The organism is Amycolatopsis sp. TNS106 (genome assembly GCF_019330265.1).
Taxonomy (GTDB): Bacteria; Actinomycetota; Actinomycetes; order Mycobacteriales; family Pseudonocardiaceae; genus Amycolatopsis; species Amycolatopsis lurida.
The window spans coordinates 2,220,531-2,681,903 of sequence record NZ_CP024972.1 but is presented as its reverse complement, the minus strand read 5'-3'; the positions used below and the strand labels follow the sequence as shown (position 1 = coordinate 2,681,903).

At 67.2% G+C, this 461,373-nt stretch carries 382 protein-coding genes, 25 tRNA genes and 3 pseudogenes (1 of these 410 cut by a window edge); 233 read left to right on the top strand and 177 right to left on the bottom strand.

Going from position 1 to position 461,373, the window contains the following annotated elements:
* Positions 1-4 precede the first annotated feature (4 nt).
* Positions 5-829 carry an SGNH/GDSL hydrolase family protein gene (locus CVV72_RS12065; protein ID WP_219152522.1) on the top strand — a complete coding sequence of 275 codons (825 nt, stop codon included), beginning with the start codon at positions 5-7 and terminating at the stop codon, positions 827-829.
* A 105-nt stretch (positions 830-934) separates the two neighbouring features.
* Here CVV72_RS12065 and CVV72_RS12060 read toward each other — a convergent pair whose 3' ends face one another.
* Complete coding sequence (locus tag CVV72_RS12060) at positions 935-1,861, bottom strand: helix-turn-helix domain-containing protein (RefSeq protein WP_219152521.1); 927 nt, start codon at positions 1,859-1,861, stop codon at positions 935-937.
* 99 nt (positions 1,862-1,960) lie between these two features.
* Between CVV72_RS12060 and CVV72_RS12055 the strand changes: the two genes are divergently transcribed.
* The 5 genes and pseudogenes from CVV72_RS12055 to CVV72_RS12035 all read left to right on the top strand — a co-directional run bounded on the left by CVV72_RS12055 (position 1,961) and on the right by CVV72_RS12035 (position 8,774).
* A complete protein-coding gene (locus CVV72_RS12055) occupies positions 1,961-2,968 on the top strand; it encodes a trans-acting enoyl reductase family protein (RefSeq protein WP_219152520.1) in 1,008 nt (335 codons plus the stop codon).
* 566 nt (positions 2,969-3,534) lie between these two features.
* Positions 3,535-4,415, top strand: a pseudogene (locus CVV72_RS12050) (IS5 family transposase).
* Positions 4,416-4,915: 500 nt separating this feature from the next.
* Positions 4,916-7,225, top strand: a complete 2,310-nt coding sequence (locus CVV72_RS12045; protein ID WP_219152519.1) for an ATP-binding protein — start codon at positions 4,916-4,918, stop codon at positions 7,223-7,225.
* Positions 7,226-7,243: 18 nt separating this feature from the next.
* Positions 7,244-7,831, top strand: a complete 588-nt coding sequence (locus tag CVV72_RS12040) for a GTP cyclohydrolase (protein ID WP_219152518.1) — start codon at positions 7,244-7,246, stop codon at positions 7,829-7,831.
* Positions 7,832-7,871: 40 nt separating this feature from the next.
* Positions 7,872-8,774, top strand: a complete 903-nt coding sequence (locus tag CVV72_RS12035; protein WP_219152517.1) for a hypothetical protein — start codon at positions 7,872-7,874, stop codon at positions 8,772-8,774.
* Between the two features lie 723 nt (positions 8,775-9,497).
* Here CVV72_RS12035 and CVV72_RS12030 read toward each other — a convergent pair.
* Positions 9,498-10,055 carry a D-alanyl-D-alanine carboxypeptidase gene (locus tag CVV72_RS12030; RefSeq protein ID WP_219153915.1) on the bottom strand — a complete coding sequence of 186 codons (558 nt, stop codon included), beginning with the start codon at positions 10,053-10,055 and terminating at the stop codon, positions 9,498-9,500.
* A gap of 154 nt (positions 10,056-10,209) precedes the next feature.
* Here CVV72_RS12030 and CVV72_RS12025 point away from each other — a divergent pair, with 154 nt between their 5' ends.
* From CVV72_RS12025 to CVV72_RS11950, 16 genes are all read left to right on the top strand, one after another.
* Positions 10,210-10,944 (top strand): response regulator transcription factor, encoded by a 735-nt coding sequence (locus CVV72_RS12025; protein ID WP_304511414.1) that lies wholly within the window; start codon positions 10,210-10,212, stop codon positions 10,942-10,944.
* Entirely contained in the window at positions 10,941-12,347 is a 1,407-nt protein-coding gene (locus CVV72_RS12020; protein WP_219152516.1) for an ATP-binding protein, read from the top strand. Before CVV72_RS12025 ends, CVV72_RS12020 begins: the two co-directional genes overlap by 4 nt.
* The gene (locus CVV72_RS12015; protein WP_219152515.1) at positions 12,344-12,805 is read left to right on the top strand and encodes a GerMN domain-containing protein; all 462 of its coding nucleotides are present in this window, start codon (positions 12,344-12,346) and stop codon (positions 12,803-12,805) included. The genes CVV72_RS12020 and CVV72_RS12015 overlap by 4 nt, the downstream gene beginning before the upstream one ends.
* A gap of 269 nt (positions 12,806-13,074) precedes the next feature.
* Complete coding sequence (locus CVV72_RS12010; RefSeq protein ID WP_219152514.1) at positions 13,075-13,824, top strand: 2,3-dihydro-2,3-dihydroxybenzoate dehydrogenase; 750 nt, start codon at positions 13,075-13,077, stop codon at positions 13,822-13,824.
* A 153-nt stretch (positions 13,825-13,977) separates the two neighbouring features.
* Positions 13,978-15,171, top strand: coding sequence for an isochorismate synthase (locus tag CVV72_RS12005; protein ID WP_219152513.1), 1,194 nt, complete (start codon positions 13,978-13,980; stop codon positions 15,169-15,171).
* Positions 15,168-16,790, top strand: coding sequence for a (2,3-dihydroxybenzoyl)adenylate synthase (locus CVV72_RS12000; RefSeq protein WP_219152512.1), 1,623 nt, complete (start codon positions 15,168-15,170; stop codon positions 16,788-16,790). The genes CVV72_RS12005 and CVV72_RS12000 overlap by 4 nt, the downstream gene beginning before the upstream one ends.
* Entirely contained in the window at positions 16,787-17,458 is a 672-nt protein-coding gene (locus tag CVV72_RS11995) for an isochorismatase family protein (protein WP_255632644.1), read from the top strand. Before CVV72_RS12000 ends, CVV72_RS11995 begins: the two co-directional genes overlap by 4 nt.
* Positions 17,455-17,688, top strand: coding sequence for a phosphopantetheine-binding protein (locus tag CVV72_RS11990; protein ID WP_219152510.1), 234 nt, complete (start codon positions 17,455-17,457; stop codon positions 17,686-17,688). Before CVV72_RS11995 ends, CVV72_RS11990 begins: the two co-directional genes overlap by 4 nt.
* Complete coding sequence (locus CVV72_RS11985; protein WP_219152509.1) at positions 17,685-18,539, top strand: siderophore-interacting protein; 855 nt, start codon at positions 17,685-17,687, stop codon at positions 18,537-18,539. The genes CVV72_RS11990 and CVV72_RS11985 overlap by 4 nt, the downstream gene beginning before the upstream one ends.
* A 29-nt stretch (positions 18,540-18,568) precedes the next feature.
* Complete coding sequence (locus CVV72_RS11980) at positions 18,569-19,570, top strand: ABC transporter substrate-binding protein (protein ID WP_219152508.1); 1,002 nt, start codon at positions 18,569-18,571, stop codon at positions 19,568-19,570.
* Complete coding sequence (locus CVV72_RS11975) at positions 19,567-20,550, top strand: iron ABC transporter permease (RefSeq protein WP_219152507.1); 984 nt, start codon at positions 19,567-19,569, stop codon at positions 20,548-20,550. The genes CVV72_RS11980 and CVV72_RS11975 overlap by 4 nt, the downstream gene beginning before the upstream one ends.
* A complete protein-coding gene (locus CVV72_RS11970; RefSeq protein ID WP_219152506.1) occupies positions 20,547-21,578 on the top strand; it encodes an iron chelate uptake ABC transporter family permease subunit in 1,032 nt (343 codons plus the stop codon). The genes CVV72_RS11975 and CVV72_RS11970 overlap by 4 nt, the downstream gene beginning before the upstream one ends.
* Positions 21,575-22,351: an ABC transporter ATP-binding protein gene (locus CVV72_RS11965; RefSeq protein WP_219152505.1), complete on the top strand. Its 777-nt coding sequence runs from the start codon at positions 21,575-21,577 to the stop codon at positions 22,349-22,351. Before CVV72_RS11970 ends, CVV72_RS11965 begins: the two co-directional genes overlap by 4 nt.
* On the top strand, positions 22,345-32,301 hold the full coding sequence (locus CVV72_RS11960; protein WP_219152504.1) for a non-ribosomal peptide synthetase: 9,957 nt from the start codon (positions 22,345-22,347) through the stop codon (positions 32,299-32,301). Before CVV72_RS11965 ends, CVV72_RS11960 begins: the two co-directional genes overlap by 7 nt.
* A complete protein-coding gene (locus CVV72_RS11955; protein ID WP_219152503.1) occupies positions 32,298-33,704 on the top strand; it encodes a DHA2 family efflux MFS transporter permease subunit in 1,407 nt (468 codons plus the stop codon). Before CVV72_RS11960 ends, CVV72_RS11955 begins: the two co-directional genes overlap by 4 nt.
* Positions 33,691-34,713, top strand: a complete 1,023-nt coding sequence (locus CVV72_RS11950; RefSeq protein ID WP_219152502.1) for a 3-deoxy-7-phosphoheptulonate synthase — start codon at positions 33,691-33,693, stop codon at positions 34,711-34,713. The genes CVV72_RS11955 and CVV72_RS11950 overlap by 14 nt, the downstream gene beginning before the upstream one ends.
* 127 nt (positions 34,714-34,840) lie before the next feature.
* On the opposite strand, the gene CVV72_RS11945 is transcribed toward CVV72_RS11950, so the two are convergent.
* From CVV72_RS11945 to CVV72_RS11900, 10 genes are all read right to left on the bottom strand, one after another.
* On the bottom strand, positions 34,841-35,272 hold the full coding sequence (locus CVV72_RS11945) for an SRPBCC family protein (RefSeq protein ID WP_219152501.1): 432 nt from the start codon (positions 35,270-35,272) through the stop codon (positions 34,841-34,843).
* 230 nt (positions 35,273-35,502) lie between these two features.
* The gene (locus CVV72_RS11940; RefSeq protein ID WP_219152500.1) at positions 35,503-36,126 is read right to left on the bottom strand and encodes a hypothetical protein; all 624 of its coding nucleotides are present in this window, start codon (positions 36,124-36,126) and stop codon (positions 35,503-35,505) included.
* A 142-nt stretch (positions 36,127-36,268) separates the two neighbouring features.
* Positions 36,269-36,814, bottom strand: a complete 546-nt coding sequence (locus tag CVV72_RS11935; RefSeq protein WP_219152499.1) for a hypothetical protein — start codon at positions 36,812-36,814, stop codon at positions 36,269-36,271.
* Positions 36,815-36,914: 100 nt separating this feature from the next.
* Positions 36,915-37,571: a response regulator transcription factor gene (locus CVV72_RS11930; RefSeq protein ID WP_219152498.1), complete on the bottom strand. Its 657-nt coding sequence runs from the start codon at positions 37,569-37,571 to the stop codon at positions 36,915-36,917.
* The gene (locus tag CVV72_RS11925; protein WP_219152497.1) at positions 37,550-38,620 is read right to left on the bottom strand and encodes a histidine kinase; all 1,071 of its coding nucleotides are present in this window, start codon (positions 38,618-38,620) and stop codon (positions 37,550-37,552) included. Before CVV72_RS11925 ends, CVV72_RS11930 begins: the two co-directional genes overlap by 22 nt.
* Entirely contained in the window at positions 38,613-39,716 is a 1,104-nt protein-coding gene (locus tag CVV72_RS11920; RefSeq protein ID WP_219152496.1) for a sensor histidine kinase, read from the bottom strand. The genes CVV72_RS11925 and CVV72_RS11920 overlap by 8 nt, the downstream gene beginning before the upstream one ends.
* A gap of 8 nt (positions 39,717-39,724) precedes the next feature.
* Positions 39,725-40,753, bottom strand: a complete 1,029-nt coding sequence (locus CVV72_RS11915; protein WP_219152495.1) for a hypothetical protein — start codon at positions 40,751-40,753, stop codon at positions 39,725-39,727.
* The gene (locus tag CVV72_RS11910; protein WP_219152494.1) at positions 40,750-41,649 is read right to left on the bottom strand and encodes a hypothetical protein; all 900 of its coding nucleotides are present in this window, start codon (positions 41,647-41,649) and stop codon (positions 40,750-40,752) included. Before CVV72_RS11910 ends, CVV72_RS11915 begins: the two co-directional genes overlap by 4 nt.
* Entirely contained in the window at positions 41,646-42,860 is a 1,215-nt protein-coding gene (locus tag CVV72_RS11905) for an MFS transporter (protein ID WP_219152493.1), read from the bottom strand. Before CVV72_RS11905 ends, CVV72_RS11910 begins: the two co-directional genes overlap by 4 nt.
* Positions 42,861-42,875: 15 nt before the next feature.
* Positions 42,876-44,999, bottom strand: a complete 2,124-nt coding sequence (locus tag CVV72_RS11900; RefSeq protein ID WP_219152492.1) for a metallophosphoesterase — start codon at positions 44,997-44,999, stop codon at positions 42,876-42,878.
* A gap of 193 nt (positions 45,000-45,192) precedes the next feature.
* Between CVV72_RS11900 and CVV72_RS11895 the strand changes: the two genes are divergently transcribed.
* Positions 45,193-46,101, top strand: coding sequence for a helix-turn-helix domain-containing protein (locus CVV72_RS11895; protein WP_219152491.1), 909 nt, complete (start codon positions 45,193-45,195; stop codon positions 46,099-46,101).
* Here the strand turns inward: CVV72_RS11895 and CVV72_RS11890 are convergent, their stop codons facing one another.
* Both CVV72_RS11890 and CVV72_RS11885 read right to left on the bottom strand, forming a co-directional pair.
* Entirely contained in the window at positions 46,102-46,749 is a 648-nt protein-coding gene (locus CVV72_RS11890; RefSeq protein ID WP_219152490.1) for a TIGR03943 family protein, read from the bottom strand. It lies immediately after the preceding gene.
* Complete coding sequence (locus tag CVV72_RS11885; RefSeq protein ID WP_219152489.1) at positions 46,746-47,708, bottom strand: permease; 963 nt, start codon at positions 47,706-47,708, stop codon at positions 46,746-46,748. Before CVV72_RS11885 ends, CVV72_RS11890 begins: the two co-directional genes overlap by 4 nt.
* Before the next feature lie 177 nt (positions 47,709-47,885).
* Here CVV72_RS11885 and CVV72_RS11880 point away from each other — a divergent pair, with 177 nt between their 5' ends.
* On the top strand, positions 47,886-49,460 hold the full coding sequence (locus CVV72_RS11880) for a choice-of-anchor A family protein (protein WP_255632642.1): 1,575 nt from the start codon (positions 47,886-47,888) through the stop codon (positions 49,458-49,460).
* A gap of 115 nt (positions 49,461-49,575) precedes the next feature.
* Here the strand turns inward: CVV72_RS11880 and CVV72_RS11875 are convergent, their stop codons facing one another.
* The 3 genes from CVV72_RS11875 to CVV72_RS11865 all read right to left on the bottom strand — a co-directional run bounded on the left by CVV72_RS11875 (position 49,576) and on the right by CVV72_RS11865 (position 53,046).
* The gene (locus tag CVV72_RS11875) at positions 49,576-50,454 is read right to left on the bottom strand and encodes a DUF2268 domain-containing protein (RefSeq protein ID WP_219152488.1); all 879 of its coding nucleotides are present in this window, start codon (positions 50,452-50,454) and stop codon (positions 49,576-49,578) included.
* A gap of 490 nt (positions 50,455-50,944) precedes the next feature.
* Positions 50,945-51,616, bottom strand: a complete 672-nt coding sequence (locus tag CVV72_RS11870; protein ID WP_219152487.1) for a GntR family transcriptional regulator — start codon at positions 51,614-51,616, stop codon at positions 50,945-50,947.
* Entirely contained in the window at positions 51,613-53,046 is a 1,434-nt protein-coding gene (locus CVV72_RS11865) for an aldehyde dehydrogenase (RefSeq protein ID WP_219152486.1), read from the bottom strand. The genes CVV72_RS11870 and CVV72_RS11865 overlap by 4 nt, the downstream gene beginning before the upstream one ends.
* Before the next feature lie 137 nt (positions 53,047-53,183).
* Between CVV72_RS11865 and CVV72_RS11860 the strand changes: the two genes are divergently transcribed.
* Entirely contained in the window at positions 53,184-54,629 is a 1,446-nt protein-coding gene (locus tag CVV72_RS11860; RefSeq protein ID WP_219152485.1) for a GMC family oxidoreductase, read from the top strand.
* Here CVV72_RS11860 and CVV72_RS11855 read toward each other — a convergent pair.
* Genes CVV72_RS11855 through CVV72_RS11845 form a run of 3 tightly spaced genes read right to left on the bottom strand, consistent with a single transcriptional unit; the run spans position 54,613 to position 57,608 of the window.
* Positions 54,613-55,536, bottom strand: coding sequence for an alpha/beta hydrolase (locus tag CVV72_RS11855; RefSeq protein ID WP_219152484.1), 924 nt, complete (start codon positions 55,534-55,536; stop codon positions 54,613-54,615). The two genes, CVV72_RS11860 and CVV72_RS11855, sit on opposite strands and share 17 nt — an antisense overlap.
* A complete protein-coding gene (locus CVV72_RS11850) occupies positions 55,533-56,492 on the bottom strand; it encodes an aldo/keto reductase (protein WP_219152483.1) in 960 nt (319 codons plus the stop codon). Before CVV72_RS11850 ends, CVV72_RS11855 begins: the two co-directional genes overlap by 4 nt.
* Positions 56,493-56,501: 9 nt before the next feature.
* A complete protein-coding gene (locus CVV72_RS11845) occupies positions 56,502-57,608 on the bottom strand; it encodes a zinc-binding dehydrogenase (RefSeq protein ID WP_219152482.1) in 1,107 nt (368 codons plus the stop codon).
* Positions 57,609-57,658: 50 nt separating this feature from the next.
* Here CVV72_RS11845 and CVV72_RS11840 point away from each other — a divergent pair, with 50 nt between their 5' ends.
* Positions 57,659-59,038 carry an amidohydrolase gene (locus CVV72_RS11840; protein WP_219152481.1) on the top strand — a complete coding sequence of 460 codons (1,380 nt, stop codon included), beginning with the start codon at positions 57,659-57,661 and terminating at the stop codon, positions 59,036-59,038.
* Here the strand turns inward: CVV72_RS11840 and CVV72_RS11835 are convergent.
* Positions 58,955-59,671, bottom strand: a complete 717-nt coding sequence (locus CVV72_RS11835) for an SDR family NAD(P)-dependent oxidoreductase (RefSeq protein WP_219153912.1) — start codon at positions 59,669-59,671, stop codon at positions 58,955-58,957. The two genes, CVV72_RS11840 and CVV72_RS11835, sit on opposite strands and share 84 nt — an antisense overlap.
* Before the next feature lie 69 nt (positions 59,672-59,740).
* Between CVV72_RS11835 and CVV72_RS11830 the strand changes: the two genes are divergently transcribed.
* The gene (locus CVV72_RS11830; protein ID WP_219152480.1) at positions 59,741-60,682 is read left to right on the top strand and encodes an aldo/keto reductase; all 942 of its coding nucleotides are present in this window, start codon (positions 59,741-59,743) and stop codon (positions 60,680-60,682) included.
* Positions 60,683-60,950: 268 nt separating this feature from the next.
* Here the strand turns inward: CVV72_RS11830 and CVV72_RS11825 are convergent, their stop codons facing one another.
* From CVV72_RS11825 to CVV72_RS11805, 5 genes are all read right to left on the bottom strand, one after another.
* Positions 60,951-61,604 carry an alpha/beta fold hydrolase gene (locus CVV72_RS11825; protein ID WP_219153911.1) on the bottom strand — a complete coding sequence of 218 codons (654 nt, stop codon included), beginning with the start codon at positions 61,602-61,604 and terminating at the stop codon, positions 60,951-60,953.
* A 75-nt stretch (positions 61,605-61,679) separates the two neighbouring features.
* Entirely contained in the window at positions 61,680-62,600 is a 921-nt protein-coding gene (locus tag CVV72_RS11820; protein ID WP_219152479.1) for an ABC transporter permease, read from the bottom strand.
* Positions 62,597-63,541 (bottom strand): ABC transporter permease, encoded by a 945-nt coding sequence (locus CVV72_RS11815; RefSeq protein WP_219152478.1) that lies wholly within the window; start codon positions 63,539-63,541, stop codon positions 62,597-62,599. The genes CVV72_RS11820 and CVV72_RS11815 overlap by 4 nt, the downstream gene beginning before the upstream one ends.
* Positions 63,538-65,118, bottom strand: coding sequence for an ABC transporter substrate-binding protein (locus CVV72_RS11810; RefSeq protein ID WP_219152477.1), 1,581 nt, complete (start codon positions 65,116-65,118; stop codon positions 63,538-63,540). Before CVV72_RS11810 ends, CVV72_RS11815 begins: the two co-directional genes overlap by 4 nt.
* On the bottom strand, positions 65,115-66,875 hold the full coding sequence (locus CVV72_RS11805; protein ID WP_219152476.1) for an ABC transporter ATP-binding protein: 1,761 nt from the start codon (positions 66,873-66,875) through the stop codon (positions 65,115-65,117). Before CVV72_RS11805 ends, CVV72_RS11810 begins: the two co-directional genes overlap by 4 nt.
* 234 nt (positions 66,876-67,109) lie before the next feature.
* Between CVV72_RS11805 and CVV72_RS11800 the strand changes: the two genes are divergently transcribed.
* On the top strand, positions 67,110-68,096 hold the full coding sequence (locus CVV72_RS11800; protein ID WP_219152475.1) for a methyltransferase dimerization domain-containing protein: 987 nt from the start codon (positions 67,110-67,112) through the stop codon (positions 68,094-68,096).
* Entirely contained in the window at positions 68,093-69,028 is a 936-nt protein-coding gene (locus tag CVV72_RS11795; protein WP_219152474.1) for an alpha/beta hydrolase, read from the top strand. Before CVV72_RS11800 ends, CVV72_RS11795 begins: the two co-directional genes overlap by 4 nt.
* Positions 69,029-69,556: 528 nt before the next feature.
* Here the strand turns inward: CVV72_RS11795 and CVV72_RS11790 are convergent.
* The 4 genes from CVV72_RS11790 to CVV72_RS11775 are packed head-to-tail and all read right to left on the bottom strand — an operon-like array spanning position 69,557 to position 74,490.
* The gene (locus CVV72_RS11790) at positions 69,557-70,144 is read right to left on the bottom strand and encodes a TetR/AcrR family transcriptional regulator (protein ID WP_034306161.1); all 588 of its coding nucleotides are present in this window, start codon (positions 70,142-70,144) and stop codon (positions 69,557-69,559) included.
* A gap of 41 nt (positions 70,145-70,185) precedes the next feature.
* Positions 70,186-71,820, bottom strand: a complete 1,635-nt coding sequence (locus tag CVV72_RS11785; protein WP_219152473.1) for an amidohydrolase — start codon at positions 71,818-71,820, stop codon at positions 70,186-70,188.
* Positions 71,821-71,823: 3 nt separating this feature from the next.
* A complete protein-coding gene (locus CVV72_RS11780) occupies positions 71,824-72,615 on the bottom strand; it encodes a molybdenum cofactor biosynthesis F family protein (RefSeq protein ID WP_219152472.1) in 792 nt (263 codons plus the stop codon).
* A 9-nt stretch (positions 72,616-72,624) separates the two neighbouring features.
* Positions 72,625-74,490, bottom strand: a complete 1,866-nt coding sequence (locus CVV72_RS11775) for a primary-amine oxidase (RefSeq protein WP_219152471.1) — start codon at positions 74,488-74,490, stop codon at positions 72,625-72,627.
* A gap of 114 nt (positions 74,491-74,604) precedes the next feature.
* On the opposite strand from CVV72_RS11775, the gene CVV72_RS11770 reads away from it, so the two are divergent.
* On the top strand, positions 74,605-75,324 hold the full coding sequence (locus CVV72_RS11770; protein ID WP_219152470.1) for an SDR family NAD(P)-dependent oxidoreductase: 720 nt from the start codon (positions 74,605-74,607) through the stop codon (positions 75,322-75,324).
* Positions 75,325-75,338: 14 nt separating this feature from the next.
* Positions 75,339-76,136, top strand: a complete 798-nt coding sequence (locus CVV72_RS11765) for an SDR family NAD(P)-dependent oxidoreductase (RefSeq protein ID WP_219152469.1) — start codon at positions 75,339-75,341, stop codon at positions 76,134-76,136.
* A gap of 161 nt (positions 76,137-76,297) precedes the next feature.
* On the opposite strand, the gene CVV72_RS11760 is transcribed toward CVV72_RS11765, so the two are convergent.
* The 9 genes from CVV72_RS11760 to CVV72_RS11720 all read right to left on the bottom strand — a co-directional run bounded on the left by CVV72_RS11760 (position 76,298) and on the right by CVV72_RS11720 (position 84,682).
* On the bottom strand, positions 76,298-76,993 hold the full coding sequence (locus CVV72_RS11760) for an ABC transporter ATP-binding protein (RefSeq protein WP_219152468.1): 696 nt from the start codon (positions 76,991-76,993) through the stop codon (positions 76,298-76,300).
* Positions 76,990-78,690 (bottom strand): ATP-binding cassette domain-containing protein, encoded by a 1,701-nt coding sequence (locus tag CVV72_RS11755; protein WP_219152467.1) that lies wholly within the window; start codon positions 78,688-78,690, stop codon positions 76,990-76,992. Before CVV72_RS11755 ends, CVV72_RS11760 begins: the two co-directional genes overlap by 4 nt.
* Entirely contained in the window at positions 78,677-79,537 is an 861-nt protein-coding gene (locus CVV72_RS11750) for a branched-chain amino acid ABC transporter permease (protein WP_073842643.1), read from the bottom strand. The genes CVV72_RS11755 and CVV72_RS11750 overlap by 14 nt, the downstream gene beginning before the upstream one ends.
* A gap of 12 nt (positions 79,538-79,549) precedes the next feature.
* Entirely contained in the window at positions 79,550-80,728 is a 1,179-nt protein-coding gene (locus tag CVV72_RS11745; protein ID WP_219152466.1) for an ABC transporter substrate-binding protein, read from the bottom strand.
* Entirely contained in the window at positions 80,725-81,126 is a 402-nt protein-coding gene (locus tag CVV72_RS11740) for a nuclear transport factor 2 family protein (RefSeq protein WP_219152465.1), read from the bottom strand. Before CVV72_RS11740 ends, CVV72_RS11745 begins: the two co-directional genes overlap by 4 nt.
* Positions 81,127-81,135: 9 nt before the next feature.
* Positions 81,136-81,903, bottom strand: a complete 768-nt coding sequence (locus tag CVV72_RS11735; protein WP_219152464.1) for a MoaF C-terminal domain-containing protein — start codon at positions 81,901-81,903, stop codon at positions 81,136-81,138.
* Positions 81,904-81,943: 40 nt separating this feature from the next.
* Positions 81,944-82,924 carry a helix-turn-helix domain-containing protein gene (locus CVV72_RS11730; protein ID WP_034306187.1) on the bottom strand — a complete coding sequence of 327 codons (981 nt, stop codon included), beginning with the start codon at positions 82,922-82,924 and terminating at the stop codon, positions 81,944-81,946.
* An 81-nt stretch (positions 82,925-83,005) separates the two neighbouring features.
* Positions 83,006-83,410, bottom strand: a complete 405-nt coding sequence (locus CVV72_RS11725; protein WP_255632639.1) for a hypothetical protein — start codon at positions 83,408-83,410, stop codon at positions 83,006-83,008.
* Between the two features lie 279 nt (positions 83,411-83,689).
* Positions 83,690-84,682 (bottom strand): helix-turn-helix domain-containing protein, encoded by a 993-nt coding sequence (locus tag CVV72_RS11720; protein WP_219152462.1) that lies wholly within the window; start codon positions 84,680-84,682, stop codon positions 83,690-83,692.
* A gap of 251 nt (positions 84,683-84,933) precedes the next feature.
* Here CVV72_RS11720 and CVV72_RS11715 point away from each other — a divergent pair, with 251 nt between their 5' ends.
* Positions 84,934-85,323: a lactococcin 972 family bacteriocin gene (locus tag CVV72_RS11715; RefSeq protein WP_219152461.1), complete on the top strand. Its 390-nt coding sequence runs from the start codon at positions 84,934-84,936 to the stop codon at positions 85,321-85,323.
* A gap of 61 nt (positions 85,324-85,384) precedes the next feature.
* On the opposite strand, the gene CVV72_RS11710 is transcribed toward CVV72_RS11715, so the two are convergent.
* Positions 85,385-86,719: a cytochrome P450 gene (locus CVV72_RS11710; protein WP_219152460.1), complete on the bottom strand. Its 1,335-nt coding sequence runs from the start codon at positions 86,717-86,719 to the stop codon at positions 85,385-85,387.
* 131 nt (positions 86,720-86,850) lie between these two features.
* Between CVV72_RS11710 and CVV72_RS11705 the strand changes: the two genes are divergently transcribed.
* The 3 genes from CVV72_RS11705 to CVV72_RS11695 all read left to right on the top strand — a co-directional run bounded on the left by CVV72_RS11705 (position 86,851) and on the right by CVV72_RS11695 (position 91,603).
* Positions 86,851-88,131 (top strand): hemolysin family protein, encoded by a 1,281-nt coding sequence (locus CVV72_RS11705; protein ID WP_219152459.1) that lies wholly within the window; start codon positions 86,851-86,853, stop codon positions 88,129-88,131.
* A gap of 63 nt (positions 88,132-88,194) precedes the next feature.
* Complete coding sequence (ilvD, locus tag CVV72_RS11700; RefSeq protein ID WP_192744576.1) at positions 88,195-89,874, top strand: dihydroxy-acid dehydratase; 1,680 nt, start codon at positions 88,195-88,197, stop codon at positions 89,872-89,874.
* A gap of 610 nt (positions 89,875-90,484) precedes the next feature.
* Positions 90,485-91,603 (top strand): helix-turn-helix domain-containing protein, encoded by a 1,119-nt coding sequence (locus CVV72_RS11695; RefSeq protein ID WP_255632638.1) that lies wholly within the window; start codon positions 90,485-90,487, stop codon positions 91,601-91,603.
* Positions 91,604-91,606: 3 nt separating this feature from the next.
* Here the strand turns inward: CVV72_RS11695 and CVV72_RS11690 are convergent, their stop codons facing one another.
* Positions 91,607-93,919, bottom strand: coding sequence for a LuxR C-terminal-related transcriptional regulator (locus CVV72_RS11690; protein ID WP_219152458.1), 2,313 nt, complete (start codon positions 93,917-93,919; stop codon positions 91,607-91,609).
* Between the two features lie 90 nt (positions 93,920-94,009).
* Positions 94,010-94,243, bottom strand: coding sequence for a hypothetical protein (locus CVV72_RS11685; protein ID WP_219152457.1), 234 nt, complete (start codon positions 94,241-94,243; stop codon positions 94,010-94,012).
* Positions 94,244-94,401: 158 nt separating this feature from the next.
* Between CVV72_RS11685 and CVV72_RS11680 the strand changes: the two genes are divergently transcribed.
* The 3 genes from CVV72_RS11680 (at position 94,402) to CVV72_RS11670 (ending at position 96,913) form a co-directional block, all read left to right on the top strand.
* A complete protein-coding gene (locus tag CVV72_RS11680; RefSeq protein ID WP_219152456.1) occupies positions 94,402-95,586 on the top strand; it encodes a sensor histidine kinase in 1,185 nt (394 codons plus the stop codon).
* On the top strand, positions 95,587-96,252 hold the full coding sequence (locus tag CVV72_RS11675) for a response regulator transcription factor (RefSeq protein ID WP_219152455.1): 666 nt from the start codon (positions 95,587-95,589) through the stop codon (positions 96,250-96,252).
* Between the two features lie 85 nt (positions 96,253-96,337).
* Positions 96,338-96,913, top strand: a complete 576-nt coding sequence (locus tag CVV72_RS11670; RefSeq protein WP_219152454.1) for a dihydrofolate reductase family protein — start codon at positions 96,338-96,340, stop codon at positions 96,911-96,913.
* Positions 96,914-97,001: 88 nt separating this feature from the next.
* Here the strand turns inward: CVV72_RS11670 and CVV72_RS11665 are convergent, their stop codons facing one another.
* Entirely contained in the window at positions 97,002-97,415 is a 414-nt protein-coding gene (locus tag CVV72_RS11665) for an ATP-binding protein (RefSeq protein ID WP_219152453.1), read from the bottom strand.
* A 154-nt stretch (positions 97,416-97,569) separates the two neighbouring features.
* Between CVV72_RS11665 and CVV72_RS11660 the strand changes: the two genes are divergently transcribed.
* Positions 97,570-97,920, top strand: a complete 351-nt coding sequence (locus tag CVV72_RS11660) for an STAS domain-containing protein (RefSeq protein WP_219152452.1) — start codon at positions 97,570-97,572, stop codon at positions 97,918-97,920.
* Between the two features lie 12 nt (positions 97,921-97,932).
* On the opposite strand, the gene CVV72_RS11655 is transcribed toward CVV72_RS11660, so the two are convergent.
* The gene (locus tag CVV72_RS11655) at positions 97,933-98,373 is read right to left on the bottom strand and encodes an STAS domain-containing protein (RefSeq protein ID WP_219152451.1); all 441 of its coding nucleotides are present in this window, start codon (positions 98,371-98,373) and stop codon (positions 97,933-97,935) included.
* A 231-nt stretch (positions 98,374-98,604) separates the two neighbouring features.
* Positions 98,605-98,943 carry a helix-turn-helix domain-containing protein gene (locus tag CVV72_RS11650; protein WP_219152450.1) on the bottom strand — a complete coding sequence of 113 codons (339 nt, stop codon included), beginning with the start codon at positions 98,941-98,943 and terminating at the stop codon, positions 98,605-98,607.
* A 71-nt stretch (positions 98,944-99,014) separates the two neighbouring features.
* Here CVV72_RS11650 and CVV72_RS11645 point away from each other — a divergent pair, with 71 nt between their 5' ends.
* Positions 99,015-99,572 (top strand): carboxymuconolactone decarboxylase family protein, encoded by a 558-nt coding sequence (locus tag CVV72_RS11645; RefSeq protein ID WP_219152449.1) that lies wholly within the window; start codon positions 99,015-99,017, stop codon positions 99,570-99,572.
* Here the strand turns inward: CVV72_RS11645 and CVV72_RS11640 are convergent.
* Complete coding sequence (locus CVV72_RS11640; protein ID WP_219152448.1) at positions 99,569-99,775, bottom strand: hypothetical protein; 207 nt, start codon at positions 99,773-99,775, stop codon at positions 99,569-99,571. The genes CVV72_RS11645 and CVV72_RS11640 overlap by 4 nt on opposite strands.
* Before the next feature lie 67 nt (positions 99,776-99,842).
* Positions 99,843-100,829 (bottom strand): LysR family transcriptional regulator, encoded by a 987-nt coding sequence (locus tag CVV72_RS11635; protein ID WP_219152447.1) that lies wholly within the window; start codon positions 100,827-100,829, stop codon positions 99,843-99,845.
* 90 nt (positions 100,830-100,919) lie between these two features.
* On the opposite strand from CVV72_RS11635, the gene CVV72_RS11630 reads away from it, so the two are divergent.
* The 8 genes from CVV72_RS11630 to CVV72_RS11595 all read left to right on the top strand — a co-directional run bounded on the left by CVV72_RS11630 (position 100,920) and on the right by CVV72_RS11595 (position 109,536).
* A complete protein-coding gene (locus CVV72_RS11630; protein ID WP_219152446.1) occupies positions 100,920-102,335 on the top strand; it encodes an aminopeptidase P family protein in 1,416 nt (471 codons plus the stop codon).
* A gap of 311 nt (positions 102,336-102,646) precedes the next feature.
* Entirely contained in the window at positions 102,647-103,246 is a 600-nt protein-coding gene (locus tag CVV72_RS11625) for a helix-turn-helix domain-containing protein (protein ID WP_219152445.1), read from the top strand.
* A 78-nt stretch (positions 103,247-103,324) separates the two neighbouring features.
* Positions 103,325-104,497, top strand: a complete 1,173-nt coding sequence (locus CVV72_RS11620) for an FAD-binding oxidoreductase (protein ID WP_219152444.1) — start codon at positions 103,325-103,327, stop codon at positions 104,495-104,497.
* Positions 104,494-104,802, top strand: coding sequence for a (2Fe-2S)-binding protein (locus CVV72_RS11615; protein WP_219152443.1), 309 nt, complete (start codon positions 104,494-104,496; stop codon positions 104,800-104,802). Before CVV72_RS11620 ends, CVV72_RS11615 begins: the two co-directional genes overlap by 4 nt.
* A complete protein-coding gene (locus CVV72_RS11610; protein WP_255632636.1) occupies positions 104,799-106,160 on the top strand; it encodes an NAD(P)/FAD-dependent oxidoreductase in 1,362 nt (453 codons plus the stop codon). The genes CVV72_RS11615 and CVV72_RS11610 overlap by 4 nt, the downstream gene beginning before the upstream one ends.
* On the top strand, positions 106,157-107,068 hold the full coding sequence (locus tag CVV72_RS11605; RefSeq protein WP_219152441.1) for a dihydrodipicolinate synthase family protein: 912 nt from the start codon (positions 106,157-106,159) through the stop codon (positions 107,066-107,068). The genes CVV72_RS11610 and CVV72_RS11605 overlap by 4 nt, the downstream gene beginning before the upstream one ends.
* Complete coding sequence (locus tag CVV72_RS11600; protein ID WP_219152440.1) at positions 107,069-108,070, top strand: proline racemase family protein; 1,002 nt, start codon at positions 107,069-107,071, stop codon at positions 108,068-108,070. It abuts the gene before it with no gap.
* Between the two features lie 95 nt (positions 108,071-108,165).
* Positions 108,166-109,536: an aldehyde dehydrogenase (NADP(+)) gene (locus CVV72_RS11595; protein ID WP_255632635.1), complete on the top strand. Its 1,371-nt coding sequence runs from the start codon at positions 108,166-108,168 to the stop codon at positions 109,534-109,536.
* A gap of 61 nt (positions 109,537-109,597) precedes the next feature.
* On the opposite strand, the gene CVV72_RS11590 is transcribed toward CVV72_RS11595, so the two are convergent.
* The 3 genes from CVV72_RS11590 to CVV72_RS11580 are packed head-to-tail and all read right to left on the bottom strand — an operon-like array spanning position 109,598 to position 112,637.
* Positions 109,598-110,812: an amidohydrolase family protein gene (locus CVV72_RS11590; RefSeq protein WP_219152439.1), complete on the bottom strand. Its 1,215-nt coding sequence runs from the start codon at positions 110,810-110,812 to the stop codon at positions 109,598-109,600.
* Positions 110,809-111,249: a GAF domain-containing protein gene (locus CVV72_RS11585; RefSeq protein WP_219152438.1), complete on the bottom strand. Its 441-nt coding sequence runs from the start codon at positions 111,247-111,249 to the stop codon at positions 110,809-110,811. The genes CVV72_RS11590 and CVV72_RS11585 overlap by 4 nt, the downstream gene beginning before the upstream one ends.
* Positions 111,246-112,637, bottom strand: coding sequence for an MFS transporter (locus tag CVV72_RS11580; RefSeq protein ID WP_219152437.1), 1,392 nt, complete (start codon positions 112,635-112,637; stop codon positions 111,246-111,248). Before CVV72_RS11580 ends, CVV72_RS11585 begins: the two co-directional genes overlap by 4 nt.
* A 144-nt stretch (positions 112,638-112,781) precedes the next feature.
* On the opposite strand from CVV72_RS11580, the gene CVV72_RS11575 reads away from it, so the two are divergent.
* The 5 genes from CVV72_RS11575 (at position 112,782) to CVV72_RS11555 (ending at position 116,271) form a co-directional block, all read left to right on the top strand.
* Complete coding sequence (locus CVV72_RS11575) at positions 112,782-113,708, top strand: MurR/RpiR family transcriptional regulator (RefSeq protein ID WP_219152436.1); 927 nt, start codon at positions 112,782-112,784, stop codon at positions 113,706-113,708.
* A gap of 79 nt (positions 113,709-113,787) precedes the next feature.
* Positions 113,788-113,952, top strand: a complete 165-nt coding sequence (locus tag CVV72_RS11570; protein WP_219152435.1) for a hypothetical protein — start codon at positions 113,788-113,790, stop codon at positions 113,950-113,952.
* Positions 113,953-114,047: 95 nt separating this feature from the next.
* Entirely contained in the window at positions 114,048-114,341 is a 294-nt protein-coding gene (locus CVV72_RS11565) for a hypothetical protein (RefSeq protein ID WP_219152434.1), read from the top strand.
* On the top strand, positions 114,334-115,440 hold the full coding sequence (locus CVV72_RS11560; RefSeq protein WP_219152433.1) for a VanZ family protein: 1,107 nt from the start codon (positions 114,334-114,336) through the stop codon (positions 115,438-115,440). Before CVV72_RS11565 ends, CVV72_RS11560 begins: the two co-directional genes overlap by 8 nt.
* A 402-nt stretch (positions 115,441-115,842) precedes the next feature.
* The gene (locus CVV72_RS11555) at positions 115,843-116,271 is read left to right on the top strand and encodes a hypothetical protein (protein ID WP_219152432.1); all 429 of its coding nucleotides are present in this window, start codon (positions 115,843-115,845) and stop codon (positions 116,269-116,271) included.
* Here the strand turns inward: CVV72_RS11555 and CVV72_RS11550 are convergent.
* From CVV72_RS11550 to CVV72_RS11535, 4 genes are all read right to left on the bottom strand, one after another.
* Positions 116,244-117,338 carry a S1 family peptidase gene (locus tag CVV72_RS11550; protein WP_219152431.1) on the bottom strand — a complete coding sequence of 365 codons (1,095 nt, stop codon included), beginning with the start codon at positions 117,336-117,338 and terminating at the stop codon, positions 116,244-116,246. The genes CVV72_RS11555 and CVV72_RS11550 overlap by 28 nt on opposite strands.
* A 318-nt stretch (positions 117,339-117,656) precedes the next feature.
* On the bottom strand, positions 117,657-118,565 hold the full coding sequence (locus tag CVV72_RS11545; RefSeq protein WP_219152430.1) for a M56 family metallopeptidase: 909 nt from the start codon (positions 118,563-118,565) through the stop codon (positions 117,657-117,659).
* The gene (locus CVV72_RS11540; RefSeq protein WP_034306262.1) at positions 118,562-118,924 is read right to left on the bottom strand and encodes a BlaI/MecI/CopY family transcriptional regulator; all 363 of its coding nucleotides are present in this window, start codon (positions 118,922-118,924) and stop codon (positions 118,562-118,564) included. The genes CVV72_RS11545 and CVV72_RS11540 overlap by 4 nt, the downstream gene beginning before the upstream one ends.
* A gap of 37 nt (positions 118,925-118,961) precedes the next feature.
* Positions 118,962-120,008, bottom strand: coding sequence for a C40 family peptidase (locus CVV72_RS11535; protein ID WP_219152429.1), 1,047 nt, complete (start codon positions 120,006-120,008; stop codon positions 118,962-118,964).
* A gap of 542 nt (positions 120,009-120,550) precedes the next feature.
* Here CVV72_RS11535 and CVV72_RS11530 point away from each other — a divergent pair.
* Together CVV72_RS11530 and CVV72_RS11525 are read left to right on the top strand one after the other, a co-directional pair.
* Positions 120,551-121,600 carry a PLP-dependent cysteine synthase family protein gene (locus CVV72_RS11530; protein WP_219152428.1) on the top strand — a complete coding sequence of 350 codons (1,050 nt, stop codon included), beginning with the start codon at positions 120,551-120,553 and terminating at the stop codon, positions 121,598-121,600.
* Positions 121,597-122,829, top strand: a complete 1,233-nt coding sequence (locus CVV72_RS11525) for an MFS transporter (protein ID WP_219153908.1) — start codon at positions 121,597-121,599, stop codon at positions 122,827-122,829. The genes CVV72_RS11530 and CVV72_RS11525 overlap by 4 nt, the downstream gene beginning before the upstream one ends.
* On the opposite strand, the gene CVV72_RS11520 is transcribed toward CVV72_RS11525, so the two are convergent.
* The 3 genes from CVV72_RS11520 to CVV72_RS11510 are packed head-to-tail and all read right to left on the bottom strand — an operon-like array spanning position 122,808 to position 124,466.
* On the bottom strand, positions 122,808-123,374 hold the full coding sequence (locus tag CVV72_RS11520) for a vitamin K epoxide reductase family protein (protein WP_219152427.1): 567 nt from the start codon (positions 123,372-123,374) through the stop codon (positions 122,808-122,810). The genes CVV72_RS11525 and CVV72_RS11520 overlap by 22 nt on opposite strands.
* Positions 123,371-124,042, bottom strand: coding sequence for a thioredoxin domain-containing protein (locus CVV72_RS11515; RefSeq protein ID WP_219152426.1), 672 nt, complete (start codon positions 124,040-124,042; stop codon positions 123,371-123,373). Before CVV72_RS11515 ends, CVV72_RS11520 begins: the two co-directional genes overlap by 4 nt.
* Before the next feature lie 55 nt (positions 124,043-124,097).
* The gene (locus CVV72_RS11510) at positions 124,098-124,466 is read right to left on the bottom strand and encodes a hypothetical protein (RefSeq protein ID WP_219152425.1); all 369 of its coding nucleotides are present in this window, start codon (positions 124,464-124,466) and stop codon (positions 124,098-124,100) included.
* Positions 124,467-124,582: 116 nt separating this feature from the next.
* Between CVV72_RS11510 and CVV72_RS11505 the strand changes: the two genes are divergently transcribed.
* From CVV72_RS11505 to CVV72_RS41595, 4 genes are all read left to right on the top strand, one after another.
* On the top strand, positions 124,583-124,936 hold the full coding sequence (locus CVV72_RS11505) for a VOC family protein (RefSeq protein ID WP_219152424.1): 354 nt from the start codon (positions 124,583-124,585) through the stop codon (positions 124,934-124,936).
* A gap of 94 nt (positions 124,937-125,030) precedes the next feature.
* Positions 125,031-125,834, top strand: coding sequence for an endonuclease/exonuclease/phosphatase family protein (locus tag CVV72_RS11500; RefSeq protein WP_219152423.1), 804 nt, complete (start codon positions 125,031-125,033; stop codon positions 125,832-125,834).
* Complete coding sequence (locus CVV72_RS11495) at positions 125,831-126,979, top strand: family 43 glycosylhydrolase (RefSeq protein WP_219152422.1); 1,149 nt, start codon at positions 125,831-125,833, stop codon at positions 126,977-126,979. Before CVV72_RS11500 ends, CVV72_RS11495 begins: the two co-directional genes overlap by 4 nt.
* Positions 126,980-127,068: 89 nt before the next feature.
* Complete coding sequence (locus CVV72_RS41595; protein WP_255632634.1) at positions 127,069-127,200, top strand: hypothetical protein; 132 nt, start codon at positions 127,069-127,071, stop codon at positions 127,198-127,200.
* 14 nt (positions 127,201-127,214) lie between these two features.
* On the opposite strand, the gene CVV72_RS11490 is transcribed toward CVV72_RS41595, so the two are convergent.
* A complete protein-coding gene (locus tag CVV72_RS11490) occupies positions 127,215-127,619 on the bottom strand; it encodes a ChaB family protein (protein ID WP_219152421.1) in 405 nt (134 codons plus the stop codon).
* A 236-nt stretch (positions 127,620-127,855) separates the two neighbouring features.
* On the opposite strand from CVV72_RS11490, the gene CVV72_RS11485 reads away from it, so the two are divergent.
* Positions 127,856-128,659, top strand: a complete 804-nt coding sequence (locus tag CVV72_RS11485) for a trypsin-like serine protease (protein ID WP_255632633.1) — start codon at positions 127,856-127,858, stop codon at positions 128,657-128,659.
* 53 nt (positions 128,660-128,712) lie between these two features.
* On the opposite strand, the gene CVV72_RS11480 is transcribed toward CVV72_RS11485, so the two are convergent.
* The 3 genes from CVV72_RS11480 to CVV72_RS11470 all read right to left on the bottom strand — a co-directional run bounded on the left by CVV72_RS11480 (position 128,713) and on the right by CVV72_RS11470 (position 129,570).
* The gene (locus CVV72_RS11480; protein ID WP_219152419.1) at positions 128,713-129,027 is read right to left on the bottom strand and encodes a hypothetical protein; all 315 of its coding nucleotides are present in this window, start codon (positions 129,025-129,027) and stop codon (positions 128,713-128,715) included.
* Between the two features lie 148 nt (positions 129,028-129,175).
* Positions 129,176-129,364 (bottom strand): hypothetical protein, encoded by a 189-nt coding sequence (locus tag CVV72_RS11475; RefSeq protein WP_219152418.1) that lies wholly within the window; start codon positions 129,362-129,364, stop codon positions 129,176-129,178.
* Positions 129,365-129,369: 5 nt separating this feature from the next.
* On the bottom strand, positions 129,370-129,570 hold the full coding sequence (locus CVV72_RS11470; RefSeq protein ID WP_219152417.1) for a hypothetical protein: 201 nt from the start codon (positions 129,568-129,570) through the stop codon (positions 129,370-129,372).
* A 279-nt stretch (positions 129,571-129,849) separates the two neighbouring features.
* On the opposite strand from CVV72_RS11470, the gene CVV72_RS11465 reads away from it, so the two are divergent.
* From CVV72_RS11465 to CVV72_RS11455, 3 genes are all read left to right on the top strand, one after another.
* A complete protein-coding gene (locus CVV72_RS11465; protein ID WP_219152416.1) occupies positions 129,850-130,275 on the top strand; it encodes a VOC family protein in 426 nt (141 codons plus the stop codon).
* Between the two features lie 544 nt (positions 130,276-130,819).
* Positions 130,820-134,599, top strand: a complete 3,780-nt coding sequence (locus tag CVV72_RS11460; RefSeq protein ID WP_219152415.1) for a LamG-like jellyroll fold domain-containing protein — start codon at positions 130,820-130,822, stop codon at positions 134,597-134,599.
* 24 nt (positions 134,600-134,623) lie between these two features.
* Complete coding sequence (locus CVV72_RS11455) at positions 134,624-140,608, top strand: RHS repeat-associated core domain-containing protein (RefSeq protein WP_219152414.1); 5,985 nt, start codon at positions 134,624-134,626, stop codon at positions 140,606-140,608.
* A gap of 84 nt (positions 140,609-140,692) precedes the next feature.
* Here the strand turns inward: CVV72_RS11455 and CVV72_RS11450 are convergent, their stop codons facing one another.
* Entirely contained in the window at positions 140,693-143,521 is a 2,829-nt protein-coding gene (locus CVV72_RS11450) for an AfsR/SARP family transcriptional regulator (protein WP_219152413.1), read from the bottom strand.
* Positions 143,522-144,027: 506 nt separating this feature from the next.
* Here CVV72_RS11450 and CVV72_RS41955 point away from each other — a divergent pair.
* From CVV72_RS41955 to CVV72_RS11435, 3 genes are all read left to right on the top strand, one after another.
* The gene (locus CVV72_RS41955) at positions 144,028-144,297 is read left to right on the top strand and encodes an SPASM domain-containing protein (RefSeq protein WP_370641900.1); all 270 of its coding nucleotides are present in this window, start codon (positions 144,028-144,030) and stop codon (positions 144,295-144,297) included.
* A 639-nt stretch (positions 144,298-144,936) separates the two neighbouring features.
* Positions 144,937-145,473, top strand: coding sequence for a hypothetical protein (locus tag CVV72_RS11440; RefSeq protein WP_219152411.1), 537 nt, complete (start codon positions 144,937-144,939; stop codon positions 145,471-145,473).
* Between the two features lie 205 nt (positions 145,474-145,678).
* A complete protein-coding gene (locus CVV72_RS11435; RefSeq protein ID WP_219152410.1) occupies positions 145,679-146,215 on the top strand; it encodes a hypothetical protein in 537 nt (178 codons plus the stop codon).
* 244 nt (positions 146,216-146,459) lie between these two features.
* On the opposite strand, the gene CVV72_RS11430 is transcribed toward CVV72_RS11435, so the two are convergent.
* The 15 genes from CVV72_RS11430 to CVV72_RS11360 all read right to left on the bottom strand — a co-directional run bounded on the left by CVV72_RS11430 (position 146,460) and on the right by CVV72_RS11360 (position 165,102).
* Complete coding sequence (locus tag CVV72_RS11430; protein ID WP_219152409.1) at positions 146,460-149,528, bottom strand: rhomboid family intramembrane serine protease; 3,069 nt, start codon at positions 149,526-149,528, stop codon at positions 146,460-146,462.
* Positions 149,529-149,611: 83 nt separating this feature from the next.
* A complete protein-coding gene (locus tag CVV72_RS11425) occupies positions 149,612-151,675 on the bottom strand; it encodes a hypothetical protein (RefSeq protein ID WP_219152408.1) in 2,064 nt (687 codons plus the stop codon).
* A 240-nt stretch (positions 151,676-151,915) separates the two neighbouring features.
* Positions 151,916-152,812 (bottom strand): hypothetical protein, encoded by an 897-nt coding sequence (locus CVV72_RS11420; RefSeq protein ID WP_219152407.1) that lies wholly within the window; start codon positions 152,810-152,812, stop codon positions 151,916-151,918.
* A gap of 84 nt (positions 152,813-152,896) precedes the next feature.
* Positions 152,897-155,281 carry a type IA DNA topoisomerase gene (locus CVV72_RS11415; RefSeq protein ID WP_219152406.1) on the bottom strand — a complete coding sequence of 795 codons (2,385 nt, stop codon included), beginning with the start codon at positions 155,279-155,281 and terminating at the stop codon, positions 152,897-152,899.
* A gap of 419 nt (positions 155,282-155,700) precedes the next feature.
* Positions 155,701-156,795, bottom strand: a complete 1,095-nt coding sequence (locus tag CVV72_RS11410; protein WP_219152405.1) for a histidinol-phosphate transaminase — start codon at positions 156,793-156,795, stop codon at positions 155,701-155,703.
* Entirely contained in the window at positions 156,779-157,297 is a 519-nt protein-coding gene (locus CVV72_RS11405; protein ID WP_219152404.1) for a hypothetical protein, read from the bottom strand. Before CVV72_RS11405 ends, CVV72_RS11410 begins: the two co-directional genes overlap by 17 nt.
* Positions 157,298-157,314: 17 nt before the next feature.
* The gene (locus tag CVV72_RS11400) at positions 157,315-157,569 is read right to left on the bottom strand and encodes a hypothetical protein (protein ID WP_219152403.1); all 255 of its coding nucleotides are present in this window, start codon (positions 157,567-157,569) and stop codon (positions 157,315-157,317) included.
* Between the two features lie 31 nt (positions 157,570-157,600).
* Positions 157,601-158,293, bottom strand: coding sequence for a hypothetical protein (locus tag CVV72_RS11395; protein WP_219152402.1), 693 nt, complete (start codon positions 158,291-158,293; stop codon positions 157,601-157,603).
* Between the two features lie 344 nt (positions 158,294-158,637).
* Complete coding sequence (locus CVV72_RS11390; protein ID WP_219152401.1) at positions 158,638-159,252, bottom strand: hypothetical protein; 615 nt, start codon at positions 159,250-159,252, stop codon at positions 158,638-158,640.
* 192 nt (positions 159,253-159,444) lie between these two features.
* Entirely contained in the window at positions 159,445-160,140 is a 696-nt protein-coding gene (locus CVV72_RS11385; RefSeq protein ID WP_219152400.1) for a hypothetical protein, read from the bottom strand.
* 38 nt (positions 160,141-160,178) lie between these two features.
* Positions 160,179-161,156 (bottom strand): L,D-transpeptidase, encoded by a 978-nt coding sequence (locus CVV72_RS11380; protein WP_219152399.1) that lies wholly within the window; start codon positions 161,154-161,156, stop codon positions 160,179-160,181.
* A 90-nt stretch (positions 161,157-161,246) separates the two neighbouring features.
* Positions 161,247-163,172, bottom strand: coding sequence for a protease pro-enzyme activation domain-containing protein (locus CVV72_RS11375; RefSeq protein WP_219152398.1), 1,926 nt, complete (start codon positions 163,170-163,172; stop codon positions 161,247-161,249).
* A 360-nt stretch (positions 163,173-163,532) separates the two neighbouring features.
* A complete protein-coding gene (locus CVV72_RS11370; protein ID WP_219152397.1) occupies positions 163,533-163,904 on the bottom strand; it encodes a hypothetical protein in 372 nt (123 codons plus the stop codon).
* 32 nt (positions 163,905-163,936) lie between these two features.
* On the bottom strand, positions 163,937-164,707 hold the full coding sequence (locus CVV72_RS11365) for a hypothetical protein (RefSeq protein ID WP_219152396.1): 771 nt from the start codon (positions 164,705-164,707) through the stop codon (positions 163,937-163,939).
* A gap of 95 nt (positions 164,708-164,802) precedes the next feature.
* Positions 164,803-165,102, bottom strand: coding sequence for a hypothetical protein (locus CVV72_RS11360; protein WP_219152395.1), 300 nt, complete (start codon positions 165,100-165,102; stop codon positions 164,803-164,805).
* 1,179 nt (positions 165,103-166,281) lie between these two features.
* Here CVV72_RS11360 and CVV72_RS11355 point away from each other — a divergent pair.
* Positions 166,282-167,007, top strand: coding sequence for a hypothetical protein (locus CVV72_RS11355; RefSeq protein WP_219152394.1), 726 nt, complete (start codon positions 166,282-166,284; stop codon positions 167,005-167,007).
* Positions 167,008-167,065: 58 nt separating this feature from the next.
* On the opposite strand, the gene CVV72_RS11350 is transcribed toward CVV72_RS11355, so the two are convergent.
* From CVV72_RS11350 to CVV72_RS11340, 3 genes are read right to left on the bottom strand one after another with little or no spacing between them, the layout of a single operon-like run.
* On the bottom strand, positions 167,066-168,256 hold the full coding sequence (locus tag CVV72_RS11350; RefSeq protein ID WP_219152393.1) for an MAB_1171c family putative transporter: 1,191 nt from the start codon (positions 168,254-168,256) through the stop codon (positions 167,066-167,068).
* Positions 168,257-168,265: 9 nt separating this feature from the next.
* The gene (locus tag CVV72_RS11345) at positions 168,266-168,817 is read right to left on the bottom strand and encodes a hypothetical protein (protein ID WP_219152392.1); all 552 of its coding nucleotides are present in this window, start codon (positions 168,815-168,817) and stop codon (positions 168,266-168,268) included.
* Between the two features lie 23 nt (positions 168,818-168,840).
* Entirely contained in the window at positions 168,841-169,317 is a 477-nt protein-coding gene (locus CVV72_RS11340) for a helix-turn-helix domain-containing protein (protein ID WP_219152391.1), read from the bottom strand.
* Positions 169,318-169,546: 229 nt separating this feature from the next.
* On the opposite strand from CVV72_RS11340, the gene CVV72_RS11335 reads away from it, so the two are divergent.
* From CVV72_RS11335 to CVV72_RS11310, 6 genes are all read left to right on the top strand, one after another.
* A complete protein-coding gene (locus tag CVV72_RS11335; protein ID WP_219152390.1) occupies positions 169,547-170,101 on the top strand; it encodes a hypothetical protein in 555 nt (184 codons plus the stop codon).
* A gap of 138 nt (positions 170,102-170,239) precedes the next feature.
* Positions 170,240-171,250, top strand: a complete 1,011-nt coding sequence (locus tag CVV72_RS11330) for a BMP family ABC transporter substrate-binding protein (RefSeq protein ID WP_219152389.1) — start codon at positions 170,240-170,242, stop codon at positions 171,248-171,250.
* Positions 171,251-171,273: 23 nt separating this feature from the next.
* Positions 171,274-172,713, top strand: coding sequence for an ATP-binding cassette domain-containing protein (locus tag CVV72_RS11325; protein WP_219152388.1), 1,440 nt, complete (start codon positions 171,274-171,276; stop codon positions 172,711-172,713).
* Entirely contained in the window at positions 172,710-173,777 is a 1,068-nt protein-coding gene (locus CVV72_RS11320; protein ID WP_219152387.1) for an ABC transporter permease, read from the top strand. Before CVV72_RS11325 ends, CVV72_RS11320 begins: the two co-directional genes overlap by 4 nt.
* The gene (locus CVV72_RS11315) at positions 173,770-174,786 is read left to right on the top strand and encodes an ABC transporter permease (RefSeq protein ID WP_219152386.1); all 1,017 of its coding nucleotides are present in this window, start codon (positions 173,770-173,772) and stop codon (positions 174,784-174,786) included. Before CVV72_RS11320 ends, CVV72_RS11315 begins: the two co-directional genes overlap by 8 nt.
* Positions 174,767-175,402, top strand: coding sequence for a bifunctional 2-polyprenyl-6-hydroxyphenol methylase/3-demethylubiquinol 3-O-methyltransferase UbiG (locus tag CVV72_RS11310; protein WP_219152385.1), 636 nt, complete (start codon positions 174,767-174,769; stop codon positions 175,400-175,402). The genes CVV72_RS11315 and CVV72_RS11310 overlap by 20 nt, the downstream gene beginning before the upstream one ends.
* A 3-nt stretch (positions 175,403-175,405) precedes the next feature.
* Here CVV72_RS11310 and CVV72_RS11305 read toward each other — a convergent pair whose 3' ends face one another.
* Complete coding sequence (locus CVV72_RS11305) at positions 175,406-177,709, bottom strand: AAA family ATPase (protein WP_219152384.1); 2,304 nt, start codon at positions 177,707-177,709, stop codon at positions 175,406-175,408.
* Positions 177,710-178,022: 313 nt separating this feature from the next.
* On the opposite strand from CVV72_RS11305, the gene CVV72_RS11300 reads away from it, so the two are divergent.
* Complete coding sequence (locus CVV72_RS11300) at positions 178,023-179,228, top strand: MAB_1171c family putative transporter (RefSeq protein WP_219152383.1); 1,206 nt, start codon at positions 178,023-178,025, stop codon at positions 179,226-179,228.
* Between the two features lie 161 nt (positions 179,229-179,389).
* Here the strand turns inward: CVV72_RS11300 and CVV72_RS11295 are convergent, their stop codons facing one another.
* Entirely contained in the window at positions 179,390-180,580 is a 1,191-nt protein-coding gene (locus tag CVV72_RS11295; protein ID WP_219152382.1) for a cytochrome P450, read from the bottom strand.
* Positions 180,581-180,987: 407 nt separating this feature from the next.
* On the opposite strand from CVV72_RS11295, the gene CVV72_RS11290 reads away from it, so the two are divergent.
* Positions 180,988-182,118, top strand: coding sequence for a hypothetical protein (locus CVV72_RS11290; RefSeq protein WP_219152381.1), 1,131 nt, complete (start codon positions 180,988-180,990; stop codon positions 182,116-182,118).
* Between the two features lie 230 nt (positions 182,119-182,348).
* Here CVV72_RS11290 and CVV72_RS11285 read toward each other — a convergent pair whose 3' ends face one another.
* Positions 182,349-183,632 carry a hypothetical protein gene (locus tag CVV72_RS11285; protein WP_219152380.1) on the bottom strand — a complete coding sequence of 428 codons (1,284 nt, stop codon included), beginning with the start codon at positions 183,630-183,632 and terminating at the stop codon, positions 182,349-182,351.
* A 366-nt stretch (positions 183,633-183,998) separates the two neighbouring features.
* On the opposite strand from CVV72_RS11285, the gene CVV72_RS11280 reads away from it, so the two are divergent.
* Positions 183,999-184,448 (top strand): hypothetical protein, encoded by a 450-nt coding sequence (locus CVV72_RS11280; protein WP_219152379.1) that lies wholly within the window; start codon positions 183,999-184,001, stop codon positions 184,446-184,448.
* Positions 184,449-184,636: 188 nt separating this feature from the next.
* Positions 184,637-187,954: an error-prone DNA polymerase gene (locus tag CVV72_RS11275; protein WP_219152378.1), complete on the top strand. Its 3,318-nt coding sequence runs from the start codon at positions 184,637-184,639 to the stop codon at positions 187,952-187,954.
* 335 nt (positions 187,955-188,289) lie between these two features.
* Here the strand turns inward: CVV72_RS11275 and CVV72_RS11270 are convergent, their stop codons facing one another.
* Complete coding sequence (locus CVV72_RS11270) at positions 188,290-188,502, bottom strand: hypothetical protein (protein WP_219152377.1); 213 nt, start codon at positions 188,500-188,502, stop codon at positions 188,290-188,292.
* A gap of 225 nt (positions 188,503-188,727) precedes the next feature.
* On the opposite strand from CVV72_RS11270, the gene CVV72_RS11265 reads away from it, so the two are divergent.
* Together CVV72_RS11265 and CVV72_RS11260 are read left to right on the top strand one after the other, a co-directional pair.
* The gene (locus tag CVV72_RS11265; RefSeq protein WP_219152376.1) at positions 188,728-189,657 is read left to right on the top strand and encodes an RNA polymerase sigma factor; all 930 of its coding nucleotides are present in this window, start codon (positions 188,728-188,730) and stop codon (positions 189,655-189,657) included.
* Positions 189,654-190,547, top strand: a complete 894-nt coding sequence (locus CVV72_RS11260; RefSeq protein WP_219152375.1) for a hypothetical protein — start codon at positions 189,654-189,656, stop codon at positions 190,545-190,547. The genes CVV72_RS11265 and CVV72_RS11260 overlap by 4 nt, the downstream gene beginning before the upstream one ends.
* A 213-nt stretch (positions 190,548-190,760) precedes the next feature.
* On the opposite strand, the gene CVV72_RS11255 is transcribed toward CVV72_RS11260, so the two are convergent.
* The gene (locus CVV72_RS11255) at positions 190,761-191,237 is read right to left on the bottom strand and encodes a hypothetical protein (protein ID WP_219152374.1); all 477 of its coding nucleotides are present in this window, start codon (positions 191,235-191,237) and stop codon (positions 190,761-190,763) included.
* Between the two features lie 214 nt (positions 191,238-191,451).
* Here CVV72_RS11255 and CVV72_RS11250 point away from each other — a divergent pair, with 214 nt between their 5' ends.
* Positions 191,452-193,026 carry a hypothetical protein gene (locus tag CVV72_RS11250; protein WP_219152373.1) on the top strand — a complete coding sequence of 525 codons (1,575 nt, stop codon included), beginning with the start codon at positions 191,452-191,454 and terminating at the stop codon, positions 193,024-193,026.
* A 135-nt stretch (positions 193,027-193,161) separates the two neighbouring features.
* Here CVV72_RS11250 and CVV72_RS11245 read toward each other — a convergent pair whose 3' ends face one another.
* A complete protein-coding gene (locus CVV72_RS11245; protein ID WP_219152372.1) occupies positions 193,162-193,356 on the bottom strand; it encodes a hypothetical protein in 195 nt (64 codons plus the stop codon).
* A 131-nt stretch (positions 193,357-193,487) separates the two neighbouring features.
* Between CVV72_RS11245 and CVV72_RS11240 the strand changes: the two genes are divergently transcribed.
* Positions 193,488-196,223 (top strand): AAA family ATPase, encoded by a 2,736-nt coding sequence (locus tag CVV72_RS11240; protein WP_370641899.1) that lies wholly within the window; start codon positions 193,488-193,490, stop codon positions 196,221-196,223.
* A 91-nt stretch (positions 196,224-196,314) separates the two neighbouring features.
* Positions 196,315-198,258, top strand: a complete 1,944-nt coding sequence (locus CVV72_RS11235) for an FGLLP motif-containing membrane protein (RefSeq protein WP_219152370.1) — start codon at positions 196,315-196,317, stop codon at positions 198,256-198,258.
* 151 nt (positions 198,259-198,409) lie between these two features.
* Here CVV72_RS11235 and CVV72_RS11230 read toward each other — a convergent pair whose 3' ends face one another.
* From CVV72_RS11230 to CVV72_RS11220, 3 genes are all read right to left on the bottom strand, one after another.
* Positions 198,410-198,781 carry a hypothetical protein gene (locus CVV72_RS11230; RefSeq protein ID WP_037336425.1) on the bottom strand — a complete coding sequence of 124 codons (372 nt, stop codon included), beginning with the start codon at positions 198,779-198,781 and terminating at the stop codon, positions 198,410-198,412.
* 54 nt (positions 198,782-198,835) lie between these two features.
* A complete protein-coding gene (locus CVV72_RS11225; protein WP_219152369.1) occupies positions 198,836-199,390 on the bottom strand; it encodes a hypothetical protein in 555 nt (184 codons plus the stop codon).
* A gap of 119 nt (positions 199,391-199,509) precedes the next feature.
* Positions 199,510-200,280 carry a GntR family transcriptional regulator gene (locus tag CVV72_RS11220; protein WP_219152368.1) on the bottom strand — a complete coding sequence of 257 codons (771 nt, stop codon included), beginning with the start codon at positions 200,278-200,280 and terminating at the stop codon, positions 199,510-199,512.
* A gap of 155 nt (positions 200,281-200,435) precedes the next feature.
* On the opposite strand from CVV72_RS11220, the gene CVV72_RS11215 reads away from it, so the two are divergent.
* Positions 200,436-201,317 carry an RNA polymerase sigma factor gene (locus CVV72_RS11215; RefSeq protein ID WP_219152367.1) on the top strand — a complete coding sequence of 294 codons (882 nt, stop codon included), beginning with the start codon at positions 200,436-200,438 and terminating at the stop codon, positions 201,315-201,317.
* Positions 201,318-201,519: 202 nt separating this feature from the next.
* Here the strand turns inward: CVV72_RS11215 and CVV72_RS11210 are convergent, their stop codons facing one another.
* Positions 201,520-202,653, bottom strand: coding sequence for a hypothetical protein (locus tag CVV72_RS11210; protein WP_219152366.1), 1,134 nt, complete (start codon positions 202,651-202,653; stop codon positions 201,520-201,522).
* Between the two features lie 691 nt (positions 202,654-203,344).
* Here CVV72_RS11210 and CVV72_RS11205 point away from each other — a divergent pair.
* Together CVV72_RS11205 and CVV72_RS11200 are read left to right on the top strand one after the other, a co-directional pair.
* Entirely contained in the window at positions 203,345-203,938 is a 594-nt protein-coding gene (locus tag CVV72_RS11205) for a hypothetical protein (RefSeq protein ID WP_219152365.1), read from the top strand.
* Between the two features lie 179 nt (positions 203,939-204,117).
* Positions 204,118-204,735 carry a histone deacetylase gene (locus CVV72_RS11200; RefSeq protein WP_255632632.1) on the top strand — a complete coding sequence of 206 codons (618 nt, stop codon included), beginning with the start codon at positions 204,118-204,120 and terminating at the stop codon, positions 204,733-204,735.
* 1,285 nt (positions 204,736-206,020) lie between these two features.
* Here the strand turns inward: CVV72_RS11200 and CVV72_RS11195 are convergent.
* Positions 206,021-206,329 (bottom strand): hypothetical protein, encoded by a 309-nt coding sequence (locus tag CVV72_RS11195; RefSeq protein ID WP_219152364.1) that lies wholly within the window; start codon positions 206,327-206,329, stop codon positions 206,021-206,023.
* 229 nt (positions 206,330-206,558) lie between these two features.
* Between CVV72_RS11195 and CVV72_RS11190 the strand changes: the two genes are divergently transcribed.
* Positions 206,559-207,512, top strand: a complete 954-nt coding sequence (locus tag CVV72_RS11190) for a hypothetical protein (RefSeq protein ID WP_219152363.1) — start codon at positions 206,559-206,561, stop codon at positions 207,510-207,512.
* A gap of 1,051 nt (positions 207,513-208,563) precedes the next feature.
* Here CVV72_RS11190 and CVV72_RS11185 read toward each other — a convergent pair.
* The 18 genes from CVV72_RS11185 to CVV72_RS11100 form a co-directional block, all read right to left on the bottom strand.
* Entirely contained in the window at positions 208,564-209,097 is a 534-nt protein-coding gene (locus tag CVV72_RS11185; protein ID WP_219152362.1) for an HIT family protein, read from the bottom strand.
* Entirely contained in the window at positions 209,094-209,837 is a 744-nt protein-coding gene (gene cmk / locus CVV72_RS11180; protein WP_219152361.1) for a (d)CMP kinase, read from the bottom strand. The genes CVV72_RS11185 and cmk overlap by 4 nt, the downstream gene beginning before the upstream one ends.
* 45 nt (positions 209,838-209,882) lie before the next feature.
* Positions 209,883-210,284 (bottom strand): hypothetical protein, encoded by a 402-nt coding sequence (locus CVV72_RS11175; RefSeq protein WP_219152360.1) that lies wholly within the window; start codon positions 210,282-210,284, stop codon positions 209,883-209,885.
* Positions 210,285-210,341: 57 nt separating this feature from the next.
* Positions 210,342-210,623: a hypothetical protein gene (locus tag CVV72_RS11170; protein ID WP_219152359.1), complete on the bottom strand. Its 282-nt coding sequence runs from the start codon at positions 210,621-210,623 to the stop codon at positions 210,342-210,344.
* Between the two features lie 192 nt (positions 210,624-210,815).
* On the bottom strand, positions 210,816-211,028 hold the full coding sequence (locus tag CVV72_RS11165) for a hypothetical protein (protein WP_219152358.1): 213 nt from the start codon (positions 211,026-211,028) through the stop codon (positions 210,816-210,818).
* A gap of 91 nt (positions 211,029-211,119) precedes the next feature.
* Positions 211,120-211,689: a hypothetical protein gene (locus CVV72_RS11160; RefSeq protein ID WP_219152357.1), complete on the bottom strand. Its 570-nt coding sequence runs from the start codon at positions 211,687-211,689 to the stop codon at positions 211,120-211,122.
* A 266-nt stretch (positions 211,690-211,955) separates the two neighbouring features.
* On the bottom strand, positions 211,956-212,870 hold the full coding sequence (locus tag CVV72_RS11155) for a trypsin-like serine protease (protein ID WP_219152356.1): 915 nt from the start codon (positions 212,868-212,870) through the stop codon (positions 211,956-211,958).
* A gap of 222 nt (positions 212,871-213,092) precedes the next feature.
* On the bottom strand, positions 213,093-213,845 hold the full coding sequence (locus CVV72_RS11150) for a hypothetical protein (protein ID WP_219152355.1): 753 nt from the start codon (positions 213,843-213,845) through the stop codon (positions 213,093-213,095).
* A gap of 68 nt (positions 213,846-213,913) precedes the next feature.
* Positions 213,914-214,183 carry a hypothetical protein gene (locus tag CVV72_RS11145; RefSeq protein ID WP_219152354.1) on the bottom strand — a complete coding sequence of 90 codons (270 nt, stop codon included), beginning with the start codon at positions 214,181-214,183 and terminating at the stop codon, positions 213,914-213,916.
* A 414-nt stretch (positions 214,184-214,597) separates the two neighbouring features.
* Positions 214,598-215,638: an SAM-dependent methyltransferase gene (locus CVV72_RS11140; protein WP_219152353.1), complete on the bottom strand. Its 1,041-nt coding sequence runs from the start codon at positions 215,636-215,638 to the stop codon at positions 214,598-214,600.
* Positions 215,632-216,519 carry a helix-turn-helix transcriptional regulator gene (locus CVV72_RS11135; RefSeq protein ID WP_219152352.1) on the bottom strand — a complete coding sequence of 296 codons (888 nt, stop codon included), beginning with the start codon at positions 216,517-216,519 and terminating at the stop codon, positions 215,632-215,634. Before CVV72_RS11135 ends, CVV72_RS11140 begins: the two co-directional genes overlap by 7 nt.
* Positions 216,520-216,713: 194 nt before the next feature.
* A complete protein-coding gene (locus CVV72_RS11130; protein WP_219152351.1) occupies positions 216,714-217,781 on the bottom strand; it encodes a trypsin-like serine protease in 1,068 nt (355 codons plus the stop codon).
* A 120-nt stretch (positions 217,782-217,901) separates the two neighbouring features.
* Positions 217,902-218,378 (bottom strand): hypothetical protein, encoded by a 477-nt coding sequence (locus CVV72_RS11125; protein WP_219152350.1) that lies wholly within the window; start codon positions 218,376-218,378, stop codon positions 217,902-217,904.
* Positions 218,375-219,250 carry an SAM-dependent methyltransferase gene (locus CVV72_RS11120; protein ID WP_219152349.1) on the bottom strand — a complete coding sequence of 292 codons (876 nt, stop codon included), beginning with the start codon at positions 219,248-219,250 and terminating at the stop codon, positions 218,375-218,377. Before CVV72_RS11120 ends, CVV72_RS11125 begins: the two co-directional genes overlap by 4 nt.
* 28 nt (positions 219,251-219,278) lie before the next feature.
* Positions 219,279-220,199: an SAM-dependent methyltransferase gene (locus CVV72_RS11115; RefSeq protein WP_219152348.1), complete on the bottom strand. Its 921-nt coding sequence runs from the start codon at positions 220,197-220,199 to the stop codon at positions 219,279-219,281.
* A gap of 65 nt (positions 220,200-220,264) precedes the next feature.
* Complete coding sequence (locus CVV72_RS11110; protein ID WP_219152347.1) at positions 220,265-221,257, bottom strand: ABC transporter substrate-binding protein; 993 nt, start codon at positions 221,255-221,257, stop codon at positions 220,265-220,267.
* A gap of 102 nt (positions 221,258-221,359) precedes the next feature.
* The gene (locus CVV72_RS11105; RefSeq protein ID WP_219152346.1) at positions 221,360-221,836 is read right to left on the bottom strand and encodes a hypothetical protein; all 477 of its coding nucleotides are present in this window, start codon (positions 221,834-221,836) and stop codon (positions 221,360-221,362) included.
* Between the two features lie 211 nt (positions 221,837-222,047).
* Positions 222,048-223,544 carry an SAM-dependent methyltransferase gene (locus tag CVV72_RS11100; protein ID WP_219152345.1) on the bottom strand — a complete coding sequence of 499 codons (1,497 nt, stop codon included), beginning with the start codon at positions 223,542-223,544 and terminating at the stop codon, positions 222,048-222,050.
* Positions 223,545-223,710: 166 nt separating this feature from the next.
* Between CVV72_RS11100 and CVV72_RS11095 the strand changes: the two genes are divergently transcribed.
* Together CVV72_RS11095 and CVV72_RS11090 are read left to right on the top strand one after the other, a co-directional pair.
* Complete coding sequence (locus tag CVV72_RS11095) at positions 223,711-224,199, top strand: NUDIX hydrolase (protein WP_219152344.1); 489 nt, start codon at positions 223,711-223,713, stop codon at positions 224,197-224,199.
* A gap of 27 nt (positions 224,200-224,226) precedes the next feature.
* The gene (locus CVV72_RS11090; protein ID WP_219152343.1) at positions 224,227-225,453 is read left to right on the top strand and encodes a helix-turn-helix domain-containing protein; all 1,227 of its coding nucleotides are present in this window, start codon (positions 224,227-224,229) and stop codon (positions 225,451-225,453) included.
* 225 nt (positions 225,454-225,678) lie between these two features.
* Here CVV72_RS11090 and cutA read toward each other — a convergent pair whose 3' ends face one another.
* The gene (gene cutA, locus CVV72_RS11085; RefSeq protein ID WP_219152342.1) at positions 225,679-226,002 is read right to left on the bottom strand and encodes a divalent-cation tolerance protein CutA; all 324 of its coding nucleotides are present in this window, start codon (positions 226,000-226,002) and stop codon (positions 225,679-225,681) included.
* A 240-nt stretch (positions 226,003-226,242) separates the two neighbouring features.
* Between cutA and CVV72_RS11080 the strand changes: the two genes are divergently transcribed.
* Positions 226,243-226,884 (top strand): HAD family hydrolase, encoded by a 642-nt coding sequence (locus CVV72_RS11080; protein WP_219153907.1) that lies wholly within the window; start codon positions 226,243-226,245, stop codon positions 226,882-226,884.
* Here the strand turns inward: CVV72_RS11080 and CVV72_RS11075 are convergent, their stop codons facing one another.
* Complete coding sequence (locus CVV72_RS11075) at positions 226,885-228,288, bottom strand: helix-turn-helix transcriptional regulator (protein ID WP_219152341.1); 1,404 nt, start codon at positions 228,286-228,288, stop codon at positions 226,885-226,887.
* A 1,600-nt stretch (positions 228,289-229,888) separates the two neighbouring features.
* Here CVV72_RS11075 and CVV72_RS11070 point away from each other — a divergent pair.
* The 5 genes from CVV72_RS11070 (at position 229,889) to CVV72_RS11050 (ending at position 233,214) form a co-directional block, all read left to right on the top strand.
* Positions 229,889-230,935, top strand: coding sequence for a hypothetical protein (locus tag CVV72_RS11070; protein ID WP_219152340.1), 1,047 nt, complete (start codon positions 229,889-229,891; stop codon positions 230,933-230,935).
* Positions 230,936-230,974: 39 nt separating this feature from the next.
* Entirely contained in the window at positions 230,975-231,292 is a 318-nt protein-coding gene (locus CVV72_RS11065) for a hypothetical protein (protein ID WP_219152339.1), read from the top strand.
* Between the two features lie 61 nt (positions 231,293-231,353).
* Entirely contained in the window at positions 231,354-231,506 is a 153-nt protein-coding gene (locus CVV72_RS11060; RefSeq protein WP_219152338.1) for a hypothetical protein, read from the top strand.
* Positions 231,507-231,522: 16 nt separating this feature from the next.
* Entirely contained in the window at positions 231,523-232,416 is an 894-nt protein-coding gene (locus CVV72_RS11055; protein WP_219152337.1) for a hypothetical protein, read from the top strand.
* Between the two features lie 297 nt (positions 232,417-232,713).
* Positions 232,714-233,214 carry a helix-turn-helix domain-containing protein gene (locus CVV72_RS11050; RefSeq protein ID WP_219152336.1) on the top strand — a complete coding sequence of 167 codons (501 nt, stop codon included), beginning with the start codon at positions 232,714-232,716 and terminating at the stop codon, positions 233,212-233,214.
* Positions 233,215-234,064: 850 nt separating this feature from the next.
* Here the strand turns inward: CVV72_RS11050 and CVV72_RS11045 are convergent.
* The 3 genes from CVV72_RS11045 to CVV72_RS11035 form a co-directional block, all read right to left on the bottom strand.
* Positions 234,065-234,373 carry a hypothetical protein gene (locus tag CVV72_RS11045; protein WP_219152335.1) on the bottom strand — a complete coding sequence of 103 codons (309 nt, stop codon included), beginning with the start codon at positions 234,371-234,373 and terminating at the stop codon, positions 234,065-234,067.
* Positions 234,374-235,033: 660 nt separating this feature from the next.
* Complete coding sequence (locus CVV72_RS11040) at positions 235,034-235,234, bottom strand: hypothetical protein (protein WP_219152334.1); 201 nt, start codon at positions 235,232-235,234, stop codon at positions 235,034-235,036.
* A 214-nt stretch (positions 235,235-235,448) separates the two neighbouring features.
* The gene (locus tag CVV72_RS11035) at positions 235,449-235,808 is read right to left on the bottom strand and encodes a hypothetical protein (protein ID WP_219152333.1); all 360 of its coding nucleotides are present in this window, start codon (positions 235,806-235,808) and stop codon (positions 235,449-235,451) included.
* 384 nt (positions 235,809-236,192) lie between these two features.
* Between CVV72_RS11035 and CVV72_RS11030 the strand changes: the two genes are divergently transcribed.
* The 6 genes from CVV72_RS11030 to CVV72_RS11005 all read left to right on the top strand — a co-directional run bounded on the left by CVV72_RS11030 (position 236,193) and on the right by CVV72_RS11005 (position 239,847).
* Positions 236,193-237,455: a hypothetical protein gene (locus CVV72_RS11030; RefSeq protein ID WP_219152332.1), complete on the top strand. Its 1,263-nt coding sequence runs from the start codon at positions 236,193-236,195 to the stop codon at positions 237,453-237,455.
* Positions 237,448-238,329 (top strand): phosphotransferase enzyme family protein, encoded by an 882-nt coding sequence (locus tag CVV72_RS11025; RefSeq protein ID WP_219152331.1) that lies wholly within the window; start codon positions 237,448-237,450, stop codon positions 238,327-238,329. The genes CVV72_RS11030 and CVV72_RS11025 overlap by 8 nt, the downstream gene beginning before the upstream one ends.
* Positions 238,330-238,468: 139 nt before the next feature.
* Entirely contained in the window at positions 238,469-238,831 is a 363-nt protein-coding gene (locus tag CVV72_RS11020; protein WP_219152330.1) for a hypothetical protein, read from the top strand.
* Complete coding sequence (locus tag CVV72_RS11015) at positions 238,828-239,160, top strand: hypothetical protein (RefSeq protein WP_219152329.1); 333 nt, start codon at positions 238,828-238,830, stop codon at positions 239,158-239,160. Before CVV72_RS11020 ends, CVV72_RS11015 begins: the two co-directional genes overlap by 4 nt.
* Entirely contained in the window at positions 239,160-239,477 is a 318-nt protein-coding gene (locus CVV72_RS11010) for a hypothetical protein (protein ID WP_219152328.1), read from the top strand. The genes CVV72_RS11015 and CVV72_RS11010 overlap by 1 nt, the downstream gene beginning before the upstream one ends.
* Before the next feature lies 1 nt (position 239,478).
* A complete protein-coding gene (locus CVV72_RS11005) occupies positions 239,479-239,847 on the top strand; it encodes a hypothetical protein (protein WP_219152327.1) in 369 nt (122 codons plus the stop codon).
* On the opposite strand, the gene CVV72_RS11000 is transcribed toward CVV72_RS11005, so the two are convergent.
* Together CVV72_RS11000 and CVV72_RS10995 are read right to left on the bottom strand one after the other, a co-directional pair.
* Positions 239,822-240,454: a hypothetical protein gene (locus tag CVV72_RS11000; RefSeq protein WP_219152326.1), complete on the bottom strand. Its 633-nt coding sequence runs from the start codon at positions 240,452-240,454 to the stop codon at positions 239,822-239,824. The genes CVV72_RS11005 and CVV72_RS11000 overlap by 26 nt on opposite strands.
* A 672-nt stretch (positions 240,455-241,126) precedes the next feature.
* Positions 241,127-242,650, bottom strand: coding sequence for a peptide deformylase (locus tag CVV72_RS10995; protein ID WP_255632631.1), 1,524 nt, complete (start codon positions 242,648-242,650; stop codon positions 241,127-241,129).
* Between the two features lie 109 nt (positions 242,651-242,759).
* On the opposite strand from CVV72_RS10995, the gene CVV72_RS10990 reads away from it, so the two are divergent.
* From CVV72_RS10990 to CVV72_RS10970, 5 genes are all read left to right on the top strand, one after another.
* Positions 242,760-243,125, top strand: coding sequence for a hypothetical protein (locus tag CVV72_RS10990; protein WP_219152325.1), 366 nt, complete (start codon positions 242,760-242,762; stop codon positions 243,123-243,125).
* Between the two features lie 36 nt (positions 243,126-243,161).
* Positions 243,162-243,737 carry a dTDP-4-dehydrorhamnose 3,5-epimerase family protein gene (locus CVV72_RS10985; RefSeq protein ID WP_219152324.1) on the top strand — a complete coding sequence of 192 codons (576 nt, stop codon included), beginning with the start codon at positions 243,162-243,164 and terminating at the stop codon, positions 243,735-243,737.
* Positions 243,738-243,804: 67 nt separating this feature from the next.
* A complete protein-coding gene (locus CVV72_RS10980) occupies positions 243,805-244,806 on the top strand; it encodes a dTDP-glucose 4,6-dehydratase (RefSeq protein WP_219152323.1) in 1,002 nt (333 codons plus the stop codon).
* Entirely contained in the window at positions 244,803-246,002 is a 1,200-nt protein-coding gene (locus tag CVV72_RS10975; protein WP_219152322.1) for a DegT/DnrJ/EryC1/StrS aminotransferase family protein, read from the top strand. The genes CVV72_RS10980 and CVV72_RS10975 overlap by 4 nt, the downstream gene beginning before the upstream one ends.
* Positions 245,999-246,649: a formyltransferase family protein gene (locus tag CVV72_RS10970; protein WP_219152321.1), complete on the top strand. Its 651-nt coding sequence runs from the start codon at positions 245,999-246,001 to the stop codon at positions 246,647-246,649. The genes CVV72_RS10975 and CVV72_RS10970 overlap by 4 nt, the downstream gene beginning before the upstream one ends.
* Before the next feature lie 22 nt (positions 246,650-246,671).
* Here CVV72_RS10970 and CVV72_RS10965 read toward each other — a convergent pair whose 3' ends face one another.
* The gene (locus CVV72_RS10965; protein ID WP_219152320.1) at positions 246,672-247,889 is read right to left on the bottom strand and encodes a glycosyltransferase; all 1,218 of its coding nucleotides are present in this window, start codon (positions 247,887-247,889) and stop codon (positions 246,672-246,674) included.
* A gap of 277 nt (positions 247,890-248,166) precedes the next feature.
* Between CVV72_RS10965 and CVV72_RS10960 the strand changes: the two genes are divergently transcribed.
* Both CVV72_RS10960 and CVV72_RS10955 read left to right on the top strand, forming a co-directional pair.
* Positions 248,167-248,649, top strand: a complete 483-nt coding sequence (locus tag CVV72_RS10960; protein ID WP_219152319.1) for an NUDIX domain-containing protein — start codon at positions 248,167-248,169, stop codon at positions 248,647-248,649.
* Positions 248,650-248,855: 206 nt separating this feature from the next.
* On the top strand, positions 248,856-249,218 hold the full coding sequence (locus tag CVV72_RS10955; protein WP_219152318.1) for an Lsr2 family protein: 363 nt from the start codon (positions 248,856-248,858) through the stop codon (positions 249,216-249,218).
* A gap of 321 nt (positions 249,219-249,539) precedes the next feature.
* Here CVV72_RS10955 and CVV72_RS10950 read toward each other — a convergent pair whose 3' ends face one another.
* The 3 genes from CVV72_RS10950 to CVV72_RS10940 form a co-directional block, all read right to left on the bottom strand.
* Entirely contained in the window at positions 249,540-249,767 is a 228-nt protein-coding gene (locus tag CVV72_RS10950) for a DUF2188 domain-containing protein (RefSeq protein ID WP_219152317.1), read from the bottom strand.
* Between the two features lie 106 nt (positions 249,768-249,873).
* Positions 249,874-251,943, bottom strand: coding sequence for a DNA ligase D (gene ligD / locus CVV72_RS10945; RefSeq protein ID WP_219152316.1), 2,070 nt, complete (start codon positions 251,941-251,943; stop codon positions 249,874-249,876).
* A 697-nt stretch (positions 251,944-252,640) separates the two neighbouring features.
* Entirely contained in the window at positions 252,641-253,795 is a 1,155-nt protein-coding gene (locus CVV72_RS10940) for a DUF6042 family protein (protein WP_219152315.1), read from the bottom strand.
* A gap of 1,432 nt (positions 253,796-255,227) precedes the next feature.
* Between CVV72_RS10940 and CVV72_RS10935 the strand changes: the two genes are divergently transcribed.
* Entirely contained in the window at positions 255,228-256,568 is a 1,341-nt protein-coding gene (locus tag CVV72_RS10935; protein ID WP_219152314.1) for a hypothetical protein, read from the top strand.
* A 106-nt stretch (positions 256,569-256,674) separates the two neighbouring features.
* On the opposite strand, the gene CVV72_RS10930 is transcribed toward CVV72_RS10935, so the two are convergent.
* Positions 256,675-258,384 (bottom strand): hypothetical protein, encoded by a 1,710-nt coding sequence (locus CVV72_RS10930; RefSeq protein ID WP_219152313.1) that lies wholly within the window; start codon positions 258,382-258,384, stop codon positions 256,675-256,677.
* 202 nt (positions 258,385-258,586) lie between these two features.
* On the opposite strand from CVV72_RS10930, the gene CVV72_RS10925 reads away from it, so the two are divergent.
* Entirely contained in the window at positions 258,587-262,009 is a 3,423-nt protein-coding gene (locus CVV72_RS10925) for an AAA domain-containing protein (RefSeq protein ID WP_219152312.1), read from the top strand.
* Complete coding sequence (locus tag CVV72_RS10920; protein WP_219152311.1) at positions 262,006-263,454, top strand: hypothetical protein; 1,449 nt, start codon at positions 262,006-262,008, stop codon at positions 263,452-263,454. The genes CVV72_RS10925 and CVV72_RS10920 overlap by 4 nt, the downstream gene beginning before the upstream one ends.
* Before the next feature lie 130 nt (positions 263,455-263,584).
* Here the strand turns inward: CVV72_RS10920 and CVV72_RS10915 are convergent, their stop codons facing one another.
* Together CVV72_RS10915 and CVV72_RS10910 are read right to left on the bottom strand one after the other, a co-directional pair.
* A complete protein-coding gene (locus CVV72_RS10915) occupies positions 263,585-264,637 on the bottom strand; it encodes a hypothetical protein (protein WP_219152310.1) in 1,053 nt (350 codons plus the stop codon).
* On the bottom strand, positions 264,634-265,041 hold the full coding sequence (locus tag CVV72_RS10910; protein ID WP_219152309.1) for a hypothetical protein: 408 nt from the start codon (positions 265,039-265,041) through the stop codon (positions 264,634-264,636). The genes CVV72_RS10915 and CVV72_RS10910 overlap by 4 nt, the downstream gene beginning before the upstream one ends.
* Before the next feature lie 551 nt (positions 265,042-265,592).
* Here CVV72_RS10910 and CVV72_RS10905 point away from each other — a divergent pair.
* The 22 genes from CVV72_RS10905 to CVV72_RS10800 all read left to right on the top strand — a co-directional run bounded on the left by CVV72_RS10905 (position 265,593) and on the right by CVV72_RS10800 (position 281,514).
* A complete protein-coding gene (locus CVV72_RS10905) occupies positions 265,593-265,859 on the top strand; it encodes a hypothetical protein (RefSeq protein WP_219152308.1) in 267 nt (88 codons plus the stop codon).
* 305 nt (positions 265,860-266,164) lie between these two features.
* Positions 266,165-266,455, top strand: a complete 291-nt coding sequence (locus tag CVV72_RS10900; protein WP_219152307.1) for a hypothetical protein — start codon at positions 266,165-266,167, stop codon at positions 266,453-266,455.
* A 111-nt stretch (positions 266,456-266,566) separates the two neighbouring features.
* Complete coding sequence (locus tag CVV72_RS10895) at positions 266,567-267,013, top strand: hypothetical protein (protein WP_219152306.1); 447 nt, start codon at positions 266,567-266,569, stop codon at positions 267,011-267,013.
* A gap of 399 nt (positions 267,014-267,412) precedes the next feature.
* Positions 267,413-267,910, top strand: a complete 498-nt coding sequence (locus CVV72_RS10890) for a single-stranded DNA-binding protein (protein ID WP_219152305.1) — start codon at positions 267,413-267,415, stop codon at positions 267,908-267,910.
* Positions 267,911-268,926: 1,016 nt separating this feature from the next.
* Entirely contained in the window at positions 268,927-269,406 is a 480-nt protein-coding gene (locus CVV72_RS10885; protein ID WP_219152304.1) for a hypothetical protein, read from the top strand.
* A gap of 307 nt (positions 269,407-269,713) precedes the next feature.
* Positions 269,714-270,406, top strand: coding sequence for a hypothetical protein (locus CVV72_RS10880; RefSeq protein WP_219152303.1), 693 nt, complete (start codon positions 269,714-269,716; stop codon positions 270,404-270,406).
* Between the two features lie 23 nt (positions 270,407-270,429).
* Entirely contained in the window at positions 270,430-271,245 is an 816-nt protein-coding gene (locus tag CVV72_RS10875) for a hypothetical protein (RefSeq protein WP_219152302.1), read from the top strand.
* Between the two features lie 129 nt (positions 271,246-271,374).
* On the top strand, positions 271,375-271,644 hold the full coding sequence (locus CVV72_RS10870; protein ID WP_219152301.1) for a hypothetical protein: 270 nt from the start codon (positions 271,375-271,377) through the stop codon (positions 271,642-271,644).
* A 26-nt stretch (positions 271,645-271,670) separates the two neighbouring features.
* The gene (locus CVV72_RS10865) at positions 271,671-272,018 is read left to right on the top strand and encodes a hypothetical protein (protein WP_219152300.1); all 348 of its coding nucleotides are present in this window, start codon (positions 271,671-271,673) and stop codon (positions 272,016-272,018) included.
* 105 nt (positions 272,019-272,123) lie between these two features.
* Positions 272,124-272,612 carry a hypothetical protein gene (locus CVV72_RS10860; protein ID WP_219152299.1) on the top strand — a complete coding sequence of 163 codons (489 nt, stop codon included), beginning with the start codon at positions 272,124-272,126 and terminating at the stop codon, positions 272,610-272,612.
* Positions 272,613-273,330: 718 nt separating this feature from the next.
* Positions 273,331-274,068: a hypothetical protein gene (locus CVV72_RS10855; RefSeq protein WP_219152298.1), complete on the top strand. Its 738-nt coding sequence runs from the start codon at positions 273,331-273,333 to the stop codon at positions 274,066-274,068.
* Positions 274,068-274,262, top strand: coding sequence for a hypothetical protein (locus CVV72_RS10850; RefSeq protein WP_219152297.1), 195 nt, complete (start codon positions 274,068-274,070; stop codon positions 274,260-274,262). Before CVV72_RS10855 ends, CVV72_RS10850 begins: the two co-directional genes overlap by 1 nt.
* Entirely contained in the window at positions 274,259-275,353 is a 1,095-nt protein-coding gene (locus CVV72_RS10845; RefSeq protein WP_219152296.1) for a hypothetical protein, read from the top strand. Before CVV72_RS10850 ends, CVV72_RS10845 begins: the two co-directional genes overlap by 4 nt.
* Positions 275,354-275,379: 26 nt before the next feature.
* Positions 275,380-275,769, top strand: coding sequence for a hypothetical protein (locus CVV72_RS10840; RefSeq protein ID WP_219152295.1), 390 nt, complete (start codon positions 275,380-275,382; stop codon positions 275,767-275,769).
* Positions 275,770-275,826: 57 nt separating this feature from the next.
* Entirely contained in the window at positions 275,827-276,204 is a 378-nt protein-coding gene (locus CVV72_RS10835; protein ID WP_219152294.1) for a hypothetical protein, read from the top strand.
* 59 nt (positions 276,205-276,263) lie between these two features.
* Positions 276,264-276,443, top strand: coding sequence for a hypothetical protein (locus tag CVV72_RS10830; protein ID WP_219152293.1), 180 nt, complete (start codon positions 276,264-276,266; stop codon positions 276,441-276,443).
* A gap of 172 nt (positions 276,444-276,615) precedes the next feature.
* A complete protein-coding gene (locus CVV72_RS10825; protein WP_219152292.1) occupies positions 276,616-277,053 on the top strand; it encodes a hypothetical protein in 438 nt (145 codons plus the stop codon).
* A gap of 32 nt (positions 277,054-277,085) precedes the next feature.
* Positions 277,086-277,382, top strand: a complete 297-nt coding sequence (locus CVV72_RS10820; RefSeq protein WP_219152291.1) for a hypothetical protein — start codon at positions 277,086-277,088, stop codon at positions 277,380-277,382.
* 142 nt (positions 277,383-277,524) lie between these two features.
* Positions 277,525-278,247, top strand: coding sequence for a hypothetical protein (locus CVV72_RS10815; RefSeq protein ID WP_219152290.1), 723 nt, complete (start codon positions 277,525-277,527; stop codon positions 278,245-278,247).
* 75 nt (positions 278,248-278,322) lie between these two features.
* Positions 278,323-278,664, top strand: coding sequence for a hypothetical protein (locus CVV72_RS10810; protein WP_219152289.1), 342 nt, complete (start codon positions 278,323-278,325; stop codon positions 278,662-278,664).
* A gap of 563 nt (positions 278,665-279,227) precedes the next feature.
* Entirely contained in the window at positions 279,228-279,755 is a 528-nt protein-coding gene (locus CVV72_RS10805) for a hypothetical protein (protein WP_219152288.1), read from the top strand.
* Positions 279,756-279,999: 244 nt separating this feature from the next.
* The gene (locus CVV72_RS10800; RefSeq protein WP_219152287.1) at positions 280,000-281,514 is read left to right on the top strand and encodes a hypothetical protein; all 1,515 of its coding nucleotides are present in this window, start codon (positions 280,000-280,002) and stop codon (positions 281,512-281,514) included.
* A gap of 174 nt (positions 281,515-281,688) precedes the next feature.
* Here the strand turns inward: CVV72_RS10800 and CVV72_RS10795 are convergent, their stop codons facing one another.
* Positions 281,689-282,969, bottom strand: coding sequence for a hypothetical protein (locus CVV72_RS10795; protein WP_219152286.1), 1,281 nt, complete (start codon positions 282,967-282,969; stop codon positions 281,689-281,691).
* Positions 282,970-284,439: 1,470 nt separating this feature from the next.
* On the opposite strand from CVV72_RS10795, the gene CVV72_RS10790 reads away from it, so the two are divergent.
* From CVV72_RS10790 to CVV72_RS41585, 4 genes and pseudogenes are all read left to right on the top strand, one after another.
* Positions 284,440-284,688 carry a hypothetical protein gene (locus CVV72_RS10790; RefSeq protein WP_219152285.1) on the top strand — a complete coding sequence of 83 codons (249 nt, stop codon included), beginning with the start codon at positions 284,440-284,442 and terminating at the stop codon, positions 284,686-284,688.
* Complete coding sequence (locus CVV72_RS10785) at positions 284,685-285,005, top strand: hypothetical protein (RefSeq protein WP_219152284.1); 321 nt, start codon at positions 284,685-284,687, stop codon at positions 285,003-285,005. Before CVV72_RS10790 ends, CVV72_RS10785 begins: the two co-directional genes overlap by 4 nt.
* Positions 285,006-285,197: 192 nt before the next feature.
* Positions 285,198-285,386: pseudogene (locus CVV72_RS41590) on the top strand (DUF4326 domain-containing protein); the annotation flags it as partial.
* Positions 285,387-285,479: 93 nt separating this feature from the next.
* Complete coding sequence (locus CVV72_RS41585; RefSeq protein ID WP_255632767.1) at positions 285,480-285,959, top strand: SLOG family protein; 480 nt, start codon at positions 285,480-285,482, stop codon at positions 285,957-285,959.
* A gap of 107 nt (positions 285,960-286,066) precedes the next feature.
* Here CVV72_RS41585 and CVV72_RS10775 read toward each other — a convergent pair whose 3' ends face one another.
* Positions 286,067-287,008, bottom strand: coding sequence for a histone-like nucleoid-structuring protein Lsr2 (locus CVV72_RS10775; RefSeq protein ID WP_219152282.1), 942 nt, complete (start codon positions 287,006-287,008; stop codon positions 286,067-286,069).
* A gap of 209 nt (positions 287,009-287,217) precedes the next feature.
* Here CVV72_RS10775 and CVV72_RS10770 point away from each other — a divergent pair, with 209 nt between their 5' ends.
* From CVV72_RS10770 to CVV72_RS10480, 59 genes are all read left to right on the top strand, one after another.
* Complete coding sequence (locus tag CVV72_RS10770) at positions 287,218-289,062, top strand: DHH family phosphoesterase (RefSeq protein WP_219152281.1); 1,845 nt, start codon at positions 287,218-287,220, stop codon at positions 289,060-289,062.
* Between the two features lie 72 nt (positions 289,063-289,134).
* The gene (locus CVV72_RS10765; protein ID WP_219152280.1) at positions 289,135-289,860 is read left to right on the top strand and encodes a CPBP family intramembrane glutamic endopeptidase; all 726 of its coding nucleotides are present in this window, start codon (positions 289,135-289,137) and stop codon (positions 289,858-289,860) included.
* A gap of 121 nt (positions 289,861-289,981) precedes the next feature.
* The gene (locus tag CVV72_RS10760; protein ID WP_219152279.1) at positions 289,982-290,380 is read left to right on the top strand and encodes a hypothetical protein; all 399 of its coding nucleotides are present in this window, start codon (positions 289,982-289,984) and stop codon (positions 290,378-290,380) included.
* 1,210 nt (positions 290,381-291,590) lie between these two features.
* Positions 291,591-293,432 carry a phage/plasmid primase, P4 family gene (locus tag CVV72_RS10755; RefSeq protein ID WP_219152278.1) on the top strand — a complete coding sequence of 614 codons (1,842 nt, stop codon included), beginning with the start codon at positions 291,591-291,593 and terminating at the stop codon, positions 293,430-293,432.
* A gap of 215 nt (positions 293,433-293,647) precedes the next feature.
* Positions 293,648-296,815 carry a hypothetical protein gene (locus CVV72_RS10750; protein ID WP_219152277.1) on the top strand — a complete coding sequence of 1,056 codons (3,168 nt, stop codon included), beginning with the start codon at positions 293,648-293,650 and terminating at the stop codon, positions 296,813-296,815.
* 136 nt (positions 296,816-296,951) lie between these two features.
* Complete coding sequence (locus CVV72_RS10745) at positions 296,952-297,452, top strand: hypothetical protein (RefSeq protein ID WP_219152276.1); 501 nt, start codon at positions 296,952-296,954, stop codon at positions 297,450-297,452.
* Between the two features lie 77 nt (positions 297,453-297,529).
* On the top strand, positions 297,530-297,856 hold the full coding sequence (locus CVV72_RS10740; RefSeq protein WP_219152275.1) for a VRR-NUC domain-containing protein: 327 nt from the start codon (positions 297,530-297,532) through the stop codon (positions 297,854-297,856).
* Between the two features lie 107 nt (positions 297,857-297,963).
* Positions 297,964-298,707 carry a hypothetical protein gene (locus CVV72_RS10735; RefSeq protein WP_219152274.1) on the top strand — a complete coding sequence of 248 codons (744 nt, stop codon included), beginning with the start codon at positions 297,964-297,966 and terminating at the stop codon, positions 298,705-298,707.
* Positions 298,708-298,749: 42 nt separating this feature from the next.
* Complete coding sequence (locus CVV72_RS10730) at positions 298,750-300,633, top strand: DEAD/DEAH box helicase (protein WP_219152273.1); 1,884 nt, start codon at positions 298,750-298,752, stop codon at positions 300,631-300,633.
* A 112-nt stretch (positions 300,634-300,745) separates the two neighbouring features.
* A complete protein-coding gene (locus CVV72_RS10725; RefSeq protein ID WP_219152272.1) occupies positions 300,746-301,405 on the top strand; it encodes a hypothetical protein in 660 nt (219 codons plus the stop codon).
* A 286-nt stretch (positions 301,406-301,691) separates the two neighbouring features.
* Positions 301,692-302,186 carry a WhiB family transcriptional regulator gene (locus CVV72_RS41870; RefSeq protein ID WP_219152271.1) on the top strand — a complete coding sequence of 165 codons (495 nt, stop codon included), beginning with the start codon at positions 301,692-301,694 and terminating at the stop codon, positions 302,184-302,186.
* Positions 302,187-302,298: 112 nt separating this feature from the next.
* On the top strand, positions 302,299-302,601 hold the full coding sequence (locus tag CVV72_RS10715; RefSeq protein ID WP_219152270.1) for a hypothetical protein: 303 nt from the start codon (positions 302,299-302,301) through the stop codon (positions 302,599-302,601).
* A 318-nt stretch (positions 302,602-302,919) separates the two neighbouring features.
* Positions 302,920-303,564 (top strand): hypothetical protein, encoded by a 645-nt coding sequence (locus CVV72_RS10710; protein WP_219152269.1) that lies wholly within the window; start codon positions 302,920-302,922, stop codon positions 303,562-303,564.
* A 660-nt stretch (positions 303,565-304,224) separates the two neighbouring features.
* Entirely contained in the window at positions 304,225-305,130 is a 906-nt protein-coding gene (locus CVV72_RS10705) for a hypothetical protein (protein ID WP_219152268.1), read from the top strand.
* Between the two features lie 140 nt (positions 305,131-305,270).
* Positions 305,271-306,269: a hypothetical protein gene (locus CVV72_RS10700; RefSeq protein ID WP_219152267.1), complete on the top strand. Its 999-nt coding sequence runs from the start codon at positions 305,271-305,273 to the stop codon at positions 306,267-306,269.
* A 67-nt stretch (positions 306,270-306,336) separates the two neighbouring features.
* Positions 306,337-307,722, top strand: a complete 1,386-nt coding sequence (locus CVV72_RS10695) for an AAA family ATPase (protein WP_219152266.1) — start codon at positions 306,337-306,339, stop codon at positions 307,720-307,722.
* Between the two features lie 228 nt (positions 307,723-307,950).
* The gene (locus tag CVV72_RS10690) at positions 307,951-309,510 is read left to right on the top strand and encodes a hypothetical protein (RefSeq protein ID WP_219152265.1); all 1,560 of its coding nucleotides are present in this window, start codon (positions 307,951-307,953) and stop codon (positions 309,508-309,510) included.
* A gap of 151 nt (positions 309,511-309,661) precedes the next feature.
* Positions 309,662-311,590, top strand: a complete 1,929-nt coding sequence (locus CVV72_RS10685) for an AAA family ATPase (protein WP_219152264.1) — start codon at positions 309,662-309,664, stop codon at positions 311,588-311,590.
* 95 nt (positions 311,591-311,685) lie between these two features.
* Complete coding sequence (locus CVV72_RS10680) at positions 311,686-311,913, top strand: hypothetical protein (protein WP_219152263.1); 228 nt, start codon at positions 311,686-311,688, stop codon at positions 311,911-311,913.
* A 275-nt stretch (positions 311,914-312,188) separates the two neighbouring features.
* Positions 312,189-314,987, top strand: coding sequence for a UvrD-helicase domain-containing protein (locus CVV72_RS10675; RefSeq protein WP_219152262.1), 2,799 nt, complete (start codon positions 312,189-312,191; stop codon positions 314,985-314,987).
* A gap of 312 nt (positions 314,988-315,299) precedes the next feature.
* Positions 315,300-315,713, top strand: a complete 414-nt coding sequence (locus tag CVV72_RS10670; RefSeq protein ID WP_219152261.1) for a hypothetical protein — start codon at positions 315,300-315,302, stop codon at positions 315,711-315,713.
* A 58-nt stretch (positions 315,714-315,771) separates the two neighbouring features.
* Positions 315,772-316,128, top strand: a complete 357-nt coding sequence (locus CVV72_RS10665; RefSeq protein WP_219152260.1) for a hypothetical protein — start codon at positions 315,772-315,774, stop codon at positions 316,126-316,128.
* 215 nt (positions 316,129-316,343) lie between these two features.
* A complete protein-coding gene (locus tag CVV72_RS10660; protein ID WP_219152259.1) occupies positions 316,344-316,871 on the top strand; it encodes a hypothetical protein in 528 nt (175 codons plus the stop codon).
* A 136-nt stretch (positions 316,872-317,007) separates the two neighbouring features.
* The gene (locus CVV72_RS10655; protein WP_219152258.1) at positions 317,008-317,421 is read left to right on the top strand and encodes a hypothetical protein; all 414 of its coding nucleotides are present in this window, start codon (positions 317,008-317,010) and stop codon (positions 317,419-317,421) included.
* Positions 317,396-318,028: a hypothetical protein gene (locus CVV72_RS10650; RefSeq protein ID WP_219152257.1), complete on the top strand. Its 633-nt coding sequence runs from the start codon at positions 317,396-317,398 to the stop codon at positions 318,026-318,028. Before CVV72_RS10655 ends, CVV72_RS10650 begins: the two co-directional genes overlap by 26 nt.
* Positions 318,029-318,133: 105 nt before the next feature.
* Entirely contained in the window at positions 318,134-318,526 is a 393-nt protein-coding gene (locus tag CVV72_RS10645; protein WP_219152256.1) for a hypothetical protein, read from the top strand.
* A 567-nt stretch (positions 318,527-319,093) separates the two neighbouring features.
* Positions 319,094-319,873 carry a hypothetical protein gene (locus CVV72_RS10640; protein WP_219152255.1) on the top strand — a complete coding sequence of 260 codons (780 nt, stop codon included), beginning with the start codon at positions 319,094-319,096 and terminating at the stop codon, positions 319,871-319,873.
* A 459-nt stretch (positions 319,874-320,332) separates the two neighbouring features.
* Positions 320,333-320,476, top strand: a complete 144-nt coding sequence (locus CVV72_RS10635) for a hypothetical protein (protein ID WP_219152254.1) — start codon at positions 320,333-320,335, stop codon at positions 320,474-320,476.
* Positions 320,477-320,568: 92 nt separating this feature from the next.
* A tRNA-Trp gene (locus CVV72_RS10630) sits at positions 320,569-320,638 on the top strand.
* Positions 320,639-320,785: 147 nt separating this feature from the next.
* Positions 320,786-320,869 (top strand) — tRNA-Tyr (locus tag CVV72_RS10625).
* A 5-nt stretch (positions 320,870-320,874) separates the two neighbouring features.
* Positions 320,875-320,950 (top strand) — tRNA-Arg (locus tag CVV72_RS10620).
* Between the two features lie 34 nt (positions 320,951-320,984).
* Positions 320,985-321,057: transfer RNA gene (locus CVV72_RS10615), tRNA-Gly, on the top strand.
* A gap of 5 nt (positions 321,058-321,062) precedes the next feature.
* Positions 321,063-321,134: transfer RNA gene (locus tag CVV72_RS10610), tRNA-Glu, on the top strand.
* 45 nt (positions 321,135-321,179) lie between these two features.
* Positions 321,180-321,253 (top strand) — tRNA-Arg (locus CVV72_RS10605).
* A 32-nt stretch (positions 321,254-321,285) separates the two neighbouring features.
* A tRNA-Asp gene (locus CVV72_RS10600) sits at positions 321,286-321,358 on the top strand.
* 187 nt (positions 321,359-321,545) lie between these two features.
* Positions 321,546-321,618 (top strand) — tRNA-Glu (locus tag CVV72_RS10595).
* A gap of 106 nt (positions 321,619-321,724) precedes the next feature.
* Positions 321,725-321,800: transfer RNA gene (locus tag CVV72_RS10590), tRNA-Phe, on the top strand.
* Positions 321,801-321,852: 52 nt separating this feature from the next.
* Positions 321,853-321,926 (top strand) — tRNA-Leu (locus tag CVV72_RS10585).
* 13 nt (positions 321,927-321,939) lie between these two features.
* Positions 321,940-322,015 (top strand) — tRNA-Thr (locus CVV72_RS10580).
* Between the two features lie 32 nt (positions 322,016-322,047).
* Positions 322,048-322,121: transfer RNA gene (locus CVV72_RS10575), tRNA-Leu, on the top strand.
* A gap of 7 nt (positions 322,122-322,128) precedes the next feature.
* Positions 322,129-322,200, top strand: a tRNA-Gln gene (locus CVV72_RS10570).
* Positions 322,201-322,213: 13 nt separating this feature from the next.
* A tRNA-Gln gene (locus CVV72_RS10565) sits at positions 322,214-322,286 on the top strand.
* 4 nt (positions 322,287-322,290) lie between these two features.
* Positions 322,291-322,377: transfer RNA gene (locus CVV72_RS10560), tRNA-Leu, on the top strand.
* A gap of 8 nt (positions 322,378-322,385) precedes the next feature.
* A tRNA-Ser gene (locus tag CVV72_RS10555) sits at positions 322,386-322,476 on the top strand.
* Positions 322,477-322,487: 11 nt separating this feature from the next.
* A tRNA-Ile gene (locus tag CVV72_RS10550) sits at positions 322,488-322,562 on the top strand.
* 30 nt (positions 322,563-322,592) lie between these two features.
* Positions 322,593-322,685: transfer RNA gene (locus CVV72_RS10545), tRNA-Ser, on the top strand.
* Between the two features lie 27 nt (positions 322,686-322,712).
* Positions 322,713-322,785 (top strand) — tRNA-Lys (locus tag CVV72_RS10540).
* 31 nt (positions 322,786-322,816) lie between these two features.
* Positions 322,817-322,890, top strand: a tRNA-Lys gene (locus tag CVV72_RS10535).
* A 4-nt stretch (positions 322,891-322,894) separates the two neighbouring features.
* Positions 322,895-322,970 (top strand) — tRNA-Arg (locus tag CVV72_RS10530).
* Positions 322,971-322,977: 7 nt separating this feature from the next.
* Positions 322,978-323,050 (top strand) — tRNA-Asn (locus CVV72_RS10525).
* A 155-nt stretch (positions 323,051-323,205) separates the two neighbouring features.
* Positions 323,206-323,277, top strand: a tRNA-Val gene (locus CVV72_RS10520).
* Positions 323,278-323,279: 2 nt separating this feature from the next.
* A tRNA-His gene (locus CVV72_RS10515) sits at positions 323,280-323,356 on the top strand.
* A 439-nt stretch (positions 323,357-323,795) separates the two neighbouring features.
* Complete coding sequence (locus CVV72_RS10510) at positions 323,796-325,979, top strand: hypothetical protein (protein WP_219152253.1); 2,184 nt, start codon at positions 323,796-323,798, stop codon at positions 325,977-325,979.
* Between the two features lie 213 nt (positions 325,980-326,192).
* Complete coding sequence (locus tag CVV72_RS10505) at positions 326,193-326,657, top strand: macro domain-containing protein (protein WP_219152252.1); 465 nt, start codon at positions 326,193-326,195, stop codon at positions 326,655-326,657.
* A 176-nt stretch (positions 326,658-326,833) separates the two neighbouring features.
* A complete protein-coding gene (locus tag CVV72_RS41950) occupies positions 326,834-327,196 on the top strand; it encodes an HNH endonuclease (RefSeq protein ID WP_370641892.1) in 363 nt (120 codons plus the stop codon).
* Positions 327,197-327,601: 405 nt separating this feature from the next.
* Positions 327,602-328,330, top strand: a complete 729-nt coding sequence (locus CVV72_RS10495; RefSeq protein WP_219152250.1) for a hypothetical protein — start codon at positions 327,602-327,604, stop codon at positions 328,328-328,330.
* A 17-nt stretch (positions 328,331-328,347) separates the two neighbouring features.
* Entirely contained in the window at positions 328,348-329,001 is a 654-nt protein-coding gene (locus CVV72_RS10490; protein WP_219152249.1) for an N-6 DNA methylase, read from the top strand.
* A gap of 1,081 nt (positions 329,002-330,082) precedes the next feature.
* A complete protein-coding gene (locus CVV72_RS10485) occupies positions 330,083-330,472 on the top strand; it encodes a hypothetical protein (RefSeq protein WP_219152248.1) in 390 nt (129 codons plus the stop codon).
* Positions 330,465-330,980 (top strand): hypothetical protein, encoded by a 516-nt coding sequence (locus CVV72_RS10480; RefSeq protein WP_219152247.1) that lies wholly within the window; start codon positions 330,465-330,467, stop codon positions 330,978-330,980. The genes CVV72_RS10485 and CVV72_RS10480 overlap by 8 nt, the downstream gene beginning before the upstream one ends.
* Positions 330,981-331,262: 282 nt before the next feature.
* On the opposite strand, the gene CVV72_RS10475 is transcribed toward CVV72_RS10480, so the two are convergent.
* The 15 genes from CVV72_RS10475 to CVV72_RS10405 form a co-directional block, all read right to left on the bottom strand.
* Entirely contained in the window at positions 331,263-331,631 is a 369-nt protein-coding gene (locus tag CVV72_RS10475; protein ID WP_219152246.1) for a hypothetical protein, read from the bottom strand.
* A 33-nt stretch (positions 331,632-331,664) separates the two neighbouring features.
* A complete protein-coding gene (locus tag CVV72_RS10470) occupies positions 331,665-333,461 on the bottom strand; it encodes a hypothetical protein (protein WP_219152245.1) in 1,797 nt (598 codons plus the stop codon).
* Between the two features lies 1 nt (position 333,462).
* Positions 333,463-339,000 carry a hypothetical protein gene (locus tag CVV72_RS10465; protein WP_219152244.1) on the bottom strand — a complete coding sequence of 1,846 codons (5,538 nt, stop codon included), beginning with the start codon at positions 338,998-339,000 and terminating at the stop codon, positions 333,463-333,465.
* Between the two features lie 173 nt (positions 339,001-339,173).
* Entirely contained in the window at positions 339,174-343,202 is a 4,029-nt protein-coding gene (locus tag CVV72_RS10460; RefSeq protein WP_219152243.1) for a type IV secretory system conjugative DNA transfer family protein, read from the bottom strand.
* 117 nt (positions 343,203-343,319) lie between these two features.
* The gene (locus CVV72_RS10455) at positions 343,320-345,326 is read right to left on the bottom strand and encodes a hypothetical protein (RefSeq protein WP_219152242.1); all 2,007 of its coding nucleotides are present in this window, start codon (positions 345,324-345,326) and stop codon (positions 343,320-343,322) included.
* Positions 345,327-345,453: 127 nt separating this feature from the next.
* The gene (locus CVV72_RS10450; RefSeq protein WP_219152241.1) at positions 345,454-348,216 is read right to left on the bottom strand and encodes an AAA family ATPase; all 2,763 of its coding nucleotides are present in this window, start codon (positions 348,214-348,216) and stop codon (positions 345,454-345,456) included.
* Between the two features lie 51 nt (positions 348,217-348,267).
* Positions 348,268-349,047: a YitT family protein gene (locus CVV72_RS10445; RefSeq protein WP_219152240.1), complete on the bottom strand. Its 780-nt coding sequence runs from the start codon at positions 349,045-349,047 to the stop codon at positions 348,268-348,270.
* A 211-nt stretch (positions 349,048-349,258) separates the two neighbouring features.
* The gene (locus tag CVV72_RS10440) at positions 349,259-349,822 is read right to left on the bottom strand and encodes a hypothetical protein (protein ID WP_219152239.1); all 564 of its coding nucleotides are present in this window, start codon (positions 349,820-349,822) and stop codon (positions 349,259-349,261) included.
* Positions 349,823-349,943: 121 nt separating this feature from the next.
* Positions 349,944-352,202: a relaxase MobL gene (gene mobL / locus CVV72_RS10435; protein ID WP_219152238.1), complete on the bottom strand. Its 2,259-nt coding sequence runs from the start codon at positions 352,200-352,202 to the stop codon at positions 349,944-349,946.
* A 48-nt stretch (positions 352,203-352,250) separates the two neighbouring features.
* Positions 352,251-353,237, bottom strand: coding sequence for a hypothetical protein (locus CVV72_RS10430; protein WP_219152237.1), 987 nt, complete (start codon positions 353,235-353,237; stop codon positions 352,251-352,253).
* 845 nt (positions 353,238-354,082) lie between these two features.
* On the bottom strand, positions 354,083-354,718 hold the full coding sequence (locus CVV72_RS10425; RefSeq protein WP_219152236.1) for a hypothetical protein: 636 nt from the start codon (positions 354,716-354,718) through the stop codon (positions 354,083-354,085).
* Between the two features lie 92 nt (positions 354,719-354,810).
* Complete coding sequence (locus CVV72_RS10420) at positions 354,811-355,821, bottom strand: hypothetical protein (RefSeq protein WP_219152235.1); 1,011 nt, start codon at positions 355,819-355,821, stop codon at positions 354,811-354,813.
* Positions 355,822-355,846: 25 nt separating this feature from the next.
* Positions 355,847-357,868, bottom strand: a complete 2,022-nt coding sequence (locus CVV72_RS10415; protein ID WP_219152234.1) for a phage tail tip lysozyme — start codon at positions 357,866-357,868, stop codon at positions 355,847-355,849.
* Positions 357,869-357,919: 51 nt separating this feature from the next.
* On the bottom strand, positions 357,920-359,227 hold the full coding sequence (locus CVV72_RS10410; protein ID WP_219152233.1) for a hypothetical protein: 1,308 nt from the start codon (positions 359,225-359,227) through the stop codon (positions 357,920-357,922).
* Between the two features lie 129 nt (positions 359,228-359,356).
* Positions 359,357-359,743, bottom strand: coding sequence for a hypothetical protein (locus CVV72_RS10405; RefSeq protein ID WP_219152232.1), 387 nt, complete (start codon positions 359,741-359,743; stop codon positions 359,357-359,359).
* A 325-nt stretch (positions 359,744-360,068) separates the two neighbouring features.
* On the opposite strand from CVV72_RS10405, the gene CVV72_RS10400 reads away from it, so the two are divergent.
* Complete coding sequence (locus CVV72_RS10400) at positions 360,069-360,539, top strand: helix-turn-helix domain-containing protein (RefSeq protein WP_219152231.1); 471 nt, start codon at positions 360,069-360,071, stop codon at positions 360,537-360,539.
* On the opposite strand, the gene CVV72_RS10395 is transcribed toward CVV72_RS10400, so the two are convergent.
* Complete coding sequence (locus CVV72_RS10395; RefSeq protein ID WP_219152230.1) at positions 360,520-361,755, bottom strand: hypothetical protein; 1,236 nt, start codon at positions 361,753-361,755, stop codon at positions 360,520-360,522. The genes CVV72_RS10400 and CVV72_RS10395 overlap by 20 nt on opposite strands.
* Before the next feature lie 996 nt (positions 361,756-362,751).
* On the opposite strand from CVV72_RS10395, the gene CVV72_RS10390 reads away from it, so the two are divergent.
* The gene (locus CVV72_RS10390) at positions 362,752-363,216 is read left to right on the top strand and encodes a hypothetical protein (RefSeq protein ID WP_219152229.1); all 465 of its coding nucleotides are present in this window, start codon (positions 362,752-362,754) and stop codon (positions 363,214-363,216) included.
* Positions 363,217-363,235: 19 nt separating this feature from the next.
* Entirely contained in the window at positions 363,236-363,538 is a 303-nt protein-coding gene (locus CVV72_RS10385) for a hypothetical protein (RefSeq protein ID WP_219152228.1), read from the top strand.
* A 266-nt stretch (positions 363,539-363,804) separates the two neighbouring features.
* Here CVV72_RS10385 and CVV72_RS10380 read toward each other — a convergent pair whose 3' ends face one another.
* The 6 genes and pseudogenes from CVV72_RS10380 to CVV72_RS10355 all read right to left on the bottom strand — a co-directional run bounded on the left by CVV72_RS10380 (position 363,805) and on the right by CVV72_RS10355 (position 367,636).
* Positions 363,805-364,731 (bottom strand): NUDIX hydrolase, encoded by a 927-nt coding sequence (locus tag CVV72_RS10380; RefSeq protein WP_255632628.1) that lies wholly within the window; start codon positions 364,729-364,731, stop codon positions 363,805-363,807.
* Between the two features lie 78 nt (positions 364,732-364,809).
* A complete protein-coding gene (locus CVV72_RS10375) occupies positions 364,810-365,160 on the bottom strand; it encodes a hypothetical protein (RefSeq protein ID WP_219152227.1) in 351 nt (116 codons plus the stop codon).
* 233 nt (positions 365,161-365,393) lie between these two features.
* The gene (locus CVV72_RS10370; protein WP_219152226.1) at positions 365,394-365,765 is read right to left on the bottom strand and encodes a hypothetical protein; all 372 of its coding nucleotides are present in this window, start codon (positions 365,763-365,765) and stop codon (positions 365,394-365,396) included.
* Positions 365,762-366,151, bottom strand: a complete 390-nt coding sequence (locus CVV72_RS10365; RefSeq protein WP_219152225.1) for a recombinase family protein — start codon at positions 366,149-366,151, stop codon at positions 365,762-365,764. The genes CVV72_RS10370 and CVV72_RS10365 overlap by 4 nt, the downstream gene beginning before the upstream one ends.
* A gap of 347 nt (positions 366,152-366,498) precedes the next feature.
* A pseudogene (locus CVV72_RS41945) lies at positions 366,499-366,651 on the bottom strand (hypothetical protein); the annotation flags it as partial.
* Between the two features lie 439 nt (positions 366,652-367,090).
* Positions 367,091-367,636: a hypothetical protein gene (locus CVV72_RS10355; RefSeq protein ID WP_219152224.1), complete on the bottom strand. Its 546-nt coding sequence runs from the start codon at positions 367,634-367,636 to the stop codon at positions 367,091-367,093.
* A gap of 244 nt (positions 367,637-367,880) precedes the next feature.
* On the opposite strand from CVV72_RS10355, the gene CVV72_RS10350 reads away from it, so the two are divergent.
* The gene (locus CVV72_RS10350; RefSeq protein ID WP_219152223.1) at positions 367,881-369,110 is read left to right on the top strand and encodes a pentapeptide repeat-containing protein; all 1,230 of its coding nucleotides are present in this window, start codon (positions 367,881-367,883) and stop codon (positions 369,108-369,110) included.
* A gap of 118 nt (positions 369,111-369,228) precedes the next feature.
* On the opposite strand, the gene CVV72_RS10345 is transcribed toward CVV72_RS10350, so the two are convergent.
* Positions 369,229-370,470, bottom strand: a complete 1,242-nt coding sequence (locus CVV72_RS10345) for a helix-turn-helix domain-containing protein (protein WP_219152222.1) — start codon at positions 370,468-370,470, stop codon at positions 369,229-369,231.
* 356 nt (positions 370,471-370,826) lie between these two features.
* On the opposite strand from CVV72_RS10345, the gene CVV72_RS10340 reads away from it, so the two are divergent.
* The 3 genes from CVV72_RS10340 to CVV72_RS10330 are packed head-to-tail and all read left to right on the top strand — an operon-like array spanning position 370,827 to position 371,809.
* Positions 370,827-371,261: a hypothetical protein gene (locus CVV72_RS10340; RefSeq protein WP_219152221.1), complete on the top strand. Its 435-nt coding sequence runs from the start codon at positions 370,827-370,829 to the stop codon at positions 371,259-371,261.
* Complete coding sequence (locus CVV72_RS10335) at positions 371,258-371,485, top strand: hypothetical protein (protein WP_219152220.1); 228 nt, start codon at positions 371,258-371,260, stop codon at positions 371,483-371,485. The genes CVV72_RS10340 and CVV72_RS10335 overlap by 4 nt, the downstream gene beginning before the upstream one ends.
* 12 nt (positions 371,486-371,497) lie before the next feature.
* On the top strand, positions 371,498-371,809 hold the full coding sequence (locus CVV72_RS10330; protein ID WP_219152219.1) for a hypothetical protein: 312 nt from the start codon (positions 371,498-371,500) through the stop codon (positions 371,807-371,809).
* Positions 371,810-372,068: 259 nt separating this feature from the next.
* Here the strand turns inward: CVV72_RS10330 and CVV72_RS10325 are convergent, their stop codons facing one another.
* Positions 372,069-372,971 carry a restriction endonuclease gene (locus tag CVV72_RS10325; protein ID WP_219152218.1) on the bottom strand — a complete coding sequence of 301 codons (903 nt, stop codon included), beginning with the start codon at positions 372,969-372,971 and terminating at the stop codon, positions 372,069-372,071.
* A 613-nt stretch (positions 372,972-373,584) separates the two neighbouring features.
* On the opposite strand from CVV72_RS10325, the gene CVV72_RS10320 reads away from it, so the two are divergent.
* The gene (locus tag CVV72_RS10320; RefSeq protein ID WP_219152217.1) at positions 373,585-374,760 is read left to right on the top strand and encodes a hypothetical protein; all 1,176 of its coding nucleotides are present in this window, start codon (positions 373,585-373,587) and stop codon (positions 374,758-374,760) included.
* Between the two features lie 126 nt (positions 374,761-374,886).
* On the opposite strand, the gene CVV72_RS10315 is transcribed toward CVV72_RS10320, so the two are convergent.
* Positions 374,887-375,195 carry a hypothetical protein gene (locus CVV72_RS10315; RefSeq protein ID WP_219154439.1) on the bottom strand — a complete coding sequence of 103 codons (309 nt, stop codon included), beginning with the start codon at positions 375,193-375,195 and terminating at the stop codon, positions 374,887-374,889.
* Between CVV72_RS10315 and CVV72_RS10310 the strand changes: the two genes are divergently transcribed.
* Positions 375,194-377,221: a tetratricopeptide repeat protein gene (locus tag CVV72_RS10310; protein ID WP_255632627.1), complete on the top strand. Its 2,028-nt coding sequence runs from the start codon at positions 375,194-375,196 to the stop codon at positions 377,219-377,221. The genes CVV72_RS10315 and CVV72_RS10310 overlap by 2 nt on opposite strands.
* Here the strand turns inward: CVV72_RS10310 and CVV72_RS10305 are convergent.
* Both CVV72_RS10305 and CVV72_RS10300 read right to left on the bottom strand, forming a co-directional pair.
* Positions 377,189-378,262 (bottom strand): ThiF family adenylyltransferase, encoded by a 1,074-nt coding sequence (locus tag CVV72_RS10305; protein WP_219152215.1) that lies wholly within the window; start codon positions 378,260-378,262, stop codon positions 377,189-377,191. The two genes, CVV72_RS10310 and CVV72_RS10305, sit on opposite strands and share 33 nt — an antisense overlap.
* Positions 378,263-378,280: 18 nt before the next feature.
* On the bottom strand, positions 378,281-378,571 hold the full coding sequence (locus CVV72_RS10300) for a hypothetical protein (protein ID WP_219152214.1): 291 nt from the start codon (positions 378,569-378,571) through the stop codon (positions 378,281-378,283).
* 208 nt (positions 378,572-378,779) lie between these two features.
* Between CVV72_RS10300 and CVV72_RS10295 the strand changes: the two genes are divergently transcribed.
* Positions 378,780-381,926: a tetratricopeptide repeat protein gene (locus CVV72_RS10295; RefSeq protein ID WP_219152213.1), complete on the top strand. Its 3,147-nt coding sequence runs from the start codon at positions 378,780-378,782 to the stop codon at positions 381,924-381,926.
* An 85-nt stretch (positions 381,927-382,011) separates the two neighbouring features.
* Here CVV72_RS10295 and ligD (CVV72_RS10290) read toward each other — a convergent pair whose 3' ends face one another.
* The 4 genes from ligD (CVV72_RS10290) to CVV72_RS41575 form a co-directional block, all read right to left on the bottom strand.
* Positions 382,012-383,349 (bottom strand): non-homologous end-joining DNA ligase, encoded by a 1,338-nt coding sequence (gene ligD / locus CVV72_RS10290; protein ID WP_219152212.1) that lies wholly within the window; start codon positions 383,347-383,349, stop codon positions 382,012-382,014.
* Positions 383,350-383,548: 199 nt separating this feature from the next.
* Positions 383,549-386,887 carry a CHAT domain-containing protein gene (locus CVV72_RS10285; protein WP_219152211.1) on the bottom strand — a complete coding sequence of 1,113 codons (3,339 nt, stop codon included), beginning with the start codon at positions 386,885-386,887 and terminating at the stop codon, positions 383,549-383,551.
* Entirely contained in the window at positions 386,865-387,203 is a 339-nt protein-coding gene (locus CVV72_RS10280; RefSeq protein WP_219152210.1) for a hypothetical protein, read from the bottom strand. Before CVV72_RS10280 ends, CVV72_RS10285 begins: the two co-directional genes overlap by 23 nt.
* 262 nt (positions 387,204-387,465) lie before the next feature.
* A complete protein-coding gene (locus tag CVV72_RS41575) occupies positions 387,466-387,759 on the bottom strand; it encodes a hypothetical protein (protein ID WP_255632626.1) in 294 nt (97 codons plus the stop codon).
* Between the two features lie 2,926 nt (positions 387,760-390,685).
* Here CVV72_RS41575 and CVV72_RS10270 point away from each other — a divergent pair.
* Positions 390,686-391,135, top strand: coding sequence for a hypothetical protein (locus tag CVV72_RS10270; RefSeq protein WP_219152209.1), 450 nt, complete (start codon positions 390,686-390,688; stop codon positions 391,133-391,135).
* 15 nt (positions 391,136-391,150) lie between these two features.
* Here the strand turns inward: CVV72_RS10270 and CVV72_RS10265 are convergent, their stop codons facing one another.
* On the bottom strand, positions 391,151-391,531 hold the full coding sequence (locus CVV72_RS10265; RefSeq protein ID WP_219152208.1) for a hypothetical protein: 381 nt from the start codon (positions 391,529-391,531) through the stop codon (positions 391,151-391,153).
* A 372-nt stretch (positions 391,532-391,903) separates the two neighbouring features.
* On the opposite strand from CVV72_RS10265, the gene CVV72_RS10260 reads away from it, so the two are divergent.
* Both CVV72_RS10260 and CVV72_RS10255 read left to right on the top strand, forming a co-directional pair.
* Entirely contained in the window at positions 391,904-392,743 is an 840-nt protein-coding gene (locus tag CVV72_RS10260) for a hypothetical protein (RefSeq protein WP_219152207.1), read from the top strand.
* 10 nt (positions 392,744-392,753) lie between these two features.
* A complete protein-coding gene (locus tag CVV72_RS10255; RefSeq protein ID WP_219152206.1) occupies positions 392,754-392,924 on the top strand; it encodes a hypothetical protein in 171 nt (56 codons plus the stop codon).
* A 369-nt stretch (positions 392,925-393,293) separates the two neighbouring features.
* On the opposite strand, the gene CVV72_RS10250 is transcribed toward CVV72_RS10255, so the two are convergent.
* The gene (locus tag CVV72_RS10250) at positions 393,294-393,572 is read right to left on the bottom strand and encodes a hypothetical protein (protein WP_219152205.1); all 279 of its coding nucleotides are present in this window, start codon (positions 393,570-393,572) and stop codon (positions 393,294-393,296) included.
* Between the two features lie 938 nt (positions 393,573-394,510).
* Here CVV72_RS10250 and CVV72_RS10245 point away from each other — a divergent pair.
* The 4 genes from CVV72_RS10245 to CVV72_RS10230 are packed head-to-tail and all read left to right on the top strand — an operon-like array spanning position 394,511 to position 396,487.
* A complete protein-coding gene (locus CVV72_RS10245) occupies positions 394,511-395,269 on the top strand; it encodes a DddA-like double-stranded DNA deaminase toxin (RefSeq protein ID WP_219152204.1) in 759 nt (252 codons plus the stop codon).
* The gene (locus tag CVV72_RS10240; RefSeq protein ID WP_219152203.1) at positions 395,263-395,682 is read left to right on the top strand and encodes an Imm1 family immunity protein; all 420 of its coding nucleotides are present in this window, start codon (positions 395,263-395,265) and stop codon (positions 395,680-395,682) included. Before CVV72_RS10245 ends, CVV72_RS10240 begins: the two co-directional genes overlap by 7 nt.
* A complete protein-coding gene (locus CVV72_RS10235) occupies positions 395,679-396,017 on the top strand; it encodes a hypothetical protein (protein ID WP_219152202.1) in 339 nt (112 codons plus the stop codon). Before CVV72_RS10240 ends, CVV72_RS10235 begins: the two co-directional genes overlap by 4 nt.
* Positions 396,014-396,487, top strand: a complete 474-nt coding sequence (locus CVV72_RS10230) for a hypothetical protein (RefSeq protein ID WP_219152201.1) — start codon at positions 396,014-396,016, stop codon at positions 396,485-396,487. Before CVV72_RS10235 ends, CVV72_RS10230 begins: the two co-directional genes overlap by 4 nt.
* A gap of 392 nt (positions 396,488-396,879) precedes the next feature.
* On the opposite strand, the gene CVV72_RS10225 is transcribed toward CVV72_RS10230, so the two are convergent.
* Positions 396,880-397,086 (bottom strand): hypothetical protein, encoded by a 207-nt coding sequence (locus tag CVV72_RS10225; protein ID WP_255632625.1) that lies wholly within the window; start codon positions 397,084-397,086, stop codon positions 396,880-396,882.
* A 121-nt stretch (positions 397,087-397,207) separates the two neighbouring features.
* On the opposite strand from CVV72_RS10225, the gene CVV72_RS10220 reads away from it, so the two are divergent.
* Together CVV72_RS10220 and CVV72_RS10215 are read left to right on the top strand one after the other, a co-directional pair.
* On the top strand, positions 397,208-397,669 hold the full coding sequence (locus CVV72_RS10220) for a hypothetical protein (protein ID WP_219152199.1): 462 nt from the start codon (positions 397,208-397,210) through the stop codon (positions 397,667-397,669).
* 145 nt (positions 397,670-397,814) lie between these two features.
* Positions 397,815-398,495 (top strand): hypothetical protein, encoded by a 681-nt coding sequence (locus CVV72_RS10215; RefSeq protein ID WP_219152198.1) that lies wholly within the window; start codon positions 397,815-397,817, stop codon positions 398,493-398,495.
* An 86-nt stretch (positions 398,496-398,581) separates the two neighbouring features.
* On the opposite strand, the gene CVV72_RS10210 is transcribed toward CVV72_RS10215, so the two are convergent.
* Positions 398,582-399,901, bottom strand: a complete 1,320-nt coding sequence (locus CVV72_RS10210; RefSeq protein ID WP_219152197.1) for a hypothetical protein — start codon at positions 399,899-399,901, stop codon at positions 398,582-398,584.
* Between the two features lie 791 nt (positions 399,902-400,692).
* On the opposite strand from CVV72_RS10210, the gene CVV72_RS10205 reads away from it, so the two are divergent.
* Both CVV72_RS10205 and CVV72_RS10200 read left to right on the top strand, forming a co-directional pair.
* Complete coding sequence (locus CVV72_RS10205; protein WP_255632624.1) at positions 400,693-400,914, top strand: AlpA family transcriptional regulator; 222 nt, start codon at positions 400,693-400,695, stop codon at positions 400,912-400,914.
* Positions 400,914-402,116 (top strand): site-specific integrase, encoded by a 1,203-nt coding sequence (locus CVV72_RS10200; protein ID WP_219152196.1) that lies wholly within the window; start codon positions 400,914-400,916, stop codon positions 402,114-402,116. Before CVV72_RS10205 ends, CVV72_RS10200 begins: the two co-directional genes overlap by 1 nt.
* A gap of 534 nt (positions 402,117-402,650) precedes the next feature.
* Here the strand turns inward: CVV72_RS10200 and CVV72_RS10195 are convergent.
* The 4 genes from CVV72_RS10195 to CVV72_RS10180 all read right to left on the bottom strand — a co-directional run bounded on the left by CVV72_RS10195 (position 402,651) and on the right by CVV72_RS10180 (position 407,430).
* Positions 402,651-402,724 (bottom strand) — tRNA-Pro (locus CVV72_RS10195).
* Positions 402,725-402,863: 139 nt separating this feature from the next.
* On the bottom strand, positions 402,864-404,033 hold the full coding sequence (locus CVV72_RS10190; RefSeq protein WP_219152195.1) for an alginate lyase family protein: 1,170 nt from the start codon (positions 404,031-404,033) through the stop codon (positions 402,864-402,866).
* Between the two features lie 134 nt (positions 404,034-404,167).
* Positions 404,168-405,133: a lactonase family protein gene (locus tag CVV72_RS10185; RefSeq protein ID WP_370641953.1), complete on the bottom strand. Its 966-nt coding sequence runs from the start codon at positions 405,131-405,133 to the stop codon at positions 404,168-404,170.
* Between the two features lie 80 nt (positions 405,134-405,213).
* Entirely contained in the window at positions 405,214-407,430 is a 2,217-nt protein-coding gene (locus tag CVV72_RS10180) for a glycosyl hydrolase family 18 protein (RefSeq protein ID WP_219153903.1), read from the bottom strand.
* 222 nt (positions 407,431-407,652) lie between these two features.
* On the opposite strand from CVV72_RS10180, the gene CVV72_RS10175 reads away from it, so the two are divergent.
* Positions 407,653-408,255, top strand: a complete 603-nt coding sequence (locus CVV72_RS10175) for an RNA polymerase sigma factor (protein WP_219152194.1) — start codon at positions 407,653-407,655, stop codon at positions 408,253-408,255.
* Complete coding sequence (locus CVV72_RS10170) at positions 408,248-409,153, top strand: CU044_5270 family protein (RefSeq protein ID WP_219152193.1); 906 nt, start codon at positions 408,248-408,250, stop codon at positions 409,151-409,153. Before CVV72_RS10175 ends, CVV72_RS10170 begins: the two co-directional genes overlap by 8 nt.
* Before the next feature lie 4 nt (positions 409,154-409,157).
* On the opposite strand, the gene CVV72_RS10165 is transcribed toward CVV72_RS10170, so the two are convergent.
* Both CVV72_RS10165 and CVV72_RS10160 read right to left on the bottom strand, forming a co-directional pair.
* On the bottom strand, positions 409,158-409,937 hold the full coding sequence (locus CVV72_RS10165; RefSeq protein ID WP_219152192.1) for an enoyl-CoA hydratase/isomerase family protein: 780 nt from the start codon (positions 409,935-409,937) through the stop codon (positions 409,158-409,160).
* Between the two features lie 35 nt (positions 409,938-409,972).
* Positions 409,973-410,749 carry a PaaX family transcriptional regulator C-terminal domain-containing protein gene (locus tag CVV72_RS10160; protein WP_034306864.1) on the bottom strand — a complete coding sequence of 259 codons (777 nt, stop codon included), beginning with the start codon at positions 410,747-410,749 and terminating at the stop codon, positions 409,973-409,975.
* A gap of 260 nt (positions 410,750-411,009) precedes the next feature.
* Between CVV72_RS10160 and CVV72_RS10155 the strand changes: the two genes are divergently transcribed.
* Positions 411,010-412,647, top strand: coding sequence for an ABC-F family ATP-binding cassette domain-containing protein (locus tag CVV72_RS10155; RefSeq protein WP_219152191.1), 1,638 nt, complete (start codon positions 411,010-411,012; stop codon positions 412,645-412,647).
* Positions 412,648-412,796: 149 nt separating this feature from the next.
* On the opposite strand, the gene CVV72_RS10150 is transcribed toward CVV72_RS10155, so the two are convergent.
* The 5 genes from CVV72_RS10150 to CVV72_RS10130 form a co-directional block, all read right to left on the bottom strand.
* Positions 412,797-413,609, bottom strand: coding sequence for a carbohydrate ABC transporter permease (locus tag CVV72_RS10150; protein ID WP_219153902.1), 813 nt, complete (start codon positions 413,607-413,609; stop codon positions 412,797-412,799).
* Between the two features lie 2 nt (positions 413,610-413,611).
* Entirely contained in the window at positions 413,612-414,499 is an 888-nt protein-coding gene (locus CVV72_RS10145; RefSeq protein ID WP_219152190.1) for a carbohydrate ABC transporter permease, read from the bottom strand.
* 7 nt (positions 414,500-414,506) lie between these two features.
* Positions 414,507-415,778: an extracellular solute-binding protein gene (locus CVV72_RS10140; RefSeq protein ID WP_219152189.1), complete on the bottom strand. Its 1,272-nt coding sequence runs from the start codon at positions 415,776-415,778 to the stop codon at positions 414,507-414,509.
* Positions 415,779-415,904: 126 nt separating this feature from the next.
* Positions 415,905-418,010 (bottom strand): alpha-galactosidase, encoded by a 2,106-nt coding sequence (locus CVV72_RS10135; RefSeq protein ID WP_219152188.1) that lies wholly within the window; start codon positions 418,008-418,010, stop codon positions 415,905-415,907.
* Positions 418,011-418,183: 173 nt separating this feature from the next.
* Positions 418,184-419,131 carry a methionyl-tRNA formyltransferase gene (locus tag CVV72_RS10130; RefSeq protein WP_219152187.1) on the bottom strand — a complete coding sequence of 316 codons (948 nt, stop codon included), beginning with the start codon at positions 419,129-419,131 and terminating at the stop codon, positions 418,184-418,186.
* Positions 419,132-419,268: 137 nt separating this feature from the next.
* On the opposite strand from CVV72_RS10130, the gene CVV72_RS10125 reads away from it, so the two are divergent.
* From CVV72_RS10125 to CVV72_RS10110, 4 genes are all read left to right on the top strand, one after another.
* Positions 419,269-420,612 carry a lysine N(6)-hydroxylase/L-ornithine N(5)-oxygenase family protein gene (locus tag CVV72_RS10125; RefSeq protein ID WP_219152186.1) on the top strand — a complete coding sequence of 448 codons (1,344 nt, stop codon included), beginning with the start codon at positions 419,269-419,271 and terminating at the stop codon, positions 420,610-420,612.
* A gap of 43 nt (positions 420,613-420,655) precedes the next feature.
* Positions 420,656-442,906 (top strand): non-ribosomal peptide synthase/polyketide synthase, encoded by a 22,251-nt coding sequence (locus CVV72_RS10120; protein WP_219152185.1) that lies wholly within the window; start codon positions 420,656-420,658, stop codon positions 442,904-442,906.
* Positions 442,903-443,112 carry an MbtH family protein gene (locus CVV72_RS10115; RefSeq protein ID WP_219152184.1) on the top strand — a complete coding sequence of 70 codons (210 nt, stop codon included), beginning with the start codon at positions 442,903-442,905 and terminating at the stop codon, positions 443,110-443,112. The genes CVV72_RS10120 and CVV72_RS10115 overlap by 4 nt, the downstream gene beginning before the upstream one ends.
* A gap of 122 nt (positions 443,113-443,234) precedes the next feature.
* Entirely contained in the window at positions 443,235-444,272 is a 1,038-nt protein-coding gene (locus tag CVV72_RS10110; RefSeq protein ID WP_255632623.1) for a metallophosphoesterase, read from the top strand.
* Positions 444,273-444,676: 404 nt separating this feature from the next.
* On the opposite strand, the gene CVV72_RS10105 is transcribed toward CVV72_RS10110, so the two are convergent.
* The 3 genes from CVV72_RS10105 to CVV72_RS10095 all read right to left on the bottom strand — a co-directional run bounded on the left by CVV72_RS10105 (position 444,677) and on the right by CVV72_RS10095 (position 449,315).
* Positions 444,677-445,762 carry an iron-siderophore ABC transporter substrate-binding protein gene (locus CVV72_RS10105; RefSeq protein ID WP_219152183.1) on the bottom strand — a complete coding sequence of 362 codons (1,086 nt, stop codon included), beginning with the start codon at positions 445,760-445,762 and terminating at the stop codon, positions 444,677-444,679.
* 113 nt (positions 445,763-445,875) lie between these two features.
* On the bottom strand, positions 445,876-447,633 hold the full coding sequence (locus CVV72_RS10100; RefSeq protein ID WP_219152182.1) for an ABC transporter ATP-binding protein: 1,758 nt from the start codon (positions 447,631-447,633) through the stop codon (positions 445,876-445,878).
* Positions 447,630-449,315, bottom strand: a complete 1,686-nt coding sequence (locus tag CVV72_RS10095) for an ABC transporter ATP-binding protein (protein WP_219152181.1) — start codon at positions 449,313-449,315, stop codon at positions 447,630-447,632. Before CVV72_RS10095 ends, CVV72_RS10100 begins: the two co-directional genes overlap by 4 nt.
* Positions 449,316-449,420: 105 nt before the next feature.
* On the opposite strand from CVV72_RS10095, the gene CVV72_RS10090 reads away from it, so the two are divergent.
* Positions 449,421-450,464, top strand: a complete 1,044-nt coding sequence (locus tag CVV72_RS10090; protein WP_219152180.1) for an iron ABC transporter permease — start codon at positions 449,421-449,423, stop codon at positions 450,462-450,464.
* A gap of 23 nt (positions 450,465-450,487) precedes the next feature.
* A complete protein-coding gene (locus tag CVV72_RS10085) occupies positions 450,488-451,525 on the top strand; it encodes an iron chelate uptake ABC transporter family permease subunit (protein WP_219152179.1) in 1,038 nt (345 codons plus the stop codon).
* Here CVV72_RS10085 and CVV72_RS10080 read toward each other — a convergent pair.
* Positions 451,506-452,357, bottom strand: coding sequence for a DMT family transporter (locus CVV72_RS10080; RefSeq protein ID WP_219152178.1), 852 nt, complete (start codon positions 452,355-452,357; stop codon positions 451,506-451,508). The genes CVV72_RS10085 and CVV72_RS10080 overlap by 20 nt on opposite strands.
* A 155-nt stretch (positions 452,358-452,512) precedes the next feature.
* Here CVV72_RS10080 and CVV72_RS10075 point away from each other — a divergent pair, with 155 nt between their 5' ends.
* From CVV72_RS10075 to CVV72_RS10065, 3 genes are all read left to right on the top strand, one after another.
* Positions 452,513-453,037: a DinB family protein gene (locus tag CVV72_RS10075; RefSeq protein ID WP_219152177.1), complete on the top strand. Its 525-nt coding sequence runs from the start codon at positions 452,513-452,515 to the stop codon at positions 453,035-453,037.
* Positions 453,038-453,054: 17 nt separating this feature from the next.
* A complete protein-coding gene (locus CVV72_RS10070) occupies positions 453,055-453,765 on the top strand; it encodes an MBL fold metallo-hydrolase (RefSeq protein ID WP_219152176.1) in 711 nt (236 codons plus the stop codon).
* Positions 453,766-454,005: 240 nt separating this feature from the next.
* Positions 454,006-455,109, top strand: coding sequence for an LLM class flavin-dependent oxidoreductase (locus CVV72_RS10065; protein WP_219152175.1), 1,104 nt, complete (start codon positions 454,006-454,008; stop codon positions 455,107-455,109).
* Positions 455,110-455,112: 3 nt separating this feature from the next.
* Here the strand turns inward: CVV72_RS10065 and CVV72_RS10060 are convergent, their stop codons facing one another.
* Entirely contained in the window at positions 455,113-455,880 is a 768-nt protein-coding gene (locus CVV72_RS10060) for an IclR family transcriptional regulator (RefSeq protein WP_219152174.1), read from the bottom strand.
* Between the two features lie 41 nt (positions 455,881-455,921).
* Here CVV72_RS10060 and CVV72_RS10055 point away from each other — a divergent pair, with 41 nt between their 5' ends.
* Together CVV72_RS10055 and dmpG are read left to right on the top strand one after the other, a co-directional pair.
* Entirely contained in the window at positions 455,922-456,824 is a 903-nt protein-coding gene (locus tag CVV72_RS10055; protein ID WP_219152173.1) for an acetaldehyde dehydrogenase (acetylating), read from the top strand.
* Positions 456,821-457,855, top strand: a complete 1,035-nt coding sequence (dmpG, locus tag CVV72_RS10050; protein WP_219152172.1) for a 4-hydroxy-2-oxovalerate aldolase — start codon at positions 456,821-456,823, stop codon at positions 457,853-457,855. The genes CVV72_RS10055 and dmpG overlap by 4 nt, the downstream gene beginning before the upstream one ends.
* A 90-nt stretch (positions 457,856-457,945) precedes the next feature.
* Here dmpG and CVV72_RS10045 read toward each other — a convergent pair whose 3' ends face one another.
* Positions 457,946-458,581, bottom strand: a complete 636-nt coding sequence (locus CVV72_RS10045; RefSeq protein ID WP_219152171.1) for a TetR/AcrR family transcriptional regulator — start codon at positions 458,579-458,581, stop codon at positions 457,946-457,948.
* Between the two features lie 90 nt (positions 458,582-458,671).
* Between CVV72_RS10045 and CVV72_RS10040 the strand changes: the two genes are divergently transcribed.
* The 3 genes from CVV72_RS10040 to CVV72_RS10030 all read left to right on the top strand — a co-directional run.
* Positions 458,672-459,592, top strand: coding sequence for an oxygenase MpaB family protein (locus CVV72_RS10040; protein ID WP_219152170.1), 921 nt, complete (start codon positions 458,672-458,674; stop codon positions 459,590-459,592).
* 12 nt (positions 459,593-459,604) lie between these two features.
* Positions 459,605-460,630 (top strand): LLM class F420-dependent oxidoreductase, encoded by a 1,026-nt coding sequence (locus CVV72_RS10035; RefSeq protein WP_219152169.1) that lies wholly within the window; start codon positions 459,605-459,607, stop codon positions 460,628-460,630.
* A gap of 497 nt (positions 460,631-461,127) precedes the next feature.
* Positions 461,128-461,373 carry the 5' end (the start) of a neutral/alkaline ceramidase gene (locus CVV72_RS10030; RefSeq protein WP_219152168.1) on the top strand. 1,770 nt of this gene lie beyond the right edge of the window, so 246 of the gene's 2,016 nt are visible here — the first part of the coding sequence; it begins with the start codon at positions 461,128-461,130; its stop codon lies beyond the right edge, outside the window.

Below are 461,373 nucleotides of genomic sequence, written 5' to 3'. Positions count from 1 at the left end.
CGACATGGTCAAACGGATGTCCGTCGCGGTGCTCGCCGCGATCACGCTCGGCCTCCTGGTCACGCCGCCCGGCCAAGCCGCCGGTGCCGCCCGCTACGTCGCCATGGGCAGTTCCTTCGCCGCGGGGCCAGGAATCGCGCCGCAGCAGCCCGGAACCCCGGCGGCGTGCGGACGTTCGACGAAGAACTACGCGAGTCTCGTGGCCGGGGAACGCGGATTCGCCCTCACGGACGTCACGTGCAGCGGAGCGACCACGGCGAACATCCTCACCGCCGGACAGGCCGGGCAGCCGCCGCAGATCGAAGCCGTCACAAGAGACACCCGCCTCGTGACCGTCACCATCGGCGGCAACGACGTCGGCTACGTCGGGAGCCTGTTCACCTACGGCTGCCAGAACACCGCTGGCGCGAACTGCGGACAGGTCGACCGCGACGCCGTCCGCGCGGCGCTGACCACGGTGCACGAGAAGATCGGCGCCGTCATCGCGGCGGTCCATCAGCGCGCGCCGCGGGCGCGAGTGCTGGTCGTCGACTATCTGACGATCGTGCCGCGCACCGCGCCCGCCTGCGACGGCGTTCCGCTCACCTCGGAGCAGTTGGCCTTCGAACGCGAGGTCGCGGACCGGCTCGCGGCGGCGACCCGCCGGGCGGCCCGTGCCGAACGGGCCGCCCTGATCCCGGCGGCCGCGGTCAGCGCGGACCACGACGCCTGTGCCGCCGTTCCGTGGATGGAGCGGTACGCGGCCGCGCCCGGACGCGTGCCGTACCACCCCAACGAGGCCGGGATGGCGGCCGTCGCGGACCTGATCACGGCACGGCTGCGCGCTTGAGGGGTGTCGGGTCGCGGTGGGTAGCCGACCGTGTCGCGAAAGCCACTTTCGGGACATCACACGTCGCGAAAGTGGCTTTCGCGACACGCGGCCCGCCGCCTGGCCTCACCTCTCGGCGGCCGCGCGGAAGGTGCGGCGGTAGCTGTCCGGCGGCACGCCGACCGTGCGGTTGAAGTGCCGCCGCAATGTGGCGGCGGTGCCCATCCCGGTGGCCTCGGCGATCAGGTCGACGCTGTCGTCGGTCCGCTCCAGGAGTTCCTGCGCGCGGCGGATGCGCTGGTTCAGCAGCCAGCGCAACGGCGTCGTCCCGGTGGCCGACCGGAAGTGCCGGGCCAGGTTGCGTGAACTCATGTTCGCGTGGCGGGCGAGGTCCTCGACGGTCAGCGGCCGGTCGAGCCGTTCGGTGATCCAGGGAAGCAGCCCGCCGAGCGGATGGTCGTCCTGGTCGGGAACCGGGGCGGTGACGAATTGGGCCTGCCCGCCCGCGCGGTGCGGCGGGACGACCAGGCGGCGGGCGATGGTGTTCGCGACCGCCGAACCGTGGTCGGACCGGACCAGATGCAGGCACAGGTCCATCGCGGCGGCCTTGCCCGCCGAGGTGAGCACGCGGCCGTTGTCCACGTAGAGGACGTCCGGATCGACCTCCACCGAGGGAAACCGGGCGGCGAGGACGTCGGTGTGCGCCCAGTGCGTCGTCGCCCGGCGGCCGTCCAGCAGTCCGGCGGCCGCCAGCACGAACGCGCCCGTGCACAGGGAAGCCACCCTCGCGCCCGCTTCGTGGGCGGCGCGCACGGCGGCGACCAGCTCCGGCGGCGGATCGACGTCGATGTCGGCCCAGCCGGGGACGATGACGGTGCCGGCGCGCTTCAGCTCGTCGAGCCCGTGCTCCGGTTCGAGCAGGAACCGGCCGACCCGCACCGGCTCCGTGCCGTAGACGCCGAATTCGTACAGGCCGGTGTCGAAGACCTCGTGGGCGATGGACAGCTCGAACTGCAACATCCCGTCCGTGGCGGCGAGGGCGACCGTGTTCATGTCCGAAAGTGTACGCATGATGGCGTTCCGGACACTGTCGAGTGCCGCGATCCGCCGACAGGATGGTCCACAGTGGATCGGCCGAGGACAGGAGAGACCATGGGGACCAACGACGTCGCGGTGTTCGGGGCTTACGGGCACACCGGGAGGTTCGTGGTGGCGGAGTTGCGCGAACGCGGATTCGGTGTGCTGGCCGTAGGGCGCGACGAGGCGAGACTGCGCGGCCTGCCTTGGCCCGATCTCGACGTGCGGCAGGCGTCGGTCGACGACCCGGCTTCGCTCGACCGCGCGTTCGCCGGCGCGGACGCGGTGATCAACGCCGCCGGGCCCTTCGCCGACACCGCCGCTCCGGTGATCGAAGCGGCGCTGCGGGCGGGCATCCCGTACCTGGACGTGGCCGCGGAGCTCGAAGCGAACATCGACACCTTCGCGCGGTTCGGCGATCGCGCCTCGGGAGCGACGGTGATCCCGGCGATGGCGTTCTTCGGTGGCCTCGGGGATCTGATGGTCACCGCCGCGATGGGGGACTGGACGTCCGCCGACGAAGCGCACGTCGCGTACGGGCTGAGCAGCTGGCATCCGACGGAGGGGACTCGCGCGGCGGGCAGGGTCTCGCGGGAGCGGCGGGACGGGAAGCGGATCCGGTTCTCCGGCGGCCGGATCGAGCACCGTGACGACGCGCTGCCGGAGCTGGACTGGGACTTCCCTGCCCCGCTCGGGACCCGAGCCGTGCTCGGTGAGTTCACGATGGCCGACGTCGTCACCGTCCCGAGCCATCTCGCCATTCCCGAAGTGACCACGTACATGACCGTGAACGCGGCCCGTGAGGTCGTGACGCCCGAGACGCCCGCGCCTCCCGCCGACGGCCCTTCTTCGCAGGAGTTCGTGGTCGACGTCGTCGTGCGGGCCGGCGGCGAAGAACGGCGGATCGTCGCGCGGGGGCAGGACATCTACGCGATCACGGCCCCGCTGGTGGTGGAGGCCGTCCAGCGCGTGCTCGACGGCCGGACCAAGGCGACCGGCGTCGTCTCCGCGGGCGAGGCCTTCGACGCGGCCGACTTCCTGGCGGCGCTGGCGCCGCGGGTGACGGTAGAGCAACTTGCATAATAACCACACGCATCCAGCAGCTTGGGCGACGTGAGGCTCGCTATCGACGACCGGCGCCTTTGCCTGACAGACGGTTTCGGGCTTGATCAGACAGCGCTCGGGCTGATCTGCCTCGCGGTGAGGCAACGCGTGGCGCTCGCGAACGTGTTGACGCCCGACGTGCCGCTCCTGCTCCGCATCTGCAGCGGCCCTGTTCAAGGTCAGGCGTCACCGACGCTCGTGGCCGGAGCGGTGAGGCAGCAGCGGCCAGTCAGAAGAAAGCACTGAACAACGCCCGCCTCGGAGATTAACTTGTACCAGCTGTGACGTGTAATCCCGCAAGGATTCTCTGAACGGTCGCTCCACGGTTATTGAATGCTGTTCCCCAGGGCACGCCGGCGCGTTCGGAAAGCGGATGAACTCCGAGCGCTGCGCGCGTTCAACACCGAGCCTGACGGGGTCTAGTCCTAGGGTCTGGTCACTCTTCTTGACATTTGAGAACAGAGTTTTGAACGAATGACAACACGGCGCTCGGCTTTCTAGGGCGTGTCCTGCGGATCTTTTCCATGATCATGTGCAGATGATGGATGGTGGTGGGTCGTGGTGAGCTGACGGATAGGGCTTGGGCAGCGATTGCGCCGTTGCTGCCTGTGGAGACAGGTCGCAGGGGTGGGCGGTGGCGTAGTCACCGGCAGGTGATCAACGCGATCTTGTGGCATGAGCGGACGGGTGCGCCGTGGCGTGATCTGCCGGAACGCTATGGGCCGTGGAAGACCGCGCATGAGCGGTTGCGGAAGTGGACCGCGGACGGGACGTGGGACCGGATCCTGGAACACGTGATCGTCAAAGACGACTCCCTCGGGTCACTGGAGGAGAACGTCGAGTTTGTGATCAGTGTCGATTCCACGAGTGTCCGGGCGCATCAGCACGCGGCCGGCGCCCGGAAAAAAGGGGCTGCGCGGACTGGGTCGAAGACCTCGCCGTCGACGGCGAATGCCTCGGACGCTCCCGAGGCGGACTGACGACCAAGCTTCACCTGGCCGTCGACGCCGCGGGGCTGCCGTTGGCGGTGATCCTCACGCCGGGGCAGGCCGGGGACAACCCGCAGCTGCTGCCGCTGCTGGATGACATCCGGGACATCGAGGTGGACGGACAGAAAATACGGGTCGGGCGGGTGCTGGCCGACAAGGCTTACACCCACCCGAGCACCCGGAAAGCGCTGCGGGAGCGCGGGATCAAGGCCACCATTCCCGAACGCGCCGACCAGATCGCCCGCCGCAAAGCCAAGGGCAGCGCGGGTGGCAGGCCACCGGCTTTCGACCCCGACCTCTACAAGCTCCGCAACGTGGTCGAGCGATGCTTCAACCGGCTCAAACAGTTCCGTGGCCTGGCAACACGGTTCGCCAAACGAGCCGCCTACCACCGCGCCGAAATCATCCTCGCCTGCATCGTCCTCCACCTCCGATGAAGATCCCCAGGACACGCCCTAGATCCTCGAGTACGAGCATACCGGCGGTCGGACGCTGACTCGCGACCATCAGGTCGCTACTCAGCTGAGTGTGGCGGGATCGGGTCGACGAGCTCAACGTCCGTGTCAGTCCGTAGGGGGCCAGGACTCCCCTGCCGCAATCAGTGCAGGCCGCTGGCAGAGGAGGGCAACCAGCCGGAACCTCCGGACGCATGACTCCCAACGTCAGCACCGAGGCAGGAGCAGACGCTGTCTCCTTGCGGACGACCGCTGGTGCCGGGTTGCCCGGTCAGCTGGGTTGCCACCTCCAAGGGTGTCGGGACGAAGTAGAAAACGGCAGGTGAATCGATTTAGGTACGGGTGCCTGCGGCATAGCGTGGAAGCCAATGTCCTGCGACCTGGGCTGCGTAGGCTTCGGTGACCCACGGGCAACCATGCAGTCGAGCCGCGTGGTGAAGCTTCGTGGTAAAGTAGTAGCCTTCTAGACGATAGGTCGGCCGTTGTCGAAGAAGCTTACTCTCTATGGTCGTGACACAGAGTTACGGGTCGCGGCTGACTTGCTTGGACGGGACGCCGCAAAGGTGATCATCGTCGGTCCTTCTGGTATCGGAAAATCCGAGTTTCTGCGGTCTCTTCCTCTTGCGCTTTCTTCGCCGACCAAGGCGATCATGGTTAAGTACACGGTAGAGTCATCGGCGCACTCTGTTGGTCATTTTCTTCAGCTTCTAACCTCGCAGATTTTGGAGTCTACTCGCTTGCGTGGCCCCAGGATTCGAGACGTCTCAAGTGCTCTCGTGCGCGGCACGCGAGACCATGCATGGTCGCTAGCTACTGCGGCGCTGTTCGATGCTGTCGGCGCCTTATTTCCTAAAACCAAGAAAATTGCCGAGACGCTAGCAAAATCGATTTCCGATGAAATTGCGAAGAACACTCATTTCATTGGAGTAGACCGACTAAGAGAAGCTGGCTCGAATGATATGCTCGCCGGTTTTTCCACGCTCTTAGGGGCACTTGATGATAGCGGGGTCGGCGGCGTGATTATTGTCGACAAGTTTGAGTCGGCATCGTCGGGAGTCGAAGATGCGGTGATGGCAATTTCTGATCAATTGCCGCCTAGGTGGCGATTGTGCATGGCGGTCAACGATGAGATACCCGAAGGCATCGGTCTGCTTGAGCGGATCTGGCCGCGTCTGTCATACATGGGCGCGCACCAAGTTCATTTGAGTCCGCTGGATGCTTTTGCCTTGCAAGAATGGTGTCGATCTTGGAATATTAGTGTTCGGTCGTTCTCGGCGCTGCAGACTGTGGTAAGAAACTGCCAAGGTCGGCCATTGCTTTTGCGAGAATGGGTTGAAGGAAATTCAAGTGATGCTGCTGACTATACTATATGGGATCGCTTGGGTCCATACTATGAAAAACGCATTAGGGAACTAAGTACCTCGGCTCGAAGATTAATTCGAATCGTCTCGATGCTCCCCGTCAATGAGGGCTTTGACATAAATTTTGCTCGGCGACTAATGGGAGTTTCGTCATCTGGCGAAGCTTACGATACTCTCGAAGAATTGATGCGAGCGAACTTTCTTGAATCTACGGTCGAAGACCTTGATAAATTTCATTTTGTGCACGATGTGACGAAGTTTCAAGTGGTTCGCTCGTTGCCGCCTGCAATTAGACGCGAATCAGCGAGTCTTCTGCTTGAAGCAATGGGATCGATCGGTGCTGCCAAAACAATCCTGCATCGATATGAGATGACTGTTCTCGCGGACGAAGCTTCGCAATACGAGATATTCACCAGTAATGCCCTCTCGGTTGCCAATGAGCTTATAGCGCAGTCGGCCTATGTTCCGGCAATCGATTTGTATGAGCGCTGCTTGCGCGGAGGTTCGATCAGTGACGATTTGCGGTTTCGTGCCATAGCTCGGCTCGGTTTAGCTGAAGTGATGCACAGCACGGGATATTATCGTGAAGGGCTTAGTTTGCTGTCACCGGCTAGTGACAATGAGTATGCAGAAGATGACATGGGCCGCCTTTATCTCGTGCGCGCACGGCTGCTGCTTCGACTTAACTCCTATTTCGAGTGTAGAGTTCAGCTCAGGCTAGCTGCAGATAACTTCATGCGGACAGATGATCTGGGGGGACAAATTGCTGTCGCAAAAGAGGAAAACACTATCCTTCGCGATCTTGGCAGTTATGTTGAAGCGGTGACACACGCGGCCGAACTTGTCGATCGTGCGCGAAGTCAGCGTGTGTCGAAGCTGCTCCTGGCATCTTGTCTGCGAGCTCTTGCCCGGTCTGGCGCAAAAGCAGTACGTACTGCTCCGGCTGTGGATGCGGCTCGTGAAGCTCTGGATCTGGCGACGGACTGCGGGGCCATTGGCGCAATAGGTAGCGCCCATTTAGCTTTAGGTGAAGTATTTAGGCACGGATCAAATGTGGAAGAGTCCTTGTCCGAGTATAGTTCCGCCGCCGAAATTGCCACCAAGATCGGCGACGTAGACTTACTGATATGGGCAACATTGGGTAAGTCTGATGCGTATCTTCTTCAGGGTAATCTTGCGCAATCTGAAGTTGCGCTCGGCGCCATTCGGCGAATTCTTCATGAAAAAGAATCGATGCACCCACTTGAGTATCTTCACTGGCGACTTTCTGATGCTGTGATATCATATCTTTCGTCTCCAACGAGGTTCAACTTTGTGGAAATACGGAGAGCTGCCGCCGAGTATGGAAAGTTGGGCATAGAATGGCCGTCGAGGTATGTCGAGGAGTTTCAAAAAGACGCCTTTATTCCTGCTTCTGCGATGCAGTTTTGAATTACGCGCGGAGTTGGAATGCCTAATTTTTCGGTCGGCAAAGAAATTGTTGTGGAGTCCGATGGGCGGACGCTAAATGTCCGACACGTCGAGGCTGGTCTTCTTGAAGGTGTTGTCGTCCGAGTTAGTGGGGCTCCTGAAGTGGTTCCAGTAATTGTTCGCGTTCAAAGTTCTTGCATATTAAGTGAATCTTTCGGTGCGGTGGACTGTGATTGTAAAGGTCAATTAGACGCAGCGATTGAACTTGTCGCTATGGAAGGTGGTTTTGTCGTTTATCTGCTGGAAGAGGGGCGGGGCGCGGGCCTGCGTGCCAAGCTGGAGGCGATTTCAATCCAGCAGTCGCAGGGGGTTGACACTGCTGCGGCTTTCAGTCGATTGGGCATCGAGAGTGATCCGCGTGACTATGCGGAAGCTTCGCAGGTTTTGCGGTATCTGATTGATGATCGGCCCGTAGTCTTGTTGACTAATAATCCGACAAAGGCCTCTTTGATTCGCGAGAACGGTGTCAATGTAATCGGTACGCGAAGGCTTGTTGTGGTAAAGAATGAATTAATGCGTGAGTATCTTGATGAGAAGGCGCGGGTACTGGGTCATGTCATCAGCTGACCGTGGAACATGGCGGATAGATCGACTTCGGTGCTATGCCGTGGCTGGTGAATTGAAGAGCGCAAAGCCTCCGATGGTGCGGCATCCGTTGCGAGAATTTGATGTAGCTCTCGCTGTCTGGGCGGAGATAGTTTTTGTTGCCGTCTGTCATCAGACGAACTGGGATCGTCTTCACGGTCATGTAATGAAGATTGCGCGTTCTGAGCCGGGCAAGCTCGATCCGAGTTACTTGGCTGATTTGGATCGCGACCTGACCTGGGGATTACTTGGAGCCGGCTTAGAATCGCGAGTGCATCTCGGGGAAAGGAGTCGGATCTTGAATCTCTTGGGTGTTTCAGCTCGAGAGCGAGCCGTGCGCGATTATCTGCATGGCGTCATGGCGACCCCGGTATTTCTTGGCGGGCCGGGCGGCTTCTATGAATTTCTTGACTCGTTGGGGCCGTACGCCGAGGATCCGCTTAGGAAGAAGGCGCGTATTCTAGTTCAACAGTTGGCTCGCAGCGAGCTGATCACACCAAAAGATCCGGAACTGCTGGCACCTGCCGTTGACTACCACATAATTAGGCTCTACATGCGCACTGGCCGGGTCTATCCGGCGCGGGCTACCGGATATCGAACGTATGCAGAAAGTAAGCTGGCGCGACCGGCGACGTTGCTGTCGCTGCGTAAAGCTGTCGAAGGCGCGATGCAGTTGACTGCTGAATTCGCCAGCCTTCGAATCGACGACCTCAACCATCTTGAGTGGCAGGTGGCTCGATCGTTCTGCACTCGCGAGGAGGCGCGGTGTAATAAGGGGCCGCTTCCTGCCAAGTTAGTCGACCTGCCGCTAGTGGAACTTTCCCAGGAGCGAAGTGGTTGTCCTGTAGGGTCGGCTTGTTTCGGTCGTATCGATGCTCATTGCCGTTCCCTGGTCGAGCCACGTTCGGCCAGTAGCTTCTATTAAGTCCACGCTGGCGGCCGAATTCAGCGATTCGTTGTCGATACCTTCTCATCAATCGGCGAGGTTGGATATTTCGTGGTGCTCACGAGGTGTGAGATTGTAACTACTTTATAAGTACCCTCAGCTCAATGTTTGCACTGCCTGTTTTTGCGCGGCTTCGTTTTCTTCGTCGATGGCGATTTTGAGCAAGTCTGACTTTGGTTACCTAAATTTCACATCACACTTTCGATCACTTGGAAGACCGCGTTCTTAAGAGTTCGACTCGGGTGTCGGAACGGGGCTTGTCTTGGCAACCGGAATCGCCGGCGTGAGTGCAGGTTGCGATGGATGGCCAGGCGGCTAACGAAGGGCGTGATCAGGAGGCTGTGCAGTGTACGGGCTACGTGGTTGTACCTGACGGGCATGATAAAGCGCGTAGGGCATTCGTTGGCCGGTGCTCGCGATCGACTAGAGTTGTCAAGCAAGCAGTTGTATGGAGGCGTAAGCCAAGTTGACGCGCTTCAGGCACCCATCTCTGGTGGCGTGAATTGCCGGCGAATAGCGTGGTCGCCGACGAGAGACCTGTCGTGTCACCCGACGCACATACATCGGTGGTGGCGTAGTTTTTAAACTCGATGTGGGACGAGCAGGTCCAGGTTACGTCTAGGAGAAGGATGGCAGTGGCTCCGGCAGCATGCATGCCAGGGCGACTAACTTGCGAGGTCAACCGAAGTGGAGGTCGTGGGTTTAGGCGGGCATGGGCGAGATAGGCGGCTCCCTTCGAGAAGGTCTGGGCTGATCGCCGGTACGCGAGTGGGTCCTCCGCCAGCCAGGATGCGGCAGCCGGGTGGGCGGAACCTCGCCGGGCCGGTACTCGAAATGCCACCACTCGTTGTCGTAGATCCGGTAGAGCGCGAAGCGGGCGCCGTGGTCCTCCAGCCACTGCGCGCCTTCGCGCGGCCGGACGTCCAGGGCGGTACCGCTGACGTGCGCGGAGTCCTGCGGCGGCAGGACACGCTTCCGCCCGGCCTCCGCGAGGTACAGCCGATGCTGCTCGGCGGCGTCCCGGTGCCCCGAGGTGACGCCGAGGAGCGTGTGGTGCCGCCAGAACGCCTCGGTCCTGGCGGCGGTGAACGCGGCGAGCGTTCCGGCGGTCAGCCCGGCGAGGTCTTCGGTGGGGAACCGCAGTGACAGCGCCCAACCGCAGGCGAGCCGCCGTGCGTGGCCGGGGGACCGCAGCCACGCCGGGATCAGCAGCAGTACCGCGAGGACGCGGGTGATCGCCGCGAGCAGGAGTTCTTTCATGCCGTCGACCCTCGCCGACGCCTGTGCGAACCCGATCGCGGTGACGTGCGCGGACGCCGACGAAAAGGTCACCGTTCCGCACGGAGGACGCCGTGACGCAACTATGACATTCCGTGGACGTTCCGCGGAAACGGGACGGGCACCATGGCGTGTCATGGACGAGCGGATTCCGTCCGGCGCTGCGATAGTCGTCGGCATGCCCAGGGTGCTGCTCATCGAGGACGACCAAGCCGTGCGTGACGGGCTCAGCATGGCGCTGGGCGGCCGTGGCCACGCGGTCGACGCGGTGGCCACCGGCGAGGAAGGCCTCGCCCGGCTCGCGTCCCGGCCGCCGGACATCGTCGTTCTGGACCTGATGTTGCCCGGACTGGACGGTTTCGAGGTCTGCCGCCGGATCCGGGCGGCGGGGGATCTGCCGATCATCATGCTCACCGCGCGCAACGAGGACATCGACGTGGTGGCCGGGCTCGCCGCCGGCGCGGACGACTACGTGGTCAAACCCGCCAGGGCACAGGTACTGGAGGCACGGATCCGCGCGGTGCTGCGCCGCAGCGGGCAGCCCGCGGCGGCGGTGCCCGCGCAGACCGGGATCGAGCGGCACGGTGACCTCGGCATCGACCGTGCCGCGCTGACCGTGACCAAGAGGGACAGGCCCGTCGCCCTCGCCCCGACCGAACTGCGGCTCCTGCTCGAACTCTCCCAGGTGCCCGGCCGGGTGCTCAGCAGGCAGTACCTGTTGGAAAGCGTGTGGGAGCACGGGTACTTCGGCGACTCCCGAGTCGTCGACGCCTGTGTGCAGCGACTGCGCGCGAAGATCGAGGACGACTCGTCCGCGCCGGTCTACGTGCAGACGGTTCGCGGATTCGGCTACCGCTTCGGGCCACTGTGAAGCTCGGTGGCCTGCGCACCCGGCTGCTCCTGGCGTTCAGTCTGCTGGTCGTGATCACCGCGGCGACGGTCGCCGGCGGCGCCTACGTCCAGTCTCGTACCGTGATCCTTCAGCAGGCGCAAGACGCCACCGCCCGTGTCCTGGTCGACAAGGCCACCGCGCTGTTCCCGCTCGGCCCGCTGCCGCCGGGCGACGGGACGCTGAGCCGGATCAGCGGCGAACTGTCCGACCGTGACCTGAGTTCCCTCGTCCTGTACGAGGACAAGGCGAGCGGGAGCGAGCAGATGCGGGCGCTGATCTCGCCCGAGCTTCGCGAGCGGGTCCGGTCGGGAAACGTCGCCTGGCAGCGAGTCGACGCCCGGGGCGCACCGATGCTGGTGGTGGGCACCAGGTTCACCGTTCTGCTTCCCGGTGGGAAGCAACGGGATTCGGGTATCGAGGCCTACGTCGCGCGCAGCATGGCGCCGGAGGCGAAGAGCATCGACGAACTCGCCACCCGGGCCTGGCTGATCGGCGGGGTGGCGCTCGTCTTCGCGATCGGGCTGGCGTTGCTGGCCGCCCGCGGTGTGCTGCGGCCGGTGCGGGAGCTGGGCGACGCGGCGCGGCGGCTGGGAAAGGGAGACCTGCGGGCGCGGATCAGCGTCCGCGGCTCGGACGAGCTGGCCGGAGTGGCGCGCACCTTCAACGAAACGGCCGAAGCGTTGGAGCGGCACGTCGGCGAGCTGGAACGGATGGAGGCCGACGCGCGGCGGTTCGTCGCCGATGTCTCCCACGAGCTGCGCACTCCGCTCGCCGCGATGACCGCGGTCGCGGACGTGCTGGAGCAGGAGGCGTCGAAGCTGCCCGGGGACGCCGGCCGCGCGGCGAAGATGAGCATCGAGGAGACGCACAACCTGACGCGGCTGGTGAACGACCTCATCGAGGTCTCCCGCTTCGACGCCGGGGCCGCCGCGCTGGCGCGGGAGGAAGTCGACGTCGCCGAGGTGGTCACGGCGAGCTTGCGCATCCGGGGGTGGACGGGCGAGGTGGCGGGTCACCTGCCGTCCGGGATCTTCGCCGAGTGGGATCCGAGGCGGGTGGACGTCATCGTGGCGAATCTGGTCGGGAACGCGTTGCGGCACGGGGAAAAGCCGGTCTCACTCCGGCTTTCCGAAGCGGGGGAGTGGATCACGCTGGAGGTCTCGGACCGCGGTCCCGGGCTGGCGCCCGAGGTGCTCCCGCACGTGTTCGACCGGTTCTACAAGGCGGATTCGGCCAGGGCGAGGTCCGGCGGCAGCGGGCTCGGACTGGCTATCGCCTGGGAGAACGCCCGGCTGCACGGTGGCACGTTGAGCGCGGCCAACGGCGTCGACGGCGGCGCGGTGTTCACGCTGCGCCTGCCCCGGCTGGGAGGGACGGCATGAGGAAGATCTGGCTTGCGGCGCTCCTGATCGTTTCGGTGGTCGCGGGCTGCGGCGTCCGCCCCAGCGCCGTGATCGCCGGAGCGCCCGCGCCGGCGGGCCCCGCGAACGGCGCGGTGCTCTACTTCCTGTCCGGCGGGCAGCCCGTCCGCGTGCTGCGCCCCTTGGCGCAGGAACTGCCTCCGGCGAGTCCCGTCGATCTGCTCGCAGCCGGTCCGGACGAGAGCGAGCGGGAACGGGAGTACACCACCGAAGTCCCGCCCGGCACCGTGGTCCTGGACCAGACGCCCGCGCCGAACGGGGTCACGGTGACCCTGTCGGTCGGCGTCGCCGGGTTGTCGGCGAGGGCGGTCGACCAGATCGTGTGCACCGCCAGGGACTCTCTCGGCGGGAGCGCGCAGATCACCTTGCGGGGCGAAGGATCCGTCCGCGGTCCGTTGTCGTGTCCCTTGCCCGGCTAGGCGATCACGCGTGTTCGGACACGTAACTCGCGTGATTGGAGGCGTAACTCGCGTGATCGGGCTCCGCACACTCGAGTTACGCCTCCAATCACGCGAGTTACGTCTTCGCCTGGGGCCAGTCACACGCGGACGGGACGCACCACGGCATTTTTACCCAGGACCGCCCAGGCGGAAGTGTCCCGAATCACCGGTGTCAGTCCCTCGCTTTGCCCGGATTCGCCCGCTAGCTTAGGCAAGGCTAAGCAAATGGAACGTGGGGTGGTTGTGGCGTGGAAGGGATCGAGGGCAGGGTCGCGCTCGTCACCGGAGGCGCGCGCGGGATCGGGGCGGCCGTCGTGGACGGGCTCGCCAGGGCGGGTGCGATCGTGGCGTCGGTGGACCTGTCGGAAGGCACTCCCCGGGACGGGGTGACCCCGTTCGTCGCGGACGTCGGCGACCCAGCCGCCGTCGCGCGGGTCGTCGCCGAGGTCGAACGCGAACTCGGGCCGATCGGGATCGGGGCGTCCGTCGCAGGTGTACTGAAGCCGGGATCCGTCTGCGACACGAGCGACGAAGACTGGGCGGCGACCTTCGCGGTCAACTCCACCGGTGTCTTCACCGTGCTCCGCGAGATCTCCCGCCGGATGGTGCCCCGCCAGAGCGGGGTTCTGGTGACCGTCGGGTCGAACGCGGCCGGAGTCCCGCGCAGCGGGATGGCCGCGTACGCCGCGTCCAAGGCCGCCGCGACGATGCTGACCCGCTGCCTCGGGCTCGAACTCGCCGGTTCCGGCATCCGCTGCAACATCGTCTCTCCCGGCTCGACCGACACCGAGATGCAACGTCTACTGTGGACGGACGAGAACGGCGCGGACCTTGTCATCGCGGGAAATCCGGAGCAATACCGTGTCGGCATACCACTGGGCCGGATAGCCGAACCCGCCGATATCGCCGACGCCGTCCTGTTTTTGGCTTCCGATCGCGCGCGGCATATCACGATGCAGAACCTGTACGTCGACGGCGGGGCCACGCTCCGCGCGTGATCTCGATGACCCGATGAAGACTTTTCGGGTCCGTATGATTAGGTTAGGCTAACCGAAAAGGCGCGTCGGGGATGGCTTTCCGCGCCGCATAGGGCACCACAGCACCCCAAGGTGCCGACCTGGTCAGTAGTATTCGCGAAAGGGAATCCAGTCGTGTCCTCACCTGCACCGGCCCGACCAAGGCCGGTCCACCAGGCGGCCGATCTGCTGGCGGCGTACCTGCCCGGATCGTTCTACTACTCGTCCGCTCGAGGATCGCTTCTCGCCGACGGGGTGTATGCCCCGGTCCACGCGATGCCGGGCAAACGTGCCCGTGCCGCCGCCGAAGTCCTCGACGCCGCGCTCGTGGCGGGAGTGGCCGAACCCGTGGTGGCCGGGGCCATCGGATTCCGGCCCGACGCGCCGAGCAGCCTGGTGGTACCCGCCGTGGTGCGCCGGGCCGGACCACCGAAGGCGAGTGGTCCGGTCGCCCCGCTCGGCGGGGACTGGTCGGTGTCGCCACGGCCCGCGCCGGAGGTCTACACCACTGCGGTCGCCAAGGCGCTGGACGAGATCCGCGACGGTGACCTGCGCAAGATCGTGCTGGCCCGCTGCCTCGACGTCACCGGTGGCGACCCCATCGCCGTACCGCGGCTGCTGGCCCGTCTCGTCCACGCGGACCCGGCGGCCCACGCGTTCGCCGTCGACGTCAGCGCGCCGGGAGACCCCGCGCCGCGCACCCTGGTCGGCGCGAGCCCGGAACTGCTGGTATCCCGCCGTGGCCGGGTGGTGACGGCCAACCCGCTGGCCGGGTCGCGGCCGCGAGTGGCCGACGACGCCGAAAACGCCCGCCGGATCGACGATCTGCTGGCGTCCGAAAAGGACCGTGCCGAACACGCCCACGTCGCCGCGCAGGTGGCCGAGGTGCTGGGCCGGTTCTGTGACGACCTCGACGTCCCCGCCGAACCCGAGATGATCGGCACGCCCACGATGTGGCACCTGTCGACCAGGATCAGCGGACGCCTCGCGGACCCGGGCGACGCCGGTTCGTCCGCGCTCGGGCTGGCGGAAGCACTGCATCCGACGCCCGCCGTCTGCGGCGTCCCGACCGCGCTAGCCCGCGACACGATCGCCGCGCTCGAACCCGAGGATCGCGGCTATTACGCGGGTCTCGTCGGCTGGACCGACCAGGACGGGGACGGCGAATGGGTGGTCACCATCCGCTGCGCCGAGATCCGCGACCGCACCGTGCGGCTGTTCGCCGGCGCGGGCGTGGTGGCGGGTTCCGACCCGGCGGCCGAACTCGCCGAGACCGGCGCGAAGTTCGGCACCATGCTCAGGGCGCTCGGGTTGGAGGGAGCGGTATGAACCCCGACCACGTGCCTTGGCCGCCCGAGACCGCCGCACGGTACCGGGCTTCCGGATACTGGCGCGGTCAGACCTTCGGCAAACTGCTGACCAGCCTCGCCGAGGCGTACGCCGAGCGTCCCGCCGTGATCGGCGAGAACGCCCGCTGGACCTTCGCCGAACTCGACGAGCGGGCGCACCGGCTCGCGGCCGGGTTCGCCGGTGCCGGGATCCGGCCGGGCGACCGGGTGGTCGTGCAACTGCCGAACATGCCGGAATTCGCGTCCGTCGTGTTCGGACTGTGGCGGGCGGGCGCGCTGCCGGTGTTCGCGCTGCCCGCGCACCGGGCAAGCGAGCTGCGGCACTTCGCCGAGCAGAGCGAGGCCGCGGCGATCCTGACCGTCGGCGAGCACGAGCGGTTCGGTCACGCGGCCATGGCGCACGCGGTCGCCGCCGAAATCCCTTCGGTGCGCAACGTCTTCGTGGTCGGCACGGAGGAATTCGCCGTGCTCGAAGCGGCGACTCCGCGTGCCCTGCCCGATCCGGATCCCGCCGGGGTCGCGTTCCTCCAGCTGTCCGGCGGCAGCACCGGACTGCCGAAGCTGATCCCGCGCACCCACGACGACTACCTCTACAGCGTCCGGGAAAGCGCGCGGATCTGCGGCCTGCGCCCGGAAAGCGTGTACCTGGCCGCGTTGCCCGTCGCGCACAACTTCCCGCTCAGTTCGCCCGGTCTGCTCGGCGCGCTGCACGCGGGCGCGGCCACGGTGTTCGCGCCGCGTCCCGACGCCGACACCGCGTTCCGGCTGATCGAAGCCGAGGGCGTGACGATCACCGGGCTCGTGCCGCCGCTGGCCGCCGCGTGGGCGCAGGCGGCCGCGCGGACCACCCGCGATCTGTCCTCTTTGGACGTCCTGCTGGTCGGCGGTGCCAAATGCGCGCGCGAGCTGGCCGAGAAGATCGGGCCCGCGCTGGGATGCCGTCTGCAGCAAGTGTTCGGCATGGCCGAGGGGCTGGTCTGCTACACCCGGCTCGACGATCCGGACGAGTACGTCCTGGCCACGCAGGGACGGCCGATCTCACCGGACGACGAGGTCCGCGTCGTGAACCCGGACGACCCACTGTCCACTTCGGACGATGTGGTCGCGCCGGGCGAGGTCGGCGCGCTGCTGACCCGTGGCCCGTACACGATCCGCGGTTACTACCGCGCGACCGAGCACAACACGACCGCGTTCACCGAGGACGGTTTCTACCGCACCGGGGATCTCGTGCGGCAGCATCCGTCGGGGCACCTCGAAGTCGTCGGCCGGGCCAAGGAGCAGATCAACCGCGGTGGCGAGAAGGTGGCCGCGGAAGAGGTCGAGAACCACCTGATGGCCCATCCCGGCGTGCTCGATGCCGCCGTCGTCGCGGTGCCGGATCCGTACCTGGGCGAGCGCACCTGCGCCTACGTCGTGCCCGCGGCCGGTGCCGAGCCCGCCGCGGCGGAGCTGCGCCGGTTCGTCCGTGAGCGCGGGGTCGCGGCGTTCAAGGTGCCCGATCTGGTCCAGATCGTGCCGGAGTTCCCGGTGACGGGGGTCGGCAAGACCAGCAAACGCGAGCTGCGGGCGGCGCTGGCCGCCCTGGCGAAGGAGAAGTGAGAGTGTCACTGCCCAAGATCGAGCCGTACGCCCTGCCGACGGAAGCCGAGCTGCCCACCGGCCGGGTCGGCTGGAAACCTGACGCCGCGCGTGCCGCCCTGCTGGTACACGACGCGCAGCGGTACTTCCTCGCGCCGTACGAGGGAGCCCCGATCCCGGAGATGGTCGCGAACATCGCCGCGCTGGCCGACGCCGCCCGCGCCGCAGGGGTCCCGGTGTTCTACACCGCGCAGCCCGGTCACCAGGCCGCCGAGGACCGCGGACTGCTCACCGAGTTCTGGGGTGACGGGATCGGCGCCGTCATCGACGACGACCCGGCGGCCGCCGACGTGGTCGCCGAGCTCGCGCCGAAGCCGGGTGACACGGTGCTGACGAAGTGGCGCTACAGCGCATTCCAGCGCAGCACGTTCACCGAGCAGCTCGCCGAGGCGGGTCGCGATCAACTGCTGATCACCGGTGTCTACGCGCATATCGGCTGCCAGGCCACCGCGGTCGAGGCCTTCATGCGCGACATCCAGCCGTTCCTCGTCGGTGACGCGGTCGCGGACTTCTCCCGCGAGCGCCACGACCAGGCCTGCGAGTACGTCGCCCAGCGCTGCGGCGCACTGACCACCACGGCCGCCGCGCTCACCGCGCTGGCCCCGATCCACGCCGGAGCACAGGGATGAGCCTCAGTGTCGAGAAGATCCACGCCGACGTCGCCGAACTGCTCGGCTGCGACCCGGCCGAGCTGAAGCCGGAGACCGATCTCACCGATCTCGGTCTCGACTCGATGCGGATCATGGGCCTCGTCGAGCAGTGGCGCACCGAAGGCGCCGACAACCTGGAGTTCGCCGACCTTGCCGAACAGCCGACCCTCGGTCACTGGACCCAGGTCCTCACCGGGAGTACCGCGTGAGCCGCGCCGACCATCGCCACCGGCACCTCGAACGCATCGCCGAGGTGCGCGGAGGAGCGCACGCGGAGAAGGTCCCGTACCCGATCCGTGTCCGGCAGGCCGAGGTCGTGCGCACCACGATGATCGGCTCCGGACTGCTGCGCGTCACCCTCGGCGGGCCGGGAACAGCGGGTTTCGAGGCGCATTCGCCCGACGAGCACGTGAAAGTCCTGTTCCCCGAACTTGATCCGGAGCCGAAGCTGCCGGTCCAGGACGGTGACATGCTGCGCTGGCCGAAACCGTCACCGACGTCGCGCGAGTACACGGTCCGCCGGTACGACCCGGCTTCCGGGGAACTCGACCTCGACGTCGCGCTGCACGAGGGCGGGCTCGGCTCCGGCTGGGCCGAGAAGGTCACCCCCGGCACCCCGGTGCACGTCGCCGGTCCGCCCGGCGGGCTGATCGTGCCGCACACCTACGACCGCTACCTGCTCGCCGGTGATCTCACCGCGCTGCCCGCGATCGCGCGCTGGCTCGAAGAGCTGCCGCGCACCGCCGCGGGCTGGGCGTTCATCGAGGTCGCCGACGCGAGCGAGGAGATCGAGCTGTCCGCGCCCGAAGACGTCGAAGTGCATTGGCTGCACCGAGGCGACGCCGCGCCGGGCGACTCGGACATGCTCGCCCGCGCGGTCCAGACGATCGAAGTCCCCGCCGGGGAACGGCTTTACGCCTGGGTCGCCGGTGAAGCCGGGCAGATCAAGCCGTTGCGCCGCTGGCTCAAGAACGACCTCGGGCTCGGCAAGGACGACCACGACGTGACCGGCTACTGGAAACGCGGCGTCGCGGACTTCGACGACGAGCACGACCACTGATCCCCACTCATCGAAGAACGAGGAAATCCATGCGCACCACCAGAACCCGCCGTCTCGCCGGAGCGCTCGCGCTCGCTTTGACGGTCGTGACCGCGGCCACCGCCTGTGGCTCCGGCGACGCCGGGCAGGCGGACGGCGGTCCGACCCGGGTGTTCGCCGCCGACAACGGCCAGATCACCATCCCGGTCTCGCCGAAGCGGGTCATCGCCACCGGCTACGCGGTCCCCGCCCTGCTCGAAGCGGGCGCGCCGCTGGTCGGGGTGTCCAGCTGGAAGCGTGGCATCCCGCTGTTCAACGAGCAGGAGCGCAAGAAGTACGACGAGCTGGCGAAGGTCGCGGGCGAATCGGCGGCGGAGACGAACTACGAGGCGATCGCGCAGGCGGATCCGGACCTCATCGTCATCGGCGTGCCGAAGCCGGTGCTCGCCGACATCGACATCAAGCGGCTCGAAGCGATCGCGCCGGTCGTGGCCATCGGCCCGTCGGTGCCGTCGATGTGGCGTGAGCTGTCCCGCAAGCAGGCCGACGCCGCCGGCGCCACCGCCGGGTTCGACGCGCTCAAGACCGCGTACGACACCAAGGCCAAGGGGCTGGCCGAGAAGTACAAGGCCGTGCTGCCGCAGCTGAAGCTGGGTCACGTCGGTGCCTACGGCGAGGTCGCCAAGGGCAACTTCCAGCGCGAGTTCAACGGCTCCTGGGGCACCAACATCGCGCAGGACGTCGGCGCCACCTACTACGGCCAGGTGAAGGTCAAGGGCGGCGGCTCCAAGGACGTCAGCGAGTACCCGTCGATCGAAGAGCTGTCGACCGCGTTCGCGCAGGCCGACGCCATCACCTACTCGGTCAGTGCCGACGGTTCCGTGCCCGCGCCGGTCAAGTACGTCCTCGACTCGCCGCTGTGGAAGGAACTCCCCGCGGTGAAGGCGGGCAAGGTCTACCCGTTCCGCTACACCGAGGCCGCCACCTACCGGGCCGCGACGTCCACTTTGGACGCCGTCGACCAGGCGTTCGCGCCGCTGCTCAAGCAGTGACCACCACCGGGCGGTCCGCGCTGCTCGGCGCCGCACTGCTCGGGCTCGTCGTGGTCGCCGTGCTGAGCGTCGGCATCGGCGCGCACGCCATCGCCCCCGGCGAGGTCGTGCGCGCCCTGCTGGGCGAAGGGAATCCGAGTGACCGGGCCGTGGTCCTGGACATCCGGATGCCGAGGGCGGTGCTGGCGATCGGGGTCGGCGCGGCCCTCGCCGTCGGCGGTGTGCTCGTGCAGGCCCTGTCCCGCAACGCCTTGGCCGAACCCGGCGTGCTCGGCGTGACCGCCGGAGCCGGGTTCGCCATCGCGGTCGGCTCGTCGTTCGGCCTCGCCGCGTCGGCGCCGACCGAACTGGGCCTGGCGGTGCTGGGCGCGCTCGGCGCTTCGGCGCTGGTATACGCGGTCGGCAGCAAGTCGCCGCTGCGGCTGGTGCTCGCCGGGACCGCGTTGAGCGCCGTGCTGCTGGGGCTCACCCTCGGGCTCCGGCTGCTGTTCCCGGACACCTTCGACGTCTACCGGTTCTGGTCGGTGGGTTCGCTGGCAGGCCGTGAGCAGGCGCCGACGACGGTGCCGCTGATCATCATCGGCCTGTCCCTGCTGGGCGCGTTCGCGGTGAGCCGTCAGCTGAACGCCATCGCGCTCGGCGAGACGGTCGCGCACACCCTCGGCGCGAACGTCGCTCGCGTCCGGACGATCACCCTGCTGCTGATCACGCTGATGGCGGGTGCGGCCACCGCGCTGGCCGGGCCGATCCTGTTCGTCGGGCTGATCGTGCCGCATCTCGCCAGGCGGGTGGCGGGCGCTTCGATCCCGTGGCTGATCGCGTTCGCCGCGCTGCTCGGCCCGGTCCTGATGCTGGCCGCGGACGTCGGATCACGGGTTCTGTTGCCGACCGGTGAGGTCCCGGTCGCGATCGTGACCGCGTTCCTCGGCGGTCCGGTGCTGATCTGGGCCGTCCGCAAATACGGGGCGGCGCCGCTGTGACCACTGTGAACGCACTCGTCCTGCGGCGCGGGCGGTTCTCCGCCCGGATCGAACGCCGCACCCTTTACTTCCTCGTCGCGATGCTGGTGGTCATCGCCGGGCTGACGCTGCTCGGGCTCTGCTACGGCGCGGCGTGGGCGAGTCCCGCCCGCGTGTTCGCCGCGCTCACCGGTTCCGGTGGCGGCCCCGGCGTGGTCATCCGGGAATGGCGTCTGCCGCGGGTACTGGCCGGGCTGGTGTTCGGTGCCGCGCTCGGGCTGGCGGGCGCGATCTTCCAGAGCATCACCCGCAATCCGCTCGGCAGCCCGGACGTGATCGGCCTCGACGCCGGCGCCTACACCGGCGCGCTGTTCGCGATCACCGTGCTGTCGGGGACCTCGACGCAGCTGACGATCGGCTCGGTGCTCGGCGGCGTGATCACGGCGGCCATCGTCTACGCGCTGTCGCTCGGCGGCGGGCTGTCCGGGCTGCGGCTGATCGTCATCGGCATCGCGATCAACGCGATGCTGACCGCGCTCAACTCGTGGATCGTGCTGCGTGCCGAACTCGAGATCGCGATCGCGGCCGTCGGCTGGAACGCCGGTTCGCTCAACGGGGTCGGCTGGGACGACGTCGCCATCCCGTTCGGGGTGCTCGCGGTGCTGTTCGTCGTGTTGTTCACCAGGGCACCGGCGATGCACCAGGCCGCGCTCGGCGGCGCGCTGGCGGTCACCACCGGTGTCCGCTGGGACCGGCTGCGGCTGGTGCTGGTGCTGATCGGGGTCGGCTGCACGGCCACGGTCACCGCCGTCGCCGGGCCGATCGCGTTCATCGCGCTCGCGGCGCCGCAGATCGGGCGGCGGCTGGCCCGTACGCCCGGTATCGGCCTGCTGCCCGCCGCCCTCACCGGTGCGGTGCTGCTGACCAGCGCCGATCTGGCCGCCCAGATGCTGCTCGCGCCGGAAGCGCTGCCGGTCGGTGTGGTCAGCACCGTGATCGGCGGCGGCTATCTGATCTGGCTGCTCACCAAGGAGGTTCGGCGCACATGAGTGCCCGTTTGACCGCGCGGGAGCTGACCCTGCGCTACGGCGACCGGGTCGTGTCGACCCGCCTGAGCCTCGACGTGCCCGACCGCGCGTTCACCGCCGTCGTCGGACCGAACGCGTGTGGCAAGTCGACGCTGCTGCGCGCGTTCGTCCGGCTGCTGCGTCCGGCGGACGGCGAGGTCCTGCTCGACGGCAAGGACGTCGGTTCCTTCCCCGGCAAGGGTTTGGCGCGGGAACTCGGTTTCCTGCCGCAGGACCCGGTCGCGCCGGAGGACGTCCGTGTCCGGCAGCTGGTCGCGCGCGGCCGGTTCCCGCATCAGTCGCTGTTCGCGTCGTGGTCCGAAGAGGACGAACGCGCGGTGATCGAGGCGATGACCGCGGCCGGGGTGGCGGGGCTGGCCGACCGTCCGGTGCAGGAGCTCTCGGGCGGACAGCGGCAGCGCGTGTGGGTGGCGCTGGTGCTGGCGCAGAAGACGCCGTACCTGCTGCTCGACGAGCCGACGTCGTTCCTCGACATCGCGCACCAGTACCAGCTGCTGGGGTTGCTGGCGCGCCTGCGCGACGAAGGCCGCACGGTGATCGCCGTCCTGCACGACATCAACCAGGCCTGCCGCTACGCCGACCATCTCGTCGCCTTGCGCGACGGCCGGATCGTGGCCGAAGGCGCGCCCGCCGACATCGTCGACGCCGAGCTGATGAAGGAGGTCTTCGATCTGCCCAGCGTCGTCGTGCCCGACCCGGTGACCGGAACCCCGATGGTGGTGCCCTCATGCTGAACCTCACCGGAGCCCAGCTCGGCATCTGGACCGCGCAGCGCCTCGAACCCGACTCGCCTTACTACGTCGTCGGGGATGTCATCGAAATCGTCGGCGAAGAGCCGGTCGACGTCGGCGCGCTGACCGAGGCGATCCGCGCGACCGCCGAAGAGGCCGACAGCCTGCGGTTGCGCGTCTTCGAGACGCCGGACGGCCCACGTCAGGTGGTGTCGGACGACGGGATGCCGCTGCCGGAGATCGTGGATCTGCGCGGCGAGGCCGATCCGGTGGCCGCCGCGCACGCGCGGGTGGACGCCGAACGCCGCCGCGTCGCCGAGGCTTGCCGCGGCATGGTGGACCGACCCTTGTTCGCCCATCTCGTACTGCGGCTTTCCGGCTCGCACGTGTGGTTCACCCAGCTCGGGCACCACCTCGTGTTCGACGGCTACACCGCGGCGATGCTCGCCCGCCGGACCGCCGCTCGCTACACCGCTTCGGCCCAGGGCAAGGAAGTTCCGCCCTCGACCTTCGCGCGCTTCGCTGATCTCGTCGAGGCCGACCGGGCCTACCGGGAGAGCGAACGGTTCGCCCAAGACCGTGAGTATTGGCGGGAGCGGTTCACGCCGTTGCCGGATCTCGACGACGGCGGCAGCGCCTCGGGACCGCCCGAGCACACTGTGACCGCGCGGGCCGTCCTGCCCGCTTCGGACGTGGCCCGGCTGCGTGAACTGGGCAAACGTGCAGGGACGACGTGGGGCGACGCGCTGATCGCCTGCTACGCCGCCTTCCTGCACCGCGTGCTGGGCTGGACCGATGTCGTGTTCGCGATGCCGTTGATGTGTCGCGAAGGAGCCGCGCTGCGGACCCCGGCGATGGCCGTCAACGTGCTGCCGCTGCGAGTCGGCGTGCTGCCACAGGACACGGGAGCGGAGCTGACCGCGCGGGTCGCGGGCGCGCTGAAGGAGATGCGCACGCACCAGCGGTATCGCGGCGAGGACCTGCCGCAGGATCTCGCGGTGCCCGGCGCCGGGGCGCTGCTGCACGGCCGTGGCATCAACCTCAAGGCGTTCGACCTGAAGCTCGACTTCGCGGGCTCGCACGGCACCATGCGCAACGTCGCCGGTGGACCGCCGGAGGACATGGGCCTGTCCGTGCTCCCGACCTCGGACGGCGGGCTGCTGCTCGGTTTCGAGGTCGACGCGCGGACCCACGACCAGGCTGCCGTCGACGCCAAACTGACCGCGTTGCGCTGCCTGTTCACCGCGCTGACCGAACCGGACGGCCCGGCGGTCGCCGGTGCCGACCTGGTGCCGCAGGGAGAGCGGGACACGCTCCTCGAGGCGTGGTCGACGCCCGCGCCTGACGCCGAACTCCTTGGCGTACCTGAACTTCTCGATCGTCTCGAGCCCGAACAGACCGCACTGGTCTTCGGTGAAGAACGGCTGAGTGCGGGCGAACTCGTCACGCGGGTACACCGTCTCGCCCGGGCCCTGCGTTCCCGCGGTGTCGGGAGCGACGACGTCGTCGCGCTGGCGCTGCCGCGGTCCGCGGATCTCGTCGTCGCCCTGCTGGCGGTGCTCGACGCCGGTGCCGCGTTCCTGCCGCTGGATCTCGCCCATCCCGTCGAGCGGTTGCGGGAGCTCGCCGCCGAAGCCGGCGCGGTGCTCACCGTGACCCACGATCCGGAGATCGTGCCGGGGCCTCGGCTCGTGCTCGGCGAGACCGATCTGTCCACACTGGACTCATCGCCGCTGGACATTCCCCGCCATCCGGAAGACCTCGCGTACGTCATCTTCACCTCCGGCTCCACCGGCCGCCCCAAGGGCGTCCTCGGCCGGGTCGGGGGACTGGCGACGTTGCTGCGCCACCACCGCGCGACCACGGTCGCCGAGACCGAACGTGCCGCGGGCAGGCGGCTGCGGGTGGCGCACACCTACTCGTTCGCCTTCGACTCCGCGCTCGACCAGCTGATGTGGCTGCTGTTCGGACACGAACTGCACGTCTACGGCACCGACGTCGCGCGGGACGCCGACGAGCTGCTCGCCGCGTTCGCCCGCGACCGGATCGACGTCGTCGACACCACGCCGTCGATGGCCGCGCCGCTCGTCGACGCCGGACTGCTCGACGGCCCGCACCCGCCCGCGCTGCTCGTCCTCGGCGGCGAGGCGACTCCGCCCGCGCTGTGGCGCAAGGTCGCGGAGTCGGGTGTCCGCGCCCGCAACATGTACGGCCCGACCGAGGCCACTGTGGACGGTGCCGGATCCTGGCTGGACGACGGGGAACCGACGATCGGCGCCGCGGTGCCCGGTACGGCGGTCCGGGTGCTCGACGCCGCGTTGCGTCCCGCGCCCGCCGGAACACCGGGTGAGCTGTACCTCGCGGGCTCGCATCTGGCGCGCGGTTATCTCGGCCGCCCCGGCGCGACCGCCGAGCGGTTCGTCGCCGACCCGTTCGGCTCGCCCGGCGACCGGATGTACCGCACGGGCGACCTGGCCCGCTGGGTGCCCGGTCGCGGCCTGGAGTACCTGGGCCGCCGCGACGGCCAGGTGAAGGTACGCGGCCACCGTGTCGAACTCGGCGAGGTCGAGGCCGCGCTGGCCGCCGTTCCCGGAGTGCGGGCAGCCGCCGCCGCGGTGCGCGGGCCCCGGCTCGTCGGCTACGTCGTCGGCGAGGTCGTCCCGGACGACGTACGGGCGGAACTCGCCGGACGGGTGCCCGAGCATCTCGTGCCGGCCGCGGTCGTCGTCCTCGACACGCTTCCCTTGACCTCCAACGGAAAGATCGACCGGGCCGCGCTGCCCGCCCCGAGCGCGGCGGTAGGCAGGACCGCCGCCACCGAACGCGAACGGCTGTTGTGCGCCACCATCGCCGAGGTGATCGGCGTCGACCAGGTCGCGGTCGACGGCGACTTCTTCGCACTGGGCGGCGACAGCATCACCGCGATCAGCGTCAGCAGCAGGCTGCGCGCGCACGGTCTCGACCTGCGGCCGCGCGATCTGCTCGCCCGCCGCAGCTTCGAGGCGCTGGCCGCGGCGAGCGCGGAGATCGGTGGCCCGGCCGCACCACCGGACGAGCCCATCGGAGAGGTGCCCGCCCCGCCGATCGTCCGCGCCCTGCTCGACCCGCATCCGGACGTCGCGACGATCGCCGGGTACACGCAATGGACCGCGCTCCGGCTCGACGAGGACCTTCCACCCGCCCTGCTGACCGAAGGCGTCCAAACGCTCCTGGACCACCACGACGTCCTCCGCCTGCAAGTAGATGACGAATTGCGGGTCCGGGAACGCGGCACGGTGAAGGCGTCCGACGTCGTCATCGAGACGACAGGGGACCCGGCCGAGGTCGCGGCGGAACTGGCGGGGTCCCTTGACCTCCGGGCCGGGGTGCTCAAGGTCGTGTTGCTGCCCGGTCACCTCGTCATCGTGATCCATCATCTGGCGATCGACGGTGTCTCCTGGCGGGTTCTCCTGCCGGATCTGCGCGCCGCGTGCGCCGGTGAGCCGCTCGAACCGGTCGGGACCTCCTGGCGACGGCACGCGCTCAGCCTTGCCGAGCAAGGCGCTTCAGGCGCCCGGCGCGGCGAACTCGACCAGTGGCGCGACGCGCTCGACGGTCCGCGTCTCGGTCACCGGCCGCTCGACCGGACCGCCGACACGGTCGCGACCGCGCGGCGTTCGGTCACCCTCGCCACCCCTGAGCAGACCGACGCGGTGCTCAACGGCTTGCCTGCCGCCTACCGCGCCGGACCCGACGACGTCCTGCTCGCCGCGCTCGTACTCGCGCTCCGATCGTGGCGCGGTGCTCCGGTCGAGGCCGAAACCGTGTCCGTCGAAGGACACGGCCGGGATCGAGAGGGCCTGGACCTCTCGCGCACCGTCGGCTGGTTCACCGCCGAACATCCGTTGCGGGTGCCCGCCACCGCGGTGGCGGCGACCACGGACTACGACAGCGCGCTCGCCGGCGGAGATGCGGCGGGAAAGCTGCTGCGGGCCGCGAAGGAGACCAAACGCGCGGTTCCGGACAACGGCGTCGGCTTCGGTGTCCTGCGGTATCTCGACCCGCTGACCCGGGACGAACTCGCCGCCGTCCCGCCGCCGGACGTCGTCCTGAACTACCTCGGCCGGTTCGCCGCTCTGCCCGGTACCGGCTGGCGGCTGCCCGAAGAGGATCCGTTCGCGGTCACCGAACCGGCGGGCAAGTCGCTCGAACAGGTGCTGGCGCTGAACTGCTTCGTCCGTGAGGACGGCCGTCCCCGGCTCGCCGTCGAATGGACCGCGGCAGGCCAGGTCCTGCCGGAGGAAAGCGTTGCGGCGCTTCAGGAAGCGTGGTCGCGATCGCTGGACGCCATGGCGGCGCACGCGGCACGGATCGGGCCGGACGGCGGCGGGCTCACGCCATCGGACCTGCCGTTGGTCGGCCTCGACCAGGCCGACATCGACGCGCTCGAACGCCGGGGCCGGGTCGAGGACGTGCTGCCCGCGACCCCGTTGCAGACCGGGCTTTCGTTCCACACCCTGGCGCGCGGCACCGAGGACACCGACGTCTACGTGGTGCAGGCCGTCACCCTGCTCAGCGGCGCGCTGAACGCCGACCGCATGCGGCAGGCCGCGGCGGAGGTGCTGCGGCGGCATCCCGCGTTGCGGGTCCATTTGCACACCACCGACGCGGGCGAGGTCGTCCAGGTGGTGCCCGCCGAGGTCACCCTGGACTGGCGGTTCGCGCAGGTCTCGCCGGACCAGGTCGAGGTCGAGTGCCGCACCGAACTCGCCCGTCCCTTCGATCCGGCGGCCCCGCCGCTGATCCGGTTCCTGCTGCTGACCCTCGGCCCGGACGAGCACCGCCTGGTGCTCACCAACCACCACGCGCTGCTCGACGGCTGGTCGATGCCGCTGGTCGGCCGCACGCTGCTGGCCACCTACGCCGAACTCGGCGGCGGCCCGGCGGCCCCGGTCGCGCCCCCACTTTCGGAGTACCACCGCGTGCTCGGCGAACGTGACCCGGACGCGGCGCTGGAAGCGTGGCGCGAGGCCCTCGCCGGACTCGACGAAGGAACGCGACTCGCCCCGGCGAGCGTCGAGTCCACTGTGGAGCGTCCGGAACGCGTCACCGTGGAGCTGGGCGGGGAGTTCAGCGAAGAGCTGCGCGCCTTCGCCCGCGAACGCGGGATCACGCCGACGACGGTGTTCCAGACCGCCTGGGGAGTACTGCTCGCCAGGCTGACCGGCCGCCGCGACGTGGTCTTCGGCTGCCCGGTCTCCGGCCGCCCGGCCGACGTCCCCGGCGTCGAGCGCATGATCGGTCAGCTCGGCAGCACGATCCCGGTGCGGGTGCGCTTCGACGCCGCCGACACCGCGGTCACCGTGCTCGAACGCGTGCACACCGAAAGCGTCCGGCTCACGGAGCACCACCACGCCGGGCTGCCGGACATCCAGCGCGCGGCCGGCGTGGGCGACCTGTTCGACACGATGCTGGTGATGGAGAACTTCCCGCTCTCCAGCCGCGCCCGCACCACGCTGGCGCCCGGCCTCGACCTCGTCGGCGTCGACATCACCGACGCCACGCACTACCCGCTCACGGTGATCGTGCTGCCCGGCGACGAGTTCACCGTCGGCCTCGGCTACCAGCCCCAGGCGTTCACCCGCGAGGAGGCCGAGTCCTACGGCCGCTGGCTGCGCGCCGTGCTGCACGAGATCGTGACCGATCCCGCCCGCCCGGTCTCCCGGCTGCGCGCGCTCGATGCCGAGGAAGAACGCGCGATGCTGCGCCTCGGCGAAGGACCGGAACCGAAGCGCGAACGCGGCGGCATGCTGGAGGAGTTCGGCCGCTGGGTCCGGGAGACCCCGGACGCGGAAGCCGTCGTGTGCCGGGACCGGAGCCTGACCTACGCCGAACTGGACCGCCGCGCCAACCGGCTCGCGAACACCCTGATCGACGCCGGAGTGAAGCCCCAGGACCCGGTCGCGGTCCTGCTGCGCCGCGACGTCGACCTCGTCGTCGCACTGTTCGGCGTGATCAAGGCGGGCGCGGTGCACGTGCCGATGGATCCCGATTACCCGGCCGACCGGCTGGCGTACATGCTCGGTGACATCGAGCCCGCCGCCGTGGTGTCCACTTCGGACGTCGACGGCCTTCCGGTGATCGGCCCGGCCGATCTGTCCACAAAGGACACGGATCCCGCCGTGCCGTGGTGTGAGGACGCGATCGCGTATGTCATCTACACCTCCGGCACCACCGGGAAACCGAAGGGTGTCGCGGTGCCGCATCGCGGCGTTCCGAGCCTGATCGCGCTGCAGGAGGACATCGTCGGGATCGGGACCGCCGAGCGGTACCTGCATTTCGCCTCGACGAGTTTCGACGTCGCCTTCTGGCAGTTCATGCTGCCGCTGCTGTCCGGCGGCACCTCGGTGATCGCGCCGGAGGAGGTGCGGACCTCCGGCGACGACCTGCTGGCCTACGCCGCCGAACACCGCGTCACCGGGCTCAACCTGCTGCCCTCGTTCCTCTCCGCGATGCCCGACGACGCGACCGTCGACCCGGACGTGTTCTTCGTCGTCGGCGCCGAACGGCTCGACCCGGAACTGGCGCGGCGCTGGGGGAACCGGCGCGCGCTGTTCAACGCGTACGGCCCGACCGAGGTCACCATCAACTCGGTCACCTGGCACTACGACCCGGCCGACCCCGGCCCGCTCCCGATCGGCCGTCCGGACCCGGAGGTCCGCGCGTACGTGCTCGACGGCGGGCTGCTCCCGGTCGGGACGAACGTCACCGGCGAGCTGTACCTGGCCGGGCCGAAGCTCGCGCAGGGCTACGTCGGCCGGGCGGCGCTGACCGCCGAACGGTTCGTCGCCGACCCGTTCGGTCCGCCGGGGGAGCGGATGTACCGCACCGGCGACCTCGTCCGGTGGCGGCCGGACGGGCAGATCGTGTTCCTCGGCCGCGCCGACCACCAGGTCAAACTGCGCGGGTTCCGGATCGAACTCGGCGAGATCGAGACCGCGCTGACCGCGCACGACGACGTGCGCGCCGCCGCCGTGATCGTCCGCGAGGACCGGCTTGTCGCCTACGTCGTCCCCGTCGACGGCGCCGAAGCGGACCCGGCCGTGCTGCGCGAGTACCTCGCCGCGGAGCTGCCCGCGTACATGGTGCCGACCGCGTTCGTCGCGCTGGAACGGCTTCCGCTCGGACCGAGCGGCAAACTGGATCGGGCCGCGCTGCCCGCGCCGGAAGCCCGCTCGGACGGCGGACGGGAACCCGCCACCCCGGCGGAAGCGGTGCTGCTGCGGGTGGTCCGCGAGCTGCTCGGCCCCGACGTCGCACTGGACGACGGGTTCCTGGACGCGGGCGGCGACAGCATCGCGTCGCTACGGGTCGTCTCCCGCGCCCGGCGCGAAGGGCTGCACCTGACCGCGCGCGACGTCCTCGAAGGCGGCACGGTCGCGGGGATCGCCGCGCGCTGCGGCGAACCCGAACAGGCCGAGGAGGCCCACGCCGTCGGCGACGCCCCGCTCACGCCGATCATGCGTGATCTGGTGCAGCGCGCGGGAAAGGCTGCCGACGGGTTCTGCCAGTGGGTCGAGATCTGTGTGCCTTCGGCGGACGACGTTCCTCGCTGGCGCTCGGTGCTCGACGCCGTTCTCGCCCGTCACGACGTCCTGCGCGCACATCTGGTCGAGGACGCGTTGCGCGTCCCGGACGCCGGCGCCGTGACCGGTGCCGACGTGCTCACCGCCGTCCGCGCGCCCGGCGATCCGCGCGCGGTGCTGGACGCGCAGGTCGAGCAGATCGTGGCACGGATGGACCCCCGCACCGGCCCGCTGGTGCGGGCGGTCCTGGCGGACGCGGGCGATCAGCGGCCGGGACGGTTGCTGCTGGTGGCGCACCATCTGGTCGCCGACGCGGTGACCTGGCGTGTCCTGCTCGACGACGTCGAACAGGCTTTCCACGGCAAGGCCCTGCACCGGCGCGGGCAGTCGTTCCTGGGCTGGGCGCGGTCGCTGCGCGCGGCCGCCCCGCATCGAGAGGACGAATTGCCGTACTGGCGGGGGATCGCCGCTGCACCGGAGACCACGCTCGGCCGCACCCGGCTCGACCCGGGGCGGGACACCGTGGCGACCGCGCGGCACCACCGGCTCGACGTGGGTGAAGACACGACCCGCGCCGTGCTGACCGCGCTGCCCACCGCCTATCGCACCGGCCCGGACACCGTGCTGCTGACCGCGCTCGCCCGCGCCGTCGCCGCCTGGCGCGGCACCGCCGCGGATCTGGTCGTCGCCGTCGAAAGCCACGGAAGGCCGGGACACACCCCGGACTTCACGGGCACGGTCGATCTGGCGCAGACCGCCGGCTGGTTCACCGCCGTGCATCCGGCACGGATCGCGCCACCCGCGGGACCACTGCCGGACGCGCTGCGCGCGGTGCGCGACCATCTGCGCGCGGCCGGCGATGGCCTCGGGCACGGGATCCTCGGCGTCGACGGCCCGCGGCCGGAGATCGCCTGGAACTATCTCGGCCGATTCCCCGAGGCGCCGGTGGAGGAGACCCTGTGGCAGCTCCCGCCGGACGCCGATCCGCTCGGTTCCGGCGGCGGCGCGGAGATGCCGCTGCCGTACGCGCTGACGGTGAACGCGATGGTCCCCGACGGCGGCACGCTCGGTGTCCGCTTCACGTGGCCGTCCGCGTTGTTCACCGAAGACGAGATCGTCGTGCTGGGCGGGCATTTCCGCCGCGAGCTGGACGCGCTCGCCGCCGACGTACCGGGGCCCGGCGAGATCATGCCGCTGACCCCGTTGCAGGAGGTGATCCTGCGCGAGTCCCGGGCGGCGGACGAAGATCCGTATCCGGTGCAGGCCGCCTTCACGCTGTCCGGTGACCTCGACGTCGAGGCCCTGCGGGCTGCGGCGACGGCGCTGGTGCGACGGCAGCCGAACCTGGGCGCGGTGTTCCCGGCGTCGCACGAGGTCCAGGTGATCCCCGCGGAGCCGCAGGCTGGTTTCCGGGTCCGCGAAGTGTCCGATGTGGACATCGCGTTGGACGAGGAGCTGGCGGAACCGTTCGACCTGGCCCACGGTCCGTTGTGGCGGGTCACGGTGCTGCGCCACGGGCCCGGCCGTCAGACTCTCGCGCTGACGAGTCACCATCTGCTGTCCGACGGGTGGTCCGCGCCGCGTATCCTCGGCGAACTGTTCGCCCTGTACGCGGGAAAGCCGCTGCCGGAACCGGTGCCGCCGACGCGGTACACCCGCCTGCTCGCCGCCGCCGATCATTCGGCCGGCGTCCGGGCCTGGCGGGCGGAACTCGCCGGTCTGCCCGAAGGCGACCACCTGCCGTGTACCGGCGGCTCCGCCGAACCCGCTCTGTTCACTGTGGACAGTGCACTGGTCGCCGAACTGACCAAGCTGGGCGCGGCACGCGGGCTGACCGTCAACACCCTGCTGCAGGGTGCGTGGGCGGCCGTTCTCGCGAGCCACGCCGGACGCCACGACGTCAGCTTCGGGGTGATGACCTCGAACCGGACGTCCGATGTGGACGGTGTCGAGGACATCATCGGCTTGCTGGCGAACAGCGTCCCGGTCCGCGCCCGGTTCACCGGGACGGTCGCCGAGACGCTCGCCGACCTGCAGGCACGACAGCAGGCGATGACCGGGCACCACCGGATCGGCCTGCCGGAGCTCGCGTCGCTGGCCGGCCGCGAGCGGCTGTTCGACAGCCTGCTCGTGTTCGAGAACTACCCGGTGGACCCGGCGAAGCTGCGTGAACCCGCGCCCGGCCTGACCGTCACCGGGACGAGATTCCGTGAACGCACGCACCATCCGGTGAGCGTCACCGTCGTCCCCGGCGAGCGCGGCTGGGAAGGCGTTCTGTACGCGAGGGAGACCGACGCCCGGTCTCTCGCCGGCGACCTGGTCGGCTTCCTGCGAAAACTGCCGTCCTGGCTCGACGGTGCCGCCGCGGGCTTCGTGGGGGAGCGGTGACCGCGCGCCCGATCGACGCGGCGCTGTGGCGCACGGCCGCCGTGCTGGTGCTCGGCACGTTCATGGCGACGTTGGACAGCACGATCGTCTCGGTCGGCGTCGACACCCTCGCCGGCGAGTTCGGCGCGCCGGTCACCGGCGTCCAATGGGTGACGACGGCGTACCTGCTGGCCGTGGTCACGGCGGTACCGGCGTCGGGCTGGCTCGCCGACCGGTTCGGCGGCCGGCGCGTCTGGCTCACCGCGGTCGTCGTGTTCCTGCTGGCATCGCTGCTGTGCGCGCTGGCACCGACCCTGCCCGCGCTCATCGCCTTCCGTGTTCTGCAAGGGCTCGCGGGCGGGCTGCTGCCGCCGACCGGCCAGGCGCTCCTGGCGCGGGCCGCGGGACCGGACCGGATCGGGCGCGTGATCAGCGTCGTCGGTCTCGTACCGCTGTTGTCGCCGGTGCTCGGCCCGATGGCGAGCGGCACGATCCTCGCGGTCGCGGACTGGCCGTGGCTGTTCTACGTCAACCTCCCGGTCGGTGTGGTGGCGGTGATCCTGGCGCGGCGCTGGGTCCCGGCGAGCGAACCCGGTGGCAAGGGCGATCGCTTCGATTTCCGGGGCGCGCTCCTGCTTTCCCCGGGGCTCGCCGTCCTGGTCTTCGGGCTCACCTGGTTCGAGCAGGGGACGCCGGTGGTCGCCGGGACCGCCGTCGCGCTCGGCGTCGTGATGCTCGCGGCGTTCGTGCGGCACGGTCTGCGCGCCGAAGCGCCCCTGCTGGATCCACGCCTGTTCACGCGGCCGCCGTTCGGGGTCGCCGCGTTGGCGCTGGTCCTGCTCGGCGCGTCGGTGTTCGGCACGATGTTCCTGCTCCCGCTCTACCTCCAGCGCGGCCCTGGACTGTCCACTTGGGAAACCGGACTGCTGCTGGTGCCCCAGGGCATCGGCGCGGCGGCCGGTTCCGTACTGGTGAACCGCCTCGTCGACCGGATCTCGCCGCGCACACTGGTGCTGAGCGGGATCGGGCTGGTCGCTCTCGGCACCGCGCCCTTCACCCAGCTGGGCTCGGGCCTTCCGGACTGGGTCATCGTGCTTTCCCTGCTGCTGCGCGGTTTCGGTGCGGCGATGATCGGTGCGCCGGTGATGACGATCGTCTACCGCCGGGTCGAACCCGCCCGGCTGCCCCGCGCCGCCGGGGCGCTGAACCTGCTCAACACGCTCGGCGGCTCGATCGGCACCGCGGTGCTGGCCGTGGTGCTGCAGGCCCGGCTGGCCGCCCGCGGCCCGGACGTCGCCGCGGCCTTCGCCGACGCCTTCTGGTGTGTTCTCGGCCTCGCCGTCGTGGCGGTGGCCGGTGCGACGCGGCTGCCCCGGGCCGGGGCGGCCGCCCCCGACAAGAAGAGAGGTCATGCGGATGCTTGACCAGGACACGTTGCCCAGCCCGGCCGAAGTGGCCACGAGCGGAGTCGTGCCGGACGAGATCGTCCGGCATCGCGAAACCGTCGCGAACGTCCTCGCCCGCCGCGACTCGCGATTGCTCGTCGTCGTGGGACCGTGTTCCGTGCACGACACCGACGGCGCGCTCGAGTACGCGCACCGGCTCGCCGAGGCGTCCCGCCGGTTCGCCGACGACCTCGTCGTGGTCCTGCGCGCCTACCTGGAGAAACCGCGGACGATCGCGGGCTGGACCGGGCTGGTGCCCGACCCCACCTTGGACGGCAAGGGCGATCTCGCGTCCGGTGTCCGGATCGGTCGGCGGTTCCTCGACGACGCCGCCGCGACCGGGCTCCCGCTGGCGTACGAGTTCGTCGACCCGTTCCTCGCGCCTTATTTCGCGGACACCATCAGCTGGGGCGCGATCGGCGCGCGGACCGTGGCCAGCCAGCCGCACCGGCACCTGGCCTCCTGGCTGCCGATGCCGATCGGCATGAAGAACTGCGTGTCGGGACGGCTGGACACGGCCGTCGCCGCGGTCCGGGCGGCCGCGCTGCCCCACGTGTTCCCCGGCGCCGCCGCCGACGGGCGCCCGCGGATCCAGCGCAGCGCCGGGAATCCGGACGCGCACCTCGTCCTGCGCGGTGGCCCGAAACCCAACCATCACGCGCACGCGGTCGCGGACGCCCTCGACGCGCTGACCGCCGCGGGGCTGCCGCACCGGCTCGTCGTCGACGCCTCGCACGGCAACAGCGGCAAGGACCACAACCGGCAGCCCGTGGTCGTCGCCGATCTGGCCGACCAGATCTCGGCGGGCAACGACGCGCTGGCCGGGGTGATGATCGAGTCGTACCTCTCCGACGGCAGGCAGGATGTCGGTTCCGCGCCGCCCCGGCCCGACCTGAGCATCACGGACGCCTGCCTCGGCTGGGAGCGGACCGTTCCGCTGCTGGAGTCCCTCGCCTGCGCGAACGCGGTGCGGCGCATCGCCTCGTGAACGGACAGGGCATGGTGGCAGCCGGGCCGGTGGCTCGTACCGGCGCCCGTGCCCGCCTGAAGGTAGTGAAGGAGGCCTTCACGGACCGTCGTGGTCCTGACGCGAATCGCAGGTCGCGAGCGAGCCGTCAAAGCGCTTCGAGAGTCGCCTTCATCGCCGGCACGAGTTCGTCGCCCATCTTCTCGAACTGCCGCTTCAGGAACGGATCAGCGAGTTTCGCCAGCCCGTGGAACTCGATGGTGGCGTGGTAGCTGACGGTCGTCGTGCCGTCTTCTTCGGAGATCGTCAGATCGTCGGTGGACGTGGCCGTCTTGTTGCTGCCGACGAAAACGATCCGGCCCGGCTCCAGCCGCTCGAGGCGATAGGTCAGCTCGGTCTTCTTGCCGCGGAACTCGGACACGTTGTGCCACTGTGATCCGACGGCGATCGGGCCGCTGTCGGCGCGGGTGCAGGACACGGTGCCGGGGTCCCACGCCTCGGCGTGCGCGAAGTCCTGCAGATAGCCGACGACGGTCTGGGCGGGGTTTCGGACGGTGATCGTCCGGTGCACATGGACCATCACATCGACGGTACGCAGGAGAACCTGGACTCGCAGCGTGGTTCTCTTGAGGGGTAGTCAAAGGTGGCGTACGAGTCGCCGCCGCGGTCCGGTGTTCCCAATGTCGCATCAGGGACACTGAGCGTCTCCAACGCGACATTGGGAACACCGGACCGAAACCGGCCCCGGGACATGGGCCGAAGCGCGTGAAGGCCCCGTCCCGAGGGAGGGGCCTTCACGCGCTCACGGGCTTACTTCTTCCAGACGATCGGGTCGTCCTTGTACCCGTCACCGTCGTTGAACTCCGCGCCGCCGACCTCGCCGCCGTCACGGATGGCCTGGAGTTCACAGGTCTCGTAGGTCGCGCCGGCGGTCTTGAAGTCCTTCTTCGCCGACTCGGACTGGCAGTTCGGGGTCTCACCGGTGATGATCACGCCGGTGCTCTTGTTGTCCGGGCCGACCGCGCGCATCCGGACCGTGCTGTAGGTGAGGTCGGTGCCGCCGACGTTCTCCACCGTCATCCGGATGTACACCGGCGTCATGCCCTTGGCCTTCTCGCCGTAGGAGGCGAGGTCTTCCTTCGGGCCGAGTTCGATCGCCTTGACCGTGATCGCGATGGTGCCGGACTTGTCGTTGCCGTACTTGAACGGGACGACGGCGCGCTCGCCGACCTTCAGTGCGGTGCCGGGCGCGGTGGCGTCCGCGTTCGAGACCGGCACCGTGCCGCTGGTCGCGGGCGAGGACGCCGCGGCCGACGTCGGCGCGGGCGACGGCGCGGGAGCGGGGCTGCCCTTCTCTTCCTTGCCGCCGCAGGCGGAAAGCAGCAGCACGGCGGCGCAGCCGGTGGCGGACAGGGCGATGCGGTCGAACTTCATGGATCTCCTCGGACTCCCCGCCGAATCCTGCTCCGGCGTTCTCGCCACGCACCGTAGTCGATGAGGGAGTAAGACAGTGTGGGCCATTCGCACCATGAATGATCACGAAACGGTTACGCTGTTCGGCCCAATGGGGCCGTGTTCACTTCTTCCAGGTGACGGGGTCGTCTTGGTAACCGTCGCCGTCGACGAACGACACACCGCCGACCTCGCCGCCGTCCTTGACGCCTTCGGTGTCGCAGGTTTCGTAGGTCGCGCCCGCCGTGGTGAACGTCGCCGGCGCCGGCTCTCCCTTACAGGCCGGCGTGCCGCCGGCCATGATCACCTTGGTGCCCTTGCCGTTCGGGTCCACCGCTCGCACGGACACCGAGGTGTCGGCGAGGTCCGTGCCACCGACGTTCTCGATCACCATCCGGACGTAGACCGGAAGCGACCCCTCGCCCTTGTCCTTGAACTTGGCGAGATCCTCCTTGGGGCCGATCTCGACCGACTTGACGGTGATCGCGATCGTGCCCGCCTTGCCCGCGTCGCTGAACGAGACGACGCCGCGTTCGCCGACCTTGAGCTCGCTGCCGGGAGCCATGGTGCCGTCGGCTCTGACGGTCTTCCCGCCCTCCTCGCCACAGGCGGAAAGCAGCAGCGCGGCGGCGCAGCAGGTGGCGATCATGGCGGTACGGGCGGACTTCATGGATCTCCTCGGACTCCCGCCGAATCTGTACCGGCGTGCTCGTCACGCACCGTAGCCGCAACCGGGCGCGGCGACTGTGGGCCGTTCGCACCACGCCCGATCACAAATCGCTTACGCCGATCAGCCCGTCCTGGATCGCCCGCGCGACGAGCGCGGCCTTGGTCGGGGCCTCCCTGCCGATCTGGGCGTACTTGACCCTGATCCGCTCGAGATGCGAGTTGACCGTGTTCGGCGAGATCCCCAGCCGATGGGCGACGAAGTCCTTCGACTCGGACTGGAACCACTCGATGAGCACTTCCGTCTCGCGCGCGGACAGGGCAGGACGCCGTTCGGAGCGGTCCCCGGCCATCGCGCCCGCCAAGGACGGCGGCGTGTACGACCGGTCGGCCGCCGCCGCGCGCACGGCTTCCAGGATATGTTCCGCGCCTTCGGACTTGGTGAGGTAGCTGAGCGCGCCGAGTTCGAGACACCGCAGGACCGTCTCGTCGTCGGCCCGCATCGAGTAGACGACGACGCGGCGGCCCGCCTCGGTGAGCCGCCGCAGATCGCCCATCGCCGGGGTGGTGCTGTTCAAGTGCAGGTCGAGGATGACGACGTCGGCCTGTGCGCCCTCGCCGATCCACGCGGCCCGCACGTCCTCGCCCTCGGCCACGACGGTGACCGGCGGTGTGCCCGACGACAGCCAGTGCACGACCCCGGCCCGTACGGCCGGATGATCGTCGACGACCACCGCGGTCAGTTCGGTCGCGAACGCCATTTCGCCTCCATCCACGATCGTTCTCCCAGTGCGTGCCATTCGACGTCGACGACGCCCGATCCGTTCGCCGTCCGCCCGGGTTCACCGTCCGTGATCGCCGCGACGCGGATCTCATCACCGGCGCGCAGGACGCTGACTCTGGCCCGCGTCCGGGCGGCGGCCAGCGCGGTCATCAGGGGACCGGTCAGTTCGCGGCGCACGGAGGTGGGGACGGACGCCGCTTCACCGCTGACCGCCAGTGTCACGGTCAAGCCCCGCCGCTCGGCGAGATCGACGCAGGCCGAGACCTCGTGCAGCAGCGGATCGGGGACGTCGTCGTTCTCCGCGAACAGCCGTCGCAGTTGCGTGGCGGCGAGCGCGCACCGCTGCCGGACCGCGTCGTCACGCGGGTCCAGCGTCCGGTCGGCAAGTCCGGCCAGCAGCGGCAGGGTGGCGCCGAGCTGCCCGGCGAACCGGCTCCGCTGGTCGGCCTCCCGTTCCTCCGCGAGCGCTTTGCGGTGGGCCTGCCGGTCGCGTTCGGCCGAAGCCTCCGCGGCTTCGCCCGCCCGCCGGTTGACGACCCTGATCAGTGCCAGCGTCGCGGCCTGGAAGGCGAGCACGCTGAGCCCGGCGATCACCACACTGCCGATCTCCCCGCGATCGGTGGGCGCGGCACCGATCTGCCGGACGAAGGTGAGCGTCATCTGGAGGACGAGCGCGGCCATCACGACCGCGGGGCGGTCCAGGAGCAGCACCAGCAGATGCCAGCCCGCGAGGCCGGACGCCCAGTCCTCGTCGCCGAGGAGCCGGTCCGGGGGCAGGGTCCAGATGGCGACCGCGGAGGCGGCGAGGACCACGGTCGCACCCGCGCCCGCGACCGGCCAGGGGACCGGCTTCCAGCGCAGCACCCACCACGCCGCGACGACGAGCACGACGGCGAGCGCGGCGAACGCGATCCGGCCGGGGGTGTCGTCCAGCCGGGTCAGGCTGAGCCCGAGCTGGATCGCCGCCGTCGCGAGCAGCACCGCGATCCGGCAGCCGCCGAGCACCCGGTCCGCGGTCTCATTCATGTGGCCACACCAGTTCCACCGTGGTCCCCGCACCCGGCGCGGAGGTCACCTCGGCCCGGCCGCCCGCCGCGGCCATGCGTTCGACGAGCGAGCCACGGACACCTCGCCGCTGGGCGGGGGTCTTCGCCGGGTCGAAACCGCGGCCTTCGTCCCGGATGGTCACGCGCACCCCGTCTTCCACCGTCAGCCGGGCCTCGCCGACCCCCGAGTGGCGGTCGACGTTCACCAGCGCCTCGCGCACGGCGCGGACCATCGCGAGCGCCGCCGACGCCGGGATCGGCGCGACCGGAGACCAGCGCGTTTCGACCTTCACCGGGCTTTGCGCGAGCACGCCGCGCAACGAGGTCTCGAGGTCGACGACGCTGCCGGGCCCGGATTCGCCGGTGAGGATCGCGAGATCGCGGCGGGCGTATCCGGCGACCTCGGACGGCTCCGTCGTTTCGCCGCGCTGGGCCACCGTGAGAAAGGTGGCCGCGGCCGTGTCGTGCAGGACGGCCAGATACTCGCGTTCCTGCAGCCGTCGTTGCACGGCAAGGGATTCCTCCCGGGTCAGCCGGGCACGGCGCTCGCGCAGATCGTCGATCCGGCGCGTCGTCCGCGACAGCAGGAGGAAGGCGACCCTGGCGAGGGTGGCCTCGATCAGCACCCGCGTCACCACTGGCGAACCGTCCTCGAAGCCGAGAGGCACGACCTCGATCGCCAGCAGGCAGGCGATGGCGGGCACGGTGACCTTCGGCGGCCATTCCCATTGGAGGGTGATCGCGGTGATGGTGAGGACGTTGAGCGCCCACTGGTTCAGCTCGGCCGCTTCGGGCGCGGTCAGGAACTGGGTGCCGCAGATGGCCGCCGCGCGCACCAGCGTCAGCGCGAACGCCACCGGCCTGCCCCGGCCCGTCTTCCCCACGAGATGCTCGGCCACGGCGGTGACCACGGCCAGCACGAGCAGGCCGAAGGCGAGCGGGAGCGCCCCGGACGGCGTCGCGAGCACCCCGAAAACACTGATCACCAGCAACCCGGCGCCCCTGGCCGGCCCGGCGAACCGGCCGACCACCCGTGAGAACTCCGCTTCGACGGAGGTCTCACGATCGGACGGCACGGCAGCAGTCAAACAGATGCCTTGAGCGTGCGCAGGTCCAGTACCTGCCAGGTCAGGGATTCGTTCCCGCCCTCCGACCACCAGACGAACGGCCCTCGCGCCAGGACCGTGCCGAACTCCGCCGCCAGGTCGGCCATCCGGCCGGTGGCGGTGTCGTAGAGGGCGAGCACGCCGCGGTCGTCGTCGACCACCACCGCGTACCGGTCGAGCACGACGACGTCGCCGAACGCGGGCCGGATCCCCTTCCCGCCGACCCGTCTTCGCTCGGACCCGTCGGGTCTCATGAGGTCGAGCCGCGCGGTCCCGCTCTGGCGCAGCACCTGGACGCGGCACCAGGACGGGGTGCAGTCGACCAGTTCGACGCTCTGCCCGTCGACCTTCGTGACGCGGCCGTCGCGGAGGTCCACGAGTTCCGACGGTCCCGCCTCCTCGACCGCTGCCGCCGTCGCGAAGGGCCACGTGGTGAGCGAGTACCGGCCGGGCAGCGGAACCCGGGTGACCGGACCGCCGGACAACGCCACCGTCCGCACCTCGGTGGCGTCGCCCCGCACGGCCGCCCAGCCGGCCAGGCCGTCGCGCACGACGAGGTCGTACTGGGAGTCCAGGAGCACGACCCGCCCGGTGTCGGCGGTGACGGGTACCGGGTCCTCGCCGTGCGGCCCGGCCCGCCACAGCGTCCCCGTGCCGGTGATGTCGGACAGTTCCAGCCACACCAGGGCGTCCGGGGACACGGCGAGGACGAACCGGGGCGAGCCCGACGGCGGGACCTCTCGGAGCACGCGATCTCCCACCATGAGCCGGACGACGTCGTCGGCCCGCGTCACCCCGGCGGAGAGGCCGGAATCGAGGAACGCCAGCGGGGTGTAGGGAGCACCGGTGACGGCGATCGCGGTGAGCCGGGCCTCCGGCCAGACGTCGGTGAGCGCGGGGGCGGCGGGCACCTCGGCCTCCGGGGCGGGCCCGGGCAGGGCCACCACGACGACGGCCGCCAGCACGGCGAGGGCCAGACCCGTGAGGGTGCAGTCGCGGGGGATCACCGCACCACCGCGGGGGAGGACGCACCCGCGCGGAGGAGCGCGGGCGCACCGGTGCCGTCGGCGGGTACCGCGTAGATCGCCTTGTCCCGGCCGTAGGCGACGGTCCGGTCGTCGAGCCACTGCGGCTGGTCGTCCAGATGCGCGGGGTCGGCGAGCGGGACGTCGCGGCCGTCGGCGAGGCCGAGCACATGCAGCCGCCACCGGTCGCCGTCACGGAACTTGTAGGCGACGCGGGTGCCGTCGGGGGAGAGCGACGGGCATTCGACGTTGCGCCGCAGGGAAGTCAGTGTCCTGGTCCGCAGGTCGCCGCGAACCAGCCAGGTGCCGCCCGCGGACCTGGCGGTGGCGTAGAAAGTCAGATCGTCCCGGGCGAAGGTCACCCCCCAGTAGTTCAGGTCCGCGGCCGGGTACGGCCTTCCGTCCACGGTGAGCGCGAAGTCCTCCAGCGAGCCGTAGTGGTTCCCCGTCTCCAGGTCGAAGATCCCGGCGGTGGTGGAGAACGTGCCCACTCCGCCCAGGTAGGAGTCACCGGAGCGGAACACCGTCCAGCCCACCAGCCGGCCGGAGGGGGAGACCCGGACCCGGGACGGCAGTCCCCATTCCGAGATCAGCCGGGGTCCGGCTCCGGGTTTCGTGACGACCAGCTCGGCCTGGTCGGGCACCGCCGTCGCGCGCAAGCACGCCAGGGTGCCCGCGGCGACGTCCACCCGCTGACAGGAGGGGCCGACGCGGTCGTCTTGGCGGACCCGGCCCGACTCGTCCACGTACAGCAGGCCACCGCGCGCGAGGTCCAGCTGCTGCTCCGGCGCCGCGTCGCCGGTGCGAAGCCCGACGAAGACCGCACCGGCCACCACGGTCAGCACGACCGCCACGACACCCACCCAGGTCCGCTTCATTTGATCCTCGTTCCGGCCAGTACCGACACCAGCAGCGCCACGGCGAACACCGCGAACGCGGGCCGCAACGCCGTTCCGGCCGCGAGCGCGCCGAACACCACCGCACCCGCCGCCCTGGCCAGCGCTTGTCCTGTTTGGACGATCGCGAGACCGGTGGCGCGCACCGGTTCCGGCACCAGCGGCGCCGCGTGCGCCATCAGGACGCCGTCCGTGCACGCGTAGAACACGCCGTGTGCCGCCAGGACGACCGCGGCGACGAACCAGCCACTCGCCGAAGCGGCCAGCACGACGTACGCGGCGAGCAGGAGAACGTGGCCGGCGAGGAACATCTTCCAGCGGCCCAGCCGGTCCGCGAGCCGCCCGACCGGGGACGCCAAGGCCATGAAGGCCAACGCCGTCGCCAAGGGCAGCAAGGGAAGCGCACCGGGCGGTAACCCGGCGGATCGTTGCACGCCGACGAACAGGAACATGTCGCCGACCGTGCACACCCCGAGGAGCGCCGCGGCCAGGCAGGTGCCGCGGAACCCGGGCTGCCGCAGCAGGGCGAAACCCGCTCGCAGCCGTACGCGCGACCGTTCGACCGTCCCCGCCGGGGCACGGACGAACGCGGCCAGCACGATCACCGCGAGCATGGCGAGGCAAAAGCTCACCCCGAACACCGCCGGATAGTCGCCGACGAGCACGGTCAGCAGGCCGAACGCGACGATCGGCCCGAGCAGCGCGCCCGCCGTGTCCATCGCCCGATGGACGCCGAACGCGCGGCCGAGGCCGTCGGCGGGTGAGGCCAGGGTGATCATCGCGTCCCGCGGCGCGGTGCGGATGCCCTTGCCCGCGCGATCGGCCCCGATCACGAGGCCGATCGCGCCGAGCGAGGACCCGGCCGCCGGGAAGGCGAGTTTGGCCGCCGCCGAGAGGCCGTAGCCCACCAGGGCCACGGCCTTCGGGCGGCCGAGGCGGTCGGCGAAGTAGCCGCCCGTCAGCCGCAACAGCGCCGTCGCGCCCGTGTAGAGCCCGTCGATCGCACCGAGCTGCAGGTAACCGACGCCGAGCCCGTACACGAGATAGAGCGGCAGCACGGCGGTGACCATCTCGGCGGACACGTCCGTGATCAGGCTGACCACGCCCAGGCCGATGACGGTGCTCGACACCGCGTGCTTGGCACGGCCTCCCGGGCGGGCCGGGTCGGCGGAGCGGATCGTGGAGAGGTACATGTCCGCCTTCCCGCGTTACGCGGTGACGCGCACGTCGTCGACCGCGGACTCCCACAGCGACGCGGTGCTCGCGTCGGCCGCCTCGACCAGCAGGCGCACACTGCGCCCGGCGAAGGACGACAAGTCGGCGGTCGCGGTCTGCCAGACGCCCGCGACTTCGGTCGCGGAGCCGAGTTTCTCGAACACCGTCGCCGACGTCGTGCCGTCGAGCACGCGGATCCGCAGGTAATCGGCGGAGGTGGCGTTGTCGCCGTGCGCGAAGGTGTAGGAGAACGTCAGCTTCCCGCCCGCCGGCACGGTGAACGACGGCGAGGCCATCGACGAACCGCCGCCGTCGAGATCGTTGACGCCGTACTCCGAACCGGCCAGCCGTCCGGTGACCAGGCAGTTCGCGCCGCTGGTCGTGTCGCCGCGCTGTTTGACCTGGTTGCTGTAGGTCGACGTGGTCTGCTCCGGATCGCCCCGTTCCCACTTGCCCGAGGTGGCGGTGTCGGCGCCGGCCGCGTTGAGCCGCCAGCCCTTGTCGGTCTCGAAATCGTCCGCGAACGCCTCACCGCCTGCCGAACCGACGCTCACCGAGACCTTCGCGGTCTGGGTCGCGGAACCCGACGACCCGGTGACCGTGGCGGTCGCCGAGCCGGTCGCGGTGTCCGACGCGGTCAAGGTCAGCGTCGCCGTCGTGGTCCCGTTGGCGGGCGGGGTGACCGACGACGGCGAGATCGTGCCGGTCACTCCCGAGGGCAGGCCCGAAACCGACAGCGCGGTCGCGGAGCTGAAGCCGCCGGTGCTGCCGACGTTCACCGTCACCGACGCCGTCCCGCCCGGTTTCACCGACACCGACGACGGGCTGGTGCCGACGGAGAAGGCGGGGGAGGAGACGCCCTTCTTGCATTTGCCGGTCGCGGTGTCGGTGAAGGTGCGGCCGGAAACCGGCACGAAGTCGCTGCGATAGTCGGTCGCGCTCAGTGTCAGCTTCCCGACGCCGAAGGTGTTGGTGTTGCCCGCTTCCTGCACGGCGGCCGACGACTGATCGAAGTTGTAGTAACCCCGGCCGCCGGTACCGATCAGCAACTCGCGGACGCCGTTCACGTCGTCACGGGTGCCGTCCGGGCGCGAGGGCGCGTACCGCTGGTAGTTGTGGTCGTGGCCGACGACGATCAAGTCCGCCTTCGCGTCGTAGAGCGCCTGGAAGAACGGCCTCACCGACGTGTCGTCCCCGTGGGAGCCGCGGCTGAACCGCGGGTGGTGGAAGAACGCGGCCGTGCACGGTTTGGTGCTCGCCGCCAGGTCGTTCTTCAGCCAGGTCTCCTGCGCGGAGCCGGTGCTCCGGGTGATGTTGGAGTTGAGCGCGACGAAATGCCAATCGCCGACGTCGAAGCTGTAGTAGCCCTTGCCTCTTTCCCCGGCGCGCGCGCCGAAGTAGTCGAAGTAGCCCGAGGCGCCGGAGGTGTTGTACTCGTGGTTGCCCGGTGTCGGGTAGGTGATGGCTTTGAACTTTCCGTAATGGGGGTCGTAGGTATTCCTGTATTCGGACAGCGTGCCCGAGTTGTAAGCGTTGTCCCCGGCCAGGATGAGCGCCTGCGGATTCATGTTCTCGATCAGCGGCGCGGTCTGGTTGCACGAAGACCCGCAGACGTCGCCGACCGCCGCGACGGTCGTGGTCGCCGAGGCGAGCGGCCGGTCCCCGGCCTGGTAGGCGTCGATGGCGAACCGGCTCGCGGGGTCGGACAGTGCCGCCGAAACCCGCACGCAGTCACCTTCGAACGCGCGGGTGTGGAACGCCTTGCCCGGCCAGTTCCGCGCGGTGAGCGTGAACGCGCCCGCGTGGCTGCCGGTGAGCGTCACCGAGTCCTCTCCGCGCAGCGAAAGCTCCGTGAACCGGACTCGCAGCCACTGCGCGCCGGGCGCGCAGACGGAGCGGGTGGCCAAGTTGGACGCGCCGGCGCCGGAGACCGAGGCGGCGCCGGCGGTGACCCCGGCCTCCGTCAGTTGTGGAACCTGATCGGCCACTTCGGGCGCGGCGAATGGCGCGGCTCCGCCCGCTTGGGGTTGCGCGGCGACCAGGAAGGCCCCGGCGGCCAGCGTGGCGGTCGCGACGGCCAGCGTCCGGCGGCGCCATCGTCTTGTGTTCGAGCGCATGGGAAATCATCCTCTTCGGTCATCGGCGGGAGGACGTGCGAGTCGTCGGCGATTCGGGATTCTTCCGACGATTCCGACCCTAATCACGGCCGGAGGAGCGTCAACGAAAAGTCACCGGGGCGCTGGATAACTCTGAACGGGACCCCGTTCACCCGACGAAAGTCGGGCGTTCCGGACGGTACGCTGCGCTTTCATGACGAGTCTCGCTCCGGCGGAATTCGGTGCCGCACTGCGCACCGCGATCGAACGCAGCGGGCTGAGTCTCAGCGAGATCAGCCGCCGATTGCGCGCGCAGGACACGCCGGTCAGCATCAGTGCGCTGAGCTATTGGCAGAATGGCGAAAACCGCCCGGAGCGGGCCAGTTCACTCGCCGCGGTGACCGCGCTGGAGACCATTCTCGGCCAGCCTCCCGGAACACTGACCGGGTTGCTCGGACCGCGGCGTCCCCGCGGCCGCTGGACGAGCCGCACCGGTGACGCCCTGCCCTACGACCAGGTGTGGCGGCGGCCGGAGGAAGTGGTGCGCGCACTGGCCAAAATGGACGCGACGCCGGACGAACTCGATACACCGCACCGGATTTCGCAGAACGTGTGCTACCGCGTCGACGGGCACGGGCACCAGGAATCGATCCGGGTCCGGCGGCTGGTCCGCGCCGATCACGACGGCACCTCGCGGTTCGTGTTCGTGAGCCGGTGCTCCAGTATCACGCAACCGCCGATGGTGCTGTTCACCGAAGGCTGCCGCCCGGCGCGGTTCCGCGCGGACGTCCCGTCGTCCACCTGCGTCTTCGAATTCGCGCTCGACCGGACCTTGGCCGCGGGGGAACTGGCCTCGGTGGAGTTCGGGGTCCGGTTTCCGCCGGGACAGACCAACCGGCACGCGCAGATCGCGCTCTACCGGCCCGCGCGGGACATCGTCGTGCAGCTCGCGTTCGACCCCGCACGGCTGCCGAAACGCTGCACCGCGTTCTTCCAGCCGCGCAGCGGGCAGCCACGCGAGGAACGCGGCGAAGCGAAGTTCGACCGGGAGACCAGCACCTTCCAGTTCATCACCCTCGACCCGCTCCCCGGCCAGTACGGGATCCAATGGAGCTGGTCCTGACTATTCGTAAGGACGTTCGGGCGCGGCCACCGGTACGACGTTTTCGACCTTCAGGAACGGGATGCGTTCGCCGTTGACGGCGTCCACCACCGACCCGGGCCGGAACGTGCCGGTGACTTCGATCCAGGTGTCGGGCGCGCTCGGGACCCGGCCGTCCAGCACGACCTTCACCGGGCGGCCGTCCGCGGCGCAGCAGGTCAGGATCATCCGGACGAGCAGTGACGCGCCGTCCGGCCCGGCGGCGGTGAAACCGGTGAGCACGACCCGTCTGGCACCGAGGGACCGGCCTTCGTCGAACACCGCTCGGGAGGCGTAGTCCAGGACGGTGACCTTCACCGGGTCACCGTCGGGCAGGGCCGGGTATTCGTCGGATCTGGTCAGCGCCGTGCCCGCGTTGCCCGCCGCGTAGCTGCCGAGCGGCGGTGGGGCGACCAGCAGCAACGCGAGGACCGGCAAGGGGAGCAGCCAGGCCACCTTCGGATGGCGATGGCGGTTCGCCGCCGCCAGCACCACGACCAGGAGACCGGACGCGAGCAGGAACGGCCACAGCCCTTCCTTGACGTAACGCAGGTATTGGCCGGTCAGGCAGACCTTGACCACGGCCGCGCCCAGCAGGAGCAGCACGACGGTCGCGGCGGTGCGGTTCACCAGAGCACCGTCCCGGTCACGACCGCGCAGCCGAGGGCGACCACGAACGTGGCGGGCGCGAACCGGGCGGCGAACCGCCTGCCGAAGGTGCCGGCCTGCATGGCGAACAGCTTGAGGTCGACCATCGGCCCGACCACGAGGAACGCCAGTCGGGCGGTGAGGGAGAACTGGCTCAGCGAGGCGGCGACGAAGGCGTCGGCTTCGCTGCAGATCGACAACAGGACCGCCAGCAGGGACAGCGCGAGGACACCGAGCACCGGATGGTCCGCGACGGCCTGGAGCCAGCGGCCGGGGATCAGGACGTTGAGCGTCGTCGCCGCCATAGCACCGATGACCAGGAATCCACCCGCGTGCACCAGATCGTGGCCTGCCGCGCCGGCGAACACCCGCCAGCGCGGGCCGTCGTGGACGTGTTCGGGCAGCTTGATCCACTCCGTCCGGCCGAGGCCGAGCCACAGCCAGCCCATCACGACCGAGGCGGCGAGCCCGGCCGCCGCCCTGGCGAAGACCATCGACGGTTGGTCCGGGAACGCGATCGCCGTGGCGGCCAGCACGACCGGATTGAGGGCGGGGGCGGCGAGCAGGAACGCCAGCGCCGCCGCCGGGGTGACCCCCTTGCGCACCAACGCGCCGGCGACCGGGACCGAACCGCATTCGCACCCCGGCAGCACCATTCCGGTCGCCGCGGCCGCCGGAACCGCGAGGGCCGGATGTTTCGGGAGGGCTTTCGCGAAGAACTCCCGCGGCACGAAGACCGCGATCGCGGCGGAAAGGATCACCCCGAAGGTGAGGAAAGGAACGGCCTGGAGCACGATCGAAACGAAGACCGTCGTCCAGGTCTGCACGATCGGCGTCCCGAGGACGTCGTCGAGCGGGCCCCGGAGCAGCAGAACGAGAACGAGAAGGCCCGCGAGCACTTCCACCGAACCGGTGCGCCTGCCCACTCCGGTGCCGGTCATGTGGCGAACCTCCCATCGTCCCGCAAGACTCTAGGGATTTCGCGTTCCACCTGGAATTCCGTTGTCTGGACAACGCTGGACGGCCACGAATGGGTATGGGTTACCCGCCTCGCCCGGTCGGGGGTATTTCCGCATTCCGATTGTGTTCGGACGGCCGATGGGCACAAGAATCGCCGCATGCGTGCAAGGCGGTTCGCCTCTCTTTCTGCCGGTGCCGCCGCCGCGGTGTGCGTGGCGGCGCTCGTGGTCGCCGACGGCGCGGTCGCCGCCCCGTTACCGGGCGGCCTGGGACCGTGCGTCGGCCCGGCCTGTCCCGATGTGTACCCACCGGTGAACAACAAGGACTACGCGGGCCGGGACAACGGCATCAACGTCTATGTCGGCGGCGAATTCCAGGTACGGGAAGCCGCCGCGGAAGCCGAAGGGCGCGTCGTCGTCCTCGGTGATTTCGACATGGCGAAACGAGCGGGCGCGTCCTCCATCTACAACGTGGGCGTCGCCGGTGTCGGATCGCGGGTCCCGCCACCGGACGGCGCCGACTTCCTGACCACCGGCGGGAACGTCAGTGTCGCGGCGGAGCAGCGGCTGCTCGCCGACGGCGGCGTCGTCCGGCACGCGGGAACCGTCACCGGGACCGTGATCGGCAAGCTCGAAAAGGACCCCGACGCGGCGAAACCCTATGTGGGCCTGCGCGAGGATCTTCGAGTGGCGAGCAAGTGCTACGCACGGGAAGGCACCACGCCGCGTCCGGCCACGGGCACGGCGGTCAACCAGGGATACCGCACCCTGTTCACCGGGGACGGGAAATCCGCCCTGCAGGTGTTCACCGTGGACTTCGACCTGACCGGTGCCACCGGCGGCATGCAGGGGATCGAGTTCGAAGGCATCCCGGCGGGGGCGACGATCCTGGTCAACATGGTGGGAGCCGCCCGGACGATCAACACCTACACCGGCGACCTCGACGACCGGGACCCGCTGAACAAGCTGCGCGAGCGGCTGCTGTGGAACTTCCCGGACGCCACCGCGGTGAAGATCGCCGGGGGCGCCCAGTTCCAGGGGAGCGTGCTGATCGGTGAGCCGGGAAGCACCGCGACCATCACCGCCTCCGGGATGAACGGCCGCTTCTTCACCACGGGTTCGCTGGTGCACACCTCCGAGGCGACCGGCGGTGGCGGACAGGAGTTCCACGCCTACCCGTTCAACGGTGACCTGCCCGAATGCGTCAGTTCGCCGACCACGACGCCGAGCAGCTCTTCGTCTTCGTCCTCTTCGGCCTCGTCGTCGAGCTCCACTACGACGAGCAGCAGCTCGGCCACTACGACCAGCAGCTCGACCACGACCAGCCCGACTTCGGTGACTTCCACGTCGACAGCGCCGACCTCCACGACGCCGACTTCGACCACGACGTCGAGTCAGACGAGCACCAGCTCGACGTCGTCGGGTTCCTCCAGCAGCGCGACGTCGTCGAGCCCGACGAGCAGCAGCTCCGCGCCGTCGTCGAGCTCGAGCAGCACCGCGCCGACCACCACCGGCAGCAGGACCACGACCACGACCCCGGGACCCGGGGTCACGGTGACCACCACGCCCGGGCAGCCGGGCGGCACCGCGCCGGGTGGCGGGCCGTCCGACAGCGGCCCACTGGCCTCGACCGGCAGCGAGGTCCGGGGTTTGCTGGTCGCCGGACTGTTCCTGCTGCTCGCCGGTGGCGCGCTGGTGGCGCTCACGATCCGGTCGAGGCGCCGCGAGTCCTAGACGCTGTCCGGTGCGAGCGTGTCGTGAAAGCCACTTTCGCGACGTCTGATGTCCCAAAAGCGGCTTTCGCGACACCTGGGTGCGGAGACCGCGAACATGACTTACAGGACAGCGCCTAGGCGAGGGCGGTGTCGATGACGTCGCGGCGGTCCGCCAGCAGAGCCTCCGCGGCGGTCCGGCCCGTGGCGGCCAGGTAGGCGTCGACGAGCCGGTTGCCGACCGCGTACCCGGCACCGGTCGGCAGGCCGACGGGGGTGGCGCCGTAGCGGACGGCGGTCTCGTCGCCGTGCACCCACGCCGTGAAGTTCCGCATGCCGGTGATCTCCAGCCCGGACACGACCTTCGCGAACACGGCGTCGTCGTGCAGATGCGGCACACCGATGCGGGCGTAGCCGAGTTCGTCGCCGTACAGCTGACGGGCGAACGCGTCGGCCAGTCCCTCGGACACGATCTGCTCGCCGACGGTGACCGTCGCCGGGTCCCAGATCACCCCTCCGGGGCTGTAGCGCAGGTTGTGGTTCAGCTCGTGGACCGCGGTGGCCTCCAGCCGCGTCAGATTCTCCGGATACGGCCAGAAGTTGAGGAGGATGTAGCCGGACACGCTGCCGTTCGCCGTCATTCCCAGGTTCGGGCCCAGGAAATGCCCGTCGCCGGGATCACCCAGCACGGTGAGGACGGTGATGTCCGGGACGGTCAGCCCGGGTGTCGCGGCGAGCTGTGTGGCGACGGCATCGTCGAGAGCCCGCTGGATCCGGCTCCAGGCGTCCGCTTCATGAAGGGCTTCGAGCGCCTCCAGACAGAGGTTCTCGTCGCGGTCGAGCGGGAATCCGGAACCCATCGCGTGCATCGCGACGAGGTCCACCTCGCCGGGGAAGTAGCGGTACATCCCGGCGGCGGGTTCGACCATCGCCTTGAGCATCGCGGCGCGGTCCGCCCGCGGCGCACGCAGGATCGCTCGCATCGCGGGGTAGGTGTCGAGAACGGTGATCGTCATGGGAACGACGGTAAAGCCTCCAGTGGGTGGAGACTCAAGTCCTCGCGCGAGACGAGGCAAGGGTCGCGAAGAGGGTTTCGCGACTAGGTCGCCCGGGGTCGCTCACCGGGCGGAGACTTCGCTACCGCTTTCCGCCCGGCGATCGCATGGGCCGATTCCGACCAGGCGGGCCGGGCGCCGCACCGAAGCTTGCCCGGCCGGCGGACGCTGAGCCCGGACCAGAGAGAATCCGCGGCCGCCGCCCGCTTCCAGCGTCGTGATCATGATGCGCCGGACACTGCTGGCGGTGCTCGCCTGCCCGCCCCGGCGCGAGGAGGTCGTGAGTGATAAGTGTCGTTCTAACGCTCCTCACCACTCACGACCCTCGCGCGAACCTGCCCACAGAAGCATCCACCGGACCAGCGGTCCTGTCAGTCCGGCGCGTTGCCGCCAAGGCTCTCGAAGCCGTCCATATGGCCACCAATCGGCCACTGAGCCGTCGGGGAAACGCTTAAGGGTGCCGCCAGGCCAGGAACGTCTCCAAGGTCGTCAACCGGTGTTCGCGCACCGCCAGCTCGATCTCCCCGGCGGGCGCGTTCCGGTCGAACAGGTCGAGGATCTTCTGGTGCTCCTGGACGGATTCGTGGGCGCGGCCGGGGACGAAACTGAACGTCGACGTGCGCAGCCCGGCCAGCCGGTTCCAGCCGCGGTTGACCAGGTCGAGTACCTGCGGATTGGGGCAGGTGCCGAACAGGACGCGGTGGAAGTCGCGGTTCAGCGCGGTGAACCGCGACGGCTCGAAGTTGGCCAGGCAGGCGGTCAGTTCCGCGTTGAGTCCCTTGGCCTGGTCGAGCGCCTCGCCGGGAAGGGACGGCGCCGCCAGCGCGGCGGCGTAGCCTTCGACCAGCGCGAGTGTCTGCATGGTGTGCTGATAGTCGCTCTCGTCGGCCATCGCGACCTGCGCGCCGATGTTGTGTTCGTAGGTCACCAGTCCCTCGGCCTCCAGCCGCCGGACCGCCTCGCGCACGGGCACGGTGCTGACCCCGAGTTCCTGGGCGATCTGCCCGAACACGAGACGGTAGCCGGGGGAGAAGGTGCCATCGTCGATCCTCGCCTTGATCCAGTGATAGGCGATCTGCGATTTGCTCATCGCGGTCGAGTTGACCGCGTCGCCCGCGGTCACGAGTAGTGCAGCCAGACGGATTTGATCTCGGTGTACGCGTCGATCGCCCATGGCCCCATCTCGCGGCCCCAGCCGGAAGCCTTGTAGCCGCCCCAAGGCGCCGCCATGTCGGGGATCGGCGGCATGTTGACGAACACCGCGCCCGCCCGGATGCCGTTGGCGAACCGCTGCGCGACACCCAGATCGCGGGTCCACACGGTGGCCGCGAGCCCGTATTCGGTGTCGTTCGCCCGGGCGAGCAGTTCGTCCGGATCGTCGTAGGCGGTGACGGCCAGGACCGGGCCGAAGATCTCCTCACGCATGATCGTCATGTCGTCGGCGACACCGGCGAACAACGTCGGGGAATAGAAGTAGCCGTCGCGGTCGACGGGCTTGCCGCCGGTGACCAGCTCCGCCCCCTGCTCGTTGCCGGTCGAGACGAGGAAGTCCACGTGCTCGCGGTGCTTCGCGGACACGAGGGGGCCGAGCTGGGAGGATTCGTCCAGCCCCGGCCCGACCTTGAGGCCTTCCAGCCCGGCGGCCAGTTTCGCGACGAACTCCTGTTCGCGTTTGCGGTCCACGAAGAACCGGGTGTACGCGGCACAGACCTGACCGCTGTTCAGCGTCGCGCCCGCGAGGTTGCCCGCGACGGCGGCGTCGATGTCCGCGTCGCCGGAAATGATGCTGGGTGCCTTGCCGCCGAGTTCGAGGGTGAGGCGTTTGAGATTCGACTCCGCGCTCGCCGCCGTGATCAGTTTCCCGACCGCGGTCGACCCGGTGTAGGACAGATGGTCGACGTCGTCGTGCCTGCTCAGGAGCGCGCCGACGGCACCGTCACCGGTGACCAGGTTGACCACCCCCGGCGGGAACCCGGCCTCGTCCACGAGCTCCACCAGCCGGATGCTGGTCAGCGGGGTGACCTCGCTGGGCTTGACCACCACGGTGTTGCCGGTGGCCAGCGCGGGCGCGAGCTTCCACACCAGGATCATCAGCGGGAAGTTCCACGGCGTGATCAGCGCGTTCACCCCGACCGGCTCGCGGCGGGTGTAGTGCAGCGTGTCCGGGAAGGACACCGGGTTGGTGGTGCCCTGGATCTTGGTCACCCAGCCCGCGAAGTACCGCAGGTGCTCCGCCGCGCCGGTGACGCTGACCTGGCGCGAGATGCCGATCGGCTGGCCCTGGTCGCGCGTCTCGAGCGCGGCCAGCTCCTCGTGGTGCTCGTCGACCAGTGACGCCAGCTTGAACAGGAGCGCGGCCCGCTGGACCGGCAGCAGTCCCGCCCAGGCGGGGTCGTTCAGTGCCTTCCGCGCGGCACCGACGGCGGCGTCGACATCGGCGGCCGACGCGGTGCCGACCTCCTCGATCACCTGGCCGGTGGCCGGATCGTACGTCGGCAGCGACCCGCCTCCCGCGGCGGTCCACTGTCCGTCGATGAACAGGCGTGTGGCCATGGCTGGCTCCCCTCGACCGGTGTGTGATCGAGTATCGGGCGCCACGAGGTCTCCGGTCTTGCCCGCCAGGGCACGCCGATTGTCGGCCAGCGAACCGAATCCGCCGGACGCCGTCGCGCCTTGCGAGGGTGGGGGACATGGACGTCATCGTGGTGGGAGCGGGTTCGGCCGGTTCGGTGGTCGCCAGGAGACTGGCCGATTCCGGGGCCTGGGTCACCCTGCTCGAAGCGGGCGGGCCGGACACCAACCCGGCCATTCACGACCCTTCGCGGGCCGGAGAGCTGTGGCACGGCCCGGAGGACTGGGACTACTACACCGTGCCGCAGCCGCACGCGGCGAACCGGCGGCTGCATCTGCCACGCGGCAAGGTGCTCGGCGGTTCGCATTCGCTCAACGCGATGATCTGGGTGCGCGGCGCCCCGGCCGACTACGACGGCTGGGACCTGCCCGGCTGGCGGTGGGACGACGTGCGCCCGGTGTACGAGCGGATCGAGAAGGATCTGCTCGACGTCGTGCCGAACGAGCCGTTGCACCCGATCCAGCAGTCCATTGTGGACGCCGCCGGGCAGATCGGGCTGCCGTTCAATCCGGACTACAACGGCGACGAGCTCGACGGCGTGTCAGTGCAGCGCGTCACCACTCGCGATGGCAAACGGCTCAACACCTGGCTCGCGTACGGGCAACCCGCGACGGATCGGATGACCGTCCACACGGGAGCGCTCGTCCACCGGTTGCTCTTCGAGGGTGACAAGGTGACCGGCGTGCTGGCCGAGGTCGACGGCGAACTGCGCAAGGTCTTCGCCGACGAGGTCGTGCTCGCCGCCGGCGCGCTGGCGTCCCCGGCGATTCTGCTGCGCAGTGGGGTCGGCCCGGTCGACGAGCTGGAGGTGCACGGTATCGACGTCGTCGCGGAGCTGCCGGGCGTCGGGAAGAACCTGCACGATCACCTGCTGTCGCCGGTCATCTTCGCGACCGATCGCCGTCGGGTCGATCCGCCCGCGCCCGGCCGCTCGGTCACGCAGACCCACCTGTTCTGGCGCAGCCGCCCTGGTCTGGAAGTGCCCGACACCCAGCCGATCCACTTCAGCGTGCCGATGTACGAGTCGTGGATGACCGGCCCGGACACCGGGTTCTCGCTGATGGCGGGCATGGTCACCCCGCGCAGCCGGGGCAGCCTCCGGCTTTCGGGGCCGAGCCCGCTCGACGAACCGCTGATCGACCTCGCCGCGCTGGAGCATCCGGCCGACTTCGAGAGCCTGGTCGCGTCGGTCGAACAGTGCCGGGAGATCGGCCGCGCGTCCGCGCTGGCCGACGACTGGGGTGCCCGTGAGCTGTATCCGGGGCCGGAGGCCGATGTCCGCGAGTACGTCCGGCGTACCGCGATCACCTATCACCACCAGGTCGGGACCTGCCGGATGGGCACCGACGCGGATTCCGTGGTCGATCCGGAGCTCGCCGTGCACGGGATCAGCGGGCTCCGGATCGCCGACGCGTCGGTGCTGCCGCGGGTGACCACGGGCAACACCAACGCGCCGGCGGTGCTGGTCGGCGAGCAGGCGGCCCGGTTCATGCTCGGCCGATAGTGCGGCGCAGCCAGGAGGCCCGGGCGGCGAGCGCGGCCCGGGTCACCTCGCTGTCCGGGGCGATCCGGTCGAAGCCGTGGTATGCGCCCGCCCAGACGTGCAGTTCGGTGGGCACGCCCGCCTGCCAGAGCCGCCGCGCGTACTCGACGTCCTCGTCGCGGAAGATCTCGGCCGCGCCGACCTCGATGAAGGCGGGCGGGAGTCCGGTGAGATCGGTCGCGGTGGCCGGAACGGCGTACGGCGAGGTCTGTCCATTCAGGAGCGACCGCCAGCCGAACTCGTTGGCCGCCCGGCCCCACACCCCGCGTTCGGCGAATTCCACCGTGGACGCCGAGTCGTTGCGGCTGTCGATCATCGGGCACAGCAGGAGCTGACCGGCCAGCGCCGGTCCACCGCGATCCCTGGCCAGCAGGGCGATGCCCGCGCTGAGCCCGCCTCCGGCGCTGCCGCCGCCGACGATCAGCCTGCCCGGGTCGAAGCCGAGCTCGTCCGCGTGCTCGACCATCCACGTCAAGCCCGCGTAACAGTCTTCGATCGGCGCCGGATGCGGATGCTCGGGGGCGAGCCGGTAGTCCACGGTCACCGCGACGAACCCGAATTCCTCGACGAGGGCGACCATTCTGGGCAGGTCGGCGAACCGGTCGTCCAACACCATGCCGCCGCCGTGGATGTTGTAGAACCCCGGCGCATTCCTGGCGTCCCTCGGTTTGACGATCGTGACGATCACGTCGGTGCCGGGGACCCGCCGGTCTTCCCAGACGAGATCCCGGTCGCCGACCGCCTCGGCACAACTCAGGTTCCCGTCGGCCATCGCCCGCCGGATCTCCGCCAGCGAATCGGCGCTCAGCGGCGGTCCGGACGGCAGCCCGGTCAGGGCTTCGGCGAGTTTGGGATCGAAGGCCGTCACGGTCCCTCCGGATCGACGACGCCCCGGTCGGCCCAGTACGGCTCGACGAGTTCGCGGAGCTGTTCCGCGCCCACGCGTTCGACGAGGCCGACGGCGCCCAGGTTGTCCTTGAGCTGCCGGGTGCTCGTCGCACCGAAGAGCGTGGTCGTGTTGGCCGGGTGCGTGAGGGTGAACGCGAGGCACAGCTGAGCGGGTGTCGAGTCCACTCCGGCCGCGATCTTCGCCAGTTCCGGGGCGGAGGCGGCGATGCGTTCGCGGATGTCGCCGGGGTCACGGCCGACCTGGCGCGCGCCGCTGTTCTTGCCGAGCAGGATCCCGCCCTCGAAGATGTCCGACGACTGGAGTGTCACCCCGAGTTCGCCGAAGACCGTCTTGAAGGGGTCACCGTCCGGAATGGACCGTCGCGCGACGCTGTACTTCAGCTGTGCGATCGCGGGCCCGGGCACGTTCTCGGCCGCCGCGAAATCGTGCAGGGCCCGGATCGTGCCGGCGGACCAGTTGTTGACACCCCACTGCCGGATGAGCCCCGCCTCCCGGAGCTCGTTCAAATCCAGCACCAGCTGGTGCAGATCGGTGTCGTCGCGGCGGAGATCACCCAGGACCACCAGATCGGCGTGCTCGACTCCGGCGCGGAACAACGCGTTGTCCAGTTGGTCGCGGAGGTTGTGTTCCGGATAGCCCTCCAGCCACAGCTTGGCCGAGAGCAGGTACTCCTCCCGCTTGAGCCCGGCCGCGCGGACCATGGCGGAGAACAGGACGTCGGTGAAGACCGGTGTGGCGCCGGGGAATCCGTAGACGCCGACGTCGAAGAGCGTGATCCCGGAATCGACCGCGGTGCGGACCAGGTTCACCGCCTCGCGGAAGTCCATCCGGTCGTAGGTGTGCCAGGAGCCGAGCGAGAGCACGCCGGTGAGCGGCCCGTCGCGGCCGATCCGGCGCTGAGGGATGACGGTCATGGAGGTCTCCTAGGGCAGGCGGGGATCGATGACGGCCTTGAGTTCGCCGAGCCGCGCCATCGACTCGACGCTCTGCGAGGCTTGGGAAAGACCGACGGGCGCGCTGAACAACTCGTCCCATGGCAGCCGGTCGGCGAACGTGCGGAAGAAGTCCACCGAACGGTGGTAATCGGCGATGTCGCCGTTGAGCGAGCCGACGACCGTGAGTTCCTTGCCCATCACGGTGCCCAGCGCGACGGGGGAGGGCGTGGGGCCGGTGGAACCGACGATCGCGACCGTCCCGCGCTGGGCGGCGAAGGCGACGGCCTCTTCGCCGATGGTGGGCCCGCCGGCGAAGTCGAACACGTGGTCGGCGCCCCGGCCGCCGGTGAGTTCCTTGACCCGTTCGACGCGGTCTTCGACGGTGGTCCCGTCGACCGGAATCGTCGCTGTGGCCCCGAACCGCCCGGCGACCTTCAGCCGGTCGGCGGGACCGCCGATGGTGATCACGTCGCCCGCGCCGGAGATCCGCGCGACCGCGGTGGCGAACACGCCCAGCGCGCCCGCGCCCTGGACGACGACGGTCGCCCCGGGACGGATCCCGCCCGATCGCGAGACGGCTCGCAGCACGGTTTTGCCCGCGCAGCCCGACATCGAGGCCCAAGTGTCCTTGACGTCGTCGGGGAGAAGAAGTTTCGCCGCGCCAGGAGTCACGTAGCAGTGGCGCACGAGCCCGCCGGTGGCGTACGGGAAGACGTCGGAACGCTGGAGGAAGCCGTATCCGCGCTTCTCGCAGGCGACCGGTTCACGCAAGATCGTGCAGCCGTGACACTTTCCACAGGTCGATTCGGACCAGCCGATACGGTCGCCCTCGGCGATTTCGCGGCCGAGCGTGTCGGTGGTACCCGGCCCGACGGCCAGCACCTCGCCGACCATTTCGTGGCCCAGCACCATCGGGAGCATGCCGGGGAAGGTCATCTGGCCGGACCAGAGATGCACGTCGGTGCCGCACAGGGTGGTGCAGGTGATCCGGACCAGCGCGGCGCCCGGTTCCGGCTCCTCGGGCAGCGGCAGGTCCCGCAAGGTGAGCGCGGAGCCGTGTTCGGTGAGCACCGCCGCTTCGGTTCTGTTGACCATCTTTTTAGTCTACAGTCGTAGGAGAAAAAGTCCAGATCCTGGAGGAAACCATGCCGTCGCAACGTATTCGCCCCGCTTCACTCGTGGTTCGCGGCGGTCCTGTGCTCACCTTCGACCCGGCGGACACCGTCGTGCGGGCGATGGCGGTGCGTGACGACCGGATCGTCGCCCTCGGCGATGTCGCGCTGGACCACATCGGCCCGGAGACCGAGGTGATCGACCTGTCGGGAAGAACCGCTCTCCCCGGCATCAACGATTCGCACCTTCATGCGACCTGGCTCGGCGCGCGGTGGCCGGACACGCTCATCGGCGGTGCCGGATTCACCGGGGGAGAAGAAAAAACGGTGCGCACCGAGGCCGAACGGCGGGCAGCCATCCTGCGCGCGGGCGAGCTGTGCGCGTCGCTGGGCATCACGAGTTACACCGAACCCGGTCTGGGGCCTGGCGAAACCGGATGTTTCAGCGCCGAGGTGCTGGAGGAGTACGCGAGGCTGGCCAATGAAGGGCTCCTGCGCGCGAGGGTGACCGCGCTGCGGCTGTTCGGCCTGCTCGACGGCGCCAGTTCGCTGGCGGACTTCCGGCGCGGGCTGGCGATTCCGGCGCCGACCGCGAATCCGTTGTGGCTCACCGTGCCCGGTGTGAAGATCTTCGCCGACGGCATCCCGCCGATGCGGTCCGCGTGGACGCATCACTGCTACGCCGACGGTTCGCACGGAGCACTGCTCGTGGATGGGGACGACGATCCTGGCCGTGCGGGCAACCTCGCCGCGATGATCCGGCTCGCCCACGACGCCGGGATGACGGTGGCGGTGCACGCCACGGGGGATCGCAGTATCGAAGCCGCGCTCGGCTCGCTTCGCCGTGGTGACCACCTCGTGCACGGCGACCTGGTGACGGCGGATCAACTGGCGCGAATGGCTTCGTCGGGCGTCGGCCTCACCACGCAGCCCGCGATCGCGGTGGCGATGCGGGGAATGCTGGTGGACGCGCTCGGCGCCGAGGTCGGTGCCCGTGCCTGGCCCTTGGCGGAGATGCTGGCTTCAGGTGTCCCGCTGACCTTGAGCAGTGACGCGCCGGTGGTGACTCCCGATTGGCGGGTGCACATCGCGGCGGCCGCCCGGATGCTGGAATCGTCCGAAGTGGACGCCGCGCTGATGGCCAGGTTGCTGCGCTGCTACACGGTCGCGGCCGCCGAGCAGGACGGTGCGGCGGACTGGAAGGGCTCGCTGACCGTGGGCCGCGTCGCGGATTTCTGTGTGCTGGCCGCGAACCCGCTGGAAGTCGGATTCGCGGACCTGCCGGACGTCGGTGTCGAACTCACCGTGTCCGGCGGCCGCGTCGTGTACTCAGGTGAGCAGTTGTCCGCCGTCGACCTGGAGGCTCACCCCGGTGAGATGGCCGGCGTCGGCGGAGGCGAGGAACAGGACTGACGGCACCACGTCGGCGACGGAAGCGATGGTTCCCAGCGGGATCCTCGCTTCCCACGCCGCGCGGGCGGCGGTGTCCGAGGCGAAACCGGCGGTCATCGGGGTGAGCACCGGCCCCGGCGCGACGGCGTTGACGCGGATGCCGTGCGGTGCCAGTTCGAGCGCGGCCGAGCGCGTGAGCGCCTCGACCGCGGCCTTGGTGGCCTCGTAGTGGCCTAGTCCCGGGGTGGGTTGCCGGGCGCCGATGGAGGTGATGTTCACGATGGCGCCCCGGGTGCCCGCTTCCAGCATGTGCGCGCCGACCGCGCGCGTCATCAGGAAGGTGCCGCGGAAGTTCACCCGCATGCACAGGTCGAAGACGCCGATGTCCAAGCCCACCAACGGTCCGCCGCCCCCGGCCAGGCCGGCGTTGTTGACCAGGACCTCCACCGGGCCGAACCGATCGGTGACCAGCGCCAGCGCCGCGTCGACCGATCCGGGGTCGGAGATGTCGAGTTCGACGTGCTCGGCGCCGAGTTCGCGGGCCAGGTCGTGCGCCGCGCGGACGTCGACGTCGGCGATGATCACGCGGTCACCCGCGGACTGGAAGGCTTCGGCGACTCCGCGGCCGATGCCACTGGCACCGCCGGTCACCAAGACAAGTCTCTTGTTCATTCTACGATCGTAGACTAAAACTTGTTTCCGTTGCCAGTGAAAGGAAATCTCGTGGACGAGAAGCAGAACGGACTGGGCTTCGCCACTTCGGCGCTGAGCCTGGGATCCTGGAACACGTGGGACCGCATGGACTTCGACGACGCGGTGCGCCTGCTCCGGTACGCGATCGACTCCGGGGTCACGCTTTTCGACGTGGCCCACTACGACATGGGGCCGCATGCCGAGCAGTCGCGCACCGACCTGCTCTTCGGCGAGGCGATCCGTGCCGCGGGGATCAAGCGCGACGAATACCAGCTTTGCGGGAAACTCTGGCTCTGGGACTACCCGAACACCGGTTTCGCCGAGCAGCTGGCGACGTCGTTCGACCGCGTCGGCGTCGAGCGCGCGGAAGCCGTCGTGGTCGGCGACTACTTCGAACGCCCGGACATCCCGCGGATCGTCACCGAGGTGGCCGAACAGATCCGCCTCGGCCGCTTCGACGTCTGGGGGGTCAACAACTGGCAGGCCGCGGATCTGGACCGGGCACTGGAGTTCGCTTCCCGCGAAGGGCTTCCGGCTCCGCGATTCGCGCAGCTGAAGTACAGCGTCGCGCGACGCTCGATGGCGGAAGGTCCTTTCTACGGCGCGCATTTCGAGGCGGGACGGTTGACGTTGCAGGCGTCCGACGTGTTCGAAGGTGGCGTTCTGCTCGGCAAGACCCCGTCGCGGAAGATCGGCGCCGATCCGGGCGGGATCCGGGAGTCGATCCGTGCGGCCGCTGCGCGGGTCGCTGCCGTGGCCGGGGACTTCGGGGTGAGTCCTTCGCAGCTGGCCCTGGCGTTCTGCCTCGCTTACGCGCCGGTGGCGAACGTGCTGTTCGGGGTGAGCCGTCTCGCGCAACTGGAGGACAACCTGGGCGCCGCCGCGCTGGCGGCTTCCCGGGGTGCTGAGGTGCGGGATGCTCTGGAGGATCTCTGGCTGGACCGCGCGGTCGCGGCCGACGGGACCTTCTGACCGCCTTCATCGCAGCGGCGGGAGCGACGGACCCGAGTCTCTGTGGCGTGAGCCTGGCGGAGCGCCATGAACGGGCCGTTCCTTGCAAATTTCGCAAGGAACGGCCCGTTCATGGCATCGGTAGTGCCTCGGGCGGCGTTGGGGGAAGACCCGGGAGGGCGCGTTGCGAAAGCCACTTTCGCAACCTTCAACGTTGCGAAAGTGGCTTTCGCAACGTCGCCGAAGCCGCCTGCCGCTTTCCGGATGTCCTGAACGACCAAGCGCGACCTCAGCCGAGGAACTCCAGCACCGCGGCCTTGAACTCGGGGCTCCGCAGCGCCCCGCCGTGGTCCCCGGGCACCCGCACCAGCGAGGATCCCGGCACCAGCTCCACCAACGTCTCGATGCCCTGGCTCACCGGATCCTCCACGCCCGCCACGAAGCGGGTAGGCACGGAGACCGCACCGGCCACCGGCGCGAAGGGCTCCGCACGCAGGTCTTCGATGCACCGCGCGAGCGCGGCGGGATTCCGTCCCGGCGCGGTGATCATATGCGCGATCATCCCGGTCAGCGGATCCGACGGTGCCTTGCCGCCGCCGGCGAAAGCCAGCGCGGCGGCGACGTCGACGGCGCCGAAAGGTTCGAAAGGGCTCACGCCGGCGAGCACGAGCCGCCGGACCGGAGCCTGCGCGGGCAGCTCCCAGACCAGCCGCGCGCCCAGCGAATACCCGACAACGTCCACTTCGGACAGACCCGAGACCAGCCGGGTCAGTTCGGCAGTGATCGCGGCCGCACCGAGCGGTCCCGAGGGGGCCGGGCTGGAGCCGTGTGCGGGAAGGTCGGGTATGAGGACCTCGCGGCCCGCGGCGGTGAGCGCGGCGGGCCACCCGGTGGTGATCCAGTCGGTGTGGCCGTCGGAGGCGAATCCGTGTACCAGCAGTATCGGCGGTCCCGAGACGGTTTCGGGAGCGAAACGGCGCACGGCCAAGGAAGTAGTGGCAGACAACGGGATCCTTTCTCAGCTGCCGGAGGGGCGGCGGGTGCGCAGGCGCTGCATTTCGCTCAACGTCCGCGCGCGGGCGTCGACGGCGATCCGCAGCGAGGAGCCGATGAGGTTCAGCAGGAACACGCACACCATGATCGTCACGCCGGGCACGATCACCAGCCAGGGCGCCTGCACCAGATACGACCGGCCTTCGGCGATCATGTTGCCCCAGGTCGGGGTCGGGGGAGCGATACCGAGACCGAGGAAGCTCATCGCCCCGTCCACGAGCATCGCCGCCGCGGACAGGATCACCACCTGCACCAGCGCGAGCGGCAGCACGTTCGGGAACACGTGCACGACGAGGATCTTCCATCGGTTCATCCCCGAAACGCGGGCGGCACCGATATAGGCGCGACCGGCGATGCCGAGCACCCGGCTGCGGATGACCCGGGCGGTGAACGGCGTGAAGATCACGGTCAGCGCGATCAGTTCGGTCCAGATGCTCGCGCCGAGTGAGATCGCCAGCGCCATCGCGAGGATGATCGCCGGGAACGACATCCAGGCGTCCATCACCCGCATCAGCACCGCGTCGGCGGCACGGAAGAACCCGCTGATCAGCCCGATCACCAGACCGGTGAAAGCCGCGCACAGGGTGATCAGGGCGGACAGCCCCAGCGACGCGCGGCCGCCGGAGACCAGCCGGGCGAGCACGTCGCGGCCGAACGAGTCCGTGCCGAGCGGATGCGCGGCCGAGGGCGGCAGCAGCCGGTTGACCGGGTCGGTCGCGCTGACGCTCGGCAGGAAGAACGGCAGCACGATCACGGTCAGGACGATCACCGCCAGCACGGCCGTGGTGATCACGAGCATCCGGTTCCGCCGGAACACCCTGGCCGCACGGCCCGCCGGGCGCGGCTCGCGCACCGGCGACGTCTTTTCCACGAGAGCCACGCTCACGAGACACGCACCTTCGGGTCGAGCAGCGCGTACGAAAGGTCCACCAGTAGGTTGACCAGCACGAACAGCACCGCGACGAACAGCGTCACACCCTGGATGAGCGGGAAGTCGCGGGTCGACACCGCACCCATCAGCAGATGGCCCAGCCCCGGCACGACGAAGATGGACTCGATGATCACGATCCCGCCGACGAGCATGGCGAAGTTGCTGCCCAGCTGAGTGATCAGCGGCATCAGCGCGTTCGGCAGGACATGCTTGGTCATGACCTGCCGCTCGGACAGGCCCTTCACCCGCGCGGTCCGCAGATAGGCCAGCGGCAGCTCACCGAGCAGGCTTTCACGCAGGGTGAGCACGAACAACGCGGTCTGGCCGATGACCAGCACGGTCAGTGGCAGCACCAGGGCGGGCACCGCCGTCGCCGGGTCGGTGAACAGGTTCTCGTAGCCGCTGGAAGGGAACCAGCGCAGTGTCACCGAGAACACCAGCACGAGCATCAGCGAGATCCAGAAGTCCGGCATCGCCATACCCAGCGCGGAGAGCCGGTCCAGCGCCCGCGCCACCGGATTGCGCGGCGACACCGCCTGCCACGAGGTGATCGCGACCGAGAGGAAGAAGCTGATCACCGTCGACAGCACGGCCAGGGTCAGCGTCGGCAGGATGTGGTCGGCGACCACGCCGAGCACCGGCGCGTGGTACGTGATCGACGTGCCGAAGTCGCCACGCAGCACGTTCCCGGCCCAGCTGAAGTACTGCTCCCAGAGCGTCCCGTTCAACCCCATGCTCTCCCGCAACGCGTCCACATCGGACGGTCGCGCGGTGGGGCCGAGGATGGCCTGCGCCGGGTCGCCGGGGATCAGCCGGATGACGAAGAACATCATCGTCCCGACGATCACCAGGATGATCACCAGATCGCGCAGCCTGCGCAGCAGCAGACCGGTCATGACGCCAGCCAGGTGTTCCAGAAGACGCGGTAGAAGTCGCCGTAGCCCTTGAGCTTGGGGGAGTAGGCCGCGTACAGCTTCGACTGGCTCAGGGTGATCACCGACAGCTGCTTCCAGGTGAACGCCTGGAGCTTGTCCACCACCACCTTCGCCTGTTCCGGCGTGGTCGAGGCGTTGAACTCGGCCATGAGCGCGTCGAGTTCGGGTGAGGACGAGCCGTTCAGCGTGCCCAGGGTGAGCGCGGGCATCTGCGCGGGCGAGGTCAGCGCCGAGTCGAAGAACAGCGTGGTGATGTCCCAGCCGCCCGGTTCCTTGGTCAGCGTGCCGAGCATGGTGGCGAAGTCGAAGGTGTCGATCTTGGTGTTGATGCCGATCTTCGACAGGCTGTCCTGGATCAGCACCGCCCACTTGCCGAATTCCGGATACGAGTTCGTGGTGACGATCCGGACCGTGGCGCCCGCCGTGATCCCGGCTTCGGCCAGCAGCCGCTTGGCCTTCTCCGGATCGTGCGCCTTGTAGACCTCTTCGCCCGCGGTCGAATAGAACTGCTTGTTGTCCGGCGACGCGAAGGCGCCGGTCTCGACGGTGAGGTCCTTGCTGCCGCCGGTGGCCGCGTTGATCGCGGGCTTGTCCAGCAGCAGGTTCAGCGCCTCGCGGGCGCGGGGGTCGGCGAACTTCGAACCGGTGTTGAAGTTCGGGATCACCACGTTGTCGTTACCGCCCGGCAGATTGTGCACGACCACGGCCGGGTTGTTGCGCAGCGGCTCGTACTGGTCGTTCGTGGGCATGATGTGGTCCCACTGGCCGGTCTGGAGGCCGTTGATCAGCGCGTCCTGGTCGGAGACCACCTTGTAGGTCACGGTGTCCAGGTACGCGTGCTTGGCGCCCGCCTGCCCGCCCCAGTCCTCTTCGGACCGGGACTTGTAGCCGGAATACCGCTCCAGCACCAGTTCCCGGCCGATGTCCCAGCTCTTGAGCTTGTACGGCCCGGTCCCGATCGCCTTGTCCTTGGCGAAGCCGGTCGGCGCGACACCGGTGAGGTTCTTCGCCTCGTAGATCTCGGTGCCCGCGCCGGCGAGTTCGTTGATCAGCGGATAGCGCGGTTGCTTGAGCTTGATGGTCACCGTCGCCGGATCGGACGGCGTGATCGCCTCGATGTCCGGTGTGACCAGCTGGCCGGTGCGGTGCACCTGCTGCCACCGCTTGAGGCTCGCCACGACGTCCTCGGAAGTCAACGGACTGCCGTCGTGGAAGGTGACACCCTGGCGGAGCTTGAAGGTGTAGGTGAGCCGGTCCGGGCTGGTGGTGTAGTCCTCGACCAGCATGGGCCGGGCGGTGAAGCCCTTGTCCACCTCGAACAGCTTCTCGTACATCATGTTGCCGATATGCGCGGTCACCTGGCCGGGGTTCGCGACCATGTCGAGGGACTGCGGGTCGGTGGGCACGGCGACGTTCAGATTGCCGCCGGGCTTCGGCGGACCGTCGGCGGCCCCACTGCCGGCCTGCCCTCCCATGCACGAGCTGATCAGCAGGACGGTCGCCAGGCCGAGCGCGGCCTTGGTCAGGGTTCGTCTCATGGGTTCCGCACTCCAGTGTGGGGGTGGGCGGGCAGTTCGGGATTCGCCGCGAGGAGACGGCGCGTGTACTCGTGCCGGGCGTGGAGCCGGATCTCGTCCGGTTCGCCGATTTCGATCAGCTCGCCCCGGTACATCACGCCGACGCGATCGGCGACGGAGAGCACCAGGCTCAGGTTGTGTGTGATGAACAGGAAGCTGAGCGCCCGGGTGCGCCGCAGTTCCAGCAGCAGGTTCATCACCTGGCCCTGCACCGAGACGTCGAGCGCGGAGGTGGGCTCGTCGGCGACGATGAGGTCGGGTTCGGCCGCGATCGCCCGGGCGATCGAGACGCGCTGCCGCTGCCCGCCGGAGAGCTGCGAGGGCAGCTTCTTCGCGGTGTCGGAGGGGAGGCCGACCTCGTCGATCAGTTCGGTGACGCGGCGGTCCAGCTCGGCGCCTCGGAGTCCGGTGAGCTCCCGCAGGGGTTCGGCGATGATCCGGGCGGCGGTGTGCCGGGGATCGAGCGAGCTCTGCGGGTCCTGGAAGATGAGCTGGGCGCGGCGCCGGAAAGCACGCTCGTCACCGTCGAGCCCGGCTGGTGTGCACCGGTGCTCTCCGAAGGTGATCGTGCCTCCGGTGGGGGTTTCCAGTGCGCTCACGAGGCGGCCGAGCGTGGTCTTGCCCGAACCGGATTCCCCGACCAGGCCGAAGAACTCGCCGGGCGCGATCTCCAGCGAGACGTCCTTGACCGCGTGCACCTCGGGTTCGCGGCTCAGGGAGAACCGGCCGCGTCGTCCGTACATTTTGGACACGGAGTCGATGACGAGTGCGGTGCCCTCGCCGATGTTCTCGGTCTTCGCGCGGCTCAAGGCCCTGGTCTCGGTGGCGACCGCCGATTCGCCGTTCATCGCGGCCTCGAGCAGTGCCTCGGAGATGGTGGGGAAGCCGTCGCGTCTGCTGACCCCGAGTTGCGGGACGCAGTCGAGCAACGCCTTGGTGTAGGGATGCTTCGGCGCGTGCAGAATGTCCTCTGTGGACCCGAGTTCGACGAGTTCTCCGCGGTACATCACCGCGATCCGGTCCGCGACCTGCGCGGCCACGCCCATGTCGTGCGTGATGAAGACGCACGCCGTGCCGTGGTCGCGGCGGACCCGGTCGAACAGGGTGAGGATCTCCGCCTGCGTGGTCACGTCCAGCGCCGTGGTCGGCTCGTCCGCGATCAGCAGGCTCGGATCGGCCATCAGCGCCAGCGCGATCATCACGCGTTGCTGCATCCCGCCCGACATCTGGTGCGGGTAAAGGGAAAGCACCCGGCCGGTGTCGGTGAGGCCCACCTCCTTCAGCAGTCCGCGAGCCTTCGCCTCGGCCTCGCGGTGCAACGGCGTGCCCTTGCGCGCGGCTTGGCGCGGAAGGGAGCCGGGCTTCCGGTAGGCCTCGATCAGCTGCTTGCCGACCCGCTGGCTCGGGTTGAGTGAATCCAGGGCCTCCTGGAAGATCATGCCGATCCGCGGGCCGCGGTACGCGCGCATCTCGTCGGCGGAAAGCCGCGTGACGTCCACGCCGTCGACGGCGATCCCGCCGCGGGTGAACACCGGCGCCACGAATTCCAGCAACCGGATGATCGACAAGGCCGTCACCGTTTTACCGCTGCCGGATTCGCCGACCACGCAGAGTGTCCGGCCTTGGTCGAGGTCGAACGAGAGTTCGCGCACCAGTTCGCGTTCGGTTTCGTCGGCGATGACGCCGACGGTGAGTTCTCGTAATTCGAGCAGGGTCATGAATCCCCTTTCCCGAGCCCGCCCGAAGCGGACCGCACTGCCGGGGAACGGGCCTCCGGCGGGGGTAGTTCTACGCATGTTGACACTGGGCGGGTGTGCTGTCAATGGGTATATTCTACGAATGTAGGAAGTTGATATCCGGCGGGTTTTCCCTGGCAGTGGGCGAAAACTTGCACTGGATTCTTTTGTCTACGCCTGTAGACTCTCGGCGGAAACGAGCTAAGGAGGGCACCCGTGAGCGGGTCGACCAAGACTGCCGGTCCCGAGCGGATCGTGGACATCGCCGTGGGCTACATGGCGGCCAAGCAACTCTTCGCGGCGAGCCGGATCGGCCTGTTCACCGCGCTCGCCGGGGGATCGCTGACGGCCGCGGAACTGGCGGAAAAGACCGGCAAGCCGGAGAAGATCACCCGCATCCTCGGTGACGCCATGTCATCACTGGGTCTGCTGTCCCGTGTGGACGGACGGTACGAGCTTGCCGCCGACGCGGCCGAGTATCTCGGTGGTGGCGACCTCGATCTGGCGCCGTTCCTGACGTTCCTCGACTCGATCAGCTACCCGCATTGGCTTCAGTTCGGCCACACCGCCGACAGTGGTGAGCCGGGCAAGCTGGAGATGGACGACGCGCGGTGGGGCACGTTCATGGCGGGGGTCATGACGTATAACGCCCTGCACGCGAAGATGCTGGCCGGCGCTTACGATTTCGGCCCGCATCGCCAGGCGCTGGACCTCGGCGGGCTCTCCAGCGCGTTCGCCGTCGAAGCCATGAAGGCCAACGACGAACTGCACACCACGTTCGTCTTCGACCCGGGCTTCACCGAGTCGGTCACCACCGCGGTGGCCGAGGCGGGCCTGGCGGAGCGCGCGACCGTCGTGGGCGCCGAGACACCCACCGCACGGCCCGACGGCGAGTTCGACCTGGTGATGGTCAACCACGTCGTCCACCGTTTCGACGCGAAGCAGAACGCGGAGATCCTCCGCAACGCCCGCGCGGCCGCCGCGCCGGGAGCGACACTGCTGCTGCTCGACTTCTTCCTCGACGACGACGCGGTCCAGCGTCCGATCGACGCGCTGCACGCGGGGGAGTACCTGGTGATCGACGGGACGGTCGTCTACCCGGAGGCCGAGGTCCGAGGCTGGCTGAGCGGGGCGGGCTGGCGGGTCACCGACCGGCTCGCGCTGCCGGGCAGCCCGCGGGTCCTGGTCGCGGAAGCGGTGTGACCGTGACGCTCGATCCCGCGGTCAAGGAACTCCTGGCCCGCAGCGCACCCTCCGAGGCTCCGGCCGGACCGCTGACGGCTCCCGAGCTGCGAGCCGCTTTCGCCGCGTCGTGGCGACGCCCCGAGTCGGTCGAAGAGGTCGGCTCGGTGGCCGACCACGTCCTGCCGTCCGGTGTGCGGGTGCGGGTCTACCTCCCGGAGGCCGCGGAGCCGGTACCCGCGTTCGTCTGGATCCACGGTGGCGGGTGGACGATCGGCTCGATCGACGAGAACGAGGTCGCGTCGCGGGCGGTGTGCAACGCGGCGAAGGTCGCCGTCGTCGCGGTCGACTACCGGCTCGCGCCCGAGCATCCGTACCCGGCGGCCCCGGACGACTGCTACGCCGTCGTCGAGTGGCTCGCCGCGGGAGGCGCAGGTCCCGCGGTCGACGGGACACGGATCGCGGTCGGCGGGGAAAGCGCGGGCGGCAACCTGTCGACGGTGGTCTCGATGATGTCCCGTGACCGCGGTGGCCCGCCGTTGGCCGCGCAGGTGCTGATCTGCCCGGTGTACGGCCATCCAGACGACGGGTTCCGGTCCTATGTGGACTTCGCTGAGGGCTTCGGCATGACCGCCGGGGCCATGCGGTTCTTCTTCGAGCAGTACGTGTCGGATCCGGCGCAGCTGAACGATCCGTACCTGCTGCCGCTGCGCGCCGACGACCTGACCGGGCTCCCGCCGGCGCTGGTGCTCACGGCCGAGTACGACGTCCTGCGGGACGAAGGGGAGGAGTTCGCGCGGCGGCTGACCGACGCCGGGACCCACGTCGAAATGACGCGGTACTCGGGGCAGATCCACGGGTTCTACGGCCTGTACACGGATCTCCCGGCCTCGCCGCGCTCGCACCGGCACGTGGCGAGCTTCCTGACCCGGGTCTTCGACCGCCGCGTTTAGTCCTCTGGATGCGGTCAGCGGTGTCCAGCGCCGATCTCGCGTGCCATCGGCCAAACGTGGCTTCCTGGGCGCCGTGCCCCCGGTCCGTGAAGGCCTCCTTGCCTACCCTGAGGGTGGTGAAGGAGGCCTTCACTACCGGCCGGCGTGGCCCTCGTGACACCGGGACCGCCGTGACGCCAGACCACTGCGCCGGGAGTTCGTGAAGGCTTCCACCTGGCCGGCTCATGTCGCGAAAGCCACTTTCGGGACACAGGACGTCGCGAAAGTGGCTTTCGCGGCACGCCAGACTGCCTTGCCCCCAAGAGAACCGGAACTCGCGTGCTTGGGAGGCGAGACTCGCGTGTGTGGCCTGATCACGTGAGATACGCCCTGAATCACGCGAGATCGGTGCCCGATCACGCGAGTTACGCCTTCAATCACGCGAGTTGCGTCTGAGGGTGCGGCGACCGCCGCGTTTAGTCCTCTGGATGCGGCCGTTCGCACTACGTACTACCGCATTCAGAGGACGAAATGCGGTAGTACGTAGTGTCAGGGGCGGGTGAGGCGCTCGAAGAAGGATTCGAGGTGTTGCCGCTGCAAGGCGATCGTCGAGAACTCCCCGGCGACCAGGCTCATCACGTTGGCCCCGGCGTTGATCAGCACGACCTCGTCGACCAGCTGCTCGTCCGGCGTTTCGGTGACGATGTCGCCGTCCTCCCGGCCCTCGGTGAGATACCGGTGCAGCAGGCCGCGCCACGAGCGGATGTGCTCGAGGTACTTGTCCTGAAGTTTCGGGTTGGTCAGCGAAAGCTGCCAGAAGGTCAGCAGGACGCGCCCCGCGGCGATGCGGTCTTCGTCGATCGGCATCGACGAGACGCACAGCTCGCGGAGCGCGGTCAGCCCGCGTAACTCGTCCAGCTCCACGTACTCGCGCATCATGCCGAGCGCGCGTTCGTAGGTGGCTTGGATGATGTCTTCCTTGCTGGGGAAGTACAGCTTGAGCGCACCGTTGGCGAAGCCGGCGGCCGCCGCGATCTCGCGCATGGTGGCGGCCTCGATCCCGCCCTGGGTGATCAAATCCCAGGTGACGTCGACGATATGGCTGCGCCGCTCGTCGTGGTCGATGATCTTCGGCATCGGCAGACCTCCCGCACTGGTTCTTCTACCAGTGTAGGAGATCAGACGCGGTGATACACGCGGTGCCCGGCGAACCACGTTTGCGTCACCTTGGTCTTGACGAGCGCGGACGGATCGGTCTGGAACGGATCGCGGTCCAGTACCACGAAATCCGCCGACTTCCCGGGGACCAGCGAGCCGGTGACGTCGCCCAGCCCCATCGCGCGGGCGGCGGCCAGCGTGAAGACCTCGATCGCCTCGTCCAGGCCGATCGCCTGCTCCGGCCACAGCGCGCCGGGGAACGTGCCGGTCGGATCCTGGCGGGTGACGAGGCCGTGGATGCCTTCCCACGCGTTCGGGGACTCGCTGACCGGCCAGTCCGAACCGCCCGCGACCAGCGCGCCCTCGTCGAGCAGCGACCGGTTCGGCTGCATCCGCCCGGCCCGCTCTCCAGGCAGGACTTCGGCGATGGCCGCCGGGATGACGCCGGGGACCCACAGGAACGGCGAGATGTCCGCGGCGACGCCCAGCGCGGCGAAGCGGGGGAGGTCGTCGGGATGGACGAACTGGCCGTGCGCGACCTGGAACCGCGCTTCGGTGAAGCCCTCGGCACGCACCTTCTCGACGGCGTCCAGCGTCGCGCGTACCGACGCGTCCCCGGTGCAGTGGACCTTGGCCGAGAGCCCCGCCGCGGCCGCCGTGCGCAACCAGCCGACGAGTTCATCACCCGGCATGGTGGTGGCGCCGTGATGACAGGCGCCGTGCGCGGCATCCGGCAGGTACGGCTCCAGGAAGGCGGCGGTCCGCGTCGGCGGGACACCGTCGAGGAAGATCTTCACGAAGTCCGGCCGGTGGTGCTCGCTCCGGTACTGCCCGGCGACCTCCAGCAACGGTGCCCCGATCGGGTCGAAACCGAAGATCGGGTCGTTGATCAGCAGCGACGAAACGACCCAGGCGTGCAGTTCGCCCGCGTCGTCGAGCGATTTCAGTGCCCGCAGGATGTCGGCGGAGACACCGGCGTCCTGGAACGCGGTGACGCCGTACGAGTGCAGCGTGCCGATCCCGTGCCGCGACGCCGCCACGTGCTGGTCCACCGTGAGCGTCCGTGTCTCGCTGAGCGCCCGCTCGACCGCGACGCCCGCCGCTTCGAGCAGGACGCCGACGGGTTCGCCCGTGGCGGGGTCGCGGACGATCTCACCGCCGGCCGGATCGGGCGCCGAGGCGGTGACGCCCGCCAGTTCCAGCGCCCGGCTGCTCACCCAGCGGTTGTGCCTGCTGTCGTCGGACAGCATGACGGGGCGTCCGCCGGCGGCCTCGTCGAGCGCGTGCCGGGCCGACGTCCGCGAGAGGGTGCTGACCAAAGTGGACGCCCAGGCGCCGCCGACCACCCACTCGTCCGGCCCGAGCCCGGCGGCCCGGGAGCGGACCGCGGCGAGGATGTCGTCCAGCCCCGCGTCGGCGCCGAAGTTCAGCTCGAAGAGGGCCGAGCGCCCGGCGAGGGCGTGGTGGTTGTGCACATCGACCAGGCCGGGCATCACGAACGCACCGTCGAGGTCGACGACCTCGGTGTTCGGCCCGCGTTCGATGTCCTCCAGGGACAGCACCTTGCCGTCCTTGATCGCCAGCGACGATGCCCAGGGCCTGGCACCGTCCACTGTGTACACGGTGGCGTTGGTGAGGACGATGTCGGCGGTCAAGGCTCAGCTCCCGGCCGGGTCGTAGGCCTCGGGGTGCACGGTGGTGCTGAGCAGCTTGCCGTGCGCGCCGAAGGTGAAGTGGGTGGGAGTGCTGCCGGTGGCGTCCAGTCCGAAAAGGACACCGTGCGAACGCAACCGCTTCGCGTCGCGGTGGTCGGCGACAGTCACCGACGCGCACGGGATCACCTTCTCCCGCCAGGCGAAGACGTAGATACCCGGCCGCAGCTCGTAGACCGAGTTCTCGTCGGTGTCCGCGAGACCTCGCTCCGGACCGGCAAGGCACTGCCACGTGTACCAGTGCGGGCTGAGGTACACGTGCTCGTAGGCGTGCTCGGTGCTGTACACCCACAGCACCCGGCGCCCGACCAGCGACGTGGTCGGGGCGAGCGATTCCCCGGTCGGCTCGATACCGCCGATCGTGGCGGCCACGAACGACTGCGTGACGCGGGGCGAGGTGTCGCCGATCTTGCTCAGCACCAGGAGGGCGCGACCGCGGCGCAGGTCCAGCAGCAGGGTGAACGCCTCGTCCTGCCGGGCCTGCGGGTGGAACTGGACGTAGTAGAGGTCGTCGTCGACCAGGAACGTTTCGCAACGATCGGTGCCCGTGCCGTGGTAAGTCCACTCGATGCGGGTGCCGGAGAAGGCCGCGGTGAACGTGGTGCCGTCTTCACAGGCGAGTTCGAAGGCGCGGCCGTGCAGATCGCCGACCGTGGGCGCCTTGTTCGCGTCGAAACCGGGGGCCAGACCGTCGAGCGGCAGCCAGGTGGACGTGTCGGACAGGGTCAGTTCGGGCATCGATGAGTCCTAGTGCTCGTGGGCGGAACAGTGATCGTCGGCGGCGCCGGAAGGCAGATCGAGGGCCGGGTTTCGGTCCAGGAAGCCGTAGGGACGCAAGGAGAAACCGGAGTAGTCGACCGGCATGACCGGCCAATCCTCCGGACGCGGGATGTGGGTCGGGCCGAACACGTGCCACAGCACGAGATCGGTGTCGGTGAGGTCGCGGTCGGCGGCGGTCCAGGCGGGGAGACCCGCGCCGCCCGGATGCGCGTTCGGCCGGTCGCCCGCCGGGAAACGTTCGTCCGCGCGGTACGGCGTCGCCCACAGGTGCCGGGTGGCGAACGTCGCCCGCTGGTGGACGGTCGATTCCGGTTGTGCCATCAGGGTCGCGGACGGCCGCGGCACGAGCTGGTACGCCGTGGGCTTGCCGAGCCGGTTCGTCCGCTCCGCGCTGCGGATCTCCCAGACCCGCGCCTTGGCCGGATCCGCGAACCGCTGAGCCTCCCGCTCGGTGCGCAGCGGGGTCTCCTTCCAGGTGAACGCGTTGCCGTACGGGTTCCGCTCCCCCATGGGGATCTGTTCGACGTCGACCTCGACGAGCGAGTTGCGTTCGCCGTCGATCGCCACGTCCAGCCGGGCACAGAACAGGTGCTGGTGCACCGGCGCGAACAGGCCGGGCGCGATCTCGTTGGCGTGCGGGTGGTCCGTGCCGGGGTGCGCGGCGCCGGCGAACACGATGCCGGTGGCCTTCGCCTCCAACTCCACGGTGCCGTCGAGGTAGAGGTACCAGAAGAAGCCGTAGTCGTAGTTGCCGATGGTGGAGATCGACGAGATCACCAGCCGCCGCGACCGGCGGACCTCCGCCCGGCCGTCGAGATCCGTGTGCTTCCAGAGGATCCCGTAGTCCTCCTCGTGCATGCAGATCGCGCGCGGGATCTCGACCGGGTGGCCGTGGTCGTCGGCGACGAACGCGGGGAAGTAGTGGATGACGCCGAGGCAGTCGCAGCCCAGCCGCAGGTCGTTGCCGTTCTTGCCGAGCAGGTACTCGCCCGCGTCGAAGTAGCTGATCCAGAACCGGCCGGGCGCGGTGTCGCCGTAGGGCACCACCATCTCCGGTACCGACGCGCGGTGCAGCACCGACCGCTCCTGGAAGCGGATCTGGTGCAGAGTCAAGCCCTCGCGGGCGTTGAAGCCGACGCGGAGTTTCCAGCCCTCCCAGGTGACCTCGTTCCCGTCGACGGTGAAGCTCGGGCCCTCCGGCTGGGTGATCTCGATCGGTTTGAGGGTGGTGCGGGCCGGGACGTCGCCGTAGCGGCCGTGTTCCGGCGGCACGGGCACGTCGCCCTCGTCCTCAACCCGGATGACGCGCTGCCCGGTCAGGTCGATGTGCACGATCAGGCCCTCGACCGGATGCGCCCACGGGCTGTCGGACGCGTCGTCGCGCAGGAACGTCAGCGAGCGGATGACCCGGCCGGTTTCGTCGGGCCTGCCGAAGAAGCCGGGGGCCAGGGGAGCGCAGAAGGCGTGCTCGATCCGGTCGCCGAGCCCGCGCCGCGCCATCGCGGCCTGCCATTCCGGTGACGCCTTGGTGATCGACGCGGCGAGGTCGTACTCCTCGAACAGGTACGCGGGCTGGCCTGGGCCGCAGTCCTCGTTGGAGACCACTTCGCGCTTCGCCAGCGAGACGACCACGTCGCGCGCTTGCCCGGTCGCGGTGTCCAGCAGCGTGTACCGGACACGGCGGTCTGGGGCGGCGTCGCCTTTCTCGGGCTCGACCGGCAGGACGGCCGGGAACCGCGTGGTCGCGGTGAGCAGGCCCTCGGCGGCCAGGATCTCGCGGCCTGCGGTGAGTTCGTCGGCGGTCAGCGGGTCGAGTGGATGCGGCCTGGTCATGGCTCGCAGTCTTGCCGGTCCGCCCTCGGCTGGAAAGGCCGTCATGCGGCTGCCGACAAGAAGGGTGCACTGACGGCCAACCTCCGTGAAAGGTCCGGACCGGAGGATGACGCCATGGGACTGGATCTCGCGGGCAAGGCCGTGCTGGTGACCGGCGCGGCGTCCGGTATCGGCCTTGCCTGCGTCCAGGCCTTCCTCGCCGAGGGCGCGCGGGTCGGCGCCGTCGACCGGGCTCCCGTGCCCACGCTGGCCGACGGCCTGCTGGCCGTCCACGCCGACGTGACCGACGAGGGGTCGGTGGCCGACGCGGTCGACGCCGTCGCGAGCCGCTTCGGCGGGCTCGACGTGGTGGTCGGCTGCGCGGGGATCTCCGGACCGGTGGGGACACCGGTCACCGAAACCTCGGCGGCGGACTTCGCCGCGCTCATGGCCGTCAATGTCACCGGACAGTTCCTGCTGGTCAAACACGCGGCGCCGTGGCTCACCGCGTCGGGTGGTTCGGTCGTGCTGCTGGCCAGCGACTCGGCGTTCACGAGCGCGCCCGGCATGGTCCCGTACTGCGCTTCGAAAGGCGCCGTGGTCGCGATGACCAGGGCGCTCGCCGTCGATCTTCCCGGAGTCCGGGTGAACTGCGTCTGCCCGTCGGTGGTCGACACCCCGATGGCGCGCGGCGATCTCGGCGACGTGCTCGACGATCCCGCTTTCCCGGTGCAGGCTCCCGAAGAGGTCGCCTGGCAGGTGCTCCACCTCGCGTCCGCGCGGTCGCGGGCGGTCAACGGCCAGGCCGTGCTCGCCGACTTCGGCGTCTCGGCCCGATCCGGTTTTCCCGCTTAGAAAGGACTCCGCAAGTGAAGAAGGTTGTCGCGATCACGGGTGGCGGTACCGGTATCGGCGCCGCGGTGGCCCGCCGGTACGCCGACGAAGGCGCGCAGGTGGTGGTGCTCGGACGACGGCGCGAGCCGCTGGAGAAGGTGGCCGCCGAGACCGGTGCGCACGTCGTCGCGTGCGACGCCAGCGACCGCGAAGCCGCCGAGAACGCTACGGCGGAGATCGTCGGCGAGTTCGGCAGGCTGGACGTCGTGGTGGCCAACGCCGGCGGGCACGGTCTGTCCTCGGTGACCGACACCGGCGACGAGGAATGGGAACTGGCGCTGCGCTCGAACCTGTCCAGCGCCTTCGTGTTCTGCCGGGCCACGCTGCCTTCGCTGATCGAAACCGGTGGTCAGGTCGTCATCGTGTCGTCGCTGGCCGGGCTGTTCGCCGGGCCGAACGTCGCCGGTTACACCGTCGCGAAGCACGCGCTGATCGGCCTGACGCGCTCGATCGCCCGTGACTACGGGCCGAAGGGCGTCCGCGCGAACGCGGTCTGCCCGGGCTGGGTGCGGACCCCGATGGCGGACGGCGAAATGGACCAGTTCGCCGAGGCGGCGGGTTTCGACGGCGGCCACGACGAGGGTTACCGGCGCGTCACCGCCGAGGTCCCGCTGCGCCGTCCCGCCGAACCGGAGGAGATCGCGTCGATCGTGCGGTTCCTGGGGTCTTCGGAGTCTTCGTACATCACCGGTGCGGTGATCGTGGCCGACGGCGGCGCGCACGCCGTCGACCTTCCGACGCTGGCCTTCGAACGGGCCGGGATGGGTTCTTAGAGGGCGGTGACGCGAAAGCCACTTTCGCGACGTTGAAGGTTGCGAAAGTGGCTTTCGCAACTCAGCGACCGTGACGTGGTCCGGGACGTCACACCGTTCCGTGAAGGCCTCCTTGAGGGACCCAGAGTCCCTCAAAGAGGCCTTCACGGACTTGGGCACCGTCAGGATTCCCCGAGGTAGGCCGCGTGCAGGGTGCCGGGGGAGTCCAGCAGGCCCTGCGCCGAACCCGCATACGTGACCCGTCCCGAAGAGACCACCAGCGCGTCGCTCGCCACGCCGAGGGCGAGGTGCGTGAACTGCTCGACCAGCAGGATCGCCGCGCCCTCCTCGGCGAACCGGGTGACCATCGGCAGCAGCCGCGTGAACACCACGGGCGCGAGGCCCAGCGACATCTCGTCGATCAGCAGGAACGACGGCCGCGCGGCGAACGCGCGGGCCAGCACCACCATCTGCTGTTCGCCGCCGCTGAGCAGCGCGGCCGGCGAGTCGCGGCGTTTCTCCAGTTCCGGGAACGACTCGAACAGTTCGTCGGCCCGCGCGCGGGTGCGCGCGGTCAGCATCAGGTTCTCCAGCACGGTCAAGCCGCCGAACACCGCGCGCCCCTGCTCGATATGCGCCAGACCCCGCCGCGCGCGGGAGACCCGCGACTGCTTCGTGATCTCGTCGGGTCCGATGTGGACGGTCCCGGCCGAGGCGGGCACCACGCCGGAGACGGCCTCCAGCAGGCTGGTCTTCCCGGCACCGTTCGGGCCGACGAGCGCGGTGATCCGGCCCGGCTCCAGGGTCAGGTCGACGTCCCGGATCACCGGCCCGGCGCCGCGAGTGACCGTCAGTCCCGCTATCCGCAAAGCGTTCACAGCAGCTCCGTTTCACCCATGTACGCCTTGAGCACGGCGGGATCGGCGAGTACTTCGGCCTGCGGGCCGGAGGCCAGCACGCGGCCGAAGTCGAGGACGGTGATCGTGTCGCAGACCGAGCGCACCAGGTCGAGGTCGTGCTCGATGAGCAGCACCGACACCCCGAATCGCGCGGGGACCTGCCGCAGCCGCTCCCCGAACGCCACGTGTTCTTCGTGCGGGAGTCCGGCGGCCGGCTCGTCGAGCAGCAGGACACGCGGCCGCGCCAGCAGATGTCCGACGACCTCGACCAGCCTGCGCGCCCCGACGTCCACTCGCGACAGCGGAGTGCGGGCGGCGGGACAGCCGAAGAAGTCCAGGGCGTCGCCGATCTCTTCGGCGGTGAGCCGCCGCCTGGCGAGGAACTTCAGGTACGCCCCGACCGTGAGTCCCGGCGGGACACGGTCCTGCTGGAACGTCCGGCGCAACCCGGCGCGGGCCCGGTTCGACGGCGACCCGGTCAGCGGGCTGCCGCCGAGTTCCACCTGGCCCTCGGCGTTCGGCAGGAAGCCGCTGATCGCGTCGACCAGCGTCGATTTGCCCGCACCGTTCGGCCCGATGACGCCGAGCACCCCGTGTTCCGGGACCGATATGTCCACTGAGGACAGTGCGGCCACGTGGCCGAAGTTCACGCTCAGCCCGCGTACGGTGAGCACCGGTGGACCAGGCGCTTTGGACTCGATGTTCGCGGTCTTGGCGGCGAAGTCGAGTTTCGCCGGTTCCTTGGCGCGCCGGTACCACACCTGGCGCACCGTGGTGCCCAGGTTCCCGCCACTGGCCAGCGCCTGGACGCCGAGCACGCCGAACACCACGAAACCCCAGTCCTGCGGGATCCCCCAGCGCTTGAGGAGTTCCGGCACCCCGACCCACAGCACCGCGCCGAACACGGCCATGTCGATCAGATGCGCGCCCGACATGATCGCCAGCACGTACAGCGCCAGCGACTGGATCGCGGTGAAACTGGCCGGGAAGGCGAGCCCGACCTGCCCGGTGAGCAGGCCACCGCTGATGCCGCCGAGGGTGGCGCTCACCGCGAACGCGGTCAGCTTCGACGTCCGCACGCTCGTGCCCGCGGCCGCCGTGCCGCGTTCGGAGAACGCCACCGCCTGCCAGGCGCTGCCCCAGCGCCCGCGGCGCAGGAAGTACACGGCGAGGCAGCACAGCACCAGCACCACGACGGCGAGCTGGAAGTACGCCCGGTCGTCCGAGAAGGCATCGGGCCGTTCGACCGAGATCCCGCCGGAAACGCCGGGGAACTGGAGCTGGACGAGCGCGAGGTCGGCCGCCGCGGCGAGCCCCAGCGTGACGACGGCGAGGTTGATTCCGCGCAGCCGCAGCGCCGGCAGCCCGACGAGCACTCCGACCACCCCGGCGGCGAGACCGCCGAGCACCAGCCAGGTGAGGAACCCGCCGGGCGCCTGTGCCTCGTTCAGTGCCGACACCGTCCAGGCGCCGACGGCGCCGAAGGTCAGCTGGCACAGGGAGATCATGCCCGCGCTGCCGGTGACCACGCCGAGCCCGAGCAGGGAGATCCCGGCTACGACGGCGCTCATGCCGAGGTAGACGAAGTACCCGTCGAGCCCGACGCTCAGTCCGTAACCCACGGCGATCGCCACGATGGCGACCGTGAACGGAATCCCGCGTTCAGCGAGCCGCATCCCATACCTCCTTGCGTTGCGACCAGAGCAGCAGCGCGACGATGACCGCGAACGGCAGGAAGTACCGGACGACGGAAAGGCCGTCGACCTGCGCGGCCGCGCCTTGGATCAGGCCGAGGCCCAGCCCACCCGCGACCGCGAGGTCGAGACGGCGGAACCCGCCGAGCAGGGCGGCCGCGGCCGCGGGGACCACCAGCATCGCCAGCGACGTGGCGTCGTTGGACTGTGACGGCGCGACGATCGAGATCACCAGCGTGCTGACCACCCCGGTGACCGCCCAGACCGCGACACTGAGCCGTTTCGCCGGGATGCCGAGCAGCTCCGCCGTCGTCGGGCGTTCCGACAGTGCCCTGAGCTGGACGCCCGCCGGGGTCCGGCTCAGCACGATCCGGCTGGCCACCGCCACGAGGACGGCCAGCGCGACCGTGACCACGGTGACCTGGCTGATCACCACGCCGCCGACGGTGACCGCCGGTCCGTCCAGGATCGGGTGGAACGGCTGGGGTTTGTTGCCGAACAGGATGAACGACAACGAGATCAGCAGGAGCAGCACCGCGACGGTGACCGCGGAGCGGGTGCCGGTGTCCGCCTCGGCGAGCCAGGTGGACACGATCCAGCCGAGCAAGGCGCTGAGCAGCCCGCCGAGCAGGATCCCGGCGACGGTGGCGAGCCACATCGGCAGTCCCAGATCGACGGACAGGAACACCGCCACGTAGCAGCCGAACATCCCGGTGGCCGACTGGGCGAAGTTCACCACCCGCACCAGGCGCGACATCAGCGTCAGGCACACCGCCAACACCGCGTACAGTCCGCCGGCGGCCAAGCCTGCCAGCGCTCCCTGCAGCATCGAATCCTCCCGTTACTTCTTCGGAATCCGCAGCCAGTCGTTCGCGACGAGCTCCCATTTGTTGGTGCCGGAGGCGAGCTTGATCGGCCAGCCCGCGGTGTTGTCGTGGTGCGTCTGGCCGGGCCCGAAGACGTACGGCGTACCGACCATCGGGTCCGTGATCGGCTTCATCTCGCGCAGTGCCTTGGTCACCGATTCGCGGGTGATGTCCCCTTGGATCCCGCGGATGACGTCGAGGAAGTACTTCGCCGCCAGGTAGCCGCCCTGGCTGAACGAGGTCAGCGGGATGTTGTTCTTGGTCATCAGCTCGCGCCAGTCCTTGTTCTGCGGGCTGGTCGCGTCGGTGAACGGGTAGAACTCGGCGGGCACGTACACCCCGGCGCCGGCGTTGGTGATGGCCTTGGCGTAGTTCTCGCTGTAGACGCTGGTGAGCAGCAGCCACGTGACGTCGTTCCAGCCCTGTGCCGCGGCGGCCTTGAGCTGCCCGATGGAATCCGGCTCGACCGGGTTCACCGTGATCGCCTTGCACCCGGCGTTGCGTGCCTTGACGATGTAGGAGGTGTAGTCCGAACCGCCGTAGGGCACGGTCGCGTCGAGGTACTTGAGCTTCTTGCCGGTGATGGCCGACCACTCGTCGATCGCGGCCTGGTACGACGGCAGCGTGTTGCCCGCGATCTCCAGCAGCGCGCAGATGTCGTTCAGCTTCAGCGTTTCCGAGCCGTAGAGCAGGGTCAGCGTCATGTCGTGGTACGGGCCGACGTTGACCGGGGCGATGTTCGGGCTGGAGAAACAGGCCGGGTCCACGCCGATACCCTGCATGGACAGGATCTTCTGCTGTTCGTAGTACTTGTTGTTGATCTCGCACTCGATGAGGCTGGACGAGCCGACGAGCGCCACCGCCTCGTCACGGCCGACGACCTCGCGGGCCGCGGCGGCCGCGGCCGCCGGGTCGCCCTTGTCGTCGAGGGCCTTGTACTGGATCTGTCTGCCGTTCACGCCGCCGCTCGCGTTCGCCGCGTCGAAGACCGCCTTGGCCGCCTGCGAGGCTTCGGGGAACGTGGCCGCGCCGCTCAGGGCATTGACCGAACCGACCACGATCGGCCCGCTCGAACCGCTTTCGGCGCCGGCGCAGGCCGCGGTGCCGAGCAGGACGGCGGCGGCGAGGGCGACGAGGCGCCGCGCGGGTTTCACCGGTTCTCCGAAGCGTTCATGGCGTCGACCACGGGGACCGAGTCGACGATCTGCTCGAACGAAGCGACCTTGCCGCCGTCGAACTTCCACACGTGCGCGACGCGGGCGGTGAACGAGCGACCGGTCTCGCGGTGCTTGCCGCGGTAGGTACCGAGGCCGATCACCGTGTCACCGGCGTCGAGAAGGTCGTCGAGGGTGAAGGTGTAGCCGTCCCAGTCCTTCGCGATCGCGCCGAAGACGTTGTCCCGGACTTCTTCGGGGCCGGTGTAGGTTCCGGCGTAGGGGAAACCGGCCGCCTCCGTCCACGTGGTCTCCGGACCGAGCGGGGCCAGCATGCCCGCCAGATCGCCCCGGTCGCTCGCGGCGTAGTGCGCGGCGATGATGTCTGCATTGGACACTGAGACTCCTTAAACCGGTTGCGCGTCGGGATAGGCGACGGCGCCGAGTGGGTAGATGTGCCCGCCCGCGCGGGAGTGTTCCGACCGGCCGTCGCCGGTCAGGCCGAGGAAGACGCCGGTGGTCTTCAGCGCGTAGCCGAGGTCGTGCAACCACACGCTGGCCACGGCGATGCGGAATTCCCGGAAACAGAACAGGTAGAGCCCGTCCTGGAACTTCCACACCGTCGACAGGTCCATGTCCCCGTGACCGCGCTGCACACCTTCGAGGCATTGCCAGGCATAGCGTTGCGAGGACACGTACACGTGCTCGTAAAGGTGTTCGGGGCTGTAGCGGTAGATGTTGCGCTTGCCGATCAGGTCGCGCGACGGGCCGGGAACCTCGCCGGTCGGCGTACCCGCGTCGGTCGTGCCGGACCAGAACGTCTGGGAGACACGGGGAACCCCTTCGACGTCCTTGGCGCCGATCACCGAGCGCACGGCGAGCGCGCGATGCGTCGTCGTGGAGAAGACGACGGTGAGCGCTTCACCTTCGACGCTGGTGTGTGGGAGATTGACGAAGAAGACGTCGTCCCGGACGGCGACCGCGTCGTACGGGTCCTTGATGCCGTTGCAGGAGACGGTTTCAGCGTCTTCGAACCGCAGCGCGAGCGTCTTTCCGTCGTCGAGGGTGACGGTGAGCTCGCGTCCCGACAGGTCCGCGTTCGGCAGGCGGTAGGTGGCTATTCCGGCGGCGAACTCGTCATAGGTGCGCCACTGTTCCTCGGGTGCTTCGGGCATGCGGTCATCGTCGAGGCGACCGCACCGGCGAGGCCAGCTGTCACGCGCTGGGCGGCAACAACCGGTCGCTCACGGTCAAGCCGCGGCGCAGTTCGCTCGGCGAGCAGCCGAATTCCGTCTTGAACACCCGGCTGAAATGCGGCGCGTCGACGAAACCCCACTTCGCCGCGATGGCCGCGACGGGCCGCGAATGGTGCACGGGGTCGAGCAATTCGCGGCGGCAGTGTTCGAGCCGCCGGGTGCGGATCCAGCCCGAGACGGTCGTGCCCTGTTCGTGGAAGAGGCCGTGCAGATGCCGGGTCGAGATGTAGTGCTCGGCGGCGATCTGCGCCGGGCCGAGGTCGGTGGAGGAGAGGTTCGAGTCGATGTAGGCGAGCACGCGGCGCATCAGCTCGTGGTGCGGCCCCGCGGTCGCGCGGGCGAGGTCCAGTTCGCTGGCGAACAGCGTGGCGAGCAGATCGACCGCCGTATGCGCGAGCCGGACGCCCGCCGGCCCGCCGAGCTGGTCGAGGTTGCTGCCGAGTTGCGCGAGGAAGGGCACCACCACGTTGCCCATGCCCCGCTTGCCCGACATGGGCACCGCGGTCAGCTGGCCGACCAGGTCACGGGGGAGATCGATGAGCCGCTGCGGGAACATCACCACCAGCGTGCGGAAGTCCTCCTCGAACGCCAACGTGTACGGCCGGTGCGTGTCGTACAACGCCACGTCTCCGGGACGGAGCATCGCCTCGCGGTTGTCCTGCACCAACAGCCCGGTCCCGGACAGGATGAGGCTCAGCTTGTAGTAGTGCCGGTCCGCTCTGGCGATGAGCTCGGGCGTCCGCTCGACCACGTGGGCGGACGCGGTCACCTCGGTCAGCTGGACGTCGTCCGCGCCGCACGAGCGGATGCGGCCGCGGAAGTGGTCCCGGTGCTCGCTCGTCACGTGCAGTGGCACGAAGGATTGCGACACCACCGTGCGGAAATCGGTGAAATCTCGCGCGACCGTGGTGGTGGTCGGGTCGGCGGTGGCGGTGGTCACGGGGGTCACCTCGCAGCATCGGGGGGTGAATTTCATATACGATAAGCGATACGATGCTGCCGGGCAATGATCGCGGCGAGGTCAGTCGGCGAGACGGAACAGGAGGGTCCTCGGGTCCACGTCGACGGGTACCACCGTGCCCGTTTCGTAACGGCCGACGTCCTCGGTGAGGACGCGCGCACTGAACGGAGTCACCCCCGGGCCGGTGACGACGAGATCGACGTCGTCCGCGGGCGTGCTCACCTCGCCGACCCAGATCCGTTTCCTGGAAACGACTTCGGCGTTCGCGCGGACCCCCGACCGGTCGAGCCCGCGATGGGCCTCCCGAGCCTTGGCGTTCTGCCAGAGGTGGGAGCCGACGGTGCCGACACCGCCGAGCGTGAACACGGCGCCCATGGCGATGACGACCAGGCGGTCGTCGTCGCCGGGGTCGAAGTAGGTGCTGATCCAGAGCAGAGCGGGGCCGATCAGGATCAGAATGGTCATGAAGAAGCCCAAAAGGCATCCGATGACGGTGAAGGCAGGGAGCTCCGGTGCCTCCCTGCCCTCGCGGTCCGTCTTCACGGGCGTGAGATTACTGACCGGTTTCCGTCGCTGGTCCGGTAAAAATGCCCGCTTGCCCGCCGTTGTGCCGGGCGAGCGCGTCGAAGGATCGTTCCGCTCGAACGCGCGGGATTTCACCAGTACTGGCGAGGTCCTTTGTGTACTCCGAGCCGATCACCCGGCGGTGAGTGAACTGAAAGACCCGGCTCGGTGACCGGTGCGTCAGTTCAGGTGCGGTTGCCGTCCGCGGAGTAACGCGGTGCCGAGCGGGGTGATCGCGTGGATCATCATGTTCTTGTGGCGGTGACTGGTGATCAGGTTGGCGTCACGGAGCGCGGTGGCGTGGCGGCTGGCGGTGGGTAGCGGCGTGGCTGCCCGGCGGGCCAGTTCGGTGGTGGTGGCCTCGGTGGTGTCGAGAGCGCGCAGGATACGGGTGCGGGTGGTCCCGAGCAGGGCGACGATCGGATCGGCGGCGCGTCGTCGGGCCGGTTCCGCCGGGGTGATGACCCCAGGGGCGAGCGGCACCGAATAGACCAGGACGGGCGGAAGCGCCGGGTCGATCAGGGTGGTGGGGTTGGGGCCGCGGCCGAAGACCACCGGCTGCAGCAGCAGGCCCCGTCCGTCGAGGCGGACGTCTTGGTCGAAGAGATAGTCGATGCTCAGCACGGGAAAGCGCCACGTCGCCGCGGGGCTCAGGGTGCTCAGGACGGCGTCGATGCCCTGGTCGGCCATGAGCTGGGCGCGGCGGGTGTGATCGTGTCGCACGGCGGTGGCGATCGCATCCCAGTGCGGCTCAAGGCAGGCGTGGAAGTATCCCCGCAGGGCGTGGGCGACCATGCGCAACGCGGGTGGTCGCCCTTCCGCGAGATCGACGGTCCAAGAAGGAAGCGGCCGTTCCCGCGCCAGATGGGCGAAGTCGGCCGTCAACCGGGAGCGTGGCGTGCTCAGCAGCGAGTCGATGCGCTCGGACAGGGTGCCCCCGCCGGGCGGGGTCAGGAAGTCGGGCGAGGAGCCTGACGCGGGAACCAGATCCAGCAACGGCCGCGTGGACGGTGTCAGCCGCTGCCTGGTCTGGCTTCTCCAGCCGCCCAGCACGATCTCCGCCCGGGTTTTGCGCAGTAAATACACACTCATCAGGACCTCCCACAACGGATCCGGGCGTCGCGCTATCCGGATACCGGCCAGGTCCGCGAGTGTGAAATGGATCCGCAGCATTCCCTCTTCCTCCCCCGCCTGCGACGCTACTGCGGAAACATGATCGTTGCCACCGCGGTCGTGCCGCGGTTCCGCCCGGCGGCGCCTGATACTCGGGAATCGGCCGCTGATCTGCATGTTTTCGGCACAGTGAAGACACTGTCCGCTTCTGTTGAGCCGTCCTAGTATTGGCGTCGAATTCGTTAGTGGGGGTAAATCGCCTTACCGGTTATCTCGCCAAAGACAATCAATGTCCATCGTGAAGGATGATCATGAAAATTCTGCTGGGAGCGGTACTGGGATCGAGTTTGATGGTGGCAAGTCTGTTCGCGACGGCGCCGATGGCCTCCGCGGGCCCGGCGGAGGGCGTCTCCGTGGTGCTGGCGTCCTCGGGTGCCCAAGGTGTGGTGCTGAGCGGCTCGGTGCCGTTCGCCTGCCAGAACATCAGCGGCGGCACGTGGTGTTACGGGACCGAATCGGCGGGCAGCGGCCAGAAGAAGTGCTACTCGCACTACCTGCACCCCACCAAGCGCCACAGCGCGACCGCCATTCTGGGCTCCAGGCAAAGCAAGAAGGTCGCGAATCGCGGGCAGTGGGCCAAGGCCGAGGTGATCGGTTCCCGGAACGACACCTGCAACGCGTACTACAACTCCGACGCGTGAGGTGACCGACGCGGGGCGCCGGATCCGGCCGTGCCGGGTTCGGCGCCCCGCGAAGGTGGGGTCAGCTGAGCGCGGCGGGGAGCGTCTCGAAGCCGCGCAGGATCCGGGTCTCCCGCCGTCGCGCGCCGTCGAGCAAGCGCAGATCCGGGAAGCGCTCGAAGATCGACCGCAGCCCGATCTCGCCTTCCATCCTCGCCAGCGAGGCGCCGAGACAGTAGTGCCGCCCCGCGCCGAACGACACGTGATCCCGCGCGTTCGCCCGCTCGACGTCGAAGGTGGCGGGATCGTCGAAGATCTCCGGGTCCCGGTTGGCGCCCGCGAGCACGGTGGTGACGATCGCGCCGCGCTCGATGCGGGCACCGCCGATCTCGGTGTCCCGCGCGGACAGCCTGCCGGTGAGCAGGACCGGCGGGTCGTAGCGGAGGATCTCGTCGACGGCGTTGCTCCACAGCTCCGGATTCGCCCGCAGTTTCGCGAGTTCGCCCGGATGCCGGGTGAGCAGGGCGATGCCGTTGCCGAGGAGGTTGACGGTCGTTTCGAAGCCGGCCGCCAGGACCAGCCCGGCGGTGGCCTTGAGTTCCCGCTCGGTCAGGCCGATCCCGTCCTCGCGGGCGGCGATCAGCTTGCTGAGCAGGTTGTCGCCGGGGTTCTCCCGCAGTTTCTCCAGATGCAGGGTGAGCCATGAGTCGAACTCGGCCAGCGTCGCCTCCACCGTGCGGAAGGTCCGCCATGGCAGGCCGAGGTCGAGGCTCGGGGCCGCCGCGCCGCCCAGCGCGAGCACCTTGTCCCGTTCCTCCGGCGGGACGCCGAGGATCTGGCTGATCACGGTGACCGGCAAGAGCCCGCAGTAGTGCTCGACGAGGTCGACGGGGTTCGCCGGGGCGAGGCCGTCGAGCAGTTCGTCGGTGATCGCCTGCGTGCGCTCGCGCAGCTGCTCGACCGCCCGGGCGGTGAAGACGCGGGTGACCAGCTTCCGGTAGCGCGTGTGGTCGGGCGGTTCGCTGGCGAGCAGCGACGGCGGCTCGATCGGATGGATGAGGCCGGACGCAGACCACGCGACCAGCCGGTTGAGCAGCGGGTTGTCCGGGACGAACCGTACGGTCTTGAACGCGTCGCTGGTCAGCACCTCCTTGCACGCCGAATGCCGGGTGCTGACGTGGCCGACCCGGGTGGTGGCGATGGCGCCGTGCGCGCGGATCTCGTCGAACAGCCCGCTCAGGTCCGCCCCGCCGCTCGCCTCGACGGACAGCCTGCCCTGGAGGTCGCCGCGGCGTGCCGCGGCCCGGAGGGCGACCCGGGGGAGGGCGTGGCCGATGCTCCAGCGGGTGACCGGTTTGGCGATCGCCTCCGCCTTGTGCCGGAAGGTCCGTGCGGGAGCGGTCTTGAGTGCGAACATCAGGACTCCGTCCGTGCGGGTTCCCTCTCGAAGGTATCGGAACGACGTGTCAGTAGCCAGCGGCTCCGATTTCTGCGGACGCGCTGCCCGCTCGGTAGTGTTCTGCACTTCGGGCGGGCCGGGGAGTGCTTGTGGGCGGCTACGGGTTCGACATCGCGCTGGTCGCGGTGCTGGTGGTGCTCAACGCGGTGTTCGCGGGCAGCGAGATGGCACTGATCTCGTTGCGTGAGGGGCAATTGCGGGCGTTGGAGCGCGACGGTCGCGCGGCCGCCCGCACGCTGGTACGGCTGGCGCGCGACCCCAATCGGTTCCTGGCGACGATCCAGATCGGGATCACGCTCGCCGGTTTCCTCGCGTCGGCGACGGCGGCGGTGTCGCTCGCGCAACCCCTGGTGCCGTTGCTGGATTTCCTCGGCGACGCGGCCGGTGCGGTGGCCGTCGCGCTGGTGACGGTGGTCCTCACGTTCCTGACCTTGGTGCTCGGGGAACTCGCCCCGAAACGGCTCGCCATGCAGAACGCGGTGCGGTGGGCGTTGCTGGTGGCGCGTCCGCTGAATCTGTTGTCGGCGATCTCGAGGCCCGTGGTGTGGGCGCTGAGCGTGTCGACGAACTTCGTCGTGCGGGTGCTGGGCGGCCGGGCGGAAGCCGATCCGGATCAGATGTCGCCCGAGGAACTGAGGGAACTGGTCTCGGCGCAACGCGGCCTGAACGCCGAGCAGCGCATGATCATCAACGGTGCCTTGGAGATCCACGAGCGACGGCTGCGGGAGGTGCTCGTCCCTCGCCGGGCGGTGCTGACGCTCGCGGCCGAGCAGGACATCGAGTCGGCGCGGCGGCAGCTGGCCGAGTCCGGCCATTCCCGGGCGCCGGTCGCCCGCGGCGGCCATCTGGACGACGTCGTCGGTGTCGTACAGCTGCGTGATCTGCTCGGCGACCACGAAGACCTGGCCGAGGCCGTCCGGCCGGCGGTCGTGTTCCCCGATTCGCTGCGGGTGTCGGACGCGCTGCGGAGTTTCAAGGCCGAGCGGGAGCAGATGGCGCTCGTCGTCGACGAACACGGCGCCGTCGCGGGCATGGTCACGCTGGAGGACCTGCTGGAGGAGATCGTCGGCGAGATCTACGACGAGACCGACCGCGATGTACTGGCCGTCCGCGACGGTACGGACGGCGCGCTGGTCCTGCCCGGCACCTTCCCGGTGCACGACCTCGTCGACGTCGGGGTGGAACTGCGCGACGCGCCGCCGGGGGAGTACGCGACGATCGCGGGACTGATCCTCGTGATCCTCGGCCGGATCCCGGAAAAGCCGGGCGACCGGGTGACGGTGTCCGGCTGGACCGCCGAAGTACTCGGCGTGGAGCATCACGCGATCACGCGGGTGGCGCTGCACCGTGGACCGAACGCGGAGCGGTGAGTTGCGCCGGACGCGCCGGGTTGGCAGCGTGCCCGGTGTCCCGCCACGAAGAAAGGTGTTCCGATGCCGCAAGACCAGCCGGATTTGAAACCTCGTTCACGCGACGTGACCGACGGCCTGGAGCGTGCGGCGGCCCGCGGCATGCTCCGCGCGGTCGGGATGGGCGACGACGACTTCGCCAAACCGCAGATCGGGGTGGCGTCCTCGTGGAACGAGATCACGCCGTGCAACCTGTCGCTCGACCGGCTGGCCAAGGCGGTCAAGAACGGCGTGCACGCGGGCGGTGGCTACCCGCTCGAGTTCGGCACGATCTCGGTGTCCGACGGCATCTCCATGGGCCACGAGGGCATGCACTTCTCGCTGGTGTCCCGTGAGGTGATCGCCGATTCGGTCGAGACGGTGATGATGGCCGAACGGCTGGACGGCTCCGTGCTGCTGGCGGGCTGCGACAAATCCCTGCCGGGCATGCTGATGGCGGCGGCGCGCCTCGATCTCGCTTCCGTTTTCCTCTACGCGGGCTCGATCATGCCCGGTCAGGTGGACGGCCAGGACGTCACCATCATCGACGCGTTCGAGGCTGTCGGCGCTTGTCTGGCGGGGAAGATCACCCGCGCCGAAGTGGACAGGATCGAACGCGCGATCTGCCCCGGCGAAGGCGCCTGCGGCGGGATGTACACCGCCAACACGATGGCGTCGGTCGCCGAGGCCCTCGGTATGTCGCTGCCCGGGTCGGCCGCTCCGCCCGCCGTCGACCGGCGTCGTGACGGGTTCGCCCACCGGTCGGGGGAGGCCGTCGTCGGGATGCTGCGCCAGGGCATCACCGCGCGCCAGATCATGACCATGGAAGCGTTCGAGAACGCCATCGCCGTCGTGATGGCGCTGGGCGGTTCGACCAACGCCGTCCTCCACCTGCTCGCGATCGCGCGCGAGGCGGAGGTCGACCTGCGCATCGACGATTTCAACCGGATCGGGGACAAGGTCCCGCATCTCGGCGACCTCAAGCCGTTCGGGAAGTACGTGATGAACGACGTCGACAAGGTCGGCGGCATCCCCGTGGTGATGAAGGCGCTGCTCGACGCCGGACTGATGCACGGCGACGTGCTCACCGTGACCGGCAAGACCATGGCCGAGAACCTCGAAGGCATCGCCCCGGCCGGGGTCGACGGCGAGATCATCCGTCCGCTCGACCGCCCGATCCACAAGACCGGCGGGCTGACCATCCTCAAGGGATCGCTGGCACCCGAAGGCGCGGTCGTGAAGTCGGCGGGCTTCGACGAATCGACGTTCACCGGCACCGCGCGGGTGTTCGACGGCGAGCGAGCCGCCCTCGACGCGCTCGCGGAAGGCCGGATCGTCGCCGGGGACGTCGTCGTCATCCGGTACGAAGGGCCCAAGGGCGGGCCGGGGATGCGGGAGATGCTGGCCATCACGGGGGCGATCAAGGGCGCCGGGCTCGGAAAGGACGTCCTGCTCATCACCGACGGCCGGTTCAGCGGCGGCACGACCGGGCTGTGTGTCGGGCATATCGCCCCGGAAGCCGTCGACGCCGGGCCGATCGCGTTCGTGCGGGACGGTGACCCGATCACCCTCGACGTCGCGAACCGGACCCTCGAAGTCGAGATCGACGACATCGAGGCGCGCAAGGAGGGCTGGACCCCCAAGCCGCCGGCGTACACGCGAGGAGTGCTCGGCAAGTACGCCAAGGTGGTCCGCAGCGCCGCGCACGGAGCCGTTTGCGAGTGAGACCTGCCCGATGCGCGGGCGGCGATTTGACGAGGGGGCGTGAGGGGACTCTCGCCTACCTTCAGGGCAGGAACCCGGCGAAGTCGCATAACCGCTGTTCAGGGGCGTAAGCGGTGATTCCGGCACCCGTCGGGATCACCGTCCTTCGTCCGGGGCTACGGCTACGTACCGCTCGGGTGCTGAGTGTCCACAGGGGGCACGTCCTGGCGGCCCGGTGTCCGGTTGATGTCGATTTGCACAGTTTGCGGGAGGGTCGTGAGTGTTTTGTGCCGTTCTAACGACCCAAAACACTCACGACCTCGCGCAAAGTGCACAAATCGGGCCCTGTGACCGGAAATGGTGTCCTTTGTGGACCCTCAGGCTGCGGTCGGCTCTCGTCGGCGAGTCCAGATTCAGGTCGCCACATACGACCTTCGAAATGCCACCAGGGTAGGCAAGGAGGCCTTCACGGACCTGCGACCGCAGCGGCCCAGCAGGTGCCAGGCACCCACCACGAACGGGTGATGCGTAGGCCGGAGAGGCGCGAGTACGTAATTCACCCGATGTGCCCCGCTACTCCGGAGTAGCAGACTCGGCGGCCCGACGATTCCCGCTGCTCCGGAGGTCGATGATGACCCTGACCGCGTCCCACGCCCCAGCCCGCACCGCCGCCCTCGTGATCGCCCGCGTGGTCGTCGACGGGATCCGGCACTCGCTGCCGGAGCACGCGCCGCTGTTCGACGCGCGCGCCACGGAGTTCGTCGCCTCGGTATTGGAACACGACGGGATCAACCTGGGCATCGCGGCCGGTGCGGACGCCTTCCGGCAGGTCGGCGTCGCCGAGTACGCGGCGGGCAAGGACCTGGCGCGGCTCTCCCGCGCCTACCACTCGGCCGGCCGATGCGCCCTGCCCGCGCTGGCCTCGCTGTCGCGGCAGCCCGGCGCCGGGTCGGCTCTGATGGACACCGGGGTGGAGGCCCTGCTCCGCTGCGCGGACGTCCTGATCCGGCTGTCCACCGCCGCCTACCGCGCGGCCCGCACGCCTTCGATCGCCGAAGTGCGGCAAGACCTGCTGAAGGAGATCTTGAGCGGCCGCCCGCCGTCGAAATGGGCAGGCCTCGCGGCGGAGGCGGGCTGGGTGCCGCCCGCCCGGGTGGTGGCCGTCGCCGCGGAGCCCGGCGCGGTCCGCGCTTCGTTCGGGCCGGAGGTACTGGCGGACCTCACCGGCGAGTACCCGCACCTGCTCGTGCCGGACGACGTCGAGATCGGTGGCGTACTGGCGGGGACGCGGGCGGCGGTCGGGCCCGCGGTGGCGCCCGCCGAAGCCGCGGTGTCCCTGCGGTGGGCACGCCGGACCCTCGAGCTGGTCCGGCGCGAGGTGATCGAGGACGGCCCGCTCGTGCGCTGGTCGGACCACCTGACCACGCACTGGCTTTTCGCCGACGAGGTGCTGACCACGGCCCTCGTCACGCGCAGCCTGGCCCCGATCGACGGCCTGCCCGCGAACGAGCGCGCCAAACTCGCCGAGACCCTCGACGCCATGCTCTCCGCCCGCGGCGGGGCACCCGAGATCGCGGACAATCTCGGCGTCCACCCGCAGACGGTCCGCAACCGCCTGCGCCGTCTCCGGGTCCTGTTCGGCGCCCGGCTCGACGACCCGGAGGCGCGGCTGGACCTGAGGATCGCCTTGCGCGCGGAGCCGCTCACACCCGAACCGGGACGCCAGGCGACTCCGATGAGGGTGGCGTGAGCGTCAGGCGGATTCCGCGGTCCGGGTCACCCACGTGGCGACCTGGACGCGGTTGGAGTAGCCGAGTTTGGTGAGGATGTGGTCGATATGGGTGTCCACTGTCCGCCGGGCGATGCCGAGCCGGTCGGCGATCTCCTGGTTCGTCAGCCCCTCGGCGATCACGTGCGCGATCTCGGTCTCGCGTCTGGTGAGCACTCCCGCGGCCTGCTTCCGCGGTTCGGGAGACCGTTCTTCGAGGGCGTACGCGATGGCGTCGGCGATGGGCATCGCGGCGCCGTCGGTGAACTCCTTGACCGCGACCTCCCAGCCCAGCGCGGTCGTCACGGCCTCGGTGTCGGCCTGCAACGGCTCGGTGAACGCCTCGTACCGCGTCGGCCACGCGCCCACCGTGCGCCAGACGTTCATCGCGGCACCCTGCAGGATCGCGGCCCGGTTGGGCCGCCCGGTGCGCGCGGCGCAGCCCGCCAGCACGGTGAGCGTGAACCCGACGACGACGCGGTCGTCCACCCGGGCGTGCAGGCGCAGGACCTGCTCGCAGCAGCGGCTCGCGACCGCGAGATCACCTTGGAGGTATTCGGCGGCGGCCCGCGACCACAGCGCCCAGCCCCGCCAGAAGACCTCGCCCTGCCGCTCGCAGCGCTCGACGGCTTCCGCGAGCACCGCCCGGCCGCGGTCGATGTCGCCGTTCAGCCAGACGGCCAGCCCGTGGTTGTAGCTCGCCCAGAGATCCGCGCCTTCGTCTCCGTGGGCGCGGAACAGGTCGATGGCCGTGCCGAACAGGCGTGACGCCTCGGCCATCTCGTTGCCGATCAGCGCGGCGTAGGCGCGCACGTGGAGCACGTACGCGGCGGCGAGCTCGTCGCCACTGGTCTCGGCTTCGGCGGCCGCCTTCTCCAGCATGCGGCGGTGGGCGGGCAGGTCTCCCTGCACCAGAGCCAGGAAACCGGAGAGCCACAGCACGTGTGCCCGCTCGGGTGCGCCGGGTGCCGCGGCTTCGTCGAGACGGCGGACCCAGATCCGGCCTTCGGTGTTCAGCCCGCGGACGATCCAGAACTCCTTGACGTCGCGCAGCATCCGCAGCCCGATGAGCGCGTCCTCGGGATCAGCGGTGCAGTAGTCGAGGGCGACACGAAGGTTCGCGTGTTCGCGTCGCAGCCGTCCGATCCAGGCGAGCTGATCGGTCTCCAGCCATTCGGTGGCGTACCGGCCGGCGAGTTCGGCGAACCAGTCCCGATGCCGTTTCCGGAACTCCGCCGTCCCGCCCGTCTCGGAGAGCCTGTCGACGCCGTACTCGCGCACCGACTCCAGCATGCGGTACCGCACGCCGCCGGGGTACTCCTCGCGCAGCAGGATGGACTTGTCGAGCAGCCCGTCGACGACTTCGAGGACCCGTTCGCGCGGCAGTTCGCCGCCGGAACAGACCTGTTCGGCGGCGTCGAGGTCGAAACTGCCGGAGAACACCGACGCACGCGCCCACAGCAGCCGTTCGGGCCCGGTGCACAGGTCGTGGCTCCAGTCGATCAGCGCCCGCATGGTCTCGTGCCGTTCCGGCCGTCCTCGCCGGTCCTTCGTGAGCACGGAAAACTGCCGGTCGAGGCGGTCGGCCAGCTGACGCAGGGACAACGCCCGCGCGCGGACGGCCGCCAGCTCGATGGCCAGCGGCAGCCCGTCCAGCCTGCGGCACAGCCGGATCAGCGGTTCGGTATCCGCTTCGGTGAGCCGGAACGACGGCGCGACCGCGGTCGCGCGATCCACGAACAGCCGCACGGACTCGTCGTTCAGCACGCGTTCGAAGGAGTCGCCCTGTTCCGGGATCGCCAGCGGCGGCACCGGAAGGATCCGTTCGCCCGCCACCCCGAGCGACTGCCTGCTGGTGGCCAGGACGGTCACCTGGGGACAGGCCCGGACGACGGTGTCGGCGAACCAGGCGCAGCTGTCGACCAGATGCTCGCAGTTGTCCAGGACCAGCAGCAAGCGGCTCGCCTGAAGCGCCTCGACGACCACCTCGATGGCCGGTTTCGCCGAGCGGTCGCCGAAACCGAGGACGTTCGCCACGGTCGGCACGAGCAACGCCGGTTCCCGCAGTTCGGCCAGCGACACGAACGCGACCTCGTCGGCGGTGGCTTCGCGGTGGGCCGCGGCGACCCGCCACGCCAGCCGCGTCTTGCCCACGCCGCCCGGCCCGGTCAGCGTGACCAGCGACGACGCGTTCAGCAAGCGCCGCGCTTCACCGGTCTCGGCGTCACGGCCCACGTAGCTGGTCACTTCGGTGGGATCGGCAGACCACCCCGCGAGTGAGCCAACTCCGTCCGCCATGCATTCTCCCGCCATCGACCGGACCCCGTGAGTTCCGTCCGATGTAGACGGAAATCGCCCGGCTGCGGATACTAGCGGACCGGCGTCCTCCTAGCGGGACGCTCGTTTCCCGCGATCGTGCGCCCAGCCGGCCAGCACCGTTCCCGCGGCCACGAGCAGCAGGAACACGAGCACTCTGCCGCCCCGGTCACCGGGTACCCAATCGAACGCGCCCCACAACTGGGTCGCGGAATGATCGAAGAGGCTGCGGATGGCGGCCTGCGCGAACACGGCGATGGCCACCATCCCGACGATCTGCAGCCCCAGATAGCCGGCCTTGGTCATGCTTCCTACCTCCTGGTTCAGGGTCGAGCCCCAGCATCGCCGTCGCGGATCCGGGAGCGCATCGGCAGCGCGTCGCGCTTCGCGTCCGACCAAAGTCGAGCCCCGGATCGTCCTGTGCCCGGCTGCGCCGCCGCGCGCGGGTCGACCATGATGGGCCGGTGATCACCGACGCCGGCGCCCAGCCGCCCCTCCGTGCGTGGGGGGAGGCCTGGCGCCTGCTCGCCGCGGCCGGTATGGGCGTGCTGCTCTGGCTCATCACGGCGGCGCAACTGCCGGTGGGCGCGGCGGGACCGAGGGTCGGCTGGCTGACCACCGGGGATCCGCTGCTCGCGCTCGCCTGCCTGATCGCACTGCCGTGGCGCCGTCGCTTCCCGGTCGTGATCACGACCGCGGTGATCCTCGTTTCGACGGTCTCGGTACTGGCGGCCGGCGCGTCGTTGCTGGCGCTCTGTTCGCTGGCCACCCGGCGGCGACCGGCCGAAACGGCTTTCGCGGCGGTGTTGTCGGTGGTCACGGCGGTGCTGATCGTCGACCTCTACCCGCAGCGCGAGGCCCCTGGACCGCTGTGGCTGCTGATCAGCCTCCCCACCTTGATGGTGGGCATCGTGGTGGCCGTGGGCGCCGCGATCGGAGCGCGCCGGGAGGAGGTCCGCTCCCTGCGCGAACGGGTCGAAAGCGCGGAACGGGAGCAGGCCGCGCGGGCGGCCGAGGCGCGGATCATGGAGCGGCACCGGATCGCCCGCGAGATGCACGACGTCCTCGCGCACCGGGTCTCGCTGGTCGCGATGCAGGCCGGGGTGCTGGGGCATCGTGCGGATCTGCCCGCCGACCAGGTCGCGGAACTGGCCCGCGGGATCGCCGACGGCTCCCATCAGGCGCTGGAGGAACTACGGGACGTCCTCGGCGTGCTCCGGGCGGGCCCGGAGGGGCTGGAACCCCCGCAGCCTTCGCTCGCCGACCTGCCGGCGCTGGTCGCGGACGCGCGGGCGCTGGGCCTGGACGTCACCTTGACGACCACGATCCCGGGCGAGCCGCCCGACGCGATCGCGAGGACCGTCTACCGGGTCGTCCAGGAAGGCCTGACCAACGCGGGCAAGCACGCGCCGGGTGCGAGCGTGGCGGTCACCGTGGAGGGGGAAGCGGGGGACGGCGTGCGGGCGACGATCCGGGATTCCGGTGTGGCGCGGGCGGTCGAGGGGCCGCCCGCCTCGGGTTTCGGGCTGCTCGGCCTCTCCGAGCGGGTCGGGCTGGCAGGCGGCGAACTGGACCACCACGCGGAACCGGGCGGCGGGTTCGTCCTCGCCGCGCGGTTGCCGTGGCCGGTCCGCGAAGGGAGCGAGTGAATGGGCACGGTGCGGGTCGTCCTCGTCGACGACGAACACCTGGTGCGGATGGCGCTGCGGCTCATCGTCGACGGCGAACCCGACCTCGTCGTGGTCGGCGAGGCCGCCGACGGCGACGCGGCGGTGACCGTGGTGGGGCAGCAGCGGCCCGACGTCGTCTTGATGGACGTCCGGATGCCCGGGCGTGACGGCCTCAGCGCGACCGAGGAGATCCTCCGGCTCTCGGAACCGCCCAGCGTCCTGGTGCTCACGACGTTCGATTCCGACGAGATGGTGCTGGGCGCGCTGCGCGTCGGCGCGCTGGGGTTCCTTCTCAAGGACACGCCGCCGCCCCGGATACTCGCGGCGATCCGGACGGTCGCGACCGGCGAACCCGCGCTCTCGCCCGCCGCGACGTCCCGGCTGATCGCCGCGGCCACCGGGCCGCACTCGTCCGACGCGCGCCGGGCGTCCCGGGACACCGCCCGCGGATTGCTGGCCACCCTGACCGACCGTGAACGCGAGACCGCGCACGCCATCGCCGAGGGCCTGTCCAACACCGACGTCGCGCGGAGGCTGGACATCACCGTTGCGACGGTGAAGGCGCACACGAGCAGCATGCTCGCGAAACTCGGTGTCGAAAACCGGGTGCAGATAGCCTTGCTCGTCCGCGACGCCGAAGGCTGAAACTTTTCCCGGCGCGGTGTCGAATCCGTCGTCCCCCGCTCGACGCAGTGTCGAAAGCAGTTCGAAACGACCAAGGAGAATCCAGATGCGCACCCTGATCGCCACCGCGTTCGTCTCGCTCGACGGCGTCGTCGAAGGGCCCGGCGGGGAGCCCGGCTACCGCAACTCCGGCTGGACCTTCGACGGCATCGAGTTCGACGAAGCGGCCTACGAGCTCAAGGGGCGTGAACAGGGCGAGGCGACCGCGATGATGATGGGCCGGGTCAGCTACCAGGCGTTTTCGCCGGTGTGGCCCGGTATGACCGAGGAATTCGCCGGGTACAACGCGATGCCGAAGTACGTCGTCTCGACCACGCTGCGGGACGAGGACCTCGTCGACAACTGGGGCGAGACCACGATCCTGCGTTCGCTCGACGACGTCGCGAAGCTCAAGGAGACCGAGGGCGGGCCGATCATCGTCCACGGCAGCGCGGAACTGAACCGCAACCTCGCCGACGCCGGCCTGATCGACCGCTACCACCTGCTGCTGTTCCCGGTCCTGCTCGGCGCGGGCAAGAAGCTGTTCGCCGACACGGACAAGGACAAGCAGAACCTCAAGCTCGTCGAGAGCGAGGCCTACGGCAACGGGGTCCAGAAGCTGGTCTACGACGTCATCCGATGACCGGACCCCAGCCCAGCCGGAGCTGGCGACGGTCACGCACGCGGTGCGAGGTGCGTAAAGACGCACGCCCGTCCGCCCGAAACGCGTTTCAGGCGGACGGGCAGGGCCAGGCGAGCCGGACGATGGTCCCGGTGAGCGTGCTCGTCACCGAGGCCTCCGGGGCGAAGGCGCGGATGATCGGCAAGCCGCGTCCGCCGTCCGGGCGGGGTCCGTCCCGCCAGCGGCCCTCGTCGGCGACGCTGATCCGGACGTGGCCGTCGTCGTGGGCGGCGGTCACCCTCATGACGTTGTCGTCGGTGCCGTCCGGGTAAGCGTGCTTGACGACGTTCGTCATCGCTTCGTAGGCGGTGAGCTTGAGATCCTCGGCCAGTTCACGGGGAAGACCACGGTCGAGGGCCCATTTCGCCAGCACATCCCGCAAGGTGGCCGCTTGGGCGGCGACGGCCGCGACCTCGAGGACCAGCTCGTCGGTGCCGTTGCGTACAGGCTCGTCGATCGGCATCACGAAGCGTCTCCTCGTCGTCCGCCGCGGTCCACGACCGCCGGATCCACCGACAAGGTTAAGGCACCGCGGGGATCGGGGACACGAGTGGCGGGCGAGCGGGCGCCATCATCCGATATGTTCGGGACAGTCGGGAACCGATCGTGAGGGGTGGATGACGGTGACGAGCGGAGACGGCGAAATCCGGGAGGTCCCGTTCTCGGTGACCGTCGCGAGGCCCGATGGCGCCAAGGTTGTCATCGCGGTGGCGGGGGAGATCGATCTGACGACCTCCGAAGATCTCAAGGACACCTTCGAGGACGTGCTGGAGCCCGTGCCGGACAGGCTCGTCGTCGACCTCGAAGGCGTGGAGTTCTGCGATTCCACCGGCCTGGCGACCCTGGTCAGGATCAACGACCGGTGCAGCACCCACGGGGTCGACCTGAGTTTCCTGCCGTCGCCCACGATCCGGCGGCTGGCCTCCAAGACGGGACTCTCCACGCTCCTGCCGCTCGCCGGATCCTGAGCGGCGGGCTGCTCAGCGGTTCGGCACTTCGAGGATCGCGTGGTCGAGGTGCCGGTACACGGGGATATGACTGTCGACGCCGAACAGGTGCAGCAGGCGCAGCACCGGCCGGGCGTCCGTGACCACCCCGGTCGCGCGGCGTTCGGAGCGGGCGCGGGCCGCGGCGGATTCGATGACCCGTAGCCCGGCGACGCCGAGGAAACGGACCTCGGTGAGGTCGAGCACCGTCGCGGCCGGGAGTCTGCCTCGCAGCGCGCGCTCAAGCCGTCCCGCGGTGGCGAGATCGATCTCTCCGGCCGCCGCGACGACGAGCAGGTCTTCGTTCCACCGGATCCGCTTCACTCGCAGGAGGTTCTCCGCCGTGGGACGCGGCCGCGGAAGCGTGGGCTTGGCGATGATGCGGAAGGCGGGGCCGTCGCGGCTGCCTCGCGTGAAAGGAATACGTTCGGTCATGGTGCTGTCTCCCGGATAGCCGGGACGAGACGGACAACGGGTAAGCCTGCACAACGGCTGCGCAAGTCAACTCGCCTCCGCGTCGCCCTGTGACAAGGTGCTCGGGCCGCGGACATGCGGGTCGTTCGCGCGGGCTGGTGGACTCAACCTCACGTACGTCTCACCGTACGCTGCTCACCGCAGGTGGCAAGGCCAGATGCGGTGAACGGCGGGATACATCGCGGCGCATGGTCACTCGCGAAGTGCCTTTTCCCAGGCGAGACCCCATTTTTCGAGTGGGTGCACCGCGTCGAGGAGTTGTTCGCCCAAAGGTGTCAGACGGTAACCTTCCCCGCCGGCCTCGACGATACGGGCTTCGGTGAGCTCGCCGAGGCGGGTGGCGAGCACGCTCGAGGACATGTGTCCGCAACGGCGCCTCAGCTCGCGAAAGCCGAGGTCGCCTTGGCGCAGTTCCCAGATCACGCGAAGCGTCCATCGGCGGCCCAGCAGATCGAGCGCGGCCATGAGCGGACGGCCGGTTTCGGAGCCGCGGACCGGCTGTCCGGGCCTCGGGATCGGTTCGCCGGGCATGCCACCACCCCCTTGTGCTTCGACTTTCGAAGCAGCATAGTGGTTCTGAAATCGAAGCACTGGAGGTGTTCATGGCCCGGATCGCGCCGCTCGCCCCGCCGTACGAGGCTGACGTCGAAAAGGCCCTTCGCACCTGGATGCCGCCGGGTGTCGCACAGGAACCGCTGGCGCTGTTCCGCTTGCTGCAGCTGCATCCTGAGCTGGCTTCGCGGATGCGCGTAGTGGGCACCGGACTGCTCGCGCACGGCGAATTGCCCGCGCTGGACCGGGAAATCGTGATCGCGCGGGTTACCGCTCGCTGCGGATGCCGCTACGAATGGGGTGTCCACGCCGCGGTTTTCGCGCCGATGGTCGGCTTGAAGCCGGAACAGCTCGAAGCGACTGTGACCGGCGACTCCCGGCATCCCGTCTGGTCGGAGCGGCACGGCGTGCTCATCCGTGCCGTCGACGAACTCCACGACACGGCAACGGTTTCGGGCGAGACGTGGGCCGCGCTCGCCGGGCACTTTCCGGCGCCGGAACTCCTGGAGTTCCTCGTGCTGGCGGGCTGGTACCGGACGATCGCCACCGTCGCCAACGGTGCCGGTCTCGAAGAGGAGCCGTGGGCCGTCCCGTATCCCGGCCGTTAGGGTGAGTCGATTTCCCTTGTGTCGCGCCGTTCTCGCTTCGAGGACCGCCAGGCGGCGAGAAGGCACAGGAGTGCCGCCGCGAAGCCGACCGCGGTGAGTGTCCCGGCCCAGACGGCGCCGGTGCTGGCGAGAAGATAAAGCTGGACCACGGCCGTGCACGTGTAGACGACCGCCAGACCCAGCCACACCCGTTGCGGCATCATCCCCCGTCTCCGTTCGCTCGGTACGGGGTCAATCGCGGCGAGGCGGGATCGGGTTACAGCCACGCGCTCATGGACCGTCCACGCGGAAGAAGTCCACCAGCCCGTCCCACGACCGAGAACTCCGCCGCCGCTCCCACCACGTCCGGAACGGCGTCGACGCCATCGCGTGCCGCGTGTACGACGTCATCACGGCGCGGTACACGTTTTCCGCCTGGTCCCAGGTCAGTCGTTCCTTGCGCCAGGCCAGCACGAGCCGCATCCGCATGGGGTCGCCCTTCAGCGGCCGGACGACCATTCCGGGCAGTTCGGGCGCGGTGGGTTCGACGAGCTGCACCGCCTGCCCGGCGGCGATCAGGTGCCGCCCGCCGCCGTTGGGGCATTCGAACCGGATCCGCGGGGAGAACCCGGCGCGGTGCGTCGCCGCGCGCAGAGACGTCAGCGAGCCGTCCTCGGGGCCGGGCGGGCCGATCCACGCTTCGTCGGCGAGATCGGCGAGGTCGACCTCGAACCCGCCGGCGAGCCGGTGTTCGGCGGGGAGGCCGATGAACACGGGCACCCACGAGAACAGCACCCGGTGCCCGAGATGCTTCGCCAGCGGCACCTCCTGGTCGTCCGACATGGCGATGACGGCGATGTCGAGGGTCGCGCGTGCCAGCGCCTGCGCGAGCACCGCGCTGGAGGGCTCCACGTGGACGGTCACGTCCAGCCCCGGCAGCGCGTCGTCCAGCCGTTCGACGAAGGTGGGCAGACAGTCCATTTGGGACGATCCGAGCCGCACCGGGCCGTCGCCGAGCGCGCCGAGGAGATCGCTTTCGAACCGGTCGAACTCCACGAGCAGGGTCAGCGCCCGGCGCAGCGTCTGCTCGCCGACCGGGGTCGGGGTCACGCCGGTGTGGCTGCGGGCGAACAGCGGCGCGCCGATCCGCCGTTCGAGCCGCTGGAGCAGCGAGGTCAGCGACGGCTGGGACATGCCGAGCGCGGCGGCCGCCTGCGAGAGGCTGCCCGCTTCGGCGATGGCGCAGATCGCCCGCAGGTGCCGGATCTCCAGGGCCATAGGCGGAGTCTATCGCCGCCGGTCATTACGGCCCGGCCGTTCGCGGTGCGAAGGTGCGGCCAGAACCGTGACTACCTGAAAGGGGAGCCGATGACCGGCGACCGAACCCGGCCGGATCTGCGCGCGCTGCTGGCCGCCAAGGGATTCCGGAACTGGATCAGCGACGGCTGGGAGCCCGCCGACGACACCGTCGACGTGCCGCCCGGCACCGCCGAGGCGGCGGCCGCGCATCGCGGCAGGCTCTCGGCGGAACTTCCCGGTCAGCGGATCGCGCTCGCCGCGGGCCGGGCGGTGGTGCGGTCGAACGACACCTTCCACGGCTTCCGCGCGGACAGCGACTTCGTCTGGCTGACCGGATGCCAGCGGGAGGGCGCGATCCTCGTGATGACCCCGGCGGGGGACAGTCACCACGCGACGCTGTACGTCCCGCGACCGGCCGAGGCGCACGAGCCCGACTTCGTGGGCGACGCCGACACCAGCCCGCTGTGGGTCGGCTCCGCCGCCGGACCGGCCGCGTACGGGCGCACGCTCGGCATCGAGTGCCGTCCGCTGGAGGACCTCCCGCATGGCTTGCGCGGGCGGAATCCGAGCTTCCTGGTCGGCGCCGGGGTCGATCCGGCGCTCGACGCGTACGGCTTCGGCCACAGCGAACGGCTCCGGACGGTCCTCGCGGAACTCCGCCGGATCAAGGACGACTGGGAGATCGGCCAGTTGCGTGCCGCCGTCGACGCCACCGCCCTCGGGTTCGCCGACGTGCTGGCCGCGCTTCCCGAGGCGGTCCGCGGTGGCGGGGAACGCTGGCTTCAGGGCACCTTCGACCGCCGTGCCCGCACCGAGGGAACCGGCCCCGGCTACACCTCCATCGTGGCGGCCGGGCCGCACGCGCCGATCCTGCACTGGACGCGCTGCGACGGGCAGGTGACCGAGGACAGTCTCCTGCTGCTGGACGCCGGCGTCGAAGTGGATTCCTTGTACACGGCCGACATCACGCGGACCTTCCCGGTCGGCGGAGAGTTCACCGTGGCGCAGCGCGACGTCTACGACCTCGTGCACAAGGCACACGTCGCGGCGCTGGGCGAGGTCCGTCCCGGCCAGGACTACGGCGCGTTCCAGGCGACGGCGCTGCGCGTGCTCGCGGAGGGGTTGCACGATTGGGGCCTGCTCCCGGTGTCGGTGGACGAAGCGCTGTCGCCGGACGGGCAGCAGCATCGGCGGTACATCGTCTGCGGTACCGGCCATTTCCTCGGGCTGGACGTCCACGACTGCGCCGCCGCCCATCCGTCCACGTACCGCGAGGGCACGCTCGCCGAGGGGATGGCGCTGGCGGTGGAGCCCGGCCTGTACTTCCACGCCGGCGACCGCACCGTGCCGCCGGAGCTGCGCGGCCTCGGCGTGCGGATCGAGGACGACCTCGTGGTCACCGGGTCCGGGTACGACCTGCTGTCCGGCGGTTTCCCCGCCACCGCCGACGAGATCACCGCCTGGGTCCAGGCAGCCAGGGGCTGAAGGACGGACGAGGAGTAAGGCAGGGGGTGTTCGCGCCTTTTGGTGGTGGGGTCGTGAGTGATAAAGAGCGTTAGAACGACCATTACCACTCACGACCCACCGCACATGGCTCCCGAACCGGACACAGAACCGGGCGAGCATCCTTTGTGGACAATCGGTGTGTGATCGGCTTCGCGCCACGACACGTTCGCCTTACCCCTCAATGACCGTCATCCCCTCGAAACGCGTCGTGAGGCGTGTCATGATGTCCGCGAACTCGATCGGCAAAGCGAACGAGGTCGTACGGTTTGACGAACGACAGGGGAGAAGCGGTGGAGGACGAGACGCCCTCGATCCGGGACATGCTGGCGGTCAACCTGCGCGCGGCCAGGGCGGCGAGGGGTATCTCGCTGTCGGAGCTTTCGCGGCGGTCGGGCATCGGCAAGGCGACGCTGTCGCAACTGGAGTCCGGCGGCGGCAATCCGACCATCGAGACTGTGTTCAGCCTGTCCAGGGTGCTGGAGGTGGCGATCTCGGACCTGCTGGACCACCGGGCGGGCGGTGCGCTCACCGTGGTGCGCGGCGCCGACGTCGAGGTGCTCAGCGGCGAGGGAGTGGATCTCCGGCCGCTGCGGCGGATCGAGACCGGCGACGGCGTCTTCGAGGTGTACGACCAGGTGGTGCGCGGGGACGCGCCACAGCGTTCGCAAGGGCATGTCGGGGTTGAGCACACCATCGTGCAGACCGGATCGTTGCTGGTCGAGGTGGCGGGCCGCAGCGTCGAGGTCGGCCCGGGGGATTACGTCGCCTTCGACGCCCGTGAGCCGCATTGCTACACCGCGCCGGAGGGGCCGGTGCACTCGGTCCTCCTGTTGCAGTACCGCGCCGACGAGCGGCTCGACGGCAGGCCGCATCCGGTGCTGAAGGGCTGACCGCGCCCGAGGTGTTGACACCCCTCCAGGGTGGAACCTACGCTCCGATCGTTCGCTTTACCGAACGCTGGAGGGTCGATGAACCGAACGCGCGTGGTCGTTCTCGGCGCGGGCATCATCGGCGCCGCGTGCGCTCGTGAGCTGAGCCGGGCGGGCTTCGACGTCGTGGTCGTGGAGCGCGGCCGTCCCGGCGGGGGAACCACGTCGCACGGTGAGGGCAACATCCTCGTCTCCGACAAGGGGCCCGGCGCGGAACTCGAACTCGCGAAGCTTTCGATCGCGTTGTGGCCACAGGTGGTCGCCGAGATCGCCGACGAGGACGCGCGCGCCGCTTCGGTGATCGAATACGACCCCAAGGGCGGCATCGTCGTCGCCACCACGGACGACGGAGCGCGCACCCTCGCCGCGTTCGCCGCGTCGCAGACCGGTGTCCGCGCGGAACCGTTGTCCCTGGAGGAAGCCGCCGAAGCGGAGCCCGCGCTGACCCGCGAGGTGACCGCGGCGTTCCACTACCCGGAGGACGCGCAGGTCCAGCCCGCGGGCGCGGCCCTGGCCCTGCTGGGCTCCGCGGTGCGGCACGGCGCGCGGTTGCGCTCCGATACCGAGGTCGTCGGCGCGACCGTCCACAACGGACGGATCACCGGCGTCCGCGTGCCCGGCGAGGTCATCGAGGCCGACGTCGTCGTGAACGCCGCGGGCCCCTGGGCCGGTCAGGTGTCGGAGCGTCTCGGCGCCCCGATCGCGGTCCGCCCCCGCCGAGGCGAGGTGCTGGTGACCACCCCGATGCCCGGTGTCGTGCGGCACAAGGTCTACGACGCCGATTACGTCGGTGCGGTCGGCGCCGATTCGAGTGCGCTGCAGACCTCCGCCGTCGTCGAGTCGACCTGGGGTGGCACCGTGCTGATCGGCTCGTCACGCCGCCGGGTGGATTTCGACGACGCGATCCGCCCCGACGTGCTGAGCGCCATCGCAGTCAAGGCACTGCGGCTGTTCCCGGCGCTCGCCGACGCCGCGATCATGCGCGCATACGGCGGCTTCCGGCCCTACGTCGATGATCACCTCCCGGTGCTCGGAGAGGATCCGCGGCTGGGGAATCTCTGGCACGCCACCGGGCACGAGGGCGCCGGGATCGGCCTGAGCGTCGGCACCGCTCGGTTGCTGCGGGAACTGCTCACCGGGGCGGAGACCGCGATGCCGGTCGAAGAGTTCACTGTGGACCGTCCGGCCGTTCTGGCGGAGGTGGCCGCATGAGCGGACGGCTGCTGCCGCGCGATCGCGATCCGGTGGGCCGCACCGACCGGCCGATCCGGATCACCGTCGACGGCGAGACCCTGACCGGGATCGCCGGGCAGAGCGTGGCGGGAATCCTGCTCGCCGCGGGCCGGGTCTCCTGGCGCACCACGCGTTCCGGCGCACCCCGCGGCGTGTTCTGCGGTATCGGCGCGTGCTTCGACTGCCTGCTCACGGTCAACGGCGTGCCCGATGTCCGCGCGTGCCGCCGCCCGGCCGCCGACGGGGACGAGATCCACACGCAGTCCCGGGAGGAGACGGCGTGAACGTGGTGATCGTCGGTGCCGGGCCCGCCGGGCTCGCGGCGGCCGAGCACGCGTTGCGGGCCGGTGCGCAGGTCACGGTGCTGGACCAGGCGGAGACCCCCGGCGGCCAGTTCCACCGGATGCTCCCCGAGGCGTACGCGGCGCGGCGCCCGGAGCGGGGCCGGCACGGCCGGGCGGAGTTCGACCGGCGGCGCCGGGTGCTCTCGCATCCGCGGTGCCGATGGTGGCCCGGCTCCACCGTGTGGGCGTTCGACCGCGCGGAGAAGACGGTGCACGTCCTGCGCGGGCAGTCCGACGGAAAGGGACGTCGGCGGCTGACCCTCGCCCCGGACGCGCTGATCCTGGCGACCGGCGCGCACGACCGCACGCTGCCGTTCCCCGGCTGGGAGCTGCCCGGCGTGTACACCGCGGGCGCGGCCCAGGCGCTGGCGAAGGGGGAACGGGTCGCGATCGGCGAACGGGTCCTCGTCGCCGGGGCCGGGCCGTTCCTGTTGCCGGTCGCGGAATCGTTGCTGGGCGTCGGGGCCGAGGTGGTCGCGGTCCTGGAGGCGAACCCGTTCTCGACCGTCCGGAAAGGATGGTCGTCCCGGCCGTGGCGCCTGGCCGCCCACGCCGGGAAGACCGGTGAACTGGCTCGATACGCCGCGACGCTGGCCCGGCACCGGGTCCCGTACCGGCTGGGACGGGCCGTGATCGAGGCTCGCGGGGCGGACCGCGTCCGCGAGGTCGTGACCGCGCGGGTCCGCGCCGACTGGTCGATCGTCCCCGGCACCGAGCGGACGTACGAGGTCGACGCGGTCTGCGTCGGGCACGGCTTCGTCCCACAGCCGGAACTCGCGGTCGCCGCGGGCTGCGTCCTGGACGACGGTTTCGTCCGGGTCGACGCCGCGCAACGGACCACAGTGGACGGTGTCTTCGCCGCGGGAGAGATCACCGGGATAGGCGGCGCGGTCACCGCCGCGGCCGAGGGAGCGGTGGCCGGATGCGCCGCCGCCGGGGGCGAGCCGTCACGGGAGCTGATCCGCGCTCGAGACCGTGCTCTCACCTTCGCCGGACGCCTCGCCACGGCCCATCCGATCGGTGCGGCCTGGCGAAGCTGGCTGCGCGAAGACACGATCATCTGCCGCTGCGAGGAAACCACGTACGGCGCCTTGACGCGTGCGGCCGAGGACCCGGCCCGTCCCGGCTCGCACGCGGTGAAACTCGGCACCCGGGCCGGCCTCGGCCCGTGCCAGGGCCGCGTCTGCGGGCCGACCGTGTCCGAACTCTGCGGTGGCACCGAACGGCACCACCGCCCGATCGTCCAGCCGATCCGGCTGGGCGAACTCGCCGCCCGAACCGAAGGAGACCCTGAATGAGCACCCCCGACCTCTGTGGCGTCGTCGTCGCGACCGCCCTCCCGTACCGGGCGGACGCTTCGGCCCCCGCCGGGCTGGCCGTGGACTACGACGCCTACGCCGCGCACTGCCGGTGGCTGGTCGACAACGGTTGCCGGGGCGTCGGCCCGAACGGCTCGCTCGGCGAATACTCGTCGCTGACCGACGAGGAACGCCGTCGCGTCGCCCGCACCGCGATCGAAACCGTCGGTGAGGACGGGATCGTCGTCGTCGGCGTGCACGGCCCCGGATCGCACCAGGCCAAGTACTGGGCCGAGGTCGCCGCCGAGGACGGCGCGGATGGCCTGCTGTGCCTGCCACCCACGATGTACCGGGCGAACCGCGGCGAGGTGCTCGCCCATTTCGAAGCGGTGGCGTCGGTCGGGCTGCCGGTGATGGTCTACAACAACCCCATCGACACCAAGGTCGACCTCACGCCCGCCCTGCTCGCCGAGATCGCGCGGATCGACAACGTGGTCGCGGTCAAGGAGTTCTCCGGCGACGTCCGGCGGGTGCTGGAGATCCGCGAACAGGCGCCGGGGCTGGACGTGATCAGCGGCGCCGACGACGTCGTGCTGGAAAGCCTGCTGATGGGCGCGACAGGCTGGTTCGCCGGGTTCCCCAACGTGTTCCCCGCCGAGTCGGTGCGCCTGTTCGACCTGGCGCGGTCCGGGAAACTCGAAGAGGCCAGGGCGCTCTACGAGCCGCTGGTGGCCGCTTTCCGCTGGGACTCGCGCACCGAGTTCGTCCAGGCGATCAAACTCGGGATGGACCTCGTCGGCCGCTACGGCGGGCCGTGCCGTCCGCCGCGGGGGCCGCTGACCGGGGAACACCGCGAGCAGGTCACCGCCGACATGCGCCGCGCGCTCGCCTCGCTGGGGGTGGCGTAGGTGCGGTCGATCCGGTCGATCACCGCCGTCGATTCGCATACCGAGGGCATGCCGACCCGGGTGGTGACCGGCGGGGTCGGCGTCATCCCCGGTGACACGATGGCCGAACGCCGCCGGTACTTCATGGAGCACCTGGACCATCTGCGGCAGTTCCTGATGAACGAGCCGCGCGGCCATTCGGCGATGAGCGGCGCGATCCTGCAGCCGCCCGCCCGGCCGGACGCCGACTGGGGCGTGGTGTACATCGAGGTGTCCGGCTGCCTGCCGATGTGCGGGCACGGCACGATCGGCGTGGCGACCGTGCTGGTGGAGACCGGCATGGTCGAGGTGACCGAACCGAAGACCGTCGTACGCCTGGACACCCCGGCCGGGCTCGTGCACGCCGAGGTCGAGGTCCGGGACGGCCGCGCGGTCCGCGTCAAACTTCGCAACGTCGCGTCCTTCCTCACCGAGCGAGACGCCGTCGTCGAGGTGCCCGGCTTCGGCGAGGTGCGTTACGACCTGGCCTACGGTGGAAACTTCTACGCCATCCTCGAACTGTCCCAAGTGGACATCCCGTTCGACCGGGCGGAGAAGGACCGGATCCTCGCCGCGGGGCTGGACATCATGGCGGCGATCAACGATCAGCGCCCGCCGAAGCATCCCGCCGATCCGCTGATCGGCGGCTGCAAACACGTCCAGTTCCTCGCTCCGGGGTCGGATGCCCGGGCTTCGCGGAACGCGATGGCGATCCATCCGGGCTGGTTCGACCGGTCGCCCTGCGGCACCGGCACTTCGGCCCGGATGGCCCAGCTCCACGCCCGCGGCGAGCTGCCGTTGCACACGCCCTTCGAGAACAGCTCGTTCATCGGCACCACGTTCACCGGCGAACTCGTCGCCGAGACCACCGTCGGCGGTGTCCCCGCCGTGGTGCCGGAGTTCTCCGGACGGGCCTGGATCACCGGCAACGCCACCTACCTGCTCGACCCGGACGACCCGTTCCCCGCGGGCTTCGTCCTCTGAACGGGTCCGTGAAAGGCCTTTCGCGACGCGCTCCGGACGGTGTTCGGCCTGGTGTACCCGCTGATCGGATCCCGGAACTCGGAGAGGAAGGAAGCATGAAGCAGATCGAGAGCGCGGCGGAGATCGCCGGCGCCTGGGCCGCGACCGACCCGAAGACGCGCACGGCGGTGCTCACCGGCGTGGCCGACGCGCTGGACGCGGCCGGTCCGTCCCTGATCGAGGTCGCCGACGCCGAGACCCGGCTGGGGACGAAGCGGCTGACCGGCGAACTGGCCCGCACGACGTTCCAGCTGAGGCTGCTCGCGGCCGAAAGCGGCTCGTACTACGACGTCCGGATCGACCGGCCCGATCCGTCCTGGCCGCCCGGCCCCCGGCCGGAGCTGCGCCGGTACCGCACCGCGGTCGGCCCGGTCCTGGTGTTCGCCGCGAGCAATTTCCCGTTCGCGTTCAGCGTGGCGGGCGGGGACACCGCGTCGGCGTGGGTGGCCGGATGCCCGGTGGTGGTCAAGGCCCATCCCGGACATCCGGAGTTGTCCCGCAGGACGGCGGCTGTCGTCGTGGAGGCTCTCGGCCGCTGGGGCGCGCTCCTGAGCCTCGTCGAAGGAGAAGCCGCCGGCGTGGAGGCGTTGCGTCATCCGGCGATCGCGGCCTCCGCGTTCACCGGATCGGTGCCGGGTGGGCTCGCGCTGGCGCGGATCGCGGCCGAGCGGCCGGTCCCGATCCCGTTCCACGGTGAGCTCGGCAGCGTCAACCCGGTGATCGTCCTGCCCGGCGCGGCACGCTCGCGGGCGGAGGAACTGGCGGCGGGCTACGCCGGTTCGCTGACGCTGGGCAACGGCCAGTTCTGCACGAATCCCGGACTGGTGTTCGTGCCGTCGGAAAGCCCGTTCGTGGATCGCGTCGCCGAACGGTTGCGCGAGGTCCCGGCCGCGCCGTTCTTGAACGACCGCATCGCGTCGGGTTTCCGGACCGGCGCGGTACGGCTGGCCGCGATCCCCGGCATGCGCGAGGTCGTCCGGGGACCCGGCGCCCACCTGCTCGAAGTCGACCTGGAGGACTTCGTGCCGGAAGCCGCCGAAGAGTGCTTCGGCCCGCTGGGCGTGGTGGTGCGGTACTCGCGTCTTCACGATGTCCTGCCGGTGCTGGCTGCCCTGCCCGGCCAGCTCACGACGACCGTGCACGCACTTCCCGAGGAAGCCCCCGACGTCGAGGCGCTGCGCCCGGTGCTGGCCGACCGCAGCGGTCGGATCCTGTGGGGCGGCTGGCCGACCGGGGTCGCGGTGACCGCCGCGATACAGCACGGCGGACCGTTCCCGGCGACGACGTCACCGGCGTCGACCTCGGTCGGGACCGCGGCGGTGGACCGTTTCCTGCGGCCGGTGTCCTATCAGGACTGGCCGTCGCACCTGCTGCCGGAACCGCTGCGGGACGACAACCCGTGGGACGTCCCGCAGCGCATCTCCTGACCCCGCGCGATTCGTCACCTGCTTGCGAGAGGACGGCGTCGCAAGTAGGTGACGAATTGCGTCAGGGGGAGACCACGGTCCCGCCCTGCACGATGTGCCGGAACTTCTCCGGCTCGGCCAGGACGCCGATGTCCTCCAGCGGATCCCGGTCGACGACGAGCAGGTCCGCGTGCGCGCCCGGCGCCAGCGTGCCGATCTCGCCGGTCAGGTTCAGCAGGTCGGCCGCCGTCGACGTCGCGGAGCGGACCACCTCCAGCGCGGACTGGACCTCGCCGCGCAGCCGGAACTCGTGGTTCTGGTGCCGGTGCATCCCGCCGAGCAGATCGCTGCCGTACACGAGTTTCACGCCGCCTCCGGCGGCCTTTTCGAGTGCGGCCATGCCCGCGCCGAGCACCTCGTCGACCTTGCGCCAGCTGGATTCCGGCAGCCCGTGCTCGCGCCCTTCCTCCTTCAGCGCCCAGTACGTGACCAGGGTGGGCACGAGGTACGCGTCGTGCCGGAGGAACAGTTCGACACTGCGGTCGTCGATCAGGTTGCCGTGTTCGATCGACCGCACGCCCAGTTCCAGCGCGCGGTTCACCGCGCGGGCGGTGTAGGCGTGTGCGGCCACGTAACGGTTGGCCGCTTCCGCCTCCTCGACGATGGCGCGCAACTCCTCGGCGGAGTACTGCGTCGAGTCGATCCGATCGGTGGGGGACGCGACGCCACCGGAGGCCATCACCTTGATGTGGTGCGCTCCCTTGCGCAGTTCGTCGCGCGCCGCGGCGCGGACCGCGTCGACCCCGTCGGCGACCCGGCCGAGACCGGCGCAGCACGGGTGATCGTCGCTGGCGTTGGCGCCGCGCGTCCGGCTGTCGCCGTGCCCGCCGGTCTGGCTCAGCGCGCGTCCGCAGAACAGCAGCCGCGGGCCGCGGAACAAGCCCTCGGCCTGCGCGTCGGCGAGGCCGTAGTCGGCGCCGGAGGCGTCACGGACCGTCGTGAAGCCCCGGTCCAGCATCCGGCTCATGGTGCGGGCACTGTGCGCGGCCACGTAGGAAGGTGACGACGCGGGCAGTGACCCGAGATCCGCGGTCGACGCGGTGACGTGCACGTGGGCGTCGATCAGTCCGGGCAGCACGAACGCGCCGCGCAGGTCCTCGGTCCGTGCGTCGCCCGCGGTGAGCCCGTCGCCGATCTCGACGATCCGGCCGTCGGCGCAGCGGAGGTCTCCCTCGGTGTACTCGCCCTTGACCGGGTCGAGCAGACGGGCGTTGCGCAGCAGCAGCGATCCGTTCATCGGGTCTCCTCCAGGAGTTCGCGCAGGGCCGGGGCCGCCAACGGTGCCAGTGAACGGGCCGCCGTGACGGAATCCTCGTCGTAACTGCCTTCGGCGTCGAGGAGGTTGAGGACGCCGAGCGTGCGGCCGCCGTCCACCACCGGCACGTTGATCACCGCGCCGCAGCCGAGCCGGTCGATGAGTTCGTGGTCGGTGAAGATCTCCCGCACCGCCGCGCTGTCCGGCCCGAAATAGGGCTCCTGGCCGGTGATGCACCGCTCCAGCCACCCGGCGGCCACCTCGACGGTCTTCTCGCCGCCGACCGGGTACTCGACCGGATGGCTGCTGTGCACCCGGCGCAGTGCCCGCCGTTCCGGCAGCCAGGCCAGCACGGTGAACAGCCGTACGCCGATCGTGGCTCGGGTCTTGTCCTCCACAGTGGACAGTGACACGGTCACTTGGTCATCTCCTTGGCGGTCTTCACGGGCGCGCCGTGTTCGGTCAGTTCTTCGAGTGAGCGGCCGGCGGTGGACAGGCCGAACACGACTACGACCACCACCCCGGCCACCAGGACGGCGGTGGTCATGCCGAAGACGCCGGCGAAGCCGAGGCTCGCCGCGGACAGGCCGATGATCGTCGGGGCGAGGATGCTGCCCACCCGGCCGAACGCGCTGGACAGCCCGGTCCCGCTGGCGCGGATCCAGGTCGGGAACACCTCGGGGGTGTAGGAGTACACGCCGGCGTAGGTGCCGTTGAGGAAGAACGACAGCACCGCCCCGGCGAGGGTGATCGACCACGGGGCGTCCATCTGGCTCAGCCAGAACGCGCTCACCGCGGAGCCCGCGAGGTACAACGCGATGGTGTGCTTGCGGTCGAGCCGTTCCGACAGCCACGCGGCGGAGAAGTATCCGGGGATCTGGGCGAGGTAGATGATGATGGAGAACTCGAAGCTCTTGGTCACCGTGATGCCGCGCTCGACGAGCAGCGTCGGGATCCAGGAGAAGAAGCCGTAGTAGGAGAACGTGATCACGAACCACACGGTCCAGATCACCGCGGTGCGGCGCGCCATCGCCGGGCTCCACAAGAACTTGAGCGCGCTGAGGAGATTGACCTTGGGGGTCTCCGTCGCGGGCTGCGCCTCGGCCTCGGCGACGGCGGGAAGTGGTTTCCCCGTCGCCTTTTCGACGTCCCGTTCCAGCTTCGCGACGATCTTCTCCGCCTCGGCGTTACGTCCGTTCGCGACCAGGAACCTCGGTGATTCCGGCAGCGAGCGGCGCCACCAGAGCAGCATGACGATCGGCAGCGCGGTGATCAGCTGCGCCACCCGCCAGCCTTCCGGCACCGTCGGGACGACGAACCGGCCGATCAGCGCGGCCATCACGAACCCGAACGAGAAGAACCCGGCCAGCGCGCCCACGAACCAGCCGCGGCGTTTGGCGGGGACGAACTCCGACAGGAACGGCGCGATGATGGCGCTTTCGGCCCCCGCACCGGCCCCGGCCAGCACCCGGGCACCCAGGAAGACCTCGTAGTTGGGGGAGAAGGCGGCGACCACCGAGAACACCGCGTAGAAGGCCAGCGCGTACATCATGACCTTCTTGCGGCCGATGCGGTCGCCCAGGAGCCCGGCGGCGATCGCGCCGAAGAGGAAGCCGAACGGCGTCGCCGAACCGATCAGCCCGAGCTGGCCGTTGTCCAGGCCCCAGACGGCTTTCGCGCTCGGCAGGAGGAAGGCGACGACGGCGGAGTCCATCCCGTCGAAGGTGTAGCCGAGCCCGCCGATCATCAGGAGTTTGTAATGGGGACGGCTCAGCGGGAGCCGGTCCAGTCGTGCCAGAAGCGTCATGGGGAACGCCTTCCGTGGTTCGGGCGACGAGGAGTCAGGAGAGTGCGGACAACGTATACTGCGTTTCGATAAAACTGCAATGGTTGTTGCAAGTGGTCCGCCGGGCACGATGCGTTACCGTGACGCCGTCGAGGGAGGGTGCGCGTGACAGGGACGGGAACCGACGACGGTTTCGAGGCGTGGCTTCGGGATCGCACACCGGAGCGCGGCCTGCGGCCGAAGGCGGCCGCCGTGCTCGAAGTGCTGGTCTCGCAACCGCGCCGCGCGTCGTTCGGCTCGACGGCCGAACTCGCCCAGCTCGCCGGGGTCAACGTCGCCACCGTCACCCGGACGGCGCAGGCGCTGGGTTTCGCCGGATGGCCGGCGCTGCAGCAGGAGTTGCGGGCGCGGTACATGTCGTCGCTGAGCGCGCCGCAGGTGGCCGAGGAACACCGGGACGTCGACTCGCCGGGTTCGGCGTCGCTGCGCCGCGACCTCGACAGCCTCGCTCTGCTCAACCGGCGCGTGGCCGAGGACGAGATCCGCAACGTCGCGGAGGCCGTCGCCGGGGCGCGACGCACGGTCGTGATCGCCGACGGCAGCTACGCCGCGGTCGGGATCGCGTTCGCCCACAACGCCCGGCTCGCCGGCTACGACGTCCACGCGATCACGGCGGGCGACGCCGAACTCGCCAACGCCACGGCGAAACTGACCTCCGAGGACGTGCTCATCGCGATCAGTTTCTGGCGCCTGTACGAAAGCACGGTGCTCGCCGCGAACGAGGCCAAGGCCAGGGGCGCGCGTGCCTTCGCCATCACCGACGCGGCCAGTCCCGCGCTGGCGGGCGCGGTCGAACAGGTGCTGATGGTGCCCGCCGAGGGTGTGACCTTCTTCCCGTCGCTGACCGCGGGGATGAGCCTGGTGCAGGCGATCGTCGCGCAACTCGCCGCCGTCGATCCCGTCCGCACCGGCGAGTCCATCGAGGCGGCCGAGGCCATGTGGTCGCGGTTCGACCTGCTGCACCGCCGCCCTGGGTCGGCCGATCGGACAGTGCCGAAAAGGCCGACCGGTCGAGGCGTCTCCGCCGGATGACCGATCCGACGGCCCCCGCCCGGAGGCGATCCTGGTTCCAGGCCGCCGGAACAGGCGGCAGGGGACCGAGGAGGCCGAAATGACGATCATCGCGACTCTGGGCGCTTACGCCGGGCTCGCCCTTCTGGTGCTGATGGCGGCGACCCCGCTACTGGTCGAACTCGATCAGCGCTTCCCGGTCACCCGCCGGGCGAAGGCGGCCGAACGGGAACGCCCGATGCCCTCCAGGCTGGCGTCGGCGTGACGCAGAGCACATATCCGTGCCCGTCCTGCCTCACGTGAGTGATTCGGGCTGCGCCGATTCGTAACTTTGTGTCGCGCTATGAAACGCTCTGTGACGTGACCGTGGATCTTTGCCCCAGTTCTCAACCCGTCGACGCGTTCGCTGAGTTCCGAAGGAACGTCGACGACCTGACCCAGGCGTTCATCGACGCCTGCCGTCAGGGCCGCAGTCCTGGGGACGCCACCCTCGACCTGTTGCAGCGGATCCACCGCGAAGACCGCAACTGGGTCGTCGTCCATCTGACCTTCGCCATCGCCGCGCTCGCGCAACAGCGAGCGCTCGCCGTCACCCGGCCAGGTGGCGTGACGGGTGCGCCGGAGCGCGCGTTGTTAACTTCCGCGAGTGACTGATCCGACCATCTCCGCGGTCATCGCGGTGTTCGCGGGATGCGTGCTCGCGGGCCTCCTGGCCGTCCCGTACATCGCCGCGAGTTACCGGCGCCGCGGAGAGCTGGGGCTCTGGCGGGTCCTGCTGGTGTTCGGGTTCCTGGTCTATGCCATGTCCCTGTGGACGTACACGTTGCTTCCCATCCCGGAGACGACCACCTGCGCCGGACACGCGGCCGGTCACCTGCAGCTGCGCCCGTTCCAGTTCGTCGCCGACATCCGCCGCGAACAGACCGGCGACGGTCTGCGGGCGTTCCTGCGCAATCCCGCCGTCCAGCAGGCGGTGTTCAACGTCGCCCTGTTCGTGCCGCTGGGGATGTTCGTGCGGCATCTCTTCCGGCGCGGTTTCGCCGCCACCGTCGCGATCGGCTTCGCGGTCTCGCTGTTCATCGAGTGCACGCAGCTGACCGGGGTCTGGTTCCTGTTCGAGTGCCCGTACCGCCTGGCCGACGTCGACGATCTGCTGACCAACACCCTCGGTGCCGCCGTCGGTTTCGGCCTCGCCCCATTGTTGCGGCTGCTGCCGGGGAACGAGCCGTCCGCGCCGCCGGGAACGCCGCGGCCGGTCACCACGCGCCGCCGGCTGCTCGGGATGGCCGTCGACGTCGTGTCGGTCATCCTGCTCGGCACCACCGTCGGCATCGTGACGACCCTGCTCGCCGGCGAACCGAACACCGTGGTGACCGCGCTGATCGGCACCTTCCTGCCGGCGCTGCTCCTGGTGTTCGTCGTTCCCGTCGCGGGCAACGGCGCCAGCTTCGGCCAGCGGGTCGTGTTGCTGCGCCCCGTCGGCCCGGATGGCGGGAAGCCCGCCCTGTGGCGGATGGCCGTGCGGTTCCTGGCCGGCTCCGGCGGGTACTTCACGCTGCTCACCCTGGCGTCGGTGGCCAACAGCGGGTTCGAGCCGCTGGCGAACCTGTTGTTCTTCGCCAGCGGGATCCTCGCCTTCCGGCCCGAGGGTCACCAGGGACTGTCCGGTCTCATCGCCGGCCTGCGAATTGCCGACGCGCGGACCCCCGACGACTTGGCCGAGCCGAGCCTCGTGAGTGGTAAGGACGGTTAGGGCCAGGGTGTCGTAAGTGCCTACTGCAGGTGCACGGAATGGCGCTTTCGCGTGATCAGCTGGACGACTCGCGTGATTGGACGGACGACACGCGTGATCAGCTGGACGACACGTGTGATCCGGCGGACGGCTCGTGGCGGGGCCTGGCTGTGGTCGTGTCGTCCATCCAGTCACGCGTGTCGTCCGTCCAATCACGTGACATCGCCGGTACCGCTCCGGCGAGCGTGTCGCGAAAGCCACTTTCGAGACGTCTGGTGTCCCGAAAGTGGCTTTCGCGACACACCTCCAGAACCCGCGGGGACTCACGAGACCCGGCCTGGGGGCGCCACCCGATCGGGTCGACCCTGCCCGTCCCGCGCGTCATTGCGCCTGGCAGTGCGCCGGTGCCGGAACACTCGCCCGGTGGACGTGGAGACGATGGACGAAGTGGCCGACTGCCTGCTGTCGGTGGCCTGGAACATCTTTCCGCTGACGGGGAAACCTCCCGCGCGCCCGGGGAACCGGCCGGACGAGATCCGGAGCCTCCTCGTCGACGCCTGCCATGACGCCGGGTTGCGAGCCCGTGAATGGGCGGCGGAGCACGGCGCGGGCACCGAGGAGGATCGCCGTCCCTTCCTGCGGCTGGCGGAGGTCGGGACGGACGCGAATCTGTTACTGGGCATGGTTTCCGGCACGCTGGTGGCCGATCACGAGCGGGTCCGCCGCCGCTGGGCCGAGATCGAGACCCTGGCCGCCGAGGCGGGCGAACTCGCCGTCCTGATCAAGGGGCGGCCGGTGGGCCGGCCGCCCCTCGCCGCGGGAGATCAGTCCTTTTCGAGCGTCAGGTCGTAGCGGTCGAGCACCTCCTTGACGGGCTGGAAGAACGTGGTGCCGCCTTCGTCGCAGTCACCGGAGCCGCCCGAGGTCATGCCCTGTGCCTGCACGAGTTTCGTGCCGGAGCCCGACGAGGGCCGGCTGACGAACGAGCCGCCGGAGTCGCCGGGTTCGGCGCAGGCGTCGGTCTGGGTGAGGCCTCGCACGATGTTCCCGTTGCCGTAGTTCACCGTCTGGTTCAGCGCTTCGACCCGCCCGCAGTGCCAGTGGGTGGTGATCCCGGACCGGCAGACCCGGCCGCCGACACCGACCACGTCGGCCCCCTCGATCCGCACGTCGGAACCGTCCTCGTACCGGTCGACCCGGGGCGGGGTCGAGACGTCGGACTGCGTCACCTTGACCGTCCCGTAGTCGTTGCCGGGGAAGGAAGACCTCGCGACCTTGCCGATCGTGCCGCCGACGCCGCGCACGGTGCCGCCGAGTTCGGTGCAGTGGCCGGCGGTGATCACGTAATGATCGTCGTCGTCATAGGCGTTGAAGCCGACCGAACAGGCACCACCGCTGAAGTACAGGCCTTGCCCGCCGATCACGCTCCACAAGGGCCGCGGCGCGCTCTTCACGTGTTCCACCCGGACCGGGACCCCGGCGGAAGTGGCCCACGCCAGACCGGCGGGATCGCCGCCCACCACACTGACCACGACGTCGTTCGACGGCACGTCCACGTACCAGCCGGCGACCGAGCCGGGCAGGCCCGCGGTTCTGTTGTCCAATGTGGACTGGATCCGCTTCAGGTCGGTGGCGCTGTGCCTGAGCACTTTCGGGATCGCGCCCGCGGCGCGGATGTGGGAAGACCGGCTCGCGTCGGTGGTGCCGACCATCAGGTCGCCGGTCGTGGTGTCCAGCCAGGAACCGGCGAACGCGGTGCCGAGCGAGGTGCCGAGTTTCTGCTGGGCGGCGGCCACCGAGGCCGGGCCCGCCGCTTCGTTCAGCACCGAGGCCGCCGCGGAAACGGGTGACGCGAAAGCGGTGACGGCTGCGGCGGCGCCGATCAGGACGGTCAGGGTGCGCAGAGGACGTCGAATCACGAAAACCTCCATGAGTGCACGGAAATCGTTGCGGGGAAGCGCTTCTTGATCGACGTTACGACAGGGGCCCACCCGTCGAATGCCGCCATTTGAGTAGCGCCGGGAATTCGCCTTTCCGGCTCAGCGGAAGGGCGGCTCCTCACTCGTGTGAGTGGGGATTGCACGATTTGCCGTCCCCATTCCGCCGACCGGCGAACGACACTCTGCGACGTTCATACGCCCGTTCGGGAAAGGGACTTTCCTGACCGGAAACAGCAGATCACCTGATGGTGTCCGCGCTGAACCCATTCGCCCGCATCGGTGACGAACGCGTTTCTCTCACCAGCAGGAAACGAGGCCCGCCGTGAACATCAGGCCGACGGTGAGCACGGGCGCCGCGAACAGCGCCAGTGCTCCGCCCGCGACGGCGCGCACCCGTTCCGGGAATCGCGCCGGGCCGCTCGCGTGCCGGGCCAGCCAGCGCAGCCGGAGCGCGGTGTCGTCGCCGCCGGCGGCATGGATCGACAGCAGCGCCGACCGCACGGTCTCCGGCCCGTGCCCGGTCGCGGCCGCCCGGTCGGCGGCCAGTTCGACGAGCAACCGGACCGCGCCGGGGAGTTCGCGCATGAGCGGGACGAACCGCAGTACGCGGCCGAGGGTTTCGGCGCAGCCGGCCAGAAGGTGGTGCCTTCCGCGCAGATGAGCGCGTTCGTGGGCCAGCACCGCGTCGAGTTCGAGGGGAGAGAGCCTGCCCGCCAGGCCGTGGCTCGCCACGATCAGGCCGTCGCGGCCGCCGAGGCTGTAGGCGATCGGACGCTCGTCGGGCAGCCACAGCGTGAGCCCCGGCCGGGCGCCGGACAGCCGGAGCACGTCGAGATGGCGCCGGTGCAGCAGCGTGCTGTGTTTCCGGCGCCGCGCGGTCGACACGGCGAGGCGGGCCGCCGCGATCGCGACCGCGGTGCCCGCGAAGGTGCCGGCGAGCGGATCGAGGCCGGGAAGACCGCTGTGGCCGACGGCCGCCCAGCACTCGTGAAGCAGCCGGGTGATGGCCCTGGCGGGCCCGTGGTCCGGCAGGACGAGAAGCAGGACGGCGCCGAGGGTGCCGACGAGGACGCCGAGCGCGGTCAGCAGCCACCACGCGAGTGCCGTGCCGGGAGTGATCCCGCCGACGGTCAGCCTGCCGAGCAGCCGGGGCGAGCACCAGCCGACCACCACCACGCCGAACAGGAGCACCGCCGCCAGGATCATCGCTTGCCGGGCTTCCGTCGCAGGGCCCGCCGCAGGATGTCCGACTCCTCTTCGGTGACCGAGCGCGCGAAATGCAACAGCACCGATTCCCGGTCCTCCGAGGCGTCGAGAAGTTCGCGCAGGCTTTGCGCGGTGGCCTCCTCACGGGTCGCCACCGCGCGATAGCGGTACGCGCGATTCTCCATTTCGCGCTCGACCCATTCCTTGCGGTGCAGGTTGTCCAGCACCGTCATCACCGTGGTGTAGGCGAGGTCGCGATCCCGGTTGATCGCCTCGAGCACCTGGCGCACCCGCAAGGGTTCCGCCGCGTCCCAGAGCACGTCCATCACCGACGCTTCGAGCTCGCCCAGCCGTTGCATGACACCTCCGCCGGGAAGGATACTGTGCCGCTCCCGCTCAGCCGACGATGCGCCGCGCGCCCATCAGATGCCCGTCGCCCTTCACCGAACGGACATCGACCAGCTGGCCTTCCGTGGGCGCGTCGACCATCTTGCCGCCGCCGACGTACATGCCGACGTGGTGGATGGCTCCCGGGTTGCCGGTGCCGTCGTCGTAGAAGACGAGGTCGCCGGGGACGAGCGCGTCCAACGGGACGGCCTTGCCCACGGTGTATTGCTGGCGGCTCGTGCGCGGAAGCGAGATCCCCGCCTGCTTGTACGCCCACGACGTCAGGCCCGAGCAGTCGAATTCGCTCGGTCCGGTGGCGCCCCATTCGTACTGCGAGCCCCGTTTGGACAGTGCCGCCTGCAGCGCGTCGTTCGCGGCGCCGGGAGGGCCGAGGTACGAGCCCTTGTCCTGGACCTTGCCGAGTTTCGCCTTGTCGCCTGCGGGCAGCTGCCCGAGTGCCTGCCGCACCTTGGCGATCTGGTCGTCGAGGTCCGCCTTCCTGGTCCGGACCTGGTCCAGCGCCAAGGCCGCGTCGTTCGCGGCGAGCTGGGCCGTTTCCCGCGCGTCCTCCGCGGTCGTCCGCGCGGTCTGTGCCTGCGCGAGCGCGTCCCGCAGGCCGTTCAACGCCTTGGCCTTCTCGTCCGCCAGGACCGACAGCGCGGAGGAGCGGTCGAGGAACTCCTGCCTGCTGCCGCTGTCGAGCAGCAGGACGGCGTTGCCGAGCCGCTCGCCGCTCATCGCGGACCGCGCGATCGCCTCGACCTGCGGCCGGAAGCGATCGATCGCCGACCGCGCCCGCGTGAGCTCGCCGTCCGCGCGGCCGACGTCGGCGGTGGCCTGGTCTCGTTCGCTCTCGCGGGTCTTCAGCCGGTCCTGGGATTCCTGCAGGTCCTCGTCGGCCTTGGCCGCCTGGGCGCCGAGTTCCTGGTAGCGCCGCATCGGATCCTGGCTGTCCGGCGCGGGTTGCGCGCTCGCGGGGAGCGTGCCGAAGCCGAGGATCATGAGGGCGGCGGTGGCGACGAGGGGGTGCCGCGGTGAGCGCCGGTGTGGGGTCACGGGTGCCGAATCTCCTGTCTCACAGGGGCAACTATCTCGCTTAGTAGTACGGGGACCGTTGTGAGTGCCCGGTGAAGTCCTACTAAAACCGCTAGTACTAGGCAGCATGGGAGATGAAGCCGATCTTTGCTACGGTGGGAACCGTGAGTGTCTTCCCGGCTACTCTTCGTCGGCTCGTCGTGGCCTTGCTGGTGCTGGTCGTGGCGGGAGGCGTCCCCATTGGCTGCCTGGACGACGGGCACGGCGACGCCCTCGCCGTCACGTCGGTCTCTCATGACTCGCCGTGTCCGCCGCGCGAGGGACATGCGCACCCGCGCTCGCTCGCCGCCGTCGCGGTCCGAAGTGAGGAAGCTTCGCCCGTCCAGGCTGTCCCTGCTCGCTCGGAACCCGTCGTTTCGCCTTTGGCACAAGGGAACATTCGGCTGCTTCCGGTCGTCCGAAGCGGACCCCGGACACTCGTCGAGTTGTGCGTCTCGCGGACCTGACCTGCCTGTGCCGTCCAGGTCCTGTCCGCACGAAGCACACAGAAAGACGAATCCTCGATGAACGCAGTCCTGCCCCGGTACACGGCGCCGGCCGTCGGCAACACGCCCGTGCTCTGGATCGACGAACGGCTCACCGGTTCCGGTAAGGGTTTCTGGGCCAAACTGGAGGGCTTCAACCCCGGCGGTATGAAAGACCGCCCCGCGCTGCACATGGTGGGAGCGGCCAAGGCCCGCGGCGACCTCGCCGACGGCGCGCTGATCGTCGAGTCGACCAGCGGGACGCTCGGGCTCGGTCTCGCGCTGGCCGGGATCGTCCACGGGCACCCGGTCACCCTGGTCACCGACCCCGGCATGGAGCCCATCGTCCGGCGGATGCTCGTCGCGCACGGCACCCGCGTCGACCTCGTCACAGAGCCGCATCCGGTGGGCGGCTGGCAGCAGGCGCGCCGGGACAGGGTCCAGCGCGTGCTGGCGGAGCGGCCCGGCTCCTGGTGCCCTGACCAGTACCACAACCCGGACAACGTGGCCGCGTACGCGACCTTGGCCGACGAACTGGCCGCGCAACTGGGCCGGATCGACGTACTGGTGTGCTCGGTCGGCACCGGCGGGCATTCGGCCGGGACCTTCCGCGCCCTGCGACGGTACTTCCCGCATCTGCGCCTGGTGGGCGTGGACACCGTCGGGTCGACGATCTTCGGGCAACCGGCCACCTCTCGGCTGATGCGCGGGCTCGGGTCGAGCATCCATCCGCGCAACGTCGACTACGACGCGTTCGAGGAGGTCCACTGGGTCGCGCCCGCCGAAGCGGTGTGGACCTGCCGCCGTCTCGCCGCCGCCCAGTACGCGACAGGGGGCTGGAGTGTCGGCGCGGTCGCCCTCGTGGCCGCCTGGCTGGCCCGCACGCGCGATCCGGACGTCCGGATCGCGGCGATCTTCCCGGACGGCCCCCAGCGCTATTTCGACACCGTCTACAACGACGAGTACTGCGCGGGACACGGTCTCCTCGACGTCGTCCCGGCACGGGAGCCGGACGTCATCGCGCATCCCGGTGAGCGCGTGGTGGAGCGCTGGACCCGGTGCCGCACGATCGTGGACCCCGCGCGGTGACCGGGTTCGCCGAGCGCTTCCGCTCTTTCGACCGGCCCAGCAAGGTGTTGATGGTCAACCAGTTCACCATCAACGTCAGCTTCTACATGCTGATGCCGTATCTCGCCGGCTACCTTTCGGGCCCGCTGGGACTGGCGGGCTGGGCGGTCGGCCTGGTGCTGGGGATCCGCAACTTCTCCCAGCAGGGCATGTTCCTGGTCGGCGGCACGCTGGCCGACCGGTTCGGCTACAAACCGCTCATCGTCGCCGGCTGTGTGCTGCGGACGGCGGGATTCGCGCTGTTGAGCGTGACGTCGTCATTGCCGTCGCTCATCGTCGCGTCCGCGGCCACCGGGTTCGCCGGGGCACTGTTCAACCCGGCGGTCCGCGCCTATCTCGCGGCGGATGCGGGGGAGCGGCGGCTGGAGGCCTTCTCCGTGTTCAACGTGTTCTACCAGGGCGGGATCCTCGCCGGGCCCGTGGTCGGGCTGGCACTGACGGCCGTCGACTTCCGGCTGACCTGCCTGGTCGCCGCCGCGGTCTTCGGAGTCCTGACCGTGGTGCAGATACGGGCGCTGCCCGCGCACGAAAGCGACGGGGCCACCTCTTCGATCTGGTCGGACTGGCGGATCGTCGCGGCGAACCGGTCCTTCCTGCTCTTCGCGCTGGTCATGATCGGCTCGTACGTGCTGTCCTTCCAGACCTACCTCGCCCTACCGATGGAAGCCCGCCGGATCACCGGCTCGGAGACGTCGGCGACCGTGCTCATCGCGGGGCTGTTCGTGATCTCGGGCGGCCTCGCGATCGCCGGGCAGCTCAAGATCACGGCCTGGTTCAAGGACCGGTGGCCGCCCGGCACCTGCCTGGCCGTGGGGATGGTGTTCATGGCCTTGGCCTTCGTCGCCCCGCTGACGGTCGCCCGGGCGGGACCGGCCGCGGCCGGCGCCGGACTGCTGCTGTCCGCCGCGTTGCTGGCCGTCGGCACGGTCGTCGTCTTCCCGTTCGAAATGGACACCGTCGTGCGGCTTTCCGGCGATCGGCTGGTCGCCACGCACTACGGCTTCTACAACACGATCGTCGGAGTCGGCATCCTCCTCGGCAACCTCTTCACCGGCACCGTCTTCGACCTCGCGCGCCGGGCGGGCTTCCCGGAGTTCCCGTGGCTCGCCCTGACGGTGATCGGCGTCGTCTGTGCCTGGGGATTGCGCGGTCTCGACCGCAGCCGCCTTCAGACGAGTGTCGTCCAGTAATCCCAGAAGGCCTGCAGAACCGCGACGGTGATGGCGGCGTACCAGACCACGAGGACCACGCTGTGGTACCGGATCGCCGCCTTCACCTCCGGTCCTTTGTGGAGGTTGTGCAGCGTCGTGTACCAGAAGACGGCGATGGTGACCGCCCAGACGACCATGCAGTACGGGCACAGCGCGCCGATGACGTACAGGCTCTGCAGCATCAGCCAGTGCACGAAGACGACACCGAGGGCCGAGCCCGCTTGCAGGCCCAGCCAGTACCAGCGAGGGAGCTTCGCGCCACCGAGCAACGCGACCCCGGTCGTCACGACCACACCGAACCCGGCGATCCCCAGCAACGGATTGGGGAATCCGAGCAGTTCGGCCTGCGGTGTCTTCATGATCGACCCGCAGCTGAGCACCGGGTTGACACTGCAGGTCGGGACGTAGGAGAAGTCCTTGAGCAGCGCGATCTTCTCGACGGTGAGCACGAACGAAGCCACCAGGCCGATCGCTCCGCCGGCCACCAGCACCCAGGGCGTCACCCGGACGGCGAACGGCGTCATTCGGTCAGCTCCCGGTCGATGACGGCCTTGAGCCCCTGATAGGACGGTGACCCCGAGAACTTGACGCCGTTGACGAAGAACGTCGGCGTGCCCTCGACGCCGATGTTCGCGCCGTCGGTGCGGTCGGCCAGCACCCGGCCGAGCGTGACCGGGTCGTCCAGCGCCGTTTCGAAGGCTCGCAGGTCGAGGCCCAGTTCACGGGCGAACCCGAGGAAGGTCTCGCGGTGGGAGACCTGCTGATCGCCCCACTCCGGCTGCTTCTCGAACATCAGGCGGTACATCGGTTCGAGTTTGCCCTGCTTACCCGCCGCCTCCACGGCCCGCGCGGCGAGTTCGGCGTTCTGATGGCTCGGGATGGGGAAGTAGCGCAGCACGAACGTGACGCGGTCGCCGTACTCGGCGCGGAGGCGTTCGACGCCGGGAAACGCGGCGCCGCACGCCTCGCATTCGAGGTCGAGGAACTCCACGACGGTCACCTTGCTGCCCGCCGGGTCGGAGAGCCGATGGCTGTCCGGCCGGACGAGGATCGACGCGGGCACCACCGGGGGAGCGTCGATCGCCTCCTCGCTCGGGGCGTCCTCACCCAGATTGGTGACGATCAGCAACGCGGCCACGACCGCGACGACGACGGCCACGACCGTCAGGGAAACCTTGGTGTTCTTGGTCATTCTGGTGTTGTCCTTGGCTCGGTTCCGGCAACTGAAAGCGGCGTGGGCGGCCGGATCAGGTACGGGAAACGCAGAGCTGGACGAGTGGTGGTGTGGTCGTCGAACGTTTTGCCGGCGAGGACGGCGGTACACCCGTCCCACCGGGGCGATGACGCCGGACGAACAGGACGAGCACGGCCAGGAGCGCCACACCGATGCCCGCGACGTCGTCGAGGTGGTTGTCCGGAAGGGGCTGGTCGGCCGGGCTCAGCAGGGCCGTCGCCGTCGAGCATTCGTCGGCCGGGGCCGTGGTGTGAGTGGCTTCGGCGGCGAACAGGGGAGCGCAGGGCGAGCCGGCCGCCGCCGCTCCGTCACTGCACAGGGCGCCCTGCAGGAGGGCGACAGCGGTGAGCACGGCCAACACGGCGAAAAGCCGTGCTGTCATCCTCACTGTCCGTCCGCCGGTCACGCGGTGCAGGGTAGAGGTGACCTTGTAAAGCCGGGGCGAACTCGGACGAACCGGCCTACAGTGGTCGGCTATCCGAGTGGAAGGACAACCCCTTGCCGAGTTTCAAGGATGTCTACGCGGTCCTGCCGGTCTCCGACCATGCCGCCGCGGTCGCCTGGTACGAGCGGTGGCTCGGGCGGCGGCCCGACACCGAGCCCATGGAAGGCGTCGCGGAATGGCAGATCACCGGGAACGCCGGACTCCAGGTGACCCACGATCCGGAAACCGCGGGTAAGAGCACCCTGGTCCTCGTCGTCGAGGACATCGACGAGACCGTCGGCGACCTCACGGGGCGCGGCGTGGAATGCGGCCCGATCCAGGACTTCGGCTTCGTCAAACTGACGGAGATCGTGGATCCGGCGGGCAACAAGGTCACCTTCGTCTGGGAGAACCCTTCGCCGGAGTAGTTCTTTCCGGAAGATGACGGGATCGCGCGGAGCGTTGCCCGTGGCGGCCGACGATGGTCCGATTCCCTCCGTCAACGACTCTGGAGGGAATCCCATGAAGCATTCGAGGCGCAAGACCCTCGCGCTGGCACTGCTGGTGCCGTTCGCCACGCTCGTCGCGGTGCCCGGCGCCGAGGCGGCGACCGAACGCACGATCAAGGTCGTCACCTACAACGTGGGTGACGCGGGCGGCCTCAAGGCCGACCTCGTCCGTCTCATCGAGACCGAACGCCCCGCCGTCATCGGGCTGCAGGAGGTCGCCGACCGCGAGGAGGTGGTGAAGGAAGCCGCGGCCGCGGCGGGGTATGTCGCCATCTACGAATCGGACCGCCGCGCGGTCAAGCACAACGCCATCCTCGTTCGCGGCAACCTGACCGTCACCGGTCACGGCGCGCAGGAGATCTCACCCGCGTCCAAAGTGGACCCGTCCACGCCGGGTACCGGCCCCGCGGAACCCGGCGACTGTGGCTGCTGGGTGCCGCCGAAGTACGTCAACTGGGTACGAGTGGGAGGCGCGGGCTTCGAGTGGGTTGTGGGCGTCGTGCACCTGACGCCGTCCGCGCAGCGGTTCGCGCTCAACCGTGAACTGCACAATCTGCAGGTCCGCGCCACCGCGGACTGGTTCTCTTCGCGGGTGGCCGAGCCCGTCGTCATGGGCGACTTCAACGCCGAGCCGGGTTCGGACCTGATGGCGGGGCTGCGGCGCGTGGCCGATTCCTCCAGTGCTCCTAGCCACGCCACCAGGTCCATCGACCATGTGTGGGCGAAGAAGGACTCGACCGGGTCCGAGGTGGACGCTCTCACCGGCTACGGAAGCGACCACCGTCCCGTCCGCGCTCGGGTGACGGTGACCCGATGATGCGACGTGCCCTGATCGCCATCGTGTGCGGCGTCAGCCTGCTGACCGGCGTGCCTGCCGCGACAGCGGAAACCGGTCCGCGCGACGAGTCGCTGGACTTCCGGTTCCCGGCGGCGGATCTGATGCGGATACCGGAGACGAACACCTACGTCGCCGTCGGTGCGAGCATCCCGGGCAAGAAGCTTCCGTACACCAAGGTCGAGTTCAGTGGCGGATCGTTCCAGCGCCGCGGCGCCGTCGACGGTGACGCGTGGGACGGCGTCACCTTCCCCGCGGGCTACTGGGCGAGACCCGACTCTCCACTGTGGACACCTGCGCTGTTCGCGCATCAGGAGGACGGCCGGGTCGTCTACTACGTCTTCTACAGCGCGGCGCTTCCCGGCCCCGAGCCCGCCGGCCAGGCGAAGCACTGCATCGGCTACGCCACCTCGCTGCGGGCCACGGGAGGCTTCGCCGCCAACGCCGATCCGCTGTTCTGCCCGGAACGCGGGTGGGCGATCGACGCCGACGTGAGCAGGGGACAGGGCGAGGTATGGCTGACCCTGCGCAACGGCGCGTGGACGCAGGACCGCGTCACCGCATTGGGGGCGGCGAAGCTGGAGTTCGACCGGCCCCGCCACGTGCGGCGGATAGCCGAAGCCAACGCGAAGAAGCTCATCGACAACGCGAATCTGGAGTGGACGCACCACAACAGCCCGGCCGACGACGTCCTCACGATCGAGAATCCCAACGCCGTCCGCATCGACGGTGACTGGTACCTCTTCTATTCGGGGAACAACTGGTACGCGAACCGCTACGCGACCGGCGTCGCGTACTGCGGAACCGTATTGACCGACAACCGGTGTACCCCGATGGCCGAGCAGCGCGCGTATTTCTCCTACCAGCCGGACCCGGACGCCGAGCCGCGGTTCCGGCCTGGCCTGCCGGACAAGTATCGCAAGAAGAACCTGCCGGGCAACAAGCGCGGACCCGGGGCGTTCAACGCGTTCCAGGCGCCTGACGGTTCATGGTGGGCTTCGTGGAACTACATCACCGACGCGAGCTTGCTTCCGCATGAGGATCCGTCGCCGGAACGGCGGAGCCGGATCGCCCGGTTGGCGAAAACCGGTAGTGGGGCAGCGGCCGAGTTCAGCGTCCAGTGGTGACTCGCCGGATGATTGATCTCCGGAAGACCGGGTAATCGCCTCCTGCCGGTTTCCACCAGCCGACCCCGACCCGAACGGAGTTGAGAACCATGACACACGCGATCGAAGATCCTCAGTCGTCGACCGAACGGGTGACGGTACCCGAACCACGCGGCGAGGCCGATGCCCTGGAGGACCCAGTGTTCGAACTCGAGCCGACGATCGTCCTCGGCCGGGAGTGACGGACGGCCTGCTCCTACTCGCTCTGGCGGGCGCGAGCCGTCTCCCGGCGGCTGGCCTTCTCGAGCGCCGTGACCAATTGGCTCTTCGACATGCGTGAACGCCCGCGAATCCCCAGTTCGCGGGCCCGCTGGTACAGATGGTCCTTTCCGGCTCGCGCGTCGACGCCGCCGTGGGTGCTCTTGGTGCGCTGCCCGGCGCCACCCGCGGCCTGCTCGTCGGACGGCCCGGGGCGCTCCTTCGGCTCCCAATGATCACCGACCTTCTCGAAGGAGTGCTTCACGGCGGCGAACGCGGTCTGGGCGGCGCGGCGGCCGGGGCCGTAGGTTTCGAGCGCCGAATCATGCGCGGCCACCCAGGTGTCCTGTGCCTCGCGTGGCGAGCGCAAGAGCGTGCTGGGCAGGTCTTCCCGTCCTGGCATGGTTGACCTCCTCACTCACGGGATCGCGCTGTCGGATAGCCGGTCGCGGGCCGGCCGAAACCACCTGGTCCTCGCACGGACGTGGTGGTAGGGCGAGCCCTACCCCAGGGCGTAGAGCAGCCGAGACGACGAATCCGCAAGCTGCCCCGATGGTCCGGGACGAGGCGAGCCGCGATGCTGGATCCCATCGATCCGAAGTACCCGAACGAAGGAAATGTATGTCGAGAGTGGGTTCCATGCGCCGCAACCTGGTTCGTGCCGCCGCGGTCGCACTGGCAGGTGCCGCCTGCGCGCTCGCGGTGCCCGGCAGCGCCGGTGCCGTGGTGAACGGGAAGAACTCCACCGAGCGTTACGAGTTCATGGCCTCGATCCCGGAGGTCGTACCCGAGCTGAACAACGCCAAAGGTGTCTGCGGGGCCGTGCTGGTCCACCCGCAGTGGGTGGTGACCGCGGCGCACTGTGTCGACCCGGCGAACAACCCGGCTCGGCCGGAAGGGACGGTGCGCATCGGCAGCGAACGGCGGACCTCCGGCGGCACCGTGCGCACGATCGACCGTTGGGTGCGCCACCCCGGTTATCAGCCGGGTGGGCCGAACAAGAACGACATCGCGCTGGTGCGCCTGGACCGCCCTGTCGCCGAACAGCCGATCCGCATCGCCGACCGTCCCGGCCGTCCCGGCACGCCGACCCGCTTGCTGGGCTTCGGCACCACGGTCGACACCGCCGACATCTCCGAAGCGGTTTTCCCGGAACGACTCCAGCAGCTCGACACCCGCCGTGGGGCGGTGTCCGAATGTTCGCCCGGTTACGCGGACTCGACCCGGCTCTGCACGATCAGCCGCGAGCCCGGTGCGATGGCGTGCATGGGCGATTCGGGCGGACCGCAGGTCCAGCGCGGGAAGTGGGGCCGGTGGGAGCTGATCGGCGTCACTTCGGGGCCCGGCGACGACGACGTCCCCTGCGCCAACGGCCCCGGCCTGTACACCAGCGTGCCCGCTTACCAGGGCTGGATCCACCGCACCATCCACGGACACCGCTGACGTACCGGCACTCCGGCTGCGGGCGAGACTCTTCCTCGCCCGCAGCCGGCGCTCTACCGGGGCGCGAGGGCCGCCAAGGACGACAACGACGCCTTGTGCAGGTTCGAGATGATGTTCCTCGGCTTGTCCGCGGCCTTGCTGTAGTAGTGCGCGCCGGACTCGTACGCCAGGTACACGTTGCTGCCGTAGACCGTCAGCCCCTCGGACATGCTCGGCGCGCGGAAGCAGTGCTTCTTGGCCGTGTCCAGATCCTTGTCACCGGCGCCGCGCCGGACCACATAGAGGTTGCTGCGGTTGTTCCTGCCGTGCGAAGTGCTGTAGACGAACAGGTCCTTGGTGACGATGAGGCCCTGCGTCTTCGTCGGCACCTCCCACGATCCCGGCCGCGCTTGGTGTCTTCGAACTTGCCCGCCCACAGCGTGTCGCTGGGGCCGTGGCTGGTCAGGAAAGAGGAGGCGTAGACGGTCTGAGCGGTCCCGTCCTGCTCGATGGGCAGCGACTTCATGATCGCGTTCTTCAGCTTCGCCAGCGAGTACTTGCGGACCGTGTCGCCTTGCCCGACACGAAGGCCCAGCCCTGTTTCTCGAATACGGCGATCCCGCCGACGTGGGAGTAAGCGAGCAGTGCCTGGCCGGCCTGTTCGCCGGTCTTGGCGTCGATCCCGATGATGATCGCGCTGCGGTGCCCCGACTCGGACGAGGTCACGAGGATCAGGTCGGTCGATCCGTCTCAGTTCGACCAGGTCGCCGTGCCCTGGGGATGTCGGTCGCCAGCGCGGGGACAGGGCGGCTCTTGCTGAACCGGTTGTCGTAGGCGTAGGAGGCGGATTCCCCGTGGTAGAAGGGGCCGTCCTTGCCGCTGGACTTCGTGTCGCAGGTGATGGCCGCCGCCTCGGCGGAGGCGGTGCCCACCACGGTGAGGCCGAGCAGTGGTCGTACGTCCAGTTTTCAACTGGGACTCGCGGGAAGCGTTCGCGGTTCCCTGGATGCCGATGCCCGCGCACCGACGAAATAGGGAGGATCGGTTCGCGGCAGCGACGGTCGCCGCCTCGGCCCGGCCTTCGCGTCCGGAGCACTCTCGGGTCACGCGACGGGCGGGATTTATCCGTGCCACCGCGTTCCGCGGCGCCTCGAACCGCCGGCGACATGGAATAGAGTGGACCGGATATCCGGAAGGGAAAGGCGTTGTGCATGACGAGTCGGTTGGAATGGGCGACCATCGACAGCGTGGATCCGCGGCGGCTGGCGGATTTCTGGTGCGGCGTTCTGGGTTACGTCGTCTATGAGGACAAGAACGGCTCCACGGTCGCGATCGGACCCGATCCGGAGGAGCCGGACGAACAGCGGCTGGCCGCGTTGCGTGACGGGCCCGCTGTGCCGAATATGGTCTTCGTCCGTGTTCCCGAGGCCAAGACCCCCGTCAAGAACCGGCTGCACTTCGAGATCTGTCCGATCGACAGTGACCAGCAGACCGAACTGGAGCGATTGCTCGCGCTCGGCGCGTCCAAGACGGATGTGGGGCAGGGAGACGGCCGGTCGTGGGTGGTACTGGCCGACCCGGAAGGAAACGAGTTCTGCCTGGCGCGCAGCCTCGCGCCGGGGGAATTCGACCTGTAGTCCGGAGTCGCGGGATGGGTTGTCTGGCGGGAACCGGGGTTTCGGGTGTTGACCGCCGGTCGCGGTCCGTGGCCCGTGGCGTCGAGTCGCCCAGGGCAAGCGGGGCGAGGCGGTTGAGTCCACCCGTGGTTCCCAAGCGGCTGCTCAGGCGCTCACCGGAGGATTTTGCCGGGGCCGCCGAAAAAACCGCTTGGCCTGGGTCTTCACCCAAGCCAAGCGGCTTCGTCTTCCGGTCGGGCTGACAGGATTCGAACCTGCGACCCCTTGCCCCCCAGTATCGGGATTCTGAACGCTGTGCTCGTCAGCGTTGTTCCTCGTTCGAAGGTCACGACGGCCAGCAAGTCCCACCGGACGTGACCACGACCATGCCCACTGCCTTGAACGTGGCCCGACCGAGTGACCACACCGATACCGGCGCGTGACCGGCTTTGGTGACGGTATTCGACGGACCATGGTGTCGGGGCGAGGGGGAATCAAGATGAGCTGGCTGAGACGTGCCCTTGGCATGGTTCTGGTCATTTCAGTGGTTGCTGGATTGCTTGTCGTGGCGCGGCCGGTTGTGGCGGTCGGATCGGCCGAGATGCCGGACGAACGATCGGCGGTCGCATTGGCCCGCGCGGCGGGTCACCGGGTCGAGGCCGTGAACCTGCGCACGGAGACCGCGCGAACGTTCGCCGCCCCCGACGGAACATTGACTTACGAACAGCATCTCCAGCCGGTGCGGGTCAAGCACGGGGCGGTATGGCGATCGGTCGACACCACACTGCGGGTGCGGCCGGACGGCGCGATCGAGCCGGTCGCGTCGGCGGTTCCGATCCGGTTCTCCCGCGGCGGGGGCGAGCCGTTGGTGCGATTCGGTTCTCAGCAGGCCACGGTGACCTTTCCCGGCGTGTTGCCCAAGCCGGTTATCGACGGGAACATCGCCACTTATCCTCAGGTCTCACCAGGAGTCGACCTGCGGGTCCGTGCCGATCCCGGCGGGTTTTCGTCGGGTTTCACCATCCGGGACGCGCAGGCGCTGAAGAATCTGCCCACACTGCGGAGTTCGGAGGTATCGACGCCCGCAGTGGCACGACCGGATTCCTTCCCGGCCGACGTCGGCGGACCCACCTGGCACTTCGGCCGGTCGGACTGGACCTCGGTCTTCGCCGAGCATCGGGACGTCTCGTACTGGAACGGGGCGGGGCTCGGCAACGACGGGCGAGCCAGGGTCGGTTTCTCCGGAGACTGGGAGCCCAAGGCGGTCACTGTCCGGTCGTACTTCCAGTTCGACGTTTCGCCGATGTTCGGCAAGCACATTCTCGGCGCCGAGGTGAACTTCCAGGGGTCTTGGGGAGCGTCGTGCCAGAAGCACTGGATCGAATTGCATCAGACCCACCCCATTTCACCTCAGACGACCTGGAACAATCAGCCGGTGTGGCCGAGGCACCTCGGTAGTGATGACAGGCCGGTTGGCCGGTCCGGGTGTGAAAACCGGATCGGGTTCGACATGGCACCGTCCGTGCGTGACGCGGTCGTTGCACGCGGCCCGGCCACGGTCGTCCTCAAGGACAGGTACGAGAACAACCAGTACGCGTGGAAGAAGTTCGACAACAACCCCCAGCTCGTCGTCGAGTACAACACGCCACCGGAGGCTCCCGGCGCACTCGGTGTCGGACCGGATCTCGCCTGCGGCGTCGAGCCAAACGAGCCCCATGTCGCGACGTCCACGCCGACCCTGTACGCCACTGCCAACGATAAGGAAGGTCGTGAGCTTCGGGTGCAGTTCGAGTGGCGCGAGCGGTTCAACCATCAGCCACTCGGTTCGCAGGAGACCGTCGATCAGTTGGCAGGAAACAGGTTCAGCGTGACCATTCCACCGGGGCAGTTCGGGGATGGCGGAAAGATCGGCTGGCGTGCCCGCGGTTTCGACGGGATCGACTGGGGGCCGTGGTCGGAATTCTGCGACATCACCATCGACCAGACCCCGCCGGACCGCGAGCCGGTCGTCAAGTCGACGGTGTATCCGGAGAACGACCTCGGCGGCGGCGCGGGTAAGACCGGTCTGTTCTCCTTCGATGCCAACGGGGTCAGCGACGTAGTCGGGTTCGCCTACGGACTGTCCGGCGAGGCCGAGCACTACGTCCAGGCGGTCGACGGCAAGGCCACGGCTCCGGTGACGCCGCCACGTGTCGGTCCGATGGACCTCACGGTGTGGAGCAAGGACAAGGCCGGCAACCGGGCTTTGGTGTTCAAGCGGTACCACTTCCTGGTCGGGGAGGGCGCCCCGGCGATCCGGCACTGGCGGATGGACGGCTATCCGCCGGGCACGAAGGTGCTCGACTCGACCGGTCGTGGGCACGAGGGTGAGTTCGTTCCCGGCCAAGCGGCGTGGACGGCGGGCCGGGTGGACGACGCCCTGCGGTTCAACGGCGTGAACGGTCACGTGTCCATGGGACCGAAGTCCGGCGTGGACACACAGGGGACGTTCTCGGTGTCCGCGTGGGCGCGCCTGGACGAACTGACCGACACCTCGAAGACGGTTGTCTCGCAGGACGGCAACCACGCCAGCGCGTTCTACCTGCAGTACCGCGGCCGGACCAGGCAGTGGGCGTTCATCGCCACCCAACAGGACACCGTGGACCCGGCGACCGACATGGTGGTATCGGCCGCCGAACCGGTGATCGGCGCGTGGACCCATTTGATCGGCGTGTTCGACGGCGCCCAGCGGGAGATCCGGCTTTATGTCAACGGCCGGTTCGTGGGCAGTGCACCGCATCTGGCCTCCGCGCCGTTCCCAGGCCCGGTCCAGATCGGCCGGGCCAAGTGGAACGACGGGTACACCGACCACTGGCCGGGCGCGATCGACGACGTGCGGCTGCATGACCGGATGGTGATCGACGGCCGCAACAACGCAGCCGATCAGGTCAAGGTCGGCAGCGAGGTGCACCAGCTGGCGAACCTGCCCGCACCGGCCGAAGCCGACTGGGCCATGGACGACCTCGGTGTGGACCTCTCTGGCAACTACCGGGAGGCAACATTCTCCGGCGGCTACTCCACTGCTCCGGGCAAGGTCGGCAGCGGAGCCTTGCAGCTCAACGGCGTCGACGGACAGATGTCGACGACCGGGCCACTGGTGCGCACCGACAACAGCTTCACCGTCAGCGCGTGGGTCAGGCCGGGCTCGTTCGACGGCAAGTCGCGGACCGTGGTCAGCCAGGACGGCATTCGCGCGAGCGGTTTCTATCTGCAGTACCACGCCGGATCGAACAAGTGGATGTTCATGATGTCGCCCCGCGACGAGGACAACTTCAAGGCATTCTACGCGTTCTCCGCGCGCACGGTCCAAGTGGATCGGTGGACACATCTGGCAGGGGTGTACGACGCGACGTCGCGGGAGTTGCGGCTATACGTCAACGGCGTGCTGGAGGCCAGCACCCCAGGGGATGTCGGTTGGAACTCGACCGGCCCCTTCCGGGTTGGCCGGGCGATGTGGAACGGCGACCCGGTCGACTACTGGAACGGTGCGATCGACGAGGTTCGCGCGTACTCGGGCGCCCGCACGGACGACCAGATCAGTCAGGAGTTCCTGTCCGCCGAGGCCGAGCGGCCGTTCATCCGTAACGGATTAAGCCGATACTTCGGCCACAACGGCGACCACATCAGCAGCAGCACTCTCCGGCCGACCGGGCATTTCCTGGAAGCCACCCTCGGTACTTTCGCTCCGGCGGGCGCCCCTGACACCGTGATGCTGTACTCGTGCATGAACGGCGCGGACGCGTTCACCTCACCCGACCCGGCCTGTGAAGGAAAACGCAGACTGGGCGTACTCGGCCCGATCTACACCACCGCCCCGGCGGGTGAGCCGGTCACAGCGCTGTACCGCTGCCTGGACCGAGGTGGTGAGCACTTCGACTCGGTGCTCGAGGACTGCGAAGGTGAAACCAGGGAAGCCCGGCTCGGCTATGTCCGTGCTTTCGCGCCGTTGGTGCGTTACGTGCAGCCGGATCACCCCGGCGACCACTGGGCCACGACCGCACTTGTCCCCGCGACCTACCGGCCGGAGGCCACACTCGGCTGGCTCAGTCTCGCCGACCGGCCCGGTACCACGGATGTGTTCTCCTGCCTGGCCGGGACGGACGAATTCACCTCGACCGACAGCGCCTGCGAGGGCAAGACGAAGGTCCAGCATATCGGTCGAGTGTGGACGACAGCCGTTCCGGGGTCGATCGCGCTGTTGCGCTGCGCCACGACCGACTCCGGCGAGCGATTCGTCTCGACCCATCCCCGCTGCGAAGGGCAGCGGATCGACCGGACGCTCGGCTACCTGCTTCGCAACCCCTGATTTCCCTTGGAAACTGGAGGAAATGTGAAACCACACAGACCGGGCTGGGCGGTGAAAGCGACGGTGGCCGTCTTGGTGGCCACCCTCGTCGTCCCGGTTCCCGAGGTACTCGCCCAACCAGGGGCGGCTCCGTCTCCCATCCACCAAGACAGGTCCACTTCGGTCACCAACGTGCCGTTCGCGCCCTGGCAACCGCAAGAACCCGTGGTGACCACGGAGGCGCCGACGGCACCGGTCTCGTGGCCGAAGCCGGGGGACCGGGTAGCGAAGGCGACGTCGTCCGATCGAGCGGCCGGTGGCGTCACCGTCACGGTGCACGACCGGAACATCTCGGCGACAGCCGGGATTACCGGCGTGGTCGTCGACGTCCGCGCCGATGACAGGGCCCGAACGGCCAAGAGCAAGACCACACTGCAGCTCGACTACACGAGTTTCAGCGGCGCGATCGGTGGAGATTGGGCGTCTCGCCTCAAGTTGTTCGCGTTACCGCCGTGTGCGGCGGTGACCCCGGCCAAGCCGGAATGCCAGATCATGACGCCGGTGCCCAGCCGCAACGACCACCATGCCAAGCAGGTCACCGCCGAGGTCGAAGTCAACGGCGAGGGCTCGGTCTTCGCGCTGGCCGCGGACGCGGACGGGGTGGGCGGGGACTACAAGGCCGGCAAGCTGGCCCCCTCCGCCACCTGGCAGGTCGGCACCAACACCGGCAGTTTCAGCTGGAGTCACCCGATGCGCACGCCGCCAGTGCCGGGCAAACTCCAGCCGGAGCTGGAACTGTCCTATTCGGCCGGTTCGGTCGACGGCAGGACTGCGAGCACCAACACCCAGCCGTCGTGGATCGGCGAGGGCTGGGATCTGTGGCCCGGGCAGATCACCCGCTCGTACCGCCTGTGCACGGACGACACCACCGTTGCCGCCAAACGAACCGGCGACCAATGCTGGGCCGGTGATGACTACGTCTCTATTGTCAGCGGCAGCATCTCCGGTGAGCTCGTCTATGACCCAGGCAAGAAGACCTGGAAGGCCGGTAACGACGACGGCTCACGAGTCGAGCGGTTGACCGGTGCGAACAACGGTGACAACGACGGTGAGCATTGGAAGGTCACTTCGACCGACGGAACCCAGTACTTCTTCGGGTCACGCGGCAAGGATGAGACTCAGTCGACGTGGGTCGTCCCGGTGATCGGCAACGACGCGGGCGAACCGTGCCACGATCCGGCCATCAAGGATTTCCGGTGCGATCAGGCTTGGCAGTGGAATCTGGACAAGGTCGTCGACCGGCACGGCAACACGATCCACTACTTCTACGAAAAGGAAGAGAACTCTTACGGGTTCCTCCGCGGCAAGGAGGCCGCCAGATACACCCGAGGAGGCGTGCTCAAGAGGATCGAGTACGGAACGAACGAGAAGGTCAAGGCCCCGGCCCCGGCCCGGGTCATCCTGGACAGCGCGGACCGGTGTGTCCCCGGCCGGGACTGCGGTAAACGCGACAAGGAGAGCTGGCCCGACGTGCCGTGGGACCAGCAGTGCGACAGCGGCACCTGCAAGGACAAGCAATCACCGACGTTCTTCTCGGCCAAGCGCCTGGCGAAGGTGACCACGGAGATCTGGGACGGCGTCAAGTACACCCCGGTCGACTCGTGGACACTCACCCCGTCGTACCCCAACCCCGGTGACGGCACCAGCGCCCAGCTGTGGCTGCAGGAGGTGCAGCACACCGGAATGGTCGGTACACCGGTCAGCAGCCCGCCGATGTCCTTCGTCGGCGTCGCCCGCCCCAACCGGGTCAATGCCCCGAACGACGGTCTGCCACCGGTCAACAAGATCCGGCTCTACGCCATCCGCAACGAGACTGGTGGCGTGCTTCAAGTCAACTGGCTGAAGACCGACTGTGACGTGAACGCGCTGCCGGCACCGGAGAGCAACGGCAACAGGTGCTATCCGGTCCGGTGGCGCCCAGAGGGCTCGGAGGAGAGAACCGACTGGTTCCACAAGTACGTCGTGCGCCAGACGGTGCAGACCGATCAGGTCGGCAGCGCGCCGACTGAGGTCGTGAACTACGACTACGAAGGTCCTGGCGCATGGGCGTACCACGACAATCGGCTGGTCAAGGACTCGTTCCGCGACTGGTCACAATGGCGCGGCTACGAGAAGGTGCTCGTCAGCAAGGGCAATCCGAACGACCCGGTGGTCAAGCGGACGGCGATCCGCTACCAGTACTACCGGGGAATGCACGGTGATCGGCTCAATCGCCAGGGCGGCAAGAAGGACGCGCGGATCATCGACTCGAGCGGCGCCAAGGTCGAGGACCTGCCCGGCTTCAACGGTTTTCAACGGGAGAAGATCGTCTACAACGGACTGAACGGCCCCGAGGTCTCCAGTGAGATCACCGAGCCGATGCGCAGGCACAGCGCGGTCAACTTCGACAGCACCAGGGTGTCGTTCATGGCCCGTGAGGAGCGCAAGGTCACCAGGACCGCGTTGCCCGCAGTGAACGGCAAGCGGGAGTCGGTCGTGCGGACCAAGTATGACGACTACGGCATGCCGATCGAGGTCTGGGACGAGGGTGACGTCGCCATTCCGGCGGATGACCGCTGCTCCAAGACGACCTATGCGCAAAACACGGCGGCGTGGGTCCTCGACGCGGAAAGCCGCGTCGAGGAGGTCCGGGTCGGCTGCGGCACCACCCCGTCCTACCCGAGGGACGCCGTGAACGACGTCAAGACGACGTTCGACAGCAGGGAGCCCGGCCGGGCGTTGCCCGTCCTGATCGAGAAGGTCCAGTCCTACGCGGGCACTACTCCGAACTACATCGAGGAGAAGAAGGCCACCTTCGACGTGTACGGTCGCGAGCTCGATGTGTTCGACCCGCTCAACCGCAAGACGACCACCAGGTTCGAGCCGGAGACCGGCTTGGCCCGGCACGTCGTAGTCACCAACCCACTCGGGCATCAGGTGAAGACCACCAATAATCTGTCGTGGGGCCAGCCGGAGCTGACCGTCGACATGAACGGTAGAAGGACCGAACTGGCCTATGACGCGTTCGGCAGGCTCGCCGAGGTGTGGAAGCCGGGTCGTTCAAAGGACGCGGGCGACAGTGGAAACCTGATTTACCGCTACTCGCTCAATCGCGACAAGGCCAGCTCGGTGGAAACGGAGACACTGACCGCGTCCGGCAGCCACATTCGGTCATTTGACCTGTTCGACGGGTTCCTCCGCGCCCGCCAGACACAGAAGCAGGCGTGGGGCGGCGGCCGGATCGTCACCGACGAGCAGTACGACAGCCGTGGTCTCGCGGTACGCAAGAACTCGCCGTACTTCTCCACCGGCGAGCCGGAGTCGGGTCTGGTCAAGGCGGCCGACAACGAGGTGCCTGGTCAGACGGTGATCGAACACGACGGGGCGGAGCGCGAAACCAAGTCGACGTTCGTCAGCCACAACCAGCCCAAACACGAGACACTCACCCGGCACTGGGGCGACCACACCGACGTGATCCCACCACTCGGTGACACCACGAAGTCGACCTACGTGGACGTCCGGGGCAAGACGACCGAGTTACGGCAATTCAAGGGGCGTGAACCGGTCGGCGAGTTCGATTCGACGAAGTACACGTACACCGAGACCGGCGAGCAGGAGTCGACAACCGATGCGCTGGGCAACAAGCTGTCCAGCAGGTACAACCTGCTTGGTCAGAAGGTAGAGACGAACGATCCCGACCGCGGTATCTCCACAATGGACTACGACCCGGCTGGTCAGCTGCGAAGCAAGACCGACGCCCGGGGCAACAAGCTCTTCTATCGGTACGACGCGATCGGCCGGAAGATCGAGGAACGGACGGGATCGGAGAGCGGGCCACTGATCACCAAATGGGCCTACGACCAGCCGGGGGCGTTGGGGCAACTGGCGTCGTCGACCCGATTCGTCGGAGCCGAGCAATACGTCTACGCAATCACCGACTACGACGCCGAATACCGTCCGGCCCGCACCGAGGTCCGGATCCCGGCATCGGAAACCGGCGTGGCGGGTACGTATGTGACTGGGCAGGCGTACCGAGCGGACGGCAGTCCGGCTTCCACCGTGCTGCCCCAGATCGGAGACCTGCCGGAAGAAACCCTGGTATACGGCTATGACGGCTTGGGTCTGCTGCGCACGCTCAAGGGCGCAGGCAAGGACTACATCTCCGACCTGATCTATACCAAGTACGGCGAGCAGTCCCAGATCCACCAGGGCGGGACCCACAATCACCTGTGGCAGACCCGCTACTACGAGCCCGGCACCCGCCGTGTCGCCCAGGTCTTGACGGAGCGGGAACGCGCGGGGGCGGTGCTGGCCAACGACGCCAAGCTGGGCTACGACCCGTCCGGCAACGTCACGAAGGTGTCCAACAACAGCCGTGAAGACGGGTTGGACGTCCAGTGCTTCACCTACGACCACCTGCGCCGCAACCTCGATGCCTGGACTTCCACCAAGGAGGACTGCGCGGCGGCGGGCAGCAACGTCGGCGGGCCGGGGGCGTACTGGACGAGCTACACCTACGACCGGGTCGGCAACCGCCGGACCGAACGCGAACACGGTCTCGGCGGAGCCAAGGACACGCTCCGGACGTATGAGTACGACGCGGGCAAACCGCACGCGGTCAGTAAGATCGTCACGGCGCTGCCGGATGGTACGGCCAAGGAGGATGGTTTCGGATACGAGCGGAACGGCGTCACCAACCACCGTCCGGGCCCGGACGGCAAACCGCAATCCCTGGCGTGGAACGAGGAAGACAGGCTCACCACGGTGACCACCGAGGGCAAGACCTCTACCACGATCTACGACGCGGACGGCAAACCGTTGATCGTCCGGGAAGCGGGCACCACGACCCTGTTCCTCGCCGGCGGAGAACTACGCGTCGACACCGTGAACGGGACCAAGTCGGCTGTCCGGTTCTACAGCGACGGCACCAGCGACATCGCCGTCCGCACCGAGGACAAGGTGGCGTATCAGGTACATGACCAGCAGGGCACCCCACTCGCACTGATCGACAGCGGCACTCTGGTACCGAGCCGTCGCCTGCTCGACCAGTTCGGCGAGCCGCGCCGGCAAGACCCGGTGACCTTCCCGCGGAGCAGCGGCTTCGTCGGCGGAACCAGGAACGACACCACCGGCCTGACCAAGCTCGGGGTGCGCGACTACGACCCGTCGACCGGTCGCTTCCTCTCGGTCGACCCGCTCGCCGAGCCGGCTAACCCGCAGCAACTCAACGGGTTCGCCTACAGCAACAACAACCCGGCGACGTTCAACGACGCCTCCGGTATGATCTGGGAGGATTGTTATTACGATCCCGCCTCCTGCAAAGAACCCGAACCCGAGGTCATCCACGGTGTCGTGGCCAACGCCCAGGCCGCAACGAAGAAGAAACACAAGCTGGACGCATACGTCATCAAGCGGATCACTCCGGTCAAGGGTAAAGGGATTCAGATCTTCCGTGCCTTTATTCCCGAAGAGCTCGCCCTGATGGGTCTTCTTGTCGGAGACAAGAGAGGCTACTCTCTGAAGCCGGACGAACCCTTCCGAATGCGGATCGTCATCGATTGGGAAGCAGGCGAAGTCAGTTTCACCGTGGCCCACTCCAAGTTGTCCATCGGTGGGGAGATTCCGGCCCGTCCGATCAACCCGTCGATCAACGTGGGACTATGGGGTTCGTACTTCTACACCGGGTTGGCCAACCATTTCAAGGTGCAAGAGGAAGCGCCGGGAAAAGTGAAGATCGACTTCAAGGGTATCAACAGTGTTATCCCGCACTGCTGCTACACGAAGGGCACATTGAGTGTCGATGTCACGAACGACGACACGAAGGTCTCGATGAAGGGAACTCCGTATCCCAACTTCGAGGGGATTCAGTACCGGCCGGGTGAGCGCCCGAAGTTCGTCGCCACGGCCAGGTGGCGAAGCGGCGCCGCATCGGACCTGGTGGCTCCTGACCGGTATCAGCGCTGGGTGAACGGCTATCCTCAGGTGAGGTAGCCACTGGTCCTGACGATGGTCGGCGTCTCGGAGGCAAGGCCCCTTTCCTTGTGATTACCGCAAGGAAAGGGGCCCTCGGGTTTTTCAAGCTGACAGTTCCGCGAGGTAGCCGCGTACGGTGTCCGCTGTCGGATCGGCGAGCAATTCGAGCATCTGAAGGGCTTCTTCCCAGAGATCTGCGGCATCGATCGGGTTGTCGTTGTCCTGAGCGGCACATCCCAGTGCGACGAGCGCCGAGGCCAGTTCGAACTGATCGCCGCATTCACGAAGGGCGGTCACCGCCTCGGTGAGGCAGGCGAGGGACTCTTTGCGGTCTCCGAGACACCGATGTGACAGACCGAGATGGTGGAGCGTAACGCCTTCGCCCCACCGTGAGCCGGACTCACGATGAAGTCGCAACGCCGCGGTGCAGAAGTCCAGTGCCGCCTCATGGTCACCCGACATCCGGTGCGCGCCTCCCAGGCTGTTCAGTGCGACCGCCTCACCCCAGGCGTCGCCGAGCGCACGCCGGGACTCGCACGACGCACGGTAGCGGCTGACCGCGTCGCCGGACCTGCCAGCCGCGATGGCCACATCACCCAAGCTCTGCAGGATCGCGCCCTCACGCCGACGATCACCTAGGTCCCGGCACAGCGCCAGCGCTTCGCGGAGGGTGTTCTCACCTTGCTTGTACTGTCCGAGCCAGTACTGCAGTGTGCCCATACCGTGCAGGACCCGCGCTTCGGCGGCCAGTGCGTCGTCGGCGGCTCGCTCGCTTTGCCCGGTCGGTGGCCGACCAGTGGTCCCGGGGCGGTACAACTGTTCCCAATCGGCGATGGAAACCCGGGCCTCCGGCGTCTCGGCCGCGCGGGAGTCATGGTGGAGCGTCAGGCTGAGGCTGTCGTGGTCGACGTGGCACCAGTCCGCGAACTCCGTGAACCCGTCGAAGGTGCGGACGAATCCCTTCGGCACGCCCAGCTGGCCGGCGTCAACCCGGCTATGTGGGAAGAACCGCCGATGTGCGGCCGCCATGGTGCGCAGGTAGTACTCCAAGACTCTCGATTGGGCCTGTCTGCGCAACGGTCGTGGTTCGAGTGCGAGGCCTCGTTCACGGGCGTACGAGCGCAGCAGATCGTGGAATCGGTACCGGCCTGCCACATCGGCTTGGAGAAGGCTGGTGTCGGTCAAAAGATCCAACTGCTCATCGGCTTCGTCGGGTGAGGTAGCGAGGATCGCGGCGGCTTCGAACCGGTCCAGATCCGGGCCCAGGTGCAGGCTCAGCAGGTGGAAGGCTTGCCGGGAGACCGGGGGAAGACGGTGATACGAGACGCCGAATGCCGCGGCGATGCTGCGATCGCCCGCCCGCAGGCGCGGCATTATGGTGCGTTCACCGCGCAGCCGGTTTCGCAGCCGTGTCAGCGGCCAGGAACGCGACAGACGGGCGCCGGCGAGCCGGATGGCGAGTGGCAGTGCGCCACACAAGCGCACGATCTCGGCGATCACCGCCTGATCGGCGTCGGCACCGCGGCCGGCCGCGATCCGGGTCAGTAGCAATCCACCGTCCTCAGGCGGAAGAGGGTCGATAGTGAGATGATGTACGCCGTCGATGCCGAGCAGCCGATGACGGCTGGTGATCATCACCGCGCAGTCCGGTCCGGCAGGCAGCAACGGTGCGATATGGACGTTGTCCGCCACGTTGTCCAGCAGCACGATCACTCGCCGCCGGGCCAGCGCGTTGCGCCAGAGCGCGGCGCGTGTCTCGACCGTCTCGGGCATCGTTCCGGTCGGAATGCCCGCGGCGCGAAGCAACGCGTAGAGGGCGTGAGACGTATCCATCGGCTGTTGCCCGGGAGTGTGTCCGTGCAGGTCAAGATAGAACTGCGCGTCCGGATATCGTTCGGTCAGCAAATGCGCGACGTGTACTGCGAACGCTGTCTTGCCGACGCCCGCCATCCCGTCTATCGCGATGACGACGGGCGCGTTGTGATTCCGCTTCGTTGAAGCGATGTCCATGACGTGGGACGTCTCAGTGCGCCTGCCGGTGAAGTCCGCGAGGTCGGCGGGTAACCCGTGATGACTGACTACCACGGGATCTTGTCGGTCAGCATTCTCAACACCGCTCGATTCTTCGCGCCGGCTCTGCGTGACAGGTTCATTCTCAATGGACGCGGAGTGGTTCAGCGATGGATCAGAGGCCAGTATCTTAGCGTGGAGCTCTCGCAACTCGTGGCCAGGGTCGACACCCAGCTCGTCCGAAAGGATTCGGCTTACGGTCCGGTAGGCGTCCAATGCCTCACTTTGCCGACCTGTTCGATACAGTGCCAGGATCCGTTGTGACCAGAAGCGCTCCCGCAAGGGGTAGGTCGTAGTCAGTGCGTGCAGTTCGGTCAGCGCTTCTCGCTGTCTGCCCAGCAGGAGGTCCAGATCCAGCCGCAACTCGACTGCGGCGAGCCTGCGTTCGGCGAGTCCAGGCGTGAATTCGGTGTGCAGAAGGTCGGATGGGACGTCTGACAGCGCTTCGCCCCGCCATAGGCCCAGCGCTTCATCCAGGAGATCGGAAGCCTGCCTGAGCTCGCCTTTCGCGACGCTCTTCCGGGCATTGTCAGTGAGTGCGCCGAACCGGAACAGATCGATTGCCTGTCGTTCGACTTCGATCGCGTAACCTTGTGAGCTGGTGACGATCAGGGCGGCTTCACCGAGACTTCGACGGAGCCGCAGTACGTAGTTCTGCAGCGTATTGCGTGCTCCGGCGGGGGGATGCCCACCCCAGAGCCGGTCCAGCAATACCGGCGTGGAAACCATCTGCCCGGCGTCGATGAGCAGTGACGCCAGCAGCACTCGGTGTTTTCCCGCTTTGATCAGAATCGGCTCGGTGTCGCGCTGCACTTCCAGCGCACCGAGCAACCCGAATCGAAAACTCACGAATTCCCCCAAGAAGCACCGTCGAGATGGCGTGATCTCCGCCGATCTTCTGCAAGTGACCTGGACGTTACCGGGGCGCGAGCTGTCGTGGCCATCGTCCTTTGGAAGGATAGGGCCCGGAATCGGTGCTGGCGGGGTACGTCATGGAAGTGTGAACAGGGCAGGGCCCCGGGGCGATGCGGGCGCGGTTGATTCCCGTCCAGGGTCTGTCGGAGCCGTCCGAACATGTCCATTGATCTGATGGTCGAGGTCTACACGAACCTTGTGCACATCACCGATGGGCTCTGGGAGGTTTTCGGCTGGCCAGGTGTGTCGCTGGCGACGAGCTATCACTCCGATGATTCCGCCCAGCATGCGGAGATCACGAGGCGTCGAGGCTGTCCGGCGCGGGATCCCGGGGTGCGGGCGGGGGTGATCGACCTCGGCGGCGGTCAGCGCGCGGGGCACGCCCAGGCCGAACTGGTCGATCCGGGTGTGCCGGCGGTCGGGTACGACAGGGTTCGCCAGGTGGGCCGGGTGTGCGTGATCAGCGGGAGAGTGTGGAGCACTTGTGCGGACGCTGCGGGGACGGCGTGGCTGCGATCTCCCCGAATGGTGAGGTCTGGCCGTGTGTGTTCAGGCGATGGCTGCCGATCGGTAACGTTCGAGATGTCGGGCTGGCGGAGGTAGTCGCGAGCAGTTCGGCTCGCGAGACCTTGGCTGGCCTGGACCGGGCATTCCACCGCCGCGGCAGCGCAAGCGGGCCCTGGGGGCCCTGTCATGATTTCCGGGTAAACCACGGATGCTGAACCGGAACGACACCTCTGACCACATGAGAAAGCGGGTTTCCGCAGCTGGTGAGCTGCGGAAACCCGCTTCGTCCGTCGGGCTGACAGGATTCGAACCTGCGACCCCTTGACCCCCAGGACTGGGGGTTAGGCGTTGTCGCAGCTCAGGGCGCGTGTGTATGGCGATCAGGCGTGTCAGAAGGTGTCGGATTGTTCCTGGTCGTGCATGACGTGTGGTCCCCAGATGGTCCCCAGCGTCGAATCCGTCGACTGTGCGTCGCTGCTTTCGTGGCTGGGTCTGGCACGGTGCGGACCCGGAGCTGTACGTGATCCGGGCTGGTTTGCAGCGAAGAACAAGACCAGCTAGGAGGCAGCGTGGGCTTTATGGACCTGATGTTCGACGCGACTTAGTGCTCGCTGAGACGTCAATAGCGCCGGTGTCGCCCCCCGTTGAAACACTGTTACGTTGATACGTGGAGACAATGAGCTGGAAGGTAATTGTTGGTCGATAGGCCCATGGCCTAGGCAGTCGGCTGGAGCCGTCATTGGGTCAGACTGGGCTTCCTGATGCTGTGCTTCGCACTCGTCTACGATCCATCCATGTCGTCAACCTCCGCTACTTCGCTCGCTGTGTCAGACGCCATCTGCCACTACAGACAGATGCGCGAGCTGAGCCGCGATGAGCTGTCTTACGTTGTGGCGAAACACGGGCATCGGCTCTCGGCCGAAGACATCCGCCAACTGGAGACTCGGGAGCGCAACGCCACAGTTGACGACCTCATGGCACTCGCCTACGCGCTCGATACCAACCCTGTCGCACTGCTTACGCACATACCCATTGACATGCCCGCCGTGACAGGCGGGCTTGCCTCAGGATTGCCGGCCGACCTAGACCAAGCCGAGTTACGTGCATGGGCGGTGGGAGCCGCTAGGTTGGACGTCGAGTCCCGGGTTCGCTGGTCAGCAGATAAAGTCAGCAGTCTTCGGGTCCTGTCGGCACACGTGGACGAGCAACTTCAGGCTGCGTACGACCAGCTTCGTGATCTTGGCGAGTTGGCTGTGCAGGAGGCGGATGCGCCACAAGTACAGGTACTCCAGGCTCGAATTCGCAATGGTGAGTACGAACTCAGTCAGGCTGATCTCGCGTTGGCTCTAGCCGAGCAACAGTACGAGGGCCTGCGCGAGCAAGGTCGCTGAGGCGATGCGAGCAAAACACCCCGATGTCGCAAGGGCATTTCTGCCATACTTGGCGACGAGGTAACGTTCCTGGCTCCGGACAGTCGCTGGCCATAGATACATCGGCGTGTTTGGCTGGATCTTGTCAGTACATGACGATGGACCTGAGCCATCGAAGACGCCTCTTGAACGTGGAGGGTTTCGTCAGAGGGAGAGGACGGACAGCGTGTTCACCGCGTGGACTTCCCGCAGGACACAGACGACGCTGGGCGCAATCGTAGCGACTCTCATCGGACTCACACACTCTGCCTGCGGTGATGGCAGCACGTCCGGCGACATCGGGAAGCGTGCCGGTGGTACCTACATCAGCGTCGCCGAAGGCCAGCACGGCAATCTCGTGGTCATCGATGGAACCAAGATCACCTACCTCTCGCTGACCGCGAGCGAGAAGAAGAAGTGCGCGATGCTCACCAAGGCGTTCGCGGACATCGATTCTGACAGCATCGTCGGCGGCGGTCAGTCAGCTGAAGGCATGTATTCCCTCGAGTCGACCGGCACGATCGTCAACGAGAACACCTCGGTAATCTGGGACGACGACAACGGATCCGACGGGAGCGGCAGCAAGGCAGGCAGCGGCACCCTGTCGGTTCAACCTGACATGATCACGCTCGAGTACATCTTCCACAAAGGCACTGAGAACGACATGCTAGTTCCTCGTGACAGCGACCAGGGAAAGGCAGCCCTGGCCAGGTACTGCGGCTGAGCCGAACTAGGTGAGCGCGGAGACCCCGTTCGAGGTCAGGCCCAGCAGCGGCGCGACCTCGGAGGGCGTCTGCCCCTCGATCTCGGTGTGCCTGGGCTGGGAACTCGGAACAGATGAGTTAGGACGAGATCGATCGTGCTCTAGCGAAACTGCAGGCATCGCAGGCCAGCGACGTATGGTTGACCGGCTCACAAATGTCTGGGAATGGTAAGTCTGGAAATGCGCTATGCGCTCAGGATCGCCGTCATTCTTCGGGCTTCTGTTGGTTTCCCTTCCGCAAAACAGTATCCGGCTGCGGCACGACCCGTGGGCGGCTCTTCGCCAACCGCGGTGCGGACGATGGCTGGGACGGATCTCGCGGAATACCGAGTGGACGTTTGGCGGCCAGGCCGATGGGACGCGTGGCCGCCGAACCGCCGGTGGACGCGGATGTCCGGCTGCCTGTCGGCCTGTCCTCGAAATTGTCCCGCGTGGGGTTGCCACCTCCGGTGCTCTGCACGGGGCGACGTGTCCTCGTCGAACCTGCGCCGCCGGGCGGTGCTGGCGGGTGCGGTCGCGGCGGGGCAGGCTGATCACTGTTCGACGGTTGGCCTCCGCTCATGCCGTCGGGGCCCTGCGCGCCGGGGGCTGGGCCGGATCGGAAGCGTTGCTGCCCCGCGGAGGTCTTACCCGGCTCGAGCGCTGGCGCCGAGTGGTATCCCAATCGTGAGAGGCCGCCGCGTCGATTCAGAGCCTGGGCCGTTTCCTTGTCCGATTGCGTGCTCTGCCCGGCGTCGCCGGCGAGTAGCAAGGGCCTGCCCTCAGGGACGTCGCTGGAGGGGAGGGTCTTCGCGTCGCCGGCGCCACCGGGCAGGTTATGACCCGGTGTGCCTCCGGCCGGCCCGCCTCCGTGTGGACCTAGTGCGGTGAGTACGCCACCGCCCGAGTCGCCCCCTGGACCGAGATTGAGCCTCTCGGCCGCTGCGGTCAACGTCTTCGGATCGCCATTGGTGCCACCGGCGTTCATCGACGGAGCTGTCTCGCCGGTCTTGCTCGTTCGCGGGGTCTTCCGGCCGACGTTGTCGTTTCCAAGGCCGGAGGCGAGCTTGTTGCCCAGGGCCATGCCCGCGCCCGCACCAGCACCCGACGCGAGAGCGGGAAGTATCCCGCCCTTGTTCGGCATCGGAGCCGTGTTTGTGTCGAGGAATTTGTCGACGAGTTTGGTGACTATCTCGTCCATGGCCTGTAACACGACTTTCCGTGCCCTCAGCAGGCCGAAGGTCACGCCGAGGATCAGCAGCGAAGAAACTAGGGTCAGAATCACCACGACGATACCTCCGAGCACCGCGCTGCCGAAAAGCCCGCCCGGTGCCATCAGATTCGACATCGGCCCTGCGATGACGTCCGGGATGGAGATCAGGAACTCGGAGACGAACTGGTAGATGAACAAGGTGACCAGCACTTCAAGGATCAGTGCAGTCGAGTAGACGATCACTTTGCTGATCGCCCCGATCGCACCCAAGGTGGCGAACGGGACAGCCGCGACCAGACTAAAGGTGCGCTTCACCGCGCCGACGAGCATACCGATGGCGTACCAGAAGCCCAGGAGTGCGATCGACCCGAGCACGGTGGCTGCGTTCTGCCAGTACATGAAGCTCGCTGGCCCTGTACCTACCTGGCTCACAGCCATGTGGTTTTCGCGAGTGAATCCGCTCGTGGCGTTGTTCGACGAGTACATGGTGAGCGAGTCCGTGCCAAAGCCGGTGTTCAGGTAGTTGTACATCGACAGAGCCGACATGTTGCACGAGGCGGGTGCGTTGTTCGTCCAGACGGTGAAGCCACAGCCGCTCTTCGTGCCTGGCGTCGTGTAGGTCGTGGCGTTCCCGCCCGGTGTACTCGATGTCAGGCCGCCGTTGCCAACTGACAGCACAGGGTGGTTCGTCGGGCCGTAGTCTGTGTCTTCGCCGAAGGCGTCCAGGTCGCCGTAGCCTTTTTTGTCGATGAACCATTCCTTTTTGTCGTCAGTAGCGACGTCGAGCTTGGTGATCGAACTTTTGATCCCGGACTCGAAGTCCGACGCCGCGACCTCGGTGCCCGTGATGTAGTTGCCGATGATCCCGAACGTCCTGAATACGGCGTTGGCGTCGTCTGTCGCTGTGCGATCCACACGGGTTGTGCCTTCGCGCCAGGCTGCCTCGGCGTCGGTGGCCTTCTTCCCGACGGTGATGCCGGCGTAGATGCTGCCGTGTGACTGCTTGTTGATCGCCAGGGCGGTAGTGCGTACTGACATCAGCGCGTTCGAGCTGGCCTGTCCGTTGTCCCAGGCGATGTCCGCCTCGTCGGGGATCCCTAGACGGTCGTTCATGGCCCAGGCCTCGAAGTCCACGTACGTCGATAGGACCACCCTCGTTGGGCCTGAGTGCTGGCCCAGAAGCGAGTCGTCGAACTTGTCGAGCACGCCGGTGTACATCGAGCCGATCAGCGGTAATCCGACCCCGATGAAGACGATGCGTACCAGGAGCTTCTTGATCGCTGATCCCCGGTCCATCTTCTTGAACAGCGTCAGACCGATGATCGTGATCGCGATGAACAACGGAATCAGCGCTTCCCAGGCGATGCTTGTGAGCATGCCGTACCAGTCATTGATCCAGTTCTGCAGGCCCGCGAGGGCTCCGCCGCCCGTATGGCATGTCTCGGCACCGAAACCATCGGTGGCGCACACCATGCCGTTGCCGAAAGTTTCGTTGACGGCGGAGACAGCCTGGTAGAACCACAGGAAGGGGTTGATGATCTTGAGGAGCTGGATGATTAGAAAGAACAGCGTACCCACTGCCAGAGCCAGTGCGTACAGCACCCAGATCACCGACCCGCCGATCATGCCCACGATCTGACCGCCGATCCCGGAGGACATCGTGTCCAGCCCGAGATCGGCGTTCGTCGCACCGAAGTGGGCGTAGTCCAGCATGCCCGCGTAGATGTCAGCGCCGTCGCCATCCGCGGCTTTGAGTGTCCCGTACCCAACGGTCTGTGAGGAGCCCGAGATCTCGGCGAAAAGCCAGCCGATGATGTCGCCGATACTGAATTCGGGGTCGGCGTAGCCGAGCATGTCCCCGCCGGTTGCTGGCCTTCCTGTGACAGTTCGCCAATCTGCGGTCATCCGGTCTTGAGGGTCGCTTTCACCCTCGGGCGAGTTCTCCTGACTGAAATACGTCGAGGCGTTCGATGCAAGCTGGTAGAGCGAGTAGTTATCGCGCTCCTCGTTGGACTTGTTGTCGGCCGACGCCGGTGTCGCGAGCAGCAGCAGGGGTACGGCAACCAGCATCGCGAGCAGCACGAGGGCGAATACACGGCGAGGTCCGTGGTGGGCGCCACTGGAGGCTGGGGATCGTGGTGGTGGCACGGGCCTGGTGAGGGTGTTCATGGTGCGTCCTCTGTCGCTCGCGTCAGTGGTGCCTGGGGTATCTTCTTGGGCTGCGGACCCGTCGCCTCGTCTCCGATGGACTTCCTCGGGGCGTTGTCATTCCGGTGTGCGCGCAGGTTGCGGTCGTACGGCTCCCTGTCAGCAGCGGGCTTCCGGTTACTGGTGAGGTTCGCGCCAGCGACCGGCTTCTGGTGCATGATTGCGTCAACCTTCGCCGTCTCGTCGGTTTTGGCCGCTTCACGCCGAACCTGCCTGCGCTGGGCCTCGCGGTGCGGATTGATCCCCAGCGCGAGGTCGAGGTGAAAGACCACGTTGGACACGCCGCGGCGGAGAAAGGTGAGGTTTGCGCCTTTGGCGGTGATGAGATGGGCCAGATCGGGCGGAATCCGCTGATGCATCTGCCGCTGGTACTCCGTCACCGTCCGATCGCGCATCGGGCCGAGCAAGGTGTAGTCGGCGGCGTCGAACGTGTTGAAGTCAGAGTCGGCGAGCATCTTGTCGACGTCGTTGTAGCTGTAGACCACCCGGCTGCCGCGTTCGTGCATGCGATCGAACTGTGCCCGTAGGTATCCCTTCACCCGGTCGTCGATCAGTTCGGTGCCGTGGATGACGACAGTGTCGCCGCGTCCGAGAGTGCCGACCGCGAAGCCGACGATGTTGACTAACTGTGCCATGGCCACCCCGGTGCCACGGCGCAGCAGCCGTGAGAAGTCGTACAGCACGCGCTGCGAGTCTCGTACTGCGTCGACCGTGTTCGCGGTGTGGTTGTTGAACAGGTCGCCATTCGTGCTCAGCATCGCGTTGCCAATGCCGCGGAGCACGTTGTACGCCCGAAGCTGGTCGGGATCTGTCTTCGAGGAACTGAGCAGGGTCTTGTGAGCTGTCGCCAGATAGGCGACGAACATTTGCAGGCGCGGCACTTGTGTGTGGGGGATGTTGACTACGCGCAAGCTATCGCGGTGTTCTTTGGCGTTATGACGCCACATACCTTGCTCGACGTAGAAGTCTGTTGCGGTGTCCTCGAGCGCGCTGCGGATGATCGATCCGATCGCACCGTCCGTTGTCTCGTAAAGTTGCTCGAACATCAGCTTCAGCTTCTCCATGTGCGCGGAGAAGACGGCGAGTTCATCCGTTTCCTCACCGAACATCTCAAACATATTCACGTCGCCAGCGCTGAGGTCGACGCGAGAGGTGATGCGCTCAAACCCCGGGCCGAGCTTGTCGAGATCTGCTCCGTCGAGAACGAGGTGGACGACTTTGCCATTGCCGAGCAGGCATGCCTGTGAGATTTTCGAGCACCACATGTTCGAGATCCGCTGATGCTCGAGGTAGTCGCTGAAGGTGGCGTCGGCGACGACGAGATGGTGGTCGAAGGCGTTGACGTCCATGAGCACGGCGGAGTTGTTGACATCGCCGACCATGTAGCCGACGTACTCTCCGGCTCGGTCATTGAGGCCGTTGGTCACCAGCGAGTATGATCCGGAGAGCTCGGTCGAGGTGAAATGGAAGCCCCTCCCACGCTTCTTGCTGTTGTCCTTCCAGAGCGCGGAGAGTTCCTGGCGCTGCTCGCCGGCGTAGGGGGCGGCCTTGAGTGTGCCGAATCGATCGATGTACAGGCGGGTGATGCGGTCGATCGTGTCGTCGAGGACTACAAGGTTGGGGGCACTGACGAAGAGACGATTCTGCACGGACAGATAGCTTGCGCCATCTTGGATCTCGGCGATGGTGGCCGCTAGGTCCGAGGAGATCTTCGCTGCTTTTAGCCTCGTCGACGTCGTGCCCGCCTCTGCTTGCTCCTGTGCGTCCAACCTGTCGAGCTTCTCTGACTGCCTGGTGAACGAGTCGACCCACTTGTCATCCATTCGCCGTACTTGCTCCAGGACTACTGCGGTGACCTGGTCGTCAAGGCCATCCGGGATCCGGTCGATACCCCAGAAGGCAGCGAAGTTGTCGTGTGCCGCGTCATCGTGGAAGTACGCGAGAATGCAGGCGACTGAACCGTCAATCTCGAAGTAGTCGGAGCGGAAGAGATACCGTTCCTTCGGCTTGAGTGCGAGCAAGTGGGGATATGAGTCGAAATTGCCCGCGAGTCTTCTCGCGGCCTGGCGGCGCTGCCGTCGTCGCGTTGTCGATTCGGACGTTTCGACATTATCTCCGGTGCCTGGCACATGCGGCTCTACCCGTTTCCTGTCTATCGGGTCGTGCGTCGCCCGCCTTGGCATACGCAGCTGCGCGCGAAGCATCGTTGGCCAAGCCATCGTGTCCTTCGTCCTTCGCCTATTCCGCGGTGGGATCGACTGTCAGTTCAGCGTCGCGGTGCCTGATGAGAAGTCGTTGCGGCCGCGGTAGAACACCCGCAACATCGACTCGGCGTCGATGCGGTCGAGGACCGCTGCCTCTTTGATCATCAGGGCCGTTCCCTCTACTTCGGCCTGGAGGATGGTGTGGGCCCGGCGCAAGGCGTCCGCGCTCTTCCCCTTGAGTAGCAGGTATTGATGTATCGAGGTGAACTTCCCACCCACGTGCTGAGTCAGAATGTCGTATTGCTCGTTCTGGAGCTCGACCAAATCCGGATCACGGATCGCCAGCGCGTGGTTGCGTTTCTCCAGGTTAGCGACCTGATGGTGGATCCGTTGTGGCTCCTTGGTGGTGATAATCACCCATTCACAGGAGGTGTCCACCTTGCGCCAGAAGGAGTCGACCCGGTCGAGGATCTCGATCCGGTCAGCATCGAAGAGCAGGTAGCTGGCCGAGCCCACGATCAGGTAGACCTGCCCTTCGCTGCCGTCAGGGAAGTGGATCCTTCCGTCGGGATCGATGCTGTCGATGCCGACTATCGAGTAGAAATCGGACGGGTTGGAATTGCGGCGGACATATACGTGGCGTGCCTTCGCCGGTACGTACGCGAGCAGTGCGGGAAGAGTCCTGACTCGCAGCTGCCTGGTTTTGGTCATCCCGCCGAAGTAGACGATGGCTGCGAGGCCCCATATGAGGAAGAGTATGACGAAAGCCGGTGACGCGCTGGAGATGAATGTGGAGGTGGTGATCCACAGCAGGGCGAGCCCGCATCCTCCGAAGAAGAGCAGTTGTTTGATAGGGGAGGGCTTGGCCGCCCATCCTCCCTTGCTCAATGTGATCTCGTGGTCCAGAAAGGACCTGTTTATGCTCGCCGGTACCTTGTAGGACGCCTTCGCCATAACTACCTCCCTCACGTGTGCGCGGTTGCTGGTATCTGATCGCTACCTGTGTCTTGTGCTGCGGTTGGGCTCGAATGTCGATCGTCAGTCGAACGACGGAACAAGCTTCTTCTTGCCGCCGACGTCCTTCCAAGTCACTCGTGCGTCGAACTTCCTGCCACCCTTCGACACGAAGCCCGTGCCCTCGACTGTCTCTCCCGCTGCCAGAGCTCGACGCTGTGCGTCGGTGAACTGCACGCCGCACCAGGACCAGGGAGGCTGGTCGCGGCTCCCGAAGTCCGGCACAATCTTCTTCGCCGCCGGATCCCAGCTCACGGAGCATCCGAAAGAGCGGCCACTATTGGGGCTGATGAAATCGCCGATCTCGAGCGACTGCCCGGCCTCAAGTGCTTCGACTTCGGCAGGGGTGAAGGTCTTGCCGCACCAGGTCGTCGGCCGATCAGGCGTCTCGGGTTGGAACCCGATGAACTTGCGGCCCCGATAGGTGCCGAGCCCGAGCCTGCCGTGTGCGGCGAAATCATTCCCGTGGCGGTCTTTCGCCTGGAAGGAGATCTCGTCCCCCATCAGCAGTTTCGAGATCTCGTCCTCCGAGAACACGTGGTCCGACCAGGTCTTCTTGAAGGTGACTTTCCTGGGGCCTCCCGGTGCCATCTGCCACGTACCTTGGGCGCGAGCGGCCTGAGGATGTTGCCGCAGGCCGAGTGCGGAGCGCATTGTCGTCGCGTTCTTCTGCATGGTGGCCATATCCTGGACAACCCAGTCGGCGACAACCTCGAGTCGCTCGTCAGCCGTTGCCCTGCCGGCGGCGATGTCGCGCATATCGGCGTGGACTTTTTCGGTCATAGTCAGGTCGCCGATCTTGGTTCCTGGTAGCAGGTGCCAGCTCATCTCACCGGCGTCGGCCAGATGTAGCTTGTGTCCCCTTTCCACTAGAAGTGGATACTTCGCTGTTGTTGAGGTGACGTCGGAATAGGTCGAGGTGCGCGTCGCGCCCGTGCCGACGTCGCGCTTGTCCAACTGCTTCATCAGCCATCGCATGCTCGGGTGCTCCGGGCGCTTGTTCGCCCCCTCGAAGGTGAACGGTTCAGCCATGCGTCCCAGGCCTTTTACATTCGAGTTGCGCTCCTCGCCCTCCGCGACGGTGTCAACTGCGTCTGGATCGAAGATCAGTTTCCAACCGGGCGAGCGCGGTACGTTGGCCATCCCGACGAATACTGGGTACCTCCCAACGTGCCCCTTCTGTTGTTCGTAGACGTAGTCCTCGGCGAGCATCGCCAGATAGTTCTTTGCCAGAGTCTCGTAGATCAGGCGTCCGGCAATGCCGTACGTGCTCTCGACAGCGTCGAGTGATACCGGAACCTTCGGACCGGGGCGATTCGCGCCATGGGCCCCCTGGGGCTTCACGTGCGTGGTCCTGGGCCTGCGGTGAGTCAGCAGGTCCGTGTCGACGCCCACTACATCCGCGATGCTGTCGACCAAGGGGGCGAGCTCGTCGAATTGCTCGGGTGTGATGGTCTTGTCCGCGGTGCGCGGGTAGGAGACGACCTGATGTTCGTACATCGTCTGGTACGTGGCGAGGACAAGTTTGGCCTTGATGTTCCTGTCCACCAGTACGGAGGACAGCGATGCCAGGTCCAGTAGTCGGGGAGGGGCGGTCCGTTTCGCTGTCGTTGTGTCGAGGACCACGGGGGAGGAGTCGTATCGCTGCGGCACGTGGCTCTTCTGGTCGAACCGAGGTTCGTCGGGGTTGACGTACATCACGTCGTTCTCGTCGCGGAATCGGTTCTGGAAGAACGGCTTCTTGACGTAGTCGTCGAGCGCTTTGAGCTGGTCGCCGACCAACTTCACCATCGCGGACTTCAGTCGCCCCTGGCGTAGTACGGCGTCCCGCCCTGAAGCGCGCGCCATGCTGGTGGCGATGCGTGTGAACTGCATTGACAGGAAGTCGAACTGGGCGCGGTAGCGTGCTTTCTTGTACTCGTCGAGGTCCTGCAGTGACGGGATCGCCTTGCGGCTGGTGAACGCCTTCTGCAAGGACACGACCGACTCATCGGTGAAGTACATGCGTGACCAGGTCGTGGGCTTCAAGCCGAGTTCGAGGACGGCATTCACGGCGATCAGTCCGCCTTCTCCGGTGGGGTCGACGTCTGTGGCGATGGCGATCTCGGTGCAGTGTCGGAGCTGCCGCAACACGCCTTGGGCAACTGAGCCGGAACCAGTGACGGGCGTGAGTTTCCAATCGAGGTCCTTCGGGTTCCACGGCAGGTGTGCGAGGTCCCATTGCTTGTACTTCTCGGTCAGGGAAGGCGAGCTGGACACCATGGTGTGCGGGTCAGCGAACTCGTACAGGTGGCCGCGGGCGTGAGTGATGATGAATTGCTCGCTCCGGTAGCTTCCGCTCACGCCGCCAAGCGCAGCGGCAAGGTGCCTCGCCGCGCTTGGCTTCTCAGCCAGGATCCCAACCACCATCGCCTCTCCTCTGCGTCGCCACTCGCAATCAGTCAATCGTATGTGAATGAATGAGTCAAATGGCCGTCCATAGATCTGGACTGGCGATGGCTTCACGTGGAGGTGTGCGTCCTTGACGACCACCCGGCGGGGCTCGTTGTGACTATCGGAGGTGCGACGTGTGTTCGACAACGTGTCGACCAGTCATCGCGCATGGCGAGAGTTCATCAACGTTGACGCAACGCATGTATAACGATCTATTCGCCAGGGCGATGGTGTGCGGTCTGAAGGGTGGTTCCAACTCGAGCGAGGGTGCGGCAGAGTCACATAACGCTGAGAGTCCGGGTGCACGGCGCGCGACCGCGGTGCCCTGACTGTTCGTGGTGTACGACAGGCGTGGCAACGTTGGTGTGATACTCCTGTTCGGATCTAGGCTGAGATCACTGGCTCGTCGGTGGTGGAGCCGCAGTACTTGAGCCGATAGCCCATGTGTGGGCGGCTCGGAGGAACACGTCGTTGTCGGCGGCGGAGCCGATGGTGACGCGGACTCCGTGGTCAGCGATGTCGAGCACCTTGATTCCCATGCTGTGGCAGTGGATCGCGAATCGATGGGAGTCGTCGGCCAGTGGCAGCCACAGGTAGTTCCCGTGCGAGTTTGCAGGTCCGTATCCGAACCGTCGTAGAGTCGTGAGCACCCGTGCACGTTCATCGTTGATCCGTGCCACGTTCTCCCTCATCGCCACTTGATCGGCCAGTGCCGCGAGAGCTCCGACCTGGGCGTCTGCGGTGAGCTCGCGCGGTACCGCGGCGTCGTTCACTGTGCGGGCAAGTGCTGAGGGGGCGAGCCCGTAGCCGATGCGGGCGCCGGCTAGTCCGTAGGCCTTGGAGAACGTCCTGACCACGACGATGTTCTCATGGCCGGCGGCCCAGCGGGATTTGGCCACGTTGGCGCCGTCGGCATAGCGTGGATCGGCAACGAATTCCATATATGCCTCGTCGAGGACGACGGTGACGTTATCGTCGATCTGTCCCAAGAACGCGTCGAGCTGCTCCCCGTGAGCGATCGCCCCAGTGGGGTTGTGCGGATTGACGAGGATGATCAGCCGGGTGGATCGGGTGACCGCCTTGAGCATCGCGTCGAGATTGAGTATTTCGCCGCCGGTGTGCGGTACACGCTGGACACCGATTCCTGCTTGCCGGGCGAAGACGTCGAATGCTGCGAATGCCGGCGTGGTCCAGAGCACGGTGTCGTCCGAATGCGAGCACACGGCCCGTGTCAGTCGTTGCAGAATTGATGACGAACCCGCGCCGAGCATGATGTGTTGTGGAGCTGTCCGCAAATGTGTTGCCAAGGCGGCGGTCAAGTCGGCCGATGCAGGGTCCGGATATCGATTGAGCCGGACGTGATCAGTGATCGCCGCGCGTATGGAGGCGGGTGGGGGATATGGCAGTTCATTTGCCGCGAGCTCGGCGAAGTTATTGAGCCGGCGGGTGTCGCTGTCGCGTACGGCGCTGTGTTCAGGAGTTGGTGACATGCCACACCACCGTGTTCCACGAGGCCGCTTGCAGCTGTTCGTGATATCGGCCGCACTGGTAGTCGTTCTGAACCTCGGCCACACGGGCTTCGGCGAGGGTTTTGAGTCTGTGGAGGGGCTGGACATCTGAATCGAAGTGGGGATCTGTGCTGGATTCGAGAATCATGACGACCTCAGCGGACAGGTTCACGCGAACGTGTGGCACACCTTTTCCGATCATCATGATCGAGTGAGGCGAGTGGAGATACGTGCGCTCCAGCTCCGGCCCGGCCAGCGTGATGACGAGCCCCTGGACGATGAAGTACGTGCTCTCCGTACCTATGCGCAACGACGGCGGCGTGTGACGGTAGCCCGGTATGCGTACGACGCCGGACGACAGGGATTCGATGGGCGCGACTCCAGCGTGGACCGCGGGCACGACTAGCTGTTGTCCTGGGCTGGCTGCGTAGTCGGCGACTGAGTTGGAGGTGCTGTGCAGCTGATGCTTGCTGCTGCGAGTCATGTCGTCTCCTGCGGATTTCAGGCACTGAGGTTGGACGCTCGAGCGAAAAGGCCGGGTTCGTGGGCTGATCGAGCACAGGTGAGGCGACAGCTTGATCGGCTGACCTTGTCAAGGCTGTCGAGCCAGTCGTCCCAGCTGTGGTGGACGGTGAATCCGCCCGCATGGCCTGGTCCGATCACCGTGGCTGCCGCGCCGGTGGTCAACAGGACGACCGCTGTGGCTATGGCAGCCAGCGCAACCACGCTGACGACGATCTTGGTGGAGAGAGTCATCATTGCTCCGTGTCGTTGTTCATGGGGTTGTCTATCGCGAGGACGGTTCTGCTGGCTGTGTTCTGCCCGGAGGAAAGGCACGTTCTGGAACGTGCAGCCGGGTGACGGTGGCCATGGGATGGCGAACGTTGTAGGACTCGATGAGCTTGGTGTACGTGGCTGCGTTGCGGCGGTCGGCAGGAGGAAGCAGGAGGCCGTCGAGTCTGCGGCATACCTGCCGGTAGATCTGATCGGTGGTTGACGGTGTCGCGTCGGAGAAGTGGCGGTGCGCAGTCAGGCAGTGTCTCAGCAAGCGGCTCTCGTGCTCATCGCCTCCGTCGGTCCGCGGACGAGCGGGATAGGGATCCCCGTGGCCCTGGAAGCCGAGTTCGACGTACAGCAGGTGCGGCAGGAACCGTTCACTCACCACGACCTGTGCGGTGAGGCTCTCCGGTCGGGTACTCCGATAGCTCTCGAACGCGGCGGCAAGACTGGTCAACTCCACCTCGCTGAAACTGCTCATACCCGGACGGGCGCCGGCGGCGCGGGCGCGGTCGTCGAGCTGGGAACGATCGGGAAGAGCTTCCGGGTCATTGGTCAGAACCGACTGGGCGATATCCCAGATGTTGTACGACCAGAATAAGAATTGTGCTCGCGCGAGCCAGTTGTCGACGGCCAAATGACCAGTAGGAACCGTCAGGTTGGTTGCGTTGTCCAGGAGCCGCTGACGAGGGGGCAATGCCACCGGTGCTCCGTTGCCCAGTGCCGTCCGGACGTAGCTTTGGACAAAATGAACCTGCAGAGCTTGACTGCCCTGAGCATGTCGGAACGATGCGTAGGCTAGATGGCGGAGATGCTTGGACCACGTGCGTGGCGACCGATGGTGGCCCCTGCGGACTGAGCCAGGCGCCGCCAAATCGGATCTCGCGTTGGTGTGCATGGTGGCCTCCTGGGGCACGATGTCGATAGTTAGATCTATGAGATTCACGAGGCGATGCGCTGCACCGGGCGGGGTAGCGGGTCCGGCTCAGGCCGCGGACCCGCTACCCCTTGAAGAGCGGACCGATGTTTCGGATCAGCGCGGCGCGCTTAGCACCACGGGACGTATCCGGTGCCGCCGCCGCCGGGTCCGGTGCCTTGGCGGACTTCCCACAGGTCGCTGCGCATCCAGCCGCTGCGCCAGCCGCCCGAGGTGTACAGGCTCATCCAGCCCCACGTGTAGCCGCGGTGCGGGATCTTGCAGCCGACGTAGGCGGTCGAGCTGCGGTAGCCGTAGGCCAGGACACGACCACTCGGGACCGACGCGCGCAGCCGGGCACCGTTGGCGGTGATGTCGACGTAGGAGCCGCCCTGCGCCTGCACTCCGCCCGCGGACCGCATGGCCTGGTTGTCGCCGCGGCGGTGCGACAGACCGGACCACGGGTCGGACTGCAGGCCGCGGACTTCCGTCCCGTCCGGAGCGATCGCGGGTACGTCGCTTCCCGCGAGGCCGCCGGGGACGGGGCCGACGTCCGCGTCCGGGGCGAGCTTCAGTCTGGCGTGCGCGGAGCCCGGCTCCCAGTTGCCGTCGATGCTGATGACCCCGGCGGGTGCGGCGCTGGCGGTGCTCGTAGTAACCGTGGCCCCGCCCACGGCGAGTGCGCCGAGCGCGAGCGCGGTCAGCGCGATCCGCCCGCGGCCGGTTGTGGTGGTCGTCGAATTCACGTTTCTCCTCCAAGATGCGGCGAAAGTCCGCGTCGTCGTTCATTCACTGTTGGGATTGAGGGAAAACCTGGTGTTTCCCCTCGGGTTGTTGTCCGTTCCAGCCGGTCGGCACGCCCGTGAGATGGACGAGCCTGTCCGCGGAACGGGAGAGGGGCGCCGGGGCAGCGCTGGCGGGCGCTGCCCCGGCGGGTATCACCCGGTCACCGCGTGGTGGCCCGGTCGCGGCGGGACCGGCGTGGCGTCCTTCTCTGGTGTCTTGCCCGGTCCCGGCTTGCCGGTTCCGGGCTTGCCGGCTCCCTGCGTCGGGGTAGCGGGCTTGCCGGTGGGTTTGCCCGTGGGGGCCGGCGTGCCGGTCGTGTTGGGCTTGCCGGTCGGCGGCTGTGTGGTCGGCGGGGTCGTCGCCTTGTCACAGCTCACTCCGGCGGCGGCCACGGTCTGGCTCTTCGTGCCCTTGGCGTCGGTGATGGTGACGGTGACGCCGACGACGCTGGGACCGCCGCCCTTCCCCGGGACGACCTGGAAGAACTTGGTGTTCTGGGCGCTGCCGGAGAAGGTGACCTTGGTGACCCCTTGTTCGCAGGTCGCGGTGACCGAGCCGAGTGCCTTGCCGCCGACGGTCAAGCTGCCGACGGTCGCCTTGGCGTAGCCGGGCCTGGTCTCAGTCGAGATTCCCGACGCGGAGAACGACATCCCGGAGACGGAGCCGCTGTTGGCGGCCTTGTTCTCGTTCCCGGTCGCCCTGACACCGAACGCGGTGGATCCGGCTGCGGCGGCGGGCGGTGCTGTGGTGGAGGCGGTGACGCCGATGACACCTGCGGCGAGGATGCCGCCGATGCCGGCGGTCACGAACGTCCGGCGGGTGGCAGGTCGATCGAGTGTGTGGACCACGTGGTCCCCCCTTGACTGAGTGAAGTGAATGCGGGTGGTCACGTGATCTCCACGAGGCTGCCCAGGGGCACGGTTCGGGAGATCACGTCGAGTGCGTCGGCGGGAACGCGGACGCAGCCGTCTGAGGAGGCCCGCCCGAAAACCGCTGGGGTGGGCCAGGAATGGATGCCGACAGTCCCCGGGCCGCCGCCATAGCTGGAGTAGGTGTCCGAATGCGACCCGAGCGGCAGGACGACACGGCTGAACGCTTTCGGGCTGGTGTCCAAAATGGACGAGAGAATGAAGGTTCGGCCCGCCGGGGTGATCGCGCCCGGCCGGCCGATGCCGACCGTCCAGACCCCGATGTGGCGGTCCTGCTCGAACAGCGTCAGGGTAAAGCGGGCGCGGTCGACGACGAGGCGGTGCTTGCTCCGTTCGACGGTGACGTCCGGGTCGTCGAGGTACACCCAGGCGGTGGATCCGTTGGGACGGCTGGGCAGCAGGACCTGCGCCCAGCCGGGTTCCTCGATGATCACGGGGACCTTTGTTTCGGTCCTCAGCTCGCCGAACGTCTGCTGCGCGGGGAGTGCCGCGATCGGCGGCCCGCCGGGCTGCGCGTACACCGCGATCGTGGCGGTGGGGTGGATGATCCGGCCCGAGGTGCGCGCACTGGGCGCGGGGTCCTGTGGTGCGTCGGTAATGGTGGTGAAGGTTGTAGCGTGGGGGAGTTCGGCGAGGCTCTGTGCGTTGATCTCCTGCGGTGCCACGATCTGTTCGCTGGCTAATGAGTGCGGAGTGTTGGGCAAGATGGTGATCGTCGCCGTCGGCTCGCCGGAGGTGATAATGATCGCGGCTGCCAGCGCGATGGCGGCGGCGGCCAGCCCCGCGATCGCGGCCAGTCCGGTCCGGCGGTTCCGCGCGTTTGAGGGCGGCTCCGTCGAGCCGCGCCGTCCCAAGGGGGTGTTCGGGCCGAGCGAGGCGTCCTGCTCGTGTCCGGACTGATTCGGTCGCTGGGTCTGGTCGCCGTCTTTGTCCATCGGAGCCTCCTTTCCGTGGGGTTGCTGGGATGCGGCCGGGTGCCGTGGCGGCGCGTTTCTGTATGGGGTGCCGCCACGGCACGATCCGGGCTACTTGCTGAGCGCGGCCGCGAAGCCGGCGGCCGGTGTGCCGACGCCGGTCAGCGGGTCCCAGCCGGGACCGCTTTGCAGGGACTGGGGCTTCTGGTCGAAGTCCACGAGGTAGCTGCCCTGCCCCGGGGGAACCGAGACTCCGCCGTAGGAGCCCAGCCGATCGGTCCAGACCCCGCCGTCGCGGTGCTTGACGTCGGAGATCGCCGGTGTTCCCGCGAGGTCGTAGATCGCGGGGTTGACGAACCCGAGCCGATCGGTGCCCGCGGCTTGCGCGGAGGCGGCGATCATGCCCGCCAGCAGTGGCGAGGCGAGGCTGGTGCCTCCGGAGGCATATTCGACGTAGCCGTGGCTGGGAACGGTGTGGCCCACAGCGAAACCTGTGTACGCATCGGCCAAAGCGGCGATGTCGGGAACCGCTCGGCGGGTGCTGGACACCTTGCCCGCCTGGTACTCCGGACGCTCGAATACCTGTGACACGCCACCGCCGGCACCGCCCGCGAACGGCCCGTCCCTGTCCTGGGTCGGGACGTAGCGGTCACCGGACTGGACCAGCCCGGTGGAGGTCCAGCCGGTGTCCCAGAGTTTCTTGCCCGCGCCGTCGATCGCGGCCGAGGTGCCGCCGACGGCGGTGACCCACGGGTGCGAACTCGGGAAGGTCGCCGACTGCTTTCCGCCGGTCACACCGGACAGGTCGCCCGCGTCGCCGGAGGAGAACAAGATCGACTGACCCTGGATGGCGGCCTGGACGCCGATGGAATCCATCAACTGCCGGGCCGCGGGCGACGCGGTCGTCTCGTCGCCGTTGTAGCCCCACGAGTTGGTGATGATCCCGACTGCGTTGTCCGCGACGGCCTTGTTGAGCGCGGTGTAGAGACCGCGGCAGTCCCGCCCGGCGTAGTAGGTGATCTTCGCCGCCGGGGCGATGGTGTGCGCGGCCTGCACGTCGAGGGCCTGTTCACTAGCCCACCCGTCGGGCTCGCAGGCGGGGTCCGGGTTGAATCCGCCGTCGGGCAGCTTCACGGTGTACTGGCCGGGAGCCAGTGGCGGCGAGCCGAATTTCGCGGCCGCGCGGTTGGCGTCGGCGAAGGTGCGGTCGCCGTTGTAGGCGGCGACGATGCCGATGTTGGTTCCCGCCCCGGTCTGCGTGGCGGTCAGCCCGTACAGCCCACGCGTCTGCGCCGTGTTGTAGCCGCAGATTTCGTTGGACTGATCGGAATACTTGCGGGGCACGCCGGTGTTGACGGTCTGGCCCCAGTACGTCGCGCAGCCCGTCCCGGCCGCGGCCTGTGCCTGTGCCGCAGACGCGCGGCGATCCACCCGCTGTGGAGTGATGGTCTTCTCGGAGTCGTCCAGTCCGACCACTGCGGTCACCGCATCACGAAGGGAGGCGGGAAGGGTGATCGCGGACTCCGGGGCGACCAGGTTCTCGACCTTGCCGTGCTTTCCGCGGTGCTGGTAGGTGGAAAGCTTGGCGCCGAAGGCTTTTTCCAAAGTGGAGTTGTCGGCGACCGCCTCGATGAGGTGCCGGTTCGCCGACACCTCGGTGATGCGGACGCCCTGCTTCTGCAGCCAGCCGCGGACCTTGTCGACGGTGTCGTTGGTCGCGGCGAACCGGTGGGTGAACTGGCCGGCCGTCAAGACCTTGCGGTAGTGCGGTGAGCCGGGCGTGCTGATCGCCTTCGCCAGCTGCTCGGCGCCAGCCCGATCTCGCAGGGCCAGCGCGACCTGGATGCGACGCTGGGCGCCGCCATCGGTGCCGCCGATCTTGGCAGCCGGTGTGGCCCAGGCCGGTGTGCTGCTCGCGACGGCGACCCGCTCTCCGTCCTGCCCGGTCACGGCGATCGCGGGCGTGGCGGCCGAGATCGCGGCGAGTGCCGCGCATCCGGCAATTGCGCCGGCTGCGCGAGATGGTCGTACTGACATGGGTGATGCCCCCGTTTTGGTTGGCGTATGTGATAGATCGGAGTCGCTCGCGTATCGGCGGACCATTGACCGGATCGCCAAACGTCAGTAAGGCGCATTGGTGATCAAGAAGGAGTCATCTCGGCATGATCATTGCGGACCGCTTGCGGTTCCGATGTGGCTCCAGCAATTTCCGCTGGCCTGTGAGCTGCGCTTTCTGGCTCGGGATCAACTTTGCACAACAGGTAAACGGTCTGTCAACTGGTTGTCTTGTCGATTTTACAACCGTCTTTTTGGGTTTATTTTTGTGCAGCTTATATTGCCCGTGGGCCCAAGGGGCCGCAAACGGGCTGCATGTTTACTGATTAGCTTTTTGTACTATTACTGAGGTGCCGTTGGCGTCACTTTTTCCGCGACGAACGGGAGTCCTGAGCCACATACGGTCGCGTTGGTCATCGGGTCGAAGGTGTAACCGACGATGCGGACGTGTTCTTGCGTCGGGCCGCCTTCGAACACCGCTCGTTCATGGTCCGTCGCGACTTGGCCGACAAGACGAAGCATTTGGCCGTGATCGGTCATCATCGTCGCGCATCCGACATGGTCGGTACGCCACGTCGCGGTGCCCTCGACGACGATCTGGGGGCCGGGCTTGCCAGGCAGTGCCGGATGTACCCGGTCGGTGACCGGTGGTGAGAGCGGTGCCGGAGGGCTGTGGCTGCAGGCGGACACCGATATCGCGGCCACGGCAAGCATGACGGCATGGCCACATCTGCCTTTCGAGGGTTTCATGATGGCCGGTCGCGCCGATGGTCGCGCGCCGCCTGGACGACGGCCTCCGCTACCAGGATCAACGAGTTTGGTTCCGGCATCCGGGACATCAGCGGGGCCAATAGGTCATGTGCGCGTGCTGTGCTGAACTTGCGGCCCATAAGCCATACTTCTCTGAGCTGGGTGCCGCAGCGCCGGACTGCGTAGATCTCTCCGGTGCGCGCGAGGTGTCCCACCAGCCAGCATCCGGCGCGAGCGAGAGGTTGCGCGGTCGGATCGTCGCCATCGCGTCGCCACAGGTCCCCGAAGTCCTCACCTCCGATGGTGCCCGCGAGCCCGTCCGGGTCCGCGTCGCGCCGGGTATCGATCAGGAACGACGAGACATCATCGAAGACGGACACCCCAGCTGGTACTGCCGGTGAGCGGGTCCAGCCGGCGGCGGCCTCGGCGAGCAGTCCCTCCTGGGGCTGCATGGCGATCACGAATGATCGAAGGTTCACTTTCAACGCCACGACTTCTGCGTGGATTCGGTTCGCGTCTAGGTAGCGGGTACGTGCGCTCTCGGACTTGGCCCGCAGTTCAGCGCGGCGAATGCGCGCGAACCACGATGACCCGGTGTCCGCCAGCAAACGGCGCAGCCGTGCGTACTCGGCCATCTCGCTGGCGACTTTGCCGGCAGTCCTGCGTTCGAGGTCGCGGAGATGGGCCTCCGTTCGTAGGACATCGACCGCGATGTCACCGCTGGACTGACGTTGCTCGAGAAGCACCTCTGCGACTTCGTCGGGCACGGCTGTGGTGCGCTCTCCGAGGTGTAATACGAGGCCGCGATCGTCTGGAGCGCTTTCCCACCACGGTCCGGCCAGGGACTTGGATGTTGGTCTGGTCACGCCGTGGCCGCCATCGACTGCGTGACGGGCTGCGGGAGTTCTGGCGATGTGGGTGGTGAGATGGACTCGAACCAGTAAGCGGTCGTATCGTGGTCGATCGGGTACGTCGCGAACGCGTGGTAGCGGGCTTTGTGCATCGCGGTGATCAGTTCGCCATTGGTAGTGGTGCGCAAAAATCCCGTGAAAAGCGGGGTAGCGTGCGGATCGCGGGGTTGTTGAGCGACGTGCGTCCAGCCCGATTCCTCGTCTCGGACGAGGACCAGGAGCCGGGGGATGGGCATGCCGGAGTCGGTCATGAAGTGCCTCCTTGAAGATTCGTGCTGTGTGATGTCGCGGTCGTGTGAGGATTTGCGACGATCGTTGTGGTGATGAGCGACCCGCTGGGCAAGGTCGGTGAGGTACGAGCGGCTTAACGCAATGCTGGAGACGAGTCCGCCGATTTCAGGCTGAGGTAAGGTGTCCCGGCTTCCAGGTGCATACTGTCGGTCTGGTCAGAGCGGAGTCCTGCGGCATCCGGCTCGACGCGTTGATCACCTCGCCGTGAGAGGCTGCGCCGGCTCCGCGCTTGGGGCGGGTGATCGGGGTTGCTGTTCGATCCGGCCTGGCGGGTGCGAGCCTGTAAAGCTCAATCGAGTGCATGTCTTCCCCTGGAGCAATGCTGGTCGTGGTCAGCCTGTGTCGGGCTCGACGATGTGAGTCAGGCCTTGATCGAGCAGGTGCAGATAAGGGTGCGGGGCCGTGGCCCTCACTGCGCACCCCGCGGGTTCTCGGTCTAGAAGGTGGGCGGGCGCTACCGCAGTCGAGGGTGGCAGCGCCCGCCCGGCAGGTGCCGTAGTGGAGCTTGTGTACGGCACGAAGGCGTATCCGTTTCATGTGGTCCGGGCATCGAATCCAGTGCGTCGACTGCCGCATCCTGGGAAGCCGGGCGCAGGCCTGTCACGATCACCGTCAGGTGCCTGCTAGCGGCGTGCTCGCTGAGGCCGGTCAACACGTCACGCCGCGACGCCACGATCGTGTTAGCGCCGTGCGCGATCCCCGTCCGCGTGTTCACCGGCCCCAGCCCCTCCTGTTGATCCCCTATCCCCGCAGGCGGTGGACCTGCATCGATGCCATCCGGGTCAGCAACGTTGCCCCGCTGCCAGCGCGGGATCGGTGATCTGGACGGCCTCGACGTTGACGAGCATATGGAGTCATCCACGAAAGTCAACTGAGGCGCCCGTTGCGTACCTCGATATGCGGTGTGTGCGTTGACCAAAATTTGGCAAACTCGGAACTTTGTCAGGTATATGTGCAGTTCAGAAGGTTGCTTCTGTCGCATCTTGTTTCACTCAAGCTCGACACAACTTTCTCCGTCATGGTCGCCTCAGTTACCATCTGCACCTGCAGACGCCGCGGGTGGAGCCGCTAGCGTCCGCTACTGGGGAGAACACCGGCGCCGCAAGGTGTCGCGTCTAAAGAGCTGGAGCTGAAACACGGTGTCGGACGAGGACCGAGGAGACCCGCGCGGCAGTCTCGCGCAGAAGTTGCGATACATTCGCTTCACTCAACGAGGACTGGGCAACCGAGTGCTCGGTTTCGAGGAGATCGCCGACAATGTCACCCGTGTGACCGGTCGGCGGTGCGGTGCGGGATACATCGAGAAGCTGTTCACGGGGCAGTTGGACAGGCATCCGGACGACGAAAGGCTGCAGGCGATCCTGACGCAGTTCGGCAAGTCTCTCGCCGACCTGGAGGACCGCGGGGATCCGCACGGGACGTTCGGGCAGCGTCTGCAGCATCTGCGGTATCAGTTCGGACAGGAGCGACTCAACGGCAAGCCGCTGCCTCTCGAGCAGATCGCAGCGCATGTCCGTGAGTACACAGGTCGCAGCTGCACGTACAAGTACATCGCCCAGTTGCTCAACGATCGTGATTCCCAGGGGCTCGCGAGGGACAAGATCGAAGCCCTCGCGGACTTCTTCGACGTGTCGCCGGCATACTTCTTCGATGACGAGAAGTCACGTGCAGACCAGCAAAAGCTAGATGCTCAGAGCGCCTTCATCGCGGCACTGAGCGAACTGCGGGAAGTCGGTGGAGATTTTCAAGCCGCATTCCGGCAGCTCAAACCCGGGCAAGCGATGGACTCTGAACACCTGCTGCAGTTGGCGGCAGAAATCCGGGCCTCCGTTGAAGCACTACGGGGGCACGCCACCGAGTCCTAGAATCAATGAGACGAGCCGGGTGTAACGGCAGTTCCCGCGGTTTCGGTGGCCGAGCCGCTCATAGTCGGTGTGACTTCACATCGGCCATCATGGCCTTGGTGGCCGTGCCGACCAGCGGAGTGCGGTAAGCGCGTGCAACCCTGAGCTGGAACAGGATTTCCTCGGCTCTGCCGTCCGGTTCCGCGATCCGGCTGTCGGGATCCAGTGGCCCGGCGGGGAACCCGTTGGTCTTGGCGGCGATCGCGGCCCGCAGTTGTGCTGCCTCGATCGCCGCTGCCCGCTTTTCCGGGCTCAGCCGCTCAGCGTCGACGATGCGCGTGGCGGCCGCGGTCGCAACGGGGTTCATCCAGGCCGTGAGGGACCGTTGCGCGTCCCGGTTCTCCACCAGGTACCGGGTGATCCGGAAGGCTGTGCCGTCGCCGGTGTCCCGGTCGGTGAGCTGGCGATCGACCTGGGGAACGGCTGTCACGAGCGTGGCGTGCAATCCCGCCAGCTCGCGTTCGAATGACCGCCGCCGCAGCTGTACCCATGCCGCCGAGAGGTGAGGGCCCAGGTCGGGCAGGAACCATCCGACGGTGTACAGGATCGACCCCACGCCGAGTGCGGCGACCGTGATCGGTTCCCACGCCGCTCCGGAGATGCCGAACAGCAGCGGGGCGAGGATGTCCGCGACGCGGCCGACAATGTAGATCAGCTGCAGCAGCGTCGCGGCGATGATGACACGGAAGGCGCGCCGGACCCACATGGTCGGCGCGGCGCGGATCGCGCGCCGGGCGAGGCGGCGGACGTCGTACTGCCCGACGGCGAACGCCGAGATGTACACGGCGAGATAGGCGGGGGAGGAGATGGCGCGGGAGACGGCGAATGCGGCGCGATCGTCGGTGTATGTGGCGTTGAACAGCACCACCATGGTGATCACGACGGCGGTGACCAGGGCGAGCCGTGGCGTCACCCGGCGCCAGGCTTCCTTGCGATCGTAGCCGTAGTGCAGGAGGACGACGGTGTTGCAGGCGATGATCGCGATCACCGAGATCTGCGCCAGGAGGCCGCCGAGCGAGCTGATCCCGAAGGTCTCCGCGATGGGGTGCCACAACCACGGCGTGACCAGCCCCCACCCGAGAACGATGAAGCAGAAGATCCCGCAGAGGCCGATGTTGGCGAGGTTGGGGACCGCGACGGCCTTGCGGATGCGGTAGAGCAGGGCGAGGAAGGCGATTCCCGCGCACAGCGGGTACACGATGGTGGTCACTGGGTCTGGTCAGCTCCGAGGCGCGAACAGCGCGGACAGTCGCGCGGCGAGGTCGAGGATTTCCTGGTCGCCGCTGATCCGGCGCGTCAAGTCCGCTGTCCAGCGGGTCCGGCTCGCGAGCACGGTTCCCAGGTACTCGGCCTGCCACTCCGCGGGTGAATCCGAATGGTCTCGGCCGAGCACGCCTTGGACCATGCTCGGGCTGAGCGAGGGCCACAGCGTCTTGATCGCGGTGAGGTCGACCACCGGGCCTGCTTGATGCTCGCAGATGGCATGTCCGAGTTCGTGCCGGACGATGGCCGCTTGGTAGTCGGGCGCCGCCCGCTTCTCGAACGCGATGTAGTCGACGCCGGCCGTGGTCGACAGCCACATCCCGGTGACCTGGTCGGGCAATTCCATTGGCACGAGCCGGGTTTCGCGTCCTCGCGCCTCGCCCACCCGCTCGCACAATTCGGGCAGACGGATCTTCGTGAACCTCGGCAGTCGGAGATGCGCCAGCCGCTCGCGCGCGTCCTCGCGCAGACCGTCTCCTGCGGTGCCTGCCCCGGTGTCGTGCTCCATGACTCTCCAGCGATAGAAATCTGTCACGACCGAGGGGAGCCGCCGTCGTGGTCGTTGGCATTTTGTGCCGCTGTCACCAATTTCTGCAGCTGCCGCAAAATGCCGCCCATGTCCTGTGGGGACGGGGGCTCCGAATCCGCTCGAAACACGACTGAGGACACGCCCAGTTCTTCCTTGGCCTCGAGATTCTGCCTGACGGCGTCGAACTCGCTGTTGACCTGGTCGAACACCCCTTCATCGAGAAGATAGGCCACGCGTTCGACACCGAGTCCGGCGGTGAGCTTGACCAGGGTGTCCAGGCTCGGGTTGGCGGTCCCCGCCTCGATTTCGCCGAGCGCGCGCCTCGACACACCTGTCGCTTCGGAGAGCGCGGCCTGGGTCCGGAGGCGGCCATTCGGGTGATGTGTCCGGGCGTACTTCAACCGGCGGCCGACGTCGGATTTCACCGTCTCGAGCAGCGCATCTGGTGCTGATTCGGACATCGCGATCACTCCCCCCATCGGGATGTGCAGTGTACTGCACAATCGGCAGTTCGTTGCACAATACGACCTGTCCGGGCTATCGTCGCCCAACATAACGGAAAACGCGGGAACTCTTCACGGGGCGTCACATCGCGGACAGGGCCGCAAGCGTCAACCGAGAGCAGGACTCGCTCATCAACGGCGTTTCTCTCACGTAGCCACCACGCACGCGGGGGGAGCCGTCTATGGCAATGGGGAGGTTGCTGTAGTGAATGCCGAGACGCGACGCATCGAGGCGAAATGCCATGCGGCGCTGGGATCGCTGAACCTGCCCGACCGGTTCACCACCCAGGATCTGCTGGATGCGACCAGCGCGAAGACCGGCCGGAGGGTCATCGTCCAGCCCGCCAAGCTGTCTGGCCCGATGCCATTCGGCATGGTGCTGGAAACAGCCACCACCTACACGATTCTCTGCCCGCGCAACACCTCGACGCTGCACCGCACGCACATCACCCACCACGAACTGGCCCACGTGCTGCTGCACCTGTCGAATGCTGACGCCCCGGAACCGCCGCGCAACCATGAGTTTGAACGCGCAGTCCGGCAGCTGATCCCCGACCTCCATCCGGATCTGGTCGCGAGACTTCGCGCACGCACAACCTACGAGGACACACAGGAGCACGAGGCCGAATACTTCGCGACGATGGCGCAGGCCAAGTTGCGTGCCCAAGTTCCTCACCAGCGGGTCGACGAGGAATTCCCCTCCGGGCTGCGGGCGCTGTTCGATGTTCCAGTGCGGGCCAGCGAGCAGCCCGTTTTCTGACGCCTCTTAAGCGTCATCGTCCCGAACGTTGTCCGAAGGCCGCTGCGGTGTACGCCTGCGGCGGTTGTTTCGGGTTTCCGTGAAACACGGCCAGAGATGGCACAGTTTGGTGAGCACTCAGTGGGGAGCAGAAAAGACATGCGCTTGAAAGCAGCGACAGCTGTCGTGGGGGTACTTCTCGTGGTGGCATCGGCCACCGGATGTGGCCCTTCGGGCTCGGCGGCAGGCACCGGCACTACGCGTGTCGCGCTTATTCTGGGAGGTCAGGCAAACGATGGCGGCTTCAACCAGTCGGGGGCCGAGCCGCTAGACGTCCTGACGAAGGAAGGCAAGATCACCACGCAAGTTCGGCAGGGAGCCGACCTGCGCCAGGCAGAGGCCTATTTCCAGCAGTTCGCCGAGGAGGGGTACGACTTGGTGATCGGCTGGTCGGCTACCTTCTCGGCTTCGCTGTACAGGCTCAGCACGGACCCGCGGTACGCCAAGACCAAGTTCTTGATCACCGGCGACTCGAGTGACAAGCAGAAGCCGTCCGCGAACGTGGAGAACTGGACTTACGACAACCTCTCCTACGGCTATCTGCTGGGGTGGATCACGGCACAAGCACAACTGTCGCCGATCGGCATCATCGACGGTGAGCCGCTGCCCGCGCAGAAGAAGAAGTGGCAAGGTTTCGCACTGGGTGTGAAAGCCGTCCGGCCGGACGCCGAGATTCGCGAGCCGACGTTCATCGGCAGCTGGAAGGACACCCTGTTGGCGAATCAAGCTGCGACCACGCAGATCGGGAGCGGCGTGCGCATGATCGCCACTAACGCCGAAGGCTTCACGCCGGGCATTGTCTCGGCCGCCGTGAAGGCCGGAAACGTGGCCACGATTGGCATTGCGCCCACCGCCAGCCCGGAGACACCGCGTGTCAACATCGGCAGGGTGAGGCTGGACATGTCCGCGTTGATGCGCAAGATCATCGACCGGGTCAAGGACGGCAGCTTCGGAAATCAGACCTCGACGAGCTCGATCGCGAACCGCTCACTGGTCTTGGACAACATCACGAAGGTCCAGGCGACGCCGGCGCTTCCGGCCGACCTCCAGGCCCGGGCGCAGGATCTCGCCCAGCAGATCGCCGACGGCAAGATCAAGATCGGGTCGTGAATCCGGTTCTTTCCCTGCGCGGCGTGTCCCGCAGGTTCGGTACCGTCCAGGCTCTGCTGGGGGTGGACCTGGACTTCGGGCCTGGGGTGCACGCCGTGCTCGGAGAGAACGGAGCGGGCAAGTCCACCGCGATCAAGATCCTGGCCGGTCTCGACCAGCCTGACACCGGCACCGTGGAAATGGCCGGGAACCCGGTCCGGCTACGGACACGAGACTCGGCCCTCGGGCGAGGAATCGGACTGATCCCGCAAACTGGCAGCCTGATCGGCGAGCTGACTCTGCTGGAGAACCTCGCGTCGACTCAGCCACGCCAGCTGGTCCGGCGCCGAGCTCTCCGCGAGAAACTGGAAAGCGCGGCTGCCTCCGTCGGAGTGGCAATAGACCTCACCACACCGGTGCGGCGGCTGGGCCGGGCGCAGCAACAGCTCGGCGAGCTCGCGCTCACGGTCGCGCAAGGAGCCCGGATCCTGCTGCTGGACGAACCGACCTCCGTCCTCGACGCCGACGAAATCCATGGGCTGCACGTCATCCTGCGGGCATTCGCCGAGGACGGGATCACGGTCGTCCTGATCACCCATCGGCTGGCCGAGGTCCGTGCGGTCGCCGACGCCGCCACCGTGCTGTCCCATGGCACCGTGTCCTGGACCGGAAAGGTCGCTGACGTCGACGACGAAACCCTCGCGCGGGCCATGGTCGGCGAACTTCAGGCCAGCACGCCGCCATCGCGGGCACCGATCGACCAGAGCACCGAGCCCGCCCTGGTCCTCGAGGGACTATGGGCAGCGGCCAACGACCTGGCGCCGGTGCGGAACATCACCGTGCGGGTGCGGCCCCGCGAGATCGTGGCCGTCATCGGCACCGCAGGCAGCGGCCAGCGGGCACTCGCCGAGGCCGCTGCCGGCATCGTGCCGCCCGAGCGCGGGACTCGCCGAGTCACCGGGACAGTCGCCTACATTCCCGAGCAACGCGCCGAAGCGCTGCTACCGAGTCTGCCGCTGAAATGGTCGGCGGTCCTGCCGCGACTGCGAGATAAGCGCTTCACCCGCTTCGGCGTCCTGCGCGAAGACGTCGTCGACACCTTCGCACGCCACCTGCTCGTCCGCTTCGACGTCCGCCCGCCGAACCCGGACCTGCCCGCTGGCGCCCTGTCAGGCGGCAACGCCCAGAAACTGGTGATGGGCCGAGAACTCGACACGGCGCCCGCTGTCGCGGTCGTGCACGCCCCCACCCAAGGCCTGGATCTGCGTGCCACACAGCGAATCCGGGACCTCATTCTCGACACGGCAGACGCGGGCACCGCGGTGCTGCTCATCTCCGCCGACCATGAGGAGGCCCGTGCGCTCGCCGACCGGGTCCTGGTTCTGCGCGATGGCCGCATCATCGGTGTGTACACCGCGGCCGAGTACGACCACGCCGTTCACCGCCTGGTCGATGCCCGGCCGGACGAGGACGGCCGGCAATGACGCGGTTGCGTGTGCCGGCGAGCGGCCGGGGCCGGCTCTACGCCATCGGCGCGGCGTGCGTGATCGGCGGGTTCACGGTGGTGGCAGGAATTCTCGCAGCCACCGGTGGCGACCTCGCCGTAACGATGTCCGGCTGGGCCTACGGCGCGGTCGGCACCCCGTACGCGATCAGTCAGACCGTCGCCTACGCAGCACCGCTGATCCTGATCGCGCTCGGCGCGACACCCGCGCTGCGGGCCGGTGTCATCGTTGTCGGCGCCGAAGGACAGGTGATCGCCGGGGCTATCGCGTCGACCGCGATCGCGCTGTCACCCCTGGGAAGCCTGCCGATGGTGCTGGCGTTACCGGTCGGCGCGCTGGCGGGCGCGCTCGGCGGCGCGGCATGGGCAATGATCCCCGCGATCCCGTTGCTGCGCTGGCGGGTCAGCGAGATCCTCACCGCGTTAATGGCCAACTACCTCGCCGTGTACCTGCTGACCTACCTGCTGCGCACGGTGATGCGTGATCCCGAAGGCCACTCGACACCGCGCAGTGCCGCCTTGCCCGAGCCGTCGCAGATTCCGCTGCTGCCCACAGCGGGCAGGCTCACGGCCGGCATCATCCTGGTAGCTCTGCTGGTTGGTGCCGGTGTCTGGTGGCATCGCACCCGAACGGCACGGGTTCTCGACGTTTTCGCCGAGAACCGCTGGCTCGCCGGGCGGCTGGAGCTGACGCCCGCGCAGGCGATCTTGGGCGCCGGCGCGGTGTCCGGCGCGGCCGCCGGACTCGCGGGCTGGATACAGATCGCCGGAGTCGACGGCAACCTCACCCCCGGGGTCGCCGGCGGCATCGGGTTCACCGGCCTGGTCGTGGCGGTAATCGGCGCCAGCCGCCCGATCCCGATCGTCGCCGCCGGGCTGATCATGGCGTCGCTGACCACCGGGGCCAGCGGGATTCAGCTGTACTCTCCGACGACGCCGTCCTCGATCGGGCAGGTGACGCAAGGTGTCTTGCTGCTCGCGGTGGCACTGGCGCTCGCGGTGACACAGCGGTATCGGGCACGCCGGAGGTCCGCCGATGACTGAGTTCCTCACGCTGCTACTTGGCGCGGCGTTCATCGCGGCCGCACCCTTGATCCTGGCCGGGATCGGCGAGATGGTCCTCGAACGCAGCGGGGCCGGGTTCAACCTCGGCCTCGACGGGATCATGCTGGTCGGGGCTCTGGCGGGCGTGCTCGGCTCGGTCGCCGCTGGGCCGTGGGTCGGGTTGCTGACCGGGCTCGCCGTCGGTGTCGCAGGGGGGCTCGTGTACGCGGTCAGTGTGGCTCTCGGGCTGGATGTCGTCTTGACCGGCATCGCGATCTCGATCGTCGGAGCCGGAGCCTCGACCTACGCGTTCGAGGTCATCGCCCCGGCGGGCCAAACGAACATCTCCGGGCCGCTGCTGCCGACGGTCACGGTGCCGGGCCTGGCCGAACTGCCGGTGGTGGGGCCGCCGTTGCGGACGCTGAGCGTGGGGCTGTGGCTGGCGGTCGCCGTGGCGCTCGTGGCGGCATGGGCGCTTCGGTTCACCCGCGCCGGACTGCGGATGCGGGCGGCCGCCGATCGCGAGACGGCAGTGCAGCGTGGCATCGCGGTCGGCCGCTACCGGCTGGTGGCGGCGCTGATAGCCGGTGGGCTAGCCGGGGTCGCCGGGGCGACTCTGACCCTTACCACCATCGGAACCTTCACCCCGCTCATGACCGGTGGGCGAGGGTTTTTGGTACTCGCGGTCGTCATCATCGGACGCCAGACAGCCAGTGGTGTGGCGGCCGGTGCCGCGCTGTTCGCGGTCATGGACGGACTGGGGCTATTGGCACAGACCCGCGATCTCGGTCTCCCCACCGAGGCTTACCACGCACTGCCGTACCTCGCCGCGCTGATCGTGCTGTGTGTCCATGCCGCCCGGCAGACCCGCCGAGACACCAGGAGGATCAGCGACGGCCCCATCCCGACCTCCTCGCCCGTCACACCCGGTGCCGATGTCCTCCCATCGGACACGCAGGATTCTCGTCCCCATCCGAAAGGTTCCCCTCATGGCAGACCGAACTCCTAAAACTGCGGCGCAGCTCTACAACGCCCTAGGCGCCGCGTATGAGGACGCATTCGGGGGCCAGCCCGCCTTGTGCGCCACCTTGGAGCACCTGCTGCCGTTGCTGCCGCGGCGGGCGAAGATTCTCGACATCGGATCCGGGACCGGCGCTCTGGCACTGACCTGCGCAGACGCCGGACATGACGTCACCGGCTACGACGTGTCGGAGGAAATGATCAAGCTCTCGCGGTCCCGGGTACCCACGGCGAAATTCGAACTGAAGGACATGCGCGATCTGGACTTCGACGAGGCATGGGACGCGGTCCTCGTGTTCTTCTCGATGCTGCAGCTGCCACGAGTGGACCAGGACGCGATGATCTCCCGGTTCGCACAGTGGCTCACCCCCGGCGGCTACCTCGTCCTGGCGACGGTTCCCCGGGACAACCCCGGCAAGGTCGGCGAGTGGATGGGGCACTGGGTACAGACCTACAGCTATCCGACGCCGGTGTTGCGGCAACGGATCGAGAGCACAGGGCTGCGAGTCGTGCGCGAGACCTTCGTGGAGTTCGAACCGGCAAGCGACCAAGCTGGCGCCGAGCCACAAATTTACTTCACCGCGCTGAAGCCGGACCCGTCGTGAGGTTCAGCCACACCCGGCTGTCAGCGTGTGCCAGTCCGCCTCGAGCACGGTGGCTTTGCGGAGATCCAGTTCCCGGAGCCGGAACAGCGCGCTGCGAAAGGCGGCAGAGGCCGCCTCGTGCTCGCCGAGCTGGGCGAGCACGAGAGCTTTCTCTCCCAGCGCTTCCGCGGATCCCTGCGGGTCGCTGGTCGCGGTATAGCCCGCTTGTGCCTGTTCGCAGTACCGCAGGGCGAGGTCGAGGTTCCCCGCGGCCCGGTGGGTTCGGGCCAGCGGCACAGCCCCGAACGCCACCCCGTGTTGATCGTCGGTCTCGACCAGCATCTCGACGGCCCGGGAGCCGTGTTCTATCGCGCGATCGAACTGCCCGAGCTCGCGACAAGCTGCACCCAGGTGAGTTCGTGAGAGGGTCTCGCCGATGACCGCGCCGGCGGCCTGAGCCGTACGGACCGCGTACTCGCATAGCCGCGCGGAGTCGGCGTAGTCGCCCCGCTCGAACTGAATGTTTCCCATCTCGACATAGGCAAATGCGACGAACCGGTTCGGTTCCAAGCCCTCACACACCTGGATGGCACGTTCATTAAGCGTCCAGGCGCGGTCGAGATCCTCCGCGCCACCGCGGCGGATGTAGCCTTCGGCGAGCTCTTCGGCGGCTTGCGCGATCCGAAGCGGGTCACCCGACTTCTCGGCGGCCTCGTAGGCCACCACGTGACCCTCAATCCATGCCGCGACCGGCCTGTGGTGGATGTAGAACTCGAAGAACTCCACGGGAATCCGCCACGCGGGGAACAACAAGCCGTTCCTGTAAGCCAGCTCCGCTATGCCCGCGATCGTCGGCAGCTCTTGCTGCGACCACTTGTAAGCCTCGTCGAACGAGTCGAACACCGGCGGTTTCAGTCCCTCCGGCGGTGGCGGAAGGTGAATGTGATGATCCGGCCGCTTGGGGGTGATACGCCAGGACGCGGCGTTGGCCGCATAGAGATACCACTGCACCACTCGGTCAACGGCGGCTTCCCGCTCGTCGGTCCACTCGGATCGGGCCGCTTCCTCGGCCGCGAAGACCCTCAACAGATCGTGCAGCCGGAAGGTATGCAGCGCGACCTGCTCCAGTAGAGAGAACTGCACCAGCTGTTCCAGCAAGCGATTCGCCTCGTCCGCGGCAACGCCGAGTAGCGCGCCGACGGATGCCGCACTGAACTGCTGGCCCGGATGAAGCCCACAGAGTCGGAACGCCTGGGCCTGTGCGCCGTTGAGGCGGCTATACGAATAGTTGAACGCCGCCCGGACGCCGCTGTCGACGTCGTCTTCAACCTGCAATTCCAGAGCGCGGTTGGCCAGGTTGTCCACATGCTGGCTGATCGTCAGGGCCTCGTTCGACGCGACCTGCTCGGCGGCAATGGTCAAGGCCAGCGGAAGCATGCCGCACAGATTCGCCAGGCGAGCGGCCGCGTCAGGTTCGGCATCAACACGCTCGTCACCGACGAAGCTGCGGATCAACATGATCGCGTCGGACTTGCCCATTGAACCGAGGTCAATCCCCTCCGCTTTCGACGACATTGCCAGGCCTGACAGCCATACCCGGCTGGCCACCAGCACCGAGGCGTTACGGGAACCAGGAAGGACCTCGCTGACCTGGCGGGAGTTCTTCGCGTTGTCCAGCACAATAAGAACTCGCTTGGGCACGGGCTGAGCATCCAACGCTCGCAGCCGTCCCTGAAGCAACGCCAGGCGAAGATTGTCAGCGCCGGGGAGCGCAGTGTCGTCGACGCCCAGCCCACGTAACAGTGCCTCCAGGATGTCCCCGGTCTGCGCGGGAGAGCGTGGACCAAAACCATGCAGGTCGGCGTATAAGACCAGGTCAAACCTCTCTTGGTGGGTATTGGCCCACCGGCGTAGCAACGCGGTCTTACCGACCCCCGGAGGTCCCTTCACGAAGGCGACGGTCGACCGGTCCGAGCGAGCCCTATCGATCAACTCGGAGGTCAGCTCTGAGAGTGCGTCTTCGCGACCAACGAAATGCGGAGTCGCCGGAGGTAGCCCGGCATACGGCTCCGCCCTAGCGGCCGCCGCCAGGAGAATAAGGGTTCCGCCAGCCTCCAGGACCTTATCGAGGAGCGCTGCGCCCTCCATCGTCGGCGGTAGCCTGCCGTTCTCCATCCTGCTGAGCATGCTGTAGCTGTAGCCGACGCCGAGTTTGTCCAAATCGCGCAGCGTCAGACCACGCAGTTCCCGCCAGCTTCTGAGCGCATCCCCGAACTGCTTAATGGCCGTAGGCGGCTCAGAGTTCGAGCCGCCGGACTTCCTCGGCATTCCGCCCCTCTTCCACCCCGTTGCACTCTCATGATCGTGCCATACATCGTTACCGGGCAAAGCCGATATTGACAACGTCGACACCCGACTGCACCTGCGACGACGCAGGAGAACGACGCCGACAGTACCCGCCGGTAGCCTCCGCAGCTGTTACATCGAACTTGAAACAGCAGGTACTAGCACTGCCACGCACCGTGACGCCAGAATTCTCGATGGGGATGGGAGAACATGATGAATTCTGGAAGTCTCTGCGAGACCACGGGTGACTAGCTGGCTGAGCTACGCCGCGGCGCTACTCACGATCGCCGCCGCTATGACCAAGTTTCTGGCCACCCGCGACTCCGGACGTCCTTGGACACGAGCCCGGCGGTTCCTGATCACCGGCCTGCTCCTCTTGGCTGCCGCCTTGGTGCTCGCCGCGCCCGCATCCATGCAGGCTATCGGGCTTTGCGCGGCCATGCCGAACCTGGGACGTCTCGGCGCGGACCTCCTGGCGATGGGAGCCGCCTACTGCATCCTCGCCCTGTCGACGGCAGCTCCCGACCGAGACCCCCACCCGCGGCGCCGCCTCTTCCGCCACGGGGCTGTGTTCGTCATCGGTGCCGTGGTGATGGCGGTTCTGCTCGACGCCGCGAATACAGCACAGACCAGCTCCTTCGTCTCAACGTATGGACACGACCCGCTGATCACCCTCTACCTGGCGATCTATGCGGGATATCTGATCTGGAGCATGGTGACCTTCCATTTGCTGGGGCATCGTTACTTCCACGCACCATCGACCACGATCGTCGCCCGAACAGGATTCAGGATGGTGCAGGGCGGTCTCTGCTGCGGTTACCTGTGGTTGCTGACGCAGCTGGCGGACGTTCTCGCTCGTCACACCAGCTGGCCGATCGCGACGCCGGCGGCTTGCCACACCGTGCTACCGGGGTTGTGCGCAATTCTCGTGGCGGCCGGTGTGTCCTTCCCCGAGTGGATGCCACCGCTGCTGCGGACCCGGACTGGACGGGTTCTGCTGCGACCAGTTGCCCATGTTCGGGTCATGCTCGCGCTGGCCATGGTCAGTCTGCTGTGGCGTCCCCTGGTCCGTGCCTTCCCGGAGGTCGTCGTCGACGTTGCCTACTGTGGCCGGACAACGATGCTGTACCGACGGGTGATCGAGATCCGGGACATCCAGCTCCTGCTGGCGCCCTACGTCCATCCGGACGCCCAGTTCATGGCTGCAGCCCGAATACGACGGGAACCCACACACGAACACAGCCTCGCATTGATCGAGGCTGCGACCTTGGCCACGGGGCTGGACGCCTTCGGCGTACGGCGGCGGTATCCAACCGCGGAATCCCCGACGGTCGACTACGTCGACCACGATCGGATCGTGGCCACGCCGTTCGACGAAGCCCGCCACCTCGCGGCAGTCGCGGTGGCGTTCCGGTTTAGCCGCACCGTCCGCTTCGTGCGCCGCTCGTTGCGTCCGATCGCCGCGCACGCCGCTGCCGCGGTCGCCTCCTGTCGGTCATGACCATCGCTCCGGCCGGTCGCGACTCGCGTGTCCAGCTGCTCACGACATCCAGCGCGTGGGCACAACAAGGCATCGCAACGCGGTGCCGTGTTCACGACCTGTCGTCGCTGCCACGCGACCGGCGACGTTGTCCTCCGGGTACGCGGTTGCGCAGGGCTGACCTAGCTGACGTGAACGGGAAGGTTGAGCAGGCCCCGGTTACGGAACGACAGTCGCCATCGCAAGTGGTCGTGGGGGAGCGCCAAGGTCAGTTCGGAGTACCGGTCGAGCAGTGCGGTCAGGCCGACCTCGATCTCGATCCGTGCCAGTGGCGCGCCGATGCAGTAGTGCGGTCCATGCCCGAATCCGAGGTGCGGGTTGTCCTCGCGGCGCGGATCGAGGACGTTCGGGTCGGCGAAGCGATCCGGATCGCGGTCGGCGGACGCCAAGGACAGCATCACCGTGTCGCCGGCGGGAATCGTGACCCCGCCGATGGTGACATTGGCGGTGGGGAAGCGGCGAATGGCGAGCTGTGCAGGAGAGCAGAACCGCACCAATTCCTCCACCGTGGATGGCAGCAGCGCACGCTCGTCGCGCAGCCGAGCAAGAAGCTGCGGCCGGGACAGCAACGCGGCGAGGCTGTTGCCGATCTGGTGCACCACGTTCTCGTAGCCTGCCCCGAGGATGAGAAACAGCGCACTGATCAGCTCTGCCTCGGACATCCGGCCTTCGACGTCGCGTTCGTCGATCAACGCGCTGATGAGGTCCTCACCCGGGTCCGCGCGTTTCGCCGCCGCGAGCCCCAGCAGGTACCGCCACAGCGATTTCACCGCGAGGCCGACGTCGGCGGCGCTGGTGGGGGCGAGCATCCGATCGGTCCAGGAGCGGAAATCGGGACGGTCCGCGGAAGGAATTCCGAGCAGTTCGCAGATCACGGTGATCGGCAGCGGCGCGGCGAACGCCTCGATCAGGTCCACCTCGCCGAAGTCGGGGAGGGTGGCGAGCAGGCCGTCGGCGATCTCCTGAATCCGGGGACGCATGCCTTCGACACGGGTTCGGGTGAAGCCGCGTCCGAGGATCGGCCGCAGGCGACTGTGGTCGGGCGCGTCCATGTTGAGCAGGTTCGCGTCCAGTTCCGGCGGCAGGTCGAAACCTCGATAGCCGGTGCCCGCATTTCGCTTGTCCAGCGACAGCCGCGGGTCCGCGAGCGCGGCGCGGACGTCGTCGTACCGCGTCACGAGCCATACCCGGGCACCGTCCGGCAATACCGCACGGTGCACAGACTGCTCGGTTCGCAGCGCGGCGTAAGCCGCGTCCGGGTCCTTCAGGAACGTGGTGTCGAACTGAACAATGTCGTGGCCGGGCACGGCCATGTCGATCCTCCCCTGTCGGTGCACTACCAATTCGATCGTAGAGCGCCGCGACAGGCTGGAGGCCACCGCGCCAGCAGCAGGCGCGCGCTGTGCGGGCTGGATCGCGGGCCTGACTGGCCATGCAGGGAATGTGATGCCTCGACATAGGCATCACAAGGCTGAATCAAGGTCGATCTACAAGATCGTTCCACAGGGAGGATGAAGGAATGAATGGGCGCTTTCCACCGCCGGAGGGACCCTACGGGCCGCCGAATCAGCAGCACCATGGTTTCACGCCCCGCCCCAGATCTACGCAGTCGTCGTTCCCGCCCGCCGGAGCGATGCCCCCGCCTCCGACTCCGCATTTTCCTGGGGCGCAAACGCCGATGCCGCCGAGGAAACCACGACGTGGCCTGAAAGTCACACTGGTGCTCGTTCTGGTCGCCGTTCTCGGATTCGTCGGTACAGCCATCGTGCGCTCCTGGATGTCCCCGTCGGCACGTGATCTGACGCCGGCGGAGGCAGATCTTGGCTCGGGTTCGGTGACCGATCCCATCAGGTACGCCGTCAACGTGCCCGCTCGCGAATCCCGTCAGTACCCGATGGACCTGCCCGGCGTGCAGCCCGGTACGGCACTGACCAATCAGCAGCTCGGCGGAGTGGATCCCCGGACGCTGCTGTGGGTCACGCTCAAGCGGCAGGCCCAGCGCCCGGTGACCGACTCGATCAGCCGCTGGTACGGTTCGATCAACGAGTACGAGCAGTCCTACCCCGCGGCGCACACCTCGATCCGCTCGGCGATCGACTGGCGCACCAGGGAGTTCACCCGGGATGACGTCAAGATCAATGGCGACAACACGATCGACACCTACGTCATTTTCCGCTGCGTCGGCTCCCCGACCGGGGCGGCGCGCGAGGGCACTTTTCAGCAGAACCGATCCGGCGATCGTGAAGCCACGTGGAAGGTCGTGGAGAACCCTCCGACGAGTAACTGTCCGCTTCGGATGAAGCCGGGCAAACTCGTGGCCAACAACCACGTCACCGATGGCCTGGCGCCCTACGGGCTTTCGCCCGAGGGGGCCGACAAGTTCATCTCGTACCTCGACCAGGTAACGGATCTTATCCAGGTCGACCGCCCTCAAGCCGTTGCGAGTACGGACGGCAAGAGATACATCCAGCTCGACGTGACCTTGGTGCCTCAATCAGATGGCATGGACGACAGGAAGGGAGCGGCGTTCCTCAACGCCGCTTTCGCCCAAACGGGAAAGAGCCCTTTCGACCAGCCTTATAGCATCAACATCGGCGTCCACCAGGGGTTCAAGAAGCGATACCTCCTTGACCCCGTCACGTTGCTCCCGGCCTACTCGGTGACCCTGTCCACGCCCCGCCTGGACCTGCACGGCGCACCGGTCACTACCGGCCCGCAGCCGGAGATCTCCTACAGTCTCGACCAACACACCTGGCCCGAGACGATCGAACCGGACGCCAAGCGCACCGAGGGCGGTCCGCCTGCCATACCCCACCACGCCTGGCCATTCGACAAGATCCGGTTGCATTGAAGGACTCACGCCGATTCCTGTTCGCCTTTGATGCTCGCCTCGCACACACGGTGATGCCCGGCGAACACGGTCGACATCAGCGCACCCGGCTCGCCTGCGCACGGGTACACAGCGTAGGAGGCGGTGTGAGAACCGCGGTGGTTGCTGCGGCCACGGGTGGTCCATCTCATGGGCGCAAAGGTGGCGCGGGCGGACGTCGACGTGTTCGCTTCCCTCGTTGGCTGGCGTGCTCACGCGCGTTCTACGTGAGTCTCAACAAAGCCTGCGAGCCGCGACCAGGTGCTACCGAAGGTATTTCCGCTCCCGAGCACGAGCCGAAGAAACCCGTTCGGCGGGTCAGTGGGAATTCTGGTGAGCTGGACGACCTCATAGGCGTTCACACTGCTCTGCTGAAGCTGCCTCAGCTGACGCTCCTGTGGTCGCCATTCTGCTTGTTGGGCGTGAGTGAGCTGAGGAAATCGCGTTATCCAAGGGGCCAGCTGTGGAGCGAGTACCTCGTGCACGGCGGGAAGAACATCGTCGCGTACCAGGTTATCAAGGTCCTTGCCGTTTGGTGGTGCTACAACCAGCAGAATGGCTTTCACGGGCACGAGAAGAGGGTTAAACACCGGCCACTGACGGGTCCACTGGTTCAACTGCTCACGCAAGCCATCGCGGAACCCTTGCCGCTCGCCCTTGGCAGTTGGCAATGAAGGCAAGGGAATATGCAACACGTTGGACAGCAACACGTGCCGATCTGACTCGGCAATGCTCTCGAAGAGGTCGCTCGAGTTGCCTGGTCTGCGGTTGTGGTTGATCAATGTGGTGCTGCGGCTCAACACAGAAGCGACCAACGCGTCATTCGCCGAGAGGAGAGCTTCCTGGACCCGGGATCGGTCATGCAGCTGCAACCACATGTTCAAGTCGGACCACCTCTGCCGCTCTGCCGGTCCGGAGGCCATCCTGAGGTCGAACGTAGGAGTAAGGTCGACGTCCGGCACCTCGGGTACGTGAAAGGGTGACTCCTCTTCGTGGTCGTCAACGAGATCGCGTAGGGCGTTGGCGAGCTCCAGGTCGGCAACAACATCTCGCAGTGGTCTCGCCAGAACGGCGGTGTTCGGTTGTACACCGTCTGGTGGTGCCTGCCCGAGGGGCTGCCAGGTGCGCACATGCAGCAAACGAACCTGACGGTCATCGCGGTAGAGCAAGTGACGGCGCCCGCCTGCCGGTGCCTGCGGCGGTGCAGCGCCCAGTAGGTCCAGATACCGCTTCGCCAGGTGATAAAGGTGAGGTGGCTGGTCCGCCGATGTGTGGAAGTCTAGATCCAGCGCGACCGGTCCGGTCAGAGCCCCCTGTCGGACCTTTGTGAGCTGAGCGACGCCCTGAGCGAAATCGTCGGCCCGCCGGCTCTTATCCGCCCTGTTGCCGTGCTTGAGTGGCTCGCCCGGCAGGTACAGTCGCCGAGTGCGCAGGTGTCGGTACCGCCAGGCGATCGCCTGGCCTTCAGCTGAAGACCAAAACGGCTCAGCACACATCGAACGTTAGACACAACGTCTGCGGACGTAACACAGCGACAGAGTATGGGAACGCAGGGCATCGAGGCGACCGGTGGGATCCGCAAACCTTCCGCCTGTTGTGACTGCTGCAACTCTGCTCTGTGACTGTGAGCCGTATCTGTCACCAGGCAACGCTTCTCACCTGAGCTTCGCCGCTCGTTGTGTGCGGTATCTGTCATCAAATGTGAGAGCTATTTGTCACCAGCGGCTCGAACGCACACTCCCCGCCGAGGCGCTGCCCAGCGGGTGAGGACTCGGCTTTCATATCAGATTGCCCCGCGGCGGTGGTGTCCGACCAGGCCGAATCCACATTCAACAAGCAGGAGACATGCGACACTCAAGCGCGTGAGTTACCCGTTCATCAACAGTTACCCGTTCATCAACATCTACTACGTGCTCGCGCTGGGGGTCCTCGCTGCGACTGTCGGAACTTTCTTGCTGGGCATCGACCAAAACCGTGAGCACCGACGCGGCCGCGGTTCACCCATCCAACGGAACCTGCGGCCGCGTACGGCGCTGCGCGACCTCGGGATGACTCTTGCAACAGGCGGCGCCGTTCTCTGGCTCCCCGGACTCTATGTCTGGGTACTCTGGGGAATCAGCAAGGTGGGCAGTATTGACGACGTCGGGCCCGGCCCAGCGCTGCCTTTTTCTATCTCGCCTCGCGATCTATTTCCCCACATCGTGTTCATCGCGTTCGTGGTGTTCGTTCTCAGCGTGCTCGCCTGCGTGGTCCGCGTGATGAGGAGCCGAGCAGGCCGCGCGAACCGGGACCTGTCCCGGAGCAAGCCGTAGAACGTAGCTCCGCAACAGTTCACCCGTCGGCGCTGGTGACAGTTGCGATTCATAGGTGACAGATACGTCTCACAGTCACATGCTCGTTCCAGATTTGACAAAGTCGCAGGTAGAACGGACGATCGCACAGACGTTCGATGTTGGTGCTGTCTTCCCCACGGCTCCTCTGGTGTGTCGTGGAGTGGTCGATGGCGTGGAGTGGTGGTCCGGCGAACTGGTCGGAGCTGGAGCGGATCGCGTCGGGCCGTCCACCGGCGGGGGACGGCAATGACGCGCCGGCGTGGTCGCGGAAGCGTGAGGGGTATGCGGGGCCGCCACCGGACCTGATGACGCCGCGGTCGGATGACAGTGGTGGCGCGCTGACCCGAACCCCGTACGCCGAACTGCACTGTCATTCGAACTTCAGCTTCCTCGACGGGGTTAGCCATCCGGAGGAGCTGGTGGAGGAGGCAGCGCGGCTGGGGCTGGACGCGATCACGTTGACCGATCATGACGGCCTGTATGGGGCGGTGCGGTTCGCCGAGGCCGCGAAGGAGCTCGGGGTTCGGACGGGGTTCGGTGCGGAGCTGTCGCTGGGGCTGACGGAGCCGCAGAACGGTGTCCCGGATCCGGCGGGAACGCATCTGCTGGTGATCGCCCGCGGTCTGGAGGGGTATCAGGGGTTGTGTCGGACGATCTCGACCGGGCAACTGGCGGGGGAGAAGGGCGCCCCGCGGTATGAGCTGGATCAGGTGGTGGAGGATCTGCGCGGGCATGTGCAGGTCCTCACCGGGTGCCGTAAGGGCGCGGTCCGGCGCGCGCTGATCGAGTCCGGGCCGTCGGCGGCCGTCGAGGAGTTGCGGGTGCTGGTGGATCGATTCGGGCGGGACTCGGTCGCGGTCGAGCTGATCGATCACAGCCTGCCGCTGGATTCGACGCACAACGACCTGTTGGCGGGGATGGCGGCCGAGCTGGGCTTGGCGACGGTGGCGACGACGAATGCGCACTACGCGGCCCCGCAGGACGCGGTGTACGCGGACGCGGTCGCGGCGATCCGGGCGCGCCGGAGCATGGAGGACATGCAGGGCTGGTTGCCGGCGGCGGGGATGCAGTTCCTGCGGTCGGGGGAGGAGATGGCGGAGATCTTCGCCCGCTATCCGGGTGCGGTGCAGCGGGCGGCGCTGCTGGGGGTGGAGTGCGCGGTCGACCTCACGTTGGTCGCGCCGGAGTTGCCGCCGTTCCCGGTCCCGGACGGGCACGACGAAGCCTCCTACCTGCGCGAGCAGACCTACGCCGGCGCTCGGGAGCGCTATGGGCCCCGGGACGACGCGCCGCGGGCGTACGCGCAGCTGGACTACGAGCTCGGGGTGATCACCGAGCTGGGGTTTCCGGGGTATTTCCTGATTGTGTGGGACATCGTGCGGTTCGCGCGGGAGTCCGGGATCCTGTGCCAGGGCCGGGGGTCGGCGGCGAACTCGGCGGTGTGTTTCGCGTTGCGGATCACCAGCGTCGACGCCGTGCGGTACGGCCTGTTGTTCGAGCGGTTCCTCGCGCCGGAACGGGACGGCTATCCGGACATCGACGTCGACATCGAGTCCGATCGGCGCGATGAGGTCATCCAGTACGTGTACGACACGCACGGGCGGCGGAACGCGGCGCAGGTCGCGAATGTGATCACGTATCGGGCGCCGTCGGCGATCCGGGACTCCGCCCGCGCTCTGGGCTACAGCCCCGGTCAGCAGGACGCGTTCGCCAAGGCCGCCGACCGTTGGGGCGGGGTCGCCGCGACCGCCGCGCAGGACGGGCACGGAATCCCTCGTGACGTGCTTGGCCTTGCGTCGCGGATCGAGGGGTTCCCGCGGCATCTCGGGATCCACTCTGGGGGCATGGTGCTGTCGCGGACGCCGGTGTCGGAGGTGGTGCCGGTCGAGTGGGCTCGTATGGAGGGCCGGTCGATTTTGCAGTGGGATAAGGATTGCTGCGCGTCGGCGGGGCTGGTGAAGATCGATCTGCTCGGGCTGGGGATGCTGTCGGCGCTGCATTACATGCTCGACTTGGTCGCCGAACATCACGACACCACGATTGATCTCGGGCAGCTCGATCTCGCGGACCCGAAGGTCTACGACATGCTGTGCGCCGCCGACGCGATCGGGGTGTTCCAGGTGGAGAGCCGCGCGCAGCTGGGCACCCTGCCCCGGCTACGGCCCCGCGAGTTCTACGACCTGGTCGTTGAGGTCGCGCTGATCCGACCGGGCCCGATCCAGGGCGGATCGGTGCACCCGTATCTGCGGCGCCGCCGCGGCGAAGAGCAGTGGTCGCACGCGCATCCGCTGCTGGCCGGGCCGCTGGACCGCACCCTGGGCGTTCCGTTGTTCCAGGAACAGGTGATGCAAATGGCCACCAGCGTCGGGTCGTTCAGTGCGGCCGAGGCCGACCAGCTGCGGCGCGCGATGGGCGCGAAACGGTCCGCGGCGAAGATGGAACGGCTCAGGGAACGCTTCTACGTCGGCGCCGCCGCCAACGGGGTCACCGGCGAACTCGCCGACACGATCTACGAACAGATCAAGGCGTTCAGCGGGTACGGCTTCCCCGAGGCGCATTCCATGAGCTTCGCGTTGCTGGTCTACGCCTCCGCCTACGTGAAGTGCTATTACCCGGCCGCGTTCACCGCCGGGCTGCTGCGCGCCCAGCCCATGGGCTTCTACAGCCCGCAGTCCCTGGTCGCCGACGCCCGCCAGCACGGCGTCCGGATCCGGCGGGCCGACATCAACCGCTCCCTGGCGTACCCGACTCTCGAATCGGACCCGGACAGCACTGGCGGGGTCGCGATCCGGCTCGGGCTCGGCGGGATCCGCCACCTCGGCGACGACGCCGTCACGCGCCTGATCGCCGAACGCGACCAGCACGGCCCCTTCACCGACCTCGGCGATCTCGGCTACCGCACCGACCTCACCACCCCCGCGATGCAGGCACTCGCCACCTCCGGCGCGCTGGAATCCCTCGGCCCCGACCGGCGCCAGGCCCTCTGGGCCGCCGGACCCGCCGCCGCCAGCCGCGACACCCACCTGCCCGGCATCGCCTCCGGCCTCGACGCCCCCGCCCTCCCCGGCATGACCGCCTTCGAGATCACCGCCGCCGACCTCTGGGCCACCGGCATCTCCCCGGACGAACACCCCATGCAGTACCTGCGCGAATACCTCGACAGCCGCGGAGCGCTCACCACCGCCGCCGTCACCCGGGCCGGGAACGGCGCCACGATCTGGGTCGCCGGAGCCGTCACCCACCGCCAACGCCCCGCCACCGCCGGCGGCATCACCTTCCTCAACCTCGAAGACGAAACCGGAATGCTCAACATCGTGGTCACCCAGCGCCTCTGGCACCGGGAACATAAGACCGTGCGCAGCTCACCCGCGCTCCTGGTCCACGGAGTCGTCCAATCCCACCACGGCGTCACCAGCCTCTCGGCCGACCACTTCGAACCACTCGATCTGCGCGGACTCGCCACAGCATCACGCGATTTCCGTTAATGGACAACCGAGTCAGGCGGACGTTGAAGGGTCCCAATTTCGTTGGCACCTTCCCGATGATCTTGACACCCGATTGGCACGAGTGCCATCAAAGTGGGTTTGATCATTCTTGTCAGCCGCTGGGCTGTTCGAGTGGGACTCGGCGACGCGCCGCGAATAGTCGGGCTGCGCTTCAGCCATGCGGTGTAGCCCTGCAGTGGTCCGGTGCTCACCTGCGGCAGGGAGCTTCATGGCGCCGGCGTCGAACCACCCTTCGGTGCCGGTTCGTGTCCGTCTACGGGGCTTGCGCCGGGGAGCGGGACCGTCAGGCGCCTGCACCTCGGCGCTGTTCGTCATCACGGCCCGATGAGCCAGTTGAAGAAGGCCGCCGCTCCGGCGGCCACTCCCAGCCCGAGAAGCAGGGCTTCGGCGATGTGCCGCCCGGCCCACAGACCAAGCGCTCCGGCACCGAGGCCAGCTAGGACCGCCAGCAGAAGAATGAGCGCGGTACGCAAGGTGAGCAGTGGCTGCGGGGAGTGGTCGTCGGGTCCGCTGGTTGTGCGCGACATCGGTCTTGCCCCTAGTCGTGATCGTGACCGGGACCGTCCCGGCTATGCCGGATCTGTAGGTCCAAAGCCACAGCTCACCCTACGTTTTCCTTCGCCGAAAAGATCTTGAAAGAATCCGTAGGCTGCCCGGCTCGAGGCGACATACGAGAGTTCGTGTCGTTGTGAAGTTTCGGCGGCGCAGGCCATCGATACTGAGGGTGCGCAAAGAACCGGGAGTGGGAGCGCATGGATTTGCAGCAGTCAGGTGGAGCGCATTTCGCGCTTCAGGCTGCCGTCAGCGCGAACCTACAACCCGAAGTAGATCGGCAGTTCGGTGGCGACGCCGTCGACCTCCGCGACCAGTTCATGCCGCCGACCGTGCTGGACCAGGACGCGCTGGTCGGACTCGCCCACAATCTGACCATGGCTGGCCACGGTCCCGAGGCCGAGAAGATCCGCAGAGCTGCGGATAACCTCGCCCAGCGCCAGGCGGACGCCACCTTCTACAACCAGATTGTCGCCGCCGAGTTCGCCGGTGCCGATTACGACATGCTGATCGCGGACCTGATGACGTACGCGCTCCCCACGCTGCTGTCGTGGCTGCGCAGAGGAACGATCTTCGGACAGAGCACGCAACGGGGTCGCCCCGTTACTTACGACGAACGAGACCTGGACGAGCTACGCCGCGACAACGAGCTCCGCGAGGAGCTAGCCTACGAGACCATCGCGCAGGCAATCAAACTGTTTCGCACGAAGGGCCTGGACGGCACGGGCTGGACTATCGAGGGCGGTGCGGCGCTGACGACCTACTTTGTCGGTGCGTGCCTAGCGGTATTCCCAGGTGTGTGGCGACGCTGGCGACGTGAACAGCAGCGGGAACGCGTCTACGACCACACCGAGTACGCGCTCGACTTCGACACCGCAGCCAGGAAGGTTCTCGACCCGCGGATCTGCGCCGACCCGGCCGACGTAGCGGCTGCCCGCGACCTCGTGCGCACGGAATTGGCCGCGATGAAGGGCTCGCTCCGTGACGTAGCGGAGCTCGTCGTCCTGCACGGTTGCACGCTGGTCGAGGCCGCCAGACAGCTGGGCACCACACCGGGCGCAGTCGAGCAGCGGCTGCGCCGCTATCGCAACGAGATCACCCGGCGCCGCAAGGAAGGAGTGGGCACGTGAGAGAGCATGACACCACGGCGGACGAGCGGCTGAGCGAGCACGCGCGGTACCTCGCGACGGTGCTCGCCGAACGCGTCGCCGACAAGGACGCCGATCCCACGTCGACGGACTTTGAAACGGCAGCCCACCTTTGGTTGATGGGCTCCTACCGGCAAAGCACGAAGCTGCGCCCGATGGAAGACGTCGACTTACTCGTCAGCCTCGACGAGGACGGTGGCGAGCACACCGGCGAGATTCTTCGGCGGATTCGGAACCTCTACGTGCACGAGGACCTCGTCGACAACGCGCCACGCAGCGTTCGTGTCCAGCTCCGCAATAAGCAGGTCGACGTCATGCCGGTCTTCCACGATGACGAGCAGGCCGATGTCATGCCCGTCGACCGGTGTTCGCACGCAACGACGGCCGGGCGACCGCACCGTGATCGGTTCCACCAGCTGGTGCGGCTTGCCAAGTATCTCCTTGCGAGCGGTATGCCCGCTACCAGCTGCCCGGCGGAGCACGACGAGCAGAGTGACTGGCGTCCACGACAAGTCATGATCGAGCTCTGGCTACTACTGCTCGCCGCTGAAGCCCCAGAAGGTGAGATTCTCGACAGAGGATGCTCACATAGCGCGTGTCGGGTCGTCGAGCCGCATGTCAGGTGCACGGCCCAGTCGGAAGCCGTTGTGCTTCACGTCCCGCAGCTAACCGATGACGAGCTCGCCCGCGCGTGGCGGGTGGCTCGCGAGCGATACCAGCGGACTCTCGACAAGGTGCGGTTGCTGGAGCGTTCGTCACTGGGTGCGACTCGGGCGCGATCGGCGCGTCAACGCACGTCGCCGCGAGCCGTGCAGGAAATATTCAAGCGCGTGAGTGGCGGAGGCGCCGACAGCAGAGCACCCGGGGGATAGCCCGACCGACAGCGGCCTTGCTCCGGTCGTACGCCGAGGAAATGCCACGAGTTTGAGACTGATCTTGACGACATCGCCATGAGACGGTGGAGAAACCGCCAGTCACCCAAGATCGACATGTCACCGGCCATGAGACCCTACAGACGTGTAGGGGCAAATTTATTTCATATTCTCATCGGGCACTTCATTTTGAATCGAAGATGGGACCGGTGTCTACTTAAGGACGTGGAAGTCCGGGTGGGCGTTCCACGCTGCCATCGCCGATGAGTCAAGGTAGACGTAGTCGTTGACGCGGATACAACGGCCTGCATTCTCCAGCTGGCCGAGCAGGCTCGCTGAAGGTGGAGCCTGGAACTCGACGAACACCCAGCCCTGGGTTCGTTCCGCAATACGCTGCGCCAGTTTGCCCAGCACAGGTCGGCCAGCGAGGTCGCTGACGAAGATGTGCAACATGATGTCGCAGCGCATTGCCCTGCCGTCTGCCTGCTCAAGGAGTCGGAGTTCGGCCGGGTCCGTCTCACTGTCCGGTGCGTTGAGCGAGTAGCCGTAAGGCAGCCCGTCGGAGGAGTGCCAGAACTCCGGGTGGAGGGAACTTTGGTTCAAGCCTTCGACGGTCATCTCCGCCACCACGACCGGCTCGACACGCTTGGCGGTGTACGGGCTCAAGACACACAACACGGTTCCACCCACAGAGTGGAGTAGACCACGGCAAGCCTGCTGCCGCGATCATGATTCCACGAACATCCCCTCTTACCACGAAGCGCGCGTTCGTTAGACCGCCCGCTCATGCCGAGTTGAGGATGACGTCGGTAACGCTGCGGGCTGGGGTATTTGGTTTAACGCCAAGGTTCGGGACTTGTATCGTCCATGGCGTGTTGTCGTGGATATGCGGGGAGTGACGTCTGTGTCGGTTGACCTGCCGGTGGTGATGGCCGGGGTTGCGCTCTACGAGCACATTCGCCGGAATCTTGATCCGTCCGGGCGGCTGCCGGCAGAGGTGGGGTTGCCGGATGACGCCAAGGTGATGTCCGATCGGCTTCGGTGGGTGCCTGGTGCTATGGATGGGGTCATCGGTCACCATGGATCCGCCGATGGCACTGACCGCGCCACTGAGGTCGCACGCTTGCTGGCGACGGCGTGCCAGCGGCCATCGGCCAGGCAGCTCCGCAAGCTCTATGCCGGTATCACGGATGACGACGTCATGGACTACGTCGACGCGTTGATGGAAAGGCTGGGCCGCGAGCGGCTGGACGGGAGGGCGCTGCATAGGGTCGGGAAGTGGCTTGCCGTCACGGCCCCCGATCGAGGGCCGGTCAAGCTGGGTATCGCACTGCTTGGTGTCACCGGGCTCGGAGACGACGTGGCCGTCGTGCGGACGCTCGGCGCACACGAAGAGTTCACCCTCTTTTGCGCAGTGGCCATCTCCAACGGGCTACCCGCCCCGGAGTCGGAGTTGTGGGCGCTGGCCGCGTCGGTGGATGGCTGGGGCCGGATTCATTGCGTGGCGCGATTGCGGGACACGACCGATCCGGACATTCGCTCGTGGATCCTGCGTGAGGGATTCCGAAACTCCATCATGTACGAGTACTTGGCCTGCATTGCCGCCACGACCGGAGGTCTGCTCGAAGCTCTGCGCGGTGAGACGGTCGATCGGGGGTTGTTGACCTCCGCTGGTGAAATTCTGGAAGCGTTGATCACGGGTGGACCGGCGGAAGACGTCGACGACTACGAGTCCGGGGCCGACGCCGTGGAGGCGTTTCTCGCCACGATGACCACCCAGGCGCAGACCCTTCAGGACTTCTCGACCGTGGCTACGATCCGCTCCTTCCTCGCCCGCGAGACCGGGTGGGACCAGCGCAGCCAGAACGGCTGGACCGCCACCCGCCGACAAGCCTTCGAGCACGCCAGTGACCAGATCCTGAGCCAGGACTCATGGATCGGCCGCATCACCGCGGGGCTGGCATCAGACGATCCCGTTGAGTTCTCCCTGGCAGACCGTGCTGCCCGTGTCCGGGGCATGGACACCTTCGACGCACACCTCGAGAAGATCAAGACCGATCCGTTCGGCAGCGGGTGGTTCCACGCTTGGCAACAGGCAGACACCGGGCGTGCTCAGCAGTTGGCAGACCTGGCACATACCCTCCTGCCGCTCGACCAGATCACGACCGGGCCAGCCGATGAGCTGGGAATGGGCCCGCAATGGCGCGCCCACAATGCGCTGGACTGGACCCTGCAAGCCCTGCGCGACCATCCGGGCACCGGAGCCGATCTGCTGCTGGCAGGACTGCACAGCCCGGTTACTCGCAACCGGAACATGGCGCTGACAGCGTTCCAACAGTGGCCGCGAACCGCATGGCCGGCCGACGCTCGCGACGTGATTCACGACCTTGCACGTTCCGATCCCAACGACAATGCACGCCGGTTCGCCCTCGAACTGACTACCGGACAGGTAGAGGAGGACGAGCAGCATGATCGGTAAGACAACCACCCTCCGCTGAAAATCCACATCTCGAAGAGAACCAGCTCTCCATTCGCACGCTCATGCCGATGTGCGGATGGCGTGTGCTGGTGTCTGTCGCCTCGCGGAAGCCGTAACGCACATCGCCGGCGGGGTTCAGTCGGCCGGTGGCCGGGAACCCAGCTGCAGCGCCCTATAGACCTCTCTAGGGCCGGTGGCGGCGGTACGCGTCGCCAAGTCTTCGAAGTAGACCCGAAACTCCGTCTTGTGCAGCTCGCGCTCGGCGTACACGAATGGCGCGTTCTTGTCGAGGTTCTGGTGCGTGTCGACGCCGAGCTGAGCTGATCCCATGATGGCTGTATCTCGGCGTTGAATCGGAACCAGTCGGTGGCACTGCGGAAGACGCAGTCGCTGATCGGCGAGTTCGCGAGTTCTGCGGAGCCTCTCCAGATTTCGCTCGACCGTTCGGCTGACGGCTCTTCGTGCCGTTGGCCGACTCTGCCACGATCGACCACGTGTGGGAGAGACAGCCTGCGATCGAAGCTGTCGGCGCGCTTCTCGAGGGCGTGCGTGACGGTCGGGGCGGGGCAGTGTTCTTAGTGGGTGATGCGGGGGTTGGCAAGTCCGCCTTACTCGACGACGCGGAGCGGCGTGCGGGAGTCGGGGTCGAGGTGGTTCGGGCTGCGGCTGCACCCGTGGAGAGCGGTGTGCCGTTCGCTTTGATCTCACAAGTGCTCGACAGGCTCGGTGTCGCCGAACGATTGGGGGATGGCACGGCGGCGGATCACCTGTACCGGGTGCGGGAGTGGCTGCGACGGTACGACCGGCCCCTCCTGGTGGCCACCGACGACCTGCATTGGGCCGACCGTGACTCGCTGGTGGTGCTTTCCTTTCTGGCCAGGAGGCTCACCGCGCTGCCGGTCGGGTTGGTGGCAACGCTGCGGCCATGGCCACGGGAGGCGGCCGATATCGTGGCCGGGCTGACGCACGACGACCACGCGCGGGCGGTGACGTTGCCGCCGCTCACCGAGGCCGGAGCGGCGGCATTGCTGGCCGACCGTGTCGGGCGAACGCTGCCCACGTCGGTCGTCCATACCGCGCAGGTCCTGACCGCTGGCAATCCGCTGTTGTTGGCGCACTTGTCCTCAGCGCTCGCGGAGGGTGCGGATCTGCCCCGGCTCGACACGCCGCCCGACGCGGTGCGCCGTCGGCTCCTGTTGCGGCGGTTCACAGATCTTTCCGAGGACGGGATGGGACTGGCGCGGGCTGGTGCGGTGCTGGGGGTGCGGTTTCGCCCTTCGGCGGCGATCGAACTGGCCGGGTTGTCGACCGCAGACGGTGATGCGGTGCTCGACGGGTTGCTGGCCCACCAGGTGCTGCGCGAGGCCCCAGGCCGCCAGGTGGAGTTCACCCATCCGCTGATCCGTCAGCTGCTGTATGACGACCTGCCGGTGACATCCCGCCTTCGTTTGCACGGCAACACTTTTCGCATGCTCGTCGCGTGCGACCGGCCTGACGAGGCGGCCGAGCATGCAGTGCTGGGCGACCTTGTCGGTGACCGCCGGGCCGTGGCGGTGCTGACCAGGACCGGGCGTGCCGCGTTCGAGGCAGGCGCGTTGTCCACGGCGGTGCGCTACCTGAACGCCGCCCGTGCGTTCGCCGGCGATGCGGCCGGCACCGATCTGTTGCTGCTCACCGGGCGGGCGTTGCTCGCCGCCGGTCGCGCCGACGATGCCATCGAGGTGCTCGCCGCGGCCGAGGATCCGAGCGACGACCTGGTACGGGCGCAGCTCGCGCGGGAGTTGGGACGCGCTTCTTACCAGCTAGGCCGGGCGCAGGACGCGGCGCGGTACTTCGCGCGGACCGTCGAGTTGGTGCGGGTGGTGGCGCCCGGCGTCGCGGTCGAGGCGTTGCTGGATCAGGCCACGGCGGGTCACGTCCACGATGTGGCGGCGTCCTTGGAGCCGGCGCGGCAGGCCCTCGAGCTGATCGATCGCGTCGATCCGGTGACGCGTAGGCGCGCTCAGTCCGCCTGGGGCTACCTGTCCTGCATCAATGGGGACGGTGCGGGATTGGCCGCGGTGGCGGAGGCGGCCGAACAGGTCGCCGCCGACCCGGCCGCGCATCTGGCCGACTTGTCGTGGGGCTGGGGTGCGTTGAGCAGTTATGCCTATGCGGCCAAGTGGTTCGACCGGTTCGAGGACAGCGAACGCTGCTTCGAACTCGCGCTGACCGCAGCGGACCGGCTCGGCGCGGCCAGCACCGCGGGCTTTCTGCTGGCTTCACGGAGCGAGCTGTACATCCGCACCGGCCGGCTCGATGCCGCCGGGTCCGACGTGGCGCGAGCACTGGAACTGGGGGATCTCGCCCCCTTGGTGAGGCGCTACACGACCACCTCCCAGGCATGGCTGCTGCTCCTGCGGGACGAGTGGGATGAAGAGCTGTGTGAGCGGCTGGAGGCCGAGGCCAGTCCGCTTCGGGATCTGGGCAGCCTGCTGACCGTGTGGTGGCTCCGGGGGCGCCGAGCGTTGCACGAAGGAGATGTAGCGAGCGCGTGCGCACGGTTTGAGCTGGTCGAGGAGACCACCAACGACGCGGGTCTCTGCGAACCGTGTGTGGTGCCGTGGGCACGGGACGCGATCCTGGGCTATGCGCGTGCCGGGCGGCGGAGCGACGTCCTGCGGGTGGTGAGTTTGCTGGACGCGGCTTCTGAACGGGTGCCGTGCGCGTGGCCTCGCAGTGCTGCGGACCTCGGCAGGGCGGTGACGGCGTCCAGCGCCGAGGCTGCGGAGCCCTGGTTAGACCGGGCTGTCGCGTTGCTCGAGCAGTCCGGGCAGCCAGTGGAACTCGCCGAGGCGTTGCTGGCTGACGGCGAGTGGTCGTCCCAGGCGGGGCGGCTGAGGCGGGCACGCGCCAGATTCGCCGAAGCTCTAAACCTCGCGGAGCGGGTCGGGTCGGCGTGGTTGGCCCGGCGCGCAAGGCACCAGCTGTCGAGAGCGGGTGGCCGGCGCCGTCGCGGCACGCCGTCGGAGCTGACGCCCGCGGAACGGCGGGTGGCCGACCTGGCCGCGGCGGGTCACAGCAACGCGGAGATCGCCTCGACCCTGTCAGTCGCGGTGACCACCGTGGAGACCCACCTCAGACGGATCTACACCAAACTGGGCGTGCGGAACCGCCGCGAGCTGATGCTCCGCGACCGAACAAGGGCGGACACCTAAACATCCTGGTTTTCCATGACGCGCCAAGCCACTCGGCCGATCCAGACTCGCCTTGTCGAGTCTTCTTTTGGGGGTCTGTATGGCGCGCGGAATGGTCGTTCTGCTGTTTGTCATGGCTGGAGCGATGCTGTGGGGCACACCCACCGCGGCAGCACAGAACTCGACCCTGCAGGGCCTTTCGGTACAATCGAACCCGGCGCGCAGCCTGCCCGGCACCGCGATCACCTTGCGGGGAAACGGATATGAGGCCTGCCCGGACTACGGCAACCGCACCGTCAGCGTGTTGTGGGACGGGCACGGCACCGGGGTGTCGGCGCCGATCAGCTCGAATGGCACGTTCAGCACGTCGTTCCTGATTCCCGCCGGCACGCCGGTCGGAGACCATTGGGTATACGGGCAATGCCAGGATGGCGGTGACTGGGCTCGGGCTGTGGTCAAGGTGACCGCTCCGGTCTCACTCGCGGTGACCCTGTCATCGACGGCCGGTGCGCCGGGTAGCAAGGTCACGGTGCGGGGTAGTGGGTTCGACACGTGTCCCGATTACGGCACACGGCGTGCGGACGTGTTGTGGGATGGGTACGGCACCGGGGTGGCGGTGCCGATCGGCGCGAACGGCACGTTCACCGCGTCGTTGCCAGTCCCCGCCGACGCAGCTGGTGGTGAGCACCTGGTCTACGGGCGCTGCGTGGACGGCGGTGAGTGGGCGCGCGCCCCGTTCTCCGTGGTACCCGTGGTGAAGAGTACGACCACCGCACCGCCGACGAGCGCGGACCGACAGCAACAGGCCGGAGTGCCGCCCCTCACGCCACCGACCAGTTCTGGCCAGCCGTCCACGCCACCGGCCAGTTCTGGCCAGCCACCCGCATCCTCGTCCTCGCCTTCAACCCCTGGACCCGGTGCCGGCGGCCAGCAGTCGGCGCAGGAGGAGAAGGGCAAGGCCGAGGACAAAACCGAGGACCCGTGGCAGCGGCCCGGGTTTCTCGACGCGATACCTACCCCTGGACAGGTGTGGGGATTCCTGACGAGCGGTGGCGCGCTCGCGTTGTTGATCGTTCCGCTGCTGGGGTGGTTCCTGATCGGGTGGCCCGCCGAGCTGTTCAACACCACCTACCGTGAGAACGAGAGCACCATCCGCCGATGGCTGCCGTTCCTGCCGAAGGAACGTCCCGCGCGCGCCACCTCATGGCCGGTCGTGGTCGCCTTCGCCGGAGTCGCAGCGCTCCTGATGACCGCGGTCCAGGTGAACGTCACGTCGCTGCGGCAGTTCGCCCCGGTCGCGTTCGGCTACTTCATCGCGATTCCGTTGGTAGTGCTGGCGTACGAATACGCGATCGAGCAGCGGCTGCGGATCACCCCCGGCGGTGACGCGGCCCGGTTGCGGGTCATCGGTATGGCTCTCGTGATCGCCGTCGTGTGCTCGGCGGTGTCGCGTCTCCTTTCATTCCAGCCGGGTTACGTGTATGGGCTACTGCTGGGATACACGATCGTGCGCACCCGCGACGCCTGGCACGTCCGGGTGAAGGCGGGAGCCGTGTTGCGTGGTGTGGTCGTGCTGGTGGCACTCGCCGCGTGCGCGTGGCTTTTCTGGCAGTTCGGCGTAAGGGCTGCGGCCGAGAAACCGGGTGCATCTGCGGCGCTGGTCACGCTCGACACCCTGCTGTCGCAGATCGTCGTGCTGAGCCTGGAAACACTGGCCATCGGCCTGGTACCAGTGCGGTTCCTGCATGGCGCGATCCTGTTCCAGTGGAACCGCCGCGTCTGGCTGGCCGTATACGCGACGGTGCTAGTCCTGTTCACCGTGGTTCTTATCCACTGGCGGCGAGGGACGACGTGGGAGGCGGTCATACGGTCGTTCTGGCTGTTCGCCGCTTTCTGCGCCGGATCGCTCCTGTTCTGGGCTTTCTTCGCGGTTCGCGAGGCATACAAGTCGCGCAGAGTGCCTTGGCACCGACTCCCTCACCATCGAGGGGGAACTCGGCGGCCGCGCGAACATGACGTGCACAGTCAGCTGAATCGGAAACGAGCGACCAAGTAAAGGCGGCTGCTTCGCGCGTGCCGCCTTGGAAGCACAACGATTTGACGAGGCAAGACCAAGAGCCATCGGCGAAGACGCGGCTCCGGTCGCTCAACCGAACGTCCGCTCATGCCGCTGGTCGGACGGTGCCGCGCGGTCCTCGTGCCGAGAACTACTCGTTGCCGAGTGGTTTAAGGAGACCTGTGAGGTTGTCTTCGTCATCGTGGAGTCCGATGAGTACCTCGGTCATGAAGCTGACGCCCGGTTCGCGGACGATGACGCCGTCGGAGCACCCGAAATAGCTGCCGCCCCCGCACTCTCCGGTCTGCGCCCACTGTTTCATGAGTCGTTCCACTTCGGCGACGGTGAACATCGTCGCGCTCCACCGTGAGCCGTCGGGCAAGCGCACCTCGACATCGATGTTCTCTGCCTGCTCGGGATCTTCACGGTCACCGATGATGTAGCGGACATCGAACGACGTCGTACGGATGCGGTAGAAGGTCCCGTCGAAACTGTGGGAGAGCACGGTCGTCGAGTTGGCCACGGTGACGCATGCTACGGGGAAAAGGAACTCTCGTATCGCAGGGTGAGCGGTCGGTCAAGGCGCGGTGACACTAGGGGAGCAACATAACGGCTGATTCGACCGGCTTGTCGGTCCGGTTTCGACTGCCAGATCGCGAAGCACTCCTGCCCCCGCGATGAGCGCGTCCGTGCGAGTGTGGATTCTTGATCGGCTACCTGCGGTGGTGGAAGCCAAGGTGCTGCAGGGTGCGCTGGTCGACGTGCCGACAGGCACAGTGACGGGAGTGGACCGGCGGGCGTTCGGAGAGTTCGTCGGACCGCAGGGTGAGCTGGCGTCGTACGCGTTCGGTTGGACGACCGGGTCGGACCCGCACGTCGCTCGCTTGCCGGTCGGGATCGGCGCGGGCACCGGCGCGAGCGCTTTGGTGATTTCGGTGACGAGGTGCTCGGGGTGCACCCCCAGCGCCACCTGCGCGGTCAGGAAGTCCCTGGCCTGCAGGGTGTACCGCGGATCCTCCCGGACCGCTCCGAGCAGTAACTGCACGGCCGTGACCTGGGTCGCGAGCGGATGCCCGGGTTCGATCCGCGCGGACGCCCCCGCGAACAGTTCGGCAACTTCAGCCTCCGTCATGCGGGGAGCCCTTCTGTCGCCGTGCGGCAGCCATTGTCTCCGCTCCCATCGTCGCGTATCTGATTGGCAGGGCAGGTGTCGGCCCACGCACGTCGTCGTGCTCTTCTGGTCTGGACGAGTCACCGGTCCGGTGTGTCCGTGCGCTCGAGCGCGTACCCGATCTCGTAAAGGTGGCCTGGCAACGCGGTCTCGTTGACCTCGCAGATCCGTCCGTCCGGGCTGCGGGCGATCCGCCGCAGTCGCAGCATCGGCGCACTGGGCGGGAGGGCCCACAGTTCGCGCTCGCGCGCGGACGGCGGGCGCGCGCCGACTCGCTCCTCCATGTCCAGCTCCGCCTGCAGGTGCTCCTCCATCCGGTCGAGGATCCCGCCCGGCCCGGTCTCGGCTTCCGCGATGACAGGGAGTTCGTCGACCAGCCACGGTGGCAGGTAGCTGAGGGAGACGTGGTGCACCTGACGAGTGTCGGGGTCGCCCATCACGCGATCGCGGATGACCACCGGTTGACCCGGTGTGGTCCCCAGTAGCACGGCGAGATCGGCTGGGGGTGGCGCTGTCCGGATCTGCGGCTCACGAACAGCGACCCAGGACTGTGCCGCCAGGTCGAAGAAGTATCCCCGCTCGTCGCGGAAGATTTTGCGCTCCCGCACGATCACCTCGCGCACGGGCGCGGCCGTCACCACTGTGCCGCCACCCACCCCGCGCCTCGTCTCGACCAGGCCGTCCGCGATCAACTCCCGCACCGCACGCTGGACTGTCTCTTTCGACGCGTCGAACTGGCGGGTGAGCTGGCTGAGCGGAGGCAGCATGTCACCCGGCTGGTACGTGCCGTCGACAATCGAGTCCCGCAGCTCCGCCGCGATCACCTCGTACGCCGGCTTCTTCACCACCACACCAGCCCCTCAACACCACCGGAACAAAGTCCTAGGACTATTGCGCATCCACGCTCCGCATGCAATTCTCAAAGTCCTAGGACTTTGGATCTGCGCTGGTATCCGGCCGGTACCTCGCGCCACGTCGTGTACCACGTCCAGCAGGGGAGTCAGTCGTGTCCACCATCGTGTTGCCCGGCAAGCGGTCGTCCACAGTCGTCCTATTCCACCGAACCGGTGACCGGCGCAGCAGCTCCCGGAATCGGCGGCGAGCCACCGCGGCCGTCTCCGTGGCCGGGGCACCCGCCGCGGAGTGGACCGACCATGAACTGCTGTATTCCGTGCGCCACGGAAGGACCGCCACGAGCGCGGCCGCCTTCGGCGTCCTGTATGCGCGGCATCGCGCCTCGGCGCACCATCTGGCCGGGCAGCTGGCCTTCTCGGAACACGATGCCCACGACCTGGTCTCCGAGGCATTCCTCCGGGTGTTCGACATCCTGCGAGGTGGGGATCGCGGTCCAGAGGACGCCAAATTTCGCGCGTACCTGCTCACGACCTTGCGGCATATCGCCTACGACAAGACACGCCGGGACCGCAGGATCACCTTCACCGAGGATGTCGAGACCACCGCGATCGACTCGGGCAACCCGGGCATGATCGCCCAGCCGTTCCGGGATACCGCTCTGGCCGATTTGGAGCGCTTGCTCGCCGCGCGCGCGTTCGTCCGTCTCACGCAGCGGCACCAGCAAGTGCTGTGGCACCTCGAAGTCGAGCAGCTGACACCCCTCCAGATCGCCCCAGTGATGGGACTGACCCCGAACGGGGTGTCCGCCCTGGCCTGCCGGGCGCGTGAGCGCCTGCGGCAGGCATACCTTCAAATGCACGTGCCCGAGCCTGACGAGCGTTCGCGAGGCTGTCTCGCGACGGCGGGAAAGCTGGGCGCATGGGTCCGGGACGGGCTGGGGAGGCGGGAGGACATGCGGGTCGGTCATCACGTGAGGGAGTGCGTGGCCTGCGGCGCCGTTGTCGCCGAGCTGCGCCAGGAAATTCCAGCCTGAGCCAGAGATTCCGGCCTGAGCCAGGCCGAACCACGGTGCCCCCGGCGTCCTTGCCAGTGCAGGGAGGGTGTTTGGCATGGTGAGCGGCAGATCAGCGTCGGCGCTGTATCGCTCGCGCCGGGCGGGGACGAGGGCGTAGCCGGGCACGCAGCTGACTCGGGTGGCAAGGTGGATGGCACGTCAGGTTCTAGCTGGAGGGCGGTCAGGCGACGGGCCAGGGGAGGCCGTGGCCGGTGATGATCTGTCCGGCGATGTCGTGGAAGGCGTCGCGGGCGTGGTCGCCGGTGACGCGGCGGCCGAGGAGGCGTTCGGCGAGTTCGTCGACGGGCCAGGTGACCAGCTGGCCGTGTCGGCCGAGCAGTAAACCGACCCGTCGGATCCGGTACAGGTCGGCGGTGTCCAGCCAGGCGTAGAGCAGAACTTGCCAGAGCCAGCGGCCGACTTTGCTGGTGTCGCGGACGCTGACGACGGTCTTGACGTCGAGCAATGTCCCGCCGCGGGCGTCGATGCCGTGGTCGGGGTCGATCGCGCCGAGGAGAAGGTCGGCGTCGGCCCAGTGCGGCACGATGGTCGGCCCGGCGATCCCGAGCGGTGTGCCGGGGGCGGGGTTGCCGGCGAGCTTCCGGAGCTCCCACAAGGTTCCGCGGTCATGCAGCAGCCGCGCGAGGGCGACCAGCTCGTCGACCTGCCGCTGCTCGACCAGACCGCGCAGTTGGTCGACGGTCGGGCGCCCGGCGTCGAAAAGCCTGGCCAGCCGGTCGTCGATGAACCCGCTGCGGTAGACGTCTTCGCAGACGGTCAGCAGCCAGCACAGGCGGGCCAGTCCGGCTTCGGCGCCGGGGGAGCCGAGTGTCCCGGCCGGGGCGTGGCGGGCCAGGTAGGTGCGGCCGCGCTCGAGAAAGTCCGCCCATGCCGCCTCGGCGGCCGGGTTGCCGGGCAGATGCGGTTCGACGGGCCCGCCGAGATCGAGCCAGGATGCGGCGGCGGGGCGCAGGTGCAGCGCGCGGGCGCGGTGGTCGCCGGTGAGGCCGCGGTGGCTGGGGTAGCGCGCGGCTTGATCGTGCGCCCACGCCGGGGACGCCCACTTGGCCTGGATCAGCCCGAGCAGCGCATAGTACGGCGGTGCGGGCTGCACGAGGTCCGCGACACGTTGCCCGAACGCTCCGCCGACTTCGGCCCACCATCGAGCCGGAACCTGTCCGGAGGGCCGGATGGGGCGGACCTCCCGCACGGCGGTCGCGATCTGCTCGACCACCGACGCCGTCCCGGCGAACGTTCGCTCGCACCACGCGGCGAGGGGGCTTCGGGTGCTGGCGAGTTCACTGGTCAGGGACACGACGTGACCACCGCACGTCGGGTCGCCGGGCACCCCACGGACGCGACGGCCACCGTACGCAGCGAGCCGCGGCCGGTCCGCCCGCTGCGGACGTTACGACAGCCCTCCACGTGTGCCATTCCCGAAGCAACGTTCATGCCCACCGTTTATCACGCCGGTCCGACATTCGGGGGAACACGAACATCGCGGCGTTCCTGGCCGACGGGTGCAAGCCGGGCGGCCGACGTCTCCAATCAGTAATTGCGTTCGCTCTGGTGACAGTCAGCTCGTGGACGACCGGGCTCGGTGCTGGTCGATGAGTTCGCGCCGCACTGCCGCCGGCGACGCTGCTTCCGACCGAGTCTCCGGAGGACGGCGCCGTGCTGCCGGCGTCGTTCGTCGGTATCGGGATTGGCGTTGTGTCGGCCGCGACTCGGGGCCACGAGAGCTTCACACACCGGCCCGTACACGCGACTCGGCATGAACGTCTGGGGCCGGTCATGAGGGTGCGGTACGGTCGGAAAGGCTGCCGCACGTCGCTGCCGGCTTCCGAGATGTCCCCTTCCCACGCAAGGGTGCGGACGTCGACGAGGACAAGGGTCGATACCCGCCCAGGGGCGAGGTTGGGGACTCACGTGCAGTTCGGCATCCTTCGGACAGCGGTCGATCGTGCCGGTCGGGTGGCGTGGGCTCCGGCCGTGGAGAGGCGATCATGACCAAGAACGCCGGCAGCAAGCGCCGCCATCGCGTGAAGGCCCGTGGCGGCGACGATTCTTACAGTCACGTCCGCAATCAGCGCCGCGGCCCGTGGCCCGAGAACGATGCGGACAGCGCCGGGCACGTCGGCGGGTTCGGGCCGGGCCTGGCGCGGAAAGATCTCGAGCGTGGCCTGGGCATGGCTGAGAAGGACTTCCGCTCGACCGACCCTTACCGCCGGGCCGAGGCTTACGCCCTGGCCTCCCGCTTGTATGACGAGCTGGCAAGGCATACCGACGATCCGACCTGGAAGAACTCCGCGCGCATGGCCGGGCAGCGCTACGCGATCGAAGCCGCCCGTATCCGCTGGCAGCACCGCATCCCCACCATCACCCCCGGAACACAGGCGGCGTTGCTCGGTTTGGGCCTGTGCCACTCGTGTGGGCGCCCGTGGCAGGCCGGGCTGGAAGGCGCCTGCCCGGTCTGCCCGCGAGTGCGGCACGGCGCGACGCCGGTGTCGGTCGAGGAGGCCGAGCGGTTCGGGCCGGGCACCGACGTCGACCTCGTGGCACTCCTCGACGCGCGGCCGCACCGCAGCGAGGATGACTGACCGGGCCTCGTCCTCCGGCTGGGCCTTCCGCTCAGCGATGCACGAGTCGGGGCCGCCGCGGGCACGATGGTGTGTGACGAGCAGATGACAAGGGGAGAGGAGATGTCATCGTGGGAACTCCGGGCGGTTTGGGCGCGAAGTCATCCGACTTGGTCTGGTATGCCAGCTATGGCTCGAACATGAACGCCGCCCGGTTCGGCTGCTATCTCGCCGGCGGAATTCCGGACGGCGGCACCAGGCTCTATCCGGGGTGCCGCGATCCGCGGCCGCCGGTGGACACACGCGGCTGTGAACTGCCCGGCGGGATCTACTTCGCGACCATGTCGCCAGTGTGGGGCGGCGGCCGCGCGTTCTACGATCCCAGGCTGCCCGGCGCGGCGTTCGCACGCGCCTACCTGATCACCTCGGGACAGTTCGCCGACGTCGTGGCTCAGGAGATGTACCGCGAGCCCGGTGACGACCTCGATCTCTCCTCGGTCCTGGCGAACGGCATGGCCGCCCTCGGCCCCGGCCGCTACGAGACCCTGCTGCGCGCCGGCAGCCTCGACGGGTATCCCGTTCTGACCTTCACCGCCCCGTGGTCTGCCGCCGAGGTCGCCCCTGTCGCGCCGTCCGCGGCATACCTGCGGATGCTCGCCACCGGACTGTGCGACGCCCACGGCTGGACCGTGGCCCGGGCAGTCGAATACCTCACCGAGCTCTCCGGCGCGCACGGTACCTGGACCCCGCAGGCACTTCTGGCTGCGCTCGGCCAGCACGACACCCCGGCGGCCACGCCGACCACCCTGCCGAACTGAGAACCGGGCACGCGCCGGGAGCTCCGACTCGGACCTGGCGTAGAGAACGACCGCACGCGATGCATCGCCAACCGGGTTTCCCGGATCGCATTCACCTGCATGACCGTGGGCGCACGTAGCGGCGCTACCGTCGACTAGGTAGGCCGCGTGGTCGCGCAGGGCCCGCCTCGCGGATCGCAAACGCTTTGGCCAAACCGGCGGTTGCGTCACTGGGGCGAGCCATATCCATCGAGGCCTCCCGGTGGCGGACCCCGCACCTGCGCTCCGGTCCGTATACCGGCCTGACCGGCGGCGACGTGAGTCGAGTCGCTCGCGGAATCCGCCGATGCGCGTTAGCGCAGAATCGGACACCTCTGATACGCGATTCGGAATCGCTGCGGCAGATCGCCGGTATCACGCAAACGGTGAAATTGCGGAATGGGACAGTCTGCTGGAAGCGGCAATTGCATGAGGGTGCATTGAATTGGAGGACGCAACGCGCTTTCGTCAGGATGGCTAATTCGGTAGGATTGCATCTGTGCAACTGAACGGCCGCCGAGTGCTGCATACACTCGTGCGGCCGCCCAGTCGCATCGACGAGGGCTACCGGTTACCTGCGCGCCCACCTGGCGACTACCCGGAGTCCGATTGCCGCGAGCCTGGCAGCCTTGGCTGCCAGGCTCGCGCCGTCGTGCAGGAGTTCCACTGAAGTGGCTCCTACCTCCAGAAACGTCGCCAGAGCCTCGCAGCTCCGCGCGTACCGTTTCTGGACCCGACGGTCCTCGTCGTCGGCATCTCGACTACCCATCCATCACTCCCGGTTCCCGACCGGGCAGGGCCGCCCCGCCGGCTGCGGAGCTGGTCACCCCGCACCGGCGCCGCGCACGGGAGTCGCCCGGAGCGGGTCGGCAGAGATGGTCAAGCAGATAGTGCCTGCGGGAAGAATACCGCAAAACTCGACGGGCGGACCATTCTGCCGATAGATACACGACACTTGTAAATGTCCATATTTATTGACCTTTTTCCTGTTCTGGCCTGCGCAAATGTCACAGAAAGGCTGGTTGTTACCGCCTGGTAGGTTCCGGAACTCCGGAGTGTTGGGACGGTCTCCCCAGTCGGGTCTGGCCGCCGCGCGGACATCCGCCGTCGTCGCGACGTCGGCCGCAGCGACCGGCGCGGGCGCTGGACCCACGTGGACGAGTACGTGCGGTACAGGGCGAGACCTGGCTAGTGCCGCCATTCGAGGCTGTGGAAGCGGAGCGCCAACGGCGAGCTCCGCGGGCAGACGGATCCGCGCACGCGGGACTCAAGCGGCGTTGGGCGGGGGTGAGGTGGAGAACTCGCCGAGATCGTGCTGATGACACTGGATGTGCTGCTGATGGGGCGCAGGCCAGGTCTCGTCCGGCAGCCAGGCCGGTGTAGTGGGCGCGCTGACGGTGGTGTCCTCGCCCGCGATCGCCGCGTCCAGCGCGCGTCGGCGGTGCTGCCACACCTCGACGAGCGTCTCCAGGGACACCGCGTCGGAGTACTCCGCACTGACGATCTCCGCTGCCCAGGCATGCAGCAGCGGCTGCACCACATCGGGTGCGGGCTCCGGTGCGGCTGGCCTGGTCATACTGGAGGTATCGCTGAACTGTCACGAAACGCAACAAAGATGTGGAACCTCTTGTCGGCGCGGCGTGATCGGCCCCCTTTGTGCCGTAGCTGTGTGCGGCGGTCGACCGTCGCAGGCGGCTGGTGAAGCCGTGGGCGCCACGTCGCTGGCGCTACCCGCCCCGCACGGACGGCGATGGCACGATCAGAGGACGCCACCGGTCCCGCGCACAGGAAGCCACGTCAGTTCGATGAGTCAGCCAGTCGCCGAACCCAGCCCGGTACCGGGCATCATCGCCGCCGAGTTGCAGAGCACTGCGCGGGGCAGTGGTGGGGGATGGTCGGGTCAGATCCGCTCGTGGCCGGGCAAGGTCGTCCCGGGCAACGACCGGCAGATCACCGCGGCGATCCTGACGCTGATCGGGAACGCTCGCTGGCCGCGGGACCAGGCCCGGGAGCTGACCGCGTTGTTCACGCCGCTGTATCGGGCGGGATGGTGCAACGAGGCGATCGTGCGGATGCTGGACACCGACCCGGACGGAACCCGGCAGCCGCCGTGGCTGGTCGATCGCGACACACCGACGATCGGGCCGCTGAAGATCTACCTCGCGCGGCGGCTGCACGCCTGGATCCCGGCCGATCCCGGCGAGCAGGACGACACCCGCGACAACACCCGCCTCCCCGCCGACCTGCCAGATCCGCCCGTCGCGGGAACCACGTTCCGATCGTGGGCCGAGCGAATGCACCTGGTCTACGGCGGCGCGGAACGCCGCACACCCGCCTCGGCCGCGGCCGGGAGTGCCGGTCCGGAGCGGCGGCACGGCCGCGGTGGGCAGGCGACTCCGCTGGAGCGGCGGCGGGAGGCAGTGCGGCGACGGCAGCGCGCGCTGGGCGCGTTGTGGGAGCGTGGCGAACGCGAACGGTATGAGAACGATCCGGCCATCACCGCGGACACCGCGCTGCTGCTCGACCCCGGCGTCTACGACGCGCTGGTGATCGCGGCCCGCACCGGCGACCGTGCGCAGATCGCGCGACTTCGCCGCGCGGTCCGGCTCGCCCGTCTCGACACCGCCGCCCAGCCGGGGCAGGACGTCGGCGCGGGCAGGGCCGCAGAGATCAGGCAGCTCGCCCAGACCATCACCCGGCGCGACGGCAGCGTGATCCCGTTGGGAAGCCTGGCGCTGCTCCTGGCCGACATGGCATAGCCGTTGCCGGTGACGGCACGAGGTCGTTGGTTCTTCGGCGGCTGACGTTACCGGTCGTTGTCGACGTCCTGCCGGTTCGAGCTGCCTCGCGTGGCGTCGATGGTCGTCGGCATGGCGGCGCCCAGCGAGGTGATGTTCTCGGGCAGTGTCTCCACGATGTCGTGCATGGTGTCTCCCGGCTGACGTTTTTCGGTACGTCGCCGATCGGGAAAGCTCCTGTCGTTGACGCGGTCGCGACGTTGCTGTCGAGCGCGAGCTGCCAGTGTTCGCGGCGGGCGCCAGGCGGGGGAAGGTCGTGGTCGGACAACCTGAGCTCGTCCGCCCTTCGCCCCATATCCTCGGTGAAGGTGGGGCGCGACGCCATGACCGCGATCGCCGCACTTATGTTCGCCCCCGCCTGGCGCCCTCAGTCTTCCCAGTGAATCGCCGCGCCGTCGTGGGGGGTCCCTCCACTGGAGCACCCCATACCCCGCGGGTGGCAGCCCCTGCTTGCGAGGGCGATTCCGTGGTGGAGCGGAGGCGCACGTCGTCGGGGCCGGTTCCGAGGGCGTGGGCGATCTCGTGCCAGGTGTGGCCGTTTGGCGGCGATGTCCAGCAGTCGCACGCGACCTCCTCGGCCGCTGCGGCAGTGGTTCGGCCTCACGCGAGGTGACGATCTGCTGCAGTGCGGCAAAGGAAGGCTGCTGGCCGCGAGCGCGGCGCGGCGACGGCTTGGGTGTCCTGGTCTGTATGGCTAGGACCGCGATGATGCCCGGGGCTGCCACGGGTGTGGCGGGCGGATCATAGGAGCGGCAATCGCCCCCTGGTCAAGGCGCTCCGCGCGTACGTACTCCCCCCAGATCGCGCTGTAGAGCAGGGGTTTCTTCGCCGCCGGACTTCCGGACGCCAACACTGGGAGGACGAAAACAGGGCTCGGGTGACCGAGCAGGTGGCGGCGAGGTCGGTTTCGATCAGGACGTGTCGTGCGGCCGGGAGGCCTCCGCGCAGGGTCGCAGCCACCACGGAGTACACGGCGCCGCTCGTCGACGACGCGCCCAACTTCGTGCAGACGTCACGTCGCGTCCCCATCTTCGCGCAAGGCACCGAGCCATGCGTCGGGATTCGTTCCTGGCAGGACATGTCGGATGCCGCCACGAGGATCGGCTACGTCTCCTTCATGCCGGGGGATGAGATGGATGTGCAGGTGGTCGATCGTCCTGCCCGCCGCCTTCCCCTCGTTCACGCCGATGGTGTAGCCGTCTGGGTGGTACTGGTGGTCGATCATCTGCCGTGCTTGTCTGATCAGGCCATACAGTTCCGCGTGTTCGCTTGCGGTGAGGGCGAAGTAGGACTCGACGTGTCTCTTCGGGACGATTTCGACATGTCCTCGGGCAGAGGGGTAGTTGTCCCAGCGCACGTAGGCCTCCTGTCCTTCTAGCAGGAGTTCGTTGACCGACGAATCGTGGAACTGGCAGAAGAGGCAGCCGGCGGCCGGGCTGTCCTTCGCCGACTCCGGCTGCGTCGCCTCGGGTTCCTCACGCGAGATGTCCGGACGCGATGTGCCGCTGAGGCTTGCTTGGATCGTCGGGTCTGAACGTCGTGTCATGTCGCCGATTCACCTGTCTTGTGTCCAGTGTGGATGGTCGCAGTGTGGATCGGAGGATGGGTGGCCGTTGTGGCCTGCTCGACCCCCTGGCTGCGGCAGAACATCGTCACGCGGTCGATGACTTGCTGGGCGGTGAGGTCGCTGGTGTCGATCACGACCGCGTCCCTGGCTGGGGTGAGCGGCGCGACCGTGCGGGTCATGTCGGCGTGGTCCCGGCGCTGGATGTCCTGCAGGACCGTCTCGTAGGTTTGGCCGGGTTCTTGCCGGACGCGCCGGTGAGCGCGGACGGCGGGTATGGCGGTCAGGTAGACCTTGATGCGGGCGGCGGGGAACAGTGCTGTGCCGATGTCGCGTCCTTCGATGATGCAGCGGGGATGCCGGGCGGCCCAGTGGTGGATGAGCGCGGCGACGTGCCGTCGTACGCCCGGTGTTCGTGCCACCACGGGGACGAGCGTTGTGACGCCCGGGGAGCGGAGTGCCTGGGTGGTGTATTGGGGCGAGGCCAGGACTGAGCCGGCGTCGCCGGCCGTGAACAGTTCGTCGCATAGATTCTCGATCGCGCCCGGGTCGTCGACGGGGACGTCCCGGTGCAACGCCTCGAAGGCGATGACGCGGAAGGCGCTGCCGCTCTCGAGATAGTCGAGGCCGAACGCGCGTGCCAGGGCGCGACTGGTCGTGGTCTTGCCAGCGGCGGCCGGACCGTCGACCGCGATGACCGTGCCTGGAGTGTTGTCGGGCATGGCTCTCCTGAACTTTTCGTGTGTGGTGCGCTCGCCCGGAGGTCGTCAGCGCTGGTTCGGAAGCTGAAGGCCTGTCAACGTCGGTTGACCGCCCAGCGGTGGGGAATACTGACTTTCTGCAGGTGGAGCGGATGAGGTCTCCGTCGGAATCCTCGCGATCTCGACGCACTGTCCCGGCATGGGGTAAGCCGCCGGCCCCTGGAGTCGGTGTTGGCGCTGGGAGTGGCCCCTGCCGGAGCCGCCGTCGACGAGCGTGTGCAGCCCGGTGTCGGGGTCGGGCTCCGGGATCGTGGTGGCGGTGAGGCCTTCGGCGGTGGAATGGCCGCGCTCGATCCCGTGCCGCAGGAGCAGTGTGTCGAGGTCCGGACCGGCGATGACGCCGACCGCCAGCGGGTACTCGAGAGAGACGATCGGTCCGCAGCTGGCTGCGGCAAGCAGCGTCGGCACGATGGCCGCAAGAACGGGTCCGGACGGCGGCGACCCGGCGAGAAGACGTGACCATGATCATCGGTCCTTCCGGGTTCGGGAGTCTGTGGCGGGGTTCGGTGCGGTCGGCGTGCAGCCCCGGTAGATCGGCCTGAACGGCTGACCGGTGGGTCCGTCCGGGCCGGTGTCTATCTGCCCGGATTTCGGCCGCGGCAGCGGGCGGTGGATTCGGGTGAACTCGCGGATGGAGCGGCGCTCGGCGTCGGCGACGTACCAGAGGAGAACTCCGCCGACGACGAGCACGGCGACCACTGCAGCGGCCAGGAGTACCACGACAGTCGTGACGATCACGCCGGTCAACGTCACCTGCTCAGCCCGTCACTGTCGACGGTGAACTTGAGGGTGAAGGAGAACCGCTTGTGATCGTTTCTCCGCCACACGCGGCCGGGCGGCAGTGTGGCGGGTTCGGCTGGTTCGTGGATCTGCACGCTGCCGGGCACGAGCATCGCCGCGGCCTGATCGCGACGTAGCTGCGGTCCCTGGAGGCGGTGTTCAGCGCGACTCCCGCCGTGCCTTGCCCGCGGCCGCTGAGAACCGCCAGAAGGTCGTTTCGGCGATGATCCCGAGATCGGGCCATCGGCCGTCGGCGCCCACGAGATCCACCAGGCTGTCGATGCGGTAGTCGACGGACTGGTCGGACGACGTACCTCCATGATCGAAGTTGACGAACATCAGATCCAGCGGCAGCGAACCGGTCGAGGTCACGGCCCGGTCGTGGCTTGCTTCCGCTTGGCAGTGGTCGGTCGGCGGGCGTGGCGGGACGATCGCCGCCGTGGGTCTGGTCGGTGTGGTTCATCTATTCCGCTCCTTCGTCGGCGTGGGGCACGGCGTGCAGGGCGGCCCGCTGAACCGTCAGCGACCGGGGGAGCAGACAGGGCTCACTAGGGACGCCGTTGCTGCTGCACGCGCCGAAGAGCGCACAGCGCGCGATGTCACGTGGCCGGCGGCGACGGGCCAGGAATTCCAGAACGCTCAGCACCGCCGTGAACGGGAGGGCGTGGACACCCATCGTGAGGGGGACGCTGCGATGCCGGTCGCAGCCGATCAGCACCCCGCACGAGGAGAAATGTGCGACCCAGTGCTCACCGCGCCGAACGAGTTCGACTTCGAGTTCTTGCAGGTTGTCACCCAGCGCGGTTGAGTGGCGATCAACCGTGCCGAGCGCGCCGTGGAAGCTCGCCGGGTAGCTCAGCACCGCGGCGGTGTCGGTGTCGCGGTCGACGATCGTCCAGCCGCGCCACTGGAAGTGCGCCAGTAGCGGGTCCACGGTGCCGTCGTCCGGTGGCGGCAACACGGCGTGGCGGGGAGTGAGGCTCCGGCCGATGGCCGCATGGAGGCGGGTATGTGTGTAGTCGAAGAGGAACATGTCTTTCGTCTGTCTCGCAAAGTGAAGGGTGGAGTTAGTGCCCGGGCGTGGCCCGGGGATCAGGTGATCGCCAGCCGGGCACTGGAATGGTCGATCACCGAGTCTTGAGGTCACAGGGCCGACGCAAGCCGGGATACGTCGTGACGTGTGCGGGGTACGGCTGGTCGTTGCGCTCCACGTGCGGATGCGGCATGGGTCTGTGGTCTCTGGGGCCTTCGTGGCTCGCACAGTGCGGGGGCGCGAATTCGTGCCAGTGTCGGCGCGGGCTAGTGATTACCGGCGATGGTCGCGCGAATGAACGGAAGGTGAGCGGTGAGGTCTGTGACGACTCCGGGGAAAATCTCGGGCTGCCCGTAGATTCCGCGGCTGACCACGCCGGTGAGGAGGGGAGCGGCGCTCGTGTCGCCGTCAGGGAGCAGGAACGCGGGGCCGCCCGAGTAGCCCGGGCGCATCGGGGCGCTCGCGACGTTCGCGACACAGGCGTCACCGGGGCCGGGTGCCATCCCGATGCAGGACTCCGGGGGGATGACTTCGGTGTCCACACGCGTGAGACGCCCGGTACCCCGACGTCCGTCAGGCCAGCCGTATGCGCGGATACGGTGGCCGACGCGGAGGCCGTGGAAGTCGGCGAGTACGGCCGGCTCGGCGTCGGCGGGTTCGGTGAGGCGCACCAGGGCCAGATCGTTGACCGGACCCCATAAGACCGACCGGTCTTTCATACGGAATCGGTTCGTGACGACTTTGTCGAATCGGTGCACCGTTCCGGTGCCGAGTTGCTGTCCTCCGATCCGGACGTAGAGGTCCAGGTCCTCGAATTTGGGTGCATCCTCCGGGCGAAAGATGTCGCCGAAAACGTGACCGCAGGTGAGCAACCAGCATGGATCGATCAGGACAGCGGCAGCACGGTATCCGTCTACCACCTTCTTCGGGACGTCGCAGTTGAACATGAAGCTCGCGATCCACGGAGTCGCTTCGGTGGCCTCCTGGGCCTGTGGTTCGCACGAGAGCTTCTCGAGATCTTCCTGGTAATAGCGCAGAGGTTCGACGAATTCGGGGTCGAGGTCGGTGTGTGGCACGGGATTCTCCTGTCGCGGGCAGTGTTCGTATGCGTTGTGGTGGTTGTGGTGCGGTGTATTCGAATGGCGGAGCCGGGGGTCTGGTGCGATGTCCAGATGCCGCACGGTGCTGCCGGGGAGTGCGGTGCCGACTTCCAGGATCTGTGTGCCCGGGTTGGACATCCGCAGGAAAACAGACCTGGACGGGTAGCTGTGCGCCCGAGTCGTAGTTGACGTCGCAGCGCCGACTCGTGTGCTGGTGGTCGCTTGCCGGCGTGCCGACCTCGTCTCGGGTTCATCTGGCCATCGGTGTGCGGGGGCGTGTGAGCCGTCACGGCACCGTGCGGGTTAGCCGCAGCCGGAGGAGGCCAGGGCGAGACGCGTGGCGCGGTCGCGCGGCACGACACCACGGCCCCAGATCTCGGCGCGGGCACCGGAGGGCCAGCCGTCCTCGGTTCTGGTGAACCGCAATGTCCCGCCCTGTGAGCCGACGACGGTGACGGTGTCGGTGGTGATGCTGAGCTGCGAGGACAGGTGGGTGTATTCGGTGCCGGATAGGCAGCTGCCGCGGTAGTCCCGTACCCCGGCCCACGGGTCGGGAGCGAACCCGATGTCGGCGGGCTGCCCTGCAACGCCCAGCGTGACGGTGGCGGACACCAGGAACGCGCACGTGTTTAGGATCAGGATCGGGTTGCGGGACAGTGATATGTCCCCGAGTGCCCATCCCATAGCGGTCGCGGTGAGACCCGCCGCCAGGACGACAACGGGCCACCAGGGCATGGGCAGGTAGTACTTGCCGCTCCAGGTCGCCAGTCCGGCGGTGATGGCGAGGAAGACTCCCCAGAACACGGCCGTGATCACTCGCCACACGGGACGGCTGGCGGTGCGGCCTGGCTGCTCGTGCGCAGAGCGGCGCTGGGGGAACAGTCGGCGGTTGCGTGCGCGTCCGGCCCGGTCGGTGGGCCGGGTGAGTCGTCGGATCACCGGCCGGTCCCGGTCGGTGGCGGGAGGCCACAGGCGGACTTTCCCCTGCTTGCTCGCCTTCGAGTGCCTGACGTCGTCGGTGTTCGGTCGCGCGGTGTGCGGGTCGGGATCGTGCACGGTGTTCTCTTTTCTCTGCCACAAAAGCGGAGGTTGGGGGCTGACTGCGAAGTGTGGACATGGCGGTGTCAGCCGGAGGGAGCCTCGTTGGGCTGGGCGCGTTCGGCGGCCGAGGCGAGCTGCGAGCGGGACTGACGGGCCAGGAGGTCCTCGGCGTCGACTCCGTAGCGGCGGCTGAGGCTGTGGGCCAATGCCGCGGTGACTGCCTGGTGGGCGTTGAGGATCTTGGAGATGTTCGTGGGGTCGTATCCGAGCGTGACGGCGAACCGGCTGTTGCTCAAGCCGGTGGCGGCGATGACCGCCCGGATCAGGTCGATCGCCGAGGCGTTGTCGTGCACGTCGAGGTAGACGGGATGCTGGCTTAGGGGGAGCTGCTGATCCGCCTGTGGCCGCGATGTGCTCGCGGTCGGCGACGGTGGCCAGCGCGGTGCGGTTCTGCCGGATCAGCAGGTCGAGCGGGTCGATCGTGTAGCGCTGCGCCACGGCATGAGCGAGGTCCGGGCTAATGCTGGTACTGCCGTCCAGGACGCGCCCCATCTTGGCCGTCGGGTAGCCGACGGTGGCCGCGAAGTCTCCGCGGGAGAGGCCGCTGCGGGCCACGACATCGATCAGCACGTCACGTGCGGTGGCACACGACAATTTGCCTTCCGTGGTCTTCCCGGTCTGCTGGGCGGGAACGGGGGTGCTCCTAGCGTCGCGCGGTGAGGTACGCGGGCCGACGGCAGTGTGTTCGCCGGGTGGCGAGGTCAGGGTCATCGTGTTCTCGTCGGCGTCGGCTCGGGTGTCGTGAGGGTGGGGATGCGGCCGACGGCGGCGAGAGTGAAGGGCGCGCGCGGGTGTCGCGTGGTGTCCGGGTCTGGCCAGCAGGATGTGCTGGTGATTCCGGGTCCGAGAAGGTCCAGGTCGGACACCACTGACGCGAACCGGGCGGGACCGAATGTTCTGGGATGTGGCGGAACGCAGCGTTGGTAGGCGCGGCACCAGCGGGCCGTGTCCTCGCGCAGCGCTGTGCGCGTGGGGAGTGGAAGCTTGGGTAGCAAGGGTTGATCGGACAGGTGCGTGACCGCGAGGATGCTGCCCGGCGGCAGCTTCGTGGCGAGCGACCGGATGACGACGCGGGGAGCGCGGCGTTCGAAGAAGTGCAGGATGTCGACCATCAGGACGGCCAAGGGCCGGGTGCGGTCCAGCAGCTTGGCCTGGCGGAGACTGCCGAGCATCTTGGGGACCGCGAAACAGTTGCCGCGTATCGCGGCGGCTCGCAGGCCGGGGTGTGCGTGCCGGCGGAGCCAGGCGCGATTGAACTCGTCGACCCGGATGTCGTTGTCCACGAACACGATGCTCGCCGCGGCGCCGGGACTGGACGCTTGTGCGGTGAGGGTGGTGTAGGCGGCGCTGGTGCAGGCGAGTCCGGAGCCGAGCTCGAGGAACTGGGTGATGCCCTCGGCGAGGGCGTGCTCGACGACGCGCGCGGTGAAGTGGTCGCGCTCCCGCACCGCGGCCGGGGCGGCAAGGGAGATGTGCACGAGTTCGTCGGCCAGGCGCCGGTCGGGCACTGTGCCGTGGTCACCGTTGCGCAGAACATTGTCGACCAGGGCGGGGTGCGGGCGCATGGTGCACGGGGTCGGCAGGGCCGACCACAGCGTTTGATTCTCGGCGCGCGTGGTGAGGGTGTGGTTGTACCGGCAGCATCCGCGAGCCGCCGGGCAGGGGCCGCCCCAGTACGGTCCGCGGCCGTCCCGCCATGTCTCGACCGTTCGCATCGCCTCCGGGCCGATCTCACGAACGATCAGCATGCCGTCGCCCCGCCGAAGGTGCCCGGGGCGAGAAGCCTCGACGTGGAGGGAGTCTCAGTCAGCGCGCGGGAGGCCAGCCGGGCGATCGTCTGCTGGTAGGGCGCGAGGTGATCCGGGTGGTCCAGGACCAGCATCGCCGTCGGTGTGAATGCGGTGACGACTTCGTTGCCCCGATCGTCCTGGAACAGGGTGAAGCCCGGTGTGGCGGTGGAGGCGCAGGTGGCCGGGATGATTCTGAGGTGGCAGCGGGGGTGCCGGACCAAGGTATGGAGTTGGAGCCGTTGCTCGGTCGCGACCTGTTGTGGCAACGACCGGCTCAGAACAGTCTGGTCGATGTACATCGTCGTCGTGGGGCACTGGGGCCAGGTGAGGATCGTCTGGCGTTCCTGGCGTGCTGCAGCCCCGTCACGGACCGTGTCCTGGGCCAGGAGGCCGCTGGCGCGCAGGATGATTTCGGTGTATCCGGCGCTTTGTGCCAGGTGCGGCAGCTGGTGGGGCTGGTACGAAATGATCGTGCGGGCGTTGGCACCGAGATAGAGGAGCGTGGGCAGTATGTCGGGAAGATCGACCGGGTGGGCCTGGACGCTGTAGGCGCGCGGGGAAAGCTCTGCCACGGCGGATACGCGGTCGATCTCCTGGGACACCGCCTCGGCCGCAACGAGAAATGTGGCTACGTCCAGGCTGGTCGCGGACATGTACCCGGTGACAATTCGGCTCGTTTTCGCGTCGCTCCAACCGAGTTTGTCCGCGATTTGTGCCTGAGTGAGGTTCGATCGCCGTTGTGCGTGCTGCAGCGCGGCTCCGATCTCGCGGCTTTGGACCGAGGGGCGATGCGTTGATGCGGACGTTGTTCCGGCGGGAGAGAGTGCGGCGCTGGGCACGGTGAATCACTTTCTGAGGCACGCAAGGAAGAGCTGATTGCTGGCTTGACGGATGAGGTTGGTGCGGTCGATACCGAGGTTCGGCTCGGTAAGGAACTCGCGGCCGGCACGCGACGGTGGCGACGTTGCGGTGGCGGGGAAGGAACCGGTGTTCCGGCGACCGCGATGGGCCAACGGAACACCGGCTCCCTGTGCTACCCGGCCAGGACCAGATCCGCCTGCGTGACCTGCGTGTGCGGGTCACGCAGGTGCATGGTGCGGATCATCCACCAGAGGAAGCGCGGCTCCGCGACCTTGGCGTAGATCGTGGCGCTGACACAGGCCTGCGTGTGCGACCGCGACGCGAGTCCGATTAGGACCCAGTCGCGTCCGTGCCGCTGCAGGGCGCCGGTCCCCGAGTCACCGGCACACGCGGTGCCGCCGTTCGGGGCGGTGCCCAGGCAGATCTCGCCACGGCCGATGCCCGCCTTGGCGCAGTCACCGTCCGGGGCGATCGGGACGTCGAGCTGGTACAGCCAGGCCGGTGCCGGAGCACCCCACTGGGCCGGATCCGGGTCGGTCACGCCCCATCCGATCTCCCGGGCCGGTCGCCCCGCACGCGGGAGGGCCAGCTTCGCCGGCTTGACCAGCCAGGATGGAATCGCACGGTCGAGCTCGATCAGTGCGATGTCCCAGATGTAGCCGTCCTGGTCCGGCATTCCCCACTCCCACCCAGTCGGAGTGGAGATGGACCGGACACGGGTGATGACGCCACCGTGGAATCGGTTGGTCGACCCGATCCGCAGCGTGTACTGCGACGGATCGTGCGGTTCCGCCTGTGTGTCGACCCCGGCCCGCCGCGGGGGCGGTGCCTGCTGGAACGCCAGCCATGCCAGCTCGCCTGCCTTGTCCGCGCGCTGTGGTGCGGGCGGTTGTTTGGTCAGGCAGTGCGAGGCGGTGATGACGAACCGAGGGGCGATCAGCGCCCCGCCACAGGAGTGCCAGTCCGGGACGCCGTTCTTTTTCGACTGGATCGACCCGGCACCGGCGTAGGCCTGCGGGGCCCGTTCGCCGCCGACGATCATCGGCGACACATCGTCGACTCCGGTGCCGTTGGCGGCCGGGCTGGTGGTGCTGGCGGGTACGGCCGTGGCCGCACCGTGGTTCCCGCCGTCGGCGGCAGCGACCGGCGCGGCGCCGAGGCCGGTGGCGACGAACGCCGCCAGGGCGGCCACGGCGACGCGCAACCCGCCACGGCGGCGGGCTCTCGTGCTTACTTTCACTGTTTCCCTTCTCTGATAATGCTTCCTGACGCTCTCCGCGGGCGTGCGGGAGCGCGACTGTGGGCCACCGGATGTCCGCGGTGGCGGTGTGCGGCAACGGTGGGCCACCGGGCGCGGTGCTCACAGCACGTGGCGCGGCCATGGTGGACAGTCCTGTTCGGACGACGCGACGCTCTGCACGGAGCGGCCGGTCGTGCCGTGCGGTGGACTCAGCTGTCGCCGGGGTCTGGGGGCGGATCGGGCGGCGTCGACGAGCTGCCGGTAGAGATCCGTGCCGGTGCCGACGCCGGGGGATTGCGCCATGTAGAACATCGGCACGCCGGTATCACGCCGGAACAGGACGAGCCGGACCGCGCGGTGGGTGGTCACGTCGACGAACAGATGCTCCGTTAGGGAGTGGCGATGCTCGATCTGGCGACCGAGCAGGCTGGAGAGCCACACTCCGGCGTCGTCACGGTCCAAAGCGCCAGCGTCGGTGACCTCGGTCAGCCGGCGCGAGAGGTTGATCGCGGCGTGATCGACGAGATCGGCGACTAGGACGTTGGGTGACGACTCACTGTGAGCGGCGTTCTGCGCTGCCGCGGTCCATGTCGTCATGAGGCAGCCCGCGTCGCGATCGCGCACCACACCGGAAGCTCCGCACCCCTGAGGTCCTCGGGTGGCGGCTCGGCCCAGCGCGAAATCGGGGTCACACCGGGATCTTCCAGCTGCCAGCCGTCGAACCATGCCTCGATCTCCGGGCGACTACGTGGCGTGAGCATCGGTTCGGGGGTGTTGACCAAGTGCCTGGCCAGGGTCTCGAGTGCGGCCGCCGCCGGGGTGCCTGGGGTGGCGGTGCCGAAGGCGCTGACCGCGATCACACTGCCGTCGGGGAGCTCGTGGTGGTAGGCGCGGATCAGGTCGGTGACATCACCGGGCCAGTGTGACGGGTCGCCGATCATCGTCAGGCCCACCGGTTTCCCGAGGTCCAGGGACCAGTTCCCGGGTCCGTGCAGGGCGTGCAGCGGGCCGTGGACGTCGTGGACCGGGGCCAGCACTGTCGCGGCCCGTTCCTGCTCCTGTCGCTCCAGCACGAGTGTCTGATGGGCGCAGGAGACAGTTTCTCGGGCCACTAGCAGCGTGGTGGCGGACGGGAGGTGGGCCTGGACCAGGGTGTGTTCTGTTTCCTCTTCCTCCTCTCTCTGCTCCTTATCTGTCTTCTTCGGGCCGAGCGGCAACCCCGCGCGGAGGATGACGAACTGGTCGATACCTCTGTCCTTGGCCATGAACTCGAGGGCCTTGTCGAGGAACACTCGCTGTGCGGCCAGGCTCACGCCATAGCCGGACACGTTGTCCTCAATCCTCGCGGCCAGTGTCCGGTCGACGGGGTAGATCCCCATCGTCGTGTCCGCCTTGAGGGCCGTGCTGAGAAGGACGCCGTTAAGGCGGGCGACGGTCGCCTGATCGAGTTCGGCTGCCTGGTTTGGCACGGTTCCACGTGGTCTCAGGAAGTACGGATCAGGCGATGTCGTCATGGCCGGTCCCTTCCGTGTGCGGAGTGGTCTCGTTCGCCGGAACCGGTTCCGCGCCACCTGGGTGGCGGGCGACCAGCGTGAGCAGCTCTGACACCGCGTTCACTGTGGACGGTGGTGGACCGTCCACTGGCGGCGCCGGGTTCTCGGCCTGGATCTCGACGCCGCCGCACTGCTTCAGGTCCCACCGGTGGGGCTCGGTGAAGAGCTGCAAGAGCTCCGAGGCACTGCGCAGGACCAGAGGTGACCGGGTGCTGTTCCAGAACTCGATCTCCCCAGGAGAACGGTCTGCATCCGCGGCCGAGGCTCGTTCCTGGAGCGATAGCTGGGTGATCGACACCCAGCTATCAGCCGGCAGGATGTTCCAGAGCCCGGCGAGCAGGGCCCGCGGTTTCTGGGTGTGCTGGAGCGCGGGGGAGAGCAGGACACAGATCGGTTCATCGAGAGTGATGTCGCCGGTGAGGTCGGCGATGCGCAGGCATGCTGCGATGTCGGGATACGAGGACCTCCAGCGGATGTTCGGGTCGTCCTGGCAGGTCGTGACGATCCACGACCGGACGGCGGATTCGTCGTCGTCGAGCAGATACAGCACGCGACAGCCAGAACCGGCAGGGAGCTTCTGATGAGCGGCCTTCCACGGCGGGAGGTCAGGATCGACGACGACGTACTGCCCGAATCCTGCCGCGTGGGCCTGGGCGAGAACACGGTCCCGGACGGCGTGTTCGGCCTCGATCGCCGCAGCGATGGTGGGCATGCAGGCGCGGATTCGTTCCGCGGCCGCGTGGGCTCCGGGGTCGCCGGGGCGGCCGGCGAGCGCGGCCCGGACCCGGGCGCGGGTGACGATCCAGTGCGGGTCGCCGAGGCCGGATGCCAGTGTGGTGCCCGGGTGGCGGGGGTGGTCAGACATCGTTGTGCACTCTCGTGTTCTCGGGAAAGGGGGCGGATGGTGCACTGCCGGTCAGCGGGTGGGGGTTACTGGGTCGGCGGGGGCGGGATGATCAGCTCGGACATCCGCACTGGCTTGTCGATCACGCCGTAGCCGCGCATCAGCTCCACCCAGCGCTGCAGCTGCGCAGCCGATGCCTCCAGCGGGTAGAGCGGCATGGTCATCCGCTGGGCAATGCCCGGGTCGACCTTCATGTCCTTGACGGCGATCTCCCGCACAAGACCCGGGTTCGTGGTCGCCTCGGCGGCCGCCCGGCTCAGGACCCGCTGGAACACCGCGATCTCAGCGGGATGCTCCTTCGCCCAATCCTCTTTAACGGTGTAGCTTCCGACCGAGATGGACTGCTCGAAGCCGCCACCGCCGACCGGATCGATCAGCGGGAACAGGCCCTTGTCGGCGGCATCGGTCGCGTACGGCTCGGTTAGCAGTGCGGCGTCGAGATCCCCGTCCTTGACTAGCCCTGCCATGTTCTGAAACTTCTGTGTCGACCATTGGATTTTCGAGGCATCTACGCGGTGGGTTGCGAGCACGGTCCGGGTGAGCATGTCGCTCACCCCGTTCACGCCGTTGTGCGCGATGCGTTTCCCGGCGAGGTCCGCCACCGAGCGCACGGAACCGTCGTTGCGGGCCATGATCCACATGTGTTTCGGGCCTGCCATCGCCGCTTCGGTCACGATCCGCAAAGGCAGGTTGGCCTTCGCGACGGCTGTGATGATCGCGACGTCGCCGGCGTAGGCCATGTGGACGTCACCGGCCATCAGTTTGGTGATACCGATCTGCCCGCTTTCCGCGGGCTCCAGGCTGACGCTCAGCCCGGCTTCGGTGAAGTAGCCCCGTTCGACAGCCCACCGCAGCGGTGCCGTGTCCAGAACCGGCATCACCGCTACCTCCATTGGCGCGAGCCTGCCGGGGGCTGGATCAGATGCCCCGCACCCGGTGGCAGACAGGAGCAGCGCGGCGCCCAGCAGGGAGCCGAGCACGGTGGTGTAGCGCCTGCGGTGCGGCTGAAGCGATCTCATCGTGGGTCTCCGAACCAAGAGGGGACAGGGAAGCGCGGATAGGGAACGCAGGGGTCGCCCGTACGGCCAGGCGGTGGGCGTGACGCGGCAGGTGGTGCCGGGTCAGCGATGCTGACGCCGGATGGCCGGAGGCCGGCGGATTGGGCGCAGTAGAGGGCGGATGACGTCGGGACATGGGTAGCGCGGCTGCAGGCCCGATGCCTGCAGCTGATCACGGTGCACCCCGGCGCCGTCGAGAATCGCCCAGAGCGCCGCGGCCCGCGCGTTATCCGTGCTGCGACCCAGATGCGCGGACGCGAGCACGTGACGCCACTCGATCATCAGGTCTGGATCCGTCAGGACCCATCTGCGCAGAAGGCTCCTGCGTGCGACGCGTTCTCGCTTCAGCACACTCCAGGCCACCGTGTACGCAGGGCCCTCGATCTCTGCGAGCATGTCGCCGACCGTCAGTTCCCGGGACAGGATCGCGCGGATCGCGCGACCGCACGGCGCGGCCAGCCACTCGATCTCGGTTCCGTTGAGAATCCTGACGCGCTCGCCGCTGATCGTCGCCGCACCTCGAAGGATGAACTCGGCCACCAAGCTCACCGCGACTGCGAACCTATCCCGATGGAACTGACGGGGAATCACGTGATCGCGGTGCTCGTCCTCCGTCGCTGACAACACCAGCACAGGCAGAAACGCTGGTTCTTCAAAGTCCGAAGTCGTTCCGGACTGCGGCGTGTGATGCAAGGTGTCCTCCCCTGTGGACGAGACGGCCGGTCGGGGCGGCCCCTCTGCGATGTGGTGCCTAGGCAAACGGCCAGGGTTTTCCTTTGTGCGCCACGGCTCCCACGTTGTATTCGTCGACGGCGAAGCGCTCCAGAAGCGGACCGGGCGGGTACCACTTCGAACACGAAACCAGCGCGGGCTGAGAAGTCAGAGGGCTGGGAACGACAAGCGGGAGGCCCCCGAAGAATGTGGCGATCTCCGCTTCCGGGCGGCATAGCCGGGTACCGAAGCTCTCTTCGAGGACATTCGCCGCCCTGACGGCCGCCGCGCTGTCGGCGGCGCCGCCGGGGATGCACAGGTGGCTCACGGCGACGAACGATCCCTCGGGAAGCGTGTCGATCTGGCCCGCAGTGACCTCCGCCGGGGTGACGCCGCTGCTGGACGGGAGAAACGGCAGTGTGGCGCAGTGCAGCAACGCGACTGGTTCGGAGGCGTCCAGTGGAACACTCGAGCTTTCGAACAGCCGGGTAAGCAGGGCCGGGTCGTAGATGTCGTCGTGGACCACACGAACGACAGGCCCACGCCCTTTGGTCCTCGTGTCGAACTCGAGCGCAAGCGTTGCGCTGTCCAGTTCCGGTTCCACATACACGACGACCGCATCAGGGGCATCACGGTGAATGAGCCCGTGCAGCGGCGCTGCACTTGTCTCGCACTGATCAACGCCGAGCAGCACAAAGTGAGACACCGCACCGCGGCTGATCAGCATGCGGCACACCCGAACCCGGAACCAGAAATCCTCGGTGAACAGACGCTTCGCACCCTCGAAACCGCCCGGCAGCACCTGAGCGATCTTGGCGGCGACGTTACGGTCCTCGATATAGTTGTCCTTGCCGCCAACCAGCGCGTCGATCACCCGCACACGACTACGCCGCTCCTGAACCGCCAGCTGCTCTGACGGCATCAACCGGGACGTGGCGACACTGGAACCCACGTTCAATGTCCTCTCGATTTTGTTGGGGTGATCTTCAGGTCGCGTGGAGCGAACGACCAGGAAGGTCGACCGGGCGGTGGCTGAAGCAACCGGGCGGTATGGGTGTTTGAGCAGTAGAAATAGCTCTGCGTGTTCGGCACTATTTCGAGGCTGTACGCGTGGAGACCGCTCCGAGATGCTCGGCAGAATGTCGGGCGGAAGGACTGCCGTCGGCTTCGTGGACTTCCGCCGAGACGGCCAGGCGCTCGCGGCCATGACGTGACGCAGTCCGTCGGCGGCGTGCCCAATCGTGCGTGCCTTGTGCGCGAGGGGCGCCGTCCCCGGCCGGGCACGGTTTCGAGGCGAATGACGATTCAGGTCCTCAGCGGTCATCGCACTTACCGCCGCCACCGGTGGCCCTCGATCCGCGGCAGGCCCCGGCGATCGCTCACGGCCTTCGATCAGGTCGTTTGTGTCGGAGGTTGTGAATGCGGTGCTTGGTCCGTGGCCGATCGCAACCTCGCGGCGCCGTCTGCCGTCCTTGTTGCTGCGCCCGAGTCCGGCGATCACGTCGATCTCCTGGCCATGCGTGACGGCGACGAGCACGCGATGCACTTGTCGCCACCACCGAGTTCCCATACCAGGAACTTTGTCGCAGAGTGATCGACCACAACACAGCCCGTGACGACCAGTTGGGTGGCAAGACCGACGCGAACTAGGCGTGAAAGGCATAGGTCAGCCGGATCGGCGCCAAGGCGCTAGCCTCCGCGACGTGGATCTCCTGCCGTTCGACGACTACGTGCGCTCGCTCAACCGGAAACGAATGTCCGCCGGCGTCCTCTACCGCGACGAGAACGACCGGGTATTGATCGTGGAGCCGTCCTACAAAGAGCACTGGGACATCCCTGGCGGCGCCTGCGACAAAGACGAACCACCATGGCGCACCGCAGACCGTGAGATCCGGGAAGAACTCGGCATCACCCGGCCGCCCGGCCAGTTGATCGTCATCGACTACATCCCCGCCGACGATCGCATGCCCGAAGGACTCGCGTTCATCTTCGACGGCGGACTGATCAGCGCCGACGACCTGGCGCGGCTCGACATCACCGACCCCGAGATCGTCTCTGTCAACCTGATGCCGCTCAACGACGCCGCACCCAAGCTGAAGCCGATTCTCGCTCGCCGGGTCGCCGCCGCACTGGACGCCGCCCATGCCGGTCGACTCGTGATCTGCGAAGACGGATACCCCGTCGGAAGTTAGGCTGGACGGCCGGAAACCGGAGGCGCCATGACCGGAGACACACGGACCCCGTTCGCGGAGAACCTCGCCCGGTTCCGCAAAGGGCGGAACCTCTCCCAGGAACAACTGGCCGAAGCCGCCGGCGTCGGCATCGACACCGTGGCTCGGATCGAGCAGGGCATTCGCTCCACCTGTCGACCGAAGACCCTGAGAAGTCTCGCGACCGCCCTCGGCGTCACGGTCGACGCGCTGCTTGGTGCGGTTCCGCAGCGACTACACTCCCGCGACGTCGACGTCGCACCGCTTCGGAAAGCCATCACCGCCGACGCTCGCATCCCTGGCCTTGGCGACTTCGCCGAGTCGCGCGAGCTCCTGCCACTCGAGGAGCTGACGACCAGCGCACACAGCGCCTGGCGCGCCTACGTCGACGGCCGCCACAACGAACTTCTCCACGCGCTGCCCGCCGTGCTCACCGACGCCCGAAGGGTCGTCCGCGATACACATGACGAACAACGGGCAGGTGCGCACCGTGTTCTGTCCACTGCCTACCGGCTCGGTGCCGGAATCGCCGGACGCCTCGGCCTCGACGACCTCGCCTACACCGCGGCCACCCGCGCGCTCGACGCCGCCACCGAATCCGATGCCCCCGAAGTCGAAGCCGCGATCTCCCTCCGCTACCTCGCCTGGACCCTCATACGGCAAGGCCGCGCCGAAGAAGCCGAACGCGTCGCCACCGAAGCCGCCGCGGTCATCGAACCCCGAATGCTCGACCGCGACCCCGTCCGCGCCGGCGTCTTCGGCAACCTGCTGTTCAACGCCGCCACAGCCGCGCTCTCCTCCGGGAGTGCAGACCGCGCCGAAGACCTCCTGGCCGCAGCACACGCGGCCGCCATCCGCTCACGCGGCGACACCGCGACGGAAGCCGCGATCTTCGGGCCCCGGGTGGCAGCGCTCCAGCGCGTGGACCTCGCTGTCCGCTCCGGAGACCCCGAGCGAGCTCTCCAACTGGCTGGCACAGTCCCCGACGTCGAGGGTGGCGACGTTCCTGCGTTTTGGGAGGCAGGCCACCGGCTGTACCTTGCGGCCGCCGCCGCGGAACTGCGTCGCGATCGCGCGGCCTTGGCGTGGCTCGCCGAAGCGAAAGACCTCGCCTCCGACTGGGTGCGCTATCAGCCACTCGGGAAAGCCACGATGAAACGGATCGTCGATCGCGCCACGCGACGCCGCGGCCCGGAATTTGCCCAGCTCGCCGCTCACTACGACGTAATCGCCTAGGTGTAGCGGTCAGACGCCGCACTTCTACACGGAGACTGGCGGACCCCCGTCCTACCTCCTAGCACGGGAGGTAGGGCAAGCGGTGGAGATACTCGGCCACGCGGCGGAACTGCCTGCCTGCGGCAGTTCGGTACGTCCGGCGCGGGGAACTACAACGGTGGCGCGCCGCCCGGCCCGCCGATGGACCTGCCCTGCCGTCGCCGACTTGCTCGCTCGCCTGGGGCTCTAGCGGGATCGGGTGGCGTCCTTGGCCCAGGCCAGATAGTCGGCGGAGCCCCTGACGAGCTCGACTGCCGTCACCTCAGGCTTGTCCCACGGGTGACTCGCGATGATGTGCGCTTCCAACTCGGCGTACCTTCCGTCAGTCGTCTTGAACGTCACGTTGAACTCTTCACCTTGGCCAGACTTGCCAAGGTGCCAGAAGAACGAGGTGACCGGTCCGACGACCTGCGCGGTGGCCGCCAGACGGGCTGCGACGGCTGAGGCCGCGAGCTTCTCGCCGGACTCGCGGTCAGGGGTGGCTGTGGTCACGACAAGGTGATCTGTCATTCCGGCAGCGTAGGGCAACGATCAACTCCGAAGCCCGTGCGCGAGCCATCCACCGTTCATCGCGCCGAACCGCGTCCGTACGAGGTGCAGCCTTCGGGATCGGCCGTCTGCTGCCGACGTTCGCTAAGGTCGGGAACGGCGTTGCCGACAACCTGAACGCCTTATGCAGCTCCGGGCCGTTGCGGTAGCAGCAGGGCCAGGACGTCCCCAGTAAATGATCAGAGAAAGGGCATGGCCAGCGTGATCCGCTCCGTTGTGTTCGACGTCGGCGAAACGTTGATCAAAGACGATCGGGAGTGGGGGGCGTGGGCTGATTGGCTTGGAGTCCCGCTGAATACTTTGTCCGGGCTGGTGGGAGCGGTTACGGCGGCTGGCCTTAACAACGCTGAGGCGTTCCAGCTCATCCGACCCGGCTTCGATCTTGCTGCCGAGCGGCAGCTACGGGAGCAGGCCGGTGTTGGCGAGCGGATCGAGGAGTCGGATCTCTATCCCGACGTCCGGCACGCACTCGAAGCCCTGAAGGCAGCGGGCTACTGGCTCGGGATCGCCGGGAACCAAACCGTCCGAGCCGCCGAACTGCTCCGGCGACTCACGTTGCCCGTCGACACCATCGCAACGTCCGGCGAGTGGGGAGTTGCGAAACCAGACGGCGAGTTTTTCCACAAGGTTGCCGAGCTCGCGCCGGGGGAGCCGGACGAGATTCTCTATGTCGGTGATCATCGGGACAACGACATCGTGCCCGCCCGCGCCGCCGGGTTGCGATCAGTCCTGGTCCGCCGCGGCCCGTGGGGGTACTTGTGGGCCAGCGATCCGATCATCCGTGAGAACGCCGACTGGGTGATCGACTCCCTCGCCGAACTTCCTGGCCTACTCGCTTCCTGACTACTGCCCGAAACCGCTTCGGCTCTGCGGCTTCACCAGGCTGGCAGCGAAATCCGCGAACGCATCACGCAGCTGTCCGCGTGTGGTGAGCTCGAGATGATCGACCACGTCGATGACCTGCGAATGTTCGCGGACGTGCTCAGGTGCGATGCGCCCGGCCTCCCTGAACGCGCTGAGCACGCGTTCGGGCTGATCGGCGAGGTGGAACGCCCGTCCCAGGTCGATGTAGAAATGTGAGCGGCGCTCCGCGGGCATCGTGATCGGGGGCGCCCAGCTGCTGGCCAGTCGCAAGGCGCCGCCGACGTCGCCGAGTTCCACGGCAAGTGACAGCTGATGGATACGCACGGACGGCACCCCGAACACTGTTCCCAGGTGGACGCCCTCATTCACCTGCCGTGCTGCTTGCTTCGCTTCCTCGATGTGGTCACGCGCTCGCAGTGCACTCCCCGCCCGGGCGGCCATGACGGCCGCCCGCATGTGCAAAGTGCCGTACGTGGCCGCAGCAGTCTCGGACGCGCTGACGTGAATCTTGTTGGCCGCCGCCGTCAGCATGCGGCTACCGGCATCCAGGTCGTGAGTTGCGAAGTAGATCTCACCCCGCACATACGCGGCGCTGCCGACGAGCAGTTCGTCTCCGGACTGCGTCGCGGCGGTTCGCATCAGGTCGATGATCCGTGCCGAGAGGTCGTAATACCCGAACTTGTCCGCGACCGCATCAGCCGCCCGATACGTGCGAGCGAGCAGGCCAGCATAGTGAGGCTTCAGCGACGGCGGTGCGGAGAGGATCGCTCGGTGAAGTTCAGGCAACAGTTCGTTGACGTCGGCCGCCAACACGGCATAGTCAGATTGCAGCCGTCGCGCCACGACCGTTTGAACAGCCACCGTCAGCTCGGAAAGAGGGCGAACAGGTCCGTCCTCGGGCAGATCCCGAGTGTCCAGTACGCGACGAAGCTGCGGTATGTCCGAATGCACCACGCTGGGCGCAGGGTTTCCCGGTCGCGACGAATCGCCTCGCCAGTTGATAACGTTCTGGCCCGCGCTGCTCAACTCGGGAGAACTGTCGGGTCGAACAGGTGCAGAACGGACGTCACCGTCTGTCGGTTCCGCGCCTACCTCGCGGTCAGCGAATGAGCCATCTGTGCTGTCGGTGGGAGGATCAAGGCGTAGAGCTAGTTGCCGGCGGGTGATGCGGAGTTCCCCGGCGAGACGTTGCTGGAGGAAAGGCGTGCTGGGTTTGTAGGTGCCGTTCTCCCACTGTCGGACCGTCTTCACATCGACGTCGAGGGCCGCCGCCAGGCTCTCCTGCGTGTGGCCTGCTGCCTTACGATCTGCAACCAGCCCTAGGCGTCTAATCTTCACCAAAGCCCTCTCGGTAAGCCCCTGACCTGCATCGTCGCTGGTCAAGACTACCAAACTCGCGGTTCATTTCCGGTTAACTGGCGCGGTCGGCCTGGTTGGAACGCCCGGCTAGGCTTCCCGAGAGAGTCAGCCCCCGTGCGCCAATTCGCGAGTTCGTGCCGCCCGCTCCGATTCGGCCCAGCCGGGTGGCATCTCGGCGAGGCAGTCGAGCGCGGCCTGGCGAGAACCCGAATGGTCGCCGAGCGCGCGCAACACGAGTGCCTTTGGTCAAGGAAGAATGGTGGCGTATACCAGTAGCCTGAGGTCGGCTGAACTTGTGTCGTCTTCGAGGTGTCGCACAAAAACCAGCACCTTTGACAAAGAATCAAGAGTGGCCTGATTGACGGAGTGTGGCCAATTAATTGCGCAGAGTTAAGCGGTCCGACTGTTCGCAGTCCAGTGTTTGCTTGAAGACGCTTTCCAGTCGAATTGGATAGACCTGCACCTCTTCGAGGATGATCGATTGGGCAAATGTGTCATCTGCGGCGACTAAGCGCTGAGCGAGTTGTCGGCGAGTAATGCGGAGTCCTCGGCGAGACGTTGCTGAAGAGCGACTGTGCGGGGCTTGTATGTGCCGTTCCCCCAGTTGCGGACGGGTTTCACGTCAACGCCGAGCGCTGAGGCTCTCCTAAGTATGGCCTGCTTGCTCACGATCAGTGACCAGTCTGTGGCGTGGAACCTTCACAAAGTCCTCTCAGATAGCACGCTGCACGAATCGTCGCTGGTCAAGGCTACCAAACTTCCGGTTTGCGCCCGCTTACGCGAGGGCGGGCGCCCTGGTCGGGACAGTTGGCGAAGTGCAAGATCATGGTCCTGAAGAACCGGATTCGTTGATCCGCAGCCGAGCCCGATCGTTACGGGTTCGACGTCGTTTAGCCGAACGCGGCCAGGTCTTTGTGGGGAAGAACCGTGATTATTGCCAGTTGCATTGCACCTGTCGCTCCAGTGAGGAGAGAACAAGCGGCGTATGAGTGCTGATGCCGCAGCAGCGATCTCCATCGCTGACCGCCATCGAATGGATGCGGCGGGTACCACCTTTGCCTCTCGGAGGGGATTACCACCTCGCTGGGGTGTCGGCGGCCCGCTCGTGCATTGTCCATGCGCTAGATCTCGATGTGTGGAACCAGAGCGAGATTCTTCTTCCGCTGTGCCTGTCGGCTTCCTCGCGTGCCGAACACGTCAGCGAAGGACGCCGGGGCGTACCAAGATTTCGCGCGCGACCGTCCCCCGTGGACTGTCAGGCATGCCTAAGTGAAGCAAGCCGTATCAGCACAACCTGGTTACCGGTCATCCAGACGGCAGACTCACCGTCTCCGGATTCCCGGATCTGGTGGTCTTCGGTGCGAGGTGATCGTCCGCTGCTGGACTGGCTACGGGATCCAGAGGGGTACAAGGTTGCCCGTTCCCATCGGACCGCGGCCGCGCACTTGACGGGCTTGATGGCGCGGGCGCCGGTTACTGAGGTGATCAGTGTCAGGGGCGATGTGCTGTCGCACAGCGGAAGTCTGATCGAGCCCGGTTCCGGGAAGGACGTCAGGGCGCTTGTCCGCCGTGTGATGGCAGGCGTTGGCGCTTGTAGAGGGGATTCGGTGTGTGCGGAGGTGTTGTGCGGTCCGGTCAGGTCCGGTTCCTGAGTTACAACCTGTGCGCTTATGGCGACGACCTTGAGCGGGCTGAGCTTGCCCACAAGGTGATCCGGCAGCAGCGCGCGGAGGCGGCCGAGGTGGGTGATGCGCTGGTGATCGCTGTGCAGGAGCTGATCGTCGGTGACCAGACGGTCGGGGGCGGCGGCACGAGGTGGTGTCGTCCGTGGTGGCCGGGGGCCGGTCGGCGGAGTAAGGCGGGACGCGCGGGGTGGCGGCTGCGGACGCTGGCCGAGGCGACCGGGTTGCGGTGTGAGTATCAGCGGAACCGGCCGGCCGTCGGGGTGGGCAACCAGCGTTATCACCTGGGGTTGTTGTGGTCGGACGAGCTGAGCCCGGCCGGTGGGTTCGCTGCTGTGGCAGGTCAGGCGTTGTGGCATGCGTATCTGCAGCTGGACCTCGATGTCGGGGTACGGGAGCCGGTAGCGCACGGGTCGTTCCATGCGCGGCCGCATGGGCTCCGTCAGCGCGCTGACGAGTGCGAGGTGGTGGTGAAGCGGGTGTACCGGTCGCCTCACCGTCGGGCGACGCTGGTCGGGCTGGACCGGAACGGAGTCGCGGCGGATCTGCCGGGCTGGCCACCACAAGCCTCGGGAGAGACGCCGTGGCCGGAGTACGACCACGACCCGTACCGCGTGCGGCACGGCGAACCGTGCCACACGGTCGACTGGCATCGCGAGTTCGTGGACCAGTGCCGTACCTGGCTTAACGCCGACGGGACGCGGGGCTGGGAGGCGGACCGGACGGCGGGACGGGTGCTGTGTGATGGCGGCCTGGTCGACGCTGCCGCGGCGCTCAAGGCGCCGTGGGCGGCGACCGTGGGCCATTGGTCCGGCGATCAGGCGTGCGGGCTGCGTCGATTCGACAGCGTGATCGTCACTCCTCATGTCGTGCGAGGGCTGGTGTCGTGCGAGGTGATCGCGAGCGAGCTGGCGACGAAGGCGTCGGATCATCTACCGGTCGTCGCAAGGTATGCGCCGGCGGCGATCACCGTATCGGCCGGCGGGTAGGGGTCGCGTGGATAGACATGGTGTCGGGGGAGTGGCGTGATGCCGGGCCTCGATGTGGTCGCGGCGCGGATGCCGTGGCGGCGCAGCAGTGTGAGTGCTCGGTCGGCGTGGTGGCCGACGATCGGCGACGTCGTCATCGAGGCGCACGGGGACGACGTCCCGGACGCCGATTGGTTCGGGCCGGGAGAGGCGGGCCGCGAGTTTGTGCGGTGGATACCGCGTTATGAGCGTTCGCCGTATCGCTTGTGGACGGTCTTGGAGTGGCAGGCGCACGGGTTGCCGGTGGTCGATATCGCGGTCCTGGTCGGTGTGCCGGAGGCCCGCGTGCGGTCGTGGTTGACCCGGAAACGCGCGTGAGGCACGGAAAGAACGGGAGACGGCCGCGATGAGAGCGGCGGTTGACGAGGGGAGAGACGACATGACGAGCACCGAGCTACGGCTTCGGACCGCGACTGCGAACGTGAAACGCGCGGGATACGACCGTGCGACCCGGTTTCACGATCACGACAAGCTGGCGGGGACCCTGCGTTCGCTGAAGGAAACGCCGCATGCCTGGTCGTCGTCACGGTGAGGAAAGGATCCGGTGGATGACGGCCCAGGTGACACGAGAAGGCACGTGGCGCGACCGGACGGAGCGATGGCCGGCTGCAATGGTCGAACATCCCGGCTGGTGGCTCGACGGCACGGGGTGTTGGCGGCGGCTTCTGCTGTCACCGGGTGCGGTATGGCTGGCCGTAGCCACACCCCGCCCGGACGGCGGTCACGAGGTTGCTCTCGATCTGATCGAGGGAGAGCCTGGCAACGAGCCCGACGTCGACGTTGTCGACCCGGCCGAGTTGACCACGCACGGTTCCCGGCTGGGCGAGGAACTCCTCGCGGCGGGGCCGGTAGCACGGATCCGCACCGGCGAGCTGTGGGAGGCGCTGGTCGGCGCGATCTTCCGGTGCACGATGCCGCTCGAGCGAGCGCGCACGGTGTACCGGAACGCTGCGAAGGCGCTCGGGATGGGCCACGACACGCCAGTCGGCCGGGACTGGGTGTTCCCCGGTCCCTCCATGGTCCTGGAGCTGGAGGCGGACGTGTTCGATGTCTGCGGCCTTGGAGAAATCCGCGATCGGCTGCGTACGGCGGCATGGGTCGCCCGGGTACTGGAGTCACGGCGTCTGACCGTGCCGTGGTACCAGCTCGCCACGGTTCTCGCGCCGGTGCCGGGGATCGGCGCGCTGATCGCCGGTGCAGCGGTCGCCGACCTCAGCGGGGACTTCCGCCTTCTCCCGCCCACGGACTTCCTGGTCCGTCGTCGAGTTCGTGCACTGGACCCGTCAGCCTGGCCCGAAGGCGTAGTCGACTTCGGCGCGCGGTGGCAGGCGATGACCGGAACCGAACGATCGACGTGGACCGTGCTGGTTCTCGCCAGGCAGACCGCAGCGCGGACCTCGTGTGGCGACGGAGGTACAGCGGATTGGACAGCGCTGTGCTGAGACCGGCTTGGAGACGTATACGGACGGGACATGCCCCAGTGGACAGCCGGCAATCGGTCAGAGGCCGGCGTCGACGCCATTGACCCGGCCGCGCTCACCGGCGCCGGTTCACGGCGCGCGAGTTCCTGGCGGAGGTGGGATCAGTCGCGCGGACGCGGCCCGGTTCCACTCCTGCGGCTTAGCTCGCCGCGCACGACAAGGCGTTGAAGGCTCGGCGAGCCGACCCGGAAAAGGCGCGGTTCACGCGCGGAGCCAGCGTGGCGGGTGCCGTGCCCTCACCAACGACAGGGAATGAGAATGTCTGAAATAGCCGGGTCGACCGCGACGTCCGACGATCTGGCCGCGCGGGTCGTACAGGAGTACGTCAACGACAGCGGCGCGACCACATACACGCTGGCGGCGCGCCACAGGGTGTCCCGCCACCGCGTCTGGACGATTCTCAAGGCCGCCGAGGTGGACACGCGCCGCCGTTGGCCGGAGCGGCAACCCGCAACACCAGAGGTCGTGGCGGCCTACCAGGCGGGATCGACCATTGAGCGTATCGCGGAGGACTCTGGCCTGAGCTACCGATTCGTGCGTAACGGTCTGCTCGCTGCGGGCGTGACACTGCGGCCACGGAAGCGTGCGGTCGCACCGTGCCCGCCGGGAATGATCAGCGCATACGAGCGCGGTGCGTCCATTCGGCAGCTCGCCGCTAAATACGGGCACAGCTACAACGTGACACGCACCATGTTGCTCAACGACGGAGTGACCTTACGCTCGCGCGGCGTCGGCCCCTCCATGGTCGGCGACCCGTGATGGTCGCGGCGCGGCAACTCAAACGGGAGTACGAAGAAGACAGGGCCACCCTCACACAACTGGCCAACCGTTACGGACTGACTTATCACAAGACCCGGCAGATGCTCCTCGATCAAGGGGTCGAACTGCGGGGTGCCGGGCCTGCGCCGTGTCCCGCGCCGCCCGGCATGGTGGTCGAGTACGTCGAACTCGGATATTCGATCGAGGAACTCGCATCGAAACACGATCTCTCGTACGGCGTCGCGCAGGATGCTTCTGCGCGAGGGCGTTGTGCTCCGTCCACCGGGGGGAAGGTGACCGGCTTGTGCACCGCGCCAGTCTCGATCACGACGGCAGCCGGGCGCGGATCCGCGATGCGATCCGGGACCTGTGAGAACAGGCGGCCGCCGCCGTCGTGGATGGTCGGTCAGCGCCGTAGGCGGGCTGCCACGACGGGACAGTGCTCTGCCGTGCCAAGCCTCTCCCTGGAAAGAGCCCAGCCGACCGGTTGGCATCCGCGGCCATGGAAACACCGAGCCACAGCTCCGCGAGGCCACAGACCAGCAACATCAGGGGAGCCACAAGGCGGCAATCCCGGTCAGCCGGGTCCTCGAGGACGTCATGTCCTCAGTGCACCCGGGACGCTGACGCGGTTGCCTCAGCAGACCCCAGCACCTCTGATCGGCCGTCGTACTGTCCAGAAGCAGGACGCCGCCGGGAAACGACTGCCCAGGGCAGAGTCTGGGAGGGCGTACGGTATTTCACGCGGCTGTGCGAAGCCGGCGTCGAAGCTCGCCGTGCGGTTGATTGCTGACGGGCGGACGGACCGCGGTATTGCTGGAACTGGGCATGGTCAGCGTGGGTGTTGTGGTCAGCGGAGCGCATGCCGGCCGCCGGGCGGGTCGAGGGTCTGCAGGTCGGTGAGCAGGACGCTGAGATCACGGGGGAGCCGGCATCGGGTCCTGCGTCGCCACGGCGGGCGAGGGCATGCGGCGCAGTCGCCGTGGCTGTCGACCTGGTGCTGGTCGAGCAGTACGCGCAGAGCACCGGTCAGGAGGGGAATCACGGTTCGGGCGAGGTGTTCTATGTCGTCGGTGTGGTTTTGGAGGGCGACGTTGTCGAAGTCGCGGAGGCGTTCAACGACGCCGACGGTGAACGCCTGTGCCAGTACGTAGTTCACGGATGCTCCTGGGGTTGTGCGGAGGCTCACGTCGGTGGTTCTGGGTTTGTTGCTGGTCTGGTCGCTGGCAGGTTTTTGCCTCCGGTCGTGGGCAGTTGCCGGAGCTTCTTCAGGACGCGTCTCATGACGGCCTGGTCGGGTATCGGAAGGGGGAGGCGTTGTCGGTGTGCTTCGGCGAAGGACACCGCGCGCCGTGCCAGTGGCAGCGGTGGTCGGTGGTGGGGGCGCAGGTCTGCGGCGAGTACGGCGACGGCGGGCAGTCTGTGCCGGGGCACCGTGGGTGCCAGCATCACCGCGCGCTCCCGTGCGAGGTCCAGGGATCCGGCCAACGGCAGGTAGGCGGTGGGCGGGTCAGCGCGGCGAGCACGGGCCCCGACGGTAGTTTCGCTTTTCCCGCAATCACAGCGGCAGACGCAGTGTCGTCGGGTCAGGCGCACGGTCCAGGCGGTGACGTCGCGCTCCGGCTCGGTGTCGGCCGGCCCCCAGGTGTGGTGGTCGTGGGCGCAGTCGCCGCAGCGGACGGGATCCGGGTGCACGGTGCGGTGGCCTAGCGGCCGGGCAGGAGACGGCGCGGGACGTCCATGGTGAGGACGTCGCGGTGAGCCGGATGGTCCGCGGTCGGGTGCGTGAGCAGCGCGGCCTGGGAGCGCCGTGTCGTGATCATCGGGGGTCGTCCTGGCCGGAGGCGGCACGGCGGGCCTCGACGACCTGTGACGGCCACATGACGAACCCGTGGTCGCATTGGTAACCGGCGTGCTCCCAGGCCCAGGTGTCGCAGCAGTGGCCTCCGACGGCGAAGGACACACCATGCTCGACGACGAGCACAGTGCTGGGGGGTGGGGCAGTGGTCTGGTGGGTCACGGGGATCAGCTCCTCGAAGGGCGGTGAGCGTGGCATGGGGGTGGGTGCTCCGCGCCGGGGCGGGAAGGCGCCGGACGGTGACGGCCGCCTGCGCTGCCGGCGTCGGGGGCCGCCCGGGCAGCGAGCTGGTCACGGCGCGCACGGCGCGGAGCACCTGGTCGTGGTGGCATTCGAGTTCGAGAGGGTCGTCGTGATGCTGCGGGCGAGCCGGGTCTCACCCCGTGCTCTCCGGCGGTGCGCAGCGGGAGGGTTGAGCGGTGGCTGGTGCGGCCCGTGGTTCCTCGGCTGCGAGGGGGAGGGTTTCCAGGACGCGGTCGACGGCGCTTCGCGAGCCGGGGGAGCTGTCGCGCAGATGACGCCACCGCACGCCGCGGACCTCCGGGGCCCGCATGCGCAGATCCGTGCGGTGGGCGACCCTGGCCATCACCAGCGTCCCGGCCTGCACCACGCCCTGCGCTGTCTGGCTGGTGGCACCGAGCCGGTGTACCGGGGTTCGGGGGAAACCCCAATCCGACAGAAGCCACGTGGCGGCGTGGTCGATCGAACCTTCCGGTACGTGGGGGACCGAGGGCAATTGCCATTCCGTTTCCTGGAATGGTGGTGTCAGTGTGCATTGCAGGACGTCGTCCTGGTGAATGATGGCCACCATGAGGCAGGTGTTTGAGCTGTCGGAGGTCACGCTGTTCCTCGCGTTGTCGTCTCTTCCTGGATCCACGGCCGGACATTGACCGGAATCCGTTGGTGCCCGGCCAGATAGACAGTGCTTTCCTCGGGTTTCGGGCCGTGTTGTGAGCGTGCCTCGCTCGCGCCTGCCGCGGAACCCCGTGGCGTTGCAGCCACTTGCAGCACACTGCAATGCGCGTTGCAGCCCTATTGCAGTTCACGGTTCCGGGCGGCACAGTGGAGCGGAATAGGGAGGGCGTGAACAATGAATTTCCGGTGGACGGCGCAATCGGCGATGGCTCTCAAAGCGGCGCTGAACCTGAACCTGGCTACGTTTGCCGAGCATCTCGGGCTGAGCCCCAGCACCGTCAACCACTGGAGCGCACCAGGATCGTCGGTCACACCGGGCAGGGAAGCACAAGAGCTGCTGACCGTGGCCCTGAACCAGGCCACCGGCGAGGCGAAGAACCGGTTCTGGGCCACCGTGGCCACTGAAACCGACGACCCGGCCGGCGCCCCTGAGCGGCTCGATCTGGGCGGCCAGATCCGGGACGGCGCGAAGTTGTCGATGACGATGGCCGACGAGGCCGCCCAGCTGGCCTCCAGCGACGAACAGCTGAGCTACCTGCGCGACGAGTTGTGCAGGATCGCCGTCGCCTATGTCCACACGCCACTGTCCACCGTGGTCGACGATCTCCGCGACGCGCAGAAAACGCTGGCGGCCATCACCCAGACCGCGCACCGCCCGCGCAGCGCACACGAAGCGACCGTCCTGTCCGGAGTGCTGTGCCTGCTGCTCGCGCACGCCAGCCAGAACGCGGGCGACCAGAAAGCGGCCCTGCAGCAGCTGCGGTCGGCGAGCACCTTTGCGAACGTCTCCGGGAGTGACGCGCTGCGGGCCTGGACGCTGGGTTCCGCGGCACTCATGCTCGAGTGGTCCTCGCGCCCTGGGGAAGCCGCCGCCCGGGCACGCGAAGGTCTCCAGTACCCGGTCAGCGCGCAATCGCAGCAGCGGCTGCTGGCGATCGCCGCCAGGTCAGCCGCGCGAGCCGGGGACGCCCCGGCCGCACGCGACGCGCTCGCCCGGCTCGGCGACCTGGACCCGGCACCCGCCGCTCGGGACGACGTCGTCGACTTCGGCGGGCTGCTCAGCTTCCCGGCGACGAAGCTGACCTACTACCAGGGCGGGGCGCTGACCCTGCTCGGCGCCTACGAGCAGGCCGAACACCACTCTTCGACGGCGATCAACGGCTACGAAACCGGCCCCTTGGAGGAGCGCTCCTACGGCGACGAAGCGCTCGCCCGGCTGGACGTGACCCGCGCCCGGCTCGGCCAGGGCGACGTCACCGGCGCTCTCGCCGCCGCCGAGCCCGTCCTCACCCTCGACCCGCAGCTGCGGATCCGGCAGATCGACACCGCCATCGGATGCCTGCGCACGGACGCACACGCCCTCGCCGGACGTCGTCACGGTGACGCCGCCGAGCTCACCGACCGCCTCACCGGCTACCTGACCGCGGCCCGGCAGGCGCCACGAGCACTACCATCAGCGCGTGCCTGATCACCCGGACACCGCCGCCCTCGTCCAAGCCTGTCGCGAAGCGGGCCTCGACCCCGGTGACGCGGTCCTGCTCCGGCGGCACGCCACCACCGTCTACCGCATCCCCGGCCCCGGCCAGGACGTGATCGCCAAAATCGCCCCACACACCGCCCGGACCAGCGCGGAGCGCGCCATCCACCTCACCCGCTGGCTCCGCACCCACGACTTCCCGTGCACCGAACCAGCCAACGTCAGCCAGCCGATCGACGCCGGCGACTTCGTCGTCACCTTCTGGAAGCACTACGACCAAACCCAGCACCGGGACCTGCCCGGCGCCGCGCACCTCGGAACGCTGCTCCGCACGCTGCACGCCCTGCCCGCACCGCCCATCGACCTGCCCGCGGCCACGCCTCTGAGGCACTTCGCAAACCTCGTGACCTCCTCGGGCACGTTGTCCAGCGACGACAAAGCCTGGCTCGTGGCCGAACGCGCCCGCCTGCTCGCCGAGTACGCTGACCTCGACTTTCCCCTCGGCGTCGGCATGCTGCACGGCGACGCCTACCCCGGCAACACTCTTTGGGACGGCGACGCCGCACTACTCGGCGACTGGGACGAACCTGCCTTCGGCCCCCGCGAACTCGACCTCGCACCCACCCTGCAGGGCGGGATCCGCTTCGGGCGCAGCACCGCCGAACTCGACGCCTTCACCACCGCCTACGGCTACGACCCCCGGAACTGGCCAGGCCTGCCCATCCTCACCGGCCTCCGTGACTTGCACACCCTCGGCTCCTTCATCCGCCGCGCCCAGCACGGCGACACCGACGCCGTCAACGAACTCGACACCCGGATCGCGTCCCTGCGCCGACGAGACAACTCCTCCTGGCGCGCCGCCTGACCCGGCCGGAGCGATGAACGCCATCCACATCAGTTTCGACGCCAAGACCGCCGCAGCGCTGCGCACGCTCCCAGCCGAACTCGGCGTGCGCGAGGTCGGCAAGTCCGAGGGCCGACGGACGCAGCCGGAGTAGCCGGGGGTGGTCGAGCCGTCCACCGCCGCGACGCTGGCCGCGTTGTCCGGCCGCCCGGTCTCGGACGAGGCCGCCGCCGCGATCCATGCTTGGGTCCTGGCGGAGATCTCGTCCGAGATCGGGCCGGTCTCGGACGCCCCGCCGGCTGGAGTCACGGCCGTGGCGCTGGAGCTGGGCAAGGCGGCCGTGCCGACGCCCGGCGGCGCGACGTCGACCACCATCGGCCCGTACTCCGCGACCTACGCGGCCAGCAGGACCTCCGGCGACGGGCTCGCCCACGACCAGCGGGCGCGACTGCGCAAGGCCGCCGGACGCGGGAAGGCGTTCAGCATCGACACCGTCGTGCCCGTCTCACGGATCGGCCCATGACGCCCGAGGGGCTGATCGGACAGCGGCTCACGATCTCCCGGCCTGCGGGCACGAACCGTTACGGTGACCCGCTTCCCGGCACCGAGCACCCCCTCGACGACTGCGTGCTCGCTCCTGGCGGATCAAGCGAGACGACCGACCGCGCCGACCAGGTGTCCACTCAGATGACCGTCTACACAGGACTGCACGCCGACGTAGCAGCAACCGACCGCGTGACGCTGCCCGACGGTACCCGGTGGCAGGTCGTCGGCACGCCCGCGCGCTATCCGAGCCCGGTCACAGCGGACCACGGGGTGTGCGTGATCAACCTGGAAAGGATGACCGGCTGATGACAGACGTCGAGTTCGTGCCCGACCACCGCGGCCTCGCGCACCTGCTGCGCGGAGCCGAGATGCACGACCTGATCATGGATCGTGCAAGAGGAGGCGCACAGTTCGCCGAAGCCATCGCACCGCGCCGAACCGGCGAGTATGCGACGGGAATCCGCGCCGAAGACGGTGGTCTCGGTGGACGACGGCGAGATCGGCCGGTCGGGCTCATCGTCGCGACCGCGCCGCACTCAGCCGCCGTGGAGTGGGGCAACGCTCGCCAGAACCATCCACACCACGTTCTCGCCCGCACGATCGACATTGTGGAGGCGGGCTGACGTGGGCATGGTGATGCCACCGTTCCCGGACGCCGAAACCGTGCTCCTGGCCCTGCTCGAACCGCTCGCTCCGACGGTGACCGCCACTCCGGCCGACCTCACGCCGCCTCTGATCCGCGTGCAACGGGTCGGTGGCTCGGACGACGGGATCACCGACCACCCGCGCATGGAGATCGCCTGCTACGGCAAAGACCGTGCGCAGGCGTGGCAGCTCGCCGAGCACTGCCGCCAACTCGTGCTCGGCTGCATCCGAACTCGCATCGACGGGGTGCTCGTCGACAACGCCCGCACGGACAACCCGCCCACCCAGGTTCCTTACGCGACCACCGAGGACTTTCGGCGTGTTATTGCTTATTTTCGTCTGGCTTGACGACGCCCCTCTGCTCGATTCCACGCTTGAACACCTCTAAGTCTTCGACGAATTTCGTAAAGCTTCGATACGGAATCTTTTTCGCTTTGATCGCAACCCCATTTCCGAGGGTTACGGTGGTGGAAATATCGAGAAGTTCAACCCAGGATCGATCGGGCGAGTGTCTGCCGATAAAGCGATCTACCGTCCACCATTCACTGATATCAAAGTTGAAAACCTTGGTTGAACCGGCTTCCAAGCGTCGCTCGGTCTCTTGCTGATCGTTCGACTTCAACCTTGCGCTGCTGCTGATGCTTACGGGCGCACCTTTTAAGGGGTCAACCTTTATCAGAATGTCGGTAATATCGACGGCCGCACGTCCTGAATTAATAACGGAAACTGCGGCATTGACCTTGGTGCACGAGAATCGGTCATTGGAAAGCATTATCACTTGCCAATCCTTAAATCCCTCGCGCTCGGAGCGAACTTCCTGCGTTGGGTTTATAGTTAGCGTGACGGAAATTAGCGGACCGCTACGCCGAAACGACACAACGTTCCAACCTAAAGAAATTCCCGCCACAATCAGAGAGCACGCGGACACCACGATTGCCCACCAGGCAACATTCATCTAACCCCTCCATGACGTCAGCATCCTACCCGCGACAACTGCGATGTTTAACCATACGAGGAGGCTGAGAACGAACTGACGGCACCAACCACGACCACGTACGACGCTCTGAAGAAGAAGCAGAGCGATCTGATCGGCAAGGTGCTCGAAGGCTCGATCTTCATTGCTGATCATTCCGCAGACCGCGGGCCGCTCGAGTGGGACGGGCAAGGTCGGTGACGTCCCAGAGTCCTACGGTGCCGTCGTCGGCGGCGGTAGCAGTGAAAGCTATCTCAGCGCAAGTTTGTCGTGATGGCCTCGGCGCAGCGGCCTTGCCTCGGGAGGTTGATGTACTAGTTTGCCGGCGCACTGTGGGTTAGAGGTCACACTTTCCCGGCACTGTCCTCTGTGGACGACTCGTGGGCGTGTCGCCTCTCGCTCGGTTTGCGCGATCATGGCCCTGGAGACTGCTGATGGAGACCTGGGGCGTGGCGCTGGGCCAGTTGGGGTATCTGCGGGATCTCGTCGACGACCTGCCCCACCGTGTGCGGACCCTGCGGTCGCTGGTACGGCTTCCGTCGGAGCCGGGAGCGGAGCCGGGAACCTGTCGACCTTGGGTGGTGGTTGGCATGTCCGTGAGCGTGGGTCCGGTGAGGCTGAGGCCTTTCTTGCTTCTGGTCGGGGATGTGGTCGTCAGTATTTCCACATGGTGCCGGTGCCGCGGTATTGCTCAACAGGAATGGGGTTGACTCCGGCTCGCATGTGGTCGGTGTAGAGGGTGCCGTGCAGGTGGTCGATCTCGTGGGCGACGAGGCGGGCGACGCCGCGTTCGAACATGGTGATTTTCGTCTGGCCGTCGATGGTGGTGTGTTCGACGTGGACGATGTGCGCACGTGGGACCTGTCCGCGGACGTCGAAGAAGGACAGGCAGCCTTCGTACTGGTCGTCGATGTCTCCGCCTGCTTCGATGATGGTGGGGTTGAACAGGGTGACCGCCTCACCGTCGGGTGTGCGGACGATGGCGGCGGCGCGGTCGATGCCGATCTGTGGTGCTGCGATGCCCATGCCTTTGCCGAAGGTGTGGGCTTGGGCGACCCGTTCGCAGGCGGAGTTCAGCGCGGTGACGACGCGGCGGGCGTCCTCGGCTTCGGCCGGGAGGTCGAAGCGGCGGGCGATGCGGCGGAGTGCGGGGTCGGTGTCTTGCACGATGCCGAGGGATGCCATGACTTCGCTCGGTTTCGGCGGTGGGCCGTCGGTCTGTGTGGTGTAGCCGCGGAAGTCCCATTCGAGGCGGTAGCGGGCGTGCAGTGGCGGGTCTTCGCAGGACCACGAGAAGACGTGCCGGTCGCCGGTGTCGTCGCGGCCGATCGCGGTGGCGAAAGGCATGGCCTGCGCGGTCATGGAAGTGTGCAGGCCCCAGACCGAGGCGGCGAGGTCGGCCGGGAAGTCCAGGCAGACCGACAGGGTGCGGGTGGGTAGCCGGACGGCGCGTTGGAACCAGTTGCCCCAGTGTTCTTCGCTGACGGTGTACTCGTATTCGATCCAGCAGGATTCGCCGGGATACAGGGGGAAGTGCCCGTGCTGCCCGGCGAAGAGCAGCCACACTTCCTTGAACGCGTCCCGGTCGTGGTGGGCGGTCCAAGCCATCGGGTTCGCGCGGCCGCGGCCGTGCCAGGCGTGCAGGTCGATCTCGTCCCAGGTCAGGGGGTTCTCGGAGTAGAGCTGGTTGGACCGTTCGGGGTCGCCGGGGAAGCGGTCGACGGAGATCCGGATCAGGTAGCGGGTGATCGGCTCGGTGCCGTGGTTGACCAGGTGGCGGCGCTGGGTGAGCCGGTAGACGCCGTCGTCGTAGCGGAGGGTGGCGTCGTCGTGGTCGACCACCAGGCTCCCGGTTCCTGCCGGGGTCTCGGTCACGGGCGGGAGGGGAGGGCGCGTCCGTGCGGGGCGATGGGCCTCGTAGTCGCGGAAGGCGGCGTGCAGGGCGCCGCCGGCGCGGAGTGCGGCCTCGGCGTGTCCGGCGAATGCTTCGGAGGGCCGTTCGGTGCCGGAGAGCACCTTGGAAACGTAGGAGCGGTCGTAGCCCATGGCCTTGGCCAGGGCGGTGCGGGAGAACCCGCGGACATCGCGCCAGCGTTCGAGTTCGACGGCGAAGACGTTCATCTCGGCATCCGGGGTGCTGCCGCTGGTCGTGCCCGTCGTCATCGTCGCCTCCGCCATCTGGGGACCGTGAGTGTGCGTGAACGCACCGTGAGTCGTCGCTCAGCCTAGAGGCACACCCGGCCTCCGCGGTGTCCTTCCCGTAGTGACACGACGGAACGGGGATGCGATGACGGGCAGCGGGAAGCGCGAGAGGGTGGTGCTCCGCGTGTACGCCGGAGACGGCCGGCGTCACGCCTACCTCGCGATCGATCTGGCGCAGGAGGGCTACTTCCAGGTCCACCCGGTGTGCAACCTGGTGTTCGGGTACCGGCTCGCGCACCTGGCTGAGCTGATCGGCTCGGTGAGTTTCCGCGATCTCGGTAATCGTTTCGAGGTCTGTGACGCGTGCTTGCAGTGGTTGCGTGACCAGCCGCACGAGGTGCTGGTGGACAACGAGATCGTCGCGATGCACGGGACGCTGGACCTGTCGGCATTGCCGTTTTCGGAGCGTGACCGCCTGACATCGGGCCTAGGCGTCATCGCCGCCGCGTGACTCGAACGAGCTCTGATCGAAGGAGGCCCGCCCGGCATGGGAACCCACGTCACGCCGCTGCCGATCCCTGGCGCATGGAGGATCGAGAACCCGCGCCATGAGGATGGACGGGGGAGTGTGCGGGAGTGCTACCGGGCCGACGTCGTGAACGCTGCCACCGGCGGTACGTGGCGGCCGCGGCAGGCCAACGTGTCGGTGTCGGGCAGGGGAGTGCTGCGCGGGATCAGCGTCGTCACCGGGACACCCGGGCAGGCCAAGTACGTCACCTGCGTTCGAGGTGCGGTGCTGGACGTCGTGGTCGACGTGCGCGTCGGTTCCCCGACGTTCGGGCACTGGCACATGGAGCAGCTGGACGACGACCACGACGTCTCGCTGTACCTGGCAGAGAGTCTCGGTCACGCGTTCCTGTCCCTCGCCGAGAACTCGACGGTGATGTACCTGCTGTCCCAGCCGCACGATCCAGCCAGCGAGGTCCGTGTCCAGGCGCTCGACCCGGACCTCGGTATCACCTGGCCACCTGACGTACCCGCGAACCAGTCGGCCAAGGATCGCAGCGCGCCCCGGCTGGCCGACGCCGAACGGGCCGGGATGCTCCCCGCATACACGCAATGACGAACCGGAATTCAGTTCAGCACCAACGATTACTCCATCGACTGCGTCGAGACAGATTGGACCGATCATGCACAGAGTGCTCGTGACTGGCGGCGCCGGATTCATCGGCTCCCACCTGGTCGACCGTCTCATCCAGACAGACCAGATCGACCAGGTGACCGTTCTGGACAGTCTCACCTATGCCGGCGACCGGCGGAATCTCGCCGCCGCCATGGACTCCCCGAAACTGCGATTCGTCGAAGGCGACATCCGCGACGCCGGCCTGGTCGGCGATCTCCTGCCCGGCCACACCGCGGTCGTGCACCTCGCCGCCGAGTCCCATGTGGACCGTTCCTTGCGCGATGTCGGCAACAGCGTCAGCACGAACGTGATGGGCACTCAGACACTGCTGGACGCAGCGATGCGCTGCGGTATCCAGAAGTTCGTGCACGTGTCCACCGACGAGGTCTACGGGCCGATGCCGACCGGCGCAGCCGGTGAAGACGCCCCCTTGCGGCCCACGGTCCCGTATGCGGCCAGCAAGGCGGCCAGCGACCTGATGGCCATGTCGTACTTCGTCAGCTTCGGCGTACCGGTCTGCATCACCCGCAGCTCCAACAACTACGGTCCCCGCCAGCACCCGGAGAAGCTGATCCCGCTGTTCCTGCACAAGCTCCTCACCGGCGAGCCCGTCACCGTGCACGGTCACGGGCAGCACCTGCGGAACTGGCTGCACGTCGACGACCACTGCCGGGCGATCGAGCTGGTCCTGCGCCGCGGTGTCCCCGGCGAGATCTACAACATCGCCGGCGGAACCGACCTCACCACCCTGGAACTCACCGGGCGCCTGCTGCGCATCATCGGCGCCGGCTGGGACGCCGTCACCACCGTGGCGGATCGCACCGCCAACGACATCCGCTACGCGATGGACTGGAGCAAGATCGCCGAACTCGGCTTCCGGCCCCAGCGTGACCTGGTGTCCGGTCTGGCCGAGACCGTCCACTGGTATCGCGGCAACGTCGATCGCTGGCCCGCGGCCGACGCCCCGGGAAAGCCGGCCGCCGCGGAGCTGGCGGCGGTCGGCGGATGACCGTCGTGACGGCACCGGGCGGCCCCCAGGCGAACGCCCGGCCCTTCCTCTACGGCGACGAGATCACCGCCGTGGCCCGCACGCTCGAGAGCGGCCAGTACGGGCACGGCGCGGAAACCGAGGCCTTCGAACGCGAGCTGGCCGCCTACCTCCACGTGCCGGACGTGGTCGCCGTCGCGACCGGCACCGCCGCGCTGCACCTGGCGCTCCTGGCCGCCGGGGTCAGGCCGGGGGATGAGGTGGTCGTGCCGTCGCTGACCTTCTGCGCCAGTGTGCAGGCCATCCTCGCCTGCGGCGCCCGGCCCCGGTTCGTCGACGTCGACCCAGCCAGCTTGTGCACCACCGCCGACCACCTCTGCGCCGCCCTCACACCGGACACCCGCGCGGTCATGCCGGTCCTCTACGGCGGCCGCGCGGTCGACCTCACCAGCGTGCGCGAGCATCTCGCCGCTCAGGACATCGCGATCGTCGAAGACGCCGCACACGCCTTCGGCTCGCGCCTCGGGCCTCAGCGTGTCGGCGCCACCGGTGACCTGACCTGCTTCAGTTTCGACGCGATCAAAGCACTCACCTGCGGCGACGGCGGGGCCGTCGTCCCCCGCACCGCAGGGGAGGCCGCGGCCTTGCGCCGGGCGCGGGCACTGGGCATCACCCAGACCCGCGGGCAACGGGGCGCCGCGGTGTCCTACACCGTGGAGGACACCGGGTTCCGCTACCACCTCTCGACGCTGCACGCCGCGATCGGCCGGGTCCAGCTCGCCCGCTTCCCCGAGATGGAAACCCGCCGTAAGAACCTCTGGACCATCTACGAGACCGCGCTGCGCGAGATCGAGAACGTCACCGTAGTCGATCTCGACGTCGCCAACACCGTGCCGTTCACCTGCACGGTCCTCGTTCCCGCGCCGCTGCGGGACGAGGTTCACACGCGGCTGCGCGCCGCCGAGATCGCCGTCGGCGTGCACTACCCGCTCAACCACCTCCAGCCCGCGTTCCACCGGTGGGCCAGCCCGCTCCCACGGTCGGAGTCGCTGTGGCGGCAGATCCTCACCCTGCCGTTCCATCCCGCCATGACCGCGAACGACGTGCACACCGTCGCGGCGGCCCTGCGCAGAACACTCCGCCTCGCCACCAGCACGATCGACTCCGAGGCGACCACACCCGAGCAGGCTCCGGATCAGATGGAGGCGCCACGGTGACTCTGCGCCGCGCCGCCGTACTCGGGAAAGGAACCCTCGCCGTGCACGCCTGCGAGGTCATCGCCGCGCTGCCCGGCACCGTCCTGGACACGGTCATCCCCAACACGCCCGAGCCCGACTGGGACATCAGCCTCTCCCGAGCCGTCGAACAGAACTGGCCGCACACACGCGTGCTGCGCTCCGGAGACTGGCGCGACCTCGAACCCGGACGGTGCGATCTCGTGTTCAGCGTGCTTTACGACAAAATCATCGGATCCAGCCTGATCGACAGCACCCCGCACATCCTCAACTGCCACCCCGGACGCCTACCCGCCTACCGCGGCGCCCGCCCGGTCAACTGGGCATTACACAACCGCGACACCCTCGCCGGCATCACGATCCACGTCATCGACACCGGCATCGACTCCGGCCCCGTCCTCGCCGAAGCCCTGTTCTCCATCTGGCCGGACGTCGACGAGGTCGCCGACGTCTGGTCCCGCGCCATGGAACACGGGCGCCGCCTCATCACCGACACCCTGCCTCGACTCGACGCCATCACCCCGACACCCCAAGACGAGACGAAGGCGACCACGCACTACCGGCGAGACAGCCACCTGCTCGGCGACCGCGACGGCTGGACGCGGGCCACGACACAATCCCGCCGCTGACAACATCGGCCAACACCCACGATCACCGACGCTCCCGCGCCGCGTCCAAGACGACGTCGACGAGCCGATCCGCAGCGTCCGGCCTGCCCAGCCCGCGGGCGAGATCGGCCATGGCGCGGCGCCGCTGCGGATCGGCCAGCAGCGGCGCCACCGCGTCCCGCAGAGCCGTCGCGGTGACCTCGGCGCCGAGGAGCGCGGCCGCGGCGCCCTGTTCGGCGAGATGTCGCGCGTAGTGGGCCTGCTCGCCACCCGCCGAGGACGCCAACGGAATGAACACCGCCGCCGTGCCCAGCGCGGTCACCTCGGCGATCGTCCCCGCCCCGCTGCGCGAAATGATCACATCGGCCAGCGCGAACACATCAGGCAGCTCCGCGCCGATGAAATCGACCGGCAGATACCGGGCAGCGAGACCTGGCGGCAACGCGGCCGTGCGCTCCCGCTGGCCCTCCACGGCCGCTCTGCCGCACTGGTGCACGACGTTGGCCCGCTCCAGCAGCCACGGCAGGATCGCCGAGACAAGCTCGTTGATCTGCCTGGCGCCCTGCGCGCCGCCGGTGACATACACCGTGGGCAGCGCCCGATCGAAACCCTGCACACCGAGCGCCTTCACCGCCCGATCAGCGTCCCCCGTCAGCACCTCCGCGCGCACCGGATTCCCCGTCGCGACAGCACGCTTCCGCGTGGCGGGCGCCAGCAGCGGCAGGGTCGATTCCGACGACACCGCCACCCGAGCCGCCACCCGAGCGAGCACCCGGTTCGCCAAGCCAAGCCGCAACGTCTGCTCGTGAATGACCAGCGGACGCCCACACACCCTGGCCGCCAGTCCGACCGGCACGGCGACGTAGCCCCCGGTCGCCAGCACGACATCAGGCCGGAAACGCGCCACGGCCGACCGCGCCTGCACCACGCCGAGCGGGACCCGGGCCATATCGGTCAGATTGGCCCGGGACAACATCTTCAGCGGGTTGCGCGCACGACGGATCTTCCCGGTGGCGACCGCCCGAAACGGGATCCCCTGATCGGCGGTGACGCGCGCTTCCAATCCGGCCGAGTTTCCCACCCACAACACCTCGACGGCCCTGCCCTGATCCGCCAACCGGGCCTGCAGGGTGCGGATGGCGGTCAGCGCTGGATAGGTGTGCCCGCCCGTCCCGCCGCCCGTGACCAGCAACCGGAACACCTGCTGCTCCGGCTGCTGATCGTGCTGGATGCCGGCCTGCGCGACCTTGTGCTTGTTCATCGTCAAAACCCGCTGTTTCTCGCCCTGCCGGGATGGGGCGACCGTGATCCGGCGTGAACGCCAGCTTCCGCGCGAGATTCTTCCACAAGCGCCGATGGCGGTTGAGCGCCACTCACGCTTTCTCGAGCATCGGCAGCGAGACTGTCCATTAAGGATTAAGTATGGATCGAGGGTGACGTGCCGCGGGCGTCGGTATGGTGCTGCTGGCTCACGCTGACGAGCTGCCAGAAAGTGTGACAGGGTTGTCTAGGCAAGCTGGCAGATGGGAACGTGGTTCGTGACGATCACAGAGCAGACAGCGTCGACTTTCCTGGTGCAACGCAGGCAGATGCGGTGGATGATCGGGCTTATCTGGCACCGCCGCCTGCACATCACCTTGCCGGCCGGTGGCCATCAGGAACCGGGGGAGACCATCGCCGAGACAGCGGTCCGCGAAGTACGCGAAGAGACCGGGGTACGGTGCAGGCTCCTGCCGCTGCCACTTCCAACCCGGTTTCCTCACCAAACGATGGCGACCCCGTGGTGGATCGCTGAGGTCCCGGCCGGGCCCGACAACTACACCGACGCACTCCACGTCCACCGTGACCACGTGTTTGTCGCCGAACGGGACGGTGACTATTCCGATGATGCCGAGTCCGATGTGCAGTGGTTCGACGCGGAGGCGCTCGCGGACGCAGACGACGTATCGGAGGATTCGCGGATCCAAGGCGTGCAGATCCTCGCGATCCTGCAGCGTCACGCAGAGCAGAGCAACGACTGAGCCTCATGAAACTCCGGTTTCACCAAGCACGATGACGGATGAACAGTCCTGAGTGGAACCCGCACGGCGCACAGGGCCGGAATCGCGGGGAGCTCCGCGGACAAGAGATTTCCGTCGCCGCCTCGAAATCTGAAGCCATGCTATAGCCGGGCCTGGTTTAGGGATACTATTCTGTCGTTCATCATCTCATTCTGGAGGGACGTGGCGTGGCTCAGAAAGTTTCGGTAAGTCTTGTCGACGACATTGATGGCACGGAAGCGGAGGAGACCGTTGAGTTCGGTCTCGACGGCGTGACGTACCACATTGATCTGTCCGAGGAGAACGCGGAAGAACTTCGCGACATCTTCGAACAGTATGTCGAACACGGTCGCCGGGCTGGTGGACGCAAGCGTAAGGCCGTCGCGGCCCCGGCTGTGGCTGCGTTGTCGGTGGTGTCCAAGGCTCCGACGGCGGCTGACCGTGAGCAGAACCAGGCTATTCGCGCCTGGGCGCGCAAGAACGGGTATGAGGTGTCCGATCGTGGACGGATCCCGTCCGAGGTCGTCGAGGCGTACCACAAGAAGAACTAGCTGGCGGGGCGTCGGAGGGACATCGAAGGATGTCCCTCCGACGTTGCCGGTGCTGTACTCCGGTGCCCAGATCGCCTGGTGCAGCCAGCGCCCCGCTACGTCAACCTTTCGCAGGAACTCCGCTGTGGCCGTCCCGAGAGCGGAAAAGCCTCAGGGACGCGGGTCCGCCGCGATCCTGCAGGTCGCCCTCCAGCACACCGAGAACGAGAAGACTGGGCTTGTAGAACGCCGCTGGTGGACCAAGCTGGCCTCCGCCAGTGTCGCGACAAGCTCCTCCGAACTCCCGACGCGAACTGACCAGTCAGCGCAACGCCGAGCGTGTCAGCCGGGGATGTTGCGGGGGTCGTGGCCGGTGTAGGTGTTGCGTTCGCCGATCGTGCCGTCCAGGTTCCGGATGAAGTGCTCGACCTTGCGTTCGATGGCCAGCTTCCGGCCCTCGGCGGCGGCGTCGGCTTTGGTGGCGTAACCGGTGCCGAGCGGCTCAGCCTCGCCTTCGATCTTGTTCTTCCACTCGCCGTCCTGGTGATAGGTCTCGACGTCGCCTTTCACAGGGCGCTCCTCTCGTCCGCCGACACGGTGTCACTCCACGACTACCCGCCGCGCCGATCAGATGAACATCAACATCCCGGGAGCAACCCACCCGAGTTCTCTGCCCTCAGCTGGCGGGGAGTGGCGCGCGGGTGACGTCCAAGTGGGCGAGCAGGTCGCCGTGCTCGGCGACGCGGTCGAGGACGTCGTCGGTGGTGAACACGAGCTGAGTGGGCCGGCGGCAGGCGCGTACCTCGTCCCAGGTGACCGGGGTGGAGACGGTCGGCCGGTCGCGGCCGCGCAGCGAGTACGGCGCGATGGTGGTCTTGGCGATGTTGTTCTGCGACCAGTCGATGAACACCCGCCCGGTGCGCTGGGCTTTGGCCATGACAGCCGTGACCCGATCGGGTGTTTCCCGGGCCAGGCGCTGAGCCAGCCGTTTCGCGTACGCCGTGGGCGCGGCCGGGTCGTCGGTGTCGATCGCGCAGTACAGCTGCATGCCCTTCGACCCCGACGTTTTCGCGAACGGACTCAGCCCGTCGGCGGCCAGCACCTCCTGAAGCCGTACGGCGACACGACAGCAGTCCACGATGGACGTTCCGGGGCCAGGGTCGAGGTCGAACACCAGCCGGTCCGGCGCCCGGCGGACCGGGGGAGGCCCGGGGTCGACGGTGTACTGGGGGACGTGGATCTCCAGGGAAGCGTTGTTCGCCGCCCACACCAGTCCGGCCAGCTCGTCGATCAGCGGGTACTCGATCGGCTCACCGCGTTCGCCGTGGCGGCTGCGGCTGCTGGTACTCGGCAGCGGGACGGTGGGGAGCCAGTCGGGGGCGCCGCGCGGCACGTTTTTCTCGAAGAACTGCTCGCCGCCGACACCGTCGGGGAAGCGGATGACGGTGATGGGCCGCTCGGCGAGGTGGGGGAGCAGGACGGGGGCGATGTGGGAGTAGTAGTTGATGACCTCGCCCTTGGTGAACCCGTCCGGGTACAACGGTTTGTCCAGGTTGGACAGGGTGAGCTGTCGGGCTCCGGCCTGCACCGTGATCTTCGGTCCGAGCGGCCGGGGCGGATCGTCCGGCTCGTGCGGGCGCGGCCTGGTCGTCGCGGCGGGCTCGGCCGGGGGAGAGGCGGCCACCGGCTCGCGGTCCGGTCGGGGAGCGAGGACGTCGCGGGGTTCCTTGTCCTCCCGCAGTCCGCGCCAGGCGGTATGACGTAGACGTCCGCTGGCGCGGGTGACTTGCCGGAACTCGACCTCGCCGACCAGGACCGGATCCACCCACCGTGCGCCGTCGACGTCCGCCCGCGGCGGATCGACCGCGAACGGGTGTCCCGGCCGGGACAACGCCTCGAGGCGGGCATGGAGCCGGGCGCGTTCGGCGTCGCTGAACCCGGTGCCCACGTCGCCGATGTATCGGAGCTCCCCGTTGGACTGGTCGTAGGCGCCGAGCAGGAGGCCGCCCACCGTTCCGGTGAAGCGTCCCTTCCCGGGCCGCCATCCGCACACGATCACCTCGATCGTCTGGGTGAGCGGGTGTTTCATCCAGGCATCGGTGCGCTTGCCCGGGGTGTAGGGCGCTCGGCGGTGCTTCGCGACGAGCCCTTCGTGTCCTGCTGCGGCGACGTGGGCGAGCAGGTGGGCGGTGGTCTGCCGGTCGGCGTCCAGCTCGGTGAAGGTGAAGGCCCGCACGACCGCGACCCGGTACGGGTCCGGCATCGGCACCTCGAGCAGCCGGCGGCGGCGTTCGTCGTACGGCGCCCGCAGCAGCGACTCCTCGCCAAGCTGCAGCAGGTCGAACGCCAGAAACCGGACCGGAAGATCCTCGAAGAGTTCGTCGCGGCGGCGGGAGGCGCGATGGGTTTGGTAGCGGCCGCGGCGTTCCTGCAGTAGCCCGAAGTCGATCTGCCCGCCCTCGTCGTAGACGACGATCTCCCCATCCAGCACCGCGGCCCGCCCATCCAACGCCGGCGCCAGCACTCCGGCGAGCTCGGCGAACTCATCGGTGAAGTCGATACCGTTGCGGCTGGTCAGCCGGGTAGTGCCGTCCGGCGCGACCTGCATCGAGCAGCGGAATCCGTCGATTTTGTATTCGTACGCCCAGTCCGGGCCCTCCCGCAGCCGGCCACGGTCCGATGTGGCCAGCATCGGCTCGATCCACGTGGGAACCCGGGAAGCGTCGCCGCGGGGTCTGCGGGCCATCCCCGGCACCTCCCGTCGGCTCGGCGACGAGGTGCTCCCGCCGCCAGCCCATCGTCCCCCGGACCCCCGCGTCTCGCCTCTCGACCGTCCACAACCGACATGTCATGACCTGGCGCGATCTAGGAAAGTGCTCCCGCAGGAGGCGTAGAGCTGGCCAGCACTGGCATTGAGGCCGCGGATCGCCGCGCAGACTTCGGGCCGCCAGCGCGCCGCATCTTCATGCGCTGTCGACTCCTGCTCAGGTTGATCGTTTCCTGCGCGCTGGGACGGTCAGGCGATCTTGCGGGTGAGGCCGGTGTAGCCAGCGATGACAAGGCTGGCAAGTGCCCACACGATGGCTTGCAGTAGCCAGATTGCTGCTGTGAATACCTGACCCGAATAGCTAGTGGTGTCCAAGTCGCAGCGATCTCGGACACCCGTGGCTCCTAGAGCACCAGGTGCGGCTTGAAGTATGTTCACAGTGAGTGCACTGCTCGACGGTGACAGGAAAGCTATTCCTCCCGTTGTGGCTAGGGGCGGCGACTCGAGCGGCGAGGTAGTCGGTCCAGGCTCGGCGTGCGTAGGTGACCCGGCTGACGGCGGTGTTGATGGGTGGGGTGTCCGGAGTCAGCTCCGGACACCCCGTTACAGGCTGACAAAGTCCCTGCGATCAGCACGCTACCAACCCGACCGTCGCTGGTGGCCGCGCCTTGTTGGATCAGGCTGTGGTGAACTTGTTCGGCACTTCAGCCATTTCGGCGAGCTGTCGTTCTGCGGACCAGCGCAGCAGGCCAGCTTTCTCGAGTTCGAGGAAGGAGTCGGCCAAGGCTCCGGTCGACATCGCGTTGCCGATGGCCAGGTCGGCCAAGCTGGTGGAGAACGTGTTTCCGTCAGGTTGGCTGATCGTGAAGGGCATGTGCCCGAGGACTTCATGCGCTCCGTCGATGATGTGGGCGTCGGCGGCGATCGCACGATAGGTCGACCACGGTGCGTTGTCCCAGACGAGCTGCATGTCCTCGTCATCGTCCTGGTCCGGGTCGAGCGAGGTTTCGAAGTTTGTCCAGTCGATGACGAGGCGAATGCGGGCGTGTTCGGCCAGCCCATCGAGGTCTTCGCGGGTAACGGGCGTTTCGTGGCGCAGTACCTCGACGTTGAAGCGGTACATCAGGCCGTCGAGGCCGGCGCGCACGGCGGCGATCGGCATGCCGGTCTCGTCTCCGAGCCGCTGCATCGTGGTGTCCACCTGGTCTTCGCCATGGTGGCCGCGCAGGCTCCGCTGCAGGGTCAGCGCGGCTCCTGATGTCTCCGTGAACCAGCGGACCCGGTCTTCGCGCTCGGTCCAGTAACAGGGGAGCGGCAGGACGTCCTGTAAACGGGGGATGGCCTGGGGCGCCCGCCATCGGTGTTTCCCGTCAGGTTCGCGGGTGTGCTGGTAGACGCCGAGTTCAGCGAGCAGGTGGGCCAGGTCGGCCAGCGTGGTCGGCACGGGGCGGCCGAGTGTGGTGACCGCGTCGGTGAACGCGGCCTGTGCCTCGGCGCGTAGCGCGGCGGTTTCGGCGTCTTCTTCGTCGCGGTACTGCCAGGTCAGAACGGTGTCGGGGCCTTTGTCGAGCTTGCTGCTTGCCGGGTGGGCTGCGATCAGGTCGGCGAGGTCGCCGTCCTGGTCGGTGACGCTGGCGGTGCCGATGATGAGCTCGAGGGTCATCGCTTCCAGCGGCATCAGCCGCGGCCAAGCCGAATTGCTCCAGTCGGTACGTAGGTAGCTGAAGCCGGAACCGGAGTCGTCGAGGTCGCGTGCGGCGCGCAGGTAGGGACGTCCGGTGGCGGCCATGTGGGCGCGGATCTTCTTCTTGCGTACCCGTTCGTTGACCATGTGAGCCTCCAGCGGAACCCCACGCGTCCCGCGAAGGGACGATGGCGCGGCCGATCCGCGCCGTCAGGTTCAGTTGTGCGAGTCCGGGACCCTTGTCCTCACGACCTCGGCGGCGTGGGCGCTCGAAGTTCGGAAGCAGGCAGGCACATCTGCCGGAACGCAGTATAGAGCAGAGTCCAGTCCGGCCAGGCGACCGACACGGGTCCGGCGCGGGTCGCAGCTGCTGTGACGTCAGGTTCACGGCCGCGGGCGCTTAGCTGGGAAGGTCGATCCGGTCGAAGTACGTGTGGTGCTCGTCGGTGCGGATGCCGATGCAGATGGGTTTCGATCGTGTGGTTAAGCCGGGGTGGGGTTCGGGCGGGCGAAGCGCGGGGACGGCGGGGTAGGCCGGAAGTCGTGTGATCAGGACTTGTCGGTTCGTCGGAGTATGTGCTCGTCAGTGCACCGTGATCGAGGAACTTGATGCTGCGCGACGCGCCGCCGCAGTACCCGGACGCCGCACAAGGATCACCCGCTTGCCCTGCAGGTGCAGGCCTCCGCGCCCCTCCGATCAGGGCAGAACGAGATGACCGAGTGCGCCTTGTCCGAGCTGCTGCAGCGCGCCGGCCGCCGGGTTCGTACCGACGGTCATTCCGAGCTGCAGGAGGGCGTCGGCGGATTTGCCTCACCGCGCCGTCGATATCGGCCCGGTCGCGAGCATCACCCGATTGTGGGTATTTGGTTCACGGAATGGGTAACGGCGGCGCGTCGTAATCCGAGCCCGTCCAGCGACGGGCGCTGACGCCCCTGCTTACGCGGCTAGTCGAGCTAATCGGTGACACCGGCGACGTCGACTCCCACGTCGGGCAAGTCCCGTCTCAGCAGGAGAAGTGTCGCTAGGGCCGCGAATCCGACAAGTCCCTGACAGCCACGCGGAGCTTAGCGAGTCTGCTGGAGAAGACGTGAGGACCCGGCGGCTTGCCAATCAGAACGGCTGAGCGGCGCACGAACCGACGTGCACCTCGAAGCCTGGAGCCATGGCCGATAAGCAGCGGGGACGCCTATCTCGAGTACCGCAGGATTCCGTAGCACGCGCGAACACCGCCCTCCAGCGCGGATTCAGGTGGCCCCAGGTGAGCCTGCAGCGCGACTGAACGCGCAGGGGCCGCGTCAGGTGACCATGAAGAAGATGCCAGGGTAGGACCGCTGCAGGAACATGTCGTCGGCCTGCAAGGATTGTCGGTGCACGATGCGATGATCCGCGTGCCCGAGACTCGCTTGGGCTGGGTGGGTACCCAGCTGGGTGGCGGTGCCACATCAGCACCGCTACCCAGCGTTCGCTGCACTGGGCTGGTGCTCGGAACAGCTCGGCCCGTGATCGGAACCCGGTAAGTCAGATACTTCGCCGAAGTACCGCTCTCCGCAGCAGTTGGCTGATGCGCTTGGACACGGGGTGTCAGATGATGGCGGCGTCGATGGGGAAGAAGAGGTGCTGGTGATGGCGAAGGTGTCGCGGCTTGCCCGGCCGGTGTGGCTTCGGCCGTACATCGTCGGCGGTGTCGTTGGCGATGACGGCGCTGACGAGATCCAACGCCGTGCCCAAGCTGACACGCTGACCCGAGCGGACATGCGGACCCTTCTGCTGGCGCCGCCGGCGATGACGAATTATGGTGTGCGCCGGCTGGTGATCGAGAGCCTCGCGCGGCAGCCGGAACACGCTGCCGCCGTTCTGTCCGCGCACTGCGCGCAGATCGGCTCTCCATTCCGGCGAGCTACGTCTCGAAAGGTCATGACTGCGGCCGGGGAACGCTTTATCGCGCAGGCCTCAGTCACCGTCGGGGCCGTGACCGTCGCAGGAGACGAGCGGTGCGGCCTGGACTCGAACGGCGTGGCGGACGCCGCCTACGTCAGCTTGCTGGCCCGTCTTGCGAATCTGCCGCAGCCGACAGCCCCAGCGATTCGCCATGTCGACGTTCCGGTGCCTGATCGCGTCCCGTGGAGGGACACGGTCCGGTCACCGGTCTCGGTCCACCCGCTGCCATCGCTCGGACAGCGGCTGTCCTCGTTGGATTCCAACGAGTTCTTCGGAGTGCTGGTGGCGGTGGCCGATGAGGGCGAGGCGCCGAGGGAGGTGATCGAGCAATGCGAGATTCGTTTCCAGCTGGGATTGTTGGACGGCAGAGAGATCCCCATTGTGTTGTTCGCGACCCGAGGGACACAGTGGGATCGTGCGCGGCTCGCGGTGCTGCACCTGCTTCTGGAGTCCGCCGACGACCATTTGATCCCCACTGTGCTGTACGGCCGTTTCGACGAACTCGGCTTGTGGCGTGACCCGGTCCGCTACGAGCGGGTTCGGGTGATCGGCGGCGCACACGGGTTCGAGGTCGAGGCCCGGTATGAGGTCGACGGCGCGGAGCACCAGGTCGGGCCGTGCCACGGTGCGGACGAGTGGGATGCCCGCAGGCACGCCCAGGTCCGGATTCTCGCGCACCTCGCCGGTATGACCAACGCTCCGCTGGCCACGCTGGAACGGCTCCCGATCCCGCATGTGCCCGGCACATCCGCGTGGCAGTCGCTGCGGGCGGCCGAAACCTGGGACGCCATCACAGACCTGGACACCCGAGCCACAGAATCCGGTCCACCGTTCGTGGCCACCGCCCGGTGCCGGTTGCGCGGGACACTCATCGACGCTACCTTCGCTGGCCCCAGCGCTGACCTGGCGTTGGGACGGGCGGCGCAGAACTTGCTCATCAATGTCAACCAGTATGCCCTCCGCTTGTCGCGCGGCACCTAGCCTTCGTGGGAGACGAAGGTCGCGCGCCTGAGGACGGCTGTCTCAGCTGGGGATGTCAGCGTTGTCCACGTGCGCAACCGCGACCGTGGACAACGGTCGCAACTTTCTATGTCACCGGTGATGTGCCGCCGGGATGAGGGAACGGTGTTCTGCGCCCGATGACGGTCGAGTCAGGCGCCGGACGAATGTCCACGGGGATGGCACTGTCCTTGGCGGTGATCGCCTCAGCGACCTCGGTGGCGTTGGCGATCCGTGCCAGGGAGAACGCGACGTAGAGCGGCTCGACCGGTACCTGAACATCGCCGATGGGCAATGACAAGCCGACCATCTCGAAATCGATCCGTCCGCCATGCCCACCCTCCAACAGGTCGATGTACAGGCGGGCTTCGTCTGCCGTGCTGATCTGATGACACACCGTGGAGTTCAGCGGCATGGTGACCTCGTCGCCGCGCAGCAGGCCGGCAAGCAACGCGATGTTGCGTTCGTCGTGGGCTGACCAGTAAGCAGGCAGGGGCAGCGCGATGTCGAGTTCGTCGCGGACGAAAATGAAGTCCTGCAATGCGCGAGCGATCGGTGCGAAGTGCCCGGTGGGTTCGCGGAGTCCGGCGTCGAGGTCGATTTGTTCCGTGCCCAGCGTCAGGGCCATGCCGGGTGCGTGATCGAGGGAATCCAGGACGTTCACCGTGCGCAGTAGCGCTTCGGGGTCGACCGCGGCGGCGTGCTGGGTATCGGTGGGGCCGTATTGGAGCAGCACTCCGATATTCGTGCCGGCCTCCAGCTGTCCGGGACGGTCGACGCGCAGGCGGATGCGCAGCATGCCGGTGGAGTCGGCGCCGTGAACGTACATGCCCCGCGAGCCCTCGGTGGCGTAGCGCAGCGTCAGACGCAGCGGGCGGCCACGGGTGCCGTCTTGGGCGAGGGCGCGCAGCGTGGCCGCGCGCGGGAACCCGGCGGTGACCCTCTGGTCCGGCAACACCATCGCCACCTGCTGCCACGGGAGGTTCAGTGCGCTGATTGCCTCGTTCTCCACCCGGGTAATGCGTCCGGGTTCGATGACCGCGCCACTGCCGTAATGCAGCGCGGCAGTCACGGCGCCGGTCACGGCGGATCCGGTAGGGTCGTCTGACACATCGAGGTGGACCTTGATGTGCTGGGGAGGAATATCCTCCTGCAACCGGATGGACACCTCGTTGCGGCCTCCGCGGGAGGCGAAGTCCACTCCCCAGACCGGCGACAACTCGTCGGCACGCGTGTTCAGGACGGTCAGGCGCTTGAGCAGATCAGGCACGCCTCCGGTCATCGCGGCTTGTTCCTGATGCAGCTCGCGCAGCAGGTCGACGACCTCCTGGTGCGTGCTGGACATGATGAAGCGGACGATGCCCGGATACTTGGCCAGCTTGGCTTCGAGCCAGCGAACCTCCAGAAATTGAAGGTCGATCGAGTCGCGATACCTTGCTTTCAGACCGTCGAACCACTCCCAGTCCTTCGGCGTCGGATGGACCGGCGCGACGAGAACCCATGAGGCGATATCGTTCTCGGACGCTCGCTTCAGCGAGCGGGATGCCTGCGCCCGCTGGGAATTCCCCAGCTTCGTCCAGCTTTTGAACTCCACAGCGCGTCGGATGTCTTCGAACCAGGCATCACAGCCGCCGTCGCCCCCGGCTCCGTTGATCGTGCGCACCCGATCGCCGTACTCGGCGTGCATGAGCAGGTCGAACAGCTGCTCGGCCTTCTTCGGCGACTCGGCCAGTTCATCCCACGGAATACGCACGGCCGTCATCTTCCACGCACGGTCACGCTCCTGCACGGACGGCACACCGAAGACGATTGAACAACCTGTAAGAGTAGGTGAACTGACGTTCTGGCGTGAGCACACTCGGGCGGGTGCGGGCGGCAGCGGGAGTACGCGACGCAGCGGAACTGGCAGCGCCGATCGATTCGCTCGATCGGCGCGTTGACCCGATCGGTCGGCTCATGGCCGTTACGGTGCTTCAGTCGATGTCTGTGAGAGGGGCGATGTGCTGCGCGCGGTAGCGGATCGATACGTCATCTTGCCTGAACCCGGCCGTGAGGGCGGCGCGTCAACGGTGGTGAAAGCCACCGACCACCGGACCGGCCACCAAGTCGCGGTGAAATTGATCCCGCGGGCCGATGCCGATCAGACCCACCGCGTGTTCTTCCGTCGCGAGGTCGAGGCTCTGCAGAGGCTGAACCACCCGAACATCGTCTCGCTGCTCGATCACGGCGAAGACGATGGCGAGAACGCGTTCTATCTCGTATTCCCGTGGCTGCAAGAGACTCTGCGGGAGGCCCTGCCGCCGGCCGAGGACATCGGGTGGGACGACTTCGCCGACCGGTGGGCGCTGCCGTTGGCCGACGCGCTGGCGCATGCGCACGAACGGGACGTGGTCCACCGCGACGTCAAACCGGCAAACATCCTCGTCGGAGCCGAGGGCCAGCCGATGCTCGCCGATTTCGGGATCAGCAAAATCCGCAGCCGGATAGCCACCGAGGCGACCGTCGCTGAATTCGCCTCCCGGCCCTACGCCCCACCCGAACTGGATGAGATGACCAGCGCCGCCCGGGACACCTGGGGGCTCGCGGCGACGATCCTGCGCTGCCTCAGCTCCGGCCCGTTCGAGGACTACCCACACATCACCGCGGCGCTAAAGGAGATCAACGTGCCGCCGGAGATCGGTGCGCTGCTGCGCCGTTGCACCAGCCGAATCCGAGAGAACCGGCTCCCGAACGCGGTCGTACTGCGTGGTGAGCTGCGCGAGATCCGCAATCAGCGCCACCGCAAATGGGCCGAACAGCGCGCGGTTCAGCTCGTGGTCCAGGAAAAAGCTGCCCGCCGGTTGGCGCCGCCGCCATTCGACCAGGACGCCGACGCCATCGAAGCGGCTCTGCGCACGGAGTTCGCGCACGGCAGCCACCTTGCTCGGGTCGTCGACGCGAGCACAGGAACCCGACTGTCGGACACCTTCGATCTGGTGGGGGAGCAGCGACGGCTTCGGCTGGCGATCGCGCCCGGCAACAGTCCCGCGTTCGTGGTGACCCGGCAGATCACCTCAGACGACAAGGCGTTGCAGTGGGTCCGCCGGAACGGCTGGCCGGTCGTCGACGAGCTCGTGTGGACGTCGCGGCGTCAGCCGCCCGCCGAGGCGCGCCGGTCGATGGAGATCATCCTTGCGGCGCTGGATGAACACTACGTCCGTGTCGAAGACGAGGAGCGGCGCCGCGACGAGAACCGCGTGTTCGACGTGTGGCTGGATTTGCTGGACGCGAAAGACGACCTCGAACACGCCCGGTCCGGTCCGCTGCGGTTCCGCAACGCCACCATCGACGGGAAGCGGGTCCGGTTCAGCCTCGACACGGCGCCGGAGTCGGACATCGTCGGTCAAGAACGGCTGTGCCGGTCCCTGGACTCCGACGACCGGCCCCGCGGGTCAGGTGTTGTTGTCGCGCAAGAGGGCAAAACCGTCGTCCTCGCCTACCCACAGCGACCCACGGATGTTCCCTACGCGGGTGTTCTCGTGCTCGATACGCGGGCGAGCCGGGCGGCGTTGCGGCGGCAGCGCGAAGCTGTGCTTAATGTGCGGTCCGGGATCGCGGTGCGGCCCCAGCTTCGTGATCTGCTGGTGGACCCACGACGGATCGCGGCACCATCGGCGGTTCTCACCCCCGCGTGGTTCAACGAGGACCTCGACGAGGACAAGCGCACTGGGGTTGCCCGCGCCTTGGGCAGCCCGGATTTCTTCCTGCTCGAGGGGCCTCCGGGAACCGGTAAGACCGGGTTCATCACAGAGCTGGTGCGCCAGGAACTGCACTACAATCCGCAGGCGCGGATCCTGCTGGTAAGCCAGACGCACGTCGCAGTCGACAACGCGCTGGTGAGGCTGGCCGATGCCGGGATGGAGGACCTCGTCCGGCTCGGTAAGACCGGAGACGAGCGGATCGCCGAGCAGGCCCAACGGCACCTGCTTGATCATCGGATGCCGTTGTGGGTCGCTGAGATCCGCGCCAGCGCTGAGCAGCACCTCGCGCGCCTAGCGGCCGACGCGTCCGTCGAACTGAGCGACGTCCAAGGGACGGGCGCGCTGATGGAGCTTCTTGCCGCGCTCGGCGACCTGTCCTCCGCCCAGGCGACGCTCGGCGACCTCGCCGGCGCGCGGATCCGCCGCGGCCTGGCCGTGTCGCCCGAGCTTGATGAGAACGATGCATTGTCGGATGCCGACACGGTGCGCGAGCAGGTTGCGCGGCAGACCGCGCGGATCACCGGCCTGCGGGAGCGAGCTGGCATGCTGCTCGGCGCCGACCGGCTCGATTCGCTGTTGCCTCCCGGAGCGGAGTTAACCGCAGGCGCGGTGCGCGCCGCGGTCGACACTCTCATCGAGGAGAGCTCGGGGCTGGGGAAGTTGGTCGACATCCTGACCCTGCAAGGGGAATGGTTCCAGCGCATCGAATCCAGCCGGGACCTGGAAGGCGTCTTGTTGCAGCAGGCGCGGGTGGTCGCTGGGACCTGTATCGGATTCCTGGCCCATCCCGCGGTGCGGGAGCTGGAATTCGACCTCTGCATCCTCGATGAGGCCTCCAAGGCGACTGCCACGGAGACCCTGGTTCCGCTGGCCCGATCGAAGCGATGGGTGCTCGTTGGGGACCCCAAGCAGCTCCCGCCGATGCACGAAGAGGTCCTCCAGCACGACGACCTCATGGCCAAACACGGGCTGGAGCGCGCCGAAGTCGAACGCACCCTGTTCCAGGAGTTGCTGGCCAGCGCCCCGGACGACGCCCGCCACCAGCTCGCACATCAGTACCGCATGCACCCCGGCATCGGTGACTTGGTCTCGGCGTGCTTCTACGACGGCGCGCTGCACTCGGCGGCGAAACCCGAACTCGCCGGCTGGGACCAGCTGTATCGCCCGGTCACGTGGCTCGACACCACCTCGACCGATCTGCGGCGCGAGGAGCGGCGCGGGACGAGCGTGGTCAACCAGTACGAGACCCAGGTGATCAAGCGGGCCCTGTCCCAGCTTGACACCGCACTGGCCGACGGCACGGTGCGGACAGCGGACGGCACGCCGCTGCGCGTGCTTGTCCTCACGGCCTACCGCAAACAAAGCGAGGAGCTGCAACGCGCGGTAGCCGGGCTTGGCAGCGCGCGGATGGACATCGAGGTCAACACCGTCGACGCCGTCCAGGGCCGCGAAGCCGACGTGACGTTCTTCTCGGTCGTGCGCAGCAACACCCGCGGCGATCTCGGCTTCCTCGGGCGACGACACTGGCGCCGCATCAACGTCGCGCTGTCACGCTCCCGATTCGGATTGGTGATCGTCGGCGACGCGACGTTCTGCCAGAACGCCCCCGGACCGCTGCGAGATGTCCTGACCCACCTGCGCAAGCACCCTGACACCTGCCGGATCGGAGCGGCCCGAGCATGACCGACGCCACTACCATCGCGGCACGCCGCTACAGCGAACTGCACCCCGGCTACCACCTCGTGACCGCGCAGCCCGCAGCCGTCCCGTTCTCGTGGCTCACGCTCGAAGTACTGGCACAGCAACGCAAACCGCTGCCCGTGGTCGACGAGTTCGTCCTGCGGTTCTGCCAGCAGGGAGTGGACACCATCGGCGGGGTCGCCGGCGTCCTGGGCATCGGCGACGAGGCCGTCCGCACCGCCGTCGCACGACGGCTGTCCGACGAACATCTCGACTACCGCCCCGACACGCGGCCCGAGCACCACGGAACCCGCCGCATCACTTTGACCCGGACCGGCACCGTGGCCGCCCACGACCTGCAAACCACCTCCCCGCAGCGCGTCACGCACCTCCAGGCCTTCGACAGGCTTTTGTGGACCCCCACGGCCACGAGGAAATCCGAGCTGATCGGCCGCAACGAGGCCACCACCAACGGTATGGTGATCCTGCCCGCCGCACGAACCCGCGACGTGACCACCGATGAGGTCACCCCCCGTGCGATCAACCGTATCCTCGGCCTCTCGGACCACCAGACCACCGGCTCGGGCGCTGACAGGCCGGACGGTAGCGACCTGGTCGAGGTGCTCGCGGTCGACGCCGTAACCCGCCAATACCTGCACTACTTGCCTGCCGTGATCCTCGTGTTCGCCGCAGCAGGCTTCGACGACGTCCGGCTGACCGTCGTCGTCGACGACCTCGTCAGCAAAGCGCACGACCAGGCGCTGGCCGAAGCCGGCGGCACCGGCGCACTAAAGATCAGCCTCGATCCCTCGGTGGGCGAACCCGCCCTACCTCCGCAACTGGCCGCGCAACGCGCTCCCCACGACACGGTCCGCGGCCTGCAACGGCGCGCCGACACCACGCCACCGGGGGCCGAACCCGGCACCGTCCTCGCAGCTGCCGATGAGGACGCCGCCACCGCGCGCGCGGAACTGGCCGCCCTCACCGTGCGCAGTGTTCCGTCTTTCGAGCATCCGGAACTGCTCGTCGCCGCCGTGGCCAGTGCTCGCCGCCGGTTCCTGCTTCTCGCACCCCTCCTGCGCGCAGCGGTCGTCACCGACGGGCTGATCGCCCAACTGGAGGTCATGCTCCGCCGACGGGACCTGGTCGCCCGGATCGCCTACGGGCTCGGCCACCCTGATCGTGACCACGACGCCGACGCGCTCGATCGCATCCAGCGCCTCGCTGACGCGCACGACAACCTAACCCTCGTCCGCGTGGATACCGCCATGGCGCACGACCTGATCTTCGACGACACGTGGGTCAACACCAGCTTCGACTGGCTGTCCTACCGCGGCCCGAACCGGGTCTACCGTCGGGAAGAAGGCACCCTCGTGCGCTCGGCCGACGCGGTTGACGACCGGTACCAGCAGTGCGTATCCGCCATCGACCTCACGATCGTCACGTAGCGGCGCGCGAGACGATGGCCGCGGGGCCGCTGTGATACAGGTGGCGTCGGGAACGCCGATGTCGGCGAAATCGGCCAGGGCAAACCTTCGCGCAGCAATCCCGAATCGGCAAGCGGCGCGCCTTCGGCATTCAACGGATCGGTCGTCCTTCCCGCACTCGCTCGAGACGGGTCTGCTCCTGCACTGCCTCGCGTGCTTTGTCGCGAACGAAGATCGCGGAACCGTGGGTTATCGGTGCGTCGCGGAGGTCGTGGGATCCTCGCAGGAAGTTCTCTGTGCGATCAGCGATCAAGTACGCCGATGTCTGCTCCACCACCGAGATGATCTGACGTAGCTCGCCGAGTTCGGCCCGTATGTCGCCCCACCGTGCGGCCCGCTCGACTTCGAGCTCTTCAAGCGTGGCGAGGCGGGCCGCGACCGCACCCAACAGTGGATCGTGCGAGCGGAACAGCTCCGCCGCTGCCCGAGTGGCGGCGTCCACGTCAAGCCGGAGATCCAGCTGAGCCAGCAGAAACGCCGTCACCAGGCTCGCTTGACTGAGCCGCTCGGTGAAGGCGCGGGCCACTCGGTCGGTGGCCCCGAGCTCCCGGACCGCGGCTGATCGCAAGTGCTCCCGGAGTGTGCTCACAACGACGCTGGGCAAAGCCCGGACAGACGGCTGGCTCTTGACCCCGGACAGCCTGAAACCGGACTGAGGGAGCGTCGCGTTCTCACCCGAACCTGTTGTGCCTCCCTTCGTCGACGTCGTACCGTTCTGCACGGCATCTTGGTGGTCGGTGTACTGGAGAGACGCCGCCTTGGTCGAATCCGGTACCTGACGAGGTTCGGGCGGCGGCAAGGCCTCGTCGGAACGCGGACGGGGAGCGAGAGCTGTGTCATCCGGACGCAGCGAAGGCGAAGTGCCGAGCGCGGTGGAGTCCGGCGCCGTGCCCGGATCCGTGCTACCAAGTGACCCCATGCTGGCCGCGCGATCCGAGCCGCCGCCGGTGCCCAGGTCTCGGCTACTGCCGTCTGAGCCCGTGCCGACAACCATGAGAGTGCCAGGCCTCTGAGGTTGGGCGCGCATCCGCTTGAGCTCCTCGGTGCCGCCGCGCCGATACGCGTCGAGGAACGACGTGTCCACGTCCAGAAGTTCGTCGGTCGACGGCGTACGCCCCAGGGGGCCGCTCGAGTCGCGGGTCACGACTCCCCACTCTCGTCATCGAGCAGATAGTTGTCACCGCGCGTGAGCTGGATGAGAGTGTCGAACCCGGACAACACCACGCGCTCGAGGTTCGCGCAGTTGGCAGAAAGAGCTGTGATGTGATCGGTCAACTCGTTGAGTCGCGCGATCTCCAGGGTCGGCAGATCGTAGTCGAAGTTCTCGCGCCGGATCTGCTCCGACACCGCCTCGGCAACATACTCGTTGACCGAGGAGAAGCCGCGTTTAGACGCCCAGTACTCCGCCCGCTGTTTGACCTCCGGCGGTAGCCGGGCGACAACCCGAACACGGCGGTCCCGGCCTCCCTGGGCGGATGTGTCCGGCACGGCGGGTGCGCGGCTCGCGGACCGTCCAGCAGAGTTCGGCGGTATCTGCGTCGCTGTCACTACGCACCTCCGAAGCGTCATCGCGTGGCAACTAAGCACAGTCTATCGCTACAGAGTCGTCTCTGTATCTATCTATCTATCACAGTGAATTGATAGCATTGCGATTGCAGGCAGTGAACGTGTAGGGTTTGTGGTGCGTGGTCTCACGGCCAGCGCGACGGTGGCCCCGGCCCTACCCCCTCGCCGGGGCCACCCGCCCGCGCGACGTTACGCGAGCCAGAACAAGAAGGCCCGGTGTCATCACACCGGGCCTTGCGTGTCGCACGACTATCCACAAGGGACAGGGCGTTCATCTCAGCAACCTCTGATGGTGCCGTAGATGACGACAGCACGGCCTCTGCGCAGCCCTGGGCGGAAACCGCCGCGGGGGCGCCGTGCTCGGTGGGCGCACGGGCTGGGGATGTTCGTGGGCTGGCGGGTGGATCAACGGAGTTGATCCGGAGGAAATCACGACAGGATCACTGTCGCGTGCGCGACAGTCTGGCGGCGGCCAGTCGACCACGACTTGTCGCGTCGGCGGCGGTGCCCACCCAACCAGAGGGGTCTCCGTCATGACCATTCTCGATCACGCCCCGGACGTCATGGGCAGCGGGCCGGTGCTGGCCGAGCTTCCCGCGCCCGAGGAGCTCGACGCCATCGTTCGTCACCTGCCGGAACAGGATTGGTGCGAGAACTGCCTCTCCGACGGCACAGGCGAAATCGGCATGCCCCGAGACGTCCTCGGTCGTACTCCTGAAGAACGCAATCCGCGGGGAGCACACGAACCACACTGGCCTCGCCTCGTCATCTGGCTCGCGTGCGGGCACGTGATCCGCTGACGTACCGAGGCACGAATACACCTACGGCGTCCGGCACGGCCCATGGAGAAGTCGCAACGGGACCACAGCCGTGACACGGTAGTTGTCCCTGTCCCTGGAGCGACCAAGAGAAGACACCTCAGGGACCAGAGACGCGCTACAGACAGCCCCGGCCCGCCGCGCGATGCAGCCGGAGCGAATCACACGCACGTCCTTCGTGCGTGTGATTCGCAGTCCGCACAATGCCACGGCGGGCCGGCGGCCCCATCCAGGCCCTTCTGGCCTCACACGAGAGCGAGAAAGTCATGACTCAGCCCGGAACCGCCATGAGTGGGGTCACCGTCAGGTTCGGCGCACACGAACGCACCGGAGACCTCAGGCACGACGACGATCGCCGATACCTGGTTCTTGAGACACAGGACGGCGATGAGCGCATCTCGATGAGTCTGGAGCAGTACAGTCTCGTGCCCGAGCCGGGAAACGTGTTCATCAAGGACTGGTCGGAACACGCAGGTCTGACCGCGAGCCTGGAAGCCCAAGGTCTGGTGACCCGCGTGCACACGCTGAGGGTCGGGCAGTTCCGCTCGACCGCCTACGAGGTCAAGGTGACGCTCTGACAGCAGACGCTGCGTGGTACCCGGTCGCTGCGACCGGCCAGCCCGTGTCCAACGACACGAGCCACTGGATGACTGCCCGAGATCCACATGTGCGAGGAAGGAACAGGCCAAGTGACCTTTAACCGTCTGCGACGAAATCTTGAAGGATCGGACGGCACCGTCCACACTCCGGGTGTCGAGGATGAATACCCTGCCTGCTTGTCACACCACGACACGAGCCAGGAGGCCTCCTGGACACCCACCACGCGGACGGTGGAAGGATGTGACGACTGCGAGCGACGGGGTCGGGAGCCACGCCGAGTCACGCACCTCCGCGTCCTCGATCTCGGCGCACTGCTCGCGCAGCACCCGCAGGGCCGACCCGCAAATACGTGGTGGGCATGGATCATTTCCGTCATCGGCGCACACCGCAACGGCGAACTCACACCCGCCGATCCGGCCACCTGGAGCGGCGCTGTCCACCGGGCGATCATCGACCTCGCAGCGTCGACGCCGCTCACTGGCGCGGGGGCCCTCTTCGAACAGGCGTATAACCAGGAAGTCCATGACGCGTCATGACGAATGGCGTGTTCGACCGCACAGAAGCCTAGGCCACGTGCACCGTCGACAGGCGGCCTCCTCGGTGGGAACGAGGCGGCTTCCGACGCCACGACTCAACCTGCCGGCATCTCCGGCGACGTCTTCGTCAGGCCGGCCCGGCTGAGGTGGGTGCAGAGCCTGATCAGCACAGCTGATCCAGGTATGGACATGCCAGAAGAACATGGATCAACGAAGTTGATCCGGACGGCACTCTGACAGGCACTCGATCAGCGGAGCTGATTCGGGAGCCGGAACGACGGAAGTCGGCCGTTCGAGGACGGTTCGTACGTCGGCCAGCAGCCACTCATCACGTGTTCACCACACATTCGCGTGCGGACCAGTGTGTTCGCGCGTCATCCGCGCAGAGGAGACAACACCATGTCGAACCCCCGTAACCACGGAACCATCATCGGCCGACTCGGAGCCGACCCGAAGGTCTTCACCAATCCGGACGGATCCAGGAAGGTCCTGTTCACCGTCTACGCCGATCGCAACTACACCAACGGTCAGAACGAGCGCGGTTCCGACGGGATCCCCATGGAAGCCTTCATCCGTGCGCAGGTCCAGGGTCTGGGTATCTACAGCCACATCCACAAGGGTGACCTGGTGTCCGTCGGCTACACGCTGCGTATGGACAAGTACCAGAAGGACGGCAAGGACGTCTTCACCCTGAAGGTGGAGTCCCAGGACGTCGGCTTCCTCGAGTCCCGGTCGACCACCCAGGCACGTCTGCACGAGCGCGTGCAGGCCGCGGAGGCACAGAACCGGTCCCTGCAGGCCCAGGTTCCGGCGCAGGCCCAGGTTCCGGCGATGCAGGCCAGCCCGGTCGCCGACGAGCAGCTGCCGTTCGGCGGCACCCCGACCACGGTCGGCTGATATCCGCAGGGGTGGCCCACCACGAGCGGCGCGGGCCGCAGGGATGGAAGCGCCCCACGGCGAACAGCCCAGTCCGTGTACCACAACTGAATAGCGACAACTGAATAGCGCACCACCCTGACACCCCGGTCGAGGAGCCCACACGCGCCTCGGCCGGGGTGTCATTATTCCGGTGCGATCACTGCCTTCTCGCACAAGACACCTCTCCAACCCACTGACTGCTCGATCCTGAGGCTTCCGTGCAGAGCGGTTCGACCCCGAAGCGCTCCGGCTGATCCCGGTGCGCGTCCTCGGCACGCTGTACGGACCGACCACGGAACAGGTTCAATTCCTGAGCGTCACGACTGATCCTCGCGACGTGTCCCTGGCGAACTTCGTGGCCCGGCGTCCCCGCGGCACCTCGCCCCGTACTGCCCCGGCAGCGTTGCGGCGGGGTGCAGCGGTGCCGGCCCCTGAGTCCGGTCCGCGGCCTGTCACGGCGGGGCGGCAATAGGCGTCACCTCACCTCGTCACTCTCTGGAGGTTGCGCATGTTCACCATCGTCTGCCCCAACGACGGGGAACCGATGGAGTCCGACGCTTATGGCGTCTACTCCAGGAAAAACCTCACGTACCGATGCACCGTGTGCGGGTACTGCGAGCATCGCTGACGGTATCGGCCCGCGACCTCACAGGCACGCCTTCCATGAGGCTGCAAAGAATCGAAGCCCAACCACCAGGACAGCAACGCCATACGTCCCGGCGCACTAGCTCAGCGGCAGAGCACTCGACGTTCTGACCACCCTGCGGTTCGACTCCGCGTCGTGTTCGCCCGCGCTGTATGCGGGCGAAGGCGTACTTCGGCGGGGCAGAGTCAGGCGACAGGTCCGTCACTGGACGACGTACGAGAGGCGGCGGGTCCAACTCCCGCGTGCGCCACATCGCCGCGCGTCACATCGGGCCTGGGAAAAACGAATCCCTATACCGCCCACGTAGTAATGAAATACCACCACATCCTTCGTGCCAGAGGAGTATGGCGTGACCCGGTTCCTGGACATTCCACCCGACCTGTACCACCGTGCCGAGCCCGCGGCGGGCGAGATCCTTCCCGCGCTGACCGGACGTCTGAAGTCGCACCGATCGATTGAGCAGTTTGCGCCCGACTGGGACTATGTCCTCAGTGGACGAGCCTCGGTGACGGCCGTCGTCGCGGCGCTGCATTGCGCGTCTTCCGACGTTCCCGAACACGCGTGGCCAACGGCGATGCGTCTGTACTGCCCGATCGCGTGGCGGCTGCTCACCGATGCCGGCGTCTCCTTCGACGAATGGGACCGCGGCCGATGTGACGCGAACTTCTCCGGCCGGGTCGGATCCGCGGCCAACGCCGAACTCGACGGCTACGCCGTGTTCGCGGTGATGGATGTACCCGCCGCCGTGACGGAGATCGTCACCACGCTGGGCGGGATGCCGACGTTCACCCCGTCGAATGACGCCGTCGCGAGCCCTGACAAGCAGTGAGAGCCGGTTCAGTACAAGTGGCCGGGCCGCGGCCGTCGATTAGTGAGAAGGAGCGCTGCCGTGAAACACCATGCTTCACACCGTGTGATCGCGACCGTGGTGGCCGTGCTGAGCTGCGTCGCTGTACTAACGGGATGCGACAAGCGCCAGACGGTAGCTCCAGGAGCGGGCCAGACCGCGGCGCCCGTTTCCCTTCAGCGCGACGCAGGACGGCGGACGACGTGCCCCGACGGCACGCTATCGGCAGCTATCAACTCAGGCATCGCACCAACAAATCCGAGCCCGCCTATCGAAAGGTGCGTGCAGCATGAACACCGTCGTTGATGCCGACCTGCTCACCCGTGTGCTGACCGACCGACTCGGAAGGCCCGCCGCTCAGTCGATCATCACCGCCCTGGACAAGGCGACCGCCCTACAGACGCACGACGGCGCTGAGACCACCGAGGCGACGGGAACCTTAGTGGCATCCGGGACGGTCGAGGATCTCGTCAACGGCGACGTCTTCTCCCTGGATCAAGGCACCTCATGGCATACTTGCGCCGCGGTCGGCCGTGACGCGGTGTCGGTGTACACCAGCACTCAACCCGAGCTCGGCCGCCAGACAACCCAGATTCCGGTGAGCCACAGCCAGTCCATCCTGGTTCGTCCGGAGTGGACCCGGCTGTATGACTTCGACGGCCAGTTCTACGCACGCGTGGGCTGCCCCGAGTGCCGTGGTGAGGGCCTGGTGCAGATCGACCCGACCGGGTCGCACGGCTCCGACACCGACACATGCCACTGTGTCAGGGACGCGACTTCGGTGCCGGAACGTCTTTTCGAGGTGCTGGTGCGGGAAACCCGAGAGCAATGGCTCACCGTTTGGGCCTGTGCCCTCAACGAAGCAGGTGCCAAAGGGGAAACCATCGTCCGAATCGGCGATGACCACGGCGGGAAGTTCACCAGCCGGGAGTCCATCGAAATCCAGCTCGGCCGCGAAATACCAAGCGACGTACCCGGATAGTCCGCGTCCCCATCGATGTGCAAATGCCGACGAGATCCACTCACCATGGTGAACAGGTAGATCGGGATCGTCAGAGAAATGAGGCAAGCATGACAATTCCCGACCGTGCTCCTCCGCCGGAAATTCTGGATCTTGCCCGGCTCGCACTGGTGACCGGACTCGACGAAGTCCACCTGGGGTTTGAGGGTCTAGGCGCGGAATTCCCCGCACCGATCGGCTGGATGCTGTGTTTGACCCGACTCGACGACATCCACCTCGCCGTGCTCGAGACACTGGGGCTCGCCGATACGGAGGCGCACACGCACGTGCCGAATCGCTTGCGGGTGACAGCCCAGATCGGAGCCACTGTGGAAGCCTTCCGCGGTCTGGGGGAACCGTACTGGGACGCCGGGAACGTCGCCGAGTGGATCCGGCGCCCCCGCTCAGGGATTGACACAGCCACTGACGCCGAGCTGGCGGCATTCCAAAATGACGCGGAGCTCATGATCGGAGCCTGGCAACGGGGATGGACGGCGGAACGCTCGCTGCGCCGCGGCTCGCAAACCGAGGCAGCGCACTCTCGGCACCGAATCGCCGTCCCGATAGGGGTGAGCTACCGGTTCTCGGCGCTGAATCACTTCTACAACGTCGACGGTCACCCCGGACATCGCGACGGCGGTACGGCCGTGTCGATCGACGTACTCCTGAGCCGGGCGAGTATCGGTGGTGACTGGATCTACTCCGCGATCGGCCTCGACCGACTACCTGTGGAAAGCGCGCTCGCCACGGTGCACAAGGCCCCACCGTGGCATGCCGAGGTCGCCTACTTCGACAACGACATCGAGGACTGGGTTCTCTGACCTCGCCCACCGTGGATCCCGGCGGCCGGTCTGGATCCTCTTCGCCCGGTTTGGTCCCGGATCCGTCGATCAGCGCAGCTGATTCGAGTGGCGGAATGACAGATACAGGACTTCACGAGAGGGCCAGCCATGATCAGTACGGCTACCTGGAGCGAACTGGACAAAGCACTCCTACAGGCGTTCATTATCGAGAACAGTGCCTTCGGCAGCACCACCCACAAGGTCTGGCGTCAACGCGACATCACGACCGCACACTGGACGCGGCTGATCCAGATCGCCGAACGAGGCGGGCCCGTGGGATCCAGCAGGGTCGTCGCCTGGCAAGACCACGAGCACACCTGGCACCCCCTCGTGGACATCGAACCCAGCACACTCGCTGAGCTGATCTACACCTGCTGATCACGCCCCGCGAAAGGAGCAACCGCATGACGACCGACTCAGACGTCACGGTCAGCGCCGCACGTGTCAGCACGGACGCGACCCGTCGCGAGGCAGCCCGCGTTAGCGCCGTCGCGGCGTTGGCCTTTGCACGGCAGACACACCCGGAGCTGCGCCGCGCCGAAGCGACGGCCCGAATCGACCTGGCCGCGGCGATCATCGCCATGGACGCCACGGACGACAGGATCGCGGCCGGCGAGAATCTCCACAGCATGAACGAGCAAACCGCCGTCGAGGAAGCCCTGCGTGTGTATGCCCAAGCCCTGGCCAATCTCGTTCGCCGTGAGGCTGAGAGGGACGAGGCTGGATCGTCGGTGCTTATGCCTCCCCGCTGAGACAACGGTGAACCGGCTCGCCTGACTTGCAAACACCGTGATCACCGTCAACCAGCGCTCGTACGGGTTCTCGTCTTGACCATCACGCAACCTGATTGGACACCCATGAGCAGTGAAGAAGAACTCGAAGGCTTGGAAGACGCGGTCACCGACACCATGGTCGGCTACCTTGCTCGGCGGTCGTTGACGTTCTGCCTGCTTGCCTTCTTGCTGCTGACCCTCGAGTTCGTCGTGACGGTAGTCGCGGTCATCGGCGCACTAGCGCTGCCGACGCCGTATCAGTGGTTAGCCCTGGCCGTGCTGTTCGCCATCGTGGCTGCGCGAGTGATCCGAATCGTCATCAACCACCGGCGCCGGCCGAAGACACCAAGCCGACTCTCCAAGGTACTGCTGAAGATCGCGTCACTTCCGATGAACGCCCTGTGCGTACCTGCTCTGGCAGGGATCTCCCTGACCTTCGCGGTCGTTACTGTCGGTGTCGCAACTTTGGTGGAGTTGGTGTTGTGGCTTTACTCGTTGCATCCGGCGCACCGCGAATTGCGTCACACCGTCGAATTCCTGAAGGGCAACGAGCCGCGCACCTGGGAGGTGTAGGCCAAGGACACCTCGGACCGCGCTCGGTTCTCCCGCCGCGTCGCCTTGAGCTTACGTCCGCCAGCGACTGCACACGGGAGCACCGGGAATGGCGCTGGAGACACACAGATCGGCGTCAGATTCGCTACGACCGACCGAGACAAGGATACAGCGCTGACCCATCAAACCGTCAGAACGGCAGCAGGCCGCGCCGTGCTGAATCTGATTCAACTGCCGCCTGGAGGCTGAGTGTGACTGAAATCGACGACGATCCCGGTTTCTGGGACGACGACCGTGACGGCGAGCCTCGCGAGCCGAATTGCTTCACATGCCACGACACCGGGCTCGCGTGGCGCCGAGGTCGCCGCCGCCGGTGCCGCGACTGCTGGCCGACCCGCTTCGATCGGTGGCGTTCGCGCCTTCACGACCGGTTCCGCCGACGCCGCTCGACCGCAGACGACCCGTGGGGGCCACCGTTCTGACCACGTGCCAGCGGGCAGCATGCTCCCCCGCATGGTCTACGCCATAACAATCCAGAGCCCGCCGCGAGCATCTCTCCGACAAGACATGCGGATGCCGAGCTGCTGCCTTCATGGCCGGTGCGTGCGCAGTCCGGAAGCACACGCCGACCAGACGACGATCCCGCTCCGGGCGATCGGTGCAAGGACCGCGAACGCCCCATCACATGGAACGGGCCGGAGGCGTCCGATTGGGAGCCCCCAGACGAGGAGTCACAGCGATGACCAATGAACTCACCTTCACCTTGCGCGTCCCCAGCCGGCTGTATGACTTCATCTCCGATGGCGACAACGGCCTGAGGGTCGAGCAGGCCATCGAAAGCGGCGCCGCGAGTGGGTTCTACGCCGACGGCTATGGGCACATGTTCGAGGCGTTCCGGCTCCTGTTCGAGACCGAGCCGGACCGTTCGGGCGCTCGCAGGCTCAAAGGGCTATCCGCCGAACAGTTACTCGCCTTCGAGTTCGACGCTGCTGCCCTGATGAATGCAGCGAGCGACGGAATTCGGGTACAGGACGCTGAATCCCTTGCCGACCACAACGCGGCGGCGGCCGTGATCCGGGGCATTGACCGCGAGCTGGCACGGGCGGGACTCACCCGCGAGTCGCTGACGGGGGACGCAAACGATGCGCCCGCCGTCGAGGAGCATACTTTCGTGGCCCATGACGACGCTGGCACGTCGAAGACGTGCGGCAAGTGCTCTCTGCGGGTCACACGGGTCGAGACGCCAGAGCCGCGACTGCACTGGTCGTTCCCCAGCGGCCCGAAGGGTGAAGGTACCCTCGACGCGCAATTGCCCGCGTGCCCGGGGCGGCCGAGCACTCTGGTCTCCGTTCCGAGCATCCCGACCGCCCTGCGTTGCGAAGCGAACGCTCGACGAGGTACCGGGACCGGAACATGCGGTCAGCCGCTCGACGTGCACGGCCAGTGCCTGCGCGCTAGCGATCACCTGGACGCGTGATGGACCACATCGTGCGCATCGGGGCCATCGAGAGCGACACCGACGAAACCAAGCTGATCTTCGACTGGAACGGCGCACGCGAAGCCCAGTCCGGCGGGTCGTTGCTGGCCGAGGACGTCATCGTGCCGTCGGGCGGCAGCTGCAAGGAGATCTGGCGACCGGTAGCTGATGCAGGCGGGGAGGTGACGTTGTGACGCGAAAGCCTGCTGACGAGCCGAAGCCACTGGAATGGAACCCACCTGACCGGCGCGAGCTGGTCGGGGTCCGGGAAGACATAGCGGAGTCCACCGCCAACGCGTTGGTGCACGCGAATACCGTGCAGAACCTCGCGCAGGGCCGAGGAACAGTCACTCTTACAGGCGTTGACCCCGAGATCGCCGCAAGTGTGCTGCTGGTCGAGGAGCGACGCAGGCTCAAGAGCGCGCGATTGTGGGCCATGACCGAGGCGATGACCCAAGTATCTATTGCCGCGGGGCGAAAGCTGCCCAGTTGGGAGGTCCGACCGGAGGACGTTCCGTCACCGTGCGGGTTGATGATGTTCGATACGCCGATCGGCTACTACCGCGCCGACCCGCCTGGTGAGGCTTCACAAATGGTCTCCATCGTGGCGGTGTCGTGGGGGCCAACCCGAATCGTCGAAACCCCGGCCAATCACCTGTGGGTGACGTTCTGGTCCCTGACACATCACGAGATCGGCATTCGGCTGCTCCGGAGCAACGGGTACCGACTGCGTGATGCCCGCCGGCTTCAGCACAGTATGGGCGACTTCACCTGGGATAACGAGGTGCTGCTGGCCTACAACGAGGCCGAGGTCAGCGTCATCAATTCACACGGCGAGACGGAAGCTGTCGACCCCAGCAACAAGCACCTTGCCGCCAACACGACTATCGAGTGGATTCAGACCGTCCGTGCGGCCTGGTTGATGATGAAACGTGACGCCAAGCGTCCCATTGCTGAGGTCGAGGAGCTACCGCTCTCCAAGACGGAGCGAAAACAGTTGCAGCGCAGGGGGTACAACGACGATCCGGTTCGTGTCGTCGGTCTTCACCAGGATCGACGACCGCGCGCATCACGTGAACGCGAGAGTGGCTACACCGTCACAGTGCGGTCGCACGTTACCGGTCACGTGCGTTGGCAGCCCTATCCCTCCAAAGGAGTGATCGAACCCATCTGGATCGAGGAACACGTGCGCGGCCCCAAGGACGCGCCGTGGTCTCAACAAAAGACGACCGTGACCGTCGTCGATCGACCGCCTGGCGGAAGGCCGCCAGTCAACAGGAAATAGCTTCGATGGCGGGAAAGGAGTTCCCAATGAATGAATCGACACCGAAAGTCGTGATCGACGAGGAGGTGGCGACCGTCTCAATCGGAGAGCTCGATAAGCCCAACAGGTTCGGCTACCGACCGGTCACGCATTCCTGCAGTGTCGGTCGTGGAGGGGTCATGCTCGCCAATGACTCGCCGGGTGCACCGATCTGCTTTGACCAGCGCTACTACATGACCGACATGGCGGTCGATCTCGCTGCGGCGCTGGTGACCGCGGTGAAGTTCGCCGACGGCGCCGACCGGCCGCCTCGCAGCATCGAGTCAGCACCGCAGGTCACGGCAGGTGGCTACACGGTGGGTCATGCCCTGGCGGAAAGCGAAGCCAGGGGAGTGCTCGGCCGTGGATCAGCGCAGCTGATCCGGATCGGACCTTGAAGAGGATGCCCACTGGCCGGGCGTGTGCCTGGCTGGACCTCAGGCCTTGAAGGAGCAGTGATCACCATGGCTTTCCGGAGCTTCTTCGAAACCGAGGAACAGGAACGAGCCCGGCTCGCGCAGGCACCAGAGGGCTCGATCTACCACAGCCTGTCCACGCTGCCGGTCACGATCAAGGAGTGGCCGCAAGACCTCATCATTGAATTGCCGTGGGCGACCACCGAACGCTGTGCGTACCGCGTTGTCGTCGTGCCCATCAGGTTCTCGCCCGACTCCCGACCTCAGGGAGAGGAGGAGCCTCTGCCGCGCAAGCGTCATTCGGGCGCCTGGGAGTGCGCTGTGGTCTCGTCGGACCACCCGAGCTACCCCGTGGGCGGACACCGCCTCAGTATCCCGGCCGCGGAGCTCGCGCGGGGTACGAAGATCTCGATCTGAACGAGCCTGCGCATTGGACAGCGGTTCCTTGTCTGTGCCTTGGGAGGGAGGAGCGATACATGTCGGAACCCCGATACCATATTGCCCGCATCGGTCACGAGTTCTGGGCAGTTGCCACGCCACATGGAGCGGCCGAGGAGATACTCCGCGGCGGTGATGCGGAGCAACGGGCACAAGAACTTGCCCGCGACCGCAACGCGGAACTCGACGACGATACTGACCCGCATCAGCTCAGCTGATGCCGCGCTCGAGAACACGAGCAGCGCAGAACCCGGCAGAGAGACGAACTCTCTGCCGGGGTTTCGTTTTTTGCCTCGGGCCTTGGCTCCTGGATGGGGATCAGCACAGCTGATCCGGGCGCCGCGGTGACCGGAAGTTGTCGGCCCAGATCACTGCCATGAAGGAGGACCGATGGGCATGTCTATCTTGACTCGAATCGGATTCATCGAGACCGAAAAGCAGGAACAGGCGCGGCTCGCGCAGGCTCCCGTGGGCTCGACCAGTCACTACCTGTCCACCTTGCCGATCACGATCACCGAATGGCCGCAAGACCTGATTGTGCAGCTGCCCTGGGACCCACCACGTACGCCGAGGAGCTATACGGTCGTCGTGGTGCCCTTGACCTTCCAGCCCGACCCCGTTCCTGTGGACCTCGACGAGGAACCGTTGCCACGCAAGCTGAACCCCGGTTCCTGGGGATGCGCTGTGGTCGCCTCCGACCATCCACGTTTCCCCGTCGGTGGGCACCGGATCGTCGTTGGTGCCGACGAGATCGCCCGTGGCACGAAAGTCTCGATTCAAAGCCCACGACCAGAGCACCGCACAGCCGCGGACGCATCGCCGTCCTGATGACGGAGATCCGAGCGAAAGCGAATCGCACGATGAAGCACATTGACTACGTCTGTCCCGGCGGGCATGACGACGGCGGCTGGTCATGCATGTTCTGCGCCGGCGGACTCTTCTCCTGCTCCGTCTGTGGTTCGTTCGAAGGAGCCACCACTACTCATTGCCCCGGTTACAACATGTACGCCGAGTACGGCGACCGGATTTACGCCGGCGAGATCGACTTCCGCGACGGGAAGTGGCGCGAGGGCGAGTGCTCCCGGCACACGCCCGCGTATTGGTCCACTCCGGCTGGGCTGGCCGAGATCGAGACGTTCACGAACAAGCACCCGTGAACCCCGACGTCACGATTCTTCGCCATACAACAAGGTCCGGTCCGCGGACGGCTGTCGTGGCGATCTCCGTCCACCTGGGGCAACACCAGCGGACTGCATCTGATCCCTGTCGGCGCCACAGAAATCCATAGGAAGGAAACACATGACGGGGCACATCGACGACGCTGAGCAACCGGACGGGATCGAAGACGATTCGCGAGACCTGCCGAATCCAGCTCCAGCAGCGGACCGGGTGAGGGAATTCTTGTCCTGGCACGGCGACGGGCGGATATATCTCGACGATCGGCATCCGCCGCTGTTCGCCCGCGATCTGCAAGCACTAGCCGACAACGCGAGGCGACCGGACGTGGTCAGCGACTTCGTCGCCGAGCGTCACGACTTCACCATCGCGCTGAAGAACTGCCGCGAGAGCATTGGGGACTACTACCGGTGGCAGGGGCACGTCGAAGCACGTCGGCAACTGTCGGAACGTCTCGCTGCGGCCGCACAGACGCCCGCGGCGATCCCGACCGATCCGAACTACTTCCGGCACTGCGACTGGCCCGGATGCCTCCGTGCCTACGACGTGCGCACTGGCCCGAACCCGAAGGTCGACGGCGAGCCGTGGATACTGATCCGTTCAATCCGGACACTCCTGTGCCCGACGCACCACGACACCGGCCACCGCCCTCGGCATTTCGAATGGAAACCAGGCGATACCTCGATCGCCATGTCATGCGAGTGCGGCACCCGCGCGGACGGCCTGACACCGACCAGTCAGCGGCGCTGCATGGAATGGTGGAGCGACCACGTCCTGGCCCTTAGGGCTCCAGACCATAGCTGTGATGAGGTCGATGGACCTGAATGGGGTGCTCCGAACCGATGACATTTTTCGCTATATGCATTGGCAATTCGCAAGTTTAATCAGGAAGAACCTACACCTCGAATGGGAGTCTTTGCCGTGATCGCTAACAGTCCGCTGGAAGATCAGTTTCACACCGTAGCGCTCGACGCTGTCGTCCAGCGCTACGGGTTTACGACGTTCCAGGCCTTCGCGGACGCGGACCTCGACCGAGGGGGAGTGCTCGGCTCTCGCGCGACCTTCGACGTCGTGACCACAGCGATCGCCCCCCTGCAGGCTGCCATCGCCGCCGTGCGTGAGCTCGCACCGCCTGCGATCCAAGCTGGCGGCGACCCCGAGCTTCACGAGTTGCTGACCGGCGGATGGGAAACCTGTCATCACACCGCACTTTCCGCTATCGATAACGCGTTGCAGGACGCGCGATCAAGGCAGACTCTTTAGACACGACGCTCCGTCGACAGTCAGAAGGAGGTGAAGAATGGCAGGTGCAACACCCGATGGCCCTTGGTTCGTTTGGGGCGACGGCGCTGAGCCGGTCCTGTCTGATGTGGACTACGCAACCATGAAGGCTCGCGTGGATGCGGACACGACCGACTCCCTGTACGGGGAACACAACGAGACAGGCGAGACCTACGAGGGCTAACAGCCGGGAAGTTCAGGGCCAACTGGGACTTCGTCGCCGATTTCCCACGGACGCAGGTTCGGTGGTCCCTGGCGCGCAGCTGGACAACACAAAACTCGCTCAAGAGGTAAACCTGATTGCACGCGGTACAAGCCGCTAGCTACCCGCGTGGCACGACGGCGAGATCACCGCCCGCCAGGCCACCGGCGGCGTCCGCGCATGGGGCCTCGTCGAGCGCAATGCCGACGGCACCGAAACGATCACCTGGCAGACGGGCGAGTCCGGATGCGACCCCGCCACCGAGGCTACGCCAGGTGCACAGCTGATCACCGTTTACGAGGAGTGATGCGCGCACGGCGCTCGTCCAGGCGGTGGCGCATCCGTGGGAGAACCCACCGACACTGAGAACCCGGAGTACCGCATGTGCACACCCGAAGACGACACGGACAATGCCGCAGCTGGGGCAGGAGCAGACTTCCGCGTCGGGGACCTACTCCGCGGACACCCGACCTACCGCGCACAGCGGGACCAGGAGACGTTCGACGGGGTGTTCAGCGGCGCGTTCGGCGATGACCTCGGCCTCACGGGGTGGCCGGAAGTACACGGAGAAGAGGGACGCCGCGTGTTCCTCGACCCATCAAGGCCCATCACCATCATCCGGCCGGTGTCCACGTCACGTTCGGGCATTCCCCCGGAGACCACCGGAGGTCTTGCCACGGTGTCAGCGCAGCTGCTCCGGACAGCCAGGGACGTTGTCGGCGACGAGTCGGCCGAAATGCCTGACACCGCCATCGCCCAAGCGCTCGCCGCGGTACTGGCTGAGCCGGCCTTGGCCCATTTTCTCCGTCTCACCGTCCACCAACGCCGCTGGATCGCCAACATCGCCGAACAGATCGGAACTACGGAATGAGCACATGCCCCAACAAGAAGACCCGTCCGCCCGGCGTCAGGTGGAGTCCGACCCGCGGCCCGCTGACGCGACATGCCAAACCTGCTCGGTCGGTATCTCGCGAGAGCTGCGAGTCACGCCGGCTCCGACTCGATCCAGGCTCGGACAGCGCCTCAGACCAGCCCGGATACGCCGTCCGGCTCGGTGACGTCGCCGCAGTCGCACGCGACGTTCGCCAAGCCCCTGACGCCCCTGAGCTCGCGTGATGTCCGGACTCGACGCGGACGCCACCGCAGCCCCTGTGAAGCCCGCCGCGAGGCGGCTCGGAGGGTCACCCGCCCGCGATAACACGCTGTATGACGCCATCATCGCCGAGGTAGATCGTCGAACACGTCGCGCGCTACAGCATCCAGAGACCAAGCACTGCACGATCGAAGCAGCCCTGGCCGTGATCCGCAGGTGCGGACCGTCGCCCTCGGACGTGGCCACCACGCGTCCTGATGACGAGCTTCCGGTGATGAGCGACTTCCCGTACCGGCAGGATCCCCATCGGTACTGCGGTAGCGACACCGAACGTGAGAGCACGGGGAAACCCGGGCATTGTGAGGCGTGCTGTTCGGTGGGGCACCTAGTCGCCCACCCGGACGCCGGTTGTGCCGACGTCGGGTGCTATCTCGAGCATCCCGATGAACCCGATGCGACGTCGGCCGGCTCATCGCTTCCGCGAGGGCAGGCATCCCGCACTCTGCTCGGTCAGGCTGTGCCTGACCATGTCATGACGTTTGAAGTCGCTCCCGGCGAGTTCACACTGTGGTGCTTTGAACACCAACCCCGGTTGGGCAGCGGACGCGTTCGATCAGAAGAAGAGGTCGGCCTTTTCCTCCGGGCGCACGCCCACGGCAGCGCCACCCCAGCACCGATTCCAGCGCACCTCGCTGCGTTGGCCAATGAGAACGGCGACGCACGGTCGACCTGCCCGCGCTGCGAGTGGTTCGCGCAGGCCCCGGTGGACGCCGCGGGTGTGTTCCTACACCAGCTGGCCGACGCACGGCTGGGCCACGTCGCTATCGCACATCCAGACCTGTGGCGGGCGTGGCGGGGAACTGAGCCCGAGATGGACCGTGAAACGCTCGCGCGCCTCGAAGCCGAGATCGTCGCGGTGAGATCGAGTCTTGCCGACGGAGTGGCCGGGCTGCACGAGAAGATCGGCCACCTCGAGAAGGGGCTGCGGCAGCTCACCACGACAGCCGCCCCCGCAAGTGGGGAACCACGGAGAACGCCAGGGGCTACAGCCGCGGACTGCGACGAGGCCCCTGCCACAGAGGTGCTGATTTGGGCACCCGTGCTGGAACGCGCTGACCGGGCCCGGCACTGGTACCACACGATCGGCTACGAAGGTCACACCACCGAGCAGATCGACACGCTGGTTCAGAAAGCCCTGGACGCTGAACAAGCAGAGTTTGCGGCGCTGCTACCCGATGGATGCACGTGGAACCCTTACACAGGTGAGATTACAGGTCCGATGTCCTGTGAAGCCGCGCTGAACACAGCGCTGGAGGCCGCGGGCGGCCCCTGGAACAACAGCTGCGAGGACCCTGAATGGCCCGAACGTCGCGACACCCGCGTGCTCAACAACGCCCTCCGCGCCGCAGCCATTCGTGCCCGTCGGCAACTGGACGAGAGTGAATGCGCGTTGCAGGGCTCTTCGCCACGAATGAGTTCCTTGCCTTCCGATGGCACTCCGTCGCGACCAGAGCATGAGGACGACCAGCACAGCTGATCCGGGCTGGGACAAGTGGCCGCCATCGTCACGTCCTGGATCTCCCCGGCGCGGGCCCGCGCCGGGGAGATCCGCTTCCTTTCACGCGTGCGAGCCGCGTGACCAGGCCTGCCGAGGTGTCGTGGCCCGGCAAACCGCGGCCCTATGTGATCGCCGGCGTGAACCGCTCGGGCATCACGCCGGCATGTTCGCGCCGGACTTGACGGCCGCCTGGGCCACAGCGCGTGCGGCGATATAGAGGCCCTCACGGTTCAAATGACGGGAGTAGCTCGCGTCCAGATAGAGCACGGGCACGTCGCCGGCGATGCCAAGCAACGCCGGATACAGCAGGTCCTTGATCGGGCCCGACCCGCCGCCGTACACGTACACCGCCTCCGTGGACTCGCCGGACGCCGCGAGGACCTCATCGAAGATCGAGCCGATCGCCTCCACCAGGTACTTGACGTCCGGGGCTACGAGCGCCTCCGCACGCTGATGACGGCCACGCTGGAAGGCCGACGGCGTACTCTGCAGGAAGTCCGCCAGCTGCTTGCGGCTGGTGAACCGCAGATCCACTTCATCGAGCCGGTCCAGGGCGTTGGCCAGCACGGTGCCATAGCCCATGTCGAGCGTCGTGGCGGCCTCAGCGTTGAAGCGGCCGTCGGTGAAGACCGGAAGGTTCACCGTTCCCTCGCCGACATCGATGCCGATGGTGTTCTTCACGGCCACCAGGTCCGCTGCGGTGATATCCGGAAGAAGACCAGGCTCGCGCGAGCGGAGATCGGCGAGCAAGGCCCGCGCCAGGGGTTCCCCCTTGTCCGCGATGGCGTACTGCGCGCTGGCCCCCTCGGCGATGACTTGAACGTCGACGAACTCCAGCCGGACCGAGACAGGGGTCGAGAAATTCTTGATCGTCACCAGGTGGACAGCCGGGTCTGACACTCCCCGGCCCCCGATGAACTCCGCCGCGTAAGTGTGGCGGCGAGCCACGTACTCGCTGATCGGCAAAGCCAGACCGGCGCGGATCCGAACCCGCAACTCGTGATCGGGCAGCGTGCCGTGCTCACGGACGTGGTCGCGCAGCGCCTTGGCCGCGAAGACGCCGAGTACCAGAATCCTGCTGAGGTTCTGGTCGACCTTGCTGCCATGGCCGTCGTGAACCTCGAACTCGGTGAACTTGGATCCGCGGACGTGCAGAGCCGATCGGCCGTAGATGCGCCGATCGCTGTCAGCGATCAGCGGCGTGGTCAGCGCGCAGTCCAGACGGTTGTAAAAGTCCAGGTCACCGTCTTCCATGACCTGGCTGGCCGTGTCGTCCTTCAGCGGGACCTTCGGGCTCTGCCGCGGCGTCGCGATCACCGCGCTAGGCAGGTCGACCTCGTCGACGACCTCGTTGCCCTCGTTGCGAATGACACCCTTGACGTAGCCGTTGCCGACGTCGACGCCGCCGGTCAGGTTGATGGTGCTCGTGCTCATAGGTGGCTTCTCTCGTTCGTGGTGTCAGCGGTCACCGGCGTGTGCCGAAAATGGACTCCATGTCCAAGGGGCCGTGATCTGGGCCAGGTTGCGTTCGTGACACTTCTGCTGCGGTCTGTGGCTTGTGCGCTGTCCGCGCTTCCGGAGTCGACGCGTCGGTTGCGGCGACCCGGGATGGCTGGGACCCATCACCACGGGCAGCTTCTTTTACGACGACATGGGTGCTGGCGGGGGATGGAGACGCCGACTCCTCGGGGGCCGCCTGGCCGGCGTCTTCGCGAGATGTGTGTCCGGTGATGGGTGGTGGATCCGAAGGGGGAAGTTGATCGACGGGGCGATTGGCGTAGTCGATATATCCGTCGCGCTGAATGGAGTCGCGGATGAGCGCCTGCAACGAGCGCGAGATGCTGTCCTGTACGTCGAGCCACCGGTTGGTCGACACATCCGCGAGGGGAACACTCCACCGCAGCCGACGTAGATCAGCGGGCGTCATCACGCGGTCCGCGTCGCTCCACGGATCGAGCCGGATTTGCCTTGGGCATGACGGGTCATCTCTCTTCCTGGGCTCGAAGTCCTCGCACTGGAACAGTGAACGCTCTCTATCTCCTATCGTATGGCGTTTCTGTGGTCTATGCAATGACTGATAGGTGTCTCGATATGACCAGTGCATGGGTCCGTGGCGGATCGTGGACCGTGCGTGGTTCCGAAGACGTCTCCAGCGGGACCACGACTCCGCCAGCGAACAGGGGGAGTCGGCATGTGCTGGCCAGGATGAGAGCCTGTCCGACCTCGCAGGGGTCTCTTGCAGACCACGACGCGGCCTGCGCCCCACATGCTCAGCGACGTGAAGCGATTGAGGTCTGACTGTGTCCAAGGTGCCCGGCAAGGGGTATGACAGCACGACTGTGGAGAGGGCTTCCGTGGCGTACAGCGTGACCAGCCTCAACCGCACAGCTGTACGGGTGCGATGGGCGACCACCAGGCACGACAAGGCGATGCGGACCGCTGGAAGGCAGGTCGGAGCGGAGTGTACAGGTCACGGGTGTACGGCAAGTTTCACCTGGTCGCGACGCTCAATCGGTGCTTGCACGGTGCACAGGTGCTTGACGACGCAGAACGAGGAGAAAAGGGCATAAGAAAATGTGGCAACATCCTGTCGCCAGCTGCATTCGGCCCCAGGCTCATTCCGCCGCCTGCCCGCCTGCTCACCGGGGTAGTCTCGCGGAGTGGTCAGGTCACACGGCCGGCACACGATGTCGCGGGAAAAACTCACACACCCGACGTCGGTGAGCTCCACCGCCTGACGTCGGCGGGTGCTGCCGCCGATAGCCAGCGAAGCTGGCCCGGGAGGCGCCAAGATCCGTTCAACAGGGGTGGGTGGCTTGCGCCTGTCCGGCGGCGCTGGCTGTAACCGGCACCCGTGCTCGTGCCATAGTCGCAACATCCGAATGAGGGAAGGGAACAGCTGTCATGAGTGACTCGATCGGTGCCCCACTCGACGTCCTCAAGGGCGTAGGCGGCCTGACACACCACCAGCTCGTGCCACTGCGCCGCCACGGTGTGGAGACTGTGGAACAGCTGGCGGATCTAGTAGACGGACACCGCGACAACCCGGGCGGATCCGAACTGTCGACCGTGGAGAACTTCGGTGTACGGCGGATCGAACTCGCGTGCCAGGCGATCGATCAATGGCGGGCCACTGCCAAGGAGCCGAAATGACTCAGCCGGGTGGAGCGGGGCTGAACGAATCAGGCAAGGAACAGGACTCAAGGTCAGTGACCTCGCGATCCGTCCAGGTGGCTCATCCGAGCGATCCGTTGAACAAACTGCTCGCCCGTGAAAACGCCCATCATCTGGAGATTCACTACGACGATGACGGCTCCGTCGACCAGGTGTCGGTCGTGGATGCGCGTTGGTGCGAACTGGTGACCTACGAGTCCGACGAGTTGTCCCCCGAGGAACGCCAGCAGGCGGAGTCCTTGTTCGACCCGGATGGCGCCGTGTATCCGGCCGACGACACCTGCTGTCGGCCGTGATCGACGCGCGAAGGGGCGGGCCGAGTGAGGCGCGAGGTGGCACCGTTGAGCGTTCCGGGGGTCCCGTACCCCTCGATGACCCACTCCTGCCGGCGCGTTGAGACGCGTCTGCCTCCGAGCGTGAGATTTCTGGGGCCGGGTCGTGGCCACGGCCTCGGTGATGGTCAGTGACTTCGATGTCGGAAGGACGTTATGGCGTCTATTCAGGTGGTCAACAAGGCCAGGTCACACTACGACGAATTCATCGGCAGGGGCTCAATATGGGGTAACCCCTTCAGGTTGCCGCCGCGTCACTGTGACGCCGATCGAGCACGGGTCATCGCTCAATATGAACGCCATCTTCTGGCTAGTCCCGACCTCATGGCTCGCCTGCCGGAACTCTGTGGGAAGACGCTGGGATGCTACTGCGCCCCGAAACCGTGTCATGGTGACGTCCTCAAGAGATACGCGGAGGCATGGGACCAGGGGGCCGCGGTGTACTCCCATGTGGTCCTGATCACCGGCTCACGTAGCTGGGACGACGAGACCGTGATGCGCCGGACATTCAACGAGATGTGGAGGCGGTGGGGACCCGACCGGGTCATCCGGCCTCTGCTGATCTTCGGCGACTGTCCGGATGGGGCGGATTCCATGGCCCATAGGCTGTGGCGTGGGGCAGGCTTCGCGACGATGCCTTTTCCCGCCGATTGGCGGGTCGGCGGCCGTGGGGCAGGGCTCCAGCGTAACCAGGAGATGGTCGATGTCGCCGACGGGCTCCGCAGCGCACGCTCCCGAGTGGCCTGCATCGCTTTTCTGGATGTGTGCGGCAAACCCGACTGCCCGCAGCGCGACCAACACCAGCTCACTCCAGGACGTGCCGGGCATTTCTCGCATGGCACCATCGATTGCCGTCGGCGCGCCGTGGCAACCGGATTGGACGTCGTGGACGCCTTCCCAACTTCGATGACAGACTGATACAGAAGACTCCCTGAGCTCGCGAACTCAGGGAGTCTTCTGTATCAGGTGGATCTTCGCGCACGTCGCGTGGACGCCAGCGGCCTCAACGGTGGCCAGGATGTGCGCTATGACCTTCGCGTGATGCGATGGGCCTTGTCGTAGGCGTTCACAATGTGCTGGGAGATCGGACCGAACGGTGCGACCTCGAGTTGCTTCTTGATCGCCCAGGCGCGGATCTTGACTCGTTCGGCGGCATCTACAGCAGGCGAAACACGCTGTCGTGTGAGTTTCTGCGATTCAGCCTTTGCGGCTCCGGGCTCGCCTTCCGGACGGTAGGTTCTGTTGATCCCGTGCTTCTCGTCGTAGGCCGTGACGATCTCGTGAGGGATCCGTCCGGATTGGGCGAATTGATAGCCTTCCGCCACTGCCCACTCGCGGATCTCCCGGCGCTCCTCCGGGCTCGTGACCGGCACGAGTCGCGGCCCTTCGGACTTCTTCGGAGGAGTCTTGGTGCCCGCAGGCACATACGGTCGATCCTCAATAGCATGGTGTCTGTCATAGGCAACAATGACATCAGTGGGGATCTGGCCGGATGTAGCGAATTGATAGCCTTCCGCCGCTGCCCACTCGCGGATCTCCCGGCGCTCCTCCGGGCTCGTGACCGGCACGAGTCGCGGCCCTTCGGACTTCTTCGAAGCTTGACTTCTTGCAGGCATGTACGGCCGATCGATGCCGTGCGCCGCGTCGTAGGCGGCGATGACGTCGCGGGGGATCCTGCCGACAGGGGCGACCTCGTGGCCGTTCGCCGCGGCCCAAGTACGAATCGCGTCACGTTCTTCGGCCGTCGTATCGGCGACGACACGCTTCGTCTCTGGCCGGCTCTCCGACTTGCGTCCCTTGGCCACGAAAGGCTTGAGTGCTCGCTTGAATGCCTCTTTGAGTCGGGCTGTCTCCTCCTCTGTCAAGTCGATGTCGTACCACTCGTCATCGAGGCCGAACGTGACGGTTGCAGCGTCCGGCTCGCCGCTGATGTCTGACTCGACCACCTGAACCTGCCGCTTGACCATGTCGCGGAGACTAGCGTATCCGAGCGCCTATCAAGTTGCGTTCCTGCATCATTCTATCGATACATCTGTCGTACATAGAGACGACTTCATGCCATGCTGCGATCAGCACATAGCGTTTGCAGTAGCGCTGCTAGAATCACAGCGAACGTGACGCTTCGCTGTCGAGGGGTTCAGGTAGTACGACCCTTCGCCCTATCGAGAGGCACGCCGTGACCACGCTTCAACCCGTCGAGGATCGCCCCAGGCCCTATCTCGACGTCGACCTCTTTGAACTGATCCGCCGGCGGCGTGGCTGGTCGGACGCGTACCTCCGTGAGATCGAGTCCGCCGGGCACGATGAATTGCTGAGCCTGGCCGAGATGGTCGATGCGCTCGAGGACGCGCGTGCCGCCGGCCGGAAGATCACTATCGCGCCGGACTTCGACATGGACGGGATCGCCTCGGGAGTCCTCGGATATGCCGGGCTGTCCGAGCTCGGTTTCGATGTCGAGCTGCACGTGCCCGACTACCGTCGCGGCCACGACGTCACCCCCGACGACGTCGCCGAGATCGCTCGCCGGTGGCCAACAACACGAGTGCTGCTCACTTGCGACGGCGGAGTGAACTCCCACCGCGGGATCGCCGCCGCCCGGGCACTGGGATGGACCACCCTCGTGACGGACCACCACGAGGAACTACCGCCCGGCTCCACAGCCGACGTCACCGTCGATCCTTGCCGCCTCGACGAAACCTATGCCAACCGGGCAATCTGTGGCGCACATGTGCTCTACCAGGTGATCGAGGCCTATGCCCGCGTCCACCGTCCCGGCAAGCTGTGGGAAGTACGTCTGTTGCGCCTGTTCGCGGGGCTCGGCACCGTCTCCGACGTGATGCCGCTCCTTTATGAGAATCGGCAGCTGGTCCGCGATTCGGTCTCGATCGCGAGGCTGCTCTGGGTGGCACCCCCGATGCCTCACGGTGCCTACGGAGACTCCCGGCCAGAGCTCATCGACATCGAGAAGTCGACCTTGATGCGACTTCTCCGTGTTGATCCCCACCACCCGGTATACCTGCGAGCGTTCCAGGGATTCGCCCTCCTGCTCAAGGCGTTCACTCAGGCCGGCAAGCTCCGTGACCTCGACGACGTCGACGAGGGCTTCTATGGCTTCTATCTGGCGCCATCCATGAACAGTCCTCGTCGCACAGAGGACGCACTCGAACCATGCTTCACGGTATTCACCGCCCCTGATCCCGACACGATGCTCGATAGCGCCCATCAGGTCATCCGCGTCAACGAGCGACGCAAGCAGCTGACCGCTGACCACCTCGCCGCCCTGGCCGAGACTGACCAGCCCCTGGCGCCGTGGGTCTACCTCTCCGACGCGCCCGCCGGCATGTATGGGCTGCTGGCCAACCAGCTGATGGAGCACAACGGGCATCCCGTCGTCGTCGTGAACCGTCCTACCGGGCCTGGACAGTACGTCAGCGGTTCCGGCCGCGCGCCAGAATGGTTCGACATCATCAGCAGCCTGGAACCGCACGCAGGTCTCGAGGCCATCGGCCATCAGCAAGCATGTGGCGTGAAAGTCGCGCGGGCAGAGCGACTCGACGCCCTGGCGGCGGTGCTGGCCGACGCCACCCGTGCGGCGATGTTGACGGCAGACCAGGACGCTGGCCGCGCAGACCTGGTACTCGGACCCGATGTCGACTGCGATGCGGGCCTGGACGACCTGCAGCCGCTGGTCGAGCTTGTTCGCCGGACAGAGGCGCTCAAGCCGTTCGGTCAGGGTTTCACCGCACCGGTAGTGCAAATCGCCGTGGAACCACTCGGCCTGCGGATCGACCGCATCGGGGCCGACAAACAGCATCTTCGCCTGGTGACGAAAGCGGGGCTGTCATGTCTGTGGTGGAACGCCACAGGGGAGAAGTTCGACGAGCTGCGCCGGCTTGTGGACACTGCCAGCCGCACCGCGATCGGAACATTGCGGTTCATCGCGACACTGCAGCTCAATACGTACCGCGGGGATACCCGGGTCCAAGCCGTAATCGTGCAGCAGGTTCTGTCGCCTGCCTGACTCAGTGCGGAGGCCGTCATCGCCCCTGGACGGAAGAACCGACTGGTCTTCGAGGCTTGCTGGTGTGTGCTCATGTCCCTGGCTGTCGTCACCGCCTATGTCGGAGTCGCGGCTGGAGCGGCAATGGTGGTGGGCAGTCCGATTCTCGGCACCGTGGTGGGCGACGGAATCGCCGTCGCCGTCATCGGTGTGGCCCGAGTCGCCCGGCCACGCTGGTTTGCCGTAGGCCGCCCGATCCAGCCGTGGCACTGGTCATTATGGAACAGTAGCGCCATAGTGTGTGGTGCGGTGTTCGCGTTCGCCGCGGGTCAGTCGATGGCACTGTGGCTCTACGAACTGGGCGGGTCGACGACCTTCGACGAGTCCGTCCAATTCAAGAGAAATGCCGGCGAGGCGGCAACACTACTAACACTGGTCGTTGCGCCCATCGCCGAGGAGATGGTCTTCCGCGGTCTGCTCTACCCGCTTCTTCGCATGAAGGTCGGTGTCACCGCAGCAGCCGCGGCCTCCGCTATGATCTTCGGGCTTGTCCATGGCAACCTCGTTCAGTTCCTCTTCACGGTGCCGCTGTCGGTATTGGCTGCACTTGTCCGTGAACACACAGGCGCCGTCTGGCCGTGTGTCGTCCTTCACATCACCTTCAACCTCGCGGCGACATTGATCCCTGCGCAAGTGCTTGCGATCCTCGCGAATCCTGTTCCCGCGCTGCTGCTGACGCTGGCGTTCACAGCCTGCGTGCTGCTTGTTCACAGAAAGAACGTTGCGCTGCCGGAGGACAAGCGCGTGAACCTGAGATGACGTTCACGTACACCAGGGTGTCCCAGGACGGGTACTCGGGTGGTGACAGCAGGACTCAGATCACCCGGGAAAGAACGAATGACGTCCATGAAGCCGCTACCGAGACAGGAGGTGATCCCCTGTGGCCATTGTTGGTTCCTGCGTGTATGACAGGAAGAATCAGCTCATCCGGCCGAGCCAGGCCGCGATGTGCCGCGCGAGGATCAGTCTCGATCTCATCGGCGGCGCGACACCCACCTTCGATCGGGACCACGTCCACGTCTTCGTCGTGACGGCCAGCGGCATCACGGTCAAGCAGGCGCGGCAACGAGCCCAAGCCCACATGGAACGCTTCGCCGCACGCACTGACGAGATCACGGGCTACCGTCGTATCGCGACGAGGAGGACACAGGGGAGAACCCTGTGCAATCGCAATATCACTATCACGCATGAGATCCTCTATGCCGTCGAACTACCCGCATGGGCTCGGGGTCGCAGAACACCCGCCCCTTCGATGGCGACGCGAGACGTAGGGGCGTGACACCTGCCTGTGACTCACACCGCACTGGAACCCGCGTTCGTCTACAGCAGAAAAGTACGAAGCCGGAGAGTTCCCCTCCCACAGGGAGGCTCTCCGGCTTCGTACTTTTACACGTTCCGCTGCGACAGAGTCTGGCCAGGACGGCCAGCATTCCACCGAAATTGAGAATAGCAGCAGGAAATTTCCGCCGCAATGCTACCTTGCGGAGAGTCTGCCATGGTCTTGGCCACAACACTCACCTTGGACGCGTCGGGACCTCGTTCTCTCGCGTCTCCCGCAGAGCTCGTCAGAGCGCTGTGATCGACGAGAGGTGCAGCTAGTCCGCGCGCTGCAGGTAAACCCGACGCAGCAGGTCGCTCGAGAACGGTGTGATCGGCTGACGATGTGGGCGTACCACCTGACGTGGTACGCGACGGATCACGTGGTGACCAGCGAGGCTGGCGCTCGCTGTCTCCGCGGCACGAGGCTCGTACCACGTCGTCGGTCGCGAGTGGTACAGCGCAATTCCTGGTCAGCGCACGAACCGCGGCGATGTACCACGAGTACCATCAACAGGGCAGCGTCTACAGAACGCACGAGTGCGCAGTGCCGGGCCCGTGCGTTGCGCATGCTCTCGAACACTGCAACTTCTCGATTTTCCGTGGTCTAGGTGGTACAACACAGGAAAACAATGGGATGACCTGCGGAAATCCGTGTACCCCTTGGACAACCGCACGTGGTACTCGTGCCTGGCAACTTGACTGCAAAAGATATGTCGACCAGGGGAAGGAGGTGTACCACGATTCGTGGTACACCTCAGACCGGATGATCCTCTGGCTGCAGCAGGATGAGCCTGCACCGTGCAAGGCGCAGATGTCGCAGCAGAACTCCTTCGGACCCTGACCACAGTCGGGCGGCTCACGCCGCCCGCGGGGGCCACGCCGAACTCGGGCACAGCGAACCTGAGCGAGGAAAGGAAGTTCCGCAATCGCCGCGAACCCAGCTCCTCCTGCGGCGCCCCAGGTGAGTAGCCCTGAGCGAGGTTGGGGACACGGGAGCGGTGACAGATACCGACTCCAACACCAGTCAGTGCCAGTCATTGACGTATCGACTCGTTGCGAAAGAGGGTTCGAATGGCATAGAGTCGACGACACGTTCCTGCTCGACTATGAGACCACTCGGCCTCCCACATCGCCGGCTGGTCTCTGAAGCGATGGAGAAGAACAGCGGCATGACCACCTCTGACGCTCCAACGTCAACTCCTGACGAACACAACGACCGCACGGAAGTCGACCCTGTCGCCACTGTCTATCAGCGCGTCATGGACCACTTCCCGTCGCAGGCCGCCGTGGCCCCGCTGAACGAGGTTGTCACACGAACCACGACGGTCTATCTCGACGTCATCGACCCCGCCGACGCCCCGGCGCCCGGCACCCTCGAGAAGGAACTCCTGGCGATCGTCAACGGAGTGTGCAAGTCCGAGAACCACAAGGCCTCCACTGCTCAGGAGAAGCTTCCTCTGCTCCGCTTCCTCACGTGCTGGCAGATCGCACAGATTTTGCTGCGCCTGCATCATGTCATCCGCATCGCGCCCAGTGCGAAGGACACGGATCGGGAATACGACCTCCTCGCGATGTACCAACCGTTCGGACGGGCTCGTGGAACCTACACGACCAGCGAGGATGACATCCGTACGCTGGCCCGCAAATACAACACCCAGCTCACACTCAAGGAGTTCGCCGAAGTCCTCGCCGTCCTGCGTGAGGACTCGCCCCGGCTCCATCAATGCACGCATCGCGATCTGATCGCCGTCAACAACGGCATCTTCCACTATGGCGTCGAGGCGCGGGACATCATCGTTGGTGACACGACCTTCCACCTGGAGCCCAAAACGCTGATGCCGTTCGATCCCGCTCTGGTCTTCCTGGCAAAATGCCATGTCGACTACGTCGATGCGCCCGGCAACCCTGTGATCACCCATCCGGTCGACGGAACGGACTGGGATATCGAGTCGTGGGTTTGCGAACTCTCCGATGACGAGGGGATCCCTGACTTGCTCTGGGAGATCGTCGGGGCCGTTATCCGCCCGCACGTGTCGTGGGGAAAAACGGCATGGTTCTACTCCGAGCAGGGCAACAACGGGAAGGGCACCCTCTGTGCGCTGATGCGGAACCTGTGTGGCCCGCGATCCCACACGTCGATCCCCCTCGCGGACTTCGGCAAAGAGTTCGCGCTGGAGCCCTTGGTGCGTACCAGTGCGATTATCGTCGACGAGAACGATGTCGGCACCTTCATCGACAAAGCAGCCAACCTGAAGGCCATCGTCACCAACGACGTCATCCAGATCAACCGCAAGTACCGCATGCCGATCGCTTATCAGTTCTATGGCTTCATGGTGCAGTGCTTGAACGAATTTCCCCGCGTTAAAGACAAGTCGGAATCCTTCTATCGCAGGCAGCTATTCGTCCCGTTCGTCAAGAGTTTCACCGGCATCGAACGCAAGTACATCAAAGACGACTATCTGCAGCGGACTGAGGTTCTGGAGTACGTGCTCTGGTACGTACTCAACAAAGCGGGAGCGGCCTCCCCGGGAAACTACTACCAGCTGTCCGAGCCAGTGGCCACCAGAGAGGTCCTGGCCGAGTACAAGGAAGCCAACGACCCTGTACGTGCCTTCTGGGCTGAGTTCCGAGAGCGGCTGACCTGGTCGCTCCTGCCCTTTACCTTTCTCTACGACCTGTACAAAGCCTGGTTCGCCGACATGTCGCCCAGTGGCTCACCTGTCAGCAACAAGCAGTTCATCGCCGACCTGGTGGCCATCGTCCGGGCGGACACGCTGTGGCATTGCCCTGACAAGAACCGGAAGATCAGACCCGGCCAGATGATGGATGACCCTGAGCCGACCATAGCCGAGTACGAGCTGGTCAAGTGGACAAACCCGGACTACAAGGGCTCCGACCCTTTGAGGATCTCGCTGCCTCGGCTGCGGGCCAACTACAGGGGCCTCATCCGGCGCCAGGGCTCGTCAGCCCAGCTCGGTGACGGCACCGACCCCGCGGGGGAGGGCGACTGATCCCTGAGAACCGGCAGTGCCTGCGGACGCTGCCCTGCCGAGACACGTTAGGACGGGGGCGAGGCAGAGCGCAGCCCGCCGCGGCCGGCGCGAACCGGCCAGCATTGAGATTCGCCGATGGCCGAAGGTTTACAGACCCAGCCTAGCCGCGACCACGACGCGGGCATCCGCGGTAGCACGTGGCCGGCCGGGCTGGGACGACGAAAGAGATATCCATGGAACGAACACCGGTCACGGCGGCGACAGCGCGATTCACCTTCTACGACCTCGAGTCACTGTCGGACGCTTTCACACTCTGCGCCTACACGCCGGAATCTGAGCAGTCCGTCGACACGCTGGAGGTCTTCTTTCTCGTGGATGACCCGGTGCTGGCCGCCAGTGTCGCACCGCGAGCGCTGTACGACAGGATCATGACGGCGAACCCTGGGCTACCGGCCGTGAACGTTAAGCTCTGGAATCTAAACTCTGAACCAGCCAATTACCGGCTCGCCACGCTGATCGGCCTCTCGAACGCCGAGAACGTCTGCGACCGCGGCGAGCTGTCCGACTATCCGAGCGAGCTTCGCCCGGTGTGTGATACCGATCCGTCCTACGACCCGGTCCAGCATCCTTTCCTCGCGGGCTACAACTCGCTGAATTACGACTCAGTCATGCTCGCACTGTATTTCACGGAGGTTTTTCCGGCCCCGCACCGTGCGAACATGTTTCAGCCTGCAACGGCGGGCCGCATGCGGCAGTACAACGACCAACTATTCGGGGAACAGCACATCGGGTACATGCCTGGTTACCTCGGGTGGGACAGTCCGGCCGCCAGGATCCGGCGCTCCATGCTGGGCTCCGGCCGCCATCTCGACGTCGCACGTCTCAACGAGGTGCAGTTCAAGGTCAGCCTGAAACGACTGCTCGGGATACTCGGCCGGCAGATCAAAGAGTCCGATCGGCTCGGCCAGGACGGTGCAATCACCAGTCCTGACGACCTTTACGATCTGCTGGCCTACAACGTGTCGGACTGCCTGGGATTAGCCCAGTTGTTCCGGCATCCAGCGTACGCGGGCAGTTTCGATCTCAAAGCAGGCCTCCTCGCGCAGTACTCCGAGACAGTGCTCCACCAGAACGGTACGGTCCGGCGCGATCGTCTGACCATCGACTCATCGTCGGCGAAGTTCGTCGGCCGGATCCTCGCGCCGTTTACCCCTCTGACCGATATCGAGGCGGTGTCGTTCATGTATCCGGATCCTGTGATCGCACGTGAGCGCGGTGTCCAGACAGTGAACGTGCTCGACGAATGCGTGCGTTTCTTCGAACAGAATGTCGCGCCTGACCCCGGAACTGTCTCGGGCGTTAGCCCGGCGCAGGTTCGCGCGCATCGTCAGTTCATGCAAGTTGTCGACTACTACCGGTCGATCGAGGGGCAGAACTTCAACGATTCGGACGAGTACCGGCAGATGTTCACACTCCCCGCGCGGAGCCTGCGTGACATTCCCAAAGCCCCGAACAACATCCCGTACTTCCAGGCAGACGGGTCACCGTCGTCGTGCTTCGTGACGTTCTCCACTGGAGGAATTCACGGCGCGGAGGCGGACTTGTCCGTATACACAGCCGTGCGGATCGAGCACCTCGAACACGAGGTGATGCTCCGTCGCGCCAAACTGTGCTTCCCCGATGCGAACGATTTCCTCGCGGAGGCCAGACATCAGCACAACAGGCTGACTCTTCCCGACGGATCCACCGTCGACAAACGCCTGGTACTCCTCGGCTCCAGCCCCGAGAAGGTGAAGTTCCGCAAACCCAAGAAGGACGACCCGATCCAGGCAGCACAGGTGGCCCGAGCTCAGGCAGCGGTTCCTGACGCTGCCATGCTCCTGGCGACTCAACGGCCCGCCACCGAATCCCTGAATGTCCTCCTGCCCGATGGCACAGTGCTGGAAGGGAAGGTCGTCCTGGCCAATACGTCCGTATCCGGTGCCGCCTACCGGGCCGGCCCGGTAAAGACAGCTCCGGCGCTGTTCACGGGGGGCGACAACGAGGCCACCAAGCTCCACCCGAAATTCGCCCGTACCAGCGCAGGACTCGCCGTCCACGAGGACTTCACCAGCTACTACCCGAACCTGCTCCGCAACATGCGGGCGTTCTACAACCCCGAGCTCGGCGAGGATCGCTATGCGAAGATCTTCTTCGACAAGGAACGCTATGGGCGTGAGATGAAGCGTCCGGGATTGTCCCCTGAAGAGAAGACGCGACTCGAGACTCTGCGGAACGGTACTAAACTCATCCTCAACTCCGCCTCTGGTGCAGGTGACGCTCGCCACCGCACGCCGATCCGGATGAACAACCGCATCATCTCGATGCGGATCATCGGCCAGCTCTTCAGCTGGCGCATCGGGCAGGCTCAGACCCTTGCGGGTGCCCGCATCATTTCCACCAACACCGATGGACTCTATTCCGTTGTCGACCACGGGACAGGGTTCGACGAGGTGGCGAACAACCGAGTGCTCGCCGAACAGCAGCACGCTATCGGCATTGACATCGAACCCGAACTGATGTTCCTCATCAGCAAGGACTCGAACAACCGCCTCGAGCTGGCCGCGCCCGCCCGTGGCAAGACAGTCGCCGAGAGCGCGATCGTCACAGCCTCCGGTGGCACACTGGCATGCCACAGCGGTCCGACCCCAACGAAATCGCTGGCACACCCGGCCGTCGTCGACTTCGCTCTGGCCCGGTACCTGCAGACGATCGCCAGCGGCGGGGAAGCAGCGTTCGCCGAACCTTTCGACCATGCCCTGGGCCTGAAAATGATCCAGGAAGCGGTGCGGCCGGATGCTCCAGTCAGGACCCTACTTCTGTTCCAGAACGTGATCGCCGCCTCCCGCGGTTCCATCACGTACCCGTTCGCAGCCGAGCCGATCGGCCACACACCCGGTGACGACCAGGACACCGACGCCACATTGGCCGAACCGCGCGCCCTGCAGATGGTCAACCGGGTCTTCGTGGTACAGGCAGGCACCCCTGGCGCCGTCAGCCTGCACAATGCGGGTGCGTGGAAAGTAACGAGCGCGAGCCAGGCGAAGAGGCGCGACAGCGGCTCTTCGGGCGTCAGGCGGGATCCACTCGCTCTCAGGGTCCTCCGGCACCATGGCTGGGCCAGGAACCGCGCTGAGGCGTCCGTCTCCAAGGGGCTGATGGTGCTGCCCGACGACCAGGACGTGGTCATCCGACGGATCAACGGCCTGGACCCAACGTGGCCGATGGCCATCGTCAACGACGACTTGTACTCCTTGCCGTCCACGACCGTCGGCACGCTGATCGCGTCGCTCGACCTCGATATATACAACCAGATGCTCGCGGATACCTTCACCAAGAACTGGATGAACACAGCCGTGTGACAATCCGCCGGCGCGGCCCGTGCAACGTTGGTGCGGAGTTGTGTCGAACCACTGAGAGTCCTTGTCGCCACTGATCGGTACTCGTCGCTATTCATCGACGTCCTGAACCCAGAAAAATATCCCCATGGAGCGTCCTATGACCTATGAAGACGATGAGAAAATCGCTGCATTGATTCGAGAGACCGAGGCCGCTGGCACTGTTGCGTTCGACAACCTCGACCAAATCGCAGACGACCTTCGCTGCCGAAATGGCATCAGCGTCACACGCGGTCCTCTTGCGGCGGTATTCGAGACTGGCGACAGTGAACGCGTTCTGTCGGTCGACGGAATGCTCAAGATCGGCGTGGGTGAATCCTCACTGAGCGTCTGCGCCGGCGCGTGCGACTACAGCATCGCCGGCACCGATTGCGGCCGCGACTGGTCTCAGTGCAGCCCTGGCAGTCGGAACCAGTGCATGCCCACATTCATGATCGAAATCGCCGATGGCCGCGGGGCGGCCCCGGTGAGCGTAACGGCGCTCGAGCGAGCGACGTTGACCATGTCCATCCCTTACGGCACCACCGACGGCGACGCCGGGCAAGACGGGCACCAGCGGCTCCGGGCGTATGTCGATGGCTGGATCGCCGGTCACCTGTGACCGGAGCCGTCGGCGATCGGGACGGCGTGCCCCGACGGGCACGTTCGTGCGATCGGAGAGGACAACAGGAGAACGTGATGGGAAAGGCCGTCGGTCAGCGTGAGAATGCCATCGAACGCTACCTCCTGCGGATGTGCCGAGAGAACGGGCTCCTGTGCATGAAGTTCGTCTCCCCTGGCCGGGCGGGAGTGCCGGACCGGATCGTGGTGTCGCCGATCACCGGTGTGGTCTTCGTCGAGGTCAAGCGCACGGCCGGACGACTCGGGGCACGGCAGAGCCGGATGCACTCGAAACTCCGGCACTTCGGCGCTGCGGTCCATGTCGTCGACGACGAGGCCGGAGTCGACACCTTGGTCGAACACCTCCGCGGCCAGTGCCATTCGCGGCTTTCGGTCAAAGCATAACCGTAGGGCATGTCCACCCACACCCCCAGTGACGTCGCGCCGTGTGCCAGGTCTTCACCCCGTGGGCCAGTTGCTGGCGCGCGTCCGTGCGGACTCGAAGGAAGCAGATGACGAAAAGCCAATCGCGGAGCGGAAACAGCGGCGCCGACAAGTTTCGGCGTCTCACCCGACAGGAACTCGGAGGTTTCGACGATCAGGCGCGGAAATTGATCCTTGAGGCCATCGAGTATGGATGTCTTGGGGATATCTCGGCGAATGGCAACTGCATCATTCGCAACAATGCCGGAGGTTCAGTCTCCGTGTCGCGCAACAAAGGAGCGTCCAACAGGAAAATTCACAACGTACGTAGAGACCTGCGTCATCTGATGTCCAATCATAGCCACGATGACGGCGCTGCGATCACGCGGCAAACGTCACGTACCCCAGAGTTGATGACCGTCGCCGAGGCGTTTGTCGTACATGGAGCAGCATTCAGCCGATGGTTCGACCGGCAACCCGAAAGTCTGCCCGCGACGCAGCAGCTGGAAGTCACGTTCGACGAGGACGGCGTGGTGAGGTTCAGCGTTCGTGAGGGGAACGGGGGAGCCGACACTCGCGCCCCGCGATTCGAACCTGCGGCGACGGGCCGCCACGACGCGGACACCTCCGCGGTGATCGGCCCCGGCCAGGGACTTCCTGCCGGAGCGGAACCCCCCACGTCGATCGTGGCCGGGGCACTGCCGGATGACGCGGAGCTCGCCCGGCTCACCGCCCGTGTCACAGCACTCGGAGCCGAACTGGCGCGTGAGAAGAGACGTGCCGACGAAGCTCAAGCCCGGCTGGACCTCGTTCGAGAGGTCCTTGATGTCTGAGCACGACCGCCGAACGACAAGCCAGAAAGGACGGCACAGGTCGTGAAAACCGCCAACACCACCACTCGGACCTCGGTGCCCCAGGCCCCCGCCCTGCAGCCCCACCAGCAACAGATCCACGATTTCATCGTCGACCGGCCCTTCGCTGGGGCCTGGGTCAACATAGGCGGCGGCAAAACCCTCGCGACACTGCGTGTCCTGCAAACTGTACGGCCGATCGGGCACATTCTTCTTATCGCGCCTGTCGCGATCGCTCGATCGACATGGCTCGACGAGATCGAGAAGTGGGGATTTCCGATAAGGACGAAGTCCTTGATCGTCGACGACCTTGACCGGAAGATCTCCCGGCAGCAACGTCTCGAGCGGTTTCGGGAGATCTTCACCGACCAGCCGACGATGTACTTTGTCAACCAGGAGATTCTCACTCAGCCATCCCAGCGAACGAGCGTGCTGAAAGCGGTGCTCGACCGCACATCCGGCCCAATGCTTCCACCGGACGTTCTGGGCACGCTGTCACCGGAGGCCTTGGATGTCCTGGACTTCCTGCGAACCAGGGGACCGGAGCCCCAGGACGACGTGGTCGTCAACTGCCGCGAGGAGGCGGCTCGGTCCGGCCGGCCCGTCCCCAGCAAAGCGGCGATCACAACGGCGATCCGCGAACTGCTCGCGGCCAAGGCCGTGGCAAGAGAGCGGCGTCCCTGCCCGACCTGCTCCGGTCAGGGCTGCTCCGAATGTCGCTTCGGCCTGGTCGACCAGATGCCGGTTCATGAGCTCAACGGGCAACGGACCATCACCTGGCCGTTTCCCACGGTCATCATCGACGAGTCGCAGGGCTTCAAATCTCATGCGAGCGATCGATTCACGGCACTCGCGCAGGTCCGACCCGCGATCAACCGGCTCATCGAGCTGACGGGAACACCCAGTCCGAACGGCCTACACGACCTGTGGAGCCAGGTCTACCTGCTCGACGAGGGCGCCTCGCTCGGCAGAACCATCACGGACTTCCGCCGCCGCTGGTTCATCCCGAAGATGGTGCCTGGCACCACCACGCCGGCGAAGTGGATTCCGAAAGACGATGCCGAAGAAGAGATCCACCAGGCGATCTCTCACCTGGTTATGAGTGCGGAAAACACGTCCTTGGTGCTGCCACCGGTAAGCATCCAGGACGTCAACGTCACGCTTCCTGCGGACCTGCTTCAGACTTACAAGGAATTCAGGCGCGACCTCGTCATGGATGTGGTCAAGACATACCGCGATGCGGACGGTGCGCTCACCCACAGCCTTGAATCGATCGTCGCCGACAACCAGGCGGTGCTGACGAGCAAGCTCATGCAGTTCGCCTCCGGGACGCTGTACACCGCCGATCCGGACCAGCCATCGTCCAAGGGCGACTACACCGTCATCCACGACAAGAAGCTGGAGATGGCGGAGTATCTGGTGAGGAACAACGGCGGGCAGCCGATGCTCATCGCCTACCAGTTCCGTTCAGATCGTGAACGCCTGCTCGCGCACTTCGTAAAGACAGGCGTCGGCGCGGAGGCCTTCGATGGTTCTCGCCACATGGTCCACCGGTGGAACGCCCAGCAGATTCCCGTGATGCTGCTTCACCCCGCCAGCGCCGGGCACGGTCTGAATCTGCAGTACGGCGGCTCGTCGCTGATCTGGTACACGTTGCCGTTCTCGCTGGAACACTACCTGCAGACCAACGGCAGACTTCCCCGTCCGGGGCAGACCCGGCCAGTAGTGATTCATCGTCTCATCGCGAAGGGTACCCAGGACGAGCGTATGCCTCGTCTGCTGGCAGAGAAGCAGTTGGTCCAGGACAACCTCCTCGACGCTGTGTCTGGCGATGCGATTTGCGCCGCCGCTCTGGAAGCCGAAATTCGCGAAGACCTCAATGACCTCTGGCTCTCTGAGCGGGTCTAGAACTCGCATCCTTCGGGGAGGTAGCCCACACCGCGCCCATCCGGTGGTGCTGGCCGCGTCCGGACGCGGACGGCGAACCGACACCGCACACGCGATCATAGGGGATTAGGCAGTGACAGAAGCGCCATCGGAATTCACCTTCACGACGACGGACGATCAGCGCCGCATCATCAGGAACGCGCTCTTCGACAAGGCCGCCGAGACCCAGCACTACATCTCCGGCTATCAGGACGTCAACGCCGCGCCTGGGCCACTCGATACGTGCTGCGATAGACACATGGCCAGGTTCCGGGAACGGAAAGCAGAGCGAGACTCCTTGCTGGCCCGTTTGAGACAGGTTCGTGCACTGATCGAGGTCGTCGACAGCGCGGTGCCCGCAACGACCGCTGACGTCTTGACCAGTCCCGACAAGATCACACTCGTCTATCACGACGAGCAAGGTCGAGCCGAACGGGAGACGCTGAGGAAACTCCTGGCATCCGCCACGACCAGCCATCGGAAAGTCGTGGCGGTGGTCGTCGACATCACAGCCGAGCATCCCGGGAATTCGGCCAGTTCGATTGCCGGTGAGCTTGCCGCCGCGCTGCGGGAACGTGACGATGGCATGTCGCACGGTGTTGCGGAGTGGCTCCGTGATCACGGCAATGATGCCGAGGTCCGGATCCTGCTGTCGGGGCTTCTGGACCAGTTGGCCAACATGGCTGGAGAAGCCCTCGGATCCCAAACGGCCGCCACATCGGCTGACAGCGCTCCTCGTCAGTACCTCGACTGACGGTCACCCAGCTGCCGGGTGGGGCGAGTCACGCTGTCGAGGCTCGCTACCGGGCCTCGACAGCGCGCTGGTGCGGATAGTCGATGACGATGCCCCATCGATGTTGTGGCTGTATCTGTGCGTGAGCCCGCCGACGTGGTCTCGGCAGCCGCGGCGCCTGCAGTCGCCGAGGCTGATCGCGATCGCGGCTGGGCTACGAGATCTGAATTGGGCGACGAGAGTATCAAGCAGTCATCAAACGCACTCCGAGGTCGTGTTTGAGGACTGCGGAACATGGGCGGAACTTATGCGCTATTACGTGTCGAACACCTCGACCGAACTACTGGTGTCATCCGGCGCTGAACGTCAGAAGCCACGCTGGCATGATGATGCCCTTTGCGCGGAGACTGACCCAGAGTTGTTTTTCCCCGATGACGATGACGATGCCGTGGACGCGAAACGTATCTGTGCCCGGTGTGAGGTCCGGGCTCAGTGCCTGATGTACGCCTTGGAAGCCGATGAGCGCACAGGAGTGTGGGGTGGCGTCTCCGCCGGCGAACGCAATCGCATCATCGATAGTCTGTCGGATCTTCAGCTGACACCGGCGCAGGCGCGCAAGCATGAACGTGACGCGACCATCGTGACCATGACCGGCCGAGGTATGCGGGCGCCGACCATCGCCGCGCGGATCGGCGTCACCGACCGGACGGTCTACAGGGTGCTGAAGCGGCACCGTGCTCAAGTAAGCCGCGATGAAGGTTCCCCGGATCGTGCCAGGACGGGGAGCACGGCGGCGTCGTGAACTCTGAACGTGCGCACGGCCGTTCCGCGGTCGGCGGTCACGGAGACCACCAGCCGGCCGAATACCGAGAACCACGCGTCGTCGCTGGTGGCGCGGACGAAAGGGACCCGCCATGGAAGCCTACAGCCCAAACACCGACACGATCTATCCATCCTGGGACGCTTTGGTGAGCGCGGAGGCTCACGGCTTTATCACGGTGGCTATTCTTCAGCATCGCCACCCGAAGACCGGAAAGACGACGACGTACGCCCGCGCGTTCGGCCCGTTTTCTGAACGCCGCCTCGCGAGGAATAAAGCCGCCGTTCTGCGTCGGAGGTGGAAAGTCAGCCGGGACGACGAACGACCAGGGCTGACCTTGGTGAAGGTGGCGACAGAGCCTCTCTGGGGCACCGTCCCCGCCACCACCAGGACGTAGCCGGGAGAGTCCACCCCCCAGGGCGACCACCGGCACCGCGATCACGCTGCGCATCTGTTTCGACTTCCTGCGCAACACCGGCGGTGATGGCAGAGTTGATTTTGTACTGGTCCTATGAGGGGAAAGAGGTGTGACATGTGGACGTCGACGACGGTGCCCATCGGGACCCTCGCCATGCGCAAGCGATTGTCCGGGCGTACTGACGGTGCTCGTGGGACAAGGCACGGCTGCCGTGCTGCCAGCACGCATAGAGCTCCGGTGAGGAATATCAACAGCGTCGCGGCCGCAGTCCTGCAGTGGCATCGCCGGCGAGGAGGGATGGTCACCCACATGATCGGAAAGTCACGTAACAGCGTCAGGGTCTCGGCGAGGCACCCGCGGCACCATACGCCCATCCCGGATGCGCAGCGGGATCCGCCGGCCAGTGAGCAGTCGGGCGAGCACAGCGCGGACGCGGAGGGATTCCACGGTTTCGAGGAGGCGCGCGAGATCATGTGGCGTTACGAGGTGCGGGCCCGTGTCAATCAGCACGTGGCCAGCACGTCGTTCATGGACGATGGTGCCGTCGCGGCTGTCCACGTCGACACCACCGCTCACCCGGATCGTGCCGTCCTCACCGCCTTCGATCACGACGGCGCGAGAGTCGGCGGCGATGTCGTCCACCTCGTGGAACCGCAGCAGCGCCTCGACATCGCGCCCGAGTTCGACCACGACTTCACCGGGATGAACGTTCCCGAAGGCTCAGCGCTGGGCGAGGCCATCGCTCGTGAGAATGGCTGGGTGATCGATATGCGGGCCCTGCGCGTCTACGAGCCTCGCCACGATCGACGGCGTACTCAACGTGCGGTGTTCCTTGCCCATCTGGGTGACATGATGAACAGTGGTCAGGTCCGCAGCTTCCTGTCCGAACGGGAGCACGGAACGCGAGACGCCGAGGGACCGGCGGCAACAGCGACTGACTGAGCGCCGGACGGCTTCCACTGCCGGATGCGTCTATTTCGGCGATGTGAGCAGTCCGTGCGCGTGAAGCCACCGACGATACATCCGGAAACGCCGTCGGCCATGGCCCGGCTGACGCCGGCCCCGGGCATGGTGGCGCGAGATCTGTGGCCAGAAACGCGACAACGGCCGCCCGGGCGGGGCCGATAGTCCGAGGAACCACGCAAGATGCCGCTGAGAGTCCGTTCCCGAGGCCTGCAAGACAGACGCGGCGAACGGAGCGCTACGAGGGGTGCACCCCACTCCTGTCTCGGGCCCGCCCGCGGTGCTACGACGAGGCGCCCACGACAGGTGAGCAAGGCCCGGTCCATCGGCCACGACGGACCGGGCCTTGCTCATGCGTCTCACCGTCCGGCATCGCGGGGCCTGATTCGGCTCCACAATCCCGGCCTGTGCGCGCGGTGCAATTGTCGTTCACGCAGTTCCGACGTCACACGCTCGGAGATTCCGGGAGCCTCGCATGAGTGCCTCTCTACGTTGGTACGGCTGTCACTCGCGACAGTCGGCTATAGCGAGTGGTCATGGTGACGGCACCGTAGCGCCCTCGTCAGGCGACAAGAAGAATCCACCGATTCTCTCACTGCTCCGATATGCCGTTGAACAAAAGTGAACAGAAGGAACAGAATGAGCAACCACTCCATCTCGGCCAGCCAGCTGACCGAGAACACCACTGTCTTCATCCGGGGAAAGCTCGCTTTCGGCCGTCTCACCCGTCCGATCGACGGCGACGAGCTCGCCCGCAGCGACCAGCGCAAGATCCAGAGCGGCATGAGCCCCGTGGGAAGGCCGCACACCACAGTGACGATCACCGAGGCCGAGGTTCAGTTCGCCGACCCGGCGAACCCGACGATCGAGGAACGGTACGTCGACGAACGCCGGTACACCTCGACCAAGAATCCGGGAACCGGCGCCAACTACTCGATCGACTCGAAGGGGAGCAATCTCCCTATCATCGCGATCCCGGCCGCGGCGGGAGACGGCACCTTCGACCAGGACACCAGTGGCCAGGAGCTCGCCCAGGGGCTGGACGTCGAGCTGGTCCTGCGCGTCTACAAGCCCGAGAAATTCGCCAACCGCGGCCTGTCACTCAGTCAGGTGATCGTGCACGAGAAGCCTCGCTACTACAACGCCGGCGGCGTGGCCACCAGCGAGCTCGCCGCCCGTGGCATCGTGTTCAACACCCCGCCCCGCGCGCTCCAGCCGCCCGCCGACGCGTCCACCAGCGGCGTCTCCGAAACCGTTGGCACGGAGATCAAGGACGGACGGCCTATGCCTGCGCCGCGTCCCACGGCGGCCACACGACCCCAGGCTGGTGTTCCCGATACCGCCACTGTCGTACCGGAGCAGGCCGAGGAAACACCCGAGCAGAAACTCGAGCGCCTCGAACGTGAGAACGCGGCCTTGAAGAATGCCGGATCGGCAGTGGGCTCGCCGGTCGGCGTCGGGGCTGGTACGGCTGGTACCCGCGGAGCCGGTGACCCGCCGGCGAGCGCCGGTGACCAACAGGCCGGCATCACTTATCAGGGCTGAGCGCTGGTGTAGCCGAATGTGCCCTCGCGTTGCCTCCGAGCAGAGCAACGCGAGGGCACGTTTTTTGACACACCCCTCGCCAGGGTTTCCCATCCAGCGAAAGCGTGCGTGTCACGATGTTGCCTACCGACCCGCGGGCGATGTTCCCCCAGTTCTATGAGAATCCCGCGATACGTGCGTTGGCACCCGCCCGCCGATGGACTGTCTCAGGGCAGATCGGTGAGGACGTCGACGAACGTAAAGCCCCGATCGACCTGCGTGAACTGATCGACCACGGTCGTGTCCGCGGCGCCTGGAACATCGGGCCGGTGTGCTTGACCGATCTCGACGAGCTCACCGAGGCCCTTCCCGGTGCCAGCAACGCCGCGTTCTACATCCAGGTGCATACGGACGGCCTCCTGGTGATCGATATCGAGCCAGGTTGCCCGCCGGAGATCGCGGAGAACCTGTGCCGGATGCCCGGAATTCTCTATGCGGAACAGTCGATGTCGGGAGCGGGGTTTCACCTGATCGTTCCCGCGCCCGAGAACCTGCACGACTTCCCTGTGGCCGCGGACAAGCGTGCGCTGAGGCACGAGCAGGGATGGTACGAGCTCCTTCTCGACCATTGGGTGACCTTCACACGGTCCCCGATACCAGACGCGGTCGAGGACGATGCCGCCGCCACGATCCGTCCCCGGCTCGGCGCGACAGTGGAGGAGGTCTACGCGGATCTGGCTGTGCACGCGAGAGAGAGCGCGAGCGTCACGTCCGCCACGGTCAGCACGGGCAGCTCGATGCCGGTCATCCCCCACGCGGAGACGATCGTCGAGCAGACCGTGCTCGGCGCTCGCGGCCGCCTGCGCAGGCCGGACGACTTCCACAACGATCTGTCCCGCTGGGAGTTCTCAGTTCTCGGCACGCTCTACCACTGGATGCAGGTGCCGTTACGGACGCTCGGCACGCTCGGCAACCACTACACGCCGGGGGACCGGGCGTGGCTGCTCTATCGAGCCGCGCTCGAGGTACTACCCGCTCGTCCGAAACACACGCAATTGCGCAACCAGAGACCGTTCCTTCTCGAGCGGGCCGCCGCGCTCGTGGCAGAACGTGAAGCTGCGGCTCAGAAAGCGGAGCGCGACACCCCGTCATCGCGCTGACGCACGCGGATAGGGACGCCGGCGTCAGGTGATGATGAAAGGACTGGATCGCGCGGAGCGCGATCGGGTGGCGGTGTGCAGCGGGGCTCCACCGCCACCCGGACAGGCGGTGCTGTCACCTCAGGTCCAACCGCGGACACGTCCCCGGGAATCGACACCGGATACAGGCACGTTCTCGTTCGCCCTGCCCTCTCCCGACCAGAAGGACCTCATCATGAAGTTCAACGACACTCTCACGACGCTGATCAAGCAGGCCCTGGAAGTCGGTGCCACACCCGCACTGATGGGCGAGCCAGGCATCGGCAAGTCCTCGTTCGTCGACGCGCTGGCCTACGGGATGGGCACGAAGGCATTCACCCTGCCGTGCAACCAGCTCGCGGACAAGGCTGACCTCACCGGCGCGCGTTTGGTTCCCTACACCACCGACGACGGCAGTCAGAGCTACAAGCAGGTTTTCTACCCCCACCAGGTGATCCAGGAGTGCATCGACTATGCACGGAGCAATCCGCGGGAATGGCCTGTGCTGTTTCTCGATGAGATCAACCGTACGACCTCGGACGTGACATCCGGTGCGCTCACGCTGGTGACTCTGCGCCGCATGGGGCATGTCGCACTACCGGATAATGTCCGCATCGTCGTCGCGGGCAACGACAAGGGAAACGTCACGTCGCTGGACGAGGCGAGTCTCTCTCGGTTCGCGATCTTCCACGTCGAGCCGGACACCCCGACTCTGCTCTCGATTCTGGGCAACGGGATGAACCCCTGGGTGAAGAAGGTGCTCACGCAGTTCCCGGGAATGATCTTCCAGAAGTCCATTCCCACCGCGTTCGTGGCCGACGGTCAGAGCGATGGCGACGAGGACAAGGTCACCATGGCCGAACTGTTCGACGGTGGCGAGGAGATGAACCAGCTCACCACGCCCCGGACCATCGACAACTTGTCGAAGTGGCTGAACGCGGCCGACCCCCGGGAGCTGGCGCAGTACATCCAGACCCAGGTCCAGATCGGTGAGCGTGACACCACGCTCCTGAACGAGGCCATCGAGGCATACACCGGCAACACCACCTTCACGGCTCAGCTGGTCAACGTGATCGCCGACGACCTGGCATCCAACCCCGCGGGCCAGCAGAACAGCGTCAACGTGCCGAAGCCCAACTGCTACGCGCAGCTGAAGTCCGCGCGCACGGTGAACGATCTCGAAACGGAGATTGCGCTGCTGACTGGGAACGAACTGTCCGGCGCCGTGCTGTTCGCTCTCCAGGAGAACGACGACAACGCCCTCCTGATCGAGCACCTGGCCCGTGCCGCGACCCAGTTCGAGAAGGAGCACCTGCGCACGCTCATGGCGATGGTGACCACACAGCAATTCGATCGTTCGAATCTCCAGGCCTTCCTGGCTTCGGATACCCCGATCGCCAACAAACTCAAGCCGACGCTGGAGGTCTACCTCTGATCGGCCGCCCATAAGAGACGGGGCCGTGGCACCCATCCAGAACGGCCCCGCAGCCGCGAGTGACCGGACTCCTGACCTCGGAACGCTGAAAGAGACGCTGCCATGACGATAACTGTCACCAACCAGAAACCGGCCGTGCTCGATCCGGTGCACACGATCTCGCTCACCGGCAACTACGACCCGGTCCCGGCGATCCAGCAGACCCTCGCGGATCCGTTGCTGACGCCCTTGAACCCGAAGAGCCCGGTCACGATCACCGATGCCTCGGGGCGTGACATCAGCAATGACGTCCTGAGCATGCTCATGAGCTGCTTCGGCGACATCATGAACGCCGGTGCCGAGCAGAGCGCCAAGGAACTGCTCGGCCAGACCATGGTCAACTTCGACCCGGCGACCCCGCTTCCCGTGGGAGAACTCTTCGCGACCCAGGCAGGTCACCGCAACAAGCTTCCGGCCCCCTCGGCACGAGTCCTCTACACGGCGCAGAACGACGTCGTACCCGCCGCGAAAAGCCTGCTCGCCGGTGCCGCCGATGACAGCCTGTTCTTCACGTCACTCGCCTACTCCTTCCATCCCAACACCCTCGGATTCTGGTTCCAGTCCGCGGCCTCTTTCGACACGTTCAAGACCTGGTTGTCTGTGCAAATCGCAGCGATGAGGCGTGTGGTCCCGTCCACCACGTCACGACTGCTGACCGACTTCGCGGCGCTCAGGCTCAACGATCTGACGGAGTCGCTCCTGCTGCGGAAGGACGACGGTGACGGTAACGAAGAACATTCGTTCCCCAGGGTGCTCCTTCACATGTTGATGCAGTATGTCGATCAGCACCGGGCTCAGTCGGCGGCGACCAGTACCGCCATCGAGGTCGGCGTCCTGCCGTTCACGGTCGGTGAGCTCTTCTGCCCCCAGTCCGTCGTCCTGGTCAACGTCGAAGCTCACGCCCGAACCAGCGCGGCCAAGATCACGGCCGAGTGGGGGATGATCAATCAGTCCTTGGCATCGCCGTTGAAGATCGTCTCCCACCGGAACCTCTCCAAGCTCACCTCTTTGCCGAGGGCCGCCGCCAGGGCCGCAGCCATCGCGGCGCTCCCGCACGCCGGCCAGCCAACCGGCCGCTCGGCGCGGGTGGCATTCCGCAAGCAGCCGCCGAGCAAGATCGACCTGTTCAAGGACATCAAGCGCGTGCTCCGGCGCATGCGGGCAGTCGCCCGTTCGCAGAACGTGTTCCGCACTTCGAGGACGACCTTTCTCAAGGCCAATCGCAGGACACCCGACGACTACAACAAGCCTGGCCGGATCACCTCCACCAGCTACCTGCCGGACCTGCACATCTACGTCGACACGTCGGGATCGATCAGCGAGGCGAACTATCAGGAAGCGGTCATGATGTTGATCAGGATCGCCAAGAGGCTCAATATCAACCTGTACTTCAACTCGTTCAGCCACATCCTGTCCCAGGAGTCTTTGCTCAGGGTGGAGAACAAGTCGGAGAAGCAAATCTGGCACACCTTCAGCAAGGTGCCCAAGGTGACCGGTGGGACGAACTTCCAGCAAGTATGGAGGTACATCAACGCCTCGGCCACGCGCAAGCGCCAGCTGAGCCTGATGATCACCGACTTCGACTGGGCTCCTCCCGCCACGCGCGAGGAGCACCCGCCGAATCTGTACTACGCCCCGTGCTCTGCCATGGACTGGCCCACGATGGTCGATCTCGCCAGCAAATACGCCGACGCGATGCAGCACATCGATCCGAGCATCCGTCAGAAGCTCCTCGGCATGGTCGTCTGATCCCAGCTGGCCAGCCGGATCAGCAGTGCCGCCGCTGACACCGGTCGGCACTGCTGATCGCCCGGTCTCCCGACCTACCCCTCGCCGTCCGAGCGTCCAGCGCGTCCGCGCGGCGCGCCCCGATTGGCCATACCCAGCACTGGAGACGCGCATGGCTCTCAGCAACTTCACGTCGGGTGGCTCCGACGACGACAGCAATCCCCCCGGCGGCCACCCGCCAGGGCTGCCCACGCCCGGTTCGCCTCCCGGCGACACGGACGTCGACATCCTCGACGAGCTGCTGGTCAACTACAACGAGAAGTTCGCCAAGGCCGACCCGACGATGTTCCGGGAAACGCTGATCGAGCAAGTCCTCTCGGTCCTGATCAGCAAGAACAAACCGAACGTCCTCCTGAAAGGCTCCGCCGGCGTCGGCAAGACGAGGATCGTCGAGGACATCGCCCGCCGGATCGAGCTCGGAGACGCCCTGATTCCCGATCACCTCACGTCCCATACGATCTACGAACTGCCGATCGCGAACCTGATCGCCGGCTCAAGTTTCGTCGGTTCGCTGGAGGCGAAGGTCAAGGCGGTCGTGGACTTCGCGGTTGACCCCAAGAACAAGGTCATCTTGTTCATCGACGAGATCCACCAGATCACCGGCGGCACCAGCAGTCACAGCGATCCCATCGGCCGGAAGATCTCGCAGATGCTCAAACCTGCGCTGGCCCGCGGCGACATGTCGGTCATCGGCGCCACCACCTCGACCGAAGTCCGTGCCGTCGACGAGGATCCGGCCTTCGCCCGCCGCTTCACACCGCTCATCGTCGACGAACTGACCGTCGAGCAGACCCGGACGGTGCTGGCGTCCGTCCGGCCCGGCCTCGTGGCCCACTATCACCATCAGATCGCCGTTACGGACGATGTCCTGGCGGACACTGTCACGATCGCGGAAGCGAACTCGCGGGCCGGACAGCACCGTCCCGACAACGCCATCACCCTGCTCGACCGGGCGATGGCCGACCGTGTCCTGGAGCAGAAGAAACTTGTGGTCCAGGCCCAGAACGACGGCGACACGGCCCTTGCGCAGATCCTTCAGAACGCGGGGCAGGTGCAACTGACGAAGGCGCGCGTACTCGACGTGGCCAAGAGGCTGATGACGGGCAACGCCCAGCGACCGGACTTCGATCTGGAGACGTTACGCACGACCCTCCGGAGCCGGTTGCAGGGGCAAGACGACGTGCTCGACCAGTTGACCGACCACCTGGCGCGCGAAGACCTCGAATTGTTCCCCGCGACGACCCCGACGACGTGGCTGCTGGCCGGAGCCTCGGGAGTGGGAAAGACCGACACGGCCAAGATCATCGCTCGGCAGAGGACCGGCTCCGATCCGATCATCCTGAACATGACCGAGTACCACGGGTCATGGTCGACGTCCAAGATCATTGGCTCCCCGCCAGGCTACCTCGGATCCGACTCCAACCAGGAGCTTCCGTTCGACACCCTCGAATCCAACCCTCACCGGGTCATCCTGCTCGATGAGTTCGAGAAGGCCGACAAGGCGGTGCAGAGGCTGTTCCTGTCCGCCTTCGATGAGGGCTACATCCGGAACGCGCACGGTAAGCTTCTGGACTTCTCGAAGGCGCTGATCATCTGCACCACCAACGCCGCACGAGACTCGCTTAGCGGACACCGGATCGGGTTCAGTCCTGTACGGACACCGGTGCCGCCCCCGAGCCTTGCCAGGGCCCTGACCGGGTTCTTCGATCCCGAATTGCTGGGCCGCTTCTCACTGATCGTGGGGTTCAACCCCATCGACGCGGACACCTATCGCCTGATCATGGCAACGGCCTACGCCCGGCAGCGTGAGCACATCATGGCGGTTAAGCCCCGGCTGGCGTCGTGCCTTCCCACGGAGATCCCCGACGACGAGCTGCGTGCCCTCGCCGATCGCACCTACGTGGACTCCCAGGGCGCTCGCCCAGCGGGGAAGGCCGTACGCACCTGGATCGAGAATCGCCTGCTTGCCCAGCGGGCCGGTGTCACCGTCGCCGCAGCGATGCCGCCGCCCGAGGAATCAGAGACCTCGCCGCCTGGGTGAGCTTCCCGTTCTGCCCCGAGCGCCCGTGCCCCTCCTGGATTCGTCCCAGGGGCACGGGCGCTCGGGCATTTCCCGACCAGTCCGAAGGAGCCAGAATGACCGTTACCGACGCGCAGCAGCGCGCCTGGGGTACCGGTGTCGTCGCCGACGGTGCCCGGACGACGCTCGCAGCCAAGGCCCGCGACGTCGACGAGCTCCGCGAGCTCGGCCTCATGCTCGGCCTGTTCACCACCGACCAGCATGGCGCCATCAGCCCGGCGAACCCACTGGACGAGGACGTCCGGCTGTCCCGCCTTGCCCGCACCCGAAGGGTGACCCGGTAGCCAGGAGCTGCCATGTCGTCGGCGGCACCGGGTACCCGTTGAGCACAGCACGCACCACGGTCCCGGCTTTCAGGGGCCTGACGGCCCCTGACGGGCGGGTGGAGAGAAGCGCGGGCAGGGCTCGTCGTCAGACGCGAGCCCTGCCCGCGCTCATGTGCTCGATCGCACTCATCGCCTGGTTCACAGTCACCGGATCTCATAGCCCGGAACAGGCACGCGCTGCGCTTACAGACCTCTCACCGCGGCTCTCGGCCCGCTCGACGAAAGACGACATCATGCCCATCTTGCTCGATGACCTCGACCTCTCGGCGTCCACCGTGGCCGTGAAATCCGTTGACGCGAAGTTCTTCTCCGCCAAGCTGACGGGGTCCGGCCACAAGACTGGCCTGCTCAACGAAAGCCTCCGGCCGATCAACACCGCCACCAACACCGCTTACGCCGTCGCACAGGATATCGAGACGAAACAGAGCTCGACACAGCATGACATCACCACGACGGCCGTCCCGCTGGCACCGATGATCCGACGGGCCCTGCTGGCCGGCGGTGCCTTCACGGTGGGAACACCGCCCGTAGACGACCGATTCGCTGTCGACACGCCGTCGCACCAGCCCCACGACTGGCATATCTGCTTCGACATGACCCCGCAGGGCCTGACCCTCTACGAAGACAAGTCAGGGGACAGGACGAAGCGTGAGCTGGTCATCCTCTACCGGATGGAGCTGTACTTCATCAAGAAGGGCGTGGTCGAACCCGCACGTGCGTCGATCGAGCAGTTCAGGGCCGCCTACCGCCGACCCGACACCGCGGTGTACCTGTCGTGGGACACCAGCCCGATCGAGAACGCGCGTGCCTTCATCGATCGTGAGCTCGGCAGGTGGAACCTCTCCTGTGCGAACCCGGACGAGCTCGATGCCTGGCTGCAGGACTACCCGATTCACGAGCGGATCGTGCGACTGGCACAGATCTGGGACTCGGAGGCGATCGGTGAGGAGGTGTGCCAGTACATCAGCGAAATGCCTGCGCAGCCGACCGACGAGCAGCTGAACATGCTCGCGCTCCAGCTGCGGTATCTCGAGAACTACAACGTCCCGCTGGAGGCCTACCGGCAGATCCATCGGACACTCGAGAACACCTTCTCCGGCACGCAGGCGACGACGCTGTCCAAGCAGAACCTCAGTCTGCTGATGAACCACACGCTCGACCAGCTAGACCGGATGAAGCACCAGCTGGTCGTCCCGGCACAGCCGGCCACGCCACCGGCGCTCCTGCCGCATCTGTCCACACAGCAACTGAACGCGCTCACCACGCACGAACCGCTCGTGATGACCCAGGCTGGCGCGGGTACGGGAAAGTCGACAGTCATCCTCGAGCGCATCAAGTACCTCGAGGCGTGCGGTGTGCCCGCCAGCGACATCACTGTCCTGTCGTTCACCAACGCCGCGGCGGACAACATCACGGCGAAGAACCCTGACGTCGGATCGATGACGATCGCTCGGATGCTGATCGACATCTATACGCTGAACCATCCGACCCACAACATCTCCGCAATCGATACCATCATCAACTCCATCGACATCTTCTACCCCCACGATCAGTTCGCCGCGGACTTCAGGGCGAGGCTACTGTGGGTGGACCAGAACAAGACCGGGGCGTTCACCGCCCTGAACACCTTCGTCGAGAATCACTTCGACAAGGTGATCGCGCTCCTCGACCGCATCCAGCAGACATCGCTGGAACTGCAGATCATCATCTGCTATCAGAAGATCGATGTGATGTCCGAGCCTGGCCACGTGCGATCGAGATACCTCATCATCGACGAGGTGCAAGACAACTCGGTGTTCGAATTCATCTATGTGCTGAAATACGTCACCAAACACGCACAGAGCCTGTTCATCGTCGGTGACGCGTCCCAGACGCTGTACGAGTTCCGTTCGGCTAACCCGAGAGCCTTGAACACGCTCGAAGGATCCGGGGTCTTCGCGACGTTCAAGCTCACGACGAACTATCGCAGCAATCAGGAGATCCTGGATTTCGCGAACGTCGTCCTCGGCGGGCTGGAGACCAACCAGTTCGCGAACATTCAGTTGCGGGCGAACTCACTTCAGGTTCCGACCGCCAGCTCCTTCCAGGAGAAGGTCACCTTGGCCTACTACGAGGTTTCCAAGCTTCAGACGTTCATCACTCAGGACCTGCAGCCGATCATGCGCAACACAGTGTTCCCCGACTACGTGGACGCCTGCCTCGATCGGGGTGAGCAGGTCGCATTCCTGGCCTACTCGCGGAAAGAGGTGGCCCTGATCCAGGCGGAGCTGGAGAAGAGGTATCCGGCCAGGCGTATCGCGTCCCTCGTCAGCGACAGGGTGTACGCCACGGATATCTTCTCCAAATACATCAGCTGCTACTGGAATGACGTCCTGCAGGTTCAGCCTGGCCATGCCTCGTTCGTGGTGACCCAGGGAATCGCGGACAACATGGTCAAGCTGGCGAAGAACGCCAGCAAAGCCAGTGTCGCGAAGGCGATCCTCGATGCGACATCCGATTGGTGGGTGGAAAACAGCGCCGTTATCAGCGGCTGGGTCGACCTGTGCGACCGGGGCACCCTGCCCCACGCGGTGTTCTTCGACAGGCTCCGCGAGAATCTGTTGAGTTTCGAGATCCGGCGCAACCAGCAGAAGCTCAACGTGAACAAGAGGAAGAATCAGGAGCGCAAGCGGAAGAACATCGAGGCCAAGGCCGATCTCGTCGTCTCGACGATCCATGGAGCGAAGGGCCTCGAGTTCGACAACGTCGTTGTTCTCTACAAAGAGGACACGACGATGAGTCAGGACACCAGGCGCATGTTCTACGTCGCGTTCACGCGGGCGATGCACAGCCAGTATGTGCTGTCGTACGGAACCGTGAAGAACCCTCCGATCGAGAGCAGCCACGAACAGATCGTCGCTGCCCTGATGGAGCGCGACAAGAAGAACGCCCTGCGAGCTCAAGGCATCGCCCCGGATGACCGTGACGACGAGGACGTGAGCGCCGGACCGGGTGCCACGAGTGATTCCGAGCAGTTCGCGCAGGTTGTCTGACCTGCGCGAACTGGACCGCCGGTGCGGGATACATCTCCGTCATGGTGATACATCCGCACCGGCGGTCCTTCGCTGATAGTGATGCCGTCACGTTGCCGATGGGCGGCATGTCCCACGCAAGTCCCGTCACCACCGAACAGGAAGTGGTCGGGCCTGCCCAGCCTCGTGAGGGTCGACCTCGACTCGGGACCAGCACGGCCACGGGAGACAGCGGAGGGCCGGCCCCGTCGTGGCATCCGCGCCGACGGGCCCACCACGTACATGTCCCCGCGTCGCCTGTCAGCCAGGTCGTCCAGCCATGGAGGTACCACGATGAGTGGACCCAGCAAAGTCACCACACTGCTGGTCAATGAGCGCGATGCCTTCAGCGGCACCGCCCAGCTGATACCGGCCATCGACCCGACGGACGGCCATACCGTACTGATTGTCAGCATCGACGCGCAGGCGGCCGAGTTCTTCGGTATTCCTCAGCCCGTCACCACGATCGGCGGGATCGTCCGGATGAGCGGCCGATGGGCACCCACCGCTTACCGCGACCGCGCACATCTGCTGGAGGACGCGGGACTCGTCTACTTCCTGCCGAACGTGCCCAGCCGAGTCCGAGCCGTACGCGCGCTGTTGCGCTGGTGGCATGTGGTAGCGCGTCGTACCCGCGAGGGCGACGACCCGCGGCACCTCGATCCCTATCGAGAATCGCCCACGTTCCGCCGGTGGCTGCTGGCGTAGCCCCGTTCTGTGCGACTCCGGCTGGACACCTCAAGAGCCATCCATAAGGAGCCCCGCCATGCCGGTACCCGAACACAATCGCGGCCCGCGAGGTTTCTACGGTCCCACCGACAGCGTCGACCCCAAGCGGCTCATCCCTGGCGTCACTGTCCGCCGGTACACCGAGACGATCCCCGGTGGCAGGCTGGATGTGATCGCACCGTGCTGTGGCCGGATGGCCAGGCTGGACGGCGACTGGATGCACGACGCCCACCTGGTGCTGTGCGCCGCCTGTGCACGCACCTATGACGTACAAATCCTCGACGAGAATGACGGTGGCTTCGGCGCCGAATTCGTCGTCCGCGACGAACGACCGGTGCTCGTCCGTCGGCGCGGCGTAGTCAGCTGGCTCGCTGGCCAGCACCCCGCGGGCTGAAACCTGGCCATAGCAGAGTGACAAAGACAGCCCTTCCAGCGCGGCCGACGTCCGTGATCAACGGCTGCCAGCGCGCCAGATGAGCGGCGCATAGCAGCCGGCTCGCCAGCGACCACGCCCCAGCGACGGACGACGTGTGGATGCCGTGCCTGCCACGGGATCCAGACGAGCAGTCGCGCCAACGCCGCCTACCTGCGATAGCAAGGAGCCAAACGATGACGGACCCCGTCGCTCCACCGATCCCGGAGTCACTGTCGCACTGCCCGACTGTAGGCGGACTGGTCGTCCCGTATATCACGCCCCGGACAGAGGACGGTCGGTTTCTGTTTGGCAGAATCGATCGCGAACGCATGCAACGCGCCGTGGCGAAACGATCGTGCGGCGTGTGCGGTAATCCGCTGCAAACTCCAGCTGTCCTCATGATGCGGTTGTCGGACTTGCCTCATCAATGCACCGTCGAGCCCGCGCTGCATCCTTGGTGTGCCAAGTACACCGGCGAGGCGTGCCCCATGATCCGTGGCCGACTGGACCGCTACCGGACGTCGTCGCCACGGCTGGACCCCAACATGCTGGAGGCCGCAGACACCGAACTCCGGCGGGGCAAAGCGGCAGAACCGTGGTTCGCCGCATGGATCAATGCCTACGACGTCATCTCCTATCACGGAACCCTTGCCGCCTCGTACGCCAAGTCCGGCGCCCGCCGCATTAGACCGGTGACATGGCGGCTGCCGGGGATTTTCTGAACCATCCGCCGCGGGATCTGTCACGGCTCCGAGCCGCCGGCAATTCTCCCTCATAGCGGCGCTGCCTCTCCCAGGTGCCGCACACCCCAGTCGCGGCGTTGCGGCACGTCGTCGACCTCGCGAGGAAGTAAAGATCGTGTCAACCCACAACCCCCTGGACGATCACCCGGCGCTGGAGGCGGCACTCCCTCTCGGCGTCCTGGTGGCTCTCGGCGACATCGAGCACCTGACAGAAGCTCAACGCCAGCACCAAGCGTCACAAGCCGCGTCGGTGATCGCGGCCCATGCCGACGATCTGATGTTCCGCGGCAAGCACACACAGCAGGCGTTCGTGGCGGTCAGCCGGGCGCTGGCGATCCTGGCATTCCAACCGGGAGGCATCACCTTCGCGGGATTGCACTGGTGCATCGGGTCCGGCCACCGCGGGACCCGTGAACAGGCGCCTTGCGCTGCGGAACTCGCTCGCCTGAGTCATCAACCCACGTCCGTAGCAACCCCTCCACGTCGAGAGGAGGACGCAGATCATGACGGTCGGGCCAGCGAACACTGAGTCCGCCGACGACGCATCCGGCCACGCAGTGACTTTCGACCTGATGATCTGCCACGACGACCAGATTCTCTTCCACGACCACTACGAGAGCCGCGAGGCGCGGCTGAGCGTCTGCCTCGGAATACTCACCGGCACACACCTCGTCTCCGGCATACTCGGCCCATCTGGCGAGGCCGCAATCCGGGACATACATGACGCTAGGTTGACCCTCGCCGACTCGTCACCTGATGCAATCGTCCGCGACATTGCCGATGTGTGCCGGCAGTCGGACGTCCGGATCTACACCCGAACGAAGACCAGAACACCCACGGCGCCCACGAGGCTCTACTCGGTCGTGACCCAGTACCGCCCGAATCACGTGACGGCAGAACACTTCACCACCAGGACAGCCCGGCACGAGAGCTTGCTCGAACGCGTCAGCCACCTTCACGCGGGCGCTGGTGCCCCCACGGAGTCCGCGCTCCCCGAGGAAGAATCTCTCGCGGTGCTACTGGAAGCGTTGCTAGCGCCCGCCAGGATCAGCCTCACCGAGTCCGTTCTCGATGCGACCGACGGCGTCTACAAGCCCATTCTCGGCTCACATGATGTCGACCAGCAGGATCGCTGAGCACAAGCCGGGCTCCATTCTTCCGTCCGGCCCAGCCGCCCCTTGCCCGGACTGCACGGGGCGCACCGGACGCGAGCACTCCCGAATCTGCACGGAGGTCCGGCGTTGAGCACGCATCCTGAGCCACTCCTGCTTCCCAGCCATGCCACTGATTCCGACATCCGAGAACTGATCGCGAAGCGGTTCGGCACCGGTGCCACGATCATCGGCGTCACGGCGCCGTTCCAGCATCACGCTGGCATCCATCAAGGTGGACTCAGCGTTCCCGGCATGACCAACTGCGGAACAGCCAGCCACGGCAGACTCCATTTGATCACCCAGGTTCTCGCCGCGACCGATTCGCCAGACGCTGAGCGGGTGGTGCGGCTGCTGCGAGGAGCCGGTATCGCTCCCTGCCGGATGTGCCGTCGCTGCTGGCCGAACGCAGCACTGCCGGAGCACGACCGAGTCCGCTGCTTCAGTGTCGCCGCCCGCCGGATCGCAGAGAACCGCCAGTAGCCCACGCGCGGCGCATGACTCATAGGAAGTCGGTGAAACGCACGACGAGGAACTCGGCCCGGCCACATTCGCTGACACCACAAACGAGGAAAGGAACCCGACCCGATGAGAATCAGGCAAGGACGTACCCGGACGACGGTCGCCTCGTTGCGGCACACCGTGGCGGTGTGGGACGGCGCAACCTACCAGGTGTGGGCCGGGGATTCGTCGACGTCGCAGACCCTGATCGGGCACATCGCTTACCGGAGCCCGAGGGCGAAGAACCCGCCTCAGTCCTGGAAGGAGCACTGGCACGCCACCGAGGACACCCGTGTTCCGGCCAAACACCGGAAATGGTGGTCAGGGTTCGACCGACAGAGGAGGCCACGGTATTCCTGCTGGGGTTGTCGAACAGCCAGGGCAACACTTGCACAGTCCCGGGCGGCACAGATTGCCCACTCACGCCAGCGCAACCGTGCGATCGGTCCACAAGCTCACGCGCGTCGTGAGCCACGGTCGTCTCGTCTATCACCGCCTACTCAAGCTCGACCTCTCCCTGATGTCGTCCCGCCGCTACCAGGAGCCTCCATGAACCAGCCGTCCGATCGCAGCCGAGCCCGAGACGCGCTCTCACGCGCCGAAGACCTCGTCGGCTCCTTACCCCGGCGTCGTCCCGATACCGAAGATCTCGGACCTCTCGCCGTCGCCAATGCCGTCATTGGCATCGGTTACGCCCTTGTCGCTCAGCTCGAAGCCATTCGTGAGCAAACCGGAAGTAGGCAACCCTCCGGTCGCGCGGTGGACGCACCGACGGTGGCCGCCCCGGACGACGAAACCCCGGTGGCTCGCACGGTCAACTATCTGGCGGGCTGCCTCGGCCACCACGTCAACACCCTGGCGACGGACATCGCTCATGATCTCCATACTCGCGGTCTCCTCGCACCCCCTCCCGGAACCGCCCTCGGGCGAGTCTTCTTCCCCGGCGACACCGTTCCTGGTGATATCGCGCTGCTCAGGTATACCCGTCCGATGAGCGGACACCCGACCATGGTCCTCACCGAGTCTCTTGGTGTCTCGTGGACCATCCCGGACGCAGCCCATAATGTCTACGTCGAGATCCGCGGCCTTCCTTCCTCCGACGAATGGCACGCGACAGTCCAGAGCGCACGCAGCGAACGGGACCTTCGGTGTCATCTCGCTTCGGAACACAAGAACGCCGCAGCGTTCGACATCCCCGCGTCCGAGCTTGAGGACATCCATCGCCACGACCACACCGCGGCCGGCGGGATCCGCGACCATGACGTCGCCGATCGCAGCTACGATCTGGCCACTGTGCGCGCCGTCATCGCAGAAGCACGTGACGACTGAGCCGGTCAGCCACAGGCGCTGACAAGGCGATGCCACCATCCTCGCGGCGGCACATAACTGGCTTCAACGGCAGTTGTACCGCTCAAGTCTTTCCATCCTTGAACCGCCCCACGCTCGGACTGTGTCCCGCACGACCCCGGTCCTGTATACCGTGCTGTGCGCGCTTGACGCGTGTGGCGTTCTGGGGCCTTGTCGCGGTAGGAACCGGGGACGACCCCAACTACGTGCCCGACGCCGGGTACCGACGAGCACCTGCCGGGTGGTGACAACGCCCACCGCCATCGCCCGGCACGGGCGCAACAGCACTCCCAGACCGATGCTCTGACCGTCCTCGCCGTCCAGGAATTGCGGGACCGATCGCGGCGGGCAACCATGTGTTCGACGTTTCTGCAAAATACGATTGACCTGCGCTGGCTTATGGGCGATGATGAATGCACATCAGCGAACGAAGGAGCAATCATGATGACCATGCGGGAGCGAGGGGCGCGACGCCAGTATCTGGCCGCCGCGTTCGCTGTCGTGTGCTCGTCGAACGACGACCACCAGAAGCCCCTCTCCTGGCAGGAAGAGAGCCTTCTGGGCGGCGCGGGCTCCCCACCATGACGTAGGTCTCGTCATGTCGAGGGAGCCGCCCATCGGGAAACCGATCCGGGCGGCTTTCTCTATTTCGTGCACCCTGAAAACAATTAATTCTTATCGGCGAGCTAGTGGTAGCGCGGCGGTCTCCAAAACCGTTTGCCGGGGGTTCGACTCCCTCCGCCGGTGCTTCACGCCGCCCATTTCGCGATGGGCCGGTGCGGTTCTTTGACATCTACACAGCGGAGCAAGACATTTCCCAGGCTCGTCCCCGTCGCCGCACCGGCGGCCAGGGCGAGCACCGGGTCCGGCCGCCGCCGCGCGGCCGGACCCACCGGTGAAGATGGGGCTGTCGGAGCCCCACCCGGCTGTAAACCGGGCGTCCTCGTGGCACAGGGGGTTCGACTCCCTCCTTCACCACCTCAGCCCCCGTAGCTCAGCGGACAGAGCAGCGGCCTCCTAAGCCGACGGGCGCAGGTTCGAGTCCTGCTGGGGGCACCAGCGTCGACGGCCGCGGCCGACTCGGCGCGATCACGCGGTCGTGGTGAACTCGGCGGACACGTCGGTCTTCCAAACCGAAGCAGAGGGTTCGATGCCCTCCGGCCGCTCGCATGGCGCGTTCGTCTATGGGAAGGACACCGGGTTTTCACCCCGGGCGGCACGGGTTCGAATCCCGTACGCGCTACCTCGCGGACTACCGGCATCGGCCTCGGTGCTGGTGGTCCGCTTCACCCCTGTAGCTCAGCAGGACAGAGCGTCGCACTACGAATGCGAAGGCCCCAGGTTCGAGTCCTGGTAGGGGTACTGGCCGGCGCGCAACGCGCCGGCGTCCCGATGCTCACGTGGCCCAGCGGCGAGGGCACCGCACTGTCGATGCGGCGATCGCGGGTTCGAGTCCCGTCGTGAGCGCTCACGATCGGCACGGCCGTGCGGCCGCGCCGATCGCACCGGGTGCGAGGGGCACTGGCGACCCCACCTGATTTGGGATCAGGAGTCACCGCGTTCGACTCGCGGGCATCCGACTACGGCCTACCTCGGGCAGCACACGCAGCTCGACGTCCGGCCTTTCCCAGGGCCCGCTGATGCGGGCCCGAAGGGCGCGTTGGTCCAGTTGGCACGGATCCCCGGTTCTCGCCCGGGAGACACGGGTTCGAGTCCCGTACGCGCTACGCGAGGGGTCCCGGCTCGCCACCGGGTCTCGAGGGTGGCCCCCTCGGGGTGGAGGGCTTCGCCTTCGGGCGTGGTGCTCCAGCTCCGACGACACATTCCCCGCACGGCTCTTTAGCTCAGCAGGCAGAGCACCGGAGTGAAGCCCCGGAGGTTCAGGGTTCGAGTCCCTGGGGAGCCACCACGCACGACCTCGACGGCCACCGCGCGGCGCGAGCGCCGGGGCGCGCCGTCGCGCGGCTCTAGCCCAACCGGCAGAGGCAGCTGGCCGAGGTCCAGTCCAGTCGGGGTTCGACTCCCCGGAGCCGCACGCGAGCCGACTTGCCGCACAAGCTCACCTGGCCGAGCACCCGTCTCGTAAACGGGAGGCACTGGGTTCGATTCCCAGGTGCGGCTCCACCGCCTCGCCCGGATCGCCGGGCGGCGGCAAGGCCCCTGTAGCCCAACTGGAAGAGGCACCGCGTTCAGGCCGCGGCCAGTCCAGGTTCAAATCCTGGTGGGGGCACGCACATTCCCGGTTGGTGTAGCTGGCAGCACGCCGGACTTTGGATCCGTGAGCCCAGGTTCGAGCCCTGGACCGGGAGCCGGCCTTCCCGATGCCCGTTGGTCCAGCTGGCACGACACCGCGCTCTGATCGCGGAGATCCGAGGTTCGAATCCTCGACGAGCAGCAACGCCCCCGTGGCGAAACGGCAGACGCACGCGGCTCAAACCCGCGCGCCCGCGGTGGCGGGCATACAGGTTCGACTCCTGCCGGGGGCACGCACCTTGGAGGGCTGGCCGAGCCAGGCAAGGCACCGGGTTGCTACCCCGTGGTCCGGGGCCGAGGTCCCGGCGCGCGTTCGAATCGCGCGCCCTCCGCGCATCAACACCGAGGTGGAGCACGGCGGTCTGCGCAGCGCGCTGATGACGCGAAGAACCAGGTTCAACTCCTGGCGCCTCGACCACGCGCGGCACCGGAAACCGTTGCCGCGCAGGGAGGATTGGCCGAGCCCGGAAAGGCAGCCGTCTCGAAAACGGTGGTCGGCGTGACGAGCGCCGCGCAGGTTCAAATCCTGCATCCTCCGCCACACCGCCCATGAAGATGGCGGTGACCTGGGTCGTTAGCTCAACTGGAAGAGCCGCCGACTCTTACTCGGCAGGTTCGGGGTTCGAGTCCCCGGCGACCTACTCCACCGGCACGGCACGAGCGCCGCGCCGCGGGCCGTTAGCTCAACCGCGCAGAGCAGCCGGCTTTTACCCGGCGGGTTCGGGGTTCGAATCCCTGGCGGCCCACTTCGCCCCTGTGGCCCAACGGATACGGCGCCGCCTTCCGACGGCGGAGCGTGCAGGTTCGACTCCTGCTGGGGGCACCACGTTCATTCCCTCGAGGCGCAACAGGCTGCGCACCCGACTGTTAATCGGGAGGCACCAGGTTCGAGTCCTGGCGGGGGAGCTGCGTCGCGCCCAGCGTCCCCGTGCGGAGCCAGGGACGACGCGATCGGGGGACGCGCCGGAGCGCAGACGATCCTTGCAAGATCGTCGTGGTGGGTTCGACACCCACGTCTTCCACCAGCACCAAGACCCCCGCGACGTTCGGCGCGGGGGCGACGTCCTGTAGCTCAGCGGAAGAGCAGCCCGTTCACACCGGGCCGGTCCCGGGTTCGACTCCTGGTGGGACGACTGTGGCCGACGCCGAAGGAGACGAGGCCCCGGGTTGTGACCCCGGGCGAAGCCGGTGCGAGTCCGGCCGGCCACCCCACGTCCGCCGCGGGCGCGCCCGCGGCGGCACCGCGCGCGGTTCGGCAACCAGCGGGGCCTCATAAGCCCCGCCCACGTGGATCGACACCACGGCGCGCGACCCCGGCCCGGCGTCCACGCCGGACCCGTTCGGCCCACTTCACGACGGTCGTGGCGCGGCCTGCAAAGCCGTGGTTGATCACCGGGTTCGACTCCCGGGTGGGTCTCCGCCGATGTCATGCTCCGCTGTGGGAGAGCCCGACGTTCCACCGGTCGACGGTGGCCGCGGGCAGCGTCGCTGACCGCCCGCCCGCCCCGCAACCCCGCTTCGCGGAACAGGTTGCGCGCACCCAGCGGCGCCGACCAGCGCGGGCACGCGCATCCGCCCGAACCGGGCGGCACCGACATCCGGGCTCCGCCACCGCGCGGGCCCGATCACCTGACGAGCGAAGGACGTGAGTATGCACGCGAGGACGATCATCACCAGGACGCTGCGCGTCCCGCGCAGCCCTGCGGCCGCCGGCGACGGCGCGGCCGTGGCCCGGCAGATGGACGCGGTCCTGGCCGGAGCAGGGTTCAAGGCCGCCGGTGACCTGCTGGAGCACGTCTCCGGGCTGGAGCCGGGCGCGGCGATGGACCTGGCCGTCGACGTCGTCGCGGCGGTCCGCGAGTTGGTCGGCGACCACGTCGCCCACAACGCCTACTTCCGCGACTTCCCGCACGGCGTGCCCGACACCGTCGAATTCTGGGTGCGCTGCCTGCGCGACGCCCTCGTCGCACCGCACGCCCGCGGCACCCGGGCGGTGCCGACCGACGCCGAGCTGCTGGCCGCACTCGACCAGCGCCTGGTGGGGCTGCTGAACCTGCCCCGCTACGGCCGCTACCAGCACACCTACGCCGAGCTGCTCGCCGCGCACGACGAGCTGATCCCCTCGGTCAAGGACCGCGTCACGCTCGTGCGGCTCGGCGGCACCCTCGCCGAGGAGACGACCGCGCTGTACCGGGCGCTGGCCGAGTCGACCACTCCGCTGGGCGAGGCCGACCTGCAGCTGCTCGCCGACCTCGCCGAGGCCTGCGGCGAGGTCGAGCTGGACGGCGTGCCGGTGCGGGAGAACCGTGCCGTGCTCAACGCCGCCCGCCTCGCCGCGGGCCGCCCACTGCTGGCCGTGGACACGGTGCTCGACGTGCTGCGCGCCGCGTGCCAGGCCAGCGGCGGCGACGTCACGCTGGCCGAGCCGACGAAGTTCCGCAGCTTTACCCGCCGCGAGCGCCGCGCGCTGATGGCGGCGCTGGACCGCGTCGTGGCCGCCGGCGAGAGCAAGCTCGGCGACGTCGCCCGGTTTGCGAATCGGTTCAAGCGCCTCGGCGAGGGCTTGCACCCGCACGAGTTCGACCAGTTCCCGCACGCGGCCGCAGTGTTCGAGGTCGCCCGCGGCCGTGCGGTCAGGCCGCTGGCCGGGCGCGCGGAGCTGGCGTTCGCGCGCGGCGATCACGCCGGCGCCGCCGACATCCTCACCGCCGCGCCGGGAATGCTGATGCGATCGCTGGACAGGCTGCTGCGCCACGCCGACGCGCCCGCGCGCGACGCGGTGTTCGAGGCGATGATGCAGGTTCTCGGGAAGGTGTCCGGGCGCGTGCTCTGCTCGGTGCGCGAGCACCTGGCCAACCGTGCCGCGCCGGACGTCGCGCGGGTGTTCACCACCCGCTCCCGCCGGGCATGGGTCACCGCCGACACCCGGCCTCCGCTGCCGGGTGAGGTCATCGAGCACGCCTGTGGGCTGATCGACGCCGAGCTGACCGCCCGGCTCCCGCGGCGGGAGCGCCTGGTGGTCGACCCGGCCGTACTGTCGGTGGCGCTGCCGCTGTCGGGCAAGGCAAGCGAGGACGGGTTCGCCGTGCTGCCCCGCGGCTCGCACAGCCGGATCGAGGGCGAGATGCTGCGGTTCTTCACCCATTGGTGCCAGGCCAGCCAGCGCACCGATTTCGACCTGTCCGCGCTGCTGCTGGACGCCGAGTTCCGCTACGCCGGGCACGTGTCGTGGACGAACTACCACGATGGCGGCGCGGTGTACTCAGGCGATCTGACCGAGGCGCCGGCACCCGACGGTGCGACCGAGTTCATCGACCTCCCGCTGGGCTCGGTGGCCGCCGCATACGTGGTTCCGCAGGTCAACATCTACTCCGGCGAAGCCTTCGACGAAGTCGCCGAATCGATGTTCGGATGGATGACCCGCGAGCGCGATCACGCCGGGGCGCCGTTCGAGGCCCGCACCGTGCGGACCCGATCGGAGATGCGAGGCACCGGCCGAGTGGCCCTGCCGGCGGTGTTCGCTCGCGAAGCGGACGGTGGCTGGACGGCGACGTGGCTGCACCTGTATCTGGCAGGGAACCCGACCTTCAACCAGGTCGAGGGAAACCGGGTCAGCGCGGCCATGCTCGCCCGCGGGGTGCTTCAGCGCGACTACCTCACCGTCGGCTACTTGGTCGATCTGATGCGTGCCGCAGGCACCGAGGTGACGATCTGGGATCTCGGCGCCGAGCTGAACGGACCAGTGACCTTCCTCGGTAGCCAGGCTCCCGAGAACCTGCCGGAGGGCACGGAGGTGATCACGCTCGATCGGCTAAACCAGTTGATCCCGGCCTGAGCAATCCGATATCCTGATCATGCGAGGCAATGAGGGGACTTCCTTCTACTCCCACTGTAAATGGTCTCTAGTGCCCTCCCTCTCCTCGCAACTGACAACAACGATGGCCTGCCGGGAGCCCGGCAGGCCATCGTCATCTCCACAGTTGAGCAAACAGGTCATTTTGAAGTGCCGACACGATGGCCGCGACGCAATAGATGAAAGGACGGGTCGATGACTCTGCAGTACGTCACAGGTGACGCGACCCAGCCTGTAACCACCGGATCCCGGGTGATCGCGCATGTCTGCAACGATCGCGGGGGGTGGGGCAAAGGATTCGTTGTCGCACTGTCGCGCCGCTGGCCAGAACTCGAAGACGCCTACCGCGCTTGGGCACGGCGTTCCGACTTTTGCCTGGGTGCAGTCGACCTTGTCCGTGTCGAATCCGAAACCTGGATCGCTAACATGGTGGCTCAGCACGGCTACCGCAGCGCCAGCAACCCGGTCCCGTTGCGGTACGACGCACTGGAAAAGGCTCTGTCCACTGTCGCCAAACGCGCGGGCGACCTCGGCGCCTCCGTGCACTTGCCCCGCATCGGGTGTGGTCTCGCTGGTGGAACGTGGGAGCACATCGCTCCACTGATCGAACGAACTCTGACTATTCAGGGGATCCCAACCACAGTTTACGACCTTCCGTAGAGCGGACTTCGCAAACGCAGCACAACCATCGGTTTCGGTCGATTCCTAACCCTGCGCATCGCCCGTCAAAGCCACGCAGCTCGCGCGCCGGTTGAAAGCCGCCGTCAGCATTCTGGAATCTGCGCGTATCGGCAACCTTGCGCGCTTCGACATTGCAATACCACGGCGGGTATCGGATGAATGTCAACTCCCTATCGTTGCTCCTTATCTCAGGGTTTGCTGTTTACTGGCTAGTGCTGCTCGGGATCCTTGCATGCCATAAGCGCCGCAGTCTCGACCCACGTCGCTTCTTTTCGTGGACAGACAAGCGCGTGATGATCACGCGCGCTCGAGGACGCTGCGAGCATAAGCCGCTGCTCTGGCCTCGGTGCCCGGAGAAGGGGACCGAGGCCGACCACATCGTTCCGTGGAGTCGTGGCGGTCCAACCGCTTTGTGGAACGGTCAGTTGCTGTGTCGTTACCACAACCGTCGTAAGTCCAATGTCATACCCGGACCGCTCTACCGCTGGCGGCTCCAGCGCCGGCGGAGAAGATACTGACCGACGATCGCTGAGGCAGAATGATACTCATCACGGCGTTGCGCAGCGCCGGGTGGGCTGACTCGAGCGGCTGTACCTGTGGCCAACGGCTGTTCCAGCGGACCACGCTATTGCCGGAGCGGCCGTACGTCGCCTGATGACACAACTGCACTGCGCCGGCCCAGGCCGTGGAATGACAGCAGGGCAGACATCCTGGCGGACGAGCGGAGTTATCCGGTCCATCCCCAGGGCAAAGGCACATTTTCCTTTCCCGAAACATCAGAGCAGACGGCGCCTTAGCTCTGCCGTCGAGCGTTGCCTTGATGCCGATCCATTGATGTTGCTGGCATTCCCGCTGATCTTGCGGATGCCGCCTCGGTCTTCATCACCCCACCTCCTCGACAAAGCTCTACGCGAAGGACACCCATGGGCACCGACATGTACCTCGCCGCGATCGCCGTTTCGGTCCAGCGCACCGAGCCTCCGGACTTCCATAAGGGACGACTGCTGATCGGATCGATCGACGACGTCACACAGTTCACATTTGGCGACACCGACGACGTCGAGAGTGCAATCAGGAATCTGCTGCCTGATCTCGACCCGGCCAGCGACGTACTGGACCCGAACGGGCAGCCATTGCTTGAACTTGCTCGACGCGCCTGCCTCTCCATCGTCGACGACCTCGAAGAAGCTTTGGCCTCGCGCGAAACTGCCTCGATCGTGGTCGCCGGCTACCGCCTCTACGTGTCCGGAGGACTGTCTTCCGGTGACTCCCCGACAGATGCGGCCGAAAAAATCTGGAACGCTAGTCAGTTGCCGATTCCTGTGCTCCGGGAAATGGGATTCGTTCCGGACTGCGGTGAGCTTTCCTTGCGGAATTCCGGAAGCCAGGAATATGTAACGGATACCGACATCGTCGACGCCCTTGCCCTCGGCCTCGGAACCCGAACAGAATGGTCGAGTGATGACTACGAGTGGATTGTGAACATCCTCAGCAAGGTTCGTCCCAAGCCCGGCTATGACCCGCCGCTCCAGTACCTCGACGGCTATTCGCGGCAGTATGGGTTCGATCCGAGGACGAGTGAATTCCTCGCGCAGAACCTCGGTGAAGAAGTGACAGAAATGACGACCGAGAGCGGCACCGAACTGTCATGAGCGGACATGTAGCTGCCATGAGGTCGATCATCGAAGCGAACACGGCCGGCGGTGAACGCCGGACTACGCAGGTGTTCCAGGACTTCTGTGCCTTGGCCGCCTTCGAGATCAGAGCCGCGGTCGATCGTGCCAGTGCCGATCGATGCCGGGACCACTACCTGACGATCGCCGACGGCTACACGACCGCTGAGATCGAGCACTTCGGACAGGCTCTGACGCATCTTGTGCAGGAGCTTGACAGAAAGCTCAGCGATGTGCTTGGGGAGCTATACATGACACTTGAGCTAGGTAATCAACGTGTCGGGCAGTACTTCACCCCCTATGACGCGAGCCTGCTCAGTGCGTCAGTGATCGTCGCAGACATGACTCGCACGCTCGACGAGCTGGACTTCGTGACGGTGTACGAGCCTACCTGCGGAGCCGGGGGAATGATTATCGCCACGGCCGACCTTCTCGGCCGATCTGACGTGAACTACCAGAAGGCAATTCACGTCACAGCACGCGACCTGGAACTCACTGCCGTGCACATGACCTATATCCAGCTGACCCTGCTGCACATACCCGCGTTGGTCATCCACGGCGACACCCTCACGCTCGACCAGTTCGACGTATGGCCAACGCCGGCTCATGTGCTTGACGGCTGGAACAGGCGGCTCTGTAGCCGAGGGTAAGTGGCCGGACCTTGTGGTGAGTCGGTATAGGAAGTCCGTGAGAAGGAGTGGCGAACAGGATGATGAAGCCGACCAACCCCCATGTCGAGGTCTATGCCAAGTTTCGGCGCCATACCGTCGATCACAGGCCACGTGTGCTTCGCGGCGACGGCGTCTCGGCACCTTCGGGTCTCGAAGCCTGGAGCACACGTCAGAGTCAGATGCACGCGAGTGGCTGCGGCAATCCGAGCAACGTGACATTTTCGGACCGGGCGCATGCTGGGACTGGCACCTGACGACCCGCGACGAGACTTTTGTATTCGCATGCTATTGCGTCGACCTGACGGCTAGGTTTTATCGCCAGCGTGAGGTTGGGCTGTAACGACCGCGACTTCACGACGAGAAAGTCTTGCACAGTGTAAGTGACAGTGCTGTTACCTGGCCCCGTATGTCGTCAGTGGCATGCGGAATCCGGCGACATCGCGATTCGAAACCGGAACAGGGCAGCCTCTCGCCGTATTGCGGCACGGCCGTGACGGCGGTGAGGGTGTGCCGTAGCAACAGGAAGAAGGCTCCCGTGCCTGTCAGTTCCACGAGAACCCTTGAACATCTCCGTATGTCCCGCAACGATATCGGAGCGATCCTTAATCCCGCGGGCCACGGTAACTGCCCCTGGTGCGGTAACGGAGGCCCGATGCTCGTCGGCGAGTACGGCGTTGCGTGGGGATGTGACCATGCACGCCGACTACCGCCCCTGCATGCCAGCGTGACGCTGACCTACCGGTGCAACCGGTGCTCGCCAGGGCCAACGCTACTGGTAGTGGCTTAGAGACAGATCGCTCGGTAGCGCGGGTGCCGCGCTGAGGCACGTATCCACGAAGCGCGTCCCGCACCTGGATGGACGGACCGTCAGCACCATGCCACTGGCGCTCTCGCCAGTGGAAGCCGCCTGGAATTCTGTCCGCGCTGGTGGCGGAACTGCGAGAACGATGCGTCAGAATCTACGCAGTGCTGGCAACGCGGCAACGGAATCGTCGTCAATGGCGCGCTTCGTCTCTGAACAGACCATGACATTCCAATCGACAGCGAATAGACTTGCGATATGACTCATAACGATAGGGTGCCGGGCGGCTCCCTTCCCAGGTTCACCGTCAATGTCGTTCCGACGAGCCGCATCTCCGGCGAGTACCTCGGCGGCTTGCTGCAGCGCTACCGGAGCGGCGAGATCAAGCCCTTGATCTTCGGGGATGACAACGTGCCCGAGGCGGCTGTCATTCCGTTCGAGGCGTTCGTGCGTCTCATGAGGAGCGACCATGCAGCCTACGTCGGCAAGGAAACCGAGTTCCAAGGCGAGGTCACACGCCGTGTTCAGGAATCTGATCTGGTTCGCGACACTGCCGCCTCGGCGAACGGTATGACACTGGAACAGCTTGCCGAGGGCCTCGACGAGCCAGCCCGGAGCATGATGTTGAGGCAGCTGGATGATGAGTGACCGTCGGGATCTCGACTTCGAGGTGTCGCCGGGCGTGCAGCAGGATCTGACCGTGCTCAACGATCGTGTACGACGGAATCCCCATGACGTGCGGGCCAGGAATCTCCTGCGGGCGACCATCAACACTCTGGTGGGCCTCAGAAACGGGGATCCGGGAACGAAGAGCCTCGAGTACCTCAGCAGCTACCCGGACCTGTCTGACTGTCGAACCTCCTACATCCACGCAGACCCGACCGCGAAGCCGTCACACCGTATCGTCTGGCGTGATGTCCCCCCAAGAGAACCCGATGGAATCTTCCGCCGCGAGATCATCGCCGTGGGGGAGCGGGCGAACGGGCGCGTCTACCACCTTGCCGGGCAGCGTCTTGGCCGGCCTGTCGGATACACCCTTGCGGAGCTGTCGGCCCTGGACGAACCCGTAGCGGGCCGTTCACCGGCGCAGCGTGGATTGATGGCTGGCGGCGTGGAGCCTGCCGATGAACCCACGATCTGGCTCGCTGGGCCGTGAGCGAAGGTCGTCAAGTCCTTTCCGGCCGGATGTCGGATGCCCGCCGTGTAGCAGAGTTTGCACGGACGCGCGTTCAGCTGACCGTCCTAGCGCGACAGAGCTGGAGCATCTGGAGGCGACACTCGCCAGTGGTTGGTATTCGGCGTCCTGAACCAGGATCATCGACAGTGACTCGCTACCTTCCCCTATACGCCGGTACTCCCAGTGATGCTCTCGCATCACTGGGAGTACCTTTTTTTGCCGAAGTGTGTGAGCTCGTCTCACAGACAGGACGTCGTTCGGCTACAGTTCCAGGTCCGGGTCAAGTGTTGATCGTTGGTCCTTTGGTTCGTAGTCCACTGTCTCGATGATCGATTGGCTGCCTGGATCGCGTCGTTTACGCACGGCCTTGTTGTGTGCGGTGTCGAACTCCCGCTGTGCCGCTACACGGTGCGCGGCGTCGAGCCTGGCATGGACGGTCCTCTCGCCGAACTCCAGCGTCGATGCGACCGACGCCTTCATGGCTAGTTTGGCCGCGTTCACGCGGGGCCTGTTCTGCTCGCGCTGCTGTTCCCAGCGGTTGCGGTCCTCGGGCGTGACGTAGCCGAACATCCGGGCGAAACTCGATCCATAGGAAGAGTGCTGCTGGTCGGCCAGCTGGTCGTTGGTCATTGTTCGCCATCTCTCGTTCTGTCGCCGGATGTTTTACGTGGGCTGCTGTTGGTCGGTGTCGGCTTGTCTGTCCGACCATCCCCAGTCAAATCGGGTACTGTGCTCTGCGGGTTGTTCGGGTCCCGCGTGGTAGACCCTGGGGCGTGTGCACATCCCGTGGATGAAGCCGGGTGGATCGTCGACCGCGGCTTGCAGTGTCGCCTGCCAGTTTGCGCCGAAGTTGACTCGCAGGACCCTGCCGACACCTGGATGGCTCGCGGCGACGGTCTCCATCGCGTCGGTGAAGGCGTTGGAGTAGACCTCTTGTTGTGCGTCCGGGGGCAATCCGTCGATGTCCATGCTCGCGAGCATGGACATCGATTGGTCGAGCCGGTGGCGGAGGAAGTCTGGTAGGCCGTGGATGTCCTGGCCGGACTTCCGCGCGGCGAACCCGACCAGATAGCCCATGACGCTACCGCAGTACGCTTCTTGATCATCTCGCCGCAGCCCGTCGAGCATGGAAACCGCCATCGTGTCCGCGAGCTGAACCTGGTGGGTGTCGGCATCCATGGGGCGCCGCAGGGTGAACATGGCGTCGTCGGGAATCCGGCGTCCGAGCTGATCGTCGAACTCTCCTGTCCACGTTTCGTGATACCGGTCAGTGCCTGCGATCCGCTCGCGATGCGAGGGTGCCTTGGTGATCCGGCCGTGGGCGATTCCGTTGAACATTAACCGCAGCTCGGGTTCGGTCTCCAGGCGTTGGCCGATGATCATCCGGGCCCGGGTGACGACCTCCTGACGGTCCAGACCGTCGTCGGACATCTGAGTTCGCAGGCGCTGGCGCAGTGCCCGGTAGCTTGCGTAGATCTGCTCGCTGTCGCGGTGCGGCTCCCGCATCTTCCAGAAGGCGTTCTCCATGAGGGAGACTTCGGTCATCGCGGCCGTTTCGGCTGTGAACAGCTCACGGTTGCCGCGCTCCCGGTGCTCCAGGTCCTGGAGCCGACGTCGCCATTTCGCCGATAGGTAGGCGTCGCGGTCGGTCTTCTTCGCTTCGCGGCCCGAGATGAAGGCCGGATCATCGGCGAGTGCTGGCCTTTTCCGAAGTGCCGCCTCGGTGCCCGCGTCCACCAGTTCGTTGTACTTCTCGGCCTGCAGTTCCGCGGACGCGCGTACCGACGCGGCCCGCGCGTCGAGATGGTCTCGGATCCTGTCGCGCAAGGGCTGGAGGTACATGTCCATCTCGGTTGCGAAGTCGGGTGACAGCATACGCATCGCGGTCATCATCCCGACGGCTTGGATGATGGCACTGGGACTGACACCGTGTTGCAGCGGTTTGAGGCATGCCTGCATCATCATCTGGGTGTAGACCTCGTGCATGGCGTCGATTTCCCGGTCGCGTTCCTCGTCGTTGAATCCCGGTACCAGTAGCTTCGAGTCCCGCAGTGAACTCATATACTTCTCGCCTGCGGCACGAGTCGCCGCCCATAGTTCGCGCAGCGGTTCGCCACTGTTCGAGGCGTCGGGGGCATCGAGCCCCTCCACGGCGGAATCGCGGGATGGCGTGGCTGCCGCGGTGCGCTCCTGCGCTGCCGCCCGGAAGAATTCGCGCGCCCGTTGCCGAAGGCGCTCCCGGGTTGAGTTCGGCGCCGCTGATGGCTCTGTCTCGTCGACGATCTCGGCATCCGCCACGTCGTACTCATCACCGGGCCGCCATCCGGTGTAGGCGTTCTGCTGCCCTCGGCCTGGCCGTGGTGGTTGCCGGCCTGAACCCGCTGCTTCCGCTGAGGGGAGGTTCTTCGTCACCCGCCGACGGTGCGCCGGAGCGATCACGAGATCCTTGTTCTCGGCCATGTCAGACCTCCATCGAGAGTTCGTCGCCAGGTAGTTGCTCACTGGGTACGGCCTGCGGCATGCGGCGCGGGCGGGTGGTATTGACACTGATCGCGTGAGGTGAGCGCCGGACCGTCGCTCGTGTGCCGGCCTCGCCCCCGAGGACGTCGGGCTTGACGACCGAGGCGTCCAGCGTGATGTCCGCTGTGGGTGACTCGAGGCCACGCTGGTCAATGATGCTGACCGCGTGGTCCAGGTCGGCCCGGACCTTGCGTGTCGCGGTTGGCGCGAACTGCTCGTTTCTGTCGCCGGCGTAGAGGTTCTCGCGGTTCGCGGCGGCCTGGAGAAGGTCGTCGAAAGTTCCGCCGTAGGCCATGCGGTCCATGACGGTGCCCGCCAGCGCGGGATCGTTCTCGAGGTTGCGGATGAGCCCAGTAGCCGGGTCCTGCAAGGCGCGGGCTACCCGGGAGACGTAGAGCGGGTTGACCGTGACCCCGAATCCCTCGTTGGACTCGTAGAAGGTCCTGAACTGTGTTTCCCACTCGGCGACAGTGGCCTGCACGGGTTCGCCGTCGACGACCGCGGGCTGCCACTGGTTCGGGCCGATGTGCTCGAGTTTCCGACCGCGCCACAGGTCCCGCCCCGGGCCTTGGAGCATGGCGTATTTGTGCCGGGCTTCCGCGGCGTCGTGTTTGGCCTGGAGGATTGACTGGGTCACGGGGTAGGTGACCTCGAGGACGGCCTTGAGATCCTCGTTGCGTAGGGCGCGCACCGCCCGTTGGCTGAACGAGCCACCGAGGCCGGTGCCGTGGGCCTTGATCGCCGTGGCGAACATCGAGGCCTCCTGGTCGGCTTGAGTGATGCCGGGTGTGCCTTGTTCGTCGCCGAGGTTGCGGGCGTAGTCCTGGAGCTTCTTCTCGTTGCCTTTCGCGCCTGTGTCGACACAGACCTGGCGCACGCTGAGCAGATGCTCTTCACGGGAAGAGAACCTCAACGCGGTGCCGAACTCGTTGCGCTGTGCGTTCCGATACAGGTCGCTCAACTCTTCAGTGACGACCTGCTGAGCGAGCCGTACCTCTGCCGGTGTCTCGGTCCCGGTCATCGCATGGGTTCTGATCCTGTTGGCTTCGTTGCGTGCGCTGTCCAGGTCGTCGGCCAGCTCCGGGTTCTTCGATAGTGCGACCTGGGTGTCGAGTGACACCTGCATGGCCAGAGGGTGGGCGCCGTCCGGGCCCGTCACGCCGCAGTCCAGGAGATTCGCCGGCACCGTGAGCTTCTGGCGCGCTTCGGCCATGGCCGTCTCGCCGTGCAGTCTGACGACGGCGACTGCGTCGCCGTCGAAGTCGCCGTCGAAGCACTGATCCATCACCGGGTTGATCGCGGCTCCGGTGAGACGGTCGTCGATCGCGATTCGCATGTAGCGGACGCCCGCGTCGCGCAGAACGGGGTCGCGCCAGACCAACGCGTGGTCGCCTTCGGTCAGGCCCAGTTGGTGAGCCTTGACCGAGCTGAGAGCGATCTGATCGATGTCGAGCCGCGGATCCGCTGTCCACACCATGGTCGCCGAGTCCGAGAGCCGGGAGGACATCAGTCCGGTCTTGAAGATGTTGTTCTTCCCGGTGAGCATGCGGCTCCGAACGTCGGTCGTGATGGCCTCGAACGCACGCTGGGCGCGCGACACCGACTCGCTCATGCTCTGGCGGACCTCCGCACGCTTCTGCGGCGGCAAACCCGCACCGTCTAGGTATTCGGCCATGTATCGATATCGGCATGCCTCGACGAAGACATCCTGATAGCTACGTGTGTAGTCATGCGTGACCGAGGTCCCGTCGTCGAACTCCTGGCCACTGCGCAAATGTGATGACAGGACAGGTAGTTTCCACGACGTCGCGCTGAGCGTTTCGGTCTGCTCACCTGTGGGGTAGACCAGGGCGAACGGGATCTCCAGGTCTCCTCCCCGGTCGCCGATGAGGTTGCCGAACGACCTCCGCATCGCCGTGGTGTTGAGTCCCGGGGGCTGTCCTTCCTTGCGCGGTTGCGTGCGCAGCAGCTCCGGCATCGGGATGAGCCGGCGTTCGGGTCGCTCGTCGATGCCGTCGGCTTGTCCGACGATGCGTAATGTCCCATCGGCTTCCATGTCCAGGCCTGTCACCAGGAGAAATTCCCGGAGGTTCGACTCCGCCCCGCCGTTGTGTCCGTAGAATTCGCGCATGATCTCGGGGCATTGCTGCGATTGCAGGGCCCAGGCCAGCTGGGAGGACGCTTTCCGTCCCTTCCCGGAACGGACCTGTTCGTCGTCGTAGACCTTGGTCTTGTCGTCGACCGCCATGTGCGTGATGACGAACCGCATCTGCCCAAGAGCACCGGTGGTGTGGTCGCCGCTGGGGGAGGACAAATCTGCCACCGGTCCGTTCATGAGTTCCCGCGCGGACCCGGCGTTGCGTCGGGAGATGAGAGAGAACGGACTCATGACGACATCGAGATCCGGATTGGCCGCGAACCAGGCCACTTCATGTTCGATACCGTGCTCGCGGGCGTGGGACGGTCTCATGTGCCGATCGACGACAAGGGAGACCACGCCTTTGTTGCCATGAAGGTCGGACAGCTTGTCGCCGACGACGAGGTCGCGCAGCTGGCCGCCGGCTCCGCGGATCCGGTGCGTCTCCGCGAACTCACGGCTGATGACGATTGGATCGTCCGCTGTCCACCCGCCGAAGGTCATCAGCGCCGTACCTGTCGGCGGGGTGACCGCCGACGACTGCATGATCGTCGACGCTGTCATTTGCTGCCGGTCGAAAGGGTCGTACCGCAATGTCGCGAGTTCTGGCCTGCTCATGAGCGGGGCCCGGCTCCCGGTCACCGTGGCCGGGTCGCCGGGAAGAATCGTGCCGTCGGCGTTCACCACGGCGTCCTCGGTCAGGTACCGGACGATGCCCTGGTTGGTCGCACTACCGGTCATGACGGGGTCGAAGTATCCGCCGGGCGCGGGGACCTGGTTCATGTCCGTCGCGGTCAGGACGGCCATGTTGCGGCCACCGGCAAGACGCCAGGGGTCGAAGTAGTTGTCGTTGGCGGGGTCAGTGTGATCTCGCTCGGCTCGGTACTCGGCGTAGATCGTCGCGCCCTGCTTGATCTCGTTCGCGTAGCGCACTCGCCTCCCCTCGGTGCGCAGGATCGTGGCCGTCCAGGCATCGATCGAGGTGTGGACCTCGCCGGTGAGATCATCGCGTTGGGAGGGGGTGGCACGCTCGATGAAATCCACCGGGTGCTTCGTGCTGTAAAGCTGTGAGTAGACCGTGTTGAGTGAGGCGGGTTCGCCGACCTGGCTTCGGCCGGACACGAGATCGCCGGCGAGCTGATACTGGATTCGTTCGTGCATGAGCTGCTCGTAGCCGCGCAGGATCGTCCGTTCCTCGACCGATGTCGGGGCTTCGCCTGGCGTCTGTGCGGTGATCCTGGCTTCGTAGCCCGGAACGATGAGCGCGTTCTCGCCGCTGGCGAATCGGGTGATGATCTCGCCGTACTCGCCTGGTTCGAATACCTGGCCGAGTTCACCGGTGATGGGGACCGCTGTTCCGTCCCGCCGCAGTTTCTCGCCGCTCCAGCGGATGATGCCCTGGGGGTCGACGAGGATGTCCTTGGGTGTCGTGGCGTTGCGGGCCAGAGTGTCGTGCACCGTCTCGCCGATCCGCCGCAGGAAAGAGGACGCGTGCTGGGCGATCGGAATGGCGGCGTCCGCGTCGAAGGTGACGATCCGGTCCTTGAACCGCCTCGCCTGGAAGCCCGACCCCAGCAGCTGGTCAGGGGCGATGGAGCAGCGGCGCAGGGCGGCTGCGAGATTGTCGAGGTTCGACCACTGGCCGGCCGGGCTGGTCATGTACTTCGCCACGCGTGCCGGATCGAAACGCTGGTCGATCCACTCGTCGTCGACGGCGTGAGGTTGCGGCTCCCAGGTCCCGATGAGTTCGAAGGCGACATCGTCGGCGTGGTCGCGGACCTTGTCGGCAGCCGAACCCGCATAGGCGAGGTTCCCCAGGTCAGGGACTTCGTCGGCCCGCAGTTCGCCGATCTGATCCAGGCGTTCCCGATACATCGCTTCGGTCGCGCCCGGGCGGAGCAGCTCGCCGCGGGTCCCGGTGAGCACCTCCCAGTACGAACCCTGAATCGCCGCGATCTCGTCATCGGCGGCATACCGGGGTGGCTCCAGATCCTCGGCGACCCCTCCCGTGCGTGTCCACTCGGCCTCGGCGTGCGCGATGAGTGTCTCGACGTCGAGTGCGGAACGTAGGTTCTCCCGCGCGCTTTCCACGGCCTCGCGCGTGTAGGCCTCGGCGGCGTCGGCGTCGACGAAGAAGGCCGGAAGTGTGCGGTTCTTGGCGTCACGCCGGAGGAGAATCTTCGATCCGGGACGAGGGCGCGACTCGCCTGGAACCACGTAGTCGCCGACGACGAACATCGACTCCCGGTCGAGATGGTAGCTATCGGGAACGTCAAGAATGGTGCGGCCACGACCGTGCTCGGGGTGTGTTGTGCCGATCTCGCCGACCGCGACGCCGGGACTGTCGTCACGATCGACACGACGGCCCTGGGCAAAGCGCAGCAACCTGACGGCCTCCGCCGCAGTCGGGGACGGGACCGCCATACCCCCGGGGACCCGATAGTTGGTGGAGTAACGCAGGACCGTGCCGTTGTCGTAGATTCGTGCCCCGGCGTACTCCTCCTGCCGGGTGTCGATGAGCCGGATCTCCATGCCGGTGCCGGCGATCTTGGCTTTGATCTGACCTGGGTCGCGATCCCGTACCACCGTGTAGGCCACACCCTGGGACTTGAGCTCATCGAGCAGCGCGGCACACCGCTGCACCGCGCGTGCAGACATGAACCGATTGCGGTCGACCCTGGCGGTCTGCGGATCACGCCCGCCGTCGATGACCCATTCTCGGATCTGCTCGTACTCCTGGCGGCTCATCTTGTCCATGAGTGCGGTGAGCCCTGCCGCGTCGTCGTCGGTCATCGCCCGGCCGGCCTCGCGCGGAACGCCCTCGTCGTCGAGGCGCCACAGCTTCATGTTCCCTCGCCTCGGGTCGGCGAGCGTGTCCACCTCGCCGTCCGATACCCGCGCGATCGTCTCGTCGGTGAGGTAGACAAGACCGGTGCCCGCGCGCTTCACCGTGGCGCGTTCTGACCAGGCGGGGTCGTAGGGGCTGATCGGCAACCGGGAGGAGGTCGGATCCGCGCGGGCCCCGACACCGGTGATCTGTGTGAACTCCTCCTGCAAGCGCTGGTAGCGTTGATCGCCGGGGCTATGATCGCCGAACTGGGGTGCGTAGCCGGGTACGCGCTCCGCGAAGGCCTGGTCGATGGCGGTGAGGCAGTCAGTCACGGTCAGGCGGGGATCGGCCATCGTCGTGCCCTGATCGCGCAGGAGCCCGTCGACGCGGTGGCGGATGGCTTTGGCCTGCGAGATCGGGATGATCTGCCCTGTCTGGTGCCGGGCCTGTTCGACTGCCTTGAATACGATGTACTCGTAGAAGTACCTGCGCAGCCCGTGTGCCTTCTTCATCTGTGCCAGCCTCCTGTGAATCTTGGATCCGATAGCCCTCTACGTAGCATATCGTGTCTATCGATAGGAGAGTGATACGTGATTGAATGACTGAAGTCGTCATTCTGGTGGCCGGCTGCGGCGTCAAGGAGCCGCGACAGCCGAATCTGGCGGGTGTCGCGGTTCGCCGGCGACTAGTTTGCTCTCATCTCCACCGCCATCGCCCGGTCGAACGCCCCGTCGGCCAGCAACTCCCAGCTCGGAAGGGATGCCAGATACTGATAGAAGGCCGTGTGGATCCTCACGGTGCTCAGCGACTGCAGATCCTCGGCGGTGATGTCCTCGTCGGCGTAGATCCGCGCTGCTGGATCCCGGATCTTGCCGTTGATCTTGTGGACCGCGTCCCGGAATTGAGCGGATCGCACGTGGCTGATGTAAGTCCTCGTGCCATCAGCGCTGAGCAACTCGCCGTCCCGGCCGACCGTGAAGTGCTCCTCGTCCCGCTCGAGGTCGACCTGACAAGACTTGTATGCCTCACTGAACTGGATGTCGAGGCTCTTGATCTTCGCGGATCCGTCCGGGTTGACTAGCATTTCCCTGCTGATGGTTCCCTCGGCGTAGATCCGGCGCTGCCGCACGCTGTTGGCCGCCGCGCGTTCAGCGAGCTCCGTGGCGACCAGGACGTTGTCGACGAAGTCGTCTTCGCTGAACATCATGGTCGCCCCGTACTCCTCGGGATCGACGACCACCGGGGTGTCCGGTGCCCGATCGTCGACGACCGCAGTCATCATCGTGATGACTTCCATGACCTCGTCGGCGTAGACGTCAGGATCGAGACGCTCGATGTCGACGTCCTTGTACCCGTAGGTCTGCTGGTAGAGGGTCTTGGCATCCGCAGCGCGGACGGCCTGCCGCATCCGCTTGTCCAGCATCTTCACGAAGTCAGGCTGGTTCATGCGCACGTCGAAGTCGACGGCGGACGACAACGTGGGGATCGTCTGCAGGGAGTACTCGTGTCCTGGGTGGGTGATCGTGTTCCGAAACAGCCGCCATGACATCGGCAGGATCGTCTGGTTGCGATTCCACACGGGAGCGTCACCGGCGCGAAAGACGATCGAGTTGCGCGGCGGGAGGAACGCCAAGTCGTTGTAGGAGATGAGCGGCTCATCCTTGGTGTTCATGGTGTACGAGACACGCCCTTCGGTCTTGCCGCCGACGATCCTGTCCAGGTCCTTGCTGATCTGCTTGGAGTCCACGTATGACCGGTGTGTTCGGCCGCTCATCTTTTCCAGCTGCTCGATCATGGAGTCGTCGGTCGACTTGAGAAAGACGATGTTGGAGGTGTTTCCCTGGACGATTTTGTCCACACTCTCGCCGTAGACATCGCGCAGTTGCTGCAGGGTCTGGAGAACGAGCGTGAACTGCTGATCCTGTCCCAGTCCGATGGAGAGCATCGTCGCGAAGCCGGCGATGCCGTGCCCTTCCGACTGCAGATTGCCTAGTTCGTCGAGCATGAATCGTGTCTTGTACAGCGGCTTCTGACTACTTTTGGTCATGTAGCTCTTGTCGAAGTTCAAGTCGACAAGCTGCTTGATCAAGATGAGGATCAGCTTCGCGTACTTCATCAGATGCGGTGGGGTCACCAGAAACACAGCTTTGGGCGACTCGGAATACCGTACGGTCGTGCGGGTGATTGCCCTGGCCTCACCGGAGACCTTCTCTGGGTTCCCTCCGCCGGAGAAGTCCAGCCGCGTGTGCGGGTACATCGTGTCCCCGGGCTCGAACGACACGATTTTCTCGTCTGCGGTCCGGCCGTCACGTACGGGGCGCACCTCGCGTAGAACGCCGTTCTTGATGACCTTCTTGCCCGTGACAGGCTCGATCACGTAGTGCCGGCCGTTGAGCGATACCTGATAGTTCTTCTTGAAGTGGAAGAAGAATACGCGCACTAGCATCTTTGACTGCGGGTTGACGAGTTCGAGTTTGATCCATGCTTCGTCGGCTGGAAACTTTCCCTTGAAGTAGTAGCGTGTCCACCCCTCGGTCGTGACGATGTCGGTGTGCTCGAACTCCGCGCCGAGGGACGCGGAGAACATCGGGTCCTGGTATGCCGACCACACCGACTGCAGGCCCTTGAGATGATCCCGTTTGAGGTAGTTCGGCGCGAAGCGAACGCCGAAGCGCCGGGGGAAGCTCAACCCGCCCAGATCGGTGTTCTGTGACGGTTTTCCGGATGTCAGGGTCGAGATCGTGGGATCGGTGAAGAATGACATCGCCGTGATCGCGATGCCATAAACCGAGGCGAGCATCTTCTCGGCACCTGCCATGGCACGTAGCGCGTTGTTGGCGTTGCCGATCAGCGTTCGCATCGTGTTCGTCGGCAGTGCCTCGGTCGCGTTGAAGAACAGTGTCAGCATGTCCTGCTCAGCGCGGCCTTCCCACAAGAACTCCTGCTCCGCGACCTTTGCCTGTTCGGCCTCCAGTAGTGACAGGTCGTCCTCGAACTCTCCGGCTTTGATTCGCTTCTCCAGTTCCGCTGCGGGATTCCTGAGTTTCTTCGACGTCAATTGAACGAAGAGCTGATAACAATTGTAGAGAGAGACCTTTCCCCACATGTCATCCAGACGCTGCTCCAGTGTCTCCAGATCCATGCCGGTCAACGAGGCGACCTCGCGCAGTTCGCGTTCTTCTTCCAGGTAGAAGTCGATGAGGCCGTAGGCTGCGCGTTTGAAGGCGTTGTTCGCAGCGTTGGGCCACACCGGGTCCTCGCCGCCGTCGAGCGGGAAGAACACGTCGGCGATGTTCTCCACGTACAGTGCGCACTTGGTCGAATCACCCTCGCGGGCAGCCTCGGCTGCCAGGCCGAGCACGTTGTAGATGTCGGTCTTCATGGCGTTGATGAGGTTGAACTGAACGGGCTCGAAGCCGCGCGTGACCAGGGGGACGTAGTTCTTCACCAGCAGTTCGCCTTTGGGATCGTTGACCACCATGTTCGACGGCTTGATCTCCCTGCTCCACATATCCAGCAACGGCTCTATATAGGTCTGTCCCTTGCCTGCGCGGGTGATGGCCAAAACCATCGTGTTAACCGGGGCGGTGTCCACGATGTAGGCACCCGCCGGTCGCTGGACTTCAAACTTCGGCAGGGTCCAGTCGGCCCTGATGAGATCGGCGACGGTCTCGTGGGTGCCGAGCTTGTCGTGGAGCTTCCCGCCGGGGTTGTACGGGATCAGCGTCGTGTCGTACTTATCGCGCAGGTTCTTGTCCCGGGGCAGGCCCGACGTCTCGAACAGGTCGTCTCCGAACCGCTCGTCGATGATCGGTTCTGACGTGGTGATCGGATTTCCCGCGGAGTCCTCCATGATCTCACCGGCGTAGTAGAGGACACTTCCGTCCTCATCGAGGATGTCGGTCTCCGCGCGCCGGTACACCGTCACCGTGCCCAGTCCCTTGTTCCGGAGCATCATGTGACTGATCATCGAGCTGACCTGCACGGCGGAGTGTGCGCCGGCGTCCGGGAACCAGTCGTACTTACGCTGGATCTCCTGGGGAAGCGCTATATGCTGGTCGTTTTGATATTGGTTGATGTCGTCCGTGGTGTTCATCAGGTTCGCCGCGGCGACACGGCGCCAGAACCAGGTCGCGACGATGATCAGGGCCAGGGAGCCAAAACCGAGGGTGACGACAAGCTTGACCAGGGAGACGCTGGCCATTTGCTCGCCCACGCTCAGGGCACCGCGCTCAGGGATCTCTGGGTTGCTCCCGCCGTCGTTGTTCCGTTGCTGGGACCACCAAGCGGGAACAGGTACCTCGCCAGGCGTGGAATAGCACTTCGACCGGGTGTCGGGGAGAGCGCGTTCTGTCAGAGGCCGGTAGCACGGCCTCACCGTGCCGTTGGCGCCGGTCGTCTTCTCTTCCACGTAGTAGGTCTTCGGTGTGCCGCTGTGGTCACGCGAACCGGCGGTGATCGTCGCGCCCGCGGAGAGGACTGCGGAGGCGACGACCGAATACACTGTCCAGACCGCGGCAGCTGCGAGGACAGCAGCGACGGCGGCGGCGATCAGACCAGGTCTCCTGGAACGTCGGGTCTGGAGTTTGCCGCGGTCGAGCTGCTGGTCGTCGTAGACGTCCCTGTTCGTCAAGGTGGCGCTGGACGGCCGGCGCGACACCTTGTCCCAGTTGCTCGCTTTCGGGTGTGATGCCCGCCGGTCGCTGATAGCCATGTCTCACTCCCCGCTTCTCGCCACACCTCGGGCGGTGTCGAGTTGTCGTTCGTCGTGTTCCTCGGCGAGGTGCCAGGAGGCGACCGTGGCGACGGCGCTACGCACGTCACGCTCCGGTCAACCGCCCAGGACGGCGCCCGCTATGAACCCCGCCACCGCGAGCAGCACCGCGATCGCCACCATCACGATGATGAGGATTCGTGTGGTGCGTCCCTGAATCGCTGAGGCTTGTGTCAGCTGCTGGACGTGAGCCGCGTGGTCGTCCTTGAGCTGCGTGACTCGCTCGGCCAAGCGTTGTTTCTGTGAGCTCTCGACGGTTTCCAGCTGGCGCAGCAGGTCCGCGACCCGTGCAATCTGAGCCCTCGTGCGCTCCCGTTCGAGTCCGAGGCTGTGTTGCCACTCAGCGTCGCGGACCTGCAGGCTGGCCACTGCCTCCCTGCGATCGCGCTCCTGCTGGCCCTCCAGCAGGCGGACGCGCTCGTCGTGCTCGCTTCGCTGTGCTTGGAGAAGCGCATCCTGCTCGCGGCGCACCTGTGCGATCTCGTCGGCGTTGCGCTGATGCTCTGTCAGGGCAGCGGCGTGCGCGATGTCAGCCTTGCGGTTGTCGTCGACGACCTGCAGGATGTCGGTCCGCCACTGGGCGAGGCGCTTCTCCTCGACTGCGCGGAAATCTTCGAGGCGCTCTGTGAGCGCCTCGAAGATCCGGGTGGTGCCGATCTGCATTCTCAGGCTGGCGTCTGAGCGGCGCACACGCAGGAGCTCCTGCAGGTCATGGGTGTAGGCGTTCTCCAGGTCACGGTCGACCTCGCTGACCGCGTCGCTGAGCTCTCGTTCCATCTTCGCCCGGTTGCGTGCCATGAACTGCGTCTGTGCGTGTAATGAGGCCTCTTGGCCGCGAGCGGCCGCCTGCTTCTCGTAGTCGTTGACGATCCGGCTCTTGGCCTCCTGGACCCTGGTGGCCTTCTCCGACAATCGATCGAGGTGAGCCTGGTCGATATCGTCTTTGAGCACCTTGTAGCGCGAGCCGTCGCGGTCCGTGGCCACATCCCGGATGACCTGTTCCACGTGCGCCGATGTCAAGGTGACGAACATGAGACGCAGTTCGTCCTGGTGTGCCGCGCGCAGTTGGGCGAGATCGGCGTTTGCCTGCTGGCTGAGGTAAGCCACCTGGTCACTCAGCCAGTCGGTGGTGCCGTGCGGCATGTCGATCTGCACAACCGGCGCGCCGATCGCGAACGTCGTGTTGAACTCATCGAGCCGTACGGTCAGGTCGAGGTCCTCGGAGAGAAACCGTCGGGCGATGGTGTCACGTGCCTCGTCCTGATCGGCCAGCGAGGCCGCACCATGCATGTCGTGCTCTGTGACAGCCTCGTCGCTGCCGACGGATCCGTCCTCGTCGTCGAACTCGGCGAGACCGGCGGTGTCCCCGAAAGCTACCTCGTCGGGCTCCACTTCGATCGGACCGTCGGGGTTCTCAGCGTCCTCACCATTGAGCCCCGACTCGGGGATTGGACTCGTCTCGGGATCATCGGCGGGATCGTGGTGGGAGTCGTCGCCGACGTCGTGTGCCGGGGTCGTGGTGGCAGGGGCGTCTGCCACGCCACTGTGGTCGCGCCACGCCTGGGCGCCCACTGCGTCTTTCAGCTCGAGCGAACCAGCGCATACCGCCTTGGCTTGGTCGAAGGTGGCGCTCTCGGCGAGATCGATCAGCAAGCCGTCGCTTGAATCCTGCCACACAACAGCCCAGGTGTACGCGGCGCTGGTCAGGAGTGCGTACTCGGAGATCCGCTCCAGTGTGTCGTCGCTGGGGATGATGCCGAAGATCTCGTCCCTCAACATCGCTGCCGTTGCGACAGTCTTGATCTGATCCGAGCCGATGAGTTCGATGATCGAACCTTTGGCCTCGTTCCGACCGTGGCGTTTGCTCAAGCCTCCGATGTCCGCAGCGGCGAGGATGAGCACGACCCACGCCGTGCCGCTGGGAAAGACGAAAGGCTTGTTCCGGCGCAGCAACTCGACCGCCGCCGGTACGGCAGTTTCCCGGACCACCGACGAGAGGAGCTCGTCCGGCCGCTTCTTCCGGTCCTTCCTGTGGGAGGCCGCGTCAGATCCCCGAATCCCCATCACAGCTGCCCCCTTCGATCGAGAACTCTCGTCTTATCTATCAGTAGTCTATCTATTGATAGCTGGCACATACAACGAATGATGAATGGGATGGATCTCGTCGCGGCGATCGCCGGGCGGGCGTGGCTCAGCGCATCGCGCTGACCTCAACGTGCGCGTCGGAGCTGAGCAGGTTCTTGTCGTCGCTGACCAGGTCACCGACGACGTCGACTCGAAGCCCCCGGGCTGAGGGGTTCTCGTTGATGAACGTTGCCACGGCTGTGGTGACCTCGTCGGTCATCCTCGCGACGGCCGCCCGCGCCCCGCCGGCGTCGGCGTGGGTGTCGCCCTTGTCGTCGACGAGGTACTGGAGCACCTTCGGGTCCATCGTTACACGCATGTTGTGTTTGGCCAGGACGTCCTGGACCAGCGTGCGCAGTTTGCCGCGCACGATCTTCTGCTGCGTCGCCCTCGACAAAGGCTGGAACGGCACGATGGTGTCGATACGCCCGAGTAGTTCGGGTGGGAACCTGTTGTCCGCGGAAGTCTCGGAGATCGAACGTCGGATGAGCTTCGCGTACTCCGCGAGTTGTTTCCCAGATCCGGTATCGTCTTCCGCGTAGTGGGCAATCGTCGAATAGATCTCAGCGCCCGAGTTGGTCGTGAGCACGATGTAGGTGTTCAAGAAACTCACCTCCCGATGGTGATCGTCGGTCAGCCTGCCGTCGTCGAGTACCTGCATCAGCACACGCGTGACCATGGGGGACGCTTTCTCGATCTCGTCGAAGAGCAACACCGCGTGCGAGCGATCCCACACTTTTCTCGTGAGCTCGGATCGGAAGGCGGTGAGCGATTCGTCCGTCGCGAACTCGGTCATGTCGAATCGGATGAGATGGCGTTCGTCGTCGCCGAATAGCAAGCCCGCCAACTGTTTGGTGAGCTCGGTGTTGTGTGTGACCACGAAGTCGCCGGCGAGGTAGAGGTGTTCGTCGTCGTCGACGTAGATGCATACCATCTGTTCGCGGCGGTCCAGCTTCGTGATGCTGCGAATGCCGACGTGCTGGCCGGACAACCCACGGTGGGCGTCGGCCGGTCGTGGGCTCGCGGTGAGGCTCAGATCTTCGGCACGAGAGAAGAATCGGTGCAGGTCGACCTCTTTCGCCGTCGCGTCGACGATGTACATCTCGTGGGTGGAGTGTCGCTCCGCCGGCGCCGCTCGGCGGACCCTGCTGGGCACGCCGAGCGAGCGCAGCAGGGTCAGGATGTCGGCGGCCAAGCCCGCCGACGGGGCGGCGTAGGAGATATGGACTCGATCGTGCTCGGCAGCGTGACCGCCGCTGCCGCCGAGGTCGAACAAGCCTCGGACCAGCCGCCAGCGCTGGTCGATTGACGCTGTCATGAACGTCGCCGGGATACGCTTGCGGTCCCACGCCGTCCCGGCGATCGTGGATAGGCCGGGCAGCCGGCCGCGACCGCGGCAGGGGAGGGGAACGCGGTGGGAATGTGGTGTGCCGTGGTGCCCGGCCTCCGTACTCAGCAGGAAGCCCACGACGTACGGCTCGGCCGGGAGCGCCGCTACGGGCCACTGCACGGCCTCGTTCATAGGGATGAAGTAGGTCGGTGTCTCGTGACCGTCTCGGTCGTGGGTCACCAGGTCCTTGTCGATCAAGTCTGCTGTGCGGTAGCAGGACCAGGTCCCAGTTTCCTTTTCGGCGCCGGATGCTGCCGTCCATAGGTGGTCGTCCGACACGTCGAGCGTGCGGCCGTCGTCGAGAGTGACACGAAACGTGTCGCGTATCCCCTGCGGAAAGACGGCAAGGACTTCCTGAGGGGTACCCCGGCGGCTGAACGTGAAGTCACCGGGACGCAGAGCACCCGCTACCTTCCACGCAACGGAACCGTCCGGCGTGTACACCGGTACTGGGGTCGAGGATGTGGTTGCCTTGCCGACTCCGGTGGAGCCTGTGAAAAGGAAGCTCGCCTCTGGTCGCCCTTTGTCATTGAGGCCGGCCACCGATAGCTGCAGCCGCCGCGCGACCGCACGTGTCGCCCAGTCCTGGCTGAGCACCGTCGCGTCGAGCTGTTCCTTGATCTGGGAGGCGTCTACTTTGACCGCTACATTGACGTTCAGCGACTCCATCAGAACATCCGCGAGCAATGCGTGGTCGAGTGGGCGGAGTGTCAGCCGATGCCAGCCAATCATCGAGTCAAGAACGAGGATCGCCTTGCGCGGCTGCGCGCTCGCGGGAATGTAGCGCTGCGTGTAGTCGTAAATCTGCCGGTAGAGGTGGGTGTCTTGAAACTGGGCGGCGACGCCATATTGCTCGGCCATGCCCTGAAGGATCCGGACCGTCGTGTCCTGATCGGGGGGACTGAGATTGATCCGCTGTAGGCGTTCGACGAGGGGTTGGTTGGCCGCGATATGCCTGTGGAACTCTTCATACGTCGTTGCCGCGACGATGCGAATGCCTCGTGTACCCGAGGCCGCCAGCACAGGCTTGATGGCTTCGGCGGCCGCGGCGGAGAGCTGGATGAGCTGATGGAACTCGTCGATGAAGATGACCAGCTCCTGGTTCTCGGAAGCGACGAAGGCCTCGGCCTCGTCGAAGAAACTCTTGAGCACCGCCGCCATCAGCTCGCCGTCACCGGCCGCCGAACTCATACGTGCCAAGTCGATCTCAAGATAGAGGCGGCTGGTGTCAGCGAGCATGGTCGCGTGGACGAGTGCTGTCTTGCCCGTGCCGGCCTCGGCCAACAGGAGGGCATTACATAACTCGGGACGGCTCAGAGCGGCCTTCAGCTGCAGCGTCTCGCGCTCGCGACCCACGATGAGCCGCCGGGTCCTGGCCAGTGGCGTCGAAAGCTCGGCCAGACGCGGATAGAGCTCGTTGAGATGTGCGTCGGGGAACATGCTGCAGGGCACCTCCGGCCAAGGCAAGCTGAAACGAACACGATGTGCGCCTCAGTCACCGTCCGGTGTGAGGGTCCGCGCAGCTTCACCGGAGGCACGGTGGCCGGTGGTTTTAGTATGGCCGGAGGTGCATGCCTGGCCCGTCGTGTGAGGCGATCCCACGAACCGGGCGATGCGGGGCCAGAACACGGCGATGAGCGGTCCGCAGCCCAAAGCCAGGACTGCGGTGCCCAGACCCAGGACACCGGAGCCGATTGCGAGGTCCGCCCCGAGCAGGATCGTCCCGGCGGTGGCGCAGGCGATGTCGATGCCGACGCGGACGCAGGCGATCTGCCGTCCGCGCCCGGTGGGCGGAGCGCCGCGCAGCCATGCCAGCATCAGTGCGTCGCGCGGGATGCGGCCGAGATCTGCGGCGAGGTAGCTGGCCGCCCCGACACAGAACAGCACCCCGCCGGCAACGAAGAGCGCTATCTGCAGCGCGAATGCGTCAACGTGCCAGACGTGCGGCCGGAGAATGTCGATGATCAGCGCAGGCACGACGAACGCCACGACGGTGCCCAGGCCAGGTCGGATCCTGAGGACGAGACAGCCCATCAGCAGGACAGACTGTACGGCGATGACTCCGCCACCGATTGTCGATCCGAGAGCGTGGGCTGCTCCCAGGTGCAGTACGTCGATGGGGAGCATGCCGATCCTGCTTGCCAGCAGGAGCGAGACGCCGAATCCCATCGCGACGGTACCGACGAGAAGTGCGCTCGCGCGGCGCCAGAGAGGCGAGGTGATGGGGCGGTATCGGTGGAGGTGCTGAACGCTGGTGCTGTGAGAGCTCATTTGGGTCTCCAATCGCGGCCCGCGGTGCGGGAAAGCTGAAGGGCGGTAGCTGTCGGTGGCGGAACACCGCATACCGTGAGCTGATGTGCGCCCGTGACTGGGGTTTGCCGGCGGGCGGCGGCCCCTCGGGCGCGTGGAACGTCGTGGTCACGATGTGCCAAGGGCCCCGGAGTGATCCTCCGGGGCCCTTGGCGGTGGAACTCCGGGCGCCCTAGCCGACGGTGGGCTCACCTACGTCGGCCATTGGCTCGAGGGCGGCACCGTGCTGGGAGCCTGGGGGAGTGACCAGGGTAGTCCCGGTAGGTGTTCGGCGGGCAGCGCGCATGCAGTCGTGCTGGTGATCCAGGGTGGTGGCGTCGACCTTGAATTCGGAAGAGCCGACCGACTTGGTGTTGACCACGAGCCCGGAGCCGCGCGCCGCGGGCATCACGTCTCCTTTGAAGCTGTACATGGTTCCGATCCGCTGTCCGTCTTTCCTGCTGAGCAGCGGCCATTGCTTGGGGCCCGCGGCGTTCTTGATCTCCTGAAGCTGGCTGGCGGAGTACGGTGCTTGGTTCTCGTAACGAACTGTGCCGTCCTCGGTGGTCGTTCGTTCCGATTTCAGGTGCAGATTCGTCTGGCCCGGCCCTCGATGATCTCGTCCGTCGACCTGAACGTCGATGAAGTGAGTCGTGCCGTCCTTCGTCTTGGCACTGTCGTAGACCTTCGCGATGAGGTTGACTCCGGTCATTGCGCCCTTGCCCTTCAGCTGTGCCATGATCGCGCCTTTCGTCATCCCGGCATCCTTGCGGCAGGCCGGTCCTCGGTGTCGGCAATGTCCGGAGTGGACCTGTGTTTTCCGCCGAACTCCACCCACATTAGTGATGTATCGCTCTATCGGCAAGCTATCGATAGCGCTATCGAATGGGATTGGATACGTCTGATAGGGCGGCAGTGTCGGTTTGGTGGAGGTGCTCTGGTTCGGCGTTGATCACGGTCGTGGCGATCTGTTCGTGGACCAGGGCCGCCAACCCTGTATCCAAGGACACGGTGCTTGATCGGGGCTTGGGCGATGTAGGACCGGACTGGGCGCTCGCCCGGGTTGGCTTCGACCGCAGCAGCAGTGTCCCTGAGGTACCGGCTGCAGCGTGCAGCTCACGCGATAACCGCGTCATGGCGGCGACATCGGTCACGGGGAGGTCGCTGATCGCCTCGGGCTGGCCGGAATCATCGAGGTAGGCGATCGCCGCAAGAAGTAGGCGGCGGCGTTCGGCCGCGGCCCTGGTGAATGTCCGATGCGCTTGTGGGCCGATCGGGACGTCGCTGATGAAGTCGTGTCCGAGGTGGTGCAGGTCCAAAGCCTTGACCTGGTCAAACTCGTGTACGGGGTCGGCCGAGGTCTCGATATGGGTGGTGAGCTCGTCGGCTCCGGATCCGGTACGGAGGTCCAGGCCCGCTGAGAACAGCTCCGAGCGCAGAGAATCCACACTCTCGTCGCGAAGTTTCCTGATTGTCGCGATACGGGCGTCGAGGACGGCTCGTCCGGCCGAGCCATCGAGGAGGAGTCGTCCGCCCGGCTGGCCGTGGATCTCGCGGCCGAGCTGTTCGGCCAGGACGGGGTCGTCCAACTGCGACAGCGAGGAGTCGTCCCGCAACGTCTTGAGGGAATGCAGCCGTCGATCATAGACAGCGATCCGGTGCTGCTGCTCACGCCATGGTGTGGTGTCCACGGTGAACGGCAGGATGTGGCGATACTTGCGCACCAACTGGCGGTGGTAATGCTCCTCGAAGCGGTAGAAATCGTAGAGTGGCCGTGAATCCTCCATGGCTGCGAAAGACTTTTCCGCTTGCTCCCACTGGCGGGCCACGTCCTCATAGACGCGGGCCTGGTCCAGATGATGGCCCAGTCGTGCCGCGCAACCGCGTAGCCGGAGACCGAATGTCAGCAGATCGACCCCGGTGCGTGAGGTGTCGTGTTCCGGCCGCGTGCCCGCCGCGAGCGCGGCCATCTGGGAGTAGTCCAGACCCATGACATCCAGAACTGGGGTACGAACCCGGAGTTCGGCCTCAGGAAGGGTGCGCAGCATTTGGTACACGGCGTCGACGGCCTGTGTCACTATCCGGGCCCGGCTTTGCTCAACACGCCGCTGCCAGTCGTGGTCGGCGAGATTCTCCCGCTCCCGCCGCAGGTTGGCGTGCTCGATGATCCGTTGCATCGCCGCGGGCATGGGGGATCCGGGGCGTGCCAGGTGCTGGGACACCATCGTTGTGAGCAGCCGGTCGGGCTTGCGCATACGCGGGTCGTGCGTGCCAGTTCGCCAAAGGTGTCGCTCGGCGGGTAGGCATGCCACAAGAAACTGGGGAAGTGACTCGGCGCTGATGCGCTCGTGGGCCCAGCGTTTGATGAAGGTGGTGACATTGCGGTGGTCGTAGCCCACGGCACTGGACAGGTGGTGCGCGGCCTGCTTTTCCTCAAGCCAGGCGTCGATTCCGCGGCGCAAGCGCGACTTGTGACAGGTTAGTAGCTTGCCGCGCTGCGTGCCGTCCCTTGCGCGCGAGCCATTCCCGGCGTCGATCATGGCCAGATGGCAGTGTACATGGCTGGTGTCGACCTGGATGACGCCGACATAGCGCAGGTCGTCGAAGCCGTTCGTTCCGCTGGCCATGCGGTCCAAGCCATGCATGATCGACATTCGCAGTTTCATCTGATCGACATGTCCGCGGTAGGCGCCGCGCGTGGTGCAGTGGAAGTCGGTGCTGAGGATGCGCCGGCTCTTCAGGTATGCCTCGTCGAAGGAGATCACCGTTTTGAGAACGGTCTTCCCACTGTTGAATCGCTTCTGGATGTCTCTGGACGCGGCGTGCAGATCGTCGTGCGACAGTGAGACTGACCCGTAGCCAAAAGCGAGACCACCGTCACCGTGTGTCCGGCGCAGTCGTGGCCCGAGCTCGACGTGGGAGGACATGGCCCGCCGGACGAGTTCGTCACGGGCCGCGTAGCGTTCCAGAAAGTCATCGGTGCGCTGGCGGTGAATGGGGGCTAGGGGCTCGGTGGCCTGCTCGCGGGCCATGTACCGGGTGATGTAGTGCCCGGGGGTGGCGCCGCGTGTCCCCTTTCCCTCCGGCAGCGGCACACTGAACTCGTTCACGATCACGATCGATGCCCGCAAGGTCATCAGAGGTCACCCGCTCTCGGACTCCACCGTCGCTATCTCGCGGTGGTTTCAGGATCCCGGAATGAAATCGTCGTGCTCAGCGGTGTCGAGGTCGTCGAAACGCTCACTGGCGGGTCCTCCCTCGTCGCCGGCTTCTGGTGGTTTCGTTCCCCCCTGTGCTGTCTTGGCGTGTGCTTGGGAGTCACGATCGCGTTCCTGGTCGAGTGCTGTGGGTGGGACAGTGGTGGTCTGCAAGGCGCGGGCTACGTGCTCGTGATAGAGGAACTCCGGTGTACCCACGGTTCGCGCCCGCTCTGCGCGGTACTTCGCACGCTCGGCCGAGACCTCCGACTCGACCCGCCGGAGATGGCTTGCCACGGTGCCGGTCGGCATATCGTGCTGAGTGCCGGAGCGAGGCCGTTCACCTTGGTGAGTCAAGCCGAGTTCGTTGTCGGTGAACAGGGAACTCGACGCTTCCGGCCCCGGCGACGGTTCGGCGGCAACGGAATCGGCCTGGGCTTTCACCGATGTGGAGTGATCGGCGAAGTAGTCGGTGAGGTCGTAGCCCGATGTGTCTGCGTCGATCTCCAGCTGGGCGATGTGGTGGACCTGGGTGAAGATCACCGGAGCGCCGGCATCGCCGTCCGGCGGCGCCACAATGAGTGTGTTCACGGTGGCGGGAAGTTCCCACTCGATGCCGATGATCTGCTCCGGCACCCGGAAAGCACGGCCGAAGTAGCCTTTGCGAGCCAGGACGATCAATTGCTGATCATCGAACTCGTAGAAGGCGTCGACCTTCTCACCTCGGCCAGGGGAGTAGACGACCTCCGTGATGCCGAACGGCAATACGTCGACGAAGGCGACTGAGCGCAACTCTCCGCTTACATGAAGGTAGGGTCGGTAGTTCTCCTCCAGTGCTCGGTGCTGCAGCTCAACGGATTCGACGAGTACTCCGATCTCAGCGGTGAGCTTCTCGTGGTGATAGGTCTTCGTGCCGTGGTCGCGTCGTGCGCGGTCGGCCCACGCGTCGGCCATCGGCAGACCAGCAGTCCTCATCACTTGCTCCGTCGGTTGGCGACCGTCGCGGTCGTGTGGTGAGCCCGGGAAGCTGACGGTGGGCCCGCAATGGACCGCAACGCTGCGGCGCGACCGACGCGAACCTTGTGAATCTTCCGCGTCCCCCAATGCCACAAGGCACGCATGGCGGCGATCTCACCGGCGGCCAGGATGACGACTAGAAAGAACAATGGCATGATCCACAGAGCGATCGCACCGGTCATCGTCAGCGAACCGCGTGGTGCGCCGGACTGTTGATGCAACCATGCGGCGAGCGTCGGGATGACGACGGTCGCAGTGATGCACGCAAGTAGGAAGTCGGCGACCAGGGTGATGCCGCGATAGAACAGAATGAGGGCCGTGACGAGGACCGGGCCACCGTGCGACCTTGGAATCCTGCGGCCGCGAGCTCCGCGGAGAGATGCAAACCGAGTGCGCGCGGTCGAGCGGGCCCCCTGTCTCGACGAGTCTGGATCCGTCGCGTCCGCGTCGACAACGTTGGTGGTCTTCGGAGTGCGGGACGCCATCATGGTGTGATCCTTCGTCTCGTCGTTGTGTCACGTCGCCCGTCACAGCATTCGATCCCGCCAACGCGTACGAGACGCATCGGCACATCGCGATGCTCCTCAGCTCGCACGTGGAGGTGAGCCCGCTCGAGGCACATGTCGTGTCGCCATCGATCGGGCACCACGGTGGGCGAACCACCCGCAGAACGTCCTATCGCACGCTCTCCATCCGACGCCCTCGGGCAACTGCGTAGTGTCGACCTCGGTGCCCAGCCGTCCGCTGGTTCTCTGCTCAGTCACTCCACTCTATCAATAGGATGACTCGATAGAGTGCTCGTATTACCGTGAACGACGAGTCGCTCCCTGAGCGGAGACCGCCGAGAGGTTCGTGACCTCACCCTGCGCGTCGATCGTCGCGAAGATCGGTACCCGGCGTGTGGCAGTGACTCGAGCGGGACTGGTGTTGTTCTGCTGGATCGCATCCGAGGTGACGTCTACGTCGGCCAGTACAACGTAGGTGTACACACCGCCGAGGGCGCTGACCACGTTGATGTCCGGTGCCTCCCGGACCGATGAGTTGAGGCCCTGAGCGTCGATGTAGTAGTACCTCTTGCCGGATGCATCGTGGTTGTATCGAGCAGGGGGCATGAACTCCCGCAGGAAGAGAGAGTCGTCCTTGAGGCCGAACCTCGTCATGAGCGAGGCGCGGGCGTGCTCGTAGCCGGGACCTGAGTCCCAGGTCATCGCCGTTTTGACGAGGGCGGTGAGCCTTCGTGTATCACTGTCTGTCCTGTGGGCGCTGATCCCGAGGGACTGCAGAAGGTCCCGCTCGGCTCTTCCGGCGTGCTCCTGGCGCGTGGCTCCGAGGCGGCTTCCGAGCTCAGCGATCTTCGCGTTCTGCCGGTCCAGGACGGTCTGGTGTGCAGCCCACGTCATCGTCGTCCCGCCTGCGAACAACGTGAGAAGCATCGTCATCGTGATGACGCCGGCATGGCGCCGCACGCATCGTCGTCTGCCCAACCACCGTCGCTCCGTGGCGTTCGACGACGGTCGTGCCACACGAGACTTCACCGGCCACCTCGCTCGACGCCCGGCAGACTGCGCGGGCCTTCCAGCTCCGGAATAGAGGATGCTTGCGGAGTCTGGCCCGATGGGTACTGCTGTGCCGCGCCCACGGCCGACAACCCGATCTCCAGGTGGTCGAATGCCCCGCTTGTGCCTCGATAGTCGTAGGTCGCACGCGCCCAGGCAAGGACGGCCCCGGTCTGGGTGTCCTTGCAGAGCCACACGACTTTCGCTGTAGCTGTCGGGTCTTGAGAATGCCCCGGCGGACGATCCGGCGTCACGGCCTCTACTGCCCAGGCGTACGTGTCCGGTTTGGCTGCCGTCGAGCCGACGTAGCGGACGTACCACGGGAAGCGAGGATCGATCTCCGTGTCCGGGTCAAAGGGCAGCACGTTCTGCCAGCGGTAGGCGTTCTCGTCCTCGACCAGATAGGTTTTCCTGCTGAACAAGGGGGCCAGGATCTTGCGGTGTTCGGCGGTAGCCTCGGAGGCTTCGGTCGGTACGCCATTGTTGGTCGGTGGCTCTGTGCTCGCCCGGTGGTACAGCGTGGCGTAAGCCTGCTGGGCAGCCCTGACCTTCTCGGCGTCGATTGCGGCTGCGGAGACGGCGGCTGAGATCATTCTCCGGGAGTCCGCGTCTCTCGACCCGGCCAGCAGGTCGGACAGCTGTCCCTCTTGTGCTGCGATCGTCGAGTCATTAGCCGCTCGCGCAGCGTCGAGACGATGGCTTGCGATGGAGGCGGCCAGGACTACTGCGAGGATCCCCAGGCTCACGAGGACAGTGAACCTGCGCTTCGGCGTTCCCGCGCTCGCTGATAGACGGGTTTCCCGGCGGTCACGCCGGCGGTTGCGCCAGGTGGTGAATCGTGCCTCGAGCTGGGCTCCGGTGACCTTGCCGTGCCGCCGGTGAGCGGCGGGCTGTCTCGTCTCTCGCAGCGCGGAGCCGGGCGACCCTTCACGACCACGGTCTTGCCGATCAGGGTCGTCCTCAACCTGCTGGGCGAATCTCTTCACGTCGAACACTCCTCGTGTACGTCCGTCACGCTGTCTTGATCTGGTCGGGAGGCAACATTGCGTCGGACATGTCCACGAACTTCCAGCCTTGTGCGGCCATGTCCGCCGCGCTGGCGACTCGGACCCTGCCCATGAACGCGCAATACCCGGCCTCACCGATGACGAGCTGGTCACCCCGGACACCGAGCACCACCAGGGTGTGGCCCGCAGGGCCGGTGCCCGGACCGGACCCCACGGAGTAGGGCGCGGGGGCTGAGGACGTGGCCTTGCCCATGCGCTCGGCGATCGTGTAGGCGGTCCGAATGCCGTCACCTGAGGGATAAGTCTGCAGCGTCGTGTACTTGTTCACGAAGTAGGTCGAGAAGGAGACGCAGTTCATGGCGTGATTGCTTCCGCACGACCCGGGCCCGCCGTTTTCTCCGTAGCGGGCGTCGAGAAACTTGTCGCCCTCCTGATTGAACAAATCGATCAGCGCGTGGGCCTCCTGCTCGGTCATGCCGCCCGCGGGTGGCGTGCCTGATCCGCCCCCGCCTTCGCCGTCCCCATGGTGCGAACAGCTGTGGGACAGGCTGCGGGCGCCGCCGCGGGCAGTGTCGACAAGGTCGCCGACGATGGTCTTGGTGTCACCGACAACGGACTTGTCGACCGTCCAGCCGCTCATGCTCGCGAACCACCGCTCAGCATCGCGGGCTCGTTCGGCCATCTTCGAGGCGTTGTCCGCCGAGCGCTCCCATCTGTTGTGGAAGTGGTACGCCGCTGCGCTCGGAGACCCCTGTGAGGTCGTGACCATGTCTTTGAAGACCTGTACGTCACCGGGATTGTCGCCTTCGACCATGAACGCCAGCTGGGTCTCAATGGTGTACCAGTCTTTCTTCCTGGCGCCGGCGTAGTCGAGCAGCATCGTCGTGCGGCCGTTGGACCATTGGCCGAGGCCGATGCCACCGTGTGCCTGCCCTGGAATGTGGGTGAATCCTCCGTCCCAGGCCGCCTGCTTACGCGGGCCGATCCTGTACGGCTCAGTGAAGATGGATTCCACACTGGTCGGGTCCACACCGGACTCTTGTGACCAGTTGCCCAGGATTCCCGCGATGTTCTCTTTCGGCATTCCCCAGGTGCTCAGCACCGAGTAGACGGTCTTCGCGTTCGCTTCCGTGGTTGCGGGAACGATCGCGCCGTCGCCGCCACCCAACGTCTCGACCGCACAGCGTGCGTCGCGAGTGTCCTGTTGTCCGTCATCGGTGAGCGCGGTGTTGGAAAGGACGCCAGCCATTGTTCCCGCCACGGCGATGACCGCCACTGTGGCGGCTAATCCGGAGATCACCGCTGCCACTGGGGCGACAGCCGCCGCGACGCTGACACCGAGTGCAGCACCAACCGCGTTGGCCAGGAACCCGCCGATAGCGAGGAAAGGGGCGATGATGATGTGTACCAGTGCCTTGAGGGCCGTGGCTATGAGCCCGTACAGCCAGGCTGCCATGTTGAGGACCATCGCCACAAACGCGAAGAACATGGACTTCAGCCAGTTGAGCAGGGCCGTGAGCATGACGATCGCCATTGCCTGGGGTGCTGCCGCCACGGACCCGCCGGCGACGATAGCCTTCGCCGTCGTCGGTTTCGCGTCATTCTGGTCGCTCGAGTGACCGCGTTCGCGGCTCGTGCCTCCTGCCCCCAGGTGAGGAGTCTCGCGCTCAGCGCCGGTGTGGCCTGCGGCGTCGTGAGCGATCGCCAGGCCTGCTTCCTTAGCGGCGCCGATCGCTGCGGCGTGCGGATCACCCAACGCCGCACCACTGGCGGCACCGGCGACAGCCCGGCCCGCATACCGACGGGCCCTGCTGTCGCCGGTGCCTTCGATGGCCTGGCCAACTGCCTGCCCCGCACCATCTAGCCCGGCTTGTGTCAGGTTCGCGGTCGGACCTCCCGTGCCCGTGCTGCCGAAGGGCTCTGGCGTGGATGGTCCGTTCAGCACGTGACGGTTAGCGTAGTGCGCTGGTGACCGGGACGCCGATGCGCCGGAGGTGTTTGCCGCGTCCGGTCGGTCGGTGGTCATGATGTCCTTCCGTTCTCCGGCGCACTCAGTCAGCAGGCCTGTACGACGGCCTCAGTAGAGGCTCGCCAGAAAACCGGCGTCGTCGCGGGTGGATGTGTTGGACCGCACGTCACGAAGCTTCACCTCGAGACGAAGCAGGTCGAGCAGCAGTTGCGACTGATAGGTCGCTTTGCTCTTCGCGTAGTCCAGATATGCCTGGGACAGGTTGTTCATCACGGTCGTGAGGGGGCGCAACGTCACGTCGGTGCCGCGGTGGTCGCGCTTGAGATCCGAGCCATCCGAGAGCGTCCATCGCATCTCTGAGATCTGGCGGGTTGTGCCGTCGGTGACTTCGGAGCGCTTCTCGGCCAAGAACTCGACGTAGCTTTGTCTTTCGGGCACCACGCGATTCAGGTAGCCATCGAGGACGTTGCCTGGTCGCCAGTCGAAGTCGAACCCGCCGGGCACTGTGTGACCAGTTGCGAGCGTCAGCGTGGAAGCTCCGTTCTTCGCCTCGGCCGCCGTCACCCCGGTGACTCGATCCCCAGCGATTGCGGCAGGCATGGTCGGCGGTTGCAGGAACAGACCATCCACTGTGGTGGTCTTGAGATCTGCGGTGTAAGCCTGGACCTGGGCCAAGGTCGAGCGCATCTCGAGAAGTTTCTGATCGAGCGTGCCGCGGACTCGCTGCTCCTCTGCCTTGAGGATGATGTCGTAGAACGCCCGCGCGGGGTCGATTCTTGTGGCGTCAAGGGACGGGATCGTGGTCATCCCGCTTGCCCCTGGGTTGATGAAGATCCGCCATTGGTCATACCGGCGGAAGCTCGTGTCGTCGGCCAACTCGTCCACCGTCGCAGGGGCACGCTGACGCTCGTCGTGCGTCAGTTCCGTGTTCGCTCGGATCGTCAGGTTAAGCACTTGCGATTCGAAGGGTGTCGCAGCCTCGAGCATGACACCGATGTATCCGGTGGAGCCGTACACATGGAAGGAACCTTTGATGCCCGCGGTGCTGACGGCCTCGTTCCGGAGGTCGTCGTCCGATCCCAAGAGGAACGCACGGTAGTCGGCGGCGTTGTAGGAGATTCGAGCCGTGGTGGGGAAGTGCATCATCACGAACACCTTGTCGCGATGCAGGTTGCCGTAAATCCCGTCGACGTCGCCCTTCAGTGAGGTTTTCGACGTTGTGTACTGCGAGGTGTAGAGCGCAGTGCGTGCCATGGAGTCGTTGCCCGCTTGCAGGGCAGAGATCCCCGCGCCGCCAATCACGAGGACTCCGGCCAGGGCGAAGAGGGTGACGAACACGCCGAAACGTTCGATCGCGTGGTGCGAGTCGAGTTTCAGCCTCTGGCTGATAGTCAGTGTCGCGTTCCTGAGCCGCATGTCAGTTCCTGGTCAGTGCGTGGTCAACTCCGATTGATGCCTGGTGCTCCCGAGCGGCTAGCGCGCCCCGGCCGCGACAACCCGATGCGATCTGTTGGGGCGTGGTCGTGTACAAGGTGCTGCTGCCGCTCACTGAAAGACTTGGGGAGTTGCATCAGGGCCTGTCGCCTGAATGATCACGGTGCCACCGCCGAGCTCCTCGATCGTCTTTTGCCCGCCAGACCCGACGGTGGAGATCAGCTCCCAGCCACCGCCGGCGATCGCGCCCCCGACGACGATGAGCAAGGCGATGGTGACCCAACTCGTTTGATGGCCACTAGTCTGCGGATTGGCCATCAGCTTCCTGATCAGTAGTACGCCACCCCACACAAGGCCGACTACGCCCAGCAGCATGAGCCCAAGCCCTCCCCAGGTCTGTACCTGAGACTTGGCGTTCTCCAGGAAGCTCGTCAGGTCCCATGCCGCCGTGGGCAGATCTGACAGGGTGATGTCCGCCGTCTCGTGAATCTTCGTCATGCGCACTTTCTCTCTGACCTCCGACCTCACGCGCGAGGGGTGCGGTCTTCCCGACTCAGTGGCTCTCGGGTGCGCGTGCTCCCCATTGACCAATGTATCGTATTCCAGTGCTGACTGATAGAAAGGTTAGATACGCACTCGATAGCGCTGGTGGACACAGCGGGGGGCGGACAGGCTGGGGTCAACAGGGAGTCGGCCACGCGTACGACGTGTGGTGGTCGCCAGGAGACCTGTGTATCGTTTGAGCGCGACATTGTCCCTCGGCCTGCGAAGGGCTGGGTTGCGCCGTTGGCCCGTACAGCTGATCAGGAGCTTGCAGTCCACCATGAACCCATTGCCCGGTGATCTCTTCGCGCGCAACCTGCGGCGGGAACGCGAACGCTTAGGGCTCAGCCAGGCTGAGGTGGCCAGGCGAAGCTCCGAGATTCTCGGTTCGAACCTTGACCCGACCGCCGTCACCCGCGTCGAACAGGGGACGCGCACGGTGAGGCTCGACGAAGCCGTCGCGATCGCCCAGGCGCTCGATGTTCCCCTCCCGCTTCTCTACAGTGAGGCGGGTGCCCTCGACACGGCGGCACTTCTAGCGCGGTACCGCGTCGAGCTGGCTCAGGCACTGAGCAACTGGGAGAAAGACCGCCTCGAAGTGCAGCGCATCATGCTGACCATCCAGACGATCACAGCTGGCGATACACAAATCATGCTCGAGCCACGGCTCAGGGACGCGATCGATGCCCGAGTGGCCGAAGAGAGAAACGACGACCCGGCCGACAGCGGCGCTACAGACCCAGGCGCATGACGCTGTTGCGTGCGATGGGGTTGTACTCCCTGTCGTAGACATCGACCGTGTCTGCTTTCTGCCAGCGGCCGGCTCGCATGATCTCCTCCGTGGAGGCGCCGTTGCGCCGCGCCTGTGTGACGTGGCCCGCCCGCAGGCTGTGAAAGCCGTAGTCCGTCGGGTCCATCCCTGCTTCGGCCATGCGCGTGAGCAGCATCGTGTGCAGTGCGTCGCCGCTGACGCCGGACTCGTGAACACGCGCGTCGCGCCGGTTGCGGTAGGTCGCCCGCAGCAACGGACCGGATGAGGCGAGGTCTGTGCCGCTGATCAGTCCCGTGCTCCCACCAGCACCGCAGACATGCTCGTCGAGCTGGTAGTCGTACAACGAGCGCATGCACTGTCGCCGTCGGGTGCGGGCATCGGCGATGCCTGAAGCCCGCACCAGAACGACCCAGCGATGCACCGCACACGGCGCGCAGGTGCGGGGCGCCGTGCCGAAAGGAAGCACGACGACGTCGGGCAGGACGTTGGCCTGGTCCGCCTTCGACTGGCCGATCCGCACGTGGATACCGTCGATGACATGCAATTCGAGGCTATTTAGCTGTAGCGCTGCGGCCTCGCTACGCCGCAGTGCTCCGGCGAAGCCTAGCCAGAGTGCCAGCGTGTCGCGGGCCGCCGAGATACCCGCGGGGTATACGGCGTGTGACATCATCTCGATGATGCGCACGACCGCGGCGAGAACGAGCGGCCTTTTGCGGGCGGGCCGGGTGGCCCGGCGCTTTTCGAGTCCGCGGACGAGGTCGCTGACGCCTCGGTGCCTGGTCGGATCCAGGAACCATTCACGGAGGTGCCGGTCCGCGATTCCCGCGAGATGCTGACGGATGGTCGAGACCGCGAAGCGGGGAAGTCCCCAGTCATCCACCTGTGTCGACATCCACGCGACATACCATCGCACGACCTCGGGATGGGCGGGCAAGGCGTCGAGCGAATACGCGTCGCAGAAACCCTGGAAGGAACGCCAGGCCTTGTCGTAGGCGAGCCGGGTGTTGACCGACAGGGTGAACATCTCGAGCTCGCGGGAGACCTCTTCGAGTTCCCTGAGCTCTTCTCCGATGTCCGAGTCGGCGATCTCCGGTGGCGTCCTCGCCGCAGCCAGGCGCCGTCGGGCCCCGATGTCGTGTACCACCGCCATCGTTCGAGTGTCGCCTACCGCCGGCGCGTGGTCCGAGGCAGGCACGCGTTCCTGGTAACGGCTCTTATCGGGGCATGCAGGTCGACAGCCGTCGCGTGACCCGGAGCCGGGAATACCGGCCGGAGCGTGGTGGCCAGTTGATCAACCGTCTGGCCTGGCGGTGGCGGGACGTCGAGGAACTCCGAGGGCGGGGGAGTTCAGCAGATGTGCGGCGGCCGCAGGAGCGGCCGCGGGGTAGGCATGGACGACGTCGCGGTGGAGAGCACACGGGCTGCCCGACGTCCCACTGTCTCAGGCCGCCACGACAGCCATCTGCGATGTCACCGCTGCCGCGGGTACATGCATCTCCTGCAACGCCAATAGGGCCAGAATGCCGGGGCGATATCCTCAGGCAAGACTCACTCGAGGACGCTCGCGACCGCTTGGCAGTTCTCTCACGTCACCCCTCCCAGGAGACCTTGACATGACCAAACCTGAGCCACGCCGTCACGCGAGGACCTCTGACCTGCCTGGATGGCATGTCCGCCGAGGGTCGAAGCCGTCCTCCACCAACCGGGCAGCTGGGGCTGGATCCCCGTTACCGATATCGCGCAGCTCAGGACGTTCGTCCTCGCACACGACGAGGAGGGCTACCTCTGGGTCAAGGCTGCCGCGGTGCCGACGTACCGGGTTCCGAACGAGTCGGACGAGATTCCGGGCGCGATCGTGTTCCATTTGGACGGTGGGATCGGCCTTTGGGTACATCCGAAGTCATATAAGCGGCTCGGATCCCGTAGTCGTACTGACATGCAGAGCGGACCGGACGGTCCAGACGCTTGGATCCCCATCAACGAGGTGACGGATGAGCTTCCCGCATTCGTTGCGAAATCGTGTTGAGCCGTACCGAGGTTTGAACGGCCACGCATCGTTTTTCGCGGAGAAGAACGGCACTTGCTCGACTGAGCTGGCGCGGCCACAACTGCCCCGGTGCCGCCCCCGACCGACATCGGTGCGTCCAGCAAGAGACGGTCGCCACCGCGAAACACGAGGAAAGAAGCTCCGATGACCGCAGAATTCTTGCCAATTGGGTTCAAATACGGCCTTGTCGGCACGGCGCATCTCGAGATGGGACACCCGGAACCTGTTGCGACGTTCCCGCTGGACGACGACAACCGAACCACTGTCCAGCAGATCGGCGACGCACTGGCGTACTACACGGATAGTGTGCTCGAGCGCCGTCTCCTGGATTCCGGCCGGTGGGAGGTCGTCAGCGACCTTGGGAAAGGCGGTCGGATCGAGATGAGTGAGCGGGAGTTGACCGTGCTCGACCTTCGTGACTACCTGGCAGAACTGAGGACGAAGCGCGGCCCGATCGCCGAGCGTGCAGCCCACGATCCCTACGTTTGGGCACGCCGAGTCTTGGAGGCCCACGACGCCGAGATCGCTCGCGCGAAGACACAGCTGACCGAATACGAACAGCTGCTGTCGGGAGCGCCCCGCACGGAGGAGTCTCATGAAATTGCGTAGGCACCAGGGAAGCCGGAAGGTGGACCTCGACTACGCCGCGAGCGTGGTCGAGCTTCTTGAACAGGTCGGTGGGTTCACTGACCTGTCCAATCCGTCGATCGCCGAGGTGGTCCGGAACGCCGTCGCCCGGTATGCCGCAGACCCGACCGCCGAATTCGAGTGCATTGTCGACAACCCCGGTCTGGCGAATTGGCGCCTCCGTCCGGGTCGCAACGAACCAGGTCGGGTTCGCCTGGCGTGCTACCGGTATCAGGAGACGCAGGCCGACGTGGAGCGCGTCCGCCGTGTCGACGCGGCACTCGAGCAGATCCGACGATCGTGAACCACCGGTCGAGCGGTGGAGACATCACAGCCCTCTGCCGCTCGGGTATGTGGTTGGATCATAGGCCAGCGGCGCCTTCGGAACGCGCCCCGGACGACGGTCCAGCAGTGCAATCTCCTGCCCACCGGCCGCATCTACCGCATTCATCAAGGCCGGCGGAATTCCTTGGTCGTCCGGCACCTCGTCGGGTGTGTGTCAGAACCCGCCCGTAGCTCCGAGGGGGCACTCCGCCATTCGTTCGGCCTGCAGACGGCAGTCGAGCGTGATCAGCCGATCGCGGCTCGAATGGCTGCTCGGTGATCGGGCCATAGGCCCGGAAGCCCATGCTCGAGGAGTTGATCGCCGTTGAACCAGGCGCCCGCAGGGCGTGTCGTCAGCGGAGATGGTGACGTGGGTAGATCCACACGAAGTGTGTAGGTCGTGGTCCACGCGTTGATGGTGTGTGGTGAGGAGATCGGCCTAATCGCGCGCACGATCGTGACAGTCACGTCACCGGAGATCACCAGTCCTGTTTCCTCGGCCAGTTTTCGCGTACCGGCGGCGATGAGGCCGTCGAGCGTGGGCAGCCGGTCACCCGCACGCCACCGTGACAGCGTGCGCCCGAAGTCCGCGGGAATCGCATAGCCGCCCGGCAGAGCTGGGATCGTCCCCGCGGCGGTGGCGCGGGTGGTGAGCAGAACGCGTCCGGTCGTCGACGTCACGACGACGTCGACGACCGGGTTGTCGCCGTAGTAGCGGAAGAACCCGATCCCGGTCGGCAGGCCGATGCGGGGATCGGCGAGTAGTTGGTCATGGTGGGGGTGCAGGGGACGACCGTGCTGATCCAGTATCCAGCCCTGAGCAGTGAAGTGTCGGCGCAGGTCGTCGTCGAGCTGGACTGGCGAAAGGGACGACGTCGCGAATTCCGGATCGGTCATGGTCGGTTCGACGCCTGCGCGGTTGGGATGCCGGGACGTGTCGAAGCCGGCGGGGAGAATCGCGCGTTCGTCAGTGGCAGCGGGCCGGTATCCGGGGCTGGTGTCGAACAGTCGAGGGCCGTATCCAGGCTGGACTGTGCCGCTGATGTAGTCCGCGATCTCCGCGAGTGTCTCAGCTGGATACCCGCGGTCGCCGAAGCCGTGTCCCCAGCAGTCGGCGTCGGGCACGAGCTGGGCGTCACGGTGCAGGATTGGGGAAACGGTCATGATCGACATCATCGGATCGCCGCCGGTGGCATTCCAGGACAACGACTGGTCAGATCCAGGACAGATCCCCGCGCGGATTGGAACGGGTTAGAAGAGCACAAGTTGCGCGTCGGGCCGGCGGCGTCGCTCAATGCCGCCGCAGCGGACGCAGGTCACGTCATCGTCGGTGGGTTGCAGGCCGCGGGGGTCCCAGCCGTTCAAACCGGCTCCGCACGCGGGGAGCCAGTCGCCGGTGACGAGGTGGATGGTGCCCGACGGTGCCCGGCCGCGGGTACCTGTGTGCGCCGCCGCCCACGCCTCCGGCGTCTCCGGCTCGTCGACCGCGGCGCCGGCACGGTGGTGAGTTAACCGTCGCCGGAACGGCGCCAGCGGCTCGCGCGCGGTGTCACGGGTGGACGGGAGCGTGAATAGCGCCGGTGGCTCGTCGGACATGGCCATGATCTCCACCATCGCACTCGTGGCCAGTCAGTGCCAGAGGCTGTGTGAGCGAATCAGCCAGCCCCCAATGCTCCGACGCTGGCAGTCTGCGCATCCGTCGGCGACCATGCTGAGCCGCGGCGACCGCCGCGTAGTACAGATCTTGGACCAGGTCCCCCGCAGGACCTCGCTGTCGACTCGCCGCCGCGCCACGCTCAAGCAGCCGGGAAGACGATGCAGGTCGCCTATCCGTCTCAGGATGTCCGCTTCCTGCCGGTGCGGGTGAGCGGAGCTGGCGGCCTGGCCTGGAGGGCTGTCACCCGGGTGATCGACACGGCGGTCGCCTCAGCGGTGTCGCGGACGGTGCTGCCTTGCGTGGTCAAGGCGGTGACGGCGTCCGCCAGCGCCGTTTCGTAGGCGGTCTCGGCCCGTCGCAGCCGGTCGAGCTCCGGGCTTGCCGGGGTGATCGTGACTTGGGCGGTCACGCCCAGCAGGCGGAGTCCGCGGGTGAGGTCGTCGTGCAACACCCGCAGTGTCGGCCCCGACCCGTACACGTTGTGCTGGACCAGGCTGGCCACCCATAACTCGCCGTGCCGGTGGGCACGGCACTCGAGGTTCGTGCTCACGGCGTCGTCCGCAGGTCATCGACAACCTGCTGGATGATCGGGTCCGGGATGGGGGCGGGTAAGACGATCTGCCGGTCTCCGATCTGGTAGAGCCGGTGCGTGCCGTTGCCGCGGACCGCCGTCACTGTGTGCCCCAGCGCGCCGACGGCTGTTCGCAGCTGTTGGAGCGAGATGTACTCCGCCGCTCCAGCCTTCAGTCCTGCTGTGACTTCCTGCGCGGCCTTCCATTCGTCGAGGCTGATGACAGGTTCGTGGGTAATGCGGGGCGACCAGACCCACTCCGAGAGCGGATTCCGCCGGGACATACCGGGCTTGCCGGTCCGGGTCGCTTTCCGGTTGTAGACCTGGTAGCCGGCGAGTTTCGGGTTCGCGAGCAACCCTTCCACCAGGTTGTGGGTCCACCGGCGGGGGATCGGGTATCGGTCGGGATCCGCCGCCAGGACTTTGATGATGTCCGCCGTCTTGAGGTACTCCTCGCGCCGTAGGCGATGCAGCTCCCGGGCGGCTGCGAACCGGCGCGGGTCGGGGTGGGGTGCGAGCTTCTTTTTCGGGCGTGCCTCGCCGAACCGTCCGCTCTGCTGGCGTGGGGCGGTGTCGTCGATGACGGCGATGTAGGGGTAGGGCGGGTAGCCGTGGTTCCAGCCGTGACGGCGTGCTGGACCTGACCGCCCGTCGACATCTCCAGCATGGTCGTGCGGTAGATCTCCGCCTCCACCTGCCCGTAGCGGCGGGTGCGGAGCCTGCCGGACTCGGTTCCGCCCGACGGCTCGTTGGCGTATACCACCTCGATGCCGCGTTGTTCGAGCTCGTGCTCCACGACCAGGCTGGTGAGCATGGCGCGGGCGAGGCGGTCGGACCGCTCGGCCAGAACGTGGGTCACGCCCATCTCGTCGGCCCGCTCGACGAGATCCTGCAGGCCGCCGTCGCGGGGGACCGGCACATCGAGCGCGTCGTACATGTCCTGCGAACCCAGGCCACGCAGCTCCGGCGGGAGCATGCCGGACTCCACGTCCCAGAAGTAAGCGGCGAACTCTTCGCCTTCCTCCAGACGCGCGGAGGCGTACAGGACTTGCCGGGGGATGGACGTCGCGGGGTTCTGGTTGTCCTTAGTGGACACCCGGCCGACGAACACTGTGTGCCGGGGGCGATGTGATACTTGCGCGAAGTTCGGTAGGTCGGACAGGTCGATAGGTGGCCTGAACGGCGAGAACTGAGCGGTCATGCCCTTCCTAGGGTTGTGGGACCGAAATGTGTCGCGGACGGCTGCCCGTGACGCATGAACAGGTGCGGCAGAGCCGAAAATGGCTCGACGCTGGCCGGGATGATCAGTCGTTGTCGTCGGTCGCGCCGGGTTCGGTCGAGGTGGGGAGCGTGCCGAGGTCGGACCGCAGGCAACAGTCGATTACGGCGAGGGCCTGGACACGGCTCCAGCTCCGGCAGGCCGCCGCGATACGCGCCGGGTCGAACCCGGCATCCAATTCCGCGTCCCCGATCTCGTCAGCCAGCAGCACACCCGGTTCGTTGATCCACGTCTCGTCGAACGCGATCCCGCGGATCAGCCACGCCAAGGCCTCCCACTGCGACCGCGCCAAGGGAGCAACCTCTGACGCCTCGACTGCGAGCAGACGGCGGAACGTGCCCGGTGGCAGGGATCGCACCGTGACCGCAGGGCTGGTGCGGGCCAGATGCAACATTTTGTCGATCGTGTTGACGCCGACACCGAGAAACTCCGCGACCGCCGCCCGTCCGCCCCGCCCGGCCATCGCGACTGCCCGCTCCACAGCTTCGGCCCGCCGCAGGGGCAACGTCTCGGCCCGCTCGTGATCGATCTCGGCCAGGGCCTGACGCAACGGGGCCCGCCACGCAGCCACTGACAACACCACCTTCGCCATCGGTTCCGTCGCTCGCAGCGAAGGAAAACTGTAACTGCGACTACAGTTTACTGTAGTCGTGAGTACAGGTTTGGTGAGGTTGCTAGGGCCCCTTCCCAGTTCGCCGGGAGCGTCCTCGTCAGGCGGGCGTGCGATCAGCCTTCCCATCAGCTCAGCAGGTGGGAAGCGGCTGGACTGCCTGGCAGCGTGGTTACCGGAGCGACTGACAATAAGGGTGTCGTGGATGGTGATTCGGGGAGCTGTAACGCTTCGGCTGGTTTCCGGGACGATCCTGGGCATGATTGATGACGCGCGGCCGGCGGCCGCGAACCTTTCCTTACGGGCGAGCGTCGTTCCGGTCTCGGTGCGGCCCCTTCCCGGACTGACTCAGACGGCGATGTGGGTGACCGCGGCGGTGATCACGGTTCTGACCGCGGGTTCGGTGATCGTGCTCTGGTGGCCCGCCACCGCCGGGTTGAACGGACCGGATCTGGTGAAGGCGCGACTGGACGCGCTGAAAATCGGGTTGAGCATCGGTGTCGGCAGCGGTGGTGTGGTCGCGCTGTACCTCGCGTGGCGCCGTCAGCACTCCACCGAAGCTGATCTTGACAACCGCGAACGCGCCCTCGCCCACCAGCAAGAAGTCGCCGCCGTGACCCAGGCTCACCAGGAGCACGTCGCGGAGGATTCGCGGTCCGACGCCATCGAACGGCGGATCACGGAGTTGTACCTCAAGGCCGCCGAATTGCTTGGATCCGAGAAGGCTCCGGTCCGTCTCAGCGGTCTCTACGCTCTCGAGCGGCTCGCCCAGGACAACGAGGCCCAGCGCCAGACCATTGCCAACGTCCTCTGTGCCTACCTGCGCATGCCCTACGACCCTCCGGTCGACAGCGATCGCGACGACGACGCCACCTGCGATATCTACCGTGCGAGAACGCAGGAACGCGAAGTCCGGCTCACCGCCCAACGCCTGCTTCGCGACCACCTCAAACCAGAACACCCCAGCAACTACTGGGGCCCGCTCGCTCTCAACCTCGCCGGTGCTCAACTCATCGATTTCGCGTTGACCGAGACACGTATCGGGCGATGCAACTTCCTGGGAGCCACTTTCGTCGGCAACGCGTGGTTCCGAGGCACGACGTTCACCGATGATGCCGGATTCGACGCGACAACGTTCACCGGCGACGCCGGCTTTCACGACGTGACCTTCACCGGTCGAGCCTGGTTCGGCAAGACGACGTTCACCGGCGTCGCCAAGTTCGACAAGACGAGGTTCGAGGGAAAGGCCTGGTTTCATGAGGTCACTTTCGGCGGCGACGCCTTGTTTCGTGGCGCCGCCTTCGCCGACGGCGCCTCGTTCGACGAGGCGACGTACCGAAGTGCCGTGCTGTTCGATGACGCAACCGCGCAAGGCAAGCCTCTTCGTCCTGAAGAGTTTGTTCCCGGCCTACCTAGGACAGGCCAAGCCGACTGAGCCAAGCGCTCGAAGAGCGCACCGCGGTCGGGGCCTCTGCTGATGGCGCGTCCGACACCTGCACGCCACAGTTCACCAGTCCGCCGGCTGAAGGCGCCGGACCATCCGTGCAGTTGGATCAAACTGGGATAGTCGAGCCAGGAATTCCGAACTGCTGGTCGAGATCGTCTGCGAGCTGGCGGGCCGCGCCGCGTAGTGCTGCGACGTCATCGTCGGCAGAGAAGGAGGCCTCCACTGGGACGGGCCGGTGAACTGCCCGCGAGCCCTGCACCTGGTGATATAAGGAAGACAACGCATGTCCGCCGCCCAGCCGGTTGTCGATCGCCACCAGCGGTAACCGGCCGGTGGTCTCGGCTCGCAGCAGCGCGGCACGGGCCTGGATCGTCCCGACACCTCCGAGGCGGCGGACGTGAACGGCGGCCACAGCGACCGCGTCGGCGATCACCGCGTCGACGAGCCGGTATGGAACGTACGTGACATCGTCGTCACCCCGGGCGATCTCGGTGCCGTGCGTGAATCCGGCCAGTCCGATCGCGACCGCGATCGAGCCGTCATGGTGGAGTTCCACCAGGCCCCAGTCGATGAGCTCCTGGGGGTTCGACGAGAAGTGGTTCGACCGGATGACCCAGCGCCGGAGACCGGTCCTCGGGTTGTTCACCGCGTTGTCGGGAAGGTGATTCAGTATCGGCAGGCGTTCTTGTACGTGCCCGAAGAGGTCGGATGCCAGCTGGTCCGCGTCACGGATCGTCGCGGTCGTGTGGTCGCGGTCCGGTCGGGTGTGCAGGAGCGGCAACGGTGCGACCGGCCGGGCCGACACCGTGACCCAGACGCCGTTCTCAAGGTCGATCTCAGGGACCATGCCGTCGGTCAGCGCGGTCAGCGCTGCCCGGTCGTCGGCGCGCCGGGTGAAGCGGTCGCGGTAGGCGCGTTCGAGCTGGTTCTCCGACATCCAGTTCGTGTCCGTCCCGTACCGGTACGGGACGCCGAGGGCGTTCTTCTCGCCGATCACGTGGGGTGCGTCCGGGCTGGGCGGGACGAACACGGCGATCAGGCCGGGACGCTCGTTCTCGCCGAGGTCGTCCAGCGCCTCGATCAGGAGACCGTCGACCAGAGGGCGAATGCGGCCGTTGGCGTAGGAGCGGAGGGCTTGGCGGTCTCGTTCGGCGTTCGGGACACCGGTCAGCTCGACAGCGCGCTCGTTGTCCTCCCGTACTCCGTAGATGATCAGGCCGCCGCGGGTGTTGGCCATCGCGGCGACGTCCTTGGCGAACTCCCACCGCTTCTTGTCGACGTCCGGCGGCAGGGCCTGTTTCCAGTCGAGATCCTCGGACTCGGCCAGCCCCGCCTCGATCGCTCGCATCACCAGCCCGTGAGTCAGCGGTGTGGGTGATATACCCAGTTCAGCGTGGATTCGCGACCACATGATCGGCATCCCCGGATGGTAGTCGCGGCTGGTCGGCGACGCTGTCACGGCACATCGGCCTGTGCATCCACTGGCCAGACCCGCTCCTACGGAGTGCGACCCCGGTGATGCCGCGGCGTCGCCGGCGGCCGGATCCCGATCCTGCAGTGCGCGCTCGGCTGGTCAGAAAGCCGATTCCTGCTGGAGTGGAACGAACTCGCCTCGCCTCGCGACTATCCACACAGCCCGTGTCTCCTTCCGACGGAACGATCGGGGCACGAACGACAGTCCCGGCAGGCGGCGAAGGAGCATCGGTGGATCTCTCCACGTTGAACAACGACCAGGTTCACGCGGTCGCCGCTCACCTGGCGGTGGCCGAAGCGATCGTCCGGACCCGATGCCCTGCCGAGGTGAAACCCGAAGCACGTCGGTATCGGCTGCGCCTGAACGGCAAACTCGCGCAGGTGACCGCACGGCGGACAGGGGAGTGGCAGGTCACCGACGGCACCCGGCCGCTTCTGGACGACACCGAGGTGTTGGTCCTGGTGGACTTCATCCCCGAGCGCCCGGAGTTCTACGTGATTCCCGCGGGCTGGTTTCGTGCCGATGTCGAACAGCGCTACGCGGCGTTCATGGCGCGGGTGGGGACGCGGCCCCGGAACCCGGACAGCAAGCACCACAGCGTGCGCACCTCTGATGTCGAGCGGTGGCGTGGTAGCTGGGCTGCGGTCATCGGGGAGGCAGCGTGAGCGAGCCGGATCTCGAGAACACCGAAGCGGACGAGTCCGAGGAGGACTATCGGGACAAGTCCCCGTCGGCTGGCCGGATGGGGAAGGCCGTCGAGTATTTGGTGGCGTCGGCGTGCATTCTCGCGTCTCGTGGCGAGCTGAACGCGGCCACATCCCTGGTGGACGACGAGGGCGTGGACCTGGTGTTCAACCGGCGCGGTAGCTCGGCCACGCTGGCCGTGTAGGTCAAGTCGAGGATGTCGGACAGCAAGCGGGTCCAGGCCGGGTCGTTCGTGGCGTTCGTCCGCTCGCAGACGTTCCGGCCGCGGCCTGATCTGGATCTGTTGTTCGTCGCGGTGGATATCGTGGAGGTGTGCCTGATGGCGGCGTGGCTGGTGCAGAGTGAGGACTTCGCCGCACAGGCCGGTACGCCGAACAGCAGGGGGCGCCTGCGGTTCAATGCCTCGCTGAAGTCCGGCTCGCGCGATCGCTGGCACCGGTATCGGCTCACCCCCGCTGAACTCGCACCTCCGGTGCTGGAACGCCTCGCTGACCGCGGCGAATTGTGAACTGCGAGCGGACCGGCTAATCGATGGTGGTGACGTCCGGCTTCGAGCTGCGTGTGCCGATCCCGCGTGACGGCGGTGCTCTCGGGTCAGTGAGCGCGCCCGCCGCGCCTCGACCATCAATCTCGGCCTCCCCCACCTTCGCGGAGATCACCGGCAGGACCGCGCCCGCTCCACTCCAGCCCACCCGGTCAGCCGTAGTGACCACTACGTCCGTTCGACCAAGAGTCACTGGTGAGATCCCAAGTGTTCCACAGCCTATTCAGGACGTTGAGCCCGGTGTCGGGCGACCAAGAAGTACGTCGTCCGCCAGCGCTACGCCTCCGTTCTGATCATCGGAGACGTAGGTTCGACTTGTGTCAGTGAACCAAACCTGTGTGCTGTCGAGCACATTGCCGATCATCCATGCCATCGGTGCTCCTCCCACCGCAAACGGGTCCTGAACCATAGCCACCTCGCCGACGGTCGCCGACACACCGGTAATGCGACCGAGAGCCTCACCTCGCAACGTCAGCACCACGGGAGGATTGAACAGGCGTGTCACCGAGTGCGGTGCCACCGGAGGTTGTTCGAGGTTGCCCAATTCTCCAGCCCAGAGGAAGTCCTGGAGAAGAATCCTGCTTCCGTCGTCGCGGAGCAACCCGAACTCGGATGCCAAGATCGGGCCCGGCGGCGGGCTGATGAAGCCATCTTCAGCGGTCACGTTCACCGCGTCGATGGTCGGCATCCGCGCGGTCGCGGTGATCACGATCTTGGTGAGCCGGTTTTCGAGGTCATCGGGAGTCGGCTTGCGCAGATGGAGGATCACCACGCCGTAGGTATCGGCAACCGACTGCGCGCCAGACTGATAGCCGGTGGTCGTGACCATGACTCCGGTCGTCGGCAACTCCGGGCTGTCCAGGTCGCGCACGACACCGTCAAAGGCGAACACGTCCTTCTGCTTGAGCGGATGCGCGTACCGGCGGCACTCGATGACGATGCGTCGCGGCGAGCCGTCAGCCGCTTCCAGCTCCCAGAGCACGTCGATCTGGTGGGATGTGCTTCGCCCGCGCAGTTTCACATTATGTTCGATTTTGACGTGCTTCCCGGGCGAGCGGTCGGTGATCAACTGAAACAACCGCTTTGTGAGCAGCTCATACTCGGTCGGGTCCATCTCATTGCTCATCGCAACAGGTTCCCACGACGCCCCGCCGGCAGATAGCTGAGAGTTAGTTCAAAGAAGCCTGCGTTCGCTGCTCGCTCCTGCGGCCTGAGCCGTCTCAACGCGACGAGCTGATCGAGATCCGGGACAACCTCGTCGAAGCACAACGCGAAGGCTGGCTCGGCGAAGTCGAGGGCCTAGAGGTCAGCCTCGCCGGCGCAAACGAGAAGCTGTCGCAGCTCGAGGAGACGAACAGGTCAACCACCAGCCACCTCGGCCTACCTGGCTTCGGCCTGGCTGCGGGGTGGTCATACGACTGCTGACAAAGCCAGTCGTCGACTATCGGTCGTTGAGATCCGCGGTCGCGCTGGCCACGTCGGTGAATGAACTCCAGGCGGCGCCCTGCGGCTACCATCTTAGGCTGGACACCAGCAATTCTGGGGGCGCGATGGCCGCTGAGCAGACGCCAGGGACGAGACGATCGCATGCTCGAGAGCCTGGGGAGGCTTCTCCGGTCGTCAGGGTCAACCCGGAAGCAGCGCCGCAACCGCCGAGCGTGCCGGTGTCTCATCCAGTGCTATCCAACCGCGCAATCGCGTGGGCGGCGTTTGTACTAATTGTGGTCGGTGTCGTTTTTGTGGTCGCTCTGCTGATCTTTTTTGGCAACGGGCAGCATGCCGGCCAGCTGGATGCGATCAAGGTGGCCGGCACTGTCGTCCTTGGCACCGGCGGCGCTGCTGCCCTATGGCTGACCGCCCGCAGACAACGAATCAGCGAGATCGCGCTCAATCAGAAGGCGCACGACCAGCACCACTCCGAGCAGCTGTTTGCCTTTCAGCAGCAGCAAGCCGTTGACACCCGAGCTCACCTGGAACGAGTTGCGCTGGCCACCGAAGAGGACGCGCGCGAGCGGCGGATCACCGACCTGTATACGAAAGCGGCCGACCAGCTCGGCTCGGACAAGGCGCCTGTACGTCTAGCAGGGCTGTACGCGCTGGAACGACTTGCCCAAGACAACCCGAATCAACGACAGATGATCGTGAATGTGCTGTGCGCCTACCTGCGCCTGCCGTATTCACCGCCCAACGAGAAGAAACAGCAGCCTCACCGCCGGTCGCGCGCACGGACGGGAATCTCGCCATCCACGCCATTGCCGCCACGGCATCACCCGGAGGAGGAGCTACTGGTTCGCCGAACCGCCCAGCAAATCCTCACAACCCACCTCTACACGTCGGACAAGTCTACCGAGTGGCCTCGGCTCTCCTCGCCGACTGAGCCCGCATTCTGGCCAGGTATCACGCTGAACCTGGCTGGCGCAACCCTTGTCGACTTCGAGCTACAGGGTGAAGTCGCCTCCGCGAACTTCAGGGGTGCCCGCTTCACGGGCGTGGCCAACTTTGCCCACGTCAGATTCAACCAGCACGCGATGTTCACCGATGCCAGCTTCGCGGATGGTCCAGCCCATTTCTATGGCGCGTGGTTCGGCCTGCGCACAAGCTTTATCAATGTCGACTTTGGCGCTGACGAGGCAGTCTTCAAAGAGGCCACGTTTTGCGGCATCACCTTCTTCCGCGGCGCTAAGTTCCGTGGTGGCGTCACGTTGAAGGATGGGCGCGCTCTCGCCAATTTCAACAAGAACTGGGGCGATACGCGAGAGTGGCCGCCAGGTTGGCGCGAACGGCCTCTCGGTCCCGATGAGCAAATGCCGCAGACCAGGTGGACACGCTGGTCGCAGAAGCGCATACAGCCTCCAGCAGAAGATGGCACCTGGGCTGCAGTCGTGCTATCTGATGAAACAACGCCTGTCCTGTGACCGGCTCGGCGATCCAGCTCGTTCGACTGTGTTGCCGTAGTTCGGAGAAGGCCTGCTCTGCTGGGGTTGCAACATGGTTCCCCGCCGGCCGCATCGTCAACACCCTGCGTTCGACACCACACCGGCTCACCTGAGCGTGACATTCACGACGACTGGGGCGAGATCGTTCGCGGTGAGGAATGCGGGAAGCCCGGAGTGGTGAGCGGTTCCGGCTTCGAGGGTCTGTCGTTGTCTGGTCTGACTGGGTGGAGTCACCGCGATCGCCTGGCAGGCCACTGCGCGGGCGTGGGAGGCATAGCTCATGAACACTGGAGCGACCACGAACCCGCCTTCGGGCGACGTCACAGGAGCGGTGATCCAGGCTGGGGCAATCGGCCAGCTGACGGTGTCACCAAGATCGTTGGTGCCGAGGCCACGCCAGTTGCCTGCGGGCATGCGGGATTTCATCGGCCGGGTAAAGGAGTTGGCCGAGCTCGACGAGGCGCTGACTGTCCCGACGGCTGGTTCGGGGCCGTTGGCTGTGGTCGAGGGGATGGGCGGGGTCGGGAAGACGTCGCTGGTGGTCCACTGGGCCCGCCGGGCGGCGGATCGGTTCCCGGATGGCACGTTGTTCGCGAATCTGCGCGGATACGGTCCGAGCGCGCCGCTGTCGCCGGGCGTGGCGCTCGCCGGGTTCACCCAGGCCTTGGGCGGCTCGGCGGAGCAGGTGTCCGCTGACGACGATGCCGTGGCCGGTCTCTATCGGTCGTTGCTGGCTGATCGGCGGGTGCTGGTGGTGCTGGACAACGCCGCGTCCGCCGAGCAGGTGCGCCCGCTGCTGCCTGGCGCGGCGGGTTGTGCGGTCGTGGTCACGAGCCGGGCGGCTCTGCCGGGGTTGCGGGTGACCGATGGCGCTGTGGCGGTCGCTCTGGCGCCGATGCCGGAGCAGGAAGCGGTGTCGCTGGTGCGTGGTGTCGTGGGTGAGGCCATCGCGGATGCCGAGGCTGCCATGGTGGCGGAGCTGGTGGCGTTGTGTGGTGGTCTGCCGTTGGCGGTGCGGGTCGCGGCTTGTCGGGCTGCCATGGCTCGGTACGGCGGGGTGGCCGGGGTGGTGGCCGAGCTCGGGAACGAGCGCGACCGGGTGGCCGGGTTGAGTGTGTCGGGCGATGAGCGGAGTGCGGTGCAGTCGGTGTTCGACGTGTCCTATCAGCGTTTGTCGGCGCAGCAGGCACGTGTGTTCCGGTTGTTGGGGTTGCATCCCGGTCCGGAGTTCGGGGTGCCGGCGGTCGCGGCGCTGACCGGGCTCGACGAGAAGCCGGCCTATCGGATGCTGGAGGACCTGGCGGATCTGCATCTGGTGGAGCCGGTGGGATTCCGGCGGTACCGGCTGCACGATCTGCTGCATGCCTACGCCGTCACCCGGGCCGAGTCCGACGAACCGGGGGAGAGCCAGGAACGGGCCGTGTCGGCGGTGCTGACCTGGTACGCGCAGGCCGCGGATCTCGCTGACCGGGTGGCATACCCGAACAACCCACGCCCGCAGATAGAGCTGCCGCGGGTCCTGCCGGTCCCGGTGTTCGACCGGGCAGAGGCATTGGCCTGGCTGGACATCGAGCTGCCGACGCTGACAGCGGCGGCATGCACGGCTGAACGTGAGGGAGTGTGGGCAGCGGCGGTGGTGCTGGCCGGTGTCCATCACGTAGTGGTCTCGCGTCCCCGTGCGGTGTGGCCGTCGGGTGTGGCCGCGGAGACCGCAGGGGTTGCGGCGGCGCGGGCGGGCGGTTTCCGGCAGGCCGAGGCGCTGCTGCTGATGCGGTTGTCGGACAGTCTCCGGCTGGCGGAGTCGTGGGATGAGGCCTACGAACGCTGCGAACAGGCGCTGCGGCTCGGGCGTGAACTCGACGACGCCGTGACGATCTGCAACGCGGTCAGCGGGCTCGGGCTCGTCCGGTTGTCGCAGCAGCGCTACACCGAAGCCCTGAAGCATTACCTGGAGGCGTTGCCGATCAGCCGCGCCACGGGCCAGCCGCGGCAGGAGGCCGTGATCGAGTGCAACCTCAGCGAGATCCGGATAGCTCTCGGCCAGTACGAGCAGGCCCTTGAGCACGCCGAGCGGGAGTTGGTGTTACGCCGTCAGGCTGGTGACAAGCTCGGGGAGGCGTACGCGCTGTACGGGATCGCCGTCGCGCGCTGGAAGCTGGGCGAACTTCAGTCTGCGATCGACACCGGTGAACAGGCGGTGGAACTGTTCTCCGCCTCGGGCACGACCAGCCGGTTCGCGCTCGGCGCAGTGGAGATGCTGGCCGCCGCCCACACGGAACTGGGCCAGTACGACCAGGCAGCACAAGCGCTGCGGGCCGCGCACGCGGTCATGGTCGAGTTCGGCGACCCGCGCGCGGACGAGGTGGCGCCGCGGCTTCGCGAGCTCGACGCTGCGGCACCACCGGACTCAGCCGCAGGTGGGACATCCGGGGTGGGGTGAATCCAGCCCCAGCCGCTGGCTGTTGTCCAGCCTGACCAGATTCCAGCCGAACTCACCATTGGCCGGGACCGGCGGAGCGCCGGTGATCAGGCTCATCGTCGCGTGAGCGGCCAGCAGCCCGGTCGTGCACGCCGTGATCACGTTCGCCGCGTGCGTCACGGCGACCCCGGCGCCGGGGGACCAGAACGTCACCGGCGGCCCCGCGGCCTGGGCGTGGCGCCGAGCGGTCTGCCCGCAGTCATGGCACGGGCCGGTGCCGGGCTGGTAGAGCCCGACGCTGACCCGTGGCCCCTCGTACCCGCCGTGCACCCACCCCGTGCCAGTCTCTTGGCACGCCTTGGCGGTCCAGTACCGGATCTCCGAGGGCGTGTCCGCGGCCAGCACCAGCACATCGCACCCGATGGCCAGCGCCCGCAGCGCCGCCGTGTCGTCGACGCGCTCCCGCGCGCCGGTGACCCGGACCTCGCTGTTGTGTTCCCGCAGCCGCTGCACGGCCACCTCGACTTTGGGGCGGCCGAGGTCGTTCTCGGTGTAGAGGATCTGGCGGTTGAGGTTGGACACCTCGACCACGTCGTCGTCCACGCAGTGAATCTGCCCGATCCCGGCCACGGTCAGGGCCAGCGCGGCGGTGGCGCCGGCCCCGCCGACGCCGATCACGGTGACCCGGGCCTGGGCCAGCAGCATCTGAACGTCGTGCGCGGACCGTCCCGGCGTCCGGTCGACCCACCGCCACAGTGCCAAAGCAGTCTGGTGGCGGCCGGGTGGGATAGCGGGCCCGGCCTCGTGCAGGTATCCGGCGGCGTCGAGCCTGGTGATGGCTTCGCGGACTTCGGCCGCGGGGTGGGTGGGGAAGCGGTGGGCCAGGTCGGCGACGATCTGGCCCACCGTGCGGGTTCCGTCGAGGGACTCCAGCAACGCCCACACCCACCCGTCCGGATCATCGATCTCGGTACCGATGCCGGGCACAGTGCCACCGATCACGATGAGGTCCTCGCCGTAGCGGACGGGCCGGTGCTCGAACTTGATCATCGGGTGCAACATGGAGCCCTCCACTCACTGCTAGTTGGTGCCGTTCTTCGGGTTGCTGCAGAACGTCATGCGCCGAACGTCACGGAACTCGATCACCGCCACCACCTCCCTTCGCGGATCGGGGAGGCGGCGCCAGTGCACCCCGCCGGCCGAGGCCGCTGGCCACAGACAGCGCGGCAGGACCGGACTGTCAGCCGTCGGCGGGTGGTGGCTGTGAGCGCTCATGGTGTCGGTCTCCGTCTCCGCCCCTTCCTGGTCGAGGAGCTGCCACCGAGCATCGACGGGCACTCCGGACGGCACGTAGGACAGAGGTGCTGACACGACACGAAATTCCTGTCGGCCGATCGAGTGAACTGGAATCCGCTGCTCCGACAGGGACGCGCCGCCACCTGAATGGCGTCAGGTCGGCACATCAGTTCACGGTCAGTCGCGGCCTATCTGCTCGGATAGAAGTAGTGCGGGCTCACACCAGGGTGACGGGGCGGCGGACTTGGTCCGATCAGGACAGAAAGTCGGCACACTGGCGGTCATGTATTCGACGGGGAGGGTCGAGATTCAGCTTCTGGGACCGGTCGGAATCCGCGCCGGCGACGGCAAGGTCGACGTTCCGTCCCAGTCGGCTGTTGTGCGCCTGCTCGCGGTGCTCGCCCTGGAGGCCGGTAAACCGGTCCGTGCGAGCACCCTCGTCGACCAGGTCTGGCTCGACGACGGGCGGGCAGAACCAGGTCGGGGCACGTTGCGACGGAACATTGATCACCTCCGCGACGACCTCGTCGCGGCAGGAGGCAGCCGCGACTGGCTGACATGGGACCAAGCGGCACGGACCTGGACCCTGACAGTGAAACCCGACGCGGTGGACTACCACCGGTTCTACGACGAGATCACCCTCGCCTGCAACGACGCCGACTGGGAACGGCTACGGCAGGCGCTGGCCACCCGGCACGGCACAGTACTGGCCAATGTGCACAACGGGTGGGCTGACGATGCGCGCCGCAAACTTCGCCAGCACCGCCAGACAGCGGCGAAACTGCTGTTCACACACCTGCTGAACGCGCGCCGCCATGACGACCTGATCGCCTTGCTCGGGCCGTGTGAGGACGACATCGTCTACGACGAGAACCTGCTGCTGCTGGGCGCGGAGGCACTGGCCGCGGCCGGGCGCCACGCCGAGGTCGATGCCTGGGCGGCCCGCCTCGACAAACGCAACCACGACGAAGGTGGCGTGGGTCGCTCCATCACCACGCATGCCAGCCTGCAGAAACTGATCGCCGACCCGCCCGGACCGGCCACCCGCTCTGTTGCCCCGGAGGCGCTGGCTCTTCCCCGCGACATCGCCGACTTCACCGGCCGCGAACCGGAACTCGCCACACTTCTCGGCGCGGTCGAGAACGCCGCCGACACCGGGGCCACCACGATCGCCATCCACGCCATCGACGGTATGCCCGGCGTCGGCAAAACCGCCCTGGCCATCCACGCTGCCCACCGACTCGCGCTCCGCTTCCCCCAAGGCCAGATGCTGCTTCCGCTGCACGGGCATGCGCCTGGCCAGAAACCAGCCACCCCGTTCGACGCCCTGCACTCCCTGCTCACCGCCCTGGGTGTGCACGCCGAAGTCCTTAGTGCGCATAAGAGTGTGGATCAGCGGGCGCGGCTATGGCGCAGCCAGATGTCTGACCGCCGGATGCTGGTGATCCTCGACGACGCCGCGACCCACGACCAAGTCGAGCCCCTGCTGCCCGGCACGCCGGGCAGCCTGGTGATCATCACCAGCCGAAACCGGCTCCCCGAACTCGACGACGTCCACCCCGTTTCCCTCGACATCGTCAACCCCGAAGAAGGTGCGGTGATGCTCCTGCGCCGCGCCCGCCGCACCACGGGCACCACCAACGCCGAGCAGGTCGCCCGCGTCGTCGAACTGTGCGGCTACCTGCCGATCGCCATCGCCGTCGCCGCTTCCCAGCTACGTACACACCCTGCTTGGAGCGTGCGCTACCTGGCCGATCAGCTCGCCGACGCCTACGACCGCCTCGACGAACTACAAGCCGGGGAACGCTCCGTGCGCGCGGTGTTCGACACCTCCGTGCAGGACTTGCCTGCCGACCAGCGGGAGCTGTTCACCCTGCTCGGCGAGCACCACGGCCCCGACATCGCCCCTCACGCCACCGCCGCTCTGGCCGACACCACCCCCGCACGGGCCCGCCATTTGCTCCGCGCCCTTCACACCCGCAACCTCGTCCAGGAAACCGGCCCTGACCGCTACCGCCTCCACGACCTGCTTCGCATTTACGCCCACACCCGAGCCAGCGACATCGACCCGCAGCAGCGCCACGACGCCACCACCAGGACCCTGGACTACTACCTGCACACCGCCCACACCGCCACGAGCTTTCTTCCCATGTACTCTCGCCGTTTGCCCATCACACCTGTCGCACCTCTGTATCCGCGACCGATCACTACCCCTGCTGACGCAATGGCCTGGCTGAACATCGAGTTGCCCGCTCTCGCCACCGCGATTCATCACACACAGAACACGCACCCTACCCATACTCTCCAGCTGTCCACCACTCTGCATTCGTACTTCCGCACGGCAGGACAATGGAACCACGCTCATACCATTCATCAGACAGCGATCACTGTCGCCACCCGAAACAACGATCCATACATTCAAGGCACTGCGCTTAGTGAGCTTGGGGCCGTGTATCGGCGGCGCGGGGATCTTGACGCGGCTGAAGACGCGCAGACCCGCGCGCTCCAACTCTATACCGAGAGCGGCAGCCTGCTGGGGCAAGGCAACGCCCTCAGCGAGCTTGGACGCGTGTATCGGCTACGTGGGGATCTTGACGCGGCCGAAGACGCGCAGACCCGCGCGCTCCAACTTTGCATCGACAGTGGTGACCTGGTGGGGCAAGGTGACGCCCTCACAGATCTTGGCCAGGTGTATCGGCGGCGTGGGGATCTTGACGCGGCCGAAAACGCGCAGACCCGCGCGCTCCAACTCTATACCGAGAGCGGCAGCCTGCTGGGGCAGGGCGGCGCGTTCAACGAGCTTGGACGCGTGTATCGGCTACGTGGGGATCTTGACGCGGCCGAAGACGCGCAGACCCGCGCGCTCCAACTCTATACCGAGAGCGGCAGCCTGCTGGGGCAAGGCAACGCCCTCAACGATCTCGGGGCCGTGTATCGGCTTTTTGGAAATCTTGTCGCTGCCGAAGATGCGTATGCCCGCGCGCTCCAGCTCTACACCGACAGCGGTGACCTCGTGTGGCAGGCCAATGCGCACCTGGCGACGGGAATCATCCAGCATCTAAAACACGAGTACGACCTCGCTGCTACCCACATCACCCGAGCGCTAGGTCTCTTCACTCGAGTCGCCGCCATCGACGGCCAAGCCGAGTCCCACAACGCACTCGGCGAACTCGCCCTCGACCACCCTAATGCAGGCGACCCACACACCCACTTCACCACCGCACTCGCCCTCGCCCGTAAGTGCGGCACCAAACTCCACGAGGGTAACGCTCTCGCCGGCCAGGCCAAGTGTCTCGATCGCGCCGGAGACACTTCCCAGGCAGTCGCATTGCTAAAGCAAGCCCTCGCCATCCACCGCGAGATCCACGCCCCCGAGGCTGCTGACACCGAAGCCCTGCTTCGCGCACTCGACCCCAACAAGCCGCTCTGACAAATGTGTCGACTTAGGACGGTCGGGCAAATACATGCGCCTCAAGATATCGAACGGAGTCCATCCCGTCGGCTACAGGCAGTTCTCAATCTGTGGGGAGCGGTGCCCGCGTAGCGCAGAGGCCCGCGAACAGATCACCATGCTCGGCGACGCGTTCCAGGACATCGTCGGCGGTGAACACAAGCCGGTCCGGGCGGCTGCAGGCCTGTATCTCAGCCCAGGTGACCGGTGTGGCGACGGTCGGCTGGTCGCGGCCGCGCAGCGAGTAGGGCGTGATGGTGGTCTTGGCCGGATTGTTCTGGGACCAGTCGATGAACACTCGCCCAGTGCGTTGCGCCTTCGTCATCACCGCGGTCACCCGATCCGGTGTCTCGCGCGCCAGGCGCTGAGCCAGCCGCTTCGCGTACGCCGACGGTGCGGTCGGATCCGCGGTGTCGATGGCGCAGTACAGCTGCAATCCTTTCGACCCGGATGTGGTGGCGAACGCGGTGAGGCCGTCGTCGGCGAGTGCGTGCTGGAGGCGTTCGGCGACCCGGCAGCAGTCCACGATGGATGTCCCGGGTCCGGGGTCGAGGTCGAAGACGAGCCGGTCCGGCGGACGGCGCGCCGGTGGCGGGCCAACATCCACAGTGTACTGGGGGACGTGGATTTCCAGGGTGGCCATGTTCGCCGCCCACACCAGCGCGGCCAGCTCCTCGAACAGCGGGTACTCGATCGGTTCACCGCGTGCGCCGTGACGGCTCCGGCTGCTGGTGCTCGGCAGCGTCACGGTGGGCAACCAGTCTGGCGCGCCGCGGGGGACGTTCTTCTCGAAGAACTGTTCGCCGCCGACGCCGTCGGGGAACCGGATGACCGTGATCGGCCGCCCGGCCAGATGCGGCAGCAGCACGGGTGCGATGTGCGAGATGTAGTGGATTACCTCGCCTTTGGTGAAGCCGTCCGGATACAGGGGTTTGTCGAGGTTCGACAGCGTGAGTTGCCGGGCCCCGGCCTGCACGGTGATCTTCGTGCCGGAGGACGTCGGTGGCTCGGGGCTGCCCTGCGCGAGAGCGGCGGTCTCGGTGGGAGTATCCGGCGCCGGGGGAGCGGCCTCGATCTGGCTGCGCGGCAGGGGCGCCGTGACGTCGCGGGCTGCCTTGTCGTCCCGCAGACCCCGCCACGCCGTGTGGCGCAGGCGGCCGCCGTTGCGGGTGACCTGCCGGTAGAGCACGTTACCGACGAGCACGGGATCCACCCAGCGGGCCCCGCGGATGTCCGCCGGCGGTGGATCGTCCGTGAACGGATGCTGCGTCCGCGCGAGCGGTTCGAGCTGGGTCTGGAGGCGGGCGCGTTCGGCGGTGCTCATTCCGGTGCCCACGTCTCCGATGTAGACGAGGTCGCCGCTGTCGGGGTCGTGGGCGCCGAGCAGGAGGCCGCCGACCATGCCGGTGAAGCGGCCCTGGACGGGTTCCGGTAGGGCGCGATGTCAGAACGTGTCGAATACTTTCTCCCCAGCAACCGCTGAGGCGTGCGGCAGTTCAGTTCATGTGGTCCCGGGAGTTCCCGTCGCACGGTCACTGCCTGGTTCCGCGTTACGCAAACGTTGATTGGATAGTTGATCTTCGTAATGTAGGTTAGTTGGCCTACTGCTCTCGTAACCGGGCCGTGACTGCGGAGACGAGCTCCAGCGGCAGCTGAACCTGCGAGAGCAAACGCCTGAAGCGCAGTTCCGCTTCCCTTACACCACCGATGTCCAGCCAGCACTCAACCAAGGCCATCAACGCCGTGGCAGCGCGCTCGTCGGACTTCAGCTCCACTAGCGTCATGACCGCCGACTCGCCCAACTCGGCTGACCGGACGAGGTCTGCCTTACGGTGCAATAACTGCGCGACCAACGCGTCGACATCGACCGCGTACAGCCTCATGCCGAGCTCGACGTACAGCGTCCTCGCGGCGGCGAGCTCGCGCAGCGCGTCGTCGTCGCGGCCCCGCTTGGTCTCCACAATGCCCAACTCGTAGTGGGCGTGGGCTGTCCTAAGATCGTGTACCGCCGGCAGGGCGAGCACGAACTGGCACCACGATGCCGCGTCATCCAAGTTGTTGGTCACCTCCTCCAGGATGGCGAGGTGCATGGCGGTGCGGGCCTGGTCGCCGACCCCGATCTTCCCTCTCTCCAGCTCGAACGCCGCCGTCAGCCACGTGCGGGCTTGGGCGAACTCGCCGCGCTCGTGGGCGGTCACGCCGAGGAGGCGTTGGATCTCAGCCGCCCGGGTGAACCGATTGTCCAGCAGGGCTTCTCTTACCTCGTTCACCAGTTCCTCGGTCGACCAGGTCGTCTCGTCACCGGAGAGCTGGTCGAGGGCCAGACCGGCCTCGCGAGCTAGGTCGGCGGCCTCGGCCGGTGGCAGCTCCAAATCACGCACGGTCTCGTGCAGCACCGCCCGGCACATCTCGATCTCGCTATCGCCGCGGGCGTGCTGTACCGCCTCAGCGAGGGCCAAGCGGATCTCGGCCAGTTGCCCCAGATTCAAAGCGATCGTGGCGCGCCACAACAACAACTCCGACAGGTGCAGCTGGACCACTGCGGAGTCTTCGCGGTGGTCCAACATGAGCTCGACCTGATCCCTCGCCTCCTTCCAGGCGGAGCAGGCCATCGCAGCCTGGCCGGTGATGTAGTGCAGGGTGAACAGCAGCCCGGTCGCGTCCGGGTCGGTGCGCAGTTGCTCGTAGCGCAGGGCTGCGATCTTGGTCACCACCTCGGTGGCGGTCCACCAACCGGGCGAGCCGTTCGGCTTGTCCTGGTGGTATGCCGTGACGAGGCGCGCGGCGAGGTCGTAGTCGCGGTCGTCGATGGTGCGCAGAGTCGTGTTCCAGACATGGGTGTCCATGGCAGCGGACAGGAGCTCGCGGGCCACACCCGTCTCGTAGGGATGTCCACTTGCATCGTGAGGGAGCGCGTGTATGAGGACCCCATGAACACTTGACGCAGCGGCGCGTTGCAGCCTTCGCAGCTGCTTCCCGGTGAAGCGCCGTGCCAGCTCCCCGCGCAGGGCGTACGACACCACTGGTGGGATGTGGTAGCACAACTCGAAGTCCGGGTCTGGCCGCAATACGCCCGCCTGGTGCGCCTGGTCGAGCAGGTCGCGCCATTGTTCCGCGGTGATGTGCGTGCTGGCGATCTTGCCGAACGTGTCGCCGACCAACCCGTGGTCGGTCATGATCGCCAGCTCGTGCGGGGTGATCATGTAGCCGTAGAGGCCGAGGTACGGCAATGCCGTCCGTAGGCGTGGCGACAGGTCGGCCAAGAGCTGCGCAACGGATGGGTCTAGTAGGGGATCGTCCTGGCCCTGCGGGTAGCCGACGTCCAGCTGCCGGGGGATCTCGGCGGGCAGGAGGCGGCCCCAAGCGCGCAGTACTGCCGCGAGTGTGCCGGGATGCCACCCCGTGCACCGGATCAACCAGTTGAACTCGTAGTCGTTGATCGAGGGCAGCGGACTGCCATCCGGCAGCTCCGACGTTAGCTCGGCCATGACATGCCCCACCAGTTCATCGGGCAGGTCACCGGTCGCGTGGGAGTGGTGGGGGAGCGTGAACGAGTCGTAGCGGACGCTCATCAGCACGCGGTGTTGGGTGGGCAGCGCATGGATTGCCGCCGCGCACTGCTCGACATGCTTGTCGACGTCGTCCCACACGTGCAGTACCCGCTCGTCCGTATCCTCGTCAAAACGTAGATCGGCAACCTCCGCGCCGGAAGCGAGCGCGACGCGGTCAAACCCCCGGCTGAGAAGGGCGTACCGGGAGTAAGCCCGCAGCAGTTCCGTCTTGCCGCTCGCGACGGGTGCGTGCACGACGACGGGATTGCCGCGGTGCAGCTGCCGGTCAATGTCGGCCAGTTCGCCGTCCTGGTACAGCAACGACCGCATCCACACTGGCTCCTGCTCGCGCGGCTCGTCGGCGCTGGCGCGCGGCGCAGCGTCGCGAACCCGCAGGTCGACCGATTGCTGCTCATAGAGCACCGGGATGACGTGGAACGGCCTTCCGCTCATCCCGTCGAGCAGCGCCCGCCTGCCCCGGGCCACTGCGGCGGCCACCGCGCCGCCCTCGATGAGCGCGTCGTAGAACGCGGTGATGAACGTCGCCACCACGCGCGGCGCGACGGCATGTGTCATCGCCAGGACTGCCTGCGTGCCTCGGTCCAACAGGGCGGACGCTACCGACGTCGTCTCGCCCGGGACAGGGTGGTAGGCAGAACGGCATGCATTTAACACCACCAGCTGCGCCTGGTCGACGATGCTCGCGAACTCATGCGCGATGACCCGGTGCGGCTTGCCGTCTGTGTCCTCGAACACTAGCCCGCATTCCGCGTCCTCTGCGAAGCCGTGGCCGTCGAAGTGCAGGAGATCGTAGCCACACGTCAGCACTTCGCGAAGTCGGTCGACCGTGGCCGGGCGCAATAGATCGACCTCCACGTCCCCGCGGGTCAGCTCGGCCGCCCGGAGTAGCGGGCCGCGCACTGTGCCGGCGCGGACGTCCGCCGGTCCGTACGGTCGCGGTGAGACCAGCAGCACCCGCAACGGACCGGCGACGGGGCCGCGCATGTTCCCTGGTCGCGGTGTCGCCCGGCGACGCACCCACTCCCCTGCGGGGTGCAGCAGCTCCCACGGCAGGCCCAGGAAGCCCACCTCGTCCGACACGACGTGCACAACGGACCGCTCGCCACTGTCCGGCAGGGCCGCGAGCAGCGCTGCGCCCAGTGCTTCGACCGCCGACTCGGCCTCAGCGCGGCGGCGCTGGTTCGGCCCGATGGCAGGCTCCGGACAGTCTTCCAACAGCCAGCGCAGCGCCTCGGCGTGCTCGGGCATGCACGGGTTGCGGAACGGGACCACCACTTCGCCCGCCGCCGTGGCCAGGACGACGTGATCACGCCCCCGAGACGCGATGACCAGGTCGGGCAACAGCTCAGCCGCGGTCTGCGGTGCCATCGTCGGACAGGCGCATCTCGGTGATCGTCGTTCCGTCCGACTTCTCGATCTTCTTGAAGTACATCTGCCGGCCCTTAGCGTTGCCCTTCAGCACGCGTTTTAGCAGATCGTAGATGCCATTAGCGGTCACTCCTGCCGTTAGCGAGCCGAGCACGATCACAGCGTGGCCTAGCAGTTCCGACGCGTTGTAGTGGTCGGCGGGAGGCACCACGCGGGCCACCGCCACTTTCGTGCTTGCCTCGTCTCGGTTCCACGCGTGCGCCACCTGCTCGCCGGTCACCTCGAACTCGGGCGACACCGCCACCGTCAGCTCCACTAACGCTCCCCGAATCGCCGAACGTACTCCATCGCAGTATGGGTCGACCGGAGGTCATCTCACGTTACAGACGTTTTTGAAGATCAGAGTTGGTCATCCTCACGTTTTGGCGGGCTAGGTTTGGTACTCGGCGGCAGCCCGGTGAGCCAGAGCGGCCATCGTGTCTTCGAGGCCGCGCTGCACGTCCAGCTGCGGGCGTACTGGTATTAACGGGGATCGCGACGGACACGGGGCTAGCTGCGGCGGGCGCCACACCATGACCTCAGTCGTGTGGGTCCTGGGGTGCTTGAGCCAGGCGTCGGTTCGCTTGTCCCGCGTGTAGGCGCGCGGCGGTTGATCGCGACCAGACTCTCGTGCCCAGCTGCGGCGACGTGGGCCTGCAGGTCAGCAGGGTGGTGCCGTCCGGGGCGATCTGCATCGAGGTGCGATAGCCATCCAGCTTGTACTCGTACGACCAGTTCGCGTCAGCGGGCAGCCGGCCGCGGTCCGGCTTGGCCAGCATCGGTTCGATCCACTCGGGAACCAGGGAGTCGCCGCGGCGTGGCTTGCGCGTCATCTCGTACCTCCCGCCGGCTCCATGACGAGGCCCGCTCGTCGCATGGCCATCGTCCCCCGAAGTGGCGCGGCGTGCATGTCGATAGTCCACATGTGACGCTGTCGGAACAGCAGTGATAGGCATTTCTGCTCAGGTGCGGCTGCTGGGGCGACCACGCCTTAAACCCAGAACAGGGCGGCGTCATACGACCAGTCCTGATCGTGCAGGTAGGTTTCGGATTGCGCTTGCAGATCTGCGACCGTCACTCACGAAGGCAGAGCTACCACTTCGCCCGTCCGCCTCCTCGGCTGTCCTTCATGGCGCTGGCTGATCACGCTGGGCTTTGACAACCCCAGGCCGCTCGTCAGCTCCGAGCACGTGAGGCGGCCCGGGCCCGCCTCATCAGAGGAGATCGAGTAAAGGCGTTGCACTACAACAGAACAACTTCAGACCAACGAAGCACTGGCGCCGGGGCCGGTGCAGACCGTCGTGAGGTTCTGAATGTTGCTGTGGGTAACGTTGGGTTGTGCCTCTATTCAGCTTGGGCGCCTTGTGGCCGTGCTCCTACTCGCGGCGTTCATAGTGCACCGAACAGGTGACACCACAGGACTTCGGGATCTCGCAGTCTTAATCCGCGCTCTTCGAATCTGGCCGGTGAAGTGGCGTCCTCGTTCGTGATGCTCGTGGAATGACGCCCGCCCGTGTGCGGCTCGGACACCGATCTCGGGCGGCAACTGCTGGAGTGCGTCGGCCATAGCTCTGTCGGTGATCTCGGCTTCGGGGCTGTCCTCCTCACCCGAGGTCCCGCCAACGGCCCCAATTTGCCGCCATCGCCCGCCGGTCCGACAGCGTCAGTCCGGACCGCGGTGCCAATATCAGAAACGTGCGCTCCGAATCGGCTGGGCGTGAGCCGGTTCCCAGATCGCATGTCCCTTCATCGGCAGTCATCCAGACGGCAGGATCCGGACGACAGCGACACCGGGTCTGCGTCGCTTCTTCGGTCGTCGGGTTCGCCGGGATGCGTCCTTCGGGATGTTGGTTTTCCGCCTGGGGCACGCTTTCCCAACGAACGTCGTCGACCTATAGCTGAGGGTGCAAGTCGGAAGGTTGGTTTGCAACCTTCGACGCGAGTCAGAGTCAGATAACTCCGACTCAGAGTCAGTGCCTAAGGTACCTAACTTTGTTGCGCGTCAAGGGGTTCACGCCACTTCGGCAACCCACCCCGACTTCACGGCTTGCGCATGCTCCGGCTACTCTCATGCGCGGTGCAGCTCATTGTGTAATCCAGTCGTCTCCCGATTGCTCGGGCCCGGCGATCGGGAAGCAACAGCTTCTCAGAAGGGACGAACACATATGGGTGAACACCGAAAGGATGATGACCACTGCGGCAAACCGCCGCGGGAGCATGGTCCCGGCTGGCCGGCAAAGACCAACCGGGACCACATCCTCATATGGGTGATCCAGCTCCTTAGGGTGCTGGCTGCCGCGATCCACGAAGTTTCGAGCCTCTGGGATCGCTAAGCAGGGGCGACGTCTTAACAGACGTCGCCCTTCACTCGTTTGGCTGGCAGTTCGTCGCCGAATTGCGACGCGGCAAGACCAACCGCTCGGAGCGTACCTCATCGCTCAGTAACGCTTGCACAGTAACGTAACTGTAGCGACGTTACTGGGTTACCGGATTTAGCTGAAGCCGCTGGATGCGCCTGCCGCGTGCCTTCGGCTCGGATGTGGTGGCGGCTTGTTTCGGGTGGCGGCGCCGCGTTTGGTGCTGCGGTCGTCCGTTTGCGTGGAGGCGCACAGCACACCCCGCTCGACGTTGCGGGTTTTCGGCACTGAGACGCGCCTACGCGGTTACCACGAAAAGCCGCGTGCGGCTCGTCATCGCCGTTCGGGTGTGACCTTGGGCTGGCCGGATTCGTCGCCATGAGCTTTGCCTCCACCGATTCGCCAGCCAACTGCGGCTGGCAACCTGGATCGATGACAGATCCCGTGCTGCCCGTTCTCTGGCTCGTCTGGTGCGCGGTCACGGGGACTCCGATCGACCGCCGGGATGAGGCGACGCTCGGCCTCTTCGTCTGGCAGGCGGGACCGTCGCAGAAGGTTCTCCACGCGCTACGGCCCAGCAGTACGGCTGCCACGGCACCAGCATGGCCGGCCGCTGTTGGAGGCGACGGGACGGCGCTCGGTCGGCTTGTGCACGGCGGTACAAGCAGCATCAACGACCCAGACGTCCACTGGATCACGAGGTTGAGGCTGCGGAGGCGGTTGTTCTCCGCTGTGCTGCTGGCGCCGACGGTGCATGGAGGACTCAGCCTCAGCCGGACCCGGGTACGTAGTCTCACGCAGCGACTGCTGCAGGTGTCGCGCGCCGGTTCTAGGTGGCCATGCCACGAGTGGTTGGTCCGGGGTGACTCTGGAGAGGTTTAGTCCCTCGTACAGCTCCAAGGTCCGGCGTTTGGTCTCCTGTGCGGTGAACTTCGAGCCGTCAGTCTGCTTCGTGGTGTCGGTCCGGGTCGGCTCGACCGCGCCCCAGGAGTCGACCTCCGAGGTGTCGACCGATCAGCTCCAGGTCGCTCCGTCGCCCTTGTCGACCCAGCCAACGTCTTCATATCCAGGTGGCAGGGCGAGCAGCTTCCCGTCCGCGCCGGAGGTGAGCGCCGTGGGCAGGTCCGCCGTGTGGTCAGCGATGAAGATGGAGCCTTCGAGCGCCTTGCGGATCAGATCGCTCTGCTTCTTCTTAAGCTGGTCGTAGGTAGTTGTAGTCGGCGTAGTCAGTCTAGGCTCAGCCTGCTTGAGATCAAGTCGTCAATCTGTTCGACGGGTGTCGACACTAGGGAGGAACGTGAACGTCGCTTGGTTGGCTATCGGGATATCTACTCTGTCACTTCTAGTGTCAGGTGGTTCACTATTATGGAATATTCACTCATTTAGGAAGTCTGGACCGCAAGTGCGACTGGAATTGCTCGGAATTCCTCTCGCCGTACCGGCCGATGAGCTGTTTATGGAGAATTTACTGACGTTCCAAACCTCAGATTCCGCAATGTCTGACCAAGAGCGCGAACTGACGAAGCGGATCCTCTGCATAGCCACAGTTCGCAACACCGGAAGGGCGGCAATCGACGTATCCGCTACCATGATTGAATCTGGACCTCGATACATAAGCGTTACCGCGAAGCCTCTCCGCAAAAAACTGCCACGCAGGCTCGAAGCTGCCTCTGAGTTCACGTTTAGCTTCGCGGCGTTCGAGGCGGTTAACCTGCTCACTGAAGGCGATCTAGGCAAAGTTGAATGGATTCGCGTCCGAGTTGGCCTCGGTAATGGAAGTTACGTTGAATCCGGCAAGGTGCTCATGAAAGAGATGATCGAGGGTGCACGTCAACCTGTCAACGACAAGTAATCGAGCAAGTTAATCTTAAGCTCGTCGCCAGCCGAGTCGGAAATAATCCAGCACCCGGCGAGAATCATCTGTTGTCGAATATGGCGCTTGAACTGGAGGGTTGTCAGTGCGCGCGGTATCGATGAGCACAGTCGCAACCCGTGTGCGAACGCTGCCGAGCACGAGCTGGCGGCACTGCTCGGCGAGCTGCCACGCTTCTGCGCGGTCCCGGCCGTAGCAAGCCACCTCCATGCGCGGGTAGTCAGTGATCCTGTCGTCCGAGCCGCCGACCCGCTGCACCCGGATCAACGGCGGGACAAGGTCGGCCGGGGTCGCCGTGACGGTGGGTGCTAGTGGTTCGAGCAGCGCCAGGAGCACGGTCTCAGCGTCGGGGAACGGTGGCAGCACCATACCCACGTCAGCCCGCCTCCACGATGTCGATCGTGCGGGCGAGCACGTGGTGCGGGTGGTTCTTGAGATGGCACGACGGTGTCGATGCTGAACGCCTTCCCTCGTCCGGCGGCGCAGCCGCAGCCGCATCCGCTGGGCGTGGCTGAGGCCGTCACCGAAGGTTCTGCTGGCCGCGTAGGTCGCGGAGTACGGGCCGATGGTGTCGACGTCGCGCCGCCGCGGGTGTCGGCACGGCCGCCTTTCCCAGCTCGCGGCACGGCCGTGACTCCAGCCGGCGGGCCGTCTGGAACCGGCCCGATCTCGGACGGGATCTCCGCCAGGACCCGTAGGCCCCAGACCATACGGCGGATGGCGAGTTCGGGCTGGCAGCCTGGAACGATGACAGACCCGGTGCTGCCCGATCTGTGGCTTGACTGGTGCGCGGTCACCGGAACTCCGGTCGACCGCCGAGACGAGGCGACGCTCGGCCGCTTCGTCCTGCAGGCTGCACCGTCACGGAAGCTGCTCAACACGTTGCGCCTCGCGCCCCTGGCCACGGCACCAGCATGGCCGCCGGCTCTTCGAGGCGATGCGACCGCGCTCAGCCAGCTTGTGCACGGGGGCACAAGCCGCATCAACGACCCGGACGTCCACTGGATCACGAGGCTGAGGCTGCGGAGGCTGGTGTTCGCCGCCGTGCTGCTCGCGCCTGCGAACCAGGGAGGACTCGGCCTGAGCCGGATCCAGGCACGTGGTCTCACCCCGGGACGTCTGCAGAGTCTGCGCCCGGTCATCGGCCGGACCGCCGACGAAGCGTCGTGTCCGGCGTGCGCAGTGTGGTCGTGGCTCGACGTGATCGGCACGAACAACGACTGGTCGCAGGACGCCCTCCGGGCCTTGGGTCACCACCGCGATCCGGCCGGCGGCGAGGTTCACCGCCATGAGCGTGACGATCCGAGCCACGGCTGGCTGGACTGGCCCGATCACCCGAACCTCCTACCGGCGATCGACCAGTGGGGTTATCTCGACCGATACGGCTCGCTGCACCCGTCGTCGCTCTCGAGCCTGGTGCACGCGATCGAGACCCTGGCCGACGCGCGCATCGCCCCCGCCCGGCCGGCCAGCGTTGAGCCCGTCAGCGCCCCGCCGCGAATCACCGCCGAGGAGGAGGCCGCGATCCTCGCGCGGGCGGATGAGCTGAACGCCCGCGTCGCCCGGATCCTGAAGGAGTACAGCTAGAGTCCCTGCCATGGGATTCGACTGGGAGAACGTCCTGGGCACGAGCGGAGCGGGGCTCGACTCGGCCTATGACGCCGCGGTGTCCGCCGTCATGTACCCAGACTCGCCAGCGGTGGTGGACGCCGTCCATTCGTTTCCGGTCGGGGACGAGCACGACGACGCCGACGGCCTGATCGCCTGAGGCGAGAGTTGCTCCTGTAGTCGGGTGAGGCGCGACCACGGAATCAGCGGCAATTCTGACGCAATGACCACGTCGCCAACCTGCGCAAGTCGGAGGTTCCGCTGGCTAAATCGCAAGCCATGTCGTCGGCGTGCTCGAGGCGCGCGGTCGCGACCATGCTCGTGCGTCCGCCAGCTACTAGCCCGGCCTCATGGATGCGACACAACTCGGAGCCTCGCCTTCGATCGGACGGTCGCTACCGCGTCGTCGTCACGGACGGCATGGACGAACTCGCCACAAAGACCTACGCCGACGTCGAGGTAGAACCGTCCGGTAGGACGACGATGCCCTCCGCACCGAAAAGACTCGATCGGTGTCGACGGCAGGCGATCAAGCCTCGACGCGAACCCAGGTGGGTTGGTCCCGCAGCGTCGACGCCTTGATCAGCGCCTTGCGCGGCAACGCGTCAGGGGTCTTGCGGTACCAGACCTCGTTCTGGTCCTCGTCCTCGTGCTCTCCGACGACGAACCACCGCTCACCCCGGTCAGAGCCGGGTTCCTCCATCGCCACGACGTAGGCGTAGATCTTCGCTCCGGCAAGGTCGGGCTGCGCGGTCTCGGTGTCGGTCATCGTGATCATCTCCGGGTTGTGCGGGTCCAGCAGCCGCATCGTGTCACGAGGAACCGACAGTTTCGGTCAGCAGGGGTGCTACCGAGTTCGCGAAAGGCGGGGCGCCACGTACGGCACCACCGACGCGGTCTGGCAGTCCTCAGGAGGTGGTGATTTTAACCCCCATCCCTGGGATCGGCGGCTGATCGGGAAGCGCCTTAGTGGTCAGTAGTCACATGTTTCGTAGCCGGGTTGCGCCTCACAGCTGTCCAGCTGGCGACCATCGGGTGCGAGGAATAAGACCCAGACGAATGAGGCGCCGCCAGGAACATCAGCAGGTACGGTGATGTGTTGTTCGGACGTCCCGCATTGGAGACTGGTGCTTTGGGCGCCCAATTGGACATGGGCGGAGTTAAACGTTTGAACGTACACCCGTCGACAGCTGCCTGACAGGGCACGGAGCTGGCCATCGACTCGAACAGACCTGTTGAACCAGTTGACTTTGCCGACGAAATAAGTTTCGTAGTACGAAAGGCTGACATGCGCCGGGTCTTCAGCAGCTGCTGCGCTCGGTGCTCCTGCCAATGCCATGCTGCTGGCGACGGCGAGCGCGGCGAGAGCTGCGGTCGCTCGCTTCATTGTTCGACCGGCGCCTACGGTTGCCGTCACTGTGCCTGTGTCTCGTCGTGTGAAGGTCTTCACCGTGACGCCCCCTATTCCTCGCGCCTGACTGATGTGGCGCTTCGTCGAGAGATACGCCACTCCAGGTTCTCCCGTTGCCACATCGACAGTTGTTCACTCGTTTGGCGGCGTCGAAGGTGGAGACCACCGGGGGCAGGTTCCGTGTCTTCTCGGTTGGGCAATCAATGATGGACAAGGTCACCGAACGGCCAGCTCCAGGCCGAAGCCGATGCTAGAGCACCTTGACCTGCGAGAATGCTCCCGCGAGTCGATCTCCGGGGTAGCCTCGCCGTCGGACGACGCTCTGGGGAGGGGCTGTGGGACCGGTTGAGGAGATCGCAGCGGGGGTGCGGACGGCGGTCGTCAAGGTGAAGGCGGCTATTGCCGCTCTCAAACTTGCCGATCAGGAGCTTGAAGAAGCTGGTGTGAAGTGGTCGGAGGTCGCGGCCGGTGTGTCTGATCCTGACTTCACCAGGCTGCCGGGCCTATCCGCCGAGGTGAAGTCCTCGACAGAGACGGTCACCGGCCTACTTGGCCAGTCGTCGGACCTGCTCGACGGGTATCTCCTCAGCTTGGGAGTGCCGGCGGAGTCCACTTCGGCTGGAGCTTCTGGACAGACCCGTCCTCCTGGTCCGGCCACTTCGTCCAGTGACCAGGACGTGGGCATGGACAAGGACGGTGACTTGGTCGAACAGGCGCGGCGAGAGTTGCCAGGGCCGGTGACACGCGGTCGCGGGGTGAAGACTCAGGGACGCTGGTTCGCGCCTGGTAAAACTATGGCGCCCATCAGCAGCGGTCGGGACAAGTACACAGAACAGGTTAACCAGGTTTTGGCGGACGCGGGGTGCCCGTACGTGCCGGTGACGGTTGCTGCGGACGTGGAACTCAAGATCGCCGCCGAGATGCGTGATAAGGGCATCACCGAAGCTACGGTGGTGATCAACAACACTCCCTGCGAGGGGCCTGCCAGCTGTGACGCCCTGCTGGGGGTGGTGTTACCGGAGGGCAGCACGTTGACGGTGCACGGGACCGGCGGTTTCACGAAGACGTATAGGGGAGGCGCTAAGCCGTGGTGACGTTGGAAGCGTTCTACGACCCAGGTCCCGGTTCGGGTTTCGTGCTGAGCACGCCGGATCAGGTGGACGAGTTGCTTGATCGCATGGTGTCCGAGTCGGCCGAGGAGTCGGTAGGGCTGATGGCTCAGGTAGGACGCAAGGAGGGCGATGGCTGGTCGTCCGCGCTTCAGTTTGGCGTGCGCGCGGCAAAGTGCGGCTTCGTTGGCTACATGGGCAGCAAGGGCGAAGCGAGCGCGATCAGCGACAACGGCGCGACGTCGCCAGAGATGATCGCCTATGACTACCAGTTGCATGAGCGCGAGGTGCCGAGTAACGCGGAGGTCTCGTTGACGGCAGTTCGCCAAGCGGTCCACGACTACGTGGCCTCGGGCGGCGCTCGGCCTGCCGGGGTGCCCTGGCGGGAAGTCGAGTGAGCGGCTGGCAGATCGCGGTAACGGCCATTGTTGGCGTGCTGGCCACGTCGGGTGCGTTCGTCGGTGCTCGTCTGGGTGCGCGCGCGAATGACCGAGCAACAGAGCAACGCGAGCTGGCTGCCCGTCGTGAGGAGTGGTGGCGGCGGTTTACCTGGGCTGCCGAGCTTGCGATGGACGAGTCAGCGGCGAAGCGGACCGTCGGGCTAAGTCTGATGATAAAACTTGCGCGGTCGGAGCTTGCTCAGCAGGACGAGTACCAGCTTCTCGATGTGTTTCACCAGCGTGTGCTTGGTGAGATACTGGAGCAGTCGGACCAAGCGAGGCAGGGCGAATGACTCGATCGCAGCGCGTAACGGAAGAGCAGATCGCAGCTGCCCAGCTGCGTGTCCTCCTGGATGAGAAGCAGGGGCGAACGACACCGGACGTCGTCAGAAAGATCGCGAAATCGCTCCCCGGTGACGAAGTCAGCGGGGTCGGAAAAGCAAGCTCAAGCCAGACAGACGCCGAGACGGCTCTCGGGAAACCAGTACTCTGGCCGGTCGAGTACGCGCCTAATCTGATTGCGGGAGAGTTCGCAATCTCCGACAAGGGCACATTTTACGCCGCTACGCCAATGGATCTTCCTATTGACGTCGTTATTGGGCGCCATAATCTGACTAGGCAAGTACTATGGCTTCCCCATGATGTTCACGAAGTTGAACCAAATGCCGGGGTTTCGTTAGAGGCAAAAGAGTTACTTCGACATATTGCTGAAACAACTCGGTCGAGCGAAGAAGCTCAAGACAAATTGGGACGGCAGTCGTAAGAGTTACTTCTGGCGCCCTGCGAGACGAGCGTTCCATCCGCCAGGGCTAGTGAGCGCGGTGTGTCGGTCGTGGCAGGTCTTGCAGAGCGGTCGGAGTCGATGCCAGGCGTCAGGGTCGGGTACTCCGCGGGCGACGAGGGAGCGTCGGGTTTCGGGGTAGTGGTCGGCCACTGTGGCCGGTTGCCGGCACTGCACGCAGAGTCGATGTTCGCGAGGGTAGGCGGCGCGGTTCCTCTGCCAGTCGCGGCCGTAGCCGCGTTCGGCGGCGGTGCCTCGGGCCTGGTCGGTCTCGCGGCGTTGGTCGCGTCGACAGGTCGGGCACGGTCCGGCGGGGACGGTGCGTCGGCAGCCCGGGCAGACGCGGCCGGGTTGGCTAGGCATGGCGTCGCCGGTCAGGCGCCTGACACGGGCCGTGGCCGCCGGTGTGCGCGGTCGGCGTCGGCGTCGGCCTGCCAGTCGCTCCAGCGGCGCCCGTTCTGGAGGCGGGTGAAGCGCGCGATGTGGTTCGCGGGCAGGCCGACGGGCGCGGGGCCGAGAACGGCGAGCAGGCCTGGTTCGGCATGGGAGCGCCACCCGGCGTCCTGAATGCTCCCTGTCACGTGAGCGCGTCGTGCAAGCACGTCGGGCATCGTTTGTCCGCGACGTGATGTGACGACCATCGATCGTCGGCCATGAAAAACTACCGGCGGTTCGTCACGAGGGCAGCATTAGGCTCTGCCTGTGGAGCACGCTGAAACAGGCTCGGGGACTGGTAGCGGCCTTGATTGGAGTGACGGCTCCGCGGTCTGGAGGGCCGATCTTCTTCCTGCAGATGTCCAGGCGGCGTTCGAACGTGGTGAGGAGACGGTCGGGGTCGCGGTGATCGCTCTGGCGCTCAACCATTCAGAACCTGCGCACACGCTGCCGCTGGTTGCGATGGCCATGGAGTCCAGCAGTCTGGAGATCCGTGAGCAGGGCGTGGTCGCGATGGCTCACACGGCCAGGCTCCACCGTGCTGTGGATCGGCGTTGTCTCGTCCTGTTGCGATCGTGCGCGCGAGGAAATCCGGCCGATGACGACCTGTGGGGTTCATACCGCATCGTCGGCTCCCGGTGTGGCTGTGGTGGCACCACGCCAAGCAGCGGCTGTGGTGGTGGCTTCGCGATTGATGGTGATGAAGATGGTCGCCAGAGCACGCGATAGCCGTCAAGCGAGGTCGGCGTAGACCCATGATCAGCGGCGCAATCCGCTCCGGCAGCACGCTGGTGTCGAGCGTCGCAAATGTGCGGCTGGGCGCCTCTGAGCAGGAGCCGAGCCTGCGGTGGTTTGTCAGTGATACGTTGACAATATGCCAGAGCCTTTGCTGTTCGACCTTCTCACTGCCGACGTGGTCGCCCGATTGGTGGACAGTTACGCGGATGATCCGGCTCTCGCCGAGGATGCGGCCTTTCATGCGGCGACCGCGGTGAGAGCACGCCTGGGTCAAGGGTCTGACGAGGTGCGGGTCGTCGAGATGCTCGCCGCTCTTACGCTCGTGCCTGGTATCCGGGACCAGGTGGATCGGCTCGAGGTCGACTTGATCAAGGCAGTGATCGACTGGGGTGTCACCTGGGAGCAACTGGGGGCGGTGTACGGCGGGCGTACCCGCCAGGCGATGCAGCAGCACTACCGTCGGCTTGGTGGGGCCAGCGGCGCTGACTGGGTACCGGGCAGGAGTCCGTCGCTGACCGCCGAGGACCACACCGGTGATGTCGTGTCGATGCCGTGCCTGGATGTGCGGGGCACCTGGCGGGTGACTCTTCGCCGCGGTAGCCGCCCCGGCGAAGTCGTGGTGGCGGAGGTCGCCCCCATGCTCGTCAGGGCGGAGAAGCGCGGCGAAAGCGCGTTTCGCCGCCCGTGGCCGGAGTGGGTCACTGAGGGGCAGCGGCTGACCAGGCGTGCCCGGTCGGCCGTGGTGTCGTGCGAGCGTGTCGCCGAGGACGGCTCCATGGTGGAGATGCGCGCGTCCAACGCGCCTGACACGCGGTGACGCATGAGCGTTAGCCCCCATTACGTCCGACTGATCAGCTGATTCGGTGTCTGCGACAGGGGTGCGAGGAGTCGGACTCTGCTGCCTTAAATCCGGCCAGGAATGATCAGAACTCCGCTCGTGATAGCGCGCCAGCGGTCTTTGATCGGTTCGGGATCCGCAAGGGGACCGCCGAGGCTGTGAATGAGTAGCGCGCGGCATACCTCGCTCAGCACAGTGATCTTCAACCCGTAGGTGTGTGGGGGATCTCCGTCGAGAGTGGTCATGCGGATCGGCATGCCCAGCCGACGTTCGCTCCCGTGCCGGGTCCCGGCGTGTCCAGTGGCGGATCGCAACCCGTACATCAGGATGTCCTCGGCCAGTTTCTCGTCGTCCCTGGTGGCCGCCTGACCGTTGGCGAAGAATTCGGCGAGCAGCTCGAGCGCGGCTCGGCGCCTCAGCTTCGGTGCCTCGTCGCCGCCTGTGGGGGCGCCACTGAGCTGCTCCAGCATGGCGGCGAACTGGGCTCCCGCTGCCGACGGGCGGCCCTCGGCCACATCGTGCAGGGCGGCCTGACATGCCTCAAGGGATCGTGCCTTGTGCACGTGTTTCTCCAAGAGGGACCAGGCATTCGGCAGCCAGGGCGGGAGGTCGAGGACCTGGATCGGCGGTTCGGGTGGCGGTGGCTCCGGTCGCCAGCAGTGCACCATCTCCCGCTGCCAGTCGTCGATGTCGTGGCTCAGGGCGTCTGGTTCATCGACATGCGGCAGCTTCCAGTGGATCCACAACTGATTCCAGGCCAGCGACAGCAGCAGGCAGAGCCTGCCGAGGTCGGCGGCCGCCAGATCCTGTGCACCCGGCGTGTAGTACGCCGACACCGTCCCCCGGACCTCGATCGGCCAGAACGAGACCGGGTACGGACGGCTTCGGTCAGCCGGATGCGGATACACCTGCGTGATCCACTGTGGCACCGGCGAGAGCACCATCGGACCAACCTGAACAGGCGCTTCCAACCGGGCCGGCAGGAACACACCGCGTTCCCAGGCGGCCCCTTGATCAGGCGCTGGCCCGATCACCGCCACCCACGACCGCGATGGTGGTGGGTCCGCGGTGAAGCTGCGTACCGCCTCGGCCATCACCGTCGCCCACCACCCGCGCTCAGCAGCGACATCGTCGGTCATGCCGACCACGTCGTAGTGGAGCTCCCGGCCCCTGCTCAAGAACAACCGCAGCGTGCTGATCGCGGACGACGAGGCGAACGTGAGGCTCGGACGGCCGGAAGAGGTGTCGTGTCCAGAACTGGCTAAGTCCGGGATTTGCCGACGCAGGTGGTGCAAGAACCAGTTCGTCTCGTCCGAAGACAGCCGCCGCAAACCACAGTGCATCCCAGAACCGTGGGTTGTCTGCTTGCCGCCTTCTTCGGACACGACCGTTCTCCTGATGATCCTGACGGAGGAGACAGGAAACCACCTCCGATATTTCGACGCTTGACGGGGGTGGAGTTGACCGTTGGGTGCCCAGCTCGAGCCGGGCGGATACAGCCGCCAATCTGAGCCCCCGGCAAGACCGCGGTCAGCCCACCGCCTTCATCGGGTTCGACATCTTGTCCACCAAGAGACCTCGCGGCGACCACCAGGAGACCTCGAAAAGACCAACCCCGCCCCGGGACCCGTCACAGACCATTCGCAGCCCAGAACAGGACCACACGCCAAGCCCGTAGCTCGTGCGGAAATCACAGTGTGCGCGCGGTTTCAGTGTTGCGAACGCAGTGCAGTCGCGTACCGTGGGAATCAAGGCAGCGCACGGATTGCGCGGCCGATCCAGGCGGATGCCAGACCGCTCGAAGACCTTTCAGGTCTCGCGGGACGAGGGACGGACTCGGACGGGGCTCGCCGCGCGTAGCGCGGGAGGAACGAGACAACTCATCGCTACGTGAGAGGTCTCCCATGTCCCGCAAGTCATCCCTCGTGCGCCCGGCCGTCGTGCCCCCAGTTGTCAGCCAGTCCCTCCGCAGCTGCCTTCAGGCACGCCTGGCTGTCTCTGCTCGGCCATCGGCTGAGGCTCCGGGTCTCGTGTCCACCGCGGCACCTCGTCCGTTCCCACGCTTCAACTTGCCTCCGCTGATCTTGCCTTCCCATCGGGTGAGTGCGGCCTTCGGCGGCTACACGGCAGCGGCCGGGACGTTGAGCGCTCTGGCGCGTGGTGGGGCGGGGGAGTCGTGACGGAGCCGCGGCTGGTGGATGGGAAGTGGTTGTCGACGGAGGAGGTGGCGGCGCTGTTGCATGTGGATCCGTCGACGGTGCGGCGGTGGCGGACGGCGAGGCCGCCGCAGGGGCCGCCGTTCGTGCCGTTGTCCGAGCGGGTGATCGTCTACAGCGCCTCGGACGTGGACGCGTGGCTGCGCAGCCGGCGGGTGGACCCGGAGAAGGTGACGGCCTGATGGCGGGTGCGATCGCGCTGCCGATCGGGATCTCACTGTCGTCGGACATCGAGTACCGCGAGGGCCGCGCGAAGCCCTACAAGGCGCGGGTGCGGTGGGTCGACCCGGTCACGAAGAAGCGGCCCAGTAAGTCGGAATCGTTCGCCGAGGAGCGCGACGCCCGCAAATGGATCGAGCGCCTCGAGGAGGACGCCGAGAACGGGATCGATCCGCGGATGGCGACCATGCCGCTGGCCGAGTACGGCGAGGCCAACATGGAGCTGATCATGCGGGGCCTGGAGGAGAAGACCAAGGTCCCGTACATGGCCGGCTGGCGGCTGCGGGTCGTGCCGACCGTCGGGCATCTTCCGGTCCGGAGGATCTCCAACGGCGTGGTCGACCGGGCGGTCCACACGTGGATCGCCGACGGCTGTAGCCGGTCGGTGGTGAAGAACAGCATCGCGCCGCTGGTCAGGACCATGGAACAGGCTCGCCGGGACGGTCTCGTCGAGTACAACCCGGCGAAGGTGACCGGATGGCAGCAGGAGTACAAGCGCGCCGAGGACGAGCTGGAAGACCCGCGGGCGCTGGCGCTACCGGACTGGTACACGCTCACCGCGCTGGCGGACGCCCTGGTCGCGCGGTCCCACCGCGAATACCGCGGCTGGGGCGACGTGGTGCTGTTCGAGGCGTGCACCGCGACCCGGATCGGCGAGGTCTCCGGCTGCCGGGTCAAGGACATCGACACGAAGAACTGGATCTGGAACCTGCGGCGCCAGACCACCCCCGGGCCCGGCGGGCTGCTAGACAAGGGCACCAAGGGCAAACGAGCCCGGAAGGTGCCGATCATCGAGGATATCCGGGAACTGGTCCTGGAACGGATCGCCCTGACCGAAGGGGACCCCGACGCCCGGCTCTTCGTCGGGCCCCGCGGCGGCCGCATCACCACCGCGATCCTGCGCGACGCAACGCACTGGGACGACGTGGTCACCCAGCTCGGGTACGAGCACCTGCGCCGCCACGACCTGCGGCACACAGGACTGACCTGGATGGCCGACGCCGGCGTCCCGGTACACCACCTGCAGAAGATCGCCGGCCACGGCTCGATCACCACCACGCAGCGCTACCTGCATCCGGACCAGCAGACCGTGACCGACGCGGGGGAGCTGCTGACCGAGCACCTGCGGGCACCGCGCACGCCCCGGCTCCTCGTCGTCAAATAGCAACAGCCCGCACCAAGAAACGCTCTGCCTTTCCGAAGGCGGAGCGTTTCTTTTATGTGATTCCGCCCAGCCGAGCCGGAGATAAGCCGCCTCTAGTGAATTGCGTGACCTTCCGCTGCGGTATCCCCGCGACTTCGCCAGAAAATCACCACGGCGACCTATTCGCGAGGAATCGTCTCAACGCCCTACGCGCATTTCCAGCAGAGGCGCGGACCCTTCAGAGACATAGGCTCGGTTGCGGAAGGTAGGCGCCGGGTGACAGTGCGTCAATTTTTATTCACCCGGGTGGGGGAAGTAGACAGCTCTGGCTCAAACGGGCCCTATCGCAATCTAGCTGCCAGATTCACTCGTATGGAGGAGCGTTGCTGCCCCTCTTACGCGCCAGTCAAGTGCGCTTCGGGGCCCGAAAAACCGGTCTGGTCCCCACGTGGTCCCCAAGCAGATGCTTCGGTGCTTGCCGAAAAATTGTCTTCGGTAAAACGAAAAAACCGCTTGACCCGGACTTTCGTCCAAATCAAGCGGCTCTTTAGTCCGTCGGGCTGACAGGATTCGAACCTGCGACCCCTTGACCCCCAGTCAAGTGCGCTACCAAACTGCGCCACAGCCCGGACCCGCGCTCCGTGGAGTGCGATGTGAGTACTTTAGCGGGTCCCGGACAGGGGCTTGCAACCAGGGGTCACCGTGTGTCTGAGCTGGGAAAACAGTCCGTGAGGGCCGCCCTGCCGCATTCAGGCGGCCCCCACGGGGTCACTGGGGGTTGCCGGCGTGGGTGAGGGTCTGCCAGGCGACGAACAGGTTGTTGGTGCCCGCCGGGCGCTGGCGCAGGGTGAGCGCCTCGGTGTTGCTCATGGTGTGTCCGAGGCGCGTGTGGAGGTGGTTGTAGCCGACCTCGGTGATCGGGCCGAGGCCGAGTTTCAGGCTCCCGCCGCACAGCCACGACGGGACGGTCGCGCCCATCTGGTATTTCGCGTGGAAGCCGAGGCCTTCGCGGAGGCGGTCGGCGATCTCGGGGTAGAGGTCCTGGCCCTGGATGCGGGTGGTCTCGGCGAAGTTCGCGATGGCGGCGAGGCCGTAGCCGGTGTGGGTGAAGTCCCGGCAGGTCTCCTGGGAGAGGCCGTTGACGAACCTCGTCTGGCCTTGCCAGTACTTGACGATCTTCTCGCGGGTGTCCAGGCCGCTGCCGGGAGCGGTTTTCGGGAGTGCGCCGTCGCTGCTCAGGTAGAGGTAGGCGGGGACGCGGGTGCGGAACTTCGCGACGGCCTTGTCGTAGGCCGCCTTGTCGTCGAGGAAAACGGCGATGCCGATCGAGGCCTCGGTCATGCTGAGTTCCCAGTTGCCGTTGCTGTGGCTGCCGTTGACGACCTCGGGCAGGTACACGTTCCGGAGCATGGTGCCGAAGCGGCCGGCATTCGGCCAGCTCGGGTAAGTGTGCTTGATGATCTCCGCCGCGCGCGGCCACGAGGAGGCCGACCACGCCGACTGCAGGGGAGCGTTGCTGTTCGTGTGATCCTTCAGTACCGCGGACCAGGCGTCCATGATCTCGATCGCCTTGGTCGCGTATTTCGCGTCGCGCGTGATGTACCAGGCCAGCGAAAGGGAATACGCGGCGATCGCGTCTTGCCGTTCATCGGTACAGCCGATGTTCGGATTCGAATAAGATCCGCATTCGACGACCGCGCGGGGTTTCGGTGACCGGGACAGGGAAGCGTACGAACTCGACATCATCGCGTCGTAAGCCTGTTTCCACGGCTGCGCGCCGGCCTCCACCTTGGCGCGGACGAAGTCCAGTTGCGGGCGGCTGACCAGCACGCCGGGATGGGTGAAGGTGGCGGGCGCGGCCTGCGTGGGGACACTGAAAAGGCCTGATACCAACGGGACGAGCGTGGTCAGTGCGAGCAGTTTCCTGGGTAGGGACACGGGTCTCCTCGAGTGGGTGTGAGCCAGGTCACCGGCGGCGCGCGATTCAGTGTCATGGTCTGAACCAGTTGCGTCAAGACCTTTGTTCATCTCAAAAATAAAGAAAGCCCAGTTCGTTCAGTGGGCTGAACGTGTCAGTGCGGCCAAGGGCCGACGAAGGCCGGGCTGCCGATCGGATAGCTGCCGATCAGGCGCCAGTTCGCGCGTTCGTAGGCCTGGATCGCGTCCGCGTTCTGTGCCGCGACATAACAATGCTCGCCGACAAAGGAGAAGTGCCGGGGCCACGCGCCGGTTCGGTGGTCGGCGACGGCCTGGGGAAGCGCGGCATCGAAGGTGAACTCCGTGAGCCGCTCGGGGCCACGGTTCGACAGGAACAGCCGGTCTTCGTGCAGCGTGAGTTGTGCCGGGAGGTTCTCGCCGCCGGGTTCGAACGTCGCGGGAACGGAGTTCTCGACGGTGAACGTGCCTGGCGGCTCTTCCCGCACTGTCATCAACGAGGCGGCCAGTTCGCCGACGACGTACGCGTGGTTCGTGCCGGGGCGCCGGAGCAGTTGCCGAGGGCCGGTCCCGGCGGGCAGCGCCGACACCGACACGGGGATCAGCTCGCCCTCCTCGCCGAGGCGGTAGCTGCGCATCTCGTCCGTGCCCAAATCGACCGCGCTGACCAGTGTCCCGCTTTCGTCGACGACGGCCATGTGGACGTGCGCCGACTCCTGTCGTTCGGTGTTCGGGCCGCTGCCCCGGTGCTGGGCGAGCGCCGTTCGCACGGTGGGCACTCCATCCGGGTCCAGCGCGAAAGCGGCCAGGCTGCCGCCGCTGTAGTTGGCGCACAACAGATACCGGCCATCGGGAGTGATCGCCGGATGGCACGGATCCGCGCCGCCGGTCGGCAGTGAGTTCAGCGCCGACAGCGTGCCGTCTTCGCTGACGGCCACCGCGGTGATCGCGCCTTCGGCCGTTTCGTTCACGGCATAGAGCACGGGAAGCCCGGGATGCGGGGTCAGCCGGCTCGGCGAGTCCAGCGCGAGCGAACCCGCCGCTGCCGTTGCTCGCCGCCGTGTAGGAGCCGGTGACGAGCAGAGTCCGGTCGTCGTCCGCAGAAGTCACGAAGCACACTGTGCGGCAAGCCGGGGTGGAGGTGAAGCCCCTCGCGCGTGGCGCACCACGCGCGAGGGAACCGTCACTTCAGCGAGTTGTCCACTGTGGTCATGAGGGATCCGGTGTCACCGGACATCTCCCAGGCCATGACCCCGAGCAGTCCTCTGGTCTTGAGCCAGGCGACCTTCTGCTGGATGGACCAGGCGTCGTCGAAGGTCCACCATTGCCCGCCGTTGCCCGTGTAGCACGACGTGGCCACGGCCGCGGTGTCGTGCTGGACGGCGCAGTTGGGGACACTGGCCAGGAGATTCGCGTAGCCACGAGTACCTGCTTCCTCGGCGAACTGGCCCGGCGCGGCTCCGGTCGCGCTCTGCCATTCGCCCTTCTTTCCGCCGTCCGCGACCCCTTGCCAGCCTCTCCCGTAGAAGGCGAGCCCGAGGGTGAGTTTCCGTGGATTGGCCCCGGCCTCGGTGTAGGCGTTGATCGCCGATTCGACACTGAACTTGAAGTTGTACGGATCGTCCGCGTCGGCGTACAGGTTCCCCTGGTGGCCGGTGCGGTTCGGCTCCCACGAGTTGTCGCTGCCGGAGCCGTGGAAGTCGTAGCCCTGCACGTTCGCGACGTCGAGGTAGTCGAAGATCTTCGGGATCTCCCAGCCGCCCTTCACCTTCGCCGGGTCGGCGGGGGTGAACGCCTGCAGTTCGTACCGTTTGCCGGTGGTCGCCCCATAGGCGTCCATCTGCGTGCGGAACTCGGCCAGCAGGGCGGTCAGATTCGTCTTGTCGTTGGCGCTCCAGTGGTTCCCGGGGTGCCCGTCGGGGCTGCCCGGCCACTCCCAGTCGATGTCGATGCCGTCGAAGATGCCCGCGGCCGTTCCCGGACCGCCGGCGCCGCCGTACGGCTTCACGTTCCCCTTGAGGTACGTGTCGATGCACGACGCGACGAACTTCTGCCGCGAAGCGGGCGTGGCCGCGACATCGGAGAAGTACTTCGAGTAGGTCCAGCCGCCCAAGGAGATGAGGATCTTCAGGTTGGGGTATTTGGCCTTGAGCTTCTTCAGCTGGTTGAAGTTGCCTCGCAGCGTCTCCCAGCCGGTGTCGCCGACGCCGTCGACGGACTGGGCGGCGGACATCGGCCGCGAGTAGTCGGCTTCCGCGTCGCCGGCGCCGTCACCCTGGTTCGGGTCCTGGGGATTCGGCGTCGTGCCCTTCGTGACGCCCGAAAGGCAGGTGTGGTTGACCGGGTCGATGTTCCCGAAGGCGTACAGCAGATGGGTCAGCTTGGCGGCGGATCCGTTGGTCACCATGTTCTTGACGAAGAACTGGCGGCCGTAGATGCCCCACTGGACGAAGTAGCCGACCCGGGCGTACCCGTTCACGATGTCGCCGGTGCGAGCGCTGACGGCGGCGCTCGCCGCGGAGACGTTGTCGTACCCGTCACGGGCTTTGACCGTGAAAGAGTACGAAGTGGACGGTGAAAGCCCCGTCACCGTCGCGGTCGTCCCGGTCACCGTGGTGGCGAGGGTCGTGCCGCGGTAGACATCGTACGAGACGACGCCGGTGTTGTCCGTGGACGCGTTCCACGCCAGGGAGATCGAGCCCGAGGTGACCGCCGTCGAGCGGAGGTTCGACGGCACGGTCGGTGCCTGGGTGTCGTCACTCGGATTGTTGGTGGTCACCGCCAGCGCCGGGGTGGGCGGCGACTTGGCGTCCTTCCGGTCCTTGGCGACGACGGTGAAGCTGTACGCCGTGTTCGGCGTCAGGCCGGTGATCCTCGCTTCGGTGCCGGTGACCGACGCCGCCAGTGTGGTGCCCTGGTAGACGTCGTAGCCGACGACGGGCAGGGAGCCCGGGGCGGCGGCGTTCCAGGCCAGCGCGGCGGTCGTGGTCGTCTTCGCCACGAGTCGCAGGTTGGCCGGGGTCGACGGCGGGGTGTCGCCGGAGCCGTCGCAGTTGGCGTCGTCGATCCGGCAGGTGGTCGGGTTGACCGCGGAGCTGAGCCGGAACGACGGGCTGTAAGGGTAGGTCGAACGGCCCGGCGCGAGGGACTTGATGTAGTACGCCGGGGTGAGGGTGACCTGGTTGCCCGTCTGGGAAACCGTGCCGTTGGAGCCGCTGGTGGCGGTCACGCCGGCGGGGACGGTGAAGGTGATGGACCAGTCGGCGACGGTTTCGCTGCTGGGGTTCGTGACGGTGTACTCGCCGGTGGTCCCGGCCAAGGTGAAGGCGGCGCGGAGGCGGCCCGCCGCTAGAGCCGGTGTGCCCGCGGCTACCAGGAGCCCGGCGGCGAGGAGTGTCACGGTGAGTGCGCTGAGTAGTCGTTTTCGGGTGCGTCTCATGGCGGTTCTCTCCAAAAGAGGCGGCGAGACTGACCTGCTCTGAATGATGGCGCGTGTGGTCTAGACCACACTTGAATGTAGCGCGGGACGCATAAAAGGTCTAGACCGATTCGGCTGGTCGTGAACCCGTTCGGCCCCGGCCGCGGATAGCAGGTGACACTGACGAACGGCGAAGGGCGGTCCATGAGCTCAGCTGGAGCGGATCCGGACGATCTCGAAGACGCGGAGCTGATCGCGAGATCGGTGACCAGGCCGGACTGGTTCTCCGCGATCTTCGACCGGCATGCCGCGCACATCCACCGTTACCTGGTCAGGCGCATCGGCCCCGCCGCCGCCGAGGACGCGCTGGGGGAGGCGTTCCTGGTGGCCTTCCGCAAACGCGAGGGGTACGACACCGAGCGCCGCGACGCCCGGCCATGGCTCTACGGGATCGCCACCAACCTCGTGGCGCAGCGGCGTCGTGAGGAGGCCAGGGAGCTGAAGCTGCGGGAAGCCCTCGGCCCGCCGTCGCATGAGGAAGGGCACGCCGAGCGCGTCGCGGAGCAGGTGACCGCCGAGGCGATGGGAAAGCTGCTGGACTCTGCGCTGGCGGACCTCACCGACGGCGACCGGGACGCACTCACGTTGTTCGCCGGAGAAGGCCTGAGCTACGAGGAAGTGGCCTCGGCGTTGGGCATTCCGCTCGGCACCGTCCGCTCGCGGCTCAACCGCGCCCGCCGCAAGGTCCCCGAGGCGCTGGGGCGCCCGGGCACCACGACTTCGAAGGAGATCTCCACCCATGGATGAGCTGCAGTCGATCGCCGAGCGGACCGGCTCGGTCCCGCTCGCGGAATCCGGCGCGCTCGGCCAGGCGCGGGCGCGCTTGATGGCCGAGATCGCCGCCGCCGAAGCGGAAAACGTGGTGCCGCTGCGAAAACGACGGCGCTGGGTCTGGACCGGGGCGGGTGCGGCCGGGCTGGCCGCTGCCATCACCGCGGTCGTCGCGCTGGCGCCGGTCGAGCAGGTCGGCCTCGAACCTCCCGCGGCCGCCGCGGATCCCGTGACGGTGCTCCGGAACGCCGCCGCGGCCGCGCTGAAGTCTCCGGCCATTCCGCCGAGGCCCGACCAATTCCTCTATACGAAGACCAAGGATCCCGAGGGGGAGCGGGAATCATGGTTCTCGGCCGACGGCACCCGGGACGGCGTGATCAAGATGGCGGACGGATCGCTCCTGCCGCTCCCGGGCTGCCGGGACGGGAAAGCGCAGGTGTACAAGGGCGGCGAGCCGCTGAAGGGACGCACGGAGCCGTGCGAGCCGACCGTCCGCGATCGCCGTGACCTCCCCACCGGCGCCGACGCGATGTTCGCCTACCTCAACGCCCACCACTCCGGTGAGGACGGCGACTACAACGCGATGGGCAAGGACATCCAGGAGCTGGCGAGTGGGTACTACCTTTCGCCCGCGACTCGCGCCGCCCTGTTCGAAGCCGCGGCGAAGGTGCCCCGGCTCCGGGTCATGGAGACCGCTCACGACGCCGCGGGAAGGCCTGGAGTCGGGATCACGTGGCCGTTGAAGCCCAGCGACGGCCCGGACGCGGAGCCGATCGTGATCGTCTTCGCCGCCGGCACCTTCCAGTTCCTGGGCACGAATTCGACCGCGGTGACCGCGTCCGGCGTGGTGGACGCGGTCGGTCAGCGGCCCTGACGGCTCAGCGGCCGGTGAAGGTCGCCTTGCCGGGGCCGTCGGCGAGGAACGACTTCACCGCGCCGCGCAGATCCTCGGTGTCGAAGAGCCCGGCGGCGATCGTCGTGATGTGCTCGTTCGCCTCGGCGACGCCGCCGTGCTCGTAGTGTTCGAGGACCTTTTTGGTGGCGGCGTGCGCCTTCGTCGGCCCCTGCGCGAGGTCGGTCGCGAAGGCGCGCACGGCCTCGTCGAAGCCGTCGATCGGGAGCACCCGGTTCACCACGTTCCAGCGTTCGAGGGTCGCGGCGTCGTAGGTCGCGCCCGTCATCACGAACTCCTTGGCGCGGCCGACGCCGGCGCGGGCGGCGAGCCGCTGGGTGCCGCCCATGGTCGGGGTCAGGCCGACGACCCGTTCGACCAGGCCGAATTTGGCCTTCTCGCTCGCGAGGACGATGTCGCAGGCGACCGCGACCTCGAACGCCCACGTCAGGCACAGACCGTGGGCGGCGAACACGGTGGGGAACGGGAGCGCGGCGATCCGGTCGGGGATCGCCAGCATCTCGTCGAAGAGCACTTTGGCCTCGGCCGCGCTCGCCTGGGCGTCGAACAGGGAGACGTCCACGCCACCGCTGACGATCTTCCCTTCGGCGCGGATCAGCGCCGCGCGCGGCGGCGTGGTCTCCAGTTCGCCGATCGCCTCGCCCAGTTCGGCCTGCAGCTCCGCCGTGTAGAGGTTCAGCGGCGGCGAAGCGATGGTCAGGACGGCGAGGTCGTCTTCACGGTCGAGGCGGATCGAGGCGGCCAAGGCGGGTTCCCTCCGATGGGTCGTTTTCCGTGACCCTAGTCCGACGCCGCCACGAGTTCGTCCCATTGCGCCTGTGCTTCTGGTCGCCATTCGACGTGCTTGCGGTGGAACAGGTCCGCCGCGCGCACGCCGCTCCAACCGTCGGGGAGGAGTTTCAGCGGAAGGCGCGGATCCAGGAAGGGGAAGCTGCGCCATTCGTGGACGAGTTCGGTCTGCGCGCGCAGGACGCCGCGCTCCCCGGAAGGGTGAAGACCGGTGAACCGGTCGATGAAGTCCTCGTAGCGGTCCTTGAGGTCACTGAGGTCCCACGACCGCGCGACCATCGTCTCCTGATCGCCGACGTCACCGTAAGCGGCGGTGAACGACATCGCCTGCGCGTCGAGGCCGAGTTCCTGCACGATCTGCTGGGCCTCCCGCTGGCGGCTGAGATCCGGGCTGACCCAGACGCCGGCCACCGGCGAGCCGAACCCGGCCCACGTCAGGCGGGTGCGCAGCCTGTGCCGGAGATCCCGTTTCGCTTCGGGGACCGACACGATCAGCATCAGCCAGCGATCGTCCCAGGCCTTCTCTTCGTTGCCGAAGGCGTAGATCCGTTCCGCGCCTTCGGTCAGCAGTCGTCTGCCGGGTGGAGTGAGCGACCAGCGCACTCTTCGCCCGACGCGTTCGGAGACGACCCAGCCCTCGGCGGAGGAGCGGGCCAGCGCCTGTCGTGCGGACTTCTCCTCGATGTCCAGCACGCGCAGCGCTTCGACCAGCGTCGACGTCCAGATCGATTGATCACGGGGCAGGACGTACTCGCCGAGGATCGTCATCAGCAACGACCGCGCGCTGGCATGACCGACTTCCCGCCGCCTGCTCAACGTCGGCCTACGGGTACCGCCTTTCTGCTGGTGGACGACGGGGACCGGGGTGGCGGAGTCCGCCATTTGCTGTCACCGACCTCAATGCTCGGGGATTCGTTCGGGTCCAGAAGAACAACCAGGTTACCCACGTTCCGTGATCGCTTGGATACTTGCCACTCTTCCGAGGGACCACGAGCTGTTCAATCGGCCCCCGTAGACTTACCGATCTCATGAGCGCCACACTCGTTGCCAAGAATCTCGCCGCCGGCCACGGCGACCGTGTTCTGTTCTCCGGTCTCGACCTGGTCGTCGCGCCCGGCGAAGTGATCGGTCTCGTCGGGGTCAACGGTGCGGGCAAGTCGACCCTGCTGAAGACCCTCGGCGGCCTGGTCCCGCCCGAAGAGGGCAGCGTACGGCTGAACCCGCCGACGGCCACCGTCGGTCACCTCCCGCAGGAGCCGGAACGCCGTGAGGGTGAGTCCGTCCGCGCGTTCCTCTCCCGGCGCACCGGCGTCACCGCCGCGCAGGCCGCGCTCGACGCCGCCACCGAAGCGCTCACCGCGGGCGAACCCGGCGCGGACGACGCGTACGGCCTCGCACTCGACCGCTGGCTCGCGCTCGGCGGGGCAGATCTGGACGACAGGGCGGGCGAGGTCGTCGCGGATCTCGGGCTCACCGTGAACCTCGACCAGCCGATGCTGTCGCTGTCGGGCGGGCAGGCGGCCCGCGCGGGGATGGCGTCGCTGCTGCTGAGCCGCTACGACATCTTCCTGCTCGACGAGCCGACCAACGACCTCGACCTCGACGGGCTGGAACGGCTCGAGCGGTTCGTGACCGGACTGCGTGCCGGGACCGTGCTGGTCAGCCACGACCGGGAATTCCTCGCCCGCACCGTGGACCGGGTCGTCGAACTCGACTACGCGCAGCAGCAGGTGCGGACCTACGGCGGCGGCTACGAGTCGTACCTGGAGGAACGTGCCGTCGCGCGGCGGCACGCCCGCGAGGAGTACGAAGAGTTCGCGAACACCAAGGCCTCGCTCGAAGCCCGTGGCGCGATGCAGCGTTCGTGGATGGAGAAGGGCGTCAAGAACGCGCGGCGCAAGGCCACCGACAACGACAAGGTGGGCCGCAAGTTCCGGAGCGAGGCGACGGAGAAGCAGGCGTCGAAGGCCCGGCAGACCGACCGCATGATCGAGCGGCTCGAAGTCGTCGAGGAACCGCGCAAGGAATGGGAACTGCGGATGGAGATCGCCGCCGCGCCCAGGGCGGGCGCGGTCGTGGCGACCCTGCGCGGCGCGGTGGTGCGGCGGGGCGAGTTCACCCTCGGGCCGGTGGACCTGCAGATCGACTGGGCGGACAAGGTCGCGATCACCGGGGCCAACGGCGCCGGGAAGTCGACGCTGCTCGCCGCGCTGCTCGGACGCGTCCCGGTCGGCGAAGGCGCCGCGTCACTGGGTTCCGGTGTCGTGGTCGGCGAGGTCGACCAGGCGCGGAAGCTGTTCCTCGGCGACCTGCCGCTGGTCGAGGCGTTCGCCCGCGAGGTCCCGGAACTGGCCGACGCCGATGTGCGGACGCTGCTGGCGAAGTACGGGCTCAAGGCCGCGCACGTCCTCCGGTCCGCGGCCACGTTGTCGCCGGGGGAGCGGACCCGGTCCGCGCTGGCGCTGCTGCAGGCACGCGGGGTGAACCTGCTCGTGCTCGACGAGCCGACGAACCACCTCGACCTGCCCGCGATCGAGCAGCTGGAGTCGGCGCTGGCGGAGTATCCGGGGACGCTGCTGCTGGTGACGCACGACCGCCGGATGCTGGACGCGGTGGCGACGACGCGGCGGCTGGAAGTCGCCGACGGCAAGGTCACCGAGCTGTGAACATTCAGAGGACTGAATGCGGCGAGGCTGCCGGCCGGATGACGTCCGGCTGTCGCGAAAGCCACTTTCGCGACGTCTGATGCCCCGAAAGTGGCTTTCACGACATCGGCGCTGAGGCACAGCTGAGCATTTGGAGGACTGAACACGGGTCAGCCCTTGGTGGCGCCGCCGGTGAGCCCTTTCACGAACTGCTTCTGCAACGCCAGGTAGAAGATCAGCACCGGAAGGGTCGCCAGGAACATCAGCGCGAACACGCTGCCGAGATCCGCCTGGTACTGCCCGATCGAGCGGTAGATCCCGGTGGTGATAGTCGTGCCCTGGCTGGGACCGAGGATGATCAGCGGATCGATGAAATCGTTCCAGATCCACACCCCGAGGAAGATCAGCACACTCGCCGTGGCCGGGCGCAGCAGCGGGAACACGATCCGCCAGAACACCTGTGCCCTGCTCGCGCCGTCGAGCAGGGCGGCCTCCTCGAGCTCCACCGGCACCCCGCGGATGAACCCGGTGAACACGAAGACACCGAACGGCACGTAGTAGCCGACGTTGAACAGCACCAAGCCCTGGATCGTCGCCATCAGCCCGGTCAGCCGCAGCACCTCGGTGACCGGGATCAGGATCACCTGGGGCGGGATCATCAAGCCCGCCAACAAGATCAGCGTGAGTACCTTGGTCCATCGCTTGCCCGAACGCGCCAGGTAATGCCCGAGCAAGGCCGAGAGCACGGTCAGCACGATGATCGACAGCAGGGTGACGAGCACGCTGTTCGCCAGGCTCACCCAGAACAGGCCGTCGGGCCGGGTGAGGACGGCGTGGATGTTGGACAGCGTCGGTGGCAGCGGGACCGACGCCGGCTCCTGGGCGATCCGGTCGCCGGGTTTGAAGACGTTGACGAGGACGTAGTACAGCGGCACGGCGAAGAGCGCGCTCGCCAGGATCGCCGCGGCGGGCCGGAGTCTCATGGTCACAGGTCCACCTCCCGCCGCCGCAGGAACCGCAGCACGATCGTGGTCAGGGCCGCCACGATCACCAGCATCACCACGGCCATCGCGGACGCGTAGCCGACATGGTTCGCGTCGAGGCCGGTGGCGAGGACAGCGAACGCGATGGTGGCCGTGGTCCCGGAACCGGGCCCGCCGTTGGTGACCACCTTGACGTAGTCGTAGGTCTTGAACGCCGAGATCAGCAGGACGACGGTGTTGATCGTCAGTGACGGCGCGAGCAGCGGCCAGGTCACCGCGCGGAACCGCCGGACCGGTCCGGCGCCGTCGATCTCCGCGGCCTCCAGGAGTTCGGCCGGGACCCCCTGCAGGCCCGCGAGGTACACGACCACGCAGAACCCCAGCATCTGCCAGCACACGATCGACGCGACCGAGTACAGCGCGAGATCCGGATCCGAAAGCCAGCCCGGCGGATGCTCGACGCCGAGGGCGCGGAGCGCGTCGTTGACCGGGCCCCGGTCGTCGAGCAGCTTCGTCCAGATGATGCTGACCACGACCGAGCTGAGGATCACGGGCGTGAAGAACACGCTGCGCAGAACTTTGTACAGCACGCCTTTCCGGTCGAGCAGCACCGCGACGCCGAGCCCGAGCACGTTCGGGACGACCACGACGATCACGGTCAGGATCGTGGTGACCCGCAGTGCGGTGAGGAACTGTTCGTCCTGGAACAGCAGCCGGTAGTTCTCGATCCCGACGAACTCGGCGGGCGGGTTGAACGGATTGTGGTTCGTCAGGCTGTAACCGAAGCTGATGAGGATCGGCGCCATGACGAAGCAGAGGTAGATGACGACGCCGGGCGCGCCGAACGAGGCGAAATGCCATACCCGCGGCAGGATCGGTTTTCTCCCCATCGCGGTGTCAGCGCGCCTTCGCCCATTCGGTGTCCAGGAACGCGCAGGCGTCGGCCACCGTTTTGCGGCCGGTGATGACGTCCTGCGCGGCCTGGTGGACCTTGTCCTTCATCCCCGGCAGGAGACCGTCGTCCGCGGTTTCCCAGCTGAAGGCGTTCACGACCGCGTTCTTCGCGACGGCTTCCTGGTACAGGTCGTAGCCCGCCTTGAAGACCGGGCCGACGTCGGAGGGCGGCGTGTAGCCCTTGATCGCGGGGAACAGGCCGTCGGCCTTGACCGAGGCGTCGATCTGCTCCTTGTCGAGCTGGAACGCGAGTGCGAACTTCCTTGCCGCGTCGAGGTTCCGCGACTTCGCGTTGACGACGATGCCGCCACCGGTATAGGCGGGCACGACGAGTTTTCCGTCCTCGGAAGGGAAGTTGAAGACGCCGATCTCGAACGGCGGCTTCCTGGCGTCGGCACTGGCGGCGAACCAGTTGCCCATCGGGTACATCGCGCCCTCACCGTTGAGGAAGGCCGCCTCGGTCGCCGAGTAGTCCCGTGAGACCTGGGTCTTGTCGAGGTAGCCCTTGGCCACCAGGTCGGCGAACTTGCCGAACGCCTGCTGGAACGCCGGATCGGTGAACTTGACCTGGTCGGCCCGCCGCTGGGAAAGCCAGTCCGGTGTCCTGCCGTAGACGTCGACGCTGACCAGGCCGTCGAGCAGCATCGCGGAAGGGAACCCCTCCTTGCCGCCGCCGATGGTGAACGGAGTGATGCCTTTCGCCTTCAGTTTCTCCGACGCGGCGAGGAGTTCGTTCCACGTCTTCGGTGCCGACGTGATCCCGGCGTCGGCGAAGAGCTTCTTGTTGTAGTAGATCGGCGGGATGGTCTGGGTGTTGGCGGGCAGCTGGTGGTGCCGGCCCTTGATCGGGTTGGCCGCGGGGAACTGGAAGTCCTTGAGCTCCTCGGGCGTCCACGCGTAGAGGTTGCCCGATTCGGCGAAACCGGCCGAGTCGACGGCGATCGCGACGTCCGGGAACTGGCCGGACTGCAGCAACTGCTTGGCGTAGCCGGTGCGGTCGGTCGACGGGGCGACCAGTTTCTTCACGCTCAAGCCGGGATTGCGGGCGGTGACGCGTTGGATCGCGGAGTCCCAATAGGACGGTGGGAGGTTCGGCGTCTCGAACGTGAGGAAGGTGATCTCGGTGCCGGAGGCGTTCGTCCCGCCGCCGACGGTGCATCCGGTGAGGCTCGCGACGAGGAGTAGTGCGGCTCTCAACGCGAAGGACCTTCTCATGCCCCAGTCACCCTTCTCGCGGTCTCCTAGACGACGGCATTCGATCGGATGTCTAGGGGGATGTCAAGCGGCATTTGCGGGGTGTGGGCGCGAAAAATGGCCGAGACATCTGATCTATCGCGGTGCTCAGACCTTGGTCAACCGGACCACGACGCTGGCGAAATCTCCCTCCGGCAAACCGGGGAACAGGCCGTGTGCCAGGAGCGAGGCGCCGTGCCACACCTTTCCGGTGTCCTCGTCGCGGTAGCGGGCGGAGGGATCGAGACCGTCGAGCCGGACCGGTCGTTCATGAGTGTGGAAATGTGCCGCTTGCCGGAACACGAAGACCACCGCGCGTCCGCCGTCGACCGTCACGTACTGCAGCGCGGAGACGCCGTCGGTGGCAGGCGGTACGAGACGGTGGAGCCTGCCGTGCTGGACGATCGGCCGGATCTCCTTGTACAGCGCGATCTGCTCGCGCGCGTGGTCCGAATCGTCCTCGGACCACTTTACGATGTCGCCGCCGATGCCGAGTACCCCCGTCATCGCGACGTGGAACCGGAAGCGCAGCGGAGTGGATCGCCGGGTGACGAAGTTCGGATCGTCGGTGACCCACGCCGACATCGCGCGCGCCGGGTACACCTGGCCGTAGCCGTGCTGGATGACGAGCCGGTCGAGCGCGTCGGTGTTGTCGGAAGTCCAGACCTGGTCCGTCCTGGCCATGATCCCGAGATCGATCCGGCCGCCACCGCCGCTGCACGCCTCGATCCGCAGCCCGGGATGGCGGGCGCGCAGGCGGTCCATGATCGCGTAGACGGAGCGAGTGTGCTCCACCCACAGCCGGTCCGGATCGCTGTCGGCGGGCCAGCCCGCCTCGCTGAACGGGCGGTTCATGTCCCATTTCAGGAAGTCGATCCCGTGCGTGCCGACGAGGGTGTCCAGCGTGCCGAACGCCCACTCGGCGACGTCCGGGCGGGCGAAGTTGAGCACCAGCTGCCGCCGGAGTTCCGAACGAGTCCGATGTGGATGATGGAGGACCCAGTCGGGGTGGACGCGGTGGAGGTCGCTGTCCGGATTGACCATTTCGGGTTCGACCCAGAGCCCGAACTTCATGCCGAGGCGATGCACTTCGCCGACGAGTGGTTGGAGGCCGTCCGGGAACTTGTCCCGGTTGACGTGCCAGTCGCCGAGGCCGGCGTGGTCACCGTTCCGGGCGCCGAACCAGCCGTCGTCCACCACGAACAGTTCCGCGCCGAGCGCGGCCGCCTTTTTCGCGAGCGCGCGTTGCCCCGCGTCGCTGACGTCGAAACCCGTTGCCTCCCAGGAGTTGTAGAGTACCGGCCGGAGCTCGCCTGGATGCGGGAGGACATGGCCGATCGTGTACGCGTGCCAGGCGCGGCTCGCGGCGCCGAATCCGCCCTCGGTGTACAACCCGGCGAAAACCGGCGTGGTGAGCGTGTCGCCCGGTGCGAGCCGGGGGATGACGCCGTCTTGGCCGAAACCGCCGGTCACGGTGAGGCGGCCGGTGGACGAGCGGGTGGTGGTGATCCGCCACGAACCGCTCCACGCGAGCACTGCGCTGTAGACCTGGCCGTGGCACTCGGTCGTTTCGCCGTCGTCGAGCATCACCCACGGATTGGCGTGATGGCTCGTGATACCGCGCCTGCTCCCGAACGTCGTTTCGCCGTGGGGGACGGGCTCGCGGAGCAGTTGGCTTTCGGCTGCCCAGCGGCCGGTGACGTGGCTGATCCGATAGTCCGGCCGGTCCGGCACGACCCAGGTCGCCGAATCGGCCCGGATGATCTCGATCGGGCCTTCCGTGCCGGCGTGGCGGAGTTCGGTCCAGCGCTCGATGACGTCGGTGCCCTCCGGGACGCGGTAGCCGAGCGTGATCCGGAGGGGATAGTGGCGATCGCGGAACCGGACGCGCAACCGCCCGCCGTCGATGTCGTGGCCGACGTACCGCCATTCGAGCGCCCGGGTTCCGTCGGCGAACCGAACCTGGAGTGCGGGTGTCCAGTAACGGGTGCCGCCGTCGGCGGCGAGTTCGTCGAGTCCCTCGTTGGGATCGTTGAAGGCGTCCCAGCGCTCTTTCATCCGGGGAAGGACGTCGGCGAGCTGTGCCGTGGTCAGCTTCGGGCCCCAGTACACGTGGGAGGGCATGTCGTCCTCGGCCAGCCTGAGCGCGTAACTCGTGGCTGCCGTGCTGATGAGCCAGGAACGGGTGTTCTCGTCGAAAACGATCTCGGCCACGAGGTCATCCTGGCTCCGAACGGTGGCGGCGGCCAGCGGGCTCCCGCTCGGCGGTACATGAGGGGAGCCGTGAAGGCCTCCTTGAGGGACCCAGAGTCCCTCAAGGAGGCCTTCACGGACCGCGCCGGGGATCAACCGCGGCCGGCGTACTTGTCCGCGAACCCGGTGGCACCCTAGGGGCGCGAGGTGAGATAACCGCCCATGGTCCGGAAGTACTCGTTCGCGGCGAGTTCGGTGCCGTCCTCGGTCCGGACCCGCTCGATGACGAGACCGTGCGAACGGCCCCGGCGCGACTCCGGCCCGGCGACGATCACGACGCCTTCACCCTCACGGATGAAGATCCGGCCGGGGGTGCCGCCGTAGTGCCCCACCGACACCGAAGAGCGGATCACGCGCAGCTGCTTCCCGCGGTGGTAGGTGAAGGCGTTGGGGTACGGGTCGGACTGGGCGCGCACCAGCCGCTCGATCTCCTCGGCGGGCCAGGACCAGTCGATGAGGCTGTCTTCGAGGGCGCGCTTGTGGAAGAAGCTGGCCTTCGACCTGTCCTGTTTGACCGGCGTGTAGTCCCCGCTCGCGATGAGCTCGATCGCCTCGGTGGTGATCGGCGCGATGAGGTCGACCGTCCGGTGGAACAGATCGGTCGTCGTGTCCCTCGGGCCCACCGGCACGGAGCGCTGGAGCACGATGTCGCCCGCGTCGAGGTCGGCGTCCATCATGTGGGCGGTGAGGCCCACTTCCTTCTCGCCGTTGATGAGCGCCCAGATCAGCGGCGAGAAGCCGGCGTAGGCGGGCAGCAGCGAGTCGTGGACGTTCAGCGTGCCGTACCGCGGCATCTCGAAGATCTCGGGCGGCAGCCAGGTGCGCCAGTTGTTGGCGACGATCAGGTCGAGGTCGGCTTCCTTCAGCTCCGCCAGCAGTTCCGCGTCGTCGGGACGCTGCCGAAGCAGCGCGCGGATCCCGTTGGCCTCGGCGAGGTCCGCGACGGAATCGGACCAGATCTTCTCGTAGGCGTGGTCACTCTTCGGGTGGGTGACGACGAGGGCGACATCGTGCCCGGCGTCGATCAACGCCCGCAGGGTGCGGTGTCCCCAGGTCTGGTATCCGAACATGGCGACCCGCATGGGACCGGCCTCCTCCTGGTCGAGGGATGAACATCACCACTGAAAGTACTAGTTGAGCCTCACCTAACTTAGGTTAGGGTTCCCTGGTCTTTGTAACGAAGTACCGAGATGCGGCTGAGCCGCGCTAGGGGTTCAAGATGGCACGAGCAGTGGTCGGTGAACGGGTTCCGGTCTACGACGTGGTCGGGGTCGGGTTCGGTCCCTCGAACCTCGCGCTCGCCATCGCGGTCACCGAGCACAACACCGCGCCGGGGGCTGAGACCGTCACCGCCCACTTCCTCGAGCGTCAGGTGCGTTTCGGCTGGCACCGCGGGATGTTGATCGACAACGCGACCATGCAGGTCTCCTTCCTCAAGGACCTGGCGACGATGCGGAACCCGACGAGTTCCTTCAGCTTCCTGTCGTATTTGCACAGCAAGGACCGATTAGTCGATTTCATCAACCACAAGAACCTGTTCCCGTTGCGGATCGAGTTCCACGACTACTTCGAATGGGCGGCGGAAAAGGTCGACGACCTGGTTTCCTACGGCACCGAAGTGCTCTCCGTCACGCCGGTGTTCGACGGCGACGAGATCGTGTTCTTCGACGTGCACGCCCGCACCGACGGTGAACTGGTGAACCTGCGCGCCCGCAATCTGGTGATGGGCACCGGGCTGCGGCCGAACCTCCCCGAAGGTGTGACGCCGGGAACACGGATCTGGCACAACAGCGAACTCCTGCACCGGCTGGAGGGGATGGCCGCCGAGGAACCGAAGCGCTTCGTCGTCGTCGGCGCCGGCCAGAGCGCGGCCGAGGTGAGCGCGCTGCTGCACGACCGCTTCCCCCGGGCCGAGGTGTGCGCGGTGTTCGCGCGGTACGGCTACAGCCCGGCCGACGACAGCGCGTTCGCGAACCGGATCTTCGACCCCGAGGCGGTCGGGCGGTTCTACGAAGCGCCGGAAGCGGTCAAGGACCGGCTGATGCGCTACCACGGCGCGACCAACTATTCGGCCGTGGACATCGAACTCATCGACGAGCTGTACCGGCGCGTCTACCGCGAGAAGGTGCAGGGGATCGAGCGGCTGAAACTCATCAACGTCTCCCGTCCCACCGAGGTCACCGACACCGGCTCCGAAGTGCGGGTCACCGTCGAAGCGCTGGAGACCGGGGAGCGGACCCGGCTCGACGCCGACTTCGTCGTGTACGCCACCGGGTACAGCCCGGCCGACCCGACGCCATTGCTCGGTGAGCTGGCGTCGGCCTGCATGCGCGACGACGAGGGCAGGCTCCGCGTCGAACGCGACTACCGGATCGTCACCGAGCCGCCGCTGGACGGCGGGATCTACCTGCAGGGCGGCACCGAGCACACGCACGGCATCACGTCGTCGCTGTTGTCCAACACCGCCGTCCGGGTCGGCGAGATCCTGCAGTCCATTGTGGACCGCCGGGCCGCGGGTGCGTCCCGGCCCGAGTACGCGGTGAGCGGGACCGGGCCCGCCTGAGGCACGGACGATCCCGAAAGCACTGAACGGTGGAGGCGACCCGATGAACCGCGGCTTTCCCCTGACCCCGGCACAGCAGGGGATCTGGCTCGCGCAGCAGCTCGACCCGGCCGATCCGGTCTACACGATCGGCTGGGTCGCCGAGCTTCGCGGCGACGTCGACATCGCCCGGCTGGGTGAAGCCGTTCGGCGGGCGGTCGCGGAGGCGGAATGCCTCCACGTCACGGTCGAGCTGGACGGTGACACTCCGGTCCAGCGTCCGGTCGCCCCCGGTGAGGTCGCGGTCCTCGACTTCACCGGCGAGCCGGATCCGGAGCTGGCCGCGGACGAGTGGGCGCGAGCCGAGCTCGCCGTGGTGACCGACCCTGCCCGAGGGCCGCTCACCGCGCACGCCCTCCTCGTCCTGGCCACGGACCGGGTCCGCTGGTTCCAGCGCTACCACCATCTGGTGATGGACGCGCACGGCCAGGCCGTCCTGACCCGTCGCGCCGCGGCCCTCTATTCGGGGACCGCCGAGGAGGTCTCCTGGCCGCTCTCCGGGCTGGCCGAGGCGGGCTACGACGCGAAAGCCGATCGCGACCACTGGCTCGGTGAACTCGCGGGCAGGCCCAACCCGGTGCGGCTGCTCGGCCGCGCGTCGTCCGGCCGGGTCCGGCTCCGGCGGCATTCGTGGGAGCTGTCCGCGGCGGACGCCGGTCGCCTGCGGAAGTTCGCGCTCGACGCGGGGACGAGGTTGTCCCGTGTCGCGATCGCCGCGGTGGCGGCGTACGCCCACCGGGTGACCGGCGCCGAAGACCTCGTCCTCGGCCTGCCGGTCACCGCACGGACCACCCGCGCCCTGCGTGAACAGCCGGGCATGGTCTCCAACGTCCTGCCGTTGCGGCTCACGGTGCGCCCCGAGACGACGCCGGCGCAGCTTGTCGCCCAGGTCGCGGAGAAGGTCTCCGCGCTGCTGGAGCACAGCCGGTACCGCGGGGAGGACCTCGCGCGCGAGCTCGGCGCGAGCGGCGGGGTGCACGAACTCGTCGGGCTGAGCGTCAACTACATGGCCGTGGACGGCGAGCTCGCGTTCGGCGACGCGAGCGCCACGGTGCACAACCTCGAACTCGGGCCGATCAGCGATGTCGCCATCGCCGTGTACGACGCCGGCGAGGCCCGCGGGCTCCGCTTCGACTTCGACGCCGACCAGGCCGTGTCTTCCGACGGCGAACTCGCCGATCACCGCCGCCGGTTCGCCGCGGTGCTGGACGCGCTGGTGGCGGGCCCGGACTCGCCGCTGGCCGCGATCGACCTGCTTTCCGTCGAGGAACGGGACCGGGTCCTGGCGCTCGGGACGGCGGTCGCGGAGTCGCCGGAGTTGTCCTGGCCCGAGGCGTTCGCCCGGGTCGTGGCACGGAAGCCGGACGCGGAGGCCGTCGTCTGCGAGGACGTCCGGATGACCTACGCCGAGGTCGACGCCGCCGCCAACCGGCTCGCCCGGCTGCTGCGGCGGCGCGGTGTCGGTGACGAGGACGTCGTCGGCGTGGCGATGCCGCGGTCGGCCGATCTCATCGTCGCGCTGCTCGGCGTGATGAAGGCCGGGGCGGCGTACCTCCCGCTCGACCTCGACCACCCCGAAGATCGCCTCGCCTACATGCTCGCCCACGCGGGCGCGCGGCTCGTGGTGTCCACTGTGGAGGAATCCGCGCAGCTGCCGTCCGGGGTGGACGCCGAGCGGATCCTGCTCGACGATCCGGGGACCGCCGCGGAACTCGCGGCGCTCGATCCGTCCACTGTGGACGTGAGCGGGATCGCGCTGAGCCGGGCCGCGTACGTCATCTACACCTCGGGTTCGACGGGCAGGCCGAAGGGCGTGGTCCTGTCCCACGACGGGATCGGCAGCCTGATCAGCACGGCGACCGAACGGATCGGCATCGGCGAGGACAGCCGGGTGGTGCAGTTCGCGTCCACCGGTTTCGATGTGACGGTCTGGGATCTGGTCATGTCGCTGTGCGTCGGCGGGACGCTGATCGTGGTCCCGTCGCATCGCCGCGTCGCGGGCGTCGAGCTGACCGGCTACATCGCGGACAACGCTGCGACGCACATGATCCTGCCGCCGTCGCTGGTCGCGGCGCTTCCCTCGGACTGCGAACTGCCGAAGGGCGCGGTGCTGATCGTCGGCACCGAGACGGTTCCGCCGGAACTGATCGCGCGCTGGGCCGAAGACCTGCGGGTCGTCGCCGCGTACGGGCTGACCGAGGCGACGGTGAACTCGACGCTGTGGGCGGCCGAGCCCGGCTGGACCGGTCCCATCCCGATCGGTGTCCCGGATCCGAACACCCGCTGCTACGTCCTCGACACCGCGCTGCGGCCGGTCCCGGTCGGCGTCGAGGGGGAGTTGTACGTCGGTGGGCGCGGTCTCGCGCGAGGCTACGCGGAACGTCCGGCGCTGTCGGCCGAACGCTTCGTCGCCGACCCGTTCGCCGGCGGTGGCGCGCGGATGTACCGCACTGGTGACCGGGTCCGCTGGCGCGCCGACGGGAACCTGGACTTCCTCGGCCGCACCGATCACCAGGTCAAGATCCGCGGGTTCCGGATCGAACCCGGGGAGATCGAGTCCGCGCTCGCCACGTTCACCGGCGTCGAGCGGATCGCCGTCGTGCCCCGCGAGGTCAAGCCGGGCGACCGGCGGCTGGTGGCGTATGTCGTCCCGGCACCGGACGGATCGCCGACGCTGCTCAAGGACCTGCGCGCCCACGCGGAAGCGGCGCTGCCGCACTACATGGTGCCGTCGGCGTTCGTGGACCTCGACCGGCTGCCGATCATGCCGAACGGCAAACTCGACCGCACCGCGCTGCCGTTGCCGGATTTCGGCGCCGCCGCCACCGGCCGCGCGCCTCGGACCGAACGCGAGCGGATCCTGTGCGACGTCGCCGCGCGCGTCCTCGGCCTGGCTTCGTTCGGTGCCGACGACGACTTCTTCTCGCTGGGCGGCGACAGCATCCTGTCCATCCGGCTGGTGCTCGGCGCGGCGGAACACGGTCTCGCCATCACCCCGCGCCAGGTGTTCCAGCACCGGACTCCCGAGGCGCTCGCCGCCTGCGCCGAGGCCGTCGTCGTCGAGTCCACTGTGGACCAGCGGCCGTTGCTGGAGCTGACCGGCGCCGAACGCGCGGCGCTCGCCGAGTACACCGACGTCCTGCCCGTGACGCCGCTGCAGGAAGGGTTCTTCTTCCACGCGGAGTTCGAAGGCGGCCAGGCCGCGGACATCTACACCGTCCAGGAGGTGCTGGACCTCGAAGGCGACGTCGACGCCGACCGCCTGCGCCGGTCGGCGCAGGCCCTGCTCGACCGGTATTCGTCACTGCGGTCCGGCTTCCGGCAGCTCGACGGCGGCCGGGTCGTCCAGACGGTGACCAGGCACGCCGAACTGCCGTGGCGCGAGGTGGCCGCCGAAGACGCCACGGAAGCCTTCGAGGCCGATCGCGCGCGCCGGTTCGACTTCGCCCGGCCGCCGCTGCTGCGGGCCACCTTCACCCGGCTCGACGACGGGCACGCCAAGCTGGCGCTGACGTTCCACCACATCATCGCCGACGGCTGGTCGGTCGTGGTGCTGCTTCGCGAACTGCTGGCAGGATACGGAAATCCGGCAAATCCGCTCCCGGAGGAGGACACCCGGGCCGACCATCTGCGCCGGCTCGCGTCACGTGATCACGAGGCTTCGCGCGAAGCCTGGCGCACGGCACTGTCCGGAGTGGACGAACCCGCTCGCCTGGTCGAGGGACGGGCCGGGGCGGCGAGACAGCCGTCGCGGCTGCACCTGAACCTCGGCGAGCAGGCGACGAAGGCGTTGTCGGACATGGCGCGCGCGCACGGGCTCACCCTCGGCGCCGTGCTGCACGGCGCGTGGGGTCTGCTGCTCGGTGGCCTCACCGGCCGGGACGACGTGCTGTTCGGCAGCACGGTCTCCGGCCGGGACACCGGTGCCGCCGGTATCGAGTCGGCGGTCGGCCTCTACATCAACACGGTTCCGGTGCGCCTGTGCTGGTCGGGGGCCGAGACCGTCGCCGCGGTGCTGCGGCGGCTGGGGGACGAGCAGGCGGCGTTGCTGGACCACCAGCATCTCGGCCTCGGCGAACTGCAGCGCATCGCCGGTGCGGGGCAGGAAGAACTGTTCGACACCCTCGTGGTCGTCGAGAACTTCCCCCGTGACGGCGAACGCGCGTCCGGAACCGTCCGCCTCACCGGCGTCGAGGTCACCGACGCGGTGCACTTCCCGGTCGCGGTGATCGTGACGCCGGGTGAAGACCTGGAGTTCAGCGTCAAATTCGACGCCGCGCGGATCGACGCGGTCGCGGCCGGGCAACTCGCCGAGCGGTTCGCCCGCCTGCTGGAGACGCTGACCGCGAACCCCGAACGGCCGGTCGCCGCCCTCGACCTGCTGTCGCCCGCCGAACGCGGCCGTCTGGCCGAACTCAACGCGACCTCGCATCCGGTGCCCGCGCGAACGCTGGCCGAGGCCTTCGCCGAGCAGGTCGCCAAGACGCCGTCCGCGACGGCGGTGATCTTCAGGGACACCGAACTGTCCTATGCGGACCTCGACGCCCGCGCGGAGAACCTGGCCCGCAGGCTGCGTTCCCTGGGCGCCGGCCCCGAAGAGGTCGTCGCCGTCGCCGTACCGAGGTCGGCCGAGCTGATGGTCGCCCTGCTGGGTGTCCTCAAGGCCGGGGCCGCCTACCTGCCGATCGACCTCGACTACCCGGCCGACCGGCTCGAATACATGCTCGCCGATTCCGGTGCGCGTCTCGTGCTCTCCGAACCCGGGACGGCCGCGCGGATCCCGGTCGTCGACGGGCTCACGCAGGTCCCCGTCACCGGCGAACCCGTCGACGACGTCCCAGGAGCGGCCGCCGGACCGGACAACACCGCCTACCTGATCTACACCTCCGGATCGACCGGGCGGCCGAAGGGCGTGGCCGTCACGCATCGCGCGATCGTCAACCGGCTCGCGTGGATGCAGCACGAGTACCGGCTCACGGCCGATGACCGCGTGCTGCAGAAGACCCCGTCGAGTTTCGACGTGTCGGTCTGGGAGTTCTTCTGGGCGCTGTGCGAGGGCGCCGCGGTGGTACTGGCGGAGCCGGACGGTCACCGCGACCCCGCGTATCTCGCGCGGGTGATCCGGGAGCGGGAGATCACCACCCTGCACTTCGTCCCGTCCATGCTCGCCGCCTTCCTCGGCAGCGACGAGGCCACCGGTGAGCTCGGGTCGTTGCGCCGGGTGTTCTCCAGCGGCGAGGCGCTGACCGGCGAGATCGCCGCCCGCTGGCGTTCGCTGACCGGCGTCCCGCTGCACAACCTCTACGGCCCCACCGAGGCGGCCGTGGACGTCACCTTCTTCGCGAGCACAGGGTCCGAGGGCGCCACCGTGCCCATCGGGCGTCCGGTGTGGAACACGCGGGTCCATGTCCTCGACGGCTGCCTTCGTCCCGTGCCCGACGGGGTGGCGGGCGAGCTGTACCTCGCCGGTGTCCAGCTGGCTCGCGGTTATCACGGACGGCCCGGCCTGACCGCCGAACGCTTCGTCGCCGACCCGTTCGGCGAGCCGGGGCAGCGCCTGTACCGGACCGGTGACCTCGTGCGGCGCCGCGCCGACGGCGAGATCGAGTACCTCGGCCGCACCGACCGGCAGGTGAAGATCCGCGGCAACCGGATCGAACTCGGCGAGATCGAGGCGGTCCTCGTCGCGCGGCCGGAGGTCACGGCCGCCACGGTCGTCGCGAAGGACGGGGCGCTCGTCGGTTACGTCGTCGGCGACGTGGACCCGGAGCGGCTGCGTGCCGCCGTCAGCGAGGCGTTGCCGGCCCCGATGGTGCCGCAGGCGTTCGTCGTCCTCGACGAATTCCCCTTGACCCCCAGCGGAAAGCTCGACGTCCGCGCCCTGCCCGCGCCCGAGGTCGGAAAAGCCGCCACCGCCCCGGAGAGCGATCGGGAACGCGTCCTCGCACGGATCTTCGCGGACGTCCTCGGCCTGGACTCCGTCGGCGCCGAAGGGGACTTCTTCCTGCTGGGCGGCGACAGCATCTCGTCGATCGCCGTGTCGAGCCGCGCCCGGCGGGCGGGGTTCGAGCTGAGCCCCAAGGACGTGTTCGAGCTGCGGACCCCGGCCGCGCTCGCCGCCTCCGCCGCACCTGCCGAGCCGGTGGCCGTCGCCGACGGTGTCGGTGCCGTGCCTCTCCTTCCCGAAGCGCTCAGGCTGCGGGAGCTCGGCGACGCGATCCGGCCGGAGTCCGTGCTGCTGACCGTGCCCTCCGGGGCCGACGCCGAGATGCTGGCCGCAGCCTTGCAACTCGTGCTCGACCACCACGACGGCCTGCGGCTCGAACTGTCGCGGGTCGCCTCGGTGCTGTGGTCGCTCGAAGTCCGTCCACAAGGGACTGTTCAGGCCGCGGACCTGCTCCGCCACGCGACCGGATCCGTCGAGGACGAGTACCGGGCCGCCGCCGGCCGATTGACGGACAACCTGCTGCAGGCCGTCTGGTTCGACGAACCGGGCAGGCTCCTCCTGGTCGCCCACCCGGTCCTGCTGGACGCACGGAGCTGGGCGAGGCTGGCGGCCGATCTCGCGATCGCCTGGCAGGCCGTGACCGACGGCCGCCCGCCGGTGTTCACCCCGGTGCGGACGCCGCTGCGGACGATCGCCCGACGGATCAGCGACGAGACGCAGGATCCCGCGCTGCTCGGCGAGATCGAGCACTGGGCCGAGACCTTGGCGCCCGGCTCCGCCGAGATTCTCGGCGACATCGTCGAGCGTCGCATCACTCTGTCCATTGAGGACACTCGGACGCTCGTCGGCGCGCTCCCGTCGGCCGTGCACGGCGACGTGACCGACGTCCTCCTGACGGCGCTGAAAGCCGCCGTGGACGGCGACCTCCTCGTCGATCTCCACGGCAGGGTGGACACCTCGGACACGGTCGGCGCGCTGACGTCGGTCCGGCCGGTACGGATCACCGCCACCGGCGAACCGCTCGCGATGCTGAAGGCCGTCAAGGAGACCGTCCGCGAGACGCCCGAGGGCTACGGCTCGCTGCGGTACCTCAACGTCCAGACCGGCCCGGTGCTCGCCGGGCTCGCGAAGCCGCGGATCGCCCTGCGCTACGACGGCCGGATCCCGGCCGGACCGGGGGAGTGGCAGGTCGCCGGGCAGTTGGCCGTGCCGCCGTCCGGAGACCACGCCCTGCGGATCGGGGTCGCCTGCGAGGAGACCGCGGACGGGCCGAGACTGACGGCGACGTTCGCGGGTGCGGGCGCGGCGCTCGCCGACCGCTGGGTCGCGGCCTTGCGCGAGCTCGCGGCCGTGGACACGCACGCGCCGGTGGGCCTGACGCCCTCCGACCTCGAACTCGTGTCGCTGACGCAGGAGGAGATCGCCCGCGTCGAGCGGGTCAGCCCGGTGCCGGTCGCCGACGTCTGGCCGCTGTCGCCGCTGCAGGAAGGCCTGTTCTTCCACTCCAGCTACAACTCCGATCGGGTCGACATCTACACGATCCAGGAGGCGATCGACTTCGATCACCGCCTGGAGGCCGGACGGCTTCGGGCGGCGGTGGTGGCGCTGCTGCGGCGGATCCCGAGCCTCGGCGCCGGGTTCACCAGTGAAGGGCTGCGCGGGCCGGTGCAGTTCGTGGCGGCCGAGGTCGAACCCCCGGTGTCCGAAGTGGACCTTTCGGCGCTGCCCGAAGACGAGCAGCAGGAACGGCTCGACGCTTTGATGGCCGAGGACCGCGCGACCCGGTTCGACCTCGGTGCCCCGCCGCTGTTCCGGCTGAAGCTGGTGCGGCTCGGCGACGGACGCGACCGTGTCGTGCTGAACCGGCACCTGCTGCTCTGGGACGGCTGGTCCGCCTGGTTGTTCATCGAGCAGTTGTTCGCGCTGTACGACCTCGGCGGCGACGACCGTGCCCTGCCCGCCGCCGGGTCCTATGTGGACTTCCTGCGCTGGCTGGACCGGCAGGACATCGAGGCGGCCACGAACGCGTGGCGAGAGGCGCTGTCCGGTCTCGCGGAGCCGACGGTCATCGGGCCGGAAGGCCGGGACCTGGCGCCGGCGACCCCGGTCAACCTGGACGCGATGCTCCCGCCCGAACTGGGCCGCGCGTTGCGTGAGCAGGCCAGAAGGCACGGGCTGACCGTCAACTCCGTGCTCAACGCCGCCTGGGGTCTGGTCCTCTCGACCATGACCGGGCGCACCGACGTCGTCTTCGGCGCCGCGGTCGCGGGCAGGCCCGCGGCCGTGCCCGACATCGAGAACACCATCGGTCTGTTCCTCAACACCGTGCCTGCCAGGGTGCGGCTCGACGCGAACGAATCCGTCCTCGACCTGGTGCGGCGCCTGCAGTCCGAACGCATGGACCTGACGCCGTACGAGTTCATGAGCCTCGGCGTCCTGCAGCGGGAGGCCGGGCACCGAGTCCTGTTCGACACGCTTTTCGTGCTGCGCAACGCCGACGGTGACGAACGACGCGACGGCCTGCGCCACCGGCACGGCATCACCGGCCTGCTGAACATCGACGCCACGCACTACCCGCTGACGCTGGTGGTCACGCCGGGCGAGGAAATCCGCATCACGGTGTCCTACCGGGACGACGTGCTCGACGCCGCCGAGGCCGCGTCGGTGCTGGACCGGTTCACGTCACTGGTCGCGCAGATCGTCGACGACCCGGCGAAACCGGTCGCCGCGCTGGCGACGGTGTCGTCGCAGGACCGTGCCGCGCTGGAGGCGGGCTGGGCCGAGGCCGAGCATCCCGTCGTCGAGGACACGATCGCCGATCTGCTGGCCGTCCAGGCCGAGCGGACCCCGGACGCGACCGCCTTGGTGTTCGGCGAGGAGCAGTTGACCTACGCCGAACTCGACGCGCGCATCAACCGGCTGGCCCGGCTGCTGCTCGCGAAGGGGGCGGCGCCGGAACAGGTGATCGCACTCGGGCTGCCGCGGTCGATCGACATGGTCGTCGCGCTGTTCGCCGTGCTCCGGACCGGCGCGGCGTACCTGCCACTGGAACTCGACTATCCGGTCGACCGGCTCACGGTGATGCTGGAGGACGCCCGGCCGTTGTGCCTGGTGTCCACCAAGGAGGTCTCGGCGACGCTGCCTGATGACGTCCTTCGTGTGCTCGTCGACGACCACGAAGACAGGGCGTTCGGCGACGGCCCGATCTCCGACGCCGAACGCCCGCTGTTCGCGCGCGGCCGCGCGGACCGCATGGAGCATCCGGCGTACGTGATCTACACGTCGGGCTCGACCGGAAAACCCAAGGGTGTCGTCACGCCGTACCGAGGCCTGACGAACATGCAGCTCAACCACCAAGGCGCGATTTTCGCCCCGGCCATCGCGTCGGCGGGCGGACGGCGGCTGCGGATCGCCCACACCGTCTCGTTCGCCTTCGACATGTCGTGGGAAGAACTGCTGTGGCTCGTGGAAGGGCACGAGGTCCACGTCTGCGACGAGGAACTGCGCCGGGACGCGCGGGCGCTCGTGGCGTACTGCGACGAGCACGAGGTCGACGTCGTCAACGTGACGCCGACGTACGCCCACCTGCTGATCGAGGAAGGGCTGCTGGAAGGGCACCGGCCCGCGCTGGTCCTGCTCGGCGGCGAAGCGGTGTCCGAGTCGGTGTGGAACCGGCTGCGGGACACCGACGGGACCTACGGCTACAACCTGTACGGCCCCACCGAATACACGATCAACACGCTCGGCGGCGGCACGACCGACAGCGACACCCCGACCGTCGGCAAGCCGATCTGGAACACGCGCGCCTACATCGTCGACGCCTGGCTCCGGCCGGTCCGAGACGGTGTCGCGGGTGAGCTCTACATCGCGGGCGAAGGCCTGGCCCGCGGCTATCTCGGCCGTCCCGGTCTGACCGCCGAACGGTTCGTCGCCGACCCGTTCGTGCCCGGTGGCGGGCGGATGTACCGCACCGGCGATCTGGTGCGCCGCCGCGCCGACGGGAACATCGACTTCCTCGGCCGCACCGACGACCAGGTCAAGATCCGGGGCTACCGCGTCGAACTCGGCGAGATCGAGACCGCGCTCAGCCGGTACCCGGAGGTCGCGCAGGCCGCCGTCCTCGCGCGGCCGGACCCGTCGGCACCCGGTCTGCAACGGCTCATCGGGTACGTCGTCCCGGCTGAACTCAGTGGTGACGCGCGCGCGGAGGCCGAAGCCGACCAGGTCGGCGAATGGCAGCAGATCTACTCCGACGAGTACACCGAGATCCCGACGGCGTTGTTCACCGAGGACTTCGCGGGCTGGGATTCCAGCTACGACGGCGAACCGATCCCGCTGGAGCACATGCGGGAATGGCGGCGGGCGACCGTCGACCGCATCGCCGAGCTGAAGCCGGAACGGGTGCTGGAGATCGGCGTCGGCACCGGTCTGCTCATGGGGCAGATCGCGCCGCTGGTCCAGGAGTACTGGGGTACCGACCTCGCCGCGCCGGTGATCGCGAAACTGAACCGCGAGCTGGAACAGGATCCCGCGCTGGCGGCCAAGGTGACTCTGCGCGCCCAGCCGGCGCACGTGTTCGACGGCCTGCCCGCCGGCCGGTTCGACACCATCGTGATCAACTCCGTCATCCAGTACTTCCCGAGCGTCGACTACCTGACCGACGTCGTCACGAAGGCGATCGGCCTGCTCGCGCCCGGCGGCGCGCTATTCGTCGGCGACGTCCGGAACCTGCGGCTCGCCCGCGCCTTCCACACCGCGATCCAGCTCACCCGCGCCGACGCGACGTCCGACATCGCCCAGGTGCGGCGCGCGATCGAACGCGGTGCGGCGCTGGAGAAGGAACTGCTGATCGACCCGGACTACTTCACCGCGCTCGTGCGGCGGATGCCGGACGTCGCCGCGCAGGTCCGGATCAAACGGGCCCGGCTGCACAACGAGCTGAGCCGGTACCGCTACGACGCGGTCCTGGTGAAAGAGCCGGCCGAAACCGTGTCGGTAGCGCAGGCGCCACGACTGTCTTGGGACGAGGTCGGTTCGCTCGACGTGCTGGAGGAGCGCCTCACCGGCGTGGAAACGCTGCGGGTGAGCCGGATCCCGGACGCCCGGCAGGCCCCGGAGGTCGAGGCGACGCGTACGCTGGACGCCGGCGCGCCGCTCATCGACGTCCTCGCGGTGTTCGGTTCCTCCCGTGGGGTGGAGCCCGAGGACGTGCACGAACTCGGCGACCGGCTCGGGTTCCGGGTGTACTGCACCTGGTCGGCCGAGGGCGCGTTCGAGGGCGTTTTCGTCCACAAGGGACAGACGGGCGCGCTGGTCACCGGTGTGCATCAGCCGGTCTCGCTCGGCACGAACCTGGCCAAGTACGCCACGAGCCCGACGGCGGCCCGCGGCGGCGGCGAATTGGTGCAGCGCCTGCGGGACAGGCTCAAGACGGAACTGCCGGACTACATGGTCCCAGCCGCCTTCGTCACGCTGGGCGCCCTGCCACTGACCGACAACGGAAAACTCAACACGCGGGCGCTCCCGGACGCCGACCAGACGGTACGGCTCGCCGAAAGCCGCCCGGCCGAGACCGCCGAAGAGGAGACGCTGTGCGCGCTCTTCGGCGAGGTCCTCGGCGTGGACGGGGTCGGCGTCGAGGACAACTTCTTCGATCTCGGCGGCCATTCCCTGCTCGCCACCCGGCTCATCAGCCGGGCCAGGACCGAACTCGGCGCCGAACTGGCCATCCGTGACCTGTTCGAGGCACCGACGGTGGCCGAGCTGGCCGCTCGCGCGGGTGGCGGCGAACCGGCGCGGCCCGCGGTGGTCCGCGCCGAGCGTCCCGAACGGATCCCGCTGTCGGCGGCCCAGCGAAGCCTGTGGCTCGTGGACCGGATGGAAGCGAACGCGGTCGCCTACAACTTCCCGCTGACCTTCCGCCTGCGCGGCGACCTGGACCTCGAAGCGCTGCGCGCGGCGCTCGGCGACGTGCTCGGCAGGCACGAGGTCCTGCGAACCGTGCTCGCCGAGCAAGACGGGGAGCCCTACCAGCGCGTTCTCGACGCGCCGGAGATCCCGTTCGCCGTCGAGGAGTGCGACGAAGACGTCCTGGCCGCACGGATCGCCGAACTCTCGCGGACGCCGTTCGCCCTGGCGACGGAGATCCCGGTCCGGCTGCGCGTGCTGCGCCTCGGCGAGGGCGACCACGTGATCTCGCTCGTCCTGCACCACAGCGCGACCGACGAATGGTCGGACCGGCCGTTCCTGGACGATCTGACCTCGGCCTATCGAGCCCGGCAGGCGGGTGAGGCTCCGCTGTGGACGGACCTCCCGGTCCAGTACGCCGACTTCGCGTTGTGGCAGAAGGACTTCCTCGACCAGCGCGGAGCCGCTCAGGTCGCCTACTGGGCCGAATCCCTGCGCGGGGCGCCGGACGAGCTGCCTTTGCCCCTGGACCGCCCGCGTCCGCTCCGGCCGACAGGCAAGGGCGGCAAGGTCAAGTCCCCGCTGTCCGGGGACCTGTCGGCCGCTGTGCGCGACCTGGCGGCGAAGTCGGGTGCCAGCCCGTTCATGGTGCTTCAGGCGGCCGTGGCCGCCTTGCTGCACCGGACCGGCGCCGGGGACGACATCCCGCTGGGTGCCCCGATCGCCGGACGTACCGACGCGGCACTCGACGACCTCGTCGGGTTCTTCGTGAACACCCTCGTGCTGCGGACCGATCTTTCCGGGGAGCCGACGTTCACCGCCCTGCTCGACCGGGTGCGTGAGGCCGACCTCGCCGCGTTCTCGCACGGCGATCTGCCGTTCGAGCGCGTGGTCGAGGAGCTGAACCCGCCGCGGGTACCGGGGCGCAACCCGCTCTTCCAGGTGATGGTGGGCTACCACCGGCAGAGCGACGCGCACGACGTGCTGGGCCTGCCCGCCGAGTGGTTCGAGATGGACACCGGCATGGCGAAGTTCGACCTGCACTTCACGATGGTCGACGACGGGACCACCGCCACGCTGATGCTGGAGTACGCCGAGGACCTCGCCGACGAGACGACGGCCGAGCGGCTGCTGACCCGGCTGACGTCGCTGCTGGAGCAGGTCACGGCCGAACCGGAGCGGCCCGTCGCGGCGCTCGACGTCCTCGTCGGTGATGAACTCGCGCGGGTCACGGAGTGGAATCGCACGGCTCGTGAGGTCCCGGTCGCGACGTTGCCGGAGTTGTTCGAGGCGCAGGTGGCGCGGACGCCGGACGCTCCTGCCGTGGTGTTCGAGGACTCCGAGTTGTCGTACGCGGAGTTCGACGCTCGGGCGAATCGGCTGGCGCGGTGGCTGGTCGAGCAGGGTGTGGGCGCGGAGTCGGTGGTGGCGGTGTCGTTGCCGCGGTCGCTCGACCTGGTCGTCGCTCTCTACGCGGTGCACAAGGCCGGTGGCGCTTACCTCCCGGTCGACCGCGACTATCCGGCCGATCGCATCGCGTTCATGCTCGAAGACGCCGCGCCCGCGGTCGTTCTCGACGAGCTGCCTGATTTGGACGGCTACTCCGGGGAAACCCTGGGGCGGGTCGTGGATCCGTCGTCTCCGGCGTATGTGATCTACACGTCGGGTTCGACCGGTCGTCCGAAGGGTGTGGTGGTGCCGCATTCCGGCATCGTGAACCGCCTGCTGTGGATGCAGGACGAGTACGGCCTGACGGCCGACGACCGCGTGCTGCAGAAGACGCCGTCGAGTTTCGACGTGTCGGTGTGGGAGTTCTTCTGGCCGCTGATCACCGGCGCGACACTGGTGGTCGCCAAACCCGAGGGGCACAAGGACCCGGCGTACCTCGCGGAGCTGATCCGCACGGCCGGGATCACCACCGTCCACTTCGTCCCGTCGATGCTGGCGCTGTTCCTGGAAACCGCCGAATGTACTGGCCTGCGGCGGGTGATCTGCAGCGGCGAGGCGCTGCCGTCGGAGCTGGCGGCCCGCGTGGACGTCCCCCTGTACAACCTCTACGGCCCGACCGAAGCGTCCGTCGACGTGACGGCCTGGCGGGCCGGTGCCGAGACGACGCCGTCGGTCCAGATCGGACGTCCGGTGTGGAACACGCGGACGTACGTGCTGGACGCGCGGTTGAACCCGGTCCCGCCTGGTGTCCCGGGTGAGCTCTACCTCGCCGGCGTGCAGCTCGCGCGCGGGTACCTGGCCAGGCCGGGGCTAACCGCCGAGCGGTTCGTCGCCGACCCGTTCGGCGGCCCCGGTGAGCGCATGTACCGCACGGGCGACCTCGCGCGCTGGTCGGACGACGGTGTGCTGGAGTTCTTGGGCCGTGTCGACGACCAGGTCAAGATCCGCGGCTTCCGGGTGGAACTCGGTGAGGTGGAAGCCGCCCTGACCGCGTTCGAGTCCGTCACGCGCGCTGTGGTCGTCGCACGCGAAGACCGGTTGGTCGCCTATGTCGTCGGGTCCGCCGACGGGCTGCGGGAGGCAGTGGCGGCGAAACTGCCGGAGCACATGGTGCCGTCGGCGTTCGTCGTGCTCGACGAGATCCCGCTGACCCCGAACGGCAAACTCGACCGGAAGGCCTTGCCCGCGCCGGAGTTCGCGACCACCGAGGGCCGCGAGCCACGGAACGCCCGGGAAGAGGCCCTGTGCGCGCTGTTCGCCGACGTCCTCGGTGTCGAGCGGGTCGGGATCGACGACGGGTTCTTCGCGCTCGGCGGGCATTCGCTGCTGGTGATGCGCCTGGTCAGCCGGATCTCGGCGAGCCTGGACGCCACGGTGTCGGTTCGCGACGTCTTCGACGCTCCCACCGTCGCCGCGCTGGCCGAACGGCTTTCGGACCCGTCCGCGCAGCCGGCCTTGAGTGCGGGGAACCGGCCCGACGTGCTGCCGCTCTCACCCGCGCAGCAACGGTTGTGGTTCCTGTACCGGCTCGAAGGCGTCACGTCCACCTACAACATCCCGCTCGCCTGGCGTCTGCACGGCGAGCTGGACAGGGACGCACTGCGCGCGGCGATCGGCGACCTCGTCGAACGGCACGAACCACTCCGGACGGTGTTCGCCGAGGAGAACGGCGTCGCGGCGCAGCGGATCCTGACCGACGCGCGTCCGGAGGTCCGTTTCGATGCAGCCGGTGATCTTCCGGCTCAGTTGGCCGCCGAGTCCGGCCGAGGGTTCGCGCTCGACGAGGAACTCCCGATCCGGGCCACGGTCTTCGCTGTTTCGCCACGGGAACACGTCCTGCTGCTGGTGATCCACCACGTGGCGACGGACGAGTGGTCCCAGGGGCCGCTGATGACGGACCTTGCCACGGCGTACGAGGCTCGTGCGGCGGGCATCGCTCCACAGTGGACTGACCTGCCCGTCCAGTACGCGGATTACGCCCTGTGGCAACGCGAACTGCTCGACTCGACGGCTTCCCAGCATCTCGGCTACTGGCGGGAAGCACTGGCGGGCCTGCCGGACGAGCTGGCCCTGCCAGTCGACCGTCCCCGTCCGGCGGAGTCGAGCCACCGCGGTGGTCTCGTCACCTTCCCGATCGACGGCGGGCTCACCGAGCGCCTGCGCGCGGTCGCCCGGCGGCACGACGTCAGCATGTTCATGCTGGCGCAGGCCGCCGTCGCGGCACTGCTGCACCGGCTCGGCGCCGGGGACGACATCCCGCTCGGCGCACCGAGTTCCGGCCGCGTCGACGAACGGCTGGAGCCGCTGATCGGCTTCTTCGTCAACTCGCTGGTGCTGCGCACCGACCTGTCCGGCGACCCGGCGTTCGGTGATCTGCTCTCCCGGGTGCGCGCGACCGATCTCGCCGCCTTCGAACACCAGGACCTGCCGTTCGAGCGCCTGGTCGACGCGGTGAACCCGGAACGTTCGCTGGCCAGGCATCCGTTGTTCCAGGTGATGGTGGTCTACCTGCCCGAAGCCGAGGACTCGCTGAAGCTGCCCGGCCTCCGCGCGGAGCAGGAGGAGTTCGCGCAGGGCGTCGCCAAGTTCGACCTCGAGTTCGGCTTCCTGGAGAACGGCAGTGACCTTGGCGGGATCTCGGGAGCCATCGAGTACAGCGCCGATCTGTTCGACCACGCCACGGCCGAGTCCTTCGCTCGGCGCCTGGTCGCCGTCCTGGACCAGGTCGCCGCCGATCCCGCGATCCCGGTCGGCGAACTCGACGTCCTCGGCGAGGACGAGCGCGCCCAGTTCGGGCGCTGGAACGACACCGCGCACGACGTTCCGGCGACCACCCTGCCGGAGTTGTTCGAGGCGCAGGTGGCGCGGGCGCCGGACGCTCCCGCTGTGGTGTTCGACGACACCGAGCTGTCGTATGTGGAGTTCGACGCACGGGCGAATCAGCTCGCGCGGTGGCTGGTCGAGCAGGGTGTCGGCGCGGAGTCGGTGGTGGCGGTGTCGCTGCCGCGGTCGCTCGATCTCGTGGTCGCCCTGTACGCCGTGCACAAGGCGGGCGCGGCGTATCTGCCGCTCGACACGGACTATCCGGCCGACCGGCTGGCGTTCATGCTCGAAGACGCCGCGCCTGCGGTCGTCCTGGACGAGTTGCCTGCGCTGGACGGGTATTCCGGTGAGAGTCTGGGCCGGGTCGTGGATCCGTCGTCGCCGGCGTACGTGATTTACACGTCCGGTTCGACCGGTCGCCCCAAGGGCGTCGTGGTGCCTCACGAGGGCATCGTGAACCGGCTGCTGTGGATGCAGGACGAGTACGGCCTCACCGCGGACGACCGGGTATTGCAGAAGACGCCGTCGAGTTTCGACGTGTCGGTGTGGGAGTTCTTCTGGCCGCTCATCACCGGCGCGACCCTGGTCGTCGCCAAACCGGACGGCCATCGCGATCCGGCGTATCTCGAAGCGCTGATCCGTGACGAGCGGATCACGACGCTGCACTTCGTCCCGTCGATGCTGGAGGCGTTCCTCGCCGAAGAGCCGTCGTGGCATGGCGTTCGCCGCGTCCTGTGCAGTGGCGAGGCGCTGTCACCGGAACTCGCGGCTCGCGTGGACGTCCCGCTGCACAACCTCTACGGACCGACCGAGGCTTCGGTGGACGTGACCTCGTGGGAGGTCGTGGATGACACTGTCCCCATTGGACGTCCGGTGTGGAACACCCAGGTCCACGTGCTCGATGCCCGGCTGCGGCCGGTGCCGCCGGGCGTGGCGGGGGAGCTGTACCTGGCGGGCGCGCAACTCGCGCGCGGCTATCTCGGTCGGGCCGGGCTGACCGCCGAGCGGTTCGTGGCGAACCCGTTCGCGGCCGGAGAGCGGATGTACCGCACGGGCGACGTCGCGCGGTGGCGTGCCGACGGCGCGCTCGACTATCTCGGCCGCGCCGACGACCAGGTCAAACTGCGCGGCTTCCGGATCGAGCTGGGCGAGATCGAGTCCGTGCTTTCCGCGCGGGTGGTCCTGAGGGAGGGCAGGCTCGTCGCCTACCTGGCGGGGGAGGCGGACGTCGAAGAAGCCCGGCGGCTGGCCGAGGCCACTCTGCCGGAGTACATGGTGCCGTCCGCGTTCGTCGTTCTGGACGCGTTCCCGTTGACACCCAACGGGAAGCTCGATCGGAAGGCGCTGCCCGCGCCGGACTTCGCCGACGCGGTGACCGGCGATGCCCCGCGCACCCCACGCGAGGAACTGGTCGCGTCGCTCGTCGCCGGTGTGCTCGGGCTGGACAAGGTGGGCATCCACGACGACTTCTTCCGCCTCGGCGGGGACAGCATCGTCGCGATGCAGTTGGTCGGCCGCGTGCGGAACGCCGGGCTGCTGCTGAGCCCGCGTGACGTCTTCCGGCACCGGACCGTCGCGGCACTGGCCGAGGTCAGCTCGGTGCGGCTCGACGCGCCCGCGTCCAGGAAGCCGTTGCTGGAGCTCGATGCGGGCGAACGCGCGGAGATCCTCGACGTCGCGCCGGACACGGCCGAGGTGTGGCCGCTGACGCCGTTGCAGGCCGGGCTGCTCTTCCACGCGACGATGGACGGCGACGGACCCGACGTCTACACCGTCCAGGTGTCGTTCGATCTCGAAGGGCCGCTCGATCCGGCGCGACTGCGTGACGCCGCACAGTCGCTCGTGGACCGGCACGCCATCCTGCGCACCGGGTACCGGTACCTCGCATCCGGCCGCCCTGTGGCGCTGGTGGCGCGTTCCGTCACCGTTCCGTGGCGTTTCGTCGCCTCGGCGGACGATGCCGAGGCGGAGCTGGCCCACGACCGGCGCCGCTTCGACCCGGCCGCCGCGCCGCTGTTGCGATTCCTGCTCCTGGCGCTGCCGGGCGGCCGGCACCGGCTGGTGTTCACCCACCAGCACGTGCTGCTCGACGGCTGGTCGGTGCCGCAGCTGTTCGCCGAGCTGTCCCAGCTGTACGCCGGCGCCGACCTGGCGCCCGCCCGTCAGTTCCGCGACCATCTCGGCTGGCTCGGGGAACAGGACCGGGGCGCGGCGGAGGCCGCGTGGCGGCAGGCGCTCGACGGTCTGACCGAGCCGACGCATGTCGTCCCGCACGACCCGCAGCGGATCCCGGCCCTGCCGGAACGGTTGTCGCTGGAGCTGCCTGAACAGGCGACCGAAGCACTGTCCGCGGTCGCCCGCTCGCGGGGGCTGACGCTGAACACGCTCGTCCAGACCGCCTGGAGCATCGTGCTCGGCAGGCTGACCGGCCGGTCGGACGTCGTGTTCGGCGCGACGGTCGCCGGGCGCCCGCCCGAACTGGCCGGGGTCGAGCGGATGATCGGCCTGTTCATCACCACGATCCCGGTGCGGATCGCGCTCGACCCGGCCGAAAAGCTGGGCGACCTGCTCGACCGGGTCCAGGACGAGCAGTCCGGTTTGCTCGCGCACCAGCACTTCGGGCTCGCCGACATCCAGCGCGGCGCCGGGCTGGGCGAGCTGTTCGACACGCTGATGGTGTTCGAGAGCTACCCCGGCGCGGACGAGGACGTGACCGGTGCCGGATTGCGCGGGGAGATCGTCCGGCACGAGGACTCCACGCACTACCCGCTCACCTGGGCGGTGGAACCCGGCACCCGGCTGAAGCTCACCGCCGAGTACCGCTCCGACCTGTTCGACGCCGGCCTGCCGGAACGGCTTCTCCCCGCGATGGACCGCGTGCTCGCCGCGATGGTGTCCGATGTGGACGCACCGGTCGGCAGGGTGGACATCCTGGCCGAGGCCGACCTCGACCTGATCGTGCGGGAGTGGAACGCCACGGCGCTCGCCGTCGAACCGTCCACTGTGGCCGGTCTGTTCGAGGCACAGGTGCGGCGTTCACCGGACGCGACGGCGGTGGTCTCGGGCGAGGTCGCCTCGACCTTCGCCGAACTCAACGAGCGCGCCAACCGGCTCGCCAGGGCCCTGGTCGCCCACGGTGTGGGGCCCGAGGACTTCGTCGCCTTGGCGTTGCCGCGTTCGGCGGACGTGCTACTGGCGATCCTCGCGGTCCACAAGGCGGGTGCGGGGTACCTGCCGCTCGACCCGGACTACCCGGCGGAGCGGCTGGCGGCGATGCTCGCCGACGCGCGGCCGAAGCTGATCTTGACCGAGCCCGAGCTCCTGGAGTCGTTGCCCCGGACCGAGATCGAGACGCTGGCGCTGTGCGCGCTCGTCACCGAGGACCGGCAGGCGCACGACCTGACCGACCGTGACCGGATCCGGCCGCTCGACCCGGAGCATCCGGCGTACGTGATCTACACGTCCGGCTCGACCGGGACGCCCAAGGGGGTCGTCGTCCCGCATCGCGGCGTGGTGAACCTGTTCCACAGCCACCGCGCCAACCTGCACCGGCCCGCGGTCGAGGCCACCGGCAAACCGCACCTGCGGGTGGGACACGCGTGGTCGTTCTCCTTCGACGCCTCCTGGCAGCCGCAGCTGTGGCTGCTCGACGGGCACGCCGTGCACATCGTCGACGAGGAGACGCGGCGCGATCCCGAACTGCTGGCCGCGATGATCGAGCGCGACGGCTTCGACTTCATCGAGGTCACCCCGTCGTTCTTCGCGCAGATGGCGGACGCGGGGCTGCTCGACGGCGACCGGTGCCCGCTCGCCGTGATCGGTGTCGGCGGCGAGGCGGTGCCGGAGAGCCTGTGGCGCCGTCTGGCCACTTTGGACGGAACCGAGGCGTTCAACCTGTACGGCCCGACGGAATCCACAGTGGACGCGCTCGTCGCGAGAATCGGTGACAGCGGGAAACCGCTGGTCGGCAGGCCGGTCGCGAACACCCGTGCCTACGTGCTGGACGCGGCACTGCGGCCCGTGCCGCCAGGCGTCACCGGCGAGCTGTACCTCGCCGGTTCCGGGCTCGCCCGGGGTTACCTCGGGCGAGCGGCGCTGACGTCTGAGCGGTTCGTCGCGGACCCGTTCGGCCCGGCGGGGGCGCGGATGTACCGGACCGGCGACCTCGCCCGCTGGACCGCGGACGGGCGGCTGGACTTCGGCGGGCGCGCCGACGACCAGGCGAAGATCCGCGGCTTCCGGGTCGAACCCGGCGAGGTCGAGGCCGTGCTCGAACGGCACGGGAACGTCGCGCAGGCGGTCGTCCTCGTGCGTGAGGACCGTCCGCGGGTCAAGCAACTGGTGGCCTACGTGGTGTCCGCTGTGTCCACAGTGGACCGAGAGGAGCTGCGGCGGTTCGCGGCCGAGGCGCTGCCGGACTACATGGTGCCCGCGGCGTTCGTCTCGCTCGACGCGCTTCCCGTGCTTTCCAACGGGAAGCTGGACCGCAAGGCGCTGCCTGCCCCGGATTACACGGAGCTGGCAGGCGGCCGGGCGCCCGAGACCGCGCGGGAGAAGGCACTGTGCGCGCTCTTCGCGGAGGTGCTCGACGTGCCGGGACTCGGCGCCGACGACGACTTCTTCGCCCTCGGCGGGGACAGCATCGTCGCGATGCGGCTGGTCAGCCGGGCGCGCGCGGCCGGGCTGAAGATCACCCCGCACGACGTGTTCGCGCGCCGGACGGTCGAGGCGCTGGCCGAGGTCGCCGAGAGTATCGAAAACGACGACACGGTCGCGCTCACGCCGATCATGCACGCGCTGCGCGAACTCGGTGGCCCGATCGACGGTTACCACCAGGCGGCGTTGCTGCGGACGCCGTCCGGCATGACCCGTGACCAGCTGAAGACCGTGCTCGGCGCGGTCGTCGCGCGGCACGACATGCTGCGCGCGCGGCTCGACCGGTCGGTGGACGGCTGGGCGCTCCGGGTGGCCGAATCCGCCGACGTGCACATCGAACACGTCGAGGTCGAAGGTGATCTGTTCGCTCTCATCGAGAGGCACGCGGAACCGGCTCGTGCCCGGCTGGACCCGGACGCCGGCGTGATGGTGAGCGCGACGTGGTTCGACGGCGGATCGTCGGCGCCTGGACGGTTGCTGCTGATGATCCATCACCTCGCCGTCGACGGCGTCTCGTGGCGGATCCTGTTGCCGGACCTCGCTTCGGCTTGGGACGCGGTCGCGCTCGGCGTGACGCCGGAACTGTCCCCTGTGGACACTTCGTTCCGGCGATGGTCGCGGGCATTGTCCGCACAGGATCGTTCCGGCGAGCTGGACCACTGGAAGTCGGTACTGGGCGGCGGGGATCCGATCCCGCTGGACCGGCCGCTCGATCCCGAGCGGGACGTGGCGGGGACCGTGAAGAAGGTGTCGCTGACGTTGCCCGCCGAGCGGACGGCTCCGCTGTTGTCCCGGGTCCCGTCGGCGTTCCGGGCGACGATCAACGACGTCCTGCTCACCGGCCTCGCGCTGGCCGTCGCCCGGTGGCGCCGGGACGGGGGACAGGCGGTGCTGATCGACGTCGAGGGGCACGGCCGCGAGGAGGAACTCGCTGGTGGGGCGGACTTGTCGCGGACTGTCGGCTGGTTCACCAGCGTCGTCCCGGTGTGCCTGGACCTGGGTGACCTCGACCTGGACGACGCGTTCGACGGCGGAGCCGCCGCCGTCGAGGCGCTCGAACGGGTCCGGGCCCACCTCGACGGGCTGCCGGACGGCGGTATCGGGCACGGCCTGCTCCGGTATCTCGACCCTCGTACCGGCCCTGAGCTCGCGACGGTGGCGAAGCCGCAGATCGAGTTCAACTACCTGGGCAGGATCGGTGTCCCCGAGGCGACGGACTGGTCGTACGCCGAGGAGGCCGAGGCGGCCGAACTCGGCCCTGACGACGGGATGCCGGTCTCGCACGCGCTGACGGTCAACGTCCTGGCCGAGGACCGCCCCGGCGGCCCCGAACTGGGCGCACACTGGTCGTGGCCGGAGGCCGTGCTCACCGAAGACTCGGTGCGGGAACTCGCGGAAGTCTGGTTCCTCGCGCTGGACGCGCTCATCCGCCGGGCTGATTCACCGGCCACGAAGAAGGAGAACAAGGAATGACGAACCCGTTCGAGAACCCCGACGGCACGTACCTGGTGCTGGTCAACGACGAAGGCCAGCACAGCCTGTGGCCCGAGTTCGTCGAGGTCCCGGCGGGCTGGACCACGAAGTTCGGCCCCGCTTCGCGTCCGGAGTGCCTCGAATACGTCGAGACCCACTGGACGGACCTGCGGCCCGCTTCGCTCGTCAAGGCCATGGAGTCCTGACGCGCTCCAGTCCGTGAAGGCCTCCTTGAGGGACCCAGAGTCCCTCAAGGAGGCCTTCACGGACTTGCGTTGTTCAGAAGCGCGACCGAATTCGGCCATAAAACGTGAGTAGCGTTCGGGTTATGGATCGAAGAGCGTTCATGGTGACCGCCGGTGGTGCGGCGGCAGGGGCAGCGATGCTGCCGGGGCAGGCGGAAGCGCAACCGCAGACACAAGGGAAGTGGGGCCCGCACGGGCCGGTCGTCCGCTTCAACGTCCTCAGTGACATCCAGGGCGACCTCACCGACTTCGGCAAGGCGCTCGACGACCTGCACGCGATCAACCCGGGCAGCGCCGGGCTGGGTATCGCAGGCGACCTCACCCCGCGCGGCTACGACTTCGAGTACGCCCAGCTTCGCGCGACCTTCGACAAGCACCCGCATCCGCGCGAGGTCGCGTGGGCGATCGGCAACCACGAGTTCTACGTCCCGAAGTGGCGGGATCCCGACACTCTCGCGCAGGCGACGTGGCCCAACGGGACGACCGAGGATTCCCTCTTCCGCAGCTTCTACCGGTTCGCGGGCCGCAACACCGTCTACTCCGAGTCGTCGTTCGGCGGTGTTCCGGTGCTCTGCCTGGGAACCGAGCAGTACGCGAAGTACCACGACCCCAAGCTGTGGGACGAGGTCTGGATGAGCGACCGCCAGTTCACCTGGCTCGAACAACGCCTCCGGTACTGGTCGAACCGGCGCAGCCCGGTGATGGTGCTGACCCATCATCCGTTGCCCAACACCGTTTCCGGCACGCACAACAAGCTCTACCGGTCCGACTACCTCCAGCCCGACAGGCTGCTCTCTATTCTCGGCCGCCACCGGGACGTGTTCCTCTTCTCCGGGCACACGCACTGGGATCTGAACCTGTCGGACTGGGTGGTCCGCCGGGTGGTGCCGGGTACCGGCAACCTCGAAGGGTTCACCGTCGTCAACACCGCCGCCGTGCAGACCGGCTGGACGGACGACGGCAAGGGCGGGGAAGTGTCCCTCGGCGGCGCGTTCAACCAAGGGCTGCAGGTGGAGGTCTCGCCGTTCTCGGTGGTCATCAAGGCCCGGGACTTCACCACGAAGACCTGGCTGAAGCAGATCACCGTTCCCTTGCACAACTCCTGGGGATTCCCGCACTGAGCGGGCGGCGGTACAGCGGGTCGTGAGTGGTAATGGTCGGCTGCCAAGGCAGGAGTTCGTGGCGCGAAGCCGATCACGACACATTTGTCCATAAAGGACACTGCGGCCGCTCCGCATGGCCGATTTGGGCGCTTTGGGTGGGGGTCGTGAGTGGTAATGGTCGTTCTAACCCTCTTTATCACTCACGACCCCCGGGTAAGAACGCGCAAAGCGTGCAAAACGTCCGCAAGAGACCGATCCTCGGTCTCTTGCGGACAGTCGTCGTCACGCTGCCTTGCCCTCGACGACCCGAATCGCCGCTCGCGAACACCCGGCCGAACGGCTACTGGCCCGGCCACGCGTGAAGGCCCCCTTCCCTCGGCTCAGCCGAGGGAAGGGGGCCTTCACGCGCACTGCGAGTTGGCTCAGTTGGCCGGCTTGACCTCGGTCTTCGGGTCACCGTCGACCGCGGCGGCGAGCTGCGGGACGATCCGGTCGATCACGAACGGCAGGCTCAGCACGGTCACGAAGGAGACCGCGCTGCCGTAGGTGCCTTCGTTCTCGATGAAGACCTCGCGCTTCTCCTTCGACACCTTCAGGCCGCTGTAGAGCGCGTCCTTGCCGAGGATCTCCTGCGCCTTGGCCGGGGTGTCGATGAGCCACACGAGCGCGTCGCGGTCGAGCAGGTCGGTCCGCTCGGCGCTGAGGCTCTTGCCGAACTTGTCACCGATGGCGGCGTCGAGGTCCGCGGGCAGCTTGAAACCGAGCGATTCGAGGATGTGCGAACGCCCGTCCTGGCTGCCGTAGACGAAGTAGCCCTCGTAGGTCGAGGCCATCAGCGCCGACTTGCCCGCGAACTCCGGGTGCTCCTTGCGGGCCTGGGCGAACTTGTCCTCGACACCCTTGACCAGTTCGTTCGCCTTGGTGGAGCGGCCGACGGCCTGGCCGACCTTCTTGGTCGCCTCGTTCCACGGGATGCCGTAGTCGTTGTACTCCTTCGGCTGCGCGACGACCGGGACGCCGATCTGGCTCAGCTTGTCGTACTGCTCCTTGGTGAGCCCGGAGTACAGCGCGATGATCAGATCCGGCTTGAGCGCGGCGATCTTCTCGTACTGCGGCCCGTCCACGTCCTTGAGGACCTCGGGCAGCGCGGCGCCGCCGAGCTTGTCGGTCGCCCACGGGCCGATGGTGCCGGGGAACTTGCCGAGCCAGTCGGTGACGCCGACGGGCACCACGCCGAGCGCGAGCAGTGCGTCCTGCTCGGTCAGGCCGACCGTGACGACGCGCTTGGGCTCCTGCGTGATGGTGGTGCTGCCGTACTTGTGCTCGATGGTGGTCGGGAACGCGTTCGCGTCGACCGCGGAGCCGGCGGAGTTCTGCGCGGCCGGAGCAGCCGACTCGCCGCCTCCTCCGCACGCGGTGAGCGAGGCGGCCAGCACCAGGGTGGACGCCAGCAGGCCGGCGGTCTTCAGGCGCCCGCGCACGGCGGAGAGGGTGGGGATTCGAGCCATCATCCGTCCTTCGTGATCGGCTGTCCGGCGTAATGCCGGATTAATCGAGGATCAGGTTTGGCTAACCTAAGACGCCGACCGCCCGATTGCAACCGGTGACGCTGCGTCCCGGGTCACGTCTGTGAACGGTTGTCGGACCAGGCCGCCCAAAGCGTTGCGTATTGACCGCCGGAAGCCACGAGTTCGTCGTGCGTCCCGCTTTCGACGATCACACCCGCGTCGAGCACGACGACCCGGTCCGACGCCGCGGCCTGCGTCAGCCGGTGCGCGACGACCAGCCCGGTCCGGCCCTCCAGTGCCGCGGCCGCGGCGGCTTCGAGGGTTTTCGCACCCGCGCTCCCGGCTTCGGCGGTCGCCTCGTCGAGGATCGCGATCGGCGGACCGGCGAGCACCAACCGCGCCAGCGCCAACTGCTGGGACTGGGTGACGGTCAGCCGATGCCCGCCCTCGCCGACCACGGTCGCGAGACCGTCGCTCAGTGCCTCCGCCCAGCCGCGCGCGCCGACTTTTTCCAGTGCTGCCAACAACTCCGCGTCGGACGCGCCGGGACGGGCGAGGCGGAGGTCGTCCGCCAGCGAACCGGCGAAGACGTGCACCTCCTGGCTGATCAGCGCGACCGCCTGCCGGGTGGCAGAGGGTCCGAGCTCGTCGAGTGGCACTCCGCCGACGGAGATCGTCCCCGAAGCCGGGGTGTGGATTCCGGCGATCAGCTTGGCCAGCGTCGTCTTGCCCGCCCCGCTCGCGCCGACCAGTGCGACCCGCTCACCGGGGGAGAGGCTGAGGTCGACGTCCCGCAGCACCGGGTGACCGCCCACATAGGAATGAGAGATCCCCGCCGCCTTCACCGAGGCGTCGACGGGTTTCGCCGGCCGTTCGGGTTCGCGCGGTGCGGGCAGGTCAGCGACCCCGATCAGCCGGGCGAGGCTCGCGGCGGCCGCTTGCGCGTCGTCCACCAGTGCCAGCGCGCTGTTGATCGGACCGAAGAGGCTGTGGAAGTACAACGCCGCCGCAGTCGCCGCGCCGACGGTCACGGCGTCGGCGCCCACCAACAGGAAACCGGCCGCGAGCACGGCCGAGAGACCGACGAACTCCGCCAGGTTGAGCCGGGCGAAGAACCTCGTCATCAGCCGGACGCCGCGCAGCATCAGGTCCATCGCGCCCTCGGACCGCTGCCGGACCCGCTCCACATGGGCGTCGGCGAGCCGGAACGCGCGGACGGTCTTCGCGCCGCCGATCGTGTCGAGCAGTTGCTGCTGCTGCGAACCCGTCGCGATCCGCTGCTTCGCGTACAACGGCACGGCGTTGCGGACGTACCAGCGCACGGTGTGCAGCTGGATCGGTGTCGCGAGCAGCGCCGCGAGGAGGAACCGCCAGTCGAGGACGGCGAGGGCACCGAGGGTCAGCACGATCGTCAGCACCGAGCGGCCCAGTTCGGGCAGGGCCTCGCGGACCGCCCTCGCGACCACGGTGACGTCGTTGGTGACGCGGGCGGTGAGGTCGCCGGATCCCGCGCGTTCGACCTGTTCCAGCGGGAGGCCCAGCGCCCGGTCGACGAACCGTTCGCGGAGTTCCGCGAGCAGTGTTTCGCCGAGCTTGGCGGTGAGCGAGACGCCCAGCGCCGTCGCGATGGCCTGGGCGACGGCGACCAGGACCAGCGCCACCACGGGGGTGGTCAGTTCGGTCGCGGGCCGGTTCTCGATGACCAGATCGACGATGTGGCCGAGCAGCCGGGCGGTGAGCAGCCCGATCGCGGTCGCGCCGACGAGCATCGCCAGCGCGCCGATGGCGCGGGCCTTCGAGGTCCGGAGCAGTTCGCCGAGGACCGCGCGGATCCGCTTGCCGTCGGCGGTGGGTAGCAGTTCACGGGTCATGACAGCACCGCCGCGCGGTAGTCGGCGCGATCGCGGGCGAGTTCGGCGTGGCCGCCCTCACCGGTGATCCGGCCGCCGTCCAGGACGACGACGCGGTCGGCCACGGCGAGCAGGGCGGGACTCGTGGTCACCAGGATCGTGGTCCGTCCTCGTCGTAGCCGGGCGAGCCCGGTGGCGATCTTCGCTTCGGTCACCGTGTCGACCGCCGTCGTCGGGTCGTGGACGACGAGCACCGGCGCGTCCGCGGCGAGCGCGCGGGCGAGCGCGACACGCTGCCGCTGCCCGCCGGAGAGGGAGCGTCCGCGTTCGGTGACCGCGGTCGCGGTGCCGTCGGGCAGAGCCGCCGCGACCTCGTCGGCGGCCGACGCGGCCAGCGCCTCGTCGGCGGACCGGCCGTCCGCGTGGACGTTCTCCGCCAGTGTTCCTTCGAACAGGTCCGCGTCGTGCGCGGCGACCAGGACGACCTCCCGCACCCGGTCGGGGTCCACAGTGGACAGGTCCACGCCGTCGACGTGGACCGTGCCTTCGGCTGGATCTCCCGCGCGGCCGAGGCAGTCGAGCAGATCGGTCGCGGCGGCCGGATCCGCGGCGACGACGCCGACCAGCTGCCCGGCAGGGATGTCGAGGTCGACGCCGCGGAGGGCGCCGTAGGTGACCTCGGTGAACCGGACGTTCCCGCCGGCGGGGGACGGCAGTTCGCCGTCGCCCGGTTCGACCGCCACCGGCGTGGTCAGCAGATCGGCGACCCGGGCCGCCGACGCGCGGCCCTGCGCCAGTTCGCCGTTGACCCACGAGAAGATCAGGAACGGCGTGAGCAGGAACTGGGCCAGTCCCACCGCGGCGACGAGATCGCCGACGCTGATCGATCCCGACGAAGCGAGGTGCCCGCCGACGAGGGCGACGACCGCGATGAAGACGCCGGTCAGCGCGAGCACCGCGCCGTCGTGCCAGGCCTTCGCCCGTGCGGCGCGCAAGGTCGCCTTGAGCGAGTTCTGGCTCGTGTCGCGATAACGGGCGACCGCGGCGGGTTCGGCGCCGATGCCCTTGAGCACCCGCAGTCCGGACACCAGGTCCGTGGCGACGCCCGAGGCGTGCGCGGACCGTTCCTGTTCGGCTTCGCTGCGGCGCTCCAGCGGCTTGCCGATGAGATGCGCGAGGTACAGCAGCGGCGGTGTGCCCAGGAGCACGAGGAGTCCCAGCGGAAGCGAGATCCGCAGGAGCGCGATGGCGCTGACCAGTACCCCGGCGAGCGCGGCGATCCCGAACGGCAGAGCCGCGTTCACCACCCCGACGCGTTGGGCGTCGCTGGTGCCGATGTTGACCAGCTCGCCCGCGAGCTTGCCCTTGTCGGCGCCGCCACCGGGATGCAGGACCCGTCGGCTGATCGCGAGGCGAAGGTCGTGCGCCGCCCGCAGCGAGGCGCCTTCCGCGGCGCGCGCGGCGAACCGGTAGCTGTAGGACAGTCCCGCGAAGATCACGCCGAGCACGGCGAGCCAGAACACGAGCGTGCCCACCGAACCACCGTCGACCGCCTGATCGATCACCACGCCGATGATCACCGGGACGAGCGCTTCACCGCCCTGGTGCCCGGCGGCGAGCACGGAGGCGAGCGTGACCCGCCGTCGTTGCCCGGAAATCGCCTGCCGCAGGACACTCCGGCTGGTGGTGGCCGTTGCGGTCACCGGCGCCTCCGTTCATGGTGGGGAAGGTAAGGCTAGTCTAAGTAGGTAGCTCGTTGAGGTGAACTCCGGCGTTCGGTTAGCCTCGCCTCACTCGAAGGAGGTTCCGTGGTCGTCACCGAACGCCCGCCCGCTGTGGCGTCCCCGCCCAGCGCGGCGGCACGGACGTTCCGCGCCGGCGGTCTGGTGGTCGGGCTCGCCCTGCTGGCGCTGGTGTTCCTGCTCAGTATCTGGGTGGGGTCGAAGAGCATCCCGTTCACCTCCACCTGGTCGGTGCTGTGGCACAACGACGGCTCGACCGAGGCGGTGATCATCCACGACCTCCGTATCCCGCGGACCCTGCTGGGCGTGGTCGTCGGCGTGGCACTCGGCCTGGCCGGCGCGGTGATGCAGGCGCTCACCCGGAACCCGCTCGCCGACCCCGGCCTGCTCGGGGTCAACACCGGCGCCTCGGCCGCGGTCGTGTCGGGGATCGCGTTCGTCGGGGTCACCGGCGTGCTCGGCTACATATGGTTCGCCTTCGCCGGGGCGGCGATCGCGTCGGTCGTGGTCTACGTCCTCGGCTCCGCGGGACGCAGTGCGACGCCGGACCGGCTCGTGCTCGCGGGTTCGGCCGTCATGGCCGTCCTCCAGGCCTACATCGTCGGGATCCTGCTGCTGATGCCGGAGACGTTCAACCAGTTCCGCTTCTGGAACGTCGGTTCGCTCAGCGGCCGCAAATGGGACGTGTTCTGGCAGGTCTCGCCGTTCGTGGCGGTCGGCGCGGTCATCGCGTTGCTGCTGGCCCGGCCGCTCAACGTCCTCGCGCTCGGCGACCAGACCGGCAAGGCGCTCGGCGCCCACGTCGGCCGCACCCGGGTGCTGGGCGCGATCGTGGTGACCCTGCTCTGCGGCGCGGGGACCGCGGCCATCGGGCCGGTCGTCTTCCTCGGGCTCGCCGTGCCGCACGCCGCACGGATGCTGGTCGGCCCTGATCAGCGCTGGGTCCTGCCGTATTCGATGCTGCTCGCGCCGATCGCGCTGATCGGCGCCGACGTCGTCGGCCGGGTGCTGAACCCGCCGGAGGAACTGCAGGCGGGCATCGTCGTCGCGTTCCTCGGCGCGCCGGTGTTCATCGCGCTCTGCCGACGCAGGAAGCTGGCCCGGCTGTGACCGCGATCAAGGAGCACCCACGGATGAGCACCCGCGTCCTGCGCACCCCGGGCGGCGGGCTTTCCCTCCGGATCACCCCGCGGGCCGCGATCGTCGTCGCGTTGCTGGCCATCGCCGTGTTCTTCCTCGGCGCGGTGAGCATGACCACCGGCGACTACCCGTTGTCCGTCGGCGAGGTCATCCGGACGCTGTTCGGCTTCGGCGACCGGAGCACCGAGTTCATCGTGACCACCCTGCGGCTGCCCCGGTTGCTGACCGCGCTGCTGGTCGGCGGCGCGCTCGCGGTCAGTGGCGCGATCCTGCAGAGCCTGTCCGGGAATCCCTTGGGCAGCCCCGACTTCATCGGCTTCACCGAGGGTGCGGCCGCCGGGGCGCTGCTGACGATCATCGTGGTGCACGGCGGCATGCTCCAGGTTTCGCTGGGCGCGCTGGTCGGCGGCGTCGTGACCGCGGGCCTGATCGCGTTGCTCGCGCTGAAAGGCGGCGTGCATACGTTCCGCCTGATCCTCGTCGGTATCGGCGTGAACGCGATGCTGCTCGCGTTCAACTCCTATCTGATCACCAGGGCCTCCTGGCAGGACGGCCTGGCGGCGCAGGCGTGGCTGGTCGGCGGGCTCAACGGCCGCGGCTGGGAGCACGTCGTCCCGGTCGCGATCGCCATCGCCGTCCTGCTGCCGCCCGCCCTCGTCTACGGCAGAAGGCTTTCCCTGCTGGAGATGGGGGACGACTCGGCCAAGGGGCTCGGCGTGCCGGTGCAGCGGAGCCGGGTCGTGCTCCTCGGGGTCAGCGTCGGGCTGTGTTCGATCGCGACCGCGGCCGCCGGTCCGATCGCGTTCCTGGCGCTCGCCGCGCCTCAGCTGGCGAAGCGGCTCACGCGGTCTTCGGGGCCGGGGCTCGCCGCGGCCGCCCTGATGGGCATGCTCCTGCTGGTGACCAGCGATCTGATCACCCAGCAGTTCTTGGCCGGTCTGCCCGTCGGCCTCGTGACCGGGGCGATCGGCGGGGTGTACCTGGCCTGGCTGCTGGTGTCCCGGCGCGGGGTCAGCCGAGCTGCGCGCTGACCGGCTCGATCGGCGCGGGCTCGCCGAAGCGGGCCAGCGCGAGCGCCGCCGAAACCGCGAGCACGAACCCGACCGCCGCCACGGCCGCGAACCCGGGTCGCGTGGTGTCGCCCAGTACGAATACCCCGATCAGGGACGGGAGCACGGTCTCGCCGATCACCATCATCGCGGTCGAAGTGGTGACACTGCCGCGTTGCAACGCGGTGGCGTAGAACAACATCGCCAGCGCACCCGCCACCCCCAGCGTGTACGTGGCCGGGTCGGTCAGCAGGTCCAGCGGGGCTAGGCTGGTGAGCGCGCGCCCGGAGAGGGCGACGACACCGAAGCACAGGCCGGCGATCAACCCGAGCGCCGGTGTCCGGATCCGGCGCGCCGCGCGCCCGGCGAACATCCCGGCTGTGCCGAGCACCACCACCGCGCCGATCAGCACGAGCCGGAAACCCAGCCCCGTCGACGCCGAACCTTCGCTCTCCGCCGACATCCCGAGCAACGCGAGCCCGGCGCAGACGACCGCGACCGCCGTCCACTCGCGACGGCCCAGCCGGACCCCGAGCGTCCGCGCGGCCACCGCCGTCACGGCGAGGCTTCCCGCCAGCGCCGCCTGGACCACGAACAGCGGCAGCACTCGCAGCGCGGCGACCTGGGCGACGAACCCGACGACGTCGAGCGCGAGACCCGCGACGAACTTCCACTGCCGCAGCACCCGCACGAGCAGGCGGGGATCGACGCGATCTTCCGCGCCCGAGGTCGCTTTCGCGGCGATCGCCTGCATCACCGAAGCGACGCCGTACGCACAGGCCGCGAAGAACGCGCAAACCAAACCCCACCACATGAACGGTGAGCCTAGCCCCGCGGTGACCACCGGAGATCTCGCGTGATCGGGCACGTAACTCGCGTGATTGGAGGCGTAACTCACGAGTTACGCCTCCAATCACGTGAGTTACGCCTTCGATCACGCGAGTTACGCGTATGTGTAGGGTGACCGACATGTCGAACACGGGTTCGAGTGCGGCCGAGCCGGTGGACCGCGCCTGGCCGGACGGGATCGCCGAAGATGAAGCCGGGATCCAGTGGGACTTCCTGCGTTTCCTCCGCGCGACGGCGGTGAACAAGGTCGCCGGGCTGACCAGGGAACAGGCGGTCGCGACACCGCTGCCGTCGTCCCCGCGGATGAGCGCGCTGGGGCTGCTCAAGCATCTGACCGCGGTGGAGCGCTGGTGGCTCTCGATCGAGGCGGGCGGCGCGGATCTGCCTTCGCTGTGGGAAGGCTCACCGGATCCGAGCTGGGACCTGACCGAGGACGACGACCCGCGTTCGGTCGTCGAGGCGTACCGCGCCGAGTGGGCCTTGGCGGAGTCGTCGCTGGCCGGGGTCTCGCCGGACGATCGCGCGCGCAAGTCGGGGAAGTTCACCGTCCGCTGGGTGCTCGCGCACGTCGTCCAGGAGACCGCCCGGCACGTCGGGCAGCTGGACATCCTGCGGGAGCTGGCCGACGGCACCACGGGGGAGTAGCGCCGTAAGGTGTCCGCATGGCTGACAGGCTGTACTTCCGGCAATTGCTCGCGGGCCGTGACTTCGCGGTGGGGGATCCCGTCGCGACGCAGATGGTCAACTTCGCCTATCTGATCGGCGACCGGGAGACGAACGAGGCCGTCATCGTCGACCCGGCGTACGCCGTCGGTGATCTGCTGGACCTGCTGGAGGCCGACGGCATGCGGCTGACCGGCGTCCTCGCCACGCACCACCACCCCGATCACGTCGGCGGCGAGATGATGGGCTTCTCGCTGCCGGGGATCGCGGAGCTGCTGGAACGCGTCCAGGTGCCGATCCACGTCAACGGCGCGGAGGCCGAATGGGTCCGCCGGATCACCGGCGTCTCCGGAACCGATCTGCGGTCGCATGAACACGACGACGTCGTCGAGGTCGGCGCGGTGCCGATCCGGCTGCTGCACACGCCGGGGCACACTCCGGGCAGCCAGTGCTTCCTGGTCGACGGGAAGCTCGTCTCCGGGGACACGCTGTTCCTCGAAGGCTGCGGCCGGACCGATTTCCCCGGCGGTGACGCGGAGGCGATCTACCGGAGCCTGCAGTGGCTGGCCGGACTGGACGGCGATCCCGTCGTCTACCCGGGCCACCAGTACTCGGCCGAGCCGTCGGCGAGCCTGTCGCGGGTGAAGGACACGAACTTCGTGTTCCGGCCGAAGTCGCTGGACGAATGGCGGCTGATGTTCGGCGGCTGACCTTCTCCGCATTCAGAGGACTAAATGCGGGGAAGGCGCTCAGCGTCGTTCGCGCGGCCGAGCTCCGATCGGAGCGTCGCGAAAGCCACTTTGAGGACATCAGACGTCCCGAAAGTGGCTTTCGCGACGCGTCCTGGTGCCACGCCCTTGCCCGCATTCAGAGCACTAAATGCGTCCAGATCGCGGGACGCGAGGCTCGCTGATTGACCAGCCTGGTGCGGGAAGCCGAAGCTCGGAACCGTGACGCTGAAGCTGCATTGGTTCCTTCCCACCACCGGTGACGGCCGGACGATCGTGGAGCACTTCCACGCCAGTCGCGCCGCCGGGGCGTCGGCCGCCCGCGAGCCGAGCCTCGACTACCTCGCGCAGGTCGCCCGTGCCGCCGAGGCCAACGGTTTCGAAGGCGTGCTGACGCCGACCGGGACCTGGTGCGAGGACGCGTGGCTGACGACGGCCGCGCTGATCCGCGAGACGAGAACTCTCAAGTTCCTGGTCGCGTTCCGGCCCGGCACGGTCTCGCCGACGCTGGCCGCGCAGATGGCGGGCACGTTCCAGCGGATCTCGCAGGGGCGCGTGCTGCTCAACGTCGTCACCGGCGGCGACACGGTGGAGCAGCGCCGTTTCGGCGACTGGCACGATCACGATCAGCGGTACGCCCGCACCGGCGAATTCCTCGAGATCGTGCGCGGGGTGTGGAGCGGCAAGCCGTTCGACTTCGACGGCGAGCACCTCAAGGTCGAGGGCGCGACCACGCGCGCGGCGCCGGATCCCGTCCCGCCGATCTATTTCGGTGGTTCGTCCGCGGCCGCGCTCCCGATCGCGGCGAGGCACGCCGACGTCTACCTCACGTGGGGTGAGCCGCCCGCGCAGGTCGCCGAGAAGATCACCAAGGTCCGTGAACTCGCGGAGGAGCAGGGACGGAAGCTCCGCTTCGGCATCCGGCTGCACACCCTCTCGCGTGACACGTCGGCGGAAGCCTGGGCGGAGGCGGGCAAATTGCTCGACGCGATCGACCCGGAGCGGATCGCCCACACCCGGAAACAGTTGTCCGCCAGCGAATCCGTGGGCCAGCAGCGGATGGCCGCGCTGCACGGCGGGAACATCGACGGCGGCGTCCGCGGCTTGGAGGTGTACCCGAACCTCTGGGCCGGGATCGGCCTCGTGCGCGGTGGCGCGGGCACCGCCCTCGTCGGCAGTCACGGCGAAGTCGCCGACCTCATCGAGGAGTACCACGCGCACGGCATCGAGGAGTTCGTCCTCTCCGGATACCCGCATCTGGAGGAGGCGTACTGGTTCGGCGAGGGCGTGCGCCCGGAACTGGTCCGGCGGGGGCTCGTCGCGTAGAACTCAGAGCGTCCGCGACAACGCCAGAGCGGCGGTCCGCACCGCGGGCGCGACCCGGTTGGTGTGCATGCGATTCGCCCAGCCTGAGATCGACAACGCCGCGACCGCCACCCCTTGCGCGTCGAGCAGCGGGCTCGCCGCGCAGACGACGCCGACGCCGGATTCCTCCCGTTCGAACGCGATCCCCTCGCCGTGGATCTTGGCCAGCTGACGGCGCAACAGACCCGCGGCGGTGATCGTCCGCACGCTGACGCGCGGCAATCCGGCATCGATCACTTGGGTCACCACGGAGTCCGGTGAGAACGCGAGGATCGCCTTGCCGACGCCGGTGGCGTGCGCGGGAAAACGGCCGCCGATCCGGGACGGCAGCGACGGCGCGTCGGGCCCCCGCAGGATGTCGAGATAGACGACCTCGGTGCCTTCCAGGACCGCGAGGTGCACGGTGTTGCGGGTCGCCTCGCGGAGATCGGCCAGATACGGCCGCGCCGCCTCGACGAGTCCCCGGCGCCGTACCGCCAGCTGGCCTATCTCGAACAGCTTCAGCCCGAGCCGCACCGCCGCGCCCTCACGTTCGAGCAGGCCGGTCGCGACCAGATGACCGGTGAGCCGGTGGACGGTCGACTTCGCCAGGCCGGTCCGCCGCGCCAGCTCCGAAACGCCGAGCGCGTCGTCGCCGGGGCGGAACGCCGAGAGCAGCGCGGAGATCCGGGCGGCGACGAGGCCGTCCGCTCCGGTTCGGTCCGGGTCGTCGTTCCGCCCAGCGGCACGCATGGGTTGAGTGTGCCCTATCCGAGCGGGGAGCGTCAGCTGACATGGCGCAACGGAAAGCGGTGGCCGCGATCGTCGGTCCCGGGAACATCGGCACCGACCTGCTCGCGAAGCTGAGGCGCAGCGAGCACGTCGAGGTGCGGTACATGGTCGGCGTGGACCCGGATTCGGACGGGCTGGCCAAGGCCGCGGAACTGGGACTGGAGACCTCCGCCGGCGGCGTCGACTGGTTGCTGTCGCGCGACGAACTGCCGGACCTGGTCTTCGAAGCGACCTCGGCGAAGGCTCATCTGGCGAACGCGCCGCGGTACGCGAGCGCCGGGATCCGCGCGATCGACCTGACCCCGGCCGCGGTCGGCCCGTTCACCTGTCCCGCCGTGGGTTTGCCCGAACGGCTGGACGTGCCGAACGTCAACCTGATCACCTGCGGCGGCCAGGCCACGATCCCGATCGTGCACGCGGTGTCGCGAGTGACGCCGGTGCCCTACGCGGAGATCGTCGCGTCCGTCTCGTCGCGGTCGGCCGGACCGGGTACCCGGGCGAACATCGACGAGTTCACCGCGACCACGGCGCGCGGGATCGAACTCGTCGGGGGAGCGAGCCGCGGCAAGGCGATCATCATCATCAATCCGGTCGAACCGCCGATGATCATGCGCGACACGGTGTTCTGCGCGATCGACCCGGACGCGGACTTCGCCGCGGTGAGCGAATCCATCCACCGGATGGTCGAGACGGTCCAGGGTTACGTGCCGGGTTACACGCTCAAGGCGGACCCTCAATACGACCCACCGCGGCCGGGATGGAGCGGGCAAGCGCGGGTCGCGGTGTTCCTGGAAGTCGCCGGGAACGGGGACTTCCTGCCGAAATACGCCGGGAACCTGGACATCATGACGGCCGCGGCCGCCCGCGTCGGCGATCTGCTGGCCACTCAGGAGGTGGCGGCATGAGCTGGGACGACGTGAGCCGGGAGGTCCGGCTCGTCGACACGAGCCTGCGCGACGGCAGCCACGCGATGGCGCATCAGTTCACCGAGAAGAACGTGCGCGACACCGTCCGGGCGCTGGACGCCGCCGGGGTCTCCCTGATCGAGGTCAGCCACGGCGACGGCCTCGGCGGCTCGACGTTCAATTACGGCTTTTCCCTTGTGGACGAACGGAAGCTGATCGCCGCGGCGGTCAATGAGGCGCGGCACGCGAAGATCGCGGTACTGCTGCTGCCCGGCCTCGGCACGGTCGGCGATCTGCGCGTGGCGGCCGACCTCGGCGCGGGAGCGGTCCGGATCGCGACCCACTGCACCGAGGCCGACGTCTCCGTCCAGCATTTCGGCGCGGCGAGGGAACTCGGGCTGGAGACCGTCGGTTTCCTGATGCTGTCCCATATGTCCACACCCGAGGCGCTGGCGAAACAGGGCCGGATCATGGTCGACGCCGGTTGCCAATGTGTGTACGTCGTCGATTCCGCCGGGGCGTTGATCCTGGAGGACGCCGGTGAACGCGTCGCCGCGCTGGTGGCGGAATTCGGCGACGAGGCGCAGGTCGGCTACCACGGGCACCAGAACCTGAGCTTCGGCGTCGCGAACTCGGTGCTCGCCTACCGGGCGGGCGCCCGGCAGATCGACGGTTCGCTCGTGGCGCTCGGCGCGGGCGCGGGCAACTCGCCGACCGAGGTCCTCGCGGCGACGTTCGAGCGGCTCGGGATCCGCACCGGCGTCGACAAGGACGTGCTGATGGACGCGGCGGAAAACGTCGTGAAGCCCTACATCACCCGGCTTCCGGTGATGGACCGGTCGTCGATCGTGCAGGGCTTCGCCGGCGTGTACTCGAGTTTCCTCCTGCATGCCGAGCGCGCCGCCGAGCGGTACGGCGTCCCGGCGCACGAAATCCTCTATCGCGTCGGCGCCGCGAAGTACGTGGGCGGGCAGGAGGACATGATCATCGACATCGCGCTGCAACTGGTCGCCGAACGCGGTCAGAGCTGAGTGCCTGAAGGTGAACCCGCGACCGCGATCCACGTCGGGCGGGCAAGGCGCCCTGCCACCGCGATAGCGGGGTCTCCGGCCGGGGCGGGTTCACGCGTTGGGCCGCTTTCGTGGAGGCGAGTCACCTCCGCCGACAGGTTCGCGGTCGGCCCCGAGTACGAGGCGGACACAGTGCTCGATCAGGCGCTCGCGGCTCACCTTGAGCGAGCCGTCGAGGTAGGCGATGAACACGTTGCTCAGTGCGCCGACCAGCCCGATCGAGGTCATCTGCCGTTCGGCCGCGTCACCGTGGGACAGCTGCCCGCTGACCAACTCGGCGAACGAGGGGAGGAGCGCGATCCCGCGCGTGGTCAGGGCGGGATCGGTGATCGGCGCGAGCAGGAGCACGCGGCCTTTGCGCGGATCGTCGAGCATCAACTCGACGAACGCGCGGACCGCGGCCTTCGCCCGTTCGGCGGGTTCGGCCGTGTCGCTGACGGCGTCGACCAAGGCCTGCCGCGCCTGCTCGCCGATGTGCTCGTAGACCGCGACGACGAGTTCCTCGCGGTCGGCGAAGCTCTCGTAGAAATACCGCTCCGTCAGCTTGGCGTGACGGCACACCGCGCGGACGCTCACCCCCGCGCTGCCCTGGGTCCCGAGCAGGTCGAGGCCCGCTTCGACGAGTTGTCCCCGTCGCGCGGCCTTGCGGTCGTCCAGGGTCGTGCCTGCCCAGCTGCGGCCGGCCATGATCGGCTCCTCTTGTTGACTACGGCCGTTGTCAACCTTAACCTGACAACAGTTGTGGTCAATTTAACCAGCTCAGTGAGGAGACCGGGGATGACACAGCCGCAGCCGCTCGGACCGGATTCGCTGACCTGGAAGTACTTCGGCGACTGGCGCGGATTGCTCATCGCGCTCTGGGCCGGATCCATGCAGAACATGCACCCTGAGCTGGGCGCGGGCGTCGAGGAGCATTCGCGGTTCTTCGAGGAGCGCTGGCAGCGGCTGTTCCGCTCGCTGTACCCGATCGGGGGAGTGATCTACGACGGCCCGCGGGCCCGCCGGACCGCGCTGGAGGTGCGCGGCTACCACGATCGGATCAAGGGCGTCGACAAACACGGGCGGCGCTATCACGCGCTCAACCCGGACACGTTCTATTGGGCGCATTCGACGTTCTTCGTGAGCGCGATCCTCATCGCCGACAACTTCTGCGGCGGGATCGGCGAGGCCGAGAAGCGGAAGCTGTTCGACGAGCACGTCCAGTGGTACGAGATGTACGGCATGAGCATGCGCCCGGTGCCGGAGTCGTGGGAGGACTTCCAGCTGTACTGGAAGCGGATGTGTGAGGACGTGCTGGAGGACAACAAGGCGACTCGCGACGTCCTCGAAATCCACGACATCGCCAAACCGCATTTCCTGCCCTGGCTGCCGGATTTCGCGTGGAACCTGGTCCGCGGGCAGGTGGCGCGGAACTTCGTCTGGTTGACGGTCGGCATGTACGACCCGCCGATCCGCGAGCGGCTCGGCTACACCTGGACCGAACGAGACGAGCGACGCCATCGCCGGGTGGGGAAGCTGATCAACGCGGCGTTCACCCTGGTCCCGCGCGATCGCCGCTACCACCCGCGCGCCAGGGCGGGCTGGCGGCGGGAGCGTGGCGAACTGGCCCCGGACGCGCCGTTGGTCGAGACTCCCGCGAGGAACCTTCCGCCGCTTTCGGAGCGGGGCAAACCCGAGCACTACTCACCGAACGTCTGACTAGGAGCCTCGATGAAGCTGGGTTACCACCTCGGTTACTGGTCGTCCGGTCCGCCGGAGGGCGCGCTGGACGCCGTTCTGCGGGCCGAAGAACTCGGGTTCGACTCCGTGTGGACCGCCGAGGGCTACGGCTCGGACGCGTTCACCCCGCTCGCCTGGTGGGGCGCGTCGACCAGCCGGATCAAGCTCGGGACCAACATCGTCCAGATGTCGGCGCGCACCCCGACCGCGACGGCCATGCACGCGCTGACCCTGGACCACCTGTCCGGTGGGCGGTTCGTGCTCGGGCTCGGCGCGTCCGGGCCGCAGGTGGTCGAAGGCTGGTACGGGCAGCCCTATCCGAAGCCGCTCGCCCGCACCCGCGAATACGTCGACATCGTGCGGAAGGTCGTCGCCCGCGAGGCGCCGGTGACCCACGACGGGCAGCACTTCCAGCTGCCCCTGCGAGGCGGGACCGGGCTCGGCAAACCGCTGAAGTCCACAGTGCACCCTTTCCGCAAGGAGATCCCGATCTTCCTCGCCGCGGAGGGGCCGAAGAACGTGGCGCTGTCGGCGGAGATCTGTGACGGCTGGCTCCCGTTGTTCTTCTCGCCCAAGAGTGACGCCTTCTATCGGACGGCACTGCAGGAGGGCTTCTCGCGTCCCGGTGCCCGGCACGGTTTCGACGATTTCGAGGTCGCCGCATCCGTCCCGGTGCTCGTCCACGACGACGTCGAGGAGGCCGCGAGCTGGATCAAACCGTCGCTCGCGCTGTACATCGGCGGCATGGGCGCGAAATCGGTCAACTTCCACCACGACGTCTTCGCCCGGATGGGGTATGAGGACGTGGCCGACAAGGTGCAGGAGCTGTACCTGGCAGGCCGCAAGGACGAGGCGACGGCGGCGATCCCGACGTCTCTGGTCGAGGACACCTCGCTGATCGGGCCTGCGGAAAAGATCCGTGACGAACTCGCGGCGTGGGACGAGACCGTGGTGACCACGCTGCTTTTGCGGGGCGATGCCGCGACGCTCACGAAGGTCGCGGAGACGCTCTCGTAGCCGCCCCGGTCTCGTGAGTGGTAAGGACGGTTAGAACCGTCCTTACCACTCACGAGGAATCCGGTCGGAAGTGATGTCGCGAAAGCCACTTTCGCGACGTGTGGTGTCCCGAAAGTGGCTTTCGCGTCACTTGGTCGGAGAGCGGCGGTCGTGGCCGGGTCCCTCTCGTAGCTGGACTCGCTCTCATGCATTGAGCCAGCGGGGCGCCGTTGAAGGTTGCGAAAGCCACTTTCACAACCTTCAACGTTGCGAAAGTGGCTTTCGCAACGCCGTCTCTTCGCTCGACCATGCCTTGAGCGTCAGCGCTCGACGGCCCGGTTCGCGGTTGACGACCGAAGGGCGCTCTCTCCGCATGCGACGTGGCGAAAGCGCTCTTCGCCGCGCGCGATGAGGGAAAGCCTCCGCGCCTTTCGTGGGTTGCGGCAGTGAGGCCCATCACGTAGCGTCCCGCCACGAACATGAAGTCGGTTCATGTTCGTGGCCGGGAGGTGCGACTCATGACGGTGAGCCGGAGGCGGGTTCTCGCGGGCGCGGCGGCGTTGCCCGTCGCGGCGAGTGTGCTCGGCGCCCAGCAGGCGCAAGCGGCGCCATCACGGGGTTTCCGCGTCGGTGCCGGGATCTCCGACGTCACCGGCCCGGCCGCCGAGAACGGCATGATGGGCTACTCGATGCCGCAGCAGCAGACCGCCGGCATCCACCTCCGCACCCGGGCACGCGCCTTCGTGGTCGACGACGAAACCAAG

Coding starts and splice junctions, on each gene's coding strand:
- CVV72_RS12065 (WP_219152522.1), top strand. CDS start 5: ATGGTCAAACGGATGTCCGTCGCGGTGCTCGCCGCGATCACGCTCGGC.
- CVV72_RS12060 (WP_219152521.1), bottom strand. CDS start 1,861: ATGAACACGGTCGCCCTCGCCGCCACGGACGGGATGTTGCAGTTCGAG.
- CVV72_RS12055 (WP_219152520.1), top strand. CDS start 1,961: ATGGGGACCAACGACGTCGCGGTGTTCGGGGCTTACGGGCACACCGGG.
- CVV72_RS12040 (WP_219152518.1), top strand. CDS start 7,244: ATGCCTAATTTTTCGGTCGGCAAAGAAATTGTTGTGGAGTCCGATGGG.
- CVV72_RS12030 (WP_219153915.1), bottom strand. CDS start 10,055: ATGAAAGAACTCCTGCTCGCGGCGATCACCCGCGTCCTCGCGGTACTG.
- CVV72_RS12025 (WP_304511414.1), top strand. CDS start 10,210: ATGGACGAGCGGATTCCGTCCGGCGCTGCGATAGTCGTCGGCATGCCC.
- CVV72_RS12015 (WP_219152515.1), top strand. CDS start 12,344: ATGAGGAAGATCTGGCTTGCGGCGCTCCTGATCGTTTCGGTGGTCGCG.
- CVV72_RS12000 (WP_219152512.1), top strand. CDS start 15,168: ATGAACCCCGACCACGTGCCTTGGCCGCCCGAGACCGCCGCACGGTAC.
- CVV72_RS11990 (WP_219152510.1), top strand. CDS start 17,455: ATGAGCCTCAGTGTCGAGAAGATCCACGCCGACGTCGCCGAACTGCTC.
- CVV72_RS11980 (WP_219152508.1), top strand. CDS start 18,569: ATGCGCACCACCAGAACCCGCCGTCTCGCCGGAGCGCTCGCGCTCGCT.
- CVV72_RS11965 (WP_219152505.1), top strand. CDS start 21,575: ATGAGTGCCCGTTTGACCGCGCGGGAGCTGACCCTGCGCTACGGCGAC.
- CVV72_RS11960 (WP_219152504.1), top strand. CDS start 22,345: ATGCTGAACCTCACCGGAGCCCAGCTCGGCATCTGGACCGCGCAGCGC.
- CVV72_RS11950 (WP_219152502.1), top strand. CDS start 33,691: ATGCGGATGCTTGACCAGGACACGTTGCCCAGCCCGGCCGAAGTGGCC.
- CVV72_RS11945 (WP_219152501.1), bottom strand. CDS start 35,272: ATGGTCCATGTGCACCGGACGATCACCGTCCGAAACCCCGCCCAGACC.
- CVV72_RS11940 (WP_219152500.1), bottom strand. CDS start 36,126: ATGAAGTTCGACCGCATCGCCCTGTCCGCCACCGGCTGCGCCGCCGTG.
- CVV72_RS11935 (WP_219152499.1), bottom strand. CDS start 36,814: ATGAAGTCCGCCCGTACCGCCATGATCGCCACCTGCTGCGCCGCCGCG.
- CVV72_RS11930 (WP_219152498.1), bottom strand. CDS start 37,571: ATGGCGTTCGCGACCGAACTGACCGCGGTGGTCGTCGACGATCATCCG.
- CVV72_RS11925 (WP_219152497.1), bottom strand. CDS start 38,620: ATGAATGAGACCGCGGACCGGGTGCTCGGCGGCTGCCGGATCGCGGTG.
- CVV72_RS11910 (WP_219152494.1), bottom strand. CDS start 41,649: ATGAAGCGGACCTGGGTGGGTGTCGTGGCGGTCGTGCTGACCGTGGTG.
- CVV72_RS11905 (WP_219152493.1), bottom strand. CDS start 42,860: ATGTACCTCTCCACGATCCGCTCCGCCGACCCGGCCCGCCCGGGAGGC.
- CVV72_RS11900 (WP_219152492.1), bottom strand. CDS start 44,999: ATGCGCTCGAACACAAGACGATGGCGCCGCCGGACGCTGGCCGTCGCG.
- CVV72_RS11895 (WP_219152491.1), top strand. CDS start 45,193: ATGACGAGTCTCGCTCCGGCGGAATTCGGTGCCGCACTGCGCACCGCG.
- CVV72_RS11885 (WP_219152489.1), bottom strand. CDS start 47,708: ATGACCGGCACCGGAGTGGGCAGGCGCACCGGTTCGGTGGAAGTGCTC.
- CVV72_RS11880 (WP_255632642.1), top strand. CDS start 47,886: ATGCGTGCAAGGCGGTTCGCCTCTCTTTCTGCCGGTGCCGCCGCCGCG.
- CVV72_RS11875 (WP_219152488.1), bottom strand. CDS start 50,454: ATGACGATCACCGTTCTCGACACCTACCCCGCGATGCGAGCGATCCTG.
- CVV72_RS11865 (WP_219152486.1), bottom strand. CDS start 53,046: ATGGCCACACGCCTGTTCATCGACGGACAGTGGACCGCCGCGGGAGGC.
- CVV72_RS11860 (WP_219152485.1), top strand. CDS start 53,184: ATGGACGTCATCGTGGTGGGAGCGGGTTCGGCCGGTTCGGTGGTCGCC.
- CVV72_RS11850 (WP_219152483.1), bottom strand. CDS start 56,492: ATGACCGTCATCCCTCAGCGCCGGATCGGCCGCGACGGGCCGCTCACC.
- CVV72_RS11845 (WP_219152482.1), bottom strand. CDS start 57,608: ATGGTCAACAGAACCGAAGCGGCGGTGCTCACCGAACACGGCTCCGCG.
- CVV72_RS11840 (WP_219152481.1), top strand. CDS start 57,659: ATGCCGTCGCAACGTATTCGCCCCGCTTCACTCGTGGTTCGCGGCGGT.
- CVV72_RS11815 (WP_219152478.1), bottom strand. CDS start 63,541: ATGACCGGTCTGCTGCTGCGCAGGCTGCGCGATCTGGTGATCATCCTG.
- CVV72_RS11810 (WP_219152477.1), bottom strand. CDS start 65,118: ATGAGACGAACCCTGACCAAGGCCGCGCTCGGCCTGGCGACCGTCCTG.
- CVV72_RS11805 (WP_219152476.1), bottom strand. CDS start 66,875: ATGACCCTGCTCGAATTACGAGAACTCACCGTCGGCGTCATCGCCGAC.
- CVV72_RS11790 (WP_034306161.1), bottom strand. CDS start 70,144: ATGCCGAAGATCATCGACCACGACGAGCGGCGCAGCCATATCGTCGAC.
- CVV72_RS11780 (WP_219152472.1), bottom strand. CDS start 72,615: ATGCCCGAACTGACCCTGTCCGACACGTCCACCTGGCTGCCGCTCGAC.
- CVV72_RS11775 (WP_219152471.1), bottom strand. CDS start 74,490: ATGACCAGGCCGCATCCACTCGACCCGCTGACCGCCGACGAACTCACC.
- CVV72_RS11770 (WP_219152470.1), top strand. CDS start 74,605: ATGGGACTGGATCTCGCGGGCAAGGCCGTGCTGGTGACCGGCGCGGCG.
- CVV72_RS11755 (WP_219152467.1), bottom strand. CDS start 78,690: ATGCGGCTCGCTGAACGCGGGATTCCGTTCACGGTCGCCATCGTGGCG.
- CVV72_RS11750 (WP_073842643.1), bottom strand. CDS start 79,537: ATGCTGCAGGGAGCGCTGGCAGGCTTGGCCGCCGGCGGACTGTACGCG.
- CVV72_RS11735 (WP_219152464.1), bottom strand. CDS start 81,903: ATGCCCGAAGCACCCGAGGAACAGTGGCGCACCTATGACGAGTTCGCC.
- CVV72_RS11725 (WP_255632639.1), bottom strand. CDS start 83,410: ATGACCATTCTGATCCTGATCGGCCCCGCTCTGCTCTGGATCAGCACC.
- CVV72_RS11720 (WP_219152462.1), bottom strand. CDS start 84,682: ATGCTGCGGATCCATTTCACACTCGCGGACCTGGCCGGTATCCGGATA.
- CVV72_RS11715 (WP_219152461.1), top strand. CDS start 84,934: ATGAAAATTCTGCTGGGAGCGGTACTGGGATCGAGTTTGATGGTGGCA.
- CVV72_RS11710 (WP_219152460.1), bottom strand. CDS start 86,719: ATGTTCGCACTCAAGACCGCTCCCGCACGGACCTTCCGGCACAAGGCG.
- ilvD (WP_192744576.1), top strand. CDS start 88,195: ATGCCGCAAGACCAGCCGGATTTGAAACCTCGTTCACGCGACGTGACC.
- CVV72_RS11695 (WP_255632638.1), top strand. CDS start 90,485: ATGACCCTGACCGCGTCCCACGCCCCAGCCCGCACCGCCGCCCTCGTG.
- CVV72_RS11690 (WP_219152458.1), bottom strand. CDS start 93,919: ATGGCGGACGGAGTTGGCTCACTCGCGGGGTGGTCTGCCGATCCCACC.
- CVV72_RS11685 (WP_219152457.1), bottom strand. CDS start 94,243: ATGACCAAGGCCGGCTATCTGGGGCTGCAGATCGTCGGGATGGTGGCC.
- CVV72_RS11675 (WP_219152455.1), top strand. CDS start 95,587: ATGGGCACGGTGCGGGTCGTCCTCGTCGACGACGAACACCTGGTGCGG.
- CVV72_RS11670 (WP_219152454.1), top strand. CDS start 96,338: ATGCGCACCCTGATCGCCACCGCGTTCGTCTCGCTCGACGGCGTCGTC.
- CVV72_RS11665 (WP_219152453.1), bottom strand. CDS start 97,415: ATGCCGATCGACGAGCCTGTACGCAACGGCACCGACGAGCTGGTCCTC.
- CVV72_RS11660 (WP_219152452.1), top strand. CDS start 97,570: ATGACGGTGACGAGCGGAGACGGCGAAATCCGGGAGGTCCCGTTCTCG.
- CVV72_RS11655 (WP_219152451.1), bottom strand. CDS start 98,373: ATGACCGAACGTATTCCTTTCACGCGAGGCAGCCGCGACGGCCCCGCC.
- CVV72_RS11650 (WP_219152450.1), bottom strand. CDS start 98,943: ATGCCCGGCGAACCGATCCCGAGGCCCGGACAGCCGGTCCGCGGCTCC.
- CVV72_RS11645 (WP_219152449.1), top strand. CDS start 99,015: ATGGCCCGGATCGCGCCGCTCGCCCCGCCGTACGAGGCTGACGTCGAA.
- CVV72_RS11640 (WP_219152448.1), bottom strand. CDS start 99,775: ATGATGCCGCAACGGGTGTGGCTGGGTCTGGCGGTCGTCTACACGTGC.
- CVV72_RS11635 (WP_219152447.1), bottom strand. CDS start 100,829: ATGGCCCTGGAGATCCGGCACCTGCGGGCGATCTGCGCCATCGCCGAA.
- CVV72_RS11630 (WP_219152446.1), top strand. CDS start 100,920: ATGACCGGCGACCGAACCCGGCCGGATCTGCGCGCGCTGCTGGCCGCC.
- CVV72_RS11620 (WP_219152444.1), top strand. CDS start 103,325: ATGAACCGAACGCGCGTGGTCGTTCTCGGCGCGGGCATCATCGGCGCC.
- CVV72_RS11615 (WP_219152443.1), top strand. CDS start 104,494: ATGAGCGGACGGCTGCTGCCGCGCGATCGCGATCCGGTGGGCCGCACC.
- CVV72_RS11605 (WP_219152441.1), top strand. CDS start 106,157: ATGAGCACCCCCGACCTCTGTGGCGTCGTCGTCGCGACCGCCCTCCCG.
- CVV72_RS11595 (WP_255632635.1), top strand. CDS start 108,166: ATGAAGCAGATCGAGAGCGCGGCGGAGATCGCCGGCGCCTGGGCCGCG.
- CVV72_RS11590 (WP_219152439.1), bottom strand. CDS start 110,812: ATGAACGGATCGCTGCTGCTGCGCAACGCCCGTCTGCTCGACCCGGTC.
- CVV72_RS11580 (WP_219152437.1), bottom strand. CDS start 112,637: ATGACGCTTCTGGCACGACTGGACCGGCTCCCGCTGAGCCGTCCCCAT.
- CVV72_RS11570 (WP_219152435.1), top strand. CDS start 113,788: ATGACGATCATCGCGACTCTGGGCGCTTACGCCGGGCTCGCCCTTCTG.
- CVV72_RS11545 (WP_219152430.1), bottom strand. CDS start 118,565: ATGATCCTGGCGGCGGTGCTCCTGTTCGGCGTGGTGGTGGTCGGCTGG.
- CVV72_RS11540 (WP_034306262.1), bottom strand. CDS start 118,924: ATGCAACGGCTGGGCGAGCTCGAAGCGTCGGTGATGGACGTGCTCTGG.
- CVV72_RS11530 (WP_219152428.1), top strand. CDS start 120,551: ATGAACGCAGTCCTGCCCCGGTACACGGCGCCGGCCGTCGGCAACACG.
- CVV72_RS11520 (WP_219152427.1), bottom strand. CDS start 123,374: ATGACGCCGTTCGCCGTCCGGGTGACGCCCTGGGTGCTGGTGGCCGGC.
- CVV72_RS11515 (WP_219152426.1), bottom strand. CDS start 124,042: ATGACCAAGAACACCAAGGTTTCCCTGACGGTCGTGGCCGTCGTCGTC.
- CVV72_RS11510 (WP_219152425.1), bottom strand. CDS start 124,466: ATGACAGCACGGCTTTTCGCCGTGTTGGCCGTGCTCACCGCTGTCGCC.
- CVV72_RS11500 (WP_219152423.1), top strand. CDS start 125,031: ATGAAGCATTCGAGGCGCAAGACCCTCGCGCTGGCACTGCTGGTGCCG.
- CVV72_RS11495 (WP_219152422.1), top strand. CDS start 125,831: ATGATGCGACGTGCCCTGATCGCCATCGTGTGCGGCGTCAGCCTGCTG.
- CVV72_RS41595 (WP_255632634.1), top strand. CDS start 127,069: ATGACACACGCGATCGAAGATCCTCAGTCGTCGACCGAACGGGTGACG.
- CVV72_RS11490 (WP_219152421.1), bottom strand. CDS start 127,619: ATGCCAGGACGGGAAGACCTGCCCAGCACGCTCTTGCGCTCGCCACGC.
- CVV72_RS11485 (WP_255632633.1), top strand. CDS start 127,856: ATGCGCCGCAACCTGGTTCGTGCCGCCGCGGTCGCACTGGCAGGTGCC.
- CVV72_RS11465 (WP_219152416.1), top strand. CDS start 129,850: ATGACGAGTCGGTTGGAATGGGCGACCATCGACAGCGTGGATCCGCGG.
- CVV72_RS11440 (WP_219152411.1), top strand. CDS start 144,937: ATGCGCGAGCTGAGCCGCGATGAGCTGTCTTACGTTGTGGCGAAACAC.
- CVV72_RS11420 (WP_219152407.1), bottom strand. CDS start 152,812: ATGGCGAAGGCGTCCTACAAGGTACCGGCGAGCATAAACAGGTCCTTT.
- CVV72_RS11415 (WP_219152406.1), bottom strand. CDS start 155,281: ATGGTGGTTGGGATCCTGGCTGAGAAGCCAAGCGCGGCGAGGCACCTT.
- CVV72_RS11410 (WP_219152405.1), bottom strand. CDS start 156,795: ATGTCACCAACTCCTGAACACAGCGCCGTACGCGACAGCGACACCCGC.
- CVV72_RS11405 (WP_219152404.1), bottom strand. CDS start 157,297: ATGACTCGCAGCAGCAAGCATCAGCTGCACAGCACCTCCAACTCAGTC.
- CVV72_RS11400 (WP_219152403.1), bottom strand. CDS start 157,569: ATGACTCTCTCCACCAAGATCGTCGTCAGCGTGGTTGCGCTGGCTGCC.
- CVV72_RS11380 (WP_219152399.1), bottom strand. CDS start 161,156: ATGGACAAAGACGGCGACCAGACCCAGCGACCGAATCAGTCCGGACAC.
- CVV72_RS11375 (WP_219152398.1), bottom strand. CDS start 163,172: ATGTCAGTACGACCATCTCGCGCAGCCGGCGCAATTGCCGGATGCGCG.
- CVV72_RS11370 (WP_219152397.1), bottom strand. CDS start 163,904: ATGCTTGCCGTGGCCGCGATATCGGTGTCCGCCTGCAGCCACAGCCCT.
- CVV72_RS11360 (WP_219152395.1), bottom strand. CDS start 165,102: ATGACCGACTCCGGCATGCCCATCCCCCGGCTCCTGGTCCTCGTCCGA.
- CVV72_RS11345 (WP_219152392.1), bottom strand. CDS start 168,817: ATGGAGCACGACACCGGGGCAGGCACCGCAGGAGACGGTCTGCGCGAG.
- CVV72_RS11340 (WP_219152391.1), bottom strand. CDS start 169,317: ATGGGGGGAGTGATCGCGATGTCCGAATCAGCACCAGATGCGCTGCTC.
- CVV72_RS11330 (WP_219152389.1), top strand. CDS start 170,240: ATGCGCTTGAAAGCAGCGACAGCTGTCGTGGGGGTACTTCTCGTGGTG.
- CVV72_RS11320 (WP_219152387.1), top strand. CDS start 172,710: ATGACGCGGTTGCGTGTGCCGGCGAGCGGCCGGGGCCGGCTCTACGCC.
- CVV72_RS11315 (WP_219152386.1), top strand. CDS start 173,770: ATGACTGAGTTCCTCACGCTGCTACTTGGCGCGGCGTTCATCGCGGCC.
- CVV72_RS11310 (WP_219152385.1), top strand. CDS start 174,767: ATGGCAGACCGAACTCCTAAAACTGCGGCGCAGCTCTACAACGCCCTA.
- CVV72_RS11305 (WP_219152384.1), bottom strand. CDS start 177,709: ATGCCGAGGAAGTCCGGCGGCTCGAACTCTGAGCCGCCTACGGCCATT.
- CVV72_RS11300 (WP_219152383.1), top strand. CDS start 178,023: ATGACCAAGTTTCTGGCCACCCGCGACTCCGGACGTCCTTGGACACGA.
- CVV72_RS11295 (WP_219152382.1), bottom strand. CDS start 180,580: ATGGCCGTGCCCGGCCACGACATTGTTCAGTTCGACACCACGTTCCTG.
- CVV72_RS11285 (WP_219152380.1), bottom strand. CDS start 183,632: ATGTGTGCTGAGCCGTTTTGGTCTTCAGCTGAAGGCCAGGCGATCGCC.
- CVV72_RS11275 (WP_219152378.1), top strand. CDS start 184,637: ATGGCGTGGAGTGGTGGTCCGGCGAACTGGTCGGAGCTGGAGCGGATC.
- CVV72_RS11270 (WP_219152377.1), bottom strand. CDS start 188,502: ATGTCGCGCACAACCAGCGGACCCGACGACCACTCCCCGCAGCCACTG.
- CVV72_RS11265 (WP_219152376.1), top strand. CDS start 188,728: ATGGATTTGCAGCAGTCAGGTGGAGCGCATTTCGCGCTTCAGGCTGCC.
- CVV72_RS11245 (WP_219152372.1), bottom strand. CDS start 193,356: ATGGGATCAGCTCAGCTCGGCGTCGACACGCACCAGAACCTCGACAAG.
- CVV72_RS11235 (WP_219152370.1), top strand. CDS start 196,315: ATGGTCGTTCTGCTGTTTGTCATGGCTGGAGCGATGCTGTGGGGCACA.
- CVV72_RS11225 (WP_219152369.1), bottom strand. CDS start 199,390: ATGACGGAGGCTGAAGTTGCCGAACTGTTCGCGGGGGCGTCCGCGCGG.
- CVV72_RS11205 (WP_219152365.1), top strand. CDS start 203,345: ATGACCAAGAACGCCGGCAGCAAGCGCCGCCATCGCGTGAAGGCCCGT.
- CVV72_RS11200 (WP_255632632.1), top strand. CDS start 204,118: ATGAACGCCGCCCGGTTCGGCTGCTATCTCGCCGGCGGAATTCCGGAC.
- CVV72_RS11195 (WP_219152364.1), bottom strand. CDS start 206,329: ATGACCAGGCCAGCCGCACCGGAGCCCGCACCCGATGTGGTGCAGCCG.
- CVV72_RS11190 (WP_219152363.1), top strand. CDS start 206,559: ATGAGTCAGCCAGTCGCCGAACCCAGCCCGGTACCGGGCATCATCGCC.
- CVV72_RS11185 (WP_219152362.1), bottom strand. CDS start 209,097: ATGACACGACGTTCAGACCCGACGATCCAAGCAAGCCTCAGCGGCACA.
- cmk (WP_219152361.1), bottom strand. CDS start 209,837: ATGCCCGACAACACTCCAGGCACGGTCATCGCGGTCGACGGTCCGGCC.
- CVV72_RS11160 (WP_219152357.1), bottom strand. CDS start 211,689: ATGTTCCTCTTCGACTACACACATACCCGCCTCCATGCGGCCATCGGC.
- CVV72_RS11140 (WP_219152353.1), bottom strand. CDS start 215,638: ATGCTGATCGTTCGTGAGATCGGCCCGGAGGCGATGCGAACGGTCGAG.
- CVV72_RS11125 (WP_219152350.1), bottom strand. CDS start 218,378: ATGACGACATGGACCGCGGCAGCGCAGAACGCCGCTCACAGTGAGTCG.
- CVV72_RS11115 (WP_219152348.1), bottom strand. CDS start 220,199: ATGTCTGACCACCCCCGCCACCCGGGCACCACACTGGCATCCGGCCTC.
- CVV72_RS11110 (WP_219152347.1), bottom strand. CDS start 221,257: ATGAGATCGCTTCAGCCGCACCGCAGGCGCTACACCACCGTGCTCGGC.
- CVV72_RS11090 (WP_219152343.1), top strand. CDS start 224,227: ATGACCGGAGACACACGGACCCCGTTCGCGGAGAACCTCGCCCGGTTC.
- cutA (WP_219152342.1), bottom strand. CDS start 226,002: ATGACAGATCACCTTGTCGTGACCACAGCCACCCCTGACCGCGAGTCC.
- CVV72_RS11065 (WP_219152339.1), top strand. CDS start 230,975: ATGCCGGGCCTCGATGTGGTCGCGGCGCGGATGCCGTGGCGGCGCAGC.
- CVV72_RS11060 (WP_219152338.1), top strand. CDS start 231,354: ATGACGAGCACCGAGCTACGGCTTCGGACCGCGACTGCGAACGTGAAA.
- CVV72_RS11055 (WP_219152337.1), top strand. CDS start 231,523: ATGACGGCCCAGGTGACACGAGAAGGCACGTGGCGCGACCGGACGGAG.
- CVV72_RS11050 (WP_219152336.1), top strand. CDS start 232,714: ATGTCTGAAATAGCCGGGTCGACCGCGACGTCCGACGATCTGGCCGCG.
- CVV72_RS11030 (WP_219152332.1), top strand. CDS start 236,193: ATGGCTCTCAAAGCGGCGCTGAACCTGAACCTGGCTACGTTTGCCGAG.
- CVV72_RS11015 (WP_219152329.1), top strand. CDS start 238,828: ATGACGCCCGAGGGGCTGATCGGACAGCGGCTCACGATCTCCCGGCCT.
- CVV72_RS11010 (WP_219152328.1), top strand. CDS start 239,160: ATGACAGACGTCGAGTTCGTGCCCGACCACCGCGGCCTCGCGCACCTG.
- CVV72_RS11000 (WP_219152326.1), bottom strand. CDS start 240,454: ATGAATGTTGCCTGGTGGGCAATCGTGGTGTCCGCGTGCTCTCTGATT.
- CVV72_RS10995 (WP_255632631.1), bottom strand. CDS start 242,650: ATGGCGGAGGCGACGATGACGACGGGCACGACCAGCGGCAGCACCCCG.
- CVV72_RS10990 (WP_219152325.1), top strand. CDS start 242,760: ATGACGGGCAGCGGGAAGCGCGAGAGGGTGGTGCTCCGCGTGTACGCC.
- CVV72_RS10985 (WP_219152324.1), top strand. CDS start 243,162: ATGGGAACCCACGTCACGCCGCTGCCGATCCCTGGCGCATGGAGGATC.
- CVV72_RS10980 (WP_219152323.1), top strand. CDS start 243,805: ATGCACAGAGTGCTCGTGACTGGCGGCGCCGGATTCATCGGCTCCCAC.
- CVV72_RS10975 (WP_219152322.1), top strand. CDS start 244,803: ATGACCGTCGTGACGGCACCGGGCGGCCCCCAGGCGAACGCCCGGCCC.
- CVV72_RS10965 (WP_219152320.1), bottom strand. CDS start 247,889: ATGAACAAGCACAAGGTCGCGCAGGCCGGCATCCAGCACGATCAGCAG.
- ligD (WP_219152316.1), bottom strand. CDS start 251,943: ATGGCCCGCAGACCCCGCGGCGACGCTTCCCGGGTTCCCACGTGGATC.
- CVV72_RS10940 (WP_219152315.1), bottom strand. CDS start 253,795: ATGGTCAACGAACGGGTACGCAAGAAGAAGATCCGCGCCCACATGGCC.
- CVV72_RS10920 (WP_219152311.1), top strand. CDS start 262,006: ATGACCGACGCCACTACCATCGCGGCACGCCGCTACAGCGAACTGCAC.
- CVV72_RS10905 (WP_219152308.1), top strand. CDS start 265,593: ATGACCATTCTCGATCACGCCCCGGACGTCATGGGCAGCGGGCCGGTG.
- CVV72_RS10900 (WP_219152307.1), top strand. CDS start 266,165: ATGAGTGGGGTCACCGTCAGGTTCGGCGCACACGAACGCACCGGAGAC.
- CVV72_RS10890 (WP_219152305.1), top strand. CDS start 267,413: ATGTCGAACCCCCGTAACCACGGAACCATCATCGGCCGACTCGGAGCC.
- CVV72_RS10880 (WP_219152303.1), top strand. CDS start 269,714: ATGAACACCGTCGTTGATGCCGACCTGCTCACCCGTGTGCTGACCGAC.
- CVV72_RS10875 (WP_219152302.1), top strand. CDS start 270,430: ATGCCGACGAGATCCACTCACCATGGTGAACAGGTAGATCGGGATCGT.
- CVV72_RS10870 (WP_219152301.1), top strand. CDS start 271,375: ATGATCAGTACGGCTACCTGGAGCGAACTGGACAAAGCACTCCTACAG.
- CVV72_RS10865 (WP_219152300.1), top strand. CDS start 271,671: ATGACGACCGACTCAGACGTCACGGTCAGCGCCGCACGTGTCAGCACG.
- CVV72_RS10860 (WP_219152299.1), top strand. CDS start 272,124: ATGAGCAGTGAAGAAGAACTCGAAGGCTTGGAAGACGCGGTCACCGAC.
- CVV72_RS10855 (WP_219152298.1), top strand. CDS start 273,331: ATGACCAATGAACTCACCTTCACCTTGCGCGTCCCCAGCCGGCTGTAT.
- CVV72_RS10850 (WP_219152297.1), top strand. CDS start 274,068: ATGGACCACATCGTGCGCATCGGGGCCATCGAGAGCGACACCGACGAA.
- CVV72_RS10840 (WP_219152295.1), top strand. CDS start 275,380: ATGAATGAATCGACACCGAAAGTCGTGATCGACGAGGAGGTGGCGACC.
- CVV72_RS10830 (WP_219152293.1), top strand. CDS start 276,264: ATGTCGGAACCCCGATACCATATTGCCCGCATCGGTCACGAGTTCTGG.
- CVV72_RS10825 (WP_219152292.1), top strand. CDS start 276,616: ATGGGCATGTCTATCTTGACTCGAATCGGATTCATCGAGACCGAAAAG.
- CVV72_RS10820 (WP_219152291.1), top strand. CDS start 277,086: ATGAAGCACATTGACTACGTCTGTCCCGGCGGGCATGACGACGGCGGC.
- CVV72_RS10815 (WP_219152290.1), top strand. CDS start 277,525: ATGACGGGGCACATCGACGACGCTGAGCAACCGGACGGGATCGAAGAC.
- CVV72_RS10800 (WP_219152287.1), top strand. CDS start 280,000: ATGTCCGGACTCGACGCGGACGCCACCGCAGCCCCTGTGAAGCCCGCC.
- CVV72_RS10795 (WP_219152286.1), bottom strand. CDS start 282,969: ATGAGCACGAGCACCATCAACCTGACCGGCGGCGTCGACGTCGGCAAC.
- CVV72_RS10790 (WP_219152285.1), top strand. CDS start 284,440: ATGAGTGACTCGATCGGTGCCCCACTCGACGTCCTCAAGGGCGTAGGC.
- CVV72_RS10785 (WP_219152284.1), top strand. CDS start 284,685: ATGACTCAGCCGGGTGGAGCGGGGCTGAACGAATCAGGCAAGGAACAG.
- CVV72_RS10775 (WP_219152282.1), bottom strand. CDS start 287,008: ATGGTCAAGCGGCAGGTTCAGGTGGTCGAGTCAGACATCAGCGGCGAG.
- CVV72_RS10765 (WP_219152280.1), top strand. CDS start 289,135: ATGTCCCTGGCTGTCGTCACCGCCTATGTCGGAGTCGCGGCTGGAGCG.
- CVV72_RS10755 (WP_219152278.1), top strand. CDS start 291,591: ATGACCACCTCTGACGCTCCAACGTCAACTCCTGACGAACACAACGAC.
- CVV72_RS10750 (WP_219152277.1), top strand. CDS start 293,648: ATGGAACGAACACCGGTCACGGCGGCGACAGCGCGATTCACCTTCTAC.
- CVV72_RS10745 (WP_219152276.1), top strand. CDS start 296,952: ATGACCTATGAAGACGATGAGAAAATCGCTGCATTGATTCGAGAGACC.
- CVV72_RS10740 (WP_219152275.1), top strand. CDS start 297,530: ATGGGAAAGGCCGTCGGTCAGCGTGAGAATGCCATCGAACGCTACCTC.
- CVV72_RS10735 (WP_219152274.1), top strand. CDS start 297,964: ATGACGAAAAGCCAATCGCGGAGCGGAAACAGCGGCGCCGACAAGTTT.
- CVV72_RS41870 (WP_219152271.1), top strand. CDS start 301,692: ATGCGCTATTACGTGTCGAACACCTCGACCGAACTACTGGTGTCATCC.
- CVV72_RS10715 (WP_219152270.1), top strand. CDS start 302,299: ATGGAAGCCTACAGCCCAAACACCGACACGATCTATCCATCCTGGGAC.
- CVV72_RS10710 (WP_219152269.1), top strand. CDS start 302,920: ATGGTCACCCACATGATCGGAAAGTCACGTAACAGCGTCAGGGTCTCG.
- CVV72_RS10705 (WP_219152268.1), top strand. CDS start 304,225: ATGAGCAACCACTCCATCTCGGCCAGCCAGCTGACCGAGAACACCACT.
- CVV72_RS10700 (WP_219152267.1), top strand. CDS start 305,271: ATGTTCCCCCAGTTCTATGAGAATCCCGCGATACGTGCGTTGGCACCC.
- CVV72_RS10685 (WP_219152264.1), top strand. CDS start 309,662: ATGGCTCTCAGCAACTTCACGTCGGGTGGCTCCGACGACGACAGCAAT.
- CVV72_RS10680 (WP_219152263.1), top strand. CDS start 311,686: ATGACCGTTACCGACGCGCAGCAGCGCGCCTGGGGTACCGGTGTCGTC.
- CVV72_RS10675 (WP_219152262.1), top strand. CDS start 312,189: ATGCCCATCTTGCTCGATGACCTCGACCTCTCGGCGTCCACCGTGGCC.
- CVV72_RS10670 (WP_219152261.1), top strand. CDS start 315,300: ATGAGTGGACCCAGCAAAGTCACCACACTGCTGGTCAATGAGCGCGAT.
- CVV72_RS10665 (WP_219152260.1), top strand. CDS start 315,772: ATGCCGGTACCCGAACACAATCGCGGCCCGCGAGGTTTCTACGGTCCC.
- CVV72_RS10660 (WP_219152259.1), top strand. CDS start 316,344: ATGACGGACCCCGTCGCTCCACCGATCCCGGAGTCACTGTCGCACTGC.
- CVV72_RS10650 (WP_219152257.1), top strand. CDS start 317,396: ATGACGGTCGGGCCAGCGAACACTGAGTCCGCCGACGACGCATCCGGC.
- CVV72_RS10640 (WP_219152255.1), top strand. CDS start 319,094: ATGAACCAGCCGTCCGATCGCAGCCGAGCCCGAGACGCGCTCTCACGC.
- CVV72_RS10635 (WP_219152254.1), top strand. CDS start 320,333: ATGATGACCATGCGGGAGCGAGGGGCGCGACGCCAGTATCTGGCCGCC.
- CVV72_RS10510 (WP_219152253.1), top strand. CDS start 323,796: ATGCACGCGAGGACGATCATCACCAGGACGCTGCGCGTCCCGCGCAGC.
- CVV72_RS10505 (WP_219152252.1), top strand. CDS start 326,193: ATGACTCTGCAGTACGTCACAGGTGACGCGACCCAGCCTGTAACCACC.
- CVV72_RS41950 (WP_370641892.1), top strand. CDS start 326,834: ATGAATGTCAACTCCCTATCGTTGCTCCTTATCTCAGGGTTTGCTGTT.
- CVV72_RS10495 (WP_219152250.1), top strand. CDS start 327,602: ATGGGCACCGACATGTACCTCGCCGCGATCGCCGTTTCGGTCCAGCGC.
- CVV72_RS10490 (WP_219152249.1), top strand. CDS start 328,348: ATGAGGTCGATCATCGAAGCGAACACGGCCGGCGGTGAACGCCGGACT.
- CVV72_RS10485 (WP_219152248.1), top strand. CDS start 330,083: ATGACTCATAACGATAGGGTGCCGGGCGGCTCCCTTCCCAGGTTCACC.
- CVV72_RS10480 (WP_219152247.1), top strand. CDS start 330,465: ATGAGTGACCGTCGGGATCTCGACTTCGAGGTGTCGCCGGGCGTGCAG.
- CVV72_RS10475 (WP_219152246.1), bottom strand. CDS start 331,631: ATGACCAACGACCAGCTGGCCGACCAGCAGCACTCTTCCTATGGATCG.
- CVV72_RS10470 (WP_219152245.1), bottom strand. CDS start 333,461: ATGGCCGAGAACAAGGATCTCGTGATCGCTCCGGCGCACCGTCGGCGG.
- CVV72_RS10465 (WP_219152244.1), bottom strand. CDS start 339,000: ATGAAGAAGGCACACGGGCTGCGCAGGTACTTCTACGAGTACATCGTA.
- CVV72_RS10460 (WP_219152243.1), bottom strand. CDS start 343,202: ATGGCTATCAGCGACCGGCGGGCATCACACCCGAAAGCGAGCAACTGG.
- CVV72_RS10455 (WP_219152242.1), bottom strand. CDS start 345,326: ATGGGGATTCGGGGATCTGACGCGGCCTCCCACAGGAAGGACCGGAAG.
- CVV72_RS10450 (WP_219152241.1), bottom strand. CDS start 348,216: ATGTTCCCCGACGCACATCTCAACGAGCTCTATCCGCGTCTGGCCGAG.
- CVV72_RS10445 (WP_219152240.1), bottom strand. CDS start 349,047: ATGAGCTCTCACAGCACCAGCGTTCAGCACCTCCACCGATACCGCCCC.
- CVV72_RS10440 (WP_219152239.1), bottom strand. CDS start 349,822: ATGACGAAAGGCGCGATCATGGCACAGCTGAAGGGCAAGGGCGCAATG.
- mobL (WP_219152238.1), bottom strand. CDS start 352,202: ATGACCTTGCGGGCATCGATCGTGATCGTGAACGAGTTCAGTGTGCCG.
- CVV72_RS10430 (WP_219152237.1), bottom strand. CDS start 353,237: ATGAGGACTGCTGGTCTGCCGATGGCCGACGCGTGGGCCGACCGCGCA.
- CVV72_RS10425 (WP_219152236.1), bottom strand. CDS start 354,718: ATGACGATGCTTCTCACGTTGTTCGCAGGCGGGACGACGATGACGTGG.
- CVV72_RS10415 (WP_219152234.1), bottom strand. CDS start 357,868: ATGACCACCGACCGACCGGACGCGGCAAACACCTCCGGCGCATCGGCG.
- CVV72_RS10410 (WP_219152233.1), bottom strand. CDS start 359,227: ATGCGGCTCAGGAACGCGACACTGACTATCAGCCAGAGGCTGAAACTC.
- CVV72_RS10405 (WP_219152232.1), bottom strand. CDS start 359,743: ATGACGAAGATTCACGAGACGGCGGACATCACCCTGTCAGATCTGCCC.
- CVV72_RS10400 (WP_219152231.1), top strand. CDS start 360,069: ATGAACCCATTGCCCGGTGATCTCTTCGCGCGCAACCTGCGGCGGGAA.
- CVV72_RS10390 (WP_219152229.1), top strand. CDS start 362,752: ATGACCGCAGAATTCTTGCCAATTGGGTTCAAATACGGCCTTGTCGGC.
- CVV72_RS10380 (WP_255632628.1), bottom strand. CDS start 364,731: ATGTCGATCATGACCGTTTCCCCAATCCTGCACCGTGACGCCCAGCTC.
- CVV72_RS10375 (WP_219152227.1), bottom strand. CDS start 365,160: ATGGCCATGTCCGACGAGCCACCGGCGCTATTCACGCTCCCGTCCACC.
- CVV72_RS10350 (WP_219152223.1), top strand. CDS start 367,881: ATGGTGATTCGGGGAGCTGTAACGCTTCGGCTGGTTTCCGGGACGATC.
- CVV72_RS10345 (WP_219152222.1), bottom strand. CDS start 370,470: ATGCGAGCGATCGAGGCGGGGCTGGCCGAGTCCGAGGATCTCGACTGG.
- CVV72_RS10330 (WP_219152219.1), top strand. CDS start 371,498: ATGTCGGACAGCAAGCGGGTCCAGGCCGGGTCGTTCGTGGCGTTCGTC.
- CVV72_RS10325 (WP_219152218.1), bottom strand. CDS start 372,971: ATGAGCAATGAGATGGACCCGACCGAGTATGAGCTGCTCACAAAGCGG.
- CVV72_RS10310 (WP_255632627.1), top strand. CDS start 375,194: ATGCGGGATTTCATCGGCCGGGTAAAGGAGTTGGCCGAGCTCGACGAG.
- CVV72_RS10315 (WP_219154439.1), bottom strand. CDS start 375,195: ATGCCCGCAGGCAACTGGCGTGGCCTCGGCACCAACGATCTTGGTGAC.
- CVV72_RS10305 (WP_219152215.1), bottom strand. CDS start 378,262: ATGTTGCACCCGATGATCAAGTTCGAGCACCGGCCCGTCCGCTACGGC.
- CVV72_RS10295 (WP_219152213.1), top strand. CDS start 378,780: ATGTATTCGACGGGGAGGGTCGAGATTCAGCTTCTGGGACCGGTCGGA.
- ligD (WP_219152212.1), bottom strand. CDS start 383,349: ATGGTCGGCGGCCTCCTGCTCGGCGCCCACGACCCCGACAGCGGCGAC.
- CVV72_RS10285 (WP_219152211.1), bottom strand. CDS start 386,887: ATGGCACCGCAGACCGCGGCTGAGCTGTTGCCCGACCTGGTCATCGCG.
- CVV72_RS41575 (WP_255632626.1), bottom strand. CDS start 387,759: ATGACGCGCAAGCCACGCCGCGGCGACTCCCTGGTTCCCGAGTGGATC.
- CVV72_RS10260 (WP_219152207.1), top strand. CDS start 391,904: ATGACAGACCCGGTGCTGCCCGATCTGTGGCTTGACTGGTGCGCGGTC.
- CVV72_RS10255 (WP_219152206.1), top strand. CDS start 392,754: ATGGGATTCGACTGGGAGAACGTCCTGGGCACGAGCGGAGCGGGGCTC.
- CVV72_RS10250 (WP_219152205.1), bottom strand. CDS start 393,572: ATGCGGCTGCTGGACCCGCACAACCCGGAGATGATCACGATGACCGAC.
- CVV72_RS10230 (WP_219152201.1), top strand. CDS start 396,014: ATGACTCGATCGCAGCGCGTAACGGAAGAGCAGATCGCAGCTGCCCAG.
- CVV72_RS10215 (WP_219152198.1), top strand. CDS start 397,815: ATGCCAGAGCCTTTGCTGTTCGACCTTCTCACTGCCGACGTGGTCGCC.
- CVV72_RS10200 (WP_219152196.1), top strand. CDS start 400,914: ATGGCGGGTGCGATCGCGCTGCCGATCGGGATCTCACTGTCGTCGGAC.
- CVV72_RS10175 (WP_219152194.1), top strand. CDS start 407,653: ATGAGCTCAGCTGGAGCGGATCCGGACGATCTCGAAGACGCGGAGCTG.
- CVV72_RS10170 (WP_219152193.1), top strand. CDS start 408,248: ATGGATGAGCTGCAGTCGATCGCCGAGCGGACCGGCTCGGTCCCGCTC.
- CVV72_RS10160 (WP_034306864.1), bottom strand. CDS start 410,749: ATGACGATCCTCGGCGAGTACGTCCTGCCCCGTGATCAATCGATCTGG.
- CVV72_RS10155 (WP_219152191.1), top strand. CDS start 411,010: ATGAGCGCCACACTCGTTGCCAAGAATCTCGCCGCCGGCCACGGCGAC.
- CVV72_RS10150 (WP_219153902.1), bottom strand. CDS start 413,609: ATGAGACTCCGGCCCGCCGCGGCGATCCTGGCGAGCGCGCTCTTCGCC.
- CVV72_RS10145 (WP_219152190.1), bottom strand. CDS start 414,499: ATGGGGAGAAAACCGATCCTGCCGCGGGTATGGCATTTCGCCTCGTTC.
- CVV72_RS10140 (WP_219152189.1), bottom strand. CDS start 415,778: ATGAGAAGGTCCTTCGCGTTGAGAGCCGCACTACTCCTCGTCGCGAGC.
- CVV72_RS10130 (WP_219152187.1), bottom strand. CDS start 419,131: ATGCGGGTCGCCATGTTCGGATACCAGACCTGGGGACACCGCACCCTG.
- CVV72_RS10125 (WP_219152186.1), top strand. CDS start 419,269: ATGGCACGAGCAGTGGTCGGTGAACGGGTTCCGGTCTACGACGTGGTC.
- CVV72_RS10120 (WP_219152185.1), top strand. CDS start 420,656: ATGAACCGCGGCTTTCCCCTGACCCCGGCACAGCAGGGGATCTGGCTC.
- CVV72_RS10115 (WP_219152184.1), top strand. CDS start 442,903: ATGACGAACCCGTTCGAGAACCCCGACGGCACGTACCTGGTGCTGGTC.
- CVV72_RS10110 (WP_255632623.1), top strand. CDS start 443,235: ATGGATCGAAGAGCGTTCATGGTGACCGCCGGTGGTGCGGCGGCAGGG.
- CVV72_RS10105 (WP_219152183.1), bottom strand. CDS start 445,762: ATGGCTCGAATCCCCACCCTCTCCGCCGTGCGCGGGCGCCTGAAGACC.
- CVV72_RS10100 (WP_219152182.1), bottom strand. CDS start 447,633: ATGACCCGTGAACTGCTACCCACCGCCGACGGCAAGCGGATCCGCGCG.
- CVV72_RS10085 (WP_219152179.1), top strand. CDS start 450,488: ATGAGCACCCGCGTCCTGCGCACCCCGGGCGGCGGGCTTTCCCTCCGG.
- CVV72_RS10080 (WP_219152178.1), bottom strand. CDS start 452,357: ATGTGGTGGGGTTTGGTTTGCGCGTTCTTCGCGGCCTGTGCGTACGGC.
- CVV72_RS10075 (WP_219152177.1), top strand. CDS start 452,513: ATGTCGAACACGGGTTCGAGTGCGGCCGAGCCGGTGGACCGCGCCTGG.
- CVV72_RS10070 (WP_219152176.1), top strand. CDS start 453,055: ATGGCTGACAGGCTGTACTTCCGGCAATTGCTCGCGGGCCGTGACTTC.
- CVV72_RS10060 (WP_219152174.1), bottom strand. CDS start 455,880: ATGCGTGCCGCTGGGCGGAACGACGACCCGGACCGAACCGGAGCGGAC.
- CVV72_RS10055 (WP_219152173.1), top strand. CDS start 455,922: ATGGCGCAACGGAAAGCGGTGGCCGCGATCGTCGGTCCCGGGAACATC.
- dmpG (WP_219152172.1), top strand. CDS start 456,821: ATGAGCTGGGACGACGTGAGCCGGGAGGTCCGGCTCGTCGACACGAGC.
- CVV72_RS10045 (WP_219152171.1), bottom strand. CDS start 458,581: ATGGCCGGCCGCAGCTGGGCAGGCACGACCCTGGACGACCGCAAGGCC.
- CVV72_RS10040 (WP_219152170.1), top strand. CDS start 458,672: ATGACACAGCCGCAGCCGCTCGGACCGGATTCGCTGACCTGGAAGTAC.
- CVV72_RS10035 (WP_219152169.1), top strand. CDS start 459,605: ATGAAGCTGGGTTACCACCTCGGTTACTGGTCGTCCGGTCCGCCGGAG.